General features: G+C 66.6%; 296 protein-coding genes, 4 tRNA genes, 1 other RNA gene and 5 pseudogenes (1 of these 306 cut by a window edge). 137 read left to right on the top strand and 169 right to left on the bottom strand.

The genetic code is table 11. The features are described 5' to 3' along the window. From VLK31_RS00830 to VLK31_RS00850, 5 genes are all read right to left on the bottom strand, one after another. Nucleotides 1-492, bottom strand: the 5' portion of a protein-coding gene (locus tag VLK31_RS00830; protein ID WP_409166478.1) for a polysaccharide deacetylase family protein. It extends 321 nt beyond the left edge of the window; 492 of the gene's 813 nt are visible here — the first part of the coding sequence; the start codon lies at nt 490-492; its stop codon lies beyond the left edge, outside the window. Then, nucleotides 476-1,492: a YncE family protein gene (locus VLK31_RS00835; RefSeq protein ID WP_409166479.1), complete on the bottom strand. Its 1,017-nt coding sequence runs from the start codon at nt 1,490-1,492 to the stop codon at nt 476-478. Before VLK31_RS00835 ends, VLK31_RS00830 begins: the two co-directional genes overlap by 17 nt. 90 nt (nt 1,493-1,582) lie before the next feature. Beyond that, nucleotides 1,583-2,350, bottom strand: coding sequence for a pseudouridine synthase (locus tag VLK31_RS00840; RefSeq protein WP_409166480.1), 768 nt, complete (start codon nt 2,348-2,350; stop codon nt 1,583-1,585). Between the two features lie 62 nt (nt 2,351-2,412). Beyond that, the gene (gene ggt, locus VLK31_RS00845; protein ID WP_409166481.1) at nt 2,413-4,149 is read right to left on the bottom strand and encodes a gamma-glutamyltransferase; all 1,737 of its coding nucleotides are present in this window, start codon (nt 4,147-4,149) and stop codon (nt 2,413-2,415) included. A gap of 52 nt (nt 4,150-4,201) precedes the next feature. Continuing rightward, nucleotides 4,202-5,809, bottom strand: a complete 1,608-nt coding sequence (locus VLK31_RS00850; RefSeq protein WP_409166482.1) for a methyltransferase regulatory domain-containing protein — start codon at nt 5,807-5,809, stop codon at nt 4,202-4,204. A gap of 602 nt (nt 5,810-6,411) precedes the next feature. Here VLK31_RS00850 and VLK31_RS00855 point away from each other — a divergent pair. The 5 genes from VLK31_RS00855 (at nt 6,412) to VLK31_RS00875 (ending at nt 13,677) form a co-directional block, all read left to right on the top strand. After that, complete coding sequence (locus VLK31_RS00855; RefSeq protein WP_409166483.1) at nt 6,412-6,549, top strand: hypothetical protein; 138 nt, start codon at nt 6,412-6,414, stop codon at nt 6,547-6,549. A 369-nt stretch (nt 6,550-6,918) separates the two neighbouring features. After that, nucleotides 6,919-8,064: an EAL domain-containing protein gene (locus VLK31_RS00860; protein ID WP_409166484.1), complete on the top strand. Its 1,146-nt coding sequence runs from the start codon at nt 6,919-6,921 to the stop codon at nt 8,062-8,064. Between the two features lie 11 nt (nt 8,065-8,075). Further along, nucleotides 8,076-8,792 carry a response regulator gene (locus VLK31_RS00865; protein WP_409166485.1) on the top strand — a complete coding sequence of 239 codons (717 nt, stop codon included), beginning with the start codon at nt 8,076-8,078 and terminating at the stop codon, nt 8,790-8,792. Continuing rightward, nucleotides 8,789-11,236 (top strand): ATP-binding protein, encoded by a 2,448-nt coding sequence (locus tag VLK31_RS00870; protein WP_409166486.1) that lies wholly within the window; start codon nt 8,789-8,791, stop codon nt 11,234-11,236. The genes VLK31_RS00865 and VLK31_RS00870 overlap by 4 nt, the downstream gene beginning before the upstream one ends. Next, nucleotides 11,233-13,677, top strand: coding sequence for an ATP-binding protein (locus tag VLK31_RS00875; RefSeq protein ID WP_409166487.1), 2,445 nt, complete (start codon nt 11,233-11,235; stop codon nt 13,675-13,677). The genes VLK31_RS00870 and VLK31_RS00875 overlap by 4 nt, the downstream gene beginning before the upstream one ends. A 193-nt stretch (nt 13,678-13,870) precedes the next feature. Here the strand turns inward: VLK31_RS00875 and VLK31_RS00880 are convergent, their stop codons facing one another. From VLK31_RS00880 to VLK31_RS00930, 11 genes and pseudogenes are all read right to left on the bottom strand, one after another. Beyond that, nucleotides 13,871-15,220 (bottom strand): SidA/IucD/PvdA family monooxygenase, encoded by a 1,350-nt coding sequence (locus VLK31_RS00880; RefSeq protein ID WP_409166488.1) that lies wholly within the window; start codon nt 15,218-15,220, stop codon nt 13,871-13,873. A 22-nt stretch (nt 15,221-15,242) separates the two neighbouring features. Next, nucleotides 15,243-15,854: a LysE family translocator gene (locus VLK31_RS00885; protein ID WP_409166489.1), complete on the bottom strand. Its 612-nt coding sequence runs from the start codon at nt 15,852-15,854 to the stop codon at nt 15,243-15,245. Between the two features lie 64 nt (nt 15,855-15,918). Beyond that, nucleotides 15,919-16,302 carry a RidA family protein gene (locus VLK31_RS00890; RefSeq protein WP_409167340.1) on the bottom strand — a complete coding sequence of 128 codons (384 nt, stop codon included), beginning with the start codon at nt 16,300-16,302 and terminating at the stop codon, nt 15,919-15,921. A 24-nt stretch (nt 16,303-16,326) separates the two neighbouring features. Further along, a complete protein-coding gene (locus VLK31_RS00895; protein WP_409167341.1) occupies nt 16,327-16,827 on the bottom strand; it encodes a GNAT family N-acetyltransferase in 501 nt (166 codons plus the stop codon). Continuing rightward, a complete protein-coding gene (gene ectB / locus VLK31_RS00900) occupies nt 16,827-18,185 on the bottom strand; it encodes a diaminobutyrate--2-oxoglutarate transaminase (protein WP_409166490.1) in 1,359 nt (452 codons plus the stop codon). The genes VLK31_RS00895 and ectB overlap by 1 nt, the downstream gene beginning before the upstream one ends. A gap of 26 nt (nt 18,186-18,211) precedes the next feature. Continuing rightward, nucleotides 18,212-19,642, bottom strand: a complete 1,431-nt coding sequence (locus tag VLK31_RS00905; RefSeq protein WP_409166491.1) for an FAD-dependent oxidoreductase — start codon at nt 19,640-19,642, stop codon at nt 18,212-18,214. Further along, nucleotides 19,635-20,975, bottom strand: coding sequence for a lysine N(6)-hydroxylase/L-ornithine N(5)-oxygenase family protein (locus VLK31_RS00910; RefSeq protein ID WP_409166492.1), 1,341 nt, complete (start codon nt 20,973-20,975; stop codon nt 19,635-19,637). The genes VLK31_RS00905 and VLK31_RS00910 overlap by 8 nt, the downstream gene beginning before the upstream one ends. A 33-nt stretch (nt 20,976-21,008) precedes the next feature. Beyond that, entirely contained in the window at nt 21,009-22,622 is a 1,614-nt protein-coding gene (locus VLK31_RS00915) for a class I tRNA ligase family protein (protein WP_409166493.1), read from the bottom strand. Further along, the gene (locus tag VLK31_RS00920) at nt 22,619-23,017 is read right to left on the bottom strand and encodes a cupin domain-containing protein (RefSeq protein WP_409166494.1); all 399 of its coding nucleotides are present in this window, start codon (nt 23,015-23,017) and stop codon (nt 22,619-22,621) included. Before VLK31_RS00920 ends, VLK31_RS00915 begins: the two co-directional genes overlap by 4 nt. 61 nt (nt 23,018-23,078) lie before the next feature. After that, nucleotides 23,079-23,996, bottom strand: coding sequence for a TauD/TfdA family dioxygenase (locus tag VLK31_RS00925; RefSeq protein ID WP_409166495.1), 918 nt, complete (start codon nt 23,994-23,996; stop codon nt 23,079-23,081). Between the two features lie 507 nt (nt 23,997-24,503). Further along, a pseudogene (locus tag VLK31_RS00930) lies at nt 24,504-24,773 on the bottom strand (transposase); the annotation flags it as partial. Between the two features lie 141 nt (nt 24,774-24,914). Between VLK31_RS00930 and istA the strand changes: the two are divergent. From istA to VLK31_RS00950, 4 genes and pseudogenes are all read left to right on the top strand, one after another. Beyond that, nucleotides 24,915-26,423, top strand: a pseudogene (istA, locus tag VLK31_RS00935) (IS21 family transposase). A 12-nt stretch (nt 26,424-26,435) separates the two neighbouring features. Further along, nucleotides 26,436-27,224 (top strand): IS21-like element helper ATPase IstB, encoded by a 789-nt coding sequence (gene istB / locus VLK31_RS00940; protein ID WP_409166496.1) that lies wholly within the window; start codon nt 26,436-26,438, stop codon nt 27,222-27,224. 9 nt (nt 27,225-27,233) lie between these two features. After that, nucleotides 27,234-27,629, top strand: a complete 396-nt coding sequence (locus VLK31_RS00945; protein ID WP_409166497.1) for a hypothetical protein — start codon at nt 27,234-27,236, stop codon at nt 27,627-27,629. Continuing rightward, nucleotides 27,626-28,102: pseudogene (locus VLK31_RS00950) on the top strand (LacI family transcriptional regulator). The gene VLK31_RS00945 and the pseudogene VLK31_RS00950 overlap by 4 nt, the downstream one beginning before the upstream one ends. A gap of 287 nt (nt 28,103-28,389) precedes the next feature. On the opposite strand, the gene ssrA reads toward VLK31_RS00950, so the two are convergent. The 4 genes from ssrA to ompA form a co-directional block, all read right to left on the bottom strand. Beyond that, nucleotides 28,390-28,776: a transfer-messenger RNA gene (gene ssrA, locus VLK31_RS00955) on the bottom strand. A 12-nt stretch (nt 28,777-28,788) separates the two neighbouring features. Continuing rightward, nucleotides 28,789-29,457 carry an HAD-IA family hydrolase gene (locus VLK31_RS00960; RefSeq protein ID WP_409166498.1) on the bottom strand — a complete coding sequence of 223 codons (669 nt, stop codon included), beginning with the start codon at nt 29,455-29,457 and terminating at the stop codon, nt 28,789-28,791. Beyond that, nucleotides 29,454-30,182, bottom strand: coding sequence for a bifunctional 2-polyprenyl-6-hydroxyphenol methylase/3-demethylubiquinol 3-O-methyltransferase UbiG (ubiG, locus tag VLK31_RS00965; RefSeq protein ID WP_409166499.1), 729 nt, complete (start codon nt 30,180-30,182; stop codon nt 29,454-29,456). The genes VLK31_RS00960 and ubiG overlap by 4 nt, the downstream gene beginning before the upstream one ends. A 128-nt stretch (nt 30,183-30,310) precedes the next feature. Next, nucleotides 30,311-30,961, bottom strand: a complete 651-nt coding sequence (gene ompA, locus VLK31_RS00970) for an outer membrane protein OmpA (RefSeq protein ID WP_409166500.1) — start codon at nt 30,959-30,961, stop codon at nt 30,311-30,313. A gap of 224 nt (nt 30,962-31,185) precedes the next feature. Between ompA and gyrA the strand changes: the two genes are divergently transcribed. From gyrA to mnhG, 21 genes are all read left to right on the top strand, one after another. Then, on the top strand, nt 31,186-33,831 hold the full coding sequence (gene gyrA, locus VLK31_RS00975) for a DNA gyrase subunit A (RefSeq protein WP_409166501.1): 2,646 nt from the start codon (nt 31,186-31,188) through the stop codon (nt 33,829-33,831). Further along, a complete protein-coding gene (locus tag VLK31_RS00980) occupies nt 33,828-34,406 on the top strand; it encodes a DUF2059 domain-containing protein (RefSeq protein ID WP_409166502.1) in 579 nt (192 codons plus the stop codon). Before gyrA ends, VLK31_RS00980 begins: the two co-directional genes overlap by 4 nt. Nucleotides 34,407-34,476: 70 nt before the next feature. Continuing rightward, nucleotides 34,477-35,544, top strand: coding sequence for a 3-phosphoserine/phosphohydroxythreonine transaminase (gene serC / locus VLK31_RS00985; RefSeq protein ID WP_409167342.1), 1,068 nt, complete (start codon nt 34,477-34,479; stop codon nt 35,542-35,544). Between the two features lie 30 nt (nt 35,545-35,574). Further along, a complete protein-coding gene (gene pheA / locus VLK31_RS00990; protein WP_409166503.1) occupies nt 35,575-36,708 on the top strand; it encodes a prephenate dehydratase in 1,134 nt (377 codons plus the stop codon). 19 nt (nt 36,709-36,727) lie between these two features. Beyond that, nucleotides 36,728-37,618, top strand: a complete 891-nt coding sequence (locus tag VLK31_RS00995) for a prephenate dehydrogenase (RefSeq protein WP_409166504.1) — start codon at nt 36,728-36,730, stop codon at nt 37,616-37,618. 1 nt (nt 37,619) lies between these two features. Continuing rightward, a complete protein-coding gene (locus VLK31_RS01000) occupies nt 37,620-39,632 on the top strand; it encodes a bifunctional 3-phosphoshikimate 1-carboxyvinyltransferase/cytidylate kinase (RefSeq protein WP_409166505.1) in 2,013 nt (670 codons plus the stop codon). 206 nt (nt 39,633-39,838) lie between these two features. Continuing rightward, a complete protein-coding gene (rpsA, locus tag VLK31_RS01005) occupies nt 39,839-41,527 on the top strand; it encodes a 30S ribosomal protein S1 (RefSeq protein ID WP_409166506.1) in 1,689 nt (562 codons plus the stop codon). A 71-nt stretch (nt 41,528-41,598) separates the two neighbouring features. Beyond that, a complete protein-coding gene (locus VLK31_RS01010) occupies nt 41,599-41,943 on the top strand; it encodes an integration host factor subunit beta (RefSeq protein ID WP_409166507.1) in 345 nt (114 codons plus the stop codon). 57 nt (nt 41,944-42,000) lie between these two features. Further along, a complete protein-coding gene (locus VLK31_RS01015) occupies nt 42,001-42,342 on the top strand; it encodes a lipopolysaccharide assembly LapA domain-containing protein (protein ID WP_409166508.1) in 342 nt (113 codons plus the stop codon). After that, complete coding sequence (gene lapB / locus VLK31_RS01020; RefSeq protein WP_409166509.1) at nt 42,332-43,501, top strand: lipopolysaccharide assembly protein LapB; 1,170 nt, start codon at nt 42,332-42,334, stop codon at nt 43,499-43,501. The genes VLK31_RS01015 and lapB overlap by 11 nt, the downstream gene beginning before the upstream one ends. Nucleotides 43,502-43,634: 133 nt before the next feature. Further along, on the top strand, nt 43,635-43,958 hold the full coding sequence (locus tag VLK31_RS01025) for a ComEA family DNA-binding protein (RefSeq protein WP_409166510.1): 324 nt from the start codon (nt 43,635-43,637) through the stop codon (nt 43,956-43,958). Between the two features lie 145 nt (nt 43,959-44,103). After that, a complete protein-coding gene (locus tag VLK31_RS01030) occupies nt 44,104-45,072 on the top strand; it encodes a TRAP transporter substrate-binding protein (protein WP_409166511.1) in 969 nt (322 codons plus the stop codon). A gap of 21 nt (nt 45,073-45,093) precedes the next feature. Continuing rightward, nucleotides 45,094-45,603 carry a TRAP transporter small permease gene (locus VLK31_RS01035; RefSeq protein ID WP_409166512.1) on the top strand — a complete coding sequence of 170 codons (510 nt, stop codon included), beginning with the start codon at nt 45,094-45,096 and terminating at the stop codon, nt 45,601-45,603. Next, the gene (locus VLK31_RS01040; RefSeq protein ID WP_409166513.1) at nt 45,596-46,897 is read left to right on the top strand and encodes a TRAP transporter large permease; all 1,302 of its coding nucleotides are present in this window, start codon (nt 45,596-45,598) and stop codon (nt 46,895-46,897) included. Before VLK31_RS01035 ends, VLK31_RS01040 begins: the two co-directional genes overlap by 8 nt. Nucleotides 46,898-46,907: 10 nt before the next feature. After that, complete coding sequence (crcB, locus tag VLK31_RS01045) at nt 46,908-47,285, top strand: fluoride efflux transporter CrcB (protein WP_409166514.1); 378 nt, start codon at nt 46,908-46,910, stop codon at nt 47,283-47,285. Between the two features lie 76 nt (nt 47,286-47,361). After that, nucleotides 47,362-50,304, top strand: coding sequence for a monovalent cation/H+ antiporter subunit A (locus VLK31_RS01050; protein WP_409166515.1), 2,943 nt, complete (start codon nt 47,362-47,364; stop codon nt 50,302-50,304). Beyond that, nucleotides 50,304-50,654 (top strand): Na+/H+ antiporter subunit C, encoded by a 351-nt coding sequence (locus VLK31_RS01055; protein WP_409166516.1) that lies wholly within the window; start codon nt 50,304-50,306, stop codon nt 50,652-50,654. The genes VLK31_RS01050 and VLK31_RS01055 overlap by 1 nt, the downstream gene beginning before the upstream one ends. Before the next feature lie 41 nt (nt 50,655-50,695). Continuing rightward, nucleotides 50,696-52,351 carry a monovalent cation/H+ antiporter subunit D gene (locus VLK31_RS01060; protein ID WP_409167343.1) on the top strand — a complete coding sequence of 552 codons (1,656 nt, stop codon included), beginning with the start codon at nt 50,696-50,698 and terminating at the stop codon, nt 52,349-52,351. Continuing rightward, nucleotides 52,348-52,839: a Na+/H+ antiporter subunit E gene (locus tag VLK31_RS01065; protein WP_409166517.1), complete on the top strand. Its 492-nt coding sequence runs from the start codon at nt 52,348-52,350 to the stop codon at nt 52,837-52,839. The genes VLK31_RS01060 and VLK31_RS01065 overlap by 4 nt, the downstream gene beginning before the upstream one ends. Next, a complete protein-coding gene (locus VLK31_RS01070) occupies nt 52,836-53,114 on the top strand; it encodes a K+/H+ antiporter subunit F (RefSeq protein WP_409166518.1) in 279 nt (92 codons plus the stop codon). The genes VLK31_RS01065 and VLK31_RS01070 overlap by 4 nt, the downstream gene beginning before the upstream one ends. Beyond that, nucleotides 53,111-53,467 (top strand): monovalent cation/H(+) antiporter subunit G, encoded by a 357-nt coding sequence (mnhG, locus tag VLK31_RS01075; protein ID WP_409166519.1) that lies wholly within the window; start codon nt 53,111-53,113, stop codon nt 53,465-53,467. The genes VLK31_RS01070 and mnhG overlap by 4 nt, the downstream gene beginning before the upstream one ends. A 297-nt stretch (nt 53,468-53,764) precedes the next feature. Here mnhG and VLK31_RS01080 read toward each other — a convergent pair whose 3' ends face one another. The 7 genes and pseudogenes from VLK31_RS01080 to VLK31_RS01110 form a co-directional block, all read right to left on the bottom strand. Then, complete coding sequence (locus tag VLK31_RS01080; RefSeq protein ID WP_409166520.1) at nt 53,765-54,787, bottom strand: XdhC family protein; 1,023 nt, start codon at nt 54,785-54,787, stop codon at nt 53,765-53,767. Between the two features lie 21 nt (nt 54,788-54,808). Next, the gene (locus VLK31_RS01085; RefSeq protein WP_409166521.1) at nt 54,809-55,483 is read right to left on the bottom strand and encodes a CoxG family protein; all 675 of its coding nucleotides are present in this window, start codon (nt 55,481-55,483) and stop codon (nt 54,809-54,811) included. Nucleotides 55,484-55,516: 33 nt separating this feature from the next. Continuing rightward, entirely contained in the window at nt 55,517-56,731 is a 1,215-nt protein-coding gene (locus tag VLK31_RS01090) for a vWA domain-containing protein (protein WP_409166522.1), read from the bottom strand. A 26-nt stretch (nt 56,732-56,757) separates the two neighbouring features. Continuing rightward, nucleotides 56,758-57,660, bottom strand: a complete 903-nt coding sequence (locus VLK31_RS01095) for an AAA family ATPase (RefSeq protein ID WP_409166523.1) — start codon at nt 57,658-57,660, stop codon at nt 56,758-56,760. A 67-nt stretch (nt 57,661-57,727) separates the two neighbouring features. Then, nucleotides 57,728-58,519 carry an FAD binding domain-containing protein gene (locus VLK31_RS01100; protein ID WP_409166524.1) on the bottom strand — a complete coding sequence of 264 codons (792 nt, stop codon included), beginning with the start codon at nt 58,517-58,519 and terminating at the stop codon, nt 57,728-57,730. 24 nt (nt 58,520-58,543) lie between these two features. Beyond that, nucleotides 58,544-60,994: a xanthine dehydrogenase family protein molybdopterin-binding subunit gene (locus VLK31_RS01105; protein ID WP_409166525.1), complete on the bottom strand. Its 2,451-nt coding sequence runs from the start codon at nt 60,992-60,994 to the stop codon at nt 58,544-58,546. Nucleotides 60,995-61,007: 13 nt separating this feature from the next. Continuing rightward, a pseudogene (locus VLK31_RS01110) lies at nt 61,008-61,503 on the bottom strand ((2Fe-2S)-binding protein). A 216-nt stretch (nt 61,504-61,719) separates the two neighbouring features. On the opposite strand from VLK31_RS01110, the gene VLK31_RS01115 reads away from it, so the two are divergent. After that, nucleotides 61,720-62,871, top strand: a complete 1,152-nt coding sequence (locus VLK31_RS01115) for a helix-turn-helix domain-containing protein (protein ID WP_409166526.1) — start codon at nt 61,720-61,722, stop codon at nt 62,869-62,871. Between the two features lie 35 nt (nt 62,872-62,906). Here VLK31_RS01115 and VLK31_RS01120 read toward each other — a convergent pair whose 3' ends face one another. The 8 genes from VLK31_RS01120 to VLK31_RS01155 form a co-directional block, all read right to left on the bottom strand. Continuing rightward, the gene (locus VLK31_RS01120) at nt 62,907-63,284 is read right to left on the bottom strand and encodes a nuclear transport factor 2 family protein (RefSeq protein ID WP_409166527.1); all 378 of its coding nucleotides are present in this window, start codon (nt 63,282-63,284) and stop codon (nt 62,907-62,909) included. A 134-nt stretch (nt 63,285-63,418) separates the two neighbouring features. Beyond that, nucleotides 63,419-64,906: a M81 family metallopeptidase gene (locus tag VLK31_RS01125; RefSeq protein ID WP_409166528.1), complete on the bottom strand. Its 1,488-nt coding sequence runs from the start codon at nt 64,904-64,906 to the stop codon at nt 63,419-63,421. After that, nucleotides 64,903-66,156: a Zn-dependent hydrolase gene (locus VLK31_RS01130; RefSeq protein WP_409166529.1), complete on the bottom strand. Its 1,254-nt coding sequence runs from the start codon at nt 66,154-66,156 to the stop codon at nt 64,903-64,905. The genes VLK31_RS01125 and VLK31_RS01130 overlap by 4 nt, the downstream gene beginning before the upstream one ends. Before the next feature lie 38 nt (nt 66,157-66,194). Further along, complete coding sequence (locus VLK31_RS01135; protein ID WP_409166530.1) at nt 66,195-66,908, bottom strand: ABC transporter ATP-binding protein; 714 nt, start codon at nt 66,906-66,908, stop codon at nt 66,195-66,197. Next, nucleotides 66,905-67,672, bottom strand: coding sequence for an ABC transporter ATP-binding protein (locus VLK31_RS01140; RefSeq protein ID WP_409166531.1), 768 nt, complete (start codon nt 67,670-67,672; stop codon nt 66,905-66,907). The genes VLK31_RS01135 and VLK31_RS01140 overlap by 4 nt, the downstream gene beginning before the upstream one ends. Next, on the bottom strand, nt 67,669-68,640 hold the full coding sequence (locus VLK31_RS01145) for a branched-chain amino acid ABC transporter permease (RefSeq protein ID WP_409166532.1): 972 nt from the start codon (nt 68,638-68,640) through the stop codon (nt 67,669-67,671). Before VLK31_RS01145 ends, VLK31_RS01140 begins: the two co-directional genes overlap by 4 nt. An 8-nt stretch (nt 68,641-68,648) precedes the next feature. Continuing rightward, nucleotides 68,649-69,509 (bottom strand): branched-chain amino acid ABC transporter permease, encoded by an 861-nt coding sequence (locus VLK31_RS01150; protein WP_409166533.1) that lies wholly within the window; start codon nt 69,507-69,509, stop codon nt 68,649-68,651. 28 nt (nt 69,510-69,537) lie between these two features. Then, complete coding sequence (locus VLK31_RS01155; protein ID WP_409166534.1) at nt 69,538-70,743, bottom strand: ABC transporter substrate-binding protein; 1,206 nt, start codon at nt 70,741-70,743, stop codon at nt 69,538-69,540. Between the two features lie 217 nt (nt 70,744-70,960). On the opposite strand from VLK31_RS01155, the gene VLK31_RS01160 reads away from it, so the two are divergent. Further along, complete coding sequence (locus VLK31_RS01160; protein WP_409166535.1) at nt 70,961-71,725, top strand: FadR/GntR family transcriptional regulator; 765 nt, start codon at nt 70,961-70,963, stop codon at nt 71,723-71,725. Nucleotides 71,726-71,732: 7 nt separating this feature from the next. On the opposite strand, the gene VLK31_RS01165 is transcribed toward VLK31_RS01160, so the two are convergent. Then, nucleotides 71,733-72,689, bottom strand: coding sequence for a LysR family transcriptional regulator (locus VLK31_RS01165; protein WP_409166536.1), 957 nt, complete (start codon nt 72,687-72,689; stop codon nt 71,733-71,735). 106 nt (nt 72,690-72,795) lie between these two features. Between VLK31_RS01165 and VLK31_RS01170 the strand changes: the two genes are divergently transcribed. Beyond that, on the top strand, nt 72,796-74,151 hold the full coding sequence (locus VLK31_RS01170) for an aspartate aminotransferase family protein (RefSeq protein ID WP_409166537.1): 1,356 nt from the start codon (nt 72,796-72,798) through the stop codon (nt 74,149-74,151). A gap of 84 nt (nt 74,152-74,235) precedes the next feature. Beyond that, nucleotides 74,236-75,675 carry an MFS transporter gene (locus VLK31_RS01175; RefSeq protein ID WP_409166538.1) on the top strand — a complete coding sequence of 480 codons (1,440 nt, stop codon included), beginning with the start codon at nt 74,236-74,238 and terminating at the stop codon, nt 75,673-75,675. Between the two features lie 4 nt (nt 75,676-75,679). Here VLK31_RS01175 and VLK31_RS01180 read toward each other — a convergent pair whose 3' ends face one another. After that, complete coding sequence (locus VLK31_RS01180; RefSeq protein WP_409166539.1) at nt 75,680-77,002, bottom strand: SUMF1/EgtB/PvdO family nonheme iron enzyme; 1,323 nt, start codon at nt 77,000-77,002, stop codon at nt 75,680-75,682. 176 nt (nt 77,003-77,178) lie between these two features. Here VLK31_RS01180 and VLK31_RS01185 point away from each other — a divergent pair, with 176 nt between their 5' ends. Beyond that, complete coding sequence (locus VLK31_RS01185; RefSeq protein WP_409166540.1) at nt 77,179-77,817, top strand: TRAP transporter small permease subunit; 639 nt, start codon at nt 77,179-77,181, stop codon at nt 77,815-77,817. 19 nt (nt 77,818-77,836) lie between these two features. After that, a complete protein-coding gene (locus VLK31_RS01190; RefSeq protein ID WP_409166541.1) occupies nt 77,837-79,681 on the top strand; it encodes a TRAP transporter large permease subunit in 1,845 nt (614 codons plus the stop codon). A gap of 131 nt (nt 79,682-79,812) precedes the next feature. Here the strand turns inward: VLK31_RS01190 and VLK31_RS01195 are convergent, their stop codons facing one another. After that, nucleotides 79,813-80,895 (bottom strand): TRAP transporter substrate-binding protein, encoded by a 1,083-nt coding sequence (locus tag VLK31_RS01195; RefSeq protein ID WP_409166542.1) that lies wholly within the window; start codon nt 80,893-80,895, stop codon nt 79,813-79,815. 271 nt (nt 80,896-81,166) lie between these two features. Between VLK31_RS01195 and VLK31_RS01200 the strand changes: the two genes are divergently transcribed. From VLK31_RS01200 to VLK31_RS01220, 5 genes are all read left to right on the top strand, one after another. Continuing rightward, the gene (locus tag VLK31_RS01200) at nt 81,167-82,321 is read left to right on the top strand and encodes an ABC transporter substrate-binding protein (RefSeq protein WP_409166543.1); all 1,155 of its coding nucleotides are present in this window, start codon (nt 81,167-81,169) and stop codon (nt 82,319-82,321) included. A 149-nt stretch (nt 82,322-82,470) separates the two neighbouring features. Next, nucleotides 82,471-83,352: a branched-chain amino acid ABC transporter permease gene (locus VLK31_RS01205; protein WP_339089879.1), complete on the top strand. Its 882-nt coding sequence runs from the start codon at nt 82,471-82,473 to the stop codon at nt 83,350-83,352. A 2-nt stretch (nt 83,353-83,354) separates the two neighbouring features. Then, nucleotides 83,355-84,218 carry a branched-chain amino acid ABC transporter permease gene (locus VLK31_RS01210; RefSeq protein WP_409166544.1) on the top strand — a complete coding sequence of 288 codons (864 nt, stop codon included), beginning with the start codon at nt 83,355-83,357 and terminating at the stop codon, nt 84,216-84,218. Nucleotides 84,219-84,229: 11 nt separating this feature from the next. After that, nucleotides 84,230-85,015, top strand: a complete 786-nt coding sequence (locus tag VLK31_RS01215; RefSeq protein ID WP_409167344.1) for an ABC transporter ATP-binding protein — start codon at nt 84,230-84,232, stop codon at nt 85,013-85,015. Further along, nucleotides 85,012-85,743 carry an ABC transporter ATP-binding protein gene (locus VLK31_RS01220; protein WP_409166545.1) on the top strand — a complete coding sequence of 244 codons (732 nt, stop codon included), beginning with the start codon at nt 85,012-85,014 and terminating at the stop codon, nt 85,741-85,743. The genes VLK31_RS01215 and VLK31_RS01220 overlap by 4 nt, the downstream gene beginning before the upstream one ends. A 136-nt stretch (nt 85,744-85,879) precedes the next feature. Here VLK31_RS01220 and dxs read toward each other — a convergent pair whose 3' ends face one another. Genes dxs through xseB form a run of 3 tightly spaced genes read right to left on the bottom strand, consistent with a single transcriptional unit; the run spans nt 85,880 to nt 88,935 of the window. Beyond that, nucleotides 85,880-87,730 carry a 1-deoxy-D-xylulose-5-phosphate synthase gene (gene dxs, locus VLK31_RS01225; RefSeq protein ID WP_409166546.1) on the bottom strand — a complete coding sequence of 617 codons (1,851 nt, stop codon included), beginning with the start codon at nt 87,728-87,730 and terminating at the stop codon, nt 85,880-85,882. A 21-nt stretch (nt 87,731-87,751) separates the two neighbouring features. Further along, nucleotides 87,752-88,672: a polyprenyl synthetase family protein gene (locus tag VLK31_RS01230; RefSeq protein ID WP_409166547.1), complete on the bottom strand. Its 921-nt coding sequence runs from the start codon at nt 88,670-88,672 to the stop codon at nt 87,752-87,754. Continuing rightward, nucleotides 88,669-88,935 (bottom strand): exodeoxyribonuclease VII small subunit, encoded by a 267-nt coding sequence (xseB, locus tag VLK31_RS01235; protein WP_409166548.1) that lies wholly within the window; start codon nt 88,933-88,935, stop codon nt 88,669-88,671. The genes VLK31_RS01230 and xseB overlap by 4 nt, the downstream gene beginning before the upstream one ends. Nucleotides 88,936-89,115: 180 nt before the next feature. Here xseB and VLK31_RS01240 point away from each other — a divergent pair, with 180 nt between their 5' ends. The 8 genes from VLK31_RS01240 to VLK31_RS01275 all read left to right on the top strand — a co-directional run bounded on the left by VLK31_RS01240 (nt 89,116) and on the right by VLK31_RS01275 (nt 97,931). After that, entirely contained in the window at nt 89,116-90,261 is a 1,146-nt protein-coding gene (locus VLK31_RS01240; protein ID WP_409166549.1) for an aromatic ring-hydroxylating oxygenase subunit alpha, read from the top strand. A gap of 132 nt (nt 90,262-90,393) precedes the next feature. Continuing rightward, nucleotides 90,394-91,326 carry a DMT family transporter gene (locus VLK31_RS01245; protein ID WP_409166550.1) on the top strand — a complete coding sequence of 311 codons (933 nt, stop codon included), beginning with the start codon at nt 90,394-90,396 and terminating at the stop codon, nt 91,324-91,326. 29 nt (nt 91,327-91,355) lie between these two features. Continuing rightward, on the top strand, nt 91,356-92,264 hold the full coding sequence (locus VLK31_RS01250) for a sulfurtransferase (RefSeq protein WP_409166551.1): 909 nt from the start codon (nt 91,356-91,358) through the stop codon (nt 92,262-92,264). Then, nucleotides 92,261-92,860: a DUF2796 domain-containing protein gene (locus VLK31_RS01255; protein WP_409166552.1), complete on the top strand. Its 600-nt coding sequence runs from the start codon at nt 92,261-92,263 to the stop codon at nt 92,858-92,860. The genes VLK31_RS01250 and VLK31_RS01255 overlap by 4 nt, the downstream gene beginning before the upstream one ends. A 4-nt stretch (nt 92,861-92,864) precedes the next feature. Beyond that, the gene (locus VLK31_RS01260) at nt 92,865-93,629 is read left to right on the top strand and encodes an ABC transporter ATP-binding protein (RefSeq protein WP_409166553.1); all 765 of its coding nucleotides are present in this window, start codon (nt 92,865-92,867) and stop codon (nt 93,627-93,629) included. Then, on the top strand, nt 93,626-94,888 hold the full coding sequence (locus tag VLK31_RS01265) for an ABC transporter permease (RefSeq protein WP_409166554.1): 1,263 nt from the start codon (nt 93,626-93,628) through the stop codon (nt 94,886-94,888). Before VLK31_RS01260 ends, VLK31_RS01265 begins: the two co-directional genes overlap by 4 nt. Before the next feature lie 3 nt (nt 94,889-94,891). Then, on the top strand, nt 94,892-95,548 hold the full coding sequence (locus VLK31_RS01270) for a DUF3299 domain-containing protein (RefSeq protein WP_409166555.1): 657 nt from the start codon (nt 94,892-94,894) through the stop codon (nt 95,546-95,548). Nucleotides 95,549-95,720: 172 nt separating this feature from the next. Beyond that, complete coding sequence (locus VLK31_RS01275) at nt 95,721-97,931, top strand: DUF3300 domain-containing protein (RefSeq protein ID WP_409166556.1); 2,211 nt, start codon at nt 95,721-95,723, stop codon at nt 97,929-97,931. A gap of 114 nt (nt 97,932-98,045) precedes the next feature. Here VLK31_RS01275 and VLK31_RS01280 read toward each other — a convergent pair whose 3' ends face one another. Beyond that, nucleotides 98,046-98,804, bottom strand: a complete 759-nt coding sequence (locus VLK31_RS01280) for a helix-turn-helix domain-containing protein (protein WP_409166557.1) — start codon at nt 98,802-98,804, stop codon at nt 98,046-98,048. 203 nt (nt 98,805-99,007) lie between these two features. Between VLK31_RS01280 and VLK31_RS01285 the strand changes: the two genes are divergently transcribed. The 8 genes and pseudogenes from VLK31_RS01285 (at nt 99,008) to VLK31_RS01320 (ending at nt 109,115) form a co-directional block, all read left to right on the top strand. Next, the gene (locus tag VLK31_RS01285) at nt 99,008-100,177 is read left to right on the top strand and encodes an NAD(P)/FAD-dependent oxidoreductase (RefSeq protein WP_409166558.1); all 1,170 of its coding nucleotides are present in this window, start codon (nt 99,008-99,010) and stop codon (nt 100,175-100,177) included. Between the two features lie 40 nt (nt 100,178-100,217). Beyond that, the gene (locus tag VLK31_RS01290; protein ID WP_409166559.1) at nt 100,218-101,669 is read left to right on the top strand and encodes a M81 family metallopeptidase; all 1,452 of its coding nucleotides are present in this window, start codon (nt 100,218-100,220) and stop codon (nt 101,667-101,669) included. 59 nt (nt 101,670-101,728) lie between these two features. Next, complete coding sequence (locus tag VLK31_RS01295; RefSeq protein ID WP_409166560.1) at nt 101,729-103,315, top strand: ABC transporter substrate-binding protein; 1,587 nt, start codon at nt 101,729-101,731, stop codon at nt 103,313-103,315. Nucleotides 103,316-103,374: 59 nt separating this feature from the next. Next, nucleotides 103,375-104,309 (top strand): annotated as a pseudogene (locus VLK31_RS01300) (ABC transporter permease). A gap of 11 nt (nt 104,310-104,320) precedes the next feature. After that, entirely contained in the window at nt 104,321-105,241 is a 921-nt protein-coding gene (locus VLK31_RS01305) for an ABC transporter permease (protein WP_409166561.1), read from the top strand. A 10-nt stretch (nt 105,242-105,251) separates the two neighbouring features. Beyond that, nucleotides 105,252-106,292, top strand: coding sequence for an ABC transporter ATP-binding protein (locus VLK31_RS01310; protein WP_409166562.1), 1,041 nt, complete (start codon nt 105,252-105,254; stop codon nt 106,290-106,292). Next, entirely contained in the window at nt 106,289-107,290 is a 1,002-nt protein-coding gene (locus VLK31_RS01315) for an ABC transporter ATP-binding protein (RefSeq protein ID WP_409166563.1), read from the top strand. The genes VLK31_RS01310 and VLK31_RS01315 overlap by 4 nt, the downstream gene beginning before the upstream one ends. A 367-nt stretch (nt 107,291-107,657) precedes the next feature. Next, nucleotides 107,658-109,115: an N-acyl-D-amino-acid deacylase family protein gene (locus VLK31_RS01320; protein WP_409166564.1), complete on the top strand. Its 1,458-nt coding sequence runs from the start codon at nt 107,658-107,660 to the stop codon at nt 109,113-109,115. An 18-nt stretch (nt 109,116-109,133) separates the two neighbouring features. On the opposite strand, the gene VLK31_RS01325 is transcribed toward VLK31_RS01320, so the two are convergent. The 5 genes from VLK31_RS01325 to VLK31_RS01345 form a co-directional block, all read right to left on the bottom strand. After that, nucleotides 109,134-109,364 carry a hypothetical protein gene (locus VLK31_RS01325; RefSeq protein ID WP_409166565.1) on the bottom strand — a complete coding sequence of 77 codons (231 nt, stop codon included), beginning with the start codon at nt 109,362-109,364 and terminating at the stop codon, nt 109,134-109,136. Nucleotides 109,365-109,515: 151 nt separating this feature from the next. Beyond that, entirely contained in the window at nt 109,516-110,436 is a 921-nt protein-coding gene (locus VLK31_RS01330; protein WP_409166566.1) for a ZIP family metal transporter, read from the bottom strand. Nucleotides 110,437-110,558: 122 nt separating this feature from the next. Further along, nucleotides 110,559-111,455: a dienelactone hydrolase family protein gene (locus VLK31_RS01335; protein WP_409166567.1), complete on the bottom strand. Its 897-nt coding sequence runs from the start codon at nt 111,453-111,455 to the stop codon at nt 110,559-110,561. 133 nt (nt 111,456-111,588) lie between these two features. Then, on the bottom strand, nt 111,589-112,329 hold the full coding sequence (locus tag VLK31_RS01340) for an aspartate/glutamate racemase family protein (RefSeq protein WP_409167345.1): 741 nt from the start codon (nt 112,327-112,329) through the stop codon (nt 111,589-111,591). 21 nt (nt 112,330-112,350) lie between these two features. Then, the gene (locus VLK31_RS01345; protein ID WP_409166568.1) at nt 112,351-113,241 is read right to left on the bottom strand and encodes a transporter substrate-binding domain-containing protein; all 891 of its coding nucleotides are present in this window, start codon (nt 113,239-113,241) and stop codon (nt 112,351-112,353) included. 188 nt (nt 113,242-113,429) lie between these two features. Here VLK31_RS01345 and VLK31_RS01350 point away from each other — a divergent pair, with 188 nt between their 5' ends. Continuing rightward, the gene (locus VLK31_RS01350) at nt 113,430-114,641 is read left to right on the top strand and encodes a D-amino acid dehydrogenase (protein WP_409166569.1); all 1,212 of its coding nucleotides are present in this window, start codon (nt 113,430-113,432) and stop codon (nt 114,639-114,641) included. A gap of 97 nt (nt 114,642-114,738) precedes the next feature. Here VLK31_RS01350 and VLK31_RS01355 read toward each other — a convergent pair whose 3' ends face one another. From VLK31_RS01355 to polA, 3 genes are read right to left on the bottom strand one after another with little or no spacing between them, the layout of a single operon-like run. Continuing rightward, the gene (locus VLK31_RS01355; protein WP_409166570.1) at nt 114,739-115,641 is read right to left on the bottom strand and encodes a LysR family transcriptional regulator; all 903 of its coding nucleotides are present in this window, start codon (nt 115,639-115,641) and stop codon (nt 114,739-114,741) included. 15 nt (nt 115,642-115,656) lie between these two features. Then, nucleotides 115,657-116,940, bottom strand: a complete 1,284-nt coding sequence (locus VLK31_RS01360) for a M20/M25/M40 family metallo-hydrolase (RefSeq protein ID WP_409166571.1) — start codon at nt 116,938-116,940, stop codon at nt 115,657-115,659. A 29-nt stretch (nt 116,941-116,969) separates the two neighbouring features. Further along, nucleotides 116,970-119,792: a DNA polymerase I gene (polA, locus tag VLK31_RS01365; RefSeq protein ID WP_409166572.1), complete on the bottom strand. Its 2,823-nt coding sequence runs from the start codon at nt 119,790-119,792 to the stop codon at nt 116,970-116,972. A 97-nt stretch (nt 119,793-119,889) separates the two neighbouring features. Here polA and VLK31_RS01370 point away from each other — a divergent pair, with 97 nt between their 5' ends. The 3 genes from VLK31_RS01370 to VLK31_RS01380 all read left to right on the top strand — a co-directional run bounded on the left by VLK31_RS01370 (nt 119,890) and on the right by VLK31_RS01380 (nt 122,254). After that, complete coding sequence (locus VLK31_RS01370) at nt 119,890-120,279, top strand: hypothetical protein (RefSeq protein WP_409166573.1); 390 nt, start codon at nt 119,890-119,892, stop codon at nt 120,277-120,279. A gap of 64 nt (nt 120,280-120,343) precedes the next feature. Then, nucleotides 120,344-121,414 (top strand): homoserine kinase, encoded by a 1,071-nt coding sequence (locus tag VLK31_RS01375; protein ID WP_409166574.1) that lies wholly within the window; start codon nt 120,344-120,346, stop codon nt 121,412-121,414. 9 nt (nt 121,415-121,423) lie between these two features. Then, a complete protein-coding gene (locus VLK31_RS01380; RefSeq protein WP_409166575.1) occupies nt 121,424-122,254 on the top strand; it encodes a BPSS1780 family membrane protein in 831 nt (276 codons plus the stop codon). Nucleotides 122,255-122,293: 39 nt separating this feature from the next. Here VLK31_RS01380 and VLK31_RS01385 read toward each other — a convergent pair whose 3' ends face one another. The 3 genes from VLK31_RS01385 to VLK31_RS01395 form a co-directional block, all read right to left on the bottom strand. Beyond that, a complete protein-coding gene (locus VLK31_RS01385; protein WP_409166576.1) occupies nt 122,294-123,808 on the bottom strand; it encodes a DUF3999 domain-containing protein in 1,515 nt (504 codons plus the stop codon). Next, the gene (locus tag VLK31_RS01390; RefSeq protein WP_409166577.1) at nt 123,805-127,677 is read right to left on the bottom strand and encodes a DUF2339 domain-containing protein; all 3,873 of its coding nucleotides are present in this window, start codon (nt 127,675-127,677) and stop codon (nt 123,805-123,807) included. Before VLK31_RS01390 ends, VLK31_RS01385 begins: the two co-directional genes overlap by 4 nt. Before the next feature lie 101 nt (nt 127,678-127,778). Then, nucleotides 127,779-130,217, bottom strand: coding sequence for a UvrD-helicase domain-containing protein (locus VLK31_RS01395; RefSeq protein WP_409166578.1), 2,439 nt, complete (start codon nt 130,215-130,217; stop codon nt 127,779-127,781). A gap of 206 nt (nt 130,218-130,423) precedes the next feature. Here VLK31_RS01395 and VLK31_RS01400 point away from each other — a divergent pair, with 206 nt between their 5' ends. Next, nucleotides 130,424-131,404, top strand: a complete 981-nt coding sequence (locus tag VLK31_RS01400) for a GMP reductase (protein ID WP_409166579.1) — start codon at nt 130,424-130,426, stop codon at nt 131,402-131,404. Between the two features lie 43 nt (nt 131,405-131,447). Here the strand turns inward: VLK31_RS01400 and VLK31_RS01405 are convergent, their stop codons facing one another. Next, nucleotides 131,448-132,314: an alpha/beta hydrolase gene (locus tag VLK31_RS01405; RefSeq protein ID WP_409166580.1), complete on the bottom strand. Its 867-nt coding sequence runs from the start codon at nt 132,312-132,314 to the stop codon at nt 131,448-131,450. An 89-nt stretch (nt 132,315-132,403) separates the two neighbouring features. Here VLK31_RS01405 and VLK31_RS01410 point away from each other — a divergent pair. Then, nucleotides 132,404-132,479: transfer RNA gene (locus tag VLK31_RS01410), tRNA-Ala, on the top strand. 50 nt (nt 132,480-132,529) lie between these two features. Here the strand turns inward: VLK31_RS01410 and VLK31_RS01415 are convergent. Beyond that, entirely contained in the window at nt 132,530-133,237 is a 708-nt protein-coding gene (locus tag VLK31_RS01415; RefSeq protein WP_409166581.1) for an SDR family NAD(P)-dependent oxidoreductase, read from the bottom strand. A 139-nt stretch (nt 133,238-133,376) separates the two neighbouring features. On the opposite strand from VLK31_RS01415, the gene VLK31_RS01420 reads away from it, so the two are divergent. Next, nucleotides 133,377-133,452: transfer RNA gene (locus VLK31_RS01420), tRNA-Lys, on the top strand. Nucleotides 133,453-133,506: 54 nt separating this feature from the next. Here the strand turns inward: VLK31_RS01420 and VLK31_RS01425 are convergent. Next, nucleotides 133,507-133,932 (bottom strand): hypothetical protein, encoded by a 426-nt coding sequence (locus VLK31_RS01425; RefSeq protein ID WP_409166582.1) that lies wholly within the window; start codon nt 133,930-133,932, stop codon nt 133,507-133,509. Between the two features lie 141 nt (nt 133,933-134,073). On the opposite strand from VLK31_RS01425, the gene VLK31_RS01430 reads away from it, so the two are divergent. Next, nucleotides 134,074-134,250: a hypothetical protein gene (locus VLK31_RS01430; protein ID WP_409166583.1), complete on the top strand. Its 177-nt coding sequence runs from the start codon at nt 134,074-134,076 to the stop codon at nt 134,248-134,250. A 91-nt stretch (nt 134,251-134,341) separates the two neighbouring features. Here the strand turns inward: VLK31_RS01430 and VLK31_RS01435 are convergent, their stop codons facing one another. The 3 genes from VLK31_RS01435 to VLK31_RS01445 form a co-directional block, all read right to left on the bottom strand. Then, complete coding sequence (locus VLK31_RS01435; protein WP_409166584.1) at nt 134,342-134,905, bottom strand: HNH endonuclease; 564 nt, start codon at nt 134,903-134,905, stop codon at nt 134,342-134,344. A 72-nt stretch (nt 134,906-134,977) separates the two neighbouring features. Then, nucleotides 134,978-135,184, bottom strand: a complete 207-nt coding sequence (locus VLK31_RS01440; RefSeq protein WP_409166585.1) for a short-chain dehydrogenase — start codon at nt 135,182-135,184, stop codon at nt 134,978-134,980. Nucleotides 135,185-135,235: 51 nt separating this feature from the next. Then, nucleotides 135,236-135,312: transfer RNA gene (locus tag VLK31_RS01445), tRNA-Arg, on the bottom strand. Between the two features lie 622 nt (nt 135,313-135,934). On the opposite strand from VLK31_RS01445, the gene VLK31_RS01450 reads away from it, so the two are divergent. After that, complete coding sequence (locus VLK31_RS01450; protein WP_409166586.1) at nt 135,935-136,327, top strand: hypothetical protein; 393 nt, start codon at nt 135,935-135,937, stop codon at nt 136,325-136,327. A 7-nt stretch (nt 136,328-136,334) separates the two neighbouring features. Here the strand turns inward: VLK31_RS01450 and VLK31_RS01455 are convergent, their stop codons facing one another. The 22 genes from VLK31_RS01455 to VLK31_RS01560 all read right to left on the bottom strand — a co-directional run bounded on the left by VLK31_RS01455 (nt 136,335) and on the right by VLK31_RS01560 (nt 161,822). After that, nucleotides 136,335-136,796, bottom strand: coding sequence for an acyl-CoA thioesterase (locus VLK31_RS01455; RefSeq protein WP_409166587.1), 462 nt, complete (start codon nt 136,794-136,796; stop codon nt 136,335-136,337). Between the two features lie 2 nt (nt 136,797-136,798). Further along, nucleotides 136,799-137,329, bottom strand: coding sequence for a MarR family winged helix-turn-helix transcriptional regulator (locus tag VLK31_RS01460; protein ID WP_409166588.1), 531 nt, complete (start codon nt 137,327-137,329; stop codon nt 136,799-136,801). Continuing rightward, complete coding sequence (locus tag VLK31_RS01465) at nt 137,326-138,102, bottom strand: SDR family NAD(P)-dependent oxidoreductase (RefSeq protein WP_409166589.1); 777 nt, start codon at nt 138,100-138,102, stop codon at nt 137,326-137,328. Before VLK31_RS01465 ends, VLK31_RS01460 begins: the two co-directional genes overlap by 4 nt. A 100-nt stretch (nt 138,103-138,202) precedes the next feature. Next, complete coding sequence (locus VLK31_RS01470; RefSeq protein WP_409166590.1) at nt 138,203-139,804, bottom strand: ATP-dependent acyl-CoA ligase; 1,602 nt, start codon at nt 139,802-139,804, stop codon at nt 138,203-138,205. Next, the gene (locus VLK31_RS01475) at nt 139,794-140,525 is read right to left on the bottom strand and encodes an ABC transporter ATP-binding protein (protein ID WP_409166591.1); all 732 of its coding nucleotides are present in this window, start codon (nt 140,523-140,525) and stop codon (nt 139,794-139,796) included. The genes VLK31_RS01470 and VLK31_RS01475 overlap by 11 nt, the downstream gene beginning before the upstream one ends. After that, entirely contained in the window at nt 140,522-142,312 is a 1,791-nt protein-coding gene (locus VLK31_RS01480; protein WP_409166592.1) for an ABC transporter permease subunit, read from the bottom strand. Before VLK31_RS01480 ends, VLK31_RS01475 begins: the two co-directional genes overlap by 4 nt. Continuing rightward, nucleotides 142,309-143,364 carry a branched-chain amino acid ABC transporter permease gene (locus VLK31_RS01485; RefSeq protein ID WP_409166593.1) on the bottom strand — a complete coding sequence of 352 codons (1,056 nt, stop codon included), beginning with the start codon at nt 143,362-143,364 and terminating at the stop codon, nt 142,309-142,311. Before VLK31_RS01485 ends, VLK31_RS01480 begins: the two co-directional genes overlap by 4 nt. A 34-nt stretch (nt 143,365-143,398) precedes the next feature. Further along, the gene (locus VLK31_RS01490) at nt 143,399-144,562 is read right to left on the bottom strand and encodes an ABC transporter substrate-binding protein (RefSeq protein ID WP_409166594.1); all 1,164 of its coding nucleotides are present in this window, start codon (nt 144,560-144,562) and stop codon (nt 143,399-143,401) included. Nucleotides 144,563-144,602: 40 nt separating this feature from the next. Continuing rightward, the gene (locus VLK31_RS01495; RefSeq protein ID WP_409166595.1) at nt 144,603-145,067 is read right to left on the bottom strand and encodes an aromatic-ring-hydroxylating dioxygenase subunit beta; all 465 of its coding nucleotides are present in this window, start codon (nt 145,065-145,067) and stop codon (nt 144,603-144,605) included. Further along, nucleotides 145,064-146,395: an aromatic ring-hydroxylating dioxygenase subunit alpha gene (locus VLK31_RS01500; protein ID WP_409166596.1), complete on the bottom strand. Its 1,332-nt coding sequence runs from the start codon at nt 146,393-146,395 to the stop codon at nt 145,064-145,066. Before VLK31_RS01500 ends, VLK31_RS01495 begins: the two co-directional genes overlap by 4 nt. Before the next feature lie 40 nt (nt 146,396-146,435). Then, complete coding sequence (locus VLK31_RS01505; protein WP_409166597.1) at nt 146,436-147,581, bottom strand: ABC transporter substrate-binding protein; 1,146 nt, start codon at nt 147,579-147,581, stop codon at nt 146,436-146,438. Between the two features lie 366 nt (nt 147,582-147,947). After that, the gene (locus VLK31_RS01510; RefSeq protein WP_409166598.1) at nt 147,948-149,114 is read right to left on the bottom strand and encodes an ABC transporter substrate-binding protein; all 1,167 of its coding nucleotides are present in this window, start codon (nt 149,112-149,114) and stop codon (nt 147,948-147,950) included. 54 nt (nt 149,115-149,168) lie between these two features. Continuing rightward, nucleotides 149,169-149,903, bottom strand: coding sequence for an SDR family NAD(P)-dependent oxidoreductase (locus VLK31_RS01515; RefSeq protein ID WP_409166599.1), 735 nt, complete (start codon nt 149,901-149,903; stop codon nt 149,169-149,171). After that, nucleotides 149,900-150,715 (bottom strand): cyclase family protein, encoded by an 816-nt coding sequence (locus VLK31_RS01520; RefSeq protein ID WP_409166600.1) that lies wholly within the window; start codon nt 150,713-150,715, stop codon nt 149,900-149,902. Before VLK31_RS01520 ends, VLK31_RS01515 begins: the two co-directional genes overlap by 4 nt. 16 nt (nt 150,716-150,731) lie before the next feature. Beyond that, nucleotides 150,732-151,985: an SDR family NAD(P)-dependent oxidoreductase gene (locus tag VLK31_RS01525; protein ID WP_409166601.1), complete on the bottom strand. Its 1,254-nt coding sequence runs from the start codon at nt 151,983-151,985 to the stop codon at nt 150,732-150,734. Beyond that, nucleotides 151,982-153,160, bottom strand: coding sequence for a thiolase family protein (locus tag VLK31_RS01530; protein WP_409166602.1), 1,179 nt, complete (start codon nt 153,158-153,160; stop codon nt 151,982-151,984). The genes VLK31_RS01525 and VLK31_RS01530 overlap by 4 nt, the downstream gene beginning before the upstream one ends. A 351-nt stretch (nt 153,161-153,511) precedes the next feature. Beyond that, nucleotides 153,512-155,137: an AMP-binding protein gene (locus VLK31_RS01535; RefSeq protein WP_409166603.1), complete on the bottom strand. Its 1,626-nt coding sequence runs from the start codon at nt 155,135-155,137 to the stop codon at nt 153,512-153,514. Nucleotides 155,138-155,144: 7 nt separating this feature from the next. Then, a complete protein-coding gene (locus VLK31_RS01540) occupies nt 155,145-155,657 on the bottom strand; it encodes an aromatic-ring-hydroxylating dioxygenase subunit beta (RefSeq protein ID WP_409166604.1) in 513 nt (170 codons plus the stop codon). After that, the gene (locus VLK31_RS01545; protein ID WP_409166605.1) at nt 155,657-156,970 is read right to left on the bottom strand and encodes an aromatic ring-hydroxylating dioxygenase subunit alpha; all 1,314 of its coding nucleotides are present in this window, start codon (nt 156,968-156,970) and stop codon (nt 155,657-155,659) included. The genes VLK31_RS01540 and VLK31_RS01545 overlap by 1 nt, the downstream gene beginning before the upstream one ends. A gap of 21 nt (nt 156,971-156,991) precedes the next feature. Then, nucleotides 156,992-157,984, bottom strand: a complete 993-nt coding sequence (locus VLK31_RS01550; RefSeq protein WP_409166606.1) for a PDR/VanB family oxidoreductase — start codon at nt 157,982-157,984, stop codon at nt 156,992-156,994. Nucleotides 157,985-157,997: 13 nt separating this feature from the next. Beyond that, the gene (locus VLK31_RS01555) at nt 157,998-159,494 is read right to left on the bottom strand and encodes an indolepyruvate oxidoreductase subunit beta family protein (RefSeq protein WP_409166607.1); all 1,497 of its coding nucleotides are present in this window, start codon (nt 159,492-159,494) and stop codon (nt 157,998-158,000) included. A 135-nt stretch (nt 159,495-159,629) separates the two neighbouring features. Beyond that, nucleotides 159,630-161,822, bottom strand: coding sequence for a thiamine pyrophosphate-dependent enzyme (locus VLK31_RS01560; protein WP_409166608.1), 2,193 nt, complete (start codon nt 161,820-161,822; stop codon nt 159,630-159,632). Nucleotides 161,823-161,966: 144 nt separating this feature from the next. On the opposite strand from VLK31_RS01560, the gene VLK31_RS01565 reads away from it, so the two are divergent. Then, a complete protein-coding gene (locus VLK31_RS01565) occupies nt 161,967-162,443 on the top strand; it encodes a MarR family winged helix-turn-helix transcriptional regulator (protein ID WP_409166609.1) in 477 nt (158 codons plus the stop codon). Nucleotides 162,444-162,470: 27 nt separating this feature from the next. On the opposite strand, the gene VLK31_RS01570 is transcribed toward VLK31_RS01565, so the two are convergent. The 6 genes from VLK31_RS01570 to orn all read right to left on the bottom strand — a co-directional run bounded on the left by VLK31_RS01570 (nt 162,471) and on the right by orn (nt 169,248). After that, the gene (locus VLK31_RS01570; protein WP_409166610.1) at nt 162,471-163,355 is read right to left on the bottom strand and encodes a zinc-binding alcohol dehydrogenase family protein; all 885 of its coding nucleotides are present in this window, start codon (nt 163,353-163,355) and stop codon (nt 162,471-162,473) included. Beyond that, nucleotides 163,352-164,149, bottom strand: a complete 798-nt coding sequence (locus VLK31_RS01575; RefSeq protein ID WP_409166611.1) for an alpha/beta fold hydrolase — start codon at nt 164,147-164,149, stop codon at nt 163,352-163,354. The genes VLK31_RS01570 and VLK31_RS01575 overlap by 4 nt, the downstream gene beginning before the upstream one ends. Continuing rightward, nucleotides 164,146-165,150, bottom strand: coding sequence for a 3-hydroxybutyryl-CoA dehydrogenase (locus VLK31_RS01580; protein WP_409166612.1), 1,005 nt, complete (start codon nt 165,148-165,150; stop codon nt 164,146-164,148). Before VLK31_RS01580 ends, VLK31_RS01575 begins: the two co-directional genes overlap by 4 nt. After that, nucleotides 165,140-166,213 (bottom strand): NAD/NADP octopine/nopaline dehydrogenase family protein, encoded by a 1,074-nt coding sequence (locus tag VLK31_RS01585; protein WP_409166613.1) that lies wholly within the window; start codon nt 166,211-166,213, stop codon nt 165,140-165,142. Before VLK31_RS01585 ends, VLK31_RS01580 begins: the two co-directional genes overlap by 11 nt. A 211-nt stretch (nt 166,214-166,424) precedes the next feature. After that, nucleotides 166,425-168,389: a DEAD/DEAH box helicase gene (locus tag VLK31_RS01590; protein ID WP_409166614.1), complete on the bottom strand. Its 1,965-nt coding sequence runs from the start codon at nt 168,387-168,389 to the stop codon at nt 166,425-166,427. 262 nt (nt 168,390-168,651) lie between these two features. Beyond that, nucleotides 168,652-169,248 carry an oligoribonuclease gene (gene orn, locus VLK31_RS01595; protein WP_409166615.1) on the bottom strand — a complete coding sequence of 199 codons (597 nt, stop codon included), beginning with the start codon at nt 169,246-169,248 and terminating at the stop codon, nt 168,652-168,654. Nucleotides 169,249-169,307: 59 nt separating this feature from the next. Here orn and VLK31_RS01600 point away from each other — a divergent pair, with 59 nt between their 5' ends. The 3 genes from VLK31_RS01600 to rsgA are packed head-to-tail and all read left to right on the top strand — an operon-like array spanning nt 169,308 to nt 171,918. Next, entirely contained in the window at nt 169,308-170,570 is a 1,263-nt protein-coding gene (locus VLK31_RS01600) for a M48 family metallopeptidase (RefSeq protein ID WP_409166616.1), read from the top strand. 34 nt (nt 170,571-170,604) lie between these two features. After that, a complete protein-coding gene (locus VLK31_RS01605; protein WP_409166617.1) occupies nt 170,605-170,955 on the top strand; it encodes a 4a-hydroxytetrahydrobiopterin dehydratase in 351 nt (116 codons plus the stop codon). Nucleotides 170,956-170,967: 12 nt separating this feature from the next. After that, nucleotides 170,968-171,918, top strand: coding sequence for a ribosome small subunit-dependent GTPase A (rsgA, locus tag VLK31_RS01610; RefSeq protein ID WP_409166618.1), 951 nt, complete (start codon nt 170,968-170,970; stop codon nt 171,916-171,918). A gap of 13 nt (nt 171,919-171,931) precedes the next feature. Here the strand turns inward: rsgA and VLK31_RS01615 are convergent, their stop codons facing one another. The 8 genes from VLK31_RS01615 to rpsP all read right to left on the bottom strand — a co-directional run bounded on the left by VLK31_RS01615 (nt 171,932) and on the right by rpsP (nt 178,085). After that, complete coding sequence (locus tag VLK31_RS01615) at nt 171,932-172,957, bottom strand: hypothetical protein (RefSeq protein ID WP_409166619.1); 1,026 nt, start codon at nt 172,955-172,957, stop codon at nt 171,932-171,934. 14 nt (nt 172,958-172,971) lie between these two features. Beyond that, entirely contained in the window at nt 172,972-174,063 is a 1,092-nt protein-coding gene (hisC, locus tag VLK31_RS01620) for a histidinol-phosphate transaminase (RefSeq protein ID WP_409166620.1), read from the bottom strand. A gap of 21 nt (nt 174,064-174,084) precedes the next feature. Further along, the gene (locus tag VLK31_RS01625; RefSeq protein WP_409166621.1) at nt 174,085-175,086 is read right to left on the bottom strand and encodes a CobD/CbiB family protein; all 1,002 of its coding nucleotides are present in this window, start codon (nt 175,084-175,086) and stop codon (nt 174,085-174,087) included. 50 nt (nt 175,087-175,136) lie between these two features. Next, nucleotides 175,137-175,856 (bottom strand): CoA pyrophosphatase, encoded by a 720-nt coding sequence (locus VLK31_RS01630; protein WP_409166622.1) that lies wholly within the window; start codon nt 175,854-175,856, stop codon nt 175,137-175,139. Nucleotides 175,857-176,000: 144 nt separating this feature from the next. Continuing rightward, entirely contained in the window at nt 176,001-176,378 is a 378-nt protein-coding gene (gene rplS / locus VLK31_RS01635; RefSeq protein ID WP_409166623.1) for a 50S ribosomal protein L19, read from the bottom strand. A 109-nt stretch (nt 176,379-176,487) separates the two neighbouring features. After that, nucleotides 176,488-177,234, bottom strand: coding sequence for a tRNA (guanosine(37)-N1)-methyltransferase TrmD (gene trmD / locus VLK31_RS01640; protein ID WP_409166624.1), 747 nt, complete (start codon nt 177,232-177,234; stop codon nt 176,488-176,490). 16 nt (nt 177,235-177,250) lie between these two features. Continuing rightward, on the bottom strand, nt 177,251-177,805 hold the full coding sequence (gene rimM / locus VLK31_RS01645; RefSeq protein WP_409167346.1) for a ribosome maturation factor RimM: 555 nt from the start codon (nt 177,803-177,805) through the stop codon (nt 177,251-177,253). Nucleotides 177,806-177,821: 16 nt separating this feature from the next. Then, nucleotides 177,822-178,085, bottom strand: a complete 264-nt coding sequence (gene rpsP, locus VLK31_RS01650) for a 30S ribosomal protein S16 (RefSeq protein WP_409166625.1) — start codon at nt 178,083-178,085, stop codon at nt 177,822-177,824. A gap of 192 nt (nt 178,086-178,277) precedes the next feature. Here rpsP and VLK31_RS01655 point away from each other — a divergent pair, with 192 nt between their 5' ends. Next, nucleotides 178,278-178,823 carry a GNAT family N-acetyltransferase gene (locus VLK31_RS01655; protein WP_409167347.1) on the top strand — a complete coding sequence of 182 codons (546 nt, stop codon included), beginning with the start codon at nt 178,278-178,280 and terminating at the stop codon, nt 178,821-178,823. Then, nucleotides 178,820-179,266 (top strand): NINE protein, encoded by a 447-nt coding sequence (locus tag VLK31_RS01660; RefSeq protein ID WP_409166626.1) that lies wholly within the window; start codon nt 178,820-178,822, stop codon nt 179,264-179,266. Before VLK31_RS01655 ends, VLK31_RS01660 begins: the two co-directional genes overlap by 4 nt. 28 nt (nt 179,267-179,294) lie before the next feature. On the opposite strand, the gene VLK31_RS01665 is transcribed toward VLK31_RS01660, so the two are convergent. From VLK31_RS01665 to hda, 5 genes are all read right to left on the bottom strand, one after another. Then, the gene (locus VLK31_RS01665; RefSeq protein WP_409166627.1) at nt 179,295-180,305 is read right to left on the bottom strand and encodes an anion permease; all 1,011 of its coding nucleotides are present in this window, start codon (nt 180,303-180,305) and stop codon (nt 179,295-179,297) included. A gap of 14 nt (nt 180,306-180,319) precedes the next feature. Next, the gene (locus tag VLK31_RS01670; RefSeq protein ID WP_409166628.1) at nt 180,320-180,964 is read right to left on the bottom strand and encodes a DUF47 domain-containing protein; all 645 of its coding nucleotides are present in this window, start codon (nt 180,962-180,964) and stop codon (nt 180,320-180,322) included. Nucleotides 180,965-181,062: 98 nt separating this feature from the next. Beyond that, on the bottom strand, nt 181,063-181,770 hold the full coding sequence (gene folK, locus VLK31_RS01675) for a 2-amino-4-hydroxy-6-hydroxymethyldihydropteridine diphosphokinase (RefSeq protein WP_409166629.1): 708 nt from the start codon (nt 181,768-181,770) through the stop codon (nt 181,063-181,065). Continuing rightward, a complete protein-coding gene (gene pcnB, locus VLK31_RS01680; RefSeq protein ID WP_409166630.1) occupies nt 181,767-183,383 on the bottom strand; it encodes a polynucleotide adenylyltransferase PcnB in 1,617 nt (538 codons plus the stop codon). Before pcnB ends, folK begins: the two co-directional genes overlap by 4 nt. Before the next feature lie 27 nt (nt 183,384-183,410). Continuing rightward, a complete protein-coding gene (gene hda, locus VLK31_RS01685) occupies nt 183,411-184,097 on the bottom strand; it encodes a DnaA regulatory inactivator Hda (protein ID WP_409167348.1) in 687 nt (228 codons plus the stop codon). 148 nt (nt 184,098-184,245) lie between these two features. Between hda and purM the strand changes: the two genes are divergently transcribed. From purM to VLK31_RS01710, 5 genes are all read left to right on the top strand, one after another. After that, the gene (gene purM / locus VLK31_RS01690) at nt 184,246-185,286 is read left to right on the top strand and encodes a phosphoribosylformylglycinamidine cyclo-ligase (protein WP_409166631.1); all 1,041 of its coding nucleotides are present in this window, start codon (nt 184,246-184,248) and stop codon (nt 185,284-185,286) included. 48 nt (nt 185,287-185,334) lie between these two features. Next, the gene (locus tag VLK31_RS01695; protein ID WP_409166632.1) at nt 185,335-186,426 is read left to right on the top strand and encodes an AI-2E family transporter; all 1,092 of its coding nucleotides are present in this window, start codon (nt 185,335-185,337) and stop codon (nt 186,424-186,426) included. A 119-nt stretch (nt 186,427-186,545) separates the two neighbouring features. Then, on the top strand, nt 186,546-187,106 hold the full coding sequence (locus VLK31_RS01700) for an isochorismatase family protein (protein ID WP_409166633.1): 561 nt from the start codon (nt 186,546-186,548) through the stop codon (nt 187,104-187,106). Further along, nucleotides 187,103-187,747, top strand: a complete 645-nt coding sequence (locus VLK31_RS01705) for a DJ-1/PfpI family protein (RefSeq protein ID WP_409166634.1) — start codon at nt 187,103-187,105, stop codon at nt 187,745-187,747. Before VLK31_RS01700 ends, VLK31_RS01705 begins: the two co-directional genes overlap by 4 nt. Beyond that, nucleotides 187,705-188,697, top strand: a complete 993-nt coding sequence (locus VLK31_RS01710; RefSeq protein WP_409166635.1) for a GlxA family transcriptional regulator — start codon at nt 187,705-187,707, stop codon at nt 188,695-188,697. The genes VLK31_RS01705 and VLK31_RS01710 overlap by 43 nt, the downstream gene beginning before the upstream one ends. A 33-nt stretch (nt 188,698-188,730) precedes the next feature. Here VLK31_RS01710 and VLK31_RS01715 read toward each other — a convergent pair whose 3' ends face one another. From VLK31_RS01715 to murJ, 3 genes are all read right to left on the bottom strand, one after another. Further along, complete coding sequence (locus VLK31_RS01715; protein WP_409166636.1) at nt 188,731-189,159, bottom strand: bleomycin resistance protein; 429 nt, start codon at nt 189,157-189,159, stop codon at nt 188,731-188,733. Then, on the bottom strand, nt 189,159-190,010 hold the full coding sequence (locus VLK31_RS01720) for a SirB1 family protein (protein ID WP_409166637.1): 852 nt from the start codon (nt 190,008-190,010) through the stop codon (nt 189,159-189,161). Before VLK31_RS01720 ends, VLK31_RS01715 begins: the two co-directional genes overlap by 1 nt. A 65-nt stretch (nt 190,011-190,075) precedes the next feature. Then, nucleotides 190,076-191,629: a murein biosynthesis integral membrane protein MurJ gene (gene murJ / locus VLK31_RS01725; protein ID WP_409166638.1), complete on the bottom strand. Its 1,554-nt coding sequence runs from the start codon at nt 191,627-191,629 to the stop codon at nt 190,076-190,078. A gap of 128 nt (nt 191,630-191,757) precedes the next feature. Here murJ and rpsT point away from each other — a divergent pair, with 128 nt between their 5' ends. Further along, nucleotides 191,758-192,075, top strand: a complete 318-nt coding sequence (rpsT, locus tag VLK31_RS01730; protein ID WP_409166639.1) for a 30S ribosomal protein S20 — start codon at nt 191,758-191,760, stop codon at nt 192,073-192,075. 105 nt (nt 192,076-192,180) lie between these two features. Here rpsT and VLK31_RS01735 read toward each other — a convergent pair whose 3' ends face one another. Further along, the gene (locus VLK31_RS01735) at nt 192,181-192,600 is read right to left on the bottom strand and encodes a DUF3579 domain-containing protein (protein WP_409166640.1); all 420 of its coding nucleotides are present in this window, start codon (nt 192,598-192,600) and stop codon (nt 192,181-192,183) included. 161 nt (nt 192,601-192,761) lie between these two features. Here VLK31_RS01735 and VLK31_RS01740 point away from each other — a divergent pair, with 161 nt between their 5' ends. From VLK31_RS01740 to VLK31_RS01775, 8 genes are all read left to right on the top strand, one after another. Continuing rightward, nucleotides 192,762-193,970, top strand: a complete 1,209-nt coding sequence (locus VLK31_RS01740) for an aspartate aminotransferase family protein (protein WP_409166641.1) — start codon at nt 192,762-192,764, stop codon at nt 193,968-193,970. Next, nucleotides 193,967-194,935 (top strand): ornithine carbamoyltransferase, encoded by a 969-nt coding sequence (gene argF, locus VLK31_RS01745; RefSeq protein ID WP_409166642.1) that lies wholly within the window; start codon nt 193,967-193,969, stop codon nt 194,933-194,935. The genes VLK31_RS01740 and argF overlap by 4 nt, the downstream gene beginning before the upstream one ends. Nucleotides 194,936-194,965: 30 nt before the next feature. Next, complete coding sequence (locus tag VLK31_RS01750) at nt 194,966-195,280, top strand: YkgJ family cysteine cluster protein (RefSeq protein ID WP_409166643.1); 315 nt, start codon at nt 194,966-194,968, stop codon at nt 195,278-195,280. An 87-nt stretch (nt 195,281-195,367) separates the two neighbouring features. Beyond that, a complete protein-coding gene (kynB, locus tag VLK31_RS01755) occupies nt 195,368-196,018 on the top strand; it encodes an arylformamidase (protein ID WP_409166644.1) in 651 nt (216 codons plus the stop codon). Between the two features lie 13 nt (nt 196,019-196,031). Beyond that, on the top strand, nt 196,032-197,318 hold the full coding sequence (gene kynU / locus VLK31_RS01760; protein ID WP_409166645.1) for a kynureninase: 1,287 nt from the start codon (nt 196,032-196,034) through the stop codon (nt 197,316-197,318). 13 nt (nt 197,319-197,331) lie between these two features. Further along, nucleotides 197,332-197,817, top strand: coding sequence for a hypothetical protein (locus VLK31_RS01765; protein WP_409166646.1), 486 nt, complete (start codon nt 197,332-197,334; stop codon nt 197,815-197,817). A gap of 16 nt (nt 197,818-197,833) precedes the next feature. Next, nucleotides 197,834-198,682 (top strand): tryptophan 2,3-dioxygenase, encoded by an 849-nt coding sequence (kynA, locus tag VLK31_RS01770; protein WP_409166647.1) that lies wholly within the window; start codon nt 197,834-197,836, stop codon nt 198,680-198,682. A gap of 104 nt (nt 198,683-198,786) precedes the next feature. Further along, complete coding sequence (locus tag VLK31_RS01775) at nt 198,787-200,037, top strand: SMI1/KNR4 family protein (protein WP_409166648.1); 1,251 nt, start codon at nt 198,787-198,789, stop codon at nt 200,035-200,037. Between the two features lie 349 nt (nt 200,038-200,386). On the opposite strand, the gene VLK31_RS01780 is transcribed toward VLK31_RS01775, so the two are convergent. The 10 genes from VLK31_RS01780 to VLK31_RS01825 all read right to left on the bottom strand — a co-directional run bounded on the left by VLK31_RS01780 (nt 200,387) and on the right by VLK31_RS01825 (nt 212,121). Continuing rightward, complete coding sequence (locus tag VLK31_RS01780) at nt 200,387-201,571, bottom strand: FAD-dependent monooxygenase (RefSeq protein ID WP_409166649.1); 1,185 nt, start codon at nt 201,569-201,571, stop codon at nt 200,387-200,389. A 5-nt stretch (nt 201,572-201,576) separates the two neighbouring features. Next, nucleotides 201,577-201,918, bottom strand: a complete 342-nt coding sequence (locus VLK31_RS01785) for a DUF6587 family protein (RefSeq protein ID WP_409166650.1) — start codon at nt 201,916-201,918, stop codon at nt 201,577-201,579. Nucleotides 201,919-201,946: 28 nt separating this feature from the next. Further along, a complete protein-coding gene (locus tag VLK31_RS01790; protein ID WP_409166651.1) occupies nt 201,947-203,842 on the bottom strand; it encodes a ferrous iron transporter B in 1,896 nt (631 codons plus the stop codon). Continuing rightward, nucleotides 203,835-204,134: a ferrous iron transport protein A gene (locus VLK31_RS01795; RefSeq protein WP_409166652.1), complete on the bottom strand. Its 300-nt coding sequence runs from the start codon at nt 204,132-204,134 to the stop codon at nt 203,835-203,837. Before VLK31_RS01795 ends, VLK31_RS01790 begins: the two co-directional genes overlap by 8 nt. A gap of 128 nt (nt 204,135-204,262) precedes the next feature. Continuing rightward, on the bottom strand, nt 204,263-205,111 hold the full coding sequence (gene efeO / locus VLK31_RS01800) for an iron uptake system protein EfeO (protein ID WP_409166653.1): 849 nt from the start codon (nt 205,109-205,111) through the stop codon (nt 204,263-204,265). Between the two features lie 73 nt (nt 205,112-205,184). Beyond that, the gene (efeB, locus tag VLK31_RS01805; RefSeq protein WP_409166654.1) at nt 205,185-206,513 is read right to left on the bottom strand and encodes an iron uptake transporter deferrochelatase/peroxidase subunit; all 1,329 of its coding nucleotides are present in this window, start codon (nt 206,511-206,513) and stop codon (nt 205,185-205,187) included. A gap of 28 nt (nt 206,514-206,541) precedes the next feature. Continuing rightward, complete coding sequence (gene efeO, locus VLK31_RS01810) at nt 206,542-207,744, bottom strand: iron uptake system protein EfeO (protein WP_409166655.1); 1,203 nt, start codon at nt 207,742-207,744, stop codon at nt 206,542-206,544. A gap of 9 nt (nt 207,745-207,753) precedes the next feature. After that, nucleotides 207,754-208,590: an iron uptake transporter permease EfeU gene (gene efeU, locus VLK31_RS01815; protein ID WP_409166656.1), complete on the bottom strand. Its 837-nt coding sequence runs from the start codon at nt 208,588-208,590 to the stop codon at nt 207,754-207,756. A gap of 197 nt (nt 208,591-208,787) precedes the next feature. Continuing rightward, nucleotides 208,788-209,249, bottom strand: a complete 462-nt coding sequence (locus VLK31_RS01820; RefSeq protein WP_409166657.1) for a metallophosphoesterase family protein — start codon at nt 209,247-209,249, stop codon at nt 208,788-208,790. A 4-nt stretch (nt 209,250-209,253) separates the two neighbouring features. Continuing rightward, nucleotides 209,254-212,121 carry an aconitate hydratase gene (locus VLK31_RS01825; protein ID WP_409166658.1) on the bottom strand — a complete coding sequence of 956 codons (2,868 nt, stop codon included), beginning with the start codon at nt 212,119-212,121 and terminating at the stop codon, nt 209,254-209,256. A gap of 228 nt (nt 212,122-212,349) precedes the next feature. Here VLK31_RS01825 and VLK31_RS01830 point away from each other — a divergent pair, with 228 nt between their 5' ends. Next, nucleotides 212,350-213,204 (top strand): helix-turn-helix domain-containing protein, encoded by an 855-nt coding sequence (locus VLK31_RS01830; RefSeq protein WP_409166659.1) that lies wholly within the window; start codon nt 212,350-212,352, stop codon nt 213,202-213,204. Here VLK31_RS01830 and VLK31_RS01835 read toward each other — a convergent pair. The 4 genes from VLK31_RS01835 to VLK31_RS01850 form a co-directional block, all read right to left on the bottom strand. Continuing rightward, nucleotides 213,110-215,377 carry an acyl-CoA dehydrogenase gene (locus tag VLK31_RS01835; protein WP_409166660.1) on the bottom strand — a complete coding sequence of 756 codons (2,268 nt, stop codon included), beginning with the start codon at nt 215,375-215,377 and terminating at the stop codon, nt 213,110-213,112. The genes VLK31_RS01830 and VLK31_RS01835 overlap by 95 nt on opposite strands. A gap of 108 nt (nt 215,378-215,485) precedes the next feature. Then, nucleotides 215,486-216,088, bottom strand: coding sequence for a hypothetical protein (locus VLK31_RS01840; protein ID WP_409166661.1), 603 nt, complete (start codon nt 216,086-216,088; stop codon nt 215,486-215,488). An 8-nt stretch (nt 216,089-216,096) separates the two neighbouring features. Further along, on the bottom strand, nt 216,097-217,254 hold the full coding sequence (locus VLK31_RS01845; protein ID WP_409166662.1) for a DUF2827 domain-containing protein: 1,158 nt from the start codon (nt 217,252-217,254) through the stop codon (nt 216,097-216,099). Continuing rightward, nucleotides 217,251-218,399: a DUF2827 family protein gene (locus VLK31_RS01850; RefSeq protein ID WP_409166663.1), complete on the bottom strand. Its 1,149-nt coding sequence runs from the start codon at nt 218,397-218,399 to the stop codon at nt 217,251-217,253. The genes VLK31_RS01845 and VLK31_RS01850 overlap by 4 nt, the downstream gene beginning before the upstream one ends. 76 nt (nt 218,400-218,475) lie before the next feature. On the opposite strand from VLK31_RS01850, the gene VLK31_RS01855 reads away from it, so the two are divergent. Together VLK31_RS01855 and VLK31_RS01860 are read left to right on the top strand one after the other, a co-directional pair. Then, nucleotides 218,476-219,612 carry a DUF2827 domain-containing protein gene (locus VLK31_RS01855; RefSeq protein ID WP_409166664.1) on the top strand — a complete coding sequence of 379 codons (1,137 nt, stop codon included), beginning with the start codon at nt 218,476-218,478 and terminating at the stop codon, nt 219,610-219,612. A gap of 13 nt (nt 219,613-219,625) precedes the next feature. Next, on the top strand, nt 219,626-220,486 hold the full coding sequence (locus VLK31_RS01860) for a hypothetical protein (RefSeq protein ID WP_409166665.1): 861 nt from the start codon (nt 219,626-219,628) through the stop codon (nt 220,484-220,486). Nucleotides 220,487-220,562: 76 nt separating this feature from the next. On the opposite strand, the gene VLK31_RS01865 is transcribed toward VLK31_RS01860, so the two are convergent. From VLK31_RS01865 to VLK31_RS01885, 5 genes are all read right to left on the bottom strand, one after another. Further along, nucleotides 220,563-223,148 carry a bifunctional aconitate hydratase 2/2-methylisocitrate dehydratase gene (locus VLK31_RS01865; RefSeq protein WP_409166666.1) on the bottom strand — a complete coding sequence of 862 codons (2,586 nt, stop codon included), beginning with the start codon at nt 223,146-223,148 and terminating at the stop codon, nt 220,563-220,565. Between the two features lie 82 nt (nt 223,149-223,230). Further along, entirely contained in the window at nt 223,231-223,797 is a 567-nt protein-coding gene (locus tag VLK31_RS01870; protein ID WP_409166667.1) for a hypothetical protein, read from the bottom strand. A gap of 35 nt (nt 223,798-223,832) precedes the next feature. After that, nucleotides 223,833-224,834: an HpcH/HpaI aldolase/citrate lyase family protein gene (locus VLK31_RS01875; protein WP_409166668.1), complete on the bottom strand. Its 1,002-nt coding sequence runs from the start codon at nt 224,832-224,834 to the stop codon at nt 223,833-223,835. Then, nucleotides 224,831-225,619, bottom strand: a complete 789-nt coding sequence (gene tam, locus VLK31_RS01880) for a trans-aconitate 2-methyltransferase (RefSeq protein WP_409166669.1) — start codon at nt 225,617-225,619, stop codon at nt 224,831-224,833. Before tam ends, VLK31_RS01875 begins: the two co-directional genes overlap by 4 nt. 14 nt (nt 225,620-225,633) lie before the next feature. Further along, nucleotides 225,634-226,620, bottom strand: coding sequence for a malate dehydrogenase (locus VLK31_RS01885; RefSeq protein WP_409166670.1), 987 nt, complete (start codon nt 226,618-226,620; stop codon nt 225,634-225,636). 183 nt (nt 226,621-226,803) lie between these two features. Between VLK31_RS01885 and VLK31_RS01890 the strand changes: the two genes are divergently transcribed. The 7 genes from VLK31_RS01890 (at nt 226,804) to gltA (ending at nt 232,838) form a co-directional block, all read left to right on the top strand. Further along, nucleotides 226,804-227,562, top strand: a complete 759-nt coding sequence (locus VLK31_RS01890; RefSeq protein ID WP_409166671.1) for a GntR family transcriptional regulator — start codon at nt 226,804-226,806, stop codon at nt 227,560-227,562. Nucleotides 227,563-227,792: 230 nt separating this feature from the next. Beyond that, the gene (gene sdhC / locus VLK31_RS01895) at nt 227,793-228,239 is read left to right on the top strand and encodes a succinate dehydrogenase, cytochrome b556 subunit (protein ID WP_409166672.1); all 447 of its coding nucleotides are present in this window, start codon (nt 227,793-227,795) and stop codon (nt 228,237-228,239) included. Nucleotides 228,240-228,254: 15 nt separating this feature from the next. After that, the gene (gene sdhD, locus VLK31_RS01900) at nt 228,255-228,620 is read left to right on the top strand and encodes a succinate dehydrogenase, hydrophobic membrane anchor protein (protein ID WP_409166673.1); all 366 of its coding nucleotides are present in this window, start codon (nt 228,255-228,257) and stop codon (nt 228,618-228,620) included. A 7-nt stretch (nt 228,621-228,627) separates the two neighbouring features. Beyond that, the gene (gene sdhA, locus VLK31_RS01905) at nt 228,628-230,436 is read left to right on the top strand and encodes a succinate dehydrogenase flavoprotein subunit (protein WP_409166674.1); all 1,809 of its coding nucleotides are present in this window, start codon (nt 228,628-228,630) and stop codon (nt 230,434-230,436) included. A gap of 22 nt (nt 230,437-230,458) precedes the next feature. Beyond that, nucleotides 230,459-231,160: a succinate dehydrogenase iron-sulfur subunit gene (locus tag VLK31_RS01910; RefSeq protein WP_409166675.1), complete on the top strand. Its 702-nt coding sequence runs from the start codon at nt 230,459-230,461 to the stop codon at nt 231,158-231,160. A gap of 28 nt (nt 231,161-231,188) precedes the next feature. Then, the gene (locus VLK31_RS01915) at nt 231,189-231,503 is read left to right on the top strand and encodes a succinate dehydrogenase assembly factor 2 (protein ID WP_409166676.1); all 315 of its coding nucleotides are present in this window, start codon (nt 231,189-231,191) and stop codon (nt 231,501-231,503) included. Nucleotides 231,504-231,527: 24 nt separating this feature from the next. After that, nucleotides 231,528-232,838, top strand: a complete 1,311-nt coding sequence (gene gltA, locus VLK31_RS01920) for a citrate synthase (protein WP_116908244.1) — start codon at nt 231,528-231,530, stop codon at nt 232,836-232,838. Between the two features lie 53 nt (nt 232,839-232,891). On the opposite strand, the gene VLK31_RS01925 is transcribed toward gltA, so the two are convergent. Beyond that, a complete protein-coding gene (locus VLK31_RS01925; RefSeq protein WP_409166677.1) occupies nt 232,892-234,553 on the bottom strand; it encodes a peroxidase family protein in 1,662 nt (553 codons plus the stop codon). Nucleotides 234,554-234,730: 177 nt separating this feature from the next. Here VLK31_RS01925 and VLK31_RS01930 point away from each other — a divergent pair, with 177 nt between their 5' ends. The 12 genes from VLK31_RS01930 (at nt 234,731) to accD (ending at nt 248,029) form a co-directional block, all read left to right on the top strand. Beyond that, the gene (locus VLK31_RS01930; protein ID WP_409166678.1) at nt 234,731-234,910 is read left to right on the top strand and encodes a hypothetical protein; all 180 of its coding nucleotides are present in this window, start codon (nt 234,731-234,733) and stop codon (nt 234,908-234,910) included. After that, nucleotides 234,897-235,853 (top strand): LysR substrate-binding domain-containing protein, encoded by a 957-nt coding sequence (locus VLK31_RS01935; RefSeq protein ID WP_409166679.1) that lies wholly within the window; start codon nt 234,897-234,899, stop codon nt 235,851-235,853. The genes VLK31_RS01930 and VLK31_RS01935 overlap by 14 nt, the downstream gene beginning before the upstream one ends. A gap of 41 nt (nt 235,854-235,894) precedes the next feature. Beyond that, a complete protein-coding gene (leuC, locus tag VLK31_RS01940) occupies nt 235,895-237,316 on the top strand; it encodes a 3-isopropylmalate dehydratase large subunit (RefSeq protein WP_409166680.1) in 1,422 nt (473 codons plus the stop codon). A gap of 17 nt (nt 237,317-237,333) precedes the next feature. Continuing rightward, nucleotides 237,334-237,990, top strand: a complete 657-nt coding sequence (gene leuD, locus VLK31_RS01945; RefSeq protein ID WP_409166681.1) for a 3-isopropylmalate dehydratase small subunit — start codon at nt 237,334-237,336, stop codon at nt 237,988-237,990. A gap of 37 nt (nt 237,991-238,027) precedes the next feature. Then, complete coding sequence (leuB, locus tag VLK31_RS01950; protein WP_409166682.1) at nt 238,028-239,116, top strand: 3-isopropylmalate dehydrogenase; 1,089 nt, start codon at nt 238,028-238,030, stop codon at nt 239,114-239,116. Between the two features lie 93 nt (nt 239,117-239,209). Beyond that, the gene (asd, locus tag VLK31_RS01955) at nt 239,210-240,379 is read left to right on the top strand and encodes an aspartate-semialdehyde dehydrogenase (protein ID WP_409166683.1); all 1,170 of its coding nucleotides are present in this window, start codon (nt 239,210-239,212) and stop codon (nt 240,377-240,379) included. A gap of 169 nt (nt 240,380-240,548) precedes the next feature. After that, nucleotides 240,549-243,347, top strand: a complete 2,799-nt coding sequence (locus VLK31_RS01960; protein ID WP_409166684.1) for a FimV/HubP family polar landmark protein — start codon at nt 240,549-240,551, stop codon at nt 243,345-243,347. A 41-nt stretch (nt 243,348-243,388) separates the two neighbouring features. Next, nucleotides 243,389-244,210 carry a tRNA pseudouridine(38-40) synthase TruA gene (gene truA, locus VLK31_RS01965; protein ID WP_409166685.1) on the top strand — a complete coding sequence of 274 codons (822 nt, stop codon included), beginning with the start codon at nt 243,389-243,391 and terminating at the stop codon, nt 244,208-244,210. Further along, nucleotides 244,207-244,920 carry a phosphoribosylanthranilate isomerase gene (locus tag VLK31_RS01970; RefSeq protein WP_409166686.1) on the top strand — a complete coding sequence of 238 codons (714 nt, stop codon included), beginning with the start codon at nt 244,207-244,209 and terminating at the stop codon, nt 244,918-244,920. Before truA ends, VLK31_RS01970 begins: the two co-directional genes overlap by 4 nt. A 47-nt stretch (nt 244,921-244,967) precedes the next feature. After that, nucleotides 244,968-246,245, top strand: coding sequence for a tryptophan synthase subunit beta (trpB, locus tag VLK31_RS01975; RefSeq protein ID WP_409166687.1), 1,278 nt, complete (start codon nt 244,968-244,970; stop codon nt 246,243-246,245). Further along, nucleotides 246,245-247,090: a tryptophan synthase subunit alpha gene (gene trpA, locus VLK31_RS01980; protein WP_409166688.1), complete on the top strand. Its 846-nt coding sequence runs from the start codon at nt 246,245-246,247 to the stop codon at nt 247,088-247,090. Before trpB ends, trpA begins: the two co-directional genes overlap by 1 nt. Nucleotides 247,091-247,156: 66 nt before the next feature. Next, nucleotides 247,157-248,029, top strand: coding sequence for an acetyl-CoA carboxylase, carboxyltransferase subunit beta (gene accD / locus VLK31_RS01985; RefSeq protein ID WP_409166689.1), 873 nt, complete (start codon nt 247,157-247,159; stop codon nt 248,027-248,029). Between the two features lie 68 nt (nt 248,030-248,097). On the opposite strand, the gene VLK31_RS01990 is transcribed toward accD, so the two are convergent. Continuing rightward, a complete protein-coding gene (locus VLK31_RS01990) occupies nt 248,098-248,658 on the bottom strand; it encodes a YggT family protein (protein ID WP_409166690.1) in 561 nt (186 codons plus the stop codon). Nucleotides 248,659-248,708: 50 nt separating this feature from the next. Between VLK31_RS01990 and VLK31_RS01995 the strand changes: the two genes are divergently transcribed. The 5 genes from VLK31_RS01995 to VLK31_RS02015 all read left to right on the top strand — a co-directional run bounded on the left by VLK31_RS01995 (nt 248,709) and on the right by VLK31_RS02015 (nt 253,613). Continuing rightward, nucleotides 248,709-249,353 carry an LON peptidase substrate-binding domain-containing protein gene (locus VLK31_RS01995; RefSeq protein ID WP_409166691.1) on the top strand — a complete coding sequence of 215 codons (645 nt, stop codon included), beginning with the start codon at nt 248,709-248,711 and terminating at the stop codon, nt 249,351-249,353. Between the two features lie 169 nt (nt 249,354-249,522). Next, the gene (lysS, locus tag VLK31_RS02000) at nt 249,523-251,097 is read left to right on the top strand and encodes a lysine--tRNA ligase (protein ID WP_409166692.1); all 1,575 of its coding nucleotides are present in this window, start codon (nt 249,523-249,525) and stop codon (nt 251,095-251,097) included. 2 nt (nt 251,098-251,099) lie between these two features. Beyond that, nucleotides 251,100-252,371 carry an Hsp70 family protein gene (locus VLK31_RS02005; protein ID WP_409166693.1) on the top strand — a complete coding sequence of 424 codons (1,272 nt, stop codon included), beginning with the start codon at nt 251,100-251,102 and terminating at the stop codon, nt 252,369-252,371. Beyond that, a complete protein-coding gene (locus VLK31_RS02010) occupies nt 252,368-252,889 on the top strand; it encodes a M48 family metallopeptidase (RefSeq protein WP_409166694.1) in 522 nt (173 codons plus the stop codon). The genes VLK31_RS02005 and VLK31_RS02010 overlap by 4 nt, the downstream gene beginning before the upstream one ends. Before the next feature lie 37 nt (nt 252,890-252,926). After that, complete coding sequence (locus tag VLK31_RS02015; protein ID WP_409166695.1) at nt 252,927-253,613, top strand: class I SAM-dependent methyltransferase; 687 nt, start codon at nt 252,927-252,929, stop codon at nt 253,611-253,613. Between the two features lie 26 nt (nt 253,614-253,639). On the opposite strand, the gene VLK31_RS02020 is transcribed toward VLK31_RS02015, so the two are convergent. From VLK31_RS02020 to VLK31_RS02135, 24 genes are all read right to left on the bottom strand, one after another. Beyond that, nucleotides 253,640-254,506, bottom strand: coding sequence for a hypothetical protein (locus VLK31_RS02020; RefSeq protein ID WP_409166696.1), 867 nt, complete (start codon nt 254,504-254,506; stop codon nt 253,640-253,642). Nucleotides 254,507-254,536: 30 nt separating this feature from the next. Next, entirely contained in the window at nt 254,537-255,883 is a 1,347-nt protein-coding gene (locus tag VLK31_RS02025; protein ID WP_409166697.1) for a galactosyl transferase GMA12/MNN10 family protein, read from the bottom strand. Between the two features lie 18 nt (nt 255,884-255,901). Continuing rightward, a complete protein-coding gene (gene nagZ / locus VLK31_RS02030) occupies nt 255,902-256,996 on the bottom strand; it encodes a beta-N-acetylhexosaminidase (protein WP_409166698.1) in 1,095 nt (364 codons plus the stop codon). Then, nucleotides 256,993-257,385: a holo-ACP synthase gene (gene acpS, locus VLK31_RS02035; RefSeq protein WP_409166699.1), complete on the bottom strand. Its 393-nt coding sequence runs from the start codon at nt 257,383-257,385 to the stop codon at nt 256,993-256,995. The genes nagZ and acpS overlap by 4 nt, the downstream gene beginning before the upstream one ends. A 13-nt stretch (nt 257,386-257,398) precedes the next feature. Next, nucleotides 257,399-258,166 (bottom strand): pyridoxine 5'-phosphate synthase, encoded by a 768-nt coding sequence (locus tag VLK31_RS02040; protein WP_409166700.1) that lies wholly within the window; start codon nt 258,164-258,166, stop codon nt 257,399-257,401. After that, on the bottom strand, nt 258,163-258,933 hold the full coding sequence (gene recO / locus VLK31_RS02045) for a DNA repair protein RecO (protein WP_409166701.1): 771 nt from the start codon (nt 258,931-258,933) through the stop codon (nt 258,163-258,165). Before recO ends, VLK31_RS02040 begins: the two co-directional genes overlap by 4 nt. A gap of 143 nt (nt 258,934-259,076) precedes the next feature. Beyond that, the gene (era, locus tag VLK31_RS02050) at nt 259,077-260,042 is read right to left on the bottom strand and encodes a GTPase Era (protein ID WP_409166702.1); all 966 of its coding nucleotides are present in this window, start codon (nt 260,040-260,042) and stop codon (nt 259,077-259,079) included. A gap of 7 nt (nt 260,043-260,049) precedes the next feature. Further along, entirely contained in the window at nt 260,050-260,736 is a 687-nt protein-coding gene (gene rnc, locus VLK31_RS02055) for a ribonuclease III (RefSeq protein WP_409166703.1), read from the bottom strand. 17 nt (nt 260,737-260,753) lie between these two features. Next, nucleotides 260,754-261,122, bottom strand: a complete 369-nt coding sequence (locus VLK31_RS02060; RefSeq protein ID WP_409166704.1) for a DUF4845 domain-containing protein — start codon at nt 261,120-261,122, stop codon at nt 260,754-260,756. Nucleotides 261,123-261,156: 34 nt separating this feature from the next. Further along, nucleotides 261,157-262,122, bottom strand: a complete 966-nt coding sequence (lepB, locus tag VLK31_RS02065; protein ID WP_409166705.1) for a signal peptidase I — start codon at nt 262,120-262,122, stop codon at nt 261,157-261,159. Between the two features lie 8 nt (nt 262,123-262,130). Next, nucleotides 262,131-263,942: a translation elongation factor 4 gene (gene lepA, locus VLK31_RS02070; protein ID WP_409166706.1), complete on the bottom strand. Its 1,812-nt coding sequence runs from the start codon at nt 263,940-263,942 to the stop codon at nt 262,131-262,133. 521 nt (nt 263,943-264,463) lie between these two features. Next, nucleotides 264,464-265,957 (bottom strand): DegQ family serine endoprotease, encoded by a 1,494-nt coding sequence (locus VLK31_RS02075; protein WP_409166707.1) that lies wholly within the window; start codon nt 265,955-265,957, stop codon nt 264,464-264,466. Nucleotides 265,958-266,051: 94 nt separating this feature from the next. Next, nucleotides 266,052-267,131, bottom strand: a complete 1,080-nt coding sequence (locus VLK31_RS02080; protein WP_409166708.1) for a MucB/RseB C-terminal domain-containing protein — start codon at nt 267,129-267,131, stop codon at nt 266,052-266,054. A 25-nt stretch (nt 267,132-267,156) separates the two neighbouring features. After that, the gene (locus VLK31_RS02085) at nt 267,157-267,819 is read right to left on the bottom strand and encodes a sigma-E factor negative regulatory protein (protein WP_409166709.1); all 663 of its coding nucleotides are present in this window, start codon (nt 267,817-267,819) and stop codon (nt 267,157-267,159) included. A 29-nt stretch (nt 267,820-267,848) separates the two neighbouring features. Continuing rightward, nucleotides 267,849-268,523 (bottom strand): RNA polymerase sigma factor RpoE, encoded by a 675-nt coding sequence (gene rpoE, locus VLK31_RS02090; protein WP_409166710.1) that lies wholly within the window; start codon nt 268,521-268,523, stop codon nt 267,849-267,851. Nucleotides 268,524-268,533: 10 nt separating this feature from the next. Next, nucleotides 268,534-268,875: a hypothetical protein gene (locus VLK31_RS02095; RefSeq protein ID WP_409166711.1), complete on the bottom strand. Its 342-nt coding sequence runs from the start codon at nt 268,873-268,875 to the stop codon at nt 268,534-268,536. Nucleotides 268,876-269,029: 154 nt separating this feature from the next. Further along, nucleotides 269,030-270,274, bottom strand: coding sequence for a beta-ketoacyl-ACP synthase II (gene fabF / locus VLK31_RS02100; protein ID WP_409166712.1), 1,245 nt, complete (start codon nt 270,272-270,274; stop codon nt 269,030-269,032). Between the two features lie 99 nt (nt 270,275-270,373). Beyond that, on the bottom strand, nt 270,374-270,613 hold the full coding sequence (acpP, locus tag VLK31_RS02105) for an acyl carrier protein (protein WP_007830471.1): 240 nt from the start codon (nt 270,611-270,613) through the stop codon (nt 270,374-270,376). A gap of 98 nt (nt 270,614-270,711) precedes the next feature. After that, nucleotides 270,712-271,455, bottom strand: a complete 744-nt coding sequence (gene fabG / locus VLK31_RS02110) for a 3-oxoacyl-ACP reductase FabG (protein WP_409166713.1) — start codon at nt 271,453-271,455, stop codon at nt 270,712-270,714. A gap of 26 nt (nt 271,456-271,481) precedes the next feature. Further along, the gene (fabD, locus tag VLK31_RS02115; protein WP_409166714.1) at nt 271,482-272,435 is read right to left on the bottom strand and encodes an ACP S-malonyltransferase; all 954 of its coding nucleotides are present in this window, start codon (nt 272,433-272,435) and stop codon (nt 271,482-271,484) included. A gap of 54 nt (nt 272,436-272,489) precedes the next feature. Beyond that, complete coding sequence (locus VLK31_RS02120) at nt 272,490-273,467, bottom strand: beta-ketoacyl-ACP synthase III (protein WP_409166715.1); 978 nt, start codon at nt 273,465-273,467, stop codon at nt 272,490-272,492. Continuing rightward, the gene (gene plsX / locus VLK31_RS02125; protein WP_409166716.1) at nt 273,467-274,564 is read right to left on the bottom strand and encodes a phosphate acyltransferase PlsX; all 1,098 of its coding nucleotides are present in this window, start codon (nt 274,562-274,564) and stop codon (nt 273,467-273,469) included. Before plsX ends, VLK31_RS02120 begins: the two co-directional genes overlap by 1 nt. Nucleotides 274,565-274,625: 61 nt before the next feature. Next, nucleotides 274,626-274,808: a 50S ribosomal protein L32 gene (gene rpmF, locus VLK31_RS02130; protein WP_409166717.1), complete on the bottom strand. Its 183-nt coding sequence runs from the start codon at nt 274,806-274,808 to the stop codon at nt 274,626-274,628. A 146-nt stretch (nt 274,809-274,954) separates the two neighbouring features. Further along, on the bottom strand, nt 274,955-275,524 hold the full coding sequence (locus VLK31_RS02135; RefSeq protein WP_409166718.1) for a YceD family protein: 570 nt from the start codon (nt 275,522-275,524) through the stop codon (nt 274,955-274,957). Between the two features lie 82 nt (nt 275,525-275,606). Here VLK31_RS02135 and VLK31_RS02140 point away from each other — a divergent pair, with 82 nt between their 5' ends. The 3 genes from VLK31_RS02140 to VLK31_RS02150 are packed head-to-tail and all read left to right on the top strand — an operon-like array spanning nt 275,607 to nt 278,106. Further along, nucleotides 275,607-276,188, top strand: a complete 582-nt coding sequence (locus VLK31_RS02140) for a Maf family nucleotide pyrophosphatase (protein WP_409166719.1) — start codon at nt 275,607-275,609, stop codon at nt 276,186-276,188. Then, nucleotides 276,185-276,952: an SAM-dependent methyltransferase gene (locus tag VLK31_RS02145; RefSeq protein ID WP_409166720.1), complete on the top strand. Its 768-nt coding sequence runs from the start codon at nt 276,185-276,187 to the stop codon at nt 276,950-276,952. Before VLK31_RS02140 ends, VLK31_RS02145 begins: the two co-directional genes overlap by 4 nt. 2 nt (nt 276,953-276,954) lie before the next feature. Next, nucleotides 276,955-278,106: an MFS transporter gene (locus VLK31_RS02150; RefSeq protein WP_409166721.1), complete on the top strand. Its 1,152-nt coding sequence runs from the start codon at nt 276,955-276,957 to the stop codon at nt 278,104-278,106. A gap of 4 nt (nt 278,107-278,110) precedes the next feature. On the opposite strand, the gene VLK31_RS02155 is transcribed toward VLK31_RS02150, so the two are convergent. From VLK31_RS02155 to VLK31_RS02170, 4 genes are read right to left on the bottom strand one after another with little or no spacing between them, the layout of a single operon-like run. After that, nucleotides 278,111-279,127, bottom strand: a complete 1,017-nt coding sequence (locus VLK31_RS02155) for a S49 family peptidase (RefSeq protein WP_409166722.1) — start codon at nt 279,125-279,127, stop codon at nt 278,111-278,113. Then, nucleotides 279,124-279,498 carry a Rieske (2Fe-2S) protein gene (locus VLK31_RS02160; RefSeq protein ID WP_409166723.1) on the bottom strand — a complete coding sequence of 125 codons (375 nt, stop codon included), beginning with the start codon at nt 279,496-279,498 and terminating at the stop codon, nt 279,124-279,126. The genes VLK31_RS02155 and VLK31_RS02160 overlap by 4 nt, the downstream gene beginning before the upstream one ends. A gap of 10 nt (nt 279,499-279,508) precedes the next feature. Then, a complete protein-coding gene (locus VLK31_RS02165; protein WP_409166724.1) occupies nt 279,509-280,180 on the bottom strand; it encodes an HAD family hydrolase in 672 nt (223 codons plus the stop codon). Next, a complete protein-coding gene (locus VLK31_RS02170; RefSeq protein ID WP_409166725.1) occupies nt 280,173-281,273 on the bottom strand; it encodes an RluA family pseudouridine synthase in 1,101 nt (366 codons plus the stop codon). Before VLK31_RS02170 ends, VLK31_RS02165 begins: the two co-directional genes overlap by 8 nt. A 562-nt stretch (nt 281,274-281,835) precedes the next feature. Here VLK31_RS02170 and VLK31_RS02175 point away from each other — a divergent pair. Further along, nucleotides 281,836-285,150: an Rne/Rng family ribonuclease gene (locus tag VLK31_RS02175; protein WP_409166726.1), complete on the top strand. Its 3,315-nt coding sequence runs from the start codon at nt 281,836-281,838 to the stop codon at nt 285,148-285,150. 49 nt (nt 285,151-285,199) lie between these two features. Here VLK31_RS02175 and VLK31_RS02180 read toward each other — a convergent pair whose 3' ends face one another. Next, a complete protein-coding gene (locus VLK31_RS02180; protein ID WP_409166727.1) occupies nt 285,200-286,084 on the bottom strand; it encodes a LysR family transcriptional regulator in 885 nt (294 codons plus the stop codon). Between the two features lie 122 nt (nt 286,085-286,206). Between VLK31_RS02180 and VLK31_RS02185 the strand changes: the two genes are divergently transcribed. Beyond that, entirely contained in the window at nt 286,207-287,793 is a 1,587-nt protein-coding gene (locus VLK31_RS02185; protein ID WP_409166728.1) for an MFS transporter, read from the top strand. A gap of 6 nt (nt 287,794-287,799) precedes the next feature. Here the strand turns inward: VLK31_RS02185 and VLK31_RS02190 are convergent, their stop codons facing one another. The 4 genes from VLK31_RS02190 to hemC are packed head-to-tail and all read right to left on the bottom strand — an operon-like array spanning nt 287,800 to nt 291,909. Continuing rightward, a complete protein-coding gene (locus VLK31_RS02190) occupies nt 287,800-289,083 on the bottom strand; it encodes a heme biosynthesis protein HemY (RefSeq protein WP_409166729.1) in 1,284 nt (427 codons plus the stop codon). A gap of 6 nt (nt 289,084-289,089) precedes the next feature. After that, nucleotides 289,090-290,196, bottom strand: coding sequence for a uroporphyrinogen-III C-methyltransferase (locus VLK31_RS02195; RefSeq protein ID WP_409166730.1), 1,107 nt, complete (start codon nt 290,194-290,196; stop codon nt 289,090-289,092). Beyond that, nucleotides 290,193-290,966 (bottom strand): uroporphyrinogen-III synthase, encoded by a 774-nt coding sequence (locus VLK31_RS02200; protein WP_409166731.1) that lies wholly within the window; start codon nt 290,964-290,966, stop codon nt 290,193-290,195. The genes VLK31_RS02195 and VLK31_RS02200 overlap by 4 nt, the downstream gene beginning before the upstream one ends. Nucleotides 290,967-290,982: 16 nt before the next feature. Next, the gene (hemC, locus tag VLK31_RS02205) at nt 290,983-291,909 is read right to left on the bottom strand and encodes a hydroxymethylbilane synthase (RefSeq protein ID WP_409166732.1); all 927 of its coding nucleotides are present in this window, start codon (nt 291,907-291,909) and stop codon (nt 290,983-290,985) included. A gap of 83 nt (nt 291,910-291,992) precedes the next feature. Between hemC and ppc the strand changes: the two genes are divergently transcribed. The 5 genes from ppc (at nt 291,993) to VLK31_RS02230 (ending at nt 305,495) form a co-directional block, all read left to right on the top strand. Continuing rightward, the gene (ppc, locus tag VLK31_RS02210; protein ID WP_409166733.1) at nt 291,993-294,836 is read left to right on the top strand and encodes a phosphoenolpyruvate carboxylase; all 2,844 of its coding nucleotides are present in this window, start codon (nt 291,993-291,995) and stop codon (nt 294,834-294,836) included. Nucleotides 294,837-294,999: 163 nt separating this feature from the next. Further along, nucleotides 295,000-295,218 (top strand): hypothetical protein, encoded by a 219-nt coding sequence (locus tag VLK31_RS02215; RefSeq protein WP_409166734.1) that lies wholly within the window; start codon nt 295,000-295,002, stop codon nt 295,216-295,218. After that, on the top strand, nt 295,215-303,419 hold the full coding sequence (locus VLK31_RS02220; protein WP_409166735.1) for a GH36-type glycosyl hydrolase domain-containing protein: 8,205 nt from the start codon (nt 295,215-295,217) through the stop codon (nt 303,417-303,419). The genes VLK31_RS02215 and VLK31_RS02220 overlap by 4 nt, the downstream gene beginning before the upstream one ends. Nucleotides 303,420-303,517: 98 nt before the next feature. Next, the gene (locus tag VLK31_RS02225) at nt 303,518-304,057 is read left to right on the top strand and encodes a hypothetical protein (protein ID WP_409166736.1); all 540 of its coding nucleotides are present in this window, start codon (nt 303,518-303,520) and stop codon (nt 304,055-304,057) included. A gap of 166 nt (nt 304,058-304,223) precedes the next feature. After that, on the top strand, nt 304,224-305,495 hold the full coding sequence (locus tag VLK31_RS02230) for an MFS transporter (protein ID WP_409166737.1): 1,272 nt from the start codon (nt 304,224-304,226) through the stop codon (nt 305,493-305,495). Nucleotides 305,496-305,513: 18 nt separating this feature from the next. Here the strand turns inward: VLK31_RS02230 and VLK31_RS02235 are convergent, their stop codons facing one another. Then, entirely contained in the window at nt 305,514-306,455 is a 942-nt protein-coding gene (locus tag VLK31_RS02235) for a LysR family transcriptional regulator (RefSeq protein ID WP_409166738.1), read from the bottom strand. Between the two features lie 49 nt (nt 306,456-306,504). On the opposite strand from VLK31_RS02235, the gene VLK31_RS02240 reads away from it, so the two are divergent. Both VLK31_RS02240 and VLK31_RS02245 read left to right on the top strand, forming a co-directional pair. Next, on the top strand, nt 306,505-307,029 hold the full coding sequence (locus VLK31_RS02240) for a GNAT family N-acetyltransferase (RefSeq protein ID WP_409166739.1): 525 nt from the start codon (nt 306,505-306,507) through the stop codon (nt 307,027-307,029). Nucleotides 307,030-307,032: 3 nt separating this feature from the next. After that, the gene (locus VLK31_RS02245) at nt 307,033-308,286 is read left to right on the top strand and encodes an MFS transporter (RefSeq protein WP_409166740.1); all 1,254 of its coding nucleotides are present in this window, start codon (nt 307,033-307,035) and stop codon (nt 308,284-308,286) included. Here VLK31_RS02245 and VLK31_RS02250 read toward each other — a convergent pair. After that, nucleotides 308,276-308,680 (bottom strand): tautomerase family protein, encoded by a 405-nt coding sequence (locus VLK31_RS02250; protein WP_409166741.1) that lies wholly within the window; start codon nt 308,678-308,680, stop codon nt 308,276-308,278. The genes VLK31_RS02245 and VLK31_RS02250 overlap by 11 nt on opposite strands. 21 nt (nt 308,681-308,701) lie before the next feature. After that, entirely contained in the window at nt 308,702-309,625 is a 924-nt protein-coding gene (locus VLK31_RS02255; RefSeq protein ID WP_409166742.1) for a nitrilase family protein, read from the bottom strand. A 113-nt stretch (nt 309,626-309,738) separates the two neighbouring features. Between VLK31_RS02255 and VLK31_RS02260 the strand changes: the two genes are divergently transcribed. Continuing rightward, nucleotides 309,739-310,239, top strand: coding sequence for a winged helix-turn-helix transcriptional regulator (locus VLK31_RS02260; protein WP_409166743.1), 501 nt, complete (start codon nt 309,739-309,741; stop codon nt 310,237-310,239). Between the two features lie 60 nt (nt 310,240-310,299). Here the strand turns inward: VLK31_RS02260 and VLK31_RS02265 are convergent, their stop codons facing one another. The 5 genes from VLK31_RS02265 to VLK31_RS02285 all read right to left on the bottom strand — a co-directional run bounded on the left by VLK31_RS02265 (nt 310,300) and on the right by VLK31_RS02285 (nt 315,958). Beyond that, on the bottom strand, nt 310,300-312,666 hold the full coding sequence (locus tag VLK31_RS02265) for a hypothetical protein (RefSeq protein ID WP_409166744.1): 2,367 nt from the start codon (nt 312,664-312,666) through the stop codon (nt 310,300-310,302). A gap of 15 nt (nt 312,667-312,681) precedes the next feature. Further along, nucleotides 312,682-312,754 (bottom strand) — tRNA-Glu (locus tag VLK31_RS02270). A 31-nt stretch (nt 312,755-312,785) separates the two neighbouring features. Further along, entirely contained in the window at nt 312,786-314,063 is a 1,278-nt protein-coding gene (locus VLK31_RS02275; RefSeq protein ID WP_409166745.1) for an AI-2E family transporter, read from the bottom strand. After that, nucleotides 314,060-314,827 (bottom strand): LytR/AlgR family response regulator transcription factor, encoded by a 768-nt coding sequence (locus tag VLK31_RS02280; RefSeq protein WP_409166746.1) that lies wholly within the window; start codon nt 314,825-314,827, stop codon nt 314,060-314,062. Before VLK31_RS02280 ends, VLK31_RS02275 begins: the two co-directional genes overlap by 4 nt. Before the next feature lie 21 nt (nt 314,828-314,848). Beyond that, a complete protein-coding gene (locus tag VLK31_RS02285) occupies nt 314,849-315,958 on the bottom strand; it encodes a sensor histidine kinase (RefSeq protein WP_409167349.1) in 1,110 nt (369 codons plus the stop codon). 56 nt (nt 315,959-316,014) lie between these two features. Between VLK31_RS02285 and argH the strand changes: the two genes are divergently transcribed. The 5 genes from argH to VLK31_RS02310 all read left to right on the top strand — a co-directional run bounded on the left by argH (nt 316,015) and on the right by VLK31_RS02310 (nt 324,976). Further along, nucleotides 316,015-317,412, top strand: a complete 1,398-nt coding sequence (gene argH, locus VLK31_RS02290; protein WP_409166747.1) for an argininosuccinate lyase — start codon at nt 316,015-316,017, stop codon at nt 317,410-317,412. A gap of 31 nt (nt 317,413-317,443) precedes the next feature. Beyond that, nucleotides 317,444-318,919 carry a rhomboid family intramembrane serine protease gene (locus VLK31_RS02295; RefSeq protein WP_409166748.1) on the top strand — a complete coding sequence of 492 codons (1,476 nt, stop codon included), beginning with the start codon at nt 317,444-317,446 and terminating at the stop codon, nt 318,917-318,919. A 172-nt stretch (nt 318,920-319,091) separates the two neighbouring features. Further along, nucleotides 319,092-320,357, top strand: coding sequence for an efflux RND transporter periplasmic adaptor subunit (locus VLK31_RS02300; protein ID WP_409166749.1), 1,266 nt, complete (start codon nt 319,092-319,094; stop codon nt 320,355-320,357). Between the two features lie 9 nt (nt 320,358-320,366). Further along, nucleotides 320,367-323,537, top strand: coding sequence for an efflux RND transporter permease subunit (locus tag VLK31_RS02305; protein ID WP_409166750.1), 3,171 nt, complete (start codon nt 320,367-320,369; stop codon nt 323,535-323,537). Then, nucleotides 323,537-324,976, top strand: coding sequence for an efflux transporter outer membrane subunit (locus tag VLK31_RS02310; protein ID WP_409166751.1), 1,440 nt, complete (start codon nt 323,537-323,539; stop codon nt 324,974-324,976). The genes VLK31_RS02305 and VLK31_RS02310 overlap by 1 nt, the downstream gene beginning before the upstream one ends. Here the strand turns inward: VLK31_RS02310 and VLK31_RS02315 are convergent. Together VLK31_RS02315 and VLK31_RS02320 are read right to left on the bottom strand one after the other, a co-directional pair. After that, complete coding sequence (locus tag VLK31_RS02315; protein ID WP_409166752.1) at nt 324,973-326,328, bottom strand: hypothetical protein; 1,356 nt, start codon at nt 326,326-326,328, stop codon at nt 324,973-324,975. The two genes, VLK31_RS02310 and VLK31_RS02315, sit on opposite strands and share 4 nt — an antisense overlap. A 25-nt stretch (nt 326,329-326,353) precedes the next feature. Next, complete coding sequence (locus VLK31_RS02320; RefSeq protein ID WP_409166753.1) at nt 326,354-326,893, bottom strand: hypothetical protein; 540 nt, start codon at nt 326,891-326,893, stop codon at nt 326,354-326,356. A gap of 129 nt (nt 326,894-327,022) precedes the next feature. Here VLK31_RS02320 and VLK31_RS02325 point away from each other — a divergent pair, with 129 nt between their 5' ends. From VLK31_RS02325 to VLK31_RS02335, 3 genes are all read left to right on the top strand, one after another. Beyond that, the gene (locus tag VLK31_RS02325; protein ID WP_409166754.1) at nt 327,023-327,616 is read left to right on the top strand and encodes an RNA polymerase sigma factor; all 594 of its coding nucleotides are present in this window, start codon (nt 327,023-327,025) and stop codon (nt 327,614-327,616) included. 25 nt (nt 327,617-327,641) lie between these two features. After that, nucleotides 327,642-328,403 (top strand): anti-sigma factor domain-containing protein, encoded by a 762-nt coding sequence (locus tag VLK31_RS02330; protein ID WP_409166755.1) that lies wholly within the window; start codon nt 327,642-327,644, stop codon nt 328,401-328,403. Between the two features lie 104 nt (nt 328,404-328,507). Continuing rightward, entirely contained in the window at nt 328,508-329,275 is a 768-nt protein-coding gene (locus VLK31_RS02335) for an SGNH/GDSL hydrolase family protein (RefSeq protein WP_409166756.1), read from the top strand. A gap of 53 nt (nt 329,276-329,328) precedes the next feature. Here the strand turns inward: VLK31_RS02335 and opgC are convergent, their stop codons facing one another. Continuing rightward, nucleotides 329,329-330,471 carry an OpgC domain-containing protein gene (opgC, locus tag VLK31_RS02340; protein WP_409166757.1) on the bottom strand — a complete coding sequence of 381 codons (1,143 nt, stop codon included), beginning with the start codon at nt 330,469-330,471 and terminating at the stop codon, nt 329,329-329,331. Between the two features lie 171 nt (nt 330,472-330,642). Between opgC and VLK31_RS02345 the strand changes: the two genes are divergently transcribed. From VLK31_RS02345 to VLK31_RS02355, 3 genes are all read left to right on the top strand, one after another. Continuing rightward, nucleotides 330,643-336,669 carry an alpha-2-macroglobulin family protein gene (locus VLK31_RS02345; RefSeq protein ID WP_409166758.1) on the top strand — a complete coding sequence of 2,009 codons (6,027 nt, stop codon included), beginning with the start codon at nt 330,643-330,645 and terminating at the stop codon, nt 336,667-336,669. A 45-nt stretch (nt 336,670-336,714) separates the two neighbouring features. Further along, nucleotides 336,715-337,365, top strand: a complete 651-nt coding sequence (locus tag VLK31_RS02350; RefSeq protein ID WP_409166759.1) for a hypothetical protein — start codon at nt 336,715-336,717, stop codon at nt 337,363-337,365. 2 nt (nt 337,366-337,367) lie between these two features. After that, a partial coding sequence (locus VLK31_RS02355; RefSeq protein WP_409166760.1) for a VOC family protein occupies nt 337,368-337,819 on the top strand: 452 nt, incomplete at its 3' end.

Below are 337,819 nucleotides of genomic sequence, written 5' to 3' on the forward strand. Positions count from 1 at the left end.
TGCGCGGTACAGCGGCAGCGGCTTCTTGCCGGTGATGGCGGCCAGCCGGTCGGACGACTTGCGGATGTTGGCGCAGTATTCGGCCGCGCTCCAGGTCGACTCCTTGCCGTCCTGTGGTCCGGCCGAAGGTTTGATGCGAAAGCTGGGCGGCGTGCCCTTGACGTCGGCGCGCCAATAGGCGTGGTCGTAGGTGTGCGAGCCAAACTCGTTGCCCTCGGCCGCCCTGGCCTTCCACCACGGCGCCCACTGGTCGTCCAGGCTGTTGCCGTCGGTCTGGGTGCGCTCGGCAGCGGCAAAGAAGGTGACGCGCACGTTCTGCCGCTTGAGCACGTCGGCCACCAGCGGGGCAATGCCCATGTGGCCGGTGTCGAAGGTCAGGTAGAGCGGTTTTTCGCAGGTGGCCGCGCCTTGCGCCGCCCAGGCGCCGGGCACCGTGCTTGCGGCCAGCAGCAGCGCAAGCGCCCTGCCGGCGTGTTTACGTGCGCTTGCCATGGTCCAGCGTCCACACGCCGTGCGGCGAGCGCCCGACGTTGACCTGGCGCACCACCTTTTGCGTGGTCAGGTCGACCACGCTGAGCTTCTTGGCCCAGCGCGAGGTCACGTACAGCGTCTTGCCATCGGCCGACACGTCCATGCAGTCCGGGCCGCCGGGCACGGCGTAGCTGGCCACCACCTTGAGCGTGGTCAGGTCGATGCGGCTGATGGTGTTGGCCACGCGGTTGCTCACGAACACGGTCTTGCCGTCGCCGGCCGAGCGGAAGGCGTGGGCGCCCTTGCCGGTGGGAATCTTGCCGACCAGCTTGGGCTCTGCGCCGGCCACGTCGTACACCTGCACGCCGTCGCCGCCGGTCAGCCCGACCAGCAGGGTCTTGTCGTTGTGCGTGCCGAAGATGTCGGCCGGCATCGGGCCGGTGGCGGTGCGCCACTTCACGGTTTGCGTGGGCAGGTCGACGGCAATCATCTCGTCGCTGTCCTGCATGGTCACGTAGGCGATGGTGCTGGTGTTGTCGATCCAGATGTGGCTGGGCGTCTTGCCGCTGGCAATGCGCTTGGCCAGCTTCAGCTCCTTGCCGTCCCAGCGGTACACGTCCACGTGGTTCAGGCGGTTGCCAGCGGTGACGAACCACTTCATGTCGCGCGAGAACTGCAGCTGGTACGGATCGATGATGCCGTACACCACCCGCTGCACGGTGGCCGTCTTGGGGTCGAGGAAGGTCAGCGAATCACCGGCCGAATTGGCCACGATGACCGACTTTTCGTCGGGCGTCATGTACAGGTGGTGCGGCTCCTTGCCGGTGGCAATGCGCTGCTTTTCGGTCCAGTCGACCGGGTTGATCACGCTCACGCTGGCGTCCAGCGAGTTGAGCACGAAGATCGGCGGGGGTTCGGCCGGTGCCGCGGCGGCTGGCTGGAAAGCCAGGGCCGCAAGGACCGTCAGGCCGGAAAACAGGAGGGCAGCGGTGCGGCCGGTCGGTCGAGCAGTGAGTCGCAAGGGGAAGTTCCGAGAGAGAGCTGCGAATCTTAACGGTCGAGCATTAAGACTGGCTGACCGGCATGGCGCTCGACCGCTTGGCTTTTTCTGCTAAATCGACGGACTGACTGGGTTGGCCGGCTTGCCGGGCTTGGTCGGCGCACGCAGCGCCGCAACCTCCTCGCCCGTAAGCCAGCGCCATTGCCCCGGCGCCAGGCTCTCGGGCAGTGACAGGTCGCCAATGCGCGAGCGGTGCAACCCCTCGACCCGGTTGCCGACCGCCGCCAGCATGCGCTTGACCTGGTGGTACTTGCCCTCGGTCAGCGTGAGGCGCAGGTGCAGCGGGCTGTCCGACTCGCAAGCGGCGGCGCGCACGGGCTTGGGGTCGTCGTCGAGCACCACGCCGGACAGCAGCTTCGCGATCTGAGCCTCGTCGATCGGATGCTTGGCCGTCACCTCGTACACCTTGGGCACGTGGTGCTTGGGCGAGCCCATCTTGTGGATGAACTGGCCGTCGTCGGTCAGCAGCAGCAAGCCGGTGGTGTCCTGGTCGAGCCGGCCGATGGCCTGCACACCCTGCACCGCGCCCTTGTTGGGGCGCAGGCGCAGCGGCGACGGCAGCAGCGTGTAGATGCTGGGGTAGGTCGACGGCTTTTGCGAGCATTCGGTGCCGGCCGGCTTGTGCAGCATCACGTAGGCCTTCTCGTGGTACGCCCACGGGGTGCCCTGCACGGTGTAGAGCAGGCCTTCGGGGTCGAGGTCGGCGAACGGGTCGGTCACGGCCTGGCCATCGATGGTCACGTGGCCTTGCTGGGCAAGGCCCGCGCACACGCGGCGGGTGCCGAAGCCTTGGGTATAGAGAATGTCTTGCAGATGCATGGGAAATGAAAAAAGGCGGCCGCGCCGCCAAGGGCACGACCGCCTTCTAGTGTGCCGCAGGATCAGTAACCGGCCGCCAGGCCCGTGTTGCGGCGCGGATCGTTGGCGCCGTAGAAGCGGTTGTTGCCCACCGGCTTGCCGCCCAGCGAGGGCGCGCCCACGATGATGGCCGCAAGGTGGTTGGCCGGCTGCGGCACGCCCAGGTTGTGGCCCATGTCGGTCAGGATCTTGCGGGTGTCGGGGCTCAGCGCAAAGATCTCGACGTTGGTGACATCAGGCAGCCATTGCTGGTGGAAGCGCGGCGCATCGACGGCTTCCTGCACGTTCATGCCGTAGTCGACCACGTTCAGAATGGTGTGCAGCACGGCCGTGATGATGCGGCTGCCGCCCGGCGTGCCGACCACGAACACCGGCTTGCCGTCCTTGGAGACGATGGTCGGGCTCATCGAACTCAGCGGGCGCTTGCCCGGGGCAATGGCGTTGGCCTCGCCCTGCACCAGGCCGTACATGTTGGGCACGCCGATCTTCGAGGTGAAGTCGTCCATCTCGTTGTTCAGCAGCACGCCGGTCTTGTCGGCCGTGACCTTGGCGCCGAACCAGTCGTTCAGCGTGTACGTCACGGAAACGGCATTGCCCCACTGGTCGGTGATCGAGTAATGCGTGGTGTTGCTGCCTTCATGCGGCGCCACGCCGGGCTTGATGTCTTTGGACACACCGGCCTTCTGCGGGTCGATGGCCGCGCGGATCTTCTCGGCGTAGCCCTTGTCGAGCAGGCGGTCCAGCGGGTTCTTCACGAAGTCGGGGTCGCCCAGGTAGCTGTTGCGGTCCACGTAGGCATGGCGCATGGCTTCGATCTGGTAGTGCACCGACTGCGCCGATCGAAAGCCCAGGTCCTTGAGCGGATAGCCCTCCAGAATGTTGAGCATCTCGCAGATGATCACGCCGCCCGAGCTTGGCGGCGGTGCCGACACCACGCGGTAGCCGCGGTAGTCGCACTCCACGGGCGCCAGTTCACGCGTCTTGTACTGGTCGAGGTCGGCCTGCGTGATGATGCCCTTGCCGGCCTGGCTCGAGGCCACGATGGCCTGGCCTACCCAGCCCTTGTAGAAGCCGTCGGGGCCGCTCTTGCTGATGGTGCGCAGCGTCTTGCCGAGGTCTTTCTGCACCAGCTTCTGGCCCACCTGAAAGGGCTCGCCCTTGTTCAGGAAGATGGCGCCCGACACCGGGTCTTTCTTGAAATCGGCGGTGGCGGTCCACAGCATGTCGATGTCGCCCTGCTCCAGCGCAAAGCCCTTCTCGGCCAGTTGGATCGACGGGGCGATCAGCTCGGCGCGCTTCATGGTGCCGTACTTCTCGCGTGCGTATTCCATGCCCGACACCGAGCCCGGCACGCCCACGGCCAGGTGGCCGTTGGTGCTCAGGCCCTTGACGACATTGCCGTCCTTGTCGAGGTACATGTTGGCCGTGGCGGCCAGCGGCGCCTTTTCGCGGAAGTCGAGGAAGGTCTTGCGCCCGTCGGCCAGCTGCACGGTCATGAAGCCGCCGCCGCCAAGGTTGCCTGCCGCGGGGTACACCACCGCCAGCGCGTAGCCCACGGCCACGGCCGCATCGACGGCGTTGCCGCCGCGCTTGAGCACGTCGACGCCGACCTTGCTGGCCAGGTGCTGCGCGCTCACGACCATGCCGTGTTCGGCCGCAACGGGCGCCTGCGAGGCCGCGTGGGAGGCGCCGGCCGCGGCCAGCGCAACCACCGCCGCCACAGCGGCGCGCAGCTTGGGGGTCCAGTGAATGGGGTGCATGTTGAAAGTCTCCTCTTTGGGTGCGGATGAAAAGTGGGTGCGGCCGATGCGCTCAGGCCGTGAGCAGCGCCTTGCGCCGCAGGGCCGCCAGCGCCAGCGCGACCTGCTGGCGAGCGAACTCCTTCACCGCCGACGGCTCGGTCAGCGGTTGGTCGTCCTTGACGAAGCGCAGGCGATCGCCGTGCACTTCGGCCTCCAGGTGCGCGGCAAGCGCATCGTGCGAATGGGTGCCGTCCAGCAGCGGCAGCAGACTGCGTTCGAGCAGCGAGAGCTTCACAGGCTCATGCCACTGGTTGCAGGCCGTGACATCGCCCGCTGCGTCCAGGCGCAAGGCGGGCGCGCTTCGCACAGCCGGCAGCGCCACGGGCAGGCCGGACACCGCGGCGCACACAGACACGGTCGAGCGCCTGATGCGCAGCGCGCCGAGGATCAGCAGCTCCTCCAGCATGGCCATCACCACGGGTTCGACGCTGGCCGCTGGCTGGCCCGTGAGCCGCGACGCGGCCTCGACCAGTGCCGACGGCGACATCGACGCGGGGTAGCTGGCGTCCAGCAACTGCGCCACCGCCTTCTGCACGGGCAGCCGCGGCGTGACCTTCAGCCCGCGCATGGCATTGCAGGTCTGCGCGCTCGCATCGAGCGTGAGCGCAGCGCCGTCTTCCGTTGCGAACACGCCGGCAAATTCGAGGGTGCGAATGCGCGCGGGGTCCAGCCGGTAGCGCACGCTGGCGGCGTTGTGCTGCTTCACCAGCAAGGTCTGGCGGAAGGTTCGGTTGACCAGAAAGTCGAGGTACTGCTCCATCAGCACCTGGCTGCCGCCGCATTCGCGCAGCAGCGGGTCGCGCACCTTCTCGCCGTAGTTCTGCACGAACATGGTCGACGGCTCGGCGTCGCACAGGTAGGCCAGGCCCTGAGCCTCCGCGCGCGCCACGAACTCCTTGAAGTAGCAAGGCGCATTGCAGGGCTCCAGAAACTCGTGCAGCAGGTACGAGCTGCTGGCGCTGCGCATGATGGGCATCGCCTCGTCCAGCGTCTGCTTGAGCACACTGTTGTCGGGCGCCGATTGCGCCAGAAACTCCAGCATGCCGCGCGCGTAGGAGAGCTTTTCTTGCGGCGTGTCGCGCGGGCCGCCGCGCAGGATCATGGCGTCGCGCACGATCTCGCGCGCCTTCCAGCCGGGGTACACGTTGTAGCTCACGTAGGCCACGCCGTCGGGCGCGAGGTTGCGCGAGCAGATGCGCAGAATCGCGTCCTGCACCGGGCCCGGCACCCAGCTGTAGACACCGTGGCAGACGATGTAGTCGAACTCACCGAACGAGGCGTCTATGTCCGCAATGTCGAAGGCTTTCAATGTGATGTTCGACAGCCCGGCCTGCGCAATGGCGGCCATGCCCTGGCCGATCTGCACCGGGGACAGGTCGACGCCGACGGCGCTGGCCTCGGGGTGACGCGCTGCAAAGGGAATCAGGTTGCCGCCGGCGGCGCAACCGAGTTCGAGCACGCGCGCGCGGGCGGGGTCGGGCGCCTCCAGGCCGAACAGATGGGCCAGTGCTTCCAGGTGCTCCATCGCCGACTGCGGGAACGGGTGCGAGTCGTACGGCACCTCGTCGTAATAGCGGGTCAGCGTGGAAGTCAACGCGGAGGTGAGGGTGTCCGGCACGGGTGTCCTTTTTCGGGATCTGGGCAGGCGCGTGCGCCTGCTTTGGCATGAGCGGCGAGCCACTCGCGGTGACTGCGATGTGACAGCGCTGGCCGACTATAGCCTTGGGTTCAGGCAAAAAAAGCGAGCCTGCGCGGTGCTTCGCAAGCCGGCGCACAAAAAAAAGCCCAGCCATGTGGCCGGGCTTGAAAGCCTATCTGCTTGGCATGCGTCAAGGCCCCCGCACAGGTTGAGCCGCGGGGGACGGTTTACCCGTCAAGGAGAAATTCGAAGTGCTGAACAGTGCCACCAACGGTTCGATCGACGCGCTGGAACGGCGGCGAGGTGCGTTGGCTGGCGTGTTTTGCATGGTCGCAGTCTACTGTATGTTTGTACAGTTTTTCAACATGAATCGCGCAGCGTGCGTGAGCGACACAACAAGCGCCCTGCTTCATCCAGGGCTCAGGCAGACGCTGTCTGGCTCCCGGAGCTCTCGGCTGTTCTGCTCCGGGCGCGCGTGCGGGGCCGACGATCCCCAGTCTTAGAATGGCCCGATGAATTCGCGCACACTGCTTCCGCTTGCACTCCTGGTCCTTGCTGGCTGCTCGACTCCCCCTAACGAAGTGACGCAAGTGAGAGAAGGCGTGCTGCGGGCCGTCACGTACGTCCAGGCCGCGGACTACTGCGACGCCAGAAGCAAGACGCCGCGCTGGCTCGGCAAGGCACAAGCCGAACAAGGCGTGCTGTTTCAGTGCAACTGAGCTGCTGAACTGCTGGGGGTCTGGCGCCGGGCGCTCAGCGGCGCTCCACCCCCTCATTGGGCTTGCTCCTCCGCGCAGAGGTTCTGCAGGCAAACCATCGCACAAAGAACTGATCCGCGGCATCGAAGGCTCGGCGGCGGTCAGCGCCATGCTTGCCGACGCACGCAGGTGCTTGCCTGATCGCAAGAGCAGCGACAGCAAAGGCTGAGGCAGCGTCGAGAATACTTCCGTATTACGCCAAATAAAATCCAACGCGAATAAGAGTGCTCTCAAAATCCTCAAGCGCGGCGAGGATTTTTAATCCAACTCCTATACTTTGTTTCCTGGCGCGCCTGTAAAGTTTACAGGAATCAAGCCAGGGAGAAAAAATTGATTTCCATCAAAAATACGGCGGCTGCAAAACACGCACTGCCCCGTGTCATTCTTTTCTCCGAAAAAGAAACTGACCTCGAGTTCGCTTTTCAGCCGAACCCATTCGAGAAATCAGAATTGCATGTTCTTCACTCTCTGAAAAATATGCAGGAAATCATTACTCAAAGTAGAACCGATTTTGTGATTGGCTCGGTTTTTTCTACTGATTGCCAAGCGCTTCGCCTGCCCGGCATATTGAAGAACATTCAGGAATCCAATGAATTTACATTTCCTCCACATCTGCTGTGGGTTCATTGCAAATCGTCTGAAAACAATACGAACAACGACATCTCGCTGTCGGCATTGGAATTTCATGCGCAACTGGCTCGCGCTGCGGGTGTTCACACAGCAATTGCGCAAGACAATTCACAAAGCATCTCCAACGCCGTCGCTTCGCTGCTGAGCGAATATCCAATGCGCCACCCCGGCATCATTGCGCCAGCTTTCGACGCATCGGTAGAAGAAGATCTGATCGGAGCGCTCGCATCTGGAGAGGGCCTGAGGGTCGTATTTCAACCCCAATACAACCCGCGCACCCAAGACATTGTGGGTGCGCATGCCACTGTCAGGTGGCGGCACGCGAAGCATGGCGATATTTCACCGCTGGTATTCATGCCCCTGGTCCATCGCCTCGAACTCGACTTGCTTCTTTTCAGTTTCGTCGAGGCGCACGCCATCGCCATGTTGCGCCGTCTGCAGCGTGGCGCAAAGTGGGTTCCCATTTCGCTCAATGCAACGGCAAAAACCTTGTGCACGCCACAACTGGCCGAGCATCTTGCTCAACGAATGCGCCTGAGAGGCTTGCCAACTAACCTGCTGTCGATCGAATTGACGCCAGCCGTCTCGCCTTTGAACTCGACATGCCTCACCGCCGCGCTGCTGAGCCTCCAAGCCAAAGGCTTCAAGGCCTCTCTGCAAAACTCCGAATGCATTACAGAGCAAGAATTGGCGCCACTCCACCCTGTTGAAGACAATGATTTCTTCGAAAAAATGCGTTTCAATCCATTGATTGAGAAATTAAAAGCGCTGCCTGATTCGGAAGCTCAAAAAACATCGGGTGGCCAGAAAAATATCCAGGCATCCGGGGTCGACCGTTCCATTTGAGTTCGAGGCAGATGAAGCCTAAGATCCGCGAATCTGCCTGTCGACGGAATGTCATTCCACGTATGAAAAACCTGCGTATTGCGCTGCTCGATGACCATGCTGTGGTGCGTGCCGGCTTGGTCAACAGGTTGCAGTCCGAACCCGACTTTTTTCTGGTGGGCGTCTATGGCAAGAGCCGCGACGCCATTGCAGGCCTCGCAACCGCTCCCGCAGACCTCCTGCTGCTGGACTTTGCATTGGGCGCGGACGAACTGGACGGCGTTTCGCTCATCCGCTCGCTGCGCGTCAAATTTCCGGATTGCCGCATCCTCGTGCTTTCCGCCCAGCACGATGCCGCAACAGTCGCGTTGGCCTTGCGCGTCGGTGCCAGAGGCTTTGTCGGCAAGGGCGAGGACATGGCCGAACTCATCAAGGCCATCCGCATGGTCGCCGAGGGCAAGGTCTACCTCAGCGCGGACATGGCCTACCGCGTCGGGGAGGCCAAGACCGTGCACGAGGACAGCGAGCACACGCGTCAAGACAACGCAGCGAAAGGCACGGTGCTCTCCGCGCGCGAACAGGAAGTCATTCGCTGCTACCTCGCGGGCATGACGATCACGGAAATCGCGGAAAAATTCAACCGCAGCATCAAGACGATCAGCACGCAAAAGGCCGCTGCTTTTCGCAAGCTCGGCGTGACGTCGAACAACGGCTTGTTCAAGATCAAACACTTGATCGACCTGCCATGACAGCCCGGCGCTGGCTCGTTGCGGCTTTGTGGCTGTGCACCGTTGCCAGCGCGCAGCCGCCGGAGAGTGCGCCGCCGTTGAACGCCGAGGAACGCGCGTGGGTTGCCGGTCACCCGGTCGTGCGAATGGCCGTGCAACTGGACACCGCGCCAATCCAGTTCATGCAGAACGGCAAGCTTCGCGGGCTGACCGCCGAGTTCTTGAAGGTCATGGCGCAAAAAAGCGGTCTGACGTTTCACTACGTGCAGGTCAACAGCGTCCAGGCCGGTGAAGACCTGTTGAGGCAGGGCCAGGTCGATCTGCTGGGCGTGGTGCGGGCGGCCAATGGGCCGCAGGAGGAACAGGGCTTGCACTACGCCAGGCCTCGCAAGATCCACGTGCTGCTGGTGATCGCACGTTCGGGAGCGCGGCTGGTGTCCGACGCCGGAGGGCTGAACGGAAAAACCATAGGAACACCCCTTCACCCGTACTACGAAGCGGACCTGCGTGCCAAGCTCCCCGACTCGAAGGTGCTGCAGTACGCGTCGATGCTGCCCTTGCTGACAGCGCTCACGGACGGCACCGTCGACGCCGTGCTGGCCACCGAGCTGTACCTCACGCCCTACATTCATCGCAGGTTCAAAGGGGTGCTGCAGATATCGGGGGCGCTTTCGGAGTATTCGTCCGTCAACACGCTGGCGGTCAGGGCAGACCAGCCGATCCTGGCGTCGGTGGTGCAGAAGTCGCTGGACGCCATCACCGATCAGGAAGGCGCCGAAATCTATACCCGGTGGCTCGCCACTGACGCGTTCGACGCCCCCTCCCTGTCGGTGCTGACGAAGCACTATCTGGCTGAATTCGCGCTGCTGACGCTGGTCTTGCTGCTGCTGTCGGGGCTGGTCTATCAAATGCACAGGCAGCGCCGCAAATCCGTTCACGGCGAGCGCGAAAAAACCCGCTTCCTGGCGGTCATGAGCCATGAGATACGTTCACCGATGAACGCGATCCTGGCCGCCATCGAGCTCTTGCGTCAGACGCCACTGAACAAGGCGCAGCGCCATCTGGCAGACCTGGCGGACAGCGGCGGCGACGCGCTGCTGGGCCTACTCGACGACGTGCTGGACTTCTCCCGCCTCGAAGCGAACCAGCTGAAACTGGCATGCAAGCCGACGGACGTGGGGGCGCTCGTGCACCGGGTCGCAGAGCAGCATCGCGCCAGCGCCAACGCAAAGAACATCGCGCTGACCGTTGATGCGGTGGCCGGTGCTTGCTGGCTGCAACTGGACGAAGCCCGGGTGGCGCAGGTGCTGCGCAACCTGATTTCCAACGCCATCAAGTTCACCGAAGCAGGCCGCGTGGACGTTCACGTGAGCGCATCGCCGTCGGACGTGCGCGGCCACATGCACCTGTCCATTGCCGTGGTGGACACCGGCATCGGCATTGCGCTGCAAAGCCGCGCGCGGCTTTTTCAGCCCTATGCGCAGGCAGCCAATACCTACAGCCGCTCGGGCGGCACCGGCCTGGGCCTGGCCGTCTGCGGCAAGCTGGCCGCACTGATGCACGGCGCGATTTCGCTGGACAGCGAACCGGGCAAGGGCTCGACGGTCACGCTGTCGCTGCTGGCCGAAACGGCCACCGCCACGCCAGATTCGCAGCTGCTGAGCAATGACGACCACTCCGCGTCTCCCCTTGCACACGTTGAACAGGCCGCGCCCGAGCCGCACCACGAAAAGCCGGGCGCGGGCGTGCGCATCCTGCTCGTGGAGGACACGCCCGCCAACCAGGAGGCGATCGGCGCGCAGTTGCAAGGCCTGGGCTGCCAGCTCGCCGTCGCGGCCGATGGTGCGCAGGCACTGGCGCTGTTCGCCAGCGCGCCGTTCGATCTGGTGCTGATGGACTGCGACCTGCCCGACCAGGACGGATACACGCTCGCCACCGAAATGCGCCGCAGGGAGGCACAGCCCACGCACACGGAGCCGATGCAAATGCGGGTGCCCATTCTGGCGATCTCCGCATCGACCGGCACCGCGCACGCCGAACGTTGCTTCGACGCCGGCATGGACGGCGTCTTGAGCAAGCCCATTCGCCTGGCCAAGCTGCGCAACGCGATCGAACTGTGGTGCGAGGTGGACCTTGAACAGCCCGATGGTGCGGCCGACCCGGCCGCGCCCATCGATGAGCTGCCGCACGTGCGCGAAGCCATCGACAAGGACGTGCGCGATCTGCTGCGCGCGGTGGCGCTGCGCGATGCGGACTCCGCCTTGCGCGCCTCCCACCGGCTGCATGGTGCGGCCCTGACGCTGGGCTGGCCGGAGATTGCGCAGGCCGCCGGCACGGTCGAAGCGCTGCTGCGCGCGCAGGCGCCCTGGCGCAGCGATGACTATGCGGCGCTGCTGGCCCGGCTGGTTCAAGGCGCAACTTCGACGGCCTTGCCCGCACTTTCCCTCCAAGGGCCGCCTTCGTGAAGCTTGGCATTCAGGGCATTCTGCTGGGCTTGCTGCAAGGCCTGTTGCTCGTGGCGTGCACACCGGCCGGCGCGGATTCCGCCAGCGGCCAGCCCGTATTCAACGCGCAGGAAAAGGAATGGATTGCGCGGCATCCCGTGCTGCGCATCGGCATTCTTTCGAGCGTGAAGCCCATCGAGTACATCGAGGCCGGCAAGCCGCGCGGGCTGTCCGTCGAGCACCTGAAGGTCATCGCCGAAAAGACCGGCATCCAGTTCAACTATGTCCCGTACAGCAAGCTGGCCGCCGGTCGGGAGATGCTGGCCAAAGGAGACGTTGATGTGCTCTCCGCCAACAGGTTCGTGGGCGCGCCGCTGCGTGAAGACGGCATCGAGTTCACCTTGCCCTACCACCTCAGCACCGGGCTGATCATCACGGAAACCGGCTCGCGCATCTTGCTCAACCTGGCGCAGCTCGACGGCAAGTCGGTCGCCATCGCGCGCCAGACGCCCTATGAAGCCCGCCTGCGGGCCAGGCTGCCGAATGCCAGGTTCGTGGTGAGCGAGTCGGCGCAGCAGATGCTGAGCTCGGTTCAACAAGGCAGCGCCGATGTCGGCATTGCCACCGAGACCTTCGTGCTGCCGTATCTGGACCGGGAGTTCAAGGCCAGGCTGCAGATCTCGGGCGTCATCCCGGAGATTTCGTCGCAGTTCGACCTTGGCGTGCGCGCGGGGGACTCCGTGGCTCGCTCGGTGCTCGACAAGACACTGGCCTCGCTGACACCCGAGGAGGTCCACGACATCCATGACCGCTGGCTGGGCATGGCCGATTTCGAGATGGCCTTCGCCACCCTCATGTCGCAGCACTACGCGCACGAACTGATGCTGGGCGCCTTGGTGCTGTTGCTGCTGCTCGCGCTGATGTACCAGGCGCATCGGCAAAGGCAGCGGGCCAAGCGCAATGAAAGCGACAAGACGCTGTTTCTGGCCATGACCAACCACGAGATCCGCTCGCCCATGAACGCCATGCTGGCCGCGGTCGAGCTTCTTCGCCTCACGCCGCTGGGCCAGGAGCAGCAACGCTTCGCCGACCTGGCGGACCGCGGCGGCCAGACGCTGCTGCGCTTGCTGGACGAGGTTCTGGTCATTGCCAAGCTCGATGCCGGTCAGCTCAAGCTGGCGCGCGCGCCGGTCGATGTGGAGGCACTCGTCCGAGGCGTGGCCGACCTGCACAGGTTGCGCGCGCAAGAAAAAAACATTGCCTTGACGGTGACCACGCAGGACGCGCCCGCCCGCCTGATGCTGGACGAAGCGCGCATGGCGCAGGTGCTGCACAACCTGATTTCGAACGCCATCAAGTTCACCGAAACCGGCGGAGTCGACGTGGCGGTGCGCGTGGGCGCTTCGGATGCGCCCACGCGCAAGCTGCTGCATGTTGCCGTCTGCGACACGGGCGCCGGGCTTTCCGAAGAAGCCCAGGCGCGGCTTTTTCAGCCATACGCCCAGGCGGCCGGCACTTACAACCGCTCCGGCGGCACGGGCCTGGGGCTGTTCATTTGCCGCGAACTCGCAACGCTGATGGGCGGGACCATCGCGATGGTCAGCGCCCAAGGCCAGGGCACGACGGTCACGCTATCGCTGGCGGCCGAGCTGGCCCAGGCGCTGGCCGTGCACGCGGAAGAGCGGGTGCCGAAGCGGCCCGCTGCCGTCGCGGTGCCGCTGGAAGCGCGCGTTGCTGCCGCCCGGCTGAACCACGGCGCGCCGCGCGTCCTGGTGGTGGAAGACACACCGGCAAACCAGGAAGTGCTCAGCGCACAGCTTCAGAGCCTGGGCTGCGAGCCGGTGATTGCACCGGACGCCGCGCAGGCGTTGTCCCTCTTTGCGCACGACGCCTTCGCGCTCGTCTTGATGGATGTTGACCTGCCAGACAAGGACGGCTACACGCTGACCACCGAACTGCGCGAAGTGGAGACGCGGCAGGCACGCAGCCGCAGCCCGATCGTGGCGATCTCTGCATCGACCGGCGACGCCCACGTCGAGCGCTGTCTCGCGACGGGCATGGACGATGTGCTCAGCAAACCGATTCGGCTCGCCAAGCTGCAGGGGGTGATCGAGCGGTACTGCGGCGTGCTGCCCACCATGCACCAGACGATCGAAGCACCAGACCCACAGCCTGTTCGCGTTGCGGTCGACAAGGACATCGACGAGCTGCTGCAGGCCATCGCACTGCGTGAGACCGCGCCGGCGCTGCGTGCGGCGCTTCGGATTCACGGCGCTGCGGCAACGCTGGGGCGGGATGGCATCGTCGATGCGACGGCGCGGTTGGAAGCGCTGCTGCGCACGGCGGATTGGTGGCAGACGGACGAGCACGCGGAACTGCTTGCGCAGGTCATGCGAGGCTGGTTGGCAAGCACCGCGAATGACACGGGCGATCTTCCGACGCGGACACCGATGATCCGGTGACTGTGAACGAAAAAAGCGTGGGAGTTGACGAAACGATGCGCCGTTTCAGTCCGGCAGCCGCCTGAGGGTCGGCTTGAACCGGCCGGCGGCCGACGTGGCGAGCAACGCCGGGTCGAGCCCAAGTCCTTGATTCAGCAGGACTTGGCCAAGGCCAAGGCCTTGGAAAATATGGTGGTGGAAATCGGGGTAGAGACTAAACCAACTCTTCCAACGACTGCGGAGCAATGCGGATACCATCACCCGAATTAATGAAACTAGAAATCGCATCAAAAATTCGTGCAGTTTTGACAGCCATCATACTAAAAGATTGCCCATTTGAAACTCCATGTGAGTGCTCGCTATGACCACACATATAAATAGGTGCTTGAATATTTTTGGACGTCTTTACACGATACTCTCGATCAATGGAAAATAATCCATCAAACTCCTTCTCGACAACGACATCATTAATCAAAGGGTTTAACAAGCGACGTGGAATAGATTCTTGATATCCGGTACAGAGCAATACAAAATCAGCCTCAATTTCGGGTCCGCATGTTTCGGCATTCACGTCATTCAACAGCAAACGAACCGCGTCTTTCTCAATAGCAGAGTTGGAAATGGAATAACGATCCAACAGTGTGAAATTATTAATACCTTGAACACGGCGTTCATACAAAAATCGCCAAAAAGCAGCAGCGCATTCAACATCTACGCCAGAGAAATTAGTGGCCCAAGTCTTATCCATCATTGTCCGGCGCGCTTTAGCGGAAAGCCCGTGAAATCTATCAATTTCAGGGGGAGTGTAAATTATGTTTGAAAATTGGGACATGTCATACTGTCTGAATGCAAGACCTCGATGAATGGAAAAAACATGCACCTTATCATGTGAATAACGAGATAGCATATCAAGCGCTGTTTCGGCAGCGGTAAGGCCAGATCCAATAATCGCGATTTTTAATTGCCTACCACTTTTTCCAACCAACTCATCTATATATTTTCTGAAATAAAGATAGGAATGAGCATGTCTAACTTTCTCTTGCGGCATGTTGACAAAAACTTCTGGTACAAAGGGCTCTGCACCACAAGCAACAACTACTTGTCGCGTTGTGTAGATTCCAGTACTCGTGTGTACATCAAGTAACTTGCCTTCGCTATTGGGATTGGCAGATATGTGATCTACTGGTTCAGAGTAGTGTACATAAGTCTTCAATTTTTCAGCCGCCCAGGAAATATAGTCTGACCATTCAATTCGGCTTGCAGCACCGGACCAGAGTCCGAAATCATGGAGGCGGCCTTTTTCCACAAGGTAATTCGTGAACGTAAATTGACTGCTTGGATCTCTCCACGTTGCAAGATCAGAAAGCGTGCTGTTGTTAATATTTGTACCTGACAACAAAAGCCCCCCCTGCCATACGGTGTTTTCTGCTGCCTCTAGGAACAATATTCGCTTTCGAGTAGTCTTCGGCAAATGGTTGTTCTCAATTGCATCGTCAATTGCACCGGCAAGAGCAATGGCAGCGGGGCCAAAGCCAGCGCAAACAATGTCATAAATCTTATTCATGTTATATTCTCGTCTCAGAAAATTAGCGGAACAATATCCATGCAGCAACACCAAACATGCAAGCAGAGGAAACCAGGTAAAACCACTTTCTTGAATTCTTATCTAAAAATATTTTTGTGAGTTGGCTACCAAGAAAACTCCACACTCCGAATGCCACAAAATTGTAAAGAGTAAATATCGATGTTAAAACTAGTACATTACTATTTTTTTCTGCGCCAGGTACTATAAATTGTGTGCACATTGCAGCAATTACATAGTAAGCTTTTGGATTTGTGAGCAGCAAGAATGCGCCACCAAAGAAACCTGCAGACCTGGATTCTGACTCTTCTACTCCAGAGCTATCATTACTTAGGGCTTCACGCAAAAACAATACTCCAATCCAAGCTACGTAAACACTGCCAAAAATTTGCAGCGCTTTAGAAATAATCGGATTACTCAAAAAAGCCATGCCCACCCCAAAACCAATTATCAAAGTCACGATGAATGTTGCTACGTGATAACCTATCAATGAAGGCAGAGTTCCGGCAAATCCCTTAGATGCACCGAGCGCCATGTAAAAACTATTTCCAGGGCCGGGGCTATTTACCAATGGAGTCAAAAATATAAACAAAGCGATTATTAATTCAAGTGTCATATGAAATCTCCTTATCTGTAATGTTGTGGTGCGGCGGTAAAATTATTGGGAGAGAATAAAAATCTTATTTTTTAACTTTAAATGCAATGCAATCCATCTCGACCTTGCAGCCAATTACCATCGATGCGACGATGCTGGTACGGGCAGGAAGGTGCTCACCGAAGACTTCTGAGAACACGCGGTTGAAGGGAAAGAAGTCTCGGGCGTCTTCAAGCCAGACACCGCAGCGCACGATGTCGCCTAGCTCGTAGCCGGCATGCTTCAAGATGCCCAGCAAGTTGGTAATCGTCTGTCGGGTCTGCTCTTCGATGGTCCCGCCGATGATCATCCCGTCTACCATCGGAACTTGGCTGGACACGTGCAGCCAGCCATCGGCCTCCACGGCGTGCGAAAACGGCACGCGCCTTCCGGCAATGCCAATACTTCCGTCCGGCCCGTGGCGCTTGATGTGGGGTTGGGTGTCCGGCATCGTTCAAGCTTTCTTGTCTGCAAGGGACAGTTCGTAGGTGTGAAACTCGTCATTGCGCTGCCAGCCGGCGCGCTCGTAGACGCGCTGGGCTCGTTGGTTCGTCACCGCAGTCGACAATCGAAGTTTGGCCGCGCCGCAGCACTGGGCATGCGCACGAATCGATTCCAGCAACTGCGTGACAGTACCTGTACTGCGGTGTGATTCCGCGACGAAAAGGTCATTGAGCACAAGAACTTGTGCGAGACCGACCGACGTAAAGAACGGGTACAACTGTGCGACCCCGACGGCGTTGTGCAGAGAGTCCTCTGCCAGGAAGACGGTGGACTGGTTGAACCTCAATCGCTCGAGCAGGAACTGCCGCGCACCGGCCTCGTTTGCAAGCGCGCCGTAAAATGCCCGGTACCCTTCAAACAGCGGCACCAAAGCGTCAAGGTCGGCCACCAGTGCCAGGCGGACCGTGCCGGACCACATAGGACTGATCGAATTGCTCCTTGCTTGCTTCATCACGCCCCCTGGGACATCAATTGCTCGGCGCAGCTTTCCATCGCAGCGAGACCCTGCAGAAGCAATTTCTCAGGAATGTTGAGGGCTGGCATGAACTTGACCACCTCATCGTTCGGCCCACACGTCTCCGTCAGAACGTATTTGGAAAGCATCATGCTTCGCAGGCGCTCGGCCGTTTGCGGCTCTGCGAACCGCAATCCGACGAAAAGGCTGCGACCGACAGCCTTAGCGCGGCCCTGCAAGCATCCTTCAGTCACGCGTCTCAAACTGGCTTCAAGCACTGTCGCGCGGTGTGCCACGTCTTTTTGAAATGAGGCATCGCGCCAGTAGTCGAGCGCAGCGGCCGCGCCGACGAACGCGAGGTTATTGCCCCGAAACGTTCCGTTGTGCTCACCCGGCTCCCATACATCCAGCTCGGGGCGAATCAGAGTGAGTGCCATCGGCAAACCTGAGCCACCTATTGACTTGGACAGGCACACGATGTCGGGGCGAATGTCCATCGACTCGAAGCTGAAGAACGTACCGCATCGCCCACACCCGGCTTGGATGTCGTCGACGATGAGCAGTGCGCCGAGCTCCTTGGCTAGGGTTGCAAGCGCGCGCATCCAGCGACCGCCCGCGCAGTTCAGGCCACCTTCGCCCTGCACCGTCTCTACGATGAACGCCGCCGGCGCGTCGTAGCCGCTACTGGCATCGAAAAAAAGCTTTCTGGCCTGATCGAGGGTGTCAATTTCCGAGCCGAAGTAGTTGTCGTATGGCAGGCGCAGGGTGTCGTCCAGCGAGACACCAGCGGCCTGGCGCTTGGAGCGATTTCCCGTGAGGGCGAGCGCCCCGAGTGAGACACCGTGGTAGCCATTGGTGAACGCAGCCACCGTGCGGCGGCCAGTGACCTTGCGCGCGAGCTTCAAGGCCGCTTCTACACAGTTAGCGCCGGTGGGGCCGGTGAACTGAACTCGGTAGTTGAGCCCGCGCGGTATGAGAATAGTGTCGCGGAACTTCTGCAAAAATACTGCCTTGGCCTCGGTCGCGAAGTCCAAGCTTTGCAGGATGCCATCGCCTTGCAGGTACTGTAGAAGCGATTGCTTAATGTGGCGGTCGTTGTGCCCGTAGTTGAGCGAGCCTGCGGCGCTCAAGAAGTCAATGTATTGCCGATCATCTTCGTCGTAAATGTAGCTACCCTGTGCCCGGGTGAATACCACCGGCGTGCTGCGGCAGTAGGTACGGACAGCTGACTCCATATCCCCAATCAGTGTGAGACGAGTACTGAAGGACAGGGGTGGCGAATTCTGCAAAGTCTGAGCCGCCAGCGCCAGTGTCGAGGACTTCAATAAGGATGGTTTGGGGTCTGCGATGGTCATCAGAAATATCTTGGGATTTGAGTCGGTCAGCGTGTAACCCGCAGCGCATCTAGTCTGTCGCGTGCGCGGTAGTACGTTCCAATGAGCGGCAATAGCTTCGAAGCAGCCGCCATGGCGAAGGAGCGGGAGAGTTTTCGGCGATAGAAAACGGGCGGTGCATCTGCTTTCTCTAGTAATACAGACGCAAGCGCGTTGGCGCAGGCAATCGACGTCGGCACGCCATGACCGCAACAGCCGCCTGCAAAGTACAGGCCGCTCTCAATCTCGCCCATCTGCGGTTCGCGGTGAGCTGTGAATGCTAAACGTCCACCCCAAGCGCGCTCGACGTTGAAAGGAACGCCAGGCAGCACACGACGAGCGTCTTCAAGCAACTCGGTGGCCACGCGCTGTGGCGAACTCTCATAGCACAAAGAACGCCTGCCGCCAAAGAGCAGCCGTGCCGATCCGGTCACAGCGTCGGTAACGAGCCGGAAATAGTTCGGAAAGCGTCCCGATGTCGAAAAGACTGTAGGGTTTGCGCCGAACTGTTGCACGGCGTGCGGTTCCAGTGGATGACTTGCAACGATGTAGCTGCCCACCGGTACCACCAGTCGGTTCGAGCCGACTCCAAGGCCCGTACTGTAGCCGTTGGTAGCCAGAACCACGCGGGGAGCTGTCAATTCGCCCTGCGTGTGCTGCAGCCGCCAGCCGCCGGCACCGTCCAGTGCCGCCTTGATTCGCGACACCCGGGTTTGCTCCAAGAGCCGCACGCCTAATCCTTCGCAGGCGTGTAGCAGTGCGGCCACAAGGCGCGCCGGGTTGACGCACGCGCTTATCGGATCGCGCAAGGCACCTTGGAATTCACCGAACCCGATGTGTTCGCGCAGCGCCTCGCCCGTGAGGTATTCAAGCTTGCGACCGAGTGGCACCAGAACTTCGTTGAGCGCTTCACACTCCGCACGCAGTTGCTGCGCTTGCATAGCAGTGTCGGCCAGCACAAGGCGAGTGGCATCCTCCAAAACATCTTTCTCGCCAAGCTCCCCAAGCAGAGCGCGCACTTGGTCCGGGCCTCCGAAGAACCACCGCAGCAGATCTTGTCCGCGCTCTATTCCATGACGGTTGATGGCCGCTTTCACACTGAACGGCGCAGACGAGGTGCAAAAGCCCGCATTGCGCAGGCTCGCCCCACTGCCCGCACTCTCGGCCTCGAGGACAATGACGCTGCGACCAGCCTGGGCTAGGCGAAGTGCTGTAGTGAGTCCTGTCAGGCCAGCGCCCACGATGGCAACATCGCAGGAGGGTGGTAGAGGCCTTTTTGTTTGAGCAGGTAGACCCTCACGCAACGCTCGCCAATCCTGAAGCCAGATGGACTCCGAGAGAGGCGTTGAACTTGACCCGAACGCGGGCACGTCCGCTGCTTTCCGCACAGGCTGCGCCACAGACAGGCCGAACTCGACTTCCGCTGTAGGCTTAACCATGCAGCACTTCGCTCGACATACGTGCAGCCGGCTTGCGAGCGCCAATGGCCCGGGCAATCTCGCGGGCGCGCAGCGAGAGCAGGCTGAACGAACCAGCGTCGCCGAAGCCGTGGGTCGATTCGCACAGGCCATTCAAAAACAGCATTGGAAGTTCGCTGCCCTGCGCCACACGCACCGAATAATCCCGGTTCACCAGCGCTCCGAGCTGTTCGTCGACCTGCAAGTGGCTGACGATATTCTTGAGTAGTGGATGAAATAACTCTTCCTTGCCGTCGCGGCCGAAGTTCTTAAACCCGGTGGCCAGCACGACTGCGTCCACGTCCAGACGACCCGTATCTTGGTTCACGTCATTGTGCAGGCTTAAGCTGATACGCGCCCCACTCGCCTTGGCCTTAAGAATCTGCGCGCTCTGATGCACCTGCAGTCGCTTACTGCCGCGCAGTCGGTGCATGTAGCGCGTGAGGTACAGCTGGTGCAGCACGTCGGCGTCTACCGAGGAGTAGTTCGTGTACCGAAGCTCCTCGTTCAGGCGCGACTTGTTCTGTGCTGACGCGTTGAAATAGTAATCGACGAACTCGGGAAAGTAGATTTCGTCGCTGAATGGACTCGTATCTTTCAAGCGAAATCCGTACGAGCGAATCACGCAGTGCACGGTTGCCGCAGGAAAGCGCCGCTCCAAGTCGAGCGCAATTTCCACGCCACTTTGGCTTGCTCCCACCACAGCGACCGCACCGCCCTTGCTGAGGAGGGGCATCAAGGCTTCGATGCGTGGCCGGTACTGGGTCAGGTGAAAGACCTCGCGACCCATCAAAGGCTCGAATACCTGCGGAATGTTGGGGCTGCGGCCGGGGGCAACCACGAGCGTGCGCGCCTGAAAGACGCCCTGCGAGGTACGCACTACATAGTGTGCACCTTTCCCAGGAACATTGGCTCTTCGACCCCCTTGCGTCACATCGTCGCCGACCGTAATCTCCTCTACCTCGACGCCATAGCGGACGTTGTCCTTAAAGGCATCAGCCGCCCAGCGCACGTATTGCGCGTACTCCTCGCGGAGCGGATAAGTGATGCCCAGGTTCAGGAACTCGAACAACCGGTCATGTTCGTGCAGGAAGTTCGTGAAACTGTAGCGGCTGCGCGGGTTGGACGGCGTTACCAGGTCGCGCAGCGGATGGTTTTGAATATCCGAGCCTGGCAGCATCATGTTTTCCTGCCACCCAGGACCCGCATTGCGCTCCAGAAAGAGGTGAGTCCCTCCCAGCCCTTCTTCTTCTAGTGCGATGGCAAGCGCGATGTTCGCGGGCCCAAAGCCCACCCCGATGATGTCGTATATCAAAATCTTCCCTTTCTCTCGATGTGTGCGCCTCGCTCAGAACGCCAGTAGCCTTTGAAGGTGCGTGAGATCCGCTACGCGAACGACATGAGCATCTGGTTCCTCGTCCCAGCGTTGCACGGTCGGCAACTGCAGGTGCCGACGCACATCATTGGCGAAGGAAGGCATCACGGCAGACGTGACGAGCGGGATAGTCCATCCGATGAGCCGAAGGAGATCCGCCAGCTCGCTCCGAGCTGCGTCGGAGGGCAATCCACGGACGTTTTGAGCCCGATTTGCTGCCCAACTGAGCAATTGACTGAAATTCTCAGCGACGCCTTGCAGGCTGAAATGCTCCGCCGCATAGAAGTGGGCAAAGCGCGCCTGGGCTTGTCCGTAGATGCTGCCTCGGGTGCTGCTGCTTACCCTGGGCAGCACGACCGTGTTAAGGTCGTGCGCCTGTAGCGATTCAAGGATATTCGACAATAACGACTGCCAGGGTGCTTGCAAGCGCTTTTCGGTAAGTTCGCGAAAGCCGGTGAGCGTGAAGTTGATCTTCTGACCTTCGGGATTGCTCAGGCACAGGTAGTAGCGGAGCAAGTCAGCTGGCACGTCTTTCAGGATGTCGCGCCCCCAAATAACGTGGCGCTTGCTCGTTGAGAATTTGAAGTTGTCGAGTTCATAGAACTCGTTGGTCACGATGAAAGCAGTCGGCGCGTATTTGTTTTCGCTGGCGAAGGCGAGCGCCAGGTGCACGAGGGCGAAGAAGTAGGAGTTGTCGTAGCCGAGAAACTGGACTACCTGGGACTTATCGTTCCACCCCGACTTGGCCGACAGCGTCCCGGCGGCGTTGTTCACATCACGCTCTGCGACCAGGTTGGCCGCGTTCACCAGTCCCGGGAACATCTCGGCCCAAACATTGAGCACCTGCCCCTGGCAGCCTGGGAAAGGAGCGGGGATGCCCCAGCTAGAGCGATAGGTCACTGGATAGTCGGCCAGCGGCTTCGAAAGCAGCTCGTCGACGAGCGCGATCAGGTGCGGCCGCCAAGTGCCGCGCTTGGCATCATAGAACGCCTTGATTTGCTCGCGGTACTCCTCAATCTCCAGATAGACGAGTTCCATCTCGCGCAATTCGAGCGGCGTATCTGGTGCGAGCGAGACGCGTGGCGAATCGATGGTTGTGGCATCGTTCGGATGCCCGCACGCTTCGCAGATGGCCCCCGAAGTTTCGGAGAAACACACTGTGCAGTGGCCCTTGAGGTAGGACTCGAACACATGCTCCCCAGTCGCAACATTGACAAGGACCGGCTTGGTTTTCTTTTTGAGCTTCCCCTTCGCGAACAGCTCGCTGAAAAATCCCTGCACGAACGCGCTATGGCGCTCATCCGGGTTGTGAAAGGTATCCGTCTGGATGTTCGCCATTGACAGCGTCTCGCGAATACCGTCGGCATAACGGTCTGCAAGCGCCATTGGTACCTCGTTGTTGCGCGCAGCCGTTGTCACTACATAGGTCTGGTTGTGATCTGAGAACGAGACGTACAACGGCTCGTCGCCTTGCAAGCGCACGTATCGAGCGTAGACATCCGCATTAAGGTACGGCCCCGAAAGATGGCCGATGTGCAGATCGCCATTAGGCGTTGGCGGCGTAGCGGTGATGACAATGCGCTTCATGCGGGTTGTCCTTCAACGACAGACTGGGTCGTGGCGCCAGTCGGAGTGGGCGCAGCGGATACTTCAGGCGCACCCCACCAAACGGTCAGAAACTCCAGCGACTCAACCGCCGAAGTATTCTGAAGATGATGCTGGCTGAAGCGTGGTAGATAAATGACGTCACCCTTTTCCACCGGTTGAGACTCATCGTCGACGGTCATGATGCCGGTTCCGCTCACGATGATGAAAGTCTCGTCCTCGTCGTGGTTGTGCGGGTTCGATGCCTCGCCCGCAGCAATTGTCATCCAAGCCGAACCCCAAGGCGGCGTGCTCACGCCTGCCCACGGGTAGATGCGACGGAAATCGCCGCCGTATTCAGACTTACTGACATCGGTGCTTGCTTTTCGAATGTGCATGATTGGTCTTCAGTAGGAAGTTGATAGGGGCAAAAAGATGCGACGCTCTTCGTAGGTGCGCTCAAAAGGAGTGATCAATGGACGGATCAGCCAGCGTCGCCCATACGTCAATCAGTTGGTTGCTATCGAGCAATGTCGTCTTGTCAATGCCATAGACCCGCTTCATCCAGCGCCGGCCCTCGACAGGACCCCGGCCGTGTAGGCAACGATGGTTGTTGAAGACGAGCGCTTGGCCGGGCTGAACCGCCACGCGTGTGCTGACGTCTTCGTACATCGCCTTTACCCACTCAATGGCATCGGCCCCTTGGGCGGTGGACTCACGATTGGTGATAGCCCAGCGAAACTCGTCGAACCCATCACGTTTGCACAAGATGGCAGTGTTTCGACGGTGCACGTCGTAGCCATTTAGCTGGAACGAATCGGACTGGCGAAAGGTGAACTCCTCCCGTTCCAACGCGGCGCGGATATCGGCGGGCATCTGCTCAGTAATGCGTGCCACTGGCACCACGAGCGTCTCGGTGTTCGAGTCGTTGTTGATACCCGCAATCGCCAGCACCGTTGGACGCGCGGCGCGCGGCAGGTATGGATTCTCGGTGTGCAATGAAAATGGCACTCGCCCGGCGTTTGAGTAGGTCTGCTCGGCACCGGGTATCGGGTGCAAGTCGTGATAGAGAGCACCGCCCTTTTCCTGCCGATAGCCGAAAACCGTGAGATTCAAGGCATCAAGCAACGCAGTCAGAACGAATGAAGTGATGGGTGTTGGGCCCACGCTCCATTTGCCATCCAACGATTCGACCGGCAAGTTGTCGATGACAAGAAAAGGCGAGCTCGATGCGAATAGCCGTCGAGCCAACTCATCCACCTGGAACCCAGCCTCTAAAAGCGAAACGCCTGCGCCTGACGCGACTTTCCCAATGGATGATTCGCGCAGATGCTGTTTCTGAATGTTCGTCAATGTATAGCTATTAGCATCAATCATGATTTAACTCTTCCCAACAAGACGCGTCTGGCGCACTCAACGAGAATCACTCATTCGGTCAAGTAATTGGCGGATTTGCAAAAAGATAGCCCGTTATTACGGCAAGTTTTTCGAGAGAACTTTTTGAAGTCTATCAGTGATTTTTCATGAAAAAAAATTAATAAATACCGAATTCCCGAAAATCCAACAAGGAATTTGATTGCATATTTTGACCAATCAAATCTTTACTTAACAATCCAATATCACCCGTGAGAGGGGGAGCCGCATCGAGCGACACGCAATGCGAAACAAAAATTCAAAATGACAAAAAAGTTAATCAATAACCATTGATAAAGAACTGCTTTCTTAGGGATGGCCTGATCTATGCGATTTGAGCCGTGCATTCACAAACAACTGATTCGGTGAGCGCCGTGCAGCTACCGCTTCAGCATCAGCCGGCACGCGCGGCGAGTTCATTCCTACGACTTCGCACCCGTTGTGGGCTGTTTGGCTGTGCATCGGACGCACTCATGCCTGCGCAGACAGCAATTTGCCTCGCACCATCCACAGATTGCTCAGCGCGAACAGCGTGACCAGTTGCGCAGTGTTCTTCCTCAGCCCGCGGTAGCGCACCTTCACATGGCCGAACTGGCGCTTGATCACCCGGAACGGATGCTCCACTTTGGCACGCACGCTGGCCTTGAGCTTCTCCACCTTGTCGACCAGCGCGTCGATCTCGTTGGCCTTGTCCAGCGCTCGCCGCTTGCCCGGGCGCATGGCAATGTGCCAGTGGGTATCTCGGCGCATCGTGTGACCGGTGTTTTCGGGACCGTGACCGGGGTTTTCCCGGCGGTCCCTTGCCGGGCCAGCGTTCAGTGCTGATGTTGCGTATGACTAACCCGCTGGGCATAGCCTCGCGCCCTTTGAAGGCCGAGCCGGATGCCACCGCAACGCATGAACATACGCATGATCAAGGACATACTCAGACTCAAGTACCAGGGCGGCCTGTCGCACGAGCGCATCGCGCTCAGCCTGTCGATCTCCAAGGGCGCTGTCGCCAAGTACCTCAGCCTGTCCGGCGGCGCTGGGCTCGACTGGGCGGAGGTGGCCGACCTCGACGAGGCGTCGCTTGAGCACCGCCTGATGGGCGGCGGCCCCGCCCTCAGCCACGTGGTCGACCCCGACTACGCCCATGTGCACATCGAACTGCGCCGCAAAGGCGTGACGTTGATGCTGCTATGGGGCGAATACCGCGCCGCCAACGAAGGGCGCAGGACCTGGGCCTACACCCAGTTCTGCGGGCACTACAAGGCCTTCGCCAAGACCCTCAAGCGCTCGATGCGCTAGCAGCGGCGTGCCGGCGAGAAGCTCTTCATCGACTATGCGGGACCGACGCTCGCGTTGGCCGATGGAAGCCGCGCGCAGGTCTTCGTGGCTGCCATGGGCGCATCCAGCTACACCTTCGCCTGCGCGACCGCCGACCAGAGCATGCGGGCTCGTGCGTTGACGTTCTATGGCGGCATGCCGCAATTGATCGTGCCGGACAACCCGCGCGCACTCGTCAGCGAGGTCTACCGCTATGAGCCCAAGCTCAACGAGACGGTCAACAGCTTTGCGCGTCACTACGGCGTCTCGATCCTGCCGGCAAGCCCGTACTCTCCGAAGGACAAGGCCACCGCCGAGTCGGCGGTGCAAGTTGTTGAGCGCTGGCTGATGGCGCGGCTGCGGCACACCGTGCTGGCGGACGTGCACGCCGCCGATGCGGCATTGGCTGCGCTGCTGCCTTCGCTCAACGAGCGCCGGTTCCAGAAGATCGACGGCAGCCGCGCCAGCCTGTTCGCGTCGCTCGATGCGCCCACGCTGTCCGCCTTGCCCGCCCAGCGCTGGCAGTGGGCGACCTTCAAGACCGTCACGGTGCACATCGACTACCACGTCGAGGTCGAAGGCCACCGCTACAGCGTGTCGCACTCCCTGGTGGGGTTGAAGCTGGAGGCGCGCATCACCGATGCCCTGGTGGACGTGCTGCACTGCGGCGAGCGCGTGGCCTGCCACGCCCGCAGCGCACGGCGCGGCGGGTTCACCACGCTCGACGAGCACATGCCAGCAGCCCACAGGGCGCACAAGGAGTGGTCGCCCGAGCGGCTGATCCATTGGGGTGGGGAGGTGGGCGTGAATACTGGGCGCTTCGTCACGCAGTTGCTGCTGCGCTTTCGCCACCCCGAACACGGCTACCGCAGTTGCCTTGGGCTGCTCAGCCTAGTCAAGCGCTACGGCCCGCAGCGCTTGGAGGCGGCCTGCATGCTGGCGCTCGAACTCGGCGTTGGGCAGTACCGCCATGTGCGCGACATCCTCGCCCACGGGCGGGACCTGATCGAGCGTCCTGCTCCCGCACCCGAATGGGTGTCCCCGGAGCACGACAACCTGCGCGGCGCTTCCTACTTCCACTGAAGGACCTCCCCAATGATGATGAACAACACCCTCACGCAACTGCGCGACCTCACGCTCGCAGGCATGGCCTCGGCCGTCGAGGAGCAGCTCTCCAGCGGCGCGAGCATGGGCCTGAGCTTCGAGGAGCGCCTCGCGCTGATGGTCGACCGCGAGGTGCACCACCGCGGCGACAAGCGCCGCGCCGTGCTGATGAAGAAGGCCGGCTTGAAGTATCCCCAGGCCTGCATCGAAGACGTGGACAGCCGCGTCGGCCGGGGCTTCGAGAGGAGCTCGTTGATGAGCCTGGCACTGTCGCGCTGGGTGGAGGACGGCACCGCCATACTGATCAGTGGCGCCACAGGCTCGGGCAAGTCGTGGTTGGCCTGCGCGCTGGCGCAGCACGCATGCCGCCGAGGTCGCTCGGCGCTTTATGTGCGCGTGCCGCGCCTGGCCGAGGACCTGCGTGTGCTGCACGGCAACGGCGGCTTCAGTCATTGGCTGCAGGCGGTGGCACGCACGGACTTACTGCTGCTCGACAACTGGGGTCTTGCGGCCCTGGACGGACCCACACGCGCCGACCTGATGGAGGTCATCGACGACCGGGCCGGGACGCGTCCAACAATCGTGACCAGTCAGTTGCCGGTCGAACACTGGCATGCCTGGATCGGCGATGCCACGATCGCCGACGCCATCCTCGACCGGCTGCTGTCGCGCAGCCATCGACTCAACCTCAAGGGCCAGTCGTTGCGCCCAGGCAAGGCAGCCCCTGCGACCGCCGAAGGCAACCCTATGGAAATGATCAAAGACGAAATCGCCGTTTAGACAACCCCCATGCCCTTCCAAGACCCCACTCACGGACCCCGCCCAACAACCCTCAAATCCTCTCTTCCTACAATCCAATTCCACGCAACTCAGCACCGACCACTCAAGCCGGTCACGTTCCCGAAATCGTCGGTCACGTTCGCCGAAATGCGCAGTGACGCGGCGACCAAAGGGATGACCGAAATACAGGTGGCAGTGGCCCTGTCCCAAATCGACGCGGTGTGGGAGCAGTTGTTTCCGTTGGAGCAGCATCGCATCGTGCAGTTGCTGGTCGAGCGCATTGTCGTGTCGCCCAACGAGACGCAGGTGCACCTACACTCCAACGGCATCGAGAACCTGGCGCTGGACGTGGTGCGCACCGCAAGCCGAAAAACGGCGAACACTATCGAGGAGGCGCCGGCATGAAAATGACCGCGGTGGAGTTTCCGGGCGAGGCGATGATGTTGCGCTCGCAAGATGGTGGCATCACGGTGGCCATTCCGATCCGCATTCAACGCTAGAGCGGACGACGGCAGGTGGTGGTGCCGCAGGGCATTTCTGCCACGCTGGGCGGCCTGCGTGCGCCGACGGCGCTGCAAGTAGCTTTGGCTCGCGGCCACCGTTGGTTGCGACAGATTGAGTCCGGCAAAGTCAGCAACCTGGCAGGCATTGCCGAGCGTGAAAAGATCGACCGCAGCTACGTGAGCCGCATGGTCAACCTGACGACCTTGGCTCCGGACATCCAGGTGGCGATCCTCCACGAAACGTTGGCCGAGGAAGTCTCGCTGTTCGATCTGGCCATCGACACGCCGCTGTGTTGGCAGGCGCAGCGCCAGCGTGTTGCCGATGTCGTTGCCAAGGTGAGTGCTGGAAAAACACTGCCTGTTGCGCAGAATTGACGGAATCCTCTCTCTCGCTGGTCTTGAGGTGCCGACCGATGCTCGAAAAAATATCTGTGGCGACGACGATGCGTAAGTTGTTGATACTGCAGGAATCGCCCTTGCGGACTTGGCCGCTTGCGCGTCCGCAGGGAGTAGAGAAAGAGAGAGGAAAAACGGGCCAAAGCCGTCAAAATCCCGGTAGACCCCGGGTGGCGAAGTCCGCAAGCCGAAGTGAAAAACCCCGCCAGGCTTGCGGCCTGACGGGGTTGATCGAAATGCAAAGAGAATGTCTTCGCAAGTTTTAGTGGTGGAGCTGGGGGGATTTGAACCCCCGTCCGCAAGCCTTCATCGCGCAGTTCTACATGTTTAGTGATCTGATTTAAGTCTCGCTTCCTGAGTCGCGCAGTCACACGCTAAACCGGACGCCAGCACCCTATTTTCTCGTCCCGACCCAAGGTACCCGGATCGGAGCCAGCCCATGTAATTATCTTTGCAGCCGGGAGGTTTCAGATTGCTCTGTTACCCCCTTGCCCAGCCCATCGGCCTGCTGTTGCAAAGCTCACCGGCAATTAAGCGGCGAGTGCGAAACGTTCGTCGTTTGCAGTTAGTTTGTTTGAATCTGTTTTACGAGCGCATTCAGCTCGACATGCCCCGCTGCGACTCCGAACCCACGTCGAAACCAGTGCAGCCCCAAGCGACTCATTTTAGGCGCTATTGAGCAACTTCAAGAGCTCCAGGGGCGAAGAGATTGAAGCATCTGCGTTCCAGCGTGTCGAATCGCCCTGCGAACCCATGTAACCGTAGGTCGCCGCGACCGTGCGCATACCCGCGGCGCGCCCCGCGATGATGTCGCGCTCGTCGTCCCCGACATAGATGCAAGCCTGCGACGGCACGCCGAGCCGGCGGGCCGCCTCGTGCAAAGGCTCGGGGTGCGGCTTGGCGAACGGCGTGGTGTCTCCGCTGACCACCGCGCCCGCGGTCGCGAAAAGCGGGATCGAACGCGTGAGCGGATCCGTGAAGCGCATCGACTTGTTGGTGACGACACCCCACAGCAAACCGTGCTCGCGCAACGCGTCAATCAAGGACTGCACACCGTCGAACACTTGGGTGTTGAGCAGCATTCTTTGCTCGTAGGTCACAAAGAACTCTTCGCGCAGCGCCGGGAACTCAGCCGCTTCCGGCGTGATGCCGAATGCCACACCGAGCATGCCCCGCGCACCCGCGCCGGCCATGGGCCGATACAGATCGAGCGGGAGCGAGGCAAGGCCGCGGTCGGTGCGCATCTTGTCCGCCGCAGCGCCGAGGTCGGGCGCGCTGTCGATCAGCGTTCCGTCCAGGTCGAACAACACGGCCTTGGTCTCGGCGCCCTTCATCCTTGCGACTCGGGAGCGGCCGGCTTCTGCGTGGCGAACATGTAGTTGACGCTGGTGTCGCCGCTGAGCCAGTAACGTCGGGTCAACGGGTTGTGTTCCAGGCCGCGGGTGTGGCGAAGGTCCAGATCGGCTGCACGGCAATAGCCCGCGAGTTCGCTGGGGCGAATCAGCTTGGCGTACTCATGCGTTCCGCGCGGCAGCATGCCCAGGACGTACTCCGCACCCACGATCGCCAACATGAAGGCCTTCAGATTGCGATTGATGGTAGAAAAGAACACCCAGCCGCCCGGCTTGACCAGCGTGGCGCAGGCCTGAATGACGGATGCGGGCTTGGGCACGTGCTCGAGCATTTCCATGCAGGTGACCACGTCGAAGCTGCCTGGCTGCTCGGCGGCCAGGGCTTCGGCGCTGATCTCGCGGTACTTCACGCCATGCGTGCCCGCCTCCAGCGCATGCAGTTGCGCAACCTTCAGTGCCTTGCCGGCAAGGTCGATGCCCAGCACGTCGGCGCCCTTGCGGGCCATGGAGTCCGCCAGGATGCCGCCGCCGCAGCCGATATCGAGCACACGGCGTTGCGAAATAGGGGCAATACCGTCAATCCATTCCAGTCGCAATGGATTGATTTCATGCAGTGGGCGGAATTCGCTCTCCAAATCCCACCAGCGATGTGCAAGTTCTGAAAACTTGGCCAGTTCAGCCGGATCGGCATTCACGTTTTCTGTCATGCAGCGATTATGAAACGAGCAATGTCCCATAAACAACGCCCGGCTTTGTTGAAAGATCAATCGCCAATTCAACGCCCATAAAAAAACCCCGCCTAAGCGGGGTTTTTACGGTCGATGGAATCGATCGATCAGTTGGCGCGGGTGCCAACCACTTCGATTTCCACGCGACGGTTCTTGGCGCGGCCTTCCTTGGTGCGGTTGTCAGCCACTGGCTGCTTCTCGCCCTTGCCTTCGGTGTAGACGCGGTTGCGTTCGATGCCCTTCGAGACCAGGAAGGCCTTGACGGCTTCGGCGCGACGCACCGACAGACGCTGGTTGTAAGCGTCCGTACCGATGGAGTCGGTGTGACCCACAGCGATGATGACTTCGAGGTTGACGCCACGGATCTTCTCGACCAGATCGGTCAGCTTGGCGCGACCTTCAGGCTTCAGAACCGACTTGTCGAAGTCGAAGAAGGCGTCAGCAGCGAAGGTAACCTTCGAAGCAGCGACTTGCGCGGCCGGAGCGGCAGGCACCACGCCAGGAGCGGGAGCAACAGCAGCCGGACCAGCAGGAACCAGAGCGCCGTCGCAACCAGCGGCTGCGGTAGCAGGCGTCCAGTTGGCATCGCGCCAGCACAGTTCATTGGTGCCGTTCTTCCAGACCAGTTCGCCAGTGCCGTTTTGCCAGTTGTCGATCGTAGGACCGCCGTCAGCAGCGGTGACACGGGTCTGCGCGCCGGCGGCAGTGGCGAGCGCAGCGACTGCAAACATCATCGCCACTTTATTCAGTTTCTTCATGGTTCTCCTCTTGGGGAAAAAGCCGCAGCCGCGCTGCGAATCAAGGACGCTTTAAGTGACCACCACCCAAAACGTTGAGGCGATTGTGCCATAGGGTCTTTGGCAAACAGGCCGCAGCGCACCCCTGAAGCGTAGGACGGAGGCGGAATAGGCGCCTTGTGTTGCGGCGTTGCGACACCCCTCACAGCGTAAAATTTCGCCTTCCTGCCGCCAGCCCCTTGCCCATGACCTCCTTCGCAAAAGAAACCCTGCCCATCAGTCTCGAAGAGGAAATGCGCAGCAGCTATCTCGACTACGCGATGAGCGTGATCGTCGGCCGAGCGCTTCCCGATGCCCGCGACGGCCTCAAGCCGGTGCACCGCCGCGTGCTCTTCGCGATGCACGAGCTCAACAACGACTGGAACCGCCCTTACAAGAAGTCGGCCCGTATCGTCGGCGACGTCATTGGTAAATACCACCCGCACGGCGACCAGTCGGTCTACGACACCATCGTGCGCCTGGCCCAGGACTTCTCGATGCGCCACATGCTGGTGGACGGCCAGGGCAACTTCGGGTCGGTCGATGGAGACAACGCAGCGGCAATGCGTTATACGGAAATCCGGCTGGCCAAAATTGCACATGAAATGCTGGCCGATATCGACAAGGAAACTGTCGACTTTCAGGACAATTACGACGGCTCCGAAAAAGAGCCCAAAGTGTTGCCGAGCCAACTGCCGAATTTGCTGGTCAATGGCTCCGGCGGTATTGCGGTCGGCATGGCCACCAATATTCCACCGCACAACCTGAATGAAGTGGTGGACGCCTGCCTCCACCTGTTGCGCAACCCCGAGGCCAGCATCGACGAGCTGATGGAGATCGTGCCAGCGCCCGACTTCCCCACCGCCGGCATCATCTACGGCATCAACGGCGTGAAGGATGGCTACCGCACCGGGCGCGGCAAGGTCGTGATGCGCGCCAAGTGCCACTTCGAGGACATCGACCGCGGCCAGCGCCAGGCGATCATCGTCGACGAGCTCCCCTACCAGGTCAACAAGAAGACGCTGCAGGAGCGCATGGCCGAGCTGGTGCACGAGAAGAAGATCGAAGGCATCAGCCACATTCAGGACGAGTCCGACAAGTCGGGCATGCGCCTGGTGATCGAGCTCAAGCGCGGCGAAGTGCCCGAGGTTGTGCTCAACAACCTCTACAAGCAGACGCAGCTGCAGGACACCTTCGGCATCAACATGGTGGCGCTGGTCGACGGCCAGCCCAAGCTGTGCAACCTGAAGGACCTGATCCAGGTCTTTCTGCAGCACCGCCGCGAAGTGGTCACGCGCCGCACCGTCTACACGCTGCGCAAGGCCCGCGAACGCGGCCACGTGCTCGAAGGCCTCGCGGTGGCGCTGGCCAACATCGACGAGTTCATCCGCATCATCCGCGAGTCGCCCACGCCGCCCGTGGCCAAGGCCGAGCTGATGACCCGCAGCTGGGACAGCAAGCTGGTGCGCGAAATGCTCACGCGCTCGCGCGCCGACGGCGGCGTGATCAACGCGGACGACTACCGCCCCGAAGGCCTGGAGCGCCAATACGGCATGGGCGGCGACGGCCTGTACCGCCTGTCGGAAACGCAAGCGCAGGAAATTCTGCAGATGCGTCTGCAGCGCCTCACCGGCCTCGAACAGGACAAGATCGTGGCCGAGTACCGCGAGGTCATGTCCGAAATCGACGACCTGCTGGACATCCTCTCCAAGCCCGAACGCGTCTCCACCATCATTGGCGAAGAGCTCGGCACCATCAAGCAGGAGTTTGGCCAGTCGAAGCTGGGCGCGCGCCGCAGCCAGGTCGAGCACAGCGCATTCGATCTGTCGACCGAAGACCTGATCACGCCCACCGACATGGTGGTGACGCTCTCGCACAGCGGCTACATCAAGAGCCAGCCGCTGGGCGAGTACCGCGCGCAAAAGCGCGGCGGCCGTGGCAAACAAGCCACCGCCACCAAGGAAGACGACTGGATCGACCAGCTCTTCATTGCCAATACGCACGACTACATTCTTTGCTTCTCCAACCGCGGCCGGCTCTACTGGCTCAAGGTGTGGGAAGTGCCGGCCGGCTCGCGCGGCTCGCGCGGCCGCCCCATCGTGAACATGTTCCCGCTGCAGGAAGGCGAGAAGATCAACGTGGTGCTCGCGCTGACCGGCGAGAAGCGCGTCTTCCCGGCCGACCAGTATGTGTTCATGGCAACCTCGATGGGCACCGTCAAGAAGACCGCGCTGGACGAGTTCAACAACCCGCGCAAGGGCGGCATCATTGCCGTGAACCTCGACGAGGGCGACTACCTGATCGGCGCGGCGCTGACCGACGGCAAGCACGATGTGATGCTCTTCAGCGACGGCGGCAAGGCCGTGCGTTTCGACGAGGAAGACGTGCGCCCGCTGGGCCGCAATGCGCGCGGCGTGCGCGGCATGTCGCTCGACCAGGGGCAAGGCGTGATCGCCATGCTGGTGGCCGAGGACGAGCAGCAGAGCGTGCTCACCGCCACCGAGAACGGTTACGGAAAACGAACAAGCATTACCGAATACACGCGCCATGGCCGCGGAACCAAAGGCATGATCGCGATTCAACAGAGTGAGCGCAACGGCAAGGTCGTGGCCGCCACTCTCGTTCATGCCGATGATGAGATCATGCTCATCACCGACAAGGGTGTGCTGGTGCGCACCCGGGTTGCCGAAATTCGCGAACTGGGTCGCGCAACGCAAGGCGTTACGCTTATCGGTCTCGACGAAGGCGCCAAACTCAGCGGTCTTCAACGCATTGTCGAAAACGACGCCAACGGCGAAATAGAGCCTGACGCGGACGATGCTTCCTCATCTTCAACGGAGAATCCTCAGTGAAAAAAATCAAACTCGCACTTCTGACGGTTGCCCTGGCTGGCAGTTCGATGGCCGCCATGGCCCAGGACAAGGCCACGCTCATCAAGCAGTTCATCGACATCCAACGCCCCGGTATCGAATCGCTGGCGCGCGGCCTGGTGGAACAATCGAGCGCTCCGATCGCACAAGCGGGTTCGCAGTACCTTCAGACGCAAGTGCCAGAAGCCAAGCGTGAATCCGCTGCCAAGGCGGCCGACACCGAGCTGAAGAAGTACTTCGACGACGCCTACCCGATCGTTCGCGACAAGGCCCTCCAACTGGCCCCTGGCGCTTTGACCCCGCTGCTCGAACAGAACTTCAGCGAAGACGAGCTCAAGCAGCTGCTGGCCTGGATCAACTCGCCCCTCAGCAAGAAGTACCAGGAACTGAACCCGAAGATGCAGACCGCACTGACGGAAAAGCTGGTGACCGACACGCGCGGCACCATCGAACCCAAGATGCGCGCACTCGACGAGAACGTCGCCAAGGCCCTGGGCGCGCCCACCGAAGCCCCCGCCGCTGCCAAGGCTCCCGCCAAGGCACCTGCCAAGAAGTAAGACCAACGTGACCCAGCAGCAGACGCCGGCCGGCAAGCGCCCCTACAACTTCTCGGCCGGTCCGGCTGCCATGCCGGAGGCGGTGCTTCAACGCGCCGCCTCCGAAATGCTCGACTGGCAAGGCAGCGGCATGAGCGTGATGGAAATGAGCCATCGCGGCAAGGAATTCGGTGCAATCTGCACCCAGGCCGAAGCCGACATTCGCACGCTGCTGGCCATCCCCCCCAATTTCCACATCCTGTTCATGCAGGGTGGCGGCCTTGGCGAAAACGCCATCGTGCCGATGAACCTGTCGCGCGGGCAAACCGCCGACTTCGTCATCACCGGCAGCTGGAGCGTCAAGTCGCACAAGGAAGCGCAGCGCTATTGCACGGCGCGCGTGGTCGCAAGCAACGCCGACGACCAGCACACCAGGCTGCCCGATCCCGCGACCTGGCAACTCTCCAAAGACGCCGCGTACGTGCATGTGTGCTCCAACGAGACCATCAACGGCATCGAGTTCCAGCAGCTGCCCGACCTGGCGGCACTGGGCAGCAATGCGCCCCTGGTCATCGATTTTTCTTCGCACGTTGCTTCGCGCAGCGTCGATTGGTCCCGCGTGGGCCTGGCCTTCGGCGGCGCCCAGAAGAACCTCGGCCCCGCCGGCCTGACGATCGTGGTTGTGCGCGACGACCTGCTGGGACACGCGCTCGCGATCTGCCCGAGCGCGTTCAACTACAAGACCGTGGCCGACAACCAGTCCATGTACAACACGCCGCCGACCTGGGGCATCTACATGGCGGGGCTTACCTTCCAGTGGCTGCTGCAGCAGAAGGAAGGCGAGCTGACCGGCGTGGCCGCCATGGAGCAACGCAACATCGCCAAGGCGAAGCTGCTCTACGACTTCATCGACGCCTCCGACTTCTACGCCAACCGAATCGACCCGAACTGCCGCTCGCGCATGAACGTGCCGTTCTTCCTGGCCGATGAAGGGCGCAACGAAGCCTTCCTGGCCGGCGCGCGCCAGGCGCAGTTGCTCCAGCTGAAGGGGCACAAATCGGTTGGCGGCATGCGCGCCAGCATTTACAACGCCATGCCGCTGGAAGGGGTGCAGGCCCTGGTGGGCTACATGCGAGAATTCGAGCGATCGCACGCCTAGTCGCGTGCCCCCGCTCAGTTGCTCGCACAGATGACCGATTCCGCCTCGACACCCCCCTCTACTCCCGCCGCTCCCGCCGATAAATCCGAAGGCCTGTCCGATCTGCGCGTGCAGATCGACTCGCTCGATCAGCGTCTGCTGAGCCTGCTCAACGAGCGGGCCCATGTGGCCGAACTGGTCGGCGAGGTGAAGAAACGCGAGGGCTCCCCGTTCTTTCGCCCCGACCGCGTGGCGCAGGTCATCGACAAGATGCAAAAGAGCAATGGCGGTCCGCTCAAGGACCTCCATGTGGCGGCCATCTGGCGCGAAATCATGTCGGCCTGCCTGGCGCTGGAATCGCCGCAACGCGTGGCCGTGCTCGGCCCCGAAGGCACCTTCTGCGAACAGGCCGCCATCGAGTACTTCGGCGGCGCCGCCGACCTGATCTACTGCGCCAGCTTCGACGAGGTGTTCCACGCCACCGCCGCAGGCAGCGCCCAGTACGGCGTGGTCGGCGTCGAGAACTCGACCGAAGGCGTGGTGACGCGCTCGCTCGACCTGTTCCTGCACTCGCCCACCCATGTGGTCGGCGAAGTCAGCCTGCTGGTTCGCCACCATCTGCTGCGCAGCAGCAACTCGCTCGAAGGCGTCGAGGCCGTGCTGGCCCACCCGCAAGCGCTTGCCCAATGCCAGACCTGGCTGTCCAAGCACCTGCCCAACGCAGAGCGGCGCGCCGTGTCGAGCAACGCCGAAGGCGCACGCCTGGCGGCCACCAACCCGGCCTGGGCCGCACTGGCCGGCGAACGCGCCGCCACCCGCTTCGGCCTGCACATCGTGGCGCACGCCATTCAGGACGACTCCTACAACCGCACCCGCTTTTCCGTCATCTGCCTGCCGCAAACGCTGGCCATGCCGCCGGCGTCGGGCCGCGACTGCACGAGCCTGATCGTCTCGGTGCCCAACCGACCTGGCGCGGTGCACGACCTGCTGGTGCCGCTGAAGGCCAACAACGTGTCGATGACGCGCTTCGAGTCGCGCCCCGCGCGCACCGGCCAGTGGGAGTACTACTTCTACATCGACCTCGACGGCCACCCCTCGCAGCCCAACGTGGCCGCGGCGCTGGCCGAGCTGCGCGGTCTCTGCGCGTTCTACAAGGTGCTGGGCGCCTACCCCGTCAAGGCCTGAGCGGCAGGCAGGCACAAGCATGTTCGAACAACTGGGACTGATCGGCTGCGGCCTGATGGGCGGCTCCTTTGCGCTCGCGCTCAAGCGCGCGAAGCTGGTGAAACGCGTGGTGGGCTACAGCAAGTCGCCTTCCACCACAGAGCGGGCGCGCCAGCTAGGCGTGATCGACGTGGCGGCGCCTTCCGCGCTGCTCGCGGTGTCGGGCGCCGACATCGTGCTGCTGGCGGTGCCGGTGGCCGCGTCGGAGGCCACCTTCAAGGCCATGCGCCACGGCATTTCGGCCGACACACTGGTGATGGACGTCGGCTCGACCAAGGGCGACGTGATCGAGGCGGCACGCAACGGCCTGCAGAAGCAGTTCTCCAGCTTCGTGCCGGCCCACCCGATCGCGGGCAAGGAACTGTCGGGTATCGAGCATGCCGAGGCCTCGCTCTTCACGGGCCGCCAGGTCGTGCTGACCCCCGTCAAGGCCACGCTGCGCTCCAACGTGCAGCGGGCCACGCAGGTGTGGAGCGGCATCGGCGCGCATGTGCTCACGATGACGCACGAGGAGCACGACGCCGCCTTCGCCGCCGTGAGCCACCTGCCGCACCTGCTGGCCTTTGCGTACACCAACGCCATTGCCGCGCAGCCGCAGGGCGACCGCTTTCTGAGCCTCGCGGGCCCGGGCTTTCGCGACTTCTCGCGCATTGCCGCGAGCGACCCCGTCATGTGGCGCGACGTGCTGCTGGCCAACCGTGCGCAGGTGCTCGAACAATCGCAGGCCTTCCGCAAGGCGCTTGAAGACCTCGAGGCCTTGATGACCGCGGGCGACCTGCAGGCGCTGGAGCAAGCCATTGCCGCCGCCAGCAAGACCCGCGCGGCCTGGAAGCCGGCCACCGGCACCCTGTCGCAGCAACAGGACAACTGACATGTTCTCGACGGCTTTCCTCGACCTGCCCCCGCTCGCCGGCGCCGCCGGCACCGTGCGCCTGCCGGGCTCCAAGAGCATCTCCAACCGCGTGCTGCTGCTGGCCGCGCTGGCGAGCGGCACCACCACCATCCACGACCTGCTCGACTCGGACGACACGCGCGTGATGCTCGACGCCCTGCGCGCGCTCGGCTGCGGCATCGCCCCCGACGGCAACACCGTGCGCATCACCGGCCTGGGCGGCCAGTTGAAGCCCAACGCAACGCTGCTGCCGCTGTTCCTGGGCAACGCCGGCACCGCCATGCGCCCACTGACGGCGGCGCTGTCGCTGCTGGGCGGCGAGTTCGAACTCAGCGGCGTGCCGCGCATGCACGAACGCCCGATCGGCGACCTCGTCGATGCGCTGACGCAACTCGGCTGCCGCATCGACTACCTCGGCAACCCGGGCTACCCGCCGCTGCGTATTAACCCCGTGCCGCATGGCGAACTGGCGCTCGATGCGCCGATTCGCGTGCGCGGCGACGTGTCGAGCCAGTTCCTGACCGCCCTGCTGCTGGGGCTGCCGCTGGCGGCAGCCGGCGACATCGTGATCGAGGTGGTCGGCGAGCTGATTTCCAAGCCGTACATCGAGATCACGCTGAACCTGCTGGCGCGCTTCGGCATCCAGGTGCGGCGCGACGGCTGGGAGCGCTTCACCATTCAGGCCGGCAGCCGCTACAGCTCGCCGGGCGACATCCACGTGGAGGCCGATGCCTCCTCCGCCAGCTATTTCATTGCGCTTGGCGCGATTGCGGCGGGCATGCCGGGCAAAAATGGCATCCGCATCGAAGGCGTGGGCGCCGATTCGATCCAGGGCGACATCCGCTTCATCGACGCCGCCCGCCAGATGGGCGCGCTGATCGACAGCGGGCCGAACTGGCTCGAAGTGCGCCGCGGCGCCTGGCCGCTGAAGGCGATCGACCTCGACGCCAACCACATTCCCGACGCCGCCATGACGCTGGCCGTGATGGCGCTTTACGCCGACGGCCCGACCACGCTGCGCAACATCGCGAGCTGGCGCGTGAAGGAAACTGACCGCATCGACGCCATGGCCAACGAGCTGCGCAAGCTCGGCGCCACCGTGGAGGCCGGGCCCGACTTCATTCGCGTGCACCCGCTGGCGCACGCCGGCTGGCGCCCGGCCAGCATCCACACCTACGACGACCACCGCGTGGCCATGTGCTTCTCGCTGGCGGCGTTCAACCCGGCCGGGGCGCCGGTGCGCATTCTCGACCCGCACTGCGTCGCCAAGACCTTTCCCGACTACTTCGAGACCCTGTTCTCGGTGGCCGAGGCCGCCGAGCTGCCGGTGATCTGCATCGACGGCCCCACCGCCTCCGGCAAAGGCACGCTCGCCTCCGAAGTGGCCCGCCTGCTGGGCTACCACTACCTCGACTCGGGCTCGCTGTACCGCGTCACCGGCCTGGCCATGCGCCGCGCCGGCCTGAGCGCCGAGCCGCAGCACGAGGCGCAGATCGCCGCCCTGGCGGCCGCCCTGCCCCTGCAGTTCACGCAGGGCCAGGTGCTGCTCGGTGGCGAGGACGTCAGCGAAGACATTCGCACCGAAGCCGCCGGCATGGACGCCTCGCGCGTCTCTGCCCTGCCCGCCGTGCGGGCGGCGCTGCTGGGGCTGCAGCAGCGCTTTCGCGAGCTGCCGGGCCTGGTGGCCGACGGCCGCGACATGGGCACCGTGATCTTCCCCGACGCCACGCTCAAGGTGTTCCTTACCGCAAGCGCCGCGCAGCGCGCCGAACGGCGCCATAAGCAGTTGATTTCAAAGGGTATTTCGACTACACTCGACAGTCTTCGCTCCGACTTGGAAGCACGTGACGCCCGGGACTCATCCCGCAGCGTCGCCCCTCTGAAGCCGGCGCAAGACGCTCGCCACCTCGACAACTCCCAGCTTTCCATCGAGCAATCGATCGACCAGGTGTTGGAGTGGTGGCAACAAGTACAGCCCTTCAAGTCCGCTTGAGAGGCTGGCGCCCAACTGAATATCGCCAGATCTTCAGGGGGCGCATACCGCTCCCGCAGGCTCTCTTCGCGCGACAGCGCACCGGCCTGCTGGTTGTTCAACGAACCCGGGCTCACGCCCAAAAAACCGCCGTCTACAGACCCACAGCAGCCGCACGCAATTTCGCAAGAGCGCCTGCCAACACTGCCTGACGGAAGGAACCATAAATGTCTGAATCTTTTGCCGACCTGTTCGAAGAGTCCCTGAAGCGTTCCGAAATGCGCACCGGCGAGGTCATCACGGCCGAAGTCGTGCGTGTCGAACACAACCACGTCGTCGTCAACGCCGGTCTGAAGTCCGAAGCGTATGTGCCGATCGAAGAGTTCAAGAACGACAAGGGCGAACTCGAAGTCCAGGCCGGCGATTTCGTTTCCGTTGCCATCGGCAGCGTTGAAAACGGTTACGGCGACACCATCCTCTCGCGCGACACCGCCAAGCGTCTGGCTTCGTGGCTCGCCCTGGAGAAGGCCCTGGAATCCGGCGACTTCGTCACCGGCACCACCAGCGGCAAGGTCAAGGGCGGCCTGACCGTTCTGGTCAACGGCATCCGCGCATTCCTGCCGGGCTCGCTGATCGACACGCGTCCCATCAAGGACCTGACCCCGTACGAGAACAAGACCCTTGAATTCAAGGTCATCAAGCTCGACCGCAAGCGCAACAACGTCGTGCTGTCGCGCCGTGCCGTGGTCGAAGCCAGCATGGGCGAAGAGCGCGCCAAGCTGATGGAAACCCTGAAGGAAGGCGCAGTCGTGCGCGGCGTGGTCAAGAACATCACCGAATACGGTGCGTTCGTGGACCTCGGCGGCATCGACGGCCTGCTGCACATCACCGACATGGCATGGCGCCGTGTTCGCCACCCGAGCGAAGTCGTTCAGGCCGGCCAGGAAATCACCGCCAAGATCCTCAAGTTCGACACCGAAAAGAACCGTGTCTCGCTGGGTCTGAAGCAAATGGGTGACGACCCGTGGATGGGCGTTTCGCGCCGCTACCCGCAATCGACCCGCCTGTTCGGCAAGGTCACGAACATTGCCGACTACGGCGCGTTCGTCGAACTCGAACCCGGCATCGAAGGCCTGGTGCACGTCTCCGAAATGGACTGGACCAACAAGAACATCGCTCCGAACAAGATCGTCTCGCTCGGCGACGAAGTCGAAGTCATGGTTCTGGAAATCGACGAAGACAAGCGCCGCATCAGCCTGGGCATGAAGCAGTGCAAGGCCAACCCGTGGCAAGAGTTCGCTCAAAACACCAAGCGTGGCGACCGCGTCAAGGGCCCGATCAAGTCGATCACCGACTTCGGCGTGTTCGTTGGCCTGGCTGCCGGCATCGACGGTCTGGTTCACCTGTCTGACCTCTCGTGGAACGAAGCCGGCGAAACCGCCGTTCGCAACTACAAGAAGGGCCAGGAAGTCGAAGCGCTCGTGCTGGCAGTCGACGTCGACCGCGAACGCATCTCGCTGGGCATCAAGCAACTCGACAGCGACCCGTTCACCACGTTCACCACCGTGAACGACAAGGGCCAGATCGTGACCGGCAAGGTCAAGACCGTGGACGCCCGCGGCGCTGAAATCGACCTGGGCGAGGACATCCTCGGCTACCTGCGTGCTTCGGAAATCTCGCGCGACCGCGTCGAAGATGCCCGCAACGTGCTGAAGGAAGGCGACGAAGTCACCGCCATCGTCGTGAATGTGGATCGCAAGACCCGCAACATTCAGCTGTCGATCAAGCAGAAGGACATGGTCGACGAACAAGGCGCCATGGCCAACCTGAGCCAGCAGTCGGCACGCGAAAACGCGGGCACGACCAGCCTGGGCGCCCTGCTGCGCGCCAAGCTCGACAACAGCGACAACAAGTAAGCTGAGTCCGAAGACAGAGCAGGCCCTGGGGCCGCTCTGTCTTTTTTTTCGTCCACGTTTTTGTTTGGCCCATGACCCGCTCAGACCTCGTCGAAGAACTTGCAGCGCGCTTTGCGCAGCTCACGCACCGCGATGCGGAATACGCCGTCAAGACCATCCTGGACGCGATGAGCGACGCGTTGGTGCGCGGACACCGCATCGAGATCCGTGGCTTCGGCAGCTTCTCGGTCAACCGGCGTCCGCCGCGCATCGGACGCAATCCGCGTTCGGGCGAGAGCGTGCAGATTCCCGAAAAGCGGGTGCCGCACTTCAAGCCCGGCAAGGCGCTGCGCGAGGCCGTGGACGCAAAGACGGCAGAGCTCGATGCGGGCAAGGAAGCCAAGGCCGTCAAGGCGTCCAAGGCCTCGAGTGCCTGATGCACGGGCGAGCGAAATGCCTGCAAACGTAGAATGCCTCCCGCAACGGGAACGGCTATGAAATACCTCCTGTGGCTGCTCAAGGCAGCCATTTTTTTTACGCTCTTCGCTTTCGCGCTGAACAACCAGCAAGACGCGACCGTCTACTTCTTCTTCGGTACCTACTGGCGCGCGCCGCTGGTGCTTGTCGTGCTCGCGGCATTTGCCGGCGGGCTGGTGGTGGGTGCGCTGGGCATGCTGCCGGGCTGGTGGAAACACCGTGCCGCCGCGGCACAGCTGCCCGCTGTGGCACAAGCCCAGGCACCGATGCCCACCACCGCCGCAGCCGCCACAGCAACAGCCGCGGCGCCCTCCATTTCCGCCACCGACCTCCCCGCCGTACGTCAACATGGACTTTGATCCCAGCTGGCTGCTGATCAGCCTGCCCGTCGCCTTTGTGCTGGGCTGGCTCGCATCGCGCTTCGACATCCGGCAACTCAAGCTGGAGAACCGCCAGGCCCCCAAAGCCTACTTTCGCGGCCTGAACTTTCTGCTCAACGAGCAGCAGGACCAAGCCATCGACGCCTTCATCGAGGCCGTGCAGAACGACCCCGACACGCAGGAGCTGCACTTTGCGCTCGGCAACCTGTTTCGCCGCCGCGGCGAATACCAGCGCGCGGTGCGCGTGCACGAGCATCTGCTCGGACGGGGCGACCTGAGCCGCAGCGACCGCGAGCGCGCCCAGCATGCGCTGGCGCAAGACTTCTTGCGCGCCGGCCTGCTCGACCGCGCCGAGGCCGCGCTGCACAAGCTCGAAGGCACGCGCTACGAGAACGAAGCGCGGCTGTCGCTGCTGGCCATCTACGAGCGCTCGCGCGAGTGGTCGCAGGCCGCCGACGTGGCACGCAAGCTCGACGAGTCCGACCAGGCCAGCTACAGCACGCGCCGCGCGCACCACCTGTGCGAGCAGGCCACCGAGCACGTCGCGTCCGGCGATCTGCCAGGTGCCGCAACGCTGCTGGCGGCCGCCGTCGAGCTCGCGCCCCAGGCACCGCGCCCCGCCATCGACACGGCCAACCTGCAACTGCGCAGCGGCAACGCAGCCGGCGCCTTCGACACGCTGGCGGCACTGAGCGACACCGCGCCGCTCGCGCTGCCGCTCTATGCCTCGGCCCTGCAGCAGGCCGCGGTCGCAGCGCACCGCGAAGCCGATGCGCTCGCGTTGCTGCAACGGCGCTATGTGGAGTCGCCCTCCATCGACGTACTCGAATCAGTGATCGCGCTCGGCGGCACGCCCAGCGCCAGCGCGCAAGACCCGCAGCCCACGCCGCGCGACGGCTACATCGCCCACCTTGCGCAGCAGCCTTCGCTGGTGGCGGCCTCGCGCTGGCTGGCGGGCGAGCGCTTCGAGCACGAGCAGTTCCATCCGCAGGTGCAACGCGCGCTCGACCAGGCCACGCGACCGCTCATGCGCTACCGCTGCGCGGCCTGCGGCTTCGAGGCGCACCAGTACTTCTGGCACTGCCCCGGCTGCCAGGCCTGGGACAGCTATCCGCCGCGCCGCGTCGAAGAACTCTGATCACTTTTTTGAACAATGGTCACGTGAAAGCAGGCAATGCTTTCGCGCGTCAACGACCCGCTTCCTGCCCCCGTTGAGCGCGGGCCGACGTTCCTGTCGGCTGTCAGTCATATCAACAATCAGGGAGTAAAAAATGATCTTCAAGAAGTTGCTGGCCGCCACGGCCATGCTGGTCGCGATGGCTTCGTTTGCCGCGGTCGACGTCAACAAGGGCACCGCGGCCGACCTCGACGGCATCAAGGGCGTCGGCCCGGCGATGTCCAAACGCATCCTCGATGCGCGCAAGGAAGGCGAGTTCAAGGACTGGCCCGACCTCATGCAGCGCGTGAAGGGCGTGAAGGAAAAGAAGGCCGAGAAGCTGTCGGGCGAAGGCCTCACGGTCAACGGCAAGACCTTCGGTGGCGCAGCACCCGCCGAAGCCAAGACGAGCAAGCCAGCCAAGGCCGCCAAGCCCTGAGCACCTGGCCGCACCCATGCCAAGCAAAGCCGCCTTCGGGCGGCTTTTTCATGCGTGCACCAAGGCAGGGAAATGCCTCACCGATGGCCCGGAATTTGCACGTATGCTCTTTTTCGCTTTCACTTTCATACGTTCCGGAGCACTCATGAATCACAAGTTCGGCATTGCCCTCATTGGCCTGACCCTCAGCACAGCAGCCTTCGCGCAGACCAAGTGGGACCTGCCCACCGCCTACCCGGCAAGCAACTTCCACACGGAGAACATCACCCAGTTCGCCAGCGACGTGGACAAGGGCAGCGGCGGCAAGCTCAAGATCACGGTGCATTCCAATGCCTCGCTGTTCAAGGCGCCCGAGATCAAGCGCGCCGTGCAAGGCGGCCAGGCCCAGTTGGGCGAAATCCTGCTGGTGAACTACCAGAACGAATGGCAGATGTTCGGTGCCGACGGCATTCCGTTCCTGGCCGACAGCTATGACGCCGCCTGGAAGCTCTACCAGGCGCAAAAGCCGGTGCTCGAGAAGAAGCTGGCCGAGCAAGGCATCGTGCTGCTCTACACGGTGGCCTGGCCGCCGCAAGGCATCTTCGTGAAGAAGGAAATTGCCTCGGCCGCCGACCTGAAGGGCGTGAAGTGGCGCGCCTACAGCCCGGCCACCGCGCGCATCGGCGAGCTTGTGGGCGCGCAGCCCGTCACGGTGCAGCAGGCCGAGCTGTCGCAGGCCATGGCCACCGGCGTGATCGAGTCGTACATGTCCTCGGGCTCCACCGGCTACGACACCAAGACCTACGAATACATCAAGAACTTCTACGACACCCAGGCCTGGCTGCCGAAGAACGCGATCCTCATGAACAAGAAGGCCTTCGACGCGCTCGACAAGCCCACGCAAGACGCGGTGCTCAAGGCCGCGGCAGACGCCGAAAAGCGCGGCTGGGACCTGTCGAAGAAAAAGAACGTCGAGTACCTCGAGCTGCTCAAGAAGAACGGCATGACGGTGCACGTGCCCTCCGCGCAACTGAAGGCCGACATGAAGAAGGTCGGCGACACCATGATCAAGGAGTGGACCGAAAAGGCCGGCCCCGAAGGCCAGGCCGTGGTCGACGCCTACAAGAAGATGTGAGGCGGACTCGAACTGCACCCGATGCGCAAGACGCTTGATCTTCTCTACATGGGCGCCGCCGCATTGGCGGCGCTTTCCATGATCGGCCTGCTGGTGATGGTGCTGCTGTCCATCATCGGCCGGCAGCTTCACTTCAACATTCCAGGCATCGATGCCTACGCGGGCTACCTGATGGCCGGCGCGGGTTTCCTGGCGCTGGCGCACACGCTCAAGCGCGGCGAGCACATCCGCGTGACGCTGGTGCTGCAGCGCCTGCCGCCCGCGGCGCAGCGCTGGCTCGAGCGCTGGGCCATGGGCGCCGCGACGCTGCTCGCGATGCTCTTTGCGTGGTACAGCATTCGGCTGGTCTGGCAGTCGCTCGACTACCACGACATTTCCACCGGGAACGACGCCACGCCGCTGTGGATACCGCAGCTGTCGATGGCGCTGGGCACTGTCGTCTTCGCCATTGCATCGCTCGACGAATTCGTGATCGAGTGGCGCGGCCGTCCTGCCAAGGCCCCCGAAACGGAGGCGCTTCGCCATGAGTGACATCGGTATTGCCGGCCTGCTGATTGCAGCGCTGTTTCTCATTCTGGGCAGCGGCGTGTGGATCGGGCTCACGCTCTCGGGCGTGGCATGGATCGCCATGCAGATCTTCTCGTCCCGCGCCGCCGGGGACGCCATGGCCGTGACCATCTGGGGGTCGGCCTCCAGCTGGACGCTCACCGCGCTGCCGCTGTTCGTGTGGATGGGCGAAATCCTGTTTCGCACGCGGCTCTCGCAGGACATGTTCAAGGGCCTCGCGCCCTGGATGCAAAGCCTGCCGGGCCGCCTGCTGCACACCAACGTGGTGGGCTGCGCGGTGTTTGCCGCGGTGTCGGGCTCGAGTGCGGCCACCTGCGCCACCATCGGCAAGATGAGCCTGCCCGAGCTCAAGCGCCGCGGCTACCCGGACGACATGGTCATCGGCACGCTGGCCGGCGCCGGCACGCTCGGGCTGCTGATTCCGCCGTCGATCATCATGATCGTCTATGGGGTGAGCGCGGACGTGTCGATTGCGCGGCTGTTCATCGCGGGCGTCATTCCGGGCATCCTGCTCGCAGTGCTGTTCTCGGGCTACATCGTGTTCTGGGCGCTGCGCAATCCCGACAAGGTGCCGCCGGCCGACGCCACGCTGCCGTTCGTGGAAAAGCTCAAGGCGTCGATGTCGCTGATTCCGGTGGCGCTGCTCATTTTGTCGGTGCTGGGCTCCATCTACGCCGGCATTGCCACCGCGACCGAGGCTGCGGCCGTGGGCGTGATGGGCGCAATGATCATCTCCGGCGTGCAGGGCTCGCTGACCTGGCAAAGCTTCAAGGAGGCGCTGCTGGGCGCCACGCGCCTGTATTGCATGATGGCGCTGATCCTCGCGGGCGCGGCCTTTCTCACGCTGGCCATGGGCTACATCGGCCTGCCGCGGCACCTGGCCGAATGGATCGGCTCGCTCGGGCTGTCGAAGTTTCAGCTCATCCTGATGCTGGCCGCCTTCTATGTGGTGCTGGGCTGCTTCCTGGACGGCATCTCGATGGTGGTGCTGACCATGGGCGTGATCATGCCGACCGTCACCGCGGCGGGCATCGACCCGGTGTGGTTCGGCATCTTCATCGTGCTGGTGGTCGAAATGGCGCAGATCACGCCGCCGGTGGGCTTCAACCTGTTCGTGCTGCAAGGCATGACGGGCAGAGACCTGCTCTACATCGCGCGGGTGACGCTGCCGATGTTCTTCCTGATGGTGGCGGCGGTGCTCATCATCTACTTCGTGCCGCAACTGGTGACGTGGCTGCCGCAGCAGATGGCGCCCTGACAATCGAGGCATGCTGCTTCCGATTCTTGCGATCTGCGTGGGCGCCTCCATCGGCGCCCTGGCCCGCTGGGGCCTGGCTCTCTGGTTTGGCGCGGGCGGCCTCATGCCCTGGGGCACGCTGGCCGCCAACCTGATTGGCGGGTACCTCATCGGCGTGGCCATTGCCACCTTTCAGCTGCTGCCAGACCTCGACCCGGTCTGGCGGCTCGCGCTGGTGACCGGTTTTCTGGGCGGCCTCACCACCTTCTCCAGCTTCTCGGCCGAAGTCGTGACCATGCTGCTCGAAGGCCGCGTGGGCGTGGCAATGCTCACGGCTGCGGCCCACCTCGGCGGCTCGCTCTTTTGCACATGGCTGGGCATTCGCAGCGTGCAGGCCTTCTCGGCCTGAATGTCCCAAAAACAGCCTTATGTCTTACGGTTATAGATAAGGCCTTCCATAGGGGCCGCCGATAGAATCAACCCCAATGCCCCTGGTCTTTCTCGTCGCACTCCCCTTTATCGCCAGCGTGCTGGCCGCGTTGATGCCGTCCAACGCGCGCAACAGGGAGTCGACCCTGGCGGGGCTGGTCGCGCTGGGCTGCGCCATCCAGGCCGCATGGTTCTTTCCGCAGATTGCCCACGGCAATGTGCTGCGCCAGGAAATCGAATGGCTGCCCGCGCTGGGCCTGAACCTGGTGTTTCGCATGGACGGCTTTGCATGGCTGTTCTGCATGCTGGTGCTGGGCATCGGCGCGCTGGTGGTGCTGTATGCGCGCTACTACATGTCGGCCTCCGACCCGGTGCCGCGCTTCTTCTCGTTCTTTCTCGCGTTCATGGGCGCGATGATGGGCGTGGTGCTGTCGGGCAACCTGGTTCAGATGGTGCTGTTCTGGGAGCTCACCAGCCTCTTCTCGTTTCTGCTCATCGGCTACTGGCACCACCGCCGCGACGCTCGGCGCGGCGCGCGCATGGCGCTCACCGTCACCGGCGCGGGCGGGCTGTGCCTGCTGGCCGGCGTGCTGGTGCTGGGGCGCATCGTGGGCAGCTACGAGCTCGACGTGGTGCTGGCCTCGGGCGACCTCATTCGCGCGCATGCGCTGTACCCGGTGGTGCTGGTGCTGGTGCTGCTGGGCGCCTTCACCAAGAGCGCGCAGTTCCCGTTCCACTTCTGGCTGCCGCGCGCCATGGCCGCGCCCACGCCGGTGTCGGCCTATCTGCACTCGGCCACCATGGTGAAGCTGGGCGTGTTCCTGATGGCGCGGCTGTGGCCGGTGCTCTCGGGCACCGAGCAATGGTTCTGGCTGGTGGGTGGCGCGGGTGCCATCACGTTGCTGCTGGGCGGCTTCGCGGCCATGTTCCAGCGCGACCTGAAGGCGCTGCTGGCCTACTCGACCATCTCGCACCTGGGCCTCATCACGCTGCTGCTGGGGCTGAACAGCCCGCTGGCGGCGGTGGCGGCGGTCTTCCACGTGATGAACCACGCCACCTTCAAGGCGTCGCTGTTCATGGCGGCCGGCATCATCGACCACGAGACCGGCACGCGCGACATTCGCAAGCTCAGCGGCCTGATGAGGCTGATGCCCATCACCGGCACGCTGGCCATCATCGCCAGCGCGTCAATGGCCGGCGTGCCGCTGCTCAACGGCTTTCTGTCGAAGGAAATGTTCTTCGCGGAGACGGTGTTCATCCAAGCCACGCCGTGGGTCGACTTCAGCCTGCCGGTGATCGCCACCATCGCGGGCATCTTCAGCGTGGCGTATTCGGCGCGCTTTGTGTTCGACGTGTTCTTCGGCCCGCCCTGCGGCAACGACGTGCCCAAGCACCCGCACGAGCCGCCGCACTGGATGCGCGTGCCGGTCGAGCTGCTGGTGTTGGTGTGCCTGGTGGTGGGCGTCGCGCCGGCCTGGTCGGTCGGCCCGATGCTGGCGGCCGCGGCCGCGCCGGTGGTGGGCGGCGTGCTGCCGGAATACAGCCTGGCCGTGTGGCACGGCTTCAACCTGCCGCTGGTGATGAGCTTCGTGGCGCTGGTGGGTGGTGGCGTGCTGTACCTGCTGCAACGCCGCCAGCGCGCACAGGGCGGCCTTGAAAACACGCCGCTGCTGCACCGCTTCGACGGGCAGGTCATCTTCGAGCACCTGCTCGCGATGCTGAGCGAAGCCGGGCGGCGCAGCCGTCGCCTGTTCGGCACGCGCCGCATGCAGTGGCAGTTGCTGCTGCTGGTGGTGGTGGCCGTGGCGGGCGCCGCCGCGTCGCTCTGGGCGACGCCCGCCGCGCCCGGCACGCGCGAGCTGCTGCCCTTCTCGCCGATGTTCGCCATGACCTGGGTCATCGGCGGCACCTGCGCGCTGGCCGCCGCCTGGCAGGCCAAGTTCCACCGGCTCGCCGCGCTCATGCTGGCATCAGCTGCGGGGCTGGTGTCTTGCGTTACCTACATCTGGTTCTCCGCACCCGACCTGGCGCTGACGCAACTGGTGGTCGAGGCCGTGACCACCGTGCTGATCTTGCTGGGCCTGCGCTGGCTGCCGATGCGCAGCAAGGACGTGATTCAACCCGCGCGCGCGCGGCTGCGCCCGTGGGGCCGGCGCGGGCGCGACTTGCTGGTGGCCACCATTGCTGGCGGCGGCATGGCCGCGCTGGCCTGGGCCATGATGACGCGCACCTTCCCGCAGAGCATCTCGCCCTTCTTTCTGGAGCGCGCGCTCACCGAGGGCGGCGGCACCAACGTGGTCAACGTGATGCTGGTCGACTTCCGCGGCTTCGACACCTTCGGCGAGATCACCGTGCTGGGCATCGTGGCGCTCACTGTCTATGCGCTGCTGCGGCGCTTCAGGCCCGCCATCGAGTCGATGGCCCTGCCGACGCAGCAGCGCCTGCAGGTGGACGACGGCAGCAGCGACCTGCTGAACCCGCGCCGCGCCACCGACACCGCCATCGGCTACCTGATGGTGCCGGCCGTGCTGGTGCGGCTGGTGCTGCCGCTGGCGGTGCTGGTGTCGGTGTACTTCTTCATGCGCGGGCACAACGCGCCGGGCGGCGGCTTCGTCGCCGGGCTGGTGATGTCGGTCGCGCTGGTGCTGCAGTTCATCGTGTCGGGCACCGAGTGGGTGGAAGAGCATCTGCGCATCTACCCGCGCCGCTGGATCGCCATCGGCCTGCTGCTGGCGCTGTGCACGGGCGGCGGCGCGGTGGTGTTCGGCTACCCCTTCCTGACCACGCACACCGCGCACCTGCACCTGCCCGTGCTCGGCGAGGTGCACGTGCCCAGCGCCCTCTTCTTCGACATCGGCGTGTTCGCGCTGGTGCTCGGCGCCACCATGCTGATATTGACCGCGCTGGCCCACCAGTCCGTGCGAAGCCACCGCTGGGCCGACGAGCAGGCCGAAAAAGAAGCCCTGGCCGCGGCCGAAGGCGCGGGGGGAGCGCACTGATGGAAATCGTGCTCGCACTCGCCATTGGCGTGCTCACCGGCTCGGGCGTGTACATGCTGCTGCGCCCGCGCACCTTCCAGGTCATCATGGGCCTGACGCTCATCTCCTACGCGGTGAACCTGTTCATCTTCAGCATGGGGCGGCTCAAGGTCGACAGCGAGCCGGTGCTCATCAAGGGCTTCCAGGCCACGCTGGCCAACACGGCCGACCCGATGCCCCAGGCCCTGGTGCTCACGGCCATCGTGATCGGCTTTGCCATGACGGCGCTGTTCCTCGTGGTGATGCTCGCCTCGCGCGGCCTCACCGGCACCGACCATGTGGACGGTGAAGAACGGCAGGAGGCCGAGTGAACGAAATCTTCCACCTGCTCGATGAGTTTCTCGAGTTCAGCATGCCGCACCTGGTGGCGGTGCCCATCCTCGTGCCCATGCTCACCGCCGCGCTCATGCTGCTGCTGGGCGAGAACCGTCGGCGTACCAAGTCTTTCCTGAGCGTGGTTTCGGGCCTTGTCGGCCTGCTGGCCGCGCTGGCTCTGCTGCGCTGGGTGAACGCGGCGGACACCGGCGGCGGGCCCGGCTCCATCGGCGTGTACCTTCCGGGCAACTGGCGCGCGCCCTTCGGCATCGTGCTGGTGGCCGACCGGCTCTCCACCATGATGGTGGCGCTCACCGGCGTCATCGCCTTCGCGGCGTCGATCTACTCCACCTCTCGGTGGGACCGCGCGGGCGTGCACTTTCATCCCTTGCTGCAGCTGCAGCTGATGGGCCTGAACGGTGCGTTTCTCACGGGCGACCTGTTCAACCTGTTCGTCTTCTTCGAGGTGATGCTCGCGGCCTCCTACGGCCTGCTGCTGCACGGCTCGGGCCGGCTGCGGGTGCAGGCGGGGCTGCACTACATCGCGATCAACCTGGCGGCGTCTTCGCTGTTCCTCATCGGCGCGGCCATTCTTTATGGCGTGACCGGCACGCTGAACATGGCCGACCTGGGCGTGCGCATCGCCGAGCTCGCGCCGGGCGACCGCGGCCTCGTGCATGCGGCCGCGGCCATTCTGGCCACGGCTTTCTTCGCCAAGGCGGGCGCGTGGCCGCTCAACTTCTGGCTGGTGCCGGCGTACAGCGCGTCGGTGTCGCCGGTGGGCGCGGTGTTTGCGCTGCTCACCAAGCTAGGCATCTATACCATCCTGCGGCTGTGGACGGTGCTGTTCGCGCCCGACACCGGCGCCTCGGCCGCCTTCGGGCAGGTGGCGCTGGTGGGCATCGGGCTGGCCACGCTGTTCGTGGGCGCCATGGGCATCGTGGGCACGCAGCGGCTGTCCAACCTGGCGGGCTTCAGCGTGCTGGTGTCCGCGGGCACGCTGCTGGCGGCGGTCGGCCTCGGCCAGCCGGACGTGTGGGCCGGCGCGCTGTACTACCTGCTGAGCTCCACGGTCGCGGTGAGCGCCTTCTTCTTGCTGACCGACATGATCGAGCGCTGGCGCAACGCGGGCATGAGCGTGGCGCCGCACGAGGCCGCGGGCAATGCGCCCTACCTCACCGAAGACCTGCGCGTGCTGTCCGACGTGAACCTCGACGACGAGGCCCAGGCGCTCTACGGCCGCGCCATTCCCGCCGGCGTCGCCTTCCTGGGCCTGAGCTTCATGGGCTGCACGCTGTTGCTGGCGGGGCTGCCACCGCTGTCGGGCTTCGTCGGCAAGTTCGCGATGCTGTCGGGCCTGCTGAACGCGCCGGCCATCGGCAGCGCCGGCTGGACCTTTCTGACGCTGCTGATCGTCTCGGGCTTTCTGTCGCTCATTGCATTGAGCCGCACCGGCATTCGCCATTTCTGGACCCAGCCCCACGCCACCATGCCCTCGCTGCCCGCGCTCGAAGTGCTGCCGGTGGCCGGCCTGCTGGCGGCCTGCGTTGCGCTGACCGTGTGGGCCGAGCCCGTCATGCAGCACGCCAAGGCCACCGCCGAAGGCCTGAAGACGCCTACCGCGTACCGTCAAGCGGTGCTGGGTGCCAAGCAGGTGCCCAACCCGGTGAAGAAGGAGGGCACGGCCCCATGAAGCGCCTGGTTCCGTCCCCGCCGTTGTCGGTTGCGTTGTTCGTGGTGTGGATACTGCTCGAGCAGTCGCTGGAGGCCGTCACGCTGCTGTCGGCCGTGGTGCTGGCCATTGCCGTGCCGTTGCTCACCAAGGGCCTGCGCCCGGCGGCGGTGCGCATGCGCCGGCCTGGCGTGGCGCTTCGCCTGTCCTTCGTTGTCACCTTCGACATGCTGAAGTCGGCGTTCGACGTGGCGCGCCTGCTGCTCACGCGGCGCACCGCGCGCATCGAATCCAGGTTCGTGCAGATTCCGCTGGACATGCGCGACCCCAACGGCCTGGCGGTGCTTGCGATGGTGATGTGCCTCACGCCCGGCACGGCCTGGGGCGAAGTGGCGTTCGACCGCAGCACGTTGCTGATTCATGTGTTCGACCTGGACGACGATGCCGCCTTCGTCGCCATGATCAAGCAGCGCTACGAACGCCCCCTGATGGAGATCTTCGAGTCATGACACCCATCCTTTTCTGGGCCTTGAAGTTCGCGTTGTTCCTGCTGGCGGTGGCCATGCTGTGCGCGGTCTCGCGCCTGTTGATAGGCCCCACGGCGCAAGACCGCGTGATGGCGCTGGACTGTCTGTATGTCAACGGCATGCTCATGATGCTGGTGCTGGGCATCATCTACGCGAGCAATGTGTACTTCGAGGCGGCATTGCTGATCGCGTTGTTCGGCTTCGTGAGCTCGACAGCCATGGCCAAATTCTTGTTGCGCGGGGAGGTGATCGAATGAACGACTTCATCGTCGGTCCGTTGCCGTTGTGGGCGGAGATCATCACGGCGGTGTTCGCGGTGCTGGGCGCGGCTTTTGCGGCCATCGGGTCTTTCGGCCTGGTGCGGCTGCCGACCTTCTTTCGCCGCATTCATGCGCCCACGTTGGGCGCGACGGTGGGCGTGTGGTGCATGACCATTGCCACCATCGTCTACTTTTCGGTGCAGGGCTTCAGCCTGTTCCTGCACGCGGTGTTGATCGTGCTGTTCATCGCCCTCACCGCCCCGATCACTACCATTTTTCTGATGCGTGCTGCCCTCTTTCGGGAGCGGCAGAAGGGGGGCGATGTGCCGCCTGAGGCCAAGTCGAGCTGAGTCGTTTTTTGCGCGCTGCTGCTGTTCGGGGCGACGCTCACGCCGACGGGGTGCCTTGCTCCGCGAATGTCCCCCGGCCTGCGGCCTCCTCCTTTATTTCGCTGCGCAAGGCACCCCATCGACGTGAGCGTTGTTAAGAGCGGTCGTTGATCGTGCGATCACCAGCAGCGCGTCCACGGGCACAGGGCGTCGGGTGCTCCCCGCAGCGAAATAAAGGAGGAGCGAAGCGGGGGACATTCGCGGAGGGGAGTACCCGGCGGCCTGTGCACGCGCCCTGAACAACAGCGCCCTGAAAACTCAGCTAGGCAGCAACTGCTGCATCTCCTTGGCCCGAGCCACCTCGACCTCACGCGGCAACGTCACCGCATTCTTGACAGCCAGAATCTCCGCCATGACGCTCACCGCTATCTCAGGCGGCGTCTTGCTGCCGATGTAGATGCCGATCGGCCCACGCAACCGAGCAAGCGATTCGTCCGTCTGCTCGAAGTGCTCGATCATCCGGTCGCGCCGCGCGTCTGCATTGCGACGCGAACCAATGGCGCCGACGTAAAAGGCCTCGCTCTGCAGCGCTTCGAGCAACGCAAGATCGTCCAGCTTGGGATCGTGCGTTAGCGCCACCACACAGCTGCGACGGTCCGGCTTGAACGCCAGCACCGCGTCGTCAGGCATCTCCGTCGTGATGTGCACACCGGGCACCGACCACGCCGTGCGGTACTCCGCGCGCGGGTCGCATAGCGTCACCGCAAAACCACTGAACTTGGCCATCGTCGCCAGGTACTCGGCGAGCTGGCCCGCACCGATCAACAGCATCCGGTACTCCGGCCCGAAAGTGTTGGTGAGCTCGGTGTCGTTCACGCTGAGCTCGTCCGGCGCCCTGGCTTCGGCCAGCCGCACCGCACCGGTGGTCAGCGCAACCGTGCGCTTCATGAGCTTGCCCTGCTCCAGCTGCGCGACCAGCAGGTCGAGCGATTCTGCATCTGGGGCGTATTCGAGCAACAGCTCCAGCGTGCCACCGCAAGGCAGCCCGAAGCGGTGCGCCTCGTCGGCGGTGATGCCGTATTTCACCAGCGCGGGCGGCGCGCCCAGGGGCACATCTTCGCCCTTGCCGTGGGCGTGGCTGTAGCGCGCGATCAGGTCGTCCTCGATGCAGCCGCCGGAGACCGAGCCGACCACGGCACCGTCTTCCGCCAACGCCATGATCGAACCCACGGGCCGCGGCGACGAGCCCCAGGTGCGCACCACGGTCGTGAGCAGCGCGCGCTTGCCGGCGCGCCGCCAGTCGCGCAAGGTGCGCAGCACCATGACGTCGAGGTTTTCCATGAAATGAAGCGCGTCGCCTGCTCAGTCGGCGTCGCCGGCCGGGGCGGCGTCGTCCTTCTTGCCCAGGCCCATCTTCTTCATGAGGCCGGACATCATGCCGGCCTTCTCCGCGGGCACTTCGGCGCCATCGGCCACCACGGGCGGGGGGCCGTAGCGGCTGCGCATCTCGGCTTCGAAGCGCTTGAAGAAGTCATCGGCGGTCGACTTGGCGGCGCCGTCGATCAGCCGCTGGCCGAGCTGGGCGATCTTGCCGCCGACCTGGGCCTGCACTGTGTAGTCGAGCTCGCAGCCAGTGGGGGCCGACACGGGCACAGCGGCCGTGGCCTCGTGCGCGATGGCTGCATCGACCGGGGCTGCATCCGCCGGCGTGTTGGCCGCTGCATCCGCCGGCACATCCGACAGCGGCTTGAGCGTGACGCTCGATGCGCCCTTGGCGAAGCCCGCCACGCCACCCTGCCCCTCGAAGGTGAGCTTGTAGCCATGGGGCGCCACGATGTCCGACAGCATCACCTTGCCGTTGAACTTGGCCGACACCGGGCCGATCTTGACCGCGAGCGCCACGCTGTAGGTGTTGTCGCCCACCAGCTCGAACTTGTCGCAGCCGGGAATGCACTTCTTCAGTGTTTCGGGGTCGTTGAGCGCTTCCCAGGCCTGTTGTTGGGTGACGCCGAGGCGGCGGTTTCCGAGCATTTCCATGGTGGGTTCCTTTTTTGTCGTTGCCGGGCCGCGTCAGCGACCGGAGCGCATCAGCGCGGCCAGGCTGGCGGCGAACTGTTCGAGTGCGCTGAGATTGTGAACCGCGAGCATCGCGTCCGCATGCCGGTGCAGCACGCCGGCCCCTCGGGCCAGAGGGGCGTAGCCGTCGAAGCGCAGCAGCGGGTTGAGCCACAGCAGGCGGCGCGAATGGCGCCTCAGCCACAGCAGCTCCTGCTCCAGCAGCGCGGGTTCGCCGGTGTCGAGCCCGTCGCTGATCACCAGCACAAGCGTGCGACGCCCGGTGAGGCGGCGCGCGTGGGCCAGGCGCAGTTCGCTCAGCGAACTGCCCAGCCGGGTGCCGCCCGCAAAGTCGTCGATGGCCAGGCTGGCGGCGCCGAGCATGGCGTCGGTGTCGGCCAGGCGGAAGGCCGGCGTCAGGTCGGTCAGACCGGTGCCGAAGGCGAACACGTCGCGCCGGCCCGCACGCCGCGTGGCCGCATGCAGAAAGGCCAGCAGCAGGCGCGCATAGCGCTCCATCGAGCCCGACACGTCGACCAGCACCAGCAGCGGCAAGGGCTGCAGGCGACGGGCCAGCCTGGGCAAGCGCAGGATCTCGCCGCCGGTGCGCGCGGCCTCCTGCAGCACGCCGGGCCAGTGCATGCGTGCATGCTGGCGGCCCGCGTCGCCGGTGACGCGCAGGCGGCGCGAAGGCAGCTCGGGAATGGGCAGGCGGATGTCGCGCGCGAGCCGCTCGACCAGCAGGTACTCGGCCGCGCCCAACGCGTTGAAGTCGGCGTTGTGCAGCCGCTCGCGGTCGCTCGCGGTCATGGCGGCGTCAAACTCCAGCTCGCGGTCGGGCTTGGCGGGTTCGAGCGGTTTGGCGAGGTTGCGCGGCGCGGTAAGGGCCTCGCGCACGCGCGGGCGGCGCCTGGAGGGCTCGGCCTTGCCTTCGGCGCTGGGCAGCATCTGCGCGAGCAGCTTGTTGGCCAGTTCGGGGTCGCGAAACCATGCGTCGAACAGCTCGCGGAACACCATGCGGTCTTGCTCGCGGCTGACCATCACGGCCTCCATTGCGGCGCCCAGGTCGAGCTTGTCTTGCACGCCCACCAGCGTGGCGGCTTCGGCGGCCAGCGCGATGCGCATGGCGTCGGTGCGCACGCCGGCGCGGCGCAGCGCACGGCCAAAGGCGGTGATGTTGCCCGCGAGCTTGCCGCTGCGAACGTCGCCGAGTTGGGGAATGCCGGCCATGCGGGCTGCCTCGACCGGGGACGCGCTCAGCGCGCGGCGGGCGCCTCGGGGCGCAGCAGCTCCGACGCCAGTTCCCGCGTGAGCGCGGCCACATCGTCGCGCTGCTTGAACAGGATGCCGGCGGTGTCGACCACCACCTCGGGGTCGAGCTCCACGGTGTCGAGTGCAATCAGCGCCCTCGCCCACTCCACGCTCTCGGCGATGCCGGGTGCGCGCTGGAATGCATTGAGGAAGGGCGCCTCGCGCAGCCGCGCCACGAAGGCCGACACCTGCGCCGACAGCGTCTCGCCGGCCTGCGGCACCTGGGCCCGCACGATGGCCAGTTCGCGCTCGCGCTCCGGGTAGTCGAGCCAGTGGTAGAGGCAGCGGCGCTTCACCGCGTCGTTGAGCTCGCGCGTGCGGTTGCTCGTGAGGATGGTCACGGGCGGCACCACGGCGCGCACCGTGCCCAGTTCAGGAATGCTCACCTGGTACTCGCCCAGGTATTCGAGAAGAAAGGCCTCGAAGGGCTCGTCGGCGCGGTCGACCTCGTCGATCAGCAGCACGGCACCGGGCGCGGGCGTCTGCAGGGCCTGCAGCAGCGGACGGCGGATGAGGTAGTGCGGCTGGTAGACCTCGGCTTCCACGTCGCGCGCCGCGCCGCTGGCTTCAGCTGCACGCATGTGCAGCAGTTGCGCGGCGTAGTTCCACTCGTAGAGCGCCTCGCGCTGCTCAAGCCCGTCGTAGCACTGCAGGCGCAGCAGCTCGCGGCTCAGCGCCTTCGACAATGCTTTGGCCAGCTCGGTCTTGCCGACACCGGGCTCGCCTTCGAGCAGCAACGGGCGCTGCAGCTTCAACGCCAGAAACACGGCCGTGGCCAGGCGCCTGTCGGCAAAGTAGCCGGCCTGCATCAGGCCTTCGGAGAGGGAATCGATGGTCGCAAAGGTCATGGCGAAGCGTAGCGGAAGGCGCGCGGGTGCCGCGTCTTCCGGCACCCTGTCAGGCACGCTGATGGGTTCAGCCCAGCGCCTTGGTCACCGCGCGTTGCGTCAGCACGCTGATGAGGTTGGCGCGGTACGCGGCCGACGCATGCAGGTCGCTGTTGAGTTCGCTCGCATCGATCTTCACGGCAGCGGCGGACGCCGCAGTGAAGCTCTGGTTGAGCGCGTCTTCCAGCCCCGCATGGCGGAACACGCCATTGCCCGCGCCGGTGACGGCCACGCGCACGCCGCTGTCGTACTGCGCCAGGAAGATGCCGACCAGCGGAAAGTGCGAAGCCTTCTGGCGCAGCTTTTCGTACACGGCGCGCTTCGGAATGGGAAAGCGGATGGCGGTGATCAGCTCGTCTTCTTCCAGCGCAGTGGTGAACAGGCCCAGGAAGAAATCGTCCGCGGCAATCTCGCGCTTCGACGTGACCACAGTGGCGCCGGTGCCCAGCACCGCGCTCGGGTAGCAGGCAGCCGGGTCGTTGTTGGCCACCGAGCCGCCGAGCGTGCCCATGGCGCGCACCTGCCGGTCGCCGATGCGCGAGGCCAAGTCGGCCAGTGCCGGAAAGGCGGCCTTCAGCTCGGCGTGGTTGGCCACGTCGAGGTGGCGCGACATGGCGCCGATGGTGAAGGCGTTGCCGTCCTGCTTGATGCCCGTGAGCTCTGCAATGCCGCTCAGGTCGACCAGTTGCCCGGGCGCCGAGAGCCGCAGCTTCATGGAGGCCAGCAGCGTCTGGCCGCCCGCCAGCGGCTTGGCGCCGGCTGTCACGAGCTGCGTGGCGTCGGCCAGGGAGGCGGGCCGTTCGAGTGTGAAGGCGTACATGGTGTGTGGTTCCTTCTTTGTTGTTCAGGGTGCCGGGCGGCCTTGGGTGCTGGCGGCCAGCGCGGGCTGCTGCGGCATGGCGTCTTTTGCAGCGCTGCCGCTGCCCTTTTGCATTGCTTCCCACACGCGGCTGGACGACGCAGGCATGTCGAAATCTTTCACGCCCAGCGGCGCCAGCGCGTCGAGCACCGCATTGATCACGGCCGGCGGCGAGCCAATGGCCCCCGCCTCGCCGCAGCCCTTGGTGCCCAGCGGGTTGTGCGTGCACGGCGTGCACACGGTGTCGAGCTTGAACACCGGAAACTCCGCGGCGCGCGGCATGGCGTAGTCCATGAAGCTGCCGGTGAGCAGCTGGCCGGTTTCGTTGTCGTACACGCAGTTTTCCAGCAGCGCCTGGCCGATGCCCTGCACCAGCCCGCCATGCACCTGGCCCTCGACGATCATAGGGTTGATGATGGTGCCGAAGTCGTCCACCGCGGTGAAGCGGTCCACGCGCACCTCGCCGGTCTGCGGGTCGATCTCGACCTCGCAGATGTAGGTGCCGCCCGGAAAGGTGAAGTTGGTCGGGTCGTAGAAGGCGGTTTCGTTCAGGCCCGGCTCGAGCTTGTCGAGCGGGTAGTTGTGCGGCACATAGGCCGTGAGCGCCACCTGGCCGAACGGAATTTTCTTGTCGGTGCCCTTGACCGTGAACTCGCCGTTGGCGAACTCGATGTCGGCGTCGCTTGCCTCCATCAAATGCGCGGCAATCTTCTTGGCCTTGGTCTCGATCTTGTCGAGCGCTTTCATGATGGCCGCGCCGCCCACCGAGATGGAGCGCGAACCGTAGGTGCCCATGCCGAAGGGCACGCGGCCGGTGTCGCCGTGCACCACGTCGACGTTGTCGACCGGAATGCCCAGCCGCGCCGCCACTACCTGCGCAAAGGTGGTCTCGTGCCCCTGGCCGTGGCTGTGCGAGCCGGTGAACACGGTCACGCTGCCGGTCGGGTGCACGCGAATCTCGCCGCATTCGAACAGCCCGGCCCGCGCACCGAGTGCGCCCGCAATGTTCGACGGCGCAATGCCGCAGGCCTCGATGTAGCTCGAATACCCGATGCCGCGCAGTTTGCCCTGGGCCTCGCTCGTGGCCTTGCGCGCCGCAAAGCCGTCGACCTCGGCCAGCACCTGGGCCTTGTCCATGCAGGCATGGAAGTCGCCCGTGTCGTACTGCAGCGCCACCGGCGTCTGGTACGGAAAGGTGGTGATGAAGTTGCGCTTGCGGATCTCGTCCTGCCCCTGCTTCATTTCCCAGGCGCAGCGCGACACCAGCCGCTCCAGCAGGTAGGTGGCCTCCGGCCGCCCTGCCCCGCGGTAGGCATCGACCGGCGCGGTGTTGGTGAACCAGGCATCGACCTCCACATAGATCTGCGGCGTGGCGTACTGGCCCGCCAGCAGCGTGGCGTAGAGGATGGTGGGCACCGCGGTCGAGAAGGTCGACAGGTAGGCGCCCAGGTTGGCGTCGGTGTGCACGCGCATGGCCAAAAACTTGCCGTCGGTGTCCATCGCCATCTCGGCGTGGCTCACGTGGTCGCGGCCGTGCGCGTCGGAAAGGAAGCACTCGGAGCGCTCGGCCGTCCACTTGATGTTTCGGTTGAGCTGCTTGGCGGCCCAGGTCAGGCACACGTCTTCCGCGTACAGAAAAATCTTGGAGCCGAAGCCGCCGCCCACGTCGGGCGCAATCACCCGCACCTTGTGCTCCGGCAGGCCCAGCACAAAGGCCGTCATGAGCAGGCGCTCGACGTGCGGATTCTGGTTGGACACGTACAGCGTGTAGTCGTCGGTGCCCCGGCTGTAGCTGCCGATGGCCACGCGCGGCTCTATCGGGTTGGGAATGAGCCGGTTGTTCACCAGGTCCAGCTGGGTCACGTGCGCGGCATTGGCAAAGGCCGCGTCGACCGCCGCCTTGTCGCCCAGCACCCACTTGTAGCACTGGTTGTCGGGCGCTTCGTCGTGCAGCGTGACGCCGCTGGCCTTCTTCGCGGCGTCGGCCACGCTCACCAGCGCGGGGAGCACGTCGTAGTCGACCACCACCGCCTCGGCCGCGTTCTTGGCCTGCTCCACCGTCTCGGCCACCACCATGGCCACATGGTCGCCCACGTAACGCACCTTGTTGATCGCCAGGATCGGGTGCATCGGCTCCTTCATGGGGGTGCCGTCGGGGTTGTTGATGAGCCAGCCGCAGGGCAGCCCGCCCATCTTGCCCTCGATGTCCTTGCCGCTGAAGATGCCGACCACGCCGGGCATCTTCATGGCCTCGGCAATGTCGACCGACTTCACCTTGGCATGGGCGTGCGGCGAGCGCACGAAGACCGCATGGCTCTGGTTGGCCAGCGTGATGTCGTCGGTGTAGTTGCCCGCGCCGGTCAGGAAGCGGTAGTCTTCCTTGCGCCGCAGCGCCTCGCCGATGTGGGGGAGGTTGGAGAAGTCGGAGGCACCCATGATGTTGCTCCCTTCACGCCGTGACGGTTGTCTTGACGGGTTGACCAGAGGCCATGGCCTCGCCGCCCATCTTCACTGCCTTCACGATGTTCTGATAGCCCGTGCAGCGGCACAGGTTGCCGTCGAGCAGTTCGCGAATTTCCGATTCGCTCGACTGGGGGTGGTAGGTGCACAGGTCGATGGCGCTCATGACCATGCCCGGGGTGCAGAAACCGCACTGCAGTCCGTGGCATTCCTTGAAGGCGGCCTGCATCGGGTGCATGGTGCCGTCGGCCTCCGCAATGCCCTCGATGGTGGTGATGTCGGTGCCGGCCGCTTGCGCGACCAGGATGTTGCACGACTTGACGGCCCGCCCGTTCACATGAACGGTGCAGGCGCCGCACTGGGCGGACGCAGCCGACGTGGGTGCCCGTGAGATGAAGGTGCTCGCGGATGGCGTGGACCAGAAAGGTGTTGGGGGGTGCGTCGACCGTGACCTGGCGGCCGTTGACCTTGAAAGCGACCTGCATTTGGCTGTCTCCGTGAAAGGTGATGGCTGGTTCAGCGAAGGCATCTTGGATGCCGGCCTTTCGCACTATCCTAGGCAAAACCCTTGACACTTGCACAGAGGGCGCGAAATTCTCAAAATGAAACAGCTTGCGGTTCGGCAAGCCGGGAAATGCCCTCCCTCACGCCCCCACGCCCCCAGCCCCCGCCCCCCAGCCCCTCCAGCGCGCCCACCCACGATGCCCGTTTCTCTCGTCTCGCCCCCGCCCGAGCGCTCGCTGTCCATCGCGCAGGCCCGGCGTGAACTGATCGAAGGCGAGGCGCCCCGCCCCCGCGGCGGCGCCTGCATCGACTCATGGATCGCCCGCTCCTGGCAGCGCTGCATCGAGGCCGGGCGCAGGCCGCAGCAGCGGGTCAGTTTCGACCCGGTGAGCCAGGCCGACCGCAGCGACATCGCCGAGCGCAACCGGGCGCTGGTTCTGGTGGCGCGGCCGATCATCGAGCGGCTGTCACGCGCCATCGCCGACACCCGCTACTTCGCCATCCTGACCGACGCGCAAGGCATCGTGGTCGACGTGGGCCAGCTGCCCGATGGCACCGACGCCGCCAGCCGCTACGCGCGCGACATCGGCCGCATCGGCGTCGACCTGTCGGAGCGGGCCATTGGCACCAGCGCCATCGGCACGGCGCTGGCCGAGCAGGAATCGGTCTGGCTGCATGGCGGCGAACACTTCTTCGACGACACCCATGTGTACAGCTGCGCGGGCGCCCCGCTGTTCGGCCCGCAAGGCGACTGCATCGGCATGCTCGACCTGACGGGCGTGCAGGTGGCGGAGCGGCCGGAGCTGCGGCACATGGCCACGCTGTCGGCGCGCTGCATCGAAAACATGCTGGTGATGCGCGAGCCCTGCGAGCTGCTGCTGCACCTGGCCTGGCCCGGCAGCCCGCGCAGCGAGAGCTCCGACGGGCTGCTGTGCATCGATGCAGCGGGCGGCGTGAGCGGGGCCAACGCAGCGGCCCGGCAGATGCTGCACCAGCCGCTGGCGCACCACGCGCACGCGCTGCATTTCAGCGACCTGTTCGCCGTGCCGCTGCACATGATGGCCGATGCGGCCCGGCGCGGCGACGCGGTGCTCGAGGTGCCGCTGTGGTCAGGCCTGCGGGTGCAGGTGCGCCCGCAACACGGCGGCCGCGGTGGCGAAAGCGCCGCATCGGCCGTGCCTGCCATCGACGCACGACCGCGGCTGCGCGACGTGGAGACGGCGCTGATCCGCAAGGCGGTGGCCGATGAGCGCGGCAACGTGGCGGAGGCCGCGCGGGCCCTGGGCATCAGCCGTGCGACCGTCTACCGAAAGCTGTGGCGAGGCCGGCCGGCCGGCGCGCCGGACTGACCCGACCCGACCCAACCCGAGCACCTCCAGACGCCTCAAGCTCCCGCAGGCACCTTGTCCAGAAACCCCGTCACCGAGCGCAGCTTGCCTGCGTCGAGCTGCGCGAAGTCGGTGCCCTGAATCAGGTCCTGCGCCCCGCTCGGCCCCAGCGTCCACGAAAAGCGCACATGGTCGCCATGCGCGTCGGGCTGGCCCAGCAGGTTGAAGCGAAAGCCCGGGTAGCGCTGGTGCACCGCGCCCACCAGCGCGCTGATCTGCGCATGGCCGCTGGCCTGCGCCATCGGGTCGACATACAGGGCGTTAACGGTCCACCCGGCTTCGATCAGTTCGGCGCGGCGCGCGGCGTCGGTTTCGTTCCAGACGGCGATATAGCGTTGGGCGATGGTGGTGGCATCGAGTGCGGCGGTGTTCATGGTGACGATTCCTTTCGAGGGGTTCGACCCGCAACATCGCGGGGTGAAGGAATGGTCGCGCCGCACGCGCCGCGCGTCGATGACGCGGCAGGTCATGCCGCCGCGTCCATCGACCGGTTCATCCGCGCATCGATCTACAGATCCATCGACACGTTCGCGTCCAGCGGAAACACCGGGCGGTGCACCTTGCTGAACGGGAACAGGCTGTAGTCGGAGCTGGTCACGCCGGGGCTGTCGCACTCCACCAGCGCGGCCGACAGCGGCTCGAACACCGGGCGGCAGTACATGCGCGACTTCAGCAGCAAGAAGCGTTCGGTGCGCGGGTCGAGCCCCGCGCACTCGAACACGCCGATGTCCCACGGCTCCTGCGTGCGCTCGGTCACCACGATGCGCGCGGCGCCAATGTCGAACAACACCGTGCGGCCCATGCTGCTGCGCTGGCCGGTATACGTGGGGCCGGTGATGACGTACTCGCCATTGCTGATGGTGCGCACCGTGCCGGTCAGGCGCACCGGCGTCTTCGACAGGCCGATGCCTGCGAGCGACACCTTGTTGCCCAACGCGACCGTCACCTCGGCGCCCTCGCCCGCGGCCACCAGCGCGGCCACCGCCTCGGGGTCGCACAGCGGGCCCACGCCGATGCCGTGCAGGCCTTGTGCCAGCGCCTCCTGCAGCACGTCCATGGTGTCGCAGCTGCCGCCCGACATGCAGTTGTCGCCGTGGTCGAGCAACAGCACCGGGCGCGTGGCGCCGTCGGCAATGAGCCTGGCGCGCGCTACCGATTCCGCCAGCGGTTCGCTGCGGTAGATGAAGGCCTCGCGCTCGTTCCACATCTGCATGGCGATGCGGTCGGCCGTGGCCTGCGCGCGCGCGGGCGACTGGGCATCGACCACGATCACGCTCATGCAGGGCGCCGCAATGTCCGACAGCGAGAAGCCCGCCAGGATCGACACCGCCAGCGACTCCGACTTTTCCGCTGCCTGTGCCGCCTCGATGGCGCGCTGCATGGCGCCGGTGAAGGATGCGCTGCGCAGCGTGTGCGCCATCAGCGGCAGCTGCCGCCAGCGCATGTGCGGCTGGCTGCGCCCGGCCAGCAGGTCGAACAGCAGGCGCCCGGCATGCGCGCCGGTTTCGTACATGTCGATGTGCGGATAGGTCTTGAAGCCGACGATCACGTCGGCGTTGCCCACCATCTCCGGCGTGACGTTGGCATGCAGGTCGAGCGCCACGCCAATGGGCACGCCCGGCGCGGCGGCGCGCAAGCGCACCAGCAGGTCGCCCTCCCCGTCCGCGCTGTTCTGCGCAACCATGGCGCCATGCAGGTCGAGCAGGATGGCGTCGCAGCCCGGCGCGGCATCGACGATGCACTGCGTGAGCGTGGTGTACGCCTGCGCGTCGACCGGCCCGCTCGGGTTGGCCGAAGCCGACACCGGCGTGACCAGCGTCGCACCCGCCGCTTCGGCCAGGTCGATGAAGGCGGACATGGCGGTGCGCATGCCCTTGTTGTCTTCGTAAGCCTGCGCGCCGAAGGTCGGGCCGTCGGGCCCGAAGGCCGCGAGCGGCGTGGGCACGGGCGAGAAGGTGTTGGTCTCGTGGTTGAGCCGCGCAACAAGCACTTTCATTGCACGACTCCCGCGCTTTGCAGCATCGCCTGCAGCAGCACGTTGCAGCCGGCCTCCAGGTGGTCGGGCTGCGCGTCTTCTATCTCGTTGTGGCTGATGCCGTCCAGGCAGGGCACGAAGATCATGGCCGTGGGGCACACGCGCGCGAGGTACACCGCGTCGTGGCCCGCGCCGCTGATCACGTTCATCCAGCTCAGCCCCTGCGCCTGCGCGGCGTCGCGCACCGCGGACACCAGCTTGGGCGTGAACGGCTGCGGCGGGAAGTACACCACCTGCTCCAGCGTGGCCTCGACCTTGCCCTTGGTGGCGATGCGCTGCACCGCATCTTTCAGTGCGGCGTCCATGGCCAGCAGCACCACGTCGTCGGCCGCGCGCAGGTCGACGCTGAGCTTCACGCGGCCCGGAATCACGTTGCGCGAATTGGGGTAGTTGTCGATCCAGCCGACCGTGCCGCGCGCATGCGGCGCGTGGGCCAGCGCAATGCGGTTCACCTCTATCACCAGCTCGGCGGCGGCCAGCAGCGCGTCCTTGCGCAGCTCCATCGGCGTGGGGCCGGCATGGGCTTCCATGCCCTGCACCACCACGTCGTACCAGCGCTGGCCGAGCGCGCCCTCGACCACGCCGATGACGCGCTCATTGGCTTCCAGCACCGGGCCCTGCTCGATGTGCGCCTCGAAGTACGCGCCCACCGGCGACGCGGCGGCAGATGCCGGCGTGCTGCCTGCGTAGCCGATGGCGGCCAGCGCCTGCGCCACGCTCACGCCTTCGGTGTCGCGCTGCCCCAGCGCATGTTCGAGCGTGAAGGCGTCGACGAACACGCCGGAGCCCATCATCACGGGCACGAAGCGCGAGCCCTCTTCATTGGTCCACACGGCCACCTCGATGGGTGCCTCGGTCTGCACCTTGGCGTCGTTCAGGCTGCGGATCACTTCCAGCCCCGCCAGCACGCCGTAGTTGCCGTCGAACTTGCCGCCGGTGGGCTGTGTGTCGATATGGCTGCCGGTGGTGACCGGTGGCAGCGCGTTGTTGCGCCCGGCGCGGCGCGCGAAGATGTTGCCGATGGCGTCCACGCGCACGTCGCAACCTGCCTCGCGCACCCAGCGCGTGAACAGGTCGCGGCCCTGGCGGTCGAGGTCGGTCAATGCGATTCGGCAGACGCCGCCTTTTGCGGTGGCGCCAATTTGCGCCAGCTCCATCAGCGAGTTCCACAGGCGCTGGCCGTCGATGCGCAGTTCGGTAGGTAAGGTCATTGTCTGCAAAAAAAGAAATGAGGGGAATGCGGGGCGGCTCAGGCCAGGCCCACGCCCAGGTAGCGGTCTTTCACTTCGTGGTCGGCCACGAAGTCGGCATTGGTGGCCTCGTGCACGATCACGCCCTGCTCCACGATGTAATGGCGCTCGGCCAGCTGCACGCAGACTTCGAGGTTCTGCTCCACCAGCAGAATGGCCACGCCCGCGGCCTTGATGGTCTTGAGCTGCGCCACGATCTCCTCCACGATCACCGGCGCCAGGCCTTCGACCGGTTCATCGAGGATCAGCAGGCGCGGATGGTTCATGAGCGCGCGGCCAATGGCCAGCATCTGCTGCTCGCCACCCGAGAGCTGCCCGCCGCCGTTGCGCCGGCGCTCCTTCAGCCGCGGAAAGATGCGGTAGATGTCGTTCAGTTGCCAGGGCGATTCGCGCCGCTGGCCGAGCAGCAGGTTCTCTTCGACCGACAACAGCTTGAAGACGCCGCGGTGCTCGGGCACCAGGCACACGCCGCGCTGCGCAATGCGGTGTGGCGGCTGGCCCGCGATGTCCGCGCCCTGAAAGCGCACGCGCCCGCCGCTCGGCATGACCGCGCCCGCAATGCTCTTGAGCGTGGTCGACTTGCCCGCGCCGTTGCGCCCCAGCAGCGTGACCAGTTCGGCCTCGCCCACGCGCATCGACACGCCCTGCAGCACATGGCTCTTGCCGTAGTGCGCATGCAGGCCTTCCACTTCGAGGATGTTGCCGGTGCTCATGCCTTGCCTCCGGTGATCATGTTGCCCAGGTAGGCCGTGCGCACGCGCGCGTCGGCACGGATGTCGCCGGGCAGCCCTTCGGCCAGCACGCGGCCCAGTTGCATCACGGTCACGGTGTCGGAGATGTCCATCACGATGTTCATGTTGTGCTCGATCAGCACCACGGTGTGCGCGTCGCGCAGGCCGCGAATCAGCTGCTTCATGTCGTCGAGGTCGTCGATGCCCATACCCGAGGTCGGCTCGTCCAGGAAGATCGCCTTGGGCTTGGCAGCCAACGCCATGCCTACTTCGAGACGGCGCTGCTGGCCGTGCGACAGCACGCTGGCGGGCGTATCGGCCAGCCGCTCCAGGCCGACGCGCGCCAGCACCTCGGCCACCGTCTCGGCGCAGGCGCGCTCGCCCACCGGCGCACGCCAGCAGTTCATGGCCTGGCGCGGCGCCACGCCCTGGGCCGCCACGCGCAGGTTCTCGCGCACCGACAGGCTCGCGAACAGGCTGGTGACCTGAAACGAGCGCGCCATGCCGCGCTGCACGCGCTGGTGGTCGGGCTCGCGCGTCACGTCGTGGCCGTCGAAAACAATGCGCCCGCCGGTGGTGGTGCCGGTGCCCGTGAGCATGTGGAACAGCGTGGTCTTGCCCGCGCCGTTCGGCCCGATCACCGAGTGCACGGTGTTGCGTTTGATCTTCAGGTCGACACCGCCCAGCGCGGCGAACTTGCCGTAGTGCTTGGTGACGCCAACGGCTTCGATGAGAACGTCGCTCATGCCTTGTCTCCCTGCGCGGCGACGGCCGTGGCCGCCTTGGTTTCAGGCGCGGTCTTGGGGCGGAACACGCGGCGCCAGGCGCTCTCGCCCAGGCCCCACAGCCCGCGCTGCATGCCGATGCTCACGCCGATCAGCAGCAGGCCCAGCAGCAGCAGCCAGCGCGGCCACAGCGTGGAAAGCCAGTCGGCCAGCAACACATAGAAAGCCGAGCCCAGCACCGACGCAAACAAGTTGCCGGTGCCGCCGATCACGGTGATGACCAGAATCATCTCGCTCGTGTGGTACTCCGCGTTGGACAGCGGCGCGATGCCGGTCATCATGGCGTGCAGGCCACCCGCCAGGCCGGTAACGGCGCCCGAGATGACGAACGCCAGCAGCTTGAAGCGCTTGAGGTTGTAGCCCACGGCGGCGGCGCGGTCCTCGTTGTCGCGAATGGCCAGCAGCGTGCGGCCGAAGACCGAGTCGGTCACGCGCAGCAGCAGCCCGAACGCGATGAGGAACATCACCGCCACGAAGGCGTAGTACTTCCACGGCGTGTCCATGAAGGCGGGGCGCGGCACGTCGAGCAGGCCGTTGTCCCCGCCCGTGAGGCCGGAGGCGGTGTACGCGACGAAATAGAACATCTGCGCAAAGGCCAGCGTGAGCATCACGAAGTACGTGCCGCGCTGGCGAATGGCCACCCAGCCGACCACCGCCGCGCCCAGCGCGCCCATGGCAATGGCCGAGAGCAAAGCCAGCGGCATCGGCAACTGCAGCCGCGTGAGCAGAATCGCGATGGTGTAGCTGCCCAGCCCGAAGAAGATGCCCTGGCCGAAACTCAGCAGGCCGGTGTAGCCCAGCAGCAGGTTGCAGCCGACGGCGGCAAGGCCGTAGATGAGCACTTCGCTCGCCAGCGAGCCCGAGCGCAGCACCAGCGGCAGGCCCAGCACGACGACGAGCGCCAGAAGGAAGGAATATTTTCTTGGCATGGCGTGGGTCATCCTCTGCGGCCGAGCAGGCCATGCGGGCGCAACAGCAGCACTGCGCCCATCGCGACGTAAATCATCAAGCTCGCGCCCGGTGGCCAAATGGTGCTCATCAGGCTTTGCAGAATGCCGATGAGCAGCCCGCCCACCAGCGCACCGCCAAAGCTGCCGAGCCCGCCGATCACCACCACCACGAAGGCCACGCTGAGCGCCTCGACGCCCATGAAGGGCTCCGCGCCGCGAATGGGCGCGGCCAGTACGCCGGCCAGCGCCGCGGTGGCCGCGCCCAGCGCAAACACCAGGCTGAACACGCGAAACACGTTGATGCCCAGCAGCGACACCATCTCGGTCGACTCGCTGCCCGCGCGCACCGCGCTGCCCAGACGCGTGCCTTCCAGCACCCACCACAGCAGCACCGCGAGCACGGCGGTGAAGCCGATCACGAACAACCGGTACTTCGGGTAGATGAAGCTGCCCCACATCACCACGCCCTGCAGCAGGTCGGGCGTGGGCACGCTGTTGCCCAGCGGGCCCCAGAACACGATGACGATTTCCTGCACCGCCAGCGCAAGGCCCACCGTCACCAGAATGTGGAACTCGTGCGGCTTGGCGTACACGCGGCGCAGCAGCAGCTTCTCGGCCAGCCAGCCCAGCGCCCCCACCACCAACGGCACCACCACCAGCGCGGCCCAGAAGTTCAGGCCCCACTGCATGGCCTGGTAGCACAGGTAGGCACCCAGCAGGTAGAAAGCGCCGTGCGCGAAGTTCACGAAGCGCAGCAGGCCGAACACGATGGACAAGCCAACGGCCAGCAGGAAATACAGCATGCCGATGCCGATTCCGTTGATGGTCTGGAGCAGGTAGACGGACATAGGTGTCGTGGGGCGAGGGAGCCTGGGGTCAGCCCAATTTGCAGCCGGTTTTATCGATAGGCAGGAAGGACTTGCCGGAGCTCACCACGTCGACGTAGTCGGCCGGGTTGGCCATCTTCGACTTGGCCTTGCCCTTGAGCAGGTAGTAGTCCTTGATGACCTGGTGGTCGGCCTTGCGGATTTCCTCGGTGCCGGTGAGGCCGTCGAACTTCATGCCTTCGAGCGCGGCAATCACCGCCTTCTGGTCGACCGTGCCCGCCTTCACGATGCCGTCGATCAGGATCTTGGTGCAGATGTACGAGCCCGCCAGGCTGTAGTTGGGCACGATCTTCAGCTTGTCGGCAGTGCGCTTCACCAGGTCCTTGTTGAGCGTGGTGTCGGCGGTGTGCCAGTACTGCGCGCCAAAGTAGACGTTTTCGCACAGGTCGGCACCCAGCTCGTCGAACTGCTCCAGGCCCGAAGCCCAGGCCATGAGGATCGTCATGTTCTTGTGCATGCCGAAGCTCACCGCCTGGCGCAGCGCGGCGGACGACTGCGCGCCGAAGTTCAGCAGCAGCAGCACGTCGGGCTTGGCGGCCATGGCGTTGGTGAGGTAGCCGCTGAATTCCTTGTCATTGAGCGAGTGGTAGCTGTTGCCCACGTGCTCGATGCCCTTCTCCTGAAAGATGTTCTTGGCCGCGCTCAGCAACCCTTCGCCGAACACGTACTGCGGCGTGATGGTGTACCAGCGCTTGGCCTTGGGCATGCTTGCAATCAGCGGGCGCACCGTCTGCTCGATGGCACCGAAGGTGGGCACCGACCAGCGGAAGGTGGCGGGGTTGCAGTCTTTGCCGGTGATCTCGTCGGCGCCCGCGGTGGTGATGAACAGGGCGCCGGCCTTCTCGGCCTCCTTGCCCATGGCCAGCGCTTCGGAAGACAGGATGCCGCCCGCGAAGAACTTGGCGCCCTGCTGCTGCGAGGCCTCCTGCACCTTGCGCACGGCGGTGGCGGGCTTGCCTTCGGTGTCGAGCACCGTGTAGGCCAGCGGGCGCTTCAGCACGCTGCCGTACTGCTCGATGGCCAGCTTCATGCCCAGGTCGGCGTACTTGCCGTTGGCCGCGAAGGCGCCCGACATCGGCACCGGGCAACCGAAGCGAATGGCCTCGGCCGATTGCGCGAAGGCCGCGCGGCCCGAGAGCAGCGAAGCGGGGGCGGCCGACAGGGCGGCCAGCTGAAGAAGGTGTCTGCGTTGCATGGGTTTTTCTCCGGTCGTGGTGGAACGTGGTGGAAACAAGGGAAAAGAGCGCCGTCGGATGCCGGCGAATTTAAGCGGATAAATAGGATTAATATGCTGGTAAAAACCCGCTAGCAAATCCCGTACCCAACCTCATCGAGGCCCCTCGCATGACGCCGTTTAAGATCGCCCGCTGTTGCGCATTCCGCGCATCTCCCGATGGGCATGGAGCGTGCGAATGAAGGTGGGACAACACCGCCCGAAGCGGCAAAAGCTCTCGGACGTCATCGTCGAAGACGTCAAGCGCTGGATCGTGGCGGAGCGCAAGCAGCCCGGCGACCGGCTACCGAACGAGAAAGAACTGATCGAGCTCTTCGGCTATTCGAAGAGCACGGTGCGCGAGGCATTGAAGGCGCTGGAAGTGCGCGGGCTCATCGCCATTCGCACAGGGCCTGGCGGCGGCGCCTACCTGCAGCAGGTGTCGGTGGAGCATGCGTCGGAGCCGCTGCGCAACTTTCTGCACTTTCACCACCTCGACGGGCACCACATCTACCAGTTGCGCAAGGCGCTGGAGCCCGAACTGGCGGTGAGCGTGGTCGGCAAGCTCACGCCCGAGCAGTTCGAAAAGCTCGAAGACAACGTGCGCCTGTGCACCATCGAGCCGACCAACGAGGACGAACTGCGCATCCAGCGCGAGGCCGAGCTGGCCTTTCACACCTTGCTGGCCGAAAGCTGCCCCAATCCGGTGCTTTCCTTCATGTGCCGCTTTCTGAACGACCTGCTGCGCGACCTCGTGGTCTACAAGAAGGCGCTCGACCACCACCACTTCGGTGAGACCAACGTCGACTACCACACGCAATTGCTGGCGGCCTACCGCAAGGAAGACGCCGCGGAGGTGCACCGGCTGATGTCAGAGCACATGGTCGATGCGGAGCACCACATGCACGAGATGGAAGCGCACATCGGGGCCAAGCACCTGCTGCTGCCGAGCGGGGCGCGCTGAGCGCTACCTAAGCGTGCGCCTTCTCCAGGCAATCCTGAAACGCCAGCACCGCCCGTGACGGCTTCGGCGAGCGCCGCAGCAGGCTCACGAATCGACACGCATAGTTGAAGCGCGCCGGCAACACCGCCTTCATGAGCCCGCGCTGCTCGAACACCTGCGCGTAGTGGTCGGGCAAAAAGCCCAAAAAACGCCCCGACAGAATCAGCGTGGCAATCGCCTCCTGGTCGAAGCCGGTCGCCTTGCGCGACAGCCGGGCGCGGTGGCTCAGCTCCATGTTGGGCGAGTGGTAGCCCAGCCCCGCAAAGTGGTGCTCGCGCAGCTTGGCCCAGGTGAGCTTTGCATGGCTGGCCTCGAACAGCGGATGCCCCTTGCCGCAGTACAGCAGCATGGTCTCGTCGAACAGGTCGGCGTACACCAGGCTCTTGGAGCTGCGGTGCGCCGGGATGATGCCGATCTGAAACTTGCCCTCCAGCACGCCCTGCTCGATGGCGTTGATCGACCCCACGTGCAGCGCCAGGCCCACCTCGGGCGCGATCTCGGTGAAGCGCGCAATCGCCTGCCCGATGCGCGCGTTCGGGTTGGTGGCCGTCTTGTCGAACACCGCCACCTCCAGCTGCCCGCCCATTCGGTTGTGGATGTCGTCGATGCTGCCGCGAAAGGCGTCGACCGAGGCCAGCAGCCGCAAGGTTTCGTCGTACACGCGCTGGCCTTCGGCCGTGAGCGCAAAGCCCGCCCTGCCGCGCCGGCACAGCACCAGGCCGAGCCGCGTTTCCAGGTCTTTCACATGGCGGCTCACGGTCGACGTGCCGATGTTCAGCTCCAGCTCGGCGGCCGCCATGCCGCCGCAGTCGACCACGCTCTTGAACACCTTGAGCAGGCGCAGGTCCATGTCGCTGAGCTGCCCCAATACGGCGCGGTTTCGGCTGCCGGCGGCACCGTTTTGGGCTTTCTCTTTTACTTGCATGAAGTGTCAAGTGAACATTGATATTGCGCCATTCTCCACACTGAAGGCTGTGCCAACAATCGGCACACCTCATCACCCCCTGGAGCCCGCCCGTGCGGGAATCGCCATGACCCTTGCCACCTCTGCCCTCGAACCCTCGCCCGCCGTGCGCACCGACGCCGCCTGGCTCGACGCGCACTGGATGCCTTACACCGGCAACCGCAACTTCAAGGCCGATCCGCGGATCATCGTGGAGGCCAAGGGCGCCTACTTCACCGACATCGACGGCCGCAAGATCTTCGACGGCCTCTCCGGCCTGTGGTGCTCCGGCCTGGGCCACGGCCGCCCAGAGATCACCGAGGCCGTGAGCCGCCAGATCGCCAAGCTCGACTACTCGCCCGCTTTCCAGTTCGGCCACCCCGCGTCGTTCGAGCTGGCCAACAAGATCAAGGAACTGACGCCCGCCGGCCTGGACTACGTGTTCTTCACCGGCTCCGGCTCCGAAGCCGCCGACACCTCGCTGAAGATGGCGCGTGCCTACTGGCGCACCAAGGGCCAGGCAAGCAAGACCCGCCTCATCGGCCGCGAGAAGGGCTACCACGGCGTGAACTACGGCGGCATTTCGGTCGGCGGCATCGCGGCCAACCGCAAGCTCTTCGGCCAGGGCCTGGAAGCCGACCACCTGCCGCACACGCAGCTGGCGTCGAACGCCTTCACGCGCGGCATGGCCGAGCACGGCGCCGAGCTGGCCGACCGCCTGCTCGACATCATTGCGCTGCACGACGCGTCGAACATTGCCGCCGTGATCGTCGAGCCCTTCTCGGGTTCGGCCGGCGTGGTGATTCCGCCCAAGGGCTACCTGAAGCGCCTGCGCGACATCTGCACGGCCAACAACATCCTGTTGATCTTCGACGAGGTGATCACCGGTTTTGGCCGCTGCGGCGCGCTCACCGGCGCAGAGGCCTTCGGCGTGACGCCCGACATCATGAACATTGCCAAGCAAGTGACCAACGGCGCGCAGCCGCTGGGCGCCGTGGTGGCCAGCAAGGAGATCTACGACACCTTCATGGCCGCCGGCGGCCCCGACTACATGCTGGAGTTTCCGCACGGCTACACCTACGGCGCGCACCCCGTGGCCTGCGCCGCGGGCCTTGCGGCGCTCGAGGTGCTGCAGAAGGAAGACATGGTCGCTCGCGTGCAAGCGCTGGCCCCGCATTTCGAGAACGCGGTGCACAGCCTGAAGGGCAGCAAGCACGTCACCGACATTCGCAACTACGGTCTGGCCGCGGGCATCACCATTGCCGCGCTGCCGGGCGAGCCCGCGCGCCGGCCGTACGAAATTGCCATGAACTGCTGGAAGAAGGGCTTCTACGTGCGCTACGGCGGCGACACCATCCAGCTGGCGCCGCCGTTCATCTCGGAGAAGGCGGAGATCGACCGCATGGTGAACGCGCTGGCCGACGCGCTGGCCGAGACGGCCTGAGCCTGCCCTAGGCACACAGGCACGGCCCCATCGGGGGCCGGGTCCTACAGGCGGCACGCCGGCCGCCTTCCAATAATCCTCTGCATGACGGACCTGCGCAGCGACATCCCCGCCCGCCTGGACCGCCTGCCGTGGTCGCGCTGGCATTGGCGCGTGGTGATCGCGCTGGGCGTGGCCTGGGTGCTCGACGGGCTCGAAGTGACGCTGGTCGGTTCCATCGGCGCCGTGCTCGAGCGGCCCGACACGCTCGGGCTCACGGCCGGCCAGATCGGCTGGTCGGGCTCCATCTACATCGCGGGCGCGGTCGTTGGCGCGCTCGTGTTCGGGCGGCTCACCGACCGGCTGGGGCGCAAGAAACTCTTTCTGGTCACGCTGCTGGTCTACACGCTGGGCACGCTGGCCACGGCGTTCTCGCCCAACTTCGCCTTCTTCGCGCTGTGCCGTTTCGTCACGGGGCTGGGCATCGGCGGCGAATACGCGGCCATCAACTCGGCCATCGACGAGCTCATTCCGGCGCGCGTGCGCGGGCGCGTGAACCTTGCGATCAACGGCAGCTTCTGGATTGGCGCGGCGCTGGGCGCGGGCATCAGCCTCGTGCTGATCGATGCGCGCGTGATCGGGCCCGTGTGGGGCTGGCGCGCGGGCTTCGCGCTGGGCGCGGTGCTGGCCGTGGCGATGCTGCTCGTGCGGCGCGACGTGCCGGAGAGCCCGCGCTGGCTCATCGCGCACGGGCGCATCGATGAAGCCAAACGCATCATCGAAGAGATCGAGGCGAAGGTCGAGGCCGAGCATGGCCCCCTGCCCGCACCGCCCTCGACGGGGCACGTGCAATACGCTGCAGCCGGCCATCGGACCGCGTCGATGCGCGAAGTCGCACGCGTGCTGCTGAAGCACTACCGCCAGCGCAGCGTGGTCGCACTGGCATTGATGGTGTCGCAGGCGTTTTTCTACAACGCGATCTTCTTCACTTACGCGCTCGTGCTCACGCGCTTCTATGCCGTGCCGGAGGGCCGCGTTGCGTACTACATCTTTCCGTTCGCGCTTGGCAATGTGCTGGGCCCGCTGCTGCTCGGGCCGCTGTTCGACCGCGTGGGGCGGCGCAAGATGATCGCCCTCACCTACGTGCTGGCCGGCGTGGGCCTGGCGATCACGGGCTGGGCCTTCATGCAGGGCTGGCTTGACGCGCGCACGCAGGCGCTGTGCTGGTCGGCCGTTTTCTTTCTCGCGTCGGCGGCGGCCAGCTCGGCCTACCTCACGGTGAGCGAGGTGTTTCCGCTGGAGATGCGCGCCATCGCCATCGCGATCTTCTATGCCGTGGGCATGGGCGCAGGCGGCTTCGCGGCGCCGGTGCTGTTCGGCATGCTCATCGAAACGGGCAGCCGCGAAGCGGTGATGGTGGGCTACGCCATCGGCGCTGTGCTGGTGATTGTTGCGGGGCTGCTGGCCCTGCGCTACGCGGCCGATGCGGAGCGCAAGCCGCTCGAAGAAGTGGCGCCGCCGCTGGCTTCAGGCCACTGGCGCTGAAGCCTCAGAGCGCGCAGGTTCTGAAGCCGAAGAAACCGTCGTCACGCTCGGGCAGCGCAAAGCTGCGGCGGCGCGGCGAACGCAAGCGCGCACGCGTCGCGAACGATGCGCCGCGCAGTACGCGCGCCTTGCCGAAGGCCTTGGCCGGATCGAACGCCGTGCCCGCGCTCCACGGGTCGGCCTGGTAGCCGGGCCACGGCTGCAGCGTGCCCGCTGTCCACTCGTACACGTCGGCCCAGCGAAAGCCGCGCCGTGCGGCGGTGTGCGCCGCGATCTCCCACTCCACCTCGGTCGCGATGCGCCGGCCGGCCCATCGCGCCCACGCGTCGGCCTCCCACCAGCTCAGGTGCACGGCACTGTGGTGGCCGGCCGCGCGCACCGTCGCGCCAAAGCGTTGCTGCAGCACCGAGCCACCGCTGCCGTTGCGCGCCACGCCGATCTGCTCCACATGCCGCGGCCCGCGCCGCCCCTCGACCTGCGCGGCCAGCCAGCGCCAGCCCTCGGCATGCCAGAGCTCCTGCCGGTCGTAGCCGCCGTCGTCGACGAACTCGATGAACTGGCTCCAGGTGACGGGCTGCGCGTCGATCTCGAACTCGGGCACGTCCACCCGGTGCGCCACGCGCTCCTGCGCGAAGGCAAAGCCGCTGTCGGGCAAACCCAGCTCCCAGCGCGTGGCCGGCAGCAGCAGCGGCTCGCGCATGACGGCAATGGGCGGATGCTCTACGCCCAAAGGCAGCCCCAGGGTTTGCGCCATCACCACCAACTGCTCGCCGCGCAGGTCTTCGTGGAACAGCGCCAGGCGGTAGAAGTACAGGCCGGCGTCGGTCTCGGCGGCTTTCTCCAGCAGCTCGAGCGTGCTCTCCAGTGTCTCGAGCATGTAGGCCTTGGTGTGGGCCAGATCGGGCAGGTCGGCAATGCCGTGTTGCCCGGGCGACATCGGCGGCATCTGCGACATAGGCGGCATCGGAACGATCGGCGCTGTACGCCACCAGTCGTCCGCGCCGGGCTCTATCGCCGCCAGCCGGGTCGGCCGCGCGGGGCAGTCGTTGCCGAACGCGCGTTGCGTGTTGCGCCCGATCCACCATTCGGCGAACCAGCCGATGTGCCCCGCGAGCCACAGCGGCGGCACGACGTCGGGCCCGGCATGCACCTGCATCGTCTCGCCAATCGCCTGCTCGTAGAGCGACAGCAGGTGCAGGGTGTGGTTGCGCGCATCGATGAGCGCGAGCGACAGCAGGTCGCGGCCCGCGCGACGCATGTCGGGTGAATCGATCGACGGGGAGGTTGCCACGGCCGAGGCCGGAGGGGGGCGCGGTGTCTGGGCCATCGGCCATTATGGCGACCCTTCGATCACAGGTGCGCCCCCGGGTACGCCCCCAGCAGACACCCTCGATTACGTCGATAGAATCCGCTCCGCCTCACGCACCCGACCCGCTGGCACACAAAGCCAGTGCGTCGGGTGCAGTCGTATCTGGGGCATCCAGTACAAAAAACGGAGATGAAATGCAAGGCTTGCTCAAGCTGTCCCGGGCCATCGACTGGCTCAACGCCCAGGTCGGCAAATACGCCATCTGGCTGATCCTGGCGGCCACGCTGATCAGCGCCCTCAACGCCATCGTTCGCAAGGTGTTCAACACCAGCTCCAACGCGTTTCTCGAGGTGCAGTGGTACCTGTTTGCATGGTCCTTCCTGATTGCCGCTGGGTACACGCTGCTGCACCGCGAACACGTGCGCATCGACGTGCTCAACAGCCGGCTTTCAAAGCGCAAGCAGGTGTGGATCGACATCATCGGCTTCACCTTTTTCCTCACGCCGCTGTGCCTCACGGTGCTGTGGCTGTCGATGCCCGTGGTGCTGCAGATGTACCGCTCCGGCGAAATGTCGGGCAACTCCGGCGGGCTGATTCGCTGGCCCGTTTGGGCGGCGCTGCCGGTGGGCTTTGTGCTGCTGCTGCTGCAGGGCTGGTCTGAACTGATCAAGCGCATCGCGTTCCTGCGCGGCGCGGGGCCCGACCCCATGGGCCGGCTGACCGACAAGACGGCCGAGGCCGAACTCATCGAAGCGCTGCGCCTGCAGGCCGAGGCGGACGCCGCCAAGGCCGCGCCCGGCACAAGCGCCGTGGCCTCCAAGCCGCAACACTGACCGGCCGAGCACACACACCATGGAATTCATTGTTGCCAACTTCGCCCCGATCATGTTTGCGGGGCTCATCTGCTTTTTGCTGCTGGGCTTTCCCGTGGCATTCAGCCTCGGGGCCTGCGGCCTGTTCTTCGGTCTCGTGGGCATCGAGCTGGGCGTGTTCCAGTCGTCGGTAATGGCCTGGCTGCCGCAGCGGCTCATTGGCATCATGGCCAACGACACGCTGCTGGCAGTGCCGTTCTTCACGCTCATGGGGTTGATTCTGGAGCGCAGCGGCATGGCCGAAGACCTGCTCGACACGGTCGGCCAGGTGTTCGGCCCGATGCGCGGCGGCCTGGCGCTGGCGGTGATCTTCGTGGGCGCGCTGCTCGCGGCCACCACCGGCGTGGTGGCGGCCTCGGTCATCTCGATGGGCCTGATCTCGCTGCCCATCATGCTGCGCTACGGCTACGACCGGCGGCTGTCCAGCGGCGTCATTGCGGCATCGGGCACGCTGGCGCAGATCATCCCGCCCTCGCTGGTGCTGATCATCATGGCCGACCAGCTCGGCAAGAGCGTGGGCGACATGTACAAGGGCGCGTTCCTGCCCGGCTTCATGCTGATGGGCCTGTACGTGCTGTACGTGGTTTTCCTCGCCATCTTCAAGCCCACGCAGGTGCCCGCGCTGCCGACCGAGGCACGCACCTTCCGCCAGCCCGACGGCAGCGGCGGCTACACCTCGCTGGTGGCGCTCACGGCCCTGTCGGCCGTGGTGGCGGTCTGGCTGGCGCGCAACATGGCGGCCGTGCACACCTGGTTCCAGGGCGAGGAAGTGACCTTCGTGGCCACCGACGAGAAGGTGGTGGTCGCCATGTGCGGCGGCGTGTTCCTGGCGCTGGTGATTGCGCTGGTCAACAAGGGCCTGAAGCTCAACCTGCTGTCGCGCCTGGCCGAGCGGGTCACCTTCGTGCTGATTCCGCCGCTGCTGCTCATCTTCCTGGTGCTGGGCACCATCTTCCTGGGAGTGGCCACGCCCACCGAAGGCGGCGCCATGGGTGCCGTGGGGGCGCTGGTGATGGCGTGGGTGCGCCGGCGCATGAGCTTCTCGCTGCTCAAGCAGGCCATGGCCTCGACCACGCGGCTGTCGAGCTTCGTGATGTTCATCCTGATCGGCGCCACCGTGTTCAGCCTGGTGTTCCAGGCGGCGGACGGCCCAATCTGGGTCGAGCACCTGCTGTCTTCGCTTCCCGGTGGCCCGGTGGGCTTTCTGATTGCGGTGAACGTGCTGGTGTTCTTCCTGGCGTTCTTCCTGGACTACTTCGAGCTGTCGTTCATCGTGGTGCCGCTGCTGGCGCCGGTGGCGCACAAGCTGGGCATCGACCTGATCTGGTTCGGCGTGCTGCTGGCGGTGAACATGCAGACCTCGTTCATGCACCCGCCGTTCGGCTTTGCGCTGTTCTTCTTGCGCTCCGTCGCGCCAGAAAAGCAGTACGTGGACCGCGTGACCCAGAAGGTCATGGAGCCGGTAACGACGATGCAGATCTACAAGGGCGCGATCCCGTTCGTGCTGATCCAGCTCACGATGGTGGGCGTGCTCATCGCCTTCCCGCAGATCGTGACGGGCGCGCTCGACAAGGAGGTCAAGGTGAACCTGGACGACATCGGTGCCCAGATGCGCGACAGCCTGAAGCCCGAAGGCGACGCCCCGCCCGCCGACCCCTACGGCACGCCGGAAGAGCAGGCGCCCAAGGCGGAGCCGGGCGCACCCGGTGCCGAACCGGCACCCACCGCACCGGCCACGCCCGCCACCCCGGAACCGGCCGCGCAGACCGAAGAAAGCGACCCCATGAAGGCCATGCAGGACGCGCTGAAGCCGACGAAGCCCTGACGCGACATCCCGCGCATCCACACGGGGCCGGTTCATTCCGCCCCCGCTTGAAGCCCCCAAAAAAAAGGCCGACCTGCAAAAGCAGGCCGGCCTTTTTGCTGCCAGGCCGCGAACGGCCGGCCAGCAGGTCCTCAGATCTTGATCGAGTTCATGTACTGGTTGAACGGGTACTCCGAGAAGCGGTTCCACAGGATCTGGTCGCGCTGGAACGCGCGCATGTCCTGGTGGATCTTCTTGAAGTCGGCCGACTTGGCTTCATGCTCGGCAAACACTTCCATCGAGGCCTTGAAGCCCGCGTCCATCACTGGCTTGGGGAACGGCTTGAGCTGGGTCTTGGCCGCTACCAGGCGCTTGAGCGCAACGGGGTTGTAGGCGTCGTACTTGGCGATCATGTCGCGCGCGGCCACCTTGGTGGCTGCGTCGAGGATGGCCTTGTTCTCGTCCGACAGCTTGGCGAATGCCTTGTTGTTGATGAAGAACTCCAGGTCGGCGCCGCCTTCCCACCAGCCGGGGTAGTAGTAGTACGGGGCCACCTTGTTGAAGCCCAGCTTTTCGTCGTCGTAGGGGCCGACGAACTCGGCGGCGTCCAGCGTGCCCTTTTCGAGCGCCTGGTACACGTCACCCGCGGGCATGTTCTGCGACACCACGCCCAGCTTGGCCATGGCCTCGCCGAACACACCGCCGCCCATGCGCATCTTCAGGCCCTTCAGGTCTTCGACGGTCTTGATTTCCTTGCGGTACCAGCCGCCCATTTGCGTGCCGGTGTTGCCGGCGCTGGCGGTGCGGAAGTTGTACTGCGCAAAGAAGGCGTCGAGCAGCTTGCGGCCGTTGCCGTAGTCCTTCCAGGAGTCGGTCTGGCGCGCGGTCAGGCCGAACGGCACGGCACAGCTGAACGCAAAGATCGGGTCCTTGCCGGTGAAGTAGTAGGCCGCGGTCTGGGCCATTTCCAGGGTGTCGGCCTGCAGGGCGTCGACCACGCCGAAGGCCGGCATCAGTTCACCGGCGGGGTGCACCGAAATCTCGAACTTGCCGCCCGACAGTGCCTTGACCGTTTTCGAGAGCATTTCGGCGCTGCCGAAGATGGTGTCCAGCGAGCGCGGAAAGCTCGACGCAAGGCGCCAGCGAATTGCGGCTTGCGCGTGAACGGCCGGCGCAATGCCATAGGCCAAAACGCCGGCAATGCCGGCGTTTTTGATGAGGGAACGACGATCCATGAGTAGCTCTCCGAGTTCTTTGAAAAAACAAAACGCGGCTTGTGGCCGCGTTGGTGACTTCTGTCCAAGCCCGGGCGATTGTAAAAACGCGCTTACAGCACCCGGCCGGGGTTTACCCTGCGCGCCGCGCTCACCTGCGGCCTACGCCAGGGCACCGGGGCCAGCCTTGTAGACGAGGCATAAAATGTTAATTCGCCTGACGCACTTGCAGACACACGTCCTGACCCACACCACGATTTACCCCGACTCACCCCGACACCGGCATTCAAACATGAGACTCCCAACCTCCTTCAAGCCCGCACTGCTCGCCTTCGCCGCGGCCACCGCTTTCGGCGCGCAAGCGGCCGACATCAAGATCGGCGTTGCCGCCGCGCTGTCCGGCGGTGCCGCCCAGTACGGCTCGGCCATTCGCAACGGCTTTCAGCTCGCGGCCGATGAGATCAATGCCGCCGGCGGCATCAACGGCGACAAGATCGTGCTGACCGTCGAGGACGAGCAGGGCAAGAAGGAAGACGCCATCAACGTCTTCAAGAAACTGATCTTCCAGGACAAGGTGCTGATGACCTTCGGCCCCACGCTGTCGAACTCGGCCCAGGCGGCCGACCCGATTGCCCAGGCCTCCAAGACCGTGGCCTTCGGCACCTCCAACACCGCCGACGGCATCACCTCCATCGGTGACTACGTGTTCCGCAACTCGGTGACCGAGGCCGACGTGCTGCCCGAGACCCTGCGCGTGGCCATCAAGCACGCCAACGTGAAGAAGGTTGCGGTGCTCTACGGCAACGACGACGTGTTCACCAAGAGCGGCTACGACAACTTCAAGAAGGCCCTGGAAGACCTGAAGCTGACCGTGACCACGACCGAGACCTTTGCCAAGGGCGACGTCGACTTCAAGGCCCAGCTCACCAAGATCAAGGCCACCAACCCCGACGCCATCGTGCTGTCGGCCCTGCTGGCCGAAGGCGCGCCCATCATGGTGCAGGCCCGCCAGCTCGGCCTGAACGTGCCGGTCATCGGAGGCAACGGCATGAACTCGACCAAGATCTTCGAACTGGCCAAGGGCAGCTCGGACAACCTGTACGTGGGCAGCCCCTGGTCGTCCAGCAACGCCACGCCCGAGAACACCAAGTTCCAGAAGGCCTACAACGACAAGTTCAAGGCGGCTCCCGACCAGTTCGCGGCACAGGCCTACGACGGCCTGTACGTGGTGGCCCAGGCGCTCAAGGGCGTGAAGCTCACCGGCAACCTCACCAACGACCGCGCCGCCCTGCGCGACGCGCTGCCCAACGTGAAGTGGACCGGTGCCACCGGCGCCTTCGCCTTCGCGCGCGCCAAGGACAAGGCCGGCAAGCCCGCCGGCTACGACGCGCAGCAGCAGGCCATCGTCAGCGTGACGCGCGGCACGCAGTTCGTGATCGAGAAGTAAGCAGGGTTCCTGCCGCTTCGGTGGCGGGCCGCGCGGCCCGCCATGCCTCTCTCGCCTCTCTCGCATCTGGCGCAGGACTGCCCTCTGCGCCGTTTTCTTTTTTGATTTGCCGCAACGCCCCTCGGCTTGCGGCCTGACGGAAGCCCATCGTGCTCGATCAGCAGCTTGTCAACGCCCTGTCGCTGGGGTGCGTCTACGCACTCTTCGCCCTTGGCTTCACACTCATCTTCGGCGTGCTCGGCGTCATCAACCTGTCGCACGGCGCGGTGTTCATGGTGGGCGCCTATTCGGCGGCCGAATTCATGCGCGTGTCGGGCATGCCGCTGTGGGTCGGGCTGCCGTTCGCCTTCGCGTTCTGCGGCGTGCTGGGCTTTCTGGTCGACGTGCTGGTGCTCAAGCCGCTGCGCAAGCGCAACGCACCGCACCTGATTCCGATGATCGCCACCATCGGCGTGGCCATCATCCTGAACAACGGCATCCAGGGCATCTTCGGCGCGGAAAACCTGCGCTTCCCGCCCGGCACCATTCCCGACGACGCGCTGGTGTTCGCGGGCATCCACGTCACCGTGCTGGAGCTGGGCATCGTGCTGGCGTCCTTCGTGCTCATGGGCGTGCTGATGCTGTCGCTGCAGCGCACGCAACTGGGCCGCGCACTGCGCGCCATTGCGGAGTCGCCCAAGGCGGCGTACCTGGTGGGCGTGAACGTGGAGGGCCTGTTCTACCTGACCTCCTTCGTGGCCGCCGGCCTCGGTGGCGTGGCGGGCGTGCTGATCGGGCTGTATTCGAACGCCCTCTTCCCGCTGATGGGCCAGCCGATGCTGGAGAAGGGCATTGCGGTGATCATTCTGGGCGGCATGGGCGACATTCGCGGGGCGCTGCTCGGTGGCCTGTTCCTGGGCTTTGCCGAGGTGCTGTCGGTGGCCTACGTGGGCTCCAACATGCGCGACGCGGTGGCCTTCGGCCTGCTGTTCCTGGTGCTGCTGGTGCGCCCCAAGGGCCTCTTCGGCTCGCTCAAAGAGCGCAAGGTCTGACGATGGAAGCACTCGACAACTTCTGGTCGGTCTACAGCAACCTGGTGCTCTCGCTGGGCATCAACAGCCTGCTGGCACTGTCCATCTGGCTCACGCTGGCCTGCGGCATGCTGGCCCTGGCCAATGCGGCCTTCATGGGCATTGGCGCGTACACCGCGTCGATCCTCACGCTGAGCTACGGCGTGCCGTTTCCGGTGGCCATTGCCGCCGGCATGGCCGCGCCGGCGCTGGTGGCCTTCGTCATCGGCAAGCCCACGCTGCGGCTGTCGGGCGTGTACCTGGCCATGGCCACGCTGGCCTTCGGCGAGGTGGTGCGCATCGCCATCCTCAACGCCGAGTCGCTCACGGGCGGCGCACTGGGGCTGAACGGCATTCCGCAGTCGACCCAGTGGTGGCACGTGGCGCTGGCGCTGGTGCTCACGCTGCTGGTGCTGTGGCGCGTGCGCCGCTCCAAGGTGGGCCGTGCCTTCGAGGCCATCAAGGAAGACGAAACCGCCGCCGGCCTGATGGGCATCGACGTGGCGGGCCACAAGATGCTGGCCTTTGTGCTGGGCGGCGCCATTGCCGGCCTGGCGGGCACGCTGAACGCACACCTGACCTTCTTCATCGGCCCGGCGGAGTACGGCTTCAACCGCGCGGTCGACATCCTCACGATGGCGATTCTGGGTGGCATCGGCGGGCTCACCGGCCCGGTGCTGGGCGGCACTATCCTCACGCTGCTGCCGGAAATGCTGCGTGGCCTGGGCGCGTTCCGCCTGGTGGTCAATGGCTTCATCCTGGTGCTGATCGTGCTGTTCCTGCCCAAGGGCATCTGGGACCCGGCGCGCATCCGCCAGTGGTTCGGCCGCAAGGGGAGCGCAGCATGAGCGACCAGACACTGCTGACACTGAAGAACGTGTCGCGCCACTTCGGCGGACTCAAGGTCCTGCAGGACGTGAACCTGGACATTCCCAAGGGCGGCATCTTCGGCCTGATCGGGCCCAACGGGGCCGGCAAGACGACGGTGTTCAACCTGATCACCGGCCTGCTGCCGACCACCAGCGGCACCATCCATTTCGAAGGTCGGGACCTGGCGGGGCGCAAGCCCTTCCAGATCACCCGGGGCGGCATTGCGCGCACCTTTCAGAACATCCGCATCTTCAAGGAGATGTCGCTGCTGGAGAACGTGATCGTCGGCATGGATTCCAAGCTGCGCTACGGCCCCTTCGGCCTGCTGGCCGGCTCGGGCCTGTTCCGCAGCGAGGAAAAGCGCGCGCGCGACCGTGCACGCGAACTGCTCAGCTGGGTCAAGCTCGACCACAAGGCAGAGGACACGGCCGACAACCTCTCCTACGGCGACCAGCGCAAGCTGGAACTGGCGCGCGCGCTGGCCACCGAGCCCACGCTGCTGCTGCTCGACGAGCCGGTGGCCGGCATGAACAGCACCGAAAAGAGCGAGCTGATGGTGGAGATTCAGAACATCTCGGCGCGCGGCTTCACGGTGTTCATGATCGAGCACGACATGCGCTTCGTGATGGGCCTGTGCCAGCAGATTGCGGTGCTGAACTTCGGCCGCATCATCGCGCGCGGCGGCCCCGACGAGATCCGCAACGACCCGCAGGTGATCGAGGCCTACCTGGGCCGCGAAGACGACGAAGCCACGAACGAGGAGGCTGCGGCATGAGCGGCACCATGACAACCCCCCTGCTGCAGGTGAAAGACCTGAAGGTGTCCTTCGGCCATGTGCAGGCCGTGAAGGGCATCGACTTCGAGCTGCATGAAGGGCAGATCACCACGCTGGTCGGCGCCAACGGCGCGGGCAAGTCGACCACGCTGCTGGCGCTGTCGGGCCTGGTGAAGAAGACCGCCGGGCGCGTGAGCTTTGCGGGGCAGGACATCACGGGCCTGTCGCCGCACAAGATCGTGGCCGGTGGCGTGGTGCAGGTGGCCGAAGGCCGCGCCACGCTGACCACGCTGACGGTGCGCGACAACCTGGAGCTGGGCGCCTACACGCGGCGCGACGGCACAGCCGCGCGCCTGGCCGACCTGGAGCGCATCTATGCCCTCTTTCCGGTGCTGAAGGACCGGGCCGACGGGCTGGCGGGCAACCTGTCGGGTGGCGAGCAGCAGATGCTGGCCATCGGCCGGGCCCTGATGGCCAAGCCGCGCGTGCTGCTGCTCGACGAGCCCTCGATGGGCCTGGCGCCGATCATCGTGCAGGACATCTTTCGCACGCTGCGCGAGATCAACAAGCAGGGCCTGACGATCTTTCTGGTGGAGCAGAACGTGCGCCAGGCGCTGAAGATTGCGGACCGGGCGTATGTGATCGAAACGGGGAGCATCGTGCTCGAAGGCACGGGGCGCGAGCTGCTGGGCAACCCGAAGGTGCAGGACGCGTACCTGGGGAGCTGACCTTGGGTTTTTCTCCCTCCCCCGCTGGGGGAGGGTCGGGGTGGGGGCCGGCGGCGCTTGATATGCCGCAGCTTCGTTGAGGCCGCTTGCCCCCATCCCAGCCTTCCCCCGGGAGGGGAAGGAGCAATACCCGAACTCAGTTGCGGCCGAAGCGTTCGGCGATGGACTTTTCGATGCCCGGCGCATCGAGGCCGATGCCGGCCAGCAGCTTGGTCGGATCGCCATGCTCGATGAAGCGGTCTGGCAGGCCCAGTTGCAGCACCGGCTTCAACACATTGGCGGCCTGCAGCGCTTCGAGCACCGCACTGCCGGCACCACCGACGATGGCGCCCTCTTCCAGCGTGACGATCGCGTCATGCGTGGCCGCAACCTTCAGCAGCAACTCCACGTCCAGCGGCTTGGCCCAGCGCATGTTGACCACCGTCGCGTTCAGCGATTCGGCGGCGCTGAGCGCGGGGTACAGCAGCGTGCCGAACGCGAAGATGGCAATGCGCTGGCCTTCGCGGCGAATCTCGCCCTTGCCCAGCGGCAGCGATTCGAGCGTCAGGTGCGGCGTCACGCCGGCCCCCGCGCCACGCGGATAGCGCACCGCCACCGGATGGTTCTGCTCGTACGCGCTGGTGAGCAACTGGCGGCATTCGCGCTCGTCGGCCGGGCACGCGATGCTCATGTTCGGAATGCAGCGCAGGAAGGGAATGTCGTAGGCACCCGCGTGCGTGGCGCCATCGGCGCCGACCAGGCCCGCGCGGTCGAGCGCAAACACAACAGGCAGGTTCTGAATGGCCACGTCGTGAATCAGCTGGTCGTAGGCGCGCTGCAGAAAGGTGGAGTAGATCGCCACCACCGGCTTCAGCCCCTCGCACGCCAGGCCGGCCGCGAAGGTCACGGCATGCTGCTCGGCAATGCCGACGTCGTAGTAACGGTCAGGGAAGCGCTTCTCGAACTCCACCAGCCCCGAGCCCTCGCGCATTGCGGGCGTGATGCCCACCAGACGGCCGTCGGCGGCTGCCGTGTCGCACAGCCACTGGCCGAACACCTGCGTGAAGGTCTGCTTGGCCACCACGGTCGACTTGACCAGCCCGACCTGCGGATCGAACTTGCCCGGGCCGTGATAGGCCACCGGGTCGGCCTCGGCCAGCTTGTAGCCCTGGCCCTTCTTGGTGACCACGTGCAGAAACTGCGGGCCGTCCAGGTGCTTCAGGTTCTCCAGCGTGGGCACCAGCGAATCGAGGTCGTGGCCGTCGATGGGGCCGACGTAGTTGAAGCCGAACTGCTCGAACAGCGTGGCCGGCACGACCATGCCCTTGGCATGCTGCTCCAGGCGCTTGGCCAGCTCGAACAGCGGCGGCGCGTTGCGCAGCACGCTCTTGCCCACGTTCTTGGCGGCCGCGTAGAAGTTGCCGCTCATCAGCTGCGCAAGATAGCGATTGAGCGCGCCCACCGGCGGGCTGATCGACATGTCGTTGTCGTTCAGGATCACCAGCAGCTTGCAGTCGCACACGCCCGCGTTGTTCAGTGCCTCGAAGGCCATGCCCGCCGTGAGCGCGCCGTCGCCGATGATGGCCACGGCGTGGCGGTCTTCGCCCTTCTGCTTCGCACCCATGGCCATGCCCAGCGCGGCCGAGATGCTGGTCGACGAGTGCGCCGTGCCGAAGGTGTCGTACTCGCTCTCGCTGCGCTGCGGAAAGCCCGAGATGCCGCCGAGCTGGCGCAGCGTGGGCATGCGCTCGCGCCGGCCCGTAAGGATCTTGTGCGGGTAGGTCTGGTGGCCCACGTCCCACACCAGGCGGTCGTGCGGCGTGTTGAACACATGGTGCAGCGCCACCGTCAACTCGACCGTGCCGAGGTTGGAGCTCAGGTGGCCGCCGGTGCGCGACACGTTGTCGAGCACGCAGGCGCGCACCTCGTCGGACAGCTGGCGCAGCTGGGCCCGGTCGTACTTGCGGATCGGCGAGGGGTCGTGGAGTGTGGGGAGCAGCGGAGCCATGAAGGTGTGTTCTTTTCTCTCTCAGCGGTCTCGGTCGACCACCATGTGGGCCAGCGCGCGCAGCGCGGCGGTGTCGGCGAGGCCGCTCTGTTCCAGTGCGCCCAGCGCGTCGGCCAGCAGCTGGCGGGCCTGCACGCGCGCGCCGTCGAGGCCGAGCAGCGAAACGTAGGTGGGCTTGTCGGCCGCGGCGTCCTTGCCGGCGGTCTTGCCCAGGGTGTGCGAGTCGGCGGTGACGTCCAGGATGTCGTCGACCACCTGAAACGCAAGGCCGATGGCCGCGCCGTAGTCGCGCAGCGCAACGAGCGCCGTATCGGTGACGGGGCCGCAGGCCGCGCCCATCTCCACGCTGCCCTGCAGCAGCGCGCCGGTCTTCAGGCGGTGCATTTCGCGCAGCTGCGCTTCGTTCAGCGCAATGCCTACGCTGGCCAGGTCGATCGCCTGGCCGCCGGCCATGCCCTGGCTGCCCGCGGCGCGCGCGAGCAGGCGGCACAGCAGGGCCTGAATGGCGGCGGGAATCTCGTCGCCCTCGGGCGTGAGCAGCTCGAAGGCCAGCGCCTGCAGCGCGTCGCCGGCCAGCAGCGCGTCTGCCTCGCCAAACTTCACATGCACGGTGGGCTTGCCGCGGCGCAGCACGTCGTTGTCCATGCACGGCAGGTCGTCGTGCACCAGCGAATAGGCATGGATCAGCTCGGTGGCGCAGGCCGCGCGCAGGGCCGCGGCGTGGTTGCCGCCCACGGCCTCGCTGGCGGCCAGCACCAGCAGGGGTCGCAGCCGCTTGCCACCGTCGAGCACGGCGTATCGCATGGCGTCGCCCAGCAGCACCGGGGCGTCCACGCCGACCCAGCGCGACAGCGCGGCCTCGACCGTGGCCAGGTGCGGCTCGCTCCAACCGGCAAGGGTCTTGGCGTCCCAGTGGGGGGAATTCATTGTGGCGGCGCTCATTCGGCCGTCCAGACCTTCAGGCTGCCCGCGTCGAGCACCTTGATCTGGTCTTCGACCGCCTGCAGCTTGTCGCGGCAGAAGGCGAGCAGCACGGCGCCGCGCTGGTAGCTGCCAAGCAGCTGGTCGAGGGGCAACTGGCCCGATTCGAGTTCCGCCACCAGTTGTTCCAGTTCCTGAAGCCCGGCTTCGTAACTGGCGGGCAACGTGCCCGTGTCGGGCGTGGCCGCCGGGCTGGACGTGGAAGGAGAAGGCACCTTGGGCATGCAAGCGAAACGTGGGTGAAACCGGGCATTTTAGGACCGGGACCAAAACAGGGGCCGACGGGTACAATGCGAACTTCTCTCGTTGACGATGTCAGCGCATTCTTCGGGCCGTCGACCCTCCAGACGGCGCCTCCCGTTCTTCTCTCTTTTCTCCCTGTGGGGAGCTTGGTCAGGTCCTCCATGTCTGATTTAAGTCTTCAACTGCAGCAGGCCGCGAGCCAACTTCCAGTTTCCGCGTATTTCGACGAGGCACTCTATGCCCGCGAAATGCAGAACCTTTTTGCGCGAGGGCCCCGCTACGTCGGCCATCGCCTGGCCGTGCCCGAAATGGGCAACTTCCATACGCTGCCCCAGGAGCACCAGGGCCGTGCGCTGGTGCACACGCCCAAGGGCGTGGAGCTGATCTCCAACGTCTGCCGGCATCGCCAGGCGCTGATCCTGCAGGGCCGCGGCCAGCTCGACAACCAGGCCGGCGGCAACATCGTGTGCCCCTTGCACCGCTGGACCTACGCCGCCAGCGACCCGCGCACCACAGGCACGCTGATCGGTGCGCCGCACTTCGAGCAGGACCCGTGCCTTCACCTGCACAACTACCCGCTCACCGAGTGGAACGGCCTGCTGTTCGAGAAAAACGCCGACGGCACCGGCCACGACGTGGCCGCCCACATGGCGGATCTCGGCCCCCGGGCCGACCTGGACTTCAGCGGCTACACGCTGGACCGGGTCGAGCTGCACGAGTGCAACTACAACTGGAAGACGTTCATCGAGGTGTACCTGGAGGACTACCACGTGGGCCCGTTCCATCCGGGCCTGGGCAGCTTCGTCACCTGCGACGACCTGCGCTGGGAGTTCAACCGCAACTACTCGGTGCAGACGGTGGGCGTGGCCAACCGGCTGGGCCGCGCGGGCAGCCCGGTCTACCAGAAGTGGCAGGAGCAGTTGCTCAAGTACCGCGACGGCAAGCCGCCGAAGTACGGCGCCATCTGGCTGACCTACTACCCGCACGTGATGGTCGAGTGGTATCCGCACGTGCTCACCGTGTCGACCCTGCACCCGGTGAGCCCGACCAAGACGCTGAACATGGTCGAGTTCTTCTACCCCGAGGAAATCGTCGCCTTCGAGCGCGAGTTCGTCGAGGCCCAGCAGGCCGCCTACATGGAAACCTGCGTGGAAGACGACGAGATTGCCGAGCGCATGGACGCCGGTCGCCGTGCGCTCATGCTGCGCGGCGACAACGAGACGGGGCCTTATCAGAGCCCGATGGAAGACGGCATGCAGCAGTTCCACGAGTGGTACCGCGTGGCCATGCAGCAGGCTGCGGCGTGAGAGGCTTCCACAAGCTCAGCCCGAACAGTTGGGGTGCGTTCGACTGACCTCCATACCGTTCGCCCTGAGCTTGTCGAAGGGCTGCAAGTGAGCGCACTTTTTTCTTTTCCATTGATTCAAGACTGACCGACGATGCAAGCGCTTTGGATGGTGCTCGGCGCCTTTTTGTTCGCCACGATGAGCGTGGTCGTGAAGATTGCTTCTGAGTGGTTCAACAGCGGCGAAATGGTGCTGGGGCGCGGCCTCATCGGCATTGTTTTTCTCTGGCTGCTGGCGCGCAACCGCGGTGTGTCGCTGGCCACCAAATACCCCGGCATGCATGCCTGGCGCAGCACCATCGGCGTGATCTCTCTCGGCGCCTGGTTCTACGCCATTGCCCACATGCCGCTGGCCACCGCCGTCACGCTGAACTACATGAGCAGCGTGTGGGTCGCGGCCTTTCTGATCGGTGGCGCGCTGCTGGCCTGGGTGCCGGTGCCCGGACGCGATGGCCGCGTGGAGCGCCCTCCGCTGCAGGGCGCGCTGGCCATGACGGTGCTCGTCGGCTTTGCCGGCGTGGTGCTCATGCTGCGGCCCAGCGTGGACGGCAACCAGGGCTTTGCCGGGCTGCTGGGCCTGCTGTCGGGCCTCACGGCCGCGTTCGCCTACATGCAGGTGGTGGCGCTGTCGCGCATCGGCGAGCCGGAGCTGCGCACGGTGTTCTATTTCGCGGTGGGCTCGGCCGTGGCCGGCGCCTTTGCCACCGCCATCACCGGCTTTTCGGGCGGCAGTTCGTGGACCTGGCAGCATGCGCTGTGGCTGCTGCCCATCGGCTTGCTGGCCGCCCTGGGGCAGCTGTGCATGACGCGCGCCTACGCCACCGCCAAGACCCAGGCCGGCACGCTGGTGGTCGCCAACCTGCAGTATTCGGGCATCGTGTTCGCGGCGTTCTACAGCGTGGTGCTGTTCCACGAACGCATCGACGCCATGGGCTGGGCCGGCATGGCACTGATCATTGCCAGCGGCATTGCTGCAACGGTGTTGCGACAACGGGCCGTGCCCAAGGCCCCGGCCGAAGAACACTGAACGACATTTTTTTCGAAGGAGCACGCGCCATGTACACCACCCTCATCGCCGTCGATCAACTCCAGCAGCTGCAGGCCGGCGACACACCCTTCATGGTGTTCGACTGCAGCTTCGACCTCATGAAACCCGACGCCGGCCCGCAGCAGTACGCCGCCGCGCACATTCCGGGCGCGCACCATGCCAACCTGGACACCGACCTGAGCGCCAGGCACGGCGTGCCCGGCGCGCACGGCGAGGTGGTGGTGGCGCAGGACGACGGCCTGCCGGCCTCGGGCGGGCGGCACCCGCTGCCCAGCCGCGAGAAGTTCGCGCAGTGGCTCTCGGGCATCGGCTTTGCCAACAACATGCAGGCCGTGGTGTACGACCGCAACGGCGCCAACTACTGCGGGCGCCTGTGGTGGATGCTCAAGTGGATGGGCCACGACGCCGTGGCCGTGCTCGACGGCGGCCTGCAGGCCTGGCAGGCGGCGGGCGGCGAAGTGACGAACCGCGAGGAGCCCGCGCGCTTCCAGTCGAACTTTGTCACCGGCGAGCCCATTGCAAAACTCGTGACCACCGACACCGTGGTGCGTCGGCTCGGCCAGCCTGACCAGAACCTGATCGACGCACGCGCCGGTGCACGTTACCGCGGCGAGGTGGAACCTCTGGACCCGATTGCCGGTCACATCCCCGGGGCCTTGAACCGGCCCTTTGCCGAGAACATCGGTCCGGACGGCAAGTTCAAGCCGGCATCGCAATTGCGTGCCGAGTTCGAAGCGCTGCTTGCGGGCCGCGACCCGGCAAGCGTCGTCCACCAGTGCGGCAGCGGTGTCAGTGCCGTGCCCAACCTGCTCGCCATGCAGATCGCGGGGTTCGGGACGACCGCGCTCTATGCCGGCAGCTGGAGCGAATGGAGCAACACGCCGGGGCTGCCGACCCGGCAAGGCGCTGAACCATGACATTGACGAATCGACGTTTCCGGGCATCCGGCCGCAGCCGCATCACCGGTCTCGCCATCGCGGCCACGCTCTTCGCGGCCGCCCCCTTCCTCACCGCACAGGCACAGCAACAGCACGCCCACGTGCACGGCCAGCTCAAGCTGGACGTGGCCATCGACGGCCCCACGGTGGTGATCGACATGGAGTCCCCGCTCGACAACATCGTGGGCTTCGAGCGCGCCCCCAAGACCGACGCCGAGAAAAAGGCCGTCGAAGAGGCCGTGGCCCAGCTGCGCGCGGCCGACAAGCTCTTCACCGTCGACCCCGCCGCCAACTGCAAGCTCGGCCCCGTCGACCTGCGCTCCGGCGCGCTGGGCCTGGGCAACCCCGACCCCAGTGAGCCCGCCGGCCATGCCGACCTGGACGCCACCTTCTCCTTCAACTGCACCAACGCGGGCGCCGCGAAGTTCATCGACGTGAACCTGTTCAGCGCGTTCAAGGGGCTGCGCCAGATCGACTCGCAGATTGCCACCGCGCAGGGCCAGTTCAAGCGCCAGCTGAAGCGCCCGAGCGGCGCGCAGGCCGAGCAGCCGGCCCGCCTGGGTTGGGGCAAGTGACGCTGTGAGCGCCGTCCCCGAGGCTGGAGCGGCCCGCGCGGCCGATGTTTCTCCCCTGCGCGTAGTGCTTGCCGCCGAAGCGCTGCGCTTTGCATGGCCCGGCGTGAAGACGCCGTGCATCGACATCGAGGCCTTTCGCATCAGCGCCGGTGAATCGGTGTTTTTGCACGGCCCCAGCGGCTGCGGCAAGAGCACGCTGCTGTCGCTGCTGGCCGGCGTGCTGGTGGCCGACGAAGGCCGCGTCATGCTGCTGGGCCACGACTGGTCCAAGCTCTCGGGCACGCAGCGCGACCGCAGCCGCGTGGCGCACGTGGGCTACATCTTTCAGCAGTTCAACCTGCTGCCGTACCTGAGCGTGCTCGACAACGTGCTGCTGCCCTGCCGCTTCTCGGCACGGCGCGAGGCACAGGCCTCGCGCAACGGCACTTCGCGCGCCGAGGCCGAGCACCTGCTCGACCAGATGGGCCTGGACCGCAACCTGTGGAAGCGCCAGGCGCTGCAGCTCTCCGTGGGCCAGCAGCAGCGCGTGGCCGCGGCGCGCGCGCTCATCGGCCAGCCCGAGGTGGTGATTGCCGACGAGCCCACCTCCGCGCTGGACGAAGACCGGCGCGAGGCCTTTCTCGATGTGCTGCTGACGGCCTGCGTGGAGAACCGCAGCGCCCTGGTGTTCGTGAGCCATGACCAGCGCATTGCGCAGCGCTTTGCGCGGCATGTGCTGCTGCCGGAGATCAACCGCGCGGCCACCAGCGCGATGGCGGTGGACGCATGAAGGCACTTTTTTCCATTGCCTGGCGCAGCGCCTGGAACCGGCGCTTCACGCTCGCGCTTACCGTGTTCTCGATCGCGCTGTCGACCTTCTTGCTGCTGGGCGTGGAGCGCATCCGCACCGAGCTGCGCGAGAACTTCGCGTCGTCCGTCTCGGGCACCGACCTGATCGTGGGCGCGCGCACCGGCTCCACGCAACTGCTGCTGTACTCGGTGTTTCGCATTGGCGCGGCCACCAACAACATTGCGTGGAAGAGCGTGCAGGCGCTGCAGGCGCACCCCGGTGTCGACTGGGTGGTGCCGCTGTCGCTGGGCGACTCGCACCGCGGCTTTGCGGTGCTGGCCACGTCGCCCGAGTACTTCACGCGCTTTCGCTACGGCGACAAGCAACTGCTGAAGATGCGCGAGGGCAAGCCCTTCAGCGAACTGTTCGACGCGGTGGTGGGTGCCGAGGTGGCCGACAAGCTCGGCTACCACGTGGGGCAGAAGATCACCTTGGCGCACGGCAGCGGCGAACTCAACGTGGCCGAGCACGCCGACAAGCCCTTCACCGTGGTCGGTGTGCTCGCACGCACCGGCACGCCGGTCGACCGCACGGTGCACATCGGCCTGGCGGCGATGGAAGCCATTCACCTGGAGTGGGTGGGCGGCGCGCCGATGCCGGGCGTGCACATTCCGGCCGAGCAGGTGCGCAAGTTCGACCTCACGCCCAAGAACGTGACGGCCGCGCTGGTCGGCCTGAAGAACCGCGCGGCGGTGTTCGGCGTGCAGCGCTGGATTTCCACCTACACCGGCGAGCCGCTCATGGCCATCCTGCCCGGCGTGGCGCTCGACGAACTGTGGAGCGTGATCGGCATCGGCGAGAACGCGCTGCTGCTCATGTCGGCGCTGGTGGCGCTGGTGAGCCTTGCGGGGCTGGTGTCGGTGGTGATGGCGGGGCTGAACGAACGCCGCCGCGAGCTGGCCGTGCTGCGCGCCGTGGGCGCGGGCCTGCGCCATGTGCTTGCGCTGCTCGCGCTCGAAGGCGCGATGGTCACCGTACTGGGCGTGGCCTTGGGTCTGGTGATGGCGGTGCTGGGCATCGCCCTGCTCTCGCCATGGCTGCAGGCACAGTTCGGGCTGACATTGAGCCTTTCCGAACCTACACTGAACGAATGGCTGCTGATGGCGAGCCTGCTGGTCGCCGGATGGCTCGCAAGCCTTCTGCCCGGCATTCGCGCCTACCGCCTCTCTCTTGCCGACGGCCTTTCTCCCAGGATCTGAACCATGCCCATCGCCAACGCAAAGAACCACCCCAAAGCTTTCACGCGGCTTTCAATGCTGCTTGCGGGTGCCGGCCTCGCGGCCGCTGCCTGGGCCGCCGAGCCGGCCGCCAAGGACACCACCGCGGCCAACCCGCTGGGCGGCAAATCGGCCGCGCCGGCCGCATCGGCCTCACCAGGCGCCAGCAAGGCCGCGCCGGGCCAGGCACGCCAGATCACCTGGGAAGAGCTGGTGCCCAAAGACTGGGACCCGGCCAAGGAGTTCAAGGGCATGGACCTGAGCGCGCTGGACGACGGCGACCCGCGCGCCAACGAGCTGCTCATGAAGATGCAGGACGTGTCGAACAACGCACCCACCAACCCGGCGATGAACGGCGTGGAAGTGAAGATTCCCGGCTTCATCGTGCCGCTGGAAGAAGCCAAGGGTGAGGTCACCGAATTTCTGCTGGTGCCCTACTTCGGCGCCTGCATCCACACGCCGCCGCCACCGGCCAACCAGATCCTGCACGTCATTCCGCAAAAGGGCGCCAAGTTCCGCGCCATGGACACCGTGTGGGTCACCGGCAAGCTGCAGACGCTGCGCAACGACTCGATGATGGGTGTGAGCGGCTACCACGTGAGCGCCGCCAACGTCACCAAGTACACCGGCGGCGCCAAGTAGGCCGCTGGTTGTAGCCCACGGCCTCCGGGCCGTGGGGCTGTGCGCCGACAGGGTTGACGGCGCACCACCGACACAGTCGGTTGCATCAGGCGCGCAAGCTTTGTCATCGCTTGTTGCCGCGCGCCGTTGAAAGAGTTCCGGGCCCGACGCCGGCGTCCTCATGGAGCTCCAGATGACAAACAACAACTTCACTCCCCGCCTGCTGACCCTCTCGCTGTGCATCGGCGCTCTGGTGCTTGCAGGCTGCGACAAGACACCCAGCGCGCCAGCCGCCCCCACAGCAGCGGTCGACCCGGCAACCGCGATGCCCGCGCCCACAGTGCCCCAGACGCAGGCCGCCGCACCTGCTGTTGCGGTGCCCGTGGCCTATGCCCCGCCCTCTGCGGAGCAGCTCTACCAGATGGTTGCGCCCATCGCGCTGTATCCCGACAAGCTGGTCGCACAGATTCTGGCCGGCGCCACTTACCCCGAGCAGATCACCGCCGCGCACAACTGGCTTGGACAGAACCGCAACCTGAAGGCTGGCCCGCTCTCCGACGCGGCCAACCAGCAGCCCTGGGACCCAAGCGTGAAGTCGCTCACCGCGTTCCGCCCCGTGGTCGACCAACTGGCCGGCAACATCCCTTGGACCACCGCGCTCGGCCAGGCCTACTACAACGACCCAGCGGACGTGATGAACGCCATCCAGGTCATGCGCCAGCGCGCCGCCAAGGCGGGGCGTCTGAAGAACAACGACAAGCTGCGCGTGGCCACCGCGGCCACGCCGCGCAACTACGCGCCTTCACCCGACCTGCAGCCGGTGTACGGCGGCCCTTCAGTGATCGCGGCGCCGCCGCAATACATCACCATCGAGCCCGTGCAGCCCGACGTGGTGTATGTGCCCGCATACGACCCGCAGGTGATCTACGGAACGCCAGAGCCTGTGTACCCCGGCTATGCCTATGCGCCGCCGGTGCAGGTAGCGCAGGGCTACAGCGGCGGCCAACTGGCTGCCGCGGGCGCGCTGGCGTTCGGCGCCGGCGTGGTGGTGGGCGCTGCGCTGGAGCGCCACGACTGGGGCTGGCATTCGTGGGACATGAACTGGGGCGGTCCACGCGGACGTGACCGCGATCGCGACCGCGGTGCACCGCAGGCCTTCGCACGGCCAGCCGTGGTCTACAACAACAGCACCTACGTGTCGCGCTCGACCAGTGTCATCAACAACGTGAACGAGCGCAACGTCTACAACAACAACAACGGCGGCGGCGCGCGTGGCGGCATGCCGCCCAACTTTGCGGCGGGGCCGGCCTTTGCGCAGCAGCAGGCGCAGGCACAACAGGCACAGCTCGCGCAGCAGCAGCAACAGCAACAACGCCAGCAGCAGCAAGCCGTGATGGCGCAGCAACAGGCGCAAGCCCAGGCACAGCAGCAACAGGCACAAGCCCAGCAGCAGCAAGCGCAGCAACGCGCCCAGCAGCAGGCACAGCAACAACAAGCCCAACAAGCACAGCAGGCCCAACAGCAAGCCCGTCAACTGCAGGTGCAGCAGCAACAGACGCGCGAGCAACAACAGCAAGCGCGACAGGCCCAGATGCAGCAAGCCCAGCTGGCCCAGCAGCAGGCGCAACAGCGCGGCGGCAATCCGCAAGGGCAGCCGCAACAGCAGGCGCAGCAGGCCCAACAGGAGCAGCAACGCCAGCAGCAGCAAGCCCAGGCCGAGCAGGCGCGCCGCCAGCAAGCGCAACAGCAACAACAGCAGGGTCAGCAGCAGGCGCGAGAGCAGCAACAACAAGCGCAGCAACGTGCGCAGCAGCAGGCACAACAGCAGCAAGCCCAGGCTGAGCAGTCGAGGCGTCAGCAGGCACAGCAACAGCAGCAAGGCCAGCAGCAGGCGCGCGAGCAGCAACAGCAAGCCCAGCAACGCGCGCAGCAGCAGGGTCAGCAGCAGCAACAAGCCCAGGCCGAACAGGCAAGGCGCCAGCAGGCCGAGCAACAGCAGCGGGGCCAACAACAGGCTCACGAGCAGCAGGCGCGGGAGCAGCAGCAGCAACAACAGCAAGCCCAGCAGCGCGCGCAGCAGCAGGCGCAACAGCAGCAACAACAAGTGCAGCGCCAGCAGCAACAGCAGCAACAGCAGCAAATGCAGCAACAGCAGGCGCAGAACCAGGCACGCCAGCAGCAACAGGCTCAGCAAGAGCAGGCCCGCCAACAGCAGCAGCAGCAGGCTCGCGCGCAGCAACAAGCCCAACAACAACAGGCCCAGCAGCAGGCGCAGCACCAGCAGCAACAAGCGCAACAGCAACAGGCTCAGCAGCAACAGCGCGTCGCCGCCGCAGCAGCCGCCGCCGCGCAACAGCAGCGCCGCCCAGGCCGCCCCGGCGAGCCAGGACAGCAACCTCAGTAAGGCCTGAACCAGCGCTGGGCGCAATGCCCGGCGCAAGCCACCGCGCGATTGCGGATCGGCGAGCTCACCGACGTCACCCCGCCCGGCGTCGAGCCGGAGTAGACAGAGTCTTGCTCAGCGCTTGCCGCGCGCAGCCGTCTTCTTCTTTGGCGCCTTCAATGGCGCAGCAGCAGGTGCCGCTTTCGCTTTGCGCGACCGCGCAGGTGACGACAGCACCGGCGGCGGCGCCTCGCGCGCCGACTGCATGTGCCCGCTCTCCCCGATCGTCATGCCGATGATGCGCGCCAGCTGCCGGCTCACGCTCACATACGCATGGCCCAGGCGGCTGTCGAAGTACAGCGAGTCGCCACGGCCCAGGCGCACCACCTCGCCGTTGTCGAAGTGCACATCGATCTCGCCCGACAGCACATAGGCGAACTCTTCCCCCGAGTGCCGCACGAAGTCTTCCGGCCCGTGAATGTGCCGCGCATGCACCGTGCCGACGATGGGGCTCATCTGCTTGCCTGCGGCCGTGGTGCCCAGAAACTCGTACGCAATGGCCAGCCCGCGGTAAACCACCCCCTTGCCCGCGCGCGTGACCACCGGCCCGTCGAACTGCGCGGGCTTCACACCCGCGCCCGCGAACATGGCGTTCATGTCCATGTCCAGCGCCCTGCCCAGCGCGGTGAAGTTCTCGTAGCCCAGCGCCAGCTGACCGCGCTCGGCGCGAGAGATGGTGGTGATCGACACGCCCGAGCGCTCGGCCAGTTGCGCCAGCGTCCAGCCGAAGCGCTTGCGCGCGCTGCGCAGGCGATGGCCGAAAGTGGTGCGGTCCAGGGTGGGCGGCTGCTCCCTGGGCTTGGTTCCCGGCTTGGTCCCTGTGTGTGGATTCACGCGCGTCTTTCTCTGGTGGTGCAGGCAGATTCTGCCAGCCCCACCGCGCACCGCCCCTGCCGATCCGCGCGGCCCGGGCCCGAAATTTGCGTATGTGCAAATTGCGTGAACGCAAATTTCACCGAGTCGGTGCACCATGGTTTCCCCTTGGTAGCCCTCATTTAATTTGCGTATCCGCAAATTTCTTCCTACACTTTTCGCCGATGACTTCCCAAACACCCACTCCCGTCGCGGCCGACTACCTCGTGATCGGCGGCGGCATTGCCGGGGCTTCGGCGGCCCATTGGCTGGCACCGCATGCCCGCGTGATCCTGCTCGAGCGCGAATCGCAACCCGGCTACCACTCCACCGGCCGCTCGGCCGCCCTGTTCATGGAAAGCTACGGCACGGCGCAGGTGCGCGCCCTCACCATGGCCAGCCGCGCCTTTCTCGAACACCCGCCCGCGGGCTTTGCCGAGCACCCGCTGCTCACCCCGCGCGGCGCCATGATGGTGGCGGGCGCCGAGCACATGGCCGAGCTCGACGCCCACTGGGAGGTGCTGCGCGCCATGAACACCGGCGCCGTGCGCCTGAGCGGCGAGCAGGCGCGCGAGCGGGTGCCGGTGCTGCGCCCCGACCAGGTGCTGGGCGCGGTGTACGAGCCCGACGCCGCCGACATGGACGTGCACGCCATCCACCAGGGCTACCTGCGCGGCATGCGCCAGGCCGGCGGCAAGCTAGTGTGCGACGCGGGCGTGACCGCCATGGAGCGCGTGGGCGACCTGTGGCGCGTGACCGCAGGCGGCACGGTGTACGAAGCGCCGGTGGTGCTCAATGCCGCGGGCGCCTGGGTCGACACCGTCGCGCGCATGGCGGGCGTGCCGCCGCTGGGCATCGAGCCGCGCCGCCGCTCGGCCTTCATCTTTGCGCCGCCCACCGACGAAAGCGGCGCGGGCGTGGCGCACTGGCCCATGGTGTTCGGCGCCGACGAGGGCTGGTACATCAAGCCCGACGCCGGCATGCTGCTGGGCTCGCCGGCCAACGCCGACCCGGTGGAGCCGCAGGACATCCAGCCCGAGGAGCTGGACATCGCCATCGCCATGCACCGCATCGAGGAAGCAACCACGCTCAGCATTCGCCGCCCCACGCGCACCTGGGCCGGCCTGCGCTCCTTCGTGCCCGACGGCGACCTGGTCGGCGGCTTCGAGCCCGGCGTGCCCGGCTTCTTCTGGGTGGCGGCGCAAGGCGGCTACGGCATCCAGACCTCGGCCGCCATGGGCGAAGCCTGCGCCGCGCTGGCACGCGGGTTGCCCCTGCCGGAGCGCATTGCGTCGTTCGGTCTCACGGCCGACATGCTGGGCCCGCAGCGGCTGCGCGCGGCCAAGGCCGGCTGACGCTGTCTTCAAGAACAACCCCTTCCCACGAGTACCCACCATGCGCGTCTTCAGTGCCTCCCTTGCCACCGAAACCAACACCTTCGGCCCGATGCCCACGGGCATCGCCTCCTTCAAGGACCGCGGCTACTTTCCCGCCGGCCAGCACCCCGATGCATTGACGATCTACTCGGGCCCGCTGTGGGCCGCGCGCATCCGCGGCGCGGAAAAGGGCTGGACGCTGCTCGAAGGCATGGTGGCCGGCGCGCAGCCCAGCGGCATCACCACGCGCCACGCCTACGAAACGCTGCGCGACGAAATGCTCGCCGACCTGCGCGCCGCGCTGCCGGTCGACATGGTGCTGCTGGGCCTGCACGGCGCCATGGTGGCCGACGGCTACGACGACTGCGAAGGCGACATGCTGCAGCGCGTGCGCCAGATCGTCGGGCCCGACATCGTGATTGGCGCGGAGCTCGACCCACACAACCACCTCACGCCCGCAATGGTGGACAACGCCAACGTGATGGTCTCGTTCAAGGAGTACCCGCACACCGACATCCTGGAGCGCGGGCTGGAGCTGGTCGACATCTGCGCCGCGGCGGTCGAGGGCAAGGTGAAGCCGGTGGCCGCCATGGTCGATTGCGACATGATCGTCACCGTGCACACCTCGCGCGAGCCGGCGCGCAGCTTCGTGCAGCGCATGCAGTCGCTCGAAGGAAAAAACGGCGTGCTCTCGGTCTCGCTCACGCACGGTTTCTCATGGGGCGATGTGCCGGAGATGGGCACCAAGGTGCTGGTGTACACCGACGGCGACAAGGCCCAGGCCCAAGCCCTGGCGCGCCAGCTGGCCGACGAGGTCATCGCCATGCGCGACGGCCTCACGGTGAACTACCCGAGCATCGACGCCTCGCTCGACGAGGCGCTGGCCTTCGACGGCGGCCCGGTGGTGCTGGCCGACGGCGCGGACAACCCCGGCGGCGGCGCGGCGAGCGACTCCACCTTCATCCTGCGGCGCATGCTGGAGCGCGGCATCACCCACGCCGCGCTGGGCCCGATGTGGGACCCGATTGCCGTGCGCATCGCCTTCGACGCGGGTGTGGGCGCGCAGCTGCAGATGCGCATCGGCGGCAAGATCAGCCCACTCTCGGGCGACCCGCTGGACCTGGCCTGCACCGTGAAGGCGCTCAAGCACGACCTGGTGATGACGGGCCTGTCGGACACGCCCACCCCCATGGGCGACTGCGCGCTGATAGAGGTCGCCGGCATCCAGATCGTGCTGATCACGCGGCGCAACCAGGCCATGGGCACCGACCTGTTCACGCAACTGGGCTGCGACCTGGCCGCGAAGAAGATCGTGGTCGTGAAGTCGTCGCAGCACTTCTATGCGTCGTATTCCAAGGTGGCAAAGCATGTCATCTATGCCGGCGCGCCCGGCGCCGTGACGCTCGACCTCACCACCCTGCCCTACCGCAAGGCGCGCCTGCCCAAGTGGCCGATCGGCGTTGCGGCCTGAGCTTTCTTCCTGCCCTACTGACCCCTTTTGTTCAGCCCCCACCGACCGGAGAACCGACGATGAAACGACGACCGCTTGCCGCCCTTGCTGCCCTGGCTCTTTGCGGCGTCTTCGCCGCGGGCCTTCCCGCGTTCGCCCAGACGCCGCCCAAGACCCTGAAGGTGGTGGCGCATGCCGACCTGAAGATCCTCGACCCGACCTTCACCACGGCCTACATCTCGCGCAACTTCGGCCACATGGTGTACGACACCCTCTTCGCGCAGGACGCCACCGGCAAGCCGCAGCCGCAGATGGTCGACAAATACACCACCTCCAAAGACGGCAAGCAGTGGAGCTTCACGCTGCGCCCGGGGCTGAAGTTTTCCGACGGCAACGCCGTCACCTCGGCCGACGCCGTGGCCTCGCTGCAGCGCTGGGCCGCGCGCGACAGCCTGGGCCGCGCCATGACGGCGGTCGGCGCCGAATGGAAGGCGACCGATGCGCAGAGCTTCACCCTCACGCTGAACGAGCCCTTCGGCATGGTGCTCGACGCGCTGGCCAAGCCCTCGGGCTTTCCGCCGGTGGTGCTGCCGGAGCGCGTGGCCAAGCTGCCCGCCACGGCGCCGCTCACCGAGGTGATCGGCTCGGGCCCCTTCATCTTCAAGCGCGACGAATGGGTGCCGGGCAACAAGACGGTGTTCGCGCGCAACCCCAACTACGTGGCGCGCAGCGAGCCGCCCAGCGGCCTGGCGGGCAGCAAGAAGACCACCTTCGACCGTGTCGAATGGCTCTACCTGCCGGACGCCAACAGCGCGGTGTCCGCGCTCAAGCGCGGGGAGGTCGACCTCATCGAGCAACTGCCGCCCGACTACATTGCGCCGCTGCGCACCGACACGAACATCAAGATCGGCTCGGGCGGCGCCTACCAGGGCTTTCTGGTGATGAACCAGCTGCACCCGCCCTTCGACAACCCGAAGGTGCGCCAGGCGCTGCTGCAGGCCGTGAGCCAGGAGCGCTTTGTGGCGGCCATGGGCTTCCCGCTGGACATGCGCATGGCCTACTGCGCCACCTACTTCATCTGCGGCAGCCCCAACGACACCGCCGCCGGCGCCGAGCCCTACCGCAAGGCCGACGTGGCCAAGGCCAAGCAGATGCTCGCGGCATCCGGCTACAAGGGCGAGAAGGTGGTGCTGATGGTGCCCAGCGACGTGCCCTACCTCAACGCCGAGGCGCTGATGGCCGCGCAGACCATGAAGAGCATCGGCATGAACGTCGACGCGCAGAGCATGGACTGGGCGTCCATCGGCGCGCGCCGCGCCAAGCGCGACGCGGCCGACGCGGGCGGCTGGAACATGTACGTCACCGTGGCCGGTGAGTTCGATGCCAACTCGCCCATCGCCAACGCCTACCTGGGCGCGGCCTGCGGCAACACGCTGCCCGGCTGGCCCTGCGACAAGCCGCTGGACGAGCTGCGCACCGCCTGGCTCAAAGAGACCGTGCCGGCCAAGCGCCGCGAGCTGCTCGACGCCTTCCAGCGCCGTGCCTACGAGGCCGTGCCGTACATCAACGCGGGCCAGTACTCGGCCGCGTATGCCGCGCGCGCCAGCCTGAAGGGGCTGGACAAGCTCTGGGCCGGCATGCCGACGGTCTGGATGCTCGACAAGTAGCAACAGCACAGCCCGCCAAGCCAGCACCTCGCCAGCCAACACCGTTCAAGGGCATTGCCATGGGCTACATCGTTCGACGCTTTCTCTCGACGCTTCCGGTCATGGCGGTGGTGGCCGTGGTGGTGTTTTTGCTGATCCACCTGTCGCCGGGCGACCCGGCCGCGCTCATTGCGGGCGACCTCGCCACCACCGACGACATCGAAAAGCTGCGCGCCGCGCTCGGCCTGAACCTGCCGCTGTGGCAGCAGTTCGGGCTGTGGGTGGGCAAGCTGTTCACCGGCGACCTGGGCACGTCGATCTTCACGCAGATGCCGGTCACGCAGCTGCTGGGGCAGCGGCTGGCGCCCACGGTGCGATTGCAGCGCTCACCATGCTCATCACGCTGCTGGTGGCGGTGCCGCTGGGCACGCTCGCGGCCTACCGCGCGGGCAGCTGGGTCGACCGGCTGGTGATGCTGTTCGCGGTGCTGGCGTTTTCGGTGCCGGTGTTTCTGGTGGGCTACCTGCTGGTCTACACCTTCGCGGTGCAGCTGCCGTGGTTTCCGGTGCAGGGCTACGTGCCCTTCGGCGAGAGCCCTGGCGAGTGGCTGCGCTCGCTGGTACTGCCCTGCGTGAACCTGGCGCTGGTGTACATCGCGCTGGTGACCCGCATGACGCGCGCCACCGTGCTCGAGGTGCTGCACGAGGACTACATCCGCACCGCGCGCGCCAAGGGCCTGGGCGTGCTGGCGGTGCTGGGGCATGCGCTGCGCAACGCGGCCATTCCCATCGCCACCACCATCGGCGCGGGCATTGCGCTGCTGATTGGCGGCGTGGTCGTCACCGAGACGGTGTTCGCCATTCCTGGCGTGGGCCGGCTGGTGATCGACTCGGTGCAGCGGCACGACTACCCGGTGATCCAGAGCGTGCTGCTGCTGTCGGCGGGCGTGTATGTGCTGATCAACCTGCTGATCGATTTGAGCTACCGGCTGTTCGACCCGCGCATTCAGTACTGAGAGCCCAAGCCATGTCCACGGTACTTCCCTTGAACACCATTTCCGCTCCCTCCACCGCCCCCGCGGACACGGACGACACGTTCGACGACGCCCCTTTCGTGCCGCCGCGCTGGCGCTGGGCGCGCAAGCACCCCACGCTGATCATCGGCGCGCTGCTGCTGATTGCGGTGGCCGTGCTGTCGCTGGCCGCGCCTTGGATCGCCACGCACGACCCGCAGGACATCGACCCGCTCGCGCGCATGCAGCCGCCTTCCGGCGAGCACTGGTTCGGCACCGACGCGCTGGGCCGCGACGTGTTCAGCCGGGCCGTGTGGGGCGGGCGCGTATCGATGATCGTGGGTGCCGCGGTGGCCGTGCTGGCCACCTGCTTTGGCGTGGCGCTCGGGCTGGTGTCGGGCTTCGTGCGCTGGGCGGACGGGCCCATCATGCGGGTGATGGACGGCCTCATGGCCATCCCCGGCATCCTGCTGGCCATTGCGCTGATGGCCGTCACGCGCGCCAGCCTCACCACGGTGATCGTCGCCATCACCGTGCCCGAAATACCGCGCGTGGTGCGCCTGGTGCGCTCGCTGGCACTCACCTTGCGCGAGCAGCTCTATGTGGAGGCCGCGCATGCGGTGGGCACGCGGCTGCCGCTGATCCTCATTCGCCATGTACTGCCCAACATCGTGGCACCGCTGGTGGTGCAGGCCACCTTCGTGGCGGCGGCCGCGGTGCTGACCGAGGCCGCGCTCTCGTTCCTGGGCGTGGGCGTGCCTTCACAAACGCCGAGCTGGGGCAACATGATGGCCGAGGGCCGCAACTTTGTGACGGTGGCGTTCCACATCATCCTGTACCCGGGGCTGCTGCTGGCAGCCACGGTGCTGGCCATCAACCTGCTGGGCGACGGCCTGCGCGACGCGCTCGACCCGCGCCTGGCGCGGCAACTGTGAGCGAGGCGTCATGACCAACACCCTGCCCCACACCACCCTCGCCCCCGGCGAGCCCTTGCTCGAAGTCGACAACCTGCGCACCCACTTCCACACGCTGGCCGGCGTGGTGCGCTCCGTCGACGGCGTGTCGTACACCGTGCGCGCGGGCCGCACGCTGGGCGTGGTCGGCGAGTCGGGCTGCGGCAAGAGCGTGACCGCGCTGTCCATCCTGCGGCTGGTGCCCACGCCGCCGGGCCGCCACATGGGCGCCGTGCGGCTGCGCGGCACCGACCTGATGCAGCTCAGCGAGCGCGAGATGCGCCAGGTGCGCGGCAACCGCATCTCCATGATCTTTCAGGAGCCCATGACCTCGCTGAACCCGGTGCTCACCGTGGGCCGGCAGATTGCCGAGACCGTGCAGCTGCACCAGAAGGCCAGCCGCGCCGACGCGATGAAGCGCGCGGTCGAAATGCTGCGCGTGGTGCAGATCCCCGAGCCCGAGCGCCGCGTGAACGAATACCCGCACCAGCTCTCCGGCGGCATGCGCCAGCGCGTGATGATTGCGCTGGCCCTGGCCTGCAACCCCGAGGTGCTGATCGCCGACGAGCCCACTACTGCGCTGGACGTGACCATTCAGGCGCAGATTCTCGACCTCATCAAACGGCTGCAGAAGGAGCTGGGCATGGGCGTGGTGATGATCACGCACGACCTGGGCGTGGTGGCCGAAAGCTGCGACCGCGTGGTCGTGATGTATGCCGGCAAGAAGGTGGAAGAGGCCGACGTGATCGACCTGTTCGACCGCCCGCTGCACCCCTACACCCGCGCGCTGATGGCCTCGATGCCCGCGATGAACACCGCAAGCACGCGGCTCACCGAAATACCCGGCCTGGTGCCGGCCGCGCACGAGCTGGGCCGCGGCTGCGCCTTTGCCGCGCGCTGCAGCCATGCACGCGAACGCTGCCGCGCCGAGACGCCGCGCCTCACCACGCAAGGCGGCGACCATGTGGTGGCCTGCTTTGCCGTCGAAGAACACTGGGAACAGCCTGCCGGCGCCGAGGAGATCGCTGCATGACGACCACGACCGTTGCAACGCCTCTGCTGCAGGTGCGCAACCTGCGCAAGCACTACATCTCGCCCAAGCGCTGGATGGCCAAGCAGAAGCCGGCGATACAGGCGGTCGATGGCGTGTCGTTCTCGGTGGCGCGCGGCGAAACGCTGTCGCTCGTCGGCGAGTCGGGTTGCGGCAAGACGACCACGGCCAAATCGGTGATGCGGCTGGTGGAGCCGACCTCGGGCTCGGTGCAGCTCGAAGGCGAGGAGCTGCTGTCGCTCTCGGCCGAAGAAATGCGCCTGCGCCGGCGCGACCTCCAGATCATTTTTCAGGACCCGTACGCCTCGCTGAACCCGCGTTTGACGGCGGGTGACATCGTGGCCGAGCCCATGCGCAACTTCGGCAAGTTCGGCGCGGGTGCGGCGGCGGAGCGGCGCGAGCGCGTGCAGTGGTTGTTCTCGCGCGTGGGCCTGCGGCCCGAGGCGGCGAAGAAGTTTCCACACGAGTTTTCCGGCGGGCAGCGCCAGCGCTTGGGCATTGCGCGCGCGCTGGCGTTGAACCCCAAGCTCATCGTGTGTGACGAGCCGGTGTCGGCGTTGGACGTGTCGGTGCAGGCGCAGGTGGTCAACCTGCTGATGGACTTGCAGGCCGAGCTGGGCATTGCCTATCTTTTCGTGGCGCACGACCTGGCGGTGGTGCGTCACATCAGTCACCGGGTGGCGGTGATGTACCTGGGGCACATCGTGGAAATTGCAGACCGCGACACCCTGTTCTCCACGCCCCGGCATCCGTACACGGAGATCCTGTTGTCGGCCGTGCCCGTGCCCAACCCACGCACGCCGGCGCGCCGCATGCTGCTGCAGGGCGACCCACCGAGCCCCAGCAACCCGCCTTCCGGTTGCCGCTTTCACACCCGCTGCCCGATGGCACAGGCTGTCTGCAAGGAACAAGTGCCAGAGTTGAGCGAACGTGAGTCTTCTTCCAGTGGCGGGCATTGGGTTGCTTGTCACTTTCGCTGAGATGACGTTCTGCTTGTCAGGGTGCGCTGCTGTTCAGGGCGACGCTCACGCCGACGGGGTGCCTTGCTCCGCGAATGTCCCCCGGCCTGCGGCCTCCTCCTTTATTTCGCTGCGCAAGGCACCCCATCGACGTGAGCGTTTTCAGAGCAGTGGTTAATCGTGCGATCACTCAGAGCGTGCCCAGGTGCACAGGGCGTCGGGTACTCCCCGCAGCGAAATAAAGGAGGAGGGGCGAAGCCCCGGGGGACATTCGCGGAGGGGAGTACCCGGCGGCCTGTGCACACGCCCTGAACAGCAGCACCAAAAACAACGGCGCCGAGAACGACAGCAGACAAACAACATCGCCTAAAGAATTGAAAGGACCGAAATGAACGACCCAGTCCCCCACTACGACCTGCTGATCCACGGCGGCACAGTCATCGACGGCACCAAGGCACCTCGCTTCGACGCCGACATAGGCATTGTTGACGGCCGCATTGCTGCCATCGGCAAACTCACTGGCCACACCGCCAAACAGACCATCGACGCCACAGGTCGCATCGTCGCGCCAGGATTCATCGACTCGCACACCCACGACGACCAGGCCGTGCTGTCACAGGCCCAGATGCCGTTCAAAGTGTCCCAGGGCGTGACGACAGTCGTAGCAGGAAACTGTGGCATCAGCGCCGCGCCGCTGCGCATCGACATGGACCTGCCCATGCCACTCAGCCTGCTCGACTCCCCCGCCGAAGGCCGCTTCACCACCTTTGCCGCCTACCTCGACGCCCTGCGCGCCACACCCTCGTCAGTGAACGTGGCGGCGATGGTGGGGCATTCGACACTGCGCGCCGTCGTCATGGCCGACCTCGACCGGCCCGCGAACGACACCGAAATTGCCGCCATGCAGGCACTGGTCGAAGAAGCGATGCAGGCCGGTGCCATCGGCATGTCGACCGGCACGTTCTATCCGCCGGCCGTGAAGGCAACGACCGAGGAAATCATCGAAGTCGGCCGCCCGCTCAGCGCGCGCAAGGCGCTGTATGTGACGCACATGCGCGACGAAAGCGACCGCGTGATGGAGTCGCTGGAAGAAACCTTCCAGATCGGCCGGGCGCTCGACATTCCGGTGGTGGTGTCGCACCACAAGGTGCAGAACACGCAGAACTTCGGCAAGACCAAAATCACGCTGCCCTTCATCAAGGAAGCGATGCAGCACCAATGCATCGGCCTGGACTGCTACCCCTACACGGCCGGCTCCACCATGATCCGCACCGACCGCGGAATGATGGAAGGCCGTGTGCTCATTGCGTCCAGCGAGCCGCACCCCGAATGCGCGGGGCGCGACCTGAAGGACATTGCGGCCGAATGGGGCGTGTCGGGCGAAGAGGCGGCGCAGCGGCTGCAGCCAGGCAGTGCGATCTATTTCATGATGGACGAGGACGACGTGCAGCGCATTCTGGCGTTCGACGAAACCATGATCGGCTCCGACGGCATTCCGCTGGGCGACAAGCCGCACCCGCGCCTGTGGGGCACCTTTCCGCGTGTGCTGGGCCACTACAGCCGCGACGTGGGGCTGTTCCCGCTGGAAACTGCGGTCTGGAAAATGACAGGGCTGACCGCGCGCAACTTCGGCCTGCACGAACGCGGCACGCTGAAGCCGGGGCACCACGCCGATGTAGTGATCTTCAATGCCGCGACCGTGCGCGACACTGCCAACTACGACACGCCGACGCAGCCGGCGGAAGGCATCGATGCGGTGATCGTGAATGGCGCGGTCACCTGGCGCCATGGCGCGCACAGCGGTGCGCGCAACGGGCAGGTGATCACGCGGCGCGAAGCGCGCTGAGCGAGCAAGCGCTGCGGCTCAGTCGGGCGCGTTCACCACGCGGTCGAACTCTTCGTCGGCCGGCACGTTGTCGGCATCGAGTTCGCTGGCGTCGGTCAGGTCGATGCCGGTTTCCTCCGACAGGTCGTCGGAGCCCTCGCTCTCGGGTTCTTCGAAATCATCGGCGGGCGTGTTGTCTTCGTTGTCCTCGTTGTTTTCGTTCTCGTCGGACGATGCGGCGGCGCGTGCGGTGGCGTCGATGTTGTTCATATATCGGTTCCTCGGCTGATGGCTGACAGGTCTCTATGGTGCGCCTGTTTCAGCCCTTGCGGCTCATCCGGCGCGCAGCGTCGGTGTCGGAAAGTGTCCCGTCGCAACCGCCGATTGCGCCCGCCGCAGCCGCTTGCAGCCTCGGTGCGCATCAGTCCTTGTGCACGTGGCCGGGTTCGCCGTGTCCGGGGTCGTCATGGTCGTGCGCTTGTTCGCTGTGCGTGGCGCTCTCGTGGCCATGGTCGTGCCCGTGCTCGCCGTGCGCCAGGCGGCTCACGCCCGTGACCAGCACGATGCCCGCGACCAGCCACAGGATCTGCGCGGCGGTCTGGCGCGCCGGCAGGCGCTTCTGCAGTTGCGGAATCAGGTCGGCCAGCGCCACGTACACAAAGCTGCTGCCCGCCAGCACCAGAAAGTACGGCAGCCAGGTGTGGAGCTGGTCGACCAGCCACCAGCCCACGATGCCACCCAGCGCGGTCATGGTGCCGGCCAGCGACACCTTCACCAGCGCGGCGCGCTGGTTGGCCGAGCTCTGGCGCAGCACCACCAGGTCGCCGATGTGGTGAGGAATTTCGTGCGCCAGCACCGCCAGCGCGGCCACCAGGCCCAGGCGCATGTCGGCGGTGAAGGCAGAGGCAATGAGGATGCCGTCGCCGAAGCAGTGCACGCTGTCGCCGGTGAGCACGGCCCAGCCGCCGGTGCGCGGTGCGGCGTGGTCGTGCGCATGGGCGTGGGCGTGGGCGGCATGGGCATGACCCGCATGCTCACGTCCATGGTCATGGTGCTCATGCCCGTGGTGCCACAGCTCGGCCTTGTCCAGCAGAAAGAAGAACACCAGCCCGAACAGCAGCACCCCGAACAGCATCGCGGGCTCGATGCGGCTTTCGAAGGCCTCCGGCAACAGATGCATGAAGGCGGTGGCCAGCAGCGCGCCGGCCGCCAGGCTCAGCAGGTGCTGCGGGTTCACGCCGCCCGAGCCGTTGCGCACGCCCACCTTCAACAGGAGGGCCGCGAGCCAGACGCTGCCGATGCCGGAGACCAGGGTCGCCGCGATGATGACTATCAAATTCATAGCTGCTTGCGCAAGAGGGACGGCCGCCAGGGTCGTATCAGGGCCGTTTTTGTCCGTTCATGAAAAGAGAAAAGGCCGTCATGGACGGCCTTCGGCGGGGTGGTGGCTACAGGGCGCCGGGTTCAGGCGACGCCATTGGCTTTGAACCAGGCCGTGGCGCGTTGCCAGCCGTCGTCCGCCGCGCTCTTGATGTAGCTGGGGCGGTAGTCGGCATGGAACGCGTGGCCTGCCTCGGGGTACACCACGAAGCTCGATGCCTTGGCCGCCGGAGTCCCATTGGCCAGAGCAGCTTTCATCTTATCAACCGTGTCAAGGGGGATGCCCTGGTCTTTTCCGCCGTACAAACCGAGCACCGGCGCCTGCAGGCTGGCGGCCACGTCGACCGGGTGCTTAGGGGTCAGTTCGCTGGCGGTGCCGACCAGCCGGCCGTACCAGGCCACGCCCGCCTTGACCTTGCCGGTGGCGGCATACAACCACACGATGCGCCCGCCCCAGCAGAAGCCGGTGATGCCGGCCTTGCTGATGTCGCCGCCGTTGGCCTTGGCATAGGCCAGCGCGCCGTCGAGGTCGGCCATCGCCTGGGCGTCGGGCACTTTGGTGACGATGTCGGCCTGCAGCTTCGGAATGTCGGTGTAGCCGCGCGGGTCGCCCTGGCGCGCATACATTTCGGGCGCAATGGCCAGGTAGCCGAGCTGGGCGAAGCGCCGGCAGGTGTCGGCGATGTACTCGTGCACGCCAAAGATTTCCTGAATCACCAAAATCACCGGCAGGCCGCTCTTGCCCGCGGGCGCGGCCGCGTAGGCGGGCACGTCGAAGCCGTTCACGTTGTACTTGATGGGGCCGGCCTTCAGGCCCTCGGCCGAGGTGACGACGGCGGTCTGCGCGGACACCGGCAGCACGGCCGCCGCGTAGCCCACGCCAATGGCGGCCTTCAGCGCGGTGCGGCGCGTGGCGCCCTGCGCGGTGCTGTCGCCGGGGCGCAGGGAGTCGAAGTCGGAACGGCGGTCGTCAAGGGACATGAAAAAAGGCTCCAGGTGAGTCGTCGAACAAGGGGCATGGCGCTGAAAAACGCACGCCGCAATGTAGGCCACATCAGCCGAATGGCCCTATGTCCCGAAATTCGGTGGGGTCAGCGCAAGCAGAGCGAACCGCTCAATCCACCCGGTACGCGCGGCGCGCCAGCGCGGCCGCCAGCACCTGCGCCGGATCGATCAGGTCCAGCCCCGCCACGGCGGGCAAGCCCTGCAGGCCCAGCGGCACCTCGGTGCAGCCCATGATGATCGTCACCGGCCCGTGGCGCTCGGCGAGCCGCAGCGCCACGTCGGAAAAGCATTGCGCGGCCAGCGGCATGTTGCCGGCCTTCACACCCTCGAAGATGCCGCGCGTGATGGTGCGGCGCTCCTCGGCCAGGGGCACGTGGCAGCCCAGGCCGGCATCGGCCAGCGCCTGCTCGTACAGCCGCACGCGGTAGGTGCCTTCGGTGGCCATGAGCGCCACGTCGCGCACGCCCTGCCCGGCCAGCTGGCGCGCCGTTTCGCGCGCCATGTGCAGCAGCTCGACCTGAGGAAAGCGCTCTTGCAGGTTGGCGTGCCAGGCATGCGCCGTGTTGCAGGCGATGGCCACGGCCCGGCTGCCCAGCGCGGCCAGCCGGCCCAGCGCCTGCAGCATCGGTTCGAGCGGCTGGTGCGCGCCCTGCTCGGCCGACGCCAGCGCGTCGGTGCGGTCGGGCACCGGCACTTGCGCGAGCCAATGCTCGGGAAAGGACTGATCGCGCACCGGCTCGCCGCGTGCGCGCATCTGCTGCGCGCAGGCCTGCACGAAAAGCCGAACGAAGTCGGCGCCCGCCGCGGGGCCCATGCCCCCCAAGATGCCGACCACTTGCGTCACTGCGATGTCCTTTCCGTTCGTGCCTGATCAGGTCGCTGGCTTGTCGCTGAGAGCCTTCAGGTTCTCTTTCAGCTGGTCGCTCATCGGCAGGTTCAGCGGCACGCCCTTCGGCGGAATCGGCTGCATGAACCACTTGGTGTAGAGCTTTTCGAACTCGCCGCTCTTCATCATGGCGCTGAAGGTATCGTCCACCAGTTTCTTGAAGGCCGGGTCGTCCTTGGGCAGCATGCAGGCGTAGGGTTCGACCTGCAGCGACTCGCCCACCACCTCGTAGTCGGCCGGTGCCTTGGAGTTGGCGATCAGGCCGAACAGCAGGATGTCGTCCATGGCAAAGGCCACGGCGCGGTCGCTTTCCACCAGCAGGAACGAGTCGGCGTGGTCCTTGCCGAGCACGATGTCCATGCCCAGGTTCTTCTCGGTGTTGTACTTGCGCATGACCAGCGCGTTGGTGGTGCCGGTGGTGCTGGCCACGGTCTTCTTGGCCAGGTCGGCGTAGTCCTTGATCTTCGAAGACTTCTTCACCAGCAGGCGCGTGCCGGTATAGAAGTGGTTGATGGCAAAGGCCACGTCCTTGCCGCGCGCGGAGTTGTTGGTGGTCGAGCCGCACTCCAGGTCGATGGTGCCGTTGGTGATCAGCGGAATGCGGTTCTGCGAGGTGACGGCCATCAGCCCGACCTGCAGGTTGGGCTTGTTCAGCTTCTTCTTCACCGCCTCGACGACGGCGTTCGACAGCTCCACCGAGAACCCGATCGGCTTGTTGGGGCCGTCCAGGTAGCTGAAGGGCACCGACGACTCGCGGTAGGCGAGCGTGATCTTGCCGGACTCGGCGATCTTGGCCAGCGTGTCGGCCGCCTGGGCCGCCGGAGCGGTGAACAGCACCGCGGCCGCCAGGGACGCCATCAAAACGGAGAGTTTCATTCGAGCCTTCATTCGGTTGGATTGAACAGAGCGCCAGTGTAAGAAGGAGTGACACAAACCGACAATTCCAATAGAAAGCCAGCCCATACCCAAAAGTTATGGGCTGGGTTTCTTTTGGCATTTCCGCGGGCCGGCGCCTGAACCTACAGTCACGGCTGTCTTCTTCTCAACCTTCGGAAAGTTGCCCCATGCATGTGTGTGTGCTCGGTGCCGGCGTCGTGGGCCTGGCCACCGCCTGGCAGCTCCAACGCCAGGGCCATCAGGTCACGGTGATCGACCGCGCCACCGCCGGCGCGGGCGCCAGCGGCGGCAACGGTGCGCAGCTGAGCTACTCGTACGTTCAGCCGCTGGCCGACCCGTCGATCTGGAAGCAGCTGCCCAAGCTGCTGCTCTCGCCCACCTCGCCACTCAAGCTGCGCCCGCAGCTCGACCCGCTGCAGTGGCGCTGGGGCATGGAGTTTCTAGCGGCCTGCAACGCCCGCACCTCGCGCGACACCACCGAAAAGCTGCTGGTGCTGGCCGCGTCGAGCCGCACCCAATTCGAAGCGATGCGCGCCGACATCTCGCCCGACTGCGACTTCTCCGCCACCGGCAAGCTGGTGCTGTATGCCAGCGCGGCGTCGCTGGCAGGCGCACGCGCGCAGCTCGATCTGCAGCGCGCCATGGGCAGCGAGCAGCGACTGGTAACGCCCGACGAATGCATCGCCATCGAGCCCGCGCTGCAGAGCTACCGAGGCCAGATGGCCGGCGCCGTGTACACGCCGAGCGAGTGCGCGGCCGATTGCCTGAAGGTGTGCGCGGAGCTGACGCGGGCGCTGGGGGCGCGCGGCGTGCGCTTCATGCTCGGCACCGACGTGCACGGCTTTGCGCGCAGCGAGAACCGCATTGCGGCCGTGCGCACCAGCAAAGGCGAAGTGCAGGCCGACGCCTTCGTGATGGCGCTGGGTACGGCCTCGCACAGGCTGGGCCGCGAGTTGGGCGCCTATCTGCCGGTGTACCCCCTCAAGGGCTACAGCATCACGGTGGAGGTCGACCCGGCACCAGGCGCCGCGCCGCATGTGAACGTGACGGACAGCGCGCGCAAGGTGGTGTTCGCGCGCATCGGCTCGCGCCTGCGGGTGGCGGGCATGGCGGAACTGGTGGGGCACGACGCGAGCATTCCGGCCGCGCGCATCGAAACGCTCGCGGCCGCGACACGTGCCGTGTTTCCGCACTCAAGCCGGCTGGAAGAGGTGCACCCGTGGACCGGCATGCGGCCCGCCACGCCCAAGGGCTTGCCGATCATCGGGCGGCTGGAGAGTGCGCCGTCGAACATGCTGTTCAACACCGGGCACGGCGCGTTGGGGTTCACGCTGGCGTTCGGGTCGGCGCTTCGGGTCGGGCAGGCGCTGAAGGCTTGAGCGGTTCTGACCTGTCGATGCGGCGGTTTTTCGTTGAAGGCCGATGCCCTCACCCCAACCCTCTCCCAGAGGGAGAGGGAGCAATATCGACGCGACGCTAGACCGCGTCTTGCAATGCCTGCTGCATGCACCGCGTGATGCCACGCACCGCCACCGAATCGGGCTTGGCGGCGAAGCGCAATGCGCGAATCGGCACCGGAATGTGCGGCTCCAGCATGAGCACGTCGACCTTCTCGCGGTCGGCCGAGCGCGCCGTGCAGCCGTCGACCAGCGCCACGCCGATGCCGTGGTGCGCCATGGCCAGCGCGGCGTGGTAGGTCTGCACCGTCACCACCGCTTGCTGAAAGCCCACGCCGGCCTGGCGGCAGGCCTGGCTCAGGCTGGTGCCCACCGGGTCGCGGCTGTCCAGGCCGATCACCGGCCGGTTGACCAGGTCGTGCAGCGCGACCGAGCCGTTGCGCACCAGCGCGCGCGGCAGCATGCCCTTGGGCGCGATGCACACCATGCGGCTGTCGGCCAGCGTCTCCTGCGTGAGCGACGGGTGCACCGCGGGGCTGAAGGCAAAGCCCACGTCGGCCTCCTGCACCAGCAGCGCCGACATGATCTGCGGCGAATGCAATGACTCCACCGTGATCTTGTAGCCCGGGTGCTTCTCGCGAAAGGCCTTCAGCGCGCGCGGCAGGATGTCGTAGCTCAGCGCCAGCACGCTGAGGATGCGCAGCTCGCCGGTGTCGCCCGCGGTGCGCAGGTTGGCCGCGAGCCGCTGCACCTCGTCGAGCTGGGCGAACAGCCGCTCGATGTGCGGGTACAGCGCCAGCGCCTCGGTGGTCGGCGTGAGCCGGCCCTTGGCGCGCTGGAACAGCGGAAAGCCCAGCTGCAGCTCGGCATGCTGCAGCGTGCGGCTCACCGCCGGCTGCGTGATGTTGATGAGCCGCGCCGCCGCGCTCACGCTGCCCGTGAGCATGATCGCGTTGAAGACCTCGATGTGGCGCAGGCGCATGGGGCCGTCGAACGGTCAGTTGCCGGTCTTGCCGCGCGCGATGTCCATGATGAGACGCGTGCCCAAATACAGGCGCGGCTCGATGGAATCGACCAGCACGTATTCGGCATCGGCCGAGTGCGCGCCAAAGCCCTGCAGGCCGAAGCGTTCAATGACGGGCGCCTTGGTCTTCAGCGCCGCAAAGGCCGCGTCGGTGCCGCCACCGGCGGCCTTGTCGTCGGCGCCCAGCGGCAGGCCCAGTTCGTCCTTGTAGATCTGCTGCGCATGGCGGGCCAGCGCGCGCGAGGCGTCGGTGGCTTCCAGCGGCGGACGGCGGCGCTCGAACTTCAGCTCGACCTTGGCCTCGGGAATGAGCTGCTTCTTCACGCGCTCGTTCACCTGCTGCTCGATGCGGTCGTAGTCGCTCACCTTCAGCACGCGCACGTCGGCACCGGCCGTGGCGCTGGCCGGAATCACGTTGCGGTTGGTGCCCGACTTGGAAATGGTCCAGTTCATCTTCAGGCCCGTGGCCGGGTCGGACAGGTCGCGCATCTGCAGGATCTGGTGCGACAGCTCGTACAGCGCGTTCACGCCCAGCTCGGGCGCGGAGCCCGCGTGCGAGGCCTTGCCCGCCACATGCAGCGTGACCGACGCAATGCCGGCCGTGGCCAGCGAGAGCTTGTCGTCCTTCACGTAGGCGCCCTCGAAGGACATGACGGCGTCGTGCTCGGTGCCCATGCGCGTGATGAGCGCGCGTGCGCCGGGCGAGCTGATTTCTTCGTCGCCATTGATCAGCACGGTGAGCGTGCCGTAGTCCTTGAACTTCATCGCCTGCAGCATCGACACGATGTGCGTGATGACCGCAATGCCCTGCTTGTCGTCGGCGATGCCCAGGCCGTAGGCCTTGTCGCCTTCGACGCGGAACGGCTGCTTGTTGAGCATGCCCACCGTGTAGACCGTGTCCATGTGCGCGATGAGCAGGATTTTCTTCGTGCCCGTGCCCTTGAAGGTGGCGCGCACCACGCGGCCGATTTTCTCGGGCGTGTCTTCCATGCGGTAGGCCTCGGCGCTCGGGTCGATCAGCTCGACCTCGCCGCCCAGCGCCTTGAACTTCGCGGCGATGAGGTCGGAGATTTTCTCCAGGCCTTCCAGGTCGCGGCTGCCCGATTCGATGGAGACCAGCTCCTTGAGCGTATCGAGCAGCGCGGGTTTTTCTTTGGCCGCGAGCGAGGCGATGCGGGCGTCGGGCGCGGCGAAGGCGGTGCCCAGGAAGGCGGCGCAAACGGCGGCGAGCAAAAATTGGCGAGGCTGGATTTTCATGGGTACGGTTCTTGTTTCGTGTTGTCTCGTCAGTGGGCTTTGTCCCAGTTGGGACCGACACCGATCTCGGCCAGCAGCGGCACCTGCAGCGCGGCAACGCCGGCCATGAGACGGGGGATTTCGGTGCGCACCCATTCGACTTCGGCCTCGGGCACTTCGAACACCAGTTCGTCGTGCACCTGCATGATCATTCGGGTGCCGCGCTTCTCTTCGTCAAGCACGTTCTGTACCTTGACCATGCTGAGCTTGATCAGGTCGGCAGCCGTGCCCTGCATGGGCGCGTTGATGGCCGCGCGCTCCGCGCCAGCGCGGCGCGGGCCGTTGGGCGAATTGATTTCGGGCAGGTACAGGCGGCGGCCGAACACGGTCTCCACATAGCCCTGCTCCTTGGCCAGCGCCTTGGTCTCGTCCATGTAGGCTTTCACGCCCGGGTAGCGCGCAAAGTAGCGCTCGATGTACGAGGCCGCGGCCTTGGTCTCGATGCCCAGGTTCTTCGCCAGGCCGAAGCTGCTCATGCCGTAGATCAGCCCGAAGTTGATCACCTTGGCATAGCGGCGCTGCTCGCTCGACACCTGCTCGGGCGTGGAGCCGAACACCTCGGCGGCGGTGGCGCGGTGCACGTCGATGCCTTCGGTGAAGGCGCGCAGCAGCGACGCGTCGCCGCTGATGTGGGCCATGATGCGCAGCTCGATCTGCGAGTAGTCGGCGCTGGCAATCACGCAGCCCGCCGGTGCCACGAAGGCCTCGCGCACGCGGCGGCCTTCGGGCGTGCGGATCGGAATGTTCTGCAGGTTGGGGTCGTTGCTGCTCAGGCGGCCGGTCACGGCCACGGCCTGCGCGTAGTGCGTGTGCACGCGGCCGGTGCGCGGGTTGGCGAGCTGGCCGAGCTTGTCGGTGTAGGTGCCCTTGAGCTTCGACAGGCCGCGGTGCTCCAGGATCTTGGCCGGCAGCGGATAGTCTTCGGCCAGTTTTTCGAGCACTTCTTCGTCGGTGCTGGGCGCGCCGCTCGGCGTCTTCTTGACCACGGGCAGGCCCAGCTTGGTGAAGAAGATTTCGGCAATCTGCTTGGGCGAGCCAAGGTTGAAGGGCTGGCCCGCAATGTCGTAGGCCTCCTGCTCCAGCGCCATGATGCGCGTGCCCAGTTCGTGGCTTTGCGCGGCCAGCGTGGGCGCGTCGATCAGCACGCCGTTGCGCTCGATGCGGTAGAGCGCCTCGCTCGACGCCATCTCCAGCTGGTAGATGAAGCCCAGCTTTTCTTCTTTCTGCAGCTGCGGCCACAGCGTGTTGTGCACGTCGAGCGTCTGGTCGCTGTCTTCACAGGAGTACTCGGCGGCCTTGGCGATGTCGACCTGGCTGAACGAGATCTGGTGCACGCCCTTGCCGCACAGGTCTTCGTAAGAGATGCCACTGCGGCCCAGGTGGCGCTCGGCCAGGCTGGACAGGCCGTGTGGCCGGTGCACTTCGAGCACGTAGCTCTGCAGCATGGTGTCGTGCGCATAGCCCTGCACCTCGATGCCGTGGTTGGCGAACACATGGCGGTCGTACTTGATGTGCTGGCCCAGCTTTTTCTTCGCGCCGTTCTCCAGCCAGGGCTTGAGCCTGGCGAGCACTTCGTCGATGGGCAGTTGCTCGGGCGCGTCGGGGTAGTTGTGCGTGAGCGGAATGTAGGCCGCCTCGCCCGGCGTGACGCTGAAGCTCACGCCCACGATCTGCGCGACCATCTCGTCGAGCGAGGTGGTTTCGGTGTCGACGGCAACCAGCTCGGCCGCCTCCACCTTGGCGAGCCAGCCGTCGAACTGCTCCCAGGTGGTGATGGTGTCGTACTTGAGGTTGCTTGCAGGCGCGGCGGCTTCGAGCGCGGCGATCTCCGAAGGCTCGTCGAACAGGCCGCTCTGGTCGGTGTTGACGGCCGCCTTGGAGCCGGCCTTCTTCTTGAGGTTTTCCTCGATGAGTTCGGGCGGCACTTCCTGCGCCTCGAGCCCCTTCACCAGGCCCTTGAAGCCGAACTTCTCGTAGAAGGGCTTCAGCTGCGTGGTCTGCGGCGCGCCCACGGGCAGGCCTTCGAGCGACGGCAGGCCGGTGACGTGGCCTTCGAGGTCGCAGTCGGTGCGAATGGTGACCAGGCGCCTGCTCAACGGCAGCTTGTCCAGCGCGTTGCGCAGGTTCTCGCCGGCGGCGCCCTTCACCTCGGCGGCGCGCTCGACCAGTGCGTCGAGCGAGCCGTATTCGGCCAGCCACTTGGCGGCTGTCTTGGGGCCGACCTTGGGCACGCCGGGCACGTTGTCGACCGTGTCGCCCACCAGCGTCTGGTAGTCGACCATGAGGCTGGGCGGCACGCCGAACTCGGCCGTCACGCCCGCCACGTCGCGCCGCTTGCCGTTCATGGTGTCGATGATGGTGATGTGCTCGTCCACCAGCTGGCTCAGGTCCTTGTCGCCGCTGGAAACGATCACATCGACGCCTTGCGCGGCGGCAATCTTGGCGAGCGTGCCGATGACGTCGTCGGCCTCCACGTCTGGCACCGTGAGCACTGGCCAGCCGAGCAGCTTCACCACCTCGTGGATCGGGTCGATCTGGCTGCGCAGGTCGTCGGGCATGGGCGAACGGTTGGCCTTGTACTCGGGGTACCAGTCGTCGCGAAAGGTCTTGCCGGGGGCGTCGAAGATGCAGGCGGCGTAGTCGGCGCGCACCTCGCGGCGCAGCGCGGTCATCATGTTGATCATTCCCCGGATGGCGCCGGTTGCCGCGCTCTTGGGGTCGCCGGGCACCGCCCGCAGGTCGGGCATGGCGTGGAAGGCGCGGTAGAGATAGCTCGAGCCATCGACGAGCAGCAGCGTTTTCTTGTCGGTCATCGGGGCATTTTGCCGTGCCTGCGCCGGCCTCCAGAACCACGACGGCGTGAGGTGACAACCGACGCCCCAAAATCAGGGGCGCGCCTACAATCGCGCCATGCCTAGCTCCACACTCCTGGTCGCCCGCCGCATCCTGCTGGCGCTGGCTTTCGCAGCCCCCCTTGCCGCCGTGAACGCCGTTCACGCGCAGCAGCCCGCGCCCGCTGCGGCACCCGCCTCCGCCACCCCGGCCGCGCCGCTACCAAATCAGGAGCAGGCCAATGCCGACGGCCGACGCAACCAGAAGGTGGAAAACATCCACACCGAAGACAGCGGCGCCTCGGTCGACGAGGTGCGCTACGGCGGCCGCACGCAGAGCATCAACGTCAAGCCCAAGTCGAACATGCCGGGCTACGAAGTGCTGCCCGCCGACCAGGCCACGGGCCGCCAGGGTTCCCCCGAAACGGGTGCCAACGGTGCCCGCGTCTGGAACGTGATGAAGTTCTGATGACCGTGCATTCCTTCGTCTTCGCTTTCGTTCCCGCCGCCGCAGCGCCGCGCTGAGTACCCCCATGGCAGTTTTTACCGAAGTCGGGTTCGGCGAGGCAGACGCGCTCGTTCAACGCCTGGGCCTGGGCCGGCTGCGCGAACTGCGCGGCATCGAGGGCGGCATTGAAAACACAAATTACTTCGCGACCACCGAGTCGGGCGAGTTCGTGTTGACGCTGTTCGAGCGCCTGGGCGCCGAGCAACTGCCCTACTACCTTTGCCTCATGAAGCACCTGGCCGGTGCCGGCCTGCCGGTGCCCGCACCGGTGGCCGGCCCGCCCGTCATCGAAAAGCCGAAGAAGGGCCAAATGCCCCTGCCCTCCGCCGACACCGATTGCGACCTGCTCCACATGGTGGCCGGCAAGCCGGCGGCCGTGGTGCAAAAGCTCTCGGGCCGCAGCGAGCTGGCCCCGGGCCCCGCGCACTGCGCAGAGCTGGGCGCCATGCTGGCGCGCATGCACATTGCCGGGCGCGACTACCCCCGCAGCCAGCCCAACCTGCGCGGCCTGCCCTGGTGGAACGAGACGGTGCCCGTGGTGCTGCCGTACATCGAGGAAGCGCAAGCCAGCCTGCTGCGCGCCGAGCTGGCCTACCAGAACCACATTGCCGAGTCGTCGGCCTACGCGGCGCTGCCGCGCGGCCCGGTGCATGCCGACATGTTCCGCGACAACGTGATGTTCGCAACCAACGGCCACGGCCACACCGGTGCGACCGGTGCCACCCCGCGGCTGACCGGCGTGTTCGACTTCTACTTCGCCGGCACCGACACCTGGCTGTTCGACCTGTCCGTGTGCCTGAACGACTGGGCCATCGACCTGCCGAGCGGCCGCCACGACGCCGAGCGCGCCGACGCCCTGCTCGCGGCCTACGAAACCGTGCGCCCGCTGAACGCAGCCGAGCGCGCCCTGCTGCCCGCGATGCTGCGCGCCGCGGCGCTGCGCTTCTGGATTTCCCGGCTCTGGGACTTTCACCTGCCGCGCGAAGCGAGCATGCTCAAGCCCCACGACCCCACGCACTTCGAACGCGTGCTGCGCGACCGCGCCTCCCACCCGCATGCCATGGCCCAGGCGCTGGAGCCTGCCCTGGCGGCCTGACCCCCTCACATGAAACTCAACCTCGTGCCGGCGCGAACCGGCGTCCTGTGGGTCCGCCTCGGGCTCAAGACCTTCTGGCGACAGCCGCTGGCCTTCATCTCGCTGTTCTTCCTGCTGATGGCGGTCATCTCGACGATGTCGATCGTGCCCATCCTCGGCAGCCTGCTGGCGCCCGGCCTGGTGCCCTTCATGACGCTGGGCCTGATGGTGGCCACCTCGGTCGCCTACACCGACAACGCAGAAGGCGTCGGCCGCGCCGGTGACGCGAAGCGGCCCACGGGCTCGGCCATGTTCGTGGCGGTGTTCAGTGCCATGCGCACCGAATGGCGCTCGCTGGTGGTGCTGGGCGTGATCTCGGCGGTGTACTTTGTGTTGGCCGTGCTGGTGACCACGCTGGTCGACGGCGGGCAGCTCGCCCGCGCCTACCTGCTGGACGACCCGCTCACGCCTGAAATTGTTGCCAGCAGCGACTTTCAGGTCGCCCGCATGCTGCTGATGTGCCTGAACCTGCCGCTGTCGCTGGCCATGTGGCACGCCCCGGCGCTGGTGCACTGGCACCGCGTGGAGCCGGTGAAGAGCGTCTTCTTCAGCATCGTCGCGCTGTTTCGCAACTTCGGCGCCTATGCGTTGTTCGGCATTGCGTGGTTCGGCGTGTTCCTGCTCGCCGGCATTGCCATGGGCCTGCTCGCCACGTTGCTGATCGGCGTGGGCGCGCTGGGCTCGGGCGGCGCCGCGCTGGCGGTAGGCAACGTGCTGATCGTGGGCACGGCGCTGGTGCTGGCGGCGATGTCGCTGTGCTCCACCTGGTTCACCTTCCGGGACACCTTCGAGCCCAACTGACGCCGGCGCCCGAGCGGCCCGGCCCGGGCGGCCGGCCGCTCAGTCGGCCCGCGGCGCCCCGTCCTTGCGCAGGCTCGCGAACAGCGACCACGCCATCCCGGCCAGCAGCAGCAGGCCGACGCCCAACGCCCCCCACAGCCAGCCCTTCTTGCGCGACGGTTCCTGCGCAGGGACCGGCGACTGCACCGCTGCGGCCACGGCCGCGGTGACGGCAGCAACGGGCAGCGACACCGACGCACCGTCCGCCGTCACCGGCTTGTCCGCGGCATAGCCCGGAATCAGCGTGGACAGCGCCAGTGGCGCACCGGGCACGCTGCCCTCGACCGCATTGGCCTCGGGCGCCGCGCTCCATGCCAGCGCGAACGGGGCGGCCCCTTGCGCCAAAAACACCAGCGTGCGCGGCACGGCGCCCACGGCAATGCTTGGCGGCGTGGCTCCCAGCAAGCTCACCGGGCCCGCAGTGCGCAGGCGCAGGCGCGCATGCACGGCGCCGTCGAGCGCCAGCACCGGGGAGCGCGCCTCGCCGCCGGCCTGCGCCAGGCGGTACACCACGGTGTCGAGCAGCGGAGATTCGTCCGGCCCGCCGTTGCGCACCATGGGCCGGCGCTGTTGATGCCGCAAGGCGTAGAGCGGGTTGCGCGGCACCGGCGGCGGCATGGCCGCGGCGGAAGAAGGCGCGGGGTCTGACAACCCCGCGATGCTCAGCTGCGCCAGCGTGTTGATGTCGGCCAGGTCGATGCGCAAGCTCTGCACCGGCAGGCCGCGCGGCAGCAGGTAATCGCAGTGGTCGGCGGCACAGCTTTCGGGCCGGATGGCGGCGGACCATTCGAGCGGCGCAACGGGTTCGACCTCTTGCACGCTGTCGATGCCCACGCCGGTCAGCACCGCGCCGAGCTTCGGGTCGCTCCAGCGCAGGCGCAGGAAGCGCGCGCGCACGTTGTTCAGCTCGACCGCGAGGCGCTCGATGGTCTGGCCGCCGTGGCTGAGCCGCACCAGCTGCTCTTCGCCCCCCACCGGGCGCCATTGCCGCAGGTCGTCGCTGGCTTCGAGGCGAAAGGCGAACAGGCCGCGTGCGTCGGGCGCCATGTCGAAGCGGGCCTGCAGCAGGCTGCCCTTGACCTGGCTCACGTCGATGAGCCACTGCGCCGCATCGTCGCCGCCGGCCGGCTTGACTGGCTTGCTTTCCAGCTTCAGCGAGCCGTCGGGCCGCAGCGAGAAGGCCAGCGCCGTGTCGCCGGAGGCCGCGGCGGCGCCCGGCAGCGCGAAGATCGGCACGTTGCGCGACGCGGTCTGCGGCATGGCGGCTTCGTTGCGCAGCCAGGCGTAGGGCACCGCGTGCCCCGCCGCGTTGCGCACACGCAGGTCGCGCAGATCGGGATGGGCGGCGCGGCTGTAGATGCCCAATGGCAAGGTGAGCCGATGGTAGGGCCCCGCGCCCTGCAAGGTGATGGGCGCAGTGGTGCCGGTGGGCGCGGGCTGCGCCATGGCGAGCCCACCGCCGGCCGAGAGCAGCGCCGCCACGGCACCCAACGTCCACGTCATGCGCGCGCTCATGCCGCACCGCCTTCCGCGGGCGTCGGCTGCAAGGCTTCGTCTTCCTTCTTCGGCGGCACTGGCGCGAAGTACCCGACCAGCAGCAGCAAGGCCCCTACCCCGATGAACGACACGATGCGGAACAGCCCGCCCCGGTCCGCCAACTCGACGAAGAACAGCTTCAGCACCACCACACCGAGCAGCGTCGCGCCGGCCACCCACAGCGTGCGCACGCCGCGCGAATGGCCCAGCACCATCGCGACCACCCCGCACACAGCCCAGGCAATGGACAGCGCCGCCTGCGTGAGCCAGGAGGCATACAGCGCGTCGAAGCGCCAGTCCACACCCGCGTAGTGGTGGCAGGTGCGCAGCACCATGCCGGTAAGCAGCGCCAGTCCGGTGAAACCGAGCGCACCCTTGGCGATCATCGGTTCCACGCGCGCGAACGAGCCCACGGGCAGCGCACGCCACCAGAGCACCAGCGCGAACAGCACCAGCCATTGCGCAATTTCGAGCGGGTTCAGCAGCGGCACATAGGGCAGCGGCGACGCATCGCCCGGGCTCGCCGCGTTGGTCACCCACACCCAGGCCAGCAGGAACACCGCCACCGGCGTGGCGGCGAATTCCAGGTATGCACTGCGGAACTCGGCTAACGGCCAGCGCTGCAGCAGCACGCGCGAGCGCAGCGCCCACAGCGCCAGCGCCGGCACCAGCGCCCAGCCAAGCAGTTGCCAGCTCGACCATTCGGCGCCGACGCTGCCCAGTTGCCACTGGCATTCGCGCGCGGCCAACAGCAGAAAGAGCCAGAAGCCGGCGACGTGGAATGGCGTCAACGCAGAGGCGTCGAACCAGCGCTTCTGCGCCCGCAGCAGGCGCAGATGCCATGCCAGCGCCAGCGGCCAGGCGAGCCAGCCCAGCGCGCTCGACGGCACATAGAACGGCGTGGGGCCGCCCGCAATGCCGTAGGCGGCGATCAGCCCGAAGGCCGGCAACGTGGCCAGCGTCGCCTTGCCGAGTTGCGCCCAGTCGCGGCGGTGCGCCACGAAGGCCGCGAGCACGGAGGTGACCAGCACCACGGCCATCGTGGCGGCGGGAATGTGGCTTGCCAGGTCGAGGCGGTTGAGCACGCGAACGCTTTCGTCGAGCATGCCGAACAGCCACCAGCCGAGCCCCCAGACCACCGGCGTCCAGAGCACCACCGGAATGGCGCACCAGGTGTTGGCCCAGCGCTTGCGCGACGTGCCCGCAGGCGCGTCGACACGCGGGCGCGCCTCGTCGCGCAGCCAGTCGCCGCCCAGCAACGCGGCGAGCCCCAGCACCACCGGCGTCCAGAAGCCGAGGTGGGCGAAGGCCGGCCGCGCGGCATCGGCGAGAGCAGCTGTGTCAGCGACAGCAGCGGTAGCAGAGGCATCAGCCACGCTGACGCCGAACGCAACGGCGGCCAGAACCTGCAGCACGCCCGCCAGCGCCGCGAGCGGGAAATGCGCCATGCGCAACGCGACCCACAGCACGACCAGGGCCGACAGCGGCCACAGCAATCCCACCTGCGCCAGGTTCAGCTGGAACAGCATCGCCAGGTGCAGCAGGCTCACCCCGGCGATCACGCCGACCACATTGCCGACAGACCACACCGGCTGCACGCCCCGCGCCAGCGCCGCACGGTGCGCCTGCAACATCGACCAGCCGGCGCTGCCAAGCACGCTCAGCGCAATCAGGCAGGCCGCGGCAGCCCCTTGCCAGCCGCTCTGCAGCACCTTGCCGTCGACCACCTCGCCAGTGCGATGCAGCGTGGCCGTGAAGCCCGCCACCGCCAGCGCCTGCATGCCGAAGCTCACATACGTCAGCGGCAGCAAGGCCAAGCGGACCGCCACCGCGAAAGTGACCGACGCCAGCACCGCCGTTGCGGCCGCGGCCCACGGCGGCGTGAACGCCTGCCACAGCAGCAGCGTGAGCGCGGCCATGCCCAGCCATGGCAAGGCGGTGCCGGCAAATGCCTCGACGCCCTCACCTTCGTCCAGCCTGGCGCGCCGGTGGATGGCCCACATCGCGAAGGCGCTCACCGCAACCAGCAGCGGGCCGATCACAGAGCCCTCAAGCAGCGGATTGCCAGGCGCCGCATCGAGCCGCGTGGCCGCGAGCAGCTTGACCACCGCGCCCGCGAACACCAGGAACGAGAAGGCGCGCGCATAGCCACGCCCCTGCCGCGCGCCCAGCCAGTACATGCCTGCCGCCTCGACGGCCCAGGCCGCGCCGGTCCACTGCCCTTCGAGGCCCAGCGGAATGGCCAGCGTGCCGAAGATCACGCCGACGATGGCGTACGCCTCCGCCAGCAACGCCAGGCCCTTGGGCTGCGTGGCGAACACCAGCTGACCCAGCATCAGATAGAAGGCCGACAGCGCCATCGCCGAGAAGGCGGCGCCGTATTCCCAGGGCTGCATCAGCAGCACCTGCATGCCGAAAGCGACCATCGGCGTGCCGAACACCAGCGAGCTGTCGACGCGGCCCGCGCGGCGCAACGTGTCGAGCGCGCGGCTGGCCAGCGGCTGGGCCGGCTGCACCGGCGCGTCGAACAGCGTGCGGCGCGCAAACAGCAGGCCGATGGCGGTGAACAGCAGGAAGAACACGACCAGGAAGGGCTCGATGGTCGCGAACTGGTCGTCTGTGTAGTACTTGTGCGCCCAGCCGGCCGCCAGCGTGAAGGTGCCGACGAAACCGATCAGGTTGAGCACGCGCCAGGCCTTGAACCAGGCAATCAGCACGATGCCCACGTCCAGCACCAGCAGGTAGGTGAACAGGCCCACGGGCTGGTTCGACCCGGTGGACGCCAGCACCGGCGCCGCAAAGCCTTCGAGCGCGGCCACGATGGCCAGCAACGGTGCGTTCTGCAGCACGGCCAGCGCCGCGCTGAGCACCGCCACGCCGAACAGAAAGGCAAAACCGACGGTGGCCGGCAGCAGCCCGCTGAGCTTCATGGCCGCGAGCGTGGTCAGATAGAAAACACCGATGCCCGCGCCCTGCAGAATCAGCGCGTAGCCCGCGCGCTTGTGGCGCAGCAGCCAGCCCAGCACCAGCAGACCCGCGCCGACCAGCGCCACAGCCGCATAGCGCAGCTCGATCGGCACGGTGACGCGCTCGGCCGTGTAGCGCAGCAAAAAGGCCAGACCCAGGAACAGGATCAGCACGCCGAGCTTGACGAGCACGTTGCCGCCGAAGATCAGGTTGGCGATGGGGGCGGGAAGGCGGTCGCGCAGCGGCACGGCCGGCGGCGGGGGCGGCGGGGGCGCGCGGCGAACCGGTGGCGTGGCGATGGGCGGCTGGGCGGCAGCGACCTCGGGCGGGAGCGGCTGGACAGGCTGAACCGGCTGGACCGGTGCCACGGCGGGCATGCTGGCCGGCGCCGTGGGCACGGTCGCCTGGGCTACGGTGGTGGCGGCTTGCATGCGCGACACGCGAGCCTGTTCGATCTGCGCAGTCCGGCTTTCCAGCGTGGCAGCCGGGAGCAAGGGGGCCTGCGGCAAAGGCACGGCGGTGACCGACGTGGCGAGCGCACCGGCAGACAGTTCTGGAATGACGGAGGCTTCGGGTTCGGCTTCGGCTGCGTCGCCGGCCACGGCGCCTTGCACCAGCCGCCGCTCGAGCGAGGCCACCCGCTCCTCGAGTTCCAGCACGCGCTGCTGCAGCTTGAGCATGCCGCCGCCCGGTGCGGACGCGGCGGCGAGCGTCGTGCGCTCAGCCTCGGTGCGATGCGGCCCGACCTTCTCGGTCTCTTTCTTCTTGCCGAACATCATCGGCAGCGCGAACGCCCCGAGTACCGCAAGCAGCAGCGCCATGGGCACCGACTGAAACAGCGCACCGATGAACAGGCCGGCAATGATGCCTATGAACCACATCCCTGACTCCCCTTGTTTTGCGAGAGTGTACGGCCGTTCAAATCAAAATCGCCCCTCACGCACGGCCTGCCTGCAGTGTCAGCTATCGCTTTGGTAGCAACTCAAATTGGCGTGAGCTTGGCCACCGACAACGCCAGCCACTTCACGCCATGCCGCGCAAACTTGACCTGCGCGCGCGCGTCGTCGCCGGAGCCTTCCAGCGCGGTCACCGTGCCTTCGCCGAACTTGTTGTGGAACACCTGCATGCCCGAGCGCAGGCCGTGCGCGGGCGCGCTCTTCTGAGGGGGCACGGGCGGGCTGGCGAAGGTGTCTTTGTCGCGGCTGCTGCCACTGCCACTGCCCCCATATGCGTTGCCGCCGCCGTAGCCGCCCGCGCCGCCCCGCGTGCTGCCGTAGCCGCCGCCGTAGCCGAAGGCCGAAGGCGTGAAGCCCTGGTTCTTGGGCGTGAGCCACTTCAGCGCGCCTTCGGGCAGCTCTTCGAAGAAGCGGCTCTTGGCGTTGTAGCGGGTCTGGCCGTGCAGCATGCGGGTCTGCGAATGGCTCAGGTAAAGGCGCTTGCGGGCGCGCGTGATGGCCACGTACATCAGGCGGCGCTCTTCCTCCAGGCTCTCGACGTCGCTCATCGAGTTCTCGTGCGGGAACAGGCCTTCTTCCATGCCGGTGATGAACACGCAGTCGAACTCCAGGCCCTTGGAGGCGTGCACCGTCATGAGCTGCACCGCGTCCTGCCCGGCCTGCGCCTGGTTGTCGCCCGATTCGAGCGCGGCGTGCGTGAGGAACGCGGCCAGCGGGCTCAGGGTTTCACCGGTCTCGGCGTCGGGCGCGAGCGGCTCGTCGACGATGGGACGGGTCAGGTCGATGCCCTGGCTCGCGGGCGACTGGCGCAGCTCGTCGACCGGCAGCGCCACCGCGTCGCGGCCGAAGCCTTCCTGCGTAACGAAGCTTTCCGCCGCGTTCACCAGTTCTTCCAGATTCTCGACACGGTCGGCGCCTTCGCGGTCGGCCTTGTAGTGCTCCACGAGGCCGCTGTGGTCGAGCACCAGCTCGATGATCTCGCGCAGGCTCGCGCCCTGCGTCTGCTCGCGCAGCACGTCGATCTTGGCAACGAAGCCCGTGAGGTTGGCACCCGCCTTGCCGCCGACCGCGCTCACCGCGTCGTGCAGCGATCGCCCGGCCGCGCGGGACGCGTCCTGCAGGGTTTCGAGCGTGCGCGCGCCGATGCCGCGCGGCGGAAAGTTCACGACGCGCAGAAAGCTGGTGTCGTCGTCCTTGTTCTCCAGCAGGCGCAGGTAGGCCAGCGCGTTCTTGATTTCGGCCCGCTCAAAAAAGCGCAGCCCGCCGTAAACGCGGTACGGCACCGACGCATTGAACAGCGCCGTTTCAATCACCCGGCTCTGCGCATTGCTGCGGTAGAGCACGGCCATTTCCTTGCGGTCGAAGCCGTCGCGCGCGAGCTGGCGCATTTCCTCGACCATCCACTGCGCCTCGGCCAGGTCGGTGGGCGACTCGTACACGCGCACCGGCTCGCCCGGGCCCTGGGTGGTGCGCAGGCTCTTGCCAAGGCGTTTCTTGTTGTGGCTGATGAGCTCGTTGGCGGAGTCGAGGATGTTGCTGTAGCTGCGGTAGTTCTGCTCCAGCTTGATCTGATGGCGCACATCGAACTCGCGCACAAAGTCGGTCATGTTGCCCACGCGCGCGCCGCGAAAGGCGTAGATGCTCTGGTCGTCGTCGCCCACGGCAATCACGCTGTTGTGGCCCGGCTCGAACTGCCCTGCTGCGGTGTTGTGGCCCGCGAGCATCTTGATCCACGCGTACTGCAGGCGGTTGGTGTCTTGGAACTCGTCGATCAGGATGTGGCGAAAGCGCCGCTGGTAGTGCTCGCGCACCGGGTCGTTGTCGCGCAGCAGTTCGTAGCTGCGCAGCATCAGCTCGCCGAAGTCGACCACGCCTTCGCGCTGGCACTGCTCTTCGTACAGGCGGTAGAGCTCCACGCGCTTGCGGTCGTCCTCGTTGCGCACTTCCACGCCGTCGGGGCGCAGGCCGCTTTCCTTGGCGCCGGCAATGAAATACAGGGTCTGCTTGGCGGGGAAGCGCTCGTCGTCGACGTTGAACTGCTTCATCAGGCGCTTGATGGCCGATAGCTGGTCTTGCGTGTCGAGAATCTGGAAGGTCGACGGCAGGTTGGCCAGCTTCCAGTGCGCGCGCAGCAGGCGGTTGCACAGACCGTGGAAGGTGCCAATCCACATGCCGCGCACGTTGACGGGCAGCATGGCCGTCAGCCGCGTCATCATTTCCTTGGCCGCCTTGTTGGTGAAGGTCACGGCCAGAATGCCGCCGGCGGAAACCTGGCCCGTTTGCAGCAGCCACGCGATGCGGGTGGTGAGCACGCGGGTCTTGCCAGAGCCCGCGCCCGCGAGGATGAGCGCATTGCCCTCGGGCAAGGTGACCGCGGCGAGCTGCTCCGCGTTCAGGTTATGGAGCAGCGGCATGTCCGAAGGATTCGGGAGGGGGGCGTCAGCCGCGGGATCGTTAAACAACATCCTGCGATTGTAGAAACCACGGCGTATGCGGGTTATACGAAGAACGGGAAGACCCGCCTGCGGGAGACCGCGTAGACTCAATCACCGGGCCCAAGTTTTTTGCGCCCGGTTTTTTGTGGGCGTCTTCTTGCAAGACCGCACCGCAGAAACCGGCCGGACCAAGCGCTCATTCGTTCCTCTCAACGATCCCTTTCAGGAGCCTGGTCATGCAGATTTTCGATTACGACAACATTCTTTTGCTCCCCCGCAAGTGCCGCGTGGAGAGCCGCTCCGAGTGCGACACCAGCGTGAAGCTGGGCGAGCGCAGCTTTCGCATGCCGGTGGTGCCGGCCAACATGAAGACGGTGGTCGACGAGTCGATCTGCCTGTGGCTCGCGCAGAACGGCTACTTCTACGTGATGCACCGCTTCGACCTGGACAACGTGCAGTTCGTGCGCGACATGCAGGGCAAGGGCGTGTTCGCCTCCATCTCGCTGGGTGTGAAGAAGCCCGACTACGACACCGTCGACCAGCTGCTGGCCGAGGGCCTGGTGCCCGAGTACGTCACCATCGACATCGCGCACGGCCATGCCGACAGCGTGAAGAACATGATCGGCTACCTCAAGCAGAAGCTGCCCAAGACCTTCGTGATTGCCGGCAACGTCGGCACGCCCGAAGCGGTGATCGACCTGGAGAACTGGGGCGCCGACGCGACCAAGGTGGGCATCGGCCCGGGCAAGGTCTGCATCACCAAGCTGAAGACCGGCTTCGGCACGGGCGGCTGGCAACTGTCGGCGCTCAAGTGGTGCGCACGCGTGGCAACCAAGCCGATCATTGCGGACGGCGGCATTCGCGACCATGGCGACATTGCCAAGAGCGTGCGCTTCGGCGCGTCGATGGTCATGATCGGCTCGCTGTTCGCGGGCCATGAGGAGTCGCCCGGCAAGACCGTGGAGGTCGACGGCGCCTTCTTCAAGGAGTACTACGGCTCGGCCAGCGATTTCAACAAGGGCGAGTACAAGCACGTCGAGGGCAAGCGCATCCTCGAGCCCGTCAAGGGCAAGCTGGCCGACACGCTGATCGAGATGGAGCAGGACGTGCAGAGCTCGATCAGCTACTCGGGCGGGCGCGCGCTGATGGACATCCGCAAGGTCAACTACGTCACCCTGGGCGGCGGCGACAACGCGGGCGAACACCTGCTGATGTAAGCGCCCTGCCCCGCCCCGCCCTGCACGGCCCTCCTCTGGCTGCTCAGGCTTCGAGCAGCTGCACCGCGTGGCGGTGCAGCGTGTGGGCCGGATCGGCGAGCGCATCGACCACGCCGAAGTGGTCGAGCCCCGGCAGCACTTCGCACACCGGCACGGTGTTGCGGCCCCACGCCTCGCGGATCATCGCGTTGTGGCGAATGAACTCTTCGCTTTCCGCGCCGCCGGCAAAGGCATGAAGCTGGCCGCGCCTGGGCGCCGGCCAAAGGGCGGGGCTGGCGCGCAAGGCGTCGGCGTCGCTCAGCTTCAGCGTGTGTTCGAGGAAGGGCGTGTGCTGCAGCGGACGCAGGTCGTACAGACCCGACACCGACAGCGCATTGCGCACGAGCTGCGCGGGCAGGTCGGGCGCAACCGCTTTCCAGTCGCAGGCCAGCAGCGCCGCCGCCATGTGGCCTCCCGCCGAATGGCCCGCTACGGTGATGCGTGAAGGATCGCCGCCATAGGCTGCGACGTGGCGCCAGGTCCATTCGAGCGCGCGCACCATCTGCAGCAGGATCGAAGGCACCGTGACGGGTTGTGCGGGCGTGCCCGGGCACAGCGCGTAGTTGGGCTGCACCACGCAGATGCCGCGGTCGTTGAATGCGGGCGAAATGAACGAGTGGTCCTTCTTGTCCATGGCGCGCCAGTAGCCGCCGTGGATGAAGACCAGCACCGGCGCGTCGGGCACGGGCGCCGGAAAGATGTCGAGCGTTTCGTTCACGCCGTTGCCGTAAGGCACATCGATGCGGGCCGGCAAGGTGTCGCGCGCGGCGGCCGAGTCGCGCGCCCAGCGCTGGAAGTACGCGGCGTGATCTTTCACCCGCGCGAGGTTGTTGTACATGCCTTCCAGCCAGGCGGGATCGAACGAAGCCATGCGCTTTTCTCCGGGTTTTTGCGTGGCGCGCATCTTGGCACGCCGGGGTGTTCCAAACCGGGCGTTCTGGGTAAACTTCGCCCTGTGTCGGGGGGGTAGCTCAGCTGGGAGAGCGCCGCGTTCGCAATGCGGAGGTCGTGAGTTCGATCCTCATCCTCTCCACCAACCGATGCAGAAAAGGCCTTGGCATTTGCCAAGGCCTTTTTCCTTGCGGCTCAGCTGTCCAGCGTCAGGTGCTGGCCGTGCAACGCAGCCGCTGCGGGCGACGCAAGAAAACCGATGGTCTGCGCCGCGACCGAGGTCGACACCCATTCCGCCGGATTCGCATCAGGCATGGCCTGGCGGTTGGCGGGCGTGTCGAGCACGCTCGGCGCCACGCTGTTCACGTTGACGCCATGCGGCGCCGCCTCTGCCGCCATGGCTTCCACCAGGCGCTGCAATGCGCTCTTCGACGCGATGTACGCCGCCATGGCCGGCAAGCCCCGCGCAGCCACCTTGGCCGTGACGGCGATGACGCTGCCGGCGCGACGTTCGATCATCGAAGGCAGCACCGCTTGCGTGACGGCCACGAACGACCATGCATTGAGATTCATCATGCGGTCCCAGCTCTCGCGGGTGAGCGCATGCGTGGCCTCCCCCATTTCAAAGCCGCCCGCGATGTGAACGAGCGCATCGATACGGCCGAAGGACTTGAGCGCCTGCTGTGCAAGGCCCGCCATCTCCGAGGCCGACGTCACGTCGCCCGCGAGCAGCAGATGCTGCGAGTTGTCGAGGCCGGGGAACACGTCGGCGAGCCGGCCTGCATGGTGGTCGACCAGCGCAAGGCGCGCGCCCTGTTCAAGAAAGTGCTGGGCCACGGCGCGACCCAATGCGCCCGCCGCGCCGGTGATCAAGACATGGGGTGTGGTGCTTGCGTCGCTCATCGAAATTCTCCTGGTTGAAGGGCTCTGCCCCATCGGTGATGATGAATCCTAACGTTGCGACTGCAAATTTTCTGGACGACCTCAAAAACTGGGCTATACTCGTGGTCTTGCCAGATAGCAGCAAACGCTGTCTAAGCAAGGGCTCTTAGCTCAGTTGGTAGAGCAGCGGACTCTTAATCCGTAGGTCGAGTGTTCGAGTCACTCAGGGCCCACCACCAACACTGCGGAAACGCTGAAAAACCCGCTACCTCACCGGTAGCGGGTTTTTTTCATTGCGCGTTGCCTGTGCCTTTGTTCCATTCGCTCCATTCATCTACGCAGCGCGTCAGTAGATCGCGGCGCTGGCCCACTTCCGCCACCAGCCATTGCCTTGCGTGCGCTTGCGCCAACTCGCTCGACATGAACCAGCGCTCCCGCTCGTGACTGCCCTGCGCTGGTGGCATGCCCCAGCCCACACCGTGCATTCCAAGAAAAGCCTCGGTCACCGGTAACCGCCCCTCCGTCTTGCCGAGGACCGACAGCGCGCCGTGCGATCCATCCAAAGCGATGCGCACCCTCACGATCTCTTCATCCGCCTCGATGAACGCACCGAGCCCGCCCGATCGATGCACCCGCCAAAGCTGCTCGGCGGACGCATTGCGTACCCAGCTTTCGAGGGCGCGCGTCAAACTCTCCAGAATGTCTTGTCTGTTCATGTCGAATTCCTCACAGTTCGTTGAATCGCCGAAGCGGGTGTCTTGTGCTTGGCTAGCGCCAATACAGGGGTTGATGTTTGGAGACCACGGAATGCGCGTGGCCCGGGCACATGAATTGAAGCGTGAGCTATATTTCCTCCCATGGAAAAGGCGTCAGACATAGGCAAACCCACGGTCCCCATCGATCTGATCGGGCCGGACCACTGGCCTCGCGCCAGACGCGGCGGCGGCCGTGCAACCAAGTTGCTGCTCGCGGTGGTGGGCGGCATGGCAGCCGCAGGCGTGATCGCCTATCGCTTCTTCGGCGTCGGACGCTGACAACGCAAACCTCCCACAAACAAGAAGAGCCCGCTGTCCTAAAGACAGCGGGCTCTTTTCATGGACGTGGACGCATGTCACCGCCATGCCCCTACTGCAGCCGCGAGCCCTTGGGCAGGCGCCTGGCCAGCCACTGGTGCACGTCCGCGCGAATGTTGCGCCCTTCGAGCAGAAAGCTCTCGAAGCGACTCGGCACATAAGGCAGGTAAAGCAGCGGCATGCGCGCCTCCTCCGGCGTGCGCGCTGCCTTGCGGTTGTTGCAGACCGCGCATGCACTCACCAGGTTGGTCCAGGTCCAGGGGCCACCGCGCGATTCGGGCAGCACGTGCTCGCACTGCAGATCACGCTCGTGGAACACGCCCGCACAGTAGGCGCAGGTGTGGCGGTCGCGGCGCAGCAGCTTGGGCTTGGTAACGCTCGGCACCACGTCGAACAGGTTGATCTTCGACGCACCGCGCAGCGCGATGATGGGCGCCACGTCGATGCGCGACTGCACACCACTGGCCAGGTTGAAGCCGCCACGCAGCGTGGCCAGCGGCAGGCCGCCGTCTTCCCAGGCCACGGAGTCGGTGGCGTAGTGCAACACCGCCTGCTCCAGCGAAATCCAGGCTTGCGGCGTGCCCTGAATGTCGAGTTGCAGGACGTGAGTGTTCATGTCTCGCCTCCTTTCGCGGCGATGGGGGTAAGGGTTGAAGCAGTTGAAGTGAAGACAAGGGATTGGTCCGGCCTACCACTCACCCGATGCGCGCACACGCTGGTCGAGATCGAGGCCTTCGATGTGCAGTTCATGGCTTGGCAATACCGACGGGCCATCGGCCCCGCGCTGCGCATCTGTCGCAATGCCGAAGCGCCAGGCCAGCGCAAACACCAGGCGCTTGCGTGGCTGTGCCGGGCGCACGGTGATCATCCGGATCGGGGTGTTGTGCTTGCGCATGGTGGGTTCTCCTTGTTGGATGGTTGTGGTGGTGTGACAGCAAACAAAAAATGGCCCCACGTGCACGACTCGAACGTGCAACCCCTTGCTTCGTAGGCAAGTGCTCTGATCCATTGAGCTAACGCGGGTCTGAAAAAACGGTGTCCTGCTTTTCCATTTCGGTTGTGTCCTCACGCGACGGACAGCACGCTGGGCGCTGTCCCGTAAGACGTCGCTGCACAGGAGAGATCAGTTCCTGCACATCCCGCCAGACCGTCTACGCGGTGGTGTCTGGCGGTGTGGTGAAGGCACACCCGAAATGGCAATACACGGTGGCTGAAAGAACAAAACAAAAAGGCCCGGAACCTTTCGGTGTCCGGGCCTCTGCATGAGAGAGCTTGGAAGGTATGCGCCTATGCGCAACCTCCACCCGGTAGCACCTGATCCTCGAGTTTTCCAATGCGCAAGCTGGCTGCGGCTGTCGTGGAATACGCGCGATGCTGGTGCTGATTCAGTCGAGCCGACGGCATGCCGCCGAAACCATCGCACGCCCCAACACGCACGCGCGATCGGCCCGAGGCGGGTCGAATGCTGGCGAAGTTGAGTGCGGTGTTCACGATGGTTCCTGAGTCAAGAAATTGCGGCTGTCGGCTTTAACGGGTGGGGAAAACAATGCGGCTTGTGCCGCGATGGAAGGCGACTGTAAATAGTGTTTACGGGGCAGTCAACAAGCGGGACAATCTTTTCTTGTCTCGTTGTTGTTTTTGAACAGTGCCCAATATCACCGTCGCGCGCCGCCGCAATGCCCTCACGTTGCACCGCCGCTTTCTCGAAGAGGCCGTCGCCGCCGGCCTGCCAGCCAAGGGGCTGGACCAGGCCTTTGCCAAGAAGATCGAAATCTCCCCGAGCATGTGGAGCCAGATCAAAAGCGCCCGGCCCATCGGCGACAACCTGGCACGGCAAATCGAGCGGCACTGCGGCGTCGAGCCGGCCTGGCTCGACAAGGAAGACCGCCCTTCAGAAGTGCCCGATGCGGCGGAAGAGCGCTTCATTGCGGCGGCGCGCGAGGCATGGCGTTCGGCCAATGCCAAAGGCAAGAAGGAACTCAGTGGCTGGCTGAAGAAGCGCGCGCAGGATGCGGAAGGCAGCGCGCCTGCATCCTGAATGAACGTCAGCCCAACGTGGGCGCGTTGCGCACAATGGCCGCGCGCATGTCTGGCGGAATCTCGACCGCGCGGTGGGTTTCAAGCGACGTGGTCACCAGCACCTGCTTCACCTGCATGCGCAACTCGCCGGCGGCCGCGTCGAAGCAACGCACCAGCAAGGCCATCGAGCGTGACCCCAGCCGCTCCACCGTGAGCCCCAGCATCACCTGGTCGCCCATACGGCTCACCGCGCGAAAGTCGGCCTCCAGCTTCACGGTCGGCAAGCCGATGCGCCGCTGCGCCACCAGCCCGTGGTAGCTGAGCCCCAGACCTTCGTTCACCCAGTCTTCGACCAGACCGTTGAGCATCACGAAGTACTGCGGATAGAAGACGATGCCCGCCGGATCGCAATCGGAGAAGCGAATCAGCCGAGGCCGGCGAAATTCGTTGCTCTCGGCCAGCAGGTCGATGTGCGTAGGCTCGCTCATCGTCAGCCCTCTTCGCCCGAAGGCTCGCCGCGCATCACGTGCACGCGCAGCAGGCCCAGTTGCGTGTGCAACTGCTTCACCGTTTTCATGTCGAGCCCCGAGAACATCTCCAGGATCCATTGCTCGTGCTCGCTCGCCATCGTCTCGAAGGCGCGGCGCCCCGCGGGCGTGAGGCTCACGATCCACGCGCGGCGGTCTTCGGGGCTGGGCGCGCGCGCCACCATGCCTTCGCGCTCCAGCTCGTCCGTGAGGCCGGTGACATTGCCGCCGGTCACCATCAGGTAGCGCGAGAGCACGCGCATCTTCAGGCCGTCCTTGTAGCGATGCAGCTGTGCCATGTAGTCGAAGCGCGCGAGCGAGATGCCGAAGCGCTCGCGCAGCCGACGGCGTATTTCGGCCTCGATCTGCGTGGTGCTGGCCAGCATGCGCAGCCACAGCTTGAGCATGGCGTGGTCTTCATGACCCGCGCGGGCTTCGTGCCCCAGTTCTTCGGCGTCGCTCAGCGCGGCATGCGAGGCGTCGTCGCGCGTCATGTCACTTCTCCGCCGGACACCGAGATCGACTGGCCGGTGACCGATGCAGCCCCTTCACCGCACAGCCAGCGCACGGTATCGGCCACCTCCGTGGGCTGCACGATGCGCTTTTGCGGGTTGACGCTGGAGAACTCCGCCAGCGCATCGGCCTCGCTGCGCCCGGTCTTGCCGACCACGTTGGCCACGCTGTTGCGCAGGATGTCGGTGTCGGTGTAGCCCGGGCACACGGCGTTCACCGTGATGCCCTTGCGTGCCACTTCCAGCGCCAGCGAACGCGTGAGCCCGATCACGCCGTGCTTGGCCGCGGTGTAGGCCGCCACGTAGGCATAGCCCTTCTGCCCCGCCGTGCTGGCGATGTTGACGATGCGCCCCCAGCCGGTGTCCAGCATGTCGGGCAGCGCGGCCTGGGCGCACAAAAAGCTGCCCGTGAGGTTGACCGACAGCATGCGCTGCCACAGCTCGAACGAGGTCTTGAGAAAGGGCGCGCTCTCGGCCGCGCCGGCGTTGTTGATCAGCACCGCCACCGGGCCGCGCGCGGCGCGGGCCTCGGCGAAGGCCGCTTGCACCGCTTCGGGGTTGGCCACGTCGGCGGCAACAACGCCGTGCCCGCTGCCGAAGAGCGTGTCGGCAACCCGCTGCAGCGCCTCACGGTCGCGGCCCAGGAGGGTGAGACACGCACCCTCCGCGGCCAGGGTGCGCGCGATTTCCGCGCCAATGCCGCGCGCCGCGCCGGTAACGAGTACATGGCGGCCAGTCAGTGAATTTGATTGCATAACTGAATGTTTTAGTTGTGAATCATTTTAGCGGCAGGCTTCGTGCACCCGTTGTCACCGCATGAAACGCCCGTTGCAGGGGCCACCTGAATCAGGCCCGTCAGGCCCGCGCGGGCCGACCGTCCCACGTCCTGGGCCCCACGCCGCGCTCGCGCAGCTTGAACTTCTGCACCTTTCCGTTCTCCGTGCGCGGCAGGTCGGCCAGCATGTCGATGTAGCGCGGCACGGCAAAGTACGGCAGGCGGCTCTCGCAAAAGCGCACCAGCTCGACCGGGTCGACAACGGCGCCTTCGCGAGCGACCAGCGCGGCCATCACCTCGTCCTCGGCCAGCTCGGAGCGCACCGGGTACACCGCGCAAGAAGCCACTCCCGGGTGGCTCAGCAGCACCTGCTCGACTTCGAACGACGAGATGTTCTCGCCGCGCCGGCGAATCGCGTCCTTGATGCGGTCGACGAAACGAAACGCGCCGTCGGCGTCCTGCACCACGCGGTCGCCGGTGTGGAACCACAGATTGCGCCAGGCCTCGACCGTCTTGGCCGGCATGTTGAAGTAGCCGCTCGCAAAGGCATGCGGCTCGTCCGCGCGCAGCAGAAGTTCGCCGGCCTCGCCGGGTGGCAGGGCCACGTCGTCGTCATCGGCCACGCGCGCCTGAAAGCCCGGCCGCAGCCAGCCCATGACGCCGCCGCGCGGCGAGTCCGGCGCGGTGGCAATGGCGAAGTTGGTTTCGGTCGAGCCGTAGCCCTCGAGCAGCGACACGCCCGTGCGCGCCTTGAACGCGGCACCCGCGGCCGAAGGCACGCCCGGCCCCAGCCCCAGGCGCACGCGGTGCGCGCGCTCGCCGGGCCCCTCCGGTTGCGCCAGCAGTATCGGCACCATCGCGCCCAGCAGGTAGACCACCGTGGCACCGCTCGCACGCATTGCCGGCCAGAAGCCCGATGCCGAAAAGCGCGGCTCGAACACCACTTCGGCACCCGTCAGCGCAGCCTGCGCGAAGGTGTTGAGCGCGTTGATGTGGAACAGCGGCAGCGTCGTGCACAGCACGTCGTCGGCGTTCACGCCCAGCACCTCGGCGCTGTTCACGCCCCACCAGAAATACTGCGCATGCGGGCAGACCACGCCCTTCGCGGGGCCTGTGGTGCCCGAGGTGTAAAGGATCGCCAGCGGGTCGCCGGGCTGAACCGGCGCCGGGGCGACGGGGTCGCATGCATCCGGATAGGCCACCACGCGCACGCTGGCAGGTGCGCGCCATGCCGCCACATCCGTCTGTGCGTCGGCCTCCCCCACCACCCATATCTCGCGCAGTGCGGTGCGCGACAGGTCCGCCGTGGCAAGCCGTGCCAGAAAGCCCGCCTCGATCACCAGCAGCTTCGCTTCGCTGTCCGCCAGAAAGTATTCGATCTGCGGCCCCATCGATGCCGAGTTGATCGGCACGCTGGCCGCCCCCAGCCAGCCGGCGCCCAGAAAGCTTTCGACAAACTCGATGCGGTTGCCGCACATCACCGCGATGCGGTCCCCACGCACCACGCCCGCGGCCGCCAGGGCCCCCGCGCGCAAGGCCGCGGCTTGGGCCGCGTCACGGTGCGTCCATGCACGCCCCGCAATCTTCAGCAGCGCGCGCGGCCCGAAGCGCTCGGCCTGGCGCTGCAGCATGGCCGGCAGCGTGCGCTGCGCGGGCGGCACGGCGCGCGCGTCACTCGTCATCGTGCGTGCCTCCGCCCAGGTAGGTTGCCTGCACACGCGGGTCGCTCGCCAGTTCGGCCGACGCGCCCGACAGCGCAATTTCGCCGGTCTCCAGCACATAGCCCTGGTCGGAGCTCTCGAGCGCGGCGCGCGCGTTCTGCTCCACCAACAGGATCGACACGCCGTCTTCGCGCAGCTTGCGCACGATGGTCAGAATGTCGCGCACGATCAGCGGCGCCAGGCCCAGGCTGGGCTCGTCGAGCATCAGCAGGCGCGGCGCGGACATCAGCGCGCGCCCCACGGCCAGCATCTGCCGCTCGCCGCCGGAGAGCGTGTCGGCGCGCTGCGACCGGCGCTCGGCCAGCCGCGGAAAGCGGTCGTACACCGACTGCAACCGCTTCCTCATTGCATCGCCGCGCAGCCGCTTGGCAGAGGCGCCCAGCTGCAGGTTGTCGAGCACGGTGAGCTCGCCGAACAACTCGCGCTTCTCGGGCACGAGGCACAGGCCGCGCTCCACGCGCGCCTCCACGTCCAACCCCTGCAGGTCTTCGCCCTCGAAGCGCAGCGTGCCCTTGCATGGCAACAGCCCCATCGCCGCGGCCAGCAGCGTGGTCTTGCCCGCGCCGTTGGGGCCGATCACCGAAATGATCTGCCCGTGCTGCAGGTCGAGCGACACACCACGCACCGCCTCCACCTGCCCGTAAGACACATGCAGGTCGCCAATCTCAAGCATGGCAGTCATACAACGCTCCCCAGGTAAGCCGCCTGCACACGCTCGTCGGCGCGCACCGCCGACGGCACGCCCTCCACGAGCTTGGAGCCGAAGTTCATCACCACCAGCCGGTCCACCAGTTTCATCACGAAGTCCATGTCGTGTTCGACGATGAGAATGGTCACGCCGTCGTCGCGCAGCTTGCGCAGCAGGTCGCCGAGCGCCATCTTTTCCTTGCGGCGCAGGCCGGCGGCGGGCTCGTCCAGCACCAGCAGCACCGGGTCGGCGGCCAATGCGCGCGCAATTTCCAGAATGCGCTGCGTGCCGAGCGGCAGGCTGCCCGCCAGCTCGTGCGCGCGCTCGCCCAGGCCGATGCGGTCGAGTTGGCGCTGCGCCTCCTGAAGAATCTGGCTTTCTTCCGCGCGGTCCAGCCGCAGGCCCGCCTTCAGAATGCCCGAGCGCGTGCGCGAGTGCGCGCCCAGCGCCACGTTGTCGAGCAGGCTCATGCGCGGCCTCAGCTTCACATGCTGGAAGGTGCGCGCCAGGCCCAGCCGCGCCACCTGCCGCTGCGGCAGGCCGGCGATGTCGTGGTCCAGAAAGCGCACCTGGCCCGCGCTCATGGGCAGCGTGCAGGTCAGCAGGTTGAACATGGTCGACTTGCCCGCGCCGTTCGGCCCGATCAGCCCGACGATCTCTCCGGCCTTCACGTCGAAGCTCACATCGTTCACCGCCACCAGCCCGCCAAAGCGCTTGACCACGCCGTTGACCGACAGCACCGGTGAACCGCGTGCAGGCAGCGTGCGACTGGCCAGCGGCTCGACCGGTGCCGCCTCGTGGCGCGACGGCCCTTGCGAAGCGCCACGCCGGTGCGTCCAGCGGCGCAGCAGCCCCATCACGCCGCCACGTGCAAAGTGCAGCAGCAGGATGAACAGCGCGGCAAAGGCGACCGCCTCCAGTTGGCCGGCTCGCTGCGTGAGCAGCGGCAGCACGTCCTGCAGGCCGTTCTTCAACACCAGCACCAGCGCCGCGCCCACCAGCGCACCCGCCAGTTGCCCCAGCCCGCCGGCCACGGCCATCAGCAGGTACTCGATGCTGGCGCGCACGTCGAAGGGCGACGGGCTCACAAAGCGGTTCATGTGCGCGTAGAGCCAACCCGCCAGCCCCGCGAACAGCGCGGCCGTCACGAACAGCGAGAGCCGCACCCGGTACGCATCCGCCCCCACGCTGGCCAGCAGCGTGGCGCCGCCGCGCAGTCCGCGAATGGCCCGCCCTGGCCGCGACTGCAGCAGGTTGTGGCTGAACAGGCAAGCCAGGCCGACCATCACCCAGATCAGGTAGTACATCGCGCGCGGCTCGGCCAGCGACCAGCCCGCGACCTGCAGCGCCGGAATGTTCGACAGCCCCGTGTGCCGGCCCAGTGCATCGACATTGCCGAACAGCATGGCAATCGACAGCCCCCACGCGATGGTGCTCAGCGGCAAGAAGTGCCCGCCGAGCCGCAGCGTGAGCATGCCGATGGCCAGCGCCGACAGGCCCGTGAGCAGCAGCGCGAACAGCAGCCCGATCCACGGCGACATGCCCTGCGTGGTCGTGAGCCAGGCCGTGGCGTAGGCCGCGATGCCCACGAACGCAGCCTGCCCGAAGGAGGTGGCGCCACCCACGCCGGTCAACAGCACCAGGCCCAGCGCCACCAGCGCGCCAATGCCGATGTCGTTCAGCAGCGAAACTGTGAAGCTCCCCGCCACGGCCGGCACCAACGCCAGCACCACGACGATGCCGGCGATCCACGCCATGCGCTTCTTGTTGTCGGCGTTCATTGGTCCACCTCGTCTTCTTCGTCTTCGGCGTGCACCGCCATGAAGGAGCGCAGCATCAGCACCGGAATCAGCAGGCTGAACACGATCACGTCTTTCAGCGCGCCGCTCCAGAACGAGGCAAAGCTCTCCACCACGCCGACCGCGAGCGCGCCCACGGCCGTCATCGGGTAGCTCACCAGCCCGCCGATGATCGCGGCCACGAAGGCCTTCAGGCCGATGATGAAACCCGAGTCGTAGTACATGGTCGTCACCGGCGCGATGAGCACGCCGATGAGCCCCGCCAGCAGCGACGCGCAACCGTACGCCAGCAGCGCGGTGCGCACCGGCCGGATGCCCACCAGCCGCGCGCCCACGCGGTTCACTGCCGTGGCGCGCAGCGCCTTCCCGGCCACCGTGCGCTCGAACACCAGAAAGAACAGCCCGCTCAGCACAATGGCCGCCCCCACCATCAGCACCACCTGGCCGCTGACGGTGAAGCTTTCGCCCAGCGTGAACACCGCGCTGGTCAGCGGCGTGGTGCGCGAGCCTTCAGGCCCGAAGAACAGCAGGCCCAGGCCCGACAGCAAAAAGTGCAGCGCCAGCGACACGATCAGCAGCACCAGCACCGACGCATCCGCGATCGGCTGAAATACCACCCGCGCAAGCAGCGGCGCAATGGGCACCACCAGCAGCACGGCCACCGCAATGTGCACCGCCACCGGCACGCCGGGCCGCGCGGCAAGCCATGCCAGCAGGCACGGAATGGCGGGCAGCACGCCCCACATCAGCACCGCCTTGGGAATGCGCGCGGTCTCGCCGCGCCGCAGCAGGCTGCCGACCTCGGTGGCCAGCGCCAGCGCGGCCAGCACGGCCACCATGCCGATGGTCGCCGGCACGTGGCCGGTTTCGAAGGCCGCCAGCGACAGAGCCGCAAAGGCCGCGATGTCGCCGAAGGGCACGAACACCACCCGCGTGACCGAAAAGATCAGCACCAGCCCCAGGCCGGCCAGCAGATAGACGGCACCGTTGGCCAGGCCGTCGGTGAGAAGAATGAGTGCCACGTCCCATGTCATTGCGCGGCCCTCCGGCAAGGAAAAGGCGTGCGGTTCAAGGTGCGAGCTTCCATTGGCCGTTGTCGAGCTTGACGATCACGCGGGCGCGTTCGTCCACGCCGTACAGGCTGCCCGGCTTGAAGGTGTACACACCGTGCGTGCCCACCACTTCCTTGGTGCTGAAGATGGCATCGCGCAGCGCCACGCGAAATTCAGGCGTGCCCGGCTCGGCCTTCTTCATGGCGCGCGAGGCGGCATCGACGAACACCAGCCAGCCGTCGAACGAATAGGCAGAAAAAGCGTCGCTGGTCGGCGCGTTGTTGACCTTCTGGAACACGGCGCGGAACTCGGTCGCGATCTTCTTGGTCGGGTAGCTGTCGGGCAGTTGCTCGGCCACGATCACCGGGCCCGTGGGCATCAGCGCGTTCTGGCCGGCCGCCCCCACCACGCGCACGAAGTCGGGGTTGATCAGCCCGTGCTGGCCGTACACGCCGCCCTTGAAGCCGCGCTCCTGCAGCGCCAGAAACGGCAGCGCGCCCGGCGTGCCGGCGCCGCCGGTCATCACCGCGTCGGGCCGCAGCGCGACGATCTTCAGCACCTGGCCCGTGACCGACGCATCGGCGCGCGCATAGCGCTCGTTGCTCACCACCTTGATGCCGGCGCCCGGCGCGGCCTTCATGAGCGCGTCGTACACCAGGTCGCCCCAGGCGTCGGTGAAGCCGATGTAGCCCACCGTCTTCACGTTGTTGCGCTTCATGCGCTCCACCACCGCGTCGATCATCAACTGGGTCGGCTGCGCGACGGTCATCACCCACGGGTTGTCGGCCGGGTCGAGCAGGATCGGCGTGAGGCCGATCATCGGCGTCTTCGCCTCCTTGCCGACCTGCGCCATCGCAATGGCGGCGGGCACGCCCGAAGTGCCCATGAGCACATCGACCTTTTCTTCCTCGATCAGCTTGCGCGCGTTGCGCCCGGCCGTGGTCGGGTCGGAGCCGTCGTCCAGCACGATGAGCTGCACCTTGCGCCCGTTCACCTCGGGCTTGTAGGCCAGCGCGGCCTGCATGCCCTTGGCGTAAGGCACGCCCAGCGAGGAGTTGGGCCCCGACAGCGACACGCTGAGGCCGACCTTCAGGTCGGCCGCGAATGCGCTGGCAACGCCGCAGGCGGTCAGCGCCGCGGCGAGTGTGCCGCGTGTCAAGGTCTGCATCAGGCTCTTCATGTCGTAGCTCCGGTGGGGATGGTGGGAATGAACGGGTAACTCAGATGAACAACTGAATGGCCGGCAAGGCGCGCGCGGCATCGAGCAGGTCGATGCGCTTCTCGCGAATGCGCCAGCCGTCGGGCGTGCGAACCAGGTGGTGGTGGGCCGTGCCGCTGAGCAGCACATGGTCTTGCCCGCGCGCCTCGACATACAGGAACGGCGTGCGCAGGCGCGCTTCGTCGTCGCTCTGTTGCTCGATGCGCGACGGCTGCAGCACGTGCTGGCTGTGGCTGGGCGGGTGCTGCGAATGGGCGCGCGGGTTCTTCAACCGCTCCACGCGCAGCTGCAGCAGCAGCCGGTCTTCGTAGGCCAGCGAGTTGTGCGAGAACGGGTCGGCCTGCGCCGCGCCGAGCAGCGGCACCCAGTAGTGGCCGTCTTCGGCGAACAGCGCAAGCCATTCGTCGAAGCGCTTGGCGTCGATCAACTCTGCCTCAAGGGCGATCAGGTCGCGTGGGTCCATCATGGCGCGGCCTCCGTGGCCATGCCCGCGGTCATCGAGCGGGCCCAGGCGCGAAACTGGTTGCGCATCAGCAGCTCGTTGGTGCCGTTGGTGGTCACCGTGGCCTGCTGCGTTTCGGCCGGGTCGTGGTTGCGGTGCAGGCTGATCCATTCGTTGCCGCCGGCGCGCAAGCCCTGCTGGATGCTTTCGAACAGGTGCACGTCGTCGTGCGCCACCACCGACATGGGCGAAAACACGAGGCGGTTGTAGCTCATGGCGCGCTCGAACAGCAGCGCGGGTGCACCGGCCGCGCGAAAGCTCCAGGCCTCGATCAGCGTGCGGTTGGCCGCCAGCGGGCGAATCACGCGAATGGCTTGCGGCGAGCCCTTGACCGACAGGCTCGGGTAGAACACCGAGTTCTGCGGCGAGCGCTGCAATATCTCGCTGGCACGTGCCTCGCCGTGCGCGGCGCGCATCGCGGCCTCGTACTCGGGCAACTGCGCGTAGTTGGAGTGGATGCTGAAGTTCACCCCCAGCACGCTGTGGCCGTTGGCGAACACGCGCCCGCCCATCTTGTCGAAGAATTCGTAGCCCGAGCCGAAGGGCAGGATCTGCTCCATCGCCATCGGCTTGGGGTCGGTGGGTGCGTGGCCTTCCCACAGCGCCTCCGCCGCCTTGGTCGCCGACTCGTGCGTCGACATCGGGTGCACCGTGTCGTTGATGTTCTCCAGGTACATCTTCCAGTTGCAGTGCACGATGCTGCGCAGCACGCCGCCACCCACGCTGAGCTTGCCTTCGGGCGAGCGGTCGACCATGTTGTCGATGGCGCCGAGCACCTCGCCGAAATAGTCTTCGAACGAAGGGCCCGTGTCGGACAACCGCACGAACACGAAGTCGCGGTACACCTTCACGTGCTTCACCACCGACAGCCCCTGCCCTGACTCGCAGGCCTTCAGTTGCGTGCCCTCGTAGCCGTTCTTCAGCGGCAGCCCCAGCGGCGCGCCGTCGAGCTTGTAGGTCCAGGCGTGGTACGGGCAGCGAAAGAAGCGCCCGGTGTTGCCGCTTTCGTCCGTGACCAGCTGCGTGCCCTTGTGGGCGCAGCGGTTGTAGAGCACATGCACGTCGCCGTCGGGCTGGCGCACCATGAGCAGCGGGCGCCCCGCGATGTCTTGCGTCACGAAGTCGCCGGGCTCGGGCACCTGACTGGCGTGGCCCAGAAAGACCCAGGTGTTGGTGAACAGGTTCTCCTGCTCCAGCGCAAAAAGCTCTTCGCTGAGGTACAGGTCGCGGTGCACCCGGTCGTCGCGGACCAGCGCCGCGACCAGATCGGGGCGGTTTCGGTAGGTCGTCATGGAGATGGGCTCGGTGGTGCCTGGGTCGCTGGGCGGCGGCCTAGGGAACCAGCTTCCACTGGCCCTTGGTCATCTGCACGATGACCACGCCGCGCTGGTCGGAGCCGTAGCGGTCGTCGGGCTTGAAGGTGTACACGCCGTGCGTGCCCACCAGCTCCTTGGTGCTCACGATGGCGTCGCGCAGCGCCGTGCGGTACTGCGGCGTGCCCGGCTCGCCCTTGGTGCGCGAGGCGGCATCGGCCAGCAGCAGGTAGGCGTCGTAGGTGTACGAAGAGAAGGCATCGGTCGGCACCGCGCCGTTGACCTTCTGGTACGCGCTTCTGAACCCCATCGACACCTTCTTGATCGGGTTGCTGTCGGGCAGCTGGTCGGCCACCAGCACGGGGCCGCTGGGCACCTGCAGGCCTTCGATGGAGGCGCCGCCCACGCGCACGAAGTCGGCGTTGATGAGCCCGTGCGTGCCGTAGATTTTTCCCTTGTAGCCGCGCTCTGCCAGTGCCAGGTAGGGCAGCGCGCCGGGCGTGCCCGAGTTGCCGGCAAACACGGCGTCGGGCCGTGTCGCAACGATCTTCAGCACCTGTCCGGCCACCGACGAATCGCTGCGCGCATAGCGTTCGTTCGACACCACCTTGATGCCGGCGGCGTCGGCGCTCTTCACGAGCGAGTCGTAGGCCAGGTCACCGAGTGCGTCGGAGAAGCCGATGAAGGCCACGGTCTTCACGCCCGACTTCTTCATGCGATCGACCACGCCGGCGACCATGAGCGGAAACGGCTGCGACACGGTGACGGTCCATGCGCCTTCGGGGCCGGCGATGGTGACGGGGGTGGGCGAGATGAGTGGTGTGTTGAGTTCCCTGGCCACGGCGGCGATGGCCATCGCACCAGGAACGCCAGAGGTGCCGATGAGCACGTCGACCTTGTCTTCGGTCACCAGCTTGCGTGCATTGCGTGCGGCAGTGGTGGGGTCGGAGGCGTCGTCGAGCACGATCAGCTGCACCTTTCGTCCTGCAATTTCCGGGTGTTCGGCAATAGCGGCACGAATGCCTTTTTCATACGGAATCCCGAGCGCGGCGACGGGGCCCGAGAGTGAGCTGATGAAGCCGATCTTCAGGTCGGCCGCCATGGCCTGTGCCGCTGTCAACGCCATTGCTGTTGCGCCGAGTAGGTGGGTGAGCTTGTTGTTCATCTCAGGTTTCCGGTGATAAGAGCTGTTGATCGAAGGCTGTTTGTTTGAGGCGCTGTTGTTCTGGGCTTCGTTGTTCAGGGCGTGTGCACAGGCCGCCGGGTACTCCCCTCCGCGAATGTCCCCCGCTTCGCTCCTCCTTTATTTCGCTGCGGGGAGTACCCGACGCCCTGTGCACCTGGGCACGCTGCTGGTGTTCCGCCGATCAACGACTGTTCCGAATAACGCTCAGGAGGGTGGGGTGCCTTGCGCAGCGAAATAAAGGAGGAGGCCGCAGGCCGGGGGACATTCGCGGAGCAAGGCACCCCGCCCTCGTGAGCGCGCCCCGAATGCGTTTCGACTGACAACAAAACCGAACAGCGAGTCATCTCAGGGCACCAACTTCCACTGCCCCTTTTCGAGCTTCACGACAACCCGCGAACGGTCGTCCGAACCGTATCGGTCCGTCGGCTTGAAGTTGTAGACCGAGTGGGTGCCGACCAACTCCTTGGTGGTGACGATGGCATCGCGAAGGGCCAGACGGAACTGCGGCGTGCCAGGCTCGGTCTTGGTGGCCAACGCACGCTGCGCCGCGTCAAGGTAGATCAACCACGCATCGAAGCTGTAAGCCGAAAACGTGTCCGTAGGCGCCGCACCGTTGGCCTTCTGGTAGGCCGCACGGAAGTCCATCGAGATCTTCTTCATCGGGTTGGTGTCAGGCAACTGCTCCGCCACCACCACCGGCCCCGTGGGCGCCAACAGACCTTCGACCGACGCGCCGCCCACGCGGATGAAGTCCGGGTTGATCAGCGAATGCATGCCGTAGATCTTTCCCTTGTAGCCACGCTCCGTCAGCGCCAGGTACGGCAGCGCGCCGGGCGTGCCAGAGGCACCCGTGATGACCGCGTCGGGCTTCAACGCGACGATCTTCAGCACCTGCCCCGCCACCGAAGAATCGCTGCGCGCATAACGCTCGTTCGACACCACCTTGATGCCGGCCGTGGGCGCCGACTTCATGAGCGCGTCGTACACCAGGTCACCCCAGGCGTCGGAGTAGCCGATGTAGGCCACCGTCTTCACGCCGGCCTGCTTCATCTTCTCGACCATCGCGCCCATCATCAGCGGCGCTGGCTGCGGCAAGGTCACCATCCATGCGCCCTCCTCGCCCGCCAGGTCGGCGTTGGCGATGGAGATCAGCGGTGTCTTCGTTTCACGCGCCACGCCCGCAATGGCCAATGAGCCGGGGGCGCCCGCGGTGCCGATGATGACGTCGACCTTGTCTTCCTCGATCAGCTTGCGCGCATTGCGCGCGGCCGTGGACGGGTCTGACGCATCGTCGAGCTGAATCACCTGCACCTTGCGCCCACCCACCTCCGACTTGTACGCCAGCGCGGCCTTCATGCCCTTGTCGTAAGGGATGCCGAGCGAGGACACGGGGCCCGACATCGACGTGATGAAACCGACCTTCAGGTCGGCGGTCCACGCGCTCGCGGCGCTCAGCGCACCAAGGCCCGCGGCAATGGCGGTAAGGGTGCGAATTCGGTTCAGGACTTTCATGTCGATGCTCCAGAGGTGGTTTTTTAACGAACGTGGGAAAGCGAAAAAACGAATTCAGAGGGCCAGGCTGCCGACGCTGGTGCCGCCGCACACATAGAGCACCTGGCCGGTGACGAAGCTGTTGTCGGCATCGGCAAAGAACCGCACGGCGCGTGCCACATCGGCCGATTCACCCAGGCGCTTGACGGGCACCGAAGCGGCAAGCGCGCGCTCCTTTTCGCTGCCGGCCTCGACCACGTCGTAGAACATGTCGGTGCGAATGGGGCCGGGTGCGACCACGTTCACCGTGATGCCGTCGGCCGCGAGCTCCAGCGCCCAGGTGCGCGCCATGCCCAGCATGCCGGCCTTGGTGGCCGAATAGCTGGTGCGCGTGGCCAGGCCCAGCGCAGCGCGAGAAGACAACAGCACCACGCGGCCGAAGCGCTGCGCACGCATGGCGGGCAGCGCACCCTGCACGAGCTGAATGGCGCAGCCCAGGTGCAGGTCGACCAGCGCGTCGAGGTCGTCGAGCTTCACGTCGGGCAGCAGCGCGGCGCGGATCACGCCGGCGTTGTGCACGACGGTGGTGGGCGCGAAGCGCTGCACCAGCTCCTGCACGGCCTGGCCGGTCGCGGCACGGTCGCTCAGGTCGACTTCGATGCTGTGCAGCTTGGGATGGTCGATTTCGGCCTTGCGGCGCGCGAGCGACACCACCTCGTAGCCCTGCGCGAGCAGGTCTTCGCAGATGGCCTTGCCGATGCCGGCACTGCCGCCGGTGACGGCGGCGACCTTGGGGGCGGTCCCGCTCATGCCGACGCTCCCACCAACGCCAGCACGCGCAGCGGGCTCCCACTGCCCTTTTCGATCTTCAGCGGCGGGCAGATCAGCACCGCGCCCGCGGGCGGCAGCAGATCGAGGTTGCTCAAACACTGCAGCCCATAGCGCCCCGCCCCATGCATGTAGTAGTGGCACGGATACGGCGGCCGCAGGTGATAGCCCTGCCCCGCATCGGTGCCGATGGCCTCGGAGCCGAAGCCCAGCACATCGCGCTGCTCCACCAGAAAGCGCACAGCCTCCGTGCTCGGCCCCGGCGTGTGCTGCCCGGTCTCGTCGAAGTTCTGATACGCCTCGGGGTCGCTGCGCTTGGACCAGTCGGTGCGCATCAGCACCCATGCGCCCTTCGGGATGCGACCATGCGCGGCTTCGTAGCGTTCGATGTCGGCCACGCTCAGCAGGTAGTCGTCGTTGCCCTGCACATCGGCCGAACAATCGATCACGCAGGCCGGTGCCACGAAGTGCTGCACGGGAATCGTGTCGACCGAGTTGTTCGGCAGGTCACGGCCGGAGATCCAGTGGATCGGTGCGTCGAAGTGCGTGCCCGTGTGCTCGCCGCAGGAGAAGTTGTTCCAGTACCAGCCGGGGCCGCGCTCGTCGTACTTCGACACTTCTTCGATGCGGAAGGGCCAGCACTGGCCCATCTCGGGCGGCAGCGCAATCTGCGGGAACTCGGGAGTCAGCGTCTGCGTGAGGTCGATCACGCGGATGCGGCCAGTGGCCATGGCCGTCACCAGACCGCCGAGAATTTCGGCGGCGGACATCAGTTCGGTGGTGTTTGTCGTCATCGTGTGGCTCCTGTTCTCAACCGCCCGCGGCCAGTTCGCGCTCCAGCACCTTCGGGTTGTCGCGCCAGCGCTCCAGCCACTCCTGCGCCACGTCGCCGGGGTACACGTCTTCCACGCCGTCGCGCAGCGCCTTCACGATGGCGTTGGCCAGCGCGGTGGGTGCCAGCTTGGGGGGCGGCGTGTGCTGGTTCCATTCGTCGTCGATGGGGCCGGGGAACACATTGATCACGCGGATGCCGGCCGGCCGCATTTCTGCACGCAGGCACTGCGCAAGCGAATGCGCCGCCGCCTTCGACGCGCTGAAGGTGCCGTGCGGCGGAAAGTTGCTGAGCGCGTAGATCGACAGCAGGTTGACCCATGCGGTCGCGCCGGTTTCGCCGTCGGCCGAGCGGCCCTTGAGCGCGGGGCCGAACTCCTGCGCCAGGCGCAGCAGGCCGAAGTAGTTGATGTCCATCTCGGCCTTGGCCACGTCGGTGCCGCGTCGCGCGCCAATGCCGAAGGTGCGGTGCACCTCGGCGTTGTTGATCACGATGTCGACCTTGCCGCCGATGGAGCCCGCCAGCTCTGTCACCTGGCGGCCGTTGGTCAGGTCCAGCGGCACCAGCGTGACCTGCGGCAGCGCGGAGATGTCGTCGAGCCCGCTGCCCATCTTCTTCCAGGGTTCGGCATGGCCGACCCAGACGATGTCGGCACCGGCCTTCACCAGCGCACGCACGATGGCCTGACCGGTCTCGGTCTTGCCGTCGGTCACCAGCGCCTTGCGGAACTTGGGGTCGCTGGTCATTTCACGCAGCATCTTGTCGTCGGCCATATGGGCACTCCCTTCATTCGGAAAACCAATGAGAACGGCCTGGCCCGCGCGGTCGAGCCGGGCGCCGACAAGGACGCGTGCGGGCGCTTCGCCGACTTCGCCGTGCAGATGGACCATCAGCGTGGGGCCTGCGTCCAGGTGCACCAAACCCAGCCGCCAAGGCAGCCGCTCCTTGAAGAACAGGTCGTTGCTGTGATGCAGCGTGGTGCTGCCGAGCAGCGCGCCCTCGCCGCTCTGTTCGCGCCAGCGCAACGCGGCGGACAGGCACTTGTGGCACACCTCGCGCGGCGGGTACTGCACCGTGCCGCAGTCTTCGCAGGTCTGCAGCTCGAAGCGGCCTTCCGCGGCAGCGGCTGTGAGGTTGAGCGCCACGCGGCCGCGCGCGCCGGGCGGCAGGTTCATCTGCCGGGTGCGCAGCACCGGGTTCTTGCGCGGTGGGCGCATCAAGGGCATGGTCATTCCGGCCTCCCAAGAATGACGGCGCCTGTGCACAGGCAGCGGTCGTAGGTCACCATGCCGAAGCCGGCGACAAGGCCCAACTGGGCGTCGGGCACCGTGCGCTTGCCGGCTTGATCCGTCAGTTGGCGAATTGCCTCGACCATCCCCAGAAAGCCGCCGGCCGCGCCGGCCTGCCCGGCCGACAACTGTCCGCCGCTGGTGTTGTTCGGAAAGCTGCCGTCGAAGGTCATGGTGTGCGACTGCACGAAGGCCGAGGCCTCGCCCTTCTCGCAGAAGCCCAGGTCTTCGAACTGCATCATCACGATGACGGGGTAGTCGTCATAGGTCTGCACGAAGTCGAGCGCGGCGGGCTGCACGCCGGCCTGTGCGTAGAGGTCGTCGCGGTCCTGGCGCCAGCCGCCCTGCACCATCACCGGGTCGTCGGCATAGGCGTTGTGGCGCTCGATGGCGCCGCGAATCACCACGTGCGCCAGGCCCAGGTCGCGGGCGCGCTCTTCGCTCATCACCAGGAAGGCGTCGGCGCCGGCGCAGGGCATCACGCAGTCGAACAGGTGGATCGGGTCGGAGATGGGGCGCGCGGCCATGTACTCGTCGAGCGTCAGGCCCTTCTTGAACATCGCGTTCGGGTTGCCCAGCGCGTTGGTGCGCTGGTCGACGCAGATGCGGCCGAAGTCTTCGCGCGTCGCGCCGTAGGTGCGCATGTAGTTGGCGGTGATGAACGCGAAAATCGAGTTGGGCCCGCCCGAGCCGTACGGGTAGCTGGCGTCGCGCGCGAAGTTGCTGAAGCTGCCCAGCGTCTGGCGGAAGGAGTCGACATGGTTGGTGTCCGCCCCCACGCAGGCCACGATGTCGGCATCGCCGGCCTGCACCGCGCGCGCCGCACGGCGCAGGCACATCACGCCGGACGCACCGCCCGTGGGCACATGGTCGAGCCAGCGCGGCGACAGGCCCAGGTGCTGCGTGACGCCCACGGCCGTGTCGGGCGCGAGCGAGAAGCTGCTGAGGCACAGGCCGTCGATCTGTTCCTTGGGCACGCCGCTTGCCTTCACCAGCGCCTCCAGGGCCTGGCCGATGAACCAGTGCGCGGTGCGCGTCGAGTAGCGCAGATAAGGCACGGTGACGGGCACGGCCACGGCCACGCCTTCGTAGGAGTGACGGCGTCGAAGATTCACCATCTTGAGGACTCCATCGCGGGTTGCGTTGTCGGGTGCTTTTGTTCAGGGCGGGTGCACAGGACACCCGGTATCCCTTTCCTCGAATGTCCCCCGGCCTTGCGGCCTCCTCCTTTATTTCTCGGAAAGGGATACCGGGTGTCCTGCGCACTTGGGCAGGCTGCTGGTGCAACGCCGATCAACGACCACTCTGGACAACGAGCCCGTCGATGGTGGGCCTCTTTTCGCGAAATAAAGGAGGAGGCCGCAGGCCGGGGGACATTCGCGAAAAGAGGCACGCCGTCGGCGGGCTCGCGCCCTGAACAGCGACCGTCGAATGCAGGAGAAGACGAAGAAGAAGACGAAGATTTCATCCTAAGCCTGCCGCTTCTTCATGGCCCGCGTGTCAATGCAGTTCGGCTGCGCCGGCAGCGCCTGCGCCAAAGTACGCAGCTCACCACGCTGGATCTTCTGCGACGGTGTGAGCGGCAGCGCATCGACGAAGGCCACGTACCCGGGCGCCTTGTAGTACGCCAGCTGCGCGAGCGCATGCTCGACGATGCTGGCGGCCGTTTGCGCGGGCTGCGAGGCATCGGCGCCTTCACGCATCACGATGCAGGCCAGCACCTCGTCGCCGCGCACCGCGTCGGGGGTGGCGGCCACGGCCGATGCCTTCACCGCCGGATGCTGGTTGAGCACGCTCTCGACCTCCACCGCGGAGATGTTCTCGCCGCTGCGCCGAATGACGTTCTTCTTGCGGTCGACGAAGAAGAAGTTGCCTTCGCTGTCGCGGCGCACCAGGTCGCCGGTGTGGAACCAGCCCTCGGCCCAGGCCTCGCGCGTGGCTTCTTCGTCCTTCAGGTAGCCGGAGAAAAAGTGGGCCTTCGGGTCGTGGCCCGACGAGCGCACGAGCAGTTCACCGGGCATGTCGGTGGCCGCGTCGTTGCCGGCGTCGTCCACCAGGCGAATCTCGACGAACTCTTCCTGCCGCCCGAAGCAGCTGGTGCCCACCAGTCGCGGCTCTCGGTTGGCCATGATGCAGGCGGCCGCGCCGGTCTCTGTCATGGCCCAGGCCTCGACCAGCGGGAAGCCGAAGCGCGCTTCGAAGGGCGCGTGGTTCTTGCGGTCCACGCCGGCGCCAAAGCCCCAGCGGATGGCATGGTCGCGGTCGGCCGGCGATGCGGGTGCCGACAGCAGCATGGCCGGCATCACGCCCAGGTAATGCGCGATGGTCGCGCCGCTCTCCTTGGCGCTGGCCAACCAGCTCTTCGGGTGGAAGCGGTCGAGCTGCACCAGGCAACCGCCCGCAACCAGCACCACCATGGTGGAGAACGCCATCGCGTTCATGTGATTGAGCGGCAGCGGCGTGATGACGCGCTCGGCGTCGGGGCGAATGCCGCACACGCCGTCGAGCGCCGCGTACCACTCGCCCGCGCGCAGAAAGTAGGCATTGCTCAGGATGCAACCCTTCGGCCGGCCCGTGGTGCCTGATGTGTAGAGCAGGCCGCATTCGGTGTCGGTGCCGATGGGTGCGTGGGCGCGCGGTGCGGCAGCTTTTGCTGGCGGCACGGCGTCGTCGGGGCCCATGGTCTCGAATGCCACGCCGGCCTGCGCGGCCGCCGTTTGCAGATCGGCCGCGCGGCTCGGCAGCGTCACGGCCAGGCCGATCTCGCTGTGGCCGATCAGGTAGACCAACTCGGCCGAGCGCATGTCGGCATTGATGGGCACCACGCTGGCGCCCAGCGCGTTCAGCGCGAGCCAATGGAAAAGGAAGGCCGGCCGGTTCTCCAGCAGCAGGCCGATGCGGTGGCCGTGCCCGTAGCCGGCCTCGGCATAGGCCGTGCGCAGGCGCTCGATCTGCGCTGCCGCCTCGCCCCAACGGATGGCGCCGGCATCGATGCCATAGGCAGCGGCCGTCACCGATTCGGTGAACAGAAACTCGGCCTGCGGCGTGCGCGCCGCGGTGGCCTGAAAAACGTCGTGGACGGTAGAGGCTTGCATCGCGTCCCTAGATGAAGAGCTGCACGGCCGGCAGGGCCGCGTCGCAGTTGAGCAGGTTCACGCGCTTGAGCGTCATGCGCAGCGCGCCGCCCTGCACCGTGAGGTGGTGGAAGAAGGTGCCGACGTAGAACTGCAGCTCATCGCCCTGCGCCTCGGTGTAGTGGAACGCGGTGCGCACCACATGGTGGTTGGCCACGGTGTCGAACTGCTCCACCACCGGCAGCTGCAGCAGGTGATGGCAGCGGCTCGCCGGTTGCTGCGAGAAGGCACGCGGGCTCTTGAGGCGCTCGATGCGCAGGTCGCGCAGCAGCTTGTCTTCGTACAGGTGCGAGGTGTGGTTGAGGCCGTCTTCCTGGTCGGGCACGAGCGGGATCCAGTAGAAGGCGTCGTCGGTGAAGAGCGCGTTCCACTCCTCGTAGCGGCGCGTGTCGAGCAGGTGCGCTTCGTGCACGACGAAGTCGACCAAATCCTGGTGGGTGATCTGGTGGGAGATCTGGAGGGTGGTGTCGGTGCCGGCCATCACATCGTCTCCGTCATGCGCTGCACCCAGCTGCGGTACTGGTTGCGCATCGGCAGCTCGTTGGTGCCGCCGGTGGTGATTTCTCCGCCCCCCAGCTCCGACGCGTCGTAGTCGCGGTGCAGGCTCACCCATTCGTTGCCGCTCGCGTGCAGGCCGGCCTGCATGCCGCGGTAGGCCTGCAGGTCGTCGTGGCCCACCACCGAGAACGGCGAATTGATCAGGCGGTTGTACATGGTGGTGCGCTGCAGCAGCTCGGGCGGGGCGCCCTTCAGGCGGAAGGTCCAGCTCTCGATCAGCGTCTTGTCGGCGGAGATGGGCTTGACCACGCGAATCGCCTGAATGGCGCCCTTGATCGTCAGGTTCGGGTAGTACACGGTGTTGTGCCGCGCCATGCCCAGGATCTGGGCGGTCTTCTCCTCGCCGTAGCGCGCCTTCATGGCGTCGTCGTATGCGGGAATTGCCTTGTACTTGCTGTGGATGCTGAAGTGCACGCCGGTGAAGCTGTGGCCGTTGTCGTACGCGCGAATGCCCATGTCCTCGAAGAACTTGTAGTCGGACATGAAGGGCACGAACTGTTCCACGGCCATGGGCTTGGGCGCGTCTTCGGGCTGGTCGGCCCACATGCGCTTGGCGGTGCCGGCCGACGACTCGTGCGCCACCATCGGGTGCATGGTGTCGTTGAGGTTCTCCACGAACATCTTCCAGTTGCACTGGTGCACAAAGCGCAGGCAGCCGCCGGCAATTTCGAGTTCTCCTTCCGGCGAGCGGTCGGCCATGTTGTCGATGGAGCTCAGCGAGTCGCCGAAGTACGCGTCGAAGTCGGGGCCGGCATCGTTGATCTTCACGAAGATGAAGCCGCGGTGGCTGCGCACATGCTTCACGGTGGTAAGGCCCTTGCCCGACTCGCATTCGTGCAGCTGCGTGTGCTCGTAGCCGGTCTTCAGCGGAATCGCCAGCGGCGCGCCGTCGGTCTTGAAGGTCCATGCGTGGTACGGGCAGCGAAAGAATTTGCCAGTGTTGCCGCACGGCCCGTTGACCAGCCGCGAGCCCTTGTGGGCGCAGCGGTTCATCATGGCGCGCACGCTGCCGTCGCTGTGGCGCACGATGATCAGCGGGCGCCCCGCAATCTCGTTGCTGATCCAGTCGCCGGGCTTGGGCAGCTGGCTCTCGTGGCCGACGTAGTTCCAGGTGTTGGCGAAGAAGTGCTCCTGCTCCAGCTCGAACAGCTCCTGGCTGGTGTACAGGTCGCGGTGCACGCGGTCGGGCTGCACCAGCGCGCGAATGGCTTCGGGGTTGTCTCTGTACGCGGTCATGGTTCTTCTTGGCTCCTGGCTTCAGAGGTCGAGCAGCAGGCGCGCACCCTTGGCGCGCGAGATGCAGATCTGCATGACGTTGCCCTCGGCCTTCTCGCGGGCGGTCAGCACGTAGTCGCGGTGGTCGATGTCGCCTTCGAGCACGGGCACGGCGCACACGCCGCATTCGCCGCGCTTGCAGTCGAACATCGGGTCGCAGCCGTTGTCGATGAGGCAGTCGAGGATGCTCTGGTCGGCCGCCACGGTGAAGCGCTGGCCGGACTGGGCCAGCTCGATCTCGAAGGGCTGGTCACCCGCCTCGGCGACCACCTCGGTGAACAGTTCGAAGTGCACGCGGTCGTGTTCCCAGCCGCGTGCCTCGGTGCGTGACAGCACGGCGTCGAGCATCACCTTGGGGCCGCACACGTAGAGGCGATCGCCGGCGGGCACGTCGTCGAGCAGTGCGTCGATGTTCAGCGGCGCGCCGGCTTCGGCGTCTGCATGCACATGCAGGTCGTCGCCCAGCAGGGTCTGCAGCTCAGGCAGGAACGCCATCAGCTCTCGGCTGCGGCCGGCGTAGTGCATGCGCACGGGCGCGCCTTCCGCGCGGCGGCGGGCGGCCATGGTGGCGAGCGGCGTCACGCCGATGCCGCCGGCCACCATTACCGAGCCGCCAGGGCCGGTGTGCAGCGCGAAGTCGTTCTTGGGCGCCTCGATGGCGAGCATGTCGCCCTCTTTCAACTGCTCGTGCATGAAGCGCGAGCCGCCGCGGCCTTCGGCCTCCTTGCGCACGGCAATCGTGTACTCGGTGGGCGCGTTGGTGGCGTTGCGCGCGATCGCGAAATTGATGAGCGAGTAGTGGCGCCAATCGGTCTTGCCGTCGGGCATCGACACCTGCACGCGAATGTGCGCGCCGGCCGCAAAGCCCGGCAGCGCGGCGCCGTCGTCGGCACGCAGGCGCAGCAGGCGGATCAGCGGGTTCAGTTCGCGCGCTTCAACAACGCGCAATGAGAGGGTGGCTGAGGGTGCGGTCATCTGGGTGGTCTCTTCAGGCCAGTGCGTGCTGCGCCAGCGCGGCTTGCAACTTGTGGCCGTGTTCGTCGGCCAGCGCCGCGTCGCGCAGTTCGCGCAAGGTGGCCGGCGCCAGGGCGGTGCCGGCGCGCTCGAAGGCGCGCATCACGGTGTCGTAGTTGCGCAGGCCGCGCTCGTGCGTGTCGCTGTAGCCTTTCACCAGTCGCTGGCACTGCGCGAGTTCGACGGCCAGCGCCGGGTTGCGTTGCGCGGTGGCGGCGATGCGCTGAAGCCACTCTTCGATGCGGCGGTTTTCGTCGGCATAGCGCACGGTAGACAAGCGCCAGCGCTTCATGGCCGCCACGGTGCGCAGCAGCAGGTAGCCGCGCAGCGAGCTGGTCTGGATCACGCGGCCGTGCTGTGTGAAGCGCTCCACCAGCTTCTTCGGCAGCGTGGAGCCCATGAGCCAGCGGCCGATGCCGCCGGGCAAGGTCTCGCAGATTTCCTGCAGGCGCGGGTGCATGTACTCGTTGATGGCCAGCACCTGGCCCGGCTGCACGCGGGCCTCGCCGCGCACGCGCTCGAAACGGGTGGCACGGGTCTTCAGCGCGGCCACGCGGGCGGTGTCTTCGTAGGACATCCACAGCGCGAGGTGGCGCGCGGTTTCGCGCAGCAGGAGGTGCTCGCCATCGGCCGGCAGTGCGGCTACGGTGGCCATGCGGTCGAGGTACAGGCCGGCGTAGGGCACGTGCTGGTAGTCGATGAGGCGGCGCACGCCTTCCAGCAAAAAGTCTTGCGCCTGCGGGGGAAAGTCGCGCTGCACGCGTTCGACCAGGGCGCGCACGGCGGGGTGACGCGGCTGGGGCGTTGGCACGGCAAGCGGCGCTTCTTTCACAGGCTCACCGTCGTCGCCAGCCTGGGCGCGCGTGAATGCAGCACCAAAGGCCTTCAGGCTGGGCTTGACGCCCACGCCGCCGCGCTCGACGGTGGCCTCGAACTGCGCACGGCTGAACGGCAGCACGCCCGAGCCCGCGAGCGCACCGAACAGCACCGCGCTGATCACGCTGCCCGATGCCTCGGCGGCCTTTTCCATGTCGAAGCGGATGAAGCGCTTGGCGGCCTTGGCGGTGTGCGCGAGCAACTGCGCACTGTCTACCCGCCCATCGCCCAGCGCGCTTTTTTCGGCGATGGAGAACACGCGGTGCGTGGACGCGATAAGTGTGGTGCGGTCGCGCGTGACCAGTCCGCGCTGCACAGCGCGCCCTGCCTCCATGAGCTCCGACGCAAGCACCACGTCGACATCGCCCGGCAGCGGCATCAGCGCCAGCACCGGGTGGCCGCTGTCGGCCTCGGCCTGCGCCAGGGGATAGAGCTCGACGTAGTAGATGGTCGCGCCCGTGCGCTGGGCCACGCCCGGCACCGACGTGGTCTGGGCCACATAGCCGCTGGCTTCGCCCATGTCGACGATCCAGTCGGCCAGCACGCCGCCGCCCTCCCCGCCCATGGCGAGGATCGCGATCTTGATGGGGCTCATGGCTCGCCCCCAGTCTTGCTCACTTCGTGTAGCCAACCCCCTGCCGGGGGCGATGCCAGCGGCCCGGCAAAGCCGGTTGCGCGGTATCCCTGGCCATTTCCCGACGTCTTGCGGTAGTGCATAAAGTGAATTCGGTCAGAAGGCATAGGCTTCGCGGCGGCGCGCCTCGCCACGTTGCAGCCAGCCGATGACGGCCGCGCGCACGCGCTCGCGCAGCAGGTCCCAGCGGTTCGGGTTGCTCACGATCTGCGCCTTGTAGAACGAGGGGCACAGCACCGCGGCGTGCGAAACCTCGCCGCACACGCCGCAGCCCACGCAGCTGTCGAGCACGGTGGCCACCGGGTCGGTGCGCAGCGGATCGGGGTTGGGCTTGATCGACAAAGACGGGCAGCCCGACAGGCGAATGCACGAGTGGTCGCCGGTGCAGGTGTCGGCGTCGACACCGAACTTTTCGCGCACCATGCGCTTGCCGTCGGCGATGGCCTTGCGCACCAGCGGCTTTTCGCGGCGCTGCTTGTTGAGCATGCATTCCGACTGGGCGATGAGCACCTTGGGGCCCTTGGTCTTGGTGGTGAGCGCGTCTTTCAGCGCATCGCGCATGCCGGCGACGTCGTAGGTGCGGCGCAGCGTTTTCACCCACTCGACGCCCACGCCGCGCACCGCACGCTCGATGGCGTGGCCGGTGCTGCGCGTCTTGTTGACGGCATGCGAAGAAAGAATGTCCTGCCCGCCCGTGGCCGAGGTGTAGTTGTTGTCGACGACGATGGTGAGGTTGTCGCTCTTGTTGAACACCGCGTTGGCCACGCCGCTGGTGAGGCCGTTGTGCCAGAAGCCACCGTCGCCCATCATCGAGATGGCGCGCTTGCCGGCCGGTGCGTTCAATGCCGACGCACCCGCGCCGCCCAGGCCGTAGCCCATGGTGGTGTTGCCGATGTTGAAGGGCGGCAGGATGGAGAACAGGTGGCAGCCGATGTCCGCGCTCACGTGGTGCGCGCCCAGCTCGCGCTCGACCAGCTTCATCGCGCTGAAGATGGGGCGCTCGGGGCAGCCGGTGCAAAAGCCCGGCGGACGGGCGTGCACGACTTCGCCAAGTGCGGTGGAGGGCAATGCAGGCTCTGGTGCGGAATCGACGCCGACGGCGGCGACCGCCATCAAGGGGATCACTTTTCGCACCGGGACAGGCACCGGCAGCGGTGCCAGGCGCTCGTAGCGTTCGCAGAAAGTGCGTGCGCCCTTGAGCAATTCGGAGGACGTGTACTCGCCGGCCACCGGCAGCATGTCCTTGCCATGCAGCGCGGTGGTGGAGCCGGCTTGCCGCAGGATGGTGGCAAGGTTCTGCTCCACGAAGTTGGGCTGGCCCTCTTCCACGATCAGCACCGCGCGCTTGCCTTCGCAGAAGCGGATGACCTCGCTCTCGATGACCGGGTAGGCCACGTTCATCACGTAAAGCGGCACCTGCGTGTTGCCGTACACGTCGGCCAGGCCCAGGCGTTCGAGCGCACGCAGCAGCGTGTTGTAGCTGCCGCCCTGCACGATGATGCCGATGTCGTCGGCGTCTTCGGAGAAGAACTCGTTGAGCTTGCGCTCCTCGATGAAGCGCACGGCGGCGGGCCAGCGGTCTTTCACCTTCTCCTGCTCGTGCACGAAGCTCGCGGGCGGCAGCACGATGCGGCTGACGTCGCGCTGCGGGTTTTCCAGCGCGTCCTTCAGCGTGAACTTGGCACGCTTGTTGTCGCCTGCAATGAAGTGGCCGTGCACATGGCACGCACGAATGCGCAGCTGCAGCATCACGGGCGTGTTGCTGGCCTCGGAAAGGTCGAAGCCCTGCTTCACCGCGTCGACGATGCTGGGCAGGTTGGGGCGCGGGTCGAGCAGCCAGATCTGCGACTTCATGGCAAACGCATGGCTGCGCTCCTGCATGATCGAAGAGCCCTCGCCGTAGTCCTCGCCCACGATGATGAGCGCACCGCCGGTGACGCCACCCGAGGCCAGGTTGGCCAGCGCATCGGACGCCACGTTGGTGCCTACGGTGGCCTTGAAGGTGACGGCGCCGCGCAGCGGGTAATTGACCGATGCCGCCAGAGTGGCTGCAGCAGTGGCTTCGCTGGCACTGTTCTCGAAACGGATGCCGTGGTCTGCGAGGATGTCCTGCGCATCGGCCAGCACGTCCATCAGGTGCGAGATGGGTGCGCCCTGGTAGCCGGCTACATAGGAGACCCCGGATTCGAGCAGGGCCTTGGTGACGGCCAGAATGCCTTCCCCACGAAACACTTCTCCGCCAGAAAGCCGCAGCTTCTTGACTTCTTCGACGAACGAACGCTCAGCCATGTGGGTCCTTGTTGTCTATCGTGGGACGATGGGCTTCATCTGCCACATCACGCTTTCTATAATGTTGACAAATGAATGTATCCACAATCATGAATTACCCTAGACATGCAAACAGCGTGCCCGCCTCATGCACCGGGGGCGTTCATGGCTGAGCAGAAGGCGACTTCGCATCGCTTCGTCGATGACTACCTGCCCGCGTTGCTGGCGCAGGCCAGCCTGCTGATTTCCTCCGAGTTCCACGAGGTGGCGAGGCAGCAGGGCTTCTCCGTTTCGGAGTGGCGCGTGATGGCCTCACTGGCAGGCAGCGAGGCCGTCAGCATCGGCCAGCTCGCGCAGGTGACGGTGACCAAGCAGCCCACGGTGACGCGGCTGCTGGACCGCATGGAAGCACGCGGACAGGTCGAGCGGCTGCCCCATGAGAGTGATCGCCGCATCACGCTGGTGCGCATCACACGCAAGGGGCTGAAGGCGGTCGAACACCTGATGGAACTGGCGCGCGAACACGAGCGGCGCGTGCTCGAACCCTTCGGCCTGCGGCGTGCCGAAGAGCTCAAGCAGACGCTGCGGCAGATGATCGATCTGCATGCGAATGCACCGGCGGCGCAGCCGGAGGAAGACTGACGCTTTTTCGCGTTGCGGGTCTGCGAGTCAGAGACGGGGCATGAGCACGGCCCGGCCGCGGTGGCCACGCTGCGCAATCCAGTCGAGCGCGCGGGCCGCATCGTCCAGCGCAAACGGCTGCACTTGCAGATGCAGGCGGCCATCGGCCAGCATCGACAGCAACTCGGGCGCGGCGACGCGGCCCGCAGATTCGCGGCGAAACATGTTGAGCGGCAACAGCGCCACATCGCGTTGCAGAAAGTGCGCAATGTCGAGTTGCAGGTTCGGGCCTGCGGTGTAGCCGATCAACACGGCACGCCCGCCCGGACGCACGGCGGGAAGCACCTTCGCAAGAACATCACCGCCTACGGTATCGATGAGCAGGTCGACGCTGGCCAGAGGCGGTGCTTCTGCATTCGGATCCACTGCCGTCACCATGCAGCCCATGCTGCCGGCCAACTGCATCACCAGCGAGCCGACGGCACCGCTCGCACCGGTCACCAACACGTGCTCACCTGCCTGCAGCTTTGCGACGTCGTGCAGCGCGACCCAAGCAGAGGTGCATGGCGAGAAGAACGCAGCGCCCAGTGCCATCGGCACGCCATCGGGCAACAGCCCCAGTGCTTCGTCGGGTGCGTCTACAAGCTCGCACCAGGTGCCGTCGAAGAGCGTGCCCAGCCCGCTGCCGCGCAGCCACACTCGCTGCCCGGCGTCGTAGCGCTGGCTCGCGACGACGACGCCCGCGGCCTCCACGCCCGGTGTGTACGGCAACGGCGGATGGCGAAGAAAGCTCCCGCGCCACACGGTACGGTCGATGTGCCCGACCGTGGCGGCCTCCATGCGAACGATGGTGCGGCCCGGTCGCGCGACAGGATCGGCGAGCTCTTCCAGCACGGGCACCGCGTCGAAGCCGTGGATGCGTACCGCCCTCATGTCAGCGTGTCCAAGAAGTCGAGCACAGTGCGCGCGAAGGCCTCGGGCATTTGGTCGGGCAGCGGCACCATGCCGCCTTCGATGTCGACGATGTGCGCATGCGGCAGGTGATGCTGCAACTCCGCGGCATGCGGCGCCGCGAACGGATCGAGCGTGGCGCGAACAATCAACACGGGCTGCGCGATGCGAGCGATACGGTCCTCCATGCGGTATGAGGCCACGGCCCGATGGCCCTCTTCGACACGCTCGACCTTCAATGCATCGCGCACGAAGGCCTCAAGCAGATCGGGGCGGCCCGGCGGATAGAAGCCTTGGCGCTTCTGCCACAGCGCGGTGAGGTGCGAGCCGTCTTCGCTGGGAGCGACCTCGTCGATGGGCGGGCGTTGCGCTCGCGCTCGGCGAAAGGGCTCGTCGGTATAGGGTGTCGAAGACAGCACCAGGCTGCGGATGCGCTCAGGGAAGGCCGCCGCAAGCTCCACCGCCACAACGCCCCCGGTGTGGTGCCCGACCACATCGGCCTTCTGGATGTGCAGCGCATCGAGCAGCTCGCAGGCCACGCGCGCCCATTGTTCGATGCTCGCGGGCACGCCGCCATCCGCGGAATCGCCGAAGCCGGCGGTGTCCATTGCAATGGCTCGGCGTTGCGCGCCGATCAGCGGCAGCACGGCGCGGTATTCGGCCCAGCTGCGTGGCGACTGGTGAAGCAGCAGCACGGCGGGCGCCTTGCGGTCGCCACACTCCGCGTAGTGCACCTGCCCCACGGACAGGTCGGCAAAGGCACGGCGGATGGTCATGACAACGTTTCGTCAGCGGGTGCGCGCCACAGGCCAGCATGCCGCAGTTCGCCGAGCGTGCGCGAGAGCACGTCGCGCCGGTAGGCCGCAATGTCGCGGCCTGCGTAGTCGTAGAAACCGCTGCCGCTCTTCAGGCCGAGCCGGCCCTGCTCGACCATGCGCCCCACGATGGCGGGCGCGGTGTAGCGGCCGGCATCGAGCGAGGCCGACATCTCGCGGCTTGCGTGGTGCAGGATGTCGCAGCCGCCGAAGTCGATGAACTCGACTACGCCCAGCGCGGCAAAGCGAAGGCCCAGGCCATAGCGCGTGGCCTTGTCGATTTCTTCAGCGGTGGCGGCGCCCTCCTCGATCATGCGTGCGGCCTCGTTCATCACCAGCGCCTGCAGGCGCGGCACGATGTAGCCGGGCGAGGCGCCGCACACCACGGGCAGCTTGCCGATGTCTTCCATCAGCGCCTTGGTGCGCGCGAGCACGCCGGGGTCGGTGCCGGGGTGGCAGCTGAGCTCGACCACCGGAATCACATAGGCCGGATTGAGCCAGTGCATGTTGAGAAAGCGCTCTGGCAGGCGCACAAACGCGGCCAGCTGCGTCACCAGGATGCTGCTGGTGGTCGACGTGAGGATCGCATCGTCGCGGCAATGGCGGTTGAGTTGCTCGAAGGCCTCGCGCTTGGCGTCCATGGTTTCGGGCACGCCTTCGAACACCAGGTCGGCCGCGGCCAGCGCTTGCGGCGCGGCCGCGGCATCGACGAACGCCACGCGCGCGGCAATGCGTTCGACATGCGAGGCATCGATCACGCCGAGCTGCGCGAGGCCCGAGAGGCTGGCCTCGATCTCCGCCTTGGCCTCTTCGCGCAGGCGCTGCCATGCGGCGTCACTCCGCTGGCGCAGGTCGATCAGCGAGATGCGATGCCCGGCATATGCGAAGGCGATGGCAATGCCGCGGCCCATGCGGCCCGCGCCAACGGCCGCGAAGCGCGGCAGCGCAGCCTCATTCGCCATCGTGCAACCTCTGCTTGAGCTGGGTGGCGCTCAGGTCGGCCAGACCCAGGCTTTCGAAGGTGCGCGGCCCGCGGCGCAGGTCGCGCCCCAGAAAGCCGCCCACGATGGCCAGCAGGCCGTGTGCGATGGGCGCGTCCACGCCCGCATGGCGCGCCGCCGAGGCCAAAAATGCGAGGCCCAGTTCGGTGTCTTCGGTGATGTAGCGGTGCGTGTGCAGGTCGATGTTCTCGCGCCAGTCGCCCGACTTCACGAGCTGCTTGTGCGCGTCGCCGTACATCCATTGGTCGTTGTCGTAGTGGTCGGCCAAGGGGTAGTGCGGTGCGCCCTGCCCGAAGGCCTCGCGCACGGCCATGCGCTCCTGGTCGAGCCGGTCGGTCACGTCGCGCACCGCGCGCTGCGTGCCTTCGTTGTGGATGTCCCAGCGCTCGAAGTGCTGCAGCGGCGCGGCGTTCATCACCATGAGCGGCGGATGGATGACGGGGCCGGCATTCATGAGCGCGCCCGAGAGCGCGTCGCCACAGCCGTGCACGGCCGGGTAGGCCTTGCGGATCACCTCGATGGCCTGCGCCTCCTTGCGGGCCGGGTAGACGCCCGTGGGCAGGCGAATGGCGCGAATGGTGACGTTCACCTCGCGCTCGCCATGCTTGCGCGCCAGGTACGGCAAGGTGCCTGTCTCGGCCCAGGCGACGTCGGCACGGCTGCCCGCCGCCTTCACCGTCTGCGCCATCACATAGCTGCCGAAGGTGCCCGGCGGCAGGAACACGACCTGGCCGTCGACCAGGTGCGGCGCCATCGCGAGCGCAATGTCGTGCTGCGCAATGGCGGGCGTGGGAACGACGATCAGCTCGGCGCCTTGCAGGGCCGCGCCGATGTCGGCGGTGGCCAGTGCAATGGGCACTTCGCGCACGCCAGCAGCGTCCTTCAGCGTGATCGCGCCGGCACGGACGAGCGGCTCGAGCGCGACAGCGTCACGGCGCCAAAGGCGCACCTCGTGGCCGGTTTCAGACAGGTCGGCGGCCGCCGCGTAGGCGCCGTGACCGCCTCCAAGAATCGCAATTTTCATGTCGAAAGTCGAAAAGCAGATGTCGATGAACCGGCGGCCGCAGGACGGACCCGGGGAAGCAATGCGCTATTACATTACTTTTCATCGATTCATGTGTCAATCAAAATTCGACAACACCTGACTGCTCGCAAACCCGAAATGAAAAAGCCCGCGTTCGTGAGAAGCGCGGGCTTTCAGGGGGCGAGGCGGCTGTCAGGCCGCTCGCGGGGGATCAGCGAGTGGGCTTGAAGGTGCGCTTTTGCGCTTCGCGGGGCACGAACACCTTGCCTGCACCGCCATGGCCTGCGCCATTGCCACGGGGAGCAAAGCCTTCGCGGGGAGCAAAGCCCTCACGGGGTGCAAAGCCTTCACGCGGTGCGAAACCTTCGCGGGGAGCGAAGTCGCCACGGCCACCGCCGTTGCCGCCACGCGGAGCGCCTTCGCCCCAGCCCGGCTTGCGACCATAGCCACCGCCACCACCGTTGCCGCCTTCGTCACGGCCACCGCCGAAACCGGCGTTGTGACCGCCGCCATGGCCTTGGCCCTGGCCGCCACCGAAGCCACCGCCACGCGGTGCCGGGGGACGCGAACCGCGGTCATTGAAGCCGCTGGCGCCGGCGTAGTTGCCATTGCCGCCGCCGAAGCCGCCTGCATTGCCACCGCGCGGAGCGCCGCCGAACTTGCGGTCACGCGACTGGTTGTCACCACGGCCACCGCGGTACTCGCCTTGCGGCGGGCGCGATTGCGGCATGCGCTGTTGCGGCTCCATGCCCGGCACCACTTCCGCCTTGAACTGCTGGCGGCTGTACTGCTCGATGTCCATGATCTTGCGGCGATCGCGGAACTCGGCGAACGTGATGGCCAGGCCATCGCGACCGGCACGGCCGGTGCGGCCGATGCGGTGGGTGTAGTCCTCGGCCTTCATCGGCAGGCCGAAGTTGAAGACGTGGGTGATCGTGGGCACGTCGATGCCGCGGGCGGCAACGTCGGTGGCCACCAGGATCTGCACCTGGCCTTGGCGCAGCGCCATCAGGCGGCGGTTGCGCAGGCCCTGGCTCAGGGCACCGTGCAGCGCCACGGCGCTGAAGCCTTCTTGCTGCAGGTCGTTGGCAAGGCCGTCGCACTCGACTTGCGTGCTGGCGAACACGATGGCCTGGTTGATGGTGGTGTCACGCAGCCAGTGGTCCAGCAGCTTGCGCTTGTGCTGGCTGTTGTCAGCCCAGTACAGCGATTGCTTGATGTTTGCGTGCTTTTCCTGCGGGCTGTCGATGGTGATGCGCTGCGGCTCGCGCATGACGCGCTGGGCAAGCTGCTGAATGCGCGGCGCGAAGGTGGCGCTGAACATCATCGTTTGCTGGCGCTCGATGGTGAGCTGGTTGACTTCGGCCAGGTCGTCCGAGAAGCCCAGGTCGAGCATGCGGTCGGCTTCGTCGACGACCAGGAACTTGACCTGGTCGAGCTTGAGCTGTTGCGAGCGTTGCAGGTCGAGCAGACGGCCCGGCGTGGCGACCACGAGGTCGGCGTTCTGCAGCTTGGCGATCTGCAGTTGGTAAGGCATGCCGCCCACAACGTTGGCGACGCGCAGGCCGCGGCAATGGCGAACCAGCTCGATGGCGTCGTGTGCCACTTGCTGGGCCAGTTCACGCGTCGGGCACAGGATCAGGGCGCCGGGGGTGGCAGCCTTGAAATGGCGGGTGTTGGTCGGGTCCTTGCGCTTCGGCTTCTTCGGCGCGGCTTCACCGCGGGCGGCGGCTTCGGCGGCCTGGCGCTGGAATTCGGCCTTGGCTTCTTCTTCGGCTTCGGCCTGGCGCTTCAGCAGCGTGTGCAGCACGGGCAGCAGGAAGGCTGCGGTCTTGCCCGAACCGGTCTGGCTCGAAACCATCAGGTCGACAAAACGGGTCTTGCCGTCCTGGCCGGCTTCACCGCTCATGGCAAGCGGGATCACCTTGTCTTGCACGGTGGTCGGCTGGGTGAAACCCAGGTCGGCCACGGCGGCGATCAGTTCAGGCGCGAGGCCCAGCAGCACGAAGCCGTTGGGCTTGGCGGGTTCTTCGGCCACTGCCACTTCGGGGGCGGCTGCATCCAGCGCCTCGAGGATGGGCGCTTCGGACATGGTGTCCGTGGCGGCGACAAATTCGTTGTGAGTGGAGGATTGCACAGGCGCGAATTCGCCCTGCGCTTCAAAAGCGTCGGTCATGAATATCAATCTCAAACGCGAGCGCTGCCGTAGGCAGGCGCCCCGTTGGTGGTTAAAAACATCAACCATCCAACGACATTCAGTTTCTGGCTGACGCCTGAGACTGTGGCCCTTTTTGATCAGCGAATGCGATCGGGCGCGGTGTGCAAGATAGGGAGATGCAAGAGACGCTGGCCGGGCTTTGAATACCTGCCCGATCAGCGAAGCCTGCAATTATGGCATGGATTCGGGTTTTTACCTAATCCTTTGTCCGACGATTTACTTAATCGACGAGGCGCAGAAATGTGTCGCGGTAATGCGCCAGTTCCTCGATGGACTCGTGCACATCGGCCAGCGCGGTGTGCGCCTGCTGCTTCTTGAAGCTGTTGTAGGCAGTGGGCTTCCAGCGCTTGGCAAGCTCCTTGAGCGTGCTCACGTCCAGGTTGCGGTAGTGGAAGTACGCCTCCAGCTTGGGCATGAACTTGACCAGGAAGCGCCGGTCCTGCCCGATGGTGTTGCCGCACATGGGCGAACCGCTGCGGGGAATGTATTTGCCGATGAATTCAAGCAACTGCTTTTCGGCGGCGGCTTCGTCCAGGGTGGAGGCCTTCACCTTGTCGATCAGGCCGCTGCGCCCGTGGGTGCCCTTGTTCCAGGCGTCCATGGCGTCGAGCACGGCGTCGCTCTGGTGAATGACGAGCACGGGGCCGTCGATGCGCGGCGTGAGGTCGGGGCCGGTCACGACCACGGCAATTTCGAGCAGGAACTCCTTCTCTGGGTCCAGACCGCTCATTTCGCAGTCCAGCCAGACGAGGTTCTGGTCGCTTTTCTTCAGGGTAGGCACGGCGGCCGGGGGCGTCGGTTCGAGAAATTCAGGCATCGCAGGATTGTCGTCGAAGGCCTGCGGCGCCAGATACCGGGGACTAAACTCGCCGCTCCATGTCCTATTCGCTCATCTTCACCCTTGCCTTTGCGGTCGCGCTCGTTGCGGGGCTGCTCGTGAAGTTCTGGCTGGCCTCGCGGCAGGTGCGCCACGTGGCGCAGCATCGAGGCGCCGTGCCGCCCGCCTTCGCGCAGACCATCACGCTCGCGGCGCACCAGAAGGCGGCCGACTACACCATCGCCAAGGCGCGCTTCGGCCTGGTTGAAATGGCCTGGGGCGCGGCGCTGCTGCTGGGCTGGACGCTACTGGGTGGCCTGGACGTGCTCAACAAACTGCTGCTCCTGTGGCTGGGCGGCGGCATGGTGCAGCAGCTGGTGCTGCTGGGCGCCTTCGCCTTGATCGGCGGCCTGCTGGAGCTGCCCTTCACGCTGTGGCAGACCTTCAGGCTCGAGGAGCGCTTCGGCTTCAACAAGATGACCTGGAAGCTCTGGCTGATCGACACCCTCAAGTCGACCTTGCTGGGCGCGGTGATCGGCCTGCCTATTGCTGCCCTGATCCTGTGGATCATGGGCGCCGCCGGCCCCCTGTGGTGGCTCTGGGCCTGGGGCGCGTGGATGGGCTTCAACCTGCTGCTGATGCTGATCTACCCGACCTTCATCGCCCCGCTGTTCAACAAGTTCAAACCGCTGGACGACCCTACGCTGAAGGCCCGCGTCACGGCACTCATGAAGCGTTGCGGCTTTGCGGCCAAGGGCCTGTTCGTGATGGATGGCAGCACGCGCAGCGCGCATGCCAACGCCTACTTCACCGGCTTTGGCGCCAGCAAGCGCGTGGTGTTCTACGACACGCTGCTGCGCCAGCTGAACGCTCGCGAGGTCGAGGCCGTGCTCGCGCACGAGCTGGGCCACTTCAAGCACCGCCACATCGTGAAGCGGCTGATTGCCATGTTCGCGCTGAGCCTTGCCGGCTTTGCGCTGCTGGGTTGGGTGTCGACGCAGGCCTGGTTCTATGCAGGCCTGGGCGTGCAGCCCAACATGACCGCGCCCAACAGCGCGCTGGCGCTGCTGCTGTTCATGCTGGCGGTGCCGGTGTTCGGCTTTTTCGTTGCGCCGCTGCCCGCACGGCTGTCGCGCAAACATGAGTTCGAGGCCGATGCCTACGCGGTGGCGCAGACCAGCGGTGCCGACCTGTCGGCCGCCCTGCTCAAGCTCTACCAGGACAACGCTTCGACGCTCACGCCAGACCCGGTCTTCGTCAGCTTCTACTACTCACATCCGCCGGCTTCCGAGCGCCTTGCGCGCATGACGGCCGCAGCGTGACCCGCTTTCTTTCAATTTCTTCGCGAAGCCCCTCATGAGCAGCATGTTCAAGCCCAAAGACTGGAAAAACCTCCCTGCGCGCAAAGCACTGAGCGCCACGGAAATCGTGGCCGGTCTCGCCCGCCTCGATGGCTGGAAGCTCACCGGCGACGGCGCCGACGTTGCCATCGAAAAAACCTTCACCTTCGCCAATTACTTCGAGACCATCGCCTTCGTGAATGCGCTGGCCATGGTGGCGCACACGCAAGACCACCACCCCGACCTGTCGGTGCACTACAACCGCTGCGTGGTGCGTTTCAACACGCACGACGTGGGCGGCCTGTCGGTCACCGACTTCGACTGCGCACGCCAGGCCGACGCGCTGGTCTCGAGCCCGGCCGCATGACGGAACACGCTCGTGGCTAAGCCCGGCCGCGCCGCCGCTTCCCCCGGACCTGCGAAGAAACTGAACGACGGCCTCGTCGTTGCCAGCCACGGGCGTCACTGCCTGGTCGAAACACCATCGGGCGAACGGCTGATCTGCCACCCGCGCGGCAAGAAAAGCCAGGCCGTGGTCGGCGACCGCGTGCACTGGCAGGCCACCGAAGACGAAGGCACCATCGAGCAGGTGCTGCCGCGGCGCAACCTGTTCTACCGGCAGGACGAAATTCGCACCAAGTCGTTTGCGGCCAACCTCGACCATGTGCTGATATTGATCGCGGCCGAGCCGGAATTCTCGGAACACCAACTCGCGCGCGCATTGATCGCGGCGCAGGCCGAGCGCATCACGCCGATCATCGCGCTCAACAAGAGCGACCTGGTCGAGCCCTTCGCGCGCGCCTGGGCCAAGCTGGCGCCCTACCGCCGCATGCACCACGGCGTGCTGCCGCTGTCGCTGAAGGCCTCGGGCGAGGCCGACTACGCCTCGCTGATGAAGCTGCTCGCGGGCAAGTCCACGCTGGTACTGGGCCCTTCCGGCTCGGGCAAGAGCACGCTGACCAATCTGCTGGTGCCGGGCGCCACCGTCCTCACGCAAGAAATTTCGCAGGCGCTGAACTCGGGCAAGCACACCACCACCAGCACCACCTGGTACTGGATCGACGAAGCCCGCACCACCGGCCTGATCGACTCGCCAGGCTTTCAGGAATTCGGCCTGAACCACATCGAGCCGACGCAGTTGGCGGGCCTGATGCCCGACATCGCCGAGCACATGGGCGACTGCAAGTTCTACAACTGCACCCACCTGCACGAGCCGGGCTGCGGCGTCATCGCCAACGTGGAAACGGCCGCCAAGCCCGGTGCCATCAGCGCGAGCCGCTACCGGATCTACGGCGAGCTGTTCGCCGAGCTGAGCCAGACGCGCTACTGAGGCCTGGGAGGCCTCAGCCCAGCCAGACCCGGTAAGAATTCCAGGTGGGGTCGAAGGCCAGGTCCAGCGTCACGGGCAGGGCCATGTCGTCCTGCAGCGATTGCGCATGCGTGATTGCCGCGGCCGCGTCAGCCACATGGAAGTTGACGGTGCGAACCCCCTCCTCCAGCACCACGTGCGTGCAGCAGCCCTGCTCGTGCGTCTGCAGCAGCGCGGTCAGCCGGTCTTCGTAGACGCGGGCCTCTTCCAGCTCTTCACCGGACTCCACCGGCATGGCAGCCGACAGCCGGTGACCGAGGTCCGCGCGGCCCAGCAGCGCGGTGGCCGAGTCGTTTCGCATCACGACCACTTCGATCTCACTGCCGTCCTGAGCCTGGCGCGTGGCGCTGAGGCCAGACCAGGCGTGCTCGCCGACGGGGAACACGCCGGTGTGGCCGAGCTCGTTGCGCCAGCAGGCGTCGAACACGGCCGCGAAGCCATCGAGCGACAAGCCGTCGAAATCCTCGTTGTCACTCGCATCGACATAGTCGACCGGGCCGACCTTCACCGCGGTGTCGTACTCGCCCAGGATGTGGTCGAGCATGATCAGGCTCATGTGGCGCGCGTGGTCCTGCATGTCCATGGGAATGGGCTTGGCGAAGCCGATCTCCAGCGCCACCAGGCCGTCGTACGGCTCATGCTTCACGAGGATGTCGGCGCTCGACAGCTCGAAGCCGTCCATGCGAATGGCAAAACTGTCGTCCGCGCGCTGGCGGAAGGCCTCGACCTCGATCTGCGGCAGCGCGGGGCTGCTCTGCACCAGGGTCATCACGTCGTCGAAGTCGTCCATAGAGCCGTGCGCGGTCAGCACCAGCTTGAACGCGGGCGGATCGCCGGCCACCTCGGCGGCCAGTCTCGGAAAGAAAGGCTGCAGCAGCGCGTTGAGCGCCTGCACCAGCTCGTGGCCCGACAGGGTGCGCAAGCTGTCGGTCTGGGCACTCACGGCTTGCCAGAAGCCTGCACAGGCCGCTGCGCGCGGGTCGGAGTCGGAGGGGGTCATTGGCCAGGGGTCTTTCAGGGGGTGGGGACAAGAATGTCCTGCAGGCACTGCACCAGCGTGCTGCATTGCTCACGCGTGCCGATGCTGATGCGCAGGTACTGCGCGATGCGCTGTTGCTGGAAATGTCGCACCAGCACCGCGCGCTCGCGCAAAGACGCGGCAAGCTCGGCGGCGTCGTGCAGCGGATGGCGCGCGAATACGAAATTGGCCTGCGACGGCAGCACGTCGAAGCCCATGTCTTCCAGCTGGAGGCACAGCCCCTCGCGGGTGTCGACGATCTCGTCGCGCGTGCCGCGGAACCAGTCTTCGTCGTCGAGCGCGGCCACCGCGCCGGCCGAGGCCAGCCGGTCGATCGGGTAGGAGTTGAAGCTGTCCTTCACTCGCACCAGCGCGTCGATCAGGTGCGCCTGGCCGCAGGCAAAGCCGACCCGCAAGCCGGCCAGCGAACGCGCCTTGGACAGCGTCTGCACGACCAGCAGGTTCGGATGCTTGTCGATGAGCGACAGCGCGCTCTCGCCGCCAAAATCGATGTACGCCTCATCGACCAACACCACGCGCTGCGGGCAGGCTTCGAGCAGTTGCGCGATGCGCGACAGCGGCTGGCCGATGCCGGTCGGTGCATTCGGGTTTGCGATGACGATGCCCGCGCAGCCTTTGCGCGCACGCTCGGCAAGGGCGTCGACGTCGATGCGAAGACCGTCATCCACCGGCTGCAGTTCGCAGTCGATGGCATACAGCTGCGCATAGACCTTGTAGAAGCTGTAGCTCACGTCGGGCATCAGCAGCGGCTCGGTCTGCTGGAAGAACGCGAAGAAGGCGTGCGCGAGCACCTCGTCCGAGCCATTGCCGGCGAACACCTGCGCGGGCTCCAGGCCATGCCGTCGCGCGACCGCTTCGCGCAGCGCGAGCGAGGTCGGGTCGGGGTAGAGCTCCAGGCCGCTTTCTGCCGCGCGCCGGATCGCCTCGACCGCGACCGGCGACGGTGGATATGGGTTCTCGTTGGTGTTGAGCTTGACGAGGTTGGCGATGCGCGGCTGCTCGCCGGGCACGTAGGGCTCGAGCGCGGCGATGCGCGGGCTCCAGAAAGCCGGCACGGGAGAGGTCATGAAGTCGGTTCCCGAAGGGGCTCAGCCCAGCAGGCGAGCCAGGGTCAACAAGGCCAGCAGCACCATCCACATCACGACCGAGCGCCAGACCAGGCCCACGACGCTGCGCAGGTGAGCGGGCTCCGGCTCGCGCCCTGGGGTGCTGCCGCTGTCGGTGCGGCGTGTGTCGGCCAGCGATTCGCCAGCCTGGGCGCGCGACAGCGGATCGGTGACGGGAATGGGGCTCAGCGAACCGCCCCCCAGGCGCACGTTGACCGCGCCCGATGTGGCTGCAAGGATCACGCCGTCGTTTTCGTTGGGGAAGCGCTGGGCATCATTGCGCCAGCAGTCGATGGCCTCCTCGAAGCTGCCGACCACCGCGAAGCCGAGCGCCGTGATGCGCGCGGGCAGCCAGTCGATCGCATGCCAGGCGCGCGCGCCGGCGTCTTGCACCGCGACGCTCGACGGCTGCACCAGGGCGCCGTTCTTGTGTGCCCAATAGCGCGAGACGAATTCGCTCATGCGGTAGAACACGGCGCCGGCCGGCCCAAGCCCGATGGCCGCGATGATCGAGAACCAGGCCAGCACGCCGAACACATGGCGGTGCGCGGCAATCACCGAATGCTCGATGACATGGCGCACGATTTCGCTGCGCGGCAGGTCGGCCGCATCAACGCCCTGCCAGTGCGCGAGCAGCGAGCGCGCGAGCGGCTCGTCGCCCTCGTCGAGCGCATCGCGGATGTCGGTGAAGTGATGGCTGAACTGCCGGAAGCCCAGCGTGACGTAGAGCACCGCAATGCTCCATAGCACCGCGAACGGCAGCCCGAGCGTGAGCACCAGCAGCCAGTGCACACCCAGCGACATGAGCGTGGGCACGAACACCGCAAGGCCCCAGGCGATCCACCCGTGGTGCGGCTTGCCCGCGTCGAAGTTGCGGCTGGTCCAGCGCGTCCACGCCAGCACCGCGCCATACACGGGGTTGTGGGGGCCCAGCGGGCGCACCTGCTCGATCAGCAGCGCGCACAGGATGGCAAAAAAGCTCATCCTTCGATGATAGCGAGAGCGCCTGAAGGTTCAGGCTCTTCGTCGCAGACTCAGGCGGCGAGAAAGCGGTAGAGGTTGCGCAGCATGCCGGCCGTCGCGCCCCACACGAAGCGCTCGTCGGGTCCGTCCTGGTAGGGCATGGAGTACCACTCGCGCCGGCGGCCATCGACCGCGCTCATCGAATGGCGGCGATGGTTGGCGGGGTCCATCAGCCAGGCCAGCGGCACCTCGAAGGCATGGGCCACTTCGTAAGGGTTGATGGTGAGTTCGAAGTCGGGCTGCACCAGTGCCACGACCGGCGTCACGATGAACGAGGTCACCGTGGTGTAGGTCGGAAGACTGCCCAGCACCTCGACGAACTGCGCCGAGAGCCCCACCTCTTCCCATGCTTCGCGCAACGCGGCGGCCGAAATGTTGGCATCTTCGGGGTCGACGCGGCCGCCCGGAAACGCCACCTGCCCCGAGTGATTCGACAGGTGCGTGGTGCGCTCGGTGAGCAGCACCGTCGCGCCCTGAAGGCGTTGCACGATCGGCACCAGCACGGCCGCCTGCGCAGGCGGTCGGTCGATCATGCGTGGCTCGCGCCGAAGCTCCGGCTCCCACGCAGGCGGCGTGGCAAAGCGCGCGCGCAGGGCCTGCGCCGTCAACTCATGGGCCGACACCGCCGGCAAGCCATCGCTGCCATCCACGAACGGCGCCTCGCGCGGGTCGAACTGCAGCAGCGTGGGCGGCACCACGGCATTGATGGGTTCGAGGGGAGCGGATTGCATGGCGGCGGCGTGAGCGAGGTTGGTCAAGAGGGTGTTGAGCGCAGCGGTCGAGTAGAGCTTAAAAAAGGCGAAGCTGTCTTTGTGTGCGCAGCGCCAATGCAAAAAGCCGCCAGAGCGGCGGCTTTTCTTGCGCGACAGGCCTGCTTATTTGGCAGCAGCCGTCGACTTGCTCGGCAGCTTTTCCTTGATGCGTGCCGAACGACCGCTGCGCTCACGCAGGTAGTACAGCTTGGCGCGGCGCACATCGCCGCGGCGCTTCACTTCGATGGCGGCGATCAGCGGGCTGTAGGTCTGGAACGTACGTTCCACGCCTTCGCCGCTGGAGATCTTGCGCACGGTGAAGCCGCTGTTGAGGCCACGGTTGCGCTTGGCGATCACGACGCCTTCGTAGGCCTGCACGCGCTTGCGGGTGCCTTCGACGACGTTCACGCTGACGATGACCGTGTCACCAGGCATGAAGGGGGGAATGATCTTGCCGAGGCGGGAAATTTCTTCCTGCTCGAGGGTCTGGATGAGGTTCATGACTTCCTGATAGTCGATCGTGTCGGGCTACACAAAAGGCGCTTGGGCTTTCAACAACGAGTCGTTGAACAGACCGGCGCGGCCGGGCAGAGGATCGGGGAGCCCGCGATTATAGCTTTTTTTTCAGCAACGCCTCATCGGCCTTGCCAAGACGCCCCGCAGCGCGCGCCGCGTCTATCAGTTCCGGCCGACGCGCGGCCGATATGGCCAGCCGCTGGTCGCGCCGCCAGCGCTCGATCTGCGCATGGTGGCCTGAGAGCAGCGGCGCCGGCACGCCCTGCCCGCTCCATTGCTCGGGCCGCGTGTAGTGCGGGCAGTCGAGCAGGCCGTCGAGCGCGGGGTTGAAGCTGTCCTGCACATGGCTGGCTTCGTCGCCGAGCACACCGGGCTGCAGGCGCGCCACGGCGTCGAGCAGCGCCATTGCCGCGATCTCTCCGCCGGAGAGAACGAAATCGCCAAGGCTGATCTGGTGCGTGACGCGCGCATCGATGAAACGCTGGTCGATGCCTTCATAGCGTCCGCAGACCAGCACCGCGCCGTCGCTGGCCGACCAGCGCTCGACCGATGCATGCCGCAGCACCTCGCCGATGGGGGCGAACAGCACGACCGGGGCCTGCGCGCCGCGCGCCGCGAGCGCGGCATCAAGGCACGCCGCCAGCGGCTCGGCCATCATCACCATGCCGGGACCGCCGCCGAACGGGCGGTCGTCCACGCGCTTGTAGTTGCCCTGCGCAAAGTCGCGCGGATTCCACAGCACGACTTCTACCTGCTTCGATTCGTAGGCACGGCGCGTCACGCCGCTGGCCATGAAAGGCGCGAACAGTTCGGGAAACAGCGTGAGAACGTCGAAGCGCATGCCGCGCGGTCGCCGGTCAGTATTCGGGTTGCCAGTCGACCGTGATCAGGCGACCAGGCAGATCGACCTTGTCGACGAAGACCGAAACGAAGGGCACCATGCGTTCGATGGCCTTGCCGTCTTCTTCGGCGGCGAGCACCAGCGTGGTCTGCGGCCCCGTGGCGAGCAGCTCGCGCACCTCGCCGAGCACAACGCCTTCGCGGTTGACCACCGACAGACCGATCAGGTCGATCCAGTAGTACTCGTCGTCACCGGCCGTGGGAAAGCTCGAACGCGGCACGAACACGCGCGCGCCGCGCAATGCTTCGGCTGCGTTGCGGTCGGGCACATCGTCGGACGTTGCGACGATGCAGTTGGAGTGTTCTTTGGCTTCGCGGATAGCGAGCCGGAAAGCGCTGCTTGCCGAGGCTCCGGGAGCCTGCAGGAACCAACGCTTGGAAGAAAAAAGCGCCTCGGGTTGGGCGCTGTGGGGCAGGACCTTGAACCAGCCCTTGATGCCCCAGGCATCGGCGATGCGCCCTACTTCAATCGCATCCGCCGGCAATTCGGCGGTTTCGAGTGCGGGCAACATCGCCGTGCGGGCCGGCTTAAGCCGCTGCCTGCGGAGCTGCCGAAGCAGCTTGCTTGATGATGCGCAGAACCGTGGGCGAAGCTTGTGCGCCAACGCTCTTCCAGTAGGCCAGGCGGTCCTGGGCAATACGGATGCTTTCTTCGTTTTCCTTGGCGGTCGGGTTGTAGAAACCCAGGCGCTCGATGAAACGGCCATCGCGGCGAACGCGCTTGTCCGACACGACGATGTTGAAGAAAGGACGGCCCTTAGAGCCGCCGCGGGAGAGTCGAATGACGACCATGATTTATCCTTGGGTGGTCAGCAGGCCTTATGGATGAAGAAGAGGCCCACTCACAATGTTCTTCCAGCGTCGAGACACGCGACATGGCCACCCGGCCAGCGACACGCTGAAAAGCCTGCGATTATAGCCCGACAAGCGTTTTCCCGGAATTCCGGCCTCTCGCAGTCCGTTTCAGCCATCCGTTTCATCCACATGCCTCTCACCCTGCGTCCCAGCCGCGACGACGACGTTGCAGCCATCACGGCCATCTACGCCCACCACGTGCTGCACGGCACCGGCACCTTCGAAACAGAGCCTCCTTCGCCCTCCGACATGGCCGCTCGGCGCGCCGATGTGCTGGCCAAAAATCTGCCGTATCTGGTCGCTGAAGAAAATGGCGAAGTGTTGGGTTTTGCCTACTGCAACTGGTTCAAGCCGCGCCCGGCGTACCGTTTTTCGGCCGAAGACTCGATCTACATGTCGCAGGCGGCGCGCGGCAAGGGCCTGGGCGCCCAATTGCTCGCGGCACTTTCACAGGCCGCCGAAGCGGTTGGCGTGCGCAAGCTGATCGCGGTGATCGGCGACTCCGCCAACGCAGGCTCGGTCGGCGTGCATCGCGGCCAAGGCTTCACGCACGTCGGCACGCTGAAAGACTGCGGCTGGAAGTTCGGCCAATGGCGCGATGTCGTGTTGATGGAAAAGGTGCTCGGCGAAGGCAGCACGACCAATCCCGAACAAACCCCGAACAGCCCCGAATGAAAAACAAGACCACCGCCGCCTGGCTCTCTTTCCTGGGCGGCCCGCTCGGCCTGCACCGCTTCTATCTGCGGGGCATGGGTGACTGGCTCGGCTGGCTGCTGCCCATTCCCACGGCGCTGGGCATCTACGGCATCGAGCGCGTGCGCATGTACGGCGTGGACGACGGCCTGAGCTGGGCGCTGATTCCGCTGCTCGGCTTCACCATTGCAGGCTGCGCACTGATGGCCATCGTCTACGGCCTCATGACGCCCGAAAAATGGAATGCCCGCTTCAACACGAGCGCGCCACAAGACGCGGCGCCCGGCCAGACCAACTGGTTCACCATTGGGGCGGTGGTGATGGCGCTGTTCTTCGGCAGCACGATCCTGATGGCCAGCATCGTGTTCAGCTTTCAGCGCTACTTCGAACACCAGATCGAAGAAGGCCGAAAGATCTCGCAATAGAAGGGCCGCGGGTCGCGGCCCAGGGTCTTCAGAAGACCTGCAGGCTGATCCAGTAGGCAATGGCCGCCACGAAGGCCGAGGCGGGGATGGTGAAGATCCACGCCCACACGATGTTCCCCGCCACGCCCCAGCGCACCGCGCTCATGCGATGCGTGGCGCCGACACCGACGATGGCGCCCGTGATGGTGTGCGTGGTCGACACAGGAATGCCCAGCGCCGTCGCCAGGAACAGCGTCAGCGCGCCGCCGGTCTCGGCGCAGAAGCCGCCCACGGGCTTGAGCTTGGTGATCTTTTGCCCCATCGTCTTCACGATGCGCCAGCCGCCGAACATGGTGCCCAGCGCAATCGCGGTGTAGCAACTGATGATGGTCCACAGCGGCGGCGTAGCGTCGCTGGCAGAGGCATACCCGGTGGCAATCAGCAGCATCCAGATGATGCCGATGGTCTTCTGCGCATCGTTGCCGCCGTGGCCCAGGCTGTAGGCGCCGGCAGACACCAACTGCAGCCGCCGAAACCACCGGTCCACGCGCGACGGCGTGGCGCGCCGGAAGCCCCAGGCCACGGCGATCATCATCATCGAGCCCAGCAAGAAACCCAGCAGAGGCGACACGAAGATGAACGCCACCGTCTTCCAGATGCCCGAGGCCACCAACCCGGTGGCACCCGTCTTGGCGATCACCGCGCCCACGATGCCGCCGATCAGCGCATGCGACGAGCTGCTCGGAATGCCGTAGTACCAGGTGACCAGGTTCCAGCTGATGGCGCCGATGAGCGCGCCGAACACCACGTGCACGTCGACCACCCCCGGCTGGGCGATGCCCTTGCCCACGGTGGCGGCCACGCTGAGGTGGAAGATGAAGATCGCGATCAGGTTGAAGAAAGCCGCGAACACCACGGCCTGCCCCGGCTTGAGCACCCCGGTGGAGACCACCGTCGCGATCGAATTGGCGGCATCGTGAAACCCGTTCATGAAGTCGAACAGGATCGCGAGCACGACCAGCACTATCACCACCCAGAGGGCGACCTGAACCGTTGCCATCGGTTGCTACCCGCTCAGGAGTTCTCGAGGACGATGCCCTCGATCACATTGGCCACGTCTTCGCACTTGTCGGTGATCGTCTCCAGCAATTCGTAGATTGCCTTGAGCTTGATCACCTCGCGCACATCGGGCTCCTCGCGGAACAGCTTGCTCATGGCGCTGCGCATCACGCGGTCGGCATCCGACTCGAGGCGATCGATTTCCTCGCAGGTCTTGAGCACCGCCTCGGCCACGGCCGGGTCGGCGATCTTGCCGAGGAACTGGACGGCGTCCTTCAGGCGGTCGCAGCACTTCACGCTCAAGGCGGTGAGGCGCACGATCTCGTCGGTCATGTGGCGCACGTCGTACAGCGCCATGGTCTCGGCCGAGTCCTGAATCAGGTCGGCCACGTCGTCCATCGTGTTGATGAGCTTGTGGATCTGCTCGCGGTCGATGGGCGTGATGAAGGTCTTGTGGATCAGCCGGTTGACGTCGTGCGTCACGCGGTCGGCCGCGCGCTCGGCGTTGTCGACATCGCGGTTGTACTGCTCACGCAGGTGCACGTCGTTGTAGTTGGCAACGAGTTGCTCGAAAGCCCTCGCCGCCTCCACGATGCGCTCGGCGTGCTGGTTGAACATCTCGAAGAAATTGCCCTCGCGGGGCAGCAGCTTGCCGAACATGGAAACTCCTGGGGTGCGCCAACCACAACTGGATGACGCCTTCATGAAAAACCCGCGAAGTTTAACGGCTGCCGCGACCGGGCCAGGCCCGGCCTTTCTCAGACGATGCGCTTGACCACCTGGGCCGTGACGCGCGCCAGCGCGGCGCGCGGCACCTTGTCGGGTGCGATCTCGGCCAGCGGCTTCAGCACGAAGGCCCGTTCACGCATGCGGGGATGCGGCAAGGTCAGCGTGGGCGTGTCCATCACCGAATTGCCGTGCATCAGCAGGTCAAGATCGAGCGTGCGCGGCGCATTGGGAAAGGGGCGCTCGCGGCCGGCCTGGGTCTCCAGGCGCTGCAAGGCCACGAGGAACTGCTCGGCGTCCAGCCCGGTGCGCACGGCCACCACGGCGTTGACGAAATCGGGGCCTTCAGCGTCCACCGGTTCGCTGCGGTAGAGCGACGAACGGGCCGTCACCGTCGTGCGCTGCAGCGCACCAATGGCCGTCATGGCCGCCTTGACGGCCGCCTCGGCATCGCCGAGGTTGGCGCCGATGGCCACGAAGGCCTGAACGGTCGGGTAGTCCTCCCGCACGCGGCTGGGCGCTCGGCGGGCAGGCGGTGCGCCCTTGCCCGCCGGCCTCGCACCTGCGGGCCTGGCACCCGCGGGGCGTCCGCCGGCAGGCTTGGCGCCCGCAGACTTGGCACCCGCAGGCTTGGCACCCGCAGGCTTCGCACCTGCCGGCTTGGCGGCCTCGCCACGCGGCGGCTTGCCTGCAGGAGCGCTGCTTTTCTTGCCGTCCTTCGGCTTGTCGAACGCGCTCATGCGCTTTCGGCGTTGCCGCCGCCCTCACCACCACCCGCGGGACGCGGCTTGCGGCGGCGCCGGCGCTTGCGCGGCATGGCTTCGCCATCGGGCGGCACGGCGCCGGCTTCGGTCTCGAACTCTTCCTCGTTGTCCGAGGCGTCCGACGTGTCGTTCTGGCCCACGGCGGCCTCGCCGCGCGGCTTTGGCGTCGGCGGCGTCTCGCGCACCCGCACGCGCTGGCGCACCTTCTGTTCTTCGCGCACCTGCTCCAGCAGGTCGTGGCGGCGCATGTCGTCCGCGGTGCTGAACTCTTGCCACCACTCGGCAATGGCTTCGCTCACCTCGCCCACGTCGGCGCGCAGGCGCATGAAGTCGAAGGCGGCGCGAAAGCGCGCCTGCTCGACCAGGCTGAAGGGCGTGGAGCCGGTGCGCTTGTCGAAGCGCGGCTGCATCATCCAGATCTCGCGCATGTCGGCGGCCAGCTTGCCGCGGCCCGACACGTCGCCGATGCGGGAATTGAACACGTCGTCGATGGCGTCCTGCAGCGCCGGAAACGGCGGCTGCGCGCGCTGGCCGTGGCGGCCTTCCTGGCGCTGGGCCCAGCCGTCGCGCACGTCGGCCCACAGCACGCAGGCCAGCAGGAAGCTGGGCGCCACGGGCTTGCCTTCGCCCACGCGGCGGTCGGTGTCCTGCAGCGCGGCCTTCACGAAGGGCTGTTCGGCACGCTCCACCACCACGTCCAGCAGCGGATAGATGCCGCGCGCCAGGCCGAGCTTGTTGAGTTGCTCGATGGTTGCAATGGCATGGCCGGTCTGCAACAGCTTGAGCATTTCGTCGAACAAGCGGCTCTGGGGCACGTCGGCCAGCAGCTTGCTCGACTCGATCAGCGGGGCCGCCGTCTTGGCTTCCATCTTGAAGCCCAGGGCCGCGAGCTTGGCCGAAAAGCGAATGGCGCGAATGATGCGCACCGGGTCTTCGCGGTAGCGCGTGGCCGGGTCGCCAATCATGCGCAGCGTGAGCTTCTGGGCGTCCTTGATGCCGTTGTGATAGTCCACCACCACCTGGTTGGCCGGGTCGTAGTACATGGCGTTCACGGTGAAGTCGCGGCGCGCCGCGTCTTCTTCCTGCGGGCCCCAGACGTTGTCGCGCAGCACGCGGCCGCTGGCGTCCACTGCGTGCTTCATGCTGGCCAGCTCGCCCTTGCTGGTGCGCTCGTTGCCCGACACCTGCTCGGCGGCGGCGCTGTCCATGGAGGCGCGGAAGGTCGAGACCTCGATCACCTCATGCTCGCGGCCCCGGCCGTACACCACGTGCACGATGCGAAAACGCCGCCCGATGATGAAGGCACGGCGGAACAGCGACTTCACCTGCTCCGGCGTGGCGTTGGTGGCCACGTCGAAGTCCTTGGGGCGCAGCCCCAGCAGCAGGTCGCGCACCGCGCCGCCCACCACGTAGGCCTCGTACCCCGCCTGCTGCAGCGTGGTGACCACGTTTTTCGCGCGTTCGTCGACCAGGGCCGGATCGATCTTGTGAACCTCTGCCGGCACCTCCTGGCGCTTGCCGAAGCGGCTCTTGCCCTGTGCGCTGTCGGCGGACTTGCCGAGCAGTTTGTCGATGAATTTCTTGATCATTGTTGGTTGGAAGCCTTGTTCGCTCTTTTATTCGTTCTCAAGCATGGAGCGGATCAGCGGAATGGTGATCGCGCGTTGCGTCTGCAAGGCATAGCCGTCGAGCTGCGTGAGCAACTCCATCAGGCTGCCCAGGTCGCGGCTGAAGCGGTGCAGCATGTAGTCGAGCACATCGTCGGACAGCATCACGCCGCGCGCATCGGCGGCCTGGCGCAGCACGGCGCGGCGTTCGCTTTCGCTCAGCACCTGCAGGTGGAAGACATGGCCCCAACCCAGCCGGGTGCGCAGGTCTTCTCGCAGCACCAGGTCGGCCGGCGGCAAGGCGCCGGCGGCGACCACGCCGCGCTGCAGGGTCTGGGCGTTGACAAACCAGTTGAAGGCCGCGTGCTGTTGCACGGCGGAGTAGAGGTGCACGTCGTCGAGCAGAACGGCGCCCCAGCGCTCGTCGAACTCGGGCGGCTCCAGCAGGCCGGCGTGCAGCCAGCCCACGCTGGCGCCCTGCTCGCGCAGTGCGACACGCACCGATTCGAGCAGATGGGTCTTGCCACTGCCGCCTTCGCCCCACAGATAGGTCGGCACCGGCGAGTGCAGCACAGGGCTGCCGGCGCCGCCCACCCACAGTTGCAAGTGGCGCAGCGCCGCCTCGTTGGGGCCGGCGAAAAAGGCGTCGAAGCTGGGGCCCGTCGCAATGCCGATATCGAGCGCGAGCTGTTTCATCCCGGGAAGGTTCATGGAGGGGGCCGCGAGGGCCCTTAAAATCGTGAGGAATTCTATCGGCCCGGCCACACTCGTTACCGGCGCCCCCTTCAGTTCCTACTATTCGCGTTCTTTCGCGTCTTTTCGCGTCCTTCCAGACCTCGACACCATGACTTCCCCTACGCCCACCCCCCTCAGCTACAAGGATGCCGGTGTCGATATCGACGCAGGTGACGCACTGGTCGACCGCATCAAGCCGCTGGCCAAGAAGACCATGCGCGAAGGCGTGCTGGCCGGCATCGGCGGCTTCGGCGCCCTGTTCGAGGTGCCCAAACGTTACAAGGAGCCGGTGCTGGTGAGCGGCACCGACGGCGTGGGCACCAAGCTCAAGCTGGCTTTCGAATGGAACATGCACGACACCGTCGGCATTGACCTGGTGGCCATGAGCGTGAACGACGTGCTGGTGCAAGGCGCCGAGCCCCTGTTCTTTCTGGACTACTTCGCCTGCGGCAAGCTGGACGTGGACACCGCCGCTGCCGTCATCGGCGGCATTGCGCGCGGCTGCGAAATCTCCGGCTGCGCCCTGATTGGCGGCGAAACCGCCGAAATGCCCGGCATGTACCCGGCCGGCGAGTACGACCTGGCGGGCTTTGCGGTCGGCGCGGTCGAAAAGTCGAAGATCCTCACGGGCCAGAACGTCAAGCCCGGCGATGTGGTGCTCGGCCTGGCCTCGGCCGGCGTGCATTCCAACGGGTTCAGCCTGGTGCGCAAGGTGATCGAACGCGCCGGCGCCGATTTGCCCGCCACGCTCGACGGCAAGCCCTTCCGCGAAGCCGTCATGGAACCCACCCACCTGTATGTGAAGCCCGTGCTGGAGGCGCTGGCCAAGCACCCGATCAAGGCGCTGGCCCACATCACCGGCGGCGGCCTGCTCGAAAACATTCCGCGCGTGCTGCCCGAAGGCACCGCCGCCCACCTGAAAAAGGGCAGCTGGCCGCAAACCGAGCTGTTCGCCTGGCTGCAGAAGGTGGCCGGCATCGACGACATCGAGATGAACCGCACCTTCAACAACGGCATCGGCATGGTGGTGGTGATCGAGGCGGCCGAAGCCGCCGCCTGCGCCGCCACGCTGCGCGCCGCCGGCGAATCGGTGCATGAAATCGGCGTGATTGCCGCGCGCGGCGAAGGCGCCGCGGTGGTCGTCGGCTGAGCGCCGGCTGCTCCGTCCACTTATTGAGCAGAGCAAGCACCGCCCCGGATGGCCAAGAAGCCGCAACCCATCAACCCCGCCCTGACTGCGGCGCCCGCCCCCCGTCCCACCGCCTCGCGCGGCGTGATGGTTGCCAGCTACCTGCTTATGCTGGCGGCCCTGCTGCTGGTGATGTGGGAGCACCTGCTGCCGGGGCTGCTGTGCGTGTGCATCGGCTTCCTGGCCACGCGCTGGTTCGCCCGCGTGTTGACAGGCGGCCTGCAACGCATGCCGGCGCTGGCCAGGCGGCCTGAACGCGCCGCCGGCTGGGCCAATGTGCTGGCCGTCATTCTGGTGCTGCTGGGGCCCATCGCCCTGCTCACGCTGGCGCTGTCGCAGGCGCGCGAATACATCGTCGACGCGCCCGACCAGTACCGCGAGCTGCTCGACTACACGGCGCGCACCGTGCTCGAGCTGCGCAGCAAGCTGCCGGTCGAAATTGCCGCCTACCTGCCCGAGGGCGCGGCCGAAATCCAGCGCGTCATTGCCAACTACCTGCGCGCCCAGGCCGGTTCGCTGGCCATGGCGGGGCGGGCCTGGCTGCATGGGCTGCTGTTTTCGTATGTGGGGCTGATCGTCGGCGCACTGGCCGCCGTGTCGCATGCGCCGCTGCGCCGCAGGCCGCTGGCCGAGCAGCTGCACCAGCGCGTGGAAATCTTCGGCGAGGCCTTCGGGCAGATCGTGGCGGCCCAGTTCTGGATTGCAGCCTTCAACACGCTGCTGACGGCCATCTTCCTGCTGTTCATCATGCCGATGTGGGGCGCGCACCTGCCGTACACGCCGGCGCTGATCACCCTCACCTTCCTGGCCGGGCTGGTGCCGATCGTGGGCAACCTGGTGTGCAACTCGGTCATCACCCTGGTGGGGCTGTCGGTGTCGCCGGTGACGGCGGCGGCCTGCCTGATCTTTCTGATCGTGATCCACAAGGCCGAGTACGTCATCAACGCCAAGGTGGTCGGCGCGCGCACGCAGATGAGCGTGTGGGAGCTGCTGGCCGTGATGTTCGTGGCCGAGGCGGTGTTCGGGCCGGCCGGGCTGGTGGCGGCGCCGCTGTACTACGCGTACCTGAAAAAAGAACTCCAGGCGGCGGCGCTGGTCTGACGGACAGGCCGGACGCAATGTCCGGATCTGATCGGTTCTGGTCTGCCTCCGAGCGGCCTGCGGGCTGTTGGCGCAGAAGAATAGAGGGCATCATCCACTTATCTTCCGCGAGCCCCGCCATGAAAACCTGTCTGATTGTGATCGATGCCCAGGAGTCGTTTCGCCAGCGTCCGTATTGGAACGAAGCGCTGGGCGCTGTCTACTTGGCCGAGCAGAACGCGCTGATCGCGGGCTGCGCCACCGCTGGCGTGCCGATCGTGCGGGTCTTTCACACCGACGCACCGGTCGACGCCGGCAACCCCTTCGCGGTCGAATCGGGCCATGTGCGCCCCATTGGTGGCCTGGCGGCCTTCGACGCCACCGCCACCTTCACCAAGCACCGCCACAGCGCGCTGGTCAACAGCGGGCTGGACGTCTGGCTCACGCAGAACGGCATCGGGCGGCTGATTGTGAGCGGCATCCGCACCGAGCAGTGCTGCGAGACCACCACGCGCCACGCCTCCGACCTGGGCTGGGAGGTCGACTACGTGCTCGACGCCACGCTCACCTTCGACATGCTGCAGCCGGACGGCAAGCCGCTGTCGGCCGCCGACATCAAGGTGCGCACCGCCACCGTGCTGCAGGGCCGGTTCGCCACCGTGTGCACCGTGGCGCAGGCGCTGGAACGGGCGGGCGCATGAGCGGCGCGACATTGCGCGTGCTGATCCTGGCCTTCGACGGCGTCGAGGCGCTCGACTTTGCCGGCCCCTTCGAGGTGTTCACCACCGCCAGCCGTGTCGCCCAGCGCCTGCGGCCGGGCTCGGCGGCGCCGTTCGACGTGGCCTCGGTGGCCGAGGGGGCCCCGGGCCAGCCCGTGCAGGCGCGCGCCGGCCTTCAGTTGCTGGCCCAGCACACGCTGGCGGCCAGCCCGCAGGCCGACGTGCTCATCGTTCCGGGTGGCGTGGTCGATGCGCCACTGGCCAGCCCGGACACCCTGCGCTGGATTGCCCACCAGGCCGCCGGCGCGCAGGTGACCGCCTCGGTCTGCACCGGCGCCTTCCTTCTGGCGGCCAGCGGCGTGGTAACGACCGACGCCGTCACCACCCACTGGGAAGACATTGCCGACCTGCGCGCCCGGTTCCCCGCACTCGACGTGCGCGAGGGCGTGCGCTGGGTCGACAACGGCCGCATCGTCAGCTCGGCGGGCATCAGCGCCGGCATCGACATGAGCCTGCACCTCGTGGCGCGGCTGGCCGGCGCTGAGCTGGCCGAGCGCACCGCGCGCCAGATGGACTACGCATGGACCCACAACCCCAACCCCAACCCCACCACATCCGCGTAGTCTTCGTGCTGCTGCCCGGCAGCCTGGTGCTCGACTGGGCAGGGCCGGCCGAGGCGCTGCGCATCTGCAACCAGCGGCTGCGCGCCATGGGGCAGCCGGAGCGCTTCGCGATCGAGTTCGCCAGCCCGCGGCCCACCGCCGTCGGCTCGGTCGGCGTGGCGCTGGCCGGGCTGTCGCCATTGCCCAATCGGTGGGACGGCGCCGGCTGGGTGGTGCTGGTCGGCATGCCCGGCGACACGATTGCCATCGACAACCCAGAGACGCAAGACCTGCTGCACTGGCTGCGCGGCCAGCGCTTCGAGCGCGGCCGGCTGGAGCTGGTGACCATCTGCGCGGGCGCGGTGCTGGCCGCGCATGCCGGCGCGCTCGCGGGGCGGCGCGCCACCACTCACCACCATCACCTGGGCGAGCTGCGCGCGGTGGAACCCCGCTGCGACGTGGTGAGCAACCGGGTGTTCGTGATCGATCCGCCGCTGTACAGCAGCGCCGGCGTGACCACCGGCATCGACCTGGTGCTGCACCGCATCGGCGAACTCTGCGGCGAAGCACTGGCCGCGCAGGTCGCGCAGACCATGGTGGTGGCACTGCGCCGCGGCCCGCAAGACCCGGAGCTGTCACCCTTTCTGGCCTACCGCAACCATCTGCACGCCGCGCTGCACCGGGTGCAGGACGCGGTCAGCGAGCAGCCGCAGGCCGAGTGGAGCGTGCCGCGCATGGCCGAGGTGGCGCACACGTCGGCGCGGCACCTCACGCGGCTGTTCGTGGAGCATGCCGGCGTGGCGCCGCTGGCCTACCTGCGCCGGCTGCGGCTGGCCACGGCGCAACTGGCACTGGCCTCGGGCGCCAGCGTGACGCGGGCGGCGGAACAGTCGGGCTTTGGCTCGGACACGCAACTGCGCCGCGCGTGGCACCAGTTCGGCCTGCCCGGCTCGCCGTCAGAGGCGAACTGAGCGCGGCACGCGCAGCCGCTGGTGTTCAGCTCCTCAGGGCAGATGGCTGCAAAAACGCAGCACATGGCCATCGGGCTCGCGGATCGCGAATTCGCGCAGGCCCCAGGGCTGCGACACCGGCGGCTCGATGACCGTCACGCCGCGCTTCACATAGGCCGCGTGCAGGCCGTCGATGTCCTTGCCCACATGAATCACGATTTCGCCGCGCCAGGGCCTGGCGTCGCGCGTGTGGCATTGCCACAGACGCAAACAGACGGGCTCGCTCCGGGTGCGGTCGCCCTTCTTCACGCGGGCGTAGCTGGGCGGCTCCCCGGCGATGAAGTCGAGCTCGAAGCCCAGCACATCGCAAAACCAGCGCGCGGCACGGGACACGTCGGACACCGGCAGCACCGGCTCCACGCCATGGAACTCGTGCAGGGTGCCCAGGTCGGGCGCCGGGCTCACACCGGCCTTGGCGCTCATCAGCTGGCCAGTCGGCGCAGGGTGGCGACGCGCTCGGCGATCAGATCGATGTCCAGCGCGTCCTCGGCCTTGCCCAGGTAGGTTTCCAGGTCTTGCACGGCATGCGCGGTGTTGCCCTGTTCGGCATGCGCGATGCCGCGGTCGCGGTACTCGCCCCAGGCGCTGGGCAGCAACACCACCAGGCGGTCTTGCACGGCAATGACGCGCTGCCAGTCTTCCTGCGCCTGGTGCACTTCCTTCAGGTTGCGCAGCATGCGCCCGATGATTTCGCGCGGGCTGGACGGCTGCAGGTACAGGCCCAGCGGCACGTCGAAGTCGCCGACCAGGCCGTTGCTGCGCTTGTAGGGCTCCAGCCGCTCGCCCAGTTCTTCGCGCGAGAGCGACTTGCCGGTGAACGGATCGATCACCACCTGCCCCTTGGGCAGCGTCACCTTCAGCATGAAGTGCCCCGGAAACCCGACGCCGCGCGCCTGCAGGCCCAGGCCCTGCGCCAACTCCATCCACAGCACGGCCAGCGAGATGGGGATGCCGCGGCGGGTGCGCAGCACGGCGTTCAGGTAGCTGTTGTCGGGGTCGTAGTAGTCGTTGACGTTGCCGCCGAAGTTCAGGTCGCTGAAGAAGAACTGGTTCAGGGCGCGCAGGCGGGCCAGCGGCGCGGCGTCTGAAGGCAGGCGGCGCTTGAGGCGCGCCAGCAGCTGGTCGACATCGCCGAGCACCTGCTGCACGTCGAGTTCGGGGTACTCGTCCTGCGCGAGGCTGGCGGCGGCTTCGAGCAGCGGAAAGTGATCGTCGCTGCGCACCAGGGACTCGAAGTACTCCAGTGCGGTGGGAAGCTGAAAGCTGAACGTCATGTGTCTTTGTAGAGGAGCCCGCTCACAGCGTCAAGCAAGGACGCGGCGCCGGAACGGTGCCGGAGTCAACGGCGCACGAAGCTGCGCAGGCGCACGCCCACCGCGGTGAGCACGGCGAAATACAGCAGCGCCGCGCCGGCGATCAGCGCGGCCAGCAGGCCGATGCGCAGCAGGCGCTGCTCGCGCAGGCCGACCCAGTCGAAATGCTGCGAGCCCCAGGCCAGCAGCACCGCCAGCACCAGCGTGCCCGCCAGCACCTGCAGCGCGAACTTGCCCCAGCCGGGTTCAGGCTTGTAGCTGCCGCGGCGCACCAGCCCGATCAGCAGCCAGATGGAATTGACCAGCGCGCCGATGGCAATGGTCAGCGTGAGCGCCGCATGCTGAAACACCGGCACCAGGAAGACATTGAGCACCTGCGTGAGCACCAGCACGCCCACCGCAATGAGCATGGGCGTGCGGGTGTCGTGCTTGGCGTAGTAGCCGGGCGCCAGCACCTTCACCGCCACGATGCCGACCAAACCGACGCCGTAGCCCATGAGCGCCAGCGTGGTGTGGCCGACGTCCTCACCGGTGTAGGCGCCGTTGTGGAACAGCACCGCCACCAGCGGCTTGGCGAACAACAGCAGCGCCACGGCACAGGGCGCTGACAGCAGCACCACCAGGCGCAGGCCCCAGTCGAGCAGCGACGAATAACGGGCGTCGTCCTTGGCGGCACGGGCGCCGGCCAGTTGCGGCATCAGCACCACGCCCAGCGCCACGCCCAGCATGGCGGTGGGGAACTCCATCAGCCGGTCGGCATTGGTGACCCAGGTCACGCTGCCCACGGCCAGGTGCGAGGCGATCTGCGTATTGATGAGCAAAGAAATCTGCGCCACGCTCACGCCCAGCAGGGCGGGCAGCATCAGCTTGAGCACCTTGCGGGTGGTCGGGTCGCTCCACGCGGCGCGCAGCGCCTTGAAGCTAGCGCCAATGCGCGGCATCAGCCCGAGCTTGCGCAGCGCCGGAATCTGCAGCGCCAACTGCAGCACGCCGCCCACCAGCACGCCCACGCACTGGGCATAGATCGGCTCGATGCCCCAGCGGCGAAACAGCGGCGCGCCGACCGAAATCGACAGAATCAGCGCAATGTTCAGCAGCACCGGCGAGGCCGCCGGCACCGCGAACTTGCGCCAGGTGTTCAGAATGCCGCCCGCCAGCGCCACCAGCGACATGAAGCCGATGTAAGGGAACATCCAGCGCGTCATGACCACGGCCGCATCGAAACCCGGCAGGCCGCTGGCCATGGCCCAGACCAGCAGCGGCGCGCCAAGCACGCCGACCACGCACACGATCACCAGCGTCCATGTGAGCAGCGTGGCGACATGGTCGATCAGTTGCTGGGCGCCCTCCTGCCCGGCTTCGGTCTTTTGCGCCGCCAGCACCGGCACGAAGGCCTGGCTGAAGGCGCCTTCGCCGAAGACCCGGCGAAACAGATTGGGTATGCGAAAGGCGACGTTGAACGCGTCGGTCAGCGCGCTCACGCCGAACACCGAGGCAAACAGCACGTCGCGCACAAGGCCCGTGATCCGCGAGGCGAGGGTCAGCAGGGAGACGGTGGAGGCGGATTTGAGCAGTGACACGGGGGCCGAGTGTAGGGCCCGACAAGCGACGGAGCCGGGCCGTTCGGGGTCGGATTGGGCAAACGCGCGAACCCAGCCTATAATGGAAGGCTTTGCTGCATCATCCTCAGACACCTAAGGAATAAATCATGGCATCCGCCAAGCCCAAGAAAAAGAACCCGCGCCTCGCCTCCGGCCGTAAGCGCGTCCGCCAGGACACCAAACTCAACGCCGCGAACACCTCGCTGCGCTCCAAGTACCGTACCGCTGTCAAGAACGTCGAAAAGGCTGTTCTGGCTGGCGACAAGACCAAGGCAAGCGAACTGTTCGCGAAGGCCCAGAGCATCGTCGACACCGTCGCCGACAAGGGCATCTTCCACAAGAACAAGGCAGCCCGCGACAAGAGCCGCCTGTCGGCCAAGGTCAAGGCCCTCGCCCTCGCGCCTGAAAAGGCCGCAGCCGCCTGACACATGTCAGGCAAGCCCGGACCGGAATTCTCCGGTCCGCCGTTTGATCGGGGTGCGCTGCAGCAAAGTGTAAAAAACCGCCTTCGGGCGGTTTTTTCATGGGCGCTAGGTTTTGGGAGGCTCGACAGGAATGACGGGGGCGACCGCAATGACAGGCGCCACCGGGTCCGATCGCACCGTGGCTGCCACCGGCGTCTGCGCGGCCTTGGGCATGGCGGGCGCGGGTGGCGCGGGCGACACCTCGGAGACCTGCAGGTCGTTGTCCTTGGCGAAGTTCACGCAAAAGTCCCAGGCCATGGGCTCGGCGTCGCGCAGGTCGCGGTTCACGATCACGCACTTCACGCCGTTGATGGACGTGGGCACGCACCAGGGGGAATAGCTCAGGTAGCTGCCCGGAAAGGCGCCACCCGGGCGAAAAGAGCTCATCACGCCGGCCAGGCGCTCGGCCCAGTCGCTTGGGCGAAACGTACGTCCATCGCGGGTGATGCCCTGGATGAAGATTTCTTTGGCAGTGGGGGAAATCATCGTTGATTGAGGCGACCAGAACAGCTGCTGCGGTGCAGCAAGCGATTCTATCCGCGCCACTTTTTGCATCCTGAACATGGGGCATTGCTGTGATGCGCAATCCTCAACGAAGCCGTCAAAAGGCCCGCCTAGAATTCGTGTTCCCTTTCTGGAGATACCGAATGAGCGCCACTGCCCAGCCCACCTCGCCCCACGTCATGAACACCTACGGTCGCCTGCCGATCGCGCTGTCGCACGGCCAGGGCTGCCGAGTGTGGGACACCACGGGCAAGGCCTACATCGACGGCCTTGGCGGCATCGCCGTGAACACGCTGGGCCACAACCACCCCGAGCTGGTGCCCGCCCTGCAGGACCAGCTGACCAAGCTGATCCACAGCTCCAACTACTACCACGTGCCCGGCCAGGAACAGCTTGCCGCCAAGCTGACCGAAATTTCCGGCCTCACCAACGCCTTCTTCTGCTCCACCGGCCTGGAAGCCAACGAGGCCGCCCTGAAGCTGGCGCGCAAGTTCGGCCATGACAAGGGCATCGAGCGCCCCGAAATCGTGGTTTACGAAGCCGCCTTCCACGGCCGCAGCATCGCCACCCTGTCGGCCACCGGCAACCCCAAGGTGCAGGCCGGCTTCGGCCCGCTGGTCGAGGGTTTCATTCGCGTGCCGCTGAACGACATCGATGCACTGAAGAAGGCCACCGAGGGCAACCCCAACGTGGTCGCCGTGTTCTTCGAGACCATTCAGGGCGAAGGCGGCATCCACCCGATGCGCATCGACTACCTGAAGCAGGTGCGCGCACTGTGCGACGAGCGCGACTGGCTCATGATGGTCGACGAAGTGCAGTGCGGCATGGGCCGCACCGGCAAGTGGTTCGCGCACCAGTGGGCGGGCATCCTGCCCGACGTGATGCCGCTGGCCAAGGGCCTGGGCTCGGGCGTGCCGATTGGCGCGGTGGTGGCCGGCCCCAAGGCCGCCAACATCTTCGGCCCGGGCAACCACGGCACCACCTTCGGCGGCAACCCGCTGGCCATGCGCGCCGGTGTGGAAACCATCCGCATCATGGAAGAGCACAACCTGCTGGAGAACGCCGCCACCGTCGGCGCCCACCTGAAGGCCGCGCTGGAGCGCGAAATCGGCGGCCTGGCCGGCGTGAAGGAAATTCGCGGCCAGGGCCTGATGCTGGGCATCGAGCTCGACCGCCCGTGCGGCGTGATCCTGAACCGCGCCTGCGACGCCGGCCTGCTGCTGAGCGTGACGGCCGACAAGGTGATCCGCCTGGTGCCGCCGCTCATCCTGAGCATTGCAGAGGCCGACGAAATCGTGGCCATCCTTGCGCCCATCGTCAAAAACTTTCTGTCGGAGCCTGCCGCCCAATGACGACCGCCAGCCACACGACCACGACCACGGCCACGGCCACGGCCACGGCCGCCGCCATCCGCCACTACCTGCAGTTCTCCGACCTCACGGCCGACGAGTACACCTACCTCTTCGACCGCATGGCGGTCATCAAGAAGAAGTTCAAGACCTACGAAAAGCACCAGCCGCTGACCGACCGCACGCTGGCCATGATCTTCGAGAAGGCCAGCACCCGCACCCGCGTGAGCTTCGAGGCCGGCATGTACCAGCTGGGCGGCAGCGTGGTGCATCTGACCACCGGCGACAGCCAGCTCGGGCGCGCCGAGCCCATCGAGGACAGCGCCAAGGTCATCAGCCGCATGGTCGACATCGTGATGATCCGCACCTACGAGCAGACCAAGATCGACACCTTTGCCGCGCACTCGCGCGTGCCGGTCATCAACGGGCTGACCAACGAGTTCCACCCGTGCCAGATCCTGGCGGACATCTTCACGTACATCGAGCACCGCGGCTCCATCCAGGGCAAGACCGTGGCGTGGGTCGGCGACGGCAACAACATGGCCAACACCTGGCTGCAGGCCGCCGAGATCCTGGGCTTCACGGTGCATGTGAGCACGCCCAGCGGCTACGAGGTCGACCAGTCGATTGCCGGCATTCGCTCGGGCGACAGCTACAAGGTCTTCAAGGACCCGATGGAAGCCTGCCGCGGCGCCGACCTGGTCACCACCGACGTGTGGACCAGCATGGGCTACGAGGCCGAGAACGAGGCACGCCGCAAGGCCTTTGCCGACTGGTGCGTCGACGAAGACATGATGCGCGCGGCCCAGCCCGACGCCCTCTTCATGCACTGCCTGCCCGCGCACCGCGGCGAAGAAGTGCAGGCCGAGGTCATCGACGGGCCGCAGTCGGTGGTGTGGGACGAGGCCGAGAACCGGCTGCATGCGCAAAAGGCGCTGATGGAGTTCTTGCTGCTGGGCAAGCTCTGACCCGCTGACGCAGCAGCCAGGCAACACCGCATGAATGATTGCCAGCAATGCGGCGCCTGCTGCGCCAGCTACCGCGTCGACTTCAGCGTGCATGAGCTCGACGACAACGGCGGGCAGGTGCCGTCCGGCCTGGCGGTCGAGGTGAACGACGCCATCTGCCGCATGCGCGGCACCGACCACACGCCCATGCGCTGCGCCGCCCTCACCGGCAAGATCGGCCAGGCCGTGGGCTGCGGCATCTACGAATGGCGGCCCAACCCCTGCCACGAGCTGCAGGCCGGCAGCGACGCCTGCGAACGCGCGCGCGCCCGCCACGGGTTGCCCGCACTGTCTTCCCTGCACTGACGGGTTCACCTGACGGGTTCAACTCGTCACCTGCTGTGTTGGAAATAACCGACACCACGACCCCTCGGCCGGCGCTAACTTAGCGCCATGGCTTCTTCACACTCGCAACGCATCTGGGACATTTCGCCGCCCGTGCATGAAGGCACCCCGGTCTTTCCCGGCGACACGCCCTACCAGCAGCGCTGGGCCGCCACCATTTCGCCCGGCTGCCCGGTGAACGTCAGCGAGATCACGCTCTCGCCCCACGTCGGCGCGCATGCCGACGCACCGCTGCACTACGACCCCGACGGCCAGACCATCGGCAACGTCGACCTCACGCCCTTTCTGGGCCCCTGCCGCGTGATCCATGCGATCGACAAGGGCCCGCTGATCGAGTGGGAACACATTGCCCACGCCGTCGACAGCCGCCTGCCGCCGCGCGTACTGGTGCGCACCTACACCACCATGCCGGTCGGCCAATGGGACCCGCAGCTTGCGGCTTACGCCCCCGCCACCGTCGAGCGCCTTGCGGCGATGGGCGTGAAGCTCATCGGCATCGACACCGCCAGCATCGACCCGGCCGACAGCAAGACACTGGAAAGCCACCAACGCATCCGCCGCCTCGACCTGCGCGTGCTCGAGAACCTTGTGCTCGACGACGTGCCCGAAGGCGACTACGAACTCATTGCGCTGCCGCTGAAGCTGGTCAGCGCAGACGCATCCCCCGTGCGCGCCGTGTTGCGCGAACTCCCCCGCTGAAACCACCCCCGCCATGACGACCCTTGCAGACTGCCGCGCGCTCGACGCGCAAGACCCGCTGCGTGCCCTGCGCGCGCAATTCACCATCCCCGCCGACGTGCTCTACCTCGACGGCAACTCGCTCGGCGTGATGCCCACGGCGGCGCCCGCGCGCATCGCCGAAGTCGTCACCAAGGAATGGGGCCAAGGCCTCATCCGCTCGTGGAACACCGCGAGCTGGTTCGACCTGCCGCAGCGCCTGGGCGACAAGGTGGCCCGCGTGATCGGTGCCGCGCCCGGTGAAGTGGTGTGCACCGACAGCACCTCGGTCAACCTCTACAAGGTGCTGTTCGCGGCGCTGTCGCAGCAGAAGGCGACCGGGCGCAAGCTGGTGGTGAGCGAACGCAGCAACTTTCCGACCGACCTCTACATCGCCGAGTCTCTGTGCCGCGAGCGTGGCTTCACGCTCAAGCTGATCGACGCGAGCGAACTGCAAGGCCCCGATTCGGTGCTGACCAACGAGGTGGCCGTGCTGATGCTCACGCACGTCAACTACCGCACCGGCGCCATGCACGACATGAAGGCCGTCACCGCCGCCGCGCACGCCGTGGGCACGCTCACCGTGTGGGACTTGGCGCACAGCGCGGGCGCCGTGCCCGTGGCACTCAACGACAGCAACGCCGACTACGCCATCGGCTGCGGCTACAAGTACCTGAACGGCGGCCCCGGCGCACCGGCTTTCGCGTGGGTGCACACCAAACACGCGGGCCAGTTCGAGCAGCCGCTGTCGGGCTGGTGGGGCCACGCGGCGCCCTTCGAGTTCACGCCGCACTACCGCCCCGCGCCGGGCGTGGGCCGCTACCTGTGCGGCACGCAGCCCATCATTGCGCTGGCCGGGCTGGAATGCGGCCTCGACACCGTGCTTGCGGCCGAGCCCTTCAACGGCGACCAAGGCGCGATGGCCGCGTTGCGCACCAAATCGCTCGCGCTCACCGACATGTTCATCCAGCTGGTGGAAGAGCGCTGCGCCGGCCAGGGCCTGTCGCTGGTGACGCCGCGCGACCACGCCCAGCGCGGCTCGCAGGTGTGCCTTAGCCGAGAAGACGGCGCCTACGCCATCGTGCAGGCGTTGATTGCGCGCGGCGTCATCGGCGACTACCGCGCCGGCGATTCGCAGATGCCCGACATCCTGCGCTTCGGCTTCACGCCGCTGTACATCAGCTTCGAGGACGTGTGGAATTCGGTGGAGCATCTGGTGCAGGTGCTGGAGACGGCCGAATGGAAGCGCGAAGAGTTCAATCGCAAGAACGCTGTGACCTGAGCAACAGCGCAAGATGAAAAGCACACTGTTCGCGCTGTCCGCCGCACTGACGATGCTGTCGGCGCCTGCGCTCGCGCAGCAACCGAACTTCACGCTGCCGCAGCTGAAGGCCTTCGTCGCCCTCACGCCCGATGCCTTCCGCCAGGAGATCAAGCGCCAGGGGTTTTCGTATGCCGACAAGACCGAGACCGACCAGGTCAGCATGATCGAGTACGAGAAGTTCGTCGACGGCCAGACCACGCACCTCATGAAGTCCACCTACGTGGAAAACCGCGGCAGCGAGAACAGCGTGCAGCTCTCGCTGACCGACAAGGCCGCCTTCGAGCGGCTGGTGAAAGAGGCGCGAGACGCGGGCTTTGTGGCCGGCGAAAAGGGCCGCATTCCGGGCGGCGAAACCTACCAGCAGTTCAAGCGCAAGGACGAAGCCGTGCGCTTCGTCTATCCCAGGAAAGGGTCCGGCATGGGCCTTCCTTCCTATACCGCCGTTGTCTGGCGATGACCGGCACGCAAACACCATGAGCACCGACAACACACCCGAGCACATCGTCCACGAAGAAAAGGCGCAACTGGACTTCAGCAAGTCCATGAGCTACGGCGACTACCTGCACCTGGACAACATCCTCACCGCGCAGCACCCGCTCTCGCCCGCGCACGACGAGATGCTGTTCATCGTGCAGCACCAGACCAGCGAGCTCTGGATGAAGCTCATGCTGCACGAGCTGCGTGCCGCCATGCAATGCATCGCCGACGAAAAACTGGCCGACGCCTTCAAGATGCTCGCGCGCGTGAGCCGCATCATGGAGCAGCTCGTGAGCGCATGGACCGTGCTCTCGACCATGACGCCGCCCGAGTACACCGCCATGCGCCCGTACCTTGCCAACTCCAGCGGCTTTCAGAGTGCCCAGTACCGCTGCATCGAGTTTGCGCTGGGCAACAAGAACGCCGCCATGCTCAAGCCGCACGCGCACCGCCCCGACCTGCTGGCCCAGGTCGACGAGGCCTACCGCGCACCGTCGCTGTACGACGAGTCGCTGCGCCTGCTGGCGCGCCACGGCGTGCCCGTGCCAGCCGACCGGCTCGAGCGCGACTGGACACAGCCGTACGAGTCGAGCGAAGGCGTCGAAGCCGCGTGGCTCACGGTGTACCGCGAACCGCATGCGCACTGGGACCTGTACCAGCTCGGCGAAAAGCTCACCGACCTGGAAGACGCATTCCGCCTCTGGCGCTTTCGCCACGTGACCACCGTCGAACGCGTCATCGGCTTCAAGCGCGGCACCGGCGGCACGGGCGGCGTGAGCTACCTGCGCAAGATGCTGGACGTGGTGCTGTTCCCGGAGATCTGGAAGATTCGCACGGACCTCTAGTCCCTGCCCTGCAATCACGCAAACGCCCTCATGAAGCTGGGGTGGCACCAATTGCTCCGCTGACGCAAAGCGCTACAGTTTTGCAAACAACGGAGACCCCAGCCATGAACGACATCCGGTTCACACCCGACGAGCTCTCCACGCTGCGCGACCACGGCGTCGTGCTGTTCGCCGACCGCGTGATCTTCGACGCGCAGCCGCCCATGCCCGAGACGCAGATCGCCGCGGTGCAGGCCGTGTGCGCGGGCCCGATCCCCGACGCGTTGCTGACGCTGTGGCAAACCACGGCGGGCGGGCGGCTCGACTACGACCTGTCGCTGGAGATGAACGGCAACCTCGAAGACATCAGCTGGAGCGAGTTGTTCTGGAACGGCAGCGATGGCTATCACGACCTGCAGGGCTGGATTGCGCACGAACTCGAACTGGCCGAAGAAGCCGCGCAAGAGCAAGGCACGCCCTGGAACGGCAAGCTCACGCTCCTGCCCTTCGGCGGCTTCGAGTACACCGACCGTATCTACGCGGTGGTCGAGCCCGGTGCCGAGCAGGGGCAAGTCGTGGCGTGGAAGAAAGGCCTGCCGCCGGCCTGGACGCACGCACTGCACGAAGACAGCGTGAACACCATCGCCACCGAACTGCACGGCGCCTTTGCAGCCTTGCACCTCGACGAAGACCCACTGGCACCCACAAGCGACTACTTCTCGGGGCAGACGCTGCTCGAGTACCTCGACGACCGGCATGAGGCGCACGGGCTCGACATCGACCTGATGGACAAGCTGGTCACCTTCTACAGCCGCGCCGTGGTCGACTGGCGCACGCCGTTGGCCGAAGGCACGCTGCGCCACCATGCGTCATTGGCGCGCGTGGCCTTGCGTCATGCGATAGGCGCGGACGACGCCGAACTGATCGCCGCGCTGGCTGCGGCGGGCGTGGGGTTCGACGGCCCCTTGCAAGGCAGCGCGCTGGCCACCGATGTCGCGGTGGGGCATGGTGCCTTTGCAGCGGCTGCAGCGTTGGTGCGGGCGGGTGCACCGGTGGCGCCCGATGCGCTGCGCAACATCGACGGACAGATTTCACCCGAACTCACCAAGGCGCTGTTGGCCAACGGTGCGGAGCCCAACGTCGCGGCGATCGTGAAATGCGCGGCATGCGGCGCGCCGGCCAGCGCTCACCTGATCGCCGAGGCCTGCGCCAAGGCGGGCATCGACGTGCCGCCGGCTTTTGTGGCGGACCGCGATGCGATGCTGCTCGAACTGGAGTCCACGCTTGCCAAGATGCAGGGCGGCTCTTTCGGTCACTACCTTGGGCAGGAAGGGGTTGCGGAGCGGATCGAGCATTTGCAGGGGTTTCGTCTTTGAGCATGGGCGTTCAGGGGGACGTTCAGGGCGACGCTCACGCCGACGGGGTGCTCCCCTCCGCGAATGTCCCCCGGGGCTTCGCCCCTCCTCCTTTATTTCGCTGCGGGGAGCACCCCATCGGCGTGAGCGAGTTCAGAGCACTGGTCGATCAGCCGCACACCGACAGCGTGGTCGTTACTCAGAGTCGGGGTTGATCAGCGAGCACCCGGAGCGTGCCCAGGTGCACAGGGCGTCGGGTGCTCCCCGCAGCGAAATAAAGGAGGAGCGAAGCGGGGGACATTCGCGGAGGGGAGCACCCGGCGGCCTGTGCACACGCCCTGAACGAGAGCGCTGAACAAGCCCCAAAAAATCACCCCCCGTAAAGCCAAGGCTGGTCAAGCAACCGCCTACCAAGCAGGCGCATCGCCACATCGCGCCCCCACCGCACCGGCCCCGTCGCGTGGAAGATCTCGCCGTTGCGCCGCGCCCTCGCCTGAACCTGCGCATTGCGTGCCCATCGGGCCTCGGCGTAGCGCGCGAAGGCGGCGGGCACTGCGGATGCGTTACCGCCACCGAGTGCTTCCGCCAGCGCCACCGCATCCTCGATCGCCATGCCCGCACCCTGTGCCAGATAAGGAACCATCGGGTGCGCGGCATCGCCCACCAGCGCAACACGCTCGTGCGCCATGTCGGCCGCGCAGGTGATGGGCGCGCGGTCGCCGAGCGACCATGCACGCCAGTCGGGCATCGCGTCCAGCAAGGCCTGCAGACCGGCGCAACTGCGGCCCATGGCCTGCTTCAACGCCGCAATGCTGCTGCCCTGGTCCCAGTCGCGTGCATCACCGGCCGGGGCCGATTCGGCGATCACCACCACGTTGAGGCACTCGCCACGGCGCACCGGGTACGCCACCGCATGCAGACGAGGACCCAGCCACACATCGACCTGCTGCCGGCGCAACGCGGCAGGCAGGCTCGCCTGCGCCACCATGGCGCGCCACGCCGTATGACCTGTCACGCGCGGCGGCTCGGTGGCGGAAGGGGTGTCGAGTTGCCGGCGCACCAGGCTCCACAGACCATCGGCCCCGACGATGGCTTCGCCCTCCCACGCGCGCGCGTCGGTGCTCGACAGACAGACCAGGTCGTCGCTGGTCTCGACCTGGTGGATGCGCGCGGCGGTGACCAGCGTGCCGTTGCCGCGTGCCCGCACTGCCGCCAGCAGCAGCCCGTGCAGGTCGGCGCGGTGCACGCAGAAGTAAGGCGCGCCGTAGCGCTGCTGCATGGCGTCGGCCAGCGGCATGCGGGCCAGCTCGGCGCCGCTGTCGGCGCTGCGGACCACCAGCGCGTCGGGCCGCGCCGCAATGGCTGCGAGCTCCGTGCCAAGGTCGAGTTGCTGAAGACGCCGCGTGGCGTTGGGGCCCAGCTGCACGCCGGCGCCGATTTCGCCGAAGGCCTCGGCCTGCTCGAACACGTCGGCGCGGTGACCTTGACGGGAAAGCGCCAGCGCCGTGGCCAGCCCCCCGATGCCGCCGCCGGCGACCAGGATGTGCGCGGGCATCGGGCTCAGCGGCTGTGCGTGGACGACAGCGTGCTGGCGGTGGTGTGGTTGGGGGCCTGTTCGGCGTCCGCTTGCTTGAAAGTCGACTGGGGTGCATGCGGGGCCTTGGGGGCCTGGGGCCCCTTGGGCGCGCAGCTGCCGCAGCTGTCGCACGAGCCGCAGCCCGAGCTCTTGGCCAGCGAGGCGGCCAGCGCCTTGGCGCGTTCTTCGTCGACCCAGCCCGCGCGGTGCGTGCCGGCCGCCAGCTTTTGCGCGGCGCCGCGCCGCCAGCCCGCGGGCATCCAGCGCCAGACCGCGTAGAACGCGGCGGCCGCGACGATCAATCCGACGATCAGTTGCTGTGCCATTTCTTCTTCAAGCCTTTCACTGCGGGTTTTAACCCGCGCCGAGTGCCACCGCAACGCGGTAGGTGATGAAGCAGGCGGCATAAGCCAAGGCAAACAGGTAGCCCGCCATGATCCACACATACTTCCACGAGCCCGTTTCGCGCTTCACCGCGGCCAGCGTGGACACGCACTGCGGCGCAAACACATACCAGACCAGCAGCGACAGCGCCGTGGCCATCGACCAGCTGCTGGCAATCAGCGGCTCCAGCTGGCCGGCAACGTCGTCGCCCGTGGCCGACAGCGCATACACCGTGCCCAGCGCACCCACCGCCACCTCGCGAGCCGCCATGCCGGGCACCAGCGCGATAGAGATCTGCCAGTTGAAGCCAATGGGCGCAAAGATGTGCTCCAGCCCGCGGCCGATCATGCCGGCCAGGCTGTACTGAATGGCCGGCCCCGTTGCGCCCTCTGGCGGCGACGGAAAGGTCGACAGAAACCACAGCAGGATGGTCAGCGTAAGGATGATGGTGCCCACGCGCTGCAGAAAGATCCATGCGCGTTCGTAAAGGCCCAGCGCCAGGTTGCGCGGGCTGGGCCAGCGGTAGGCGGGCAACTCCATCAGCAGCGGCGAATGCGCGGTGTTGTCGCGAAAGCGCTTCATCACCCAGGCCACGGCCATGGCCGAGACGATGCCGAACACATACAGCGCGAACAGCACCACGCCCTGCAGGTTGAAGACGCCGCCCACGGTGCGCGCCGGAATGAAGGCCGCAATCAGCAGCGCATACACCGGCAGCCGCGCCGAACAGGTCATGAGCGGCGCAATCATGATGGTGGTGATGCGGTCGCGCCAGTTGCTGATGGTGCGCGTGGCCATCACGCCCGGAATGGCGCAGGCAAAGCTGGACAGCAGCGGAATGAACGAGCGGCCCGACAGCCCCACGGTGCCCATCACGCGGTCGAGCAGGAACGCGGCGCGCGGCAGGTAGCCGGAGTCTTCCAGCGCCAGGATGAACAGAAAAAGAATCAGGATCTGCGGCAGAAAGACGACCACGCCGCCCACGCCCGCGATCACGCCGTCCACCAGCAGGCTCTGCAGCATGCCTTCGGCCATGTGCGCCTTGATGAGGCCGCCCAGCGCCTCGGTGCCGGCCTTGATGGCGTCCATGGGCAGGTTGGCCCAGCTGAACACGGCCTGGAACATCAGGAACATGGTGACGGCAAGCACCACCATGCCCCACACGGGGTGCAGCACCACGCGGTCGATGCGGTCGCTGGTGGCCAGGCTGCCCACCGGCTCCTGCACCGCCAGCCCGAGAATGCGGCGCACCTCGCGCTGCGTGGCCAGCACGTCGTCGAGCTCGGGCGCCTGCCAGGGCAGCGGCGCGGCGGCGGCCACGGGCGCATCGAGCGCCTCCAGCAGGCCCTTGGCGCCACCGGTGTGCACGCCCACGGTTTCGATCACCGGCATGCCCAGCTCGCGCGACAGCACGGCGGTGTCGACCACGATGCCCTGCTTCTTGGCCATGTCGGTCATGTTCAGCGCCATCACCATCGGCAGGCCGAGCCGCTTGGCCTCCAGCACCAGCCGCAGGTTGAGCCGCAGGTTGGTGGCGTCGGTGACGCACACCAGCAGGTCGGGCAAGGCTTCCTTGCTCTGGCCGGTGACGATGTCGCGGGTCACGGCCTCGTCGGCGCTCAGCGCGTTCAGGCTGTAGGCGCCCGGCAGGTCGAGCACGAACACGCGGCGGCCCGACGCGGTGCGCAGCGTGCCTTCCTTGCGCTCGACGGTCACGCCGGCGTAGTTGGCCACCTTCTGGCGGCTGCCGGTCAGCAGGTTGAACAGCGCGGTCTTCCCGCAGTTGGGGTTGCCCAGCAAGGCGATGCGGCCCGGCTGCGCTGTGGCGGCCAGGCGGCCCGGCCCCTGGATGACGGCTTCAACCATGGTTGGCGGCTCCCGGCGTGACGTGGATCAGCGCGGCCTCGTGGCGGCGCAGCGCAAAGGTGGTGTGGCCCAGGCGCACGGCCAGCGGCTCGCGGCCCGGCAGGCCGCTGGCCACGATGCGCACCGCCTCCCCCGGCACAAAGCCGATCTCGGTCAGGCGCAGCACAAGCTCACGGTCGTCCGCGCTCTCGGGGCGCGCCACGTCGAGCACGGTGGCCCATTGGTTGTTCGGAAGCTGGTCGAGGCGCAGGGCGGCGGATGCCGGCGCTGCGCCAGAGTCGTTGGTTTGCACGGTGAGAGTGCGCCCTGAATATCGGGTGCGCCAGTAAGCAAAACCTGGATGCTAGCAATTCTCACTCGCGAAAGCCTGACCAAACCCCTTCAACCGCGTTCAGCACGGGCCAAATCGGGGGTTTTCGATCAGTTCAGGCCCAGCATGCCGCGCAGTTTGGAGAGGTCTTCGGCCAGCGTGTTGACCCGGCCGGCCAGCAGCTTGCGGTCGCGTTCGGTGAGCTTCGAATAGGTTTCGAAGCCGCCGTCGGCCGTCTTGTACTTGGCCAGCGTGTCGAACACCACCTTGAAGTTGGCGTCGGTCTTGTCCGAGAAGGCCTTGTTCTCCTTCACCACCAGCGGGCGCAGCAGCTCGACGATCTTGAACGCGCCCTCGAAGTTCGACTGAAAGTCCCACAGGTCGGTGTGGCTGTAGCGGTTCTCTTCGCCGGAGATCTTGGTGGCGGCCACTTCTTCCATCAGCACGGCGGCACCGCCCACCACCTTCTCGGGCGGGAAGGTCAACGCGACCAGACGCTTCTGCAGCTCGAGCACGTCGGCCAGCAGCTTGTCGGCCACGGGGTTCAGGTCCTTGGTGCTCTTTTGCGTCCACAGGCCGTACTCGATGCGGTGGAAGCCGCCAAAGCCCGGGTCTTTCTCGGCCTTTTCATGGTCGTCGGCGCGCGAGTCGATCGACTTGTCCAGGTCGTTGAACAGCTCGGCCACCGGCTCGATGCGCTCGTAGCTGGTGCGCGTGGGCGCATACAGCTTCTTCGCCTTCTCGATGTCGCCGGCCTTCACCGCGGCGGTGAAGGCGCGGGTGTCCGCGGCCAGCTTGCGCACGTTCTCGGCCACGTAGATCTTGTAGTCGGAGATCGGCCCGACCAGCTCCAGCGGCGACACGGCGGCCTGTGCGCCCACGGAATAAAGCCCGGCGAAGCCTGCGACGCAAGTTGTGAGAGAGGTGGCGAGAAAGTGGCGGCGAAACTGCACGGTCATGGAACTCCTGGTTCTGGCGGTGGTGAAAAAAACGGGTCGTCCTGGCGGCAATCAGGCGGCAATCAGGCCGCGGTCATGCGGCCATCAGGCTGCGCCCGAGCCAGTCGCGCTCGTCCTGCACGCCGGGCAGCGTGAAGAAGAAGCCGCCGCCGATGGGCTTGATGTATTCCTCGAGCGGCTCACCGTCCAGGCGCTTCTGCACCGCGATGAAACCGTTCTCCAGGTTGGCCTGGTAGCAGATGAACAGCAGCCCCATTTCGAGCTGGCCCGACTTGGTGACGCCGTTCGAATAGTTGAAGGGGCGGCGCAGCATCAGGTTCTTGTCCGAGGCCTTGGTGCGTGGATTGGCCAGGCGGATGTGCGCGTCCATCGGCGTGGCCTTGCCTTCGGGGTCCTTGGTGTAGTCGGGCACGTCGTGCTCGGTTGTGCCGCCGTCCATCGGCGCGCCGGTGGGCTTCAGGCGGCCCATGATGGCCTCCTGCTCCTGCAGCGGCGTGCGGTCCCAGCGCTCCACGAAGTTGCGGATGATGCGCACCGCCTGGTAGCTGCCGCCCACGGCCCAGGCCGGCTCGTCGCCGCCGGGCTGCACCCACACGAGGGTGTCCATGAGCTTTGCGTCGGCCGAGTCGGGGTTGGCCGAGCCGTCCCTGAAACCGAGGAAGTTGCGCGCGCTTTCCGCGGGCTTGCCCGGCACTGCCGCAACAGGCGGCACGGTGCCTTCCTGCTTCCAGTGCAGCACCAGCAGGTCGGGCGTGTTCTTGATGATGTCGCGCAGCGCGTGGATGTTGGTGTCGGGCGTGTTGGCGCAGAACTGGATCGACAGGTCGCCGTGGCACAGCGCGGCGTCCAGCGCGTCGTTGGGGTGGCGCTGCATCTGGTTCAGGCGCACCGGCTTCTTCTTGGCAAGGCCGAAGCGCTCGTCGAACAGCGACGTGCCCGCCGACACCGTCACCGTGAGCCCGTCGGGCTGCACCACCGGCCCCAGGATGCCGGAGCCCGCGGGCGGCAGCTTGGGGTCGGGGTCGGTCTGCGCGCCGCCTTGCGTGAGAAAGGCGATGCGCTCGGTGAGCGTGCGAAACAGCCGCTCCAGGTCGGCGCGGTTCTCGGCCAGCACGAAGAACGACGCGATCATGCCGGCCGTGGGGCGCGGCGTGACGATGCCCGCCTGGTGCTTACCGCGGAACGTCACGCGGTCTTGCGTGTGGGTGCTTTGCGGGGCGTCGGTGACCTGGGGGCCGTTGTCGGGCGTGGTGGCCGTAGTGGCCGCCGTGGCTGCGTGGGCCGTATGGGCCGCGGCTGCGAGCCCCGCAAAAGCCACGCCGGCGGCGCCGAGCATGCGGCGGCGATGCGGGGATGCGGGTTGCCCTTCGGGGGAGGCGTTGTCGTTCTTCGGCTTTTCCATGGGGCGTCTTCCTGGTCTTGCTCTCAACTCATTCCAGGCCGAGCGCGGCATTCACCTTGCCAAGTTCCTCGGCCAGTTCGCGCACGGGCGCGGCCAGTGCCTTGCGTTGCGCCTCGTCGAGCGGCGCGGGCTTGAAGCCCTCGCCTTCGCGGTAAGGCGCCAGTGCGGCGTCGAAGGCGGCAAAGCGCTCGTCCACGCTCTTCTGCAGCGCAGGCGAGGCCTTCACCAGCAGCGGCTGCAACAACTCCGCGATCTTCTTCGTGCCTTCGTAGGTGCCCTGCAGGTTCACCAGCTCGGCATGGCCGTAGTGGTCTTCACCGCCCGCGGGCAGGTTGTCGGCCACGCGGCGCAGCAGCTTCGAGGCCGAACCCGCCAGCCGCTCTGGCGGCATGTTCAGCCCGCGCAGGCGCTCCTTGAGCACGCCGATGTCGGTAATCAATTGCGCGACCACGGGCGCCAGCGGCTTCACGTCGTTCTGGCTGTACAGCGCGTACTCGATGCGGTGGAAGCCGGTGAAGCCGGCGTCGGCCTCGCGCTTCTCGAAGTAGTCGGCGCGCGCGTTGATGCGCGTGTCGAGGTCGGCGAACAGCTCGGCCATCGGCTCGATGCGCTTGTAGGCCTGGTGCGCGGGCGCATACAGCGCGCGTGCCTGCTGCAGGTCGCCGCCCTTCACGGCGTCGGCCAGCGCGTGCACCGCGTCGTCGAGCGTGCCGGCCTCCAGCCGCAGGAACACCTGGTACTCGGCCAGCGCGCCCACGTAGTTGACCAGCGAGGGGCGCGCCGCTTCGGCGTCCGACGCGGCCGAAGGCGTCACGCGCAGCTTGCCGCGCGGGTTGCTCAACAGGCCGCAGGTGATGGCGAACTCGCCCGGCTGCAGCTTCACGGTCATGGTCTGCGAGAAGCCCGGCGCGATGTTCTCGCGCTCTTCCACCACCATCACACCGTCGAGAATTTCCCATTCGAGCGCGCGGTTCGACTTGTTGACGATGGTGAAGGTGGTGCGCCCCGCGGGCACGGTGATCTCGTTGGGCTCGCAGGCGTTGCCCTGGATGGTGACGGTGACGGCGTTGTCGCCCGCTTTGGCCGGTGCCTTCTTGGCCTCCTTGGAGGCGTACCAGAAGGCCGCGAGGCCGGCCACCACCAGCAATGCCGATGCGGCCACCGCCAGGCGCATCAGGGTCGAAGAAGGGGCTTTGGTTTCAGGCGAAGAAGAAGGAGGAGAAGAAGACATGAAAGCGTTTCAGCGGGCCGCGGCCGCGCGTGGCACCGGCGCGGGGGCCGGGCGCAAGAAGAAGAACAGGGCAACGGCCAGAAAGGCCAGGTACACAACCACCTCGCCCACCACGGGCGCGGCCTGGTAGCCCAGCAGGCCCGAGAGCACGGCGCCCACGGGGCTGTCCATCGGCAATGCATTGCTCATGTCGAACACCACCGTCTGCAGGTGGTTCCACACGCCGCCTTCATGCAGCTTGCGCAGCACGCCGGCCAAGAGGCCCGCGGCCACCAGAAGAATGAACAGGCCCGTGAAGCGGAAGAAGCGGCGCAGGTCCAGCCGCACGCCGCCCGAATAAAGCCCCCAGCCGACCACCACCGACACGGCAATGCCGGCCAGCGCGCCCGCGGGTGCTTCCCAGCCGCTGCTCTGCTGGAACACGGCCAGCAGGAAGAACACCGACTCCAGGCCTTCGCGCGCGACGGCCAGAAACACCATGCCGATCAGCGCCCAGCCCTGGCCGTCCGCGCCCTGGTGCAGCGCCTTGTCGATGGAGGCCTGCAGCTCGCCCTTGATGGAGCGCGCGGCCTTGCGCATCCAGAACACCATCGAGGTCAGCATGACCACGGCAATGAGCCCGACCACGCCTTCGAACAGCTCCTGCTGCTTCTGCGGAAACTCCGCCGCCAGCAGTTGCAGGCCGGCGCCCGCGAACAGCGACAGCGCGGTGGCCAGCAGCACGCCGACCCACACCGCGGGCATCAGCGCGCCGCGTCCGCTTTGCTTGAGGTAGCTGGCAACAATGCCGACGATCAGCGCGGCTTCGATGCCTTCGCGCAGCATGATGAGAAAGGGAATGAGCATCGGCTTCGGGGAGTCAGGGCAGAAATGCCCCCCCGGGGCCGCAATGCGAGTCAGCGCTTGTCGCAGGCCCCAAAGAGGAGCGGACGAGGATAACCCATCAAATAAGAGACATTCTCATTTAGGGCCTTTAACTTGCCGAGTGGCAATGACTTCCCTGCCCCCCAAGGCTGCCCAGGCTGCCAAACCCTGCGCAAGGCTCAAACGGCCAGTTCGACGATGCGCGCGCTGACCGCGTCGCCGTCGATCAGCAACTCCGCCACCGCAATGGGCAGGCTGAAACGGCGCGGCCCCGCGCTGCCCGGGTTGACGTACAGCACACCGTCACGCATTTCGACTTTGGGCTTGTGCGAATGCCCCGAGACGACCACGCGCACGCCGTCGCGCTGCGGGTCGATGTCGAGTTGCGCAAGGTCGTGAATGGCGTAGAGCTGCACGCCGCCGAACAGCACGCGTTCAGTCTCGGCGATGCCATGGGCCCACGCTTCGCGGTCGTTGTTGCCGCGCACCACGGTCAGCGGCGCCATGTCGCGCAGCGCGTCCAGGATGCCGGCATTGCCGATGTCCCCGCCGTGCACGATGAAGTCGCTGCCCCGCAGCGCTTCCACGGCCTGCGGGCGGAGCAGGCCATGGGTATCGGAGATGAGCCCGACGCGAATCAAGCGATCAGGCCGCCAGCAGTTGGCGCAGCACGAACGGCAGGATGCCGCCGTGCTTGTAGTAGTCGACCTCGATGGGCGTGTCGATGCGCAGGCGCACCGTCACCTCCTGGTGGGTGCCGTCGGGGCGGTGCACGACCAGCTTCACGTCCATCTGCGGCTTCAGCTCGCTGCCGATCACCACGTCGATCTTCTCGTCGCCGGTGAGGCCCAGCGTCTGCCATGAATCGGCACCGCGGAACTGCAGCGGCAGCACGCCCATGCCCACCAGGTTGGCGCGGTGGATGCGCTCGAAGCTGCGGGCCACCACGGCCTTGATGCCCAGCAGCTGCGTGCCCTTGGCGGCCCAGTCGCGCGACGAGCCGGTGCCGTACTCCTCGCCGCCGAACACCACCGTGCCCACGCCTTGTTCCATGTACTTCATGGCGGCGTCGTAGATGAACATCTTCTCGTTGCCGGGCTGGAACAGCGTGACGCCGCCCTCTTCCTGCGTGCCGTTGGCGTCCGGCGGAATCATGAGGTTCTTGATGCGCACGTTGGCGAAGGTGCCGCGCATCATCACGTCATGGTTGCCGCGGCGCGAGCCGTAGCTGTTGAAGTCCGCCTTGGGCACGCCGTGCGCCTTCAGCCAGATGCCCGCGGGCGAGCTTTCCTTGATGGCGCCGGCCGGAGAGATGTGGTCGGTGGTGATCGAGTCGCCAAACAGCGCCATGATGCGCGCGCCCTTGAAGCCCGCGTCCGACGCGTGCGGCTTCATCTTGAAGCCCTCGAAGAACGGCGGCTCGGCAATGTAGGTGGAGGTGGGCCAGTCGTACACCTGGCCCTCGGTGCCCTTGATGCTGCTCCAGAACTTGCCCGGGTCGGTCTTGACCTTGTCGTAGTTCGTGCGGAACGACTTGGCGTTCATCGCAAAGCGCAGGTTGTCGTCGATTTCTTTCGGCGTGGGCCAGATGTCGCCCAGGTACACGTCCTTGCCGTTCTTGCCCTTGCCCACGGGCTCGGTCATCAGGTCGGTCATCACGTTGCCGGCAATCGCGAAGGCCACCACCAGCGGCGGCGAGGCCAGAAAGTTGGCCTTCAGGTTCGGGTGGATGCGTGCCTCGAAATTGCGGTTGCCCGACAGCACGGCCGCGCCGATCAGGTCGTTCTTGGTGATGGCCTCGTTGATCTCCGGCGTCAGGTCGCCGGCGTTGCCGATGCAGGTGGTGCAGCCGTAGCCGGCCAGGTAGAAGCCGAGCTGTTCCAGGTAGGTCAGCAGGCCGGCCTTCTCCAGGTATTCGGTGACGATGCGCGAGCCGGGTGCCAGCGATGTCTTGATGTGCGGCTTCACCGTGAGGCCCGCCTCCACCGCCTTCTTGGCCAGCAGGCCGGCGGCCAGCATCACGCTGGGGTTGGAGGTGTTGGTGCACGAGGTGATGGCAGCGATCAGCACGTCGCCGTTGCCGATGGTCACCTGCCCCTTGGGGGCAGTAGGCGCGGTGGCGCTGGTGTGCGCGGCCGCCTTGGTCGAGCGGTTGGCCACCATCTCGACCACGTCGCGCGGCGCGCCGGCCGGCGGCGCGGCGGCTTCGTCGTCACCGGTGTTGCCGGCCGTGACCAGCGGGTAGCGCAGCTTGAGCTTGTCGGCGGGCTGGTTGAAGCCGTTGGCGTCGTTGGGCTTGCTGTACAGCTCGGAGAACTTGGTCGACAGGTGGCCCAGGTCGATGCGGTCCTGCGGGCGCTTGGGGCCGGCCAGGCTGGGCGACACGGTGCCCAGGTCGAGGCGCACGATCTTGGTGTAGTCGATGTCGCCGGGGGCGGGCATTCCGTACAGGCCCTGCGCCTTGTAGTAGGCGGCGAAGCGCTCGACCTCTTCCTTGGTACGGCCGGTGCCTTCGAAGTACGCCACCGTCATGTCGTCCACCGGGAAGAAGCCCATGGTCGCGCCGTACTCGGGCGCCATGTTGCCGATGGTCGCGCGGTCGGGCACGGCGATGGACGCGGCGCCGGGGCCGAAGAACTCGACGAACTTGCCCACCACTTTTTCGGCACGCAGGATGGCCGTGACGTACAGCACCAGGTCGGTGGCCGTCACGCCTTCGCGCAGCTTGCCGGTGAGCTCGAAGCCCACCACATCGGGCGTCAGCATGTACACGGGCTGGCCCAGCATGGCCGCTTCGGCCTCGATGCCGCCCACGCCCCAACCGACCACGCCCACGCCGTTGATCATGGTGGTGTGGCTGTCGGTGCCGACCAGCGAATCGGGGTAGTACGTGGGCACGTCGGCCTTGTCGTACTCGCTCTTGTAGACGCCGCGCGCAAAGTATTCGAGGTTGACCTGGTGCACGATGCCAAAGCCCGGGGGCACGACGCGGAAGGTGTCGAAGGCCTGCATGCCCCACTTCATGAACTGGTAGCGCTCGTTGTTGCGCTGAAACTCCAGCTTCATGTTCAGGTCGAGCGCCTTGGGTGTGCCGTAGTAGTCGACCATCACCGAGTGGTCGACCACCAGGTCCACCGGCACCAACGGCTCGATGGTCTTGGGCGACTTGCCCAGCTTGGCGGCCACGCTGCGCATGGCGGCCAGGTCGGCCAGCAGCGGCACACCGGTGAAGTCCTGCAGCACCACGCGGGTGACGACGAACGGAATTTCGTCGGTGCGCTCGGCGTTCGGTGCCCAGTGAGCGAGCTCTTCAACGTGCTTGGGCGACACCTTCTGGCCATCGCAGTTGCGCAGCACCGACTCCAGCACGATGCGGATCGACACAGGCAGGCGCTCGATGGTGGGGTATTGCTTGGCCAGCTCCTTCAGGGACCAGTACTTGCCGGACTTGCCCGATGCGGTCTTGAAGGTCTTGAGGGTGGACGCAAAGGCGTGCGCCGGGGCTTTGGCCATAGAGAGACTCCTGTTTGTTCGTGGAAGCCTCTCAAAGATAGCAGTTAACAGTGTCAACCGTTGTAGTCGGGCTTCCCCGTTTTCGCCTTTCGAGGGCCTGTTTCTTATTGCGAAAACGCTGCGTTCCAGCGTGTTGCCGTCGACCAGCCATTGCAAGCCGGGCCTGCACCGCGTCGATGACCTGCAAGGTCATGGCGGCGCGGCACCATCGCGCCAGAATGCGGCCCTATGAACACCACCCGCCCTCACCCGCCCAAGGTCGCCCATGCCGGCCAGCCCGGCGCGCGCGACCCGTTCGGCGCCCACCTGCGGCACTGGCGCACGCACCGCCGACTGAGCCAGCTCGACCTGGCGCAAGAGGCCGAGGTGTCGACCCGCCACCTGAGCTACGTGGAAACCGGCCGCGCCGCGCCCAGCCGCGAGATGGTGCTGCGCCTGGCCGAGCGGCTGGAGGTGCCGCTGCGCGAGCGCAATGCGCTGCTGGTGGCGGCCGGCTTTGCGCCCATGTACCGCCAGCGCTCTCTGGACGACCCCGCCCTGGCGGCGGCGCGCCGCGCGGTCGACCTGGTGCTGAAAGGCCACGAGCCCTTTCCCGCGCTGGCAGTGGACCGCCACTGGAACCTGGTGGCGCACAACGCACTGGTGCCCATGCTGATGGAAGGCGCCGCGCCGGCGTTGCTGCAAGGCCCCATCAACGTGCTGCGCCTGAGCCTGCACCCCGAAGGCCTGGCCCCGCGCATCGCCAACCTGGCGCAATGGCGCACCCACCTGCTCGAACGGCTGCAGCAGCAGATTGCCGCCACCGGCGACCCGGTGCTGCAGGCACTGCACGACGAGCTGGAGGCCTACCCGCCCCCCGCCGTGCACCACGACCTGCCGGCCATCGACACGGCGCTGTCGGCGGTGGCGGTGCCGATTCAGTTCGTCACGCCCAACGGCGTGCTGAGCTTCATCACCACCATCACCATCTTCGGCACGCCGGTGGACGTCACATTGCAGGAACTGGCGGTGGAGTCGTTCTTTCCGGCCGACGAGCAGACAGCGGCTGCGCTGGCTGCATTGGCGGCGCAAACGGCGCGCTGAGCGGAGCATCGGCATCGGCGCCGGCCCGTTTGTGCGTCGGGCCTTCGAAGTCGTCCACCTGAATGACCCTGTCCGCCGCCTTCAGATAGGCCAGCGCCAGTGCGGGGTTGGGCGCTGTGCACGCAGCTTCTTCGAGCGAGTTCGTGCGGCGCAGCACCTTGTTGAGCGCCATGGTGGTGTCCCCGAGCTGCGCGCCGAGTTCCATCGCATGCATCAGGTCGCGCAAGCCGCCCGCCGCGGGCTCGCTGAGGTCGGGTGCCAGGCGCTCCACGATGCGCGGGTTCTTGCGCAGCAGGTCGGCCAGTTCCAGCAATTGCACATCGCGCAGCGGCGCCAGGTGGCCCGTGCGCCGCAGCACCACGGCGCCGATCACGCGCCGGCCGCCCGTCGGCAGGTTGGCATACAGGTCGCGCAGGATCTTGCCGGCCTCGTCGAGCTGCAGGCGAATGGCGGCGCGCGCAAAAGGCAGCATCTCCGGCGCCGCGTCGACGTGGTAGCGCCAGATGCTCGCGCTGGCGAGGTACAGGTGCGCCAGCACGTCGCCCAGCCGCGCCGACAGCAGCTCCATGCGCTTGAGCTTGCCCCCGAGCAGGCCCATTGCCAGGTCGGCCGTCAGTGCGTACTTGGCGCTCATGCGCGCGAGCAATTGGGCTTCGTGCATCAGTGCTTCGGGCGGCTCGCCCAGCACCGGCGCACCGAACACGCTGTGCCACAGGTTGAGCGCCACATGCTTGCCGTGCGCAATGAGCGCCTTGCCCAGCGCCTCTTCGTCGTTGGCCTGCACCGCGGCCATTTCGTCGAGCACATGCGGGTGGCAGCGCACCGCGCCCTGCCCAAAAACGATGAGCGCCCGCGTGAGGATGTTCGCGCCCTCCACCGTGATGGCAATGGGCGCCTGCCGGTAAGACACGCCCAGCAGGTTGGAGGGGCCCGAGATGATGCCCTTGCCGCCCAAGATGTCCATGCCATGGTTGACGGCACGCCGGCCGGCCTCGGTCAGTTGCACCTTCAGGATGGCGCTGGCCACGCTGGGCTGCTCGCCCTTGTCGAGCGCGGCGGCAGTGAAGCGCCGCGCGGCGTCGCTCGCATAGAGCTCGGCCGACATCTGCGCCACGAGCCCCGCGATTGCATGGAACTTGCCCACCGGCATGCCGAACTGCTCGCGAATCTGGCCGTAGCCGTTGCTCACGTACAGCGCGGTCTGCTGCATGGCGGAGCCCAGCGCCGGCAGCGAAATGGCGCGGCCCGCGGCCAGGCATTCCATCAGCATGCGCCAGCCCTGGCCCACCTGCGGCTCGCCGCCGATGATCCAGTCCATCGGCACGAACACCTGCCGCCCGCGGATGGGGCCGTTCATGAAGGCGCTGTCCATCGGGCGGTGCCGCCTGCCGATCTCCATGCCCGCGTGCGGCACCGGGATCAGCGCGCAGGTGATGCCCAGCGCGCGCTCGCCTTCGGGCCTGCTTTCGTCCACGGCATGAAAGGCCAGGCCGACCACGGTGGCGACCGGTGCCAGCGTGATGTAGCGCTTGTCGAAATCGACCAGAAAGCCGCGCGTCATGCGGCCGTTGAATTCGCGCTCGACCAGCACGCCGCGGTCGGGAATGGACGCCGCGTCGGAGCCCGCATAGGGCGATGTAAGGCCGAAGCACGGCAGCTCGCGCCCGTCCGCCAGTCGCGGCAGGTAATGGTCTTTTTGCGTGTCGGTGCCGTAGCGCAGCAGCAGCTCGGCTGGGCCGAGCGAGTTGGGCACCATCACCGTGACGGCGGTCGCCACATTCACCGTGGCAATGCGCGTGACCACGGTGGCATGCGCGAAATGGCCGAAGCCCAGGCCGCCGAACGCTTCGGGAATGATCATTCCGAAGAAGCGCTTCTCTCGCAGGTAGCGCCACACCTCGGGCGGCAGGTCGCGCGCCTGGTCGATGGCGTGGTCGTCGAGCATGTGGCACAGCTCGCGCACTTCGCGGTCCAGAAAGGCCTGCTCTCGCTCGGTGAGCTGGTTGGGGCCCGTGCCGCAGAGCACGTCGAAGTCGGGGTTGCCTGCAAAGAGCCGGCCCTCGAAGCCGACGGTGCCGGCCTCGAGCGCGGCGCGCTCTGTGTCACCCAAGGGCGGAAGCGCCTTGGAAAACGGATGCATGGCCCATCGACCGATGAGTTTCGCCAGAGGCATGGTGCGTCTCCTTCCGCGCCAGGTGGCGCGGATGTGGGCTCATCGTGCGGCTGGCCACCCCTTGCCGAGCGCCGGTCGAGCGCCTCCCTGCGTGTGGGACGGGTGCGACTAACGCTTGGCGGGAGGCGGCCCTGCAGGCCTCGCGGCCGGGTCTTTCCAGCCGTACTCCACATACCTGCGAACGACCAGGCAGCCCGGCGGCGAATCGATCAGCGAGACCGACGAAGTGGGCTCCTTGTCGTCGGTGTACACGGCGTAGTTGGGCAGCAGCCGGGTCATTTTGTAGCTGGCCAGCTCCTGCTGCGCCACGCTCTCGCAGGTGAAGGGCGCCACCGAGATGCGCTCGGCCGACACGGTGCAGTTGCCGCTGTCATCCGGAATGGCGGTGATGGACGCCGCCACGCCCGCGTTGGGGTACTGGATGCCGATGAGCGAGAACATGGGCCCGGCGTCGGGGCGCTTGCGGTCCCAGTCGAGCAGCACGTCATGGCTGCGGCTGCCCTGCACCGTGAGCGCCGACAGGCGCGAGATGGCCGGCAGGCAGCGCTTGATACCCACGCTGGTTGCGGCGCGGGTGAGCATGTCCTGCGGCGCGGCCGGTGGCGCAGCGGGCACCAGCACGCCTTGCGCGAGCGCTGTGCCGGCGGCGGCGCAGGCAAACACTGCGGGCAGCCACCGCAAAAGACGCAACAGGAGATGGACGGTTTTCATGGCGTTCCTCATGCCCAAAGGCGCTCGATGGCCGCTGTGTAGACGCGCACGTTCTCCTCGCCCTCGGGGTCGAGCGTCGCAATGAAGCGGCGTGCGTCTTCTCGGTAGGCCGGCAGGTTGGCGTCGTGCTCGGCAAAGGCGCGCTGCAGGGCGCGCCCGCCTTCTTCGCAGTCGAAGCCGTGGTAGCGGTAGCCGCAGGCGCCCAGCAGATGCGAGTTGTGCACCAGCGGGTAGCCGCCATACAGCGCCTCGTAGTAGACGTAGTTCTGCGCGTTCTCCCAGTGGTGCGAGAACACCGCGTCGATCTTGCCGGGCATCACCTGGTGCACCGGAAAGCGCCCCTCGAAGGTGGCCAGCCCATGGCGCACGATGTCCAGGCTCTGCGCAAAGCCCACGAACAGCGGCTTGTCCTTGAGGTGCAGGCTGTTGTAGACCCATATCTTCTCGATCAGCCGCGGCTGCGCGCGGTGCGCCGCCTCGCAGCCGAGCATGGGAATGAAGCTGGTCTTCACCAGGCAGATGTTGGGCTCGAAGATGGCGATGCGCCATTGCGCGCGGCCGGGTTCATAGGCGAAGGCGGGGCTGTCGGGGGCGTTGGCAACGTCCCGGGCCATGGCACGTTCGAGCACCATCGGGCTCCACAGGTGCGGCAGCAGGCGCACCGGCGCACGAAAGGTGCTCTCGAAATACGGCTTGCACGACACCTCGTACTCGGGAATGGTCCACACCTCGTCGTAGGGCGCGCCTGAGATCAGCAGGCCGTGCGGCTTGTCGAAGATCATGCGTTCGATGTCGATCACGTAGTCGTTGCCCACGCGCATCGAAACGATCTTGCCGCCCTTCTCCCGAAAAGCCACCGACCACTCGCTCGCCAGTTGCGCGCTCATCTCGATCATGAGGTCCAGCTCCTGCGCGGCGGTGGCCATGTCGACAACGGGCACCGGCGAATCGGCCAGGAAGCGGACGGCGTCCGCGGGGCCGCCGTCACCGCCGCCGGCCACCAGCACGGCGCTTTGCACGCGCGGCGAGCGCAGCAGCAGCATCACCAGAAACAGGCAGTTCTGGTAGACGCCGTTCTCCCACAGGCTCTGCTCGCCCTTGCGGATGAAGATGGACACGCCAACCTTCAGGCGGGCCGGCATCGGGGTGCTTGGCGTGTCGTTCATTCGGCCTTTGCTGCATCGGCGCGAAAGGCCGCATTGCCGCCCACCAGGTGCAGCAGGCGCTGCGCATAGCTGTCGACATTGGCGGGGCCGAGCGGGTCGAGCGCGTCGAACACACGGTGCGAACGTGCGCGGTAGTCGTCCAGCTGCGCGTCATGCCCGCGCACGGCCTGCAGCAGTTGCCGCGCGCCGGCGGCAATGTCGAAGTCGGGGTAGTAGTAGCCGGCCTCGCGCAGCCAGGGCGCGTTGTGCACCAGCGGGTAGTTGCCGTAAAGCGCGTCCAGGTGGCTGTAGTTCTGCGCGTTCTGCCACTGGTGCGACACCACCGCGTCGGCAAACTGCACCATGAAGCCCGCAAAGTCGTTGCGCCCATGAAAGACCGCCTTGTGCGCGCGCACCAGGTCCAGCGAGTTCGCCAGGTACAGCATGGTCGGGTGGTCCTTGAGGTGCAGGGTGTTGAGCACCTGCATCGAAACAACCGCGTCGCGGTCGGCCCGGTAGGCGGCGTCGCAGACCAGCATGGGCACGCTGCTGGACTTCACCACCGAGATGTTGGGCTCGAAGATCGCCACCCTGAAACCCGGCTGCTCCGGGGTGCGCGGCATGTAGCCGAAGCGGTGGCCCAGGGCCTCGACCTCGGCCACGCGCTGCGCCAGAAACTGCCGCGACCAGAGGTACGGCACCTCGAACACCGGGCAGCGGTGCAGCGTGCGCATCATGGGCGTGAACACCTCGTCCTTGGGCAGCAGCCACACTTCGTCGCAACGCTCCGGCGGGCTGAAGTGGCCCTTGTCGGTGAACACGATGGGCTCGGCCAGCGACACGAAGGGCTGGCCCACGCAATGGAACACCACGCGGCCGCCGCAGGCGCGAAAGTACGACAGCCACTGCACGTCGAGCGCACCTGCCATCTCGATCACCACGTCCAGCGCGCCGGTCAGCTCGCGCGCGCGGCCAAAGCCCAGGCCCAGCGCGGCCGGGTCGACCTGGGGTGGCATGGCCTGCTGGTCGCCGGCATCGACCAGCGTGACCGACTCCACGAAGCCGATGCGCTGCAGCAAACGCGCCAGAAACAGCACGTTCTGGCCGATGCCGTTCTCCCAGATGTTCTGGCCGGCGTGGGTGAGGACCGAAATGCCGATTCGCATGGTTTGCCAGTGTGGATCAAAAGCGCAAAACGCGACACCATGGCGGACCATGACGCCCGCATCGCCAAATCACCCGATGACCGCTGCAAGCCCCCTGCGCATCGGCATCACCATCAGCCTGCACCAGGAGGCCGAAACGCTGTGGAACAACGGCATCAAGCAGAACGCCGTGTTTCTTGCGGAAGCGCTGAAACACTGCCCCGCAGTGGGTTCGGTCGTGCTGGTGAACACCACCGCCACCCCCATCACCCCCGCCCTGCCCTGGGACCAGGCGCGCTGGCCCACCGTGAGATTCGAGGCGGCCAAGGACAGCGTGGACGTGCTGATCGAGCTGGGTGGCCAGGTCGACGCGGCGCAGACCGACTACCTGAAACAGCGCGGCGTGCGGCTCGTGTCTTACTGCTGCGGCTTCGAATACGTGCACGCCATGGAGGCGATGCTGTTCAACAAGCCGCTCTGGGGCGCCAACCTGTTCGTGAACCAGCGCTACGACGACATCTGGATGGTGCCGCAGGTGGCGAACATCAGCCAGCCGTACTTCGAGGTGCTGCGCCGCGCCAAGGCGCGCGCCGTGCCCTTCGTGTGGAGCCCGGTTTTTCTCGACGAGCGCACGCGCGACCTGCCCCACGCCGGTGTCTACCAACCACGCAGCGGCCCGCGCAGGCTCAGCGTGATGGAGCCGAACATCAACGTGGTGAAGTTCTGCCTCTACCCCGTGCTCATTGCCGAACTGGCGTACCGCGCGCGACCCGAGGCCATCGCGCTGCTGCAGGTGACCAACGCCGAGCGAATGGCCACGCAGAACATGGAGTTCATCACGCTGATGAACCAGCTCGACCTGGTGCGCGAGCACAAGGCCGTGTTTCTGGGCCGGCACGAAACCCCGGCGTTCCTGGCGCAGAACACCGACATCGTGGTCTCGCACCAGTGGGAGAACCCGCTGAATTACTTCTACCTGGAGACGTGTTGGCAGGGCTACCCGCTGGTGCACAACGCGCATTTGTGTGCGGACCTGGGCTATTTCTACGAAGGCAACGACGTGGCCGCAGGTTGTGCGCGCGTATTGCAGGCCATCGACACGCATGATGCGCAGGCCGCCACCTACCGCGAGCGGCAACGCAGCCTCATCGCGCGCTACCTGCCCGGCAATGCAGCGGTCACCGAGGTGTACGACACGCTGCTGCTCGACCTCATTCAGCGCCCCGCCAGATAACCGGACCCCTTCCATGCTCGAAACCTCCGCCCTGCGCCAGTTCTTCCCCGTGATCGTCACGCCCAGCCACGACGGCAAGTACTTCCAGAACTACGTGACCTCGATGATGAATTTCGCCATAGAGGCCGAGCGCGCCGGCATGCGCATGCAGGTGCTGTTCCATCAAGGCGAGAGCCTGGTCACGCGCGCGCGGAACAATTGCGTGGCCCAGTTCCTGGCCAACCCGCAGTGGACGCACCTGTTCTGGATTGACGGGGACATCGGCTTCTCGGCGCAGGCGGCCTTCCGGCTGTTGCTGTCCGGCCATGACATTGCCGCCGGCGTCTATCCGCTGAAGCGCGAGAACTGGCCCGGCGAAGGCGTACCCGCCGGCATGACGCAGCAGCAGTTCGAAGCCACCTTCACGCGCTACACGGTCAACGCCAAGGCGTCCGCAATCACCTCGCAGGTCGAGCTCGACGTGCAGCCCGACGGCTTCATGAAGATGGAAGAGGCGCCGACCGGCTTCATGGTGATCAAGCGTGCCGTGTTCGAGCGGCTCATCGCAAGCTACCCGGAATTCAACTACGTGCCCGACAGCATCGGCGAGGCCGACCAGGGCCTGCACTACCGGTTCTTCGACGTGATGGTCGATCCTGAAACGCGCCGCTACCTCTCGGAAGACTACGGTTTCTGCCGCCTGTGGTCGGGCCTGGGCGAATCGGTCTACATCGACGCCAACTCGAACCTCACGCACCAGGGCGCCAAGCTCTACCGCGGCGACTTCGCGAGTTCATTGCTCACCTCGCTGCCCCACGCGGTGGGAGGACCGGTCGGCGCGACCATGGTGCTGAGCGGCAAGGAGCACCTGCGGCCCAACGTGCCGCCGGGCTGAGCGATTCGCTCACGCACCCGAGGCAAAAAAAAGCCCCGCAATGCGGGGCTTTTTCAATGCGGCAAAGCCGCGCGGATCAGCAGGCCGGAACGGCTTCAGCCACCTTGTAGTCGTCGATCTTGTCGAAGTTCAGGTACTGGTAGATCTGCGCGCTGGACGCGTCGAGCACGCCCGTGGCGGCCATGTACTCTTCTCGCGTCGGGATGCGGCCCAGGCGCGAGCAAATGGCGGCCAGCTCGGCCGAGCCGAGGTACACGTTGGTGTTCTTGCCCAGTCGGTTGGGAAAGTTGCGCGTGCTGGTCGACATGACCGTGGCGCCTTCGCGCACCTGGGCCTGGTTGCCCATGCACAGCGAGCAGCCCGGCATTTCGGTGCGGGCACCGGCATTGCCGAACACGCCGTAGTGGCCTTCTTCGGTCAGTTGCTGCGCGTCCATCTTGGTCGGCGGTGCAATCCACAGCTTGACCGGAATGTCGCGCTTGCCTTCGAGCAGCTTGGAGGCCGCGCGGAAGTGACCGATGTTGGTCATGCAAGAGCCGATGAACACTTCGTCGATCTTGGCGCCTGCCACGTCGCTGAGCGTCTTCACGTCGTCGGGGTCGTTCGGGCAGGCCACGATGGGCTCGTGGATCTCGGCCAGGTCGATGTCGATGACGGCGGCGTATTCGGCGTCTGCGTCACCGGCCAGCAGCGACTGGTCGGCCAGCCATGCTTCTTGCGCGGCGATGCGGCGGGCCAGCGTGCGCGCGTCGGCGTAGCCTTCGGCAATCATCCACTTCATCAGCGTGATGTTGCTGTTGATGTACTCGGCAATCGGCTCCTTGTTCAGGTGCACGGTGCAACCGGCGGCCGAGCGTTCGGCCGAAGCGTCGCTCAGCTCGAAGGCTTGTTCGACCTTCAGGTCGGGCAGGCCTTCGATTTCCAGGATGCGGCCCGAGAAGATGTTCTTCTTGCCTTGCTTGGCCACCGTCAACAGGCCCGCCTTGATGGCGTACAGCGGAATGGCGTTGACCAGGTCACGCAGCGTGACGCCGGGTTGCATCTTGCCCTTGAAGCGCACGAGCACCGACTCCGGCATGTCCAGCGGCATCACGCCGGTGGCGGCCGCGAAGGCCACCAGGCCCGAGCCCGCCGGGAAGCTGATGCCGATGGGGAAACGGGTGTGGCTGTCGCCGCCCGTGCCCACGGTGTCGGGCGTGAGCAGGCGGTTCAGCCAGCTGTGGATCACGCCGTCGCCCGGGCGCAGCGACACGCCGCCGCGGTTGGCCATGAACTCGGGGAGTTCGTGGTGCATCTTGACGTCGACCTTCTTGGGGTACGCCGCCGTGTGGCAGAACGACTGCATCACGAGGTCGGCCGAGAAGCCCAGGCACGCCAGGTCCTTCAGCTCGTCGCGGGTCATGGGGCCGGTGGTGTCCTGCGAGCCGACCGAGGTCATCTTGGGTTCGCAGTAGGTGCCCGGGCGAACGCCCTGGCCTTCAGGCAGGCCGCAGGCGCGACCGACCATCTTCTGTGCGAGCGAGAAGCCCTTCTTGGTGTCGACCGGGCTGCTCGGCAGGCGGAACAACGTGGACACGGGCAGGCCCAGCGCTTCGCGCGCCTTGGTGGTCAGGCCGCGGCCGATGATCAGCGGAATGCGGCCGCCGGCGCGCACTTCGTCGAACAGCACCTCGCTCTTGACGGTGAATTCGGCAATGACCTTGCCGTCCTTCAGTGCCTTGCCTTCATAGGGACGCAGTTCAACCACGTCGCCCATGTTCATCTGTGCCACGTCGAGCTCGATGGGCAGAGCGCCCGAGTCTTCCATCGTGTTGTAGAAGATGGGAGCAATCTTGCTGCCCAAGCAGACGCCGCCAAAGCGCTTGTTGGGCACGAAGGGAATGTCTTCGCCGGTGAACCACAGCACCGAGTTGGTGGCGCTCTTGCGCGACGAACCCGTGCCGACCACGTCGCCCGCGTAGGCCACCAGGTGGCCGCGTGCGCGCAGGTCTTCGATGAACTTCACCGGGCCGCGCTTGCCGTCTTCTTCGGGCACGATGCCGGGGCGCGCGTTCTTGTGCATCGCCAGGGCGTGCATGGGGATGTCGGGACGGGTCGTGGCGTCGGGCGCGGGCGACAGGTCGTCGGTGTTGATTTCGCCAGCCACCTTGAAGATGCTGACGGTGATGCTCTGGGGCACTTCGGGGCGGCTGGTGAACCACTCGGCGTCGGCCCAGCTTTGCAGCACGCCCTTGGCGTGCACGTTGCCCTTGTCGGCCTTTTCCTTGACGTCGTGGAACTGGTCGAACATCAACAGGGTTTTCTTCAGGCCTTCGGCTGCCACGGCGGCGACTTCGGCGTCGTCGAGCAGGTCGATCATGGGGCTGATGTTGTAGCCGCCGAGCATGGTGCCGAGCAGTTCAGTGGCGCGGGCGCGCGAAATGAACTCGCTCTTCTCGGTGCCGTGGGCCACGGCAGCAAGGTAGCTGGCCTTGACCTTGGCTGCATCGTCCACGCCGGCAGGCACGCGGTAGGTGAGCAGGTCGAGCAGGAAGGCGCCGTCTTTGGCGTTCGCGCTCTTCAAGAGCTCGATGGCTTCAGAGGTCTGCTTCGCGCTCAAGGGCAGCGGCGGGATACCGAGCGCGGCGCGTTCGGCAACATGATCAACGTAGGCTTGCAACATCTTCTTTTCTCCGGAAACTGGTCTTTCGGGCGTGCGGAGCGCTCATGCAAGAGCCGCGCCGCACCCCGGGGTTCGGTACCGCTTACTTTGCGCCGTCGGCACCTTCGAACAGGGCCTTGGGCGGGTTCTTCTTCATTTCTGCGGCAAACGCGACTTGCGCGTCGGTCTGGCATTCGTCGGCAATGCGCAGGCCGGCCTTCTGGTTCATCAGCATCGACTTGTTGCCCAGCTGCAGCCACATGGCGCCGGCACGCGGGTCTTCCAGGCGGATGGCGCCGGTACGGCTTTCGACCGGGTGCATGCGGTACTTCAGGCCCTTGGTGGTGACCGAGAAGAAGCCTGGCTTCTTTTCGTCGGGCGTGACGGTCACGTCGGCGCCCAGCTCGCATTGAGCCCGGCCGATGGACACGCGCTGGGCCACGGCCAGGTCGGCGTCGTTGAGCGTCACGTCGGTGTCGGTGTTGATGGGGGTGACTTCTTCCACGGCCTTGGCGGCGCGGCGGGTGACCTGGCGCTTGGGCGGAGCCTTCTTGGCCTCCGCCTTGGCTGCAGGCTTGGCGGCCGGCTTGGCCGGGGCCGCCGCGGTCTGCGCCAGGGCAGCGAAGGGCAGTGCCAGGGCAACGGCAGCGATCAGGGCAATTTTCTTCATGTGTGGGTTTCCTTGAGACTGGATTCGGTTGGGTTTCAGGAGGCCGCGGCTGCAAACCAGGCTTTCGCCTCGGAGGGCAACGCGCGCCCTGTTGCGTGGGCACGCGTCAGAACTTGCCAGAAATGGCGGTAGCTCGCGCGGTCGTGCAATGTGCCATCAATTTGTGTCGGAGCCCAATCAGCCGTTGCCGCCTTTACAAGGATTTGTGTGGCAATTTGAATCTGGGCCTCGTCGGGCGCAAAGGCCTCCAGGATGGGGCGGATCTGGTTGGGGTGGATGCTCCACATGCGCGTGTAGCCGAATTCGGTGGCCGCCTTGCGGGCCGCCGTGCGCATGGCGTCGGTGTTGTTGAACTCGGTGACCACGCAGTGCGAGGGCACCTTGCCGTAAGCGTGCGCGGCGGACGCAATGGCCAGCTTGGCGCGCACCACCAACGGGTGGCTGAACTGCCCCGCCGCGCCCATGCCGTCGGCCGGAATGGCGCCGGCGTGGGCCGAAACGAAGTCCATCAGCCCAAAGCTCAGCGACTGCACGCGCGGATGCGCGGCGATGTCGAAGGCGTTGTGCACGGCCAGCGGCGACTCGATGAGCACATGCAACGGCAGCGCGGCGGCATCGGCAGCGTCGAGCGCGGCCACGGCCTGCAGCACGTCGGCCAGCGACTCCACCTTGGGAATCATCAGGTGGCTGAGGCGATCGGCGGCGCGCCCGGCGATGGTGATCACGTCGCCCACGAAGGCCGGGTGATCGACCGGGTGCACGCGCACACCGACCCGCATGCCGGGCCTGGCGGCCAGCGCGAGCTCGGTGACGAGCGCGGCATGCTCGGCCTCGCCGCCCACCGGGGCGCCGTCTTCGCAGTCGAGGGTGACGTCGAACACGCAGGCGCCGAACTCCTCGGCCATCTCGGCCTGGAGCGCGAGGCTCTTCTTCATGCGCGCTTCGACGCCGCTGTAGTGGTCGCACACGGGCAGCGTCACGGCGCCGGCCTGGGCACCGAGCAGCACCTGCGCGGGATGGACTGTGGTGTTCGTCATGCCTTGCTCTTTTGCGCCACGATGAACATGCGCGGGAAGGCGAGCAGCCGCTTGCCGTCGGCGCGGGCCGGATAGGCTTCACTGACGCGGCGCAGGTACTCGGCCAGATAGCTGGCCTGCAGATCGGCCGGCAGACGATCGACAAAGGGCTTCAGCCCGGTGCCGCGCACCCATTCGACGATGGATACGGCGTCGGCCATGCGGTGCTGATAGATGGTGTGCCACACATCGACGTTTGCCGCGCGGGGCGCCAGCAGGTCGTAGTAACCGCCCAGTTCGAGCAGCAGCGTGCGCAGCCGGTCGGCGTCACCGATGGGCTCGGCCCAGGGGGCTTGCGCGGCCACGGCGCGCATCAGCCGGTGCGTGGGCTCCTGGCGGTTGTCGGGCATCTGGATGGCAAGCACGCCACCCGGGGCCAGCGCGTCGAACAGGCGCGGGATCAGCTTTTGGTGATCGGGCACCCATTGCAGGGACGCGTTGGCATAAATGAGGTCGGGCGCTTCTTCCTTGGAACGCGGCGCCCAGGTCGCGATGTCGCTCAACTCGAAGGTGGCCTGGGGCAGGCGCTCGCGCGCGCTGACCAGCATGGCCTCGGAGTTGTCGGTGCCGGTGACTTGCGCCGCCGGAAACCGGTTGACCAGCAGCTCGGTGGAATTGCCCGGCCCGCAACCCAGATCGACCACGCGGGCGGCCTCGGTCAGGGGCACCCGCGCCAGGAGTTCCTGTGCGGGGCGGGTGCGCTCGTCCTCGTAGCGACGGTAGAGCGCGGGGTTCCAGTCGAGCATGCTGCGGAGTTGCCTTACAGCAGGTGGGCGACGCCGGCGCGTTCGCCTTCGAGCTCTTCGAGCGTCTTGTTGATGCGTTCCTGGCTGAATGCGTCGATCTCGAGGCCTTCGACCAGCTTGTACTCACCGTTTTCGCAGGTGACCGGGAAGCCGAACATCACGTCGTTGGGAATGCCGTACTGGCCGTCCGACGGAATGCCCATGGTGACCCACTTGCCGTTGGTGCCCAGGGCCCAGTCGCGCATGTGGTCGATGGCGGCGTTGGCGGCCGAGGCAGCCGACGACAGGCCGCGTGCTTCGATGATGGCCGCGCCGCGCTTGCCCACGGTGGGCAGGAACGTGTTGGCGTTCCATTCCTGGTCGTTGATCAGCTTGGCAACGCTTTCGCCGTTGATGGTGGCGAAGCGGTAGTCGGCGTACATCGTGGGCGAGTGGTTGCCCCAGACGGTGAGCTTTTCGATGTCGGCCACGGCCTTGCCGGTCTTGGCGGCGATCTGGCTGGCGGCACGGTTGTGGTCCAGGCGCAGCATGGCGGTGAAGTTCTTGCGCGGCAGGTCAGGCGCGCTCTTCATGGCGATGTAGGCGTTGGTGTTGGCGGGGTTGCCCACCACCAGCACCTTGACATTGCGGCTGGCCACGGCGTTGAGGGCCTTGCCTTGCGCAGTGAAGATGGCGCCGTTCACGGCCAGCAGTTCGGCACGTTCCATGCCGGGGCCGCGGGGACGCGAACCGACCAGCAGTGCGTAGTCGGCGTCCTTGAAGGCGGTCATCGGGTCGCCGTGGGCTTCCATGCCGGCCAGCAGCGGGAAGGCGCAGTCGTCGAGCTCCATCATCACGCCCTTGAGCGCCTTCTGGGCCTTCTCGTCGGGGATTTCAAGCAGTTGCAGGATGACCGGCTGGTCTTTGCCGAGCATTTCGCCGGATGCAATACGGAACAACAGGGCGTAACCGATTTGACCGGCGGCACCGGTAACGGCAACGCGAACGGGCTTTTTGCTCATGGGAAGACTCCAGAAGGTAATGAAACGGTGTCGGCGCTCTCGTGGGGCGCCAGGGGCTCCGGCGGGGCGAAATACCCTCCCGCAGCGAAACCGCAATATTTTAAGCCGATTCAATGAGGGCCGTCTTATGTCTTATATAAGATATCCTCTCGGGGCCCCGCCAAGGCGCACCCCACCGCTGCCATGAACACGCCCACCACCCTCGACGAGCCCACGACGCCGTCCTTCAGTCCGCTCTACCAGCAGATCAAGACCCTGATCCTGCAGAGCCTGCAGGCGGGCGAGTGGAAGCCCGGCGAGCCCATCCCCAGCGAGATGGACCTGGCCGCGCGCTACCGCGTGAGCCAGGGCACGGTGCGCAAGGCCATCGACGAGCTGTCGGCTGAAAACCTGGTGGTGCGCCGCCAGGGCAAGGGCACTTTCGTGGCCACGCATGCCGAGCAGCATGTGCAGTACCGCTTCCTCAAGCTGCTGCCCGACGCGGGCGACCCGAGCACCGAGGGCCCCGCGGTGCGCACCATCGTCGACTGCAAGCGGCTGCGCGCCTCGGCCGACGTGGCGCGCGCGCTGGGCCTGCGCACCGGCGACGCCGTGCTGCAGGTGGGCCGCGTGCTGGCCTACGGCGGCGTGCCGACCATCCTCGAAGACCTCTGGCTGCCCGGCACCCCGTTCAAGGGCCTCACCGCCGAGCGGCTGCGCGCGTGGCCCGGGCCGATGTACGCGCTGTTCGAGACGGAATTCGGCGTGCGCATGGTGCGAGCCGAGGAAAAGATCCGCGCCGTGCTGCCCGACGCCGAACAGGCCCGCCTGCTCGACGTGCCGCGCCAGATGCCCCTGCTGAGTGTGGAGCGCGTCGCGCACACCTACCATGACATGCCGATGGAGCTGCGCCGCGGCCTCTACCGCACCGACACGCACCACTACAGAAACCAGCTGGGCTGACCCCGATGATGCAGACGACACAGGCCGAACCTTGGTGCGCCAACGTGCGCACACAACCCGTGCGACGTGCTACGAAGTCAATAGCATCCGACTGCAATGGTGCGCCGACTCGTGCGTGTCCGCTGCCCGATGGTGCATTGCAATAGAATTTTGCGTTGTTTGCATTTCCGCATAAGAAACAAAAGCGTTCGCTCTCAGAACAAGTCACCAAGCCACGAAAGCAATCCCCCATGTCAGAGCTTGCAACACCCCCCCGGCCGCCGCGTCGCGAATTCCGCAACATCAATGCGTTCACCGACCTCACGACCTACCGGCTGCCGCCGGCCGGCATCGTGTCGATCCTGCACCGCGTGAGCGGCGTGATCATGTTCCTTCTGCTGCCGTTCATCATCTGGATGTTCGACACGTCGCTGTCATCTGACTACTCGTTCGCCAGATTCAAGGCCGCCTTCAACATCGGCGTCGGCTTTGCGCCGGGGTGGTTCTTCAAGCTGGTCGCACTCGCGCTCATCTGGGCCTACCTGCACCACTTCATTGCCGGCCTGCGCCACCTCTGGATGGACGTGAGCCACGCGGCGGTCACCAAGGAATTCGGTCACAGCTCCGCCCTGGTCACGCTGTCCCTGAGCATCCTGCTCACCGTGGTGCTCGGCGCCAAGTTGTTCGGCCTGTACTGAGAAGAAAAGCCCACCATGTCTGTGAATTACGGTTCCAAGCGCATCGTCGTCGGCGCGCATTACGGTCTGCGCGACTGGCTCAGCCAGCGCATCACCGGCGGCCTGATGGCCCTCTTCACGATCATCCTGCTCGCGCAGCTGATCTTCTCCCGCGGCCCCATCGGCTACGACCTGTGGGCCGGCATCTTCGCCGCGCAGTGGATGAAGGTGCTCACGTTCTCCGTGATCATCGCCCTGCTCTATCACGTGTGGGTTGGCATGCGCGACGTGTGGATGGACTACGTCCAGCCCGTCGGCATCCGTCTCGTGCTGCAAATTTTCACCATCGTCTGGCTTGTCGGTTGTGCGGGTTGGGCGATTCAAGTGCTTTGGAAGATCTGAGCTCCCCATGACTTACACAAAAGACAAAATCACCAAGCGCAAGTTCGACGTCGTGATCGTTGGTGCCGGCGGCTCCGGCATGCGCGCCTCGCTGCAACTGGCACGTGCCGGCCTCAACGTGGCCGTGCTGTCCAAGGTGTTTCCCACGCGTTCGCACACCGTGGCGGCCCAGGGCGGCGTGGGCGCATCGCTCGGCAACATGAGCGAAGACAACTGGCACTACCACTTCTACGACACGATCAAGGGCTCCGACTGGCTCGGCGACCAGGACGCGATCGAGTTCATGTGCCGTGAAGCACCCAAGGTGGTGTACGAGCTCGAACACTTCGGCATGCCGTTCGACCGCAACCCCGACGGCACCATCTACCAGCGCCCGTTCGGCGGCCACACCGCCAACTACGGCGAAAAGGCCGTGCAACGCGCCTGCGCCGCGGCCGACCGCACCGGCCACGCGATGCTGCACACGCTCTACCAAAAGAACGTGGAAGCCCGCACCCAGTTCTTCGTGGAATGGATGGCGCTCGACCTCATCCGTGACGACGAAGGCGACGTGGTCGGCGTGACCGCACTCGAAATGGAAACCGGCGACCTGCACATCCTGCAGGCCAAGACCGTGCTGCTGGCCACCGGCGGTGCAGGCCGCATCTTCGGCGCCTCGACCAACGCGTTCATCAACACCGGCGACGGCCTGGGCATGGCCGCACGTTCGGGCATTCCGCTGCAGGACATGGAGTTCTGGCAGTTCCACCCCACCGGCGTGGCCGGCGCGGGCGTGCTGCTGACCGAAGGCTGCCGCGGCGAAGGCGCCATTCTGCTGAACAGCAACGGCGAACGCTTCATGGAGCGCTATGCGCCCACCCTGAAGGACCTGGCACCGCGCGACTTCGTGTCGCGCTCGATGGACCAGGAAATCAAGGAAGGCCGTGGCTGTGGTCCCAACAAGGACTACATCCACATGAAGCTGGACCACCTGGGCGCAGAAACCATCCACAAGCGGCTGCCGTCGGTCTACGAAATCGGCATCAACTTTGCCAACGTCGACGTCACCAAGGAGCCGATTCCGGTGGTGCCCACCATCCATTACCAGATGGGCGGCATCCCGACCAACATCAACGGCCAAGTCGTCATCCAGAAGGGTGAAGAGAACAGCGCCGTGGTGAACGGCCTCTACGCCGTGGGCGAATGCTCCTGCGTGAGCGTGCACGGCGCCAACCGCCTGGGCACCAACTCGCTGCTCGACCTGCTGGTGTTCGGCCGCGCGGCCGGCAACCACATCGTGCAGTTCAACGACAAGCTCAAGGAACACAAGGCCCTGCCGACCGACGCGGCGGACCGCTCGCTGGAGCGGCTGAACCGCCTGGAGTCGACCACCGAGGGCGAATACGCGCAGGACGTGGCCGGCGAGATCCGCGCCGTCATGCAGCAGCATGCCGCCGTGTTCCGCAAGCAAGCCTCGATGGACGAAGGCGTGCTCAAGATCGCCGCCGTGCGCGAGCGCGTCAAGGCGATCGGCCTGAAGGACAAGTCCAAGGTGTTCAACACCGCGCGCATCGAAGCGCTGGAAGTCGACAACCTGATCGAAGTGGCGCAGGCCACCATGGTCTCGGCGGCCGCCCGCAGGGAATGCCGTGGCGCCCACACGGTGGAAGACTACGAGCGTCCCGCGGACGATCCGGTCGCACCGCTGGGCCGCGACGACGTCAACTGGATGAAGCACACGCTCTGGTACAGCGAGGACAACCGCCTCTCGTACAAGCCCGTCAAGCTGCAGCCGCTGACGGTGGCTTCCGTGCCGCCCAAAGTCCGCACGTTCTAAGAATATTTACAAGGTCCATACGATGAAGCGCACATTCCAGATCTACCGCTACGACCCGGACAAGGACGCCAAGCCCTACATGCAGACGGTCGAGGTCGAACTCGACGGCCACGAGCGCATGCTGCTGGACGCCCTGATGAAGCTCAAGGCGCAGGACCCCACGCTGTCGTTCCGCCGCTCGTGCCGCGAAGGCGTCTGCGGCTCCGACGCGATGAACATCAACGGCAAGAACGGCCTCGCCTGCCTGACCAACATGCTCACGCTCAAGGGCACGATCGTGTTGAAGCCGCTGCCGGGCCTGCCCGTCATTCGCGACCTGATCGTGGACATGACGCAGTTCTTCAAGCAGTACAACTCCATCAAGCCGTACCTGCAGAACGACAACGTGCCGCCCGAGAAGGAACGCCTGCAGTCGCCCGAAGAGCGTGAAGAGCTCGACGGCCTGTACGAGTGCATTCTTTGCGCCAGCTGCTCCACGAGCTGCCCCAGCTTCTGGTGGAACCCCGACAAGTTCGTGGGCCCCGCCGGCCTGCTGCAGGCCTACCGCTTCATCGCCGACAGCCGCGACGAAGCCACCGCCGAGCGCCTGGACAACCTGGAAGACCCGTACCGCCTGTTCCGCTGCCACACGATCATGAACTGCGTGGACGTGTGCCCGAAGAACCTGAACCCGACCAAGGCCATCGGCAAGATCAAGGAACTGATGGTGCGTCGCGCCATCTGAGCCTGATTCATTGCACAGAGACGCCACCATGCAAACCGCCGCCGACTCCGACCAGCCGCTCAGCGAACGTGCGCTCAGCAAGCTGAAATGGCGCTGCCGGCGCGGACTGCTCGAGAACGACCTGTTCATCGCCCGCTTCTTCGAGCGGCACGAAGCCCGCATGACCGTCGGTCAAGCGGGAGCGATGGAGACACTGATGGACCTGTCGGACAACGACCTCCTCGACTTCCTCCTGCGTAGAAAGGAGCCCGAGCCCGAATGGGCCGGGGCCGAAGTGGCCGCATTGCTGCAGCTGATGCGCACCGACGGCGCTCAGCGTCCCGTCATTTCTCCTTCGTCCTGAATCCACCTCTGAAAGTAAACCGAAATGAAAGCATCCGATACCAAGGCCACGCTGTCGTTCAGCAACGGCGGCGACAGCGTCGACCTGCCGATCTACAAGGGCACCGTGGGCCCCGACGTGATCGACATCCGCAAGCTGTACGCACAGACCGGCATGTTCACGTACGACCCGGGCTTCATGTCGACCGCTGCCTGCCAGTCGGCCATCACGTACATCGACGGCGACAAGGGCGAGCTGCTGTACCGCGGCTACCCCATCGAGCAGTTGGCCACCAACTGCGACTTTCTGGAAACATGTCACCTGCTGCTGTACGGTGAACTGCCGGACCAGGCCAAGAAGGAAGACTTCACCAAGGTGGTGACGAACCACACCATGGTGAACGAGCAGATGCAGTTCTTCCTGCGCGGTTTCCGTCGCGATGCCCACCCGATGGCCATCATGACCGGCCTCGTGGGCGCCCTGTCGGCCTTCTATCACGACAGCACGGACATCAACAATCCGGAGCATCGCGAGATTGCCGCGATCCGCCTGATCGCGAAGATGCCCACGCTGGTGGCCATGGCGTACAAGTACACGATCGGCCAGCCGTACATGTACCCGAAGAACGACCTGAGCTACGCGGGCAACTTCCTGCACATGATGTTTGCCACGCCGTGCGAAGAGTACAAGGTGAACCCGGTGCTCGAGCGCGCGCTCGACCGCATCTTCATCCTGCACGCAGACCACGAGCAGAACGCATCGACCTCCACGGTGCGCCTGTGCGGCTCGTCGGGCACCAACCCCTTCGCGGCCATTGCGGCCGGCGTGGCCTGCCTCTGGGGCCCTGCACACGGCGGCGCCAACGAAGCAGCACTGAACATGCTGTACGACATCCAGAAGGAAGGCGGCGTCGAGAAGATCGGCGAGTTCATCAAGAAGGTCAAGGACAAGAACTCGAACGTCAAGCTCATGGGCTTTGGCCACCGCGTGTACAAGAACTACGACCCGCGCGCCAAGCTGATGCAGGAAACCTGCAACGAAGTGCTGACCGAGCTGGGCCTGGAAAACGACCCGCTGTTCAAGCTGGCCAAGGAACTGGAAAAGATCGCCCTGGAAGACGAATACTTCGTGTCGCGCAAGCTGTACCCGAACGTCGACTTCTACTCGGGCATCGTGCAGCGCGCCATCGGCATCCCCGTGCCGCTGTTCACCGCGATCTTCGCGCTGGCCCGCACCGTGGGCTGGATCGCCCAGCTGAACGAAATGATCGGCGACCCCGAGTACAAGATCGGCCGCCCGCGCCAGCTGTTCGAAGGCTCGCCCAAGCGTGATGTGAAGCCGATCACGGCCCGCTGATCCGCGCTGTTGCAAGCCAATGAAAAAGCTGCCTTCGGGCAGCTTTTTTCGTTTCAGGCGTTCGATGCGTCGGCAAAGTGCAGCAGGCTGCGCACCACCAGCGGCGCGCCCGTGGCCAGCATGGGCTGCCAGCCTGGGGGCGCCGCGTTGAAGACCGAATCGGCATCGGCATCGAGCAGGCCGTAGAACACCTCGGCCACGATGCGCCCGCCGACCCATCCCAGCTGGGTCTGCGCGCCGGGCCCCGTGAGCAGCAGGTCTTCGTTGAACTGCTTGTGGCCGAGCGCCGCGACAAGCGGCGCCTGGGCCTCCGCCAACACGTAGAACCACAGCGGCGTGGCGCTTTCGAGCGCGGGCGTGATCGGCACGAACTTGAAGGTGCCGTCCGCCGTGCCGGGCCGGCGAATCACGAGCTGCGCCTTGTGCAGCGGCGTGCACGGCAGGCCGGCCGCCATCAGCGCCGCAGCCACGGCCTGGCCGCTGGCAACGCGATAGCTGTTGCCGCGCAGCAGGTTCAGCAACGCGAGCGACGGGCGCGGCGGCGTCACCACGGTGTCGGGCAGCTTGGCGGGCGCGATGAGCTCGCCCGCCTGCTCGGCCGTGCCCTCGCCGGCCACCTGGGCACGCGGCAGCACGCCCAGTGGATCGACCAGCGTCGGGTCGAGCTTGTAGGCGAACTGCAGCCGCACGGCCACGCTCTCTGTTTCGTCGGCAGCGGTGGCGCGCGATTCGGTCGGCAACACCAGCGGCAGCGTCTTGGGAAAGAAGCGCCCCCAATCGTCGATGACCTGGTTGTTGGTGATCGGGTCGAAGCCCAGCAGGCTGTCGGCGCCGGCCGTGGTCGTCGGATCGTTGCTGGCCGGAAAGATGCTGAAGCGGTTGCCCGTGCCCGCGTTCATGCGGTAGCCGGTGCGCACGCCCGAATGCCCGAAGCGATAGGCGGCGGCCACGAACTCGCGTGGCAGGTTGTAGCGCTTCTCGGGCGGATAGAGCGCGTAGTTGGGTGCGCGCTCGTCGGGGGTACGGTGGTGCAGGTTGTCGAGCACCTCGGCGTGGATGATGCGCGGCAGGAAGTCGTCGACCAGCAGGCGCTGGTACGTCCAGCGCACCTCGTTGCGCGCCGACGGAAAGAGCCGGTCGGGCACGCTCCAGGTCGACGGGGCACGCGTCTTCAGCGCATCGACCACGGCGTTGTGATACTTCACGAACGCGAGCTGCAGCTGGCTCACGATCGAGTTCTCGTCGTTGCGCTTGTCGCCGATGATGGCGCGCCCGTTCGGGTTGCGCAGCAGGTCGCGCGCGGCCACTGCCTTGGGGCCTGTGGACGAGCCCGGCGGGTCGTTCTTGAACAGCAGCTTTTCGCCCGCCGCGTCGTACATGAAGGGCTGGGCATCGGGGCCGTCGCCGTAGAGGCAGTCGAGGTCGAAGCGCGGGGTTCGCAGGTTGGTGGGCGCGCTGCCCGTTTCGGGGTCGAGCGTGGAGGTGCTGTCGAAGGTCAGGTCGTGGTCGACCATTTGCCCGAAGTAGGTGTAGCCCGCGGGCACCAGGATGTTTTCTTCCGGGTCGGGTCCGTCCTTGACGGTGTCGACGTCGCCCTTCATGTCCGCTGCCAGCTTGGCCAGCGCCTGCATGTCGTAGCTGGCCGCGCGCAGCGGCAGCATCGACGTGAATTCCGTTACGCGTCGCCCGACGACGCCATGTCCCATGTCACTCATGCTGAACTCCTCGATGGATTGGTCGAGTCCCTCCCGGCGCGCGATAGAGCGCGGGAGAGGCGATTGGCATTGGCGACCTCTGGCCGGGAGAGCGCGATTTGCGTTGTACGTTGACGTCGGAGGCGATTGGAGACCCGGTGCGCGCCCGCGTCCATAGTGCTAACGCACTAGCGGCGAATGGCCGAGGGACACGCCAAGCACCATGCATTCGATGCTCCGGCGGGCGCAAATGGCGAGGTGGCTCATCGTGAAGCGGAAATCGACCCCTCTCGGATTGCGATGAATAGGCGTCAAAAAACAGGGAAAATAGCCTTCCCCATCGCCAGCCGCGATGCCCAACCCCATGAGTACTTCTGAACGCAACTTTGCCCGTCGCATCGACCTCACGTCGCTGCAGCTGTTCGTTGCCGTGTGCGAACTGGGCAGCATCGGCCGCGCGGCGGAGCGCGAGTTCATTGCGGCGTCGGCCATCAGCAAGCGGCTGTCCGACCTGGAGGCCACGCTCGGCACCACCCTGCTCTACCGCCATGCACGCGGTGTAGACCTCACGCCCGCGGGCGAAAGCCTGCTGCACCACGCGCGCTCGGTGCTGTACAGCCTGGAGAAGATGCAGGGCGAGCTCAGCGAATACGCCGACGGCGTGCGCGGCCATGTGCGGGTGCACGCCAACATTTCGGCCATCGTGCAGTTCCTGCCCGAAGACCTGGGCGTGTTCACGCGCGCCCATGAAGCCATCAAGATCGACCTGGAAGAGCACCTGAGCAGCGAGGTGATTCGCGCGGTGCAGGAAGGCGCGGCCGACCTTGGCGTGTGCCACGTGGCGGGCGGCGCGGGCGAGCTGCAGAGCCTGTCTTACCGCCATGACCGCCTGGCGCTCATCGTGCCCACGGGCCACCCTCTGGCGGCGCAGCGCGCAATCGATTTCGTCGATTCGCTGGCCTTCGACCACGTCGGGCTGCACACCAACAGTTCGATCTATGTCGCCATGCACGAGGCCGCGCTGGCGGCCGCGCGCAGCGTGAAGCTGCGCATTCACGTGACGGGCCTGGACGCGATGTGCCGGATGATCGAAAACGGCCTGGGCATCGGCGTGATGCCGCAGCGCGCGTTCGAGTTGATGCGCGATGGCATCGGGCGCGGGCTGGTCAGCGTGATGCTCAACGACGCCTGGGCTGCGCGCGAAATTCGCCTGGTGGCGCGCGATTTTTCGACGCTGCCCGTGGCGGCGCGCACGCTGGTCAATCACCTTCACGCCGCGGCCGCAGACACTGCCGCGGACGGTCAGCCGCTCGCGGCCTGACGCACAAGAACAGACAATCCATTTCCCCACGAAAGACAAAAATGGCACGCACGCTCTACGACAAGATCTGGGACGAACACGTCGTCCACACCGAGGACGACGGCACCGCAATCCTCTACATCGACCGCCACCTGGTGCACGAAGTGACCAGCCCGCAGGCGTTCGAAGGCCTGCGCGAAGCCGGCCGCAAGCTGTGGCGCATCAGCTCGGTGGTGGCCACGGCCGACCACAACACGCCCACCACCGGCTGGGAGCGCGGCTATGAAGGCATTGCCGACCCGACCAGCAAGGAGCAGGTCACCACGCTGGACAACAACATCGCCGAATTCGGCGCGGCCGCGTTCTTTCCGTTCCTGAGCAAGCGCCAGGGCATCGTGCACGTGATCGGGCCCGAGTCGGGCGCGACGCTGCCGGGCATGACGGTGGTCTGCGGCGACTCGCACACCTCCACGCACGGCGCGTTCGGCGCGCTGGCGCACGGCATCGGCACCAGCGAGGTCGAGCACGTGATGGCCACGCAGACGTTGCTGGGCAAGAAGGCGAAGAACATGCTCGTGAAGGTCGACGGCAAGCTGCCCCTGGGCTGCACGGCCAAGGACATCGTGCTGGCCATCATCGGCAAGATCGGCACCGCCGGCGGCACGGGCTACACCATCGAATTCGCGGGCCAGGCCATTCGCGACCTGAGCATGGAAGGCCGCATGACGGTGTGCAACATGGCCATCGAGGCCGGTGCGCGCGCCGGTCTGGTGGCGGTCGACGAAAAGACCATCAGCTACGTGAAGGGCCGCCCGCTCGCGCCCACCGGCGTGGAGTGGGAACAGGCCGCCACCTACTGGCGCACGCTGCAGTCGGACCCTGGCGCGAGCTTCGACGCCGTGGTCGAGCTCGACGCCGCGCAGATTCCGCCGCAAGTCACCTGGGGCACCTCGCCCGAGATGGTGGTCGACATCAACGGCCGCGTGCCCGACCCCGACAAGGAAAAGGACCCCAGCAAGCGTGGCGCCATCGAGCGCGCGCTGGTCTACATGGGCCTGGAGCCCAACAAGGCCATGAACGACATCTTCATCGACAAGGTGTTCATCGGCTCGTGCACCAACAGCCGCATCGAGGACATGCGCGAAGCCGCTGCCGTGGTGAAGAAGCTGGGCCAGAAGGTCGCCAAGAACGTGAAGCTCGCGATGGTCGTGCCTGGTTCGGGCGTGGTGAAGGAACAGGCCGAGCGCGAAGGGCTCGACCTGATCTTCAAGGCCGCGGGTTTCGAATGGCGCGAACCCGGCTGCTCGATGTGCCTGGCCATGAACGCCGACCGCCTGGAACCCGGCGAGCGCTGCGCATCGACCAGCAACCGCAACTTCGAAGGCCGCCAGGGGGCCGGTGGCCGCACCCACCTCGTGAGCCCGGCCATGGCCGCCGCTGCCGCGGTGCACGGCCACTTCGTCGACGTTCGTACGTTCGCCTGAACACACAAGAGATCCACATGCAGAAATTCACCGTGCACAAGGGCCTCGTGGCCCCCATGGACCGCGAGAACGTCGACACCGACGCGATCATTCCCAAGCAGTTCCTGAAGTCGATCAAGAAGACCGGCTTCGGCGTGAACCTGTTCGACGAATGGCGCTACCTGGACGCCGGCTTTCCGGGCCAGGACCCGGCCAGCCGCAAGCCCAACCCCGACTTCGTGCTGAATCAGCAGCGCTATGCCGGCGCCTCGGTGCTGCTGGCGCGCAAGAACTTCGGCTGCGGCTCGTCGCGCGAACATGCGCCGTGGGCACTCGACCAGTACGGCTTTCGCGCGATCATTGCGCCCAGCTACGCGGACATCTTCTTCAACAACAGCTTCAAGAACGGCCTGCTGCCGATCGTGTTGCCCGAGGCACAGGTCGCCCAGCTGTTCGACGAGGCGTTGGCATTCCCCGGCTACACGCTGACAGTCGACCTGGAACGCCAGGTGGTGGTGAAGCCCGACGGCGGCGAGCTGGCATTCGACGTGCAGGCTTTTCGCAAGTACTGCCTGGTCAACGGGCTGGACGACATTGGCCTCACGCTGCGCCACAAGGACAAGATCAAAGCCTTCGAGGCCGAGCGCCTGGCGCAGAAGCCGTGGCTCGCGCACACGATGCTGCCGAACGCCTGAGCGTGGCTCCCCTTCATCTCTTCAACACACGACAAAAATGAAAATCGCAGTTCTCCCGGGTGACGGCATCGGTACCGAAATTGTGGCCGAGGCCGTCAAGGTGCTCGACGTGCTCGACCTGAAGTTCGAAATGGAATCGGCCCTGGTCGGCGGCGCGGCCTACGAGGCGCACGGCCACCCGCTGCCCGAGTCGACGCTCAAGCTCGCCAAGGAATCCGACGCGGTGCTGTTCGGCGCCGTGGGCGACTGGAAGTACGACAAGCTCGACCGCCCGCTGCGGCCCGAGCAGGCCATCCTGGGCCTGCGCAAGAACCTGGGCCTGTTCGCCAACTTCCGCCCCGCCATCTGCTACGAGCAGCTGGTGGACGCGTCGAGCCTGAAGCCCGAGCTGATTTCGGGGCTGGACATCCTGATCATTCGCGAGCTGACCGGCGACATCTACTTCGGCCAGCCGCGCGGGCGCCGCGTGGCCACCGACGGTCACTTTCCGGGTGCCGAGGAAGCCTTCGACACGATGCGCTATTCGCGCCCCGAGGTCGAACGCATCGCCCGCGTGGCCTTCGAAGCAGCCCGCAAGCGCAGCAAGCGTGTGACCAGCGTGGACAAGGCCAACGTGCTGGAGACTTTCCAGTTCTGGAAGGACATCGTCACCGAGATTGGCAAGGAGTATCCGGACGTCGAGCTCGACCACATGTACGTCGACAACGCGGCCATGCAGCTCGTGAAGGCGCCCAAGAAGTTCGATGTGGTGGTCACCGGCAACATGTTCGGCGACATCCTCTCGGACGAGGCCGCGATGCTCACCGGTTCCATCGGCATGCTGCCCTCGGCGTCGCTCAATTCGAGCAACCAGGGCCTGTACGAGCCGAGCCACGGCAGCGCACCCGACATTGCGGGCAAAGGGGTTGCCAATCCTTTGGCTACAATCCTGTCCGCTGCCATGATGCTCCGCTTCTCACTCAACCAACCCGAGGCTGCCGACCGTATCGAGTCGGCGGTGAAGCATGTGCTTGCCTCCGGGCTGCGCACGGGCGACATCTGGTCGGAAGGCACGAAGCGCGTCGGCACCCGCGAAATGGGCGACGCGGTCGTTGCAGCAATCACCAAAAAGACGATTACCGGCTAACCGCAGCCCGCTTCGTCACGCCCCTCCCCGGCTCGACGAGTCGGGGGCAAAAAAGAGCAAATTTTTTCTTTTTTCATCAAAGGGCAAACTGAAATGGCGAACGCATCTCAACCTCTGGTCGGCCTCGTAGGCTGGCGCGGCATGGTCGGCTCGGTCCTGATGGACCGCATGCAGGCCGAAGGCGACTTCGGGCTCATCGAGCCGATCTTCTTCTCGACCTCCAACGCCGGCGGCAAGGCTCCGGCAATGGCCAAGAACGAGACCGCGCTGAAGGCTGCGAACGACATCGAGGCACTGAAGAAGTGCGACATCGTCATCACCTGCCAGGGCGGCGACTACACCAGCGAGGTGTTCCCCAAGCTGCGCGCCGCCGGCTGGAACGGCCACTGGATCGATGCCGCCTCCACCCTTCGCATGAAGGACGACGCCATCATCGTGCTCGACCCCGTCAACCTGCCGGTGATCGAGAACGCGCTGGCTAAGGGTGGCAAGAACTGGATCGGCGGCAACTGCACCGTGAGCTGCATGCTCATGGGCGTGGGCGCCCTCTACAAGGCCGGCCTGGTCGAGTGGATGACCAGCATGACCTACCAGGCAGCCTCGGGCGGCGGCGCGCAGCACATGCGCGAGCTGCTGACCCAGTTCGGCACCCTGAACACCGAAGTGCGCGCCCTGCTGGACGACCCGAAGTCGGCCATTCTCGAGATCGACCGCAAGGTGCTGCACAAGCAGCAGAACCTGAGCGCGGCTGAAACGGCCAACTTCGGCGCGCCGCTGGGTGGTTCGCTGATCCCCTGGATCGACAAGGACCTGGGCCTGGGCAAGAGCCAGGACGATGCCGAATGGGGCATGTCCAAGGAAGAGTGGAAGGGCGGCGCCGAAACCAACAAGATCCTGGGCCAGGGCGCGGGCTTCGGCACCGCCGCCACGCCGGTCGACGGCTTCTGCGTGCGCATTGGCGCCATGCGCTGCCACAGCCAGGCCCTGACCTTCAAGCTCAAGAAGAACGTGCCGCTGGCCGACATCGAAGCGCTGATCGCCGCCGACAATCCCTGGGCGAAGGTGGTGCCGAACACCCGCGAAGCCACGGTGAAGGACCTGACGCCGGTGGCGGTGACGGGCACCATGGACATTCCGGTCGGCCGCATCCGCAAGCTGGCAATGGGCCCCGAATATGTGGGTGCCTTCACCATCGGTGACCAACTGCTGTGGGGCGCCGCAGAACCGCTGCGTCGCATGCTGCGCATCCTGCTCGAAGCCTGATATGGGTCGCTCAGCGCCTTTTGAAACACGAATTGTTGCCAATTGGCAACAGTGAATGTGATCGTAAGTATGCGCGCACTGGGTAGAACGGGCGCAGTGCCTTGTCAGTGCACGATGTTGATGCTAACGTCCTCTTACAAATTCTGGGCCTGAGCCGCCCCCTATCAGCATGACAAGACATCTGTTGCCTGCGGCCAGCCCATCGGCCGCTCGCCCGCCTCTGCCATCGAACGGTTGGCGCCTTTCCATTCTGGGTGCGGCGGCAGCTGTGGCCCTGGGCATTGCCAGCACCGACGCCAGCGCTTTTGCGCTGGGTCAGCTGAAAGTGCAATCGGCGCTGGGCGAACCGCTGCGAGCGGAGATCGACGTGACCGAAATAGCCGCCAACGAGGCGGACGGTCTGAAGATCAGCATCGCCACCGCCGAAGCCTTCAAGAGCGCCGGCGTGCCCTACAACGCAGCGCTCAGCGACGTCAAGGCGACGCTGCAACGCCGCGCTGGCGGGCAGTATGTGGTGCGCCTGAGCGGCAACCGCCCGCTGAACGATCCGTTCATCGACCTGCTGCTGGAAGCCAACGGTTCGTCGGGCCGCATCGTGCGCGACTACACCGTGCTGCTGGACCCGCCCAGCGCGCGCCAGCCGGCCGCCAGCACGCAGGCCGCGCCTGCTGCACCGATCCCAGCCCAGATTGCTACGCCCGTCGAGCGCCCCGCAGCCGCGGCACGCGCCCGCCGTGAGCGCGCTGCACCGCCGGTCGCCGTCGCACAGGCCTCGCCGGCCCCGTCGGCACCTGCCGCAACGGCACCCGCCCCCGTCACGGCTGCCGCACCGGCACGCACTGGCGGCGGCAGCGGTGACCAAGTCACCGTGCAGCGTGGCGACACCGCCAGCAAGATCGCCGGCGCCCACAAGTCGGCCGACGTGTCGCTCGACCAGATGCTGGTGGCGATGCTGCTGTCCAACCCCGACGCGTTCGTCGGCGGCAACATCAACCGCATGCGCGCCGGTGCCGTGCTCGACCTGCCCACCGCAGCCGAAGCCGCCGCCGTGCCGCCCACGGAAGCGCGCCGCACCGTCACCGCACAAAGCCGCGATTTCGGCTCGTACCGCCAACGCCTGGCCGAAAACGCGCCCACCGCGAACGTGGCGGCCGCAAGCCGCAACGCCTCGGGCAAGCTGCAAGCCAACGTCGAAGACCGCAATGCCGCGGCCAACGCGCCGGACAAGCTCACCATCTCGCAAGGCAGCGCCTCCACCCGTGCCGCCGACGAAAAAGTGGCACAGACGCGCCAGGCGCAAGACAGCAAGACCCGCGTGGCAGAGCTGTCGAAGAACATCGAGGAGCTGAACAAGCTCAAGGCCGGCGCAGGCACAGGCACCGGTGCAGCGGCACCCGCCGCAGGCGCAGCCCCGGCCACAGCGCCGGTCACGCCTGGTATTCCGGTGCCGGCACCGACCACCGCAGCCACAACCACGCCAACGGCCACTCCCGCAGCGGTAGCTGCTGCGCCCGCACCGACACCGGCCCCGGCGCCAGCCCCCGCAGCGGCACCTGTTGCCGCGGCACCGGCCGCTCCCACGCCTGAAGCAACGGCCGCCGCGACCGCAGCAGCCCTCGCCCCGGTCGCTGGCACGCCGTCGACCACCGATGCAACGGCAACGCCCGCGGCAGCGACAGCAAGCGCCGCTGCGGCCCCGAAGCCAGCACCAAAGAAGGCGGTCGCACCCCCGCCTCCGCCAGAGCCCACTTTCCTCGAAGAACTGCTCGACAACCCGTTGATGCTCGCCGGCGGCGCGCTCATCGCGCTGCTGATCGGCTTCCTGCTGTACCGCGTGCTGGGTCGTCGGCGCGAGGAAATGAGCGAGAGCGTGTTCCTCGAAAGCCGCATTCCGAAGGACTCGTTCTTCGGTGCCAGCGGTGGCGAATCGGTCGACACCAAGAACCGCGGTGACTCCACCGTTTCGTCGCTGTCGTACTCGCCGAGCCAGCTCGACGCGGGCGATGTCGACCCTGTGGCCGAAGCCGACGTGTACCTGGCCTACGGCCGCGACCTGCAGGCAGAGGAAATCCTGCGTGAAGCGCTGCGCCTGAACCCGGACCGCACCGCCATCCACCTGAAGCTGCTCGAAATCCATGCCAAGCGCCGCGACGTGCGCGCCTACGAAAGCCTGGCCACCGAAGTGCACAAGCTGACCGGCGGCGCGGGTTCCGACTGGAACCGCGTGGTCGACATGGGCAAAGACCTCGACCCAGGCAACCCGCTGTACGAATCGGGCGCCCCCCGCAGCGGTGGCGCCAGCGCCGCCGAAACGGCCGCCTTCGCAGGCGCCCTGGCTGCAGCCGCCAAGCCGGTGGCACCGCCGCCGCCCGCGGCACCGGTCGCATCGGCGCCGCCGGCGTTCGTGCCCTCGGTCGCACCGCTGGACTTCGACCTCGACCTGACCGCGCCGCCCGCACCAGCCCCCGCCCCGAGCCATGCACCCGTCGGCGCCAGCTTGCCGAAGTCGGCCTACGCACCCGCACCGACGGCTGCACGCCCCGCCGCGCCTCTGTCGAACGGCCACGCCGCCACGCCGGTCGATCTCGAAAACGACTTCGACACCGCCCCCGGCGCGCTGACCGCCAACACGCTGCCCGGTTCGCTGAGCGACGTGGACAACACCCGCCCCGCCATGCTGCGCAATGCGCTGCCGGCCGATTCGGGCTTCATCGAGTTCGACATGAGCGCACTGGCCGGCCTGCCCGCTGCCCGCGCGCCCGAACCCGAGCCGGTCACCCGCCCGGCGGCCATGGCCTCGGACGACGAAGGCGACGAAAGCCCGCACGCCGTCAAGCTGTCGCTTGCACGCGAACTGCAGGCCATCGGCGACGTCGAAGGCGCCCGTTCGCTGGTCGAGGAAGTCGAAGCCGAAAGCGCTGGCGACGTCAAGACGCAAGCCCGTCAACTGCTCGCCGAGTTGCGCTGAGCGGTTGCTGTTTCTGTCCGTGAATCCGTGAGGCCGGCGTCTTGAGACTGGCGCTTGGCATCCGATACAACGGCCAGGCGTACGAGGGCTGGCAAAGCCAGCGCTCGGGCCGCACGGTGCAGGACAAGCTGGAGGCGGCGCTCGCGAAGTTCACCGCTCAGCCGCCCGGCACCATCGGCACGCTTTGCGCCGGGCGCACCGACGCCGGTGTGCACGGGCTGATGCAGGTGGTGCACTTCGACACCACCATCGAGCGCGAGCCCTTCTCCTGGATGCGCGGCACCAACCGCTTTCTGCCCGCCGACATCGCGGTGCAGTGGGCCCAGCCGGTGCCCGACGAATTCCATTGCCGCGCCAGCGCCCTGGCCCGCCGCTACCTCTACGTGCTTTCTCAGTCGCCGGTGCGGCCCAGCCTCGACGCCGGCCGGGTCGGCTGGTCGATGCACCCGCTCGACGGCGACGCGATGCGCAAAGCCGCGGCCGTGCTTATCGGCACGCATGACTTCAGTTCGTTCCGCGCCTCGGCCTGCCAGGCCAAGTCGCCCGTGAAGAATCTGCGCCGCATAGAGATCACGCGCGTAGGCGAAGGTGAACGCTGCCGCTGGCATTTCGAGTTCGAAGCCGACGCCTTTCTGCACCACATGATCCGCAACCTGATGGGCTGCCTGGTGCGCATCGGGCGCGGCGACGAGCGCGTCGAATGGATCTCCGAGGTGCTCGAGGCGCGCAGCCGCAAGGTGGCGGCCCCCACCTTCTCCGCGGACGGCCTGTACTTCGTGGGCCCGTTGTACGACGCCAAGTGGGGGCTGCCGGCCGAGGCCACGCTGCAGGCCGGCGGCGCTGCTTATGATGGCCCGCCATGACCGCGCCCACCCTCCCCGCCCCGCGCACCCGCACCCGCATCAAGATCTGTGGCCTGACGCGTGAGACCGACGTCGATGCGGCCGTCGAAGCCGGCGCCGATGCCATCGGCTTCGTGCTGTATCCGAAAAGCCCGCGCGCCGTGACGCCCGAGCGCGCCGCCGAACTGGCCGCGCGCCTGCCCCCGTTCATCACGCCCGTGCTGCTGTTCGTGAACGAGGATGCGCCCAAGGTCATGGCGGCACTCGCACGCGTGAAGGGCGCGATCGCCCAATTCCATGGCGAAGAGTCGCCCGAACAGTGCGAACAAGCCAGCGGCCCGCAGCGCTTTCGCTACCTGCGCGCCGCCCGCATTCCACTGGGGGCTGCCGGGGTCGGCTTCGACCTCGTAAAATACGCGTCCGATTACTCCCACGCCCAGGCCATCCTGCTCGACGCCCATGTCGAAGGTTATGGCGGTGGCGGCAAGGCTTTCGATTGGTCACTTCTTCCACCCGCCGTCGACGCTCACCTCGTCTTGAGTGGTGGGCTCACACCTGCAAACGTGAGCGATGGCATTCGCATTCTGCGGACGCGCTGCAAGTCGCTGTCCGTTGATGTGAGCTCGGGCGTCGAAATCGACGGCCCGGGGAACAAGGGCCTCAAGGACACCGGAAAAATCCGGCAGTTCGTCGCCGCTGTCAGGGCAGCCGACGCGTCCTTCTCCAGTTAGCCGCCGCAGCCGATCGATGTCGGGCTGCGGCCCACCGATCGAGAACCATGCAAAGCAACTACCAGCAACCCGATGCCTCCGGCCACTTCGGCAACTACGGCGGCACCTTCGCGAGCGAGACGCTCACACACGCCATCAACGAACTGCGCGACGCGTACGCGAAGTTCAAGGACGATCCGGCCTTCCTGGCCGAATTCCACTACGAGCTGAAGCACTTCGTCGGGCGCCCGTCGCCGGTCTACCATGCCGCGCGCACCAGCCGCGAAATGGGCGGCGCGCAGATCTACCTGAAGCGCGAAGACCTGAACCACACCGGCGCGCACAAGATCAACAACGTGATCGGCCAGGCGATGCTCGCGCGGCGCATGGGCAAGCCCCGCATCATTGCTGAAACCGGCGCCGGCCAGCACGGCGTGGCCACGGCCACCATCTGCGCGCGCTACGGCCTCGAATGCGTGGTCTACATGGGCAGCCAGGACGTGAAGCGCCAGAGCCCCAACGTCTACCGCATGAACCTGCTGGGCGCCACCGTGGTGCCGGTGGAGTCGGGCAGCAAGACACTGAAGGACGCGCTCAACGAGGCGATGCGCGACTGGGTCACCAATGTGGAAAACACTTTCTACATCATTGGCACCGTGGCCGGCCCGCACCCTTACCCGACGATGGTGCGCGACTTCCAGAGCGTGATCGGCACCGAGTGCATCGCGCAGATGCCCGCCATGCTTGCCGCCGACGGAATCACCGGCGAGGCAGAGGGCAAGCAACCCGACGTGGTGGTTGCCTGCGTGGGCGGCGGCAGCAACGCCATGGGCATCTTCCACCCCTACATTCCGTTCGCCGGCACGCGCCTGATCGGCGTGGAGGCGGCGGGCGAAGGGCTGGACAGCGGCAAGCATTCGGCTTCCATCCTGCGTGGCAGCCCCGGCGTGCTGCACGGCAACCGCACCTACCTGCTGCAGAACGAAGACGGCCAGATCACCGAGACCCACAGCATCAGCGCCGGCCTCGACTACCCCGGCGTGGGACCGGAGCACGCGTATCTGGCCGACATTGGCCGTGCCGAATACGTCGGCATCACAGACATGGAGGCGCTCGAAGCCTTCCACTACCTGTGCCGCACCGAGGGCATCATCCCGGCGCTCGAATCCAGCCATGCTGTGGCCTACGCCATGAAACTCGCCAAGACCATGCGCCCCGACCAATCCATTCTGGTGAACCTCTCGGGCCGTGGCGACAAGGACATCGGCACCGTCGCCGACCTGTCGGGCGTCGATTTCTACGACCGGCCTTCGATGCGCGGTCTGAGCGTGAAGGGAGGCAAGTGATGAGCCGCATTGCAGCAACCTTCGAGGCACTGAAAAAAGACGGTCGTCGCGCCCTCATTCCGTACGTGACCGCCGGCTTCCCCTTCGCAGACATCACGCCGGAGCTGATGCACGGCATGGTCGAGGCCGGTGCCGACGTGATCGAGCTGGGCGTGCCCTTCTCCGACCCGATGGCCGATGGCCCCGTGATCCAGAAGGCCGGCGAAGCCGCGCTGGCCATGGGCGTGGGCATGAAGCAGGTGCTGGCCATCGTGGCCGCGTTCCGCAAGAAGGACTCCACCACACCCGTGGTGCTGATGGGCTATGCCAACCCGGTCGAGCGCTACGACCTGGTGCACGGCAAGCAGGCCTTCATTCGCGACGCGGCCGCCTCCGGTGTGGACGGCTTGCTGGTGGTCGACTACCCGCCCGAAGAGTGCGAAGCCTTTGCCGCCGAGCTGAAAGCAGCTGGCATCGACCTGATCTTTCTGCTGGCGCCCACCAGCACCGACGAGCGCATGGCCCAGGTCGCGCGCATTGCCACCGGCTACGTGTACTACGTGTCGCTCAAGGGCGTGACCGGTGCCGGCCACCTGGACACCGAGGCGGTCGGCCGGATGATTCCGCGCATTCGCCAGCATGTGGGCATACCGGTTGGCGTGGGCTTCGGCATTCGCGATGCGCGCACCGCACAGGCGGTTGGCTCGGCTGCCGACGCGGTCGTGATCGGCACCAAGATCATTCAACTCATCGAAGACCAGCCGCGCGAACGCGTGGTGCCGGCGGTGCGTGAATTTCTCGCGGGCATCCGCGAGGCGCTCGACGCGCTGCCGGCCGCTACCCCCAAGAACGCGGCTGGCCGATAATCGCCGTTGCCCTCACCCCCAGCCCCTCTTTCGCCATGCGAAAAAGGGGAGCTAATTCGGAGTCCTATGAGCTGGCTTGAAAAACTGCTACCCGCCAAGATCGCACAAACCGACCCCTCCGAGCGCCGCCAGGTGCCCGAGGGCCTGTGGATCAAGTGCCCCGCCTGCGAGACCGTTCTGTACAAGACCGACCTCGAACACAACCAGAATGTCTGCCCCAGCTGCAGCCATCACCACCGCATCGGCGCCCGCGCGCGGCTCGACGCGTTCCTCGACCCCGAGGGCCGCTACGAACTCGGCCAGGAAGTGCTGCCGGTCGACGCCCTGAAATTCAAGGACAGCCGCAAGTACCCCGAGCGCCTGAAGGAAGCCCTGGAAAACACCGGCGAAACCGACGCGCTGGTCGTGCTGGGCGGCTCGGTGCACAGCATCAACGTGGTCGTGGCCTGCTTCGAATTCGAATTCATGGGCGGCAGCATGGGCAGCGTGGTCGGCGAGCGCTTTGTGCGCGGCGTCGAGACGGCCATCGAACAGAAGGTGCCCTTCATCTGCTTCACCGCCACCGGTGGCGCGCGCATGCAGGAAGGCCTGCTCTCGCTCATGCAGATGGCCAAGACCAACGCCTCGCTCACCCGCCTGGCGAAGAAGGGCCTGCCCTACATCAGCGTGTTGACCGACCCGACCATGGGCGGCGTGAGCGCCGGTTTCGCCTTCGTAGGTGACGTGGTGATCGCCGAGCCCAAGGCGCTGATCGGCTTTGCCGGCCCGCGCGTGATCGAGTCGACCGTGCGCGTGACGCTGCCCGAAGGCTTCCAGCGCGCCGAGTTCCTGCAGACCAAGGGCGCCATCGACTTCATCAGCGACCGCCGCGAACTGCGCAAGACCATTGCCAGCACGCTGGCCATGCTGCTGCGCCAGCCGGCCGACGCGGTCAGCTGAGCGACACGCTCCAAGACGAAAAAAGGGCCCGGGTAGCATTGCACCCGGGCCCTTTTTTCATGGCGTCTTCAGAAGGTCAGTTGGTAGGCGAACACCAGCAGGTTGCTCAGCACGATGGCAAGGATCTGCAGCACCACGATGGCCGCCAGCGGCGACAGATCGACCCCGCCAATCAGCGGAATGAAGCGGCGAAACGGCCGCACCAGCGGATCGGCCAGGCGCGAGATCAGGTCGAGCAACACGGGTGAGGCACCTGGAATCCACGACAGCACCGCATAGACAACCAGCAGCGCCGTGAGGCCCGAGACGGCCAGCTGCATCAGCCCGACCAGCGACACCAGCGGCAAGGTGGCGATGTGCCCCAGGTTGCCGATGAGCATCCACAGCAGCAGGAACTTCACCATCACCAGCAGCCAGGCCGCGATCAAGCTCGCCAGGTCCCAGCGCTTCACCGACGGCACGATGCGCCGCAGCGGCAGCACGATCCAGTCGGTGATGCCGAAGATGAAGCGCCCGAGCGGGTTGCCGAATGGCACCCGGTGGTACTGCATGTAGAGCCGCAGCAGGCAGGCGCCGCCGAGCAGGCCGACGATCACGTCGAGGAGGAATGAGGGGATCTGATAGAGCATGAGAACGCAGCCGTGAGCGGAGTGCGATGATAGCCACGCGAGGTTCTTCGATGACGACACAACCCCTTTTGCATTCACTGCCATTGTTTCCGCTGGGCACGGTTCTGTTCCCGGGCGGCCTTCTTCCGTTGCGCATCTTCGAGGTGCGCTACCTCGACATGATCGGCAAGTGCCGCAAGGCCGATGTGCCCTTCGGCGTGGTGAGCCTCACCAGCGGCAGCGAGGTGCGCAAGGCCGGCGCCGGCGCGGAAAGCTTTGCCACCATGGGCACGCTGGCGCACATCCGCGAGTTCGAGTCGCCGCAGAGCGGGCTGCTGCAGATCGAGTCCGTGGGCACGCAGCGCTTTCGCATCCGCGACACCGAGCTGCAAAAGCATGGCCTGTGGGTGGCCGAGGTCGAGGCTGTGGCCGACGACATCGCCATGGAAATTCCCGACGACCTCAAACACACCTCGACCGCGCTGCGCCGCCTGATCGACACGCTCGAGGAGCGGCGCCGCGCGCAGGACGAGTCGGCGCGCTTGCCCATCGGCGAGCCTTACCAACTCGACGATTGCGGCTGGGTGGCCAACCGCTGGTGCGAGCTGGTGCCGATGCAACTGCAGCTGCGCCAGCGCCTCATGACGCTCGACAGCCCGCTGATGCGCCTGGAGCTGGTCAGCGATCTGCTCGCACGCACGGGCATCACTGAATAGCTTGCTCCGTTTTTTGTAGCGTATTGCGCAGGATGGACGGGCGGTAGGGGGCGGTTTTCGCCTTGAACCCATGGGCTAAAATGCCAGCCCCGCGCACGCTCCGTGTTGCGCGCCATGCGCCACCCGTTTCCCGCCCCAGGCCCTGCACCCCGTCCCTCCGCTTCGCCCCATGTCCGACCACCTGACTCCCCACACCCTCACGCCCGCAGTGGCACCGGCAGCCCTCACGCCAGCCGTCGACGACAACAAGCTGATCGCTGAACGCCGCGAAAAGCTCAAGCTGCTGCGCACCGCGCAGGCCGAGGGCAAGGGCGTCGCGTTTCCCAACGACTTCAAGCCGGGCCACCGCGCCGCCGCGCTGGGCGAGGCGCACGGCGCCACCGAGGCCGAGCCGCTGGAGGCCCAGGCCGTGGCCGTCAGCGTGGCTGGCCGCATGATGCTCAAGCGCGTGATGGGCAAGGCCAGCTTTGCGACCCTGCAGGACGCCACCGGCCGCATCCAGCTCTACGTCACGCGCGATGCGCTGGGCGAAGAGGCCTATGCGGAATTCAAGCGCTGGGACCTCGGCGACATCCTCGGCGCCGAAGGCACGCTGATGAAGACCAAGACCGGCGAACTGTCGGTCAAGGTCACGCGGCTTCGCCTGCTCACCAAGAGCCTGCGCCCCCTGCCCGGTGACTTCTACGGCATGGCCGACCAGGAGCAGAAGTACCGCCAGCGCTACGTCGATCTGATCACCGACGAGTCGGCCCGCGTGCGCTTCACGGCGCGCAGCAAGGCCGTGAGCGCGCTGCGCGAGTTCATGGTGGCCAACGACTTCCTCGAAGTCGAAACGCCCATGCTGCACCCCATTCCGGGCGGCGCCAACGCCAAGCCGTTCAAGACGCACCACAACGCGCTCGACCAGGAGATGTTCCTGCGCATCGCGCCCGAGCTGTACCTCAAGCGCCTGATCGTGGGCGGCTTCGAGCGCGTGTTCGAAATCAACCGGAGCTACCGCAACGAGGGCATCTCGGTGCGGCACAACCCCGAGTTCACGATGATGGAGTTCTACGCGGCCTACTGGAACTACCGCGACCTGATGGACTTCACCGAGACGCTGATCCGCACCATCGCCGACAAGGCGGTGGGCACGCAGCAGCTCAGCTACGGCGGCAAGCCGGTCGACCTGACGCAGCCCTTCCAGCGCCTGACGATCCGCGAAGCGATCCTGAAGTACACCGAGGCCGCGGACGTGGCCCAGGGCGTGGACGACAGCGCCTGGCTGATCAACGCGTTGCGCAAGCTCGGCCTGAACGAAGAAAAAAACAAGCTCTCGCAGCGCAGCCTGGCCAGCCTGCAGGTGATGTTCTTCGAGGAAACCGTGGAAGAAAAGCTCTGGCAGCCGACCTTCATCATGGAGCACCCGACCGAAATCTCCCCGCTGGCGCGCGCCAACGACGAGCGCCCCGAAGTCACCGAACGCTTCGAGCTGTACATCACGGGCCGCGAATTCGGCAACGGCTTCAGCGAGCTGAACGACGCCGAAGACCAGGCCGCGCGCTTCAACGCGCAGGTGGCCGCCAAGGACAGTGGCGACGACGAAGCCATGTTCTACGACCACGACTTTGTGCGGGCGCTCGAATACGGCATGCCGCCCACCGGCGGCTGTGGCATCGGCATCGACCGGCTGATGATGCTGCTGACAGACTCGCCAAGCATTCGCGACGTGATTCTGTTCCCGGCACTGCGCAGGGAATCTTGAGCATGAAGTCACCGTCGTCGCTGCCGACGATCGGCATCGACTTCGGCACCTCCAATTCCGCCGTGGCCTGCCGGGTCGACGGCGTCGCCCGGCTGCTGCCCATCGAGGGCGCGGCCACCACGCTGCCCACCGCGATCTTCTTCAACGCCGAGGACCGCACCACGCACTTTGGCCGCGAGGCCGTGGCGCTCTATCTCGCGGGCTACGAAGGCCGCCTGATGCGCTCGCTGAAGAGCCTGCTCGGCAGCGCGCTGATGCAGGAAAAGACCGCCATTTACGATGGGCTGGTGAGCTTCGAGGAAATCATCGCGCGCTTCCTGCACGAGCTGGCCCAGCGTGCCGGCAAGGAGCTGGGCCGCAAGCCCGAGCAGGTGGTGATCGGCCGCCCGGTGCACTTCGTGGACGACGACAGCAAGCGCGACGAACGTGCCGAGCAGAGCCTGCGCGTCGCGGCGCGCGCGGCGGGCTTTCGCGACATCTCGTTCCAGCTCGAACCCATTGCGGCGGCCTTCGACTACGAGCAGCGCATCACCAAGGAATCGGTGGTGCTGATCGTGGACATCGGCGGCGGCACCTCCGACTTCACGGTCGTGCGCGTCGGCCCCGAGCGCGCCACGCACGACGACCGCAGCAGCGACGTGCTGGCCACCACCGGCGTGCACATCGGCGGCACCGACTACGACCAGCGCCTGAACCTCGACCGCGTGATGCCGCTGCTGGGCTTTCGCCACCACGGCCCGCAGGGCCGCGAAGTGCCCAGCGGCGTGTTCTTCGACCTCTCGTCGTGGCACCTGATCAACTGGCTCTACGCCGCCAAGGCCACGCGCCAGGCGAAGGACTTGCGCACCAGCTACATCGACCTGCGGCTGCACGACCGGCTCATGACCGTGCTCGAGGAGCGCCATGGCCACCGCATTCTGGCGGCCGTGGAGCAGGCCAAGATCGATGCGTCCGTGGGTGACGCGCCGGCCACCATCGACCTGTCGTGTGCCGAGCCCGGCCTGAGCGCCGTGCTGTCGCCCGACGACATGGTGCAGCAGCTCAGCAGCCAGTTCGACGACGTGATCGCCTGCGCCCACGCCTGCGTCAAGCGCGCGGGGCTGCGCAGCAACGACCTCGACGCGATCTACCTCACGGGCGGCTCGTCGGCATTGCGGCCTTTCCAGCAGGCGTTGCGCAAGAGCTTTGCGGGCGTGCCGCTGGTCGAGGGTGACCTGTTCGGTGGCGTGGCGGCGGGCCTGGCCTGCGCGGCGCGCACGGAGCGCGGCGCGTGAAGTACCTGGCGGGCTATCCGGCGTCCTTGCTGGAACAGGTCCGCCAACTGGTCGCCGATGACAAGCTCGCGGCGCTGCTCGGCCAGCGCTACCCCGAGGGCGTGCACGACATTCAGACCGACCGCGCGCTCTACGAGTACGTGAGCGAGCTCAAGAGCGAGTTCATGCGCAAGGCCGAACCCCTGTCGAAGGTGATGTTCGACAACAAGCTGCATGTGATCCGCAACGCACTGGGCACACACACCACGGTGTCGCGCGTGCAAGGCGGCAAGCTCAAGGCCAAGCGCGAGATTCGCGTGGCGGGCCTGTTCAAGGGCGTGCCGCTGCCGTGGCTGCGAATGATCGTGGTGCACGAACTCGCACATAGCAAGGAAAAGAGCCATGACAAGGCCTTCTATGCGCTGTGCGCGCACATGGAGCCCGATTACCATCAGCTCGAATTCGATCTGCGGCTCTACCTGACGCACCTGGAGACCGGCGGCGGGCCGCTCTGGTCGACGGCCTCGAAGGCGCCGTGACCGCCTGCGTTCCTTTTTTCATGGATCGACCGCACCCATGTCCAATCCGCCGACCGAAGCGATCTTCTCGAACATCTTCAACACCAACACCTGGGGTTCGATGGAAAGCGTGTCGGGCGCGGGCTCCGAGCTGAGCAACACCGCACAGATCATCCGCGAGCTGCCGGCCCTGTTGCGCGAGCTGCGCGTGCAGACCTTCCTCGACATGCCCTGCGGCGATTTCAACTGGATGCAGCACGTCGACCTCGAAGGCATCGACTACCTGGGCGCGGACATCGTCGAAGAACTGGTGCAGCGCAACAACGAGCGCTTCAGCCGCCCCGGCCGGCGCTTCGGCAAGCTCGACCTGCTCGCGGGCGGCCTGCCCAAGGTTGACCTGGTGCTGTGCCGTGACTGCCTCTTTCATTTCTCGCACGCGGATGTGTTCCGGGCGCTGCATGTACTTGTCGACAGCGGCTCCCGGTGGCTGCTGACGACCACCTTCACCTACCGCACGCTGCCGCGCAACGGAGACATCCAGACGGGCAGCTGGACGCCGATCAATCTCGAGATGGCGCCCTATCACCTGCCGCCGCCGCGCCGCCTGATCGTCGAGGGGAACGTGACCGAAGCGATCGTCTATCCCTCGCTGGAAGGTTCTCCGCAGTTTGCGCAGACCGACCGCTGCCTGGGGCTGTGGCTGCTGGACGACGTGCGCGAGACGCTGGCGCGCATTGGCCGCTGAAGACGGCCCGACGGCTCGCTTCGCCCTCAGGCCGCCGCGGCCTTGACCTGCTCGACGCTGGCAACGGCCAGCCAATGGCAATAGCCGCCCGACGTGCGCCGATCGATGGCTTCGAGCGTCATGCCGTCGTACTTGCCGGCGCGATACTGGTGCTTGGACCAGTACTGGTCGGTGTGCCAGGCATGAATGTGCAGCACGTCGCTGCCCAGCGCACGGCTCGCATACGGCAAATGGTCCAGCAGACCGAGCGAACATTGCTGCGGATAGGTACGGCGCAAAGCCAGTTCGCCCGCATACATCGTGACGACGTTCTTGCACCACCCAGGCCATTCGCCCTGGAAATGGCGGAACTCCTCGTCGAGCAACCGGTTGCAATAGTCGAGTTGCGCTTCCACGAAGTTGCACACGAACTCGGACGGGCCGAGCACCGACGCGCCCACGTTGTGCAGGCCCGAATGCGGGAAGCCCCAGCGCTCGCTGCATGCCGAGAGCTTGCGGCGCACCTCTTCCTGGTACGCGTAGGCGCCGAAGCCGAAGCACAGGCCGCTCGGCGTGAAGCCGGTGAGCGCGGGCGTGACGAAGGTGTCGCAGTCGGTCTTCAGCAGGGTTTCGTACTTTCTGCACTCCTCGATGACGGCGGGTTCGCAGAGATTGGCTACCGAGTTGATGTAGCCGTAGCCCGCCCAGTCGGTGTTGCGCTGCGCATAGGGCTCACTCGGAATCACGATGATGCGATCGTCCTTGGGCAACGCCCCAACGGCACCTGGATGACAGACCGCGATGATCTTCGCCCGGGAGAACAGGTTCGAGAAGATCATGCTTTTGTAGAGCCATGAAAACTCATCGATGATTTCCTGCTTGTCGTCGACGTAGATCAGCACCCCCATGGTCATGTCGATTCCTTTCGAGGCTTCGCTGAGGCGCTACCGGGCCCGCTGCGACCGGGCGTCCATGGCGGCCATGTACTCAGAGCGATACGGCTCGCCAAGATTGATGAAGTGCACCAGCAAGGTGTCGTCGCTCGCCAGATGGGGCGGCGTGTTGATGCTGAGGTTGTCCAGGATATGTTGCTCGCCAACGAGGCCCTCTTCCATCAACACCTCGTTCGTGTAGTACTGGTCGCCCTGGCTGCTGTAGACGGCAGACTTGTCGGCCACGCCGCCGATGCGCTCCCAGATGCGATCGAGCAGGCGCGCGTTGCCGGGCGTGTTGCGAAACCCCATGACGCCGGAGTTGAACTGCCAGGCGCCAATGTCCTTGGCGAGCAGCAGGTCTCGGCCCTCGAGCAACGGCTCGATGCGTCTCGCCTGGTTGAAGAAGATGACATCTGCGTCCACCCAGATCACCCATTCATGGCGCGCCAGATGCTGGTTGACGAGCCAACTGCGAATCCACGAGCCGTTGATGTCCGGGCCGATCGCTGCGGGGATGTCGCGGTACACGTGGTACGCGTAGCCATGCCGGTCGCAATAGCGGCGCACGTTGTGCTCCGACACGCGGGCATAACCCTGGATGTGCGGCGTGTACAGCGTCAGGAAGGCGATGGGCGCCTCGGGGTTGTAGCTGTCCATCACCGCTGGCGACATCTCCGGATACGGCAGCGGATGCAGCACCGGCTGGCCACTGGCCAGCGACTCGTTCACCTGGTCCACCAGCAGACGCTGCAGGTTCAGGTCATGCAGCATGTCTTCGCCCGGCTCACCATCCACCTCGACCGGCAACGGCCCCAGGTTGACCACGAAGATCGGCGCCTGAAACCACTGCCCGATGCGCCAGGACACGTTGACGTAAACGCCCTGCTCCATCGCGTTGCATCCCAGCATGCCCGCCGGCCGCAGGTGCGCTGCCTCGTCGACGCGCTTCGCCGTCCGGGCGATCACATAACCGAAATCGATGATGAGCTGGTGCAGCATCGCCCGGTTGGCGGCCGTGTTGCGCAGCACCATCATGTTGGTCATGGCCAGGCCGGCCAGGCTGCCCGCGGGCGGGCTCTCGGCCACGAGCAGGTCGCGCCCGTGCATCAGCAGGTCGATGGCCACGGAATGAAAGACCACCGAGTCACCGTCGATGAAGAACAGCCAGTCGCCTTCCGCCAGGGTGCGCAGATGGCGCAGGATCTCGCTGTACTTGGCGCTCGCGCGAAGCGCCGGGTGCAGGATGCGGTCGCTCTCGACCCATTGATGGGGATAGCCGTGGAGCCTGCAGTAGTGCGCGTGATTGCGCAGCACCGCTTCGTCGCGACGCTGGAGAAAACTGAGGCACAGCGGCATGGCCTGCTCCCTTTGCTTCTACAAACCCGCCTTGGCCAGCACGCGCCTGGCGCCACGATAGGCCAAGGCATCCGTCAGCTCATTCCAGGTGGGCGCGGGCGCGCCCGGCAGCAGGCTGCGGCGCCGCGCTTCACTGCGTGCGTCGGGCTGCCAGCGCTGCGTGCGTACGGCAAGCGCGAAGCCGTCGAGCAACTCGTCCAGCAGCGCACCGTTGCCGATGCTCTGGTTGCACAGCAGCGCCAGGTCGCAGCCCGCGGCCAGCGCCGCCAGCGCCGCGTCGGTGTAGCTGAGCAGTTGTCCGTCGATGTAGCGGCCGGCCTCCATGCTCAGGTCGTCGCTGAACACCGCGCCGTCGAACGCAAAGCGCTGGCGCAGGATCTGCTTGAGCCATTTCGAAGAAAAGCCCGCCGGCCGCTTGTCGACCTTCGGATAGATCACGTGCGCAGGCATCACCGCGGTGAGCGTTCCGGCAAGCCAGTCGTACGGCCGCGCGTCGTCGTTCAGAATTTCTTTCAGGCCCCGCTTGTCGAGCGGAATCTCGACATGCGAGTCGGCGTGCACGAAACCATGCCCCGGAAAATGCTTGCCGCAATTGCGCATGCCCTGCTGCAGCATGCCGTGCATCACGCTCTTGGCCAGCAGCGCCACCACGCGCGGGTCGCGGTGAAAGCTGCGGTTGCCGATGACGCTGCTGCCGCCAAAGTCGAGGTCGAGCACCGGCGCGAAACTGAAGTCGACGCCGCACGCGCGCAGTTCGCCCGCCAGCACCTGCCCGGCCGCCGTGGCGGCCTGGGTGGCGTGCATGGCGTCGCGCATCCACAGCTCGCCCAGCGCGCGCATCGACGGCAGGTGCGTGAAGCCGTCGGTGCGAAAGCGCTGCACGCGGCCGCCTTCATGGTCCACGCAAATCAGCAGGTCGGGCCGGATCGCCTTGATCTCGGCATTCAGCGCAGTCATTTTCGCGCGGTCCTGCCAATTGCGGGCGAAATGAATCACGCCGCCGACCAGCGGATGGGCCAGTCGCCGGCGGTCAGCGTCGTTGAGTTCGGTGCCCGCCACATCGATGACGAGCGGCGAATGCACGGCGCGGGGGCGATCGAGCCCGGGGGTCATAGCTTCTCCACCACCACGAAGCTCGCGGCGTATTCGGTTTCGTCGGTCACTGTCACATGGGCCGTGAGGCCCTGCGCCTCGAACCATTCCTTCAGCTCGCCATGCAGCACGATGACGGGCTTGCCGCTGCGCAGGTTGGCAATTTCGCACAGGCGCCAGCTCATCGGCATGCGCATGCCCATGCCCACGGCCTTGCTGAAGGCCTCCTTGGCGGAAAAGCGCGTGGCAAGGTAACTCAGGCCGCGCTTGGGCCAACGCGCGCTGCGCGCCTGCCAGACCGCGAATTCGCCGTCGCTGAGCACCTTGCGGGCAAAGCGTTCGCCCTGGCGCTCGAAGGTCGCGGCGATGCGACGCAGGTCGCAGATGTCGGTGCCAATGCCGTAGATCATGCGGCGCCGGCGTTCATTGCGCCTCGCTGATGCAACGCAGGTAGTCGCGCGTGGCGGCGGTGTAGCCGAGTTCGAGCGCGTCGGCCACAAAGGCGTGGCCGATGGAGACCTCCTGCACACCGGGCACGGCGCGCAGAAAGGCAGTGAGGTTGTCTCGGCTCAGGTCGTGGCCGGCGTTCACGCCCAGTCCGGCGGCCAGCGCCGCGCGCGCCGTTTCGGCGTAGCGCGCCAGCACGGCCTGCTCGTTCGGCGTGCCGCGCGAGGCGGCATAGCCTTCGGTGTAGAGCTCGACACGGTCGGCGCCCACGGCCCTGGCCGCGGCCATCATCTCGGGAATCGGGTCCATGAACAGGCTCACGCGCACGCCCAGCGCCCTGGCCTCGGCGATCAGCGGGCGCAGGCGCTCGGCGTCGTCGGGAAAGGTCCAGCCGTGGTCGCTGGTCGACTGGGTTTCGCTGTCGGGCACGAAGGTGGCCTGGTGCGGCTTCAGTTCGCGCACGAAGTCCATCAGGTTCTGGAACGGGTTGCCTTCGATGTTGAACTCGACGCCCGGCCAGTCTTTCGCGAGCAGCTCCGACAGGTCGCTCACGTCGTGCGCGCGGATGTGGCGCGCGTCGGGACGCGGGTGCACGGTGATGCCCTGCGCGCCGGCGGCCAGGCAGGCCTGGGCAGCTTTCAGCACGCTCGGAATGCCCAGGTGGCGCGTGTTGCGCACCAGGGCGACCTTGTTGAGGTTGACGGACAGCGAGGTGGCGGTGCCAGCGTGGGCTGAAGTGCTCATAGTGCTTGCAGATCTCTCATCATTTGCCGCGTGCGCAGCGTGGACACGCCGCAATGGTAGTTGAGCAAGGTGCGCAGCTGGTTGCGCAGCGCGCTGTTGCTGCCGGCGTTCATGGTGGCCACGTCACGCAACGTGGCGGTGAAAGGCGCGCGGTCGTCCAGCATGTCCTGGAGCCCGCGCCATTCGTCACCGGCCAGCGAGGCTTCGTTGTCGGCCGCGTGCCGCAGGCCGGCCTCGGGCACCAGGCTGTAGCGCGTGGCGGCTTCGAGCGGCGCCAGCGTCAGCGTCTGCACGTCGAGCGCCGGCAGCAGGCCCACCGCGCGCAGCAGCAGCAGCTCGAAGGCGCGCAGCGCGGCGGCGTGGGTGGCCGCCTGGGCCCCGGCGTGGTCGCCGGCCAGCACCTGTACCACGCCGGCATAGGCGTCGAACAGCGCCTCGTGCGCGTCGTCTCGCGCCAGCAGGCGCAGCAGCAGTTCGTTGACGTAGTAGCCCGACATCAGCGCCTCGCCGGTCGGCATGACGTGCCCGCCCATCCATTCGGCGCCCTTGAGCGTGCGGATCTCGGCGTCGCCGCCGTAGTTGAGCTGCAGCGGCTGCAGCGGCAGCAGCACCGGGCGAAAGTTGGAACTCGGGCGCTTCGCCCCCTTGGCGACGAGCGCAATGCGCCCGTGGTGGCGGGTGAACACCTCCAGGATCAGGCTCGACTCGCTCCAGTCGTAGCGATGGAGCACATAAGCCGGCTCGTGCGAAACGCGGTGGGTGGCCATGTCAGTGCGCTATGAGGCATCGAGGCTTGAGGCCGGCAAACGCCGCGGAACCGGCTTTGCCGGACTGCTGGCGTTGCCCCCTGCAAGGGGGTTGGCGGCTACGCGAAGCGAGCAAGCCTGGGGGTTTGCTTATTGCCTATTGCTTATTCGTAGCCGAACGAACGCACGCGCGCTTCGTCGTCGGCCCAGCCCGAACGCACCTTCACCCACAGTTCGATGAACACCTTGGCGTCGGCCAGCTTTTCGAGCTCGACACGGGTTTCCATGCCAATGCGCTTGATGCGTTCGCCCTTGTCGCCGATCACCATGGCCTTGTGGCTGTCGCGCTCGACCACGATGGTGGCGGCAATGCGCAGCAAGCGCTTGTGGCCCTTCTTCTGCGGCGGCTCTTCCTCGAACTTGTCGATGATGACGGTCGAGGTGTAGGGCAGCTCGTCGCCGGTAAGGCGGAACAGCTTCTCGCGCACCAGTTCGCCGGCAAGGAATTTCTCGCTGCGGTCAGTCAGCTCGTCTTCGTCGTAGAACCACGTCTGCTCGGGCAGATACTTTTCGCAGATGCCGAACAGGCGCTCGACGTCCTTGGCGTTCTTGGCCGACATCGGCACGAACTCGGCGAAGGCGTGCTTGCCCTGCATGGTCTGCAGCCAGGGCGCGATGTCGCCGCGACGGTGCACGTTGTCCAGCTTGTTGGCCAGCAGTACCGTGGGAATGCCCTTGCCCAGCAGCTTGAGCACGCGCTCGTCGGCCGGCGTGAAGCTGCCGGCCTCGACCACGAAAAGAATCAGGTCCACGTCGCCGACCGCGCCCTGCACGGTCTTGTTGAGCGACTTGTTCAGCGCGTTGGCATGCAGGGTCTGGAAGCCCGGCGTGTCGACAAACACGAACTGCGTGGCACCCCGCGTGCGCATGCCGGTGATGCGGTGGCGCGTGGTCTGCGCCTTGCGAGAGGTGATGCTGATCTTCTGGCCGACCAGCGCATTGAGCAGCGTCGACTTGCCCACATTGGGCTTGCCGACGATGGCGATAAGGCCGCAATGCTGCGGCCCGTTTGCGGCGGTATCGCCTGCTGTGTCTTCGGGTCCCGCTACGGGATTAATAGCATCGTTCATTCTGATTTCACGCGGCGCCGCGTGCCTTGAGGCGTATCAACATGGCGGCGGCCGCCGCCTGCTCGCCAGCGCGGCGCGAGCCGCCGATGCCGCGTTCGCGAAGGCCCAACTCGGGCACCTCGCACTCGACATCGAAAGTCTGTTTGTGCGCAGCACCCAGTGTGGCTGCCACGCGGTAGGCGGGCAGCTTCATTTTGTGACCCTGCAGCCATTCCTGCAATTCGGTCTTCGGGTCTTTGGCGGCCGCGTCCATACGCGCATTGATCTCGACCGCCTCGTAAAGCCGGCGCACCAGCGCCTCGGCGGCCAGGAAGCCGGCATCGAGGTAGACCGCGCCAATGAGCGCTTCGAGCGCATCGGCCAGGATAGAAGGCCGGTTGGGGCCGCCGGAGCGCGCCTCGCCCTCGCCCAGCTTCAGCAACGGCGACAGCGCCAGGCCCACGGCCAGGCGGTGCAGGGTGTCCTGCTTGACCAGGTTGGCGCGCACCCGCGACAGATCGCCCTCGGGCAATTCCGACAGCCGGATGTACAGCAGGTGCGAGACCGCCAGGTTCAACACCGAGTCGCCGAGAAACTCGAGACGCTCGTTGTGGTCGGACGAAAAGCTGCGGTGCGTGAGCGCGAGCTGGAGCAGCCGCGGGTCGGAAAAGGTGTGCTGAAGACGCGCTTGCAGCGCGACGAGGCTGCCGTCCACCTTTTTGAGTGCCGCGTTCAGCGGGACTCGCCCTTGTACTTGAGGGTCAGGTAGGCCGGGCCGAACAGGGGAATCTCGCGCTCGTACGCATACGACACGACCACCTTTTCGCCGACCTTCTTGATGTCCAGGTCCTTGCCGCTGACCGACTTGAAGTCGTCGATGGCCTGGGCACGATCGAAGATGGCGCGCACTTCAGGCACGGTTGCGCCTTCCTTGGCCTTGTTGGCGGCCTTGTCGATCGCCTGCCATTCGATCAGCGTCGGAATGACCTGTGCCACCACGACGCCCAGGCAGGCGAGCACCACCGCGACGAACACCAAGCCGATGAACGAAATGCCGCGCTGCTGCGCAGCGCTGCTGCGGATTGACCGATGTGTTCTCATGCCCTCTTACCCCTCGAACTGTGCAGATGACTGCTTATTGAAATGGACCGATGCGACCCAGATCGCCGAAGTTCATCCAGACAAAGAACGCCCTGCCCACGACGTTGCTGTCCGGCACGAAACCCCAGAAACGAGAGTCGGCCGAATTATCGCGGTTGTCGCCCATCATGAAGTAGCTGCCCGCGGGCACCTTGCACACGACGCCTTCCACCGAATAACGGCAGTTTTCGCGGCCCGGAAAGTCGCTGGCGCCGGGCACGAAGGACGGCGCGGATTCGTCGTTCAGGATCTTGTGCTGCTTGCCGAACAGGTTCTCGTCGTACTGCTTGAGCAGGCGCATCGACTCGTTGTCGAGGTAGTCGGCCTCGGCCTGCTTGGGCACCGGCTGGCCGTTGATCGTGAGCTTCTTGTTCAGGTAGGCCACCTCGTCGCCCGGGATGCCGACCACGCGCTTGATGTAGTCCATGCTCGGCTTGGGCGGGTAGCGGAACACCACCACGTCGCCACGCGCCAGCGGCGTACCGGCGGTGATCTTGGTGTTGATGACCGGCAGGCGCAGGCCGTAGGTGAACTTGTTGACCAGAATCAGGTCGCCGGTCAGCAGCGTGGGCATCATCGAACCCGAGGGAATCTTGAAGGGCTCGTACAGGAACGAGCGCAGCAGAAACACCACCAGGATCACCGGGAACAGGCCCGCGGTCCAGTCGAGCCACCAGGGCTGCATCAGCAGCCGCTCGCTGGCCTTCGTGTCGGCGGTGTCGACCTGCTTGATGCCCTGCTCGGCCAGGCGCGCATTGCGCTCGGCAAGCGAGGCCTCGAGCTTGACCGCGGCCCGCTCCCGCTTCGGCAGAAAGTAGAAGCGCTCGGCCACCCAGTAAAGACCGGTGATCACCGTGGCCAGGAACAGCAGCAGTGCGAAGTTGCCTTCGATCGCGCCGAAATACCACGAGCCGACATAGGCGATGAAAGCCGCAAGGACCAGGGAGGTGATGAATGCCATTTTTGTGATCAGTCTTCGACTTGCAGAATCGCGAGGAAGGCCTCTTGCGGGACCTCGACGGAGCCGATCTGCTTCATTCTTTTCTTGCCGGCCTTCTGCTTCTCGAGCAGCTTCTTCTTGCGGGAAATGTCGCCGCCGTAGCACTTGGCCAGCACGTTCTTGCGAAGGGCCTTGATTGTCTCACGCGCAATGATGGTGACCCCGATGGCCGCCTGGATCGCCACGTCATACATCTGGCGCGAAATGATCTCGCGCATCTTCGCGACCACCGCCCGGCCGCGGTACTGCGACTGGCTGCGGTGCACGATGATGGACAGCGCGTCGACCTTCTCGCCGTTCAGCAGAATGTCGACCTTCACCACGTCGGAGGCGCGGTACTCTTTGAACTCGTAGTCCATCGAGGCGTAGCCACGGCTCACCGACTTCAGCTTGTCGAAGAAGTCGAGCACGATCTCGCCCAGCGGCATCTCGTAGGTCAGCATGACCTGGCGCCCGTGGTAGGCCATGTTCAACTGCACGCCGCGCTTCTGGTTGGCCAGCGTCATGACCGAGCCCACGTATTCCTGCGGCATGTACAGGTGCACGGTGACGATGGGTTCGCGAATTTCCGACATGCGCCCGACGTCGGGCATCTTGGACGGGTTCTCCACCATCATCACTTGGCCGTCGTTCTTGACCACCTGGTAGACCACGCTGGGCGCGGTCGTGATCAGGTCCTGGTCGAACTCGCGCTCCAGGCGCTCCTGCACGATCTCCATGTGCAGCAGACCGAGAAAGCCGCAGCGAAAGCCGAAGCCCAGCGCCTGGCTCACTTCGGGTTCGTAGCGCAGCGACGAGTCGTTGAGCTTGAGCTTTTCGAGCGCGTCGCGCAGCGAGTCGTACTCGCTCGCTTCGGTCGGGTAAAGGCCAGCGAACACCTGTGGCTGGATTTCCTTGAAGCCGGGCAGCGCCTCGGTCGCGGTGGCTGCGGCGCCGCCGGTGCCGGGCCGGATCAGCGTGACCGTGTCGCCGACCTTGGCGGCCTGCAGTTCCTTGATGCCCGCGATGATGTAGCCCACCTCGCCGGCTTCGAGCGACGGGCGCGCCTCGTTGGCGGGCGTGAACACGCCGATGCTGTCGGCGTTGTACATCGCGCCGGACGCCATCATCTTGATGCGCTCGCCCTTCACCAGCCGCCCGTCGACCACGCGCACCAGCATGACAACGCCGACATAGGCGTCGAACCAGCTGTCGACGATCATCGCGCGCAGCGGGCCATCGGGGTTGCCGCGCGGCGCGGGCATGCGCGCGACCACGGCTTCGAGGATGTCCTCGATGCCCACGCCGGTTTTCGCTGAACACGGAATCGCATCAGTTGCATCAATGCCGATGACGTCTTCGATTTCGGTGCGCGCGTTGTCGAGGTCTGCGTTGGGCAGATCGATCTTGTTGAGTACCGGTATCACTTCAACGCCCAGGTCGAGCGCGGTGTAGCAGTTGGCCACCGTCTGCGCTTCGACGCCTTGCGATGCATCGACGACGAGCAGCGCGCCTTCGCATGCCGACAGCGAGCGACTCACTTCATACGAGAAGTCGACGTGACCCGGCGTGTCGATCAAATTGAGGTTGTAGATCTGCCCATCGAGGGCCTTGTAGCGCAGTGCAGCGGTCTGCGCCTTGATGGTTATCCCACGCTCTTTTTCGATGTCCATCGAATCGAGCACCTGCGCTTCCATCTCGCGGTCCGCGAGGCCGCCGCAACGTTGGATCAAACGGTCCGCTAGCGTCGACTTGCCATGGTCGATGTGCGCAATGATCGAAAAATTTCTGATGTGATTCATCAACGGGAACGCTTAAGTACTTGAATTGGCTCGGACGCAGAGTGCGACGGGCAAGAAAAAAGGGCGCGTCTTCTGGAGACGCGCCCTGAACCAACAAGCAATGGCAACTGCAGTAGTTGGAACTTCATTGTAGGCAAAAAGGGAAGCACGTACATCCGGGAACGGGTCCAAAGGGGTCGTTGCAGGTCCACAACATCAAAGATATGAACAGGTTATCAACAGGATCGGTGGAGCACTCACTGAACAACTTGTGGGCGATCTGTGGAGCACCGGTGGACTGCTGTCTGACATCTCGCATCGTGAAGGCCATGGCCCTCCTTATGCGCTGACCGGCCGCCGACGGAGCTCTATTCTACCGAAATCCGTCCTTAGCCTGTTTTTAAGTTAGTAAACGCAAACGTAAATCGACACTTTCGAGCTCAAAGATTTTTTTGATGGGCACCGCAAGAACGTCGTAAACACCTCAAAAAAACGGCCCCAAACCCGACTGCCGGGTGGGGCCACTTGACGCCAGCGTCAGATCAGCGTGCGGGCCGGATCAGGGCGTATTGCGCCCAATCGCCCCGACGGAACAGCACGCTGAGCGCCTTGCTCTTGTCCGCCTTGCCCACGACAGCCTCGAATTCGCGGCTGTTCGCCACCTCGGCATTGCCCACGGCCAGGATGATGTCGCCCTCGCGAAGGCCGGCACGGGCAGCGCCCTCGCTGGCCGCGTCGACCTTCACGCCGCCCTTGACCTTGAGCTCCTTCTTCTGCGCATCGGTGAGATCGCTCACCGCCAGGCCCAGCGACTTCGCGGCGGCGGACACGGGTGGCTTGGGTGCGGGCTCGTCGCGATCGCTCGCGCGCTTGGCCGGCTTGTCGGGCTCGATCTCGGCAATGGTCACGCTCAGGTCGCGCGACGCACCGCGGCGGAACACCGTCAGCGTGCTCTTGGTGCCCGGCTTGGTGTTGCCCACCAGGCGTGGCAGGTCACTCGGCTTCTCGATGGCCTTGCCGTCGAACTTGGTGATGACGTCGCCAGGCTCCACGCCGGCCTTCTCACCCGGCGAACCGGCTTCCACGCCGCGCACCAGCGCGCCTTGCGCCTTGCCCAGGCCGATGGCTTCGGCCACGTCCTTGGTGACCTGGTCGATCTGCACGCCAATGCGACCGCGCGAGACGCGGCCGGTGGTGCGCAGCTGGTCGCTCACGCGAATCGCTTCGTCGATGGGAATCGAGAAAGAGATGCCCATGAAGCCGCCCGAGCGCGAGTAGATCTGGCTGTTGATCCCAACCACCTCGCCGCGCATGTTGATCAGCGGACCACCCGAGTTGCCGGGGTTGATGGCCACGTCGGTCTGGATGAACGGCAGGTACTCGCCGGTGTCGCGCTGCTTTGCGCTCACGATGCCGGCGGTGACGGTGTTCTCGAGGCCGAACGGCGAGCCGATGGCCATCACCCACTCGCCCACGCGCAGCCGGGAGATGTCGCCCACCTTCACGGCGGGCAGGCCCGTGGCCTCGATCTTCACGACCGCCACGTCGGTGCGCTTGTCGGCGCCGACGATCTTGGCCTTGAACTCGCGCTTGTCGGGCAGCGTGACCATCACCTCGGAGGCGTCTTCCACCACGTGCGCGTTGGTCATCACGTAGCCGTCGGCCGTCAGGATGAAGCCGGAGCCCACGCCGCGCGGGCGCTCTTCTTCCTGCGGCTGCTGGGGCCGCTTGGGGGTCGGGCCCTGGCGGGGCGTCTGACCCGGCGCCGGCTGGCCGAAGAAGCGACGGAAGAACTCCTGCATTTCCTCGTCCATCTCGCCGTTGCCGTTGCCAGCGCCGCGCTGCGCAACTTTCTCGACGGTGCGGATGTTCACGACGGACGGGCCGACCTGGTCGACCAGATCTGTGAAGTCGGGCAGCGTGCGCGTCTGCGCATGCACCGACTCGACGGGCAGGAACGAAGCGCTCGCTGTCAGCGCCAGCGCAAAAGCCAGCAGACCGGAACGAAGCGTGTGTCCCTCGACTTTGAAGATCATCGGTTTTCTTTCAAAAGAACAGATCGGCTGGAAACAGTTGTTATGAGTCTGCGCTGCATGCTTGGTTCAGCGCAACCGGCGCGCATGCCGCGAATCAGCGCGTGCGCGCAAGACTCTGGGCAAATGCGTTGAGTGTCTGCTGCGGCACTTCGCCGACAGCGGTCAGCCACCAGTCGCTGGCGGGCGCCGGAAGGCGCCGGCGGATGGCGTTGGTGGCGCCGATGGTCAGCACGCCGTCGCGCGGTGCGCGCGCAGCGTCATAGCGCTCGATGAAGAGCGACACCGAGGCCAGCCCGTCGGAGAAGGTCCACTGGAACGTGGTCGCGTCCTGCTTGGCCTTGCCAGTGTCGTCGGTGGCGGCCGCCCGGCGGAAGAAACTGCGCGGCTTGAAGCCGGCCACGGGCGCGTTGAGCGTCCAGCCTTCGTCCTGCGCACTGCTGCGCTCCAGCTCGAGCTTCTCGATGCGGTAGCCCGCGGTGTTGGCCATCATCTGCGAGAGCGCCTGGGCCTTCACGGGCGCATCGAGCTGCAGCTCGGAAAATGCCGACTGCTCGACCACGCGCGAATCGCTGTCGAGGGTCTGCAGCTTCACCACCAGGCCCGAGCGGCGTTCGCTCCAGATCCGATAACCGAAGCGCAGGCCATCGTGCGGCACCAGCTGCACCACGTCGGCGTCGAAGCCCGCCACGCGGTCCTTGCCGATCGCGCGCACGTCGTAGAAATCGCCGATGGTGGAATCGGGCTTTTCCGGCAGGTTCGGGAAGAGATCGAGGTTCTCGCGCTTCTCGACCTTGACGACCTTGGCCTCCGGCAGGAAGGTCATGACATTGCGGTTGCGCCGGAAGGTGGAGCGCGGCGGCCCCGACAGCGCCTCGATGCGCTCGATCTGATGCTCGCCGTCGCGCACATGCCAGATGCGCGCGCTCGACAGGTCGCCGCCCGGCGCCGACACCACGAAAGTGCCGATGTAGTTGCGCTGGCGCGCACCCGCATGCATGCGCTGCAGCCACTCGGTCACATTCATTGCCGGCGGCTCGTCGGTCTGGGCCGGCGCTGCAGCGCTCTTGGCAGTTGCGGCACCCCCGCGGGTCTGCGCGGTCGCAGCGTGCGCAAGACAAAAAGCAGCAAACACAAGCACGCAAGCGCGCGCGGAGATCGGCATCTGAACGGTCATTGCGGGCGGCTGCGGGCGCGCGCTGTCAGCGCGTCGGGCCCTCGAAAGTGGCATTGCGCAGGAAGCCGGAAGGCATTTGCGAAGCACCGCCAGCTTGCTGGTGCGCTTCGAGCAACTGGTCCAGGCGCGGATCGCGCAGCATGACCTGCGGGTTGCCGCTGCCGACAATCACGCGGGTAGGGGTGAGCACGTTGCCGGCGGGCTGGTCGCTGCCGATGGCGGCTGCGGCCAACACCGAGTTGACGGCCGGTTGCTGTTGCTGTTGGACCGACGCGATCTGGGCACCGGATTGCGAAACGGCCGAGCCGTTTCCCACCAAGGTCCAACTGATGGCGGCCACGGCCATCAAAGACGCGGCGCCAGCCACCAGCTTCCAGCGGAAGACCGGCTCGTTGGCCGCCTCCACACGGCGTCGGACGGGCAGCGCAATGGGCGCGGCGACCGGTGCCGGCACGGGCGTGAGCACCACCGGCTCGGCCGCCAGCCGCTGCTGAAAGCGCGCCAGGAATGCCGACGTGTCGCTGCACGGCGAATGCGACCCCGAGCGCAGCACATCGCCCGCCACGTGAAAAGCCTGCCACGCCGCGCGCGCCTCGCCGTCGTTGCAGACCGCTTCGATCGCCTGGGCAAAGGCCTCGCCCTGCAAATGACCATCCGCAAGTGCGGACACCTGTTCCCGAACCGTCATCGTCTGATTCATTTCATTCACCTGCTTGCTTACCAACGTTTGCCGGTCTGGTTGTCCAGCAGCGGCTTGACCCGGGCCGAAATGGCCTCGCGCGCCCGGAAAATACGCGAACGCACCGTGCCGATAGGGCAATTCATGACCTCGGCAATTTCTTCGTAACTCATGCCCTCGATCTCACGCAGCGTCACCGCCTGCCGCAATTCGGCAGGGAGCGCTTCCATGGCTGCCTCGACGGCGCGGGCGATTTCGTTCGCCGCCAGGATGGATTCGGGGGTTTCGTCGGTGGTTGGTTCGTTTCCAGGACGGTAAGTTTCATCATCGTCTTCAGAAGACGGCCTCAGGGCCGCTTCGGAGACAGTCGGGTCGCGCTTCATGTCCACCAGCGCCTTCTTGGCGGTGTTGACGGCAATCCGATAGAGCCATGTATAGAACTGCGCCTCGCCGCGGAACTGATGCAGCGCGCGGTAGGCGCGAATGAAGGTCTCCTGGGCGATGTCCTCGACCAGGTCGACGTCGCGCACCATGCGCCCGATCAGTCGTTCGATGCGGCGCTGGTACTTGATGACCAGCAGTTCGAACGCCTTCTGGTCGCCCGCGACGGTGCGCTGGACCAACTGGAAATCGACCTCGCCCGGGCGCGGCGCTTCAGCGGGCGCGTCGGTCAGGCCGGAGTCCGGCGGCACGGGCGGCGGAGAAGTGGTCATCGAGGAAGGTTCAGGGCGCGTCGGCGGGAGCCGTCGCACGCCAGGTGTCGGCCGCGGGCGCCGCGGACGGGGGGCGCGAATATACCGCACGGCGCACGTCGCGCCAGCGTTCGGGCATGGCCCGCTGCTCGGCCCACACCCAGCGCCGCGCGCGGCCCGGCTCGCTCAGGCGAAGCAGCATCAGCGACTGGAAATCGAGCGCCACCATGGCGCGTGCCGCGTGCACCGAACGGGACGAATGAGCCCCGCTCAGCGACCAGTGCAGGCCGTCGAAATGAAGCAGGCCGGCGCCATCGCGCCGCAGGCCGAAGCCCGCGGCAACACCAGAGCACGCGACACTGAGAACCAGCAACAGCTGACGCCATCCGGCGCTATCGATCAGATAGCAGGACGCGCCCGCGCAGCAAGCGCCCAGCGCCCAAAGAACAACAAGAATCCGGGTGGCGCCGCGCGAGCGCCCCACCGGATAGGTCACCGGTGGCGCGCTGTGCATGAAAGAGCCAGGCTCAAGCGCGCTTGAACACCAGCGTGCCGTTGGTGCCCCCGAAGCCGAAGTTGTTCTTGACCGCGACATCGATCTTCAGATCGCGCGCCTCGTTGGCGCAGTAGTCGAGATCGCACTCCGGATCCTGGTTGAAGATGTTGATGGTCGGCGGACTCTTCTGCTCGTGCAGGGCCAGCACCGTGAACACCGATTCGATGCCGCCCGCGCCGCCCAGCAAGTGGCCGGTCATGGACTTCGTCGAATTCACGACCAGCTTCTTAGCGTGATCGCCGAACGCCAACTTGACCGCATTGGTCTCGTTGAGGTCGCCGATCTGCGTCGAGGTGCCGTGCGCGTTGAGGTACTGCACCTGGTCGGCATTGACGCCGGCGTTGGCCAGTGCCATGACCATCGAGCGGCGGGGGCCGTCGACGTCGGGCGCGGTCATGTGGTACGCGTCACCCGTCAGGCCGAAGCCCGCGACTTCCGCGTAGATCTTGGCACCGCGCGCCTTGGCGTGTTCGTACTCTTCGAGCACCAGCACGCCAGCGCCCTCGCCCAGCACGAAACCGTCGCGGTCCTTGTCCCAGGGACGCGAAGCCGTGGCGGGATCGTCGTTGCGGGTGCTCAACGCGCGAGGCGCGGTGAAGCCACCGATGCCCAGCGGGGAGATGGTCGACTCGGCACCGCCCGCAATCATGACGTCGGCGTCGCCGTACTCGATCATGCGTGCCGACGTGCCAATGGCATGCAGGCCGGTGGTGCAGGCCGTGACCACGGCGATGTTCGGGCCCTTGAAGCCGTACTTGATCGACACGTGACCGGAGATCATGTTGATGATCGACGCCGGCACGAAGAAAGGCGACACGCGGCGTGGGCCGCGTGCAACCAGTTCCCCGTGCGTCTGTTCGATCATTGGCAGACCGCCGATGCCGGAGCCGATGTTGCAGCCGATGCGCACTGCTTTTTCATAGGGCAGCGCTTCGCCTGTCGGCAGTCCGCTGTCCTGTACCGCTTGCATGGCAGCGGCCAGACCCAGATGAATGAAGCGGTCCATGTGACGCGCTTCTTTCTCCGAGATGTATTGGGTGATGTCGAAACCCTTGACCTCACCTGCGAACTTGCAGGCGAAGGCACTTGCATCGAACGCGGTGATGTTCGCAATGCCCGAATTCCCGGCCAACAAGTTGGCCCAGGATTCGGTTGCGGTGTTTCCGACAGGAGCGATGCAACCGAGTCCGGTCACGACGACGCGGCGTTTGGTCATGCCGGCAAACCTTTCTGGAAGCGCTGAACAGTTGACTGTCGGCGCATGCGGGTTATGAAAAATCCGCCGGCCGCAGTCGCAATCTTGTCAGCTGGCCTGTCAGGCCTTTTGATTCTTGGTGGCGTAGTCGACGGCGTTTTGCACCGTGGTGATTTTTTCGGCATCTTCGTCGGGAATTTCGATGCCGAATTCATCTTCGAGTGCCATCACGAGTTCGACCGTGTCGAGCGAGTCCGCGCCCAGGTCGGCCACGAAGGCCTTTTCGTTCGTCACTTGGGACTCTTCCACGCCGAGTTGCTCGGCGATGATTTTCTTGACACGTGCTTCGATATCGCTCATTTGGTTCCCTCTGAGGGTTGTAGGTAATCGGTGGATTTTAGCCGGGCGCATTGTGGCATTTGCCGTGCACCCGGTACGGGAAAGATTGCGCCTTGCGGCTACATGTGCATGCCGCCGTTGACGTGCAGCTCCTGCCCCGTGACGTAGGACGCCTGGGGCGATGCGAGGTAGGCCACTGCATGCGCGATGTCTGCCGGCTTGCCCAGGTGGCCCAACGGGATCTGCTGGAGCAGCGCCTGTTGCTGGGCTTCGGGGAGGCTGGCGGTCATGTCGGTTTCGATGAAACCGGGCGCGACGCAGTTGACCGTGATGTTGCGGCTGCCGAGCTCTCGGGCCAGCGCGCGGGTCATGCCCGCCACGCCGGCCTTGGCGGCCGCGTAGTTGGCCTGGCCGGCATTGCCGGAGGCGCCAACCACGCTGGTGATGCTGATGATGCGGCCGTAGCGCTGCTTCATCATCGGACGGATGACGGCGCGCGAGAGCGAGAAGACGGCCTTGAGGTTGGTGTCGAGCACCGCGTCCCAGTCGCTGTCCTTCATGCGCATGGCGAGCGTGTCGCGCGTGATGCCGGCGTTGTTGACCAGCACGTGAATGGCGCCGTAGGCCTTCACGATTTCGTCGATCAGGGCTTCCACAGCCGCACCGTCGTTCACATCGAGTGCGCGGCCGCGGCCGCCGAAGGCGCTGAGCGCCGAAGTGATCTTGGCCGCGCCGTCGTCGGTGGTGCCCGTGCCCACCACCTTCACGCCGCGCTGCGCCAGCTCCAGCGCAATGGCCGCGCCAATGCCGCGCGTAGCGCCGGTGACCAGGGCGACTTGCCCTTCGAATTTGGGAATGCTCATAAGAAAAAGTGTCGGGGCCTTGCTGTTCAGGCAGCGAGCGATTGTCGGGTGTCCGCGAGCGAGGCCGGGTCGTACACGGACGCGGCTTCCAGATCGGGGGCGATGCGCTTCACCATGCCGGCCAGCACCTTGCCAGGCCCACACTCGATGATGGCGGCTACACCGCGCAGTTTCAAGGCCTGCACGCTCTCGACCCAGCGCACCGGTCCGGCGGCCTGGCGCACCAGGGCGTCACGAATGCGGTCGGCATCGGTCTCGACGGCAACGTCGATGTTGTTCAGCACGGGAATCTGCGGCGCCGCCAGCACGATCGAGCCCAGCTTCTCGCGCAAGGCTTGCGCGGCGGGTTTCATGAGGCTCGAATGGAAAGGCGCCGACACCGGCAACAGCAACGCGCGCTTCGCGCCATTGGCTTTGAGCAGCTCGCAAGCCTTGTCGACGGCCGCCTTGCTGCCGGCGATCACGGTCTGCATCGGGTCGTTGAAATTCACGGCCTCGACGATCTCCGCGCTGTCCACACCAAAGCTGGCCGTAGCCTGCGCACAGCCTTCCACCACCTTGTCCGACGCCATGCCGAGCACCGCGGCCATCGCGCCGATGCCCACGGGCACCGCCTGTTGCATCGCTTGCGCGCGGAAACGCACCAGCGGCGCGGCCTGCGAGAGCGTCAGCACGCCCGAGGCCACGAGCGCCGAGTATTCGCCGAGCGAATGACCGGCCACGACGGAAGGCGTGGCGCCGCCTTCGGCAAGCCAGGCGCGCCATGCGGCAACGCCCGCCACAAGCATCACGGGCTGGGTGTTGGTCGTGAGCGCCAGTTCTTCCTTGGGGCCGTTCTTGATCAGCGCGCCGATGTCTTCATCCAGCGCATCGGAGGCTTCGCGCAGGGTTTCGCGCACGGCGGGGTGATCGCTCCAGGCGTCAAGCATGCCGACCGCTTGCGAGCCCTGACCCGGAAAGACAAAAGCAAAGGATTTCATTGTTTGGTGTGTCGTCTCACGTTGCAGCCGCCCTTTTCAGGCCGCCGCAACACACTACAGAGTCAGCAGGACTGCGCCCCAGGTGAAGCCGCCGCCCACGCCTTCGAGCATGAGCGTTTCGCCTTTCTTCACCTTGCCGGAACGCACGGCCTCGTCGAGCGCCAGCGGAATGGAGGCGGCAGAAGTGTTGCCGTGTTCGTTCACCGTGACGATCAGCTTCTCGCGTGGAAGCTTCAGCTTCTTCGCCGTGCCTTCCATGATGCGGATGTTGGCCTGATGCGGAATGAGCCAGTCGATGTCGGCTTCGGTTTTTCCGGCCTTTGCCAGCGTGGTGCGCGCCGCCTCTTCGAGCACGCGAACCGCGAGCTTGAAGACAGCCTGACCGTCCATGTGAAGCAGCGGCGTGCCCACCACGTTGCCGCCGGACACATGGCCCGGCACGCAAAGAATGCCGACATGTTTGCCGTCCGCGTGCAGGTCGCTGGCCAGGATGCCGGGCTCTTCGCTCGCCTCGAGCACCACCGCGCCCGCGCCGTCGCCGAACAGCACGCAGGTGGTGCGGTCGTTGAAGTCGAGGATGCGGGAGAACACTTCGGCGCCGATCACCAGAGCGCAGCGCGCGCTGCCCGTACGGATCATCGCGTCGGCGACGGTCAACGCATAGACAAAGCCGCTGCAGACCGCCTGCACGTCGAACGCCGGGCAGCCGGCAATGCCGAGCTTGTGCTGGAGGATGGCGGCCGATGACGGAAACACCATGTCGGGCGTCGAGGTGGCCACGATGATCAGGTCGACATCGCTGGCCTTGCGACCGGCGGATTCCAGGGCATGCCTGGCGGCCTCAAACCCAAGATCGCTGCTGGTGACATCAGGCGCGGCGAAATGCCTCGCATGGATGCCGGTGCGCTCGACGATCCATTGATCGGAGGTCTCGATGCCGCGCACCGCCAATTCCTTGGCAAGGTCGTCGTTGGTCACGCGGCGTGGGGGCAGGTAGCTGCCGGTGCCGGTAATGCGTGAGTAAGGAGTCATCAAACGTGAAGGGCCGTCGCGTCGACCGGCGCCGCCGGTTCCTGCCGCGCGAGCAAAGGCGCGGCGTGGGCGATGCGGGCCCGCACGCGATCGAGCAGGTTGTTGCGAGCGGCATCATAAGCGCGATCCAGCGCATGACCGAAAGCCACTTCGTCTGCCGAACCATGGCTCTTGAAGACCAGCCCGCGCAGACCCAAAAGTGCCGCACCGTTGTAACGACGGTGGTCAAGGCGACTTTTGAACGCTTTTAGCACCGGGTAAGCAACAATTGCGGCAGCCTTGGTGAAGATGCTTCGCGAGAATTCGACGCGAATGAACTCGCCGATCATCGACGCCACGCCTTCGCTGGCCTTCAGCGCCACGTTGCCGACGAAGCCGTCGCACACAACGATGTCGGTCGTGCCCTTGAAGATGTCGTTGCCTTCCACGTTGCCGTAGAAGTTCAGATCCTTCGAGTTGGCAGCCGTACGCAGCAGCAGGCTTGCTTTTTTGATTGTTTCGCTGCCCTTGATGGCTTCTTCGCCAATATTGAGCAGGCCGACCGAAGGCGACTCGTTGCCGGTCAGCGCCGAGACCAGCGCGGAGCCGAGCACGGCGAACTGAAGCAGGTCTTCGGCGTCGCAATCGACGTTCGCACCCAGATCGAGCACGGTGGTTGCACCGCCCTTGGCATTGGGAAGCTGCGGCGCAATCGCGGGGCGATCGATGCCGTCGAGCGTCTTGAGCAGGTAGCGCGCAATCGCCATCAGGGCGCCGGTGTTGCCGGCGGAGATGGCGGCTTGCGCAGCACCATCCTTGACCTGCTGGATCGCCACGCGCATCGAAGAGTCTTTCTTCTTGCGCAGCGCAATTTCAATTGGGTCGTCCATGCCCACCACTTCGCTTGCGGCGACGATGCGGGCACGTGGATGCGCGGCAAACCCCGCCAGTGCGGCCGGCGCACCGACCAGCAACAGCGAGGCTTCGCTGTGCCGCTCGAGAAACGCGCGGCAGGCCGCGAGCGTGACACGCGGCCCATGATCGCCCCCCATGCAATCCACGGCGAGCGTGATTGCGGAAGGCGCAGCAGTGATTTCGAGGGAAAAAGGCGTAGCCATCAAAACAAAGGCCCGACGCTACAGCAGAAGTAGCTTCGGGCCTTGGCCTTGGGATGCGAGATCAGGCTTCAGACTTGTTCTTGAGCACCTGACGGCCACGGTAGAAACCGTTGGGGCTGATGTGGTGACGCAGATGGATCTCGCCGGTGGTCGATTCCACGGCGATGCCGGGCACGACCAGCGCATTGTGGGAACGGTGCATGCCGCGCTTGGAAGGCGACTTCTTGTTTTGCTGGACGGCCATGATGGCTCCTGGACTGTGAGGTGAGTGAAAGGATGCGGGCTCACGCGGTGGCAATGCAGAAACATGTATGGAATGTCTTTACCTGCATTGCTGCTCACGGCGGCGCGCGCGAAGCCCATGAGTATAGCCCAGACTGCGAGAAAGAGCTACTCGCCCTCTTTCGAGCCATCTTCCGGCTTGCGCGCGCGCAACGCTTCGAGCGCGGCAAACGGGTTGGGTTTGGCCTGTTCGGCCTCGTTGAAGTCTTCGTCGCTCGAAGACAACTGCACGGGGACGGGGCAGACGTCGTGGACGGGTGTGGCGGGAATCTCCATCAGCAGCTCGTCCTCGATCAAGGTGTGCAGGTCGAACTCGCGACTCAGCACAAGCAGGTCTTCATCGGCTTCGTCGTCCTGAGCGTCCGCAGTGGCCTCGTCGGCCACGAAACGGAACCAGCGATCTACAAAAAGCTCGGCGTCCACGGGCGTCAGGCAGCGCTGGCAGACCAGCGGCACTGTTGCTTCGGCTCCCAGATGCATCCACGCCACGGGCTTGCCGTCTGCGCCGGGACGTTCTTCGCCGGTGGCCTCCCAATGGACGATCGCATCGGTGGCCGGCGTTGCCAGCTCGGCAACGAGGCGGGCGTAGTTGGGAACCGGATCGGCGGCTTCCAGGGTGGCTGCAGCGGCGGTAAAACCGGGCACGTTGAGCCGTTCGGGGGCAAATTCTCTCTTCATCCGCGGCAGTCTATCTCGACTGCCCGATCGCCGGGCTGGAACAGGCCCTGGCGTCTTGGGCGGCTCACGCACAATCGCCCTCATGCAACGCACCGTGATCCTCGCCTCGACCTCGCGCTACCGCCGCGAACTGCTTACCCGCCTGCGACTGCCCTTCGACGTGCAGTCGCCGGAAGTCGACGAAACGCCCCTGCCCGGCGAAACACCGCGTGACCTGGCCGTGCGCCTGGCACTGGAAAAAGCCAATGCCGTGGCCGCGCGCTTTCCGCAAGCCGTCGTCATCGGCTCCGACCAGGTGGCCGACCTTGCCGGCGAAGCACTCGGCAAGCCTGGCGACCACGCCCGGGCCACCGCCCAGTTGCGCCGCATGCGCGGCCAGACGCTCATCTTCCAGACGGCGGTTGCCGTGGTCTGCCAGGCCACCGGCTTCGTCCAGCGCGACATAGCCCCCGTGCGCGTGGTCTTCCGCGACCTGACGGACGCCTCCATCGAACAGTATTTGCTCGCCGAGCAGCCCTACGACTGCGCAGGCAGCGCCAAGAGCGAAGGCCTTGGCATCGCGCTGCTGAGTGCCATCGACAGCGACGACCCGACCGCACTGGTCGGCCTGCCGCTGATCCGCACCTGCCAGATGCTGCGCGCAGCGGGGGTCGAACTGCTGTGACCACACCCAAAGGCAAGCTCTACCTCGTTCCCGCGCCGCTCGACTTCGGCTGCGACGTGCAGGCCCCGCTGCAGGACGCCCTGCCGCTGGGCACCCTGCAGACGGCCGCCGGCATCACCCATTGGATTTGCGAGAACGCGAAGTCCGCGCGCGCCTATCTGAAACGCATCGACGCCGTCGCGCCCCTGGCGGCGCCCCTGCAGGCCCAGAACATCCAGGAACTCCCGCGCGAAGTGCACAAGAAAGGCGACCATGCAGGCCAGTTCGACGCCCGGCCGTTGCTGGCCGCGGCACTGGAAGGCCACGACATCGGCCTGCTGAGCGAAGCGGGCATGCCTGCGGTTGCCGACCCGGGTTCGTCGGTGGCACGCGCCGCGCACGACCTCGGCCTGACCGTGGTGCCACTCACCGGCCCCGTCTCGCTGCTGCTGGCGCTGGCCGCGAGCGGGCTCAACGGCCAGAACTTTGCGTTCGTCGGCTACCTGCCGCAGGACGCCGTCGAGCGCCAGACGCGCATCCGCGAACTCGAGGCACTGGCGCTCAAGACGGGCCAGACCCAGCTGTTCATCGAAACGCCCTACCGCAACGCCGCCATGCTCCAGGCGCTGGTGCAGACCCTGCAGCACAACACGCGCCTGGCCGTGGCGCGCGGGCTCACGCTCTCCAGCGCGCAGGTGCGCAGCGAGACCGTGAAAGCCTGGCGCGCCAAGCCGCTCACCGCAACAGACGAACGCCTGCCCGCCGTGTTCGCGATCGGCCGCTGAAGATGCTGGCCGTTACCGCAGGCACGCGCTGGGCGTCGCGCGCGCAGTTCTTTTCCGCCGGCTTCATCTTCGCGACCTGGGGCGTGCACGTTCCCACGGTCAAAGCGCACTACGGCATCGACGAGGCGCAGCTCGGGCTGGCCATGCTCGCAGCCGGGGCGGGCGCCATGATCGGCCTGACCAGCGCCGGCCGTTGGATCGGTCGCCACGGACCGCGCCGCGTGGCCGGCATTTGCGGCTGCATCTATGCATTGCTGCTGGCCGGCCTGATCGCCATGCCGGGCTATGCCGCTCTCCTGGGCCTGCTGGCGGCCTTCGGCCTTGTGACCAGCGTGTTCGACGTGTCGATCAACACCGAAGCCGCGCAGCTCGAACTGCACGGCGGCACGCCGCTGATGAGCGGCATGCACGGCATGTTCAGCCTGGGCGGCATGGCCGGCGCCGCGAGCGGCAGCGCGGCGCTTGCAGCCGGGCTCGGTGCGCAGACGCACCTCTTGATCGTCTCCGCGGCGATGGTGCTGCTGGTGGCCGTCGCCTCGACGCGCATGCTGCCCCGGCCCGCCACCAGCGGCGCGGCGGAAGCCGACCACGGCTTCCTGCTGCCGCGCGGCACGCTCGCGGTGCTGGGCGTGCTGGCTGCACTGGGCCTGATCGCCGAAGGCGCCATCTACGACTGGAGCGTGCTCTACATGCAACAGGAAATCGGCAGCCCGCAGCAACAGGCCGCGCTGGCCTATGCGAGCTTTTCGGCCGCCATGGCCGCAGCCCGCTTCGGCGGGGACGCGATGCGCCAGCGCTTTGCACCGGCCACGCTGCTGCTCGGCAGCGGCCTGCTGGCGGCCGCTGCAATGACCCTGGTGCTGATCACCGACCTGCCCTGGCTGGCGCTGGTCGGCTTCGCGGGTGTGGGCGTGGGGTTTGCGAACGTCGTGCCCATTCTGTTCTCGGCCTCGGCCAAGGTGCCGGGCGTGGAGCCGGCACTCGGCATTGCGTCGGTGTCGGCTTTGGCCTATGCGGGTTTCATGGCAGGCCCGGCGGTGATCGGGCTGCTGGCGCGGGCGACCTCGCTGACCGCCGCGCTGTATGTGGTGGTTGCTTTCGCCCTGGCGCTGGCAGCGTCCGCGCGCTACACCGCCAGCGGCGAAAACAAATAGGCGATCAGCGCAGCGCGGGCGTGGTCTGCATCAGGCGCACGGTGGTTTCGGCCATTGCGGCGCCGAACTTCTTGGCCAGCTTTTCGGCCACGTTGTCGCGGCGCGTGTAGTCGATCACCTCTTCGGCCTTGATGACCTCGCGGGCCACGTAGTCGACATTGCCCAGCTGGTCGGCCAGGCCATAGGCCACGGCTTGCTCGCCGCTCCAGAACAGGCCGCTGAACAGGCCGGGCGTGTCCAGCTTCAGGCGATCGCCGCGGCCGGTCTTCACCACGTTGATGAACTGCGCGTGGATCTGATCGAGCATGGTCTGCGCGTGGGCGCGCTGCGCGTCGCTCATCGGGCTGAACGGATCGAGGAAGCCCTTGTTCTCACCGGCCGTCAGCAGGCGGCGCTCTACGCCGACCTTTTCCATCACGCCCGTGAAACCGAAGCCGTCCATCAGCACGCCAATGCTGCCGACGATGCTGGCCTTGTCGACATAGATCTTGTCGGCGCTGGCCGCAATGTAGTAAGCCGCCGACGCGCAGGTTTCTTCGACCACCGCGTACACCGGCTTCTTGTACTTGGCCTTCAGGCGCTTGATTTCGTCGTTGATGATGCCGGCCTGCACCGGGCTGCCGCCGGGCGAGTTGATCAGCAGAATGACGCCCTTGGCGCCCTCGTCTTCGAAGGCGGTCTTCATCGCCGCCACCACGAACTCGGCGCTGGCGTCGCCGCCGTTGGCAATTTCGCCCTTGATCTCGACGACCGCCGTATGGGCCGTGGTCTTCGCGGTGCTCGGCGCGCTGCGCGACAGCGCAAACCAGGCCAGGAAGACGAAAAACGCGAGCCAGGAAACCCGAACGAAGGTCTTCCAGCGGCGCGAAGCCTTCTGTTCGTTCAGCGCGGCAAAGGCGAGCTTCTCTAGCGTGGTGCGCTCCCATCCGGGACGCTGCGTGGGGTCTTTGGCCATGTTCTTGGGGGGTGCCGGCTCAAATGGTTCGAACCCTTCGGGTTCGGTTCTGGTTGGGTCGGTCATGTCAGAAGGTCAGGGGGGTGGAGGTTCCAGTCAGTATGCCAGTGCACCACGCCGTCATGCTCGCTCAGGGCGATCTTCACGAGGCCGCCGCGGCAGGGGCCGCCCGCGCATTCGCCGGTGTCGGGCTTGTAGACCGCGCCGTGCGTCGCGCACAACAGCCACTGGCCGGTGTCGTCGAAGAAGCGGTCGGGCTGAAAGTCCATCTCCATCGCGACATGGCTGCAGCGGTTGAGAAACGCATGCGGCTGGCCCTCGAAGCGCACCGCAAAGGCGCGGCAGGTTTCGCCGGCATGAACCACGTCGAAAGGCACGGCCAGGCTGCCTTCGATCAGCTCCTCGGCATTGCACAGCGGAATGCGTTCTTCGCTCACCGCCAGCCTCTCAGGCGTTGCCGAGGAGCCACGCCTCGAGGTCGGCCACCGAGTGCGCGATGTGCAGCGGCTTGAATTCGTCGAAGCTGGCGGGCTCGTGTGCGCCGTAGCTCACACCCACGCTGGCAGCGCCGGCGTTCTGCGCCAGCTGCAGATCGTGCGTGGTGTCGCCGATCATCAGCGTGCGCTCCGCCGTCACGTCCAGCTCTTCCATCAGCTCCAGCAGCATGCGCGGATGCGGTTTGCCGAAGGTTTCGTCGGCCGTGCGCGAGCCGTCGAAGCGGTCGCGCAACGCCACCGACTTCAGCGCCTCGTTGAGCCCGCGGCGCGACTTGCCCGTGGCCACCGCCAGCTTGTGGCCGCGCGCGCGCAGGGCGTCGAGCATCTGCAGCACGCCGTCGAACAGCACCAGGTCGTCCTGGTGCTGCAGATAGTGATAGCGGTAGCGCGCGCCAAGCTCGGGGTATTTCTCTTTCGGCACATCGGGCGCCGCGCGCGCCAGCGCCTCGGCCAGACCCAGGCCGATGACCCAGGCTGCGTCGTTCTCGGTCGGCTTGGCACCGCCCACGTCGACCACGGCGGCCTGGATGCAGCGCACGATCAGGCGCGTGGAGTCATAGAGCGTGCCGTCCCAGTCGAAGGCAATCAGGTCGAAGCGAAGGGGTCTGGAGATGTCAGTCATGGGAGGTGGGAATGGGGTGTTGGGCCAGCGCCTCAAGGGCGGCCGGCGGCATCAGCGCGTGCAGCTCGGGCGGCAGGTCGGCCTGCAAAGCCACGCGCTCACCGCCCGCCGGATGGTTGAATTGCAGTCGCCAGGCGTGCAGGAACATGCGCTTGAGGCCGAGCTTTTGCAGGGCGCGCTGGCGTTCGAACTCGCCGTATTTGTCGTCGCCGGCAATCGGATGGCCCGCCGACGCCAGGTGAACGCGAATCTGGTGCGTTCGGCCGGTCTTGATGGTGACCGCCAGCAAGGTCAGCGGCGTGGCGTCGCCAGGCAGCGAAAGCCGCGCCAGCACCCGCACCAGCGTGATGGCGCGCATGGCGTCCGGGTGGTCCTTGGCGACCACGCGCACGCGGCGCTCGCCGGCACCCGCGCCGGAGCCGTCAGGCAACAGGTATTTGGCCAGCGGTGCATCGAGCACCTTCTTGTTGGCCGGCCAGGCGCCTTCGACCAGCGCAAGGTAGGTCTTGCCGGTTTCGCGCTCGCGGAACTGATCCTGCAGCGCCAGCAGCGCACTGCGTTTCTTGGCGACCAAGAGGATGCCGGAGGTTTCGCGGTCCAGCCGATGCACCAGCTCCAGGAACTTGGCACCGTGGCGGGCCGTGCGCAATTGCTCGATCACGCCAAAGCTCACGCCGCTGCCGCCATGAACGGCCACGCCGGCCGGCTTGTCGATGGCCAGCACGGCGTCGTCTTCCAGCAGCACCGGAAATTCGCGCGCCGGCGCGGGCGGCGTGGCGCCCTCTTCCGCCCGGGGCGATATCCGAATGGGTGGCAGCCGCAACACGTCGCCCGCCTCGATGCGGGTTTCGGCCTGCGCGCGGCCCTTGTTGATGCGCACCTCGCCCGACCGGATGATCCGGTAGACGTGCGTCTTCGGCACGCCTTTCAGATGGCGGAACAGAAAATTGTCGAGCCGCTGCCCGGCGGATTCGGCGTCGACCGTAAGGAATTTGATGGCCGAAGGCAGTGCCACGGCGTCGTCCGCGGCTTTGAGGCCTGCGGGATTTGGAGCAGCCGCGGGGCCTTGCTTCGCACCTATAATGTTTTTCACCAGCGCGGTCATGTAAGTGCTTGATTAGACAGAAGTTTAGTCCACTGCCATCAAATACCCAGGACCACGCTGTGAGGTCGATGCCGCTTTGGCACCCAGCTGCAAACCCCGCGCAATTGCGCAAAGTGGCAGAGCAGGTACCCAAGTCAAGCCGACACCCACGAAACACCGATACGGAATACCCAGCCTGCAGCTGATCCAGCTGCAGGCGGATCGAAGCGAGTCCCTTGTTGTGTTGATGCTGCTGATTCAACTTTGCCTGCGCTGGCCCACCTGGTTTCGACCAGCGGCCTCAGGCATTGAACTATCTGTAGCGCGCGCCACCCTTGCGCAACCGGCTATCAAAAAGATAGCCACCCAACACCGAATCTGGCTCGCCCCCATCCACGCGCCCCCACCCCGGCTGTCTTCTTGAGCTAACGTTCGAGAGGCCTGCTCGCGCCTGGCGCGGCAGTGACAGCATCCGGGGCCGAAGCGGCAATTCCCTGGTTTCGCGGGCGTCGTCCGTGCATCGTTGGCCCATCAAGGGCCGGTACAACGATACATATAAGGACAACGCATCATGAAGCGGATGCTGATCAATGCCACGCAGGCCGAAGAACGCCGCCTGGCCATCGTCGACGGGCAGAAACTGCTCGACTACGAAATCGAAATCGAAGGGCGCGAACAGCGCAAGGGCAACATCTACAAGGCCGTCGTCACGCGCGTCGAGCCTTCGTTGGAAGCCTGCTTCGTCGACTACGGCGAAGACCGCCACGGCTTCCTGCCGTTCAAGGAAATCTCCAAGCAGTATTTCGCCGAAGGCGTGTCGGCCAGCCAGGCCCGCATTCAGGACGCGATCCGTGAAGGCCAGGAACTCACCGTCCAGGTCGAAAAGGAAGAACGCGGCAACAAGGGCGCGGCCCTCACCACCTTCATCTCGCTGGCCGGCCGCTATGTCGTGCTGATGCCCAACAACCCGCGCGGCGGTGGCGTGTCGCGCCGCATCGAAGGCGAAGACCGGGCCGACCTCAAGGAGGCGATGGACCAGCTCGAATACCCCAAGGGGATGAGCATCATCGCGCGCACCGCCGGCATTGGCCGTTCGGCGCCCGAACTCCAGTGGGACCTGAACTACCTGCTCAAGCTCTGGGGCGCCATCGACGGCGCGGGCAAGGGCGGCAAGGGCGCCTTCCTGATCTATCAGGAATCGTCGCTGGTCATCCGCGCCATCCGTGATTACTTCAATCACGACATCGGCGACATCCTGATCGACACCGACGACATCTACGAACAGGCGCAGCAGTTCATGGCGCACGTCATGCCAGAGCATGCCGCCCGCGTGAAGCGCTACCGCGACGACGCGGCGCTGTTCAGCCGCTTCCAGATCGAGCACCAGATCGAGTCGGCCTATGCGCGCACCGTGCAACTGCCCTCGGGCGGCGCCATCGTGATCGACCACACCGAGGCTCTGGTCTCGGTCGACGTGAACTCGGCCCGCGCCATCAAGGGCGGCGACATCGAAGAAACCGCCACCCGCACCAACCTCGAAGCCGCCGACGAAGTGGCCCGCCAGATGCGCCTGCGCGACCTGGGCGGCCTGATCGTCATCGACTTCATCGACATGGACGAGTCGAAGAACCGCCGCGAAGTCGAAAGCCGCCTGCGCGACGCGCTGCGCCAGGACCGCGCCCGCGTGCAGTTCGGCTCGATCAGCAAGTTCGGCCTGATGGAAATGAGCCGCCAGCGCCTGAAGCCGGCGCTGAGCGAAGGCTCGTCGATCCCCTGCCCCCGTTGCGGTGGCTCTGGCCACATTCGCGACACCGAATCGAGCGCGCTGCAAATCCTGCGCATCATTCAAGAGGAATGCCTGAAGGACAACACGGCCGCCGTGCACGTTCAGGTGCCGGTCGAAGTGGCGTCGTTCCTGCTGAACGAAAAGCGCCCCGAAATCGCCAAGATCGAGCTCAAGCAGCGCGTCACCGTGCTGATGGTGCCCAACAAGACGCTGGAAACGCCCAACTACAAGCTTGAGCGCCTGAAGCACGACGATCCGCGTCTGGACCACATCGAAGCCAGCTACAAGATGGCCGACGAGATCGAAGACCCGACGGCCGTCACGCGCCGCTCGCAGGAGCCCACCAACAAGCAGACGCCGGTGATCAAGGGCGTGCTGCCCGACGCACCCGCGCCGGTGGTGCCACCCAAGCCCGAAACCGTGCGCGCGCCTGTCGCCGCAACGCCCGCTCCGGTGGTCGCCCCGCCCGTGGTGGCGGCGCCGGTGCCGGCCCAGACCGGCTTCTTCGGCTGGCTCAAAAACCTGTTCGGCGGCACGCCGGAACCCGTGGCGGCGCCTGCGCCGTCCGCGATTCCGGTCGAGGCACCAAAGCCGCGCCGCGACGGCCGCACTGGCCGCGACGGTGAAGCACGCGGTGCACGCGACGGCGAACAGCGCCGTGGTGGCCGCGGCGGCGAAGGCCGTGACGGTCGTGGGGAGGCCCGTGGCGAGAACGGCGCACGTTCGGGCGGTCGCGATGGCGAACAACGCCGCGGTGGCCGTGGCGGCGAGCGCCGTGAAGGACGCGAAGGTCGTGAAGGGCGCGAGGGCCGTGAAGGTCGCGAAGGCCGCCCCGCCGAACTGCGTGCCGAGGGCGTCACCGCCCCCCGTGAGCAACGCGAGCCGCGCGAACAGCGTGAACCCCGCGAGGCGCGCGAAGGTCGTGAGCCACGCGAAGCACGCCCACCGCGCGACGGCGAACCCCGCCGCGGCGGCCGTGGCGAACGCCGCGACGGCGAAGGCCGCAACCAGCCGTCGGAAGCACTCGAAGGCAACGTGAACCCCGAAGCCCAGCAACTGGCGCCCGGCGCCGTTGCAGGTGAAGAAGGCAACACCGGCGAGCGCGCACCGCGTGCACGCCGTGAACGTGGCGAGCGTGGCGGTGAACGTGGTGGTGAGCGCAACGGCGACACCACCTCCGCCCCGCGTGAACGCAACGCCGAAGCCGGCGAAGGCGCGCCCCAGGGCGACCGCGCACCGCGCAACGGCCGCGACGAGCCGCGTGCACCGCGTGGCGAGCGCACCGACGGCCGCCGCGAGCGCCGCAACGACGCACCCGAGCAGCTGAACGGCGAAGGCGAAGTGGCAGCCGCCACCGAAGGCTCGCTGGGCGGCGAAGCCAACGGCAATGACGAGCAAGCGCCGCGCGGCGACGGCGAAGCCCGCCGCGGCCGTTCGCGTGACCGTTACGGCCGTGAGCGCCGCGAACGCGCTCCGCGTGACGAGAGCGAAGCCAACACGGGCGACGCAACGGCCATGACGCAAGCCGGCGAAGCACAGGAAGCCCCTGTGTCGCGCCAGCCGCAGTTCCAGCCGCACGCGTCGGAACGCGCCGAGGAAGCTTTCGCTGTCGCACCGGTCGCCGCACCGGAAGTCCGCGAGCCCGCTTTCCAGGAGCGTGCCGAGCGCCCTGCGCCTGTTGCTCCGGTCGCGTCGTTCGCACCCGTTGCACCCGTGGCCGTTGCCGCAGTCGCACCGGCCGCGCCGGTGGTGGTCGAAAGCGCCAAGGCACCTGCCGCCGCGCCGGCCGCATCGACCGCAGCCGCAGCCAATGGCCGCGCACTGCCCAAGGTCCAGCCCTTCGAACTGCCGCTGACCGACCTCGCGCAGATCGCCGAAAGCTCGGGCCTGCAGTGGGTCAACTCGGACGCCGATCGCATCGCGCAAGCCCACGCCGCCATGGCGGCCGAGCCGAAGCCGGTGCACGTGCCCCGCGAACGCCCCCCGGTGATCGCGCTGGACGAAGGCCCGCTGGTGCTGGTTGAAACCCGCCGCGACCTTGGCGCGATGACGCTGCCGTTCGAGCAAGCCGCAGCCGACGCGCAACCGCGCAACCTCTGAGCGGCACACGCGCTCCCATGAAAACGGCGCCCTTTTGGGCGCCGTTTTTTTATGCCTTGCCGAGCGTGCGTGGCATCGGCTGCACCGGGGGCTCCGGCATGTCCACGAGCAGTTGGCCGAACCGGCAGGCGCATTCCGTCTTGCCGTTCTCGCTCCAGATCAGCGAAAAATCAACGCTGGGCAGGCTCGGCAGCCCGTAGCGCCCGTCGACGATCTTCATCCATGGCTCCACGTCCTCGCGCGTGAGCACGGTCACCGCCAGCCCGGCCAGCAATGCCGCGCGAATGCCATGCGGGCTGGCCGAGGTGAACACGACATGGCAGTCGATCCCGGCCGCGTCCAGGGCCGCACCGGCCACCTCGCGGTTGACGCAGGGCTTCGGAAAGTAGGCCAACGGCAGCGAGGCGCCGGCAGGCAACTCGAAGGTTTCCGCCGCCGCCCACACCAGCTGCGTGCGCCGCAGGCATGTGCCCTCCTCGCAGCCGGGCGGCGACATCACCACCGCCAGGTCGAGCTCGCCCGCGCGGATCATCGCGCGCACGTCCAGGTGCATGCTCACGCACACTTCCAGCCGCGTGGCCGGGAAGGCGCGGGCGAACTGCGAAAGCAAGGGCGGCAGCCGGTCGCCCATGAAGTTGTCCGGCACGCCGAAGCGCACCACGCCCGAGATCGTCGAGGGCTGAAAGCGCCGCGTCATCGCGTCGAGCGTCTCCAGAATCTGCTGTGCGTAGCGAAGAAAGTCCTCGCCGTCTTCCGTCACCGTGAGGCGGCGCGTGGTCCGGTGCAGCAGCGCTCGGCCCACCTGCTCCTCAAGCCGGCGAATCTGGTGGCTGATGGCCGACTGCGTCAGGTGCAGCCGCTCGGCGGCACGCGTGAAGCCACCGGTTTCCTTCACGGCCACGAAGGCACGCAGCAAGGCGGGGTCGAAATCCATGGCGGCAGTTCAATGATGGTTGGTCATGAATTCTAGGAAATTAAATCATTTCCATCATGAAGCCCCAGTCCACAGAATCGGCCCGACCGCTTTGGTCCCCTTGCCTCCTGAAAGACCCTCCGATGCTTCTCTCCCCTGCCGGCAAGAACGGGATCGCGCTGGCCGCGATCTGCCTCATTGCCCTGATGTTCGGCCTGGAAATCTCCAGCGTGCCGGTCATTCTTCCCAGCCTCGAAGGCGCCCTGCACGCCGACTTCAGCGACATGCAGTGGACCATGAACGCCTACACCCTCGCGTGTACCACGGTGCTGATGGCCGCCGGCACGCTGGCCGACCGCTACGGGCGCAAGCGCATGCTGGTCGTCGGCGTGGTGCTGTTCGGCCTCACCTCGCTGGTGTGCGGCCTGGCGCAGAACGCCTCGGTGCTCGTGGCGAGCCGTTTCCTGCAAGGCCTTGCGGGCGGCGCCATGCTGATCTGCCAGCTCGCGGTGCTTTCGCACCAGTTCCAGCAGGGGCCGGCGCGCAGCAAGGCCTTCGCCATCTGGGGCGTGGTGTTCGGCATGGGGCTGGGTTTCGGCCCCATCGTTGGGGGCGCCATCGTGGCGCTGTCGAGCTGGCAGTGGGTGTTTCTGATTCATGCGCCGCTGGCCGCGATCGCCCTCGCCCTGGTGGCGGTCAGCGTGCAGGAGTCGAGCGACCCCGACGCCCAGCGGCTCGACCTGCCCGGCATCGTCACGCTGTCGCTCGCCGTGCTGGGCCTCACGTACTTCATCACGCAGGGGCCGGCCCTGGGCTTCGCCAGCCCGGCGGCGCTCGGCATTCTGGGCGCGTCGGCCGCGAGCTTCGCGCTGTTCGTGTGGGTGGAAAAAACCCACCCGCATCCGATGTTCGATTTCTCGGTCTTCAGGGTGCGCAACTTCTCGGGCGCGCTCTTTGGCTCGGTCGGCATGAACTTCAGCTTCTGGCCTTTCATGATCTACCTGCCGATCTACTTTCAGGGCGCCCTCGGCTACGACGCGGTCACGGCCGGCACCGCGCTGCTGGCCTACACGCTGCCCACGCTGGTGCTGCCGCCGCTGGCCGAGCGCCTGTCGCTGCGCTACCGGCCCGGCGTGGTCATTCCGATGGGCCTGTTCGTCATCGGGCTGGGCTTCATCGCCATGCGCTACGGCATCGGCTTGAGCATGGCGAACGCGGCGAGCGTGTCGAGTGGACTGGCCGTGCTGCCGGGTTGCCTGCTGGCCGGCATCGGACTGGGCCTGACCAACACGCCGGTGACCAACACCACCACCGGTTCGGTGCCGAGCACGCGCGCGGGCATGGCCTCGGGCATGGACATGAGCGCACGGTTGATCACGCTGGCCATCAACATCGCGCTGATGGGGTTCATCCTGCTCGAGGGCATTCACGCGCAGTTGCGCGGCGCGCTGTCCGCATCGCTGGACGCGCCGCAACTGCGCGCATTGGCGCAGAAGATCGCGGCGGGCAACTTCGCATCGCTGTCGGACAGCTTTCCGGCGTTGTCGCAGGCGGATCCGTCTGGCGCCACGGTGCATGCGGCGCTGGTGCACGGCTTCGGTCTGGTGATGCTCTACGGAGGCGTGGGTGTGTGGCTGCTCGCCGGCCTCAGCTGGCTGGTGTTCGGCAGCGGCAAATCCGCTAGGGAGAAGGCCTGCGGCTTGACAACCGAAAAGCCTGCCTGCCCCTGAACGCGCTCAGCTGATCTCGACCTGCGCCGCGCGCTTCCACGCCTCGGCGGCCTGCGCGGCGTCGTCGCGGTCTTCGGCCAACTGCGCCAGCGCAAGCCAGGCGCGGCGGTACAGCTCGGTGTCCTGCAGACCCAGGCCGGCCTGCGTCAGCAGTTGCTGGGCCTTGCCCCACAGCTGCCGCTTCATGCACGCCATGCCCGCGAGGTACTGCAGGTTGGGGTCGCGCGGGTTGTTGCGTTGCGCGGTCTCGATGCGGGCGAGCCAGTCGGCGTCCACCGAATCGAGCCCCGCCTCCAGCGCGCGCGCCAGCTTCACGCGCAGTGCGTCGCCCAGTGCGCGCGGGTTGGCCACCATGCGCTCCCAGGCCGGCAGCAGCCAGCCACGCGCCAGCGCCAGATCGCCACGCAGCGCGACCATGCGTTGCGCCGCATGAACGGCCACTTCGGGCATCGCGCGCTCGTTGGCGTCGAGCTCGGTCCAGGCGCGAAGCAACTGCGCCGGGTCGTGCGCGCCCGACAGCAGCTCGGTGGCCAGGCCGCGCACGATGCTTTGCGCAGCCGCTTCGGAAAACGCGCGGTGCTTGGCCAGCAGACGCGCGGTTTCGAGCGCTTCGAGCGTGCGACGGTCCTGGCGGGCCGCCTTCAGGCGCAGGCGCAGGGCCAGCGTGCGGCGTTGCGCGCCTTGCGGAAGTTCTTCGAGCCGGGCCAGCGCGGCGGCCGCGTCGCGGTCTTCCAGCGCCCAGCGGGCAGCGCGCAACTGCACGCCTTCGCGCGTCTCGGGGCTGGCGAGCACGGCGCGGTCGGCGCTTTCGTTCAGGGCCTGCTGCAGGTGGGCGTCGCGCGCCGGCTTGTCCTGCAGCGCCTGCGCGCTTTCGGCCGCCAGCAGATGCGACAGCACACGCACCTGCTGCGCCTGCGGCAGGCTGGCGCCGAGCGCGGAGAGATTTTTTTCCTGCGTCAGCGCGGCCAACGCCGCCTTGCGTGCGCGCGAGAAGCGGCCTGAAATGAGCTGCACCATCGCATCGAGCAGCGCCGCATGCAGCGTGCGCTCCTTTTGCTGCAGTCGCCATTGGCGCGCCTGCTTCGGCAGCGAGAACAAGGCGGACAGCGCGCGCAGCGCGGTGTGCAGCAGCACAAAGGCCACCAGCAGAATCACCAGCACCAGGTTGAGCGACAGATCGACACGCCAAGGCGGCCAGAACACGGTGATGCTGCCCTGGTTGTTGCCTGCGAACAGGGCCACGGCCGCGGCAACGGCAAACAGCGCAAGGAGCCAGATTGCGGCGCGCATTCCCGGTCAGCGTCCTGCGGCCGCGGTGGCGAGCGCGGTAAGGGTGTCGTCGATGCGCACGGGCTCGGTCGTCTTCACCTGCGCCTGCAGTTGCTGCAGCAGCGTGGCGGCAGCCTGGGTGCGGCGCGAGGCGGGGTCGAAATAGCGGTTGAGCGACGCGGTCACCTGGGCCAGCTCGCTGCGCGTGGCGTCCATCTGGCGCGACAGCAGAGACAGGCGCGCATTGAGCAGCTTCAGCTTGAGGTTCTCGCGCAGAAAGTACGACTGTTCGGGCGCCAGCAGGATGGCCTCGGGGCTCTGGATGCGGCCGACGCGCACCAGCGAGCGCATCTCGCCGCGAATGGTCAGCAGCACGCGGCGCCACCACGGCGCGTCGGCGGGAATGGGCTCGACCTGCCACGCATTGGCGCCAGTGCCGCGCACGGCGACCGCGTTGAGCGTGGGCAGGTCGTCCACGCCGCGCATCAGTTCGTCGAGCTTTTGCAGCGCCTCCGCGTTGTCGGTGCTGGCGCTGCTGCGCAGGCGGTCGGCGTCGCGCTGCATGGCGCGCTGCAGTGGCGACAGGCGGGGCTGGGCCGCGCGCGCGATGCGCACGTCGCCGGCCTTGAGCGCGGCCAGCAGCGGCTCCACACTGCCCGTGACCTGTGCCTGCTGCAGGGCCAGGCGCAACGCCGACTCGATGTCGACCACCAGGTTCTCGTCACGCGAACGCGACAGGCTTTGAATGAGTTCTTCGAGCTGCGAACGCTGCAGCGCGACTTCGGCAACGCGCGTTTCGATCAGCGCCACGCGGGCCGAGGCATCGCGCACCGTGTCACTGGCCTGGCGGGCCAGCGTGCGGGCTTCCATCGACTGCGCAATGGCGTCGGCGCTCTGGCGTGCGAGCTGCTCTTTCATGCCGCTGACCTTCTGCCACAGCGCGATGGTCATCAGCAGCGAGACCAGCGCCACGCAAGCGACCAGCGCCAAACCCAGGCGCGACAGAAGCAGCGCGCCGGCGGCCTTGGCCGCGGGTGTTTGGTGCGGTGCCACGGTGGCCGGTACCGGCGCGGTGGCGGCGGTGGGGACGGCTGGGGAAGAAGAAAGATCGTCTGACGGGGACGCGGCGCTCATGCCAACGATTCTATCGACGCGACCAGTGCGTCCTGCAGGGGTGTGCATACACGCAACGCCCCGAAACCCGCGGCCCGCGCGGCTTCGCCGATGCGTGCATGGGTGGCGACGGCGCTGGCGGCATGCCAGCTGGTGCCGGGCATCGCGCGCTGGAGATTGCCGATGGCCTCGGAGCTGCTGAACAGCCAGATCGCGCGGCCTTCGGCGCCGTCGAGCGCCAGCTGCCGTTGTGCGGCGTCCAGCGAGGGAGGCAACCGTCGGTATGCGACCACGGTGTCTCTGGCGCCGCCCGCGGCATCGATTTCATTGGCAAGCCAGTCGCGTCCGGTCGGGCTCGCGTCTTCGTCGCCGCCGCGCACGATCAGCACGCGCACGCCGGCCGACACCTGCGCTTGCACACGCTCCCACAGCGCCTCGGAGTCGAAGCGCGTGGCCTCGGGCGGCGGTGCGTCGATGGCTTCGGGCGGCACGCCGGCGCGCAGCAAGGCGCGCGTGGTGCCGGGACCGGTGGCCCAGAAACGGCAGCCCGCCAATGAAACACCGGCATCCTTGTTCGCGAAGAAATGCTCGACCGCCGTGGCGCTCACGAACATCAGCGCCGAAAAGTGCGAAAGGTGCCGCCATGCCGCGCGCAAAGGCTCGGCATCGGCCACCGGTTCGATCGCAATCAGCGGCAACGCCACCGCGTCGAGCCCGGCCGCGCGCAGGTCGGCCACCCACTGCGCGGCCTCGCGCGCGGGCCGCGTGACGATGACGGAACGGGTGGTCATGCGATGACCACGGATGTCAGTGCGCCCCGGCGTCGCGCAGCAGCGCGGCGGCGCGCTCGCCGAGCGCATTGGCCTGCGCGAAGTCGCCTGCGGTTGCCAGTGCATGCACCTTCACCAGCGGCGTGTGGTCTTCGGGGTTGCCCCAGGCGGCGTCGATGCGCAAGGCGCCATCGGCCTGCCAGCGGGCGTGGGCCGCCAGCGGCATCGAGCAACTGCCGCCCATCGCGCGGCTCACCGCGCGCTCGGCCGCGGTCGAGAGCCAGTCGCCCTGATGGGTCAGCGCGCTCAGAAGTTCGATGAGGTCGGCACGCTCGGCGCGCACTTCGATGCCCAGCGCGCCCTGCCCCGCGGCCGGCAGCATGGTGTCGGGGTCGAAGGCCACGCGAATGCGGCTTTCCAGGCCCAGGCGCTTGAGCCCGGCCGCGGCCAGCACGATGGCGTCGTACTGCCCTTCGTCGAGCTTGCGCAGGCGGGTGTCGAGGTTGCCGCGCAGCGGTTCGATGCGCAGGTCGGGCCGCAGCGCGCGCAACAGCACGATGCGACGCAGGCTGGAGGTGCCGACCACCGCGCCCTGCGGCAGGGCGGCCAGCGAGTCGTAGCGGGGCGAGACGAGCGCGTCGCGCGGGTCTTCGCGTTCCAGCACGCAGGCCAGCACGAAGCCTTCGGGCAGGTCCATCGGCACGTCCTTCAGCGAATGGACCGCGATGTCGGCGCGCCCTTCTTCCAGCGCGAGCTCCAGCTCTTTCACGAAGAGCCCCTTGCCGCCCACCTTGCTGAGCGAGCGATCCAGGATCTGGTCGCCGGTGGTGGTGAGGCCGAGCAGGCTGACCGTGTGGCCTCGTTCTTGCAAAAGCGCCTGCACGTGTTCGGCCTGCCAAAGGGCCAGGCGGCTTTCGCGCGTGGCGATCACGATATTGCTCAAGACCGCTCCCAAAAAGTACATGTTTCCAGACCGCTGGAATGCTAGCATGTTGCGCCGCAGCAACGCAGGCGGCGCGTCCATTCAAGTCCCCAGGAACACACCGAATGAAAGCCAGCAAGACCCCTGCCCTCCCCAAGCGCCGCCAGGCCGAAGACCAGCCACTGATCGAAGACATCCGGCTGTTGGGTCGGATCCTCGGCGACGTGATCCGGGAGCAGGAAGGAGACGAGACCTACGCCCTGGTCGAGAAGATCCGCACGCTGTCGGTGGCGTTCCGCCGCGACGCCGACCATGCCGCCGACCGCGCGCTGAAAAACCTGCTCAAGGGCCTGAGCGCGGCCGAGACGGTGCGCGTGATTCGCGCCTTCACCTACTTCAGCCACCTCGCCAACCTGGCCGAAGACCGCCACCTGATTCGCCGCCGCACGGAGACCGAGCGCGCCGGCGAGAGCGTCGACGGCGACCTGCAGACCGCGCTGGCGCGCATCCGCAAGGCCGGCGTGAAGCCCGACGACATCGTCGCCTCGCTGGCCCGCAGCTATGTGTCGCCGGTGCTCACCGCGCACCCGACCGAAGTGCAGCGCAAGAGCATCCTGGACGCCGAGCGCGTCATCGCGCAACTGTTGACCGTGCGCGACGAGATCCGCCTGCGCCAGAACGCCTATGCCGGCGGCAAGGACACCCTTACCCCGCTGGAATTTGCCGACAACGAAACGCAGATGCGCACGCGCGTCACGCAGATCTGGCAAACGCGCCTGCTGCGCTTTTCCAAGCTCACCGTGGCCGATGAAATCGAGAACGCGCTGAGCTACTACGAGGCCACCTTCCTGCGCGAAATTCCGCGCGTGTACGCCGACCTCGAAAAGGCCCTTGCCCAGGGCGGCCACACGCCTTCCGTCGCCACCTTCCTGCGCATGGGCCAATGGATTGGCGGCGACCGCGACGGCAACCCCAACGTCACCGCCGAAACGCTCGAATACGCGCTGCGCCGCCAGTGCGAGCTGGCCCTGCGCCACTACCTCACCGAGGTGCACTACCTGGGCGGCGAACTGTCGCTGTCGGCCACGCTGGTCGATGTGTCGGTCGAGATGCAGGCGCTGGCCGAGCGCTCGCCCGACACCAACGAACACCGCAAGGACGAGCCCTACCGCCGCGCCCTTACCGGCGTGTATGCGCGCCTGGCGGCCACGCTGCGCGAGCTCACCGGGGGCGAGGCCGCGCGCCATGCCGTCGCACCGCAAAACCCGTACGCCACGGCCGAAGAGTTTCTGGCCGACCTGCGCACCGTGGCCGAGTCGCTCGAAGAAAAGCACGGCACCGTGCTCGCCGCGCCGCGCCTGCTGCCGCTGATTCGCGCGGTGGAGGTGTTCGGCTTTCACCTGGCCACGGTCGACCTGCGCCAGAGCTCCGACAAGCACGAGGCCGTCATTGCCGAGCTGCTGGCCACTGCGCGCATCGAGCCTTCGTATGCCTCGCTGGCCGAAGACGCCAAACAGACGCTGTTGCTCAAGCTGCTCGACGACGCCCGCCCGCTGCGCGTGCCCGACGCCGACTACTCCCCGCTCGCCAAGAGCGAGCTGGCCATCTTCGCCGCCGCCCGCGCCTCGCGTGCGCGCTACGGCGCGGCGGCCATTCGCCACTACATCATCAGCCACACCGAAACGGTGAGCGACCTGCTCGAAGCGCTGCTGCTGCAGAAGGAAGTGGGCCTGCTGCGCGGCGCGATGGACAGCAACGCGACCTGCGACCTCATCGTGGTGCCGCTGTTCGAAACCATCGAAGACCTGCGCAATGCCGCTCCCATCGTGCGTGCCTTCTACGCGCTGCCGAACATCCAGGCGCTCATCGAGCGCTCGGGTGCCGAGCAGGACGTGATGCTCGGCTACAGCGACAGCAACAAGGACGGCGGCATCTTCACCAGCAACTGGGAGCTGTACCGCGCGGGCATCGCGCTGGTGTCGCTGTTCGACGAGCTGAACAAGAAAAAGGCCAACCCGATTCGCCTGCGCATGTTCCATGGCCGTGGCGGCACGGTCGGGCGCGGCGGCGGCCCCAGCTACCAGGCCATCCTGGCGCAGCCGCCGGGCACGGTGCGCGGCCAGATCCGCCTGACCGAGCAGGGCGAGGTCATCGGCTCCAAGTACGCCAACCGCGAGATCGGCCGGCGCAACCTCGAGACGCTGGTGGCCGCCACGCTCGAAGCCACGCTGCTGCCCCAAGGCAAGTCGGCACCGGCCACCTTTCTCTCGGCCGCGGGCGAACTCTCTACCGCCAGCATGGCGGCCTACCGCAAGCTGGTGTACGAAACCCCGGGCTTCGGCGACTACTTCTTCGGCTCCACGCCGATCCGCGAAATTGCCGAGCTCAACATCGGCTCGCGCCCCGCCTCGCGCAACCCCAGCCACAAGATCGACGACCTGCGCGCGGTGCCGTGGAGCTTCAGCTGGGGCCAGTGCCGCCTGACGATTCCGGGCTGGTTCGGCTTCGGCTCCGGCGTCGAGCAGTTCCTGGCCGCCGCAGGCACCGCCGCGGGCAAGAAGGAACGGCAGGCGCTGCTGCAGCGCATGTACGAGCAGTGGCCTTTCTTTCGCACGCTGCTGTCGAACATGGACATGGTGCTGGCCAAGAGCGACCTGGCGCTGGCCTCGCGCTATGCCGAACTCGTCACCGACCGCAAGCTGCGCCAGAAGGTGTTCTCGATGATCGACGCCGAGTGGCACCGCACGTCGGACGCGCTCACGCTCATCACCGGCGCGAAGCAGCGGCTCGAAGGCAACGCCGAAATGCAGCGCTCGGTGCGCCATCGCTTCCCCTACATCGACCCGCTGCATCACCTGCAGGTGGAGCTGATGCGCCGTTACCGCGCGGGCGACGGCGGGGAGCGGCTGCAGCGCGGCATTCACATTTCCATCAACGGGGTGGCTGCGGGACTGCGAAACACGGGTTGATCTACATCAAATTTGCGTAGAAGAGTGGGCCAAGTGCGCCCTCTCCTACATGGTTTGTCCGTAATGAGGAACCCGTAAGGGCAATTAAACAGGTACGGTGGGTGACGTTCACAGTTCTCGCAATCGCGCGGCAGCTCGAAGTCGTTACAAGGAGCCCGTAGCCATGCCCGTCCCGCAGACACTGACCCATTCGCCCACCGATTTCGTCGGCAACGACATCGAGGCACTTGCTTCCCACATGCGCCATTGCGCACGCGCCCACGGGCGATGGTTCTCGCTGCGAAGCCACATGCAGCGGGTGCGCGCGCTTGCTGCGGGCCGTATCGTGACGATGGCCTGCGTGGCCGTGATGTTGGGCGTCGGTCTCTTCTCGCTCGCTTGAGCGCCGCAGCCGCCGTCGACCGCCTCCAGGGGCTCAGTCACTACGCCCGGGCGCTGCTTCTGGGTCCGCATGACCCGGTAGCCCTTCCGATTCGCGCCGAGCTGTTCGGCATTCAGCGCTTCGAACAACACGGCCGCAGCCTGGCACGTGCGCAGGTGGTGGAAGACGACCGCCTGGTGCGCGAGGCCCCGCCCTTCTTCCCGCGCGTGGACGAAAACCTGGCGTCGCTGCGCAACGCCTTCGACTACATCGCGCTCATTTCGCTCAGCGGGCGCTATGTGTCGCCCGCGGCCGAATGGCTGCTCGACAACTTTCACCTGGTCGAGGCGCAGCTCCAGCAGATTCACGACGGCGTGCCGCGCAGCTACTACGCGCGCCTGCCCAAGCTGGCCGCGCCGCCGCTGGCCGGCCTGCCGCGCGTGTACGGCATTGCATGGGCCTATGTGGCCCACACCGACAGCGTGCTCAACCAGACGCTGTTCACCGCCTTCCTCAACGCCTACCAGGAGGTCGACGAACTCACGCTCGGCGAACTGTGGGCCTTGCCCACCACCCTGCGCGTGGTGCTGCTGGAAAACCTGCGCCGCGTGGCGGAGACCATTGCAGAGAACAAGGTGGCGCGCGAAATTGCGCACGCCGCATGGGACGCCGCGCCGCACCTGTCGGCGCAAGACCTCGACGTGCTCTACCGCGCGCTGCAAAGCCACGGCCTGCAGGACAACTACCTCACCCAGCTGTGGCAGCGCCTGCCCGTGGAGCGTGGCGAGGACATGCCCGCGCTCGTGCGCTGGACCGAGCAGCACTGCCCCAACGGCCCGGTGCTCATCAACGACGCGCAGAACGCGCAGGCCGCGGCCAACCTCACGGTCGGCAACATCATCACCACGCTGCGCATGATCGGCCAGGTGGAGTGGAGCGACCTGATCGAGCCCGTGAGCCGCTCGCTGCGCGTGCTGCGCGAACTGCCCAGCTTTGCCAACGAGAGCGAGCTCACGCGCCAGCAGATCACGCACGCCATGGAGCAGGTGGCACGCACCAGCGAGCGGCCCGAGCGCGAAGTGGCGCAGGCCGTGGTGCAGCTGGCAGCAGCCGCGCCGGCCGACGATGCGGGCGCCGAAACCGACCGCGCCGACGGCACGGCCGGCTACTACCTCTTCGGCCAGGGCCGGCCCGCGTTGATCGCGGCGCTGCAGGCCAGCGACCCGTTGAACAAGGCCGGCCGCGCCGTGCGCCAGCGCGCGACGCGGGAGGCACCCAGCCGCCGTGGCTGGCGCCTGCCGCTCTACATCGGCTCGGTGGCGCTGGGCACCGCGCTGCTGCTGGCGGCCGTGCTGCACGGCCTGCCGCACCGCGAAGACTGGACCACCGTGCTGGCGCTGGTGCTGCTCGCCTGGCCGCTGTCGGAGGCGCTGCTGTCGCTGGCGCAGCGCATCATGGCCGAGTCGGTGCGGGTGCAGGCCCTGCCACGCCTGGATTTTGCGAACGGCATTCCCGAGCGGCACCGCGCGCTCGTCGTCATGCCCACGCTGCTGAGCTCGGCCGCCAACAACGACCAGCTCACCCACCGGCTTGAGCTGCACTGGCTCGCGAACCGCGAAGAGCATGCGCAGTTCGCGCTGCTGACCGACTGGGCCGACGCCCCGCAGGCCTCGCTGCCTGCCGACGAAGCACTGCTCGACGACGCCCTGCAACGCATCGCCGTGCTCAACGCCCGCTACCCGGTGGCGCTCGGCACCGCACCGCGCTTTCTGCTGCTGCACCGCCCACGCAGCTGGAGCGACACCGAGCAGCGCTGGATGGGTTGGGAGCGCAAGCGCGGCAAGCTCGAAATGCTGGTGCGCCTGCTCGCCACCGGCGACGCCAGCGGCTTTGTGCCACTAGCGCCAGGCCTGCAGCTGGCCGCCGGCCGCACGCCCTACGTGCTCACGCTCGACAGCGACACCGGCCTGCCGCCGGGCGCGCTGCGCGATCTGGTGTCGGTGGCCGCGCACCCGCTCAACGCACCGGAAATCGATGCGCAAAGCCAGCGCGTGGTGGCCGGCTTCGGCATCCTTCAGCCGCGCATCGTCACGCCGTTTCCCCAGCGCCACGAGCGCACCTTTTTCCACTGGCTGTTTGCCGGCCAGTGCGGGCTCGACCCCTACGGCAGCGGCGCCTCCGACATCTACCAGGACGTGTTCGGCAGCGGCTCCTTCACCGGCAAAGGCTTGCTGAACGTGCGTGCGCTGCACGCCACGCTCGACCGCCGCCTGCCCGACGGGGCCGTGCTCAGCCACGACCTGCTCGAAGGCACGGTCGCGCGCTGCGCCATGGTGAGCGACGTGGTGCTGGTGGAAGACCATCCGCACCATGCCGGCGTGGCCGCATCGCGCGTGCACCGCTGGGTGCGCGGCGACTGGCAGCTGCTGCCGCTCATGTGGCGCGCGCGCCGCTTCGGGCTCGATGCGCTGGGGCTGTGGAAGATGGGCGACAACCTGCGCCGCTCGCTGGTGGTGCCTGCTTCTTTCACGCTGCTGGTGCTGGTGATCTTCACCCAGGCCATGCCGCTGGGCTGGGCACTGGCCGCCGTGGGTGCGGCCCTCACGCTCGGGCCCTTGCTGGGCGCGCTGGCCGGGCTGGTGCCCACGCGGCGCGCCATCGAGCTGCGCCACTTCTTCGACGTGGGCGCCGTAGAACTGCTGCGCGCCATGGCGGGCGCGGCCTGGCAGTTCGTGCAGCTGGCGGCGCAAACGCGGCTGCTGCTCGACGCCTGGTTTCGCGCGACCTGGCGCCTGGTCGTGAGCCGCCGGCACTTGCTCGAATGGACCACCGCGGCGCAGGCGCAGGCACAAGCCAGCGAGCGCCTCCTGCCCTTTCTGCGCAACGCGGCAGCCAGCAGCCTGCTGTGCCTGGCGCTGGCCGTGGCCGCGCACTGGAGCGCCTACCCGGTGGTCGGCACGCTGCTGTTCGTGCTGTGGGCGCTGGCACCGGTCGTGGCCTGGTGGAGCAGCCGTGTCGAGGCGAAAGCGCAAGACCCGCTGGACACCGACCAACGCGCGTACCTCGAGAAGCTGGCGCACGACACCTGGCGCTTCTTCGAGCACGTGGTGGGCCCGGACGACAACCACCTGCCGCCCGACAACCTGCAGCTGGAGCCGCAGCCCACGCTGGCGCACCGCACCTCGCCCACCAACATCGGCATGTACCTGCTCGCCACCTGTTGCGCGCGCGAGTTCGGCTGGATCGACACGCCCGCGCTGCTGGCGCGCCTCGCGGCCACGCTCGACAGCGTCGACCGCATGCAGAAGCACCAGGGCCACCTGTTCAACTGGTACGACACGCAAACGCTGAAGCCGCTGCCGCCCGACTATGTGTCGAGCGTGGACAGCGGCAACTTCGCGGGCCACCTGGTGGCCGTGGCGCAGGCCTGCCGCGCCTTTGCCATCGAAGGCTGCGAGCCCCACGAGGCGCCCGCGCTCGAAGCCCTCGCGCAGCGCTGCGACGCGCTGCACACCGGCATGGACTTCAGCGGCCTGTACGACGCCAAGCGCCACCTGTTCCACATCGGCCTGCGGGTGGAAGAGAACGTGCTCGACGCCAGCTACTACGACCTGCTGGCCTCCGAGTCGCGCCTGCTGAGCTTTCTGGCCATCGCCAAGGGCGACGTGCCGCGCCGCCACTGGATGGCGCTGGGCCGGCCGTTTCTGCTGGTGGGCTTTCAGCCCAGCCTGAAGTCGTGGTCGGGCTCGATGTTCGAGTACGTCATGCCCGCGCTGGTGATGACAGAGCCCACCGACGGCCTGCTGCAGGTGGCCAACAGCGCCGCCGTGGCCGAGCAGCAGGCCTTCGGGCGCACGCAGAACCTGCCGTGGGGCGTGTCCGAGTCGGCCTACTTCGCGCAGGACCACTCGCTGGCCTACCAGTACTCGCCATTCGGCGTGCCGCGCCTGGCGCTGCGGCGCACGCCGCCCACCGACCGCGTGGTTGCGCCCTATGCGAGCGCCATGGCGCTGCCGTTCGCGCCCGTGGCGGCGCTGCAGAACCTCGAACTGCTCGAGTCGCTCGGCGCGCGCGGGGAGTTCGGCTTTCATGACGCGGTCGACTTCACCGCCTCGCGCCAGATCGAGGGGCAGGACTTCACCGTGGTGCGCAACTTCATGGCGCACCACCAGGGCATGTCGCTGGTGGCGCTGTGCAATGTGCTGTGCGCCGACGCGCCGCGCCGCTGGTTCGGTAGTGCCGCGCTGGTGCAGGCGCACGAGACGCTGCTGCACGAGCGCACGCCGCGCCAGATCATCGGCAGCGCCGACCCGCGCACGCCGCCAGAGCCGAGCCAGGCCGAGCTGGCGCCGCTGTTCCAGCCCCGCATGGTCGACCCCATGGCGCCGGGCTTCCAGCCCACGCACCTGCTGTCGAACGGGCGCTACACCGTGGCCCTGCGCGCCAACGGCGCCGGCGTGAGCCGCTGGCATTCGTTCAACGTGACGCGCTGGCGCGACGACCCGCTGCGCGACAGCTACGGCACCTTCTTTTTCGTGCGCGACGTGCGCGACGCGGGCACGGGCGACGGCGCCCAGCCACTCACCTCGCTCACCGCCCTGCCCGCCCCCGGCGCCGACTGGCGCTACCGCACCCGCTTCCTGGCCGACCAGGTGCAGTTCGACGCCACCGGCCCCGGCCTGCAGGTGCGCACCACGGTGCTCATCAGCCCCGAGGACGACACCGAGCTGCGCAACATCACGCTGCACAACACCGGCGACACCACGCGCACGCTCGAACTGGTCTCTTACTTCGAGCCGGTGCTGTCCAACCCCAAGGCCGACGAGGCGCATCCGGCGTTTGCCAACCTGTTCGTGGAGTCGCGCTGGGAACCGGCATGGCGCGCGCTGCTGCTGTCGCGCAAGCCGCGCCTGCACGGCGACGCGGTGGTGGCCGCCGCGCACTTTCTGGCCTCGGCGGACGCCAATGTGCTGTCGATCGACTGCATGACCGACCGGCGCGCCTTCATCGGGCGCAACCGCACGCTGGCCGACCCCGCGCTGGACGCGCAGCCGCTCACGGCCAACGGCAAGCAGGTGAACGGACTGGACCCCATCGCCTGCCTGCGCGTGCGGCTGTCGATTGCGCCGGGCGCCACCGCGCGGCTGAGCTTTGCCACCGCGGCCGACCAGACCATCGAAGGGCTGATGCCCGGCATCGACCGCTACATGCAGCCCATGCACGTGGAGCGCGCCACCCGCATGGCCGCCACGCTGGCGCAGGTGCGCCTGCGCGACCTGAGCATTGCGCCCGCGCAGAACCTGGCGCTGCAAGACCTCACGACCATCCTCACGTACACCACGCCGCGCGTCATGAGCGACCGCGGGCTGATCGACCTGCGGCAGATCTGGCGCTTCGGCATCTCGGGCGACAAGCCCATCGTGCTGGTGTACATGCACTCGATGATCGGCATGGGGCTCATCAACACGCTGCTGCGCGCCCAGCCCTGGTGGGGCTTTGGCGGCGTGGCCTGCGACCTGGTGGTGCTCAACAGCGAGCCCAACTCCTACCTGATGCCGCTGCAGCGCGAAATAGAAAGCCTGCGCGCACGCGTCATGCAGCAGACGCAGAACAGCTTTCCGCGCAACGACACGGCTGGCTTCTATTTGCTGCGCGACCAGGACGTGGTGCCTTCGGAGAAGGCCGCGCTCTCCAACCTGGCACGCGTGGTGTTCACGGCCGACGGGCGCCCGCTCGAAGTGCAGGTGGCCGCCTTGCACGAGACGCGCAACGACAGCGCCGCACCGACCGACGACGCGGCCGCCGCGCCCACCCCGTTGAAGAGCGTACCCCTGCTCTTGCGCGGCGCACCGACGCCGGCCGTCAGCGCCCCCACCGGCGAGTTCGATGCGGACACCGGCGAGTTCCGCTTCGACGTCGGCCCCGACCGGCGCACGCCGCGCCCCTGGATCAACGTCATTGCCAACGCGGCCTTCGGCTTTCAGGTGTCCGAGTGGGGCACGGGCTTCACCTGGGCCGGCAACAGCCGCATGCACCAGGTCACGCCGTGGTCGAACGACCCGGTGCAGGACCCGGCCTTCGAGCACTACCTGCTGCAGGACCTGGCAACGCGCGAGATGCTGCCGCTGACCCCCGCGGGCGGCAACGCCACCGGTGCACGCCACCGCGTGCGGCACGGCCAGGGTTACACGGTGTTCGAGTGCACAGTGAACGGGCTGGCGCTGGAAACCACCTTCTTCGCGGACCGCGACGAGGCCGTGAAAGTCGTGCATGTGCGCGTGCGCAACGAAGGCAGCACGCCGCGCCGCCTGCGCGCACTGGCCATGGCCGAGTGGCAGCTTGGCGACGCGCGCGGCACGCGGCGCACCGTGTACTGCTGGAAGCCCGAAGACCAGCCGGCCGTGTTCGGCCAGCAGCGCGAATCGGGCGCGGGCTTTGGCGGCAGCACCGCCTTCGTGCTGCTGGCCGGCCTGCAGGGCGCCACGCAATGGACCTGCGACCGCAATGAGTTCTTCGGCGGCCACGGCATGGTGGAAGTGCCCGACACGCTGGCACGGCGCGCCGGCAGCGGGCTCGACGCCTGCGCGGCCATCGGCGGCGAATGCCTGGTGGCGGCCGGTGAAAGCGCCAGCTTCAGCTTTGTGCTCGGCCATGCGGACAGCGCAGAGTCCGCGCTCGACCTGGCGCACCGCTGGCGCCAGCGCGACGTGCCCGAGGCACTGGCGCAGGTGCGCGGCTTCTGGGACGAACTGCTCGGCCGCCTGCAGGTGCGCACGCCCGACCCGCTGTTCGACGCCATGGTCAACCGCTGGCTGGTCTACCAGACGCTGGCCTGCCGGCTGTGGTCGAAGGCCGGCTTCTACCAGGCCGGCGGTGCCTTCGGTTTCCGCGACCAGTTGCAGGACGCCATGGCCTTCGCCCTGACCGATCCGGCGCGGCTGCGCGAGCAAATCTTGGTGAACGCGGCACGACAGTTCCCTGAGGGCGACGTGCAGCACTGGTGGCACATGCCCGGCGGTGCCGGCGTGCGCACGCATTTCTCCGACGACCTGCTGTGGCTGCCGTATGCAACGGCGCACTACGTCGAGGTAACGGGCGATGCCTCGCTGCTCGACACCATGGCCGGCTTCATCGAAGGCCCGGCCATCCCCGACGGTGCCGAAGACGCCTACTACGCGCCCCAGCACAGCGGCCAGATGGCCAACGTGTTCGAGCACGGCGCGCGCGCCATCGACCGCAGCCTGAAGACCGGCGTGCACGGCCTGCCGCTGATGGGCACCGGCGACTGGAACGACGGCATGAACCGCGTGGGCAACGAAGGCCGCGGCGAATCGGTCTGGCTCGCATGGTTTTTGTGCAGCGTGGTCGCGCAGTTCGCGCCGCTGGCCGAGGCCCGTGGCGAGCATGAACGCGCCGCGCGCTGGACGGCGGCGCGCACCGGCTGGATCGCCGCGCTGCACGACGCCGGCTGGGACGGCGCCTGGTTCCGCCGCGCCTTCTTCGACAACGGCGCGCCGCTGGGCTCGTCGACCAACGACGAATGCCGCATCGACCTGATCGCGCAGGCGTGGTCGGTGCTGTCGGGCGCCTCGGACGCGGCGCACACCGGCCCGGCCATGGCCTCGGTGAAGAAGCTGCTGCACGACGAGCCCGCCGGCCTGCTGCGGCTGCTGGCACCGCCGCTCGCAAAGTCGAGCAACAACCCGGGCTACATCCAGGCCTACCCGCCCGGCGTGCGCGAGAACGGCGGGCAGTACTCGCACGGCGCGGTGTGGGCGCTGATGGCGCAGGCACTGCAGGGCGACCACGAGGCCGCGTGGCAGAGCTTCGAGGGGCTGAGCCCCGCGCACCGGGCGCGCCACCCGGAGCGCGGGCCGCTCTACGAGCTGGAGCCCTATGTGATGGCGGGCGACATCTACGGCGCCGCGCCCTACGTGGGCCGCGGCGGCTGGAGCTGGTACACCGGCTCGGCCGCATGGCTGCACCGCGCGGCGGTCGAAACGCTGCTGGGGCTGAGCGTGAAGGGCCGCGAACTGTCGCTGTCGCCGCACGTGCCGGCGCACTGGCCCGGGTTCGAGATCGCGTTGCGGCTCGGTTCGCGCCAGCTGACCGTGCAGTGGGGCGACCTGCCCGGCGCGGCCGCGCCCACACACCACCTGGGCGCCGGTGAGTCGATCGACTGGCAGGCGCTGCCGGCCGACGCGGTGCTGCGGGTGGCTTGAAGTTGACGGGAGGTTGAGGTGAGCAGGGCGCGCGCTGGCCCTAGACTCGCAACCCCCACAACCTCAACCCCGCGAACCGAAGCATCGGCGCCCCAGGCATGACCACCAAGATCCAGTTCCGCCGCAAGGTCATCGTCATCGTGCTGCTGTGCGTGGCCGTGGGCGGCGCCATCGTGCGGCAACGGGCCACGCCCGGCACCACCACGCGTGACATCGCCACGCTGCTGATGGTGCTGTGGGTGCCGATCATCGGCAACGTGATTGCCTGGCTCATCAGCAAGCGGCCGCGCCGGGCACCGCGCGCACCTGCCGTGGCCGCGCCCAGCTTCGACACCACAGCCGGCTTCACGCCGCATGCGCGCGTGGCGCTCACCTTTCGCAAGCCCGGGCTGCCCTCGCAGGACGTGCCGATTGCGCCGGGGGAATACCGCGGCGCGCTGGTGGTCGACAAGGAAGGCTTTTCGGCGCGCTGGATGGTGCCGGCGGGCGAGCCGCTGGAACGCGGCAAGGCGGCCGTGCTGGACGTCGAATACCTCTCGCCCGAAGTGGCGCGGGCCAGGCTGCCCCAGGGTGCAGACTTTCGCGTGCTGATCGGCGACTCGTTCATCGCCGACGGGCGGGTGCTGCAGGCGCTCTGACGGCCATCGCCATCAGGGGCGATCAAAAAAACGCCGATTGTTCGCCTCAGGGAAACTGACTACTGCCGGCTGCCCCCTTTGTCGCGACGGCGACAACTCGCACACTCCAATGCCCTTTCACCGGCATTGGCGCGCATGCGCCGCCATTGCGCTCCAGGACAGTCCCATGATGAATTCCCCCAGCAGCACGCCCTGCGCCGACGAGCTGGCGATGGCGTCACCCGGCAGCGCAGCGCCTGCATCACCTGCATCGCCCGCGTCCGCCACGCGCTCCGCCTGGCTCGCCGTCGGCTCCATTGCGGTCGGCACCTTCGCCATGGTCTCCACCGAGTTCATGCCCATCGGCCTGCTGACCGACATTGCGCGCGGCCTGAACGTGTCCGACGGCACGGCCGGCCTGATGGTCACCATGCCCGGCGTGCTGGCCGCCTTTGCGGGCCCGGCGCTCATCGTGGCTTCTGGGCGGCTCGACCGGCGCACGGTGCTGATCGCGCTCACCACCTTGCTCATTGCGTCGAACCTGCTGGCCGCGTTCGCGCCCAACTTCGCGACCATGCTGGTCGCGCGCCTGCTGCTGGGCCTGTGCGTGGGCGGCTTCTGGACCTTTGCGCCGGCCGCCGCCACGCAGCTGGTGCCGCACGCCTCGCAGGCGCGCGCCATGTCTTATGTGCTGGCGGGCGTGTCGGCCGCCACCGTGCTGGGGGTGCCGGCGGGCTCTTTGCTGGGCACGCTGTTCGGCTGGCGCACCTCGTTCGCGGTGACGGGGGCGTTGGCCGCCGTCGTGCTGCTGGTGCAGCTGTGGCTGCTGCCGGCCATGCCGCCGGCGCGTGCCATTGGCGCGCGCGACCTGCTGACGCCGCTCACGCGCCGCATGGCGCAGGTCGGCCTGCTGGCGGTGCTGTTCTTCATTGCCGGCCACTTCGCGGCCTACACCTACCTGAAGCCGCTGCTGCAGCAGGTGTTCGGCCTGGCGCCCAACGCGGTCTCCACGCTGCTGCTGGTCTACGGCGCGGTGGGCTTCGTCGGCACCTTCGTCGGCGGCAGCCTGGTGGCGCGCAGCGTGCGCGGCACCACCCTGCTGGCCGCGCTGCTGCTGGCCACGGCGCTGCTGCTGTCCACGCTGGTCGGCACCGGCTTCGTGCCCGGCGCGGTGGTGGTGGTGATCTGGGGCGTGGCCTTCGGCCTGATCCCGGTGGCGCTCACCGGCTGGATGATGGAAGCCGTGCCCGACGCGCCCGAAGCCGGCCAGGCCCTGCTGGTCAGCGGCTTCCAAGTGGCCATTGCCGCCGGCGCGCTGATCGGCGGCGTGACGGTCGACAGCTTCGGCATCGGCAGCACCATGGTGCTCAGCGGCGTGCTGGTGCTGGTGGCCGCGCTGATCGTCGGCACGCTGGGCCGTGCGCGCGGTGGCGTGCCGGCGGGCGTGATTCCGGAATGACGACGACCTGAGGGCTGTCTAGCGGCGGGCGGGCTTGCCGGCCGCCACGATGGCATCGAGCACCACGCGCAAGGCCTTGTTCACGGGCTTGTCGCGCCGCATCACCACGGCCAGCGTGCGGTGCATGCGCGGGTTCAAGCGGCTGGCCTTCAGCCCCGGGTGGGCGCCGCGGCCCGTCATCGACATGCCGGGCACGATGGCGCAGCCGAGCCCCGCGGCCACCATCTCCTTCATTGCCTCCACGCTGCCGAGTTCCATCACCGGGCGCGGCTGCAGGCCCGCCGCGCCAAACCAGCGGTCGACCAGCTTGCGCGTGTTGGCCGCGGGCTCGAACAGCACGAGCGGCAAGGCGGCCAGGTCGGCGGGCGACACCTTGGCCTTCAGGGGCGCACGGCCCGTGGAGTCGACAGGCCGAACAGGGCAGATGGCAACGAACTCGTCGTCCAGCACCCGCATCGTCGCCAGCGAACGCCCCGCCGCCGGCAGCGTGACCAGCGCCAGGTCGAGGCTGTTCTCCTCCACCTTGCGCGCCTGGTCGTCGGTGTTGCCGGTGCTGACCACCACGCTGAGCGCCGGAAACTGCTCGCGCAGCGTGCGCAGCACGGCCGGCAAGAAATGCAGGCAGGCCGTGGCGCCCGTGCCCAGCCGCACGCGGCCGGCAACGCCGCTCGCATGGTCGGCCAGCGCGTCGATGGCGTTCTGCACCGCGGTGTCGATGTGCGGCACATGGCGCAGCAGCTCCATGCCCGCGGGCGTGGCCTTGGCACGCTTGCCGACCCGCTCGATCAACCGCACCGCGAGCCGCCGCTCCAGCTGGCGCACCTGCAGGCTCACGGCCGGCTGCGACAGGCCGAGCCGCTCGGCCGCCGCCGAGAAACTGCCCGTTTCAATGACCAGCCCGAAGGAGCGCAGCTGGTCGAGGTTGAGTGTCTTGTCCAAAGTATTCCTTATGCACTGCATAGCGGGGCGAAGCTTCACTTATGAACGCAGCATCGTCAACATCGGGGCCATGTCATCGCCAACCCATGTCTTTTCCCTCGTCGACATCGTCGACGCCGAGCCCCACCACATGGCCGCCGTGCAAGCCATCTACAGCCACTACGTGCTGCACGACCTGTGCTCCTTCGAAGAACAGGTGCCCACCGTCGCGCAGATGCAGGCGCGGCGCGAAGAGGTAACGGTGCGCGGCCTGCCCTACCTGGTGGCCATGAAGAACGGGCAGGTGGTCGGCTACGCCTACGCCACCGCCTACCGCGCCCGCTCGGCCTACCGGCACACGGTGGAAGACTCCATCTACGTCGCGCAGGGCATGCACGGCCACGGCATCGGCAAGGCGCTGCTGCAGGCCGTGATACGGCACTGCACCGCCAACGGCTTCACGCAGATGGTGGCGTGCGTGGGCAACAGCGCCAACGCCGGCTCGCAAGGGCTGCACGCGCACCTGGGCTTCGAGCGCGTGGGCGTGCTGCGCAACGTGGGCTTCAAGCTGGGCCAGTGGGTAGACACGGTGCTGATGCAGCGCGCGCTGCGCTGAGCCATGGCGCCCCCTTCCACCGAGCCTGCGCGCGGCTGGCTCGCGCTGCTGTGCGCGAGCCGCCTGCTGCAGGCCATGATCGTCACGGCCTACTCCGGCGTGCTGCCTTTCGTGATGGCCGACTGGCACCTGACAGCGGCGCAGGCCGGCGCCATACAGAGCGCGTGGCACGTGGGCTACATGAGCTCGCTGTTCGCGGTGGGCCTGCTGGCCGATCGCTTCGGGCCGCACCGCATCTTTTTGGTGGGCAGCGGCGTCAGCGCGGTGGCGGCGCTGGCCTTTGCGCTCTTCGCCCAAGACCAGCGCTCCGCGGCGCTGCTGTACGGCCTGGCCGGCCTGTGCGCGGGTGCGTCGTACACGCCGGGCCTGCAACTGCTGGCGCGCAACACCGCGCCGGCGGTGCGCGGGCGCGCCATGGGCCTGTTCATCGGGTCGGCGTCGATGGGCTATGCGCTGTCGCTCGCGGTGGTGGCGCTCTGCAGCCATTGGCAGCACTGGCGCCTGGGCCTGCTGATTGCGGCGGCGGGCACCGCGGCCGGCGCGCTGCTGTCGGTGCAGGCGCTGCGCCGCATGCGCCCGCCCTCGGCACCGGTGCCGGGCATGCTGCGCGAAGGCACCTGGCAGTCGCTGGCCGCCACGGTGCGCGACAAGCCCGCGATGGCCGGCAACTGGGCCTATGCCTTCCACTGCTGGGAGCTGATGGCGCTGTGGGCGTGGCTGCCGGCCTACCTGGTGGCGTCGTCGGGCGGCAGCACCTCATGGCAAGGCGCCGGCGTGGCGCTGGCCGCGCTGGCGCATCTGGTGAGCGTGTTCGGCAGCGTGGCGGGCGGCGCGGCCTCCGACCGGCTGGGCCGCGCCCGGGTGATGATGATCGCCACCACCGCCAGCCTGTGCATGTCCTTCGCGTTCGGCTGGATGTGGACCTGGCCGCTGTGGCTGCTGGCCGCGGCGGCGGCCGTCTACAACCTGCTGGCCATCGCGGATTCTTCTGTCTACTCGACCGCGCTGGCCGACGTGGTGGCGCCGCACCGGCTGGGCGTGGCGTACTCGGTGCGCTCGGTGATGGGCTTTGGCGCGGGTGCGCTCAGCCCCTGGGTGTTCGGCCTGGCGCTCGACTGGGGGCAGGCGCGCTTCGGCCTGGGCAGCACGCACGGCTGGGTGGCGGCGTGGAGCTCGGTGGGCCTGGGCGCGCTGCTGGGGCCGTGGATGATTGCGCGCTTCTCACGGCTGCAGCGGGCGCGCGATCTCACGCATTGACCGGCGGGTCTTCGCCCTCCGACCACTCGGGGCTGTAGCCGCCGAGCGTCGGGTGGTACATCTCGTCGCCCGAATGCTGCGTGAACTCGACGTTGAGCCGGTCCTCGCGCAGGCCCAGCACGTCGATGCAGTCGCGGCACAGCGCCTTCGCCACCTCCAGCCGCAGCTCGGCCGAACGGCCGCGCCGGATGTCGCACATCAGCACCGACACCTCGACCGGCTCGCCGTCGACCATGCGCCACACACCGCCCTCGCCCACCTCGCGGATGGCGATGCTGATGCGGCGGATGTCCACGCTCATGAGCCGCGCGTAGGTTTCGCCGAGCTGCTTCGCAAGGCGCTTCTTGTCGGCCACGGGGTGGTGGCCGTTCACGTCGAGTTGGAGGTAGGGCATGGCGCCATTCTCCGCGTCCGTTCACCGGGGCAGCGCCTGCCCACCGCGATACCCCAGCAGCGGGTCGTACAGGTCGGTGCGCCGGTCGCGGTGCAGGTCGTTGAACTGGTTCCAGATGGGCGCACTGCGCGCCGCGCCCAGGTCCAGGTCGGCATAGAGGATGGTGTCTTCCTCGGGACCGGCGATGCGCCCCACGGGCCAGCCGTTGCTGCCCGCAATCAATGAATTGCCCATGAAGCCCGCGCCGCGCTCCTGCCCCACGCGATCGGCCGCGGCGATGAACACGTTGTTCGAATGCGCGGCCGTGATCGTCAGGTACGCCGCCATGCAGGTGCCGCTGGCGTCGTACAGCGGCGGCGGGGTCCACACCCAGGCGGTGGGCAGGCAGATGATGTCGGCGCCCAGTTGCGAGAGGATGCGCGACGTCTCGGGAAACCAGATGTCCCAGCACACCAGCAGGCCGATGCGCCCGATCTTCGTCTCGAACACCGGATAGCCCTCGTTGCCTGGCGTGAACCACAGCTTCTCGTTGTTCCACAGGTGCGTCTTGCGGTAGCGGCCGATGTAGCCCTCGGGGCCGACGAGCACGGCGGTGTCGAACAGCTGCAGGCCGTCCTGCTCGACCAGGCAGCCGACGATGTACACGCCGTGCTGCGCGGCAACCGCCACCCAGCCCTGCACCGTGTCGCCGCCGGGCACGGGCTGCGCATGCGCGTACGCCTCCTCGCGCCCGCTGAAGCAGTAGCCGGTGGTGGCGAGCTCGGGCAGCACGATGAGCTTCGCCTTGTTTTCGACGGCAGCAAGCAGGCGCTCGTTCACTGCATGCGCATTGCGCCCGAGGTTCTCGACGCCCACCTGCGGATCGAACTGCACGACGGCCACGCGCACGGGGCTGGCGCGCAGGCCCGGGGTGGCGTCGGGCGAATGGGGAACGGGTGAATTCATGACAACAGGCTTTCAGGTTTCAAAATAAAACCAGTCGGATCGTAGCCATTCAGGTTTTACTTTGCAACCGAAACGGCATTGCGGTCTACACTCGCCCACCGAAGGAAAAAGCCATGGCCCAGAGAAAAAGCCTGAAGAACGACGCCTGCCCGATGGCGCGCTCGCTCGAAATCGTCGGCGACCAGTGGTCGCTGCTGATCGTTCGCGACGCGTTCGACGGCATGAAGCGCTTCGGCGAGTTCCAGCAGAGCCTGGGCGTGGCCAAGAACATCCTGGCCGACCGGCTGAAGTACCTGGTGCAGGAAGGCGTGCTTGACCTGGTGCCCGCGTCGGACGGCTCGCTCTACCAGGAGTACGTGCTGTCGGCCAAGGGCAAGGGCCTGTTCCCCGTGGTGGTGGGCCTGCGCCACTGGGGCGAGGCGCACCTGTATGCCAAGGGCGAGCCGCATTCGGTGCTGGTGGAGCGCGACAGCGGCAAGCCGGTGGCAAAGATTGCGCTGCGCACGCGCGATGGCCAGCCGCTGGAGGCGGCGCAGACCTTCGTGAAGAAGCTGCCGGTGAAAGCTGCAGCGAAGGCCCCGGTGAAGGCAGCGGCCAAAGCAGGCTCTCGCTGATGAACGAGAACAGCAGCCGCAGCTGCAGACGGCGGCAGGGGAACTGAAAGCGCTTCTAGGCTAGCGTGTCGCCAAGCTGTCGGGCATCAGCCAGTGCCGCTCCTGGCTCCAGCCGACGAAGGGGCTGACGTTCGAATCCCGCGCGCCGACGGCGGCGGCCAGGCCAGACACGGCCGGCATGAAGAGGCACCGAAACTCATCGCCTTGTTCATCGATGTGCGTCTTCGCCCAAGCCAGGAAAGTGCCCACATCCTGCGCTTCGCAAAGCGAGAGAAAAAACACCATCTGCCGCCACGCATGAGCCGCGTTCTTGATCTGAATCAGCCGCGCATGCCGTTTGTCGACGGCCACCTGAAGCTGCGCGCAGATCCATTCAAAACACTGGCGGGCCATGCCTGGCAACTGCGCCGCCATGCGCTCGCCCAGCCCGAGTTCGGCGAACAGCACGGCGAGGTTGTGCGCGGTCAGAATCTGCGCCTGCTCGATCACCATGCCGTTGCGCGCCACGCTCCATGCGTCCGCTTGCACACCCGCCTGTAAATCCGCGCGCGCCGCGCACAGCAGCGACAGCGCATCGCGCTTCGCATCGGTGTTCGGCTTTTCCGCCGGCATGGGCATCGCGATCAGCGCAATGCAATCGATGCCGTAGTACCTTGCATACAGGCTGCCTTGCAGCATGCCCGCAGCCACTTTCGCGGCGGCTACGAACTTGGGCGAGAAGCGGCCCGTGAAGATGTCGGCCGCCACCTCTTCGACCAGCGGCAACTTCAGCCCCGCGGCATCGGCCAGGGACCGCAGCTCCTGAAGCAGCTTGTTCGGAAGAATGGTGTGCGGGAATGCGGCCAGTGCCAGTTGCGACGCGCCGGTCATCGCCTGCATCGCGGCATGGCGCGAGGCATGGTCGTCCTTGCTGCGGAATCGCTCCATCGCACGCACCCAAGGCAACTCATCGAATTGCACCTGCCGCTGCAGATCGAGCAGCAGAAGGGAACGCCGGCGCCGAAACGCCCGGTAGAGGGCCGCATGCAGCGTACGCAGCGCCGGGTCGGCCACATCTGCCGCGCGCAGTGCGGCGGTCCATTGGGGCAGCACCTTGGCCAGCACCTCGCCCGAAGGAATGGTGCCGCGCTCGACCAGTTGGGCCGCCGTTCCCTTCTGCGCGCGGCCCACCTTGCGTTGCAGCGACGGCGGCACCGGTGTTGCCGCTGGCAGGCCGCTCGTTGCGGCTTCGTCGGCACCGATTGGTGCGACGACAGACGCGATGTCTTCCAACCCTTCGTCAGGGCGGAAGACTTCGAGCCGCACCGCAAGCTGGCGGGCGATCTGCTGGAAGGTGGCGCCGCCCGTCTGTGCGCGTTGGTGCTGGCGCAGTGCGGCGCGCCCTGCAGAGTCGGGCAGCCCATGCTTGGCGACTTGACGCGCCAGCACGAGGCGAATGCGCCCGACCTCCCTGCCCGTGAGCGATTCGGGCACATCCACGCAGCGCTGCAGGCCTTCACGCAGGGTGGAAAAGCTGTCGCCTTCACGTTCGGGCCGCGTGCAACGCTGGTGCTCGGCGCGCAGTTGCCTGTAGTGATCGAGCAGCGCCGATGCGCGCTCGCACCAATCCTGCGGATAGTGCACACAAGGCCAGCCGCCGGTCACGGTGAAGCTGCCGGCCTGGTCGCGCTGCCAGGCGCCGTCGGCCGTGCGCAGCGCCATGGGCGCATCGCCGTGCACGGTCTCGAGCATCAGCGCGGCCATGCGGTCGTGCAGGGGCGCCCACACCTCGACGGCCTCTTTCTGCGCCAGGATCTGCGCATTGGCTTTCACCTCGCGCAAGCGCCGGGTGACGGTTGCAACATCGTCGACCCACAGCAGCTCGCCGTGGGTGCGCGGCTCGCGCAACTCGGCCGGATAGAAGCGCAGTTCAGAGAGCCAGGGCGAGAGCGGCTCGACCAGCGCCCACGCCTCGTTGGCCTCACCGGCCCGCAGCAACCCGGCCACCACGAGCAACGCGCCCTCCTCCGGCACCTCGATGCCGAAGCGGCCGGACGCAAGCAACGCCTGGAGCCTTTCGATCCCCTTGTCCGTGAGGAAAAAACTGTTCAGCGCGCGGCGGGCATCCGCCTCGGGCACATGCGGCGCGACCTGCGCGAGCAAGGAACGCTCATGCGCCTGGAGCGGGCCGCCGGCCAGCAAGGCGCCCGTAGCGAAGCCGCCGGTCACGACTTCGGGCGTGGCCCACGCGGGCGCGTTGGCGATGGGCGTGCGCGAGCCGGTGGTGACCGATCCGTCGGCGCGCCCGCGCATCACCGCGGCCCACTGGCGCAGCCGCTTGGCGGCGCCTGCGCGCACCGAGGCATCGGCATGCTGCGCCGCGGCCAGCGCGCGGGCCAGCTGAAAGCCGGCGTACCCCTCTGGCGATCCGGTTGCGTCGTCGTCCATGGTCATGCGAATGGGTGGGTCCGGGGGCTGGGGTCGAACCAGCGCCTTCTCGGTGAAGCCGAGTGTTCTGCCACTGAACTACCCCGGAGCAGAAAACAGAAAAATTCAGGTGATGGCCGCTACTCCCCCAGCAGCTCCCCAATCGGCTGCAGGTCTTCCACCCGGTCGCAGATCGCCTTGAGCACCATGGTGATGGGAATGCCCAGCAGCAGGCCCCAGATGCCCCACAGCCAGCCCCAGAAGATCACGCCCACGAACACCGCCACCGGGTTCATGCGGCTGGTGCGGCTGGTGAGCCAGGGCATCAGCAAGTTGCCGATGAGCGTGTGGATGGCCAGCGACACGCCGCCCACCACCACGCCCATCTGCAGGCTGTTGAACTGCAAAAACGCAACCAGCCCCGCGGCCACCAGCACGATGACCGAGCCGATGTAAGGAATGAGGTTGGTCACGGCCGCAATGATTCCCCACACGGCCGCGTTTTCCACCCCGATGACCCAGAAGGCCAGCCCGGTTGCCACGCCCACGACGACGCTCACCAGAATCTGCACAAGCAAGTAGCGCTCGATGTTGCGCGTGATGTCGTCCAGCACATGCACCGTGACCTTCTTCTTCTGCAGGCTGGACCCGGTGATCTTGATGAGCTTGCGTCTGAAGGTGTCGCCCGAGCACAGCGCGAAGTAGGTGAGAAAGGCCACCAGCGTGAGCTGCCCCATGGCGCTGAGCAGGCCCACGGTGCCGGTCAGCAGGTAGTCGCGCACGTTGAAGCCGGGCCTCTCGATGATGACGCGCGCCACGCCGCGGCGCGAGGCCACGCGCGCGGAGTTTTCCTCGGCGGCCTTCTCCAGTTGCGCGGCGGCGGCCTGCACGCTCTCCAGCGGGGTGGCGCTGGCGCTCTTGTCGCGGCGCATCGCCTGGCCCAGCTTCTGCGCGGCGACGGGCAGCGAGTCGAGCAGCTGCGAGGCGTTGCCCGACAGCGAATAGCCGGTCCAGCCCAGCCCGCCGAACAGCCCCACCAGAATGACCGCCGCGCCAATCCAGCGCGGCAGCCGCCAGCGGTGCAGCATGTCGACCAGCGGCGACAGCGCATAGGTGAGCAGCAGGCTCAGCATCAGCGGGACGAACACGGCCTGGCCCCACTGCAGCGCGAACACGCTGGCCAGCACGGCCAGCACCACCAGCGAGGCGCTGCGCACGTCGACCGGCATGTGCAGCATCAGCCGCTTGCGCTCGCGTTCGCGTGCGGGCTCCAAGGATTCGGGGGTCAGGGGCGGCGCAAGGGCTTCGGCCGCGGGCTGAGCGGTGGCAACCTGCGCTGGCTCGGCAGCCGGAGCGTCGGAGGCAGATGCGGGTGCAGGTCCGGGTTCAGGCGCAGCGGCCGGGGTGACGTCGCTCATCGCGCTTCCTTCAGCACTTCGCGCACAGCGGCAAGCTGGCGGCGCGACACGGCCACGGGTTCGGGAATGGCGTCCAGCCGCAGGGCCCAGCCCTCGGCGTCTTCGCCGTCGTCGTACTTTTCCAGCGCGCGAATGGCCGAGCGCGCCACCAGCGCATTGCGGTGCACGCGCAGAAAGCGGTTGGGGTAGCGCTCTTCGAACTCGTTGAGCGAGCCGTCCAGGATGTGGCTGCGCGTGGCGGTGCGCACGGTGAGGTATTTGAATTCGGACTTGAGGTAGAGCACCTCCGACAGCGGCACCCGCTCGGCGCGGCCACGGTCCTGAATGAGCACGGTCTCCGGCACGGCCGCTGCCTCTACCGGCGCCACCGGGGCCTGCAGCGCGCGGCGCTCCTTCAGGAAACGCTCCACCTTCTGGAGCGCCTGCTGCAGCCGCTCGGCGCGCACGGGCTTCGTGAGGTAGTCGACCGCGTCCAGCTCGAAGGCCGTGACCGCGTGCGTGGCGTGGGCGGTGACGAACACCACCGCGGGCGCGTCGTTGCGGCTGCGCAGCGCGCGTGCCACCGCAATGCCGTCCACACCGGGCATGTGCACATCGAGCAGCACCAGGTCCAGCGCCATGGTGGCCAGGTGCCGCTGCGCCTCGGCGCCCTGCGAAGCCTCGGCCACCACGTCGGCGGCGGGCGAGGTGCAGTCGCGCAGCAGGGTGCGCAGGCGGGAGCGCGCCAGGGCTTCGTCGTCAACGATCAATGTCTTGAGGGTCATGCGGTGGCCATCGGTGGGTGGTCATGATTCGGCGGGGATGGCTATGCGCACCCGGTAGTTCTTCTGGTCCATGCCGGCGCTGAACTGCATCTGCATGTCGTGCAGCAGGCGCAAGCGGTCGCGCACATTGGCCAGCGCAATGCCGTGGCCGCGCGGCAGCGGTTCGTCGGCCCAGCGCAGCGGCGGCAGGCTGTTGACCACTTCGATCACCACCATGTCGCCGCGCCGCTCTGTGCGAATGCGCACCTTGGCGCCCAGCGGGCTGGGCTCCACGCCGTGCTTGATGGCGTTTTCCACCAGCGGCTGAAGCAGCAGCGGCGGCAGCCGTGCGCTGCTGGCGGCGGCGTCCAGGTCCCAGCGAATGCGCAGGCGGTCGCCAAAGCGCACCTGCTCGATGGCCAGGTAGCGCTCGGCCAGCGCAATTTCGTCGGCCAGCGTGCCCGACTCGCCCGGGTCGGCCAGCGCCTGGCGGAACAGCTCGGCCAGGTCTTCCAGCATGGTCTCGGCCTTGGCCGGCTCCTCGCGCACCAGCGCAATGGCGCTGTTGAGCGTGTTGAACAGAAAGTGCGGGCGAATGCGCGACTGCAGTTCTTCGAGCCGGGCCGTGGTGGCCGCCGGCGTCTGGCCGCGGGCACGCAGCACCATCGCGGCCATCACCAGCCCCGCGAACAGCGCGCCGGCAAAGCCGCTGGCCAGCCATGGTGCATGGGCCAGCACGCCGGTCAGGCGCAGCAAGCCGCAGCCATACGTGGCGGCCAGCGCGCCCAGCACGGCGCCAGCTGCGTACTGCCACTGCTTGGGCAGTCGCCGCAAAGGCTTCTTGAGGCCGCAGGCCGCCACCAGCCACAGCAGCGTGGCGGGCAAGGCACCGCCGGTGACGGTGGCCGCCTGCACCAGCCATTCTCCAGGTGTGGCCACCACGAACAGGGTGGCAATGGCGACCACCACTTCGACGAACACCACGGTGCGCAGCACCACGCCGATCTGGCAGGCATCGAAGATGGAGGGCTCCGCGCGAAGAGCCTCGCGCACGGGCTCGCGCGAGGGTTCGCGCGTGGGTGTGCGCACCCTTTCCGAAGACGGGGGCGGCGAAGGGGTGGAGCTGGCCGATAAAATCGGCGGGTTGCGCATCGCAGACATCTGATCCATCGGGTGACCAACCCATTATTGCCTCCTGGACGGCTCCCATGAACCAAAACCAACTCGACAAGAAATCCGAAGCCTGGTCGGCCCTGTTCTCCGAACCCATGAGCGACCTTGTGAAGCGCTACACCTCCAGCGTGTTCTTCGACAAGCGCATGTGGCAAGCCGACATTCAAGGCTCTCTGGCCCATGCCGGCATGCTCGCCGTGCAGGGGATCATCGGCGTGCAGGACCACGCCGCAATCGAACGCGGGATGGCGCAGATTCGCGCCGAAATCGAATCCGGCGCCTTCGAATGGAAGCTCGACCTCGAAGACGTACACCTCAACATCGAGGCCCGCCTCACCCAGCTGGTTGGCGACGCCGGCAAGCGCCTGCACACCGGGCGCAGCCGCAACGACCAGGTGGCCACCGACGTGCGCCTGTGGCTGCGCGGAGAAATCGACCTCATCGGCGACCTGCTGGTGGAGCTGCAAAAGGCGCTGGTGGACATTGCCGAGAAGAACGTCGAGGTGATCCTGCCGGGCTTCACCCACCTGCAGGTGGCGCAGCCGGTGAGCTTTGGCCACCACATGCTGGCCTACGTGGAAATGTTCAGCCGCGACGCCGAGCGCATGGGCGAAGTGCGCCGCCGCGTCAACCGCCTGCCGCTGGGCGCCGCAGCACTCGCCGGCACCAGCTACCCGCTGGACCGCGAGATGGTCGCCAAGACTTTGCAGATGGACGGCGTGTGCCAGAACAGCCTGGATGCCGTGAGCGACCGCGACTTTGCGATCGAGTTCACCGCCGCGGCCAGCCTGTGCATGGTGCACATCAGCCGCATGAGCGAAGAGCTCATTCTGTGGATGAGCCAGAACTTCGGCTTCATCAACATTGCCGACCGCTTCACCACCGGCTCGTCGATCATGCCGCAGAAGAAAAACCCCGACGTGCCCGAGCTGGCGCGCGGCAAGACCGGGCGCGTGGTCGGCCACCTGATGGCGCTCATCACCCTCATGAAGGGCCAGCCGCTGGCCTACAACAAGGACAACCAGGAAGACAAGGAGCCGCTGTTCGACACCGTCGACACGCTCAAGGACACCCTGCGCATCTTTGCCGAAATGATCGGCGGCATCACCGTGAAGCCCGAGGCCATGGAAGCCGCCGCGCTGCGCGGATACGCCACCGCCACCGACCTGGCCGACTACCTCACCAAGAAGGGCCTGCCCTTTCGCGACGCGCACGAAACCGTGGCCCATGCAGTGAAGGCCGCCACCTCGCACAAGGTCGACCTGGCAGAGCTGCCGCTGTCGGTGCTGCAGCAGTTCAACCCAAGCATCGAGAAGGACGTGTACGACGTGTTGAGCCTGCGCGGCTCGCTGAACGCGCGCAACACGCTGGGCGGTACCGCGCCGGCGCAGGTGAAGGCGCAAGTGGCCCGCCACCGCGCGCGCCTGGGCTGAGCACAGCTGCCAGACCGAGCCCGGCCGCACCGTGTTCTACGCCATCCCGCTCGAGAACAAACCGAGCTGGCGCAACCCACCGTGGATGACGGTGCTGCTGATCCTGCTGAACATGCTCGTGTTCTGGGGGCCCCAGCGCAGCGAAGAAAACGGGCGCGAGCGCGCCGCCGGCTACTACCTGAGCAGCGTGCTGCCGGAACTGGAGCTGCCGCCCTTCGTGGCGTGGCTTGAAAAAACCGACCCCAAGCGCGGCAAGCTCGCGCGGCGCATGCTGGCCGACGAAGACAACTACGCGCAGCTGCTCGACGGCCTGCAGAACGACAAGAAGTTCCTGTCCAGGCTGCAGGCCGACCAGGTCGTCACGCCCACCGCACCGCGATACGACGAATGGAAGCGCGACCGCCGGCAGTACGAGGCCATGCTGCCCGCGCCTTTCACCGAGCGCTGGTCGCACGACCACGGCAAGGACCCCGAGTTCAAGCCCTGGACCTGGGTCACCTCCGCCTTTCTGCATGCCAACACCGGCCACCTGCTGGGAAACATGCTGTTCTTGTTCCTGTTCGGCTTTTCGGTGGAGCTGGCACTGGGGCGCGGCACCTACCTGAGCTTCTACCTGCTGGGCGCCGTGGGCTCGTCGCTGCTGGCGGGCTGGGCCTATGCCGGCAAGGGCGGCTACGGGCTGGGCGCCTCGGGCGCCATTTCGGCGCTGATGGGCATGTACGCGGTGATGTACCGGCTCAAGCGCATCCGCTTTTTCTATCAGCTGTTCTTCTATTTCAACTACGTGACGGCGCCGGCCCTGCTGCTGCTGCCGGCATGGATCGTCAACGAGCTGATGCAGCACTGGCTCGGCGGCCAGGGCATTGCGTACATGGCCCATCTGGGCGGCCTGCTCACAGGCGCGGCGCTGATGACCGGCGCGTTGCTGCTGCACCGCGTGCAGACGCCCGACACCGCGGCCGCCAACGCGCCCGAGCCCGACCGCTTTCCCTTGCACGTGGCCGCCGCCCAGAAGCACGGCGCCGCGATGCAGTTCGACAAGGCCTGCGCCGAATGGCGCGCCGCCGCCGCGCTGCGCCCCGGCGACACCGACACGCTGCGCGCCTGGTTCAACACCGCACGGCTGCAGCCCGCGAGCGACGACTTCCACCACGCCGCGCGCCGCATCTTCCGCCTGCCCGCCACCGAGGCCAACACGCTCGCGCTGCAGCACGCCAGCTACAAGACTTACCTCGACCAGGCCAAGCCCGGCGCGCGCCTGAAGCCCGACGACATGGCGCGCCTGGCCCGGCGCTTTGCGCGCATCCACCAGTTCGACGACGCCGACCGGCTGTGCGCCATCCTGCTGAAGACAGCGCCCGACCACCCCGAGCTGGCCGACACGCTTTCGGTGTGCGCCAACGGCCTGCTGCATGCGGGCCAGCGCGACAAGGCCGTGGGCCTGCTGCCGCACCTGCTGCGGCTTGCGCCCAACGACATGGTCACGCGCGCGCTGCAACGCGCCTGACGCGCCACGCGACCGTCACGCCACGGCCAAGCTACGGCCACGCTACGCCCACGCATGGCACTGCAATTGCAGTAAACCGCGTGTAAAGCCGCGCGCGCCCCTCGCGCGCCGTTGAACTTGACGGCGCTCACCTGCTCCATCCGGGGCTTTTGCTACCTCATTTGCCTGATTCATGCCTGACCACACCCCCTCCCGCTTCGCCCTGCTCTTCACAGCCCTGGCCATCGCCGCGCTCGCAGGGTGTTCGCGCACCAGTGTGGAAACGCCTGGCACGGCCAAGGCCGCAACCGCACCAGAAAAAGAAGTGGGCGCCGTCACGCTGAAGCACGAAACACTGGCGCTGAGCACCGAGCTGCCCGGGCGCACCGCCGCGCCGGTGATCGCGGAAATACGGCCCCAGGTCGGCGGCATCCTGAAGGAACGGCTGTTCACCGAAGGCGCGCAGGTCAAGGCCGGCCAGGCGCTCTACCAGCTCGACCCGGCACCGCTGCAGGCGGCCCACGCCAGCGCGCAGGCCAGCGTGCGCAAGGCCGAGTCGGCCCTGGCCACCTCGCGCACCGTGGCACGCCGCAACGCCGAGCTGGTGAAGATCGACGCCATCAGCCGCCAGGTGTTCGACGAATCTCAGGCCACCGAGCAGCAGGCCGAGGCCGACGTGGGCGTGGCGCGCGCCGCCGAGCAGACCGCGCGCATCCAGCTGGGCTACACGCGCATCACCTCCCCCATCACCGGCTGGGCCGAGCTGTCGGCGGTGACGCCCGGCGCGCTGGTCACGGCCAACCAGGCCGCGGTGCTGACCACCGTTCAGCAGCTCGACCCCATTCACGTGCACGTGACGCAGTCGAGCAGCGAGCTGCTGCGCCTGAAGCGCGAGCTGGCCAGCGGCCGCCTGCAGCGCGCCAGCGACGCCGAGGCGCGCATTCAGCTGGTGCTGGAAGACGGCAGCAAGTACCCGCATGCCGGGCGCCTTACGTTCAGCGGCGTGACGGTCGACGCCGGCACGGGCAGCGTCACGCTGCGCGCCGTGGTGCCCAACCCCGACAGGCTTTTGATGCCCGGCATGTATGTGCGCGCCGTGCTGCAGGAAGGCACCAACGCCAATGCGCTGCTGGTGCCGCAGCAGGCCGTGACGCGCGCGCCCGACGGCAGCGCCTCGGCGCTGGTGATCGATGCCGAGAACAAGGTTGCCAAGCGCCCCATTCGCGTGGGCCGCGCGGTCGGCACGCGCTGGGAGGTGCTCGAAGGCATGGCGCCGGGCGACCGCGTGATGACCGAAGGCTCGCAGCGCGTGAAGGTCGGGGACAAGGTGAAGGTGGTGGACCTGGGCGACAAGCCAGCAGGTTCCGCGCAAGGAGCCGCGCAAGGAGCCGCACCCGGCCCGGTGGCCAGCGCCGCGCGCGACGCCGCCGGCACCGCCTCCGACCCCGTGGCGCGCTGAGGTCCGGCCATGGCGCAGTTCTTCATCGACCGACCCATCTTCGCTTGGGTGCTCTCCATCGTCGTCATGCTCGCGGGGCTGATGGCCATTCGCACGCTGCCGCTGGAGCAGTACCCCGACATCGCGCCGCCGCGCGTGTCCATCAACGCCACCTACACCGGGGCCTCCGCCAAGACGGTGGAAGACTCGGTCACCCAGGTCATCGAGCAACAGCTCAAGGGGCTGGACAACCTGCTGTACATGCAGTCGACCAGCAACTCGTCGGGCGTGGCGCGGCTCTCGCTCACCTTCAATGCGGGCACCAGCATCGACGTGGCGCAGATGCAGGTGCAGAACAAGCTGCAGCAGGCCATGTCGCGCCTGCCGCAGCAGGTGCAGAGCCGCGGCGTCACCGTCACCAAGGGCGGCAACGACTTTCTGATGATCGTGTCGATGTACTCCGGCGACGGCAGCGCCTCGGCGGTGGACGTGGGCGACTACATCTCCAGCAACCTGGTGGACGTGATCAGCCGCATCGACGGCGTGGGCGAGGTGCAGACACTGGGCACCGGCTACGCCATGCGCCTGTGGCTCGACCCCGACAAGCTGCGCAAGTACGCGCTGATGCCCTCGGACGTCAACAGCGCCATCACCGCGCAGAACGCGCAGGTCTCGGCCGGCCAGCTGGGCGCGCTGCCGGCCAACGCGCAGCAGCAGCTCACCGCCACCATCACGGCGCGCAGCAAGCTCACCACCGCCGAGCAGTTCGAGAACGTGGTGCTGCGCGTGACGCCCGACGGCGCCGTGGTGCGCCTGAAAGACGTGGCACGCGTGGAGCTGGGCGCCGAGAACCTCACGGTGCGCTCGCAGCTCAGCGGCCGGCCCGGTGCCGGCCTGGGCGTGGTGCTGGCCGACGGCGCCAACGCGGTGCAGGTGGCCGAGGCGGTGAAGGCCAAGGTGGCCGAGCTGCAGCCGCTCTTTCCCAACCAGTTGCAGACCTTCGTGAGCTACGACACCACGCCTTTCGTGAGCGCCTCCATCGACGAGGTGGTCAAGGCGCTGCTGGAGGCCATGCTGCTCGTGGTGCTGGTGATGTACGTGTTTTTGCAGAACATGCGCGCCACGCTCATTCCGGCCATTGCGGTGCCGGTGGTGCTGCTGGGCACCTTCGGCGTGCTCTCCATCGCGGGCTACTCCATCAACACGCTCACCATGTTCGGCATGGTGCTGGCCATCGGCCTGCTGGTGGACGACGCCATCGTGGTGGTGGAGAACGTGGAACGCGTGATGCACGAGGAAGGCCTCTCGCCCAAGGAGGCCACGCGCAAGTCGATGGCCGAGATCACGCCCGCACTCGTCGGCATTGCGCTGGTGCTGTCGGCGGTGTTTATTCCCATGGCGTTCTTCGGCGGCTCGACCGGTGTCATCTACCGGCAGTTTTCGATCACCATCGTCTCGGCCATGGCGCTGTCGGTGTTCGTGGCGCTCACGCTCACGCCGGCGCTGTGCGCCACCTTGCTCAAGCCGGTGCGCAAGGGTGAACATGCGACGCCGCGCCGCGGCCTGCTGGGCCGGGTGGACCGCTTCTTCGCGGGCTTCAACCGCGGCTTCGACAAGGGCGCCGACCGCTACGAAGGCATCGTGGGCGGCATCGTGCGGCGCGGCAAGCGCAGCATGGTGGTGTACCTGCTGATTGCGGGTGTGATGGCGCTGCTGTTCATGCGCCTGCCCACCTCGTTCCTGCCCGACGAAGACCAGGCCTTTCTGCAGGTGCAGGTGACCCTGCCGCCGGGCGCGTCGAACGCGCGGCTGCAGCCGGTGGTCGAGCAGGTGCAGCAGTACTTCAGCAAACAGCCCGAGGTGCTGAGCGTGAACGTGATCACCGGGCAGAACGGCGACCAGAGCTCGGCGCGCGCCTTCGTCAAGCTCAAGGACTGGGCCGAGCGCACCGGCACGGGCCAGTCGGCGGCGGAGCTGTCGCGGCGTGCCAACAAGGACCTGTCGGCCGTGCGCGACGCGCGCATCTTCGTGCTGCTGCCGCCGGCGGTGCGCGGGCTGGGCGCCAACGCGGGCTTCAACTTTCACCTGAAGGACATCAACGGCCTGGGCCACGACGCGCTGGTGAAGGCGCGCGACCTGACCATCGAGCTGCTGGGCCAGCGGCCCGAAGTGCGCAATGTGCGCAGCAACAACCTGGACGACACGCCCGAGTTCGCGGTCGACATCGACGACGCACGCGCCGGCGCGCTGAGCCTGGCCACGTCGGACATCGACAGCACGCTCTCCAGCGCGATGGGCGGCACCTACATCAACGACTTTCTGGACAAGGGCCGCGTGAAGCGCGTGTACATGCAGGGCGACACCGACTTCCGCATGCTGCCCGCCGACATCGACCGCTGGAGCGTGCGCAACAGCCTGGGGCAGATGGTGCCGTTTCCGGCGTTCTCGGGCTCGCGCTGGAGCTACGGCTCGCCGCAGCTGCAGCGCTACAACGGCAGCCCGAGCTACGAGTTCGTGGGCGATGCGGCACCGGGCGTGAGCTCGGGCGACGCCATGGCCGCGGTCGACGAGGTGATGAAGCAGATGCCGCCGGGCATCGGCTACGAATGGACCGGCGCGTCTTACCAGGAGCGCCTGTCGGGCGCGCAGGCGCCAATGCTTTATGCCATTTCGATCCTGTTCGTGTTCCTGTGCCTGGCCGCGCTGTACGAGAGCTGGTCGGTGCCGTTCTCGGTGATTCTGGTGGTGCCGCTGGGCATCGTGGGGGCGCTGCTGTTCACCAGCTTCCGGGGGCTGAGCAACGACGTGTACTTTCAGGTCGGTCTGCTGACCACGGTGGGGCTGTCGTCGAAAAACGCGATTCTGATCGTCGAGTTCGCCAAGCAGTTGCAGGAGCAGGGCAAGGGCGTGGTCGAGGCGACGCTGCAGGCGGTGCGGCTGCGGCTGCGGCCCATCCTCATGACCTCGCTGGCCTTCGGCTTCGGCGTGCTGCCGCTGGCGCTGGGCACCGGCGCGGGCGCGGGCGGGCGCCAGTCGATCGGCACGGCCGTGCTGGGCGGCATGGTGGTGGGCACTGCCCTGGGCATCTTCTTCGTGCCGTTGTTCTTCGCGTTGATTCGCGGCTGGCTGGAGGGGCGGCGCAAGGCCAGGCCCGCGCCGGACGCGTTGCCCGGCACGACCGCCGAGCAGGGAGGCCACTGATGAAGCGCGCTTTTCCGATGCGCTCGGCTGCGCTGGCGGCCTTTGCTTGCGCGGCGCTGGCGGGCTGCGTCAACCTTGCGCCTGAGTACACGGCACCCGCATCGCCGGTGCCGCAGACCCTGCCCGCCTCCGGTGTCGAAGCATCGACGCCGCTCGACGTCGGCTGGCGCAGCTTCTTCGTCGAGCCCCGGCTGCAGGGCACCATCGAACTGGCGCTGGCCAACAACCGCGATCTGCGCGTGGCGGCGCTCAACATCGAGCGCGCACGGGCCCAGTACGGCATTGCGCGCGCCGGCCTGTTCCCCACGGTGGAGGCAGGCGCCGGCGGCAGCCGCTCGCGCACGCCGGGCAGCCTGTCGAACAGCGGCGAGGCGCGCATTGCATCGCAGTACAGCGCCGACCTGGGCCTGACGAGCTACGAGCTCGACCTGTTCGGCCGCGTGCGCAACCTGAGCGAGGCGGCGCTGCAGAGCTACTTTCAGACCGAGGCCACGCAGCGCAGCACGCAGATCAGCCTGGTCGCCGCAGTAGCCACAGCCTGGCTGCAGCTGGCGGCCGATGAACAGCGCCTGCAGCTCGCGCGCGACACGCTGGACAGCCAGCGCAAGTCCTTCGACCTGGTCGAGCGCAGCCACCGGCTGGGCGCGCAGTCGGGCCTGGCGCTGGCGCAGGCACAGAGCACGGTGGACGCCGCACGCGCCGACGCGGCGGCCTTCGACAGCCAGGTGGAGCAGGACCGCAACGCGCTCGCGCTGCTGGTGGGCGCCACGCCGCCAGCGGAGCTGCTTCCTGCGGTGCCTGCATCGCCCGGCTCGGACACGGCGCCACCGCCCGCAGCCGCCCAGCTGCTGGTGCCGCCGCCCGACCTGCCCTCCAGCGTGCTGCAGCAGCGCCCCGACGTGCTGGCCGCCGAGCACGCCCTGCGCGCAAGCAACGCCGACATCGGCGCCGCGCGCGCCGCGTTCTTTCCGCGCATTGCGCTCACCGCGTCGGCTGGCACGGCCAGCAGCACGCTGTCGGGCCTGTTCACGAGCGGCAGCAAGGCCTGGAGCTTTGCGCCGTCGGTGAGCGTGCCGATCTTCGACGGCGGCGCCAACCGCGCCAACCTGCAGGTGGCGCAGGCGCAGCAGAAGATCCAGATCGCCACCTACGAGAAAGCGTTGCAGACGGCGTTCCGTGAAGTGGCCGATGCGCTGGCCGAACGCCGCACGCTGGCCGAGCGGCTGGCCGCGCAGCGTTCGCTGCTGGACGCCACGTCGCGCAGCTTTGCACTGTCGCAGTCGCTGTTTCGCAGCGGCGCGAGCAACTACCTCGACGTGCTCGACGCGCAGCGCGCCTTCTACGCGGCGCAGCAGACGCTGATCGGCCTGCAGCTCACCGAGCAGACCAACCGGCTGTCGATCTACAAGGCGCTGGGCGGGGGCTGGAAGGAAAGTTAGGCGGTGGGAGCGGCGGCTGCGGAAGCCGCCGCGTCCGCGGCAGGTGCGGGGCGCAGCAGCCAACGCACTTCCTGCGTCTGCTCGCTGGTCGGGTAGCGCGACTCCATGGTCGCCAGAATGGGCTGCGCCATGTCGGCGCGGCCCAGGCCCTGCACCAGCGCGCGGGCGGCCAGCTCGTAGGCCTGCGGAATGGCCTCGTGGCCGCGAAAGCGCTTGTCGAAACCCGACAGCAACGCCAGCGTGCCATGCGCGTCGCCGCCGCGCCATTCGGCGCGCGCCATGGCAATCACCATGGCCGCATCGTCGAGCGCGAAGGCCTTGTCCTTTTCCTTGCACAGCTTGAACACCTTGAGCGCCTCCGACGACAGGTCGCGGCGCATCAGCAGCGGAATGAAGCGCTTCGCATGGTCGAGCATGGTGGCCAGCTTGTCGGGCATGAGCGCCAGCACGCGGTGGTAGCGGCGCTGCGCGGCCAGCTCGTCCGACGCGGCGGTGCGCTGCGCCTCGTAGGCAATGCCCAGCGCGGCGGCCAGGTCGCCTTCGGTGATGCACTGCCCCACCTCGGCGTCGGTGCGCTGCGCGGCGATCTGCTCGGGCGTGCGGCGGTCCATCGGGCCGCCGCCGTCGATCTCGCTGCCCGCCGCCGCGTCGAAGCCGAAGGCCTCGTGGTGCTGGAACATCACGTAGCCCAGCAGGCTGGCCATCACCCAGCCGAAGTAGATGAAGGCGAAGTTGGCAATCGGCAGCACGATGCGCCCGTCGAACATCGGCAGCACCAGCGACAGCGCCACCTGCGCGCCCGTGCTCAACAAAAACAGAAAGAAGCACAGCAGCGCGTATGGCCAGCCGATGGTGCGCATCGTTTCCATCACGTAGCCGGGGTTCATGGCCTGGAAGAAGCTGCCCGACTGCACCAGCACGATCACCGCGGCCGGGAAGGTGAACGACATCACGAACAAGCCGACCGTGCCCAGAATGGGCGCGTAGTAAGCAAGCCAGCCGATCAGCAGCGCCTGCACCAGCGAGATGGCGAACAGCTTCCAAGGCAGGTAGGTCAGCTCGCCGCTCGAATCGCGGCCGAAGTCGGCCGAGTCGCGAATGCCGCGCGCACCCAGCGCAATGATCTTGAAGCCGTAGCGGCTGGCCGCCAGCATGATGCCTATCTCGATGACGATCAGCGCCACGGCGTCAGGCAGGAAGAACATCCCCTCGAACAACAGGCTGCAGAACGACAGCACCAGCCCGTAGGCCAGCGGGCGCAGCTGCAGCGGAAAGGCGAAGAAGCTGTTCAGGCGGTGCCAGAACGGCGGGGGCGCCGAGGCAGGTGAAAGCGAATCCCGGGTGGCGAGCATGGCGGCGCCTGCTTTCTGTAAAGGCTTACTTGCGGAAGAAATCGCTCTGGCTCATGGCACCGCGCCCGCCCAGGCGCACCACGGTGCTGTCCTCGGCGTGCACCAGGCGCATCTGGCCGAGCTCGCGCTCCACGCGCTGGGTGAAGCTGGTCTTCAGCTGCACGGCGGAGTCGCCCAGCTTCATCACGCTGGTGCCCTGCACCCGGGCGCTCTTGCGGTCGGGGGCAATTTCGATGGCGTCGAGGTGGTAGTCGTATTCCATCGACAGGATGCCGTCCGAGTGCTCGCCGATGATCTGAAACGTCTCGAAGGTCTTGTGGACGCCAAGGCAGGCGCTGTCGCGGTCATGGGTGGTTTCCTCGGCGCGGCCCATCACCGTGGTCTTGCTCTCGATCACCACCTTGCGGCTGAGCTGCTTGCACAGCTTGTCGGCGTCTCGCGCGGCAATGGCGCGCGCCTGCGTCTGGTAGAAGTCGCGCACCATCGGCTCGTCCAGCTTGCGGCCGCCGATAAAAAAATACCAGGCGCCCACGCAGAGCGCCAGAACGATCGCAATTTGCTTCATTTCTTCCCCGCCCGCGCTGTGCGCCCCTCTTGTTTTGCGGCGCAGTATACGTTCACAAATGTTTCCGGCAGGGCTTCTGCGGCGTGAATCCGACCGGCGGGAACGGCCGTATATCAGGCATGCGCACCGATGCCCGACAATTCGCGGATGACTGCACCCAGCCCCGACGCCGAACTGATGGCGCTGATCGACAGGATCGGCCATCGCGACGAAGCCGCCCTGCGCCAGCTCTACGACCGCACCTCCCCCAAGCTCATGGGCCTGGCGATGCGCGTTGTACGGCAACGCGAATGGGCCGAGGACGTAATTCAGGAAGCCTTTCTCACGGTCTGGCGAGTCGCCGGGGACTACCGGGCCTCGCTCAGTCCGCCGCTGGCCTGGCTGGGGTTGATCGTGCGCAGCCGGGCACTCGACTTGTTGCGCCGGCGCACCGCCGACCGGGCGCAGCTGACACAGGAATTCGACGAGCTCATGGCCGACCAGATGGAGTCGGATGCGCCCAACCCCATCGATACGGCCGACGCCAGCGAGCAGGCCTGGGCCTTGCATCAGTGCCTGGCACAGCTGGACGGCAAGCAGCGCGAAGTGGTCAGCCTGGCCTACCTGCGCGAAATGAGCCACGGCGAACTGGCCGAGCAGCTCAAGCTGCCGCTGGGCACCGTGAAGACATGGATCCGGCGCGGGCTGGAGAAATTGCGCGTCTGCATGGGACGTTTTGCCTGAGGGCGATGAGGAAGACAGGCCACCCATGAAACTCACTGCCCACCCCGAACTGCTAGAGATACTTGCCGCCAGCCACGCGCTCGGCACCCTGCGCGGCGGCGCCCGGCGCCGCTTCGAAGCCATGGCGCGCGAACAGGCGCCGGTGCGCGCCGCGGCGCTGGTCTGGCAAGGCCGGCTCTCCAGCATGACCGAGCTGCAAGCCTCGGTGGTGCCCGACCCCGCCGTGTGGACCCGCATCCGCAACATGATCGACGCCGAGCAGGCCAAGGTCGCCATCGAACACCAGCGCGACGCGGCCAATGCCCGCGACGCCGCCAAGCCCCAGCCCACCGGCTGGCTGCGCAGCCTCACGCTGTGGCGCGGCGCCACCGCCGCCGGCGCGCTGGCCACCGTGCTGGCCGTGGTGGTCGGCCTCAACCTGCGCGACCAACTGCTGAACGCCCCCACGGTGCAGTACGTGGCCGTGCTGTCCGACGACCAGGCCGCCGCCTCGATGCTGGTGACGTTCGACCCGAAGAAAAAGCAGCTGTCGCTGCAGCGCGTGGGCAGCTACAAGGAAGGCGACGACAAGTCGCTGCAGCTGTGGGCCCTGGCCCCCGGCGCCGCGCCGCGCTCGCTGGGCGTGATGGACAAGGCCCCGGCCCTGCGCCTGGCCGCCGCCGAGTCCGAGGTGCATGCCGTGCCCACGCTGGCCGTGACGCTAGAAGCCAGGGGCGGCGTGCCCGCGGGCAGCGGCCCCAAGGGCCCGGTGGTGTTCAAGGGCGCGCTCATCGAGAAGACCATCTAGGCTTGCAACCGGTCACCGGTGTTCCGGTGACCGCGTGGTAGAAACCCGTTTTGCCTTCCGCCCTTCCGGTGTTTCCGGTCCTTCCGCTCTTTCCAATGCCTTCGATGAAAACCGCGCTCGCTGCGGTCGTGCTGCTCACCGCGGCGCTTGCCGCCAACGCGCAGTCCGCCTCCTCTTCGTTCTTCCCTCAGGAAACCGAAACGGCCGCGGCCGACGCCTCGGCCACGCGCGACTACCTGGCCGCCAAGGAGCGCTGGCACAACGAGCTTGCCGCCTTCGCCCGCGCCGACCAGGAGCGCTTTCCGGGCCCCGGCGGCGTTGTGTTCGTCGGCAGTTCCACCGTGCGCATGTGGACACGTCTGGCGCAAGACTTTCCGCGCGTGCCCGGCGGCGTGGTCAACCGCGGCTTTGGCGGCTCCACGCTGAACGACTGCAGCCTGTTCGCGCGCGACCTCGTGGTGCGCTACAAGCCGCGCCAGGTGGTGGTGTATGCGGGCGACAACGACCTGGCCGAAGGCCGTACGCCGCTGCAGGTGCTCGACAGCTTCGCGCGGCTGGCCAACGCGGTGCGCGCCGAGCTGCCCGACACCCGCATCAGCTTTGTGTCGGTCAAGCCCAGCCCGTCGCGCGAGCAGCTCATGCCGCAGATCCGCGAAACCAATCACGTGATTTCGGCCTACCTGAACCTGCTGCCCAACAGCGAGTTCATCGACGTCTACACGCCGATGCTCGGCGCCGACGGCCGGCCGCGCCCTGAGCTGTTCCGCGGCGACAAGCTGCACATGACGGACGAGGGCTATCGGCTGTGGCACGCGGTGATTGCGCCGCACCTGCCGAGCATCGCGCCGGGGTCGACCGCTTCGCTGCCCTGAGCGGGCTGCACAGACTGCAGGGTCCGGGCGGGCTCAGGCGAGTTCAGGCGGGTTCAGGCGCCCGCTGGCTGTGTCGGTACGTCGTCCGCCGGCGGCGGCACATCCGCCCCGCGCGTGAAGCGCGCCACAAAGTACATTCCCGCGAACACCGCCGCCAGCAGCAGCCCGTCGCCCCACCAGGGCCGCGCGGTCTGGCTGTCGCCGTAGAACACCAGCACCAGCAGCACCGCCACCAGGTGCGCGCAGAACACCGGCAGCGACGCCGAACCCATCGCCTCCAGCCAGTGCATCCGTGGCATGCGCCGCATCAGCCAGGGCCCGAAGCGCACCGCCAGAATGCCCAGCGCCACCAGGTTCACGAGCCGCAGCGGGCCGAGCTGCCACTTGTCGAACAGCAGGTTCAGTTCCACGTCGCCGCCGAACGGCGCCTGGCCGTTGATGCCGTGGTGCCGCCAGTACAGCCCGTACAGCGCAACGCCCGCGGCCAGCACCAGCAGCCAGGCGGGAAAGCGCAGCGGCCGGGCTTGCGGCCCGCTGCGCGTGGCGCCGATGCACAGCCCCGCGAACCACAGGAACTGCCAGGCATAGGTGTTGAACGCGCCCATCTCGTGGAACGGCACCGGCATGCCCAGATAGCGCACGGTCAGCCCGTAGACCCATTCGCTGAGCCCGAACTGCGCCGCCACCCACACCGCAACGCTGGCCACCATCACCCAGGTCCAGCCGTGGCGCATGGCAAAGGCCAGCACCCATGGGCTGAGCAGCATGAAGAAGATGTACATCGGCAAGATGTCGAGCAGCGCCGGCTCGTAGATCAGCAGCAGCCCGAACAAGAAGCCGTCGCGCGGTTCAGCCAGGTAGTAGGACACCAGGTTCTTCACCGCGGGCTGGTCGATGTGCAGGCTCACCGCCGCAATCACGGTGAACAAAAACAACAGAATCGCGGCCTGGCACAGGTAGACCTTCACCACGCGCCGCCAGAAGGCCTGGCGCATCGAGTCGACACCGCGTGCGTAGCCGATGCGGCTGTACACCAGCCCCGCCACAAAGGCCGACAGCAGCACGAAGCCTTCGGCGGCCGAGACAAAACCGAACGGCTGCCCCAGCGGATCGGTCAGTCGCGTGGGCAAATGCGTGACGGTCATCAGCACGAGCATCAGCCCGCGCAAGGCGTCTATTTCCCAGTAGCGTTTCATCGGTCGGCGGCAAGGTCTTGGTGGCGGTCCGCGCGGCACACGCAAGACAGCCCGCGATTGTAAGAAGAGTGGCGTACGCCCGCCCCACCACCCGGCGACATATGACCCTTGGCACTGCCGAATTGACGTGCAAATCGGCTACGCTGCGCGCTGCCCCAAGGAGGAGTTCCCGTGACCCGTTTCGTTCCCTCATGGCTCTTTGCCGCCGGCGTGCTGCTGGCCGGCCCGAGCTTTGCACTGCAAATCACCAGTTTGAGCCCACAAGGCGAGGTGGCGCGCGTGCGCCAGATCGTCGCCAAGTTCGACCAGGCTGCCGTCAATTTCGGCGACCCCAAGGCGCCCGCGCCGCTCACGGTGAGCTGCTCCGACGCGCAGGCCGGCAAGGGCACCGCCCGCTGGACCGACGCCAAGGCCTGGGTCTACGACTTCGAGAACGACCTGCCGCCCGGCGTGCGCTGCACCGTCACCCGCGTTCCCACCTTCAAGCCCAGCGCCGGCGGCGAGCTGACCGGGCCCGAGCGCTACCAGTTCAACACCGGTGGCCCGTTCGTGCGCAACTACATGCCGGGCAGCTACAGCCGCATCGACGAGCAGCAGATGTTCATGCTCGAGCTGAACGGCGCGGCCACGCTGGACAGCGTGCGCCAGAACCTGTGGTGCGCGGCCGACGGCGTGGGCGAGCGCATTCCGGTGAAGCTGCTCGACGGCGACCAGCGCGCCGGCCTGCTGAAGGCCTTCGGGCGCGACAAGGCCGCGGAGAAAGACCCGCTGCGCTTCATCACGATGCAGTGCAACCGCACGCTGACACCCGGCGCCAAGGTGCAGGTGGTGTACGGCAAGGGCGTGGCAACGCCTTCTGGCGTGGCCAACAACGTGGAACGCCGTCTCGAATTTCAGGTCCGCGAGCCCTTTGCCGTTTCTTTCACCTGCGAACGCGAGAACGCGCAAGCCGCCTGCCTGCCGCTGCGCCCCATGCAGCTGCAGTTCAACGCACCGGTCACGCGCAAGCTGGCCGCACAGATCCAGCTCAAGGGCGACAAGACCGTCAAGGCCAAGCTCGACAACGACGGCGGCACGCAGAGCGACGACGACGTGGTCAACAGCGTGAGCTTCGAGCCGCCGCTGGCCGAGAGCACGCAATTCAGCATCGAGCTGCCCTCCAAGTTCGAAGACGCCTCGGGCCGCCCGCTGGCCTCGCCCGGCAGCTTTCCGCTGAAGGTGGCGACCGGCATGATGCCGCCGCTGGCCAAGTTTGCGGCCTCGCCCTTCGGCGTGGTCGAGCGCCTGGCCGAACCCGACACCCCGGCCATGATGCCGGTCACCGTGCGCCGCGTGGAGCCCCAGCTGATGGTGCAGGCGCTCACGCCCGGCAAGGTGAGCGACATGAACCCGAAGACCGACGCGGAAATCATCGCGTGGTTCCGCAAGGTGCGCCGCTACGACAGCTACAGCATCTCGCGCGAGCAGGCGCGCAAGGACGTGAAGGGCCCGCTGCCCCCCGTCATCGACAAGGACGACAAGACCTCGCTGCAAACGCGCATGCTGTCGCTGCTGGGTGGCCAGGCGGGCGTGAAGACGCTGGACATGCCCAAGTCGGAAGCCGGCGACCCGCGCCCGTTCGAAGTCATCGGCATTCCGCTGACCCCCGGCTTCCACGTGCTCGAAATTGCTTCGCAAAAGCTCGGTGAGGCGCTGCTGGACGAGCGCTACAACGCCGGCCGCACGATGTACGTGCGCACCAGCGCGCTGGCCACCAACCTGGCCGTGCACTTCAAGCTGGGCCGCGAGAACTCCATGGCCTGGGTCACCACGCTGGACAAGGGCAAGGTGGTGGCGGGCGCCGAAGTGCGCGTGTCCAGCTGCGACGGCAAGGCCGTGGCCACCGGCACCACCGACGCCAACGGCATCGTGATGCTCAACGGCGTGTCGCCGCAGGCGCCGTCGTGCAACGGCCCGAACGAATACGACAGCAGCGCCTGGTTCGTCAGCGCGCGCGCCAAGGACGACAAGGGCGTTGAAGACCTCGCCTTCACCTGGAGCGACTGGCAGCGCGGCATCGAGCCCTGGCGCTTCAACGTGCCCACCAACCTGCAGCCCGAGCCCGACCGCGTCGCCCACACCATCTTCGATCGCACGCTGCTGCGCGCTGGCGAAACGGTGTCGATGAAGAGCCTGATTCGCACGCAGACGAGCAAGGGCTTCGGCCTGCCCGAGAACCGCCCCGACACGCTGGTCATCACGCACACCGGCAGCGGCCAGCGCTTCACCCAGCCGCTGAACTGGCGCAAGACCGCCACCGGCGGCCTGAGCGCGGAGAACACCTTCCCCATTCCGCCCGCGGCCAAGCTCGGCGTGTACGAGGTGGTGCTGCGCACCGGCGGCGGCAAGGACGCCAACAGCGAGAACGACAACGAAGGTGACGGCGAAGAAGGCTACGCCCCCAGCTTCAGCACCGGCATGTTCCGCGTCGAGGAATTCCGCCTGCCCGTGCTCGAAGGCCGCATCTCGCCCACCGAGAAAAAGCCGCTGGTGGCCGCCACCAGCGTGCCCACCGACGTGCAGATCAACTACGTGGCCGGCGGCGGTGCCGCCAACCTGGCGGTGCGCGTGTCGGCCATGGTGCGGGGCAAGGCGCTGAGCTTTTCCGACTACGACGCCTTCAGCTTCAACCCGCCGCGCGCCACGCAGGGCGACGGCAGCGAAGCCGCCGCACCCGCGTCGGACACCAACACCGGCGAGGAAGACCTCAACAGCGTGAACGACACCCGCGTGATTGCCGACAAGCTGGCCGTCACGCTGAACAAGGACGGCGCGGGCAAGGTCACCATCGACAAGGTGCCCAAGGTGCGCTCCGCGCGCGAGCTGCTGCTGGAAGCCACGTATGCCGACCCGAACGGCGAGGTGCAGACCATCCGCAGCACGCAGACGCTGTGGCCGGCCTCCGTCATTGCCGGCATCAAGACCGAAGGCTGGGTGTCCACCAGCCAGAAGCTGAAGTTCCAGGCGCTCGCGCTCGACCTCACGGGCAAGCCCCAGGCCGGCGTGACGCTCAATGTGCGCGCCGTGGCGCGCATCACCACCACCAGCCGCAAGCGCATGGTGGGCGGCTTCTACACCTACGACAACAAGACCGAGACCAAGGACATCGGCACCGTGTGCAGCGGCAAGAGCGACTCGCGCGGCCTGCTGCTGTGCGAGTCGGAGCTGAAGGAGGCGGGCGAGGTCGAACTCATTGCCAGCGCCACCGACAGCGACGGGCGCGAAGCCAAGGCCGTGAGCTCGGTCTACGTGACCAAGCAGGGCGAGCTGTGGTTCGGCGGCGAGGACAACGACCGCATCGACGTGCTGCCCGAGAAGAAGAGCTACCAGCCCGGCGAGGTCGCCAAGTTCCAGGTGCGCAGCCCGTTCCGCTTTGCCACCGCGCTGGTGGCGGTGGAGCGCGAAGGCATCATCGAGACGCACGTGGTGCAGCTCGACGGCAAGGACCCGACCGTCACCTTGCAGGTGAAGCCCGAATGGGGCCCCAACGCCTACGTGAGCGTGCTCGCCCTGCGCGGGCGCCTGCGCGAAGTGCCGTGGTACAGCTTCTTCACCTGGGGCTTCAAGTCGCCGCGCGACTGGTGGACGGCCTTCTGGTATGAAGGCAAGGAATACGTGGCGCCCACCGCCATGGTCGACCTGAGCAAGCCCGCCTACCGCCTGGGCATGGCCGAGATCCGCGTGGGCACGCAGGCCCACCAGCTCGACGTGAAGGTCACCAGCGACAAGCCCAGCTACGCCATTCGCAGCAAGGCGCAGATCACCATCAGCGCCAAGCTGCCCGACGGCAAGCCCGCCGCCGGTGCCGAAGTGGCGCTGGCCGCGGTCGACCAGGCCCTGCTGGAGCTGATGCCCAACGACAGCTGGAACCTGCTCACCGCCATGCTGCAACGCCGCAGCTGGGGCGTGAGCACCTCCACCGCGCAGATGGAAATCGTCGGCCGGCGCCACTACGGGCGCAAGGCCGTGCCCGCGGGCGGCGGCGGCGGCAAGGGCCAGACGCGCGAACTGCTCGACACCCTGCTACTGTGGAACCCGAAGGTGGTGCTCGACGCCAACGGCCAGGCCGTGGTGACGGTGCCGCTGAACGACGCGCTCACCACCTTCAAGATCGTGGCCGTGGCCGACTCGGGCACCAGCCTGTTCGGCACCGGGCAGACCAGCATCCAGGCCACGCAAGACCTGCAGATCATCAGCGGCCTGCCGCCGCTGGTGCGCGAGGACGACCAGTTCCGCGCCCAGATCACGCTGCGCAACACCACGCAAAAGCCGATGAAGGTGGAAGCCACGCCACGCGCCACCCTGCTCACGCTGGAGCCGCAGACCGTGGACATTCCGCCCGGCGAGGCGCGTGAAGTGGCTTGGACCGTGACCGCGCCCGCGCAGCTCGCGCAAACGCGCGCCGAAGCCATCCTGTGGGAAATCGAGGCCAAGGACACGTTGGGCGGCGCACGCGATGCGCTCAAGGTGCGCCAGCGCATCGTGCCGTCTGTGCCGCTCACGGTGCAGCAGGGCACGCTGGTGCAGATCGACGGCCCCTTCACGCTCGACGTGGCACCGCCGGCAGACGCCCTGCCCGGGCGCGGCGGCCTGAAGATGTCGCTGCAACCCAGGTTGGCCGAAGGCCTGCCGGGCGTGCGCGACTGGTTCGCCAACTACCCGTTCATCTGCCTCGAGCAGAAGACCAGCAAGTCGGTGGGCCTGCGCGACGCCAAGATGTGGCAAGGCGTGCTGGCCCAGCTGCCGACCTACCTGGACAGCGACGGCCTGGCCAACTACTTCCCGCCGCGCGACGGCGAAGCCAACCGCGGCAGCGACATCCTCACGTCGTACCTGCTGGCGGCCACCCATGAAGCCGCCTCGCTCGACCCCGCCTTTGCGCTGGCCGACGACATTCGCGCGCCCATGGAGTCGGGCCTGATCGCCTTCGTCGAAGGCCGCATCACGCGCGAGTTCTGGAGCCCGCGCAAGGACCTGGACGTGCGCAAGCTCGCCGCGCTCGAAGCGCTCTCGCGCTACGGCAAGGCCAAGGGAAGCATGCTGGGCAGCATCACCATCGCGCCCAACCAGTGGCCTACCAGCGCGGTGATCGACTGGCTCAACATCCTGAAGCGCGTGAACGACGTACCGCAGCGCCAGCAGCGCCTGGACGAAGCCAACAACGTGCTGAAGGCGCGCCTGTCGTACCAGGGCACCAAGCTGATCTTCAGCACCGAGCAGGACGACTACTGGTGGTGGCTCATGACCAACGGCGACGTCAACACCGCCCGCCTGCTGCTCAGCGTGATGGACGACCCGGCCTGGAAGGACGACATCGGCAAGCTGGCCAACGGCTTCATCGGCCGCCAGCAGAACGGCGCTTGGCACACCACCACCGCCAACCTGTGGGGCGGACTGGCGCTGGAGAAATTCAGCAAGGTGTTCGAGAGCACGCCGGTGGCCGGCATCACCGCCGCCACGCTGGGCGCGGCCAAGGCGCAGGTCGACTGGAGCCGCGTCGAGCGCGTGAAGACCAGCGACGCGGCCGGCGCGCCCAACCAGGGCACCTTCTTCGGTGCGCCCGCATCGCCGGGCAACCTGAAGAACAACACGATGTTCCTGCCGTGGGCTGCATCCCCGTCTGGCGCACCGGTGCGCGACACCCTGCTGGTCACGCAGCAAGGCACCGGCAAGCCATGGCTCACGCTGCAGTCGATTGCCGCCGTGCAACTGAAGGCGCCGTTTGCCGCTGGCTATGCCATCAAGAAGACCATCAGCCCGGTCGAGCAGGCCACCCCCGGCAAGTACACGCGCGGCGACGTGCTGCGCGTGACGCTGGAGGTGAACGCCAGCGCCGACATGACCTGGGTGGTCATCAGCGACCCGATTCCGGGCGGCGCCACCATCCTGGGCGGCGGACTGGGCCGCGACTCGCAGATCGCCACGCAGGGCGAGAAGAAGAGCGGCGCCGGCGCGGCAGCCTTCGAGGAACGCAGCTTCGAGGCCTTCCGCAGCTACTACGAGTACCTGCCCAAGGGCGTGGTGAAGATGGAATACACCGTGCGGCTGAACAACGTGGGCGACTTCGCGCTGCCGCCGAGCCGCGTGGAAGCGATGTACGCACCCGAGATGTTCGGCGAGTCGCCGAACGCACGGGTGAAGGTGGAGGCGGCCAAGTAAGCCGCCGCCCCACCGATTGATCGACAGAACAAAGGGAGAACCTGCATGGGATTGGCCATCAGCGTCGGCACGCTCGCCGACTTTCTTGAAAACGACCCCGAGGGGGCCGAGTGGTTCGAAGGCGACTTCGAGATCGTGAACCAGGTGCTGGCCGCAGCCGACCTGCCGCCGCACACCGAGCCGCGCGAACTGCCGGCGCTGGATTCGCGTGCGCCGCTCGACGGCTTTCCGTATTCCTTCATTCACCACCTGCGCCGCGCCTATGCGCACAGCGTGGTGTCGCCGGGCTGGAAGGCGACGCCGGTGGCAGACGGTGTCGACCCCTCGGAAGACCCGGCCATTCAGGAGGCGCTGGACGTGGCCGAGAGCCACCTCATCTGCCACTCGGACGCCGAAGGCTTCTACGTGCCGGTCGACTTCGAGGACGTGCTGTTCTCCGAGTCCGAATCGGAAGAAGAGGAACTGACGGGCGGCATGCTGGGCTCGTCTTACCGGCTGCGCGACGAGCTGGTGCAGGTTGCGCCCGCGCTGGGCATTGCCTTGACCGACGGTGTGCTGTCGGACGAAGAGGCCGCGCGCATCGGTGCCCTGGCCGAAGAAGACGAAGGGCTGTACCGCGAGTACGCCGCGTGGCTGCTGCTGTTTGAAATGGCGCGGCTGAGCATTGCGCACAAGACGGCCATCGTTTTTTCCTGAGCGTGAAGCCCTCCCCCGCCGCACGCCACCTGGCCACCGTCACGCTGCTCGTGCGCGAGTACGACGAGGCCATTCGCTTCTTCACGCGGGCCCTGCGCTTCGAACTGGTCGAGGACACGCCGCGCGGGCCTGGCAAGCGCTGGGTGGTGGTTGCGCCGTCGCAAGGCGCCGGCAATGCAGGCGCCACATTGCTGCTGGCGAAGGCCGTGACGGACGAGCAGGAAGCCGCCGTCGGCAAGCAGGCCGGTGGCCGCGTGTTGCTGTTTCTGCACACCTCGGACTTTGCCGCCGACCATGCGCACATGGCGGCCCACGGCGTGCGCTTTCTGGAAGAGCCGCGCCATGAGCCGCATGGCACCGTGGCCGTGTTCCAGGACCTTTGCGGCAACAGGTGGGACCTGATTCAACCCCCCCCCCCCCCCCCCCCCCCCCCCCCCCCCATAGCCACGCCCCC

The sequence above is a fragment of the Variovorax sp. H27-G14 genome, assembly GCF_046156345.1.
GTDB lineage: Bacteria > Pseudomonadota > Gammaproteobacteria > Burkholderiales > Burkholderiaceae_C > Variovorax.

What these genes read in the sequence shown, in the direction of transcription:
- trpB (WP_409166687.1), top strand. Translation starts at nt 244,968, where the DNA reads ATGCAAAGCAACTACCAGCAACCCGATGCCTCCGGCCACTTCGGCAAC.
- VLK31_RS01395 (WP_409166578.1), bottom strand. Translation starts at nt 130,217, where the DNA reads ATGTTGTTTAACGATCCCGCGGCTGACGCCCCCCTCCCGAATCCTTCG.
- lysS (WP_409166692.1), top strand. Translation starts at nt 249,523, where the DNA reads ATGTCCGACCACCTGACTCCCCACACCCTCACGCCCGCAGTGGCACCG.
- VLK31_RS01990 (WP_409166690.1), bottom strand. Translation starts at nt 248,658, where the DNA reads ATGCTCTATCAGATCCCCTCATTCCTCCTCGACGTGATCGTCGGCCTG.
- VLK31_RS01025 (WP_409166510.1), top strand. Translation starts at nt 43,635, where the DNA reads ATGATCTTCAAGAAGTTGCTGGCCGCCACGGCCATGCTGGTCGCGATG.
- purM (WP_409166631.1), top strand. Translation starts at nt 184,246, where the DNA reads ATGACTTCCCCTACGCCCACCCCCCTCAGCTACAAGGATGCCGGTGTC.
- VLK31_RS02315 (WP_409166752.1), bottom strand. Translation starts at nt 326,328, where the DNA reads ATGCTCGCCACCCGGGATTCGCTTTCACCTGCCTCGGCGCCCCCGCCG.
- VLK31_RS02060 (WP_409166704.1), bottom strand. Translation starts at nt 261,122, where the DNA reads ATGAGAACACATCGGTCAATCCGCAGCAGCGCTGCGCAGCAGCGCGGC.
- VLK31_RS01600 (WP_409166616.1), top strand. Translation starts at nt 169,308, where the DNA reads ATGTCCTATTCGCTCATCTTCACCCTTGCCTTTGCGGTCGCGCTCGTT.
- VLK31_RS02335 (WP_409166756.1), top strand. Translation starts at nt 328,508, where the DNA reads ATGAAAACCGCGCTCGCTGCGGTCGTGCTGCTCACCGCGGCGCTTGCC.
- VLK31_RS02310 (WP_409166751.1), top strand. Translation starts at nt 323,537, where the DNA reads ATGAAGCGCGCTTTTCCGATGCGCTCGGCTGCGCTGGCGGCCTTTGCT.
- VLK31_RS01095 (WP_409166523.1), bottom strand. Translation starts at nt 57,660, where the DNA reads ATGACCTTTGCGACCATCGATTCCCTCTCCGAAGGCCTGATGCAGGCC.
- VLK31_RS01015 (WP_409166508.1), top strand. Translation starts at nt 42,001, where the DNA reads ATGAAATACCTCCTGTGGCTGCTCAAGGCAGCCATTTTTTTTACGCTC.
- pcnB (WP_409166630.1), bottom strand. Translation starts at nt 183,383, where the DNA reads ATGATCAAGAAATTCATCGACAAACTGCTCGGCAAGTCCGCCGACAGC.
- leuC (WP_409166680.1), top strand. Translation starts at nt 235,895, where the DNA reads ATGGCACGCACGCTCTACGACAAGATCTGGGACGAACACGTCGTCCAC.
- VLK31_RS02275 (WP_409166745.1), bottom strand. Translation starts at nt 314,063, where the DNA reads ATGAGCGACGTCACCCCGGCCGCTGCGCCTGAACCCGGACCTGCACCC.
- VLK31_RS01440 (WP_409166585.1), bottom strand. Translation starts at nt 135,184, where the DNA reads ATGCGCAAGCACAACACCCCGATCCGGATGATCACCGTGCGCCCGGCA.
- VLK31_RS01335 (WP_409166567.1), bottom strand. Translation starts at nt 111,455, where the DNA reads ATGTCCCTTGACGACCGCCGTTCCGACTTCGACTCCCTGCGCCCCGGC.
- VLK31_RS01210 (WP_409166544.1), top strand. Translation starts at nt 83,355, where the DNA reads ATGGAAGCACTCGACAACTTCTGGTCGGTCTACAGCAACCTGGTGCTC.
- VLK31_RS01270 (WP_409166555.1), top strand. Translation starts at nt 94,892, where the DNA reads ATGCCCATCGCCAACGCAAAGAACCACCCCAAAGCTTTCACGCGGCTT.
- VLK31_RS02265 (WP_409166744.1), bottom strand. Translation starts at nt 312,666, where the DNA reads ATGGACGACGACGCAACCGGATCGCCAGAGGGGTACGCCGGCTTTCAG.
- ompA (WP_409166500.1), bottom strand. Translation starts at nt 30,961, where the DNA reads ATGAAGAAACTGAATAAAGTGGCGATGATGTTTGCAGTCGCTGCGCTC.
- VLK31_RS02240 (WP_409166739.1), top strand. Translation starts at nt 306,505, where the DNA reads ATGTCATCGCCAACCCATGTCTTTTCCCTCGTCGACATCGTCGACGCC.
- VLK31_RS01700 (WP_409166633.1), top strand. Translation starts at nt 186,546, where the DNA reads ATGAAAACCTGTCTGATTGTGATCGATGCCCAGGAGTCGTTTCGCCAG.
- fabF (WP_409166712.1), bottom strand. Translation starts at nt 270,274, where the DNA reads ATGACCAAACGCCGCGTCGTCGTGACCGGACTCGGTTGCATCGCTCCT.
- rpsA (WP_409166506.1), top strand. Translation starts at nt 39,839, where the DNA reads ATGTCTGAATCTTTTGCCGACCTGTTCGAAGAGTCCCTGAAGCGTTCC.
- VLK31_RS00880 (WP_409166488.1), bottom strand. Translation starts at nt 15,220, where the DNA reads ATGAATAAGATTTATGACATTGTTTGCGCTGGCTTTGGCCCCGCTGCC.
- VLK31_RS02135 (WP_409166718.1), bottom strand. Translation starts at nt 275,524, where the DNA reads ATGAAGAGAGAATTTGCCCCCGAACGGCTCAACGTGCCCGGTTTTACC.
- VLK31_RS02185 (WP_409166728.1), top strand. Translation starts at nt 286,207, where the DNA reads ATGCTTCTCTCCCCTGCCGGCAAGAACGGGATCGCGCTGGCCGCGATC.
- VLK31_RS01715 (WP_409166636.1), bottom strand. Translation starts at nt 189,159, where the DNA reads ATGAGCGCCAAGGCCGGTGTGAGCCCGGCGCCCGACCTGGGCACCCTG.
- VLK31_RS00885 (WP_409166489.1), bottom strand. Translation starts at nt 15,854, where the DNA reads ATGACACTTGAATTAATAATCGCTTTGTTTATATTTTTGACTCCATTG.
- VLK31_RS01455 (WP_409166587.1), bottom strand. Translation starts at nt 136,796, where the DNA reads ATGAGCGAGCCTACGCACATCGACCTGCTGGCCGAGAGCAACGAATTT.
- kynB (WP_409166644.1), top strand. Translation starts at nt 195,368, where the DNA reads ATGGCTTCTTCACACTCGCAACGCATCTGGGACATTTCGCCGCCCGTG.
- VLK31_RS01125 (WP_409166528.1), bottom strand. Translation starts at nt 64,906, where the DNA reads ATGAAAGTGCTTGTTGCGCGGCTCAACCACGAGACCAACACCTTCTCG.
- efeB (WP_409166654.1), bottom strand. Translation starts at nt 206,513, where the DNA reads ATGGAAAAGCCGAAGAACGACAACGCCTCCCCCGAAGGGCAACCCGCA.
- VLK31_RS01180 (WP_409166539.1), bottom strand. Translation starts at nt 77,002, where the DNA reads ATGGCCCAGACACCGCGCCCCCCTCCGGCCTCGGCCGTGGCAACCTCC.
- VLK31_RS01710 (WP_409166635.1), top strand. Translation starts at nt 187,705, where the DNA reads ATGGACCCACAACCCCAACCCCAACCCCACCACATCCGCGTAGTCTTC.
- VLK31_RS01275 (WP_409166556.1), top strand. Translation starts at nt 95,721, where the DNA reads ATGACAAACAACAACTTCACTCCCCGCCTGCTGACCCTCTCGCTGTGC.
- VLK31_RS02300 (WP_409166749.1), top strand. Translation starts at nt 319,092, where the DNA reads ATGCCTGACCACACCCCCTCCCGCTTCGCCCTGCTCTTCACAGCCCTG.
- VLK31_RS01915 (WP_409166676.1), top strand. Translation starts at nt 231,189, where the DNA reads ATGCAAACCGCCGCCGACTCCGACCAGCCGCTCAGCGAACGTGCGCTC.
- sdhC (WP_409166672.1), top strand. Translation starts at nt 227,793, where the DNA reads ATGTCAGAGCTTGCAACACCCCCCCGGCCGCCGCGTCGCGAATTCCGC.
- VLK31_RS01265 (WP_409166554.1), top strand. Translation starts at nt 93,626, where the DNA reads ATGAAGGCACTTTTTTCCATTGCCTGGCGCAGCGCCTGGAACCGGCGC.
- VLK31_RS02260 (WP_409166743.1), top strand. Translation starts at nt 309,739, where the DNA reads ATGGCCCAGAGAAAAAGCCTGAAGAACGACGCCTGCCCGATGGCGCGC.
- VLK31_RS01750 (WP_409166643.1), top strand. Translation starts at nt 194,966, where the DNA reads ATGAATGATTGCCAGCAATGCGGCGCCTGCTGCGCCAGCTACCGCGTC.
- VLK31_RS01430 (WP_409166583.1), top strand. Translation starts at nt 134,074, where the DNA reads ATGGAAAAGGCGTCAGACATAGGCAAACCCACGGTCCCCATCGATCTG.
- VLK31_RS01550 (WP_409166606.1), bottom strand. Translation starts at nt 157,984, where the DNA reads ATGACCGCACCCTCAGCCACCCTCTCATTGCGCGTTGTTGAAGCGCGC.
- VLK31_RS01565 (WP_409166609.1), top strand. Translation starts at nt 161,967, where the DNA reads ATGGCTGAGCAGAAGGCGACTTCGCATCGCTTCGTCGATGACTACCTG.
- VLK31_RS02255 (WP_409166742.1), bottom strand. Translation starts at nt 309,625, where the DNA reads ATGAATTCACCCGTTCCCCATTCGCCCGACGCCACCCCGGGCCTGCGC.
- VLK31_RS01575 (WP_409166611.1), bottom strand. Translation starts at nt 164,149, where the DNA reads ATGACCATCCGCCGTGCCTTTGCCGACCTGTCCGTGGGGCAGGTGCAC.
- VLK31_RS01120 (WP_409166527.1), bottom strand. Translation starts at nt 63,284, where the DNA reads ATGAACACCGCCGCACTCGATGCCACCACCATCGCCCAACGCTATATC.
- efeU (WP_409166656.1), bottom strand. Translation starts at nt 208,590, where the DNA reads ATGCTCATTCCCTTTCTCATCATGCTGCGCGAAGGCATCGAAGCCGCG.
- VLK31_RS01465 (WP_409166589.1), bottom strand. Translation starts at nt 138,102, where the DNA reads ATGCAATCAAATTCACTGACTGGCCGCCATGTACTCGTTACCGGCGCG.
- ggt (WP_409166481.1), bottom strand. Translation starts at nt 4,149, where the DNA reads ATGCACCCCATTCACTGGACCCCCAAGCTGCGCGCCGCTGTGGCGGCG.
- VLK31_RS00840 (WP_409166480.1), bottom strand. Translation starts at nt 2,350, where the DNA reads ATGCATCTGCAAGACATTCTCTATACCCAAGGCTTCGGCACCCGCCGC.
- rpmF (WP_409166717.1), bottom strand. Translation starts at nt 274,808, where the DNA reads ATGGCCGTCCAGCAAAACAAGAAGTCGCCTTCCAAGCGCGGCATGCAC.
- VLK31_RS01115 (WP_409166526.1), top strand. Translation starts at nt 61,720, where the DNA reads ATGCCCGTTTCTCTCGTCTCGCCCCCGCCCGAGCGCTCGCTGTCCATC.
- VLK31_RS02150 (WP_409166721.1), top strand. Translation starts at nt 276,955, where the DNA reads ATGCTGGCCGTTACCGCAGGCACGCGCTGGGCGTCGCGCGCGCAGTTC.
- lapB (WP_409166509.1), top strand. Translation starts at nt 42,332, where the DNA reads ATGGACTTTGATCCCAGCTGGCTGCTGATCAGCCTGCCCGTCGCCTTT.
- VLK31_RS01655 (WP_409167347.1), top strand. Translation starts at nt 178,278, where the DNA reads ATGCCTCTCACCCTGCGTCCCAGCCGCGACGACGACGTTGCAGCCATC.
- VLK31_RS01840 (WP_409166661.1), bottom strand. Translation starts at nt 216,088, where the DNA reads ATGAAAACCGTCCATCTCCTGTTGCGTCTTTTGCGGTGGCTGCCCGCA.
- VLK31_RS01315 (WP_409166563.1), top strand. Translation starts at nt 106,289, where the DNA reads ATGACGACCACGACCGTTGCAACGCCTCTGCTGCAGGTGCGCAACCTG.
- VLK31_RS01765 (WP_409166646.1), top strand. Translation starts at nt 197,332, where the DNA reads ATGAAAAGCACACTGTTCGCGCTGTCCGCCGCACTGACGATGCTGTCG.
- VLK31_RS01305 (WP_409166561.1), top strand. Translation starts at nt 104,321, where the DNA reads ATGTCCACGGTACTTCCCTTGAACACCATTTCCGCTCCCTCCACCGCC.
- folK (WP_409166629.1), bottom strand. Translation starts at nt 181,770, where the DNA reads ATGAGCGCGTTCGACAAGCCGAAGGACGGCAAGAAAAGCAGCGCTCCT.
- VLK31_RS01060 (WP_409167343.1), top strand. Translation starts at nt 50,696, where the DNA reads ATGCCGCACCTGGTGGCGGTGCCCATCCTCGTGCCCATGCTCACCGCC.
- VLK31_RS02005 (WP_409166693.1), top strand. Translation starts at nt 251,100, where the DNA reads ATGAAGTCACCGTCGTCGCTGCCGACGATCGGCATCGACTTCGGCACC.
- VLK31_RS02325 (WP_409166754.1), top strand. Translation starts at nt 327,023, where the DNA reads ATGCCCGACAATTCGCGGATGACTGCACCCAGCCCCGACGCCGAACTG.
- VLK31_RS01935 (WP_409166679.1), top strand. Translation starts at nt 234,897, where the DNA reads ATGAGTACTTCTGAACGCAACTTTGCCCGTCGCATCGACCTCACGTCG.
- VLK31_RS02175 (WP_409166726.1), top strand. Translation starts at nt 281,836, where the DNA reads ATGAAGCGGATGCTGATCAATGCCACGCAGGCCGAAGAACGCCGCCTG.
- lepA (WP_409166706.1), bottom strand. Translation starts at nt 263,942, where the DNA reads ATGAATCACATCAGAAATTTTTCGATCATTGCGCACATCGACCATGGC.
- VLK31_RS01930 (WP_409166678.1), top strand. Translation starts at nt 234,731, where the DNA reads ATGGCCGAGGGACACGCCAAGCACCATGCATTCGATGCTCCGGCGGGC.
- xseB (WP_409166548.1), bottom strand. Translation starts at nt 88,935, where the DNA reads ATGCCCAAGGTGCCTTCTCCTTCCACGTCCAGCCCGGCGGCCACGCCC.
- VLK31_RS01400 (WP_409166579.1), top strand. Translation starts at nt 130,424, where the DNA reads ATGCAGATTTTCGATTACGACAACATTCTTTTGCTCCCCCGCAAGTGC.
- VLK31_RS01855 (WP_409166664.1), top strand. Translation starts at nt 218,476, where the DNA reads ATGACCGCTGCAAGCCCCCTGCGCATCGGCATCACCATCAGCCTGCAC.
- serC (WP_409167342.1), top strand. Translation starts at nt 34,477, where the DNA reads ATGCCGGAGGCGGTGCTTCAACGCGCCGCCTCCGAAATGCTCGACTGG.
- recO (WP_409166701.1), bottom strand. Translation starts at nt 258,933, where the DNA reads ATGGCCACCCACCGCGTTTCGCACGAGCCGGCTTATGTGCTCCATCGC.
- VLK31_RS01485 (WP_409166593.1), bottom strand. Translation starts at nt 143,364, where the DNA reads ATGACATGGGACGTGGCACTCATTCTTCTCACCGACGGCCTGGCCAAC.
- VLK31_RS01525 (WP_409166601.1), bottom strand. Translation starts at nt 151,985, where the DNA reads ATGACCATGCCCTTGATGCGCCCACCGCGCAAGAACCCGGTGCTGCGC.
- argH (WP_409166747.1), top strand. Translation starts at nt 316,015, where the DNA reads ATGAACCAAAACCAACTCGACAAGAAATCCGAAGCCTGGTCGGCCCTG.
- VLK31_RS02230 (WP_409166737.1), top strand. Translation starts at nt 304,224, where the DNA reads ATGATGAATTCCCCCAGCAGCACGCCCTGCGCCGACGAGCTGGCGATG.
- VLK31_RS02180 (WP_409166727.1), bottom strand. Translation starts at nt 286,084, where the DNA reads ATGGATTTCGACCCCGCCTTGCTGCGTGCCTTCGTGGCCGTGAAGGAA.
- VLK31_RS01255 (WP_409166552.1), top strand. Translation starts at nt 92,261, where the DNA reads ATGACATTGACGAATCGACGTTTCCGGGCATCCGGCCGCAGCCGCATC.
- VLK31_RS01375 (WP_409166574.1), top strand. Translation starts at nt 120,344, where the DNA reads ATGGCAGTTTTTACCGAAGTCGGGTTCGGCGAGGCAGACGCGCTCGTT.
- argF (WP_409166642.1), top strand. Translation starts at nt 193,967, where the DNA reads ATGACGACCGCCAGCCACACGACCACGACCACGGCCACGGCCACGGCC.
- VLK31_RS01865 (WP_409166666.1), bottom strand. Translation starts at nt 223,148, where the DNA reads ATGTTGCAAGCCTACGTTGATCATGTTGCCGAACGCGCCGCGCTCGGT.
- VLK31_RS01220 (WP_409166545.1), top strand. Translation starts at nt 85,012, where the DNA reads ATGAGCGGCACCATGACAACCCCCCTGCTGCAGGTGAAAGACCTGAAG.
- VLK31_RS01460 (WP_409166588.1), bottom strand. Translation starts at nt 137,329, where the DNA reads ATGACGCGCGACGACGCCTCGCATGCCGCGCTGAGCGACGCCGAAGAA.
- VLK31_RS02215 (WP_409166734.1), top strand. Translation starts at nt 295,000, where the DNA reads ATGCCCGTCCCGCAGACACTGACCCATTCGCCCACCGATTTCGTCGGC.
- VLK31_RS01515 (WP_409166599.1), bottom strand. Translation starts at nt 149,903, where the DNA reads ATGAGCGGGACCGCCCCCAAGGTCGCCGCCGTCACCGGCGGCAGTGCC.
- gltA (WP_116908244.1), top strand. Translation starts at nt 231,528, where the DNA reads ATGAAAGCATCCGATACCAAGGCCACGCTGTCGTTCAGCAACGGCGGC.
- VLK31_RS01535 (WP_409166603.1), bottom strand. Translation starts at nt 155,137, where the DNA reads ATGCAAGCCTCTACCGTCCACGACGTTTTTCAGGCCACCGCGGCGCGC.
- rpsP (WP_409166625.1), bottom strand. Translation starts at nt 178,085, where the DNA reads ATGGTCGTCATTCGACTCTCCCGCGGCGGCTCTAAGGGCCGTCCTTTC.
- VLK31_RS00945 (WP_409166497.1), top strand. Translation starts at nt 27,234, where the DNA reads ATGCCCTTCCAAGACCCCACTCACGGACCCCGCCCAACAACCCTCAAA.
- VLK31_RS01105 (WP_409166525.1), bottom strand. Translation starts at nt 60,994, where the DNA reads ATGGGTGCCTCCGACTTCTCCAACCTCCCCCACATCGGCGAGGCGCTG.
- plsX (WP_409166716.1), bottom strand. Translation starts at nt 274,564, where the DNA reads ATGGCTACGCCTTTTTCCCTCGAAATCACTGCTGCGCCTTCCGCAATC.
- VLK31_RS01785 (WP_409166650.1), bottom strand. Translation starts at nt 201,918, where the DNA reads ATGGCACAGCAACTGATCGTCGGATTGATCGTCGCGGCCGCCGCGTTC.
- nagZ (WP_409166698.1), bottom strand. Translation starts at nt 256,996, where the DNA reads ATGACCCCCGGGCTCGATCGCCCCCGCGCCGTGCATTCGCCGCTCGTC.
- VLK31_RS01435 (WP_409166584.1), bottom strand. Translation starts at nt 134,905, where the DNA reads ATGAACACTCACGTCCTGCAACTCGACATTCAGGGCACGCCGCAAGCC.
- VLK31_RS02080 (WP_409166708.1), bottom strand. Translation starts at nt 267,131, where the DNA reads ATGACCGTTCAGATGCCGATCTCCGCGCGCGCTTGCGTGCTTGTGTTT.
- VLK31_RS01480 (WP_409166592.1), bottom strand. Translation starts at nt 142,312, where the DNA reads ATGAACGCCGACAACAAGAAGCGCATGGCGTGGATCGCCGGCATCGTC.
- ectB (WP_409166490.1), bottom strand. Translation starts at nt 18,185, where the DNA reads ATGACCATCGCAGACCCCAAACCATCCTTATTGAAGTCCTCGACACTG.
- VLK31_RS00870 (WP_409166486.1), top strand. Translation starts at nt 8,789, where the DNA reads ATGACAGCCCGGCGCTGGCTCGTTGCGGCTTTGTGGCTGTGCACCGTT.
- rimM (WP_409167346.1), bottom strand. Translation starts at nt 177,805, where the DNA reads ATGTTGCCCGCACTCGAAACCGCCGAATTGCCGGCGGATGCGATTGAA.
- VLK31_RS01160 (WP_409166535.1), top strand. Translation starts at nt 70,961, where the DNA reads ATGAAGGTGGGACAACACCGCCCGAAGCGGCAAAAGCTCTCGGACGTC.
- VLK31_RS01090 (WP_409166522.1), bottom strand. Translation starts at nt 56,731, where the DNA reads ATGGCCGGCATTCCCCAACTCGGCGACGTTCGCAGCGGCAAGCTCGCG.
- VLK31_RS01570 (WP_409166610.1), bottom strand. Translation starts at nt 163,355, where the DNA reads ATGAGGGCGGTACGCATCCACGGCTTCGACGCGGTGCCCGTGCTGGAA.
- VLK31_RS01135 (WP_409166530.1), bottom strand. Translation starts at nt 66,908, where the DNA reads ATGAGCACCGGCAACATCCTCGAAGTGGAAGGCCTGCATGCGCACTAC.
- VLK31_RS01585 (WP_409166613.1), bottom strand. Translation starts at nt 166,213, where the DNA reads ATGAAAATTGCGATTCTTGGAGGCGGTCACGGCGCCTACGCGGCGGCC.
- VLK31_RS01380 (WP_409166575.1), top strand. Translation starts at nt 121,424, where the DNA reads ATGAAACTCAACCTCGTGCCGGCGCGAACCGGCGTCCTGTGGGTCCGC.
- VLK31_RS00925 (WP_409166495.1), bottom strand. Translation starts at nt 23,996, where the DNA reads ATGATTGATGCTAATAGCTATACATTGACGAACATTCAGAAACAGCAT.
- VLK31_RS01740 (WP_409166641.1), top strand. Translation starts at nt 192,762, where the DNA reads ATGAGCGCCACTGCCCAGCCCACCTCGCCCCACGTCATGAACACCTAC.
- VLK31_RS01065 (WP_409166517.1), top strand. Translation starts at nt 52,348, where the DNA reads ATGAAGCGCCTGGTTCCGTCCCCGCCGTTGTCGGTTGCGTTGTTCGTG.
- VLK31_RS02350 (WP_409166759.1), top strand. Translation starts at nt 336,715, where the DNA reads ATGGGATTGGCCATCAGCGTCGGCACGCTCGCCGACTTTCTTGAAAAC.
- VLK31_RS02280 (WP_409166746.1), bottom strand. Translation starts at nt 314,827, where the DNA reads ATGACCCTCAAGACATTGATCGTTGACGACGAAGCCCTGGCGCGCTCC.
- VLK31_RS01775 (WP_409166648.1), top strand. Translation starts at nt 198,787, where the DNA reads ATGAACGACATCCGGTTCACACCCGACGAGCTCTCCACGCTGCGCGAC.
- VLK31_RS01310 (WP_409166562.1), top strand. Translation starts at nt 105,252, where the DNA reads ATGACCAACACCCTGCCCCACACCACCCTCGCCCCCGGCGAGCCCTTG.
- VLK31_RS01100 (WP_409166524.1), bottom strand. Translation starts at nt 58,519, where the DNA reads ATGTACGCCTTCACACTCGAACGGCCCGCCTCCCTGGCCGACGCCACG.
- VLK31_RS02305 (WP_409166750.1), top strand. Translation starts at nt 320,367, where the DNA reads ATGGCGCAGTTCTTCATCGACCGACCCATCTTCGCTTGGGTGCTCTCC.
- VLK31_RS00995 (WP_409166504.1), top strand. Translation starts at nt 36,728, where the DNA reads ATGTTCGAACAACTGGGACTGATCGGCTGCGGCCTGATGGGCGGCTCC.
- VLK31_RS00905 (WP_409166491.1), bottom strand. Translation starts at nt 19,642, where the DNA reads ATGGTTAAGCCTACAGCGGAAGTCGAGTTCGGCCTGTCTGTGGCGCAG.
- VLK31_RS01405 (WP_409166580.1), bottom strand. Translation starts at nt 132,314, where the DNA reads ATGGCTTCGTTCGATCCCGCCTGGCTGGAAGGCATGTACAACAACCTC.
- VLK31_RS01050 (WP_409166515.1), top strand. Translation starts at nt 47,362, where the DNA reads ATGCCCCTGGTCTTTCTCGTCGCACTCCCCTTTATCGCCAGCGTGCTG.
- VLK31_RS01150 (WP_409166533.1), bottom strand. Translation starts at nt 69,509, where the DNA reads ATGTCCGTCTACCTGCTCCAGACCATCAACGGAATCGGCATCGGCATG.
- VLK31_RS01250 (WP_409166551.1), top strand. Translation starts at nt 91,356, where the DNA reads ATGTACACCACCCTCATCGCCGTCGATCAACTCCAGCAGCTGCAGGCC.
- VLK31_RS01780 (WP_409166649.1), bottom strand. Translation starts at nt 201,571, where the DNA reads ATGCCCGCGCACATCCTGGTCGCCGGCGGCGGCATCGGGGGGCTGGCC.
- VLK31_RS02075 (WP_409166707.1), bottom strand. Translation starts at nt 265,957, where the DNA reads ATGATCTTCAAAGTCGAGGGACACACGCTTCGTTCCGGTCTGCTGGCT.
- polA (WP_409166572.1), bottom strand. Translation starts at nt 119,792, where the DNA reads ATGACCGACAAGAAAACGCTGCTGCTCGTCGATGGCTCGAGCTATCTC.
- tam (WP_409166669.1), bottom strand. Translation starts at nt 225,619, where the DNA reads ATGCTCGACTGGAACCCCGCGCTCTACCGTCGCTACGAGGACGAGCGC.
- VLK31_RS01560 (WP_409166608.1), bottom strand. Translation starts at nt 161,822, where the DNA reads ATGGCTGAGCGTTCGTTCGTCGAAGAAGTCAAGAAGCTGCGGCTTTCT.
- VLK31_RS02225 (WP_409166736.1), top strand. Translation starts at nt 303,518, where the DNA reads ATGACCACCAAGATCCAGTTCCGCCGCAAGGTCATCGTCATCGTGCTG.
- VLK31_RS01925 (WP_409166677.1), bottom strand. Translation starts at nt 234,553, where the DNA reads ATGAGTGACATGGGACATGGCGTCGTCGGGCGACGCGTAACGGAATTC.
- VLK31_RS01540 (WP_409166604.1), bottom strand. Translation starts at nt 155,657, where the DNA reads ATGGCCGGCACCGACACCACCCTCCAGATCTCCCACCAGATCACCCAC.
- gyrA (WP_409166501.1), top strand. Translation starts at nt 31,186, where the DNA reads ATGACCTCCTTCGCAAAAGAAACCCTGCCCATCAGTCTCGAAGAGGAA.
- sdhA (WP_409166674.1), top strand. Translation starts at nt 228,628, where the DNA reads ATGACTTACACAAAAGACAAAATCACCAAGCGCAAGTTCGACGTCGTG.
- VLK31_RS01705 (WP_409166634.1), top strand. Translation starts at nt 187,103, where the DNA reads ATGAGCGGCGCGACATTGCGCGTGCTGATCCTGGCCTTCGACGGCGTC.
- VLK31_RS00920 (WP_409166494.1), bottom strand. Translation starts at nt 23,017, where the DNA reads ATGCACATTCGAAAAGCAAGCACCGATGTCAGTAAGTCTGAATACGGC.
- VLK31_RS02250 (WP_409166741.1), bottom strand. Translation starts at nt 308,680, where the DNA reads ATGCCCTACCTCCAACTCGACGTGAACGGCCACCACCCCGTGGCCGAC.
- VLK31_RS01185 (WP_409166540.1), top strand. Translation starts at nt 77,179, where the DNA reads ATGCAAGGCTTGCTCAAGCTGTCCCGGGCCATCGACTGGCTCAACGCC.
- VLK31_RS01385 (WP_409166576.1), bottom strand. Translation starts at nt 123,808, where the DNA reads ATGAGCGCGCGCATGACGTGGACGTTGGGTGCCGTGGCGGCGCTGCTC.
- rpsT (WP_409166639.1), top strand. Translation starts at nt 191,758, where the DNA reads ATGGCATCCGCCAAGCCCAAGAAAAAGAACCCGCGCCTCGCCTCCGGC.
- acpS (WP_409166699.1), bottom strand. Translation starts at nt 257,385, where the DNA reads ATGATCTACGGCATTGGCACCGACATCTGCGACCTGCGTCGCATCGCC.
- VLK31_RS02155 (WP_409166722.1), bottom strand. Translation starts at nt 279,127, where the DNA reads ATGACCGACCCAACCAGAACCGAACCCGAAGGGTTCGAACCATTTGAG.
- accD (WP_409166689.1), top strand. Translation starts at nt 247,157, where the DNA reads ATGAGCTGGCTTGAAAAACTGCTACCCGCCAAGATCGCACAAACCGAC.
- VLK31_RS01860 (WP_409166665.1), top strand. Translation starts at nt 219,626, where the DNA reads ATGCTCGAAACCTCCGCCCTGCGCCAGTTCTTCCCCGTGATCGTCACG.
- VLK31_RS01670 (WP_409166628.1), bottom strand. Translation starts at nt 180,964, where the DNA reads ATGTTCGGCAAGCTGCTGCCCCGCGAGGGCAATTTCTTCGAGATGTTC.
- leuB (WP_409166682.1), top strand. Translation starts at nt 238,028, where the DNA reads ATGAAAATCGCAGTTCTCCCGGGTGACGGCATCGGTACCGAAATTGTG.
- orn (WP_409166615.1), bottom strand. Translation starts at nt 169,248, where the DNA reads ATGCCTGAATTTCTCGAACCGACGCCCCCGGCCGCCGTGCCTACCCTG.
- VLK31_RS01660 (WP_409166626.1), top strand. Translation starts at nt 178,820, where the DNA reads ATGAAAAACAAGACCACCGCCGCCTGGCTCTCTTTCCTGGGCGGCCCG.
- VLK31_RS02015 (WP_409166695.1), top strand. Translation starts at nt 252,927, where the DNA reads ATGTCCAATCCGCCGACCGAAGCGATCTTCTCGAACATCTTCAACACC.
- VLK31_RS01145 (WP_409166532.1), bottom strand. Translation starts at nt 68,640, where the DNA reads ATGCCAAGAAAATATTCCTTCCTTCTGGCGCTCGTCGTCGTGCTGGGC.
- VLK31_RS01530 (WP_409166602.1), bottom strand. Translation starts at nt 153,160, where the DNA reads ATGGTGAATCTTCGACGCCGTCACTCCTACGAAGGCGTGGCCGTGGCC.
- VLK31_RS01325 (WP_409166565.1), bottom strand. Translation starts at nt 109,364, where the DNA reads ATGAACAACATCGACGCCACCGCACGCGCCGCCGCATCGTCCGACGAG.
- hemC (WP_409166732.1), bottom strand. Translation starts at nt 291,909, where the DNA reads ATGTACTTTTTGGGAGCGGTCTTGAGCAATATCGTGATCGCCACGCGC.
- VLK31_RS01890 (WP_409166671.1), top strand. Translation starts at nt 226,804, where the DNA reads ATGAACACGCCCACCACCCTCGACGAGCCCACGACGCCGTCCTTCAGT.
- crcB (WP_409166514.1), top strand. Translation starts at nt 46,908, where the DNA reads ATGCTGCTTCCGATTCTTGCGATCTGCGTGGGCGCCTCCATCGGCGCC.
- VLK31_RS01835 (WP_409166660.1), bottom strand. Translation starts at nt 215,377, where the DNA reads ATGCCTCTGGCGAAACTCATCGGTCGATGGGCCATGCATCCGTTTTCC.
- VLK31_RS02190 (WP_409166729.1), bottom strand. Translation starts at nt 289,083, where the DNA reads ATGCGCGCCGCAATCTGGCTCCTTGCGCTGTTTGCCGTTGCCGCGGCC.
- asd (WP_409166683.1), top strand. Translation starts at nt 239,210, where the DNA reads ATGGCGAACGCATCTCAACCTCTGGTCGGCCTCGTAGGCTGGCGCGGC.
- VLK31_RS02320 (WP_409166753.1), bottom strand. Translation starts at nt 326,893, where the DNA reads ATGAAGCAAATTGCGATCGTTCTGGCGCTCTGCGTGGGCGCCTGGTAT.
- VLK31_RS00960 (WP_409166498.1), bottom strand. Translation starts at nt 29,457, where the DNA reads ATGAAGGGCGCCGAGACCAAGGCCGTGTTGTTCGACCTGGACGGAACG.
- VLK31_RS02200 (WP_409166731.1), bottom strand. Translation starts at nt 290,966, where the DNA reads ATGACCACCCGTTCCGTCATCGTCACGCGGCCCGCGCGCGAGGCCGCG.
- VLK31_RS01360 (WP_409166571.1), bottom strand. Translation starts at nt 116,940, where the DNA reads ATGAAAATCCAGCCTCGCCAATTTTTGCTCGCCGCCGTTTGCGCCGCC.
- VLK31_RS01055 (WP_409166516.1), top strand. Translation starts at nt 50,304, where the DNA reads ATGGAAATCGTGCTCGCACTCGCCATTGGCGTGCTCACCGGCTCGGGC.
- VLK31_RS01475 (WP_409166591.1), bottom strand. Translation starts at nt 140,525, where the DNA reads ATGACTGCCATGCTTGAGATTGGCGACCTGCATGTGTCTTACGGGCAG.
- VLK31_RS01695 (WP_409166632.1), top strand. Translation starts at nt 185,335, where the DNA reads ATGGCCAAGAAGCCGCAACCCATCAACCCCGCCCTGACTGCGGCGCCC.
- hisC (WP_409166620.1), bottom strand. Translation starts at nt 174,063, where the DNA reads ATGACCTCTCCCGTGCCGGCTTTCTGGAGCCCGCGCATCGCCGCGCTC.
- opgC (WP_409166757.1), bottom strand. Translation starts at nt 330,471, where the DNA reads ATGAAACGCTACTGGGAAATAGACGCCTTGCGCGGGCTGATGCTCGTG.
- efeO (WP_409166655.1), bottom strand. Translation starts at nt 207,744, where the DNA reads ATGTCTTCTTCTCCTCCTTCTTCTTCGCCTGAAACCAAAGCCCCTTCT.
- VLK31_RS01170 (WP_409166537.1), top strand. Translation starts at nt 72,796, where the DNA reads ATGACCCTTGCCACCTCTGCCCTCGAACCCTCGCCCGCCGTGCGCACC.
- VLK31_RS01490 (WP_409166594.1), bottom strand. Translation starts at nt 144,562, where the DNA reads ATGAAGAGCCTGATGCAGACCTTGACACGCGGCACACTCGCCGCGGCG.
- VLK31_RS02245 (WP_409166740.1), top strand. Translation starts at nt 307,033, where the DNA reads ATGGCGCCCCCTTCCACCGAGCCTGCGCGCGGCTGGCTCGCGCTGCTG.
- VLK31_RS02025 (WP_409166697.1), bottom strand. Translation starts at nt 255,883, where the DNA reads ATGCCGCTGTGCCTCAGTTTTCTCCAGCGTCGCGACGAAGCGGTGCTG.
- VLK31_RS02285 (WP_409167349.1), bottom strand. Translation starts at nt 315,958, where the DNA reads ATGCGCAACCCGCCGATTTTATCGGCCAGCTCCACCCCTTCGCCGCCC.
- VLK31_RS02120 (WP_409166715.1), bottom strand. Translation starts at nt 273,467, where the DNA reads ATGACTCCTTACTCACGCATTACCGGCACCGGCAGCTACCTGCCCCCA.
- VLK31_RS01615 (WP_409166619.1), bottom strand. Translation starts at nt 172,957, where the DNA reads ATGACCCCCTCCGACTCCGACCCGCGCGCAGCGGCCTGTGCAGGCTTC.
- VLK31_RS01240 (WP_409166549.1), top strand. Translation starts at nt 89,116, where the DNA reads ATGTCTGATTTAAGTCTTCAACTGCAGCAGGCCGCGAGCCAACTTCCA.
- VLK31_RS01330 (WP_409166566.1), bottom strand. Translation starts at nt 110,436, where the DNA reads ATGAATTTGATAGTCATCATCGCGGCGACCCTGGTCTCCGGCATCGGC.
- VLK31_RS01830 (WP_409166659.1), top strand. Translation starts at nt 212,350, where the DNA reads ATGAACACCACCCGCCCTCACCCGCCCAAGGTCGCCCATGCCGGCCAG.
- VLK31_RS01035 (WP_409166512.1), top strand. Translation starts at nt 45,094, where the DNA reads ATGCGCAAGACGCTTGATCTTCTCTACATGGGCGCCGCCGCATTGGCG.
- VLK31_RS01345 (WP_409166568.1), bottom strand. Translation starts at nt 113,241, where the DNA reads ATGAAACTCTCCGTTTTGATGGCGTCCCTGGCGGCCGCGGTGCTGTTC.
- VLK31_RS02195 (WP_409166730.1), bottom strand. Translation starts at nt 290,196, where the DNA reads ATGAGCGCCGCGTCCCCGTCAGACGATCTTTCTTCTTCCCCAGCCGTC.
- VLK31_RS01630 (WP_409166622.1), bottom strand. Translation starts at nt 175,856, where the DNA reads ATGCAATCCGCTCCCCTCGAACCCATCAATGCCGTGGTGCCGCCCACG.
- lepB (WP_409166705.1), bottom strand. Translation starts at nt 262,122, where the DNA reads ATGGCATTCATCACCTCCCTGGTCCTTGCGGCTTTCATCGCCTATGTC.
- kynA (WP_409166647.1), top strand. Translation starts at nt 197,834, where the DNA reads ATGAGCACCGACAACACACCCGAGCACATCGTCCACGAAGAAAAGGCG.
- VLK31_RS01720 (WP_409166637.1), bottom strand. Translation starts at nt 190,010, where the DNA reads ATGACGTTCAGCTTTCAGCTTCCCACCGCACTGGAGTACTTCGAGTCC.
- pheA (WP_409166503.1), top strand. Translation starts at nt 35,575, where the DNA reads ATGACCGATTCCGCCTCGACACCCCCCTCTACTCCCGCCGCTCCCGCC.
- VLK31_RS01010 (WP_409166507.1), top strand. Translation starts at nt 41,599, where the DNA reads ATGACCCGCTCAGACCTCGTCGAAGAACTTGCAGCGCGCTTTGCGCAG.
- VLK31_RS01870 (WP_409166667.1), bottom strand. Translation starts at nt 223,797, where the DNA reads ATGAAGAAAATTGCCCTGATCGCTGCCGTTGCCCTGGCACTGCCCTTC.
- fabD (WP_409166714.1), bottom strand. Translation starts at nt 272,435, where the DNA reads ATGAAATCCTTTGCTTTTGTCTTTCCGGGTCAGGGCTCGCAAGCGGTC.
- era (WP_409166702.1), bottom strand. Translation starts at nt 260,042, where the DNA reads ATGAACGATGCTATTAATCCCGTAGCGGGACCCGAAGACACAGCAGGC.
- dxs (WP_409166546.1), bottom strand. Translation starts at nt 87,730, where the DNA reads ATGGCTCCGCTGCTCCCCACACTCCACGACCCCTCGCCGATCCGCAAG.
- VLK31_RS01175 (WP_409166538.1), top strand. Translation starts at nt 74,236, where the DNA reads ATGACGGACCTGCGCAGCGACATCCCCGCCCGCCTGGACCGCCTGCCG.
- VLK31_RS01960 (WP_409166684.1), top strand. Translation starts at nt 240,549, where the DNA reads ATGACAAGACATCTGTTGCCTGCGGCCAGCCCATCGGCCGCTCGCCCG.
- VLK31_RS00865 (WP_409166485.1), top strand. Translation starts at nt 8,076, where the DNA reads ATGAAGCCTAAGATCCGCGAATCTGCCTGTCGACGGAATGTCATTCCA.
- VLK31_RS01845 (WP_409166662.1), bottom strand. Translation starts at nt 217,254, where the DNA reads ATGAACGACACGCCAAGCACCCCGATGCCGGCCCGCCTGAAGGTTGGC.
- VLK31_RS02040 (WP_409166700.1), bottom strand. Translation starts at nt 258,166, where the DNA reads ATGAGCACTTCAGCCCACGCTGGCACCGCCACCTCGCTGTCCGTCAAC.
- VLK31_RS01825 (WP_409166658.1), bottom strand. Translation starts at nt 212,121, where the DNA reads ATGGCCAAAGCCCCGGCGCACGCCTTTGCGTCCACCCTCAAGACCTTC.
- VLK31_RS01370 (WP_409166573.1), top strand. Translation starts at nt 119,890, where the DNA reads ATGCCTAGCTCCACACTCCTGGTCGCCCGCCGCATCCTGCTGGCGCTG.
- istB (WP_409166496.1), top strand. Translation starts at nt 26,436, where the DNA reads ATGATGATGAACAACACCCTCACGCAACTGCGCGACCTCACGCTCGCA.
- VLK31_RS01350 (WP_409166569.1), top strand. Translation starts at nt 113,430, where the DNA reads ATGCATGTGTGTGTGCTCGGTGCCGGCGTCGTGGGCCTGGCCACCGCC.
- VLK31_RS01495 (WP_409166595.1), bottom strand. Translation starts at nt 145,067, where the DNA reads ATGATGGACCCACGCGACCTGATCGCCCTTGAGGCAGAGTTGATCGAC.
- VLK31_RS02085 (WP_409166709.1), bottom strand. Translation starts at nt 267,819, where the DNA reads ATGACGGTTCGGGAACAGGTGTCCGCACTTGCGGATGGTCATTTGCAG.
- VLK31_RS01850 (WP_409166663.1), bottom strand. Translation starts at nt 218,399, where the DNA reads ATGCGAATCGGCATTTCGGTCCTCACCCACGCCGGCCAGAACATCTGG.
- trmD (WP_409166624.1), bottom strand. Translation starts at nt 177,234, where the DNA reads ATGCGCTTCGACGTTCTCACGCTGTTTCCCGAACTGTTCGCGCCTTTC.
- VLK31_RS01510 (WP_409166598.1), bottom strand. Translation starts at nt 149,114, where the DNA reads ATGAAAGTCCTGAACCGAATTCGCACCCTTACCGCCATTGCCGCGGGC.
- VLK31_RS01355 (WP_409166570.1), bottom strand. Translation starts at nt 115,641, where the DNA reads ATGCGCCTGCGCCACATCGAGGTCTTCAACGCGATCATGCTCACGGGC.
- trpA (WP_409166688.1), top strand. Translation starts at nt 246,245, where the DNA reads ATGAGCCGCATTGCAGCAACCTTCGAGGCACTGAAAAAAGACGGTCGT.
- VLK31_RS02165 (WP_409166724.1), bottom strand. Translation starts at nt 280,180, where the DNA reads ATGACTGACATCTCCAGACCCCTTCGCTTCGACCTGATTGCCTTCGAC.
- VLK31_RS01320 (WP_409166564.1), top strand. Translation starts at nt 107,658, where the DNA reads ATGAACGACCCAGTCCCCCACTACGACCTGCTGATCCACGGCGGCACA.
- VLK31_RS01040 (WP_409166513.1), top strand. Translation starts at nt 45,596, where the DNA reads ATGAGTGACATCGGTATTGCCGGCCTGCTGATTGCAGCGCTGTTTCTC.
- mnhG (WP_409166519.1), top strand. Translation starts at nt 53,111, where the DNA reads ATGAACGACTTCATCGTCGGTCCGTTGCCGTTGTGGGCGGAGATCATC.
- kynU (WP_409166645.1), top strand. Translation starts at nt 196,032, where the DNA reads ATGACGACCCTTGCAGACTGCCGCGCGCTCGACGCGCAAGACCCGCTG.
- VLK31_RS01195 (WP_409166542.1), bottom strand. Translation starts at nt 80,895, where the DNA reads ATGGATCGTCGTTCCCTCATCAAAAACGCCGGCATTGCCGGCGTTTTG.
- VLK31_RS01390 (WP_409166577.1), bottom strand. Translation starts at nt 127,677, where the DNA reads ATGTGGTTCATAGGCATCATTGCCGGCCTGTTCATCGGTGCGCTGTTT.
- VLK31_RS00895 (WP_409167341.1), bottom strand. Translation starts at nt 16,827, where the DNA reads ATGAAGCAAGCAAGGAGCAATTCGATCAGTCCTATGTGGTCCGGCACG.
- VLK31_RS02020 (WP_409166696.1), bottom strand. Translation starts at nt 254,506, where the DNA reads ATGACCATGGGGGTGCTGATCTACGTCGACGACAAGCAGGAAATCATC.
- VLK31_RS01885 (WP_409166670.1), bottom strand. Translation starts at nt 226,620, where the DNA reads ATGAGCAAAAAGCCCGTTCGCGTTGCCGTTACCGGTGCCGCCGGTCAA.
- VLK31_RS01165 (WP_409166536.1), bottom strand. Translation starts at nt 72,689, where the DNA reads ATGCAAGTAAAAGAGAAAGCCCAAAACGGTGCCGCCGGCAGCCGAAAC.
- VLK31_RS01200 (WP_409166543.1), top strand. Translation starts at nt 81,167, where the DNA reads ATGAGACTCCCAACCTCCTTCAAGCCCGCACTGCTCGCCTTCGCCGCG.
- VLK31_RS01790 (WP_409166651.1), bottom strand. Translation starts at nt 203,842, where the DNA reads ATGGTTGAAGCCGTCATCCAGGGGCCGGGCCGCCTGGCCGCCACAGCG.
- efeO (WP_409166653.1), bottom strand. Translation starts at nt 205,111, where the DNA reads ATGACCGTGCAGTTTCGCCGCCACTTTCTCGCCACCTCTCTCACAACT.
- VLK31_RS01295 (WP_409166560.1), top strand. Translation starts at nt 101,729, where the DNA reads ATGAAACGACGACCGCTTGCCGCCCTTGCTGCCCTGGCTCTTTGCGGC.
- VLK31_RS01605 (WP_409166617.1), top strand. Translation starts at nt 170,605, where the DNA reads ATGAGCAGCATGTTCAAGCCCAAAGACTGGAAAAACCTCCCTGCGCGC.
- VLK31_RS01910 (WP_409166675.1), top strand. Translation starts at nt 230,459, where the DNA reads ATGAAGCGCACATTCCAGATCTACCGCTACGACCCGGACAAGGACGCC.
- leuD (WP_409166681.1), top strand. Translation starts at nt 237,334, where the DNA reads ATGCAGAAATTCACCGTGCACAAGGGCCTCGTGGCCCCCATGGACCGC.
- VLK31_RS01155 (WP_409166534.1), bottom strand. Translation starts at nt 70,743, where the DNA reads ATGCAACGCAGACACCTTCTTCAGCTGGCCGCCCTGTCGGCCGCCCCC.
- ppc (WP_409166733.1), top strand. Translation starts at nt 291,993, where the DNA reads ATGAAAGCCAGCAAGACCCCTGCCCTCCCCAAGCGCCGCCAGGCCGAA.
- VLK31_RS02235 (WP_409166738.1), bottom strand. Translation starts at nt 306,455, where the DNA reads ATGCAGTGCATAAGGAATACTTTGGACAAGACACTCAACCTCGACCAG.
- VLK31_RS01230 (WP_409166547.1), bottom strand. Translation starts at nt 88,672, where the DNA reads ATGAGCGCCGCCACAATGAATTCCCCCCACTGGGACGCCAAGACCCTT.
- VLK31_RS01520 (WP_409166600.1), bottom strand. Translation starts at nt 150,715, where the DNA reads ATGACGACAAACACCACCGAACTGATGTCCGCCGCCGAAATTCTCGGC.
- VLK31_RS02330 (WP_409166755.1), top strand. Translation starts at nt 327,642, where the DNA reads ATGAAACTCACTGCCCACCCCGAACTGCTAGAGATACTTGCCGCCAGC.
- rpoE (WP_409166710.1), bottom strand. Translation starts at nt 268,523, where the DNA reads ATGACCACTTCTCCGCCGCCCGTGCCGCCGGACTCCGGCCTGACCGAC.
- VLK31_RS01425 (WP_409166582.1), bottom strand. Translation starts at nt 133,932, where the DNA reads ATGAACAGACAAGACATTCTGGAGAGTTTGACGCGCGCCCTCGAAAGC.
- VLK31_RS01285 (WP_409166558.1), top strand. Translation starts at nt 99,008, where the DNA reads ATGACTTCCCAAACACCCACTCCCGTCGCGGCCGACTACCTCGTGATC.
- VLK31_RS01140 (WP_409166531.1), bottom strand. Translation starts at nt 67,672, where the DNA reads ATGAGCGACGTTCTCATCGAAGCCGTTGGCGTCACCAAGCACTACGGC.
- VLK31_RS01085 (WP_409166521.1), bottom strand. Translation starts at nt 55,483, where the DNA reads ATGGAAATGCTCGGAAACCGCCGCCTCGGCGTCACCCAACAACAGGCC.
- VLK31_RS01555 (WP_409166607.1), bottom strand. Translation starts at nt 159,494, where the DNA reads ATGAGCCCCATCAAGATCGCGATCCTCGCCATGGGCGGGGAGGGCGGC.
- VLK31_RS01590 (WP_409166614.1), bottom strand. Translation starts at nt 168,389, where the DNA reads ATGACCGACGCTTTTGAAGCGCAGGGCGAATTCGCGCCTGTGCAATCC.
- VLK31_RS01545 (WP_409166605.1), bottom strand. Translation starts at nt 156,970, where the DNA reads ATGACCGCGTACAGAGACAACCCCGAAGCCATTCGCGCGCTGGTGCAG.
- fabG (WP_409166713.1), bottom strand. Translation starts at nt 271,455, where the DNA reads ATGAGCATTCCCAAATTCGAAGGGCAAGTCGCCCTGGTCACCGGCGCT.
- VLK31_RS00915 (WP_409166493.1), bottom strand. Translation starts at nt 22,622, where the DNA reads ATGAAGCGCATTGTCATCACCGCTACGCCGCCAACGCCTAATGGCGAT.
- VLK31_RS01070 (WP_409166518.1), top strand. Translation starts at nt 52,836, where the DNA reads ATGACACCCATCCTTTTCTGGGCCTTGAAGTTCGCGTTGTTCCTGCTG.
- VLK31_RS01190 (WP_409166541.1), top strand. Translation starts at nt 77,837, where the DNA reads ATGGAATTCATTGTTGCCAACTTCGCCCCGATCATGTTTGCGGGGCTC.
- VLK31_RS01580 (WP_409166612.1), bottom strand. Translation starts at nt 165,150, where the DNA reads ATGGCGAATGAGGCTGCGCTGCCGCGCTTCGCGGCCGTTGGCGCGGGC.
- sdhD (WP_409166673.1), top strand. Translation starts at nt 228,255, where the DNA reads ATGTCTGTGAATTACGGTTCCAAGCGCATCGTCGTCGGCGCGCATTAC.
- VLK31_RS01290 (WP_409166559.1), top strand. Translation starts at nt 100,218, where the DNA reads ATGCGCGTCTTCAGTGCCTCCCTTGCCACCGAAACCAACACCTTCGGC.
- VLK31_RS01500 (WP_409166596.1), bottom strand. Translation starts at nt 146,395, where the DNA reads ATGACGACCTACCGAAACCGCCCCGATCTGGTCGCGGCGCTGGTCCGC.
- VLK31_RS01505 (WP_409166597.1), bottom strand. Translation starts at nt 147,581, where the DNA reads ATGAACAACAAGCTCACCCACCTACTCGGCGCAACAGCAATGGCGTTG.
- VLK31_RS01030 (WP_409166511.1), top strand. Translation starts at nt 44,104, where the DNA reads ATGAATCACAAGTTCGGCATTGCCCTCATTGGCCTGACCCTCAGCACA.
- VLK31_RS02140 (WP_409166719.1), top strand. Translation starts at nt 275,607, where the DNA reads ATGCAACGCACCGTGATCCTCGCCTCGACCTCGCGCTACCGCCGCGAA.
- VLK31_RS01735 (WP_409166640.1), bottom strand. Translation starts at nt 192,600, where the DNA reads ATGATTTCCCCCACTGCCAAAGAAATCTTCATCCAGGGCATCACCCGC.
- VLK31_RS01470 (WP_409166590.1), bottom strand. Translation starts at nt 139,804, where the DNA reads ATGACGAGTGACGCGCGCGCCGTGCCGCCCGCGCAGCGCACGCTGCCG.
- hda (WP_409167348.1), bottom strand. Translation starts at nt 184,097, where the DNA reads ATGAAACAGCTCGCGCTCGATATCGGCATTGCGACGGGCCCCAGCTTC.
- ubiG (WP_409166499.1), bottom strand. Translation starts at nt 30,182, where the DNA reads ATGACAGAAAACGTGAATGCCGATCCGGCTGAACTGGCCAAGTTTTCA.
- VLK31_RS01665 (WP_409166627.1), bottom strand. Translation starts at nt 180,305, where the DNA reads ATGGCAACGGTTCAGGTCGCCCTCTGGGTGGTGATAGTGCTGGTCGTG.
- VLK31_RS01130 (WP_409166529.1), bottom strand. Translation starts at nt 66,156, where the DNA reads ATGACCTTACCTACCGAACTGCGCATCGACGGCCAGCGCCTGTGGAAC.
- VLK31_RS01995 (WP_409166691.1), top strand. Translation starts at nt 248,709, where the DNA reads ATGACGACACAACCCCTTTTGCATTCACTGCCATTGTTTCCGCTGGGC.
- VLK31_RS01245 (WP_409166550.1), top strand. Translation starts at nt 90,394, where the DNA reads ATGCAAGCGCTTTGGATGGTGCTCGGCGCCTTTTTGTTCGCCACGATG.
- VLK31_RS01875 (WP_409166668.1), bottom strand. Translation starts at nt 224,834, where the DNA reads ATGACGAACACCACAGTCCATCCCGCGCAGGTGCTGCTCGGTGCCCAG.
- VLK31_RS01625 (WP_409166621.1), bottom strand. Translation starts at nt 175,086, where the DNA reads ATGAGCTTTTTTGCCATCCTGTGCGCGCTGCTGATCGAGCAGGTGCGC.
- rplS (WP_409166623.1), bottom strand. Translation starts at nt 176,378, where the DNA reads ATGAACCTCATCCAGACCCTCGAGCAGGAAGAAATTTCCCGCCTCGGC.
- VLK31_RS01415 (WP_409166581.1), bottom strand. Translation starts at nt 133,237, where the DNA reads ATGAGCGACGCAAGCACCACACCCCATGTCTTGATCACCGGCGCGGCG.
- VLK31_RS01000 (WP_409166505.1), top strand. Translation starts at nt 37,620, where the DNA reads ATGTTCTCGACGGCTTTCCTCGACCTGCCCCCGCTCGCCGGCGCCGCC.
- acpP (WP_007830471.1), bottom strand. Translation starts at nt 270,613, where the DNA reads ATGAGCGATATCGAAGCACGTGTCAAGAAAATCATCGCCGAGCAACTC.
- VLK31_RS01970 (WP_409166686.1), top strand. Translation starts at nt 244,207, where the DNA reads ATGACCGCGCCCACCCTCCCCGCCCCGCGCACCCGCACCCGCATCAAG.
- VLK31_RS01080 (WP_409166520.1), bottom strand. Translation starts at nt 54,787, where the DNA reads ATGGAAAACCTCGACGTCATGGTGCTGCGCACCTTGCGCGACTGGCGG.